The sequence below is a fragment of the Chryseobacterium sp. Mn2064 genome (assembly GCF_049319685.1).
GTDB lineage: Bacteria > Bacteroidota > Bacteroidia > Flavobacteriales > Weeksellaceae > Chryseobacterium.
This window is the reverse complement of sequence record NZ_JBMOUE010000002.1, coordinates 115,344-576,716: the sequence shown is the minus strand read 5'-3', so window position 1 is coordinate 576,716 and position 461,373 is coordinate 115,344. Positions and strand designations below refer to the sequence as shown.

Annotated in this window: 422 protein-coding genes, 2 tRNA genes and 3 pseudogenes (1 of these 427 cut by a window edge); 244 read left to right on the top strand and 183 right to left on the bottom strand. The window is 35.5% G+C overall.

Features of this window, described 5'->3' with window-relative positions:
* Positions 1-533, bottom strand: the 5' portion of a protein-coding gene (locus ACL9RH_RS09740) for a helix-turn-helix domain-containing protein (RefSeq protein WP_422693165.1). Its footprint begins 385 nt before the window's first position; 533 of the gene's 918 nt are visible here — the first part of the coding sequence; the start codon lies at positions 531-533; its stop codon lies beyond the left edge, outside the window.
* A 367-nt stretch (positions 534-900) separates the two neighbouring features.
* Between ACL9RH_RS09740 and ACL9RH_RS09735 the strand changes: the two genes are divergently transcribed.
* On the top strand, positions 901-1,290 hold the full coding sequence (locus ACL9RH_RS09735; protein WP_422693164.1) for a winged helix-turn-helix transcriptional regulator: 390 nt from the start codon (positions 901-903) through the stop codon (positions 1,288-1,290).
* 150 nt (positions 1,291-1,440) lie between these two features.
* Here ACL9RH_RS09735 and pgl read toward each other — a convergent pair whose 3' ends face one another.
* The 7 genes from pgl to ACL9RH_RS09700 form a co-directional block, all read right to left on the bottom strand.
* Positions 1,441-2,151 carry a 6-phosphogluconolactonase gene (gene pgl, locus ACL9RH_RS09730; protein WP_422693163.1) on the bottom strand — a complete coding sequence of 237 codons (711 nt, stop codon included), beginning with the start codon at positions 2,149-2,151 and terminating at the stop codon, positions 1,441-1,443.
* 21 nt (positions 2,152-2,172) lie between these two features.
* A complete protein-coding gene (gene zwf, locus ACL9RH_RS09725) occupies positions 2,173-3,654 on the bottom strand; it encodes a glucose-6-phosphate dehydrogenase (protein ID WP_422693162.1) in 1,482 nt (493 codons plus the stop codon).
* 9 nt (positions 3,655-3,663) lie between these two features.
* On the bottom strand, positions 3,664-5,082 hold the full coding sequence (gene gndA, locus ACL9RH_RS09720) for an NADP-dependent phosphogluconate dehydrogenase (RefSeq protein ID WP_422693161.1): 1,419 nt from the start codon (positions 5,080-5,082) through the stop codon (positions 3,664-3,666).
* A 384-nt stretch (positions 5,083-5,466) separates the two neighbouring features.
* Positions 5,467-6,165 (bottom strand): hypothetical protein, encoded by a 699-nt coding sequence (locus tag ACL9RH_RS09715; protein WP_422693160.1) that lies wholly within the window; start codon positions 6,163-6,165, stop codon positions 5,467-5,469.
* A gap of 489 nt (positions 6,166-6,654) precedes the next feature.
* Positions 6,655-7,701 (bottom strand): serine hydrolase domain-containing protein, encoded by a 1,047-nt coding sequence (locus ACL9RH_RS09710; protein ID WP_422693159.1) that lies wholly within the window; start codon positions 7,699-7,701, stop codon positions 6,655-6,657.
* Positions 7,702-7,820: 119 nt separating this feature from the next.
* On the bottom strand, positions 7,821-8,684 hold the full coding sequence (locus tag ACL9RH_RS09705) for an alpha/beta fold hydrolase (RefSeq protein WP_422693158.1): 864 nt from the start codon (positions 8,682-8,684) through the stop codon (positions 7,821-7,823).
* A gap of 228 nt (positions 8,685-8,912) precedes the next feature.
* On the bottom strand, positions 8,913-10,037 hold the full coding sequence (locus tag ACL9RH_RS09700; RefSeq protein WP_422693157.1) for a helix-turn-helix domain-containing protein: 1,125 nt from the start codon (positions 10,035-10,037) through the stop codon (positions 8,913-8,915).
* 486 nt (positions 10,038-10,523) lie between these two features.
* Between ACL9RH_RS09700 and ACL9RH_RS09695 the strand changes: the two genes are divergently transcribed.
* Positions 10,524-11,609 carry an alpha/beta fold hydrolase gene (locus ACL9RH_RS09695; protein WP_422693156.1) on the top strand — a complete coding sequence of 362 codons (1,086 nt, stop codon included), beginning with the start codon at positions 10,524-10,526 and terminating at the stop codon, positions 11,607-11,609.
* Between the two features lie 116 nt (positions 11,610-11,725).
* On the opposite strand, the gene ACL9RH_RS09690 is transcribed toward ACL9RH_RS09695, so the two are convergent.
* A complete protein-coding gene (locus ACL9RH_RS09690) occupies positions 11,726-13,150 on the bottom strand; it encodes a serine hydrolase (protein ID WP_422693155.1) in 1,425 nt (474 codons plus the stop codon).
* 102 nt (positions 13,151-13,252) lie between these two features.
* On the bottom strand, positions 13,253-14,389 hold the full coding sequence (locus ACL9RH_RS09685) for a helix-turn-helix domain-containing protein (RefSeq protein ID WP_422693154.1): 1,137 nt from the start codon (positions 14,387-14,389) through the stop codon (positions 13,253-13,255).
* A 237-nt stretch (positions 14,390-14,626) separates the two neighbouring features.
* Between ACL9RH_RS09685 and ACL9RH_RS09680 the strand changes: the two genes are divergently transcribed.
* The 4 genes from ACL9RH_RS09680 (at position 14,627) to ACL9RH_RS09665 (ending at position 20,346) form a co-directional block, all read left to right on the top strand.
* Positions 14,627-15,298, top strand: a complete 672-nt coding sequence (locus ACL9RH_RS09680) for a hypothetical protein (RefSeq protein WP_422693153.1) — start codon at positions 14,627-14,629, stop codon at positions 15,296-15,298.
* Between the two features lie 197 nt (positions 15,299-15,495).
* The gene (locus tag ACL9RH_RS09675; protein ID WP_422693152.1) at positions 15,496-18,000 is read left to right on the top strand and encodes a PIG-L family deacetylase; all 2,505 of its coding nucleotides are present in this window, start codon (positions 15,496-15,498) and stop codon (positions 17,998-18,000) included.
* A gap of 100 nt (positions 18,001-18,100) precedes the next feature.
* Positions 18,101-19,792: a sodium:solute symporter family transporter gene (locus ACL9RH_RS09670; protein WP_422693151.1), complete on the top strand. Its 1,692-nt coding sequence runs from the start codon at positions 18,101-18,103 to the stop codon at positions 19,790-19,792.
* Positions 19,793-19,827: 35 nt separating this feature from the next.
* The gene (locus ACL9RH_RS09665; protein WP_422693150.1) at positions 19,828-20,346 is read left to right on the top strand and encodes a DUF2911 domain-containing protein; all 519 of its coding nucleotides are present in this window, start codon (positions 19,828-19,830) and stop codon (positions 20,344-20,346) included.
* Positions 20,347-20,543: 197 nt separating this feature from the next.
* Here the strand turns inward: ACL9RH_RS09665 and ACL9RH_RS09660 are convergent, their stop codons facing one another.
* Both ACL9RH_RS09660 and ACL9RH_RS09655 read right to left on the bottom strand, forming a co-directional pair.
* Complete coding sequence (locus tag ACL9RH_RS09660) at positions 20,544-21,170, bottom strand: response regulator (RefSeq protein ID WP_422693149.1); 627 nt, start codon at positions 21,168-21,170, stop codon at positions 20,544-20,546.
* A gap of 4 nt (positions 21,171-21,174) precedes the next feature.
* Positions 21,175-23,163 (bottom strand): ATP-binding protein, encoded by a 1,989-nt coding sequence (locus ACL9RH_RS09655; RefSeq protein WP_422693148.1) that lies wholly within the window; start codon positions 23,161-23,163, stop codon positions 21,175-21,177.
* 132 nt (positions 23,164-23,295) lie between these two features.
* On the opposite strand from ACL9RH_RS09655, the gene ACL9RH_RS09650 reads away from it, so the two are divergent.
* Complete coding sequence (locus ACL9RH_RS09650; RefSeq protein ID WP_422693147.1) at positions 23,296-24,330, top strand: LamG-like jellyroll fold domain-containing protein; 1,035 nt, start codon at positions 23,296-23,298, stop codon at positions 24,328-24,330.
* Between the two features lie 302 nt (positions 24,331-24,632).
* Here the strand turns inward: ACL9RH_RS09650 and ACL9RH_RS09645 are convergent, their stop codons facing one another.
* Positions 24,633-24,869, bottom strand: coding sequence for a hypothetical protein (locus ACL9RH_RS09645; protein ID WP_422693146.1), 237 nt, complete (start codon positions 24,867-24,869; stop codon positions 24,633-24,635).
* Positions 24,870-25,104: 235 nt separating this feature from the next.
* Between ACL9RH_RS09645 and ACL9RH_RS09640 the strand changes: the two genes are divergently transcribed.
* The 7 genes from ACL9RH_RS09640 to ACL9RH_RS09610 all read left to right on the top strand — a co-directional run bounded on the left by ACL9RH_RS09640 (position 25,105) and on the right by ACL9RH_RS09610 (position 30,286).
* Positions 25,105-25,623 (top strand): hypothetical protein, encoded by a 519-nt coding sequence (locus ACL9RH_RS09640; protein WP_422693145.1) that lies wholly within the window; start codon positions 25,105-25,107, stop codon positions 25,621-25,623.
* A gap of 220 nt (positions 25,624-25,843) precedes the next feature.
* Positions 25,844-26,422: a Crp/Fnr family transcriptional regulator gene (locus tag ACL9RH_RS09635; protein ID WP_422693144.1), complete on the top strand. Its 579-nt coding sequence runs from the start codon at positions 25,844-25,846 to the stop codon at positions 26,420-26,422.
* Between the two features lie 116 nt (positions 26,423-26,538).
* Entirely contained in the window at positions 26,539-27,396 is an 858-nt protein-coding gene (locus tag ACL9RH_RS09630) for an SDR family oxidoreductase (protein WP_422693143.1), read from the top strand.
* A 271-nt stretch (positions 27,397-27,667) separates the two neighbouring features.
* Complete coding sequence (locus tag ACL9RH_RS09625; protein ID WP_422693142.1) at positions 27,668-28,675, top strand: VOC family protein; 1,008 nt, start codon at positions 27,668-27,670, stop codon at positions 28,673-28,675.
* A gap of 72 nt (positions 28,676-28,747) precedes the next feature.
* The gene (locus ACL9RH_RS09620) at positions 28,748-29,191 is read left to right on the top strand and encodes a nuclear transport factor 2 family protein (RefSeq protein WP_422693141.1); all 444 of its coding nucleotides are present in this window, start codon (positions 28,748-28,750) and stop codon (positions 29,189-29,191) included.
* Between the two features lie 61 nt (positions 29,192-29,252).
* Entirely contained in the window at positions 29,253-29,885 is a 633-nt protein-coding gene (locus ACL9RH_RS09615) for an NAD(P)H-dependent oxidoreductase (RefSeq protein ID WP_422693140.1), read from the top strand.
* Between the two features lie 23 nt (positions 29,886-29,908).
* Complete coding sequence (locus ACL9RH_RS09610; RefSeq protein WP_422693139.1) at positions 29,909-30,286, top strand: putative quinol monooxygenase; 378 nt, start codon at positions 29,909-29,911, stop codon at positions 30,284-30,286.
* Positions 30,287-30,431: 145 nt separating this feature from the next.
* Here the strand turns inward: ACL9RH_RS09610 and ACL9RH_RS09605 are convergent, their stop codons facing one another.
* Complete coding sequence (locus ACL9RH_RS09605) at positions 30,432-31,859, bottom strand: glycoside hydrolase family 30 protein (protein WP_422693138.1); 1,428 nt, start codon at positions 31,857-31,859, stop codon at positions 30,432-30,434.
* A gap of 1,362 nt (positions 31,860-33,221) precedes the next feature.
* Between ACL9RH_RS09605 and ACL9RH_RS09600 the strand changes: the two genes are divergently transcribed.
* From ACL9RH_RS09600 to ACL9RH_RS09575, 6 genes are all read left to right on the top strand, one after another.
* A complete protein-coding gene (locus ACL9RH_RS09600) occupies positions 33,222-33,914 on the top strand; it encodes an ABC transporter ATP-binding protein (protein ID WP_422693137.1) in 693 nt (230 codons plus the stop codon).
* The gene (locus tag ACL9RH_RS09595) at positions 33,911-34,840 is read left to right on the top strand and encodes an HlyD family secretion protein (protein WP_422693136.1); all 930 of its coding nucleotides are present in this window, start codon (positions 33,911-33,913) and stop codon (positions 34,838-34,840) included. The genes ACL9RH_RS09600 and ACL9RH_RS09595 overlap by 4 nt, the downstream gene beginning before the upstream one ends.
* Before the next feature lie 6 nt (positions 34,841-34,846).
* Positions 34,847-35,968, top strand: coding sequence for an ABC transporter permease (locus tag ACL9RH_RS09590; protein ID WP_422693135.1), 1,122 nt, complete (start codon positions 34,847-34,849; stop codon positions 35,966-35,968).
* A 14-nt stretch (positions 35,969-35,982) separates the two neighbouring features.
* Positions 35,983-37,308: a TolC family protein gene (locus tag ACL9RH_RS09585; RefSeq protein WP_422693134.1), complete on the top strand. Its 1,326-nt coding sequence runs from the start codon at positions 35,983-35,985 to the stop codon at positions 37,306-37,308.
* Between the two features lie 84 nt (positions 37,309-37,392).
* Positions 37,393-38,301 (top strand): helix-turn-helix domain-containing protein, encoded by a 909-nt coding sequence (locus ACL9RH_RS09580; RefSeq protein ID WP_422693133.1) that lies wholly within the window; start codon positions 37,393-37,395, stop codon positions 38,299-38,301.
* Positions 38,302-38,371: 70 nt separating this feature from the next.
* The gene (locus ACL9RH_RS09575; RefSeq protein ID WP_422693132.1) at positions 38,372-39,226 is read left to right on the top strand and encodes an arylamine N-acetyltransferase family protein; all 855 of its coding nucleotides are present in this window, start codon (positions 38,372-38,374) and stop codon (positions 39,224-39,226) included.
* 761 nt (positions 39,227-39,987) lie between these two features.
* Here ACL9RH_RS09575 and ACL9RH_RS09570 read toward each other — a convergent pair.
* From ACL9RH_RS09570 to ACL9RH_RS09550, 5 genes are all read right to left on the bottom strand, one after another.
* Positions 39,988-40,251, bottom strand: coding sequence for a heme oxygenase (locus ACL9RH_RS09570; RefSeq protein ID WP_109711023.1), 264 nt, complete (start codon positions 40,249-40,251; stop codon positions 39,988-39,990).
* A gap of 42 nt (positions 40,252-40,293) precedes the next feature.
* Complete coding sequence (locus ACL9RH_RS09565; protein ID WP_422693131.1) at positions 40,294-41,091, bottom strand: hypothetical protein; 798 nt, start codon at positions 41,089-41,091, stop codon at positions 40,294-40,296.
* Positions 41,092-41,098: 7 nt separating this feature from the next.
* Positions 41,099-41,329 carry a hypothetical protein gene (locus ACL9RH_RS09560; protein WP_047387951.1) on the bottom strand — a complete coding sequence of 77 codons (231 nt, stop codon included), beginning with the start codon at positions 41,327-41,329 and terminating at the stop codon, positions 41,099-41,101.
* Positions 41,322-41,660 carry a cupin domain-containing protein gene (locus ACL9RH_RS09555; protein ID WP_422693130.1) on the bottom strand — a complete coding sequence of 113 codons (339 nt, stop codon included), beginning with the start codon at positions 41,658-41,660 and terminating at the stop codon, positions 41,322-41,324. The genes ACL9RH_RS09560 and ACL9RH_RS09555 overlap by 8 nt, the downstream gene beginning before the upstream one ends.
* A 142-nt stretch (positions 41,661-41,802) precedes the next feature.
* A complete protein-coding gene (locus ACL9RH_RS09550; RefSeq protein ID WP_422693129.1) occupies positions 41,803-42,021 on the bottom strand; it encodes a hypothetical protein in 219 nt (72 codons plus the stop codon).
* 457 nt (positions 42,022-42,478) lie between these two features.
* On the opposite strand from ACL9RH_RS09550, the gene ACL9RH_RS09545 reads away from it, so the two are divergent.
* Complete coding sequence (locus ACL9RH_RS09545) at positions 42,479-43,576, top strand: calcium:proton antiporter (protein ID WP_422693128.1); 1,098 nt, start codon at positions 42,479-42,481, stop codon at positions 43,574-43,576.
* Positions 43,577-44,215: 639 nt separating this feature from the next.
* On the opposite strand, the gene ACL9RH_RS09540 is transcribed toward ACL9RH_RS09545, so the two are convergent.
* Genes ACL9RH_RS09540 through ACL9RH_RS09530 form a run of 3 tightly spaced genes read right to left on the bottom strand, consistent with a single transcriptional unit; the run spans position 44,216 to position 47,689 of the window.
* On the bottom strand, positions 44,216-46,483 hold the full coding sequence (locus ACL9RH_RS09540) for a glycosyltransferase (RefSeq protein ID WP_422693127.1): 2,268 nt from the start codon (positions 46,481-46,483) through the stop codon (positions 44,216-44,218).
* A 45-nt stretch (positions 46,484-46,528) separates the two neighbouring features.
* Positions 46,529-47,557: a pesticidal protein Cry7Aa gene (locus tag ACL9RH_RS09535; protein WP_422693126.1), complete on the bottom strand. Its 1,029-nt coding sequence runs from the start codon at positions 47,555-47,557 to the stop codon at positions 46,529-46,531.
* Positions 47,558-47,689 (bottom strand): hypothetical protein, encoded by a 132-nt coding sequence (locus ACL9RH_RS09530; RefSeq protein ID WP_262510197.1) that lies wholly within the window; start codon positions 47,687-47,689, stop codon positions 47,558-47,560.
* Between the two features lie 166 nt (positions 47,690-47,855).
* Between ACL9RH_RS09530 and ACL9RH_RS09525 the strand changes: the two genes are divergently transcribed.
* From ACL9RH_RS09525 to ACL9RH_RS09515, 3 genes are all read left to right on the top strand, one after another.
* Entirely contained in the window at positions 47,856-48,416 is a 561-nt protein-coding gene (locus ACL9RH_RS09525) for a helix-turn-helix domain-containing protein (RefSeq protein WP_422693125.1), read from the top strand.
* 501 nt (positions 48,417-48,917) lie between these two features.
* Complete coding sequence (locus ACL9RH_RS09520; protein WP_052187039.1) at positions 48,918-49,187, top strand: hypothetical protein; 270 nt, start codon at positions 48,918-48,920, stop codon at positions 49,185-49,187.
* A gap of 52 nt (positions 49,188-49,239) precedes the next feature.
* Positions 49,240-49,734, top strand: a complete 495-nt coding sequence (locus tag ACL9RH_RS09515; protein ID WP_422693124.1) for a CinA family protein — start codon at positions 49,240-49,242, stop codon at positions 49,732-49,734.
* A 546-nt stretch (positions 49,735-50,280) separates the two neighbouring features.
* On the opposite strand, the gene ACL9RH_RS09510 is transcribed toward ACL9RH_RS09515, so the two are convergent.
* The 3 genes from ACL9RH_RS09510 to ACL9RH_RS09500 form a co-directional block, all read right to left on the bottom strand.
* Positions 50,281-50,943: a hypothetical protein gene (locus ACL9RH_RS09510; protein WP_422693123.1), complete on the bottom strand. Its 663-nt coding sequence runs from the start codon at positions 50,941-50,943 to the stop codon at positions 50,281-50,283.
* Between the two features lie 400 nt (positions 50,944-51,343).
* Entirely contained in the window at positions 51,344-53,101 is a 1,758-nt protein-coding gene (locus ACL9RH_RS09505; protein WP_422693122.1) for a UvrD-helicase domain-containing protein, read from the bottom strand.
* Positions 53,092-55,182: an ATP-dependent nuclease gene (locus ACL9RH_RS09500; RefSeq protein ID WP_422693121.1), complete on the bottom strand. Its 2,091-nt coding sequence runs from the start codon at positions 55,180-55,182 to the stop codon at positions 53,092-53,094. The genes ACL9RH_RS09505 and ACL9RH_RS09500 overlap by 10 nt, the downstream gene beginning before the upstream one ends.
* Before the next feature lie 268 nt (positions 55,183-55,450).
* On the opposite strand from ACL9RH_RS09500, the gene ACL9RH_RS09495 reads away from it, so the two are divergent.
* From ACL9RH_RS09495 to ACL9RH_RS09465, 7 genes are all read left to right on the top strand, one after another.
* Positions 55,451-58,354 (top strand): hypothetical protein, encoded by a 2,904-nt coding sequence (locus ACL9RH_RS09495; RefSeq protein ID WP_422693120.1) that lies wholly within the window; start codon positions 55,451-55,453, stop codon positions 58,352-58,354.
* Positions 58,355-58,425: 71 nt separating this feature from the next.
* Positions 58,426-58,680 carry a caspase family protein gene (locus ACL9RH_RS09490; RefSeq protein WP_422693119.1) on the top strand — a complete coding sequence of 85 codons (255 nt, stop codon included), beginning with the start codon at positions 58,426-58,428 and terminating at the stop codon, positions 58,678-58,680.
* Positions 58,681-58,741: 61 nt separating this feature from the next.
* The gene (locus ACL9RH_RS09485; protein ID WP_422693118.1) at positions 58,742-61,510 is read left to right on the top strand and encodes a DEAD/DEAH box helicase; all 2,769 of its coding nucleotides are present in this window, start codon (positions 58,742-58,744) and stop codon (positions 61,508-61,510) included.
* 151 nt (positions 61,511-61,661) lie between these two features.
* Positions 61,662-62,555 carry a HamA C-terminal domain-containing protein gene (locus ACL9RH_RS09480; RefSeq protein ID WP_422693117.1) on the top strand — a complete coding sequence of 298 codons (894 nt, stop codon included), beginning with the start codon at positions 61,662-61,664 and terminating at the stop codon, positions 62,553-62,555.
* Positions 62,555-65,107, top strand: coding sequence for a DEAD/DEAH box helicase (locus ACL9RH_RS09475; protein WP_312296910.1), 2,553 nt, complete (start codon positions 62,555-62,557; stop codon positions 65,105-65,107). The genes ACL9RH_RS09480 and ACL9RH_RS09475 overlap by 1 nt, the downstream gene beginning before the upstream one ends.
* 323 nt (positions 65,108-65,430) lie before the next feature.
* Entirely contained in the window at positions 65,431-66,921 is a 1,491-nt protein-coding gene (locus ACL9RH_RS09470) for a recombinase family protein (RefSeq protein ID WP_312296912.1), read from the top strand.
* A complete protein-coding gene (locus ACL9RH_RS09465; protein ID WP_047388376.1) occupies positions 66,908-67,072 on the top strand; it encodes a hypothetical protein in 165 nt (54 codons plus the stop codon). Before ACL9RH_RS09470 ends, ACL9RH_RS09465 begins: the two co-directional genes overlap by 14 nt.
* A 190-nt stretch (positions 67,073-67,262) precedes the next feature.
* Here the strand turns inward: ACL9RH_RS09465 and ACL9RH_RS09460 are convergent.
* A tRNA-Arg gene (locus ACL9RH_RS09460) sits at positions 67,263-67,336 on the bottom strand.
* A 60-nt stretch (positions 67,337-67,396) separates the two neighbouring features.
* On the opposite strand from ACL9RH_RS09460, the gene ACL9RH_RS09455 reads away from it, so the two are divergent.
* From ACL9RH_RS09455 to ACL9RH_RS09445, 3 genes are read left to right on the top strand one after another with little or no spacing between them, the layout of a single operon-like run.
* On the top strand, positions 67,397-68,443 hold the full coding sequence (locus tag ACL9RH_RS09455; protein ID WP_422693116.1) for an ABC transporter substrate-binding protein: 1,047 nt from the start codon (positions 67,397-67,399) through the stop codon (positions 68,441-68,443).
* 43 nt (positions 68,444-68,486) lie between these two features.
* Positions 68,487-69,131 carry a monofunctional biosynthetic peptidoglycan transglycosylase gene (gene mtgA, locus ACL9RH_RS09450; protein ID WP_422693115.1) on the top strand — a complete coding sequence of 215 codons (645 nt, stop codon included), beginning with the start codon at positions 68,487-68,489 and terminating at the stop codon, positions 69,129-69,131.
* A 13-nt stretch (positions 69,132-69,144) separates the two neighbouring features.
* Positions 69,145-71,172: a recombinase gene (locus tag ACL9RH_RS09445; protein ID WP_422693114.1), complete on the top strand. Its 2,028-nt coding sequence runs from the start codon at positions 69,145-69,147 to the stop codon at positions 71,170-71,172.
* Between the two features lie 122 nt (positions 71,173-71,294).
* On the opposite strand, the gene ACL9RH_RS09440 is transcribed toward ACL9RH_RS09445, so the two are convergent.
* The 4 genes from ACL9RH_RS09440 to ACL9RH_RS09425 form a co-directional block, all read right to left on the bottom strand.
* Positions 71,295-71,459: a bacteriocin-like protein gene (locus tag ACL9RH_RS09440; protein WP_422693113.1), complete on the bottom strand. Its 165-nt coding sequence runs from the start codon at positions 71,457-71,459 to the stop codon at positions 71,295-71,297.
* A gap of 107 nt (positions 71,460-71,566) precedes the next feature.
* Positions 71,567-71,863, bottom strand: coding sequence for a hypothetical protein (locus ACL9RH_RS09435; protein ID WP_422693112.1), 297 nt, complete (start codon positions 71,861-71,863; stop codon positions 71,567-71,569).
* Between the two features lie 73 nt (positions 71,864-71,936).
* On the bottom strand, positions 71,937-73,016 hold the full coding sequence (gene recF / locus ACL9RH_RS09430) for a DNA replication/repair protein RecF (protein ID WP_422693111.1): 1,080 nt from the start codon (positions 73,014-73,016) through the stop codon (positions 71,937-71,939).
* Positions 73,017-73,019: 3 nt separating this feature from the next.
* On the bottom strand, positions 73,020-73,775 hold the full coding sequence (locus ACL9RH_RS09425) for a hypothetical protein (protein ID WP_422693110.1): 756 nt from the start codon (positions 73,773-73,775) through the stop codon (positions 73,020-73,022).
* 18 nt (positions 73,776-73,793) lie between these two features.
* On the opposite strand from ACL9RH_RS09425, the gene ACL9RH_RS09420 reads away from it, so the two are divergent.
* The 25 genes from ACL9RH_RS09420 (at position 73,794) to ACL9RH_RS09300 (ending at position 99,153) form a co-directional block, all read left to right on the top strand.
* Positions 73,794-79,709, top strand: a complete 5,916-nt coding sequence (locus ACL9RH_RS09420) for an alpha-2-macroglobulin family protein (RefSeq protein ID WP_422693109.1) — start codon at positions 73,794-73,796, stop codon at positions 79,707-79,709.
* Positions 79,710-79,861: 152 nt separating this feature from the next.
* Positions 79,862-80,350, top strand: a complete 489-nt coding sequence (eco, locus tag ACL9RH_RS09415; protein ID WP_422693108.1) for a serine protease inhibitor ecotin — start codon at positions 79,862-79,864, stop codon at positions 80,348-80,350.
* Positions 80,351-80,655: 305 nt separating this feature from the next.
* Entirely contained in the window at positions 80,656-82,074 is a 1,419-nt protein-coding gene (locus tag ACL9RH_RS09410) for a TolC family protein (RefSeq protein ID WP_422693107.1), read from the top strand.
* Between the two features lie 11 nt (positions 82,075-82,085).
* Positions 82,086-83,042 (top strand): HlyD family secretion protein, encoded by a 957-nt coding sequence (locus ACL9RH_RS09405; protein ID WP_422693106.1) that lies wholly within the window; start codon positions 82,086-82,088, stop codon positions 83,040-83,042.
* A gap of 61 nt (positions 83,043-83,103) precedes the next feature.
* A complete protein-coding gene (locus tag ACL9RH_RS09400; RefSeq protein ID WP_422693105.1) occupies positions 83,104-84,315 on the top strand; it encodes an ABC transporter permease in 1,212 nt (403 codons plus the stop codon).
* Between the two features lie 176 nt (positions 84,316-84,491).
* Positions 84,492-84,947 carry a DUF1569 domain-containing protein gene (locus ACL9RH_RS09395; protein ID WP_422693104.1) on the top strand — a complete coding sequence of 152 codons (456 nt, stop codon included), beginning with the start codon at positions 84,492-84,494 and terminating at the stop codon, positions 84,945-84,947.
* Positions 84,948-84,959: 12 nt separating this feature from the next.
* Positions 84,960-85,430 carry a hypothetical protein gene (locus tag ACL9RH_RS09390; protein ID WP_422693103.1) on the top strand — a complete coding sequence of 157 codons (471 nt, stop codon included), beginning with the start codon at positions 84,960-84,962 and terminating at the stop codon, positions 85,428-85,430.
* Positions 85,431-85,468: 38 nt separating this feature from the next.
* Positions 85,469-85,840: a VOC family protein gene (locus ACL9RH_RS09385; protein WP_422693102.1), complete on the top strand. Its 372-nt coding sequence runs from the start codon at positions 85,469-85,471 to the stop codon at positions 85,838-85,840.
* A gap of 50 nt (positions 85,841-85,890) precedes the next feature.
* Positions 85,891-86,340, top strand: a complete 450-nt coding sequence (locus ACL9RH_RS09380) for a VOC family protein (RefSeq protein WP_422693101.1) — start codon at positions 85,891-85,893, stop codon at positions 86,338-86,340.
* A gap of 415 nt (positions 86,341-86,755) precedes the next feature.
* Complete coding sequence (locus tag ACL9RH_RS09375; protein WP_422693100.1) at positions 86,756-87,082, top strand: hypothetical protein; 327 nt, start codon at positions 86,756-86,758, stop codon at positions 87,080-87,082.
* A 19-nt stretch (positions 87,083-87,101) separates the two neighbouring features.
* On the top strand, positions 87,102-87,734 hold the full coding sequence (locus tag ACL9RH_RS09370; RefSeq protein ID WP_422693099.1) for a hypothetical protein: 633 nt from the start codon (positions 87,102-87,104) through the stop codon (positions 87,732-87,734).
* A 21-nt stretch (positions 87,735-87,755) separates the two neighbouring features.
* Positions 87,756-88,532, top strand: a complete 777-nt coding sequence (locus ACL9RH_RS09365) for a sensor histidine kinase (RefSeq protein WP_422693098.1) — start codon at positions 87,756-87,758, stop codon at positions 88,530-88,532.
* 11 nt (positions 88,533-88,543) lie between these two features.
* A complete protein-coding gene (locus tag ACL9RH_RS09360) occupies positions 88,544-89,230 on the top strand; it encodes a response regulator (protein WP_422693097.1) in 687 nt (228 codons plus the stop codon).
* Positions 89,231-89,399: 169 nt separating this feature from the next.
* Positions 89,400-89,792: a DUF1398 domain-containing protein gene (locus ACL9RH_RS09355; protein WP_422693096.1), complete on the top strand. Its 393-nt coding sequence runs from the start codon at positions 89,400-89,402 to the stop codon at positions 89,790-89,792.
* 144 nt (positions 89,793-89,936) lie between these two features.
* On the top strand, positions 89,937-90,614 hold the full coding sequence (locus ACL9RH_RS09350; RefSeq protein WP_422693095.1) for a DUF2490 domain-containing protein: 678 nt from the start codon (positions 89,937-89,939) through the stop codon (positions 90,612-90,614).
* 77 nt (positions 90,615-90,691) lie between these two features.
* Complete coding sequence (locus ACL9RH_RS09345; protein WP_422693094.1) at positions 90,692-91,696, top strand: bestrophin family protein; 1,005 nt, start codon at positions 90,692-90,694, stop codon at positions 91,694-91,696.
* A gap of 113 nt (positions 91,697-91,809) precedes the next feature.
* Entirely contained in the window at positions 91,810-93,423 is a 1,614-nt protein-coding gene (locus tag ACL9RH_RS09340; protein WP_422693093.1) for a Na+/H+ antiporter, read from the top strand.
* 62 nt (positions 93,424-93,485) lie between these two features.
* A complete protein-coding gene (locus ACL9RH_RS09335; protein ID WP_422693092.1) occupies positions 93,486-93,911 on the top strand; it encodes an SRPBCC family protein in 426 nt (141 codons plus the stop codon).
* A gap of 3 nt (positions 93,912-93,914) precedes the next feature.
* Positions 93,915-94,421 carry a GNAT family N-acetyltransferase gene (locus ACL9RH_RS09330; protein ID WP_422693091.1) on the top strand — a complete coding sequence of 169 codons (507 nt, stop codon included), beginning with the start codon at positions 93,915-93,917 and terminating at the stop codon, positions 94,419-94,421.
* Complete coding sequence (locus ACL9RH_RS09325; protein WP_422693090.1) at positions 94,418-94,804, top strand: VOC family protein; 387 nt, start codon at positions 94,418-94,420, stop codon at positions 94,802-94,804. Before ACL9RH_RS09330 ends, ACL9RH_RS09325 begins: the two co-directional genes overlap by 4 nt.
* Before the next feature lie 35 nt (positions 94,805-94,839).
* Positions 94,840-95,862, top strand: coding sequence for a glutaminyl-peptide cyclotransferase (locus tag ACL9RH_RS09320; protein WP_422693089.1), 1,023 nt, complete (start codon positions 94,840-94,842; stop codon positions 95,860-95,862).
* An 88-nt stretch (positions 95,863-95,950) separates the two neighbouring features.
* Positions 95,951-96,988, top strand: a complete 1,038-nt coding sequence (locus ACL9RH_RS09315) for a glutaminyl-peptide cyclotransferase (RefSeq protein ID WP_422693088.1) — start codon at positions 95,951-95,953, stop codon at positions 96,986-96,988.
* A 148-nt stretch (positions 96,989-97,136) separates the two neighbouring features.
* Complete coding sequence (locus ACL9RH_RS09310) at positions 97,137-98,075, top strand: hypothetical protein (protein WP_422693087.1); 939 nt, start codon at positions 97,137-97,139, stop codon at positions 98,073-98,075.
* Positions 98,076-98,099: 24 nt separating this feature from the next.
* Positions 98,100-98,714: a deoxynucleoside kinase gene (locus tag ACL9RH_RS09305; protein ID WP_315033920.1), complete on the top strand. Its 615-nt coding sequence runs from the start codon at positions 98,100-98,102 to the stop codon at positions 98,712-98,714.
* Positions 98,715-98,802: 88 nt separating this feature from the next.
* Entirely contained in the window at positions 98,803-99,153 is a 351-nt protein-coding gene (locus tag ACL9RH_RS09300; RefSeq protein WP_422693086.1) for an ArsC/Spx/MgsR family protein, read from the top strand.
* 96 nt (positions 99,154-99,249) lie between these two features.
* Here the strand turns inward: ACL9RH_RS09300 and ACL9RH_RS09295 are convergent, their stop codons facing one another.
* The gene (locus tag ACL9RH_RS09295; RefSeq protein WP_422693085.1) at positions 99,250-99,711 is read right to left on the bottom strand and encodes a hypothetical protein; all 462 of its coding nucleotides are present in this window, start codon (positions 99,709-99,711) and stop codon (positions 99,250-99,252) included.
* A 95-nt stretch (positions 99,712-99,806) separates the two neighbouring features.
* Here ACL9RH_RS09295 and ACL9RH_RS09290 point away from each other — a divergent pair, with 95 nt between their 5' ends.
* Positions 99,807-101,834, top strand: coding sequence for a M43 family zinc metalloprotease (locus ACL9RH_RS09290; RefSeq protein ID WP_422693084.1), 2,028 nt, complete (start codon positions 99,807-99,809; stop codon positions 101,832-101,834).
* Between the two features lie 157 nt (positions 101,835-101,991).
* On the opposite strand, the gene ACL9RH_RS09285 is transcribed toward ACL9RH_RS09290, so the two are convergent.
* Together ACL9RH_RS09285 and ACL9RH_RS09280 are read right to left on the bottom strand one after the other, a co-directional pair.
* Entirely contained in the window at positions 101,992-102,297 is a 306-nt protein-coding gene (locus tag ACL9RH_RS09285; protein ID WP_422693083.1) for a DUF493 family protein, read from the bottom strand.
* A gap of 40 nt (positions 102,298-102,337) precedes the next feature.
* The gene (locus ACL9RH_RS09280) at positions 102,338-103,009 is read right to left on the bottom strand and encodes a DUF4197 family protein (RefSeq protein ID WP_422693082.1); all 672 of its coding nucleotides are present in this window, start codon (positions 103,007-103,009) and stop codon (positions 102,338-102,340) included.
* A 365-nt stretch (positions 103,010-103,374) separates the two neighbouring features.
* Between ACL9RH_RS09280 and ACL9RH_RS09275 the strand changes: the two genes are divergently transcribed.
* The 17 genes from ACL9RH_RS09275 (at position 103,375) to ACL9RH_RS09195 (ending at position 125,038) form a co-directional block, all read left to right on the top strand.
* Complete coding sequence (locus ACL9RH_RS09275; RefSeq protein ID WP_422693081.1) at positions 103,375-106,191, top strand: SusC/RagA family TonB-linked outer membrane protein; 2,817 nt, start codon at positions 103,375-103,377, stop codon at positions 106,189-106,191.
* A 10-nt stretch (positions 106,192-106,201) separates the two neighbouring features.
* Entirely contained in the window at positions 106,202-107,620 is a 1,419-nt protein-coding gene (locus tag ACL9RH_RS09270) for a RagB/SusD family nutrient uptake outer membrane protein (protein WP_422693080.1), read from the top strand.
* Between the two features lie 73 nt (positions 107,621-107,693).
* The gene (locus ACL9RH_RS09265) at positions 107,694-109,085 is read left to right on the top strand and encodes a glucoamylase family protein (RefSeq protein WP_422693079.1); all 1,392 of its coding nucleotides are present in this window, start codon (positions 107,694-107,696) and stop codon (positions 109,083-109,085) included.
* 38 nt (positions 109,086-109,123) lie between these two features.
* Complete coding sequence (locus ACL9RH_RS09260; protein ID WP_422693078.1) at positions 109,124-109,825, top strand: prolyl oligopeptidase family serine peptidase; 702 nt, start codon at positions 109,124-109,126, stop codon at positions 109,823-109,825.
* 93 nt (positions 109,826-109,918) lie between these two features.
* Positions 109,919-112,246, top strand: a complete 2,328-nt coding sequence (bglX, locus tag ACL9RH_RS09255; protein ID WP_422693077.1) for a beta-glucosidase BglX — start codon at positions 109,919-109,921, stop codon at positions 112,244-112,246.
* A 91-nt stretch (positions 112,247-112,337) separates the two neighbouring features.
* Positions 112,338-112,736: a hypothetical protein gene (locus ACL9RH_RS09250; RefSeq protein ID WP_422693076.1), complete on the top strand. Its 399-nt coding sequence runs from the start codon at positions 112,338-112,340 to the stop codon at positions 112,734-112,736.
* A gap of 121 nt (positions 112,737-112,857) precedes the next feature.
* Positions 112,858-113,268: a hypothetical protein gene (locus tag ACL9RH_RS09245; RefSeq protein WP_422693075.1), complete on the top strand. Its 411-nt coding sequence runs from the start codon at positions 112,858-112,860 to the stop codon at positions 113,266-113,268.
* Positions 113,269-113,505: 237 nt separating this feature from the next.
* On the top strand, positions 113,506-114,477 hold the full coding sequence (locus ACL9RH_RS09240; RefSeq protein ID WP_422693074.1) for a S41 family peptidase: 972 nt from the start codon (positions 113,506-113,508) through the stop codon (positions 114,475-114,477).
* A 185-nt stretch (positions 114,478-114,662) separates the two neighbouring features.
* Positions 114,663-114,803, top strand: coding sequence for a bacteriocin-like protein (locus ACL9RH_RS09235; protein ID WP_422693073.1), 141 nt, complete (start codon positions 114,663-114,665; stop codon positions 114,801-114,803).
* A 370-nt stretch (positions 114,804-115,173) separates the two neighbouring features.
* Positions 115,174-116,601: an adenylosuccinate lyase gene (gene purB / locus ACL9RH_RS09230; protein ID WP_422693072.1), complete on the top strand. Its 1,428-nt coding sequence runs from the start codon at positions 115,174-115,176 to the stop codon at positions 116,599-116,601.
* Positions 116,602-116,651: 50 nt separating this feature from the next.
* Positions 116,652-117,620 (top strand): WG repeat-containing protein, encoded by a 969-nt coding sequence (locus ACL9RH_RS09225; RefSeq protein WP_422693071.1) that lies wholly within the window; start codon positions 116,652-116,654, stop codon positions 117,618-117,620.
* 13 nt (positions 117,621-117,633) lie between these two features.
* Positions 117,634-119,061 (top strand): serine hydrolase, encoded by a 1,428-nt coding sequence (locus ACL9RH_RS09220; RefSeq protein WP_422693070.1) that lies wholly within the window; start codon positions 117,634-117,636, stop codon positions 119,059-119,061.
* 221 nt (positions 119,062-119,282) lie between these two features.
* The gene (locus ACL9RH_RS09215; RefSeq protein ID WP_422693069.1) at positions 119,283-122,978 is read left to right on the top strand and encodes a phosphoribosylformylglycinamidine synthase; all 3,696 of its coding nucleotides are present in this window, start codon (positions 119,283-119,285) and stop codon (positions 122,976-122,978) included.
* On the top strand, positions 122,956-123,372 hold the full coding sequence (locus tag ACL9RH_RS09210) for a ribonuclease inhibitor (protein ID WP_422693068.1): 417 nt from the start codon (positions 122,956-122,958) through the stop codon (positions 123,370-123,372). The genes ACL9RH_RS09215 and ACL9RH_RS09210 overlap by 23 nt, the downstream gene beginning before the upstream one ends.
* Before the next feature lie 149 nt (positions 123,373-123,521).
* On the top strand, positions 123,522-124,151 hold the full coding sequence (locus ACL9RH_RS09205; protein WP_422693067.1) for an SGNH/GDSL hydrolase family protein: 630 nt from the start codon (positions 123,522-123,524) through the stop codon (positions 124,149-124,151).
* The gene (locus tag ACL9RH_RS09200; protein ID WP_422693066.1) at positions 124,151-124,516 is read left to right on the top strand and encodes a gamma-glutamylcyclotransferase family protein; all 366 of its coding nucleotides are present in this window, start codon (positions 124,151-124,153) and stop codon (positions 124,514-124,516) included. The genes ACL9RH_RS09205 and ACL9RH_RS09200 overlap by 1 nt, the downstream gene beginning before the upstream one ends.
* Before the next feature lie 63 nt (positions 124,517-124,579).
* Complete coding sequence (locus ACL9RH_RS09195) at positions 124,580-125,038, top strand: GyrI-like domain-containing protein (RefSeq protein WP_422693065.1); 459 nt, start codon at positions 124,580-124,582, stop codon at positions 125,036-125,038.
* Between the two features lie 75 nt (positions 125,039-125,113).
* Here ACL9RH_RS09195 and ACL9RH_RS09190 read toward each other — a convergent pair whose 3' ends face one another.
* Positions 125,114-125,572, bottom strand: coding sequence for a lipocalin family protein (locus ACL9RH_RS09190; protein ID WP_422693064.1), 459 nt, complete (start codon positions 125,570-125,572; stop codon positions 125,114-125,116).
* A 105-nt stretch (positions 125,573-125,677) separates the two neighbouring features.
* Entirely contained in the window at positions 125,678-126,034 is a 357-nt protein-coding gene (locus tag ACL9RH_RS09185; protein ID WP_422693063.1) for a diacylglycerol kinase family protein, read from the bottom strand.
* A 263-nt stretch (positions 126,035-126,297) separates the two neighbouring features.
* On the opposite strand from ACL9RH_RS09185, the gene dnaN reads away from it, so the two are divergent.
* From dnaN to ACL9RH_RS09160, 5 genes are all read left to right on the top strand, one after another.
* Positions 126,298-127,428, top strand: a complete 1,131-nt coding sequence (gene dnaN / locus ACL9RH_RS09180; RefSeq protein ID WP_422693062.1) for a DNA polymerase III subunit beta — start codon at positions 126,298-126,300, stop codon at positions 127,426-127,428.
* Between the two features lie 181 nt (positions 127,429-127,609).
* Positions 127,610-128,440, top strand: coding sequence for a helix-turn-helix domain-containing protein (locus ACL9RH_RS09175; protein WP_422693061.1), 831 nt, complete (start codon positions 127,610-127,612; stop codon positions 128,438-128,440).
* A 63-nt stretch (positions 128,441-128,503) separates the two neighbouring features.
* Positions 128,504-129,121, top strand: coding sequence for a DUF417 family protein (locus tag ACL9RH_RS09170; RefSeq protein ID WP_422693060.1), 618 nt, complete (start codon positions 128,504-128,506; stop codon positions 129,119-129,121).
* A gap of 267 nt (positions 129,122-129,388) precedes the next feature.
* Positions 129,389-131,791: a phenylalanine--tRNA ligase subunit beta gene (pheT, locus tag ACL9RH_RS09165; RefSeq protein ID WP_422693059.1), complete on the top strand. Its 2,403-nt coding sequence runs from the start codon at positions 129,389-129,391 to the stop codon at positions 131,789-131,791.
* Between the two features lie 219 nt (positions 131,792-132,010).
* Positions 132,011-132,421, top strand: coding sequence for an META domain-containing protein (locus ACL9RH_RS09160; protein WP_422693058.1), 411 nt, complete (start codon positions 132,011-132,013; stop codon positions 132,419-132,421).
* Positions 132,422-132,471: 50 nt separating this feature from the next.
* On the opposite strand, the gene ACL9RH_RS09155 is transcribed toward ACL9RH_RS09160, so the two are convergent.
* The 6 genes from ACL9RH_RS09155 to ACL9RH_RS09130 form a co-directional block, all read right to left on the bottom strand.
* Positions 132,472-132,711: a hypothetical protein gene (locus tag ACL9RH_RS09155; RefSeq protein WP_422693057.1), complete on the bottom strand. Its 240-nt coding sequence runs from the start codon at positions 132,709-132,711 to the stop codon at positions 132,472-132,474.
* A 51-nt stretch (positions 132,712-132,762) separates the two neighbouring features.
* Complete coding sequence (locus ACL9RH_RS09150; RefSeq protein WP_422693695.1) at positions 132,763-133,653, bottom strand: 3-hydroxybutyryl-CoA dehydrogenase; 891 nt, start codon at positions 133,651-133,653, stop codon at positions 132,763-132,765.
* A 10-nt stretch (positions 133,654-133,663) separates the two neighbouring features.
* Positions 133,664-134,074, bottom strand: a complete 411-nt coding sequence (locus ACL9RH_RS09145; RefSeq protein WP_422693056.1) for a hypothetical protein — start codon at positions 134,072-134,074, stop codon at positions 133,664-133,666.
* A 241-nt stretch (positions 134,075-134,315) separates the two neighbouring features.
* Positions 134,316-135,641, bottom strand: coding sequence for a hypothetical protein (locus ACL9RH_RS09140; protein ID WP_422693055.1), 1,326 nt, complete (start codon positions 135,639-135,641; stop codon positions 134,316-134,318).
* 220 nt (positions 135,642-135,861) lie between these two features.
* On the bottom strand, positions 135,862-137,592 hold the full coding sequence (locus ACL9RH_RS09135; RefSeq protein ID WP_422693054.1) for a cellulase family glycosylhydrolase: 1,731 nt from the start codon (positions 137,590-137,592) through the stop codon (positions 135,862-135,864).
* A 441-nt stretch (positions 137,593-138,033) separates the two neighbouring features.
* On the bottom strand, positions 138,034-138,996 hold the full coding sequence (locus tag ACL9RH_RS09130) for a Gfo/Idh/MocA family protein (RefSeq protein WP_422693053.1): 963 nt from the start codon (positions 138,994-138,996) through the stop codon (positions 138,034-138,036).
* Positions 138,997-139,142: 146 nt separating this feature from the next.
* On the opposite strand from ACL9RH_RS09130, the gene ACL9RH_RS09125 reads away from it, so the two are divergent.
* The 5 genes from ACL9RH_RS09125 (at position 139,143) to ACL9RH_RS09105 (ending at position 145,089) form a co-directional block, all read left to right on the top strand.
* A complete protein-coding gene (locus ACL9RH_RS09125) occupies positions 139,143-139,790 on the top strand; it encodes a hypothetical protein (RefSeq protein ID WP_422693052.1) in 648 nt (215 codons plus the stop codon).
* A 102-nt stretch (positions 139,791-139,892) separates the two neighbouring features.
* Complete coding sequence (locus tag ACL9RH_RS09120; protein ID WP_422693051.1) at positions 139,893-140,543, top strand: protein-L-isoaspartate(D-aspartate) O-methyltransferase; 651 nt, start codon at positions 139,893-139,895, stop codon at positions 140,541-140,543.
* A 362-nt stretch (positions 140,544-140,905) separates the two neighbouring features.
* Complete coding sequence (locus tag ACL9RH_RS09115) at positions 140,906-141,880, top strand: 2-hydroxyacid dehydrogenase (RefSeq protein WP_422693050.1); 975 nt, start codon at positions 140,906-140,908, stop codon at positions 141,878-141,880.
* A 197-nt stretch (positions 141,881-142,077) separates the two neighbouring features.
* Positions 142,078-142,371: a hypothetical protein gene (locus ACL9RH_RS09110; RefSeq protein ID WP_422693049.1), complete on the top strand. Its 294-nt coding sequence runs from the start codon at positions 142,078-142,080 to the stop codon at positions 142,369-142,371.
* A 150-nt stretch (positions 142,372-142,521) separates the two neighbouring features.
* Positions 142,522-145,089, top strand: coding sequence for a T9SS type A sorting domain-containing protein (locus tag ACL9RH_RS09105; protein WP_422693048.1), 2,568 nt, complete (start codon positions 142,522-142,524; stop codon positions 145,087-145,089).
* Positions 145,090-145,324: 235 nt separating this feature from the next.
* On the opposite strand, the gene ACL9RH_RS09100 is transcribed toward ACL9RH_RS09105, so the two are convergent.
* On the bottom strand, positions 145,325-145,792 hold the full coding sequence (locus ACL9RH_RS09100) for an endonuclease domain-containing protein (protein WP_422693047.1): 468 nt from the start codon (positions 145,790-145,792) through the stop codon (positions 145,325-145,327).
* Between the two features lie 243 nt (positions 145,793-146,035).
* On the opposite strand from ACL9RH_RS09100, the gene ACL9RH_RS09095 reads away from it, so the two are divergent.
* The 4 genes from ACL9RH_RS09095 (at position 146,036) to ACL9RH_RS09080 (ending at position 150,423) form a co-directional block, all read left to right on the top strand.
* Positions 146,036-148,021 (top strand): urocanate hydratase, encoded by a 1,986-nt coding sequence (locus tag ACL9RH_RS09095; protein ID WP_422693046.1) that lies wholly within the window; start codon positions 146,036-146,038, stop codon positions 148,019-148,021.
* A 16-nt stretch (positions 148,022-148,037) separates the two neighbouring features.
* Positions 148,038-148,580: a Crp/Fnr family transcriptional regulator gene (locus tag ACL9RH_RS09090; RefSeq protein ID WP_422693045.1), complete on the top strand. Its 543-nt coding sequence runs from the start codon at positions 148,038-148,040 to the stop codon at positions 148,578-148,580.
* Positions 148,581-148,795: 215 nt separating this feature from the next.
* Complete coding sequence (locus ACL9RH_RS09085) at positions 148,796-149,551, top strand: MBL fold metallo-hydrolase (RefSeq protein WP_422693044.1); 756 nt, start codon at positions 148,796-148,798, stop codon at positions 149,549-149,551.
* Positions 149,552-149,646: 95 nt separating this feature from the next.
* The gene (locus ACL9RH_RS09080) at positions 149,647-150,423 is read left to right on the top strand and encodes a hypothetical protein (RefSeq protein WP_422693043.1); all 777 of its coding nucleotides are present in this window, start codon (positions 149,647-149,649) and stop codon (positions 150,421-150,423) included.
* Positions 150,424-150,482: 59 nt separating this feature from the next.
* Here ACL9RH_RS09080 and ACL9RH_RS09075 read toward each other — a convergent pair whose 3' ends face one another.
* Positions 150,483-150,722, bottom strand: a complete 240-nt coding sequence (locus tag ACL9RH_RS09075; RefSeq protein WP_422693042.1) for a hypothetical protein — start codon at positions 150,720-150,722, stop codon at positions 150,483-150,485.
* A gap of 12 nt (positions 150,723-150,734) precedes the next feature.
* Positions 150,735-151,787: a GTP pyrophosphokinase gene (locus ACL9RH_RS09070; protein WP_422693041.1), complete on the bottom strand. Its 1,053-nt coding sequence runs from the start codon at positions 151,785-151,787 to the stop codon at positions 150,735-150,737.
* Between the two features lie 382 nt (positions 151,788-152,169).
* Between ACL9RH_RS09070 and ACL9RH_RS09065 the strand changes: the two genes are divergently transcribed.
* From ACL9RH_RS09065 to ACL9RH_RS09045, 5 genes are all read left to right on the top strand, one after another.
* A complete protein-coding gene (locus ACL9RH_RS09065) occupies positions 152,170-152,874 on the top strand; it encodes a DUF6261 family protein (protein WP_422693040.1) in 705 nt (234 codons plus the stop codon).
* A 1,344-nt stretch (positions 152,875-154,218) separates the two neighbouring features.
* Positions 154,219-155,139 carry a tetratricopeptide repeat protein gene (locus tag ACL9RH_RS09060; protein WP_422693039.1) on the top strand — a complete coding sequence of 307 codons (921 nt, stop codon included), beginning with the start codon at positions 154,219-154,221 and terminating at the stop codon, positions 155,137-155,139.
* Positions 155,140-155,220: 81 nt separating this feature from the next.
* A complete protein-coding gene (locus ACL9RH_RS09055) occupies positions 155,221-155,781 on the top strand; it encodes a hypothetical protein (protein ID WP_422693038.1) in 561 nt (186 codons plus the stop codon).
* The gene (locus ACL9RH_RS09050; protein ID WP_422693037.1) at positions 155,782-155,934 is read left to right on the top strand and encodes a hypothetical protein; all 153 of its coding nucleotides are present in this window, start codon (positions 155,782-155,784) and stop codon (positions 155,932-155,934) included.
* Between the two features lie 5 nt (positions 155,935-155,939).
* On the top strand, positions 155,940-156,233 hold the full coding sequence (locus tag ACL9RH_RS09045) for a hypothetical protein (RefSeq protein WP_422693036.1): 294 nt from the start codon (positions 155,940-155,942) through the stop codon (positions 156,231-156,233).
* A gap of 127 nt (positions 156,234-156,360) precedes the next feature.
* Here ACL9RH_RS09045 and tpx (ACL9RH_RS09040) read toward each other — a convergent pair whose 3' ends face one another.
* Complete coding sequence (gene tpx / locus ACL9RH_RS09040) at positions 156,361-156,930, bottom strand: thiol peroxidase (protein WP_422693035.1); 570 nt, start codon at positions 156,928-156,930, stop codon at positions 156,361-156,363.
* Between the two features lie 175 nt (positions 156,931-157,105).
* Here tpx (ACL9RH_RS09040) and ACL9RH_RS09035 point away from each other — a divergent pair, with 175 nt between their 5' ends.
* The 5 genes from ACL9RH_RS09035 to ACL9RH_RS09015 all read left to right on the top strand — a co-directional run bounded on the left by ACL9RH_RS09035 (position 157,106) and on the right by ACL9RH_RS09015 (position 161,689).
* Entirely contained in the window at positions 157,106-158,734 is a 1,629-nt protein-coding gene (locus ACL9RH_RS09035; protein ID WP_422693034.1) for an NADP-dependent glyceraldehyde-3-phosphate dehydrogenase, read from the top strand.
* 154 nt (positions 158,735-158,888) lie between these two features.
* Positions 158,889-159,401 (top strand): RNA polymerase sigma factor, encoded by a 513-nt coding sequence (locus ACL9RH_RS09030; RefSeq protein ID WP_422693033.1) that lies wholly within the window; start codon positions 158,889-158,891, stop codon positions 159,399-159,401.
* 11 nt (positions 159,402-159,412) lie between these two features.
* Positions 159,413-160,228, top strand: coding sequence for a hypothetical protein (locus ACL9RH_RS09025; RefSeq protein ID WP_422693032.1), 816 nt, complete (start codon positions 159,413-159,415; stop codon positions 160,226-160,228).
* Between the two features lie 346 nt (positions 160,229-160,574).
* The gene (locus tag ACL9RH_RS09020; RefSeq protein WP_422693031.1) at positions 160,575-161,075 is read left to right on the top strand and encodes an RNA polymerase sigma factor; all 501 of its coding nucleotides are present in this window, start codon (positions 160,575-160,577) and stop codon (positions 161,073-161,075) included.
* A 23-nt stretch (positions 161,076-161,098) separates the two neighbouring features.
* Entirely contained in the window at positions 161,099-161,689 is a 591-nt protein-coding gene (locus tag ACL9RH_RS09015; RefSeq protein WP_422693030.1) for a hypothetical protein, read from the top strand.
* 59 nt (positions 161,690-161,748) lie between these two features.
* Here the strand turns inward: ACL9RH_RS09015 and ACL9RH_RS09010 are convergent, their stop codons facing one another.
* A complete protein-coding gene (locus ACL9RH_RS09010; RefSeq protein ID WP_422693029.1) occupies positions 161,749-163,263 on the bottom strand; it encodes a S41 family peptidase in 1,515 nt (504 codons plus the stop codon).
* A gap of 300 nt (positions 163,264-163,563) precedes the next feature.
* Here ACL9RH_RS09010 and ACL9RH_RS09005 point away from each other — a divergent pair, with 300 nt between their 5' ends.
* Positions 163,564-164,703 carry an MBL fold metallo-hydrolase gene (locus tag ACL9RH_RS09005; RefSeq protein ID WP_422693028.1) on the top strand — a complete coding sequence of 380 codons (1,140 nt, stop codon included), beginning with the start codon at positions 163,564-163,566 and terminating at the stop codon, positions 164,701-164,703.
* Here the strand turns inward: ACL9RH_RS09005 and ACL9RH_RS09000 are convergent, their stop codons facing one another.
* Positions 164,704-164,991 (bottom strand): GNAT family N-acetyltransferase, encoded by a 288-nt coding sequence (locus ACL9RH_RS09000; protein WP_422693027.1) that lies wholly within the window; start codon positions 164,989-164,991, stop codon positions 164,704-164,706. It abuts the gene before it with no gap.
* A gap of 383 nt (positions 164,992-165,374) precedes the next feature.
* On the opposite strand from ACL9RH_RS09000, the gene ACL9RH_RS08995 reads away from it, so the two are divergent.
* The 4 genes from ACL9RH_RS08995 to ACL9RH_RS08980 all read left to right on the top strand — a co-directional run bounded on the left by ACL9RH_RS08995 (position 165,375) and on the right by ACL9RH_RS08980 (position 169,027).
* Positions 165,375-165,827 (top strand): hypothetical protein, encoded by a 453-nt coding sequence (locus ACL9RH_RS08995; protein WP_422693026.1) that lies wholly within the window; start codon positions 165,375-165,377, stop codon positions 165,825-165,827.
* Between the two features lie 129 nt (positions 165,828-165,956).
* Positions 165,957-166,862, top strand: coding sequence for a helix-turn-helix domain-containing protein (locus ACL9RH_RS08990; RefSeq protein ID WP_422693025.1), 906 nt, complete (start codon positions 165,957-165,959; stop codon positions 166,860-166,862).
* An 88-nt stretch (positions 166,863-166,950) separates the two neighbouring features.
* Entirely contained in the window at positions 166,951-167,952 is a 1,002-nt protein-coding gene (locus tag ACL9RH_RS08985; protein ID WP_422693024.1) for an aldo/keto reductase, read from the top strand.
* Between the two features lie 82 nt (positions 167,953-168,034).
* Positions 168,035-169,027, top strand: a complete 993-nt coding sequence (locus tag ACL9RH_RS08980) for an MBL fold metallo-hydrolase (RefSeq protein ID WP_422693023.1) — start codon at positions 168,035-168,037, stop codon at positions 169,025-169,027.
* A 96-nt stretch (positions 169,028-169,123) separates the two neighbouring features.
* Here ACL9RH_RS08980 and ACL9RH_RS08975 read toward each other — a convergent pair whose 3' ends face one another.
* The 7 genes from ACL9RH_RS08975 to ACL9RH_RS08945 form a co-directional block, all read right to left on the bottom strand.
* Complete coding sequence (locus ACL9RH_RS08975; protein WP_422693022.1) at positions 169,124-169,519, bottom strand: DoxX family protein; 396 nt, start codon at positions 169,517-169,519, stop codon at positions 169,124-169,126.
* Between the two features lie 37 nt (positions 169,520-169,556).
* On the bottom strand, positions 169,557-170,333 hold the full coding sequence (locus ACL9RH_RS08970) for a DUF1223 domain-containing protein (protein ID WP_422693021.1): 777 nt from the start codon (positions 170,331-170,333) through the stop codon (positions 169,557-169,559).
* Positions 170,334-170,564: 231 nt separating this feature from the next.
* The gene (locus ACL9RH_RS08965; protein ID WP_422693020.1) at positions 170,565-171,326 is read right to left on the bottom strand and encodes a LytR/AlgR family response regulator transcription factor; all 762 of its coding nucleotides are present in this window, start codon (positions 171,324-171,326) and stop codon (positions 170,565-170,567) included.
* Entirely contained in the window at positions 171,307-172,323 is a 1,017-nt protein-coding gene (locus tag ACL9RH_RS08960; protein ID WP_422693019.1) for a sensor histidine kinase, read from the bottom strand. The genes ACL9RH_RS08965 and ACL9RH_RS08960 overlap by 20 nt, the downstream gene beginning before the upstream one ends.
* A gap of 147 nt (positions 172,324-172,470) precedes the next feature.
* Positions 172,471-172,911 carry a hypothetical protein gene (locus tag ACL9RH_RS08955; RefSeq protein WP_422693018.1) on the bottom strand — a complete coding sequence of 147 codons (441 nt, stop codon included), beginning with the start codon at positions 172,909-172,911 and terminating at the stop codon, positions 172,471-172,473.
* Positions 172,908-173,876: a heme-binding domain-containing protein gene (locus ACL9RH_RS08950; protein ID WP_422693017.1), complete on the bottom strand. Its 969-nt coding sequence runs from the start codon at positions 173,874-173,876 to the stop codon at positions 172,908-172,910. Before ACL9RH_RS08950 ends, ACL9RH_RS08955 begins: the two co-directional genes overlap by 4 nt.
* A gap of 173 nt (positions 173,877-174,049) precedes the next feature.
* A complete protein-coding gene (locus tag ACL9RH_RS08945; RefSeq protein WP_422693016.1) occupies positions 174,050-174,796 on the bottom strand; it encodes an SDR family oxidoreductase in 747 nt (248 codons plus the stop codon).
* 323 nt (positions 174,797-175,119) lie between these two features.
* On the opposite strand from ACL9RH_RS08945, the gene ACL9RH_RS08940 reads away from it, so the two are divergent.
* Positions 175,120-176,073, top strand: coding sequence for a DUF6624 domain-containing protein (locus tag ACL9RH_RS08940; protein WP_422693015.1), 954 nt, complete (start codon positions 175,120-175,122; stop codon positions 176,071-176,073).
* 41 nt (positions 176,074-176,114) lie between these two features.
* A complete protein-coding gene (locus ACL9RH_RS08935; protein ID WP_422693014.1) occupies positions 176,115-176,450 on the top strand; it encodes a winged helix-turn-helix transcriptional regulator in 336 nt (111 codons plus the stop codon).
* Between the two features lie 179 nt (positions 176,451-176,629).
* Here the strand turns inward: ACL9RH_RS08935 and ACL9RH_RS08930 are convergent, their stop codons facing one another.
* Complete coding sequence (locus ACL9RH_RS08930; protein WP_422693013.1) at positions 176,630-178,849, bottom strand: NADP-dependent isocitrate dehydrogenase; 2,220 nt, start codon at positions 178,847-178,849, stop codon at positions 176,630-176,632.
* 356 nt (positions 178,850-179,205) lie between these two features.
* Between ACL9RH_RS08930 and tpx (ACL9RH_RS08925) the strand changes: the two genes are divergently transcribed.
* Positions 179,206-179,709: a thiol peroxidase gene (gene tpx / locus ACL9RH_RS08925; RefSeq protein WP_422693012.1), complete on the top strand. Its 504-nt coding sequence runs from the start codon at positions 179,206-179,208 to the stop codon at positions 179,707-179,709.
* Between the two features lie 136 nt (positions 179,710-179,845).
* On the opposite strand, the gene ACL9RH_RS08920 is transcribed toward tpx (ACL9RH_RS08925), so the two are convergent.
* The 7 genes from ACL9RH_RS08920 to ACL9RH_RS08890 all read right to left on the bottom strand — a co-directional run bounded on the left by ACL9RH_RS08920 (position 179,846) and on the right by ACL9RH_RS08890 (position 186,933).
* Positions 179,846-180,208 (bottom strand): winged helix-turn-helix transcriptional regulator, encoded by a 363-nt coding sequence (locus tag ACL9RH_RS08920; protein WP_422693011.1) that lies wholly within the window; start codon positions 180,206-180,208, stop codon positions 179,846-179,848.
* Entirely contained in the window at positions 180,192-180,692 is a 501-nt protein-coding gene (gene mug, locus ACL9RH_RS08915) for a G/U mismatch-specific DNA glycosylase (RefSeq protein WP_422693010.1), read from the bottom strand. The genes ACL9RH_RS08920 and mug overlap by 17 nt, the downstream gene beginning before the upstream one ends.
* A 19-nt stretch (positions 180,693-180,711) precedes the next feature.
* The gene (locus ACL9RH_RS08910) at positions 180,712-182,331 is read right to left on the bottom strand and encodes an MFS transporter (protein WP_422693009.1); all 1,620 of its coding nucleotides are present in this window, start codon (positions 182,329-182,331) and stop codon (positions 180,712-180,714) included.
* A 2-nt stretch (positions 182,332-182,333) separates the two neighbouring features.
* The gene (locus ACL9RH_RS08905; RefSeq protein WP_422693008.1) at positions 182,334-183,374 is read right to left on the bottom strand and encodes an HlyD family secretion protein; all 1,041 of its coding nucleotides are present in this window, start codon (positions 183,372-183,374) and stop codon (positions 182,334-182,336) included.
* A 12-nt stretch (positions 183,375-183,386) separates the two neighbouring features.
* Positions 183,387-184,757: a TolC family protein gene (locus ACL9RH_RS08900; protein ID WP_422693007.1), complete on the bottom strand. Its 1,371-nt coding sequence runs from the start codon at positions 184,755-184,757 to the stop codon at positions 183,387-183,389.
* A gap of 118 nt (positions 184,758-184,875) precedes the next feature.
* Positions 184,876-185,742 carry a helix-turn-helix domain-containing protein gene (locus tag ACL9RH_RS08895; RefSeq protein ID WP_422693006.1) on the bottom strand — a complete coding sequence of 289 codons (867 nt, stop codon included), beginning with the start codon at positions 185,740-185,742 and terminating at the stop codon, positions 184,876-184,878.
* 270 nt (positions 185,743-186,012) lie between these two features.
* Positions 186,013-186,933, bottom strand: a complete 921-nt coding sequence (locus ACL9RH_RS08890; RefSeq protein WP_422693005.1) for an aldo/keto reductase — start codon at positions 186,931-186,933, stop codon at positions 186,013-186,015.
* Between the two features lie 284 nt (positions 186,934-187,217).
* Here ACL9RH_RS08890 and ACL9RH_RS08885 point away from each other — a divergent pair, with 284 nt between their 5' ends.
* The 21 genes from ACL9RH_RS08885 to ACL9RH_RS08785 all read left to right on the top strand — a co-directional run bounded on the left by ACL9RH_RS08885 (position 187,218) and on the right by ACL9RH_RS08785 (position 200,408).
* Positions 187,218-187,565: a VOC family protein gene (locus ACL9RH_RS08885; protein ID WP_422693004.1), complete on the top strand. Its 348-nt coding sequence runs from the start codon at positions 187,218-187,220 to the stop codon at positions 187,563-187,565.
* Between the two features lie 41 nt (positions 187,566-187,606).
* Positions 187,607-188,011, top strand: coding sequence for a glyoxalase superfamily protein (locus ACL9RH_RS08880; protein ID WP_422693003.1), 405 nt, complete (start codon positions 187,607-187,609; stop codon positions 188,009-188,011).
* A 57-nt stretch (positions 188,012-188,068) separates the two neighbouring features.
* Complete coding sequence (locus ACL9RH_RS08875) at positions 188,069-189,280, top strand: DUF763 domain-containing protein (protein ID WP_422693002.1); 1,212 nt, start codon at positions 188,069-188,071, stop codon at positions 189,278-189,280.
* 217 nt (positions 189,281-189,497) lie between these two features.
* Positions 189,498-190,088, top strand: a complete 591-nt coding sequence (locus tag ACL9RH_RS08870; protein WP_422693001.1) for a Crp/Fnr family transcriptional regulator — start codon at positions 189,498-189,500, stop codon at positions 190,086-190,088.
* A 79-nt stretch (positions 190,089-190,167) separates the two neighbouring features.
* Positions 190,168-190,575 (top strand): VOC family protein, encoded by a 408-nt coding sequence (locus ACL9RH_RS08865; protein ID WP_422693000.1) that lies wholly within the window; start codon positions 190,168-190,170, stop codon positions 190,573-190,575.
* 35 nt (positions 190,576-190,610) lie between these two features.
* Positions 190,611-191,021, top strand: coding sequence for a VOC family protein (locus tag ACL9RH_RS08860; protein WP_422692999.1), 411 nt, complete (start codon positions 190,611-190,613; stop codon positions 191,019-191,021).
* A 33-nt stretch (positions 191,022-191,054) separates the two neighbouring features.
* Positions 191,055-191,516, top strand: a complete 462-nt coding sequence (locus tag ACL9RH_RS08855; RefSeq protein WP_422692998.1) for a hypothetical protein — start codon at positions 191,055-191,057, stop codon at positions 191,514-191,516.
* A 189-nt stretch (positions 191,517-191,705) separates the two neighbouring features.
* Complete coding sequence (locus tag ACL9RH_RS08850; RefSeq protein ID WP_422692997.1) at positions 191,706-192,230, top strand: DinB family protein; 525 nt, start codon at positions 191,706-191,708, stop codon at positions 192,228-192,230.
* Between the two features lie 3 nt (positions 192,231-192,233).
* Entirely contained in the window at positions 192,234-193,010 is a 777-nt protein-coding gene (locus tag ACL9RH_RS08845; RefSeq protein WP_422692996.1) for an alpha/beta fold hydrolase, read from the top strand.
* Between the two features lie 117 nt (positions 193,011-193,127).
* Entirely contained in the window at positions 193,128-193,559 is a 432-nt protein-coding gene (locus tag ACL9RH_RS08840) for a VOC family protein (RefSeq protein WP_422692995.1), read from the top strand.
* A gap of 76 nt (positions 193,560-193,635) precedes the next feature.
* Entirely contained in the window at positions 193,636-194,049 is a 414-nt protein-coding gene (locus ACL9RH_RS08835; protein ID WP_422692994.1) for an SRPBCC family protein, read from the top strand.
* Positions 194,050-194,066: 17 nt separating this feature from the next.
* Complete coding sequence (locus ACL9RH_RS08830; RefSeq protein ID WP_422692993.1) at positions 194,067-194,324, top strand: hypothetical protein; 258 nt, start codon at positions 194,067-194,069, stop codon at positions 194,322-194,324.
* Between the two features lie 361 nt (positions 194,325-194,685).
* Complete coding sequence (locus tag ACL9RH_RS08825) at positions 194,686-195,552, top strand: VOC family protein (RefSeq protein WP_422692992.1); 867 nt, start codon at positions 194,686-194,688, stop codon at positions 195,550-195,552.
* Positions 195,553-195,667: 115 nt separating this feature from the next.
* The gene (locus ACL9RH_RS08820) at positions 195,668-196,096 is read left to right on the top strand and encodes an SRPBCC domain-containing protein (RefSeq protein ID WP_422692991.1); all 429 of its coding nucleotides are present in this window, start codon (positions 195,668-195,670) and stop codon (positions 196,094-196,096) included.
* Positions 196,097-196,143: 47 nt separating this feature from the next.
* Positions 196,144-196,587, top strand: a complete 444-nt coding sequence (locus ACL9RH_RS08815; protein WP_422692990.1) for an SRPBCC family protein — start codon at positions 196,144-196,146, stop codon at positions 196,585-196,587.
* An 80-nt stretch (positions 196,588-196,667) separates the two neighbouring features.
* Positions 196,668-197,126: a DoxX family protein gene (locus tag ACL9RH_RS08810; protein WP_422692989.1), complete on the top strand. Its 459-nt coding sequence runs from the start codon at positions 196,668-196,670 to the stop codon at positions 197,124-197,126.
* 212 nt (positions 197,127-197,338) lie between these two features.
* A complete protein-coding gene (locus ACL9RH_RS08805; RefSeq protein ID WP_422692988.1) occupies positions 197,339-197,893 on the top strand; it encodes an RNA polymerase sigma factor in 555 nt (184 codons plus the stop codon).
* A 12-nt stretch (positions 197,894-197,905) separates the two neighbouring features.
* A complete protein-coding gene (locus ACL9RH_RS08800) occupies positions 197,906-198,238 on the top strand; it encodes a hypothetical protein (protein WP_422692987.1) in 333 nt (110 codons plus the stop codon).
* Between the two features lie 91 nt (positions 198,239-198,329).
* Positions 198,330-198,587, top strand: a complete 258-nt coding sequence (locus ACL9RH_RS08795; RefSeq protein WP_422692986.1) for a hypothetical protein — start codon at positions 198,330-198,332, stop codon at positions 198,585-198,587.
* A 158-nt stretch (positions 198,588-198,745) separates the two neighbouring features.
* Positions 198,746-199,387 carry an alpha/beta hydrolase gene (locus ACL9RH_RS08790; RefSeq protein WP_422692985.1) on the top strand — a complete coding sequence of 214 codons (642 nt, stop codon included), beginning with the start codon at positions 198,746-198,748 and terminating at the stop codon, positions 199,385-199,387.
* A gap of 373 nt (positions 199,388-199,760) precedes the next feature.
* Positions 199,761-200,408: a J domain-containing protein gene (locus ACL9RH_RS08785; protein ID WP_422692984.1), complete on the top strand. Its 648-nt coding sequence runs from the start codon at positions 199,761-199,763 to the stop codon at positions 200,406-200,408.
* Between the two features lies 1 nt (position 200,409).
* On the opposite strand, the gene ACL9RH_RS08780 is transcribed toward ACL9RH_RS08785, so the two are convergent.
* Positions 200,410-200,559, bottom strand: a complete 150-nt coding sequence (locus tag ACL9RH_RS08780) for a hypothetical protein (RefSeq protein ID WP_164723264.1) — start codon at positions 200,557-200,559, stop codon at positions 200,410-200,412.
* Positions 200,560-201,045: 486 nt separating this feature from the next.
* Between ACL9RH_RS08780 and gcvP the strand changes: the two genes are divergently transcribed.
* The gene (gene gcvP / locus ACL9RH_RS08775; protein ID WP_422692983.1) at positions 201,046-203,904 is read left to right on the top strand and encodes an aminomethyl-transferring glycine dehydrogenase; all 2,859 of its coding nucleotides are present in this window, start codon (positions 201,046-201,048) and stop codon (positions 203,902-203,904) included.
* Positions 203,905-204,229: 325 nt separating this feature from the next.
* On the opposite strand, the gene ACL9RH_RS08770 is transcribed toward gcvP, so the two are convergent.
* From ACL9RH_RS08770 to ACL9RH_RS08730, 9 genes are all read right to left on the bottom strand, one after another.
* On the bottom strand, positions 204,230-204,964 hold the full coding sequence (locus ACL9RH_RS08770; RefSeq protein WP_422692982.1) for a hypothetical protein: 735 nt from the start codon (positions 204,962-204,964) through the stop codon (positions 204,230-204,232).
* 231 nt (positions 204,965-205,195) lie between these two features.
* A complete protein-coding gene (locus ACL9RH_RS08765) occupies positions 205,196-205,435 on the bottom strand; it encodes a hexameric tyrosine-coordinated heme protein (RefSeq protein ID WP_422692981.1) in 240 nt (79 codons plus the stop codon).
* A gap of 22 nt (positions 205,436-205,457) precedes the next feature.
* A complete protein-coding gene (locus ACL9RH_RS08760; protein WP_422692980.1) occupies positions 205,458-206,447 on the bottom strand; it encodes a catalase family peroxidase in 990 nt (329 codons plus the stop codon).
* Between the two features lie 52 nt (positions 206,448-206,499).
* Positions 206,500-207,138: a Crp/Fnr family transcriptional regulator gene (locus ACL9RH_RS08755; RefSeq protein WP_422692979.1), complete on the bottom strand. Its 639-nt coding sequence runs from the start codon at positions 207,136-207,138 to the stop codon at positions 206,500-206,502.
* Between the two features lie 166 nt (positions 207,139-207,304).
* A complete protein-coding gene (locus tag ACL9RH_RS08750; protein WP_422692978.1) occupies positions 207,305-208,342 on the bottom strand; it encodes a hypothetical protein in 1,038 nt (345 codons plus the stop codon).
* A gap of 126 nt (positions 208,343-208,468) precedes the next feature.
* A complete protein-coding gene (locus tag ACL9RH_RS08745; RefSeq protein WP_422692977.1) occupies positions 208,469-208,726 on the bottom strand; it encodes a hypothetical protein in 258 nt (85 codons plus the stop codon).
* A 10-nt stretch (positions 208,727-208,736) separates the two neighbouring features.
* Positions 208,737-209,579, bottom strand: a complete 843-nt coding sequence (locus ACL9RH_RS08740; protein ID WP_422692976.1) for a hypothetical protein — start codon at positions 209,577-209,579, stop codon at positions 208,737-208,739.
* Between the two features lie 430 nt (positions 209,580-210,009).
* Complete coding sequence (locus ACL9RH_RS08735; RefSeq protein WP_422692975.1) at positions 210,010-210,750, bottom strand: YggS family pyridoxal phosphate-dependent enzyme; 741 nt, start codon at positions 210,748-210,750, stop codon at positions 210,010-210,012.
* On the bottom strand, positions 210,747-211,466 hold the full coding sequence (locus tag ACL9RH_RS08730) for an AAA family ATPase (protein ID WP_422692974.1): 720 nt from the start codon (positions 211,464-211,466) through the stop codon (positions 210,747-210,749). Before ACL9RH_RS08730 ends, ACL9RH_RS08735 begins: the two co-directional genes overlap by 4 nt.
* A 1,105-nt stretch (positions 211,467-212,571) precedes the next feature.
* Here ACL9RH_RS08730 and ACL9RH_RS08725 point away from each other — a divergent pair.
* Positions 212,572-212,907 carry a DMT family transporter gene (locus ACL9RH_RS08725; RefSeq protein WP_422692973.1) on the top strand — a complete coding sequence of 112 codons (336 nt, stop codon included), beginning with the start codon at positions 212,572-212,574 and terminating at the stop codon, positions 212,905-212,907.
* Positions 212,908-212,923: 16 nt separating this feature from the next.
* On the opposite strand, the gene ACL9RH_RS08720 is transcribed toward ACL9RH_RS08725, so the two are convergent.
* From ACL9RH_RS08720 to ACL9RH_RS08710, 3 genes are all read right to left on the bottom strand, one after another.
* Positions 212,924-213,580, bottom strand: a complete 657-nt coding sequence (locus ACL9RH_RS08720) for a glycosyltransferase family 32 protein (RefSeq protein ID WP_422692972.1) — start codon at positions 213,578-213,580, stop codon at positions 212,924-212,926.
* A gap of 309 nt (positions 213,581-213,889) precedes the next feature.
* Positions 213,890-214,861: a DUF6268 family outer membrane beta-barrel protein gene (locus ACL9RH_RS08715; RefSeq protein ID WP_422692971.1), complete on the bottom strand. Its 972-nt coding sequence runs from the start codon at positions 214,859-214,861 to the stop codon at positions 213,890-213,892.
* 5 nt (positions 214,862-214,866) lie between these two features.
* Positions 214,867-215,295 carry a hypothetical protein gene (locus tag ACL9RH_RS08710; RefSeq protein WP_422692970.1) on the bottom strand — a complete coding sequence of 143 codons (429 nt, stop codon included), beginning with the start codon at positions 215,293-215,295 and terminating at the stop codon, positions 214,867-214,869.
* A gap of 194 nt (positions 215,296-215,489) precedes the next feature.
* On the opposite strand from ACL9RH_RS08710, the gene ACL9RH_RS08705 reads away from it, so the two are divergent.
* Both ACL9RH_RS08705 and ACL9RH_RS08700 read left to right on the top strand, forming a co-directional pair.
* The gene (locus ACL9RH_RS08705) at positions 215,490-216,566 is read left to right on the top strand and encodes a sensor histidine kinase (protein ID WP_422692969.1); all 1,077 of its coding nucleotides are present in this window, start codon (positions 215,490-215,492) and stop codon (positions 216,564-216,566) included.
* Entirely contained in the window at positions 216,563-217,288 is a 726-nt protein-coding gene (locus tag ACL9RH_RS08700; protein ID WP_422692968.1) for a LytR/AlgR family response regulator transcription factor, read from the top strand. The genes ACL9RH_RS08705 and ACL9RH_RS08700 overlap by 4 nt, the downstream gene beginning before the upstream one ends.
* Before the next feature lie 25 nt (positions 217,289-217,313).
* Here ACL9RH_RS08700 and ACL9RH_RS08695 read toward each other — a convergent pair whose 3' ends face one another.
* Positions 217,314-217,937: a class I SAM-dependent methyltransferase gene (locus tag ACL9RH_RS08695; RefSeq protein ID WP_422692967.1), complete on the bottom strand. Its 624-nt coding sequence runs from the start codon at positions 217,935-217,937 to the stop codon at positions 217,314-217,316.
* A 113-nt stretch (positions 217,938-218,050) separates the two neighbouring features.
* Positions 218,051-218,686 (bottom strand): DapH/DapD/GlmU-related protein, encoded by a 636-nt coding sequence (locus tag ACL9RH_RS08690; RefSeq protein ID WP_422692966.1) that lies wholly within the window; start codon positions 218,684-218,686, stop codon positions 218,051-218,053.
* A 78-nt stretch (positions 218,687-218,764) separates the two neighbouring features.
* Between ACL9RH_RS08690 and ACL9RH_RS08685 the strand changes: the two genes are divergently transcribed.
* Positions 218,765-220,120 (top strand): deoxyguanosinetriphosphate triphosphohydrolase, encoded by a 1,356-nt coding sequence (locus tag ACL9RH_RS08685; RefSeq protein ID WP_422693694.1) that lies wholly within the window; start codon positions 218,765-218,767, stop codon positions 220,118-220,120.
* Between the two features lie 7 nt (positions 220,121-220,127).
* Here ACL9RH_RS08685 and ACL9RH_RS08680 read toward each other — a convergent pair whose 3' ends face one another.
* The 6 genes from ACL9RH_RS08680 to ACL9RH_RS08655 form a co-directional block, all read right to left on the bottom strand.
* Positions 220,128-221,201 (bottom strand): NAD(P)H-dependent flavin oxidoreductase, encoded by a 1,074-nt coding sequence (locus tag ACL9RH_RS08680; protein WP_422692965.1) that lies wholly within the window; start codon positions 221,199-221,201, stop codon positions 220,128-220,130.
* A 28-nt stretch (positions 221,202-221,229) separates the two neighbouring features.
* Positions 221,230-221,682 (bottom strand): nuclear transport factor 2 family protein, encoded by a 453-nt coding sequence (locus tag ACL9RH_RS08675; RefSeq protein ID WP_422692964.1) that lies wholly within the window; start codon positions 221,680-221,682, stop codon positions 221,230-221,232.
* Positions 221,679-222,413: an SDR family NAD(P)-dependent oxidoreductase gene (locus tag ACL9RH_RS08670; RefSeq protein WP_422692963.1), complete on the bottom strand. Its 735-nt coding sequence runs from the start codon at positions 222,411-222,413 to the stop codon at positions 221,679-221,681. Before ACL9RH_RS08670 ends, ACL9RH_RS08675 begins: the two co-directional genes overlap by 4 nt.
* Positions 222,414-222,420: 7 nt before the next feature.
* Positions 222,421-222,639, bottom strand: a complete 219-nt coding sequence (locus ACL9RH_RS08665; protein ID WP_422692962.1) for a tautomerase family protein — start codon at positions 222,637-222,639, stop codon at positions 222,421-222,423.
* A 37-nt stretch (positions 222,640-222,676) separates the two neighbouring features.
* Entirely contained in the window at positions 222,677-223,210 is a 534-nt protein-coding gene (locus tag ACL9RH_RS08660; RefSeq protein ID WP_422692961.1) for a YceI family protein, read from the bottom strand.
* A gap of 96 nt (positions 223,211-223,306) precedes the next feature.
* Positions 223,307-223,879 carry a Crp/Fnr family transcriptional regulator gene (locus tag ACL9RH_RS08655; RefSeq protein ID WP_422692960.1) on the bottom strand — a complete coding sequence of 191 codons (573 nt, stop codon included), beginning with the start codon at positions 223,877-223,879 and terminating at the stop codon, positions 223,307-223,309.
* 196 nt (positions 223,880-224,075) lie between these two features.
* Between ACL9RH_RS08655 and ACL9RH_RS08650 the strand changes: the two genes are divergently transcribed.
* Positions 224,076-225,014 (top strand): SPFH domain-containing protein, encoded by a 939-nt coding sequence (locus ACL9RH_RS08650; RefSeq protein WP_422692959.1) that lies wholly within the window; start codon positions 224,076-224,078, stop codon positions 225,012-225,014.
* A gap of 60 nt (positions 225,015-225,074) precedes the next feature.
* Here ACL9RH_RS08650 and ACL9RH_RS08645 read toward each other — a convergent pair whose 3' ends face one another.
* Entirely contained in the window at positions 225,075-225,689 is a 615-nt protein-coding gene (locus ACL9RH_RS08645; RefSeq protein ID WP_422692958.1) for a DUF4377 domain-containing protein, read from the bottom strand.
* Positions 225,690-225,836: 147 nt separating this feature from the next.
* Between ACL9RH_RS08645 and ACL9RH_RS08640 the strand changes: the two genes are divergently transcribed.
* On the top strand, positions 225,837-227,858 hold the full coding sequence (locus ACL9RH_RS08640; protein ID WP_422692957.1) for a hypothetical protein: 2,022 nt from the start codon (positions 225,837-225,839) through the stop codon (positions 227,856-227,858).
* Between the two features lie 123 nt (positions 227,859-227,981).
* On the top strand, positions 227,982-228,440 hold the full coding sequence (locus tag ACL9RH_RS08635) for a lipocalin family protein (protein WP_422692956.1): 459 nt from the start codon (positions 227,982-227,984) through the stop codon (positions 228,438-228,440).
* A gap of 45 nt (positions 228,441-228,485) precedes the next feature.
* Here ACL9RH_RS08635 and ACL9RH_RS08630 read toward each other — a convergent pair whose 3' ends face one another.
* The 3 genes from ACL9RH_RS08630 to ACL9RH_RS08620 all read right to left on the bottom strand — a co-directional run bounded on the left by ACL9RH_RS08630 (position 228,486) and on the right by ACL9RH_RS08620 (position 233,004).
* Complete coding sequence (locus tag ACL9RH_RS08630; RefSeq protein ID WP_422692955.1) at positions 228,486-228,824, bottom strand: Mpo1-like protein; 339 nt, start codon at positions 228,822-228,824, stop codon at positions 228,486-228,488.
* Between the two features lie 149 nt (positions 228,825-228,973).
* Entirely contained in the window at positions 228,974-230,656 is a 1,683-nt protein-coding gene (locus tag ACL9RH_RS08625) for an APC family permease (protein WP_422692954.1), read from the bottom strand.
* A gap of 104 nt (positions 230,657-230,760) precedes the next feature.
* Entirely contained in the window at positions 230,761-233,004 is a 2,244-nt protein-coding gene (locus tag ACL9RH_RS08620; RefSeq protein WP_422692953.1) for a CocE/NonD family hydrolase, read from the bottom strand.
* Between the two features lie 253 nt (positions 233,005-233,257).
* Between ACL9RH_RS08620 and ACL9RH_RS08615 the strand changes: the two genes are divergently transcribed.
* The 4 genes from ACL9RH_RS08615 to ACL9RH_RS08600 all read left to right on the top strand — a co-directional run bounded on the left by ACL9RH_RS08615 (position 233,258) and on the right by ACL9RH_RS08600 (position 238,665).
* The gene (locus ACL9RH_RS08615) at positions 233,258-236,221 is read left to right on the top strand and encodes a tetratricopeptide repeat protein (protein WP_422692952.1); all 2,964 of its coding nucleotides are present in this window, start codon (positions 233,258-233,260) and stop codon (positions 236,219-236,221) included.
* A complete protein-coding gene (locus ACL9RH_RS08610) occupies positions 236,218-236,712 on the top strand; it encodes a hypothetical protein (RefSeq protein WP_422692951.1) in 495 nt (164 codons plus the stop codon). Before ACL9RH_RS08615 ends, ACL9RH_RS08610 begins: the two co-directional genes overlap by 4 nt.
* A gap of 34 nt (positions 236,713-236,746) precedes the next feature.
* Entirely contained in the window at positions 236,747-238,516 is a 1,770-nt protein-coding gene (locus ACL9RH_RS08605) for a TonB-dependent receptor (protein ID WP_422692950.1), read from the top strand.
* Positions 238,517-238,591: 75 nt separating this feature from the next.
* Positions 238,592-238,665 (top strand) — tRNA-Arg (locus ACL9RH_RS08600).
* A 547-nt stretch (positions 238,666-239,212) separates the two neighbouring features.
* On the opposite strand, the pseudogene ACL9RH_RS08595 reads toward ACL9RH_RS08600, so the two are convergent.
* Both ACL9RH_RS08595 and ACL9RH_RS08590 read right to left on the bottom strand, forming a co-directional pair.
* Positions 239,213-240,193: pseudogene (locus tag ACL9RH_RS08595) on the bottom strand (recombinase family protein); the annotation flags it as partial.
* A 49-nt stretch (positions 240,194-240,242) separates the two neighbouring features.
* Positions 240,243-240,467: a hypothetical protein gene (locus ACL9RH_RS08590; RefSeq protein ID WP_422692949.1), complete on the bottom strand. Its 225-nt coding sequence runs from the start codon at positions 240,465-240,467 to the stop codon at positions 240,243-240,245.
* Between the two features lie 553 nt (positions 240,468-241,020).
* On the opposite strand from ACL9RH_RS08590, the gene ACL9RH_RS08585 reads away from it, so the two are divergent.
* From ACL9RH_RS08585 to ACL9RH_RS08575, 3 genes are all read left to right on the top strand, one after another.
* Positions 241,021-241,431 (top strand): single-stranded DNA-binding protein, encoded by a 411-nt coding sequence (locus ACL9RH_RS08585; protein ID WP_422692948.1) that lies wholly within the window; start codon positions 241,021-241,023, stop codon positions 241,429-241,431.
* Between the two features lie 40 nt (positions 241,432-241,471).
* Positions 241,472-242,545, top strand: coding sequence for a DUF932 domain-containing protein (locus ACL9RH_RS08580; RefSeq protein ID WP_422692947.1), 1,074 nt, complete (start codon positions 241,472-241,474; stop codon positions 242,543-242,545).
* Positions 242,546-242,607: 62 nt separating this feature from the next.
* Positions 242,608-243,051, top strand: a complete 444-nt coding sequence (locus ACL9RH_RS08575) for a JAB domain-containing protein (protein ID WP_422692946.1) — start codon at positions 242,608-242,610, stop codon at positions 243,049-243,051.
* A gap of 257 nt (positions 243,052-243,308) precedes the next feature.
* Here the strand turns inward: ACL9RH_RS08575 and ACL9RH_RS08570 are convergent, their stop codons facing one another.
* From ACL9RH_RS08570 to ACL9RH_RS08520, 11 genes are all read right to left on the bottom strand, one after another.
* Entirely contained in the window at positions 243,309-243,767 is a 459-nt protein-coding gene (locus tag ACL9RH_RS08570) for a DUF3872 domain-containing protein (RefSeq protein WP_422692945.1), read from the bottom strand.
* Between the two features lie 13 nt (positions 243,768-243,780).
* Positions 243,781-244,272 carry a conjugal transfer protein TraO gene (locus ACL9RH_RS08565; RefSeq protein ID WP_422692944.1) on the bottom strand — a complete coding sequence of 164 codons (492 nt, stop codon included), beginning with the start codon at positions 244,270-244,272 and terminating at the stop codon, positions 243,781-243,783.
* Between the two features lie 64 nt (positions 244,273-244,336).
* Positions 244,337-245,236, bottom strand: a complete 900-nt coding sequence (gene traN / locus ACL9RH_RS08560; protein ID WP_422692943.1) for a conjugative transposon protein TraN — start codon at positions 245,234-245,236, stop codon at positions 244,337-244,339.
* A 21-nt stretch (positions 245,237-245,257) separates the two neighbouring features.
* Positions 245,258-246,550, bottom strand: coding sequence for a conjugative transposon protein TraM (gene traM, locus ACL9RH_RS08555; RefSeq protein ID WP_422692942.1), 1,293 nt, complete (start codon positions 246,548-246,550; stop codon positions 245,258-245,260).
* Complete coding sequence (locus ACL9RH_RS08550; RefSeq protein WP_422692941.1) at positions 246,547-246,825, bottom strand: hypothetical protein; 279 nt, start codon at positions 246,823-246,825, stop codon at positions 246,547-246,549. Before ACL9RH_RS08550 ends, traM begins: the two co-directional genes overlap by 4 nt.
* Positions 246,826-246,835: 10 nt before the next feature.
* Complete coding sequence (traK, locus tag ACL9RH_RS08545) at positions 246,836-247,459, bottom strand: conjugative transposon protein TraK (RefSeq protein ID WP_422692940.1); 624 nt, start codon at positions 247,457-247,459, stop codon at positions 246,836-246,838.
* 15 nt (positions 247,460-247,474) lie between these two features.
* Entirely contained in the window at positions 247,475-248,467 is a 993-nt protein-coding gene (traJ, locus tag ACL9RH_RS08540) for a conjugative transposon protein TraJ (RefSeq protein ID WP_422692939.1), read from the bottom strand.
* A 1-nt stretch (position 248,468) separates the two neighbouring features.
* A complete protein-coding gene (locus ACL9RH_RS08535) occupies positions 248,469-249,074 on the bottom strand; it encodes a DUF4141 domain-containing protein (RefSeq protein WP_422693693.1) in 606 nt (201 codons plus the stop codon).
* A gap of 47 nt (positions 249,075-249,121) precedes the next feature.
* Positions 249,122-251,632, bottom strand: a complete 2,511-nt coding sequence (locus ACL9RH_RS08530; RefSeq protein ID WP_422692938.1) for a TraG family conjugative transposon ATPase — start codon at positions 251,630-251,632, stop codon at positions 249,122-249,124.
* Positions 251,629-251,961 (bottom strand): DUF4133 domain-containing protein, encoded by a 333-nt coding sequence (locus tag ACL9RH_RS08525; RefSeq protein WP_422692937.1) that lies wholly within the window; start codon positions 251,959-251,961, stop codon positions 251,629-251,631. The genes ACL9RH_RS08530 and ACL9RH_RS08525 overlap by 4 nt, the downstream gene beginning before the upstream one ends.
* Before the next feature lie 11 nt (positions 251,962-251,972).
* Positions 251,973-252,278: a DUF4134 domain-containing protein gene (locus ACL9RH_RS08520; RefSeq protein ID WP_422692936.1), complete on the bottom strand. Its 306-nt coding sequence runs from the start codon at positions 252,276-252,278 to the stop codon at positions 251,973-251,975.
* A 166-nt stretch (positions 252,279-252,444) separates the two neighbouring features.
* Here ACL9RH_RS08520 and ACL9RH_RS08515 point away from each other — a divergent pair, with 166 nt between their 5' ends.
* Entirely contained in the window at positions 252,445-253,311 is an 867-nt protein-coding gene (locus ACL9RH_RS08515) for a DUF4238 domain-containing protein (RefSeq protein WP_422692935.1), read from the top strand.
* A 25-nt stretch (positions 253,312-253,336) separates the two neighbouring features.
* On the opposite strand, the gene ACL9RH_RS08510 is transcribed toward ACL9RH_RS08515, so the two are convergent.
* From ACL9RH_RS08510 to ACL9RH_RS08500, 3 genes are read right to left on the bottom strand one after another with little or no spacing between them, the layout of a single operon-like run.
* Positions 253,337-253,969 carry a conjugal transfer protein TraD gene (locus tag ACL9RH_RS08510; protein WP_422692934.1) on the bottom strand — a complete coding sequence of 211 codons (633 nt, stop codon included), beginning with the start codon at positions 253,967-253,969 and terminating at the stop codon, positions 253,337-253,339.
* Positions 253,970-253,971: 2 nt separating this feature from the next.
* The gene (locus ACL9RH_RS08505) at positions 253,972-254,370 is read right to left on the bottom strand and encodes a DUF3408 domain-containing protein (RefSeq protein ID WP_422692933.1); all 399 of its coding nucleotides are present in this window, start codon (positions 254,368-254,370) and stop codon (positions 253,972-253,974) included.
* A gap of 10 nt (positions 254,371-254,380) precedes the next feature.
* A complete protein-coding gene (locus tag ACL9RH_RS08500) occupies positions 254,381-255,148 on the bottom strand; it encodes a ParA family protein (protein WP_422692932.1) in 768 nt (255 codons plus the stop codon).
* Between the two features lie 608 nt (positions 255,149-255,756).
* On the opposite strand from ACL9RH_RS08500, the gene mobA reads away from it, so the two are divergent.
* Both mobA and mobB read left to right on the top strand, forming a co-directional pair.
* Positions 255,757-256,188 (top strand): conjugal transfer protein MobA, encoded by a 432-nt coding sequence (gene mobA / locus ACL9RH_RS08495; protein ID WP_422692931.1) that lies wholly within the window; start codon positions 255,757-255,759, stop codon positions 256,186-256,188.
* 7 nt (positions 256,189-256,195) lie between these two features.
* On the top strand, positions 256,196-257,479 hold the full coding sequence (gene mobB / locus ACL9RH_RS08490; protein WP_422692930.1) for a conjugal transfer protein MobB: 1,284 nt from the start codon (positions 256,196-256,198) through the stop codon (positions 257,477-257,479).
* A gap of 18 nt (positions 257,480-257,497) precedes the next feature.
* On the opposite strand, the gene ACL9RH_RS08485 is transcribed toward mobB, so the two are convergent.
* A complete protein-coding gene (locus ACL9RH_RS08485) occupies positions 257,498-258,505 on the bottom strand; it encodes a PDDEXK nuclease domain-containing protein (RefSeq protein WP_422692929.1) in 1,008 nt (335 codons plus the stop codon).
* Between the two features lie 179 nt (positions 258,506-258,684).
* Between ACL9RH_RS08485 and mobC the strand changes: the two genes are divergently transcribed.
* The 3 genes from mobC to ACL9RH_RS08470 all read left to right on the top strand — a co-directional run bounded on the left by mobC (position 258,685) and on the right by ACL9RH_RS08470 (position 262,487).
* Entirely contained in the window at positions 258,685-260,682 is a 1,998-nt protein-coding gene (gene mobC, locus ACL9RH_RS08480) for a conjugal transfer protein MobC (RefSeq protein ID WP_422692928.1), read from the top strand.
* Positions 260,683-260,776: 94 nt separating this feature from the next.
* Positions 260,777-261,910, top strand: a complete 1,134-nt coding sequence (locus ACL9RH_RS08475; RefSeq protein WP_422692927.1) for a helix-turn-helix domain-containing protein — start codon at positions 260,777-260,779, stop codon at positions 261,908-261,910.
* The gene (locus tag ACL9RH_RS08470) at positions 261,900-262,487 is read left to right on the top strand and encodes a hypothetical protein (RefSeq protein WP_422692926.1); all 588 of its coding nucleotides are present in this window, start codon (positions 261,900-261,902) and stop codon (positions 262,485-262,487) included. The genes ACL9RH_RS08475 and ACL9RH_RS08470 overlap by 11 nt, the downstream gene beginning before the upstream one ends.
* A 40-nt stretch (positions 262,488-262,527) precedes the next feature.
* Here the strand turns inward: ACL9RH_RS08470 and ACL9RH_RS08465 are convergent, their stop codons facing one another.
* The 4 genes from ACL9RH_RS08465 to ACL9RH_RS08450 form a co-directional block, all read right to left on the bottom strand.
* Positions 262,528-264,591: a DNA topoisomerase gene (locus tag ACL9RH_RS08465; RefSeq protein WP_422692925.1), complete on the bottom strand. Its 2,064-nt coding sequence runs from the start codon at positions 264,589-264,591 to the stop codon at positions 262,528-262,530.
* Between the two features lie 23 nt (positions 264,592-264,614).
* Entirely contained in the window at positions 264,615-266,003 is a 1,389-nt protein-coding gene (locus ACL9RH_RS08460) for a DUF3945 domain-containing protein (protein WP_422692924.1), read from the bottom strand.
* Between the two features lie 98 nt (positions 266,004-266,101).
* Positions 266,102-266,716 (bottom strand): alpha-ketoglutarate-dependent dioxygenase AlkB family protein, encoded by a 615-nt coding sequence (locus ACL9RH_RS08455; RefSeq protein ID WP_422692923.1) that lies wholly within the window; start codon positions 266,714-266,716, stop codon positions 266,102-266,104.
* A gap of 95 nt (positions 266,717-266,811) precedes the next feature.
* A complete protein-coding gene (locus ACL9RH_RS08450) occupies positions 266,812-267,594 on the bottom strand; it encodes an XRE family transcriptional regulator (protein WP_422692922.1) in 783 nt (260 codons plus the stop codon).
* Between the two features lie 61 nt (positions 267,595-267,655).
* Between ACL9RH_RS08450 and dinB the strand changes: the two genes are divergently transcribed.
* The 4 genes from dinB (at position 267,656) to ACL9RH_RS08430 (ending at position 273,754) form a co-directional block, all read left to right on the top strand.
* Complete coding sequence (dinB, locus tag ACL9RH_RS08445) at positions 267,656-268,798, top strand: DNA polymerase IV (protein WP_422692921.1); 1,143 nt, start codon at positions 267,656-267,658, stop codon at positions 268,796-268,798.
* A gap of 12 nt (positions 268,799-268,810) precedes the next feature.
* Positions 268,811-271,885, top strand: a complete 3,075-nt coding sequence (locus ACL9RH_RS08440; RefSeq protein WP_422692920.1) for a DNA polymerase III subunit alpha — start codon at positions 268,811-268,813, stop codon at positions 271,883-271,885.
* A 90-nt stretch (positions 271,886-271,975) separates the two neighbouring features.
* Positions 271,976-272,578, top strand: coding sequence for a hypothetical protein (locus ACL9RH_RS08435; protein WP_422692919.1), 603 nt, complete (start codon positions 271,976-271,978; stop codon positions 272,576-272,578).
* A gap of 15 nt (positions 272,579-272,593) precedes the next feature.
* Positions 272,594-273,754: a hypothetical protein gene (locus ACL9RH_RS08430; protein WP_422692918.1), complete on the top strand. Its 1,161-nt coding sequence runs from the start codon at positions 272,594-272,596 to the stop codon at positions 273,752-273,754.
* Between the two features lie 39 nt (positions 273,755-273,793).
* On the opposite strand, the pseudogene ACL9RH_RS08425 reads toward ACL9RH_RS08430, so the two are convergent.
* Positions 273,794-273,892, bottom strand: a pseudogene (locus ACL9RH_RS08425).
* Entirely contained in the window at positions 273,893-274,696 is an 804-nt protein-coding gene (locus ACL9RH_RS08420) for a hypothetical protein (RefSeq protein WP_422692917.1), read from the bottom strand.
* A gap of 200 nt (positions 274,697-274,896) precedes the next feature.
* Between ACL9RH_RS08420 and ACL9RH_RS08415 the strand changes: the two genes are divergently transcribed.
* From ACL9RH_RS08415 to ACL9RH_RS08400, 4 genes are all read left to right on the top strand, one after another.
* Complete coding sequence (locus tag ACL9RH_RS08415) at positions 274,897-276,156, top strand: exodeoxyribonuclease VII large subunit (protein WP_422692916.1); 1,260 nt, start codon at positions 274,897-274,899, stop codon at positions 276,154-276,156.
* A 346-nt stretch (positions 276,157-276,502) separates the two neighbouring features.
* Positions 276,503-283,213: an AAA domain-containing protein gene (locus tag ACL9RH_RS08410; protein WP_422692915.1), complete on the top strand. Its 6,711-nt coding sequence runs from the start codon at positions 276,503-276,505 to the stop codon at positions 283,211-283,213.
* Positions 283,214-283,296: 83 nt separating this feature from the next.
* Positions 283,297-283,431, top strand: a complete 135-nt coding sequence (locus ACL9RH_RS08405) for a hypothetical protein (RefSeq protein ID WP_262511404.1) — start codon at positions 283,297-283,299, stop codon at positions 283,429-283,431.
* 50 nt (positions 283,432-283,481) lie between these two features.
* Positions 283,482-284,321, top strand: coding sequence for a hypothetical protein (locus ACL9RH_RS08400; RefSeq protein ID WP_422692914.1), 840 nt, complete (start codon positions 283,482-283,484; stop codon positions 284,319-284,321).
* A gap of 4 nt (positions 284,322-284,325) precedes the next feature.
* Here the strand turns inward: ACL9RH_RS08400 and ACL9RH_RS08395 are convergent, their stop codons facing one another.
* From ACL9RH_RS08395 to ACL9RH_RS08380, 4 genes are read right to left on the bottom strand one after another with little or no spacing between them, the layout of a single operon-like run.
* The gene (locus ACL9RH_RS08395) at positions 284,326-285,129 is read right to left on the bottom strand and encodes a GIY-YIG nuclease family protein (RefSeq protein ID WP_422692913.1); all 804 of its coding nucleotides are present in this window, start codon (positions 285,127-285,129) and stop codon (positions 284,326-284,328) included.
* A 36-nt stretch (positions 285,130-285,165) separates the two neighbouring features.
* Complete coding sequence (locus ACL9RH_RS08390) at positions 285,166-285,861, bottom strand: leucine-rich repeat domain-containing protein (RefSeq protein ID WP_422692912.1); 696 nt, start codon at positions 285,859-285,861, stop codon at positions 285,166-285,168.
* Positions 285,862-285,898: 37 nt separating this feature from the next.
* Complete coding sequence (locus tag ACL9RH_RS08385) at positions 285,899-287,692, bottom strand: hypothetical protein (RefSeq protein ID WP_422692911.1); 1,794 nt, start codon at positions 287,690-287,692, stop codon at positions 285,899-285,901.
* Positions 287,682-288,752, bottom strand: a complete 1,071-nt coding sequence (locus ACL9RH_RS08380; RefSeq protein ID WP_422692910.1) for a hypothetical protein — start codon at positions 288,750-288,752, stop codon at positions 287,682-287,684. Before ACL9RH_RS08380 ends, ACL9RH_RS08385 begins: the two co-directional genes overlap by 11 nt.
* 210 nt (positions 288,753-288,962) lie before the next feature.
* Here ACL9RH_RS08380 and ACL9RH_RS08375 point away from each other — a divergent pair, with 210 nt between their 5' ends.
* Positions 288,963-290,240, top strand: a complete 1,278-nt coding sequence (locus ACL9RH_RS08375) for a DUF3945 domain-containing protein (protein ID WP_422692909.1) — start codon at positions 288,963-288,965, stop codon at positions 290,238-290,240.
* Between the two features lie 163 nt (positions 290,241-290,403).
* On the opposite strand, the gene ACL9RH_RS08370 is transcribed toward ACL9RH_RS08375, so the two are convergent.
* From ACL9RH_RS08370 to ACL9RH_RS08360, 3 genes are read right to left on the bottom strand one after another with little or no spacing between them, the layout of a single operon-like run.
* Entirely contained in the window at positions 290,404-291,162 is a 759-nt protein-coding gene (locus ACL9RH_RS08370; protein WP_422692908.1) for a hypothetical protein, read from the bottom strand.
* Positions 291,159-292,079, bottom strand: coding sequence for a hypothetical protein (locus ACL9RH_RS08365; protein WP_422692907.1), 921 nt, complete (start codon positions 292,077-292,079; stop codon positions 291,159-291,161). Before ACL9RH_RS08365 ends, ACL9RH_RS08370 begins: the two co-directional genes overlap by 4 nt.
* Positions 292,076-292,291 (bottom strand): helix-turn-helix domain-containing protein, encoded by a 216-nt coding sequence (locus ACL9RH_RS08360; protein WP_422692906.1) that lies wholly within the window; start codon positions 292,289-292,291, stop codon positions 292,076-292,078. Before ACL9RH_RS08360 ends, ACL9RH_RS08365 begins: the two co-directional genes overlap by 4 nt.
* 157 nt (positions 292,292-292,448) lie before the next feature.
* On the opposite strand from ACL9RH_RS08360, the gene ACL9RH_RS08355 reads away from it, so the two are divergent.
* Entirely contained in the window at positions 292,449-292,997 is a 549-nt protein-coding gene (locus tag ACL9RH_RS08355) for a hypothetical protein (protein WP_422692905.1), read from the top strand.
* A gap of 11 nt (positions 292,998-293,008) precedes the next feature.
* On the opposite strand, the gene ACL9RH_RS08350 is transcribed toward ACL9RH_RS08355, so the two are convergent.
* Genes ACL9RH_RS08350 through ACL9RH_RS08335 form a run of 4 tightly spaced genes read right to left on the bottom strand, consistent with a single transcriptional unit; the run spans position 293,009 to position 296,397 of the window.
* The gene (locus ACL9RH_RS08350; RefSeq protein WP_422692904.1) at positions 293,009-294,313 is read right to left on the bottom strand and encodes an NgoFVII family restriction endonuclease; all 1,305 of its coding nucleotides are present in this window, start codon (positions 294,311-294,313) and stop codon (positions 293,009-293,011) included.
* A gap of 1 nt (position 294,314) precedes the next feature.
* Positions 294,315-295,544 carry a DNA (cytosine-5-)-methyltransferase gene (dcm, locus tag ACL9RH_RS08345; protein WP_422692903.1) on the bottom strand — a complete coding sequence of 410 codons (1,230 nt, stop codon included), beginning with the start codon at positions 295,542-295,544 and terminating at the stop codon, positions 294,315-294,317.
* A gap of 36 nt (positions 295,545-295,580) precedes the next feature.
* On the bottom strand, positions 295,581-295,970 hold the full coding sequence (locus tag ACL9RH_RS08340) for a hypothetical protein (protein ID WP_422692902.1): 390 nt from the start codon (positions 295,968-295,970) through the stop codon (positions 295,581-295,583).
* A gap of 4 nt (positions 295,971-295,974) precedes the next feature.
* A complete protein-coding gene (locus ACL9RH_RS08335) occupies positions 295,975-296,397 on the bottom strand; it encodes a very short patch repair endonuclease (protein WP_422692901.1) in 423 nt (140 codons plus the stop codon).
* Positions 296,398-296,665: 268 nt separating this feature from the next.
* On the opposite strand from ACL9RH_RS08335, the gene ACL9RH_RS08330 reads away from it, so the two are divergent.
* On the top strand, positions 296,666-297,532 hold the full coding sequence (locus ACL9RH_RS08330; protein ID WP_422692900.1) for a hypothetical protein: 867 nt from the start codon (positions 296,666-296,668) through the stop codon (positions 297,530-297,532).
* Between the two features lie 324 nt (positions 297,533-297,856).
* Here the strand turns inward: ACL9RH_RS08330 and ACL9RH_RS08325 are convergent, their stop codons facing one another.
* A complete protein-coding gene (locus tag ACL9RH_RS08325; RefSeq protein WP_422692899.1) occupies positions 297,857-298,165 on the bottom strand; it encodes a helix-turn-helix domain-containing protein in 309 nt (102 codons plus the stop codon).
* A 643-nt stretch (positions 298,166-298,808) separates the two neighbouring features.
* On the opposite strand from ACL9RH_RS08325, the gene ACL9RH_RS08320 reads away from it, so the two are divergent.
* From ACL9RH_RS08320 to ACL9RH_RS08310, 3 genes are read left to right on the top strand one after another with little or no spacing between them, the layout of a single operon-like run.
* Positions 298,809-301,823 carry a SusC/RagA family TonB-linked outer membrane protein gene (locus ACL9RH_RS08320; RefSeq protein WP_422692898.1) on the top strand — a complete coding sequence of 1,005 codons (3,015 nt, stop codon included), beginning with the start codon at positions 298,809-298,811 and terminating at the stop codon, positions 301,821-301,823.
* A gap of 10 nt (positions 301,824-301,833) precedes the next feature.
* Entirely contained in the window at positions 301,834-303,222 is a 1,389-nt protein-coding gene (locus tag ACL9RH_RS08315; protein ID WP_422692897.1) for a RagB/SusD family nutrient uptake outer membrane protein, read from the top strand.
* Positions 303,222-305,660, top strand: coding sequence for an alpha/beta hydrolase family protein (locus ACL9RH_RS08310; RefSeq protein WP_422692896.1), 2,439 nt, complete (start codon positions 303,222-303,224; stop codon positions 305,658-305,660). Before ACL9RH_RS08315 ends, ACL9RH_RS08310 begins: the two co-directional genes overlap by 1 nt.
* A 29-nt stretch (positions 305,661-305,689) precedes the next feature.
* Here the strand turns inward: ACL9RH_RS08310 and ACL9RH_RS08305 are convergent, their stop codons facing one another.
* The 4 genes from ACL9RH_RS08305 to ACL9RH_RS08290 are packed head-to-tail and all read right to left on the bottom strand — an operon-like array spanning position 305,690 to position 307,908.
* Complete coding sequence (locus ACL9RH_RS08305) at positions 305,690-305,968, bottom strand: DUF6520 family protein (RefSeq protein ID WP_089690785.1); 279 nt, start codon at positions 305,966-305,968, stop codon at positions 305,690-305,692.
* 48 nt (positions 305,969-306,016) lie between these two features.
* Positions 306,017-307,498 (bottom strand): MauE/DoxX family redox-associated membrane protein, encoded by a 1,482-nt coding sequence (locus ACL9RH_RS08300; protein ID WP_422692895.1) that lies wholly within the window; start codon positions 307,496-307,498, stop codon positions 306,017-306,019.
* A gap of 7 nt (positions 307,499-307,505) precedes the next feature.
* On the bottom strand, positions 307,506-307,673 hold the full coding sequence (locus ACL9RH_RS08295) for a hypothetical protein (protein WP_422692894.1): 168 nt from the start codon (positions 307,671-307,673) through the stop codon (positions 307,506-307,508).
* Positions 307,674-307,680: 7 nt separating this feature from the next.
* Positions 307,681-307,908, bottom strand: a complete 228-nt coding sequence (locus ACL9RH_RS08290; RefSeq protein ID WP_422692893.1) for a hypothetical protein — start codon at positions 307,906-307,908, stop codon at positions 307,681-307,683.
* 295 nt (positions 307,909-308,203) lie between these two features.
* Between ACL9RH_RS08290 and ACL9RH_RS08285 the strand changes: the two genes are divergently transcribed.
* The 3 genes from ACL9RH_RS08285 to ACL9RH_RS08275 all read left to right on the top strand — a co-directional run bounded on the left by ACL9RH_RS08285 (position 308,204) and on the right by ACL9RH_RS08275 (position 311,240).
* Complete coding sequence (locus ACL9RH_RS08285; RefSeq protein WP_422692892.1) at positions 308,204-309,874, top strand: helix-turn-helix domain-containing protein; 1,671 nt, start codon at positions 308,204-308,206, stop codon at positions 309,872-309,874.
* Between the two features lie 38 nt (positions 309,875-309,912).
* The gene (locus ACL9RH_RS08280; protein ID WP_422692891.1) at positions 309,913-310,761 is read left to right on the top strand and encodes an RteC domain-containing protein; all 849 of its coding nucleotides are present in this window, start codon (positions 309,913-309,915) and stop codon (positions 310,759-310,761) included.
* Positions 310,762-310,922: 161 nt separating this feature from the next.
* The gene (locus tag ACL9RH_RS08275) at positions 310,923-311,240 is read left to right on the top strand and encodes a helix-turn-helix domain-containing protein (protein WP_422692890.1); all 318 of its coding nucleotides are present in this window, start codon (positions 310,923-310,925) and stop codon (positions 311,238-311,240) included.
* Between the two features lie 286 nt (positions 311,241-311,526).
* Here ACL9RH_RS08275 and ACL9RH_RS08270 read toward each other — a convergent pair whose 3' ends face one another.
* The 7 genes from ACL9RH_RS08270 to ACL9RH_RS08240 all read right to left on the bottom strand — a co-directional run bounded on the left by ACL9RH_RS08270 (position 311,527) and on the right by ACL9RH_RS08240 (position 317,891).
* Positions 311,527-312,342 (bottom strand): SDR family oxidoreductase, encoded by an 816-nt coding sequence (locus ACL9RH_RS08270; RefSeq protein WP_422692889.1) that lies wholly within the window; start codon positions 312,340-312,342, stop codon positions 311,527-311,529.
* A gap of 88 nt (positions 312,343-312,430) precedes the next feature.
* A complete protein-coding gene (locus ACL9RH_RS08265) occupies positions 312,431-313,345 on the bottom strand; it encodes a helix-turn-helix domain-containing protein (RefSeq protein WP_422692888.1) in 915 nt (304 codons plus the stop codon).
* 41 nt (positions 313,346-313,386) lie between these two features.
* Entirely contained in the window at positions 313,387-314,220 is an 834-nt protein-coding gene (locus tag ACL9RH_RS08260) for an SDR family NAD(P)-dependent oxidoreductase (protein WP_422692887.1), read from the bottom strand.
* 96 nt (positions 314,221-314,316) lie between these two features.
* Positions 314,317-315,273 carry an alpha/beta hydrolase gene (locus tag ACL9RH_RS08255; protein ID WP_422692886.1) on the bottom strand — a complete coding sequence of 319 codons (957 nt, stop codon included), beginning with the start codon at positions 315,271-315,273 and terminating at the stop codon, positions 314,317-314,319.
* Positions 315,274-315,363: 90 nt separating this feature from the next.
* Positions 315,364-316,194 carry an SDR family oxidoreductase gene (locus tag ACL9RH_RS08250; protein ID WP_422692885.1) on the bottom strand — a complete coding sequence of 277 codons (831 nt, stop codon included), beginning with the start codon at positions 316,192-316,194 and terminating at the stop codon, positions 315,364-315,366.
* A gap of 36 nt (positions 316,195-316,230) precedes the next feature.
* Positions 316,231-316,986: an SDR family NAD(P)-dependent oxidoreductase gene (locus ACL9RH_RS08245; protein ID WP_422692884.1), complete on the bottom strand. Its 756-nt coding sequence runs from the start codon at positions 316,984-316,986 to the stop codon at positions 316,231-316,233.
* Positions 316,987-317,012: 26 nt separating this feature from the next.
* A complete protein-coding gene (locus ACL9RH_RS08240; protein WP_422692883.1) occupies positions 317,013-317,891 on the bottom strand; it encodes an oxidoreductase in 879 nt (292 codons plus the stop codon).
* Between the two features lie 52 nt (positions 317,892-317,943).
* Between ACL9RH_RS08240 and ACL9RH_RS08235 the strand changes: the two genes are divergently transcribed.
* Positions 317,944-318,318 carry a winged helix-turn-helix transcriptional regulator gene (locus ACL9RH_RS08235; protein WP_422692882.1) on the top strand — a complete coding sequence of 125 codons (375 nt, stop codon included), beginning with the start codon at positions 317,944-317,946 and terminating at the stop codon, positions 318,316-318,318.
* 258 nt (positions 318,319-318,576) lie between these two features.
* Here the strand turns inward: ACL9RH_RS08235 and ACL9RH_RS08230 are convergent, their stop codons facing one another.
* A complete protein-coding gene (locus ACL9RH_RS08230) occupies positions 318,577-319,032 on the bottom strand; it encodes a MarR family winged helix-turn-helix transcriptional regulator (protein WP_422692881.1) in 456 nt (151 codons plus the stop codon).
* An 80-nt stretch (positions 319,033-319,112) separates the two neighbouring features.
* Between ACL9RH_RS08230 and ACL9RH_RS08225 the strand changes: the two genes are divergently transcribed.
* Both ACL9RH_RS08225 and ACL9RH_RS08220 read left to right on the top strand, forming a co-directional pair.
* Entirely contained in the window at positions 319,113-320,507 is a 1,395-nt protein-coding gene (locus ACL9RH_RS08225; RefSeq protein ID WP_422692880.1) for an MFS transporter, read from the top strand.
* Positions 320,508-320,527: 20 nt separating this feature from the next.
* Positions 320,528-321,109, top strand: a complete 582-nt coding sequence (locus tag ACL9RH_RS08220) for a cysteine hydrolase family protein (protein ID WP_422692879.1) — start codon at positions 320,528-320,530, stop codon at positions 321,107-321,109.
* A gap of 793 nt (positions 321,110-321,902) precedes the next feature.
* On the opposite strand, the gene ACL9RH_RS08215 is transcribed toward ACL9RH_RS08220, so the two are convergent.
* Both ACL9RH_RS08215 and ACL9RH_RS08210 read right to left on the bottom strand, forming a co-directional pair.
* On the bottom strand, positions 321,903-322,631 hold the full coding sequence (locus ACL9RH_RS08215) for a metallophosphoesterase family protein (protein ID WP_422692878.1): 729 nt from the start codon (positions 322,629-322,631) through the stop codon (positions 321,903-321,905).
* Between the two features lie 63 nt (positions 322,632-322,694).
* Positions 322,695-323,861, bottom strand: a complete 1,167-nt coding sequence (locus ACL9RH_RS08210; RefSeq protein ID WP_422692877.1) for an MFS transporter — start codon at positions 323,859-323,861, stop codon at positions 322,695-322,697.
* 91 nt (positions 323,862-323,952) lie between these two features.
* On the opposite strand from ACL9RH_RS08210, the gene ACL9RH_RS08205 reads away from it, so the two are divergent.
* From ACL9RH_RS08205 to ACL9RH_RS08065, 29 genes are all read left to right on the top strand, one after another.
* Positions 323,953-324,786, top strand: coding sequence for an AraC family transcriptional regulator (locus tag ACL9RH_RS08205; RefSeq protein WP_422692876.1), 834 nt, complete (start codon positions 323,953-323,955; stop codon positions 324,784-324,786).
* A 154-nt stretch (positions 324,787-324,940) separates the two neighbouring features.
* Entirely contained in the window at positions 324,941-325,828 is an 888-nt protein-coding gene (locus tag ACL9RH_RS08200) for an AraC family transcriptional regulator (protein WP_422692875.1), read from the top strand.
* Positions 325,829-326,201: 373 nt separating this feature from the next.
* Positions 326,202-327,569: an arginine decarboxylase gene (locus tag ACL9RH_RS08195; protein WP_422692874.1), complete on the top strand. Its 1,368-nt coding sequence runs from the start codon at positions 326,202-326,204 to the stop codon at positions 327,567-327,569.
* Positions 327,570-327,883: 314 nt separating this feature from the next.
* A complete protein-coding gene (gene ccoN, locus ACL9RH_RS08190) occupies positions 327,884-330,145 on the top strand; it encodes a cytochrome-c oxidase, cbb3-type subunit I (protein WP_422693692.1) in 2,262 nt (753 codons plus the stop codon).
* A 563-nt stretch (positions 330,146-330,708) separates the two neighbouring features.
* Positions 330,709-331,665, top strand: coding sequence for a heme-binding domain-containing protein (locus ACL9RH_RS08185; RefSeq protein ID WP_422692873.1), 957 nt, complete (start codon positions 330,709-330,711; stop codon positions 331,663-331,665).
* Between the two features lie 3 nt (positions 331,666-331,668).
* Positions 331,669-332,142 carry a hypothetical protein gene (locus ACL9RH_RS08180; RefSeq protein ID WP_422692872.1) on the top strand — a complete coding sequence of 158 codons (474 nt, stop codon included), beginning with the start codon at positions 331,669-331,671 and terminating at the stop codon, positions 332,140-332,142.
* Between the two features lie 65 nt (positions 332,143-332,207).
* Positions 332,208-333,101 (top strand): hypothetical protein, encoded by an 894-nt coding sequence (locus ACL9RH_RS08175; RefSeq protein ID WP_422692871.1) that lies wholly within the window; start codon positions 332,208-332,210, stop codon positions 333,099-333,101.
* A 104-nt stretch (positions 333,102-333,205) separates the two neighbouring features.
* Positions 333,206-334,258, top strand: coding sequence for a sensor histidine kinase (locus ACL9RH_RS08170; RefSeq protein WP_422692870.1), 1,053 nt, complete (start codon positions 333,206-333,208; stop codon positions 334,256-334,258).
* Positions 334,233-335,000 (top strand): LytR/AlgR family response regulator transcription factor, encoded by a 768-nt coding sequence (locus tag ACL9RH_RS08165; RefSeq protein ID WP_422692869.1) that lies wholly within the window; start codon positions 334,233-334,235, stop codon positions 334,998-335,000. The genes ACL9RH_RS08170 and ACL9RH_RS08165 overlap by 26 nt, the downstream gene beginning before the upstream one ends.
* Positions 335,001-335,140: 140 nt before the next feature.
* On the top strand, positions 335,141-335,806 hold the full coding sequence (locus ACL9RH_RS08160) for a Crp/Fnr family transcriptional regulator (protein WP_422692868.1): 666 nt from the start codon (positions 335,141-335,143) through the stop codon (positions 335,804-335,806).
* A 42-nt stretch (positions 335,807-335,848) separates the two neighbouring features.
* Positions 335,849-336,415: a glutathione peroxidase gene (locus ACL9RH_RS08155; RefSeq protein WP_422692867.1), complete on the top strand. Its 567-nt coding sequence runs from the start codon at positions 335,849-335,851 to the stop codon at positions 336,413-336,415.
* 514 nt (positions 336,416-336,929) lie between these two features.
* Positions 336,930-337,280: a glycoside hydrolase family 97 C-terminal domain-containing protein gene (locus ACL9RH_RS08150; protein WP_422693691.1), complete on the top strand. Its 351-nt coding sequence runs from the start codon at positions 336,930-336,932 to the stop codon at positions 337,278-337,280.
* Positions 337,281-337,393: 113 nt separating this feature from the next.
* Positions 337,394-337,597: an aldo/keto reductase gene (locus ACL9RH_RS08145; RefSeq protein WP_422692866.1), complete on the top strand. Its 204-nt coding sequence runs from the start codon at positions 337,394-337,396 to the stop codon at positions 337,595-337,597.
* 331 nt (positions 337,598-337,928) lie between these two features.
* Positions 337,929-338,318, top strand: coding sequence for a helix-turn-helix domain-containing protein (locus ACL9RH_RS08140; protein ID WP_422692865.1), 390 nt, complete (start codon positions 337,929-337,931; stop codon positions 338,316-338,318).
* An 83-nt stretch (positions 338,319-338,401) separates the two neighbouring features.
* A complete protein-coding gene (locus ACL9RH_RS08135) occupies positions 338,402-339,166 on the top strand; it encodes an SDR family oxidoreductase (protein WP_422692864.1) in 765 nt (254 codons plus the stop codon).
* 519 nt (positions 339,167-339,685) lie between these two features.
* Complete coding sequence (locus tag ACL9RH_RS08130; protein ID WP_422692863.1) at positions 339,686-340,078, top strand: MarR family winged helix-turn-helix transcriptional regulator; 393 nt, start codon at positions 339,686-339,688, stop codon at positions 340,076-340,078.
* A gap of 126 nt (positions 340,079-340,204) precedes the next feature.
* The gene (locus ACL9RH_RS08125) at positions 340,205-340,903 is read left to right on the top strand and encodes an SDR family oxidoreductase (protein ID WP_422692862.1); all 699 of its coding nucleotides are present in this window, start codon (positions 340,205-340,207) and stop codon (positions 340,901-340,903) included.
* Between the two features lie 20 nt (positions 340,904-340,923).
* Positions 340,924-341,829, top strand: a complete 906-nt coding sequence (locus ACL9RH_RS08120) for a helix-turn-helix domain-containing protein (RefSeq protein WP_013407060.1) — start codon at positions 340,924-340,926, stop codon at positions 341,827-341,829.
* A gap of 117 nt (positions 341,830-341,946) precedes the next feature.
* The gene (locus ACL9RH_RS08115; protein WP_422692861.1) at positions 341,947-342,957 is read left to right on the top strand and encodes a zinc-dependent alcohol dehydrogenase family protein; all 1,011 of its coding nucleotides are present in this window, start codon (positions 341,947-341,949) and stop codon (positions 342,955-342,957) included.
* Between the two features lie 40 nt (positions 342,958-342,997).
* Positions 342,998-343,567: a flavin reductase family protein gene (locus ACL9RH_RS08110; RefSeq protein WP_422692860.1), complete on the top strand. Its 570-nt coding sequence runs from the start codon at positions 342,998-343,000 to the stop codon at positions 343,565-343,567.
* A gap of 280 nt (positions 343,568-343,847) precedes the next feature.
* Positions 343,848-344,996 carry an NADH-dependent flavin oxidoreductase gene (locus tag ACL9RH_RS08105; protein ID WP_422692859.1) on the top strand — a complete coding sequence of 383 codons (1,149 nt, stop codon included), beginning with the start codon at positions 343,848-343,850 and terminating at the stop codon, positions 344,994-344,996.
* Between the two features lie 40 nt (positions 344,997-345,036).
* Entirely contained in the window at positions 345,037-346,086 is a 1,050-nt protein-coding gene (locus tag ACL9RH_RS08100; RefSeq protein ID WP_422692858.1) for an aldo/keto reductase, read from the top strand.
* 56 nt (positions 346,087-346,142) lie between these two features.
* Positions 346,143-346,907 (top strand): SDR family NAD(P)-dependent oxidoreductase, encoded by a 765-nt coding sequence (locus tag ACL9RH_RS08095; RefSeq protein ID WP_422692857.1) that lies wholly within the window; start codon positions 346,143-346,145, stop codon positions 346,905-346,907.
* A gap of 54 nt (positions 346,908-346,961) precedes the next feature.
* Positions 346,962-347,981: an aldo/keto reductase gene (locus ACL9RH_RS08090; RefSeq protein WP_422692856.1), complete on the top strand. Its 1,020-nt coding sequence runs from the start codon at positions 346,962-346,964 to the stop codon at positions 347,979-347,981.
* Between the two features lie 18 nt (positions 347,982-347,999).
* Complete coding sequence (locus ACL9RH_RS08085; RefSeq protein ID WP_422692855.1) at positions 348,000-349,385, top strand: aldehyde dehydrogenase family protein; 1,386 nt, start codon at positions 348,000-348,002, stop codon at positions 349,383-349,385.
* A gap of 142 nt (positions 349,386-349,527) precedes the next feature.
* The gene (locus tag ACL9RH_RS08080) at positions 349,528-350,376 is read left to right on the top strand and encodes an oxidoreductase (RefSeq protein ID WP_422692854.1); all 849 of its coding nucleotides are present in this window, start codon (positions 349,528-349,530) and stop codon (positions 350,374-350,376) included.
* A gap of 59 nt (positions 350,377-350,435) precedes the next feature.
* Positions 350,436-351,179 carry a putative quinol monooxygenase gene (locus ACL9RH_RS08075; RefSeq protein WP_422692853.1) on the top strand — a complete coding sequence of 248 codons (744 nt, stop codon included), beginning with the start codon at positions 350,436-350,438 and terminating at the stop codon, positions 351,177-351,179.
* Between the two features lie 270 nt (positions 351,180-351,449).
* Positions 351,450-352,997, top strand: coding sequence for a T9SS type A sorting domain-containing protein (locus ACL9RH_RS08070; protein ID WP_422692852.1), 1,548 nt, complete (start codon positions 351,450-351,452; stop codon positions 352,995-352,997).
* Positions 352,998-353,282: 285 nt separating this feature from the next.
* Entirely contained in the window at positions 353,283-354,122 is an 840-nt protein-coding gene (locus tag ACL9RH_RS08065; RefSeq protein ID WP_422692851.1) for an oxidoreductase, read from the top strand.
* 57 nt (positions 354,123-354,179) lie between these two features.
* Here ACL9RH_RS08065 and ACL9RH_RS08060 read toward each other — a convergent pair whose 3' ends face one another.
* The 6 genes from ACL9RH_RS08060 to ACL9RH_RS08035 form a co-directional block, all read right to left on the bottom strand.
* Complete coding sequence (locus tag ACL9RH_RS08060; RefSeq protein ID WP_422692850.1) at positions 354,180-355,049, bottom strand: helix-turn-helix domain-containing protein; 870 nt, start codon at positions 355,047-355,049, stop codon at positions 354,180-354,182.
* Positions 355,050-355,223: 174 nt separating this feature from the next.
* Complete coding sequence (locus ACL9RH_RS08055; RefSeq protein WP_422692849.1) at positions 355,224-356,078, bottom strand: oxidoreductase; 855 nt, start codon at positions 356,076-356,078, stop codon at positions 355,224-355,226.
* A gap of 20 nt (positions 356,079-356,098) precedes the next feature.
* Entirely contained in the window at positions 356,099-356,962 is an 864-nt protein-coding gene (locus tag ACL9RH_RS08050; protein ID WP_422692848.1) for an aldo/keto reductase, read from the bottom strand.
* A gap of 33 nt (positions 356,963-356,995) precedes the next feature.
* Entirely contained in the window at positions 356,996-357,844 is an 849-nt protein-coding gene (locus ACL9RH_RS08045) for an oxidoreductase (protein ID WP_422692847.1), read from the bottom strand.
* A 22-nt stretch (positions 357,845-357,866) separates the two neighbouring features.
* The gene (locus ACL9RH_RS08040) at positions 357,867-358,772 is read right to left on the bottom strand and encodes a DMT family transporter (protein WP_422692846.1); all 906 of its coding nucleotides are present in this window, start codon (positions 358,770-358,772) and stop codon (positions 357,867-357,869) included.
* Between the two features lie 28 nt (positions 358,773-358,800).
* Complete coding sequence (locus tag ACL9RH_RS08035; protein WP_422692845.1) at positions 358,801-359,709, bottom strand: oxidoreductase; 909 nt, start codon at positions 359,707-359,709, stop codon at positions 358,801-358,803.
* A gap of 213 nt (positions 359,710-359,922) precedes the next feature.
* Between ACL9RH_RS08035 and ACL9RH_RS08030 the strand changes: the two genes are divergently transcribed.
* Together ACL9RH_RS08030 and ACL9RH_RS08025 are read left to right on the top strand one after the other, a co-directional pair.
* The gene (locus ACL9RH_RS08030; protein ID WP_422692844.1) at positions 359,923-360,909 is read left to right on the top strand and encodes an aldo/keto reductase; all 987 of its coding nucleotides are present in this window, start codon (positions 359,923-359,925) and stop codon (positions 360,907-360,909) included.
* A gap of 102 nt (positions 360,910-361,011) precedes the next feature.
* Complete coding sequence (locus ACL9RH_RS08025) at positions 361,012-361,932, top strand: helix-turn-helix domain-containing protein (protein WP_422692843.1); 921 nt, start codon at positions 361,012-361,014, stop codon at positions 361,930-361,932.
* A gap of 43 nt (positions 361,933-361,975) precedes the next feature.
* On the opposite strand, the gene ACL9RH_RS08020 is transcribed toward ACL9RH_RS08025, so the two are convergent.
* From ACL9RH_RS08020 to ACL9RH_RS07975, 10 genes and pseudogenes are all read right to left on the bottom strand, one after another.
* The gene (locus ACL9RH_RS08020) at positions 361,976-362,851 is read right to left on the bottom strand and encodes a transglutaminase domain-containing protein (protein WP_422692842.1); all 876 of its coding nucleotides are present in this window, start codon (positions 362,849-362,851) and stop codon (positions 361,976-361,978) included.
* A 63-nt stretch (positions 362,852-362,914) separates the two neighbouring features.
* On the bottom strand, positions 362,915-363,841 hold the full coding sequence (locus ACL9RH_RS08015) for an AraC family transcriptional regulator (RefSeq protein ID WP_422692841.1): 927 nt from the start codon (positions 363,839-363,841) through the stop codon (positions 362,915-362,917).
* A gap of 84 nt (positions 363,842-363,925) precedes the next feature.
* Positions 363,926-364,729 (bottom strand): helix-turn-helix domain-containing protein, encoded by an 804-nt coding sequence (locus ACL9RH_RS08010; protein ID WP_422692840.1) that lies wholly within the window; start codon positions 364,727-364,729, stop codon positions 363,926-363,928.
* Between the two features lie 122 nt (positions 364,730-364,851).
* On the bottom strand, positions 364,852-365,826 hold the full coding sequence (locus tag ACL9RH_RS08005; RefSeq protein WP_422692839.1) for an NADP-dependent oxidoreductase: 975 nt from the start codon (positions 365,824-365,826) through the stop codon (positions 364,852-364,854).
* A gap of 117 nt (positions 365,827-365,943) precedes the next feature.
* Positions 365,944-366,267, bottom strand: a complete 324-nt coding sequence (locus tag ACL9RH_RS08000; RefSeq protein WP_422692838.1) for a hypothetical protein — start codon at positions 366,265-366,267, stop codon at positions 365,944-365,946.
* A 105-nt stretch (positions 366,268-366,372) separates the two neighbouring features.
* A complete protein-coding gene (locus tag ACL9RH_RS07995; protein WP_225688648.1) occupies positions 366,373-367,125 on the bottom strand; it encodes an SDR family oxidoreductase in 753 nt (250 codons plus the stop codon).
* Between the two features lie 52 nt (positions 367,126-367,177).
* Positions 367,178-367,654 carry a DUF1097 domain-containing protein gene (locus tag ACL9RH_RS07990; RefSeq protein WP_422692837.1) on the bottom strand — a complete coding sequence of 159 codons (477 nt, stop codon included), beginning with the start codon at positions 367,652-367,654 and terminating at the stop codon, positions 367,178-367,180.
* A gap of 33 nt (positions 367,655-367,687) precedes the next feature.
* The gene (locus ACL9RH_RS07985; protein ID WP_422692836.1) at positions 367,688-368,500 is read right to left on the bottom strand and encodes an SDR family oxidoreductase; all 813 of its coding nucleotides are present in this window, start codon (positions 368,498-368,500) and stop codon (positions 367,688-367,690) included.
* 25 nt (positions 368,501-368,525) lie between these two features.
* A complete protein-coding gene (locus ACL9RH_RS07980; RefSeq protein WP_422692835.1) occupies positions 368,526-369,458 on the bottom strand; it encodes a helix-turn-helix domain-containing protein in 933 nt (310 codons plus the stop codon).
* A 604-nt stretch (positions 369,459-370,062) separates the two neighbouring features.
* A pseudogene (locus tag ACL9RH_RS07975) lies at positions 370,063-370,927 on the bottom strand (RteC domain-containing protein).
* A 20-nt stretch (positions 370,928-370,947) separates the two neighbouring features.
* Here ACL9RH_RS07975 and ACL9RH_RS07970 point away from each other — a divergent pair.
* Both ACL9RH_RS07970 and ACL9RH_RS07965 read left to right on the top strand, forming a co-directional pair.
* Positions 370,948-371,649, top strand: a complete 702-nt coding sequence (locus ACL9RH_RS07970) for an SDR family NAD(P)-dependent oxidoreductase (protein ID WP_422692834.1) — start codon at positions 370,948-370,950, stop codon at positions 371,647-371,649.
* 77 nt (positions 371,650-371,726) lie between these two features.
* Entirely contained in the window at positions 371,727-371,975 is a 249-nt protein-coding gene (locus ACL9RH_RS07965; RefSeq protein ID WP_422692833.1) for a hypothetical protein, read from the top strand.
* Positions 371,976-372,133: 158 nt separating this feature from the next.
* On the opposite strand, the gene ACL9RH_RS07960 is transcribed toward ACL9RH_RS07965, so the two are convergent.
* Positions 372,134-373,057, bottom strand: a complete 924-nt coding sequence (locus ACL9RH_RS07960; RefSeq protein WP_422692832.1) for an NAD-dependent epimerase/dehydratase family protein — start codon at positions 373,055-373,057, stop codon at positions 372,134-372,136.
* Positions 373,058-373,144: 87 nt separating this feature from the next.
* Here ACL9RH_RS07960 and ACL9RH_RS07955 point away from each other — a divergent pair, with 87 nt between their 5' ends.
* Complete coding sequence (locus tag ACL9RH_RS07955; RefSeq protein ID WP_422692831.1) at positions 373,145-374,050, top strand: AraC family transcriptional regulator; 906 nt, start codon at positions 373,145-373,147, stop codon at positions 374,048-374,050.
* Positions 374,051-374,846: 796 nt separating this feature from the next.
* On the opposite strand, the gene ACL9RH_RS07950 is transcribed toward ACL9RH_RS07955, so the two are convergent.
* On the bottom strand, positions 374,847-375,566 hold the full coding sequence (locus tag ACL9RH_RS07950) for a T9SS type A sorting domain-containing protein (protein WP_422692830.1): 720 nt from the start codon (positions 375,564-375,566) through the stop codon (positions 374,847-374,849).
* 832 nt (positions 375,567-376,398) lie between these two features.
* On the opposite strand from ACL9RH_RS07950, the gene ACL9RH_RS07945 reads away from it, so the two are divergent.
* Both ACL9RH_RS07945 and ACL9RH_RS07940 read left to right on the top strand, forming a co-directional pair.
* Positions 376,399-376,611: a hypothetical protein gene (locus tag ACL9RH_RS07945; protein WP_422692829.1), complete on the top strand. Its 213-nt coding sequence runs from the start codon at positions 376,399-376,401 to the stop codon at positions 376,609-376,611.
* A 56-nt stretch (positions 376,612-376,667) separates the two neighbouring features.
* Positions 376,668-376,862, top strand: coding sequence for a hypothetical protein (locus ACL9RH_RS07940; protein ID WP_422692828.1), 195 nt, complete (start codon positions 376,668-376,670; stop codon positions 376,860-376,862).
* 28 nt (positions 376,863-376,890) lie between these two features.
* On the opposite strand, the gene ACL9RH_RS07935 is transcribed toward ACL9RH_RS07940, so the two are convergent.
* The 3 genes from ACL9RH_RS07935 to ACL9RH_RS07925 form a co-directional block, all read right to left on the bottom strand.
* Entirely contained in the window at positions 376,891-377,133 is a 243-nt protein-coding gene (locus tag ACL9RH_RS07935) for a hypothetical protein (protein WP_422692827.1), read from the bottom strand.
* A 108-nt stretch (positions 377,134-377,241) separates the two neighbouring features.
* The gene (locus tag ACL9RH_RS07930; RefSeq protein ID WP_422692826.1) at positions 377,242-377,499 is read right to left on the bottom strand and encodes a hypothetical protein; all 258 of its coding nucleotides are present in this window, start codon (positions 377,497-377,499) and stop codon (positions 377,242-377,244) included.
* Positions 377,499-377,813, bottom strand: a complete 315-nt coding sequence (locus tag ACL9RH_RS07925; protein ID WP_422692825.1) for a hypothetical protein — start codon at positions 377,811-377,813, stop codon at positions 377,499-377,501. The genes ACL9RH_RS07930 and ACL9RH_RS07925 overlap by 1 nt, the downstream gene beginning before the upstream one ends.
* A 298-nt stretch (positions 377,814-378,111) precedes the next feature.
* On the opposite strand from ACL9RH_RS07925, the gene ACL9RH_RS07920 reads away from it, so the two are divergent.
* The 10 genes from ACL9RH_RS07920 (at position 378,112) to ACL9RH_RS07875 (ending at position 389,995) form a co-directional block, all read left to right on the top strand.
* Positions 378,112-378,681, top strand: a complete 570-nt coding sequence (locus ACL9RH_RS07920) for a 3'-5' exonuclease (RefSeq protein ID WP_422692824.1) — start codon at positions 378,112-378,114, stop codon at positions 378,679-378,681.
* A 667-nt stretch (positions 378,682-379,348) separates the two neighbouring features.
* On the top strand, positions 379,349-381,865 hold the full coding sequence (locus ACL9RH_RS07915; protein WP_422692823.1) for a T9SS type A sorting domain-containing protein: 2,517 nt from the start codon (positions 379,349-379,351) through the stop codon (positions 381,863-381,865).
* 99 nt (positions 381,866-381,964) lie between these two features.
* Positions 381,965-382,375, top strand: coding sequence for a hypothetical protein (locus ACL9RH_RS07910; protein ID WP_422692822.1), 411 nt, complete (start codon positions 381,965-381,967; stop codon positions 382,373-382,375).
* Positions 382,376-382,864: 489 nt separating this feature from the next.
* Positions 382,865-383,272, top strand: a complete 408-nt coding sequence (locus ACL9RH_RS07905) for a 5-fold beta-flower protein (RefSeq protein ID WP_422692821.1) — start codon at positions 382,865-382,867, stop codon at positions 383,270-383,272.
* A gap of 91 nt (positions 383,273-383,363) precedes the next feature.
* Positions 383,364-384,416 carry a hypothetical protein gene (locus ACL9RH_RS07900; RefSeq protein WP_422692820.1) on the top strand — a complete coding sequence of 351 codons (1,053 nt, stop codon included), beginning with the start codon at positions 383,364-383,366 and terminating at the stop codon, positions 384,414-384,416.
* A gap of 72 nt (positions 384,417-384,488) precedes the next feature.
* A complete protein-coding gene (locus tag ACL9RH_RS07895; RefSeq protein WP_422692819.1) occupies positions 384,489-385,796 on the top strand; it encodes a hypothetical protein in 1,308 nt (435 codons plus the stop codon).
* Positions 385,797-385,833: 37 nt separating this feature from the next.
* Positions 385,834-386,247: a hypothetical protein gene (locus ACL9RH_RS07890; protein ID WP_422692818.1), complete on the top strand. Its 414-nt coding sequence runs from the start codon at positions 385,834-385,836 to the stop codon at positions 386,245-386,247.
* A 34-nt stretch (positions 386,248-386,281) separates the two neighbouring features.
* On the top strand, positions 386,282-388,222 hold the full coding sequence (locus ACL9RH_RS07885) for a leucine-rich repeat domain-containing protein (protein ID WP_422692817.1): 1,941 nt from the start codon (positions 386,282-386,284) through the stop codon (positions 388,220-388,222).
* Between the two features lie 164 nt (positions 388,223-388,386).
* The gene (locus tag ACL9RH_RS07880; RefSeq protein ID WP_422692816.1) at positions 388,387-388,950 is read left to right on the top strand and encodes an NAD(P)H-dependent oxidoreductase; all 564 of its coding nucleotides are present in this window, start codon (positions 388,387-388,389) and stop codon (positions 388,948-388,950) included.
* Positions 388,951-389,110: 160 nt separating this feature from the next.
* Positions 389,111-389,995: a helix-turn-helix transcriptional regulator gene (locus ACL9RH_RS07875; protein WP_422692815.1), complete on the top strand. Its 885-nt coding sequence runs from the start codon at positions 389,111-389,113 to the stop codon at positions 389,993-389,995.
* A 97-nt stretch (positions 389,996-390,092) separates the two neighbouring features.
* Here the strand turns inward: ACL9RH_RS07875 and ACL9RH_RS07870 are convergent, their stop codons facing one another.
* The 4 genes from ACL9RH_RS07870 to ACL9RH_RS07855 all read right to left on the bottom strand — a co-directional run bounded on the left by ACL9RH_RS07870 (position 390,093) and on the right by ACL9RH_RS07855 (position 393,201).
* Entirely contained in the window at positions 390,093-390,566 is a 474-nt protein-coding gene (locus ACL9RH_RS07870) for a nucleoside deaminase (RefSeq protein ID WP_422692814.1), read from the bottom strand.
* 7 nt (positions 390,567-390,573) lie between these two features.
* Positions 390,574-391,458: a helix-turn-helix domain-containing protein gene (locus tag ACL9RH_RS07865; RefSeq protein WP_422692813.1), complete on the bottom strand. Its 885-nt coding sequence runs from the start codon at positions 391,456-391,458 to the stop codon at positions 390,574-390,576.
* 74 nt (positions 391,459-391,532) lie between these two features.
* Entirely contained in the window at positions 391,533-391,898 is a 366-nt protein-coding gene (locus ACL9RH_RS07860; protein ID WP_422692812.1) for a hypothetical protein, read from the bottom strand.
* 217 nt (positions 391,899-392,115) lie between these two features.
* The gene (locus ACL9RH_RS07855) at positions 392,116-393,201 is read right to left on the bottom strand and encodes an NADH:flavin oxidoreductase (RefSeq protein ID WP_422692811.1); all 1,086 of its coding nucleotides are present in this window, start codon (positions 393,199-393,201) and stop codon (positions 392,116-392,118) included.
* 266 nt (positions 393,202-393,467) lie between these two features.
* On the opposite strand from ACL9RH_RS07855, the gene ACL9RH_RS07850 reads away from it, so the two are divergent.
* A complete protein-coding gene (locus ACL9RH_RS07850) occupies positions 393,468-395,267 on the top strand; it encodes a hypothetical protein (RefSeq protein ID WP_422692810.1) in 1,800 nt (599 codons plus the stop codon).
* Positions 395,268-395,412: 145 nt separating this feature from the next.
* Here ACL9RH_RS07850 and ACL9RH_RS07845 read toward each other — a convergent pair whose 3' ends face one another.
* Complete coding sequence (locus tag ACL9RH_RS07845) at positions 395,413-396,060, bottom strand: hypothetical protein (protein ID WP_422692809.1); 648 nt, start codon at positions 396,058-396,060, stop codon at positions 395,413-395,415.
* Between the two features lie 429 nt (positions 396,061-396,489).
* Between ACL9RH_RS07845 and ACL9RH_RS07840 the strand changes: the two genes are divergently transcribed.
* The 6 genes from ACL9RH_RS07840 to ACL9RH_RS07815 are packed head-to-tail and all read left to right on the top strand — an operon-like array spanning position 396,490 to position 403,770.
* A complete protein-coding gene (locus ACL9RH_RS07840) occupies positions 396,490-397,962 on the top strand; it encodes a response regulator (protein WP_422692808.1) in 1,473 nt (490 codons plus the stop codon).
* Positions 397,963-397,968: 6 nt separating this feature from the next.
* Complete coding sequence (locus ACL9RH_RS07835; RefSeq protein WP_422692807.1) at positions 397,969-401,577, top strand: response regulator; 3,609 nt, start codon at positions 397,969-397,971, stop codon at positions 401,575-401,577.
* Between the two features lie 15 nt (positions 401,578-401,592).
* Positions 401,593-401,958: a response regulator gene (locus tag ACL9RH_RS07830; RefSeq protein WP_422692806.1), complete on the top strand. Its 366-nt coding sequence runs from the start codon at positions 401,593-401,595 to the stop codon at positions 401,956-401,958.
* On the top strand, positions 401,959-402,789 hold the full coding sequence (locus ACL9RH_RS07825) for a CheR family methyltransferase (RefSeq protein ID WP_422692805.1): 831 nt from the start codon (positions 401,959-401,961) through the stop codon (positions 402,787-402,789).
* A gap of 11 nt (positions 402,790-402,800) precedes the next feature.
* Complete coding sequence (locus ACL9RH_RS07820) at positions 402,801-403,370, top strand: chemotaxis protein CheB (protein ID WP_422692804.1); 570 nt, start codon at positions 402,801-402,803, stop codon at positions 403,368-403,370.
* A gap of 28 nt (positions 403,371-403,398) precedes the next feature.
* Positions 403,399-403,770 (top strand): response regulator, encoded by a 372-nt coding sequence (locus ACL9RH_RS07815; RefSeq protein WP_422692803.1) that lies wholly within the window; start codon positions 403,399-403,401, stop codon positions 403,768-403,770.
* Between the two features lie 94 nt (positions 403,771-403,864).
* On the opposite strand, the gene ACL9RH_RS07810 is transcribed toward ACL9RH_RS07815, so the two are convergent.
* A complete protein-coding gene (locus ACL9RH_RS07810; RefSeq protein ID WP_422692802.1) occupies positions 403,865-404,161 on the bottom strand; it encodes a hypothetical protein in 297 nt (98 codons plus the stop codon).
* Between the two features lie 181 nt (positions 404,162-404,342).
* Here ACL9RH_RS07810 and ACL9RH_RS07805 point away from each other — a divergent pair, with 181 nt between their 5' ends.
* The 5 genes from ACL9RH_RS07805 to pelA all read left to right on the top strand — a co-directional run bounded on the left by ACL9RH_RS07805 (position 404,343) and on the right by pelA (position 409,976).
* Entirely contained in the window at positions 404,343-405,626 is a 1,284-nt protein-coding gene (locus tag ACL9RH_RS07805) for a cryptochrome/photolyase family protein (protein ID WP_422692801.1), read from the top strand.
* Positions 405,627-405,673: 47 nt separating this feature from the next.
* A complete protein-coding gene (hemH, locus tag ACL9RH_RS07800) occupies positions 405,674-406,702 on the top strand; it encodes a ferrochelatase (protein WP_422692800.1) in 1,029 nt (342 codons plus the stop codon).
* 103 nt (positions 406,703-406,805) lie between these two features.
* The gene (locus tag ACL9RH_RS07795; RefSeq protein WP_422692799.1) at positions 406,806-407,483 is read left to right on the top strand and encodes a MarR family winged helix-turn-helix transcriptional regulator; all 678 of its coding nucleotides are present in this window, start codon (positions 406,806-406,808) and stop codon (positions 407,481-407,483) included.
* 192 nt (positions 407,484-407,675) lie between these two features.
* Positions 407,676-408,863: a DUF4861 domain-containing protein gene (locus ACL9RH_RS07790; RefSeq protein ID WP_422692798.1), complete on the top strand. Its 1,188-nt coding sequence runs from the start codon at positions 407,676-407,678 to the stop codon at positions 408,861-408,863.
* A 93-nt stretch (positions 408,864-408,956) separates the two neighbouring features.
* Positions 408,957-409,976 (top strand): pectate lyase, encoded by a 1,020-nt coding sequence (gene pelA / locus ACL9RH_RS07785; RefSeq protein ID WP_422692797.1) that lies wholly within the window; start codon positions 408,957-408,959, stop codon positions 409,974-409,976.
* A 649-nt stretch (positions 409,977-410,625) separates the two neighbouring features.
* Here the strand turns inward: pelA and ACL9RH_RS07780 are convergent.
* From ACL9RH_RS07780 to ACL9RH_RS07715, 14 genes are all read right to left on the bottom strand, one after another.
* Positions 410,626-411,732: a pectate lyase family protein gene (locus ACL9RH_RS07780; RefSeq protein WP_422692796.1), complete on the bottom strand. Its 1,107-nt coding sequence runs from the start codon at positions 411,730-411,732 to the stop codon at positions 410,626-410,628.
* Positions 411,733-412,086: 354 nt separating this feature from the next.
* On the bottom strand, positions 412,087-412,371 hold the full coding sequence (locus ACL9RH_RS07775; RefSeq protein WP_422692795.1) for a cupin domain-containing protein: 285 nt from the start codon (positions 412,369-412,371) through the stop codon (positions 412,087-412,089).
* 39 nt (positions 412,372-412,410) lie between these two features.
* Positions 412,411-413,145, bottom strand: a complete 735-nt coding sequence (locus ACL9RH_RS07770) for a rhamnogalacturonan acetylesterase (RefSeq protein WP_422692794.1) — start codon at positions 413,143-413,145, stop codon at positions 412,411-412,413.
* A gap of 186 nt (positions 413,146-413,331) precedes the next feature.
* On the bottom strand, positions 413,332-414,297 hold the full coding sequence (locus tag ACL9RH_RS07765) for a pectinesterase family protein (protein ID WP_422692793.1): 966 nt from the start codon (positions 414,295-414,297) through the stop codon (positions 413,332-413,334).
* 14 nt (positions 414,298-414,311) lie between these two features.
* Positions 414,312-415,220, bottom strand: a complete 909-nt coding sequence (locus tag ACL9RH_RS07760; protein WP_422692792.1) for an alpha/beta hydrolase — start codon at positions 415,218-415,220, stop codon at positions 414,312-414,314.
* A 214-nt stretch (positions 415,221-415,434) separates the two neighbouring features.
* Positions 415,435-417,102: a glycoside hydrolase family 28 protein gene (locus tag ACL9RH_RS07755; protein WP_422692791.1), complete on the bottom strand. Its 1,668-nt coding sequence runs from the start codon at positions 417,100-417,102 to the stop codon at positions 415,435-415,437.
* A gap of 1 nt (position 417,103) precedes the next feature.
* Complete coding sequence (locus ACL9RH_RS07750; RefSeq protein ID WP_422692790.1) at positions 417,104-417,949, bottom strand: rhamnogalacturonan acetylesterase; 846 nt, start codon at positions 417,947-417,949, stop codon at positions 417,104-417,106.
* 183 nt (positions 417,950-418,132) lie between these two features.
* Positions 418,133-419,776, bottom strand: coding sequence for a glycoside hydrolase 43 family protein (locus ACL9RH_RS07745; RefSeq protein WP_422692789.1), 1,644 nt, complete (start codon positions 419,774-419,776; stop codon positions 418,133-418,135).
* Between the two features lie 64 nt (positions 419,777-419,840).
* Positions 419,841-421,094, bottom strand: a complete 1,254-nt coding sequence (locus tag ACL9RH_RS07740; RefSeq protein ID WP_422692788.1) for a glycoside hydrolase family 88/105 protein — start codon at positions 421,092-421,094, stop codon at positions 419,841-419,843.
* An 11-nt stretch (positions 421,095-421,105) separates the two neighbouring features.
* Positions 421,106-422,101, bottom strand: a complete 996-nt coding sequence (locus ACL9RH_RS07735) for a DUF4861 family protein (RefSeq protein ID WP_422692787.1) — start codon at positions 422,099-422,101, stop codon at positions 421,106-421,108.
* 50 nt (positions 422,102-422,151) lie between these two features.
* Entirely contained in the window at positions 422,152-423,567 is a 1,416-nt protein-coding gene (locus ACL9RH_RS07730) for a pectate lyase family protein (protein ID WP_422692786.1), read from the bottom strand.
* Between the two features lie 25 nt (positions 423,568-423,592).
* The gene (locus ACL9RH_RS07725; RefSeq protein ID WP_422692785.1) at positions 423,593-424,615 is read right to left on the bottom strand and encodes a pectinesterase family protein; all 1,023 of its coding nucleotides are present in this window, start codon (positions 424,613-424,615) and stop codon (positions 423,593-423,595) included.
* 75 nt (positions 424,616-424,690) lie between these two features.
* A complete protein-coding gene (locus ACL9RH_RS07720; RefSeq protein WP_422692784.1) occupies positions 424,691-426,526 on the bottom strand; it encodes a RagB/SusD family nutrient uptake outer membrane protein in 1,836 nt (611 codons plus the stop codon).
* 10 nt (positions 426,527-426,536) lie between these two features.
* Complete coding sequence (locus tag ACL9RH_RS07715) at positions 426,537-429,554, bottom strand: SusC/RagA family TonB-linked outer membrane protein (protein WP_422692783.1); 3,018 nt, start codon at positions 429,552-429,554, stop codon at positions 426,537-426,539.
* An 873-nt stretch (positions 429,555-430,427) separates the two neighbouring features.
* Here ACL9RH_RS07715 and kduI point away from each other — a divergent pair.
* From kduI to ACL9RH_RS07670, 9 genes are all read left to right on the top strand, one after another.
* Positions 430,428-431,264, top strand: a complete 837-nt coding sequence (kduI, locus tag ACL9RH_RS07710) for a 5-dehydro-4-deoxy-D-glucuronate isomerase (protein ID WP_422692782.1) — start codon at positions 430,428-430,430, stop codon at positions 431,262-431,264.
* 7 nt (positions 431,265-431,271) lie between these two features.
* On the top strand, positions 431,272-432,054 hold the full coding sequence (locus ACL9RH_RS07705; protein ID WP_422692781.1) for a gluconate 5-dehydrogenase: 783 nt from the start codon (positions 431,272-431,274) through the stop codon (positions 432,052-432,054).
* Between the two features lie 18 nt (positions 432,055-432,072).
* Positions 432,073-433,470, top strand: coding sequence for a glucuronate isomerase (gene uxaC / locus ACL9RH_RS07700; protein WP_422692780.1), 1,398 nt, complete (start codon positions 432,073-432,075; stop codon positions 433,468-433,470).
* 39 nt (positions 433,471-433,509) lie between these two features.
* Entirely contained in the window at positions 433,510-434,517 is a 1,008-nt protein-coding gene (locus ACL9RH_RS07695; RefSeq protein ID WP_422692779.1) for a sugar kinase, read from the top strand.
* A gap of 2 nt (positions 434,518-434,519) precedes the next feature.
* Positions 434,520-435,188, top strand: a complete 669-nt coding sequence (locus ACL9RH_RS07690) for a bifunctional 4-hydroxy-2-oxoglutarate aldolase/2-dehydro-3-deoxy-phosphogluconate aldolase (protein WP_422692778.1) — start codon at positions 434,520-434,522, stop codon at positions 435,186-435,188.
* A gap of 212 nt (positions 435,189-435,400) precedes the next feature.
* Positions 435,401-436,924, top strand: coding sequence for an MFS transporter (locus ACL9RH_RS07685; protein WP_422692777.1), 1,524 nt, complete (start codon positions 435,401-435,403; stop codon positions 436,922-436,924).
* Positions 436,925-436,974: 50 nt separating this feature from the next.
* Complete coding sequence (locus tag ACL9RH_RS07680) at positions 436,975-438,438, top strand: tagaturonate reductase (RefSeq protein ID WP_422692776.1); 1,464 nt, start codon at positions 436,975-436,977, stop codon at positions 438,436-438,438.
* Between the two features lie 5 nt (positions 438,439-438,443).
* Complete coding sequence (locus tag ACL9RH_RS07675; protein ID WP_422692775.1) at positions 438,444-440,057, top strand: UxaA family hydrolase; 1,614 nt, start codon at positions 438,444-438,446, stop codon at positions 440,055-440,057.
* 175 nt (positions 440,058-440,232) lie between these two features.
* Entirely contained in the window at positions 440,233-440,991 is a 759-nt protein-coding gene (locus ACL9RH_RS07670) for a WG repeat-containing protein (protein WP_422692774.1), read from the top strand.
* A 65-nt stretch (positions 440,992-441,056) separates the two neighbouring features.
* Here ACL9RH_RS07670 and ACL9RH_RS07665 read toward each other — a convergent pair whose 3' ends face one another.
* Complete coding sequence (locus ACL9RH_RS07665; protein ID WP_422692773.1) at positions 441,057-442,085, bottom strand: LacI family DNA-binding transcriptional regulator; 1,029 nt, start codon at positions 442,083-442,085, stop codon at positions 441,057-441,059.
* Positions 442,086-442,559: 474 nt separating this feature from the next.
* On the opposite strand from ACL9RH_RS07665, the gene ACL9RH_RS07660 reads away from it, so the two are divergent.
* The 5 genes from ACL9RH_RS07660 (at position 442,560) to ACL9RH_RS07640 (ending at position 450,054) form a co-directional block, all read left to right on the top strand.
* Positions 442,560-445,349: a SusC/RagA family TonB-linked outer membrane protein gene (locus tag ACL9RH_RS07660; RefSeq protein ID WP_422692772.1), complete on the top strand. Its 2,790-nt coding sequence runs from the start codon at positions 442,560-442,562 to the stop codon at positions 445,347-445,349.
* Positions 445,350-445,359: 10 nt separating this feature from the next.
* Positions 445,360-446,778, top strand: a complete 1,419-nt coding sequence (locus ACL9RH_RS07655; protein ID WP_422692771.1) for a RagB/SusD family nutrient uptake outer membrane protein — start codon at positions 445,360-445,362, stop codon at positions 446,776-446,778.
* 112 nt (positions 446,779-446,890) lie between these two features.
* Positions 446,891-447,994, top strand: a complete 1,104-nt coding sequence (locus ACL9RH_RS07650; protein WP_422692770.1) for a cytochrome-c peroxidase — start codon at positions 446,891-446,893, stop codon at positions 447,992-447,994.
* Between the two features lie 185 nt (positions 447,995-448,179).
* Positions 448,180-449,091, top strand: a complete 912-nt coding sequence (locus tag ACL9RH_RS07645) for an NAD(P)H-binding protein (protein WP_422692769.1) — start codon at positions 448,180-448,182, stop codon at positions 449,089-449,091.
* A 42-nt stretch (positions 449,092-449,133) separates the two neighbouring features.
* Complete coding sequence (locus ACL9RH_RS07640; protein WP_422692768.1) at positions 449,134-450,054, top strand: helix-turn-helix domain-containing protein; 921 nt, start codon at positions 449,134-449,136, stop codon at positions 450,052-450,054.
* A 113-nt stretch (positions 450,055-450,167) separates the two neighbouring features.
* Here the strand turns inward: ACL9RH_RS07640 and ACL9RH_RS07635 are convergent, their stop codons facing one another.
* From ACL9RH_RS07635 to ACL9RH_RS07625, 3 genes are all read right to left on the bottom strand, one after another.
* Positions 450,168-450,605: a hypothetical protein gene (locus ACL9RH_RS07635; RefSeq protein WP_422692767.1), complete on the bottom strand. Its 438-nt coding sequence runs from the start codon at positions 450,603-450,605 to the stop codon at positions 450,168-450,170.
* An 89-nt stretch (positions 450,606-450,694) separates the two neighbouring features.
* Complete coding sequence (locus tag ACL9RH_RS07630; RefSeq protein WP_422692766.1) at positions 450,695-453,517, bottom strand: T9SS type B sorting domain-containing protein; 2,823 nt, start codon at positions 453,515-453,517, stop codon at positions 450,695-450,697.
* Positions 453,518-453,767: 250 nt separating this feature from the next.
* Positions 453,768-458,279: a fibronectin type III domain-containing protein gene (locus ACL9RH_RS07625; RefSeq protein WP_422692765.1), complete on the bottom strand. Its 4,512-nt coding sequence runs from the start codon at positions 458,277-458,279 to the stop codon at positions 453,768-453,770.
* An 874-nt stretch (positions 458,280-459,153) separates the two neighbouring features.
* Between ACL9RH_RS07625 and ACL9RH_RS07620 the strand changes: the two genes are divergently transcribed.
* Positions 459,154-459,912, top strand: coding sequence for a response regulator transcription factor (locus ACL9RH_RS07620; RefSeq protein WP_422692764.1), 759 nt, complete (start codon positions 459,154-459,156; stop codon positions 459,910-459,912).
* A 12-nt stretch (positions 459,913-459,924) separates the two neighbouring features.
* On the opposite strand, the gene ACL9RH_RS07615 is transcribed toward ACL9RH_RS07620, so the two are convergent.
* Both ACL9RH_RS07615 and ACL9RH_RS07610 read right to left on the bottom strand, forming a co-directional pair.
* Complete coding sequence (locus ACL9RH_RS07615; RefSeq protein ID WP_422692763.1) at positions 459,925-460,401, bottom strand: hypothetical protein; 477 nt, start codon at positions 460,399-460,401, stop codon at positions 459,925-459,927.
* A 241-nt stretch (positions 460,402-460,642) separates the two neighbouring features.
* Positions 460,643-461,002, bottom strand: coding sequence for a prevent-host-death protein (locus ACL9RH_RS07610; protein ID WP_422692762.1), 360 nt, complete (start codon positions 461,000-461,002; stop codon positions 460,643-460,645).
* Positions 461,003-461,373 lie beyond the last annotated feature (371 nt).

Genomic DNA, 461,373 nt, shown 5'->3' with positions numbered 1-461,373 from the left:
CTGTAATTCAGAAGAACCTCCAGATAAGAGATAACAAGTTCTTGGCTGGTATCGTCAATAGATGTTTCCATTTCTTCTTTTATATCTTCGAAAATACGCAGTGTCTTATCTCTTTCTTTGGCTGAAAGATGCAGGGCTTCATTAATATTATAACCAAAAAATCCAAATTTAGCTATTGATCTGGAAAGAGGATATCCCGCAAAGAAGTCTGGATGAATAAAAAGGCTGCGTCCGGTACAGAGATCTTCGTCTATAACGGATAAGGCTTGCCCAGGAGCTACGAATATGAGTCCTCCTTCATCAAAATCATAGTATCCTTGTCCATATTTTAGTTTGCCTTTTAGGTTATTCTTGTAAGAGATCATATAAAAGTCGTGTACCAGATAACGAACGTCAGAATCGGAAGCAATTTCCTCATGATTAATAGATACGATCAAAGGATGTACAGGGCTTGAAACCCCAAGTCCTCTGCATAAATCGGTAATAGATTTAAAATAGTGAAGCTCTTTTTTAACAACTGATTTATCAATCATGATTGAATAGGGTATAGATTTGTGATGACATTGGTTTTGATGGTAGGTAACATATTTTACTACTATAAAATTAACTAATTCCTGAAAAATAGATCAGCAATTTAAAGATTTACCCTACTTTTTCTATAGAATTGGATGATTAGCCGATTTTGTGAATCAAAACTTTTAACAGGCAAATTTCGTTAAAATAGTGGCGGTTGAATAATCCAAAATGGAGGAATAATAATCCAAAATGATCATTTGGTATAAAGATAAAATTGTTTTTTCAGATTAAAAGTAAACTTCTCTGCAATAATGGTTTCTGTAAATTTTGGGGGATAAATTTGTCCCTATCAGTTGCAGTATTTTTATTATTAAATTTGTCATTATGAATTACGAACGAAAAATACCAGTACCCACAGAATGTGGTTTGCATCTCACTAAGGAAATACTTGGCGGGAAATGGAAGATGTCGTTGATCAATGCAATTCATTCGGATATTAAAAGGCCATCACAAATTGAAAAGGCTTTTCCTGCACTTACGAAAAGAGTTCTGAGCAAGCAGCTAAAAGAGTTGGAACAGCATGGCGTAATCGAAAAGAAGATTTTTACAGAAGTGCCACCCAAAGTAGAATATTCGCTTACGGAGCTAGGGGAATCTTTACTGCCTATTATTGAAATGATGGATATTTGGGGAAACCAGCATCGTCCTTTTTTGGAAAAGGTAATCAGTGAGACCAATCCTGTGGTAAAGATTGATCATTTGACTTCACATTAGATTTTGTGAGATTATTTATAATCAATTGATTTTTGATTCATGTAATAAGGTAATGATATACTTCAATGTATCAGTTTGAATTGAAAAGAAATCTCAATTAATGACTGTATTTTAGACATTGAAGTATATCACTGTAGGAATTGGTAAAGATTAAGCGCCTGCCTCTTCGTCAGTGAAAACCTGAACTCCTTCTTTTTTCTCTATAAGCTGAAGTGGATATAGTTCCGGATTGTATTCTCCGTTTAAAACTTCATTCAGAGCATGTTTTTTAGATGTTCCGAATGTGATAATCAAAATATTCTCCGCTTTATTGATGATAGGTTCTGTTAAAGTAATTCTGAACATCTCCTGAGGTTTCAAATAATAAGCAGCTACCCATTTTTCTTTTTCATGCAGAACGGCTTCTCCTGGAAATAACGAAGCGGTATGACCGTCATCGCCCATTCCTAAAAGGATAAAATCGAAAACACCCTGGTCACCTAATACATTTCTGATATGTGCTTCATATTCTTTGGCATATTCTTCTGGCTCAATTCCGTCTTTATACATCGGGAAAACCTGATCTTTATTCACTGGGACTTTGTCTAAAAGAGTATGTAAAGTCATTTTAAAATTACTCTTTTCATCGTCAAGAGAAACCCATCTTTCGTCTACCCAGAAAAAATAGACCTTGCTCCAATCTATTTTACCTGCATATTCCGGAGTTGCCAATAAACTGAAAATAACTTTTGGAGAAGAACCTCCGCTTAAAGCAACGGTAAATTTTCCGTGCTTTTGGATCGATTTTTCAGAAAGCTCAACAAATGTATCTGCGGCTTTTTTATATAAGGTATCCAGAGTATTAAATATTGTAATATCCATTTTATATTTCTTAGTTAAATTTTAAACCCACTTGTGCCCCTGTCTTTCAACCAGTGCATCACTGTCATCAGGTCCCCAGCTTCCAGCTTCGTAATTTGGGAAAGAAGGATCTTTGGTTCCTTCCCAGGTCTCCTGAATTGTTTTTACAACATCCCAGGCTTCTTCTACCTGATCTGAACGCATAAACAATGTAAGATCACCTACAAGTGCTTCTAATAAAAGGGTTTCATAAGCTTCGGGAGTATCTGTCTGGCAGGCAAAATTATCAAAGATCATTTCTACCGGTTTCAATTCTAACGAAAGTCCAGGTTTTTTAGACATAAACTGTAATCTAATATCCATTTGTGGTTGTATATTGATAACAAGTCTGTTAGCTGATAAAAGCGAAGAACTTTCCGAGAATGTAGAATGGGGAAGGGGTTTAAACTGAACGGTAATGTAAGAATGTTTCTCTTTCATTTTCTTCCCTGTACGAACGTAGAAAGGAACGTTTTCCCATCTTTCGTTATCCAGATAAAACTTGATGGCAGCAAATGTTTCGGTGTTGGAATCTGCAGGAATTCCTTCTTCCTGACGATATCCGTTTACTTTTACTCCATTTACTTTCCCTCTTCCATACTGGCCGCGAACAGCATAATGATCTACTTTGTCCGGTGAAATTCTACGGATTGATTTTAAAACATCAACTTTACGATCTCTGATCTCTCCGGATTCCAGCGAAACTGGTGGTTCCATAGCAACCATACAAAGAATTTGTAACAGGTGATTCTGAATCATATCACGTAAAGCCCCTGTCTGCTCATAAAAACTTGCTCTTGTCTCTACACCTACTTCTTCAGCAACGGTAATCTGAACAGATTCTATATGTCTGTGGTTCCATAAAGGTTCAAAAATAGAATTCCCGAATCTGAATGCTAAAATATTCTGAACGGTTTCTTTTCCTAAATAATGGTCTATACGGTAAATCTGCTCTTCCTGAAAAGTTTGCGAAAGCAGGTTGTTCAGTTCTATAGCAGATTCTTTGTTGTGACCAAAAGGTTTTTCGATAATGATTCGGTCTTTTGCCGGATCAGAAGCGATGGATGTATTCTTAATATGATTGGAGATTACCGATACGAAATTCGGAGCAATGGAAAGGTAGAAGAGTCTGTGCCCTCTCATTCCATATACTTTATCAAAGTTTTCCAGTTTTTCGTATAAGCTTTGATAAGAACTTTCATCATCCAACTGATGCTGAAAATAACTGATGTGTGCCTGGAAACCGGCCCAGCCTTGTGGAGTGATGCTCTTTCTTGAAAAGTTTTCCAGGTTTTCTTTAATATAAGCTCGGAAGTTTTCATCCGTATTTTCGGATCTTCCTAAAGCTAAAATATTAAAGCCTTTTGGCATTCTGCCATCAATATATAAGTTGTAAAACGCAGGAAAAAGCTTTCTTTTTGCCAAATCTCCCGTTGCACCAAAAATAACAATTGTGGTTGGGTGCAGGATTGTATTGTCGCTCATTTTCCGAATTTAGTTATTTAAATTTTGCCATGAAGTGTGAAAAACTCCTTCTCTGTCGTTTCTTTGGTAAGTGTGTGCACCAAAATAGTCTCGTTGTGCCTGAAGCAGATTGATCGGTAAAGATTCTGTGGTATAGGCTTCAAAATATCCTAAAGCAGACTGAATTCCTAAGGTTGGGATTCCGTTTGAGGCTGCAAAAGCAACAGTTTTTCTTAATGCCGAAATTTTCTCTTTTACGATTTCTGAAATGCCCTGATCCAATAAGATATTAGTTAAATTCTGATCTTTAGAATAGGCTGAATAGAATTTTTCTAATAAAACAGAACGGATGATACAGCCTCCTCTCCAGATTTTAACAACATCTTTTAATGGAATTTCAAACTGATATTCTTCAGAAGCTTTTACTAATAATGCCAAACCTTGAGCATAGCTGATTAATGTCGTAAGATACAGCGCATCACCTACTTCTTTGATGAATAGCTCTGTGTTTTCCGGTTTTGCTATTTCTTCTTTAGTATATAATTGAGAAGCTTTTACTCTCTCATCTTTATAAGCGGATAAAATTCTTGAAGTTACAGCAAGATCAATCGTCGGAATAGAAACACCAATTTCCATTGCCTGCTCGGAAGTCCATTTTCCGGTTCCTTTTGCCCCGGCTTTGTCTAAAATTTTGTCAACAAGAAAACCGTCTGACAAATCATCTTTTTGCTGGAAAATATCTCTGGTGATTTCTATAAGGAAAGAATTCATTTCGCCTTCATTCCACTTTTTGAAAACCTCATAAAGCTGATCGTTGTCCAGATTAGCGCCTTTTCTCAACAAGTCGTAAGTCTCACTAATTGACTGCATGATGGCATATTCAATACCATTATGAACCATTTTTACATAGTTTCCTGCAGCGCCTTTGCCCATATAAGCAGTACAAGGCTCGCCGTTAACTTTTGCTGAAATTAATTCCAACATCGGTTTTAATTGATTGAAGGCTTCCAGATCTCCACCAGGCATGATACTTGGCCCTCTTCTTGCCCCTTGCTCACCACCTGAAACACCCATTCCCATAAAATGGATATTTTTTGAAGCTAAATCAGCAATACGTCTGTCAGTATCTTTAAAATAAGAATTTCCTGCATCAACTACAATATCTTTTTCGCTGAGAAGTGGTGTAATGTTTTCAAGAACAGCATCAACAGGCTTTCCTGCAGGAACCATCAAAATAATTTTTCTTGGACTCTCCAAAGCTGATACAAAATCTTCCAGAGAAGCTGTTCCTTTAACTGATGTTCCGGAGGTTGCTCCATCATGAAGTTCTCTTACTTTTTCCTCATCCAAATCGAACCCTACTGTAGAGAAACCGTTATCAGCGATGTTATAAAGCAGATTTCTACCCATTACTCCGAGACCGATGACCCCGTAATTATACTTTTCCATTCTTACTTAAGATTTATTTTATGGTCAAATTTACGGAAATGGATATCAGTAAAAAAATTATACAAAATTTTCTTTCAATCGTTACATTAGTTATCATCAACCAAAAATCTATAATGGTGAAGGTAGATTAATCTTATGTTAAATAAATGTTTTTAAATCATGAACTTTTTAAAAGGCATTTATTCAAATGTTTGTACAAGATAAATCTATACAATACAATGTTATCTGTTCGTTAATTTATTGGAATACAAATTTGTTTGAAGTTATAATCCGAAATCCTGTAGATAGAAGTGTAAACAGATTGAATACTATTAATTTGGGAAATTGGACATTCATATATAGATAAAGCCAAGCTAATGCTTGGCTTTATCATTTGTGTCAAAATTAATCTGAAATTTTATAAATGTAAAAATAAGATCGACTTGAGGTGAGTAGACTTAGTGTAACTCCTCCGTTGTCAACTCCAAAATATAACTTATCTCCGGCCTGTAAATTATATATAGAATTGATTGATGACTCGCAGATGTTTATATTGCCTACACTCAGATTCACTCCAAGAAACTCTCTGGAATCCAGTATTGAATAGCCACTAGTTGTTTTTTTTAGAATTCCAACTGACGAAGATAGGTTTAGAATCGACAGTTGTATTCCTGTTCCATATCTGAAATAAAAACCAACAGCATAAGTTCCTGTTGATGGTACTGTATAGGAATGATCAGTGTCACTCAATAGGCTGGAACTTCCTATTGTCTTATCTGAATTTATAAAGTCTATAGTTTTCCACGTACCAAATGACAGGCCTAAGTTTAAAAGTTTTAAGGCAGAGTTTTTTTCTGCAGCATACATCGTTGTATTTACAGTTTTCAGAGTATTAAGAGCGATCTTGTTTACAACTCCTTGAGTATCATTTACAACTAGGATTTTATCGGAGCTGGTCATGGTATTCACCTCATTGATTGTTCTTATCTTGACTTCACCATTTACGTCAAGTGTCTTTTCTGGATTTTGTGTGTTAATTCCGACCTGAGAGTTTGCATAACCGGAAATCAACATACAGCTGATAAATAAGTAAGTTTTTTTCATTATTTGTTAAAATATTTATGATTAAGTATAGCAAAGCTATTTAAATAAATAATTCTAACATTGGTGACTTTGTTGAGATGTTCTTTAATTTAAGTTTATTATTGGCTTATATAATGTATTATTGAAATAATATAGATAAAAAAATGTAATTATGTTTGAATATTCTGTGTTGCATGTGTTGTATAGTGAAATTTGGATTTTAACCATTTGAATATCATTTGTTTATGAATTTGAGTAATTGTTGAGTAGTATGTTTTTATTATGAGTAATCATCTACGTAAGTGTATTTTTTTTATATTTTATTTAGAGTTATTTATTTAAATTAATAGAATTATATTTTCATATGAATTTCTATAATATAATCGGAATATCATGTTTTTTTGAGAAGCATTTTGTGACCAAGATGAACGTGTTTTCAAATGCTTTTATGTATTAAAGTTGACCTTTATTGATTTCTTACATTTAAATCGATTTTTATATTTTATTTTTTTAATTTATAAGTAGGTCTTTATATAAATTTTCAACTACTTTTTCTAAAATTTCCCCTGTTTCGTTAAAGCTGGTGTTGGTCAAAATAGATATTCCTATATTTTGTTTAGGATAAATGACAAACCAATTCTGCATTCCGTATATACCTCCATGATGTCTGTACATTAATCGATTATCATTTTCTATGATGTACCAATGATAACCTTCCCAAAAATCAGAACCTTCTTTATATAGTTTTTTATGAGATTCTTTGACAACAGGATTTGATTGGTCAAGCTGTAATTTCATATATTTCACTAAATCCGTAGTCGTAGAGTGGAGCCCTGAAATTCCTCCCCATAACGTTCTATTGAAATTGGGCATTAGCTCGTTTTTATCGTTGTATCCTTTTACCAGCCTTGTTTTATCATTTTCACTGAGCGTAAACTTCGTTTGGTTCATTGTATTGGGCTTTAAAATGAATTCAAGAACCAATTGCTCATAAGATTTTTGATACACTTTTTCAAGGATATAGGCTGTCAGTTCAGGTGCTGTATTGGAATAAGAATAGTATTCTCCAGGTTTCGTTTCAATGTTGATGAGTTTTAATCCTTCAAAAAAAGCCTCTTTATTTTCGCTTTTTATGGGAAAATTGGGAAAACCACTTGTATGAGTGATGAGATGTCTGATTCTTATAGGCTCACCTTTAAACTCTAAATTGGGATAAGGCTCGTTAAGATAGATTCTTATGTCGTCATCCAAATTGAGTTTTTGATCAAGTACAGCTTTAGCCGCTACATAGCCCGTAAAGGTTTTGGTGACAGAAGCTAATTCATAAAGGATAGAATCGTTGGGCTTGTTTCCTTTTCCAATGGTTAACTCTCCAAAATGTTTTATGATAGATTCTCCGTCTTTAAGTACTGCAATGGAAACAGAATGAAATCTTTTATCCTTTAACAACTGAACAGCATTTTTTGTAATCGCAGTTTCAATGTTTTTTTTATTGATTTTCTGTACACTTTTACACCCAAATAGAGCAAAAAATAAGATAATGGTTAAGTATTTCATGGTTGTAATGCAGAGTTTGATTTTTTTTGTAAGTTATTCAACATTGTATAGCAAAATTGGATAGTATAGCGGAAAAGGCTAGTTGATTTTCACTTTTCCTGAGATTTAATGGAGGGATATTAATCTACTGTTCCAACAATTGTTCTTTGGAATTTTTCAGATTCATCTTTGTGGATTTGATGTCCCGAATTTTCAAATAAGAATAAATCTTTCTTGGGTGCTTTCACTTGTGTATAATAGTCTTTTGTAATGGAAGTTAATGTCTGAATATCATTTTTACCAACCATAAAATAAATCGGGCAATTGACTTTCTTTAAAGTTTTTGGCAAATCAATTTTCATTACCTCGTTCCAAGCAGGTGACCAGGTTTTCGACCATTGAAGAAATCCTTTTTTAAAATCATCAGTGGTTACATATTCTTTACCGTCTTTGTAAAAAAGCCATTTTCTTAAATAAAATAGGTCTTCATCATGGGTGAAGGGAAAATTTACTTGTGACAACTCTTGAATGGCGGTAGGATTGTCTTTAAAATAGGTTTTTAATGTTGCAAGCAATTCTTTCTCACTCGCTAGTTGGCTGATTACAGGGTTAACAGCGTAATAAGCATGTAATAATTCGGGATGATTCCTAACAATGTAAAAGCCTAAAGCATTTCCCCAAGAGCTGCCTAATAAGTAGAGTTTTTTCTGTTTCAATGTCTTAAGCAGAAAGTTGATAACTTCATATGTATCTTTTCCCATAAGTTCTACTGACGGTTGAACAGGAGAGGGATTTAATGCCAGTGTCTTTCCTGCATCTCTCTGATCCCATTGGACAATTGTGAATTTATTTTTTAAAATATGGGTAAAAGAATCTGCATTTTTCATCATTGAACTTCCGGGGCCGCCTGATAAAAACAGGAGCATAGGTTTATTCACATCATCAGTTTTAATTTCTATGGCCTGTTTTATTCCTCCAATTTCTACGGTTAGAAGGGTGTCCATTTTTATGGGATGTAATTGTGCTAAGCAAAATACAGATAATAGAGTTAGGATAAAAAGACTTACTTTTTTCATGATTTCTAAGTTTTTATTTGACTTTATAGGTTACTGCAAATATGCTATAGAAAGTTTTGAGAAAAGTCCATATAAAAAAGTCGGACTCATTTTATAGATTAAAATGAGTCCGATTATTTACAATTCAAAGTTTGATTATTTACAATTAGTTGATTATTAATTACTTCTGAAAACTGTTGGTGTTTGGTTCGTATATTTCTTAAAATAGGTATGAAAAGAAGATTTTGAATTGAAACCTACTTCATAGAGTATTTCCAGAACGGTCACTTCTTTTTTTGTGGGATCTTTCAAAATGGTCATTGCTTTTTTAACACGGTATTCATTTACGAAATCAAAAAAATGCTGATTGATGTGATGGTTAATCAATACAGACAGCTCACGAACAGGAATTTCCACCTGATCAGCTAATTCCTGAATCGTTAATGATGGATCCAAGAAAGGCTCTTTTTCAACCATGTAATTTCTAAGTTGCTCGATTTGAACATTTTTTGCTTCGTCAAATTTATCTTCGGTTGCCAGCGTTTCAGCAAAATCTTTTGTGGGTTGTAAGGTGGAATCAATTCTTCGAAAAAGCTCAGGATAATTTAAAGCCTTTAATATAAACCAGCACGCAGAGAGTAAAAATACCGTTCCGGCAACAATATTCAACCAGATAAATAGATCCCTGTCTTGCGTATATCTTACGATGTTTTTTACAATAATACATACATGGATGATTAAGAAAATCAGGGTAAGCTGAGATAACCATTTGTATAACAGAGTGTTTGAATTGGTATAATTCTCAAGATAAACCTTCTTATATTTTATAAGGATGAGGAATACGGCAATGATATAAAAGAAATACTGCAGTTCCCCGATTATCTGATAAAAAAACATTTCAGGAGAATGCCACATGGTTTTAAAAAACACTTCTTTAGCGGCGCCTTCTGCGAGATAAAGCCTTGGAACCAAGATTAAATTGGCAAGGATAAAAGGAATCAGATGCAGTAAATGCTTTCTTTTTAAGTTGAAATCGTTATAACAAGCAGCGTTCACGTATAGATAGAAAAGAGGCATTACCAATAAATAAGCAGATATTTTGAAAGCTTTTAGATTATAACTATCCACAAAAAGGTGCATGAAAAGCCCGCTGATATCAATAGAATTGATGATAAGGAAAGCGGCAAATAATCTGTTTTCCAGTTTTCTTTCTGTTTTTACGGTTAACAAAAAAACGGCAAGCAGTATCGATACAAAAACGGCAATCGCTGCAATGACTTCCAGAAAACTTAATTTATCCATGTAATCTTTTTGTAAAAATAGTATTTAAGTCATAAAAAAATAGGATTACTGGTTAGGATTTTTTAAATGTTGTATTGTATCATCAAAAGCTCTTCAATTTTTATTAGTTGTTGTTTCGAATTTATATTTAAATCGTATTCCTTGAATATTCTTTTGTTGAAACGTATAGATAAGCATATCGCTTCGTCAGCAACAAAGTCGCATTGCTTTGCTCCTTATAATAAATAGGAATAATTCATAGACTTTGCGTTAATATATTTACTCGATGATATAATAATGATTTGATGAGTAATGAATGCTTGAAATTTACACAAGCTTTAAATAAAAAATAAAACGAACAATAAAATCAGTATTATAATACTTGGTAAATTCACTATATTTCTACTTTGAAACATAGGTAATTGATTGTATAACAGATATTATTTATGGGATGGAAAGTGACCATTATAAAACTAAAAGCTAAAACACAGTGAAAACATGTAAATTATGAAAAAAATTATCATTCTATTACTTTCTTTTATGATGTATTTATCGGCAAAAGCCCAAACAAATACTTCTGCAGATTCCATAAAGCAAAAGAATTTATTCCAAAATTTAAAATCCGAATTTGAGAAATACGAAAAACAACATGGAAATTATATTCAAACCAATAATGTAAAAATGCATTATTTGGAATGGGGAAATAAAAAAAATCCCACACTTGTCTGGATTCATGGAACATATAGTAATGGTTATGAATTATATGAAATCATAGATGAGTTGGTGAAAATGAATTTGCATATCATTGCCATTGATTACTACGGGCACGGATTTACCCCAATCCCAACAAAAAATCTTTCAATTTATCACGTTGCAGATGATATCAAATTTCTGTTGGATAAAATGAAAATCAAAGAAGCAATTATTGGAGGTTGGTCAAGAGGAGGAACTATAAGTTCTGCATTTTATAATGTTTATCCGGAAATGGTTCAGGCCCTTATTTTGGAAGATGGCGGTTCTGTGGCCTGGGATTTTCAGACAAAGGTTGCTAACATTGGCAAAGACATTGAAGAGACCAAACAATATTACGCCAACAAAAAAGCGATGGTTTTTGATAACGATTTTGATGCGTATTGGTTGATGTATAACAACTGGGGAATAAAAGGGAAAGATAATGAAAAACTAAAAAAAGAAATTTTTACTTCTTATGCCCGTATAAAGAAAACATTGAACGGAAAATATGAAATAAATCCTGGTGCAGAAGAGCTTACTGGTGAAAATTCTGCAGAAGAAAACATTGCCATTATTTACACTCCCTTTACCTCTAAAACTACTTTCGGAGCTTCAACACACCAGTTGGATCCTAGAATTATTTACCGTAATCTGAATAAACCTTTGCTTATTTTAGATCCTGTCAGTAAAAATGACTGGTTTGATTTTAAAAAAGAGAATGATAAACTTACAGGGGAACACCAGCCTTTTATTGTTCATAAAGTGTATGAAAATACCTGGCATGGAGTAAAAGATGAACGTCCAAGTGAAGTGATTAATGACATTAAAACATTTTTATTGAATAACAAGCTGATCAAATGATAATTTTATGACTACTTTAGTTTTTGTTTCTTCCAGATATTCTTAATGTCTATTATTCAGATAATAAGATGAAAGCTCTCCAAAGAATTAAAATTAAAGATTTTTAAAAGCATAATTTATTTCCTGGCAGACGAAAGTTGGTTAATTTTCAAAATCATTTCCTTTGCATTGTTATTGGCAGGGTCTAGTTCTAATGATTTCTGATAATGATCTATTGCTAACTGATATTCTTTTTTATTGAAATAAGCTTCACCAAGACTGTCATAAGCGTTGGCTGATTCAGGAAACACAGAAACATTAAGGATGAAAATTTTAACAGCTGAATCTACATTTCCACTTCTTAATAATTCATATCCTAATGTATTCAATTCACTTGGGTTTCCAAAGTTGTATTCTTGCTCAGAATTTTTTTTGAGTAAATAGTATTTTTCAATACCTTTATTTACATCGCTGAGTGATTCTTTTCTTATTGCTTGATAAATAGATTTTTTTGGAATTTCGTATGCTTTTCCTAACATTAAGTTGTGAATAATATGCCCTAGATCCCAAACTTTATTCAGATTATTAGACAATAGAATAATCGTGATATCATTGTTAATATCGTTTAAAAAAATGGATTCAAATTTATAAGATACTCCATTGTGTCTTTGCAGTTCATCTTTTTCAAAGTAGGTGCCAAGTGACCCGCCTTGGTCTTTTGCGTAGGGATTATGTAACAACGTTTGAAAGGACTCCTTGGAGATTAAACGATTAGAATTCATTGCTTCAATCCATTTATACAAATCATTGATGTCTACCCAAAGCCATCCACTGATAAATTCCAGTTCCGGGCATCGAATAAGATCCATATCATAACAAGAGGTCCGGTTTTTAAAGTCTGATTTTGGATCAAATGCCGAATTGTTCATTTTCAATGGTTTAAGTATATTTTTAGTGACAAATTCTTGAAATGACACTCCGGTTAACTTTTCAATGATTCTTCTTTGCAAAAAAACATTGCTATTGTCGTACATATAGCCGGTTCCGGGCTCAAACAACAACGGATCATTTTTTCTCAATATTTTCCAGGCCTCTACATCATTTTTCGGGACGATTAGTTTGTTTTCGATTTTAGGAATACCGCTGGCATAGTTAATAAGATGTCTAACGGTCACTTTTTCCGACCATTTTGGCAATCCCAAATCAAATTTAGAGATTGGATCGTCAAGATTGAGGAGTCCACGTTCCACTAATATCATGATAGAAACCGCATTGAATTCTTTTGCAATAGAGCCAGGGTTAAATATTGATCGATCGGTTAAAGGAATTTGTTGTGTTTCGTCTGTAAAACCGGATGATTTTTTGTAAACAATCATGTTGTTTTTAACGACAAGGACGTTTCCGTTGAATAAACCTCTTTCATAGGACTTTGTCATCAGCGAATCAATTTTACCAACATAAGTAGGACTTTTTCCTGTTTTCAGATTTTGGGTTCCACAACTTACCACGATCAGTAAAAATAAAAAGCAGCCGATATTTATTGTTATATTAAATATTCTCATAAATGTTTTTTTGTTTACATTTTGCGGCAAATATGCTTCAAAAACACTCAGAATACGACCGATTAAAAAAAATCGAACTCATTTCTAGCTAATAATTGGATTTTACAAAGCTTGTTTTCTAAAATCAGTTGGAGTTTTTCCGGTATATTTTTTAAAAGAAGTATTAAACGAAGATTTTGAATTAAAACCAACTTGGTATAAGATTTCTAAAACCGTCAGTTCTTTTTGGGAAGGATCTTTCAGGATTTGCATGGCTTTTTCAATTCGGTATTCATTCACGAAATCGAAAAAATGTTTATCCATATACAAGTTGATCAAAGTTGATAAATCTTTAACGGGAATTTTTAACTGTTCTGCCAAATCCTGAATAGTTAAGGAAGAATCCAGATAAGGTTCTTTTTCGGCCATAAAATCTTTTAAGAATTCTATTTCCTTCTTTTTTTCGTCAGCAATTAAAGGGTTCATTTTTTGTTTCGGAGCGATTTCTGTAATAGGTTTCAGCTCAGAATTCACTCCTCTGAAAAACTCAGGATTGTTTAATGCCGTGAATAAATACCAGCAGGTACAAAATAGAAATGCAAATCCGTCCAGGGTTACAATCCATGTTCTGATTTCTCCCCAGCCAAAGATAAAGGTAACCAGCCATCGTATAAGGACGATAAAATGTAAGACATAATATAAAATAGTTATTTTATAAAGTGCCTGAAGTATAGAGATATTGGGATTTGTATAATTTTCGAGATAAACGGTTTTCGATTTTCTGATCACCAAAAATGAAGCAATAAAATAAATCTGAAACAAAAATTCGAAAAGGAAATAAAAAAACTGCATGATAAACGTTTGATTCATCGCATTGATGAAACTCACTTTCGAAGCTCTATCTTCAAAGTAAATTCCATACGTCATATACAAATTGAACGCAATAAACGGAATGGTGTGCCATAAATGTTTCGGTTTTAATCGAAAGTTGGAAAAACAAATAGACAATACATAGAGATAAAATGAAGCCGGAACCAAATAATTAATACTCCAACGAAATGCCTCAAGATTGATGAAATTAACAGGGAACTCACGCATCAAAAATTTCAACGCATCTACAGCATTGGTAAAAAGAAAGAAAGCGAGAAGGCGATTTCCGAGTTTATATTTTGTTTTAACAGTAAGAAGAAACAAGGCAAGGAACAGCACCAAAAATATTCCTATAAGTGAGGCTATCTCCAAAAAACTGTATTTGTCCATGGTTTTTAAAGTAGGCGCAATTTAATATTTAAATAGGAAAGCTTGAAAAAGTATAGATAATTTTATCCAAATGTTAACATTTTTATAAAACAGGATTGCGTACATCTGGTGATATAGTATCATAATTTTATCTATATTTAGAAATATATTAGAGACATATTTTACGAACATTTAGAAAATGGCTTGTTTGTATTTTATATTCTGAAACACACCTAATCAATAAGATAAAAAAAGACAATGCCAATAAACCTAATACCTCCGGACGGAGGCATGTTATATAAAGAAACAGATATGACTCAGTTGTTCCCTGAGCCATTAAATGCTATAACAGCTATATTATTTTTAGCTTTGGCCATTTTTTGGACGATTAAAATGAAGGGGAACTTCAAAAAATATCCTTTTTTAACGTACTGCTTAATTTTATTATATGTGGGAGCCATTGGGGGAAGTGTTTACCATTCATTCAGACAATGGCCGGTATTCATCATGATGGATTGGCTGCCTATCATGCTGCTCTGCTTATCTGCCGGATTTTATTTTGTAGCTCAGAGCACCAGATGGTACTATGCAGTTGTAATACTTCTTGTATATCTGATCCTTATGTTCGCTTTAAGAAATTGGATTCTGATCAATAATCCTTCTCTCTTTATCAACGTCAATTATGCTATTATGGCGTCGTTTGTACTTTTTTCGGTATTAAGTTATTTAATTTATACAAAATGGAAAGCTGGCAAATGGGTTGGTTTTGCTTTATTGTCGTTTGTTTTGGCACTTACTTGCCGCATCATTGATAAATTGGACTGGCTGAGTTTCGGGACACACTTTTTATGGCATACTTTCGGGGCTGTAGCCACGTTTTGTATGTTTAATTATATCTATCTTACGCAAAATATAAGTAGAAAAACGTAAGGAGTTTTATTTTCGTTGAAAATCTGTTTAAAACTTGCCACAAAAGTAACAAAGGATATTAAAAAAATAAAAACTTTTGCGCCTTTTGTGTTTTAATAAAAAAGTTTAAACCGCTTTTTTGTGAAATTCAGAGTGTGATTCTTTTATGGTTGAAAGAAAAACGATTTACTTATATTTGCTCTGCAAAGTAAAATTAAATGTTCAAAAAAGTAAGCACTGTATTTATCCTTGGATTGTATACAGTTTTTTGTTCGGCCCAACAGGTCCGACCCTCCAAGTCATCTGAAATTTACCGAGAAATCAAAACCCTTAAAAAGCTGCCTAAAGTTTTATACCTTGCGGCTCATCCTGATGATGAAAATACGGGATTACTCTCATGGTTAATCAACGACCAAAATGTAGAAACGGGCTATCTGTCTTTAACCAGAGGGGATGGTGGTCAGAATTTATTAGGCACAGAACAAGGCGCTGCATTAGGTTTAATCAGAACGCATGAGCTTTTAGAAGCAAGAAAATTAGATGGTGCCCAACAGTTTTTTACCCGTGCGATTGATTTCGGGTTTTCTAAAAATACAACCGATACTTTTAAACAATGGAATGCGGACAATATTACAGCGGATGTGGTTTGGGTAATCCGTAAATTCCGCCCAGATGTTATCATTTGCCGTTTTCCTCCTACTGCTGCGGCTGGCCACGGACAACATGCGGCTTCAGCTGTAGTGGCAGAAAAAGCTTTTAAGCTGGCAGGCGATAAAACGGCTTTCCCTGAACAACTGAAATATGTTAATGTATGGCAGCCAAAACGTGTATTATGGAATACTTTCCGATTTGGTGCAGTCAATACAACCGCTGAAAATCAATTGAAAGTTTCCGTTGGGCAGTATGATGCGCAACTGGGAATGGGCTATGGTGAATTGGCAGGATTGAGCAGAAGCTTACATAAAAGTCAGGGCGCAGGAACACAATCTGTAGCAGGGATAAGAACTGAATATTTTTCCCACGTTATTGGGGAGCCAGCCAAAACATCACTTTTTGATGGAGTAGCTAAAACCTGGACCTCACAAGGAAACGCAGACATTGACCAATCATTAGATAAAATTATTTACACTTTCAATTTTAATAATCCCGACTTTAGCTTACCTGCTTTGCTTGCTTTACGAAAAAAAGTGATGGCTTTAAAAGACGCAGACCTGAAAAAGGATAAAATTAAATCTCTTGATAACATTATTTTAAGCTGTGCCGGTTTTATGGGTGAGGTAGTTACCAATCAGGCTGAAGCGGTTGCTGGAGATCATTATAATTTCAGATTAAATTTGATTTCAAGAGCAGCAGATCCTGTTGTTTTAGAAGATGTACAATGGTTAAGCAAGCGAGAAGGGTTCAACAGAAAATTAACAAAAGATTCTTTAATTACCATTCAGCATGATATTCAGATTCCTTCAGATGCGGCACTTACAGAGCCTTATTGGTTGGCAAAACCTGCTGAGAACGCGGCGACTTTCTCGGTTCCAAATGATACTTTGATCGGCTTACCTGAGGCAGAATCACCATTGAATGTTTTGCTTGGTTTAAAAATCGGTTCAGAAAAGTTTCAGGTGAGACTTCCTTTATCTTTCAAGAAATTAGATCCGGTGCGTGGCGATGTGGTTGAAGCTTTGCGTATTGTTCCTGCATTAGAACTGAAATTTACACAACCGCTTTATGTGATCAAAGAAAATGAAGATTTACGTTTGAGTTTAAATATTAAGGCTAATTCCAATAAACAGTTCAGTAATGGTAAATTAAACCTGATGTATAACGGAGAACGAATAGGTAGCACTGATTTAAATGCTCTCAATGGAAGAGATTTTACTGTAGATTACATTATTCCAAAAACGAAGCTTGCCACAATTAATTCAGATCGTTTGCAATTGGATGCCAATTTTGTTGCAGATGGAGTTACTTACAATAAAAAGCAAATACTAATTCAGTATCCACATTTACCATCTTTACAGTATTTTACACCGGCGGCTGTAACCGTAATGAAAGGTGATATTCAGGCAAAGGTTAAAAAAGTGGGTTACATACAAGGTGCGGGTGATTTCATCCCTGATTTCCTACGCATTGCAGGTGTTCAGGTAGATGTTTTGAAAGATGAAGATTTTTATGGCAACTTGGAGCAATCAGGCGAAAATGGTAACCAAAACAAGCTGGTGCAATATGATGCTATCATATTGGGTGTCCGTGCAAACAATACAGAGAAAAAACTGGGCCGATGGATGCCTTTCCTATGGTCTTATGTGAAAACCGGAGGCAATCTGGTGATGCAGTATAACACCAACCAGGATACAACCGTTGATCAATTGGGAATGTATAATTTCAGTATTGCCAACAAGCGTGTTACCGAAGAAAATGCAGACGTTACTTTTTTAAATCCTAATCATAAATTGCTCAATTTCCCGAACAAAATTACTGCGAATGATTTTAAAGGTTGGGTACAGGAACGTGGAGCCTATTTTCCTGCTCAATGGGATGCTGCCTATGAACCGCTTTTTGAAATGCATGATACAGATGAAGAGCCATTGAAGGGATCAACTTTATATGCCAAATACGGGAAGGGAAATTTTATTTACACCCCATTAGCATTTTTCAGACAGTTACCTGCGGGAAATGTTGGGGCAGCGCGATTATTTTTTAACTTTTTATCTGCACAGAAAAACTGATGAACAAGCAACTTAAAAACTGGAATATTTGGTACATACTATTAGCAGTTGCATTAGTATCACAGATCGTATTTTATTATTGGTTTACTAAATTCTGGGCATGAGTAATATAGATTGGACAGTTCTCATTGTTACACTTGTTGCAGTGGTGGTATACGGCGTATTCATTGGTCGTGGCCAAAAAAGCAACGAATCCTACCTGAAAGCAGATAACAAAATGCCTTGGTACATTGTGTTGATAGGGATTATGGCTACACAAGCCAGCGCCATTACTTTTCTTTCAGCACCGGGACAGGCTTATACAGACGGCATGCGTTTCGTTCAGTATTATTTCGGTTTGCCTTTGGCGATGATTGTGATCTGCATTACTTTCATCCCGATTTTTCAGCGCTTAAACGTTTATACTGCCTATGAATATTTAGAAAACCGTTTTGATAAGAAAACTAGGGTGCTTACTTCTCTGCTTTTTCTTTTTTCCAGAGGATTGTCAACGGGAATAAGTATTTATGCTCCGAGTATTATTTTATCAAGCGTTTTAAATTGGAATATTTATTTAACCAATGTTTTGACGGGTGGTATTCTGTTGATTTATACCTATGTTGGTGGAGCAAAAGCGATTGCTCACACTCAAAAATTACAGTTTCTTATTATTCTGGGAACCATGGCTTTTGCAGGCTATCTGCTTGTTCAAAATATGCCGAATGGTGTTGGTTTTAATGATGCGCTGTATCTGGCGGGGAAATCAGGAAAACTCAATGTCATTACCACAGAATTCGATTGGAAAGACAAATATAATATCTGGAGTGGGTTGATTGGAGGTTTTTTTCTGGCATTGTCTTATTTCGGTACGGATCAGAGTCAGGTCGGGAGGTATATTACGGCAAAAGACAATACCAATGCAAAAATGGGATTGCTGTTGAACGGTTTGGTGAAAATTCCGATGCAGTTTGCAATTCTTTTGATCGGTGCTTTGCTTTTCGCTTTCTTTTCTCTAAAACCGGCTCCGATTTATTTTAACGAACGTTCTTATCAGAATTTAAAGGAAAAGCAACCTGAACAGGCTGCGATTTTTGAAAAAGAACATCAAGATTTGCAACTAAAATTTACTACAGAATCAAAAGAAATTTTAAAACTGAAAGAAACTGATTCTCCTCAACTCACAAAAACGATTCAGGATTTTAAAAACACACAGACTCAAGTAAAGGAACTGCACGGAAGGGTAGAGGAAGCAATCAATAAATCAAACTACAATGCAGAAAAAACAGATACGAACTATATTTTCCTGTATTTCGTAAAAAATACTTTACCTGTTGGGATGATCGGTTTACTGTTTGCGGTCATCTTCCTGGCTAGCTGGGGTTCCATTTCAGCAGCGCTAAATTCCCTTGCTGCTTGCTCATTAAAAGATGTTCATTTGATATTTAAAAAAGAGATTCATGATGATGCCACCGAATTAAAGTACAGCCGTCTTCACACTTTGGCTTGGGGAATTTTTTCAATTGGCGTAGCGATGTTTGCCACTCAAATGGGTTCTCTTATTGAAGCGGTGAATGTATTAGGCTCTCTTTTCTATGGCCCTATATTGGGGATTTTTCTGGTTGCATTTTACTATAAAAAAGTTAACGGCCCTAATGTATTTATTGCTGCCATTTTATCAGAAATTGTGGTAATCGCCATTTATCAGTTCGATATTGTTTCTTTCCTTTGGCTTAATGTGGTTGGTGCAGCAGCAGTTATTATATTTTCAGCAATTGGTTTGCTGTTTTATAAGTCGAAAGCCGTAAATTCGTAAACGAGTAATAACAAAAACAAATAAATAAAAATAGTATGAAAACAATGATTAAATCTGCTACCGTACTTTTCGCTGCAACGATGCTTTCAGTGAATGCTTTTGCACAAGAAGCTAAAAAACCGGCTAGCCCTCCGGCTACGGCGACAGGTAAAATTAAAGATGCAACCATTACAATCGCTTATAGTAGTCCTTCTGTTAAAGGTCGCACAATCTGGGGCGGTCTGGAAGCTTATAATAAAGTGTGGCGTGCGGGAGCTAATGAAGCAACTACTTTCACGACGGATAAAGATATTACCGTTCAGGGTAAAAAATTGGCTGCAGGGAAATACAGCTTTTTCTTAATTCCTAAAGAAAGTGGAACCTGGACTGCAATTTTTAACAAAGAGCCAAAACAATGGGGTGCCTACAAATACGAGGAAGCAAAAGATGCTTTACGTGTTGATGTAAAAACAAAGGCTTTACCGGCAACACAGGAAGCTTTAGTATATAAAATAAACAGTAATGGCTTCACAATGGATTGGGATAAAATCTCAGTTCCTGTAGAAATCAAATAAATTTGAATATAAGAAATAAAAATCCCGTTAATACGGGATTTTTTGTTTTTAATTCTTTGATATTATACCTTTAATAACAGTCAGTAACGGATGCTTATTTAGTGCAGAATAATACAACTGAAGGAAAAAAGTATAGCTGGCTTCTTATCAATTTAATCTACTGAAATGTATTCTTTTTATTCATTGATATTTTAAGCCTACAAGGATTTTTTATAATTCTGTATGGCCCAAATCAGTAATGCATTTTTTTCTTTCGGAATACCCAATTTTTCTATAATTCTGGTACGGTGTCCTTCTACTGTTTTTTCGGACAGGAAAAGAAGTTCTGCAATTTGCTTACTGGTTTTTTGAGCCGCTATTAATTCTATTATCTTTCTTTCAGAAAGCGTTAATAGGTTGAGTTTACCGAGGTCATCAGTGGATTCTATCATATAATTTTGAAGTAAGGCTCCGGAATAATATTTCTTTCCTAAAGCAATTTCTTTCATACATTTTTCTAAATCAGGGCAGGCTTTTTCTTTTAAAATATAGCCATCTACTTCAAATTCTTTTGCCTTGTTCAGAACTCCAATTTCATTGTGCATGGTAAGGATGATAACTTTAGTTCGCCATTTATTTTCCATTACTTTTTTGGCCACTTCCAAGCCGTCCAAACCCGGCATATTTAAATCTAAAACGGCAACATCCGGCAAATAAACCTGAATATAATTAAGTGCTGCCGTTCCGTTGGAGCAGGCACTGACTACGTTATATCCCAAATGAGTAAGATAAGAAACCGTTCCATTCAGAGTTAAAGGATGATCGTCTGCAACTAGAATTTTCATTGTATTATTTTTTTATCTGAACTACTATTTTTGTGCCTTTATCGGTTGATGTGATGTGAGCTTGTCCGCCGATGGCTTTGCTTCTTTCTATCATATTGTGTAACCCAAAAGCATCCTTTTTTTCCAGAGTTTCCTTTACATTAAACCCTTTTCCATTATCTATAATTTCTAACATAACAGAGTCTTTATTTTCGGTTAAAATTACTTTTGCCGCGATAGCATCTGCATATTTTATAATATTTGAAACCGCTTCCTGTACAATTCTATAGATTTGTAATTCTTTTTCAGTGGTGAGACCATCCTGATAATTGATTTCGGATGAGATCATAAAAAGGTGTGTATTTTGGATACGTTCGATGAATTGTTCTAAACTGGCTTCGAGTCCTATTTTTTCAAAAAGAACGGGATGTAAATTTCTGCTGATTGCTCTGATGTCATTAATTATGCTATCCACCTTTTCGTTTAACTGAAGTTGGCCTACTTCGAACGAATGTTTAAGCGACAATAGTTCATGGCTCACGCTATCATGGAGATCAGATGCAATTCTTTTGCGCTCTTCCTCGGTTTTATCCAGCAGATTTTTGGTAAACTGCAATGATCGTTCTTTTTCCAAAGATAATTTCTTTTGTTTTTGTTTTAAATAATAAATAATAACGGCTAATAGTAATGCAATAAAAACGAGTATTAAAGCCATAATAACAGCATTTTTATTGATAATGGTTTCCTGTTGGAATTTAATTTCCTGCTCTTTTTCTTTCGTTTCATATTTTGCTGCGAGTTCTAAATTGATCAGCTTGCTTTTTGCACTCGATAAGCTGTCTCTGGTACGGTAAACTTCATTATTATAAAAAACAACCTTGTCCAGATCTCTGCCTTGAATGGCTTTTTCTAATAAAACGTTGTAAAACAGGTTGGCTCTTTCGTAGTTTTTATGCTCAAGTAAATTGGGCAGTGAGTTTTCTATATATTTTGTGTTACACGTTTTTACATCTCTGGCGATTTGATATAAAGCGAATGTCGCCTGATAATCCTTTTGCCAGTTTTGAGAGGTGTTTTTTTCCGCAACAGGTTTTATTCTGTCTAAAACTATTTGGGCTTCGTTTAATCTGTTTTCATCAATTAAAGCTTCTATTTCGTAGTCGGAGATACAAAGGAGAAGTACATCATTATCATATTTACTGGTGATATATTCTTTGTACGTTTCGTGAATGTATTTATTTTTTAGCTGATGCTTATTAAAAAAGGCATAAACAGAACATTTGTTATACTTGCCCATAAAATAATCGTAGGTGTTGCCGATTTCTTTAGAGACCTTGATCACCTCATCTGCACTTGCAACTGCTTTTTCAAAAGAACCATTTGCTTTGTAAATATTGATATAGTTCGACTCTACAGAAGCTATACTTTCCTGATCTCTGATTCTTATGGAATAGTTTCTTGATTTTTCATTCGCTTCTATGCTGTTCTTCAAATCTCCTAAAACAAAATAGGTATATGATAAGTCGTAATAAGCGCGGGCTATTTTATAACAACTCTTATAATCATCAGGTTCTAAAGCTGTAATTTTTAAAAAATAATCTTTAGCCTTTTTTAGATTGTCTTTATCAAATTCTAAATTACCATAATAGCTATCAATGTAAATTGTTTTGATGGGAGGTAACTCACTTCTGTATCTTTCATTAAATTCATTTACAACTTTGGTAAGGCGTGGGTCAAAATCATAAAAATAGATAAATTTTGTAGTCACTAAATCTAAAATCTTGGAAGCGTCCGAATAATCACTTTGGGTAATTTTACTTTGATAATAGTCCAAAAAAACTTTCAGGTAACGTTCTTTATCTGTATTATAATTTTCATTTTTTCTTAACCAAACTTTTGTAGGCTCTTCTTTTGAAGGAGTTACTTTTTCAAAATAAAAGTTTTCCTTGTTTTCTCTACAGGATAATGTGAAAAAAGTAATGAATAAGAATATGATTTTCTTAATCGTAGGCATACCTATATTTTTTTACAAATGTATCAATTTCTAATATTGAAAATTATACAATCGTTAATTCAGGGGTTTACCCTTGTATGAATCTCCAGAAGAATGATACAATTTTGTGACTTAATTAATAAAATTATTATTATGAAAAGTAAAATACTTTTAACGCCATTCAAACTAAATTTTCAAAAAATTTGGATTGCCTGTTTTCTATTAACTTTCCAAATCGGATTTTCTCAGGAAGGAGCGGCGCTAGATTTTGATGGCGTAAATGATTATGTAAGCTGTGGAAACATTTTGCCTGTATCTTACACCAAAGAAGCATGGGTTTATGTGAAAAGTTTAAGTAGCCAGAATAATATCATCTCTGGTGGTGATTCCGATGGATTGCATGCTTTCTGGATACCTAATGGTACCGGTAAACTTTCAGCTGGACATAACGGAGATTGGTATGCTATAGAGGACACTGTTCCACTGTCTATTAATACATGGTATCACATTGCAGTAACTTATGATGCAGCTACTACCACACTGAAATTATACAAAGATGGACAATTGAGAGCTACCCGTACTGATATTGATCCGGTTGAAGGGGGAAATATGGTTCGATTAGGAGCTTTTAATAATGCGGCAAATAGTTTTACCGGAACTATGGATGAAGTAAGAATCTGGAATAGGGCTTTGTCTCTAGGTGAGATAACAAGTACAATGAACTGTGAACTGCCAGGTCCGGTTACGGGATTAATTGCGTATTATAAGTTTAATCAGGGTATCATTAATGCGAATAATGCTTCCGTAACAACCTTGCAGGACAGCAGCGGAAATAATTACCATGGAACGCTTAATGGTTTTACTTTAAACGGCAACTCCTCTAACTGGGTTGGCAATAGTATTATAAATACCGGAACTACTTGTACTACCTATTTGAATGTATCCTCAGTAGAAAAATCAACGAATTTTAAATTCTTTCCTAACCCTGCAACAAACAAGGTGTTCCTAACATCCCAACAACCCATTTTAAATGTAGAAGTGATTAACTTTCTTGGACAAACTGTTATAAAACAACAAGTAAACAGTGCTAAAGCAGAAATTAATCTGTCATCTCTTACTCCGGCATCTTATTGGATCAGAGTAAAAACTGAACAAGGTCTTGAGACTATAAAAATCATTAAAAAATAAGGGATTTTAAAACTAGAGCAGACTTTTTAAACATGATATTTGGTTAAAAAGCACAAATACGGAACATTCCGGTATTGGAAATTTGGATATACTGTATTTGGGTTTACGTAAATGATAAGAAAGCAAAAGTAACGATTGAAAAAACATGCTGTTTTTCAGATGATTAATAACTGCTTTTGAAAATAAATAGTTGTTAATCAAATAACAATCAGAGCCGATTATTTCTGCTCTGATTTTATTTTTCACTTAATAATAAGTACATTCTATAAACCTGTCAGGCTGAAATTCTCCACATGAAAACATTATCTCCATGAATTCATTTTATAATTTGAAAAGTTAGTTTTCATATCTTCTATTCTTTCTTCAAGGGCTTTAATGCCTGTATGGAGATACATTTCTTTTTCAGATTCATCTAGAATATAAATGATATCAAATCCTGGGCTGGGATTGGGAATCGGAACAGATACCTCAATATTGCTGCCTTCTTCAAAAACATAATATTCCCAATCTTTCTTTTCTAATAGTTTCTTTTTATTCATAATTTTAATCAATTTTTGTTAAAGAATTAGGCTACTAAACTACAAAGGTAAGGATCTTGAAGACGCTTTTTTGCCAGGCAACTGGAAAGTAATATAAAATATACTGATATAATAAAAAAATAAAAATAGGATCAGAGTTACCTTATTGTTTATCTTGTCAAGAAGTAATACAGGATTTTAGTAAGATGCTTCTGAATGCTAAAATGAATTTAATAGATAATGTAAAATAAAAACCATGTCACATTTTACAACTGATATTTTGATTGTAATTGAAGAGCGAAAACCAACATTAATTGTTGAATATTTACACCAGATTTTGCAACATAATAATTTTAATATACAAACAAATGATTTGTCTTTTTTCTGTTTAGATGAATTGGAAAATGATGAACATCTTGAAAAGGATTATGATATAGGGCGGCAGGTTAAAGATCCAATAGAAGATTTAGAAAAGCTAAAATCTCATCCAGGAGGAGCAATTAGCTATGAAACCAAGAGGAAAGAAAGATTACTGGTGGGTTTTACCTCGATTAATGATATAACAGTAAATGGAATTACTTTTTACATAGAACCTTATTTTGCAGAACAGAATAAAGATTTATTTGATAATATTATTAGAGATATTAAGAAAGAGGTTAATATTCTGGGTGCGATAAAAGGTGATGATATTTTTGATCTTTTGGATGAGAAAACTGAAATTGAGAATATAGTAGATGGGAAGATTAATGAGAAATATAAATATATTATTGATTAAGTAAAAGCAAAAACAAAATTTGGAAGGTTTCGCTTTTGTTTGTTCCAGTAAAATATTTTATTTTAAATATTCAAAATAATTGAAGTTATCGTAATTGGACTTTATTATACTTTGAATGTCTTTTAAATTTGCTGGAAGTAAAGAAATGTCAAATCAAAAATGTTGTTACCATATTGTAAAATCTTTATTTTGATTAAATTTGCTCTATAACCATTCATCAATGTTCGAAATTTTTCTAAAATACCTTACCGATAAAATAAAACTTACCGATTCGGAAGTACAATTAATAGAATCTGTATGCAAGCCGAAAAAACTTCGGAAAAAACAATTTCTTTGTCAGGAAGGAGAGGTTTGGCACTACAACGCTTTTATTTGCAGAGGTTTGGTGAAAACTTTTTCTATTGCTGAAAATGGAACAGAACATATCATCAACTTCGCTCCCGAAAATTATTGGACAGGAGACCGTGAAAGTTTAATTAATGGAACTCCTTCTCGCCTGAATATTGATGCTATTGAACCTACAGAATTGATTTTAATAGAAAAATTAGATTTTGAAAAGCTTTGCGCCGAGATTCCTCAACTGAATCAAATGGTCAATCAGATTATTCAGAAAAGCTTTATTGTCTCACAAGGAAGAATTTTGGCTAATATCAGTTTTACGGCAGAAGAAAAATATCAGAATTTCCTTGAAAAATATCCTCATATTGTCAATCGTATTCCACAACATATGATTGCTTCATATATTGGAATCACTCCCGAAACCCTTACCAGACTGCGTAGGAATAGGATCAAGAAATAATATGCTTCATTTTCATTGATATTTGTTTGCTTTATTTTCAAGCTTTTGTCAATGGAAAAAGACTTCATTTTGTAACACCTTTGTCTTATTAAAATAACAATTAAAAATAAGACAAAATGAATAAAACAGTTTTTATTACAGGAACCAGCACAGGCTTCGGAAAATTAACCGCAACAACACTTGCTAAAGCAGGATACACCGTAATCGCAGGAATGCGTGGTGTTTCTGGAAAAAATGAAACCGTCGCCAAAGAATTGGGAACTCTTCCAAATATAGAAGTCATTGAAATTGATGTAACCAACGATGCTTCAGTAACCAATGCTTTTGAAACGGTACTTCAAAAATATGGTAAAATCGATGTATTGGTTAATAATGCCGCTGTTTCAGGTTTCGGATTATTAGAAGCGTATAGTCTGGATCGAATTCGCCAAATGTTTGAAGTGAATTTCTATGGAGTTATCCGAACTTATCAAGCCGTATTACCTTCTATGAGGGAGAATAAAAGTGGTTTAATTATCAATATCACTTCCGGAGCAAGTGCGCATACTTCCCCCTTTATGGTTCCATATTTCGCATCGAAATTCGGCGTTGAAAGTATTACAGAAGGTTTACAGGACGAATTGAAACAATTTAATATCGACAATGTTTCCATTCAACCCGGAGTATATCCAACAGAAATGAATACAGGCGAAAAAGCCGGAGTGAATGCAGATAAACCAGAAATTGCAACTTTGTATGAGCCTGTTGCTACAGAACAATTCAATGCGATTGGCGCGGCATTATTTGGCAAAATGAAAGAATTTAATATGAATCCGCAAACCATCGCGGACGGAATTTTAGAATTGATTCAGATGAAAGAAGGATCTCGTCCTTTACGTTTTCCTTTGGATGCGGTTGCCCAAGGAACAGATTTGGAATTCATCAACGCAAGAGCTGAATTAAAGGCAAAATGGCTTGCAAAATACAGTGAGTAAATAGAATTTAAAATAAGAATTCAGAGGTTGGAATGTTTTGTTCCAGCCTTTTTTTGTTTTTGAGATACAATCAACATTTATTCTTTAGAAGCTTGATTCCGCTTTGCCCTACAAAAGGATGTCATCACAATCAGTGTTAGAATGAAAGATGCATATTAAAACTACCATTTTCATTGACATTTGTTTGTTTTTTTTTCAAGCTTTTATCAATGGAAAAAGGCCTCTGAATGTGAGAAATTTGCTTCATAAAATAACAACAAAAATGATCACAATGAACAATTTAAAAAAACAAATCAAAGCCAACTCAACAGCAGTAGCAAGTGCACTTTTATTATCTGCAGCAGTTTCAAATACTTCAGCGCAGGAAAAAACAGGAATTCTTGGAATTGACCACGTAGGAATCAACGTTCCAGATATGAAACAGGCGGTAAACTTTTTCACTGATGTTTTAGGATTTTCAGCAGTAACAAGTTTAGGTCCGATTCCTTTGGATGATGCGTGGAAAAAGAATAATCGTATGAATCCAAAAACCGGTCCAGTATCATTCAAAATGGTAAAAGCAGGAACGGGAGCCAACATCGAATTATTCGAATATCAGGATAATAAAGGAAGTTTACAACAACCTGGAGGAGACGATATCGGAGCAAGTCACATTGCTTTTTACACCAATGATATCAGCAAAAGCGTAGCGTATCTTAAAAGTAAAGGAGTTCAATTTTTAGGGGAGCCATTTTTGATGCCGTCAGGAGATACAGAAGGTGAAACTTGGGTTTATTTTGTAACACCTTGGGGTTCTAAAATGGAATTGGTTTCTTATCCCAACGGAAAAGGTTATGAGAAAAAAAATCCGGCAACAATTTTATGGTCACCTAAAGATGCTGTAAAAAATCAAACCCAAAAATCAGATTCTAAACTACTCTCCGAAACAGAAATTAAATCTTTAGTAGAAGAACATTTGGAAATTTGGAACGAGAAAGACCTTAAAAAGCGTCAAGCTTTAATGTCAAAAATCTATGCTGAAGATATTGAAATGGTCGACAGTCATTTTATCGCTATCGGTCATAAAGAAATCAATGGTTTTGTGGAAGGATTGCAGCAGAAAAGTCCAAATTCTAAATTCTCTCACATCAAAGCAATAGACGTTAATCACAATATTGCGAGACTCTACTGGCAAAACGGAACTCCCGAAAAACCGGATGCCGTAACTGGAATGGATTTATTCGTTTTTGAAAACGGGAAAGCCGTGAAACTATACGTTTTTGTAGACAATAAAAATTAAAATCTCTCAATTCTCAATAAAAATTTTAAATATCAAATTTAAACAGACTTCTAACATTTAAAATAAAACAATATGAAAGCATCAATAATCAATCAAAATTCAGCCAACGAAACATTAATCCGTGAATTATACAGAATTGCCGAAGTTCAGGATTCAAAAGGATTTACAGAACTTTTTACAGAAGACGGTTATTTCTGGGATGTATCTTCCGGAACCAAATATTATGGTCAGGACATCGGTAAAACTGTAGATGTTTTTGCCACTGCATTTCCGGATATGCACAGAGAATTGTACGAATTATACGTCTTGGAAGATGAAAATACAGTAATCGTAGAATTATCGTTGAACGGAACTCATAACGGACCACTTCAATTAGCATCCGGAACTTTGGAACCCACAGGGAAAACAATTGAAGTACCTTGTTGTGATGTCTTCAAGATTGAAAACGGAAAAGTAAAATCATTCCATTGTTATAATGCAGGAACGATACTTTTAGGACAATTAGGGATTCTTTAAATATAAACCAATCAAGATAAATGCGAATAATCATTTACTTTGATTTAAAACATAAAATCAAATGAAAAATATAATAGAATTACTGAACTGGAGATACGCCACAAAAAAAATGACAGGTGAAAAAATTCCCTCAGGTAAACTTAATAAAATTTTGGAAGCGGCTCATTTAGCGCCTTCAGGAATTGGACTGCAGCCTTACGAAATCATCGTCATCAGTAATCCCGAAATCAAAAAGAAAATATTGCCCATCGCAATGAATCAGCCTCAAATTGTAGAGTCTTCACATCTCCTAGTTTTCGCAGTTTGGGACGAATATTCTAAAGAAAGAATTGATAACGTATTCGATTATCTGACAGAAAAACGCAACGTAGATTCTGCCCATTATGACAGGCAAAGAGAATTTTCGAAACAGTTTTTCGGAAATATGAGCATCGAGGAAAATTTTCATCACGCAGCAAAGCAGGCAAATATCGCTTTAGGTTTAGCAATTGTAGAAGCCGCTTCAGAAGAAATAGACTCAACGCCGATGGAAGGTTTTGATCCAAATGCACTGGATGAACTTTTACTACTTTCATCCAAAGGTTTACGAAGCTCAATGTTGTTGGCTTTAGGTTACAGAGATACAGAAAATGACTGGAATCTTAATCAGAAAAAAGTACGAAAACCATTTGAAGAGTTTGTTACTTTTCTTTAACCATTAATTTTAAAACAAATAGAATGAATCATTCAGAAAAAATCGGAACATCCAATAACCACGATAAAACACAACAAACCGGAATTACGGTAAGTGCTTATTATAAAGTACATCCAGAAGACAGGCAGATTTTCATTGATGCAGTTGTTCCCGAAATGATTGCTGCCAATCAATTGCAAGGTTGTATTTATTATGCTTTTTCACAAGATTTGACAGATGAAAATACATTTCACCTGTTGGAAGGCTGGAAAGATAAAGAAGCGTATGAACGCCACGAAAACTCAGAAACATTTTTGAAAGCCTTGAGTACTGTGGTGAAAAACGTTAGAATTCTTGATCGGGAAGGCGTTCGTTATGACGTTTCAAAAACTCATATAGATGATCCGCGTGGAAAAGTATGATTATAGATAAAAAAGAGACAACTATCAAATAGTTGTCTCTTTCAGTGACTTAAAGAGCGTATCTTCAAAGACTTTTTTCACTCCTCACATACCATTTGTTGATTCCTTTAAGGGCAACGTTCCGGTCGATTAGTGCAGTGGATGACTAATTGGTGTTGCCAGTCCATTTGAATGTGGCCGCCGAATTGGCAGGTATACTATAGGTGAAGGATTGCCCTCCCCATTTTACTTTGGATGAAGTTGCTGAGCCGCTATTATTGTAAGCGATAAGAACCTTTGAGCCATCAGGATTTCTAAATGCTGTCGAGGAAACGTTTCCGGAATTATTTGATCCAATCCGAACTGCACCGGGAGTAACAAACTTCGAGGCATGAGCAATAATGTAATAGGAAACATTGCGGGTAACTGAGCTTCCCTGAATGGTAAGTGCCCCCATAGATACAGAACTGCCGCCAGGGGTATGTGGCCCTTGGTTGTTATCGCTAGCTAGGTTCCATTCCATTGCAGTTCTTGACCAGTTGTTCATGGAACCGATTATTACATTCCTCATATGCCATGCTAGATCAGAAAAATTCGTAGTAGGCGCTGTATACTGCTCGGTAAAATAAACATTTTTTCCGGTAGCATTTCTCACAGTAGTCATTGCGGAAATGTCCCCGGCATATAAATGGAATGCTGAACCATCCACATATGGGCTGTTGTTTGCTACATAGATAGGGTATTGGGTGTTGTCACAGTTGTGGTCAAAGCAGATAATTTTACAATTATAGCCTGCCCCTCTAAGTTTTGGACCGATATAGTCGTTGATTAATCCCAGCTGGTTTTCTTTGGTCAGAATCATACTAGGTTCATTATGTGGATTTTCGGGCTCATTTTGCGGAGTTATCCCCCATATATTGATGCCTTGGGCTTTCATAGCGTTCATATAATCCAGCCAATACTGGCCATAGCTCTCATAATTCTCTGCTTTCAATGTGCCACCGACGAATGAGCCATTCGTCTTCATCCATCTAGGTGCGGTCCATGGCGTAGCCAGAACTTTGATATTGGGGTTTATTGCCAATATTTTCTTTAGAATTGGGATGGTATAAGTCAGATCGGGACCTGCAAGGCTAAATGAACTGCCATCACGATAGGTATAAGAGTAATCACTCAGGTCGGTTGCCCCTATTCCTATTCTGATTATGGAAACGGCTATCCCGGAGGATGGGTTGAACAGCTCATTCAGCAGGGAATTTTGTGTTGCCGATGGTAAATTGGAAATCAATTTGGCACTTCCCTGTGTCAGTGTATAACCATATCCGTCTATTGTTTGAAAAGTAGAGCCCTCATTAACCGTTATCGTGGTATTATTGGATCCTCCATCTGGGGCAAAGGTAACATTGGGCTGTTGCTGAAGAAGCCGGCTTTTATCACTGGAGGTAACCCAGATACTAACGGATTCTGCTGCCTTTCCCATTGTTGGGGAGATTGCATCAGATTCATCGGTAAGTGAATCAATGGTTTTATTGCATGTAGATAATGCAATACAAATTATGGGAACAAAAATAAGGTTTAGATGTTTTTTTTTCATAATTAAATATATTGTGGTTTAAAGTTTATTGATCTGTGTTTGGTATTAATAAGAAGGAAGTTACAATGTGTAATATATTATTGATTCACTATGATATTTGCCAAAATTATAGCATTAACAATGGGCAAGCTCATCAATAATTTAAAATTCATGATTGTTTGATTTATTTTTTATTTTATCAAATGTAATATAAAATAAATATATTTTTATCATTATTATATTTTTATGATAAATAAATTATCATTATAATAAGATTGGGTGATGTTTTTCTGCTACGTAATAGGAACGAATTAATTAAGTTTTGTAATTAGAAAATTTGAGGACTATTAATATTGAAGGTTCTGAATCTTGTCAGTAGCCCAAAAACCCACCGCAATTGCAGTGGCGTTTTTTATTTAAATACTATACATTTTTTAGTGGATTTTGAACTGAATATAATGAAAATGATGTTTTAATGTCAGATTTCAAACGCTCAAAGAAGCTACCATTTGGTGCTCTAAAAATAAAATAAAAGGCACCAACTAAAAATAGTTGGTGCCTTTTGGTGAACTTGACAGTAGGCTATCCAAACTCTTTTTTTGCTGATATTAAAAATATTTTGAGTTTTTTTAGTTGAAAATGAATTGTTTATAAGTTTGTTTTTTATTACTGTTAAGTTTATAGTGCCGAATTCTGTTAACATACAACTGTCGTTGGCTTGAAGCTGCAATTTTAATCCAGATAATATCTAATATGCAAATTGTGTAGCTCGCCATTCTTTTTCCATTGAGTAGCTAACAATGGCTGGCCCACACTGCTATAAGGAAAGGTGGCAATTTTCTATTCAGAGCTACCAGCTACCTTTAAGTAAATCAATTCATTTACTTAAAGTAATTTAAAATAATCTAGTTAGTGGATGTTGACTTCAGTTAAAGCTGCTTTTGTCTAGCATATTAAGAACCAGACCTGTCATTTCATTCCCTCTACCAATATCCAATTGTCAAAAAAATAGAGAGCTCATATCAGCGATGTCGTAGTACCCTCACTGTCTCTTATTTTGCAACGACTATCTTCAGAATGATTGTTCCTTTTAAAATATCATCTATTATATTCTATTTTTTGTTAGTATAGATAATAAGGTTTTGTTTTTCGTTACTTAAAAAAATCTGTTATCAATACTGTTTTTTTATTACAACTAGCTAGCTCCTCTGGGTAATATATTTTAAAAGAATACTTTGTCCTATTTATGCCTCCATTCGTCCTATTTTGCTATATACCACATCTACTAATTTTGCTTTTATAAATATTTTGCCAAATCAGATATGCGATTAGTAGCTACCTAACTGATATCGTTAGCAAATTTTATTGATTAATTAGGAAAATATGATAGCTAGATTAGAGAATGTATCCAAATTTTATAAAATCGGAGATCAGGTCCTTACCGCACTTCAACCAACGGATCTTATCGTAAATAGCGGCGAATTATTATTAATAATTGGACCATCTGGCTCTGGCAAAACTACACTGTTATCTTTGCTGGGATGCGTTATTTATCCTTCAGAGGGGAATTTATGGGTGGATGGGCAACATATCAATGCAATGAAGGAAAATCAGCTAGCACAGGTCAGACTCAATAAAATAGGTTTTGTGTTTCAAAATTTTAACCTATTGGCACCGCTGAATGCAGAACAGAATATTATGATGCCATTGCAGTTACTCGGCCTCAATAAGTCTCTGGCCCGGAAGAAAGTAGCTGCAGCGTTGGAGCTTGTGGGAATGGAAGATAGACGAAAAAACCTTCCCAAACAACTTTCCGGCGGACAGCAGCAGCGAATAGCCATCGCCAGAGCCCTGGTAACTGAACCTAAGCTTATTCTCTGTGATGAACCAACTGCTTCATTGGACAAGGACTCGATAGGCATTGTCATGAATGAACTTAAAGGGCTAGCGGAAGGTGGTAAAGCAGTGGCTGTTGTCACCCATGACCCGCGTTTAAAACAGTATGCTCACCGCATTATCGAAGTAAATAATGGATTTGTCTCGGAAATAACGGACGTAAAAAACACAATTGTATGATCAAAAAGATAGTTCTATTAGCCATTGTGCAGGTTATTCTGATCGGCTGTAATACCAAAAGCGAGCAGAAGATAAATAAAACAGCACCGGAGGTCACGCATCAAATAGTCGGATTAGCTGAAATCCAGCCCGAGAAAAAAATTATTTCTCTTTTTTCTCAAACTGGAGGTTTTGTACGTGAGATAAAACATGATATCGGCGATACGATCAAAAAGGGCGATGTTATTGCTGTGCTTGATACGCAGCTTGAGCAGGCACAGCTTGATCAGGCTATATCCAAAATCGCCGCCCAGTACGCTACTATTGCCAATAACACCGCCCAGCTAGGTGCTCTTGAAGTCAAAACGGTCAATAGTAAGGAAACATACAACAGAAATGCAGCATTATTTCAAGTTGGAGGCACAACCAAACAGGATATGGATAATAGCAAATTCGATTATGAAGTGGCCCGGCAGAATCAGACTGCTCAACGACAAGTAATAGCGCAGGCAAAGGCGAGATTGGGCGAACTCCAATCGGATGTGCAATACGCCCAAACGGTACTGAGCCAGAAAACAGTGTGCGCACCTTATGATGGCAGTATATTATCCATGGATATAAAGGTGGGTAACAGTATCAGCACAAATCAGGCATTGGGCGATTTTGCCCCTGCCGGAAACCTAATAGCGATTACTGAAGTGGATGAGCTCTTTGCCAATCAGGTCCGCATAGGCATGAAAGCGTATGTACGTTCGCAGGGGAAAAATGATACGTTAGCCACAGGGAGGGTCTATTTGCTCTCGCCGTACCTCAGCAAAAAAGCATTATTTTCTGATGGTGCTGCCAATATGGAAGACAGACGTGTGCGGGAAGTCAGGATCTTGCTCGACAAAAATGCGCAGCTTATAATCGGGAGCCGGGTGGAATCTGTAATTATAATTAAATAAAAGATTATGTTCAGACACGCTTTACGTTTTATAATATACGACAAGCCCAAAGCATTTGGTGCTTTTATGGGGACTGTCATGTCTGTATTCCTGGTGGGACAGCAGGCAGGTATTTTTATCTTTCTGATAGATGCCATGTCAGTGCTGGTAAAAAACAATAGCCAATATATATGGGTGGTGGATGACCGCAGTACAAATGCCAATGCACTGAGTCCAATTGATAAAAGAATAGGTTATGAGCTACAGAGCATAGCTGGTGTGAAGAGCATTCATCCGCTTGTGGTCACGGGAACTTCCGCAAAATTTGCCAATGGTACCACATCTGGGATTACGCTGGTGGGGGTGGAAACTCCTTCATTCGCAGGCGGACCGTGGAACATGAATATTGGCAGGTGTGAAGATATGATCAAAGATGGCGCTATTATCACCGAGTTTTTCGATAAAGAAGCACTGGGAGGTCTGCAAATGGGTGAGTATTTTGAAATTAACGGAAAGCAGGTGTTTAATGCCGCAGAAACAAAAGGCGTCCGTGGCTTCAGCGGAGCACTCGGATTTACCACGATTGAACGGGCAAGGTATCTTGCGAATATGAACGTCAATAAAGTAAGCGCATTTCTGGTTGAACTAAAAGATCCTACACAGCAAGAGGCCACTGTGGCACTGATCAATAAACGTTTTTTCGGAATAAGGGCCTGGGAAGGCGAAGAGTTCAACCGTGAGACTGTGGTCACCATGCTAAAAACTTCCGGAATAGCCATTTCATTCGGAACTATTATTGTTTTTGCATTGTTGATCGGTTTTGTCATTATTGGGCTCACACTATATTCCGCTGTGATTGACCGGATTAAAGACTACGGCACACTAAAAGCTATCGGAGCAAAGAACACGTTCATCCGCAAACTGATCCTAGCCCAGGCCGGCATTATCGGTGTCTGCGGTTATATCGTCGGTGCCGTTATCACAGAGCTATTCCGCATCGGCATAGAACGTACAGGTGCAATTATAATTTTCCCCATTTACGTGCGTATCTCAATCATGGCGGTTACCATTACAATCGCTTTGCTAGGCAGTTTCTTTGCCATCAGCAGAATAACAAAATTAGAACCAGGTCAGGTTTTTAGAGGTTAAAAAAATAAAGAGCAATGAACATAAAAACAAGCAGCCTTTTGCTATGTCTACTTTTTCTATTTGTGGATCGAGCAAACGCACAGGATTCCATATATTTAAAATCGGCCATTGACTTTGCATTAAAACATCGTTATGAACTTAAAATAGCAGCAAAGGATGCGCAAGTATCTGCTCAGGAGATCGCTAAAATCAAAGCGCAGCAGCTACCTACCGTGACGGGAACCTTTGATACCCGATATAATGGAAAACTAGCTACACAAGTATTGCCTGGCGAAATGTTTGGTAATACCAATGGTATGGGACGAAACCTGCAATTCGGGACAAGTTACTCCACCATAGCAGGTCTGGATCTGGATATTCCTATTTATAACCCGGAGATTAGCACTGATAAACGAATCGCTAAGTTACAAGCAGAATACGATCGGCTAAATATTAGCAAATCAGAAATTGATATAAAGAATGAGGTTATACAGAGCTATCTGAACGTGTTATTCAATGCCGAGCAAATGAAGCTATCCAAAGTAAATACAGAGAATACCCAAAGCGTGTACACGATGAATAAAGATCAGTTTGACAAAGGAAGTATGAGCCAATATGATCTGGAGAAATCTCAAATAAATTACGAAAGTGCACGGGCCGACTATAATAAAACTGTTAACAACTACCACTTGGCCATAAATGATCTGGCCTATCGTATCGGCAGTGAGCTGGATGCAAAATTTATACTTACAGACAGTCTAGAAAGTATTTATTTGCTGTTCCAAAATGGACTTGATGAGACGGAAGTAAATGAAAGAGTAGAGATAAAGCAGCAAAAAGTATTGATCGGCTTGTCCGAAGCTAAAATCCAAAAAGAGCAGAGGTCCTATTGGCCTACCATCAGTGCTTATGGCAATCTGACAGCACAGAACCTGAACAACGAATTTGCACTGTTTAACGGGAAATATTGGTATCCGTATAATTATGTGGGTATTAAGGCAAGCATCCCGATCTTTGATGGTTTTAGAAGACAACGGACAAAACATGGCTATACGTTGGAACGTCAGTCAGCAATACTTACCCAAAATAAATTAATCCGTGATCAGCGGTATGAAATTAAAAGTACCCAAACCGCCGTGTTGAATGATCTCGAAGAATTGAACAGTCAGAAAAGCCGCTTGGTACATACCACAAAACTGTATACTATAGATAGGACAAGACTGCAGCAGGGAAATATTAAACCAACAGATCTCAATGCTAGCTACTTTTCACTATTACAGGTGCAGAACAAATACCTGAATGCAGTTTACGATTATTTGATCGATATTTTCAATTATCAAAAAGCAATAGGAGGGTTGTAGAGGTGACAATAAATTTATTATATTTATCTATTGTTGTAATACGATATAAAGCAAGCTATATTTGATTTGATCATGATAAAAAACATGCCAAACATACCGAGGTATAAACCCGAAGATTTTTCGGCAGTTCTAAAGGCAGACAGCGAACACTGGAAGGATCAATCGCTTAAAGATTTTCTTATCCTCAAATTTCCAAATAAAAGATTTGATCTGCTTATTCCGTTGCTGTCGCACCGAAAAACGGTCAACGATCTGGTTTTCGTCACCGGAGGCCATGGAGAGCAGACAATCTATCAGGATCGCTATAATCTGAATGCTGGGAGCTTTCGGATACTTGCTCCCGAAAAGATAAGGACAATTGATACTTTGTCCTCCGATTTTGCAGGCTATTATTGCCACTTCTCTGATGATTTTATCAGCCGCAACAGCGATACCAAAGTGCTTCATGAAATTTTAAACCACCTAGAAGCCAACAATAACTATAAGATTGATACAGAGTCTCCAAAAACACAGATATTAACCGATTTACTGGAAAGAATAACAGCACTCAATTCCGTAAACGGAGAGAAAAAAAACGTAAAGCTGATCGGATCTTACCTGACCTGTTTTTTGGAAGAAACGAAAGAAATTATAAAGGCGGCTCCGCAGGCAAAACTGAATGCTGATCAAACACTTGTATTGAGATTTAAAAAAGAAGTTATACAGCATATCTGTGAATTCCAGACCATCGCCGAATATGCTGGACTATTACATATTACGCCAAATCATTTGAATAAATGTGTGAAGAAAATCACTGGTGACACAGCATCTGAATTTATCAATAAATCACTTATCACTGAGGCTAAAGCACTCTTGGCAATTCAGGAAATGAATATTAGTGATGTTGCCTATCACATTGGTATGGATGACCCTTCATATTTTGCGCGATTCTTTAAAAAACACACCAATATAAGTCCTACGAAGTATAGAAAAATGATTGCTTTATCCTTGTAATGGCTTCTTTCGTGCTGATTTGAGTTACGCCGATCAACGAACTTTGTTCTATTAATAATTTTGTAAGATAATGAAAGATTTAGAACTGAAAAATTACCTGGAGCGGATCGGTCTATCGGAAAGCGTAACCGGAAATCTGGAAACGGTTAAGAGGCTCACACAGCTGCATCCAAAGCATATTACTTTTGAAAATGTAGACAGTTTTACTGGAACTGTTCCGTCAATAAAGACCGAGGATATTTTCGACAAATTGGTTAATAAAAAAAGAGGCGGATATTGCTATGAACAAAATTCGTTATTCAAGGATGTCTTGCAGACCTTAGGATTTAACGTTAAAATGCATTTGGCAAGAGTATTGTGGAGCAGTAAAGACGGCTCGGAAACAGCCCGTACTCATATGCTTCTTAGCACAGAAATCAAGGGGGAAAGATATCTAGTGGATGTTGGTTTTGGTTCGATGACATTGACAGCCCCGATACTATTTAATACTGAGCAGTCGAATAATGAACAGGAAACACCAAATGGCTCTTTTCGTTTAGTGTATATTGATCCGGATTTTTATCGATTGGATGTGTTTAAAAATGAATGGTTGCCAATCTACAAGTTTTCATTGGAAGAGGTACAGCTGACTGATATCGATATGGCCAACTGGTATGTGGCAACAGGTCCGAGTTCCATGTTTAATAAATTTTTGATGATAACCCGTGTAGATGAAAATGCACGGTATACGCTTTTTAATAGAGAATTGATTATACGAGATAATATAGGAAACAAAGAAAGTAGGGAAATTATAAGCGAATATGATTTGAAGTCGGTTTTTGAAAAGTATTTTAATCTGAAGCTGGAAGCTTCTAAATTAAAGGAAATATATTCAAACCTTAATGAAGATAGAGACCGTCTCAAAATAGAGAACATTACACTCTAAAAGAAAAAGGATTAAGTACTAATTGAAAAAGGTTGGATAAAAGCTGAATTGACAGGAAATACATGTACAAAAATGATTCCTGTAAGTGAGTATAAAGCGTGTGGTGATTCTCTGAATCAACAGAAATAGAAACTTTACACAATGATGAGAGGTGAATAATTTTCTAGATTAATTAAAATCATTGTTTGTTTTTAACAACAATTTAGCACAATATGTCTTTTATTTTTTCTAATTTTTTGGTGTTCGAATCCTGTTAGGTCATCGAATGCTAAATTTTCAAATCCATATGGTTTGTAACTTTAACTAATTGATTTTCAGTTTTTTTTGTTGTAAAATCAATGATTTTTTTGAATCAGCACTTTTGTAATGAAAGTCTTAATTTGATAAAAGTTAACTGATTGACTATGAATTGTATAAAAATAAATATGCGCAAATTGTCTTAAATTTGCGCATATTGTCGTTTGTGACCTTAACGAGCGTATCTTCAAAAACTTTTATCGATGATTTGGTTCGTTTGAGCAAGATTAGGGGGGAATTATAAAGTTATTTTGATCAAGAAACTTTTATTAGAATAAAAATGTTATAAACTCAAAACAATTTAATTTCAAAAATTAAGCATAAGCGAACTTGGCTTAGTTGGTTTTATTTGTCTTGTTTCTTCTAAAAACTATTTTAATAAGATATTTAGTAAAGACATCACTTTTATAGTAACTCAACAATTTTATTTTGTAGAAAGCTCTTGAGTAAAATAAATAACAGTTTTAAATAAAATCATAATGATCTAATTTTATGACAAAGTAATGTTCAATTGTTTTTTGAGCTTTTTTGCACATTGATAAAAGATCATTTCCTGATGTGTTGTCGAAACTAAAGTCATCGTAGGTTTTAATGATATATTCGGTTACTATTTCAATGTTCATTAAATCGATGTCCGTTACATCGGTTTTCAACCTATGTTCTTCTTTGAAGAAAGGAATTTTACGGAAAATAGAATCGTTAAACCGAAAAAGATGTATTGTTTTCATTGGAAAAATATTTAATAAAATGAAAAATTTAGGTTGCAGTTATTAAGAATGCTTATTTTTTAATCTTCTGGTGATCCATCTTTTGGATAAGGTACGTTCTGATGGTAGTTGGTACATGCCGCCTGAAAGGATATACAATAAGCTGTCCCAAAAATTATTTTTCCTACATAATTCATGACTGTAGTTAGTTAATATTTTTATGTATTCGTGTTCATATTTCTTTGCTTGCTGTAAAGTGTAATTTTCTGGAATATCTTTAATAATATCCATAACATTCTGATTAAAGGTTTTAGGTGAATATTTTTCTATAAAATCTAATTCAAGCCGGCACATCCTGGTAAGAGGAGTGAGTAAAGAAAAAATTTCATCATAAAAGTTACAGATACTTGCCTTCCATGATAATCTTTCTTCTTCCGGTAAGATCTGACCTGCCAGCTGAACAAGTTTTTTATGATGGGCTGCCAGTTCATTTGTATAAGTTTCGTTTTGCTTCCAGAATATAATTGAATTGATTTTATTTTTTTTTATCATATTTTCCAGTATATATTCAAACTGGATTCTAATATTCTTTATGTTCTCGCTCAGGCCTTCTAAAACAGACTGCCACAGGTTATGCTGGCTTAAACTGCAGTATGTGCTAAATATCAATCTTGATTTGTTAGTAAGCTGCTGTAATTCTTTTAACATTCTAAGAATTTCTTTAGCGTCTCTTTCTAAGGTGATATTGGTATTTCGTAGATAGAACAGAGAGGTAAACTGGGAATAATAGGCTCTTCTTGAAATATTTTTTTTATTTCTGATGCCCAATTTGCTCTTTGGATGTTTGGTTAACTTTTTCATCAGAGTTTTATTGTAAGTCTTTTTTCTTAATAATCCCTTTTTCAAAGGATTTTTGTTGTATTATAAGGGAAATAAGATATTGTCTTAAATCTTTTATCGTGATATTTTTTTCTTTCTCAGAAAAAAATAGTGGAGTTTCATCTAGAAGTTCATACAGTTCAGGAAATTCTTTTTGGATTTCAACTGTTTTTTTAAATATCTTTTTCGTTAAAATAGATATAGTGTTTAGATTATTCATAGCCGCTTTTTATTATTGTTACTATCATCTTAAAGCGTTTATTTCCTTTTATCGAATGAGATTTATGGGCGGGAATGATAATGCATTCACCTTCTTCTATAAAATAAGAAGCTCCGTCTATAATGATTTCTGCTTTACCTTCAATAATTTGTGCAAAAGCATCAAAAGGAGAAGTTTTTTCGGATAACCCTTCTTTGTCATCAAACGATAAAACACTGATATTGCCCGTAAGTTTTTCCAGTATTGTTTTGCTGCCAACAGAATTCGGAATGTATTCTACAATCTGATTGGTAAAATATACTTTTGATTTCTCAAGTTCTTTATGATTCATCACTGTTGGTTTAAACATAAAAAGAATAGGAGGTATTGTAAGTAAAAGGGATAGAACAGTCTAATATCCCATCCCTTTTTCTAGTTAGAACTTTTGGATAAATATATCTTTTTCATAGGTTTTAACTATTCTTGAAAACAATTTATGAAAGATTAATTTCTTTAATAATATTGAGAACTTCTTCACGGTTTTTTCTTAGTCTGTTTCCGATTCTTTCTAACATTTCCTTTTCTTGACCTTCTTCAAATTTTAGATCGTTATCCGTTAATGTTGAGAATTTTTCTTTCAATTGTTTTGACTGTTCAATCCAGTCTCCAGGAGTTTTGAAAAATTTGTTGTCTTTGTTGTGGTTTGTGTCCATAGGGTGGATTTTAGTGTAACTTCATTGCTACGTTACAAAGTTGGGCGTTTAATAATCTATTGTATTATAGATTGTTTCTTTTATGTTGCACATATCACACTTTTACAAAATTGCAGCTTGTTTTGTGTATCTGAAATCCGGGTTTTTCATAAAAATACTGCTTTAATTACTCTGATATAGTAATACAATTTATAAGTCTAGGAAATGATTACAAACTTAAAATACTAATATATAATTTCAAATAAGTGAATGATTATTCGTATATTGCTGAATAACTACGTTGAACTGGCGATCGGGACTCTAACTTTCCACATATTCATTTTTTTCATTATTTGATATTTCCGGTATATCCTCTCTCTGCTTCAAATCATTTATCGAAACTGTTTTGAAAAAGGGAATATAAATCTAATAATATTCTCCAAAGGACAATTCAATAGTAAAAAATATTAGTGTTTTTATGAATATAAAAAAATATTTAGAGATGTGGACTTTTTGGGTTCCTATTCTGGCGTGGCTTTCTTATGTGGGAAATTCTGTTTTCTCTTCAGGATATTACTCTGTGATTCTTGCCTTATGTTTGATGGGAAGTGTTTTGGCTGCTGTGTATCATTCCGAAGTCATTGCCCATCGTTTGGGAGAGCCATTCGGAACTTTACTTCTGGCATTTGCCATTACAGTCATAGAAGTAGGGCTTATTATTTCCATTATGATGGGAGCGAAAGGGTTGGAAACTATTACTCTTGCCAGAGATACGGTTTTTGCAGCAGTGATGATAATCCTTACGGGAATCATTGGGAGCTGTATTGTAATAGGTTCTTTAAGATATAGAGAACAAAGTTTTACACTACAAGGGGTAAGTACTGCACTGATCACGCTTACCTCTGTTATTATTTTTGTGCTTATTCTGCCCAATTATACGGTAAGTCACCTCGGAGGCGAATACACGTCCTTCCAACTGCTTTTTATCGCCTTGATTTCTTTAGGGCTTTATCTTGGATTTACCATGATCCAAACTTTTAGACATCGAAGCTTTTTCATTTCTCCACAAAACAAATTATCCAAGAATCTGCCTGTAGAAAGCAATAATAAAATAATTTCCAGAAAACAATTATATATCAATTGTATATTGTTAATTTTATCCTTGGGAATAGTTGTTTTGTTGGCAAAACTTCTTTCAAAGGATGTTGAACATATAGTTGTTTCTGTGGGTGCTCCTAAATCTCTTGTAGGTATCATTATTGCTGGTATTGTTCTGCTTCCGGAAGGTCTGGCTGCATTCAGAGCTGCAAAAAGTGATCAGATTCAAACCTCATTAAATCTGGCTTTTGGTTCAGCTTTAGCGAGTATCGGGCTAAGTATTCCTGCGATTGCCATTATATCTGTAATAACCGGTATAAGGATGACATTGGGGATAGATATCAAATCAACAATACTTTTAGGACTGTCGCTTTTTATTATTACTGTTTCTCTGGCAACAGGCAGAACTAATATCATGCAGGGAATTGTATTGATCGCTATTTTTTTAATCTATCTTTTTATTACAATAGTTCCATAAACTATTGTGTATTAGTATACGGATATGGTGAGAATTAAGGGTTGTTTTCTTGGAAAGCAGTGCCTTGCCCGGAGATAGCTGACTGTTGATTCCGCTCCCTGATTGAGATTAACATTTTTCTCTTCAAGACCGTTATAACATCTATCATCGCACCCATATCCTGGAAACACTTGTATAGTAAAATTGTTAAAGTCTTAATTATCCTATTGATATTAACCTTTCTAATGCCTAAGGGAAGTGTATATAACAAAACCCTCCTTTTTAGGGGAGAGTCAATTGTACTAATGAGAATGTACAACTATTATGAACAGTAAATGTATATGTTAATCAATTACATTAATATACTGCAAGTCATGTAATTCTATTTATTATTGTCGTATATGGAGTAGAATTAATAAATTATTTTTAACTCTCCTTAGGATATTTTTTTTAGCATAACTTTTAATGCGTCAATTCTGTCGTAATATTTAATTTTCTTTGCAAGAAAGTTATAAATTTGTTTTGACTGCAAATTCCAGTTTTCAGGAATGAAGCCTTACAGATCATATACCTAAGGTCTTATTACAGAGTTGCAGATAAATGAGTGATATCAGAGTTTTAATCATAGGATTGGCTGCTGATTGAAAACAAGTAAACTAATTATTTTGGAAAACAGAGTCTTGCCATGAGATAACTTACTGTGGATTCCGCACCCTGATTGAGATTAACATTTTTCTCTTCAAGACCATCATAACATCCACCTGTTGCAGGGTTATAAATAATCTGATGTAAATGATTTTTTCCTAAAAACCAACTAAAAGCATTCCTCATCATCTGCAAATATTTTTCATCCTTAAAAACCTTGTAGAATGTAGATAAGGCCAGTATGGTGTAAGCAACGTCAATAGGCTGTTCGCCACCAATTGATTCAGGATTTTTAACTGTTTCTTTATGCAGCCATCCTTTATTGGATATTACTTTGATGCCACCCTTAATAAATATTTTAGAAAGCAAAAACTTGAATGATTCATCGGCAATTTGCTTATACATACCGTCTTGGGTCGTAATCCATGCACATAATAAAGCTTCAGGAAGTAAACTGTTTCCATAGGTAAGATAGCTTTCAAACCAATGCCAGTCTCTATGTTTTTCATGCTGATACATTTTAACCAGTCGATTGGCCAGCTTTTTCAATAATGGAATATTGTTTTCAGCGTTTTGATAATGCAATCCCTTTATAATAAAAGCCATTGCACGGGTAGAGTGTATTTTATCAATAGACGGAAGACTTTTTTCAATAATTGATTCCGCTTCATCAGAAAACGGTTGCGGTAAAATTGCTTTTATAGAAAGAAGATATCCCAGTGCCCAGATAGCTCTTCCATTGGAATCTTCAAGATTAGTTTCATAATTCTGCTGTGTAAATTCCCTGTTTTGATTGATATAATTGAGAAAACTTCCATCCGGTTGTTGACAAAACTTAATAAGCTTCAGATAAGTTGAGATTAAATCAAGGTCAGATTCATCTTTGCTCAATTCATAATGCCTGCAGGCTACAATCATAGCCCGGGCATTATCGTCCAAAGTATACCCGGAATTGATATCAGGCTTGTTGATCTTAGAAAACTGGATCATTCCAAAATCTGTTGTCATATTTTTGATATGGCTGAGATTGATAATGGGGAATGTATAATGTAATGTCATTTTATCTTTGCTGTATTGTTGAAATAATAAGGCGTGTGAAATAGAAGAATTCTCCCAGGCTGTGGGAGCCATTTTTTCTAAACTATTTGATCGTAATTTTTCCTGTACGGTTTCATTTTTTAGTAATGTATTCACGGCAGACACAAGTTGTTGCGGAGCTTCAAAATCAATAATAACTCCCAGGTCTTCATTTAATACTTCCAGAGCATGGGGAATAGGCGTGGAAACAATGGGACATCCACAGCTGATGGCATACGAAAAAGTACCACTTACTGCCTGATTTCTGTCTTTTGAAGTGAAAAGATAGATATTGGTAAGCTGCAGATAATCCAACAACTTATCTAGAGGCAGGTACTGATTGATAAAATAAGTGTGATTTTCCAGATGGAGCCTCTTAACAGTATCCTCCAAAAAATCACGATACTTCTCACCTTCATATTTAATGATGCCGGGATGTGTTTTTCCGATAATCAGAAACATTACATCGGGGTTCTGGACAATGATTTCGGGAAGTGCTTCTAAAGTAGTTTCTATATTTTTCCCGGACCCCAATAAACCAAATGTTGAAAGTATCTTTTTATCTCTAAATCCGTATTTTGCTTTCAGTGAACTTTTGTCGATAAATGGTAGTAAATGAGTGCCATGGGGTATCACTTTAATTTTATCAGATGGAATGTCATAATCATTGGACAGTATATCTGCAGAAATATCGGTCATTACAATAATAAATTGGACGAAACTGCTGATTTCTTTTACCTTTTCTTTTAATTCCCAATCCGGTTTTGGTAGAACGGTGTGAAAAGTAACAATGATATCTTTCTCTACATTTTGAAGAAAAAGCAGCAATCCGTTTTTGGCTTCGTTGAAAAATCCAAATTCATGCTGGAGCATAACCAGTTGAATATTGTCATTTTTATTGATTTTAGAAGCCAGCTCCAAATAAGAAATAGCATCGGATGTATTTAAGCTATATTCAATGTTTTCTATATAATGATAGTGTTCGTCCTCTGTTTCCATTGGACAGATGGTTATTGTAAATGATTCTCTGAACTTTAACTGTAGAGATTTTATCAAATCCTGACAATACGTTGCAATGCCGCACACCTTAGGAGGAAAAGTACTTATAAAGATGATTTCTGGTTTATAATTAATTGTGTTTTTTTTATTTTGTACAGATCGTCTCTTTATCTTTTCCTCCATGTCTGATTTTATATTTTTATTCATGTTGATATCTGTTTTAAAGTCTGACATTCTGTAGTGAATAGCCAGTTATGATGTGTATTGTAGTAATTCCTTCAGTAATTCCTGAACACTTAAAGAAGCAACAGCTATTCTTTTATCTGCAGCTCCGTAGTAGATATGGAGTGTATCTCCTTCTACGATGGCTCCGGTAGGGAAGCAGACATTGTTCACTTCTCCCTTCTGTTCCCATTCTTCTTCGGGTTTGAAAAGAGGATAAGGAAGTCTTGAAATTTCTTTTTCAGGATTATCAAGATCCACTAAAGCAGCACATGCGCTGTAAACATAGCCTTCAATGGTATCATGTACACCATGGTATATCAAAAGCCACCCATGTTCGGTTTCTATAGGGGGGCATCCTCCGCCAATATAGCTTACCTCATGCTCATATTTGGGAGATAATACGATATGCTGATTAAAGTGAAGGAAATAATCTTTCCAGAAATCAGTATTCAGATCTTCTATATTTTCTATACCTGCAATTTGGATATCGGGTCTTATGCGATGAAGAAAATAAAGCTTCCCGTTAATTCTTCTTGGAAAAAATATCACATTTTTATCCCATAGGAAGACATCTTTATTTTTTTTATAAGTAGGCGTGAGTTTGTTGAAGCGTCTGTACTTTTCTCCTACTTCACCTTGAGATTCTGATAAAAATCTAAACTTGTTGTATGGAATTTGGGGAACAATAATACCTCGTTTTTGCCATGATATAAGGTCCTTTGATACTGCAAGTGTTCCCAATGCATTAATCCCGTCATAACTCGTATAGGTAAGGTAAAATAAATTATCGATTTTTACAATTCTAGGATCTTCAATACCATGTTTTTCGTATTCAAACTCGGGGATGATAACCGGATTGCTCAACCGGGTTTCTATAGTTTTATAATCTGAGAGTATACAGTATCCGATACTGGAGAAATTATTCCTGGCAACAGCCCTGTAAAAAAAATGTATTTTTCCGTTATCCTTAATAACTGCGGGGTTTAAAACACCTTCACTCTCAAAGTCTAATGTTGTTTTTCTGAGTATAATTCCGTCTTTTTTCAGAGATACCATTTAGTTGCCGGTATTTTGGGATTCGTTTTCCCTGTCTCTTCGTTTATTCATCTTATCTTCCCGTTTCTCTTTTGCGGATTTTGCGGGTGGAGTTTTATCTGATTTCTTTTTTCCGTCTTTTTCTTTTGACATTGTGAAATATTTTTTTGTTAACTGTAAATTTCAATCATTAAAAAAGGAAAGCTTTACAATTGTCTTTCAATTTGTTGCATAAATCATAGATATTTTAGATTTAATAGACTAACTTTGGGTAAACAACTGTTAATGAAACAATTGGCAGGTATAAAAAGTAAGGGAGATGAAGTTGTACATAAAATATATGGTAAGTTTGCGCTGCAAAATGGTTGTCCATCAGGAACTGGAAAGGCTGGGCATTAAAAATGCTATTGTAGATTTGGGAACTGTAGAATTACTGGATGATATCAACGTCGAACTAAGACAAATTCTGAAAGAAAATTTACTTAAAACAGGACTTGAAGTATTAGATGATAAAAAAAGCATCCTGATAGAAAAAATAAAAAATGTTGTCATAGAAATGATTCATTATTCAGATGAACTCCCAAAAGAAAATTTCTCAGATTATGTAAGTGAAAAATTAGGATATGATTACACTTATCTTGCCAATACCTTTTCAGAAGTGAAAGGAATGACACTCCAGCATTTTATCATTATTAATAAAGTAGAAAAAGTAAAAGAATTACTCTTGTATGATGAACTCAATCTTACAGAAATCTCTTATAAACTCAATTATAGCAGTGTAGCACATCTCTCTAATCAGTTTAAAAAAATCACAGGACTTTCCCCCTCATTTTATAAGCAGTTAAAACAAAGGCGTCTTGGAAATTTGGAAGACTTATAAATGTATGATATATGTAAGATTATTCTGGATATATATAGCTTGGTATAACACTTAAACGGCCATCTTTGTAGTATAATAATCAGGAATTCACAAAATCCATAAAGCTTATATCACTATAAATAGTGCAATTTTAGATAGGAAATAGAGTGAATAGTTGAAAATATTTATCAAACAACAGGCTGTTCTCCCGTATTTGAAACCATTGTAGTAGTCAAGAAAGATGTGAAAAAGCGAATATACGACATAGTAGGCTTAAGGATTCTCAATTTTGACAATGAGCATATTAAATCCCGATAAAATAGTAGATATGTTTTCGAAAGGGTTTAATTAATCAAGGACGGAGACCCAAGGTTTCTGTCGTTTTCGTCCATATTATAGGAATTGATAGATATATAAAAATTTTCATCAACTGAGTCCATAAAACTGTTTGAACATTTATGAGTAAACAACATGTTTAAATACAAAACAGACTTTCTTATTATCACTTTAACATCAGAAGTCATGAAAACAATACACCTTTTTCAGTTTAAGAATTCCATTACCCGGAAACTTCCTTTTTTTAAGGAAGAATGTAGATTAGATAATTTAAATGATTTAATGGCCTATGATCTGATGAACACCGAAAAAGTGACTGAGTTCATTATTGAAGTTCATGATGATTTTATTTTTGAAGATATGACCAGAGAAGATCTTTTGTCAATGTGTAGAAATGCCAGAGAAATGATTGAGCATTATTTTGTTACAACCATGAATGATTATGACGTTATCTGAATATCGATTTCAGCAGCATACAAGTTTTTTTGATCAACATAAATAATAGCCCATGAAATTTCAGCAAAGTTTACTTGATTATATCAGTACTTCACTCATTACAATGAATGAAACGGTTTCTATAGCAGAAAGCGTAACCTCGGGATTAATACAGCTGGCTTTTTCCCAAATGGCTAATGCAAAACAGTTTTACAAAGGAGGAATAACGACTTTTACATTACCTGAAAAAGTTCAATTTTTAGATATAAATCAAATCGAAGTTAAGGAAAATAGTTTTGAAACCCAAAAAATGGCTGATACAATGGCTGTAAAGGTCGCTGAATCATTTGGAACAGATTGGGGAATTGCTTCTACTGGATATGCTGCATCTGTAAGAAATTCGGGATTTAAAGTGTATTCATTCTGTTCATTCAGTTACAAAGGAGAGATTGTACTTTCAAAACGCATAGAGCTTCATGATAAGACCCAGGCACTGGATGCACAGTTGTATTATACCGAATTTATTTTAGGGTGTTATAAAAGTGCATTGAATCAAATATTAATTTAACTTATCATTTATCATCAGTTTAAAAGTATAGATTTTTAATTTTTCGCTTTTATTTATGTAAATCTCTACGAGTTTCCAACTCTGTAAAATTCTTTGTCAACCCTTTATTTGATTTTATGCTTAAAAATTATTAGATTCTAAATTTTTTGAATAATTTATATCCAACATTTACAAATTTATTCATTCTTATGCAAAATAAAAATGGCGCTAACTGTCTTTAGTTGGCGCCATTTAGCTGTTTGTGAACTTGACAGGACACTATCCAAACTCCTTTTTTACTGATATAGAAAATATCGTAGAGTTATGTGGTTGAAAATAAGTAGTATATGAATATTATCTTTACGTATAAACTTAAAAATATGCTCTTCAAACACATTTCCGGAAGATTTTGTCTTATAAGTCAGTTTGATTTGCTAAAATAATTGTTTTATATCTTGATGATTGATAAAATATCGGTTGGTGATCAAAATATTAGATGAGAAAAGAGTTGGAATATTTTGATTCACTTTCAGGATGAAAAATTTAGATCAATTTTGGTTTCTGAATTTACATGTTGTTGTTGTTGTTGTTGTTGTTGTTGTTGTTGTTGTTGTTGTTGTTGTTGTTGTTGGCATTCTCAACATTTTGCAATCTTTTTGAGATAATGCCTGCATCTAAGATTGAAGTTATGCTTCCTAGCACGAAATAGGCCAGAAGGAAAGCCATACCGGCCAAAATATAGAGAACTAGATATTTTGAAAACATATTCAGTTCGGCATAATTACAGAAAACCAAGATCGCAAAACCAAGCAATGCTAAAAGTACTGCAAAACATAGCGAAAATTTTTTGAAATATATTGTTGTCTTAGTAAGATTAACATAGAGTTTGCCTAATTCATTAAATGACAGATGTGCTTTACCACTTTTTATAATTGGCCAGTCGAAATTGTTTCCGAGTTTATCTTTAAGCTCGTTATAGGCAGGAATACTTTTGTAATTTGTCCTGAATCCTGAAATTATAAAGAATATATTTTCTTGTATGGCTGGCTCGATAAATTTATCCTTAAAGTCAGTTTGGAGATTTTGTAACAAGGGGTAAGCATCGATCATGTACTGTAGCTTTTGGAACTTCCTTTTCAGATGAAAATTTAAAATGTAGGGCGCAGCCAAAGATGTAAGAATTACTGTTACTAGTGTTCCTGTGGCTGTTACGATAGTATTAATGTCCATAATATAAAAATATTTGAGTTTAAAATTTTAGTGGTTAGATTCTGTTATTATTTTCAGTTTTGTCTTGCTAAGTAAGAAAAAGTATTGTTAAACTTTCTTACGCATTAGTGATTTCAAGAAATAAATCATTACGAAATCGGTATACAAAAAAACTGCAAATAGTCAATTTGCAGGATTTGTATATTCTTAATTCATTGAATTAACTTTTAAAACGTTGTTAAATATTAATGTATAACAGTTTTATGGCATGAAATTAAGATTCGGTAAAGCAACATTTTTCTTCTCGATTTTTAAATACTATCTGTGGGGAGTGCCGGGAAATTAATATCTATATTTTCAGCTCTGGTTAAAGAGATTAAATAATACATAAAATGGATATGAGGTTCTCCTGTCCTAATTTTTATAGATTATTTACCTCGAAAAGATGCTCAATTTGCCGCAATTTGTCTTCTTCCAATGTCGGAACTGATATAAATAACCTTTCTCGTGCTCGGCTAACTGCTACATAGAAGATTCGATGTTCCTCTTTATGTAAGGTTTGATTTATCAAAAAATCACAATGCTCCTCTTTTTTGAGAACAACAAGTACATTATCAAATTCGTCACCTTTTGACTTATGAATCGTTTTACTGGGGGATTTTTCATCGTCTATTCTCAAACAGACAGAGATCTGTTGATAAGTATAGTTATCATAAAATTCTTTTGCTTTGCCTCTAGTTGCAGCAGGAAAATTAGTACTGATGTTTGTTCGGACATGACTGTAGAATTCAAAAAATGACAGGTCTTTAAATTCTTCAAAATTTGACAAAAGTCTAGAAAGCCCCTGGAGTGCCATAGCCTTACGGTCATTTTTGTTGACAACATGGCGATAATTGAATTGCATCTCTTTCATTGCCTCCTTAAATCGTTTTTCTCTCGCAAATTCAACCGCTCGAAGGCTTGAGATGAGAGCATTTCGTCTGTCGGAATTATCAAATGAGGACATTTCTTCAATTAGGTTTGTTTCAGGTCTATCTGCAGTCATTTGCGTTCGTAGTTCCCGTGCGGTAAGATTGTCCCATGATAGAATTGTAAGATTTTCCCCACAAATGTTTCTTGCATATTCACTTGCCAGTCTGTAGTTTCCGATCAGAAGAGTACATCTGTCCCCAGGAACATCTCTGAGAGGCCGCTGGTCCATATCTGGTCTTACATGATTTAGAACTCCAACGATTTCGTTTGTACTTCGACGGTTGTCAATAATTCTGTAATCCTTCAAGCCTTGGAGTTGATAATCTGTGAAATGTGCTGGATCTGCTCCTTGAAAGCTATAAATTGATTGAGCCTGATCACCAATTATGCCAGTAATTGTTCCGTTTTCACCGATCATATTTAAAATTTTGGACTGAATAGGACTGGTGTCTTGAAACTCATCAACGAAGAAATAAGGATATTTTGTTTTAAGTACCTCTACAATAAAAGGATATCTTCTAAGTAGGATGTAAGAAAAAAACAGAATATCTTCGTGATGGAGAATTCCCCTTCCCCAGAATAATTTCTTGTATAAGAATAGTTCTGGTGTTAATATGTTTAAACAAGTTGCTGTTGCAAAGTTTCTTCTATCACCGTTAGCTGGATAATAGTAGGCTTGTCTATTATCCGCAAAAATATTGATATCATCGCCATACAATTTATAGTCAATTGTAGTAAGCCAGTTAGCCAGTCCCGGAATATAATAGGGCAAGGATGTTAATTGGTTTATTGTATAGGGATTTCTGAGTCTTTGTGCCCCGGGGCTTTGGTTTAGCCACTGTACAATTTTGCTACGACTAGGTCTATGTTCCTCATGTCCATCCATTTTAACTACGTTAAATCCAAATTCATCTGCGATATTACCGATGAAAGGTTTGATTACATTACTGTAGAGAAAACCATGGATAGTAGAAACTTCGATTCTTTCCGCTCCAAACTGTAATCTTTTAACGATAGTTTCAACGGCAATATTTGTATAGGTGATGCACGCAATCTTTTTTGTTGTACCCAGCTTCTTAGACGTGTGTAGCACGTGACGCATATGGTTGACAAGCCAATGTGTTTTTCCTGCACCGGGTCCTGCAAATATTCTAAAATGCTCTTCAGTATCGATTATGGTTTCTGAGGTAATTGTTGTTATTGGCATATCCAGTGAATTGCTTGTTGAATATAATCAGGTACATTGAAATCTTTTCTTGTCCTATCTTCAGGGTTTGCGGGAAGAGCAGGAAGAAGAATATTTTCTTCAAGAAATGTTGCAAGTTCCAGTGCATTTTCACCTTTGCCAACAGAAGAAAGATATCTCTGTGCCAGTATTGACTGATTCTTTTCCTGTTGTGTCCAGACAGGATCAACTAATGCTTCAATAGCCGTACGGAAATCTGTTGAAGCGGTACTGCGATGAATCCTATCCAGAAGATCTGCCATTGGGCGCCCTGCATTGTAAAAGGTTATCAGTTCGGAAAGTTCATCACGATTTGAAATAGAATTTGTTAGGAGTACATCATTTTGAAGGTTGGAAAGCATGAGTTCATATTCAAATGTTTTTCCATTTTTATGATTTTGTCCAAAAAAACGGATATTTGGATGAGCAGCATAGGCGGCAACTTTTCCTTCAATGTGGTTTGTGTAGTCATAAAGGCCATTATCCTGTCCTGATTCAAAAGTATAACATTTTGTATACGATCGTGCAGCTTTCAATTTTCTTTCAGGATCTCGGTCTTTCAAGCAGACTATTTTCTTAGGTATTGTAAATGGCTGTGTTGAATCAAAAATACGCAGGAAATTATCGAAATGTCTTCCGCCTACAGGAACGATGGCTATATGATGGTCTTCGATATCTGTACCGATATATTTTGTAAGTGTTGGAAGAAGGATCTGTTCTGCCAGACCTTCTACGAATATTACTTTTTGCGCGAATAACATATCTGATCTTGTGGCATCCAGAAATCGTTGTACATACGCTTTGGATTCCTGCCCAGCGGCATCTGCAGCGAAGCATTTTCCAGGATATCCGGCTGTGATTGTATTACCTCCGTTATGTAAGCAGATTATATCATCAAGGGATACTGCAGAGGTAATCTGTGTGGAATGGGTGGTAACAAAAATTTGTCTCACTTTACGTTCAAGCCTGTTTTCCTTTAAAAATTTCAAAAATTTATATTGCATAGAAGGGTGGAGGTGTGCTTCTGGTTCTTCGATAGCAAGCACTGGAAAGACCTTTGCGTTGCTGCCAAGATATTTACCATCTGAATTCACTTGCATTTTGGCCAATAGAAGCGACATGTAAATCAAATTATTATATCCCAGACCATTATGAGTTGCGGGAATTTTAATCTCCAGCCCAGTATATCCAATGATGAGTTTCAATGCCGAAAAAAGTTCAACTTCAGAAATGCCCCCGTCGAAATCAGGCGTTGCATTATTAAAGGTTGCACCGGTCTGTCGTGCATAATTTAATATCTGATCTTTCCCGGCACGCATCCTGATCTGTAGTTCCGTTATCAATGCTGTGGCCTGCGCTGAAAATGCCTGCTTTGCAGCTTTGATTTCGGCGAGTTTTACTTCACTTGTTTTAACGGCTTCATCAGCGGATTTTATGTCGTAATCCAAGAAGAAATCAAGAATTTCCTTAAGCATCGTATTTCTTCCGGTGAACATATCCCTTTCAACATCCCTAATGGCATTCAAAAACTGAAAATCAAATTTCTGAAGAGATTCTGAATCAGCTGTCTGTAATAGAGAAGGGTCTCCACCATAGATTTTATAAGTATAAAACCTGAGATAATCCTGTTTGATAACCTGCCAAGCTTTATCTTTGGTATCACATTCTTGCAATGAATCTATATATTCGTCATGTTTTTCAATTGGAAGGAAAAATTTATAGGTTAATTTTGCTTCATAGTTGGCACTTAGAACTGTCAGCCAATTGGAAACAGTGACAAGATCCTCGCTATTAGGCAGTTCATCGGTACTCTTTTTAAATGTCAATGAAATACTAACTGAAGGAGGTAGACGCTGTAGATTTTCTAAGGTAGTACTTTTAGAGAAATCGTCAAGTTCAAGACGTCTTGGGGTCTCACTGTTGATAACAAGGCTTATCGCTTTAATTAGGCTCGTCTTTCCAGAATTATTATGGCCTATTATTACGTTTACACCATCGTTAAATAAAATTTCATTTTGAGGGAAATTTCTGAATCCCTCAATCGATATTTTTGAAATATACATAGGTTAAATAGCTTTTCTATAAAAATAGTTAAAATTATTTAATGAGTCTCCTCTCGCTTGCAATTTTGGTATATTTCATTAGCTATTACTAATTCGATATCAGAAATATTATTTTGTGGGATTTTTTTCTTTAGTTGTTCAGATAAAAGCTGGTTTGAAAACTCAGTATCGGATATAATAAGTAAGGAAATGCGAATTTAAGGTCCGTGGATCTAATTTTTAACCAAAATATATTTGCATTATGTATTTTTGTTTTAACAAGTAATCCATGATGAATAAGGCTATTTTTTCCGAATTCTTTCTAAATAAGTTTTTGTATGATTTTAAATTATCTACTGTGCCTAACATTCGACGAATAAAAAATCTCGTTGAATCACTTATTAAAGAGTTGGAGTCTGGAAAGTTCAGTAGTTTAAAAGAAGAGGAGATAAAATCTAGATTTGTTACTACTTTTTTTGGAGATATTTTAAACTTCAATTACGGAAATGCTCACAAATGGATGTTGCGGGAAGAGAAAAAATCGTTAACAGACGGTACTAAGCCCGATGCGGTTCTAGGTTATTTTTATACGGATAAAAAGAAAGATGAAGTTAGAGTTGTTATAGAGGTGAAGGATCCAAAAACTAATCTAGACGCAAAACAAAAACGGGAAAAGAGTATTTCAGCCGTAGAGCAAGGGTTTGGTTATGCACACAAGACTGGTGGTAACTGTAATTGGGTTATAATTACTAACATCAATGAAATTAGGTTTTATAGATCACAGGATAGTTCTCAATATCAGGTATACCTATTGAAGGATTTAAATGACGAAAAGAAATTGAAAGAATTATTATTTCTTTTTCATAGAGACCGATTTATAAGGCATAATTTGGAAGAGAATTCTAACACTGATAATCTATTTGAACTTTCTAAACTTAAATCTAAAATTGAAAGTAAAAATCTGCATGTCATTGATAAAATTTACTATTCACTAAAAGGATTTGAAGAGCTTGGTTTTGTAAGCCCAGATTATCTTGCTTCTATAAAGCCTTTTAATATTTTGGATGAATATGTATGGCATTACCATGATCATAAGCTTTTTACGATCAATCCAGATATTTACACTCTATTGACCAAAATTTCTGTGGATGGAAGAGAGATTAGTTTCTCGGATTCTTTAATAACAGAATTGGTAGGAATAGATATTAATGAAGCGATGGAAAGATTAAGATGGTCGTTCAAATTTCTTAATAAATGTATGATTACTAAAATTCACGCAGTTCGTGACTATCAGTTAGAATTAAGACGGAAAAAAGGTGTTATTGGGGTTTCAAAGACTCATATTTTTAGCTGTGAGGATGACAATATAGTTGAGGTAGATATTGATTTAAGTCCTGAAGATACTGTCTGTGACTGTATGATTTGTAATTACAGAAATTTTGATTTTCACAAACTTATCAGAAAATTAAAGCAGGCCGATGGAAACTTGGATTATCTTACTATGGAATATGCATTTGGGAATTTTTTGGTATCATCGAATAATTACAGAACATCCTATTTTATTTTAAATGAAATAAAGAATTTGACAAAAATTAGTCCTGAAAAAGGAGTGACCTATTTTCTAGCTTCGCTGAATACTACTTTTTTATATCATCTGATTCAGATGTCATCATTGGAAGATACGGAAGAAATCCGAAGCAACATAAGAGCAATCGATATGGATAAGCTGCTTTATAATGAGTTGGAATTTTATATCGAGAAGGATGTGCTGGATTACTTAAAGAAAGTTAAAGACGACGATCTTATTGATAAAGTTCAAGATAATGTTGATCAGCTCCTTGAGCAAGTTGATGGGTTAAAGAAATTGATAGATGACGGAGGCTCGCAAACAGGTCCGAACTATGCGTACAATCTGCTTGTAAATTATGAGAAATGTTTCAGACATCATTACGGCAATTCTATTTTTTATGTGAAATTTAATAAGTACAAGAAAATCACTGCACACACGTTACAAGCTTTGGTGACCAGTTATAATACTGAGGGCTATGGACTTCAATATTTCAATGATTTTATCCTAACAGAAAGTATCTTACATATCCATTCGACAAAACTACAGGAAATACTTTCTAAACAGGAAGTGATAGAAGTTGATCAGGAAAGCTTAGACACACTGCTGTTAAAGCTGAACAATCTTTTGAGTAGTTATATAAAAAAGGGGTTCTTTAATGATTTTGCTAAAAATGAAATTGTAGCGATTCAACTGGAAAACTGGAATTTTGGACAACAATACAATTCTATATTTACAAATATTTTCACCATTCTTTCAAGATTAGATCTGAAGAAAGAACAATTTGCACCATTGATCAAAACTTTGATAGGTTTCTTGGATATAGAGGACAATTTGGCTCATTACAATATAAAAGAGCTCGAAAATTTTATTCTCAAACGTGGAGATTTATTTGAGGAAAAGGATTTGGAGTCTATTTTAAATATTGCGATTAGAAGGGATAAAATGCATAATCACAAGTATGAAGGTTTAATAAGAAATATCCCGAAAGCCTTTTTAAAGCATAAGCCGCAATATAAATATTCCAATATAAATTTAATTAACAGGCTGCTTTTAAATTGTCAGCGAGAGGATGGAACTTTTAAGAATTTCAGAAAAGCTATTAATCTGGCTCAGATTGCTGATGATCCTTGTAAGAAAATTTTATATGGTACATTCACAGATTTCCTCAACATGCAATTTGATGACGAATTCTATAAATTATTGCTGCATGCTGGAGTGATTGAATTTGATAAAGGAGATTATTTCGAGAAGTATCTTAGTTATGTCAATAACAGAATACCCTACAGAGATTTTAAGTTAGAGTCCGTAGAATCAATCAATTTGTCTTTTCTGAATTTTATTCTTCTCATATCCAAACTTAAAATTGACGTTGAGTTGGCATTTTTTGAGAAATTAACAGGCTTAAATACTTTTGAAAAGTGGCTCTTGAATCCAAAGAGATTTGATTACCAATTTTTTGATTCCAATTGGCTTATACAGGTTGCTGGATATCCGAATTTTCTTAAACGATTATCAGACATTCCTGATATAGTTATTGCTATTGAAGAACGACTTGAAAGAGATTTTAATTCATCTTTGGCGGAAATTAAGTACAAATTTTTAAAAAAATGGGAGAAACCGTAAATTAATGTTCTTTGGTTTTCGCTATATTTGTATGAATAGTAGTATATTAAATACTATTCCTTTGTATTCAAATGAAAATCCACGGTATATTTATAGGCATTGATAGGTTTCAATCTCCTTCAATAAATTGGCTTTCTTGTGCAAGACGAGATGCAGTTGCATTATATTCTTTGTTTTCTGATAATCTTCAGGGAAATTTTCATTTGATATTCGATGAAAATGCAACAAGAGATTCGATAGAATCCCGAGTTAAAGAGCTATCCAATTGTGCAGATGACGATATTGTAATATTTTCTTTTTCAGGGCACGGTACAAAATACCCATGAATTAGTAACCTACGATACAAATATTAACGATATCGGCTCAACGACAATTGCACTGGATACTTTGGCAGAATGGTTTAAAAATATTCCCGCAAGACAATTAATATGTATTATTGACTGCTGTTTTTCAGGAGGAATGGGAGCAAAAGCATTAGAGGTAAATTTTGCTTCAAGAGAATTTAAATCTGGAGAAGAACTAATAAAACAATTTTCAGGTAGTGGCAGAGTTATATTAACTGCCTCAAAGGCTACCGAACCTGCATGGGAAAATGGAAAGTTAGGTCATGGTTTATTGACTTACCATCTGCTAGAGGCATTGCAAGGAGCAAATGAAGTAAGAAAAGATCAAAAAATAGGTATATACCGTTTATTGGAGTATGTTACATCAAGTGTTAAGAACTCTGCTGGTGAATTAGGTGCTGAGCAAAATCCCATGTTGTTAGGACAAATAACAGAAGAGATTAGTTTCCCTGTCTTTAAACCAGGTAGATTGTACAAAGAAGCTTTTCCAGAAAGGAACATTTCATTGGTGGATGCAAGTATCGAATCCTTGCTGGAGTTTGGATTCCCTAATGGCATTATAGAAGCATGGAAGTCTAAGATACCATCACTAAATCAATTGCAGGTAGATGCAATTAATGATTATGGCATTCTTACGGGTAACCATCTTGTAGTTTCCGCACCTACATCTTCTGGTAAAACAATGATAGGAGAGCTTGCTGCTATATATGGAGTTTTACAAAGAAAAAGAGCTGTATTTCTTCTTCCTCTAAAGGCATTGGTAAATGATAAGTTAAGGCATTTTGACGAGACATATGCATCTTTTGATATTAAAACAATCAAAGCTACAGGAGAAAGTGTTACTGACGATATTATACCATTGATGAAAGGACAGTATGATATATGCTTGATGACTTATGAAAAGTTTGCAGCCATTATATTAGCTAATCCTTATGTCCTTAATCAAATTGGAACTGTCATAGTAGATGAAGCTCAAATGATAGCTGATAAAAACAGAGGATTAAACTTAGAATTTATATTAACATTATTAAAACTTAAACGTAGAGAAGGTGTTGAACCTCAGATTATAGCTTTGTCCGCAGTAATTGGTGATTTAAATGGATTAGAAAGGTGGTTAGGTGGTCGTCTGTTACTACATACTGAAAGACCAATTCCTCTAAATGAAGGAATTATAAAGCTCAATGGTGATTTTCGATATATTGAATCTGATACAGGGGATGAAATTACAACAAACCTTATAAGGCCCAGTTTTAGGAAGGGATCCAGTCAGGATATTATAATCCCGTTGGTTCAGAAGTTAGTTAACGAAGGTAAAAACGTTATTGTTTTCCGAGAGACAAAATCAGAAGCACAAGCTTGTGCAATGTACTTGGCTACTAATTTAGATTTACAGCCGGCTTCCGATGCAATCGATTTATTGCCACAAAATGACCCTTCTATTTCCACTCAGAAACTAATACAAACATTAAATAAGGGAGTTGCTTTTCATATTTCGGATCTTGACGCTAAGGAAAGATCTGTTATAGAAGATCAATTTAGAAGCAAACACTCAGGGTTAAAAATAATTGCAGCGACTACAACTTTAGCTATGGGAGTTAATACTCCGGCGGAAGCGGTCATCATTTCTGGTCTGACTCATCCAGGTAATATTCCTTATTCAGTTTCTGAATATAAAAATATTATAGGTCGAGCAGGTCGGTTAGGATTTGCTGATAGAGGATACTCTTTTTTGATTGCAACAACTTCAATCGCAGAACATACTTACTGGCAAGACTATGTTTTGGGAACCCCGGAAGATATGCAATCTAATTTTGTTTCAAAGAATACAGATAGTCGCTCGTTGGTATTAAGAGTACTGGCTGCATCCAAGTCCAAAAGAGGAATGAGTAGGTCTGAAATTATTGGATTTTTAACAGAAAGTTTTGGGGCTTATCAAGAGAAAATAAAATATAACACATGGAACTGGAGTTCAAGAGATATTGATGATGCCTTAAATGAACTTACTTATCATCAGCTAATAGAAATGGATGATGAAAGCTATTTTCATTCCACTACAATAGGAAAAATAGCCGGAGATTCAGGAATTGAAGTTGAATCTATTATCCGTATTATCAATACTTTGCAACAAATCCCTACAGAGCTCATTTCTGATCCTGTATTATTGGGAATAACTCAACTTACTATAGAATTACAGCAAGTATATATGCCTATAAACAAAAAAAGCATTTATAAAGAGCCACATACATGGAGTGACGCCATACAAAGACAGCGAATTCCTTCTCAGTTGATAAATGCATTTTCAAGATATTCAAAGGATAATATTGAGACTACATCGAAATCAAAGAAAACGATGGCTTGCCTACTTTGGATAACAGATATGCAATTGGTGGAAATGGAGGCTCTTCTTATGCAGCACAGTCGAGACAACTCTGCTGCAGGTGCAATACGAGCAATAGTTTCACGAGTTTGTGATGTACTTCCTATTGTTGCTGGCATAACTGAAATACTAAAATCGGATATTAAGCTAACTGAAAGAATTCCCAAATTACTTTTAAGACTAGAACTAGGTGTTCCCTCGTCTATTATAGAATTAGCAAAAATTTTAGGAAGAACTTTAAATCGAGGTGAATATCTTGAATTATTAAAAAGAGGGATAATGACTACTAATCAGTTTAGTGCTACTGATGAGCGAATTTTATTAGAGATATTTTCTAATGATAAGGTTGAAGAAATAAGATTTAAGATTGAACAAAATATTCAAGAACAATCAACTAGAATAGAGTTTCCTGAGATTCCACTTTATAAAGAGTAGAGTTATTGTCAATAGTATATTGGATTCTATTACGGGAAACAGTAATGATTCGATAGAAATTTAGTTTATTTTTAGCACGAAAATGAAAGAAAGGATCAACTTTAAGCACTAATTTATTAACTTAGTGCTTACTAATACCATATAGCTATTAATGATTGAGAAGAACATAAAAGATGATTTTTTAGATTTATTTTATAATGACCTGTGCAATGAAGCGCTTGAAAATAATAATACATTAAATCTTTTTACTTTAAAGGTCAAAAATAATGCATTTAGCTATGACGAGCTTATAAATGAACTTGGAAACAAACTTTGTTATTTTGCTCTCTCTCGTAAGCAAGTTGATGAGTTAAAACAAGCAGATAAATTCAATGATCTTGTAAAAAAGGCAAAAGCTAAACTGAAACATCATGCTGATAACGAGGGTGAACTTGGCGAAATTTTATTATACTGTTTACTTGAATCTCATTTAAATGCTCCAAAAATCCTTACCAAATTGGAATTAAAAACCAATTCCAATGATTATATCAAGGGAGCTGATGGTGTACACCTTTTAAAGCTCTCAGATACAGACTATCAAATCGTTCTTGGTGAATCAAAACTTAACTCTGATATCAGTAAAGGTGTATACGAGGCTTTTGGGTCAATTAGCAAATTTCTAAAATCCACATCAAAGTTGGAGTTTGAAATTGACCTGATAAATAGTGAACTCGTTAAAGAGGCTTATGATCAGACAACTTATGAAATGCTAAAAAGGATCATAATTCCGAGTGCAAAGGAGGATGATACATATCTGGATTATTCCTTCGGAATATTTTTGGGCTTTGATATTCCCATTACAGATGAGGAAAGCAAACTTAATAATTCAGACTTCCGTAAAAATATAAGAGAGAAGATCAAGAAAGAAGTACTTAAAGCGAAGAATTCGTTGAATCATCAGCTAAAGAAAAGCGACTATACGGGGTATCAGTTTTATATCTATGTCATTCCTTTCTCAGACCTTCAAAATAAAAGAAAACATATCATTGGAAAAATAGTTGAGTGATGAAAATTATCGATAAACTGACTGAGGATATTTTACGAGATGAATACTTCAATGCTTTGTTTAATAAATGTTCTTTGGTAACTGCGCAAAACCTGTTCAAAAAATCAAACAGGGTTCAATTTACCACAAAAGAGTTGAGGGACACTTTGCGTTTTGCAGACATTTTATCCAACTCTAAAAATTCTGAAGCGAGAAATAGATCTTATCAAATTGTTGCCTCTCTGAATCAAGATTACAAAGATAACGAAGTGTACAGAACAGTATCAAAAGCTATATTTAGTAAACTAGGTAATTTTCCGGCGATTAATTATTTGGAAAATAAAAACAAAAATATTGCAGTTCTGCCAATTTTTAGGGAAATTGAAACCGAATCTAAACGATTGATACAGCAGGCTCCAGATGGAAACGGAATGATTTTTACAGACACGCAATTTGAGTTATTTAATAAGCTGTCCAAAAGTACCGAGTTCAGTTTTTCCGGACCGACTTCCATGGGCAAGTCTTTTATCATCAAATCTTTTATCAAAAAGGTGATAAAGAACAGTCCACCAGAAAATATCGTGATCATTGTACCCACCAGAGCTCTTATCAATCAATTTTTTTCTGATTTAAAAAATGAACTTCATGAGCTTCTGGACACTTATAAATATAAAATCTTTATTAATTCAAATGTATCTGATATTTTAACTGAAGAAAAATACAATTATATTTTTGTTTTAACCCCAGAGCGGCTTCTTAGCTATTTGTCACAAGATACAAATCCTCCAATAGGCTTTTTATTTATTGATGAGGCACACAAATTAGCAAATGATAAAGATGCCCGTAGTGTTACGACTTATTCGGCTATTGAAAAAGTTCAGAAAAAGTATGGGAATGTTAAATTGTATTTTTCTTCCCCAAATGTTTCCAACCCTGAAATATTTTTGAGACTGTTCAATAGGGATATACAAAATTCATTTAGAACAGGAGAGTCTCCCGTATCTCAAAATATTTATTTTGTTAACCTTGAGACTAAAGAGGTTGAGTCTTATTCCAATAATTCAGTTTTAAAGTTGCAGGACATACTTGATGATAGCAAGGATTATTCAATTACAAAATTTATCAAGTTCATTGGAGCTGATAAAAATAATCTCATCTATTGTTATTCCAAGAGGAATACGGTGAATAAAGCAATTGAGCTTTCAAAGTTACTTCCAAGAAATGAGCAGAGTGAACTTGTTGAACAGGCAATAAAAAATATTAAAGAATACATCCATCCGGAATATTACTTAGTTGATTTTATAGAAAAAGGAGTGGCATATCACTATGGAAAATTGCCCCAGTTGATAAGAAATTTGATCGAAGATTTATACCAAAAGGAAGAGATTCGCTATGTATTTTGTACTTCAACATTATTGGAAGGAGTTAATATGCCTACACAGAATATTTTTATTATAGATAATAGAAGTGGTTCGAAAACAACTTTGTCACCAATTGATTTTTGGAATCTTTCTGGAAGGGCAGGAAGATTGACAAGAGAATTAGAAGGTAATATTTTTTGTGTTCAGTATGAGGATTTTAAATGGGTTGATAAGGATGTTTTGATAAGAAAGGATATTAAACTGCAACCAACTATTCTGACGAAGATTGATCATAATCTTAAGAAAATCGAAAAGGCACTTAAAAATGAAGAGATAAAATCTGGTTCTGAAGTAGAGAAAGAAATATTAAAATATATTGCAAATATCATTAAAGTTGACACTTTAGAAACTACAGCTAATTATAAAAGTCCAATAATTGATAAGTTGATTGAAGATAATAAGCAAAAGCTCATCGATTTGGCGAAGCAAGGTATTATTAATTTTGAGATTCCAAAGTCGATCTTAAAGTTCAATCAAACCATCAATTTTGAGATTCAGGAAAGAATTTACAAAGCTGTATCAAAATCAAAAAATAGTATATTACCTAACAGTGGGGGTATAAAATATGAGAGCATCCTTAAGGTATTGATCGATTTTCACAGATTGTATTCGTGGGATAAAACAGAAAAGAAGCTTGCAAATGTAAACAGTTTAAAATACTACGCAGTGCTGATGAACCAATGGGTTAAGGGATTTTCTTTAAGCCAGATAATAAGTCAATCTATCGACTACAATCATGATAATAGATATCAGATAGAAGTTGATTTTAGAGAGTATGAAGTATTTGATAAGACAAATAGAAAGCATATAAATGCTCTAATTGAGAAGCTTATCGATGACATTGAATATGTTCTTCGCTATATTCTAGAAAAGTATTTCAATCATTACTATCAAATTTTGGTGGCTATTATAGGAGAGAACAAAGCCGGAGATAATTGGGCAACACTCTTGGAATATGGAACACAAATACCACAGGTGATAGCTTTGCAGAATATCGGGTTATCTAGGAATACTGCAATTAAAATTTTTAGGAATCATAGAAAGTCGTTGATATTGAAAGATAATAAACTAGTTGGTGTAAATAAAGCACTTTTACTAAATGAATTTAGATCAACATCACTAGAATTTGAAGAAATTAAAAGAACACTATAAAAAGATAGTTTAATGTCACTAATTACCATTTAAATAACGAAAATCTTGATGGAGAACGGATCTTGAGAATTACATGAGGAGCTGGCTGAATAATATTCGGTTGACAGTTTCAGAGATTATAAAAAGTGAAAGATTACCTGTCTCACTGTAGGATACAGCTTTGCATAATTAGGATTTACTATTAATGTGTAGCCAAATTCCAAATTATACCAATTTTTCTGCTGAATTTCCTTTTTACTTTAATGCGGCATAAATTACTTTTTGTTTATCATTTCATATGGTTAAAAATATTAATTTGTAAATCAAATTAATACATTAATTATATGAAGTCAGCCTATCTATACGTCCGTGTAAGTACAGATGAACAAAAAAGAAAAGGATATTCCTTACCAGAACAGGAGGATAGATTATTGAAATATTGTAAATATAACAATATTGAAGTCAAAGGAATCTATCGTGAAGACTACTCTGCCAAAAATTTCAACCGACCAGAGTGGAAAGAATTATTTTCAGAAATTAAAAAGAAATCATCAGGAGAAGACAAGAGCATATTATTTATCAAATGGGACCGATTTAGTCGTAATGTTGAATATGCTTACGAAATGATTGGAAAGCTTAGAAAATATAAAACGATAGCAATGGCTATTGATCAACCAATTGATTTCTCTGTGCCGGAAAGCACGGTTATGTTGGCTGTATATTTAGCTGTTCCAGAAGCAGAAAATACCCGGAGAGCTCAAAATACTGCAAATGGCATTCGTCGAGCGAAATTGATGGGTAGGTATCCTAACAAAGCACCTATTGGATTTATTAATTTGACATTAATGGATGGTAAAAAAACTATTGCTCCTAAAGAACCTGAAGCGGATATTATAAAGTGGTCTTTTCATCAAGCTGCCCAGAACGATTATAAGATTTCTGAAATCATGATAATGGCTAATGAGAAAGGATTGATATGCTCACGGTCACACTTTTTCAGAATTTTAAGGAATCCAGTTTATTGTGGGCTTATATCAGTCAAACTTAACTCTAGTGAAGAGCAAATGATAAAAGGTTTGCACGAACCTTTAATATCTGAATCGTTATTTTATCAGGTTCAGTCTATTATTAATACGAAAAGAAAAACTACTTCTAAAAAAGATGATTTAAAAGAGCTGTTTTTTCTCAGAGGTTTTTTAACTTGTCCTGTTTGTGATCGAAAGCTCAGTGGAAGTATTGCACAAGGAAGTTCAAAAAAATACCCATATTATCATTGTCATGATCGCTGTAGGACAAGGATAAACGCAGTTTTTCTGAATGATTGTTATCAAAATAAGCTTCAGCAATTAATACTATCAAATAATACAATTGACTTATTTAAATGTATTTTACAAGACCAGAATATAAAGACACTGAAAGCAAGTTATTTGTACAATCAAAATTTAATTGAGAGAAAAATAAAAGAAGAGGGGCAAGTTCTTTCTAGAGGCAGAAAGTTGTTTTTAGCAGGAGTATTAAAAATTGATGACTACAATGAATTAAAAAAAGAGAATCAAGTTAACATTAGGCATCTTAAGAAGGAAGCGCGTGATATTTTTCTTAAATTAAAAGCTATTGATAAAAAGGATCAAATAGAAGATAAAGAAATAGTCGAAGTTTTTCGAAAATTTTCCGAGTTTGACACCTCAGATAAAAAAAGTCTTGTGAGTCTTATTCCACCAGTTGATATTGATTATAAAACAGGAGATCTTTCTTTGGACTTGAATCAAGCATTTTTAAAAATATTTTCAAAAAAAAGTAACCGAAAAACTAATAAGAAAAATGAATTTTATTGATAAGAATGTTTCAGTTGAACAAGCGATTATTCTTTTAGCTAAGAATGGAGTTCAGGTAAATGAGAAAGAAGCTAAAATTATATTAGAATTACTATATTTAGTATCAAAAAGTTACAATAAGCCAAAAGAGGAAAAAATACTAGAACCTTAATGGGATTTCAAACTACGCTTCAATACCGATGAAATCTCTGATAGAGCACTTTTAGACTGTCTGTTTCAGGTGGACTAGGGATTTCACATCAAAAAATTCAAACTATAAAATGTCAGGCCGTAAAAGCTTGATATAGAGATTTTTATGTGTAAAAAAAGAGAGACAACTATCAAATAGTTGTCTCATTAAGTGAGCTCGACAGGATTCAAACCTGTAACCTTCTGAGCCGTAATCAGATGCGCTATTCAGTTGCGCCACGAGCCCTTTTTGTTATCTTGTTGTTTAACGGTTGCAAATATACCACTTTTTTCCGTTCTTTGAAACATGAAACAGAAAATTTTACTTTTATTTACGGTATTTTCGCTAATTGCCTGTAAAAGAGAAACAAAAATTTCGTCCTCAGATTGGACAAATATCTCAAATCGTACTCAGTTTAAGGAGCACGATGGTGTTCTTGAATTAAAATCCGGAAATTTTAACTATAATTTTGAGAAAAATCAGACTCCTTTCAAAAAAATAATTCTCCTAAATGCCAGTATGGCGGGGTATATTTCAGAACTTGGAGCAGAAAATCTGATTATAGGAGTTTCAAGTCCGGAATACATTTATTCGGAGAAAATTCAAAATCTGCTGAAAGAAGGAAAAATTCAAAATGTAGGAAGCGAACAGAAATATGATGTGGAAAAAATTATTGCGATGAAACCGGATGCTGTTTTTACCAATTATGTCGCAAGCTTTGAAAATGCTTACCAGCTGTTGAAAAATAACGGAATTCAGGTAATATTCCTGGATGAATATATGGAGCAGCAACCGATGCAGAAAACGGCTTATATCAAGCTTTTTGGCGAATTTTTAGGCAAAGAAAAAGAAGCAGAAACTCAATATCAGGAAATTGAAAAGAACTACAATGATCTGAAGAAGCTGGCTCTTACAGCTAAAGACAAACCTGTGGTACTGGCGAATGAAATGTATGGTGATGTTTGGTACCTTCCAGGTGGAAATACTTCTGTTGCTCATTATATTTCAGATGCCAATGCTCATTATATTATGAAGGATAATAAAGACGAAAAAGCTTTAACGATGAGCTTTGAAGAAGTATATGCTAAAACTGGTGGTGTTCAGTATTGGGTAAATGCGGGAAGTCATACTTCCAAACAAGAAATGTTGGGTATGAATCCTTTTTACGGAAAGTTGGATGTATTCAATAAAGGAAAAATATATACCATTGCCGGAAAAGAAAAACTGAAAGCTAATGATTTCTTTGAAAGTGGTGTAGTAAGGGCAGATCTTATCCTAAAAGATTATATTAAGATCTTTCATCCGGAACTTTTGCCGGATTATCAGCTTACCTATATGAAAGAGTTGCAGTAACTCATACTATTTGCTTATTTTTGCTCTTCCTTTTTATAAAGTTATGTGGAAAAAAATTAAACAACTTATCTTCATCATTCTTGTTCTGAATGTAGTTTTTATCATCTGGGGAAGATTTTTTAACCCACCTATTACCATTACCCAGATTGGAGGGCTTTTTGAGTACGGAAAACTGCACAGAGACTATATCTCTTATGACGAAATGGGAAGCAACGTGAAAAAGGCTGTGATTGCCTCAGAAGACCAGAAATTCTTCAATCATGACGGTTTCGATTATACCGCTATTGAAAAAGCGATGAAAAATAATGAGAAAGGAAAAAAGATCAGAGGAGGAAGTACCATTTCACAGCAAACGGCCAAAAATGTCTTTCTATGGCAGGGTAGAAGCTGGGTGAGAAAAGGACTGGAAGCTGTTTACACCTTTATTATAGAAAAAGTATGGGGTAAAGATATTATCCTTGAAAGATACCTGAACTCTATTGAAATGGGGCAGGGCGTTTTTGGGGTAGAAGCCGCTGCTCAGTATTATTTTGGAAAATCATCTAAAGATCTAAGCGTTTCAGATGCAGCATGGATAGCCGCTGTACTGCCGAATCCAAAGAAATATGATCCGAAGAATCCATCCCCTTATTTAAGGAAGAAACATAATTGGATCATGAGACAGATGAGGAATGTGAGTTTGAAATAGTATCTTTGTACTAATGAAATTCTTTAATTCCAGCACAAATTTTGAGTCAGTTCTTAAAAAGTACTTTTCTTTTAAGAACGAAACTCTTTCTTTAGAGCCGTTTGCCGAGTTTTTAGAAAGCATTAAACTGGCAGACTTTACCGATGTGCTTAATTTTTTTCGGAGCAATCCGAATTTTGCCGAAAACTTTAAATATTATATTCACAATATTTTTAAAGGAAGACCTTTCAATCTGTCTCTTACAGAAGCCAATATTCTTTCGGAAAATGCTTTCTTTCCGGAGCTTAAAAAACGAATCCTGAATAAAGTTCTTCCACCGGTAGAGAACGAAAAAACCGTTTGGTATATGATTGATAATGTCAGTCTGAGACCCAAAAAGGATTTAAAATACTTACACAATCTTCCAGAGAACGAAATCAATGAGTTTCTGACTATTTTGGGTGCCGCTGATTTTATCATCAGACCCAATGTGAAAAAAGAACTTATTTTCTCAATGAATATCCTTTCATGGAGGGTTACGGGAATGGCGATGGAAGTGGAAGTGGTGAGAATGGCTCCTCAATACAGAAATCTGGACAACCCCTTTCTGGCTTTACAGAATGAATTGGAAACATTAGCCGATGATCTTGTAAAAGACCCGGAATTACAGCTTCATTCCAAAGATAGCCGTTATAAGCAGATCAAAATTTATACAGAACAATGTCTCGAATTTGTTAATATAGCATTTAAAAATTCGGCTAAATATGGTATTTCAGGGAAAATCAACCAATCCTTATTGAAAATTCGCCAGCAGACCGAAAGAATTTATGATATCGTACAATTATTAGTAATTGATAATGAAGAAGATGTTCTGATTAAATCCAAACAACTGGCATTTAATATATTGAGCTACAAATCTCATAAAAATAATATTGCTGATCTGATCAATGACAGTACCAGATTAATTTCACACCTTATTACTAATCATACAGCAGAAACAGGAACACATTACATAACATCTACCCGCAAAGAGTACATGACCATGTTCTATAAAGCGAGTGGTGGAGGTATTATTGTCGGAGCACTCTGTGTTCTGAAAATGCTGTACGGTTATATTCCGGGAAGTGATTTTTCACACGCATTTTTATATTCTATGAACTATGCGATGGGGTTTGTCATGATTTATCTGATGGGATTCACCCTTGCTACCAAACAGCCGGCAATGACAGCGGCTACCATGACCAAAGTACTTTCAGAACAAGGAAACAGTCAAAGGAATAATACCGAATTTGCCCATTTGGTGTCCAAACTGTTCCGAAGCCAGTTTATTGCTTTTGTAGGAAATGTTTTGCTGGCATTTCCAATTGCATTGGCCATTATTTACGGATTGGATGTGTTTTTTTCACAGAATCTCGCTGTAGAAAGATCGGATAAATTATTAAAAGATTTGGATCCTTTCCAGTCAAAAGCTATTTTACACGCAAGTATTGCAGGGTTCTATCTTTTTATTTCCGGGATTATTTCTGGAAATATCGGGAATAACTCTGTTTTTTATCAGATTCCAGAGAGGATTGCAAAAAATTTGTCTATAAGAAGCTTTTTTGGAAAGAAATTCGCAAAAGGGCTTTCAAAATATTATGCTAAGAACTGGCCGGGAATTGTTTCTAATTTTTGGTTCGGAGTTTTTCTGGGGGCAACCGCTCCGGTAGGAATGTTTTTTGGACTGGATTTAGATATCAGACACATCACATTTGCAGCAGGAAACTTCGCATTAGGTCTTTATGGAAAAGATTTTTCGGTTGATTCCTATACCTTCTGGATTTCTTTTGTTACTGTATTTCTGATAGGATTCTTTAACTTTTTGGTAAGTTTTAGTTTATCCATGTTTTTGGCATTCCGATCAAGAAAAATGAATTTCGGGCAGGTAAGTGAGATTTATAAAGAGATTTTCAGCTACTTTATCAAACATCCTTTGAAATTTTTCATTCCGCTAAGTTCAGGATTGGATAAAAAAGCAGATGATTTGATGAGCAGTACAATTTCAAATAAAGAAGAGCATTAATTAGCTTTATGAGCTATGAATATAAATAGTAAGAGGTTTTCTCAGAATTGAGAAAACCTCTTACTTGTTTTTGGAGCCTGTATATTATAATAGTTTATACAATTGCTGCAGTTTTATGAATTTTACAGACAATAAGGAAGATCTGGACATTCTGCAGGTAATTGCTCCCAGAAAATACATTGGCTTGGATCTCCACAGCTTACTGCACAGCATACCATTTGTCCTGCTCCTTGAATGGCTTTTAAATTGTTTCTGGATAACTTCTTTGAAGTAAGTACTTTTTTCATATTAAAAATGGTTTGTTTATCAGTTTCAAATATATCACTTTATTTAGATATAAAGTGGAATTATTTTAATTAATAATAGCGCATAATATTGATAAACAGGAGAGATTTTATAAAATTTGAAGATCATGAAACTTGTCCTCGCCAAACTTATCCTGAAATTTTTTCAGATAGAAGCTTTTACGCATTTTAAAGTCATGCTTCAGTAATGGAGAATCTATTTTGATAATGATAAAGCCATTTTCAAGGTTAACACTTCTGATTTCATTAAACAGGCTTTCATCAAGATAATCTTCCAGAAAATCTTTGATCTCAAATGCAACCAGCTTATCTTCAAAACCATAAATTCTGGCAAAAGATTTTACCAGTTCTGAAGATTGATATTCACGTTTTTTATTCTTCTTCATGTTATTTTCTCTCTATAAATTGAATCGTTAATCCTTGGCCTTTAAAAAATGTGGGTAGGAAAAAGCCTTTGTATTATAATTCAAAAATGATACTTTCTTCGTTAATTTTCTTTACGACACTTTCCGTACGTTCTCTGTGAGTATCTGTAATGAAGATTTGTCCGAAACTTTCTTTGTTCACAAGCTCAATAAGTTGTGAAACCCTTGTATCATCAAGTTTATCGAAAATATCATCTAACAAAAGAATAGGCGTTTTCTTCGTAAGTTCTTTCACAAGACTCATCTGGGCTAGTTTTAAAGAAATAAGGAAGGATTTCTGCTGTCCCTGGGAACCTATTTTTTTTATCAAAACATGATCCATTTCAAACAGAAGATCATCCTTATGAATTCCCTTTGATGTATAGGTCAGCATACGGTCGCGCTCAAGACTTTGTTTTAAAAGTTCCTCAAAAGAATTTTCAAGCAAATGAGACTCATAAATAACCGATACAGTTTCTTTACCACCCGAAATGATTTGATAAAAATTCTGAACAATAGGATTAAGCTGCTCTACAAATTCTTTTCTTTTCTGATAGATTTTGGTTCCAAAACGGGTAATTGGATCATCATAAATTTCAAGAGAATCTTTGTCCCAGGTTCTGTTTTTGGCGAAATATTTCAACAGGGCATTTCTTTGCTGAACGGTTTTCTGGTATTGTATAAGGTCAAAAAGATATTCTGAATCTGTCTGAGAAATCATTGCATCCAAAAACTTACGTCTGCTTTCTCCAGAATCTGATATCAAATTCGAGTCATAAGGAGATATCATCACACTCGGCAAATACCCGATATGATCTGCAAGTCTGTCGTAGCTTTTATCATTTTTCTTAATGACTTTTTTAGCTTCCTTCGGTTGAGTGATTCTGATGATGTCCTCACTGTCTTCGTTTTGAATTTCAGCATCAATGGTGAAAAAATCCTCTTCCGTCTTAATATTGTTAAGGTCTGTATTTCCCAAAAAGCTTTTGCCTACCGATAAATAGTGCAATGCATCCAGAATATTGGTTTTTCCCACACCGTTGTTGCCTACAAAGCAATTGATCTGAGGAGAAAATTCAAACTTTTTTTCTGAATGGTTTTTGAAATTGTAAAGGGAGAGCTTCTTGATAATCATGGGTCAAAAATACTCCATTATTAGCAAAAATAAAAAAGGAAGTGATGAACAAGTTTCCACTCCAAATGAAAAATAGGAGTCATCCCTTTTGCTATCAGCGAAATAAATAAAAATATAAGAGATAATCGTACTCAGAAAAAATGAGACTGCATAAGGAAACTTAAGACAAAAGATGGCAATCATACTGCTTGTGAAAATCAAAGCATAAGCGACATATTTTGTATTCTGTACCCCGATAAACATAGGGAAAGTTTTTACCGTATCACTCTCCATATCCCGGATATCGAAAGGAAGTACCAATGCTGTAATGAAGAAAAAGCTGATCAGAAAAATAGGAACGCTAAATTCCGGAAGGGTAAGCCAGCAGTTGACCAATGCCCAGACTAATCCTACATAAAATACCTTAAGCAAAGGAATTTTTCTGATGTAAATATCAAGGAAAAAGCTGTTATAAAGTAGTCCCAGAATTACAATAATAAACCATTTCAGAAGGCGGATTTCATTATGGTTATAGATAATCAGACAGGCGCAGATAATTCCTGCAACGGCATTTAAAGCTAATATTTTTAAAAAATGCTTTGTATACTGATATTTCGTGTAAAGATAACCGCTGAAATAAGTAATGAAAATCAGAACAGTAGTAGGGAAACGGAATGTGTTTTGCTCTTCCATAAAAAATACTGCAAAAAGAGTTCCCATTAAGGAGACATAAATTTGGCTGTCTATGACAGTTTTTTTCAGTATTTTTAAGATGTTCATTTATCAAAAATAATATATATGAAAATATTTTCCAAGATTTTTATGCTTTTGCTTGTAATGCAGAGCTTTTCATCGGTCTTTGCTCAAAAATATTACGAAGACCAGTGGAAAAAAATCAATGAAAACACGAGCAAAGGAGCTTATAAGTCTAATCTCCCCATTATTTTGGCCATACAAAACCAAGCTATGAAAGAAAATAACACTCTTCAGCTGATCAGTGCTCTGAAATCTGAATTCAATATTATCAATCGAACTTCTGATGATGACCAGAATAACTCTGTTTCAACATTTTTCAAAAAGCTACAGGATGCAGAAGGAAAACTGAAAGGTGACGAAAAACTGTTTTATGAGGTTTTATTAAACAATTTTTTTCAGGATTACTATAATAATAATGTCTGGAAAATAAATTCGATGAGCAATATCAATACTCAGGATATTTCTCAGATTGAAACGTGGAGTAGACTTGATTTTAAAAACTATTTAACGAAGACCTACAGCGAGCTTGATTCTCGAAGTGCGGAAATGAAAAAGATCTCTCTGAAGAAATATGAAAATGTTTTTTCTGATACAAAGGATATGGCTTATTTTCCTTCGTTGTACGACTGGTATTCTCTTCAGAAAATAAACTTTTTATCTTCCAATTTTATTTTCACAAAAAATGAACTTGCAGCAAATCATATTAAAATCAATGCTATTTATGACGAAGTGATTGCTCAGAACAGCGGAAATGCCAAACTTTATATGATGAAAGAAAAGATGCTGGCCAACTGTGATCAGACTAATTGCAAAGATCGATTGGAACAGTATCAAAATATTTTGAAGTCTAGTGAAGCAGGAGATTATAAAGTCATCATCATGGAAAATATGATGGATGAGCTTATTGCAAAAAATAAAATTAAAGAAGCCATTGCAGTGGCTAAACAGGCGAAAAGCGAGTATCCAAAATCGCGATACATCGAAAGTATAAAGAACAAAGAAGAGCAGATTACCAACCCTACACTGAATATCAAATTTGAATCTCAGACTCAAAATAATCTTCCTATTCATTTTGTAGCAGAGTATAATAATGTTTCTACATTTACTTTAAATATTTATGAAGTAAAAGATGATTATACTTCATTCATGGATTATATAAGAAATCCTTATAATAATACTTTTGGAAAAATAAAGAAGAATCTGGTAAGAAAAGAAACTTTTGAACTGACAGATCCAAAAGACTTCCAGCTTCATAAAACCTCATTGGAAATAAAGCCTCTTCCGTCAGGTATTTATCTCGTAGACTATAGTGTTGCAGGAGAAAGCTCTAAAGATAGTGACTCTCCTCTGAATTTTCATTTTATAGTTTCCGGAAACCAAGTGATCTATCAGTCTAAAACCGATCGAAATACACTTTCAAACGAATTGAAACTAGTCAGCAGCGAGAATGGAAAACTTCTAGCCAATGAAAATCTGATTTTTTATGAATTTGTGGGCAATAATACTTTAAGCAAGATAGAAGGAAAAACCAATGAAAAAGGAGTTTTTAAGTTTCCTGCAACTACCAACAAAGATTATTACAGAACTTTTCTGATTCAGCAGCCTAAAACCAATGATTTCCAGATCAAGAAAGTATATGGCAGCAATACTTACAACGAAAATTACGATCCTAATAAACAAACCCGCTCCACGGCACAGATTTTTACAGACAGAGGGATCTATCGTCCCGGTCAGACGGTATATTTCAAAGTGATCAATACCCGAATTGAAAAAGAAGTAGAAACGGTGATGTCCGGGTTGAAGCAGAAAATTGCATTATACGATGCTAATAATCAGGAACTATCCACACAGGAATTTACGACTAACGAATTTGGTTCCTACCACGGAAGTTTCATTCTTCCTAAAGGTAAACTGAATGGCATGTTTTTCCTAAGAACGATTGGTGAACCTCGTGGCAATAAGGGAATTAGTGTTGAAGAGTATAAAAGACCTAAATTTGAAGTTACCTTCGAGCCTGTAAAAGAAGAATATAAATATGGTCAGGTCATAGAACTGAAAGGAAGTGCTAAAATGTTTTCAGGAGTTGCTTTAAGCAACACCATGGTAGATTACGAAATAAAAAAACATAATATACGATGGAGGTATTTCAGCTGGTATCCACAAGTGTATGATAATGAAAACTCAATACTGGGAGAAGCTAAAACTAATGAAAAAGGAGAGTTTACCATTCGTTTAGATCTTAAAAAGGATGAAACCTTGGAAGGTATTCAGATTGATAATTATGAAATAAATGCTTCCGTTACAGATATTAATGGTGAAACCCAGTCTGCCAATACCCAATTGAAAGTAGCTTCAGTTTCTCATTACATTAAAGCAGATGAAATCAATGACACATTTGCTGATGAAAATGTAAAACTGAAAGTAGAAACCAAAAATTATAACGAACAGCTTCTTAAAAAAGCTTATCAGGTGAAATTGTCGAAGCTTACAGCTCCAGATAGAGTTTTCCGTAATAATTTTAAACTTGAAGTTCAGAATCTTCCGAAATATTCAAAAGAAGAATTCATCAATAAATTCCCACATGATCTTTTCGATAAAAATGATGAGATTAAAAACTGGAAAACAGAAAAAGTTCTTGTAGAAAGACAACAGCAGCCTTCCGCCGATAATAATCTGGATCTTGGCAAATTGGAAGCAGGAGATTATCAGCTTGAACTTTTCAATATCGAAGGAAAAGATACCATAAAATCTTCCCAATATTTCAGTGTTTGGGATAAGGCAACGTTAAAACCTGCTCAAAAAACATTCCTTACCGTAATTGCACCAAAAGACGAAATTGCAAGAGGTGAAAAAGCGAAGATCTATCTGTTTTCTGCTATTCCTGATGCTTTGGTAAATGTCTTTATACAGAACGGTTCGGGAAAAACAATTACAGAAACCCATGCCTTTAAAAAAGGAATGCTGGAATATACAATTGAAGCTCCAAAAGATAAAGAAGTTTCTGAACTGAATATTCAGTTTCAAATGGTCGCATTTAACGACATCAACACTAAGAATGTTGTTTTAAAAATTAAAAATACCGAAAGTCCTTTAAAAATAGAAACGGTTACTTTCAGAGATAAAATAGAGCCTAACTCAAAAGAAAAATGGAGTGTAAAGGTAACAGGAAATGATAAAGAGAAAATCAATGCTGAGGTTTTGGCCAATATGTATGATATGTCTCTGGATCAATTTGCGGCTAATAATTATAACTGGAACAGGCTGTATTCACCTGTTAAGAGAGTGGTTTCCTACGGTATTCAGAATTATCTGGAGCAAAGCACCTATCAGAAAAGAATGAAATATTTTGACGGTAACTCTGTAGAAATCCCTGGTTTTAACTGGTTTGATGGAGGGGAGGTATTCGAGTTCTATCGTGGAAATCTTCCGAGAAAGAATAATGTTGTAATGACAGCAGGATATTCACCAATGCCAGCGCCATCAGTAAGATCAAAAGCTAGAATGATGATGAGAAAGGATGCAATGGTAGATAAAATGGAAGTTGCCGTAGGTGCAGTTCCCGCAGCAGTAAAAGCTCCGAAAGTAGATACTGATGCAGACGGTATTTTGGACCAGGATGATACACAAAAAGAACTGGACAAAGTTCCTGTTCGCCAGAATCTAAATGAAACGGCGTTCTTCTATCCAGACCTTAAAACCGATGCAGAAGGGAATGTAAACTTTGAATTTACTTCTCCGGAAGCCCTTACAAAATGGAAACTGATGTTCCTTGCACATACTAAAGATGCCAGAGCTGCTACATTGGAGAAAGAAGTTGTTACCCAGAAAGAATTCTCAGTAACACCAAACTATCCGAGATTCCTGAGAGAAGGAGATGAACTGAATCTACAATCCAAACTATCCAATCTTACCAATAAAAAACTGAGCGGATCCGCAGAGTTGCAGATTTTAGATGCCTTTACCAACGAGAATATTTCTTCAAAATTCGGACTGTCATCAGGAACTCAGAATTTTGATTTAAATGAAAACGGAAACGGAGCCCTTACATGGAAATTGAAGGTTCCTGACAACATCTCATCTATTATTCTGAAGGTAGTAGCAAAAGCTGGAGCCTACTCAGACGGAGAACAAAAAGCAGTCGCCATATTACCCAACAGAATGCTGGTAACCGATACCGTTCCTGTATTTGTAAAAGAAGGAGAAACAAAAACATTTGTCATTGATAATCTTAAAAATAATACTTCCACAACAGCTTCTAATGTTTCCAATACCCTGGAACTGACAACCAATCCTATTTGGGAAATTATGTTTGCACTTCCAAGTTTGAAAAACGACCAGAATAATTCTGCTGATGTTATCTTCAACAAATGGTTTGCTGATGTTTTGGCTTCCGAAATATTTAAAGCCAATCCTAAAATGAAGTCCGTTTTCGAAGAATATCAGAATAAAGGATTACTGAACTCAAACCTTGAAAAAAATCAGGAATTAAAACAGCTTTTACTGGAAGAAACACCTTGGATCCTGGAAAGTAAAAATGAAGGAGAACAAATGCAGAAACTTTCGTTGCTGTTTGATGCCAATACGATGAAAAACTCTATCAATCAGGATTGGGATGATTTCAGAGAATTGCAGAACCCTGATGGTGGATTCTCATGGTATCAAGGATATCCAAGTTCATATGGAACTTCATTATATATTCTTAAAAACCTTGGGAAAATCAATTCGTGGTTAAAAGATAATGTAAAAGATTACCAAAATGAAGATCAGAAGGCTCTGGTTTCAAAACTAATCAAATATGTAGATACTGAGATCAATAAATATGCAGATGCGAAGAAAGGAAACATCTGGAATAACTGGACGCTCGACTATCTTGATACCAGAAACTACTGGGAAAAAGAATATCCGTTAACAGGAAAAGGAGCTACTTTGAAATCGCTGGTGAAACAAAAAGCTAAAGCAGCAAAAATCACAGACTTTACATTCTTCGGATTACACAGAGCTGCATTGCTGATGAACAGTTACGACCTGAAAACATTATCTGATAAACTAATGACTTACCTGAAAGAAACCTCTACCGATACAAAAACACAAGGAGTTTACTGGAAACAGAATCTAAACGATTGGGGGTGGTTTGGTTCAAAAGTAGTGAATCATGCCGGAGCCCTGGAAGCTTTCAATAAGTTGAAACCTAATGATCAGCAATTCATTGAAGATATGAAGATCTGGCTGATTACTCAAAAAGAAGTAAACTCATGGGGAAGCTCAAGAGGAACCTCAGAGGTGATCTTCACGATTCTGAATTCAGGAAAATCATGGACGGGTGCAGAAAGCGATAAAGCAACAATAGTTTGGGGTGGTAAAGAATTGACTCCTCAAACACAGGCTACTGGATATGTGAAATCAACCATAAAAACAGATGCTATTGATAAAAACCTGGCTACTGTTACAGTTACGAAGCCTGGTCCGGGGATTGTTCAGGGAGGTTTATTCTGGCAGTATTACGAAGATCTTGACAAAGTGAAATCTTCAGAAAGCTATATCTCGGTAACCAAAGAGCTTTATAAAAAAGTAAAAACCGTAAACGGTGAAGAACTTCAGAAAATATCTACCGAAACTCCGTTGAAAGTTGGAGATAAAGTAACGGTAAGAATGATCCTGAATACCGACAGAGCAATGGAATTTATTCATATTAAAGATATGCGCGCTGCAGGATTTGAACCTTTAGACGTATTATCAGGGTACCAGTGGAAGAATAATCTTGGCTATTATCAGTCTACAAAAGATGCTTCTACCAACTTCTATATTCAATATATGCCGAAAGGAAAATATGTTTTTGAATACGATGTTGTAGCCAATGCTGCAGGAAATTTCTCCAACGGAATTACAACCATGCAGAATTACTACGCACCACAAATGAATGCCCATACGAAAGGAAGTAATGTTGCCATTTCAGAATAAATGATAAAGAAGCTGTAGTAATTTTTACTACAGCTTTTTTGTTATAAGATGGCACTTAGAACAGAAATAAAATAAAAAAAATCAAACAATTGTTTAACGTTGGAACGGTTTTTGGAATTATAATAGTATCAATTAAAAAAAATTATTAAAAGATGAAATTTTCTAAAACTTTAATTACAGGATTGATTTTAATGATCGGTGTAAATGCTTTTGCTCAAAAGAAAGCTGAAAGGTTTGAAAAACTGCAGATTGAAATGTTCCCAAAAGCAAAAGATGGATATAAACAAGTGTATATTCAGCTTCCCATTGAAAAAAATGAAAAGGACTTAAAGGTTGAACTTTTTGTAGGAATGGAAAAAATGTTAGACTGTAACAACTATTTCCTGATGGGAGATATGAAAACCAAAGATCTTGAGGGATGGGGATACAACTATTATGAAGTAGATTCCAAAGGGGAAACAGCAGGAACGCTGATGGGCTGTCTTAACCAGAAAATGACCAAAAAGTTCGTTTCATTAAACCCTGAAATTGTAAGATACAACAGCAAACTGCCATTGGTATTCTATGTACCAAAAGATATCGAAGTTCGTTACAGAGTATTACGCCCTGATAACACGATGAAAAAAGCAGTTCAAAAGTAAAATTTGCAAGCTTATTATAAACGGAAAACTCCTCACAGTAATGTGGGGAGTTTTCGTTTTCTACAGCCATATACATCTTGATTTCCAGAGGAAACACAAAGAAAAGGGAAGTGTGAAAAGTGGAGTTATTATTTTTTTTAAGATTTTTTAGTTTTTAATTAACAATTAAACACTTTTGCCAAAACTTTGTTTGTGAAGGTTTTTAACTTAAACATATTTTAAACATACTTTAAATTCACTGTATTGTAGAATTATCTTTAAGTATTTTAACATTTTTTGCATTATATTTGTTATAAACATAAGCCATGAAAAACAATTTATTGATTTTTACGTTTAGTTTTTTGGCTTTCCCTGCGTTGGGCTGGTCACAGTCTGCTCCTGATTTTAAGGAACTTTTAGACAGCGCCATGGTTCGAGATTCGGATCTCAAAATGCAGATTACCCAAAATAAACTTACCGACCTTGATGAACATAAGCTAAAGGATATTTTCTTACCTACTCTTGAACTGAGTGGAAAAGCCGGGTATCTCAATGGAACGGCAAGATTAACCTCGCCGGAAATTAACCTCGCTCCCTTTATCAATATTCCGGAAGGTGCTTTTAATAACAATTTCAATGTATCAGGGTTTTCCGGTATTGCAAAAGCCGATGCCAAAATGCTTCTCTATTCCGGAGGAAAGGTTAAATACCTGAAAAAAGCCGTTGAAGAAAAGAAAAAGTCTGAAGACATCTTGCTGGAAAAAACAAAAGACGAAGTAGTGGCTACTATTTCCAAAGCTTATGATCAGCTGGCATTGATTCATCAATCCAAAAAAGTTCTGGATGAAAGTACAAAAAGACTGGATATTAATAAAAAGACAGCCGATAAAGCATTGGGCTACGGATTGATCACTCCTTACGATCACAAGAAAATAGAATTGGCCCAGGCCACTTTAAATGCCAAAGTAATAGAATACGAAGGAAAAAAAGAACTTCTCCTTACCCAACTCTATATTTTAACGGGAATCAACAGAGAACGTCTTAGAATGATTGATCCTGTCTTATCACCTGTAGAACTTCTTGCCGCAGAAAAAGGAATAGAACAGAGAGCAGAGATCCGGGCGTTAGATCACGGAATTACTGCAGCAGATTATAAGATCAAAGCCGAAAAAACATGGATGATTCCTAAAGTACAGTTAATGGCATCCGCCTATTATATCGGTCTTTACGGAAACCGTATCACAAGCTCTGAAAACATAATTCCAGCCGTTCCTTTGCTTGGATATGAAGGCAAAAAACTGGATTGGAGACCTAATAATATCAACGTGCTTCCCCTGATTACAGCAGGAGTTGGATTCAAGTGGGAAATCTTTGACGGAAAAGAAGGAAAACATGCCGAAGAAACCGCCAAAGTTGGAAAAGAAGTATTGCAGAACCAGAAAGAAGATGCTTTAAAAAAGCTCACCCTGAATCTGGCCAACAACCAAACCAATTATAACATTGCTTCTGCTCAGATCACATTAAAGGCTAAAGAAAAAGAACTGGCAAAAAGTGCTTTGGTGCAGGCTGAAAAAGAATTCAGATATGGGATGAGCAAGTCCTCACAGCTCATTGATGCAGAAAATGATCTGGAAGCTGCCGAGCTTGAATATCAGAACGCAATTTTTAACCAGAGAAGAGCAGGGATAGAACTTATGAGATCTACCCAGGAGCTGGATATCACCAAACTTTATTTAATCCCTTAAAATTGAAAATGATGCCTAAAAATATATCTATACTCTTTGCTGCTCTGTTGATACTGGGAAGCTGTGACAAGAAAAATGAAAAGATCACGGAACCTGAAGGAAAAACCAAAAAGGATGTCATCTCCTTTGCTCCTAAAGTTACCGGAAGAATCATAAAAATATATGTCGCCGAAGGACAGACAGTAAAAAAAGGGGATACCCTGGCCCAGCTTGATGTACCGGAAGTTTCCGCGAAAATAGCACAAGCCCAGGGAGCCGTGAATGCCGCTACAGCCCAGGAGCAAATGGCAAAAAACGGTGCCACAGCAGATCAAATGAAACAGTTACGAGCAAAATACAAAGGGTTGAAAGAACAGTATGAATTTGCCCAAAAATCTTATAAAAGAGCCAATAATATGTTCCGCGACAGCTTAATGTCTCCACAGGCTCATGATGAGATTTATGCAAAACTTCAGGGAGCTAAAGCCCAGTATGATGCCGTTGTTGCAGAATTGGATGATGTCACAAAAGGAACCCGTTTCGAGAAAGTAGAAATGGCGGCAGGGCAGGCATCTCAGGCTAAAGGTGCTTTACAGGAAGCCAACGTAGCCTATTCTGAAAGATATATCATTGCTACCAACAATATGGAAATAGAAACCATCAGCCTGAATACCGGAGAACTGGCAACGGCCGGATTTGCTTTATTCAACGGATATATTCCCGAAAGTACCTATTTCAGATTTACTATTCCGGAAAGTGCAATCTCAAAATATAAAAAAGGGCAGGATGTGAATATGCAGGTTGTTTATAATAAAGAAAATCTGGTAGGAAATATTGTGTACATCAAACAATTGACAAAATACGCAGATATTACAACCGCTTATCCGGATTATCAGCTTCAGGATGCGATTTATGAGATCAAAGTAAAGCCAAAAGATATGAACAAGGCTAAAAACATCCTGGTTAATGCAAATGTAATCTTGAAATAATATGAAATGGCAAGGGCAGAAATATTCATTCCCTTTCCGTTAAAAATATAAAAATAAACAGATGAAAGAATTTTTCCGTCTTTTAAAACGTGAGTTCAAACTTTTTATTGGCAATTCTACCTTGAGGACGGTGTTCTTTTTGGCACCGGTCTTTTATGCAACCTTGCTGGGGTTTGTTTATAAAAGCGGAAAAGTTGAAAATACACCTGTATTGTTGATCGATAGGGATAATACACCTTTATCTAATCAACTGACAGAGATGTTGGAGGATAATAAAAGTATCAAAATTATCAGATACCTTCAGGAACCGCTGAGCATAAAAGATGAGGTGATTAAACATGAAGCAGCCGGAGTGGTGATTATCCCCTCAAGATTTGAAGGAGATATGCTCCAGAAAAAATACCCGGAACTGAATGTTTACATCAATACCGGAAACGTTCTAACAGCTAATTTTGCCTCCAAAGCTCTTCAGCTTACCATAGGGACATTTTCTGCAGGGGCTTCCATAAAAGCACTTCAAAAAGCAGGCATGCCAGCTGCAAAAGCGGCTACACAATATGAGCCTTTCAAAGCCAATTATATAACGCTTTTCAATACAACGGGGAACTATCTTATCTTTATGTGGCCGGCGATGCTGGCGGTGGTTCTGCAACAGGTCATTCTATTGGCAATGGCTGTAAGTTTTGCCGCAGAGTTTGAAAGAGGGTCCTTTGTGAAAGAATACCGTAGTATGAAAAAGTGGGCTTTTCCTACCATGTTAATTAAAGTAATTCCGATTTGGGTATTTTCTATTCTTATCGTCAGCGTTTATTACTTTATGCATATGATTTTCAGGGTTCCTATGCCGGAAGGAATAGTGAATTTTATCCTTCTTACGGCGGTATTTGTAGGTTCCGCTTCATTTTTGGGAGTGCTTGTCAGTATTCTTATTCCGGATGCGTTAAAGGCTACACAGATTTTGATGGTTATTGCTTCACCGGCTTTCATTATCAGTGGATTTACCTGGCCACTAAGTGCGATGCCTGCTTTTGTACAGTTTATTGCTAATATTATTCCGTTGACACCTTTTTTGCAGGCTTTTAAAATTTTGCTGATTCAAAAAGGATCTGTAGAACTTACTTTTCCTTATCTGAAGCATTTGAGTATTCTTTTAATTATTTATGCCATTTTAGGTTGGATTGCTTTGAAAATTAAACTTTGGCTGATCTTCAAAAAAGCTTCATCACAGGAAATTACTTTGGAAGAAACGTCTGAGAAAAAGATTGCAGAATAAAAATGTGAAAGCGAAAAATATTCACTTTATCCTTGGTTTTTTACCATTATATCTTTCTTTTAAATACATGGGAAAGATCCTTTTGCTTCTATCTTCAAATCCTGAATGAAATTTTATCAGGCTATAAAATCAAACAAAAAAACTGATATATTTGTCTGTTAGAAAATAGAAAGAATATGGAAAATGTATTTGAAGCAAAAGATGCTCAAAGATATATAGATAGAATCAACAAGCTTGTAGAAGATACCCATGGTTTATGGGGAAAAATGACGGTAGACCAGATGTTGGCGCACTGTTGTATCACGTATGAAATGGTTTTTGAACCTGAAAAACATAAAAAGCCGGGATCTATCGCAAAATTTATCTTAAAGACTTTTGTAAAACCTAAGGTGGTGGGAGAGAAAGCATATCCCAGAGATTCCCCTACTTCCCCTCAGTTTTTGGTAACGGGAAGAAAAAACTTCCACGAAGAAAAAACAAGACTTATCGGTTTCATTCAGAAAACTCAGCAGTTGGGAGCAGATGCTTTCGATGGTAAAGAATCCTTTTCCTTTGGAAAATTAAAAGCTCAGGAATGGAATAATATGTTTGCAAAGCACCTGAATCACCATTTATCCCAATTTGGCGTTTAAACCCCTCACAATATGAAAAAACTTTTATTACTCTTTATTTTTGCGGCTCATTTCGTCGTGGGCCAGATGCCGGATATTTCAAATGTATGGCTGAACAAAAGCAAACCTTATATAGGAACAATCGGAAGCAAAGGTCAGGAGTTTAAGCTTAAAATCAATACTGCCGAACAGAACAAGAAGAATGATCAGGAATATTTTGTTTCGGGATATACTCTTGTAGATGCTAATTATGCAAAATTCGAAGGCAAGATTATCATTTCAAAGTATAAAGATGCCAAGAAACAGGGAACGGTATTCGGAGAGTATGAACTGGCAGAAGAAAATAAAGGAAAACATTCAGGGCTGCTGAAAGGAAAATTGGTGTACAATTTCAAATGGGACCGAAAAGCAGAAAAGATACAAGGCGAGTATATTGAATTGGTTGGCGACTGGAAAAGTTATGACGGAACCCTGGAATTTAAAACCCGTCTTAAAAATCAATAATCATCATCCAAATCTTACAATAAACCCAATAAAACTATATGAAATTAGGAGCATTTTCAATCAGCTTAAGTGTGAAAGATCTGCAGAAATCTAAAGACTTTTACGAAAAACTTGGCTTTACAACCATGGCCGGAAATACCGAACAGAATTATCTGATTATGAAAAACGGATCCACGCTGATAGGTCTTTTTCAGGCAATGTTTGATGGCAATATGCTTACTTTCAATCCAGGATGGGATGAAAATGCGCAGAATCTTGAATCTTTCGATGATGTACGTGTGATTCAGAAGCATTTAAAAGAAAATGGAGTTGACATTGAAAAAGAAGCCGACGAAACCACTTCAGGTCCTGAACATATGTATCTGAAAGATCCGGATGGGAATATGATTTTGATCGATCAGCATAGATAAAAAGATCTGATATAACATTCAATAAAAAACTTAACTTATAAAAAACAATCATGGCAACAGTAAATGTTTATTTAACGTTCAACGGAAATTGTAGACAAGCTTTCGACTTCTATAAATCAGTTTTCGGTGGAGAATATCCTTATATGGGTACTTTTGGAGAAATGCCTCCAATGGAAGGAAAAGAAACGCCCGAAGAGGATAAAGATAAAATCATGCACGTAACGCTCCCGATTTCTAAAGAAACCGTATTGATGGGTAGTGATACAGGAGGAGAATGGGCTTCTCACTTTCAGGCCGGGAATAATTTTTCCGTTTCTATCAATGCAGAATCTAAAGAAGAAGCTGATAAACTGTTCAATGGTCTTTCTGCTGGCGGACAGGTAACCATGCCAATGGCCGATACGTTTTGGGGCGCTTATTTCGGAATGTTTTCAGATCAGTTTGGAATCAACTGGATGGTGAACTATGATGATCCTGCGAAAATGCAGCAGCATCCGTAAAAACAGAAGGATATTCAAAATACTTAAAAACCGACAGATAGCTGTCGGTTTTTTTTATACTATAGCTGATGATGGATGTTTTCTGATGTTTTAATTCTTTTAACGATCTTACAATTCTCAAAATAGTACGGAAAGCAAATGAACACTCAAACAGTATTTTGGGTAAAATGTTGTCTAAAGCAAAGAGCCGAAAAGGAAGGACAGCGTATTAAATGCCAAATTGGAAAACCCGTAGAAATACGCAATATCTGATGGTGTTATTATCCTAATTTTGGAAAAGAAAAAGAAAGATTCTGTGAGGTTGAAAATAAAATACATTTATTTTGGCGGTATAATGTGTTTTTTCCTAAATTGTGTGTGTTGTTATTAACAGTATTCATAATAAAACTATTATATAAATAAAAAACTAAAAACTATGGATTTACCAAAACATGCAGTAACACTGGATCAGGCTCAAACATGGATTGCAAACTGGCAAGGGAGAAAAGATATTCCCGGAGCATCAATAAAAGCTAACTTAATTCCTGCTCAGGATGTGAACGATATCTTCATGAAAGATACAGGGTTTACGGAATATAGAGGGTATAACGCAATTACCGACGAAGGAGAATTTAAATTTCTTTTAGTAGGCGTTGATGCTTCAGGAAATGATATGGTAGACTATGCAAAAGGCTATTATGTATATGATATGACAACACCTTGCCCAAGTGTATGTTCCTTAAATAGATGGTGGGAAAGATAATTCCAAAAGCTAAGGATTATTGGATCATTGGATTGAAATATTATCGCTAGTTGGAAAAGGCATCCTGCTGATTAATTTGGTAGTATACTGTATAGGCTTTTTCGGTTCCGGAAGGGCCTATACATTTTTTATAAGTTATCTGGCCTGGTTGTTAATATGTGAAGTTGTATTCTACGTATTAAACTATCAGAAGATCAATAACCTCTTTTTCTCCCATTATTATCTGATAGGCCAGTTCCTGTTGTTGGGGTTATTTTTTCATGAAATTTTGACGGAAACTTATCAAAAGAAAACAGCCCGTTTCCTTTTAGCGATTATTCCGGCGGTTCTTGTTATACAGTATATTATGTATCCTGAAAAATATTATGTTTTTAATTTATTTGAAATTTTTGTCACGTCTTATTCCATCATTATTCTGGCATTGTTTCATTTATATAATACACTGGACGCCCAGAAGAAATACAACTATATAAGCCTGGGACTTTTGCTGTACCTTATAAGCAGTACCGTGATATTCCTTTCCGGAAACCTTTATACAGTAATGAATAGCCAGCTGCATAAAGAAATATGGGTTCTGAATGTCGTTATGTTTATTGTATATCAGATTTTTATTTTCACAGAATATCTTTCTTCCCGTAAAAAAAATGTGTAATTACTGTTATGATTTTACAAGATGAATGAGAATGCTATTATTTCCACTATTGTGTACACCTTTTTGGCGTTTACTTTACTGGCCATTACCCTAATTCTGTTTTATTATTTTTCCAACAAGAAAATAACGAGAAACCTTATTCAGAAAAAGGAACTGGAAATTCGGTATGAGAAAGACCTTACCCATGCTATTATTGGTGCTCAGGAAAAAGAGCGGTTACGTATTGCTCAGGACCTGCACGATGACATCAGCTCGAAACTCAGTGTAGTTTCTTTACATATCCATCTTCTGGATTTTGATAATCTGGAAAGAGAAGAATATAATGACCTGAAAAATAAAATTATCCATCTCGTCAATAAAACGGCAGAAAGTGCCCGACAGATTTCTCATGATCTGCTTCCTCCTATTTTAGAAAAATTTGGACTGCATGCTGCTATAGATGCTCTTTGCTCAGAAATTAACCTCTCCAAAACCATACAGGTTTCCTATTCCAATAGTTTGTATTTTGCCAAAGCAGAGGAAGAAAAAAATTTGCATATCTTTAGGATCCTTCAGGAATTGATCAATAACTCTATAAAACATGGTGAAAGTAGCCATATTCAGATAGCATTTATAGGAAAAGATGGAAAAAATACCTGTATTTATAAAGATGATGGTAAAGGATTTAGCCTTGATGAACAGACGTTGAAAGGTGGACTAGGCCTTCGGAATATCAGAAGCCGGGTGGAACTGATCAACGGTACACTGAAGATGGAAAGTGAAACCAATAAAGGGATCACCGTAGAATTTACATTTTAAATGATTATAAGATGGAAAAAGAGACAATCCGTGTCATAACGGTAGATGATGAAGCCCTCTTTCGTCAGGGAATCTCACTGCTGATACAGAGAGAAAAAGATATTGAGCTTGTGAGTGATTTCAGCAACGGAAAAGAACTGCTGGATGCCCTTACAATCCTCGAAGACCTTCCGGATATTATTTTAATGGATCTTAATATGCCGGAAATCAATGGAGTAGAAGCTACTAAGCAGATTCATGTTAAATATCCTCAGATCAAGATTATTGCGCTTACCAGTTATAATACAAAAGCCTTTGTTGTCAACATGATCCAGTCGGGAGCCTGCTCTTTCCTCAAGAAAAACTCCAGTCCTGCAGAACTGTTGAATGCCATAAGAGAAGTATATCAAAAAGGCTTTTTCTATAATGTTGAAGTAATGGAGGCACTTCATCAGAACCTTACAGAACCTAAAAAGAAGATTTCCAGTATTTTTGATGCCAATCATATCTCAAAACGGGAGAAAGAAGTATTGGAGCTGATCTGTAAACAATACAGTACCTTCGAAATTGCTGATCAGCTTTTTATAAGTTCGAGAACGGTGGAAGGGCATCGCAACAGTCTTCTTCTAAAAACAGGAGCTAAAAATACTGCTGGTTTGGTAGTATTCGCTATAGAAAGTAAAATTGTAGATACCAATTATTTAAAAGATAGATTTTAGTGAATTTCATTGATGTGCTTTTCGCACAAGTTCAAAATCTGAATATTTATATGCTTTCTAATTTTAGATCTTTTATTGGGCGCTTGGACAAAATATAAGTGACTTTTTTGTGTTTTCTGATAAAAATAGTATTAGTTTTGACAATTAATTAACAGAAAAATACAAAAGAATGAAATTTACAATCGAAAACATCAAAGCAGCACATCAAAAAGTAAAAAGTGGTGCAGATTTCCCACAGTATATCCAGGATATTAAAGACCTGGGTGTTTCTCATTACACAGCTTATGTAGCTGATGGTAATACAGAATATTTCAATGCAGATAACCAATCTGTTCATACCGGAAGCAAGTACGATCTTTTGACCATTTCTCATGATGTAGATCTCGACACTTTCAAAGCAAGATTAAAACTTCATCAGCAAGGCGGTACAGATTACATTACATTTTGCAATGACTGTGCAGCAAACGGAATTGTTGGCTGGAGAATCAACCTGGCTGAAATGAAGTGTACTTATTTTGATCAAAAAGGAGAAGATATCCTTGTTGAGCACATTCCGGGATAACAGAGTGTCAAAATTTTATGAAGTAACACATTTAAAATGACTTGTTGCTAAAACCCCTTTCAAATTCACCTTAATATTTGTTTGTTATTATTGATTTAAATTATTAATTTTGTTAAAAACGATAGATAATAGTAATTAATAAACATGAGAAAGGTTTTTACGAAGTTGGCTTTTACGGTATTTGGATTAAGCTCCCTCTTAACATTTGCGCAGAAAAATGATCTTGGTGCCTGGTATATGTACTTTGGAAATAATAAGATCAGTAAAAAACTGAATTGGCATAATGAAATTCAGTACAGAAACTTTGATGCTATTGGTGATTTGGAGCAGCTTCTCATCCGCACAGGAGTAGGATATGACCTTACCGAAAACAATAATAATATTTTATTGGGGTATGGTTTTATCCTAAGCCAACCTTACGTAAATGGAGAAAAGAAAGAAAATATTGAACACAGAATTTTCCAGCAATATATCACAAAACAGAAATTCGGAAGATTTCATATTCAGCACCGTTATCGTTTGGAAGAACGCTTTCTGGAAGATGATTTCAGAATGAGGTTCCGATATATGCTTGGGTTCAATATTCCCATTACTCAAAAAGAAATGTTGCCCAAAACACTATATGCTTCAGTGTATAATGAAATATTTCTTCATTTCAACAGCCCGGTTTTCGACAGGAACCGAGTGTATGGCGCATTAGGATATGTCATCAATAAAAATATGAGAATAGAAGCCGGATATATGAATCAAATTCAGGAAAACAGAAACCGTGGTCAGATTCAGATTGGCTTTTATAACAACATACCATTTACCCGAAATTAGTAATTCTTTTTTTACTGAATGCCGGGATGAAAAATGAAATCGTAATTTTATAAAATATCATTTATATATAAACACATATGCATTCAGGGAAAAGATTTGGAGCGCGCGAGTTCATAGTATGGACAAGGCGAAGCATCTATGCACTTACATTATTATCCGCAATTCCAACAGTTCTGTACTTTTGGGGTTGGAAGTTTCTTTCCGTGCCATGGCAGCCTATCGCTATCATGGGAACCGCGGTCGCTTTCATTGTAGGATTTAAAAACAATGCCAGCTACAGCAGATTGTGGGAAGCAAGGCAGATCTATGGAGCCATCATTAATGATAGCCGAAGTTTTGGATACATTCTTCGTGATGCGCTTATTTCAAAGGATTCGGATAAAGTAAATCAAATGTTTCTGCGTCATTATGCATGGCTTACTGCGCTAAGGTTCCAGCTTCGTGAGCCCAGAGCTTGGGAAAATATGGGAACTGTTCAGTTTGATGAATATTCAAAGAAATATGATATTCCGGAAAGACTTACAAAACTGGATGAAGAATTAGAAAAATACCTTTCTGAGGATGAACTTAAGTATATTCTAAGCAAAAAAAACAGGGCTACACAGTTGATGGCAGCCCAAAGCAAACAGCTGTCCGAAGCTTATGGGAAAGGAGAAATTAATGATTTTCAATGGACGCAGATCAATCAGCAGCTTGTGAAATTTACTGATAATCAAGGGAAAGCAGAGCGAATTAAAAACTTTCCTTACCCAAGGAACTTTTCTTCTATTACGACTTATCTTTTACTTTTATTCATCATTTTCGTTCCTTTCGGATTGTTGAAGGAATTTGATAAACTGGGAGAAGGAACAATGGTAGAAGGTTGGACGCTGTGGTTTAATATTCCTTTTTCAATATTGGTAACATGGTGCTTTCATACTCTTGACAGTGTAGGAGAAGCTTCTGTCAACCCTTTTGAAGGAAGCCCGAACGATGTCCCGATTACCCAGATCAGCCGAACAATTGAAATAGATATGAGAGATATGCTGGATGAATCAGAACTTCCGCCGGCGATCACTCCAAAAAATAATATTGTGCTTTAAAAACTCAACATAAAGACAATATTAAACCTATGAGATTTAACTAAAAATAAAGTATTCAAACACGTTTTATCAAGAACTACCTTAAAAACAACACTTAAAAAAACAATATCAAAATGATTCACAGCTATGTTATCATATCCATTGTCGTCTTACTGTCTGTAATGATATTAGTGATGATCGGGCAGAAACTGAAAGTGGCTTATCCTATTTTTCTGGTGATTGCAGGATTGCTCATAAGCTTTATTCCCGGAATGCCGCGTATAGAAATAGAACCGGATCTGGTTTTCCTTATTTTTCTGCCTCCTATCTTATTTGAAGCAGCCTGGTTTACTTCATGGCAGGATTTTCACAAATGGAGAAAGCAGATTTTTTCTATGGCTTTCGGTTTGGTATTTCTGACTTCCATTGTAGTGGCTTACCTTTCTTCCTCAATCATTCCGGGGCTTACTGTAGCCATGGGATTCCTGTTGGGAGGAGTAAATTCGCCACCGGATGCCGTAGCTGCAACTTCGGTGTTGAAGCATATGAAAATTCCTAAAAAAATCACAAGTATTTTGGAAGGAGAAAGTTTGATCAATGATGCTTCCAGTTTAATTGTTTTTAAATTCGCTCTTGCAGCAGTTATTTCAGGACAGTTTATCTGGAGAGATGCTGTTCAGGACTTCTTTACGATGGCTATTGGCGGAATTGCTATAGGAGTTGCCGTAGGCTTTCTGTTTGGAGCTTTATTGAGAATTATCCCAACCAATTCCAACATAGATACCATTATTACCCTTATCGTACCGTATATTATGTATGTGGGAGCCGAGCATTTTCATTTTTCAGGAGTACTGGCGGTGGTTTCAGGAGGATTGCTGATGTCTTACAACTCCCATTGTTATTTAAGTCATACCTCAAGGATTCAGTCGGGGAACGTATGGAGTGTTCTGATATTTTTAATGAATACCATTATTTTCATCCTTATAGGTCTGGAGCTTCCTATTGTTGTGGAAGGATTGAAAGACTATACTATTTCTGAAGGAATATTCTACAGCGTTGTGATTGGCGGAGCAATCATCGGAACAAGAATATTGTACAGTTATGCCTTAATGTATTTCCCCAGAGTTTGTTCCAAAGAATTAAGATTAAAAGTTCCCAAGCCAGATTGGAGGGAACCCTTCATTATTAGTTTTGCAGCGATGAGAGGAGTAGTTTCTTTAGCGGCCGCATTGTCTATTCCTGCATTTTTACCGAATGGAGACGCATTTCCACACCGAAATATCATTTTATTCGTAACTTTCGTTATCATATTGATCACTTTGGTAGGGCAAGGGTTATTACTAAGTCCAATCCTGAAACTGTTGAACATTCAGGATGCCGGAAGTGAATTGCCGGAAGAAAAACAGGAAGTAATTCTGATGCGTAAGTTAAAAGAAACAGCTCTACATAAATTGGAAAACGACTTTTCTGAGCTGACCGTTACCAATAGCCTGGTACGTCACCAAAAACATAAACTTGAAAATGAAATGATGCTGATGGCAGATAAAGCCCAATGTATGGCGTCTACCGGAGATTATGTTACAGCCATTAATCAAAATAAAGATGTATTGCGTCAGGTTATTCAGGCTCAGAGAAACGAGCTGCACAGAATGAAAAAAGAGAAAATCTTTGACGATCATGTGATGAGAACCATTGAAATGCAGTTGGATTTTGATGAAGCTAAGATCACTGGATTTTCACATGGATAATTCTTTAAACCAAGAAAAATCCTTAACAGGATTGAGAAATTAAAATATATTAAATCAATACGATGAGTGATCCAATCATTGTTCAGTATACAATAAATGCTCCAGCCAATAAGGTTTGGAATGCATTAACAAATAAGTCTGAAATGAAATTCTGGTACTTTGATATTCTGGATTTTGATTTGGAAGTAGGGAAGGTATTTAATTTTTATGAACCGGGCGGAGAAAATAAATACCATCATCAATGTGAAATTGTAGAAATAATCCCAAACAAGAAATTAAAGCATACCTGGTCCTATCCCGATTTTTCAGATTTGAAAACGATGGTCACGTGGGAATTGGTACTCGAGAACGATATAACCTTGGTCAGATTAACTCACGAAGAAATTGAAAACTTTAAAGATCTTGGTGATGGCTTCTCAATGGAAAATTTTACAGGAGGCTGGAACACCATTATCGGTCAAAGTTTAAAAGAATATTTAGAAAAATAGGTTATGATTGAATTACAGTTTTTTACCATTCAGGATGCTCCAATGCTCATCTCTCAAGTAAAAGATGCTAAAATGCTTCTTCAGTTTGCAGGGCCCAAGTATCATTTTCCCCTTACAGAAATTCAGTTGGAAAAAGACCTGTCGGACAGGGGCAGAACATTATTCAAAATCATAGATCAAACCCATCAGAATACCATAGGACATGCGCAAATCTTTTTAAAGGAAGAGACATTTCTCCTCGGAAGAATTCTTATTTGGGATGAAAACAACAGAGGTAAAGGATATGGTAAAAAAGTAATGCAGGAACTTCTGAAGTACGGTTTTACCCATTTCGATAAAAAAGCAGCAGAGCTCAATGTCTACGACTGGAATATCGGTGCCATTGAATGCTATAAAAAAGTAGGTTTTACCTTCGATCCTAACGTGAAGAGTGAAGTTAAAATTGATGAAGAAACATGGATTAGCCTTAATATGAAAATCCATAAAAATACTTTTGAACTACAATCATGATGACAAAGTTTACAGGATTACGGCCTATTTTCTGGACAGAAAATCTGGAGGAAACCATCGAATTTTATACCCATATTCTTGGCTTTACCTTGCTGATGAAAAACGACGACTGGCAGTGGGCTTCCCTTCAAAAAGATGAGGTATTTATTATGCTTTCACAGCCCAATCAGCATGAAAAAACTTCTGGAATCGGCTTTTCAGGATCATTTTATTTCAATGTAGAAACAGTGGATAAACTTTGGGAAGACCTTAAAACAAAAGCTAAAATCTGCTATGAAATCGAAACCTTTGAATGGGGAATGAGAGAATTTGCAATCTATGATAACAACGGTTATATCCTGCAATTTGGGGAAACCGTCGATAATATTGGCAATACGGAATAAAATTTGCTATTTTTGGGGAAATATTTAGAAAGTCAATGAAAAAAAATATAATAGTAGGTTTTGCAGCCATTGTATTACTGGTATCTTGTAATAAGGATAAAGAGATTCTTAATACGCTGAGTACTTATAATACTTCGATGGAAGCAAAAGGATATCATTTCGGGGATAAATTGGAACTTCCAAAAGAAGTAACTGATAATGCAGAAAGTGTAACCATAAGCTTTGGAGATAAGGAAACAAACAATTTAACGATTGATCCTAAGTTTTTTACATTGGGAGATAATGCAGTGACATTTAATGTGAAAACAAAAGGGGGGGAAGTGTTGAATCAGGATGCCACCATCAATGTATTTGCAAAAAATCCTGAGAAAAATGTTGCGTACCAGATTATTGCAGAATATCCTCACGACCCTAAAAACTTTGTACAGGGATTTCAGATTGAAGGCAACACAATCTATGAAAGTGATGGCCAGAACGGATCTTCACAGATCTTAAAATATACACTGGGAACCACTACACCACTGGCTTCTACAAAACAGGCTCAGGAAGACTTTTCTGAAGGAAGTACCATTGTGGGAGATAAAGTGTACCAGCTGACATGGCAAAGCAAAAAAGGATACATTTATGATAAAAGTTCTTTAAAACTCCTTTCTGAATTTCCTTATCCAAACGTTTTAGGGGAAGGTTGGGGATTAACGTATGACGGAAAGAACCTGATTGCATCAGATGGAAGTAAACTATTGTATTTCCTTGATGTAAATGATCCTTCAAAAGTCGTGAAATATATCGCTGTAGCCGGAAGTTCTCAGGCTTATGATCAGCTGAACGAACTGGAATACCACAACGGATTCATTTATGCCAACGTATGGCAAAAGCCGATTATCTTAAAAATCAACCCTGCCACAGGAGAAGTGGTTGGAACATTCGATTTCACAGAAATTGCAAAACAGAATACCAAAGGAAGTGATGATGTATTAAACGGAATTGCTTTTAAAGGTGAAAATATGCTGGTTACAGGTAAAAACTGGCCGAAAATCTATGAAGTTCAGATCAAATAATAGAAAATAATACAATACAGATATAAAATAGCGTTCCTTAGTGGACGCTATTTTCATTGTAAGGATTAAATTTTAGTATTTTTGAAAAATGATAAGAAACATTGTAAAACTCAATATAATAACAGGTCTGGCCAATATTCTTCTCCTGATGTCATGCAATAAGAATGAAAAAATGCTGGACGTATTAGCAGATCACAACAACGCAAAAGAAGCAAAAGGATATCATTTCGGGGATAAACTGGAGCTTCCCAAAGAAGTGACAGATAATGCAGAATCTATTACCATCAATCTGGAAGACAAAGAAACCTCCAGTTTAATCATAGATCCTAATTTTTTCAGTCTGGGAGACAATAATGTCATCTTTGAAATTAAAACGAAAAATGGAGAAACCTTGAATCAGGATGCTACCATCAACGTATTTATAAAAAATCCGGAACAGAATATTCCCTATAAAATTGTAGCACAATATCTGCACGACAGGAATAATTTTATCGAAGGATTTGTGGTAGAAGGAAATACCGTGTATGAAAGTGACGGGATCGAAGGATCTTCTCAGCTTATAAAGTATACAGTAGGAGCAAAAGTACCTTCATTGGTTAAAAAACAGCCTGCTAAAATCTTCTCCGAAGGCTGTACTATTGTGGGAGATAAAATTTATCAGCTTACGTATAAGAACAAAATTGGACTTATATATGATAAAAATACGTTGGAAAAGCTTTCCGAATTTCCTTTGCCTAACATCATAGGAGAGGGTTGGGGATTAACTTATGACGGGAAAAATCTTATAGCTACAGATGGTTCAAAAAATCTCTATTTTCTGGATGTTACAGATCCTTCAAAAGTCGTAAAGACTGTTTCTGTAGCGGGAAGTTCTCAAACCTATGATCAGCTGAATGAATTGGAATATCATAACGGGTTCATTTATTCAAATGTGTGGCACAAACCTTTTGTGTTAAAAATCAATCCTGCAACAGGTGAAGTGGTAGGGAAATTTGACTTTACACAAATCACTAAAGAAAATAACCGTGGCGACAGCGAAAATGTATTAAACGGAATTGCCTTTAAGGGTGAAAATATGCTGATAACAGGTAAAAAATGGCCTAAGATCTACGAAATTCAGTTTTAGTAATCCATCCATCAACTGGCAAAATATCTGAGAGACATTCGCTGATTTTAGTTTTTATTTTAACGAATATTAAAGATGAGATGATTAGCTTTAATGTCCTTTTGGATGAAATTATTTTTCAGTATATTGAACACATTAAAAAAGCAGAGTGAAGTTTTTAAACATACTATTTTTTTTCCTTTTCTGTACAACATTCGGACAGAATATCATTCCTTTAGATACTTTGAAACTGAAGGAAGCCAAAGATATGTTGGCCGACGACTACGGAAATCTGTATATCTATAAAAATAAAGACTTTAGTCTTACAAAATATGATTCTCTAGGAAAACAGATCGGGCAGATGATGCTTACGGTTCCTTATAAAGTGCAAACTGTTCAGAATCCGCTTAACGTCCCTCTTTTTTCAGAAAATGCTCAGGAAATGAAATTCGTAGATCAAAATATGAACGAGATTCAACGGGTAGATTTCAAGCAGAAATTTGGGTTTATCAGAATGGCTTATGCCGAAGATCTTCAGCAAATGTGGCTTTTAGATGACAGTACGAAGCGTCTGATACAGTATAACTTCAGAAACGATACAACGATCAATTCATATCCTTTTGATGTCAGCTTCGAAGATTTGATGGATCTTTTAGTATATGAGGGGAAAGTCTATATTCTCACCAGAAAACATATCAGAATATACAGCCTTAAATTTGAAAAACTCTTTGAAGCTCCCATAGATAATGGAAAAAGGTTCAGAAGAGAGAACGATAATATCTTGGTAATCTCCAATAACTCCATTTCAAAATACATTCCTGAAAAAGGAATATCGATAATCTTCGATGACCAGGATGCACAAATTGTGGATAAAAACATCCTTTCTTATTTTGAAATCAAGGCGAACAAACTCTATCTTTACAGCCTTGAAAAAATAGAAAAAGCCAAAAGGCAAAAACAGCTGGATTTTCAACCGGAACCTACTGAAAAACCTCAGGAAAATCAGGGAGAAATAAAAACAGAGAAGTCTTCAGACAATACTTTAGAAAAATTGATTGAAACCGCTTCCGAAGTTCAGACTGAAGGCCTGGAAAAGCTTATCAATTAATCAGTAAATACAAGGAAAAAGAATATGCACATTGCAGTTACAGGAAACATTGGAGCGGGAAAAACAACGTTGACCACCATGCTTTCCAAGCATTACGGATGGGATGCACAATTTGAAGATGTAGATCATAATCCTTATCTGGAGGATTTTTATTCGGATATGAGCAAGTGGAGTTTTGCACTGCAGGTGTACTTCCTGGGAAGCAGATTCCGCCAGGTAAAAGAAATCAGAGAAAGTGGTAAAAACATTATTCAGGACCGTACCATTTATGAAGATGCCCATATTTTTGCAGAAAACTTAAATGATATGAATCTTCTTTCAGACAGAGATTTCAATAATTACTCGTCTGTTTTTGATCTGATGAAGTCTTTTGTTTCGGCTCCTGATCTTTTGATCTATTTAAAATCAGACGTTCCTAATCTTGTAAAAAAAATCTACAAAAGAGGACGTGAATATGAAGCGTCTATCAGTATTGAATATCTTTCAAAACTGAATCAGAAATATGAAAAATGGATCTCCAATTATACAGAAGGAAAACTTCTGATCATTGAAGTAGACGACCTTGATTTTGTTGAAAAACCTGAAGATTTCGGATTGATTCTCGAAAAAATTGAAGCGGAACTTCACGGATTGTTTTAACAAACATTTATCAGAATATTAAGAACGGTTCAGAATTAATCTTCTTACATTTGTTGAAGGCAAGTTTAATTTCTTAAAATAATTAAAAATGTTAGTCAAAGTTTTACATAACGGAAACTGTTCAAAATCAAATGCTGTATTAGAGTATCTTGATGAAAACGGAGTGCCTTTTGAGATTATTAATATCATGGAAGATCCGTTAAGTATTTTAGAGATCAAAACAGTTTTGAAGAAGTTGAATCAAAGTGTTTTTCATATTATCCGGAAGATGGACAAGCTGTATACCGAAAACTATGCAGATAAGAATTATTCCGAAGAAGAATGGATTAAAATTCTATCTGAAAATCCTTCCCTGATACAAAGACCAATTCTGGTGAAAGGTTCAGTCGCTATGTTGGGAAGACCCCTTGAAAATGTAAAATTCTTTATTGAAAAGTAAAGTTACAAATTATAAGAAAACCGCTCCAAGCAGAGCGGTTTTTTCGTTTTTATATAGCGTTATATATTTTTTCGTTTTATTTTTTATTTGAAAGTTTTATTTTTCTTTTGGCTTTTGCAAACTATTGTATAATGCTTCAAGTTCTTTTGGTGGAATGCCAGAATCAAAACTGGCAGAGGTATAGGTAACTCCATTAGATGTAATAATAATAGTAGTAGCTAAAGCCCGATCGCTATATCTGCCGGTAGTGGGAGACTTAATATCTGATATTTTAGATAAATCCAGGGTCTCTGCCTGCTTGGAAATATTCTCCCATTCAGAAAGTGACATAGCCGTCTGGGTTGAATCTCCATTTAATGTAGCGATAATAAGGTTCGGGGTATAAACGACACTCCGGTTGGTTCCCCGCGTTCTTTCTGTTAATTCAATCTTTTCGATTTTTTGCTGCTTTGTTATTTTTGTTAAATTTTTACTATTTGTGATGTTTTTATTTTGATTTAAACAACTTCTAGTTGATAAAATTGTAATAATATTAATTATGATAAAATGTGTTTTCATTGAATTATTTTTATTTTATTCTGTATTTCGTTATGTTTCACCCTGTTTTTGGTGGTATTTTTTGTATGTTTGCTAAAATACAAAAAAATACAACAATGACGAATTCTATTATTTTGAAGTCTTCTTTGGCGGCTTTATTCTTTATGGGAATAGGGTTTTCAAATGCACAGATTAGAGAAGGAGGAAAATCTCCAAAACGGCTTACAGAGCAAAAGTTAGATCCTAATGGAGTTGAAAAATGTGGAACCGTTGAATATGAAGCTCATCTACAAAGAAAATTTCCTGAAAGGTTTACAACAGAGCAGTTTGAGAAATGGCTTTCCCCTTTGAGTGAAAAGGCCAATGCTAATAGATCACAGGACGGAACTGTTATTACAATTCCAGTCGTAGTTCATGTTATTCATAGCGGTCAGAATGTGGGAACGGCTCCTAATATTACAGATGCTCAGGTAATGTCTCAGATTACCGTAATGACTGAGGATTTTAGAAGAAAGATTAACACTCCGGGATATAATACTAATCCAGTAGGTGCGGATACTGAAATACAGTTTGTACTGGCAAAGGTAGATCCTAACGGAAATCCAACTAATGGGATCGATAGAGTAAATCTTTGCAAAGACTATTGGGCAAATGGGTCTCCTGAAGGTGGATATCCAAATTTTATCGATGATGTGGTAAAAACCAGTACAATTTGGGATCCTACAAAATATATGAATATGTGGAGTGTAGACTTTGCTGATAATGGATTGTTGGGATTTGCTCAGTTTCCGTCTGGCTCAGGTCTTCAAGGTCTTGATGCCAATGGAGGGCTTGCAACTACAGATGGGGTAGTTGCAGGATATTCTACTTTTGGAAGTATGGATTATAATGACGGTACATTTTTAATGCAGGCAGGCTATGACAGAGGAAGAACAATGACCCATGAGGTAGGACATTTCCTGGGGCTTAGGCATATCTGGGGAGATGCTGTGTGTGGTAATGACTATTGTGCAGATACTCCAACAGCACATGAGGATAACTATGTTTGTAATGCTGCTATTCCAAGTTGTGATGATCCCGCGGTTTTTGAAATGGTACAGAATTATATGGATTATACAAACGATACCTGTATGAATATTTACACCAATGATCAGAAAACCAGGATAAGAACAGTGATGGATAATTCTCCAAGAAGAATGGAGCTTAAGGCGTCCAATGCTGATTTACCTATTCCTTTGTTTGCGAATGATGCTGAGATAAAATTTGACGGAGGCTGCTCAATAGGAATCGTTAATTGTGGAGAAGGCGTACTTCGCTTGCTTATCACCAACAGAGGTACAAGCAATTTGACATCAGCTGTTATTTCATATTCAATAAATGGAGGAGCAGCTCAAACTTATAATTGGACGGGTAGCCTTACTCAAGATAAATCGGAGGTAATTAATATCCCTGTGAGTAGCTCTGTAGCATCTTCTCCTGTTTCCTTCTCTATAGCATCTGTCAATGGAGGAGCAGATCAAAGGAGTACAAATAATTCTACCAGTGGTAATTATGTAAAGCCTGTAGCGCCTGAATATTTTTCAACAACTACTGTTACCTTTAAGCTGCAGAGGGATAAGTATGGTAAAGAAACCAGATGGAACTTGAAAAACAGTTCTGGACAAATCGTAAAAGAAGGAATGTATAGCAATACTCAAGCTGGGCAGCCTACTCCGGCTCTTATTACGCAAGTATGGACTTTACCTGAGGATTGTTACGTATTTACCATATCTGATGACTTTGGCGATGGACTGGAAAATGGATATGTAGATCTTGCTGCAAGTACTGGGCAGACTATATTTCATTTAGAGAATGAATTTGTTTATGAAACAAAAACATTTACGACAAGGGAATCATTAGGAACTATCGAAGTTAATAAGAACAATAAATTGGGTATTTATCCTAATCCGGTTAATGATGTTCTTAATGTTATGGGGCTTTCAGGAGAATCTCAATTTGAAATTCATAATGCAGTAGGACAGATTGTGAAAAAAGGAAAGATTAATGATAATCAGATTCGTGTAGCAGATCTTGTAAAAGGAGTTTATGTGATTACAATACATAATGCGAAAACATCAGAAAGTATTAAATTTGTTAAGAAGTAATAATACAGAATACATCAATTTTTGAAATAGATGATCCGTCTCTGTAATGGGGCGGATTTTTTTATTAACTGATGAAAATTTAAAAAGATAAAGAAGGAAGTTTGGGAAAATAAGAGCAATAAAAAACCGCTTCATATAATGAAACGGCTTTTTGTTTTTACAGCAGAATTACGCCTTCTACTTTTGCTACTTCTTTATAAATATTCACAACCTGATCTGCATCCAATACAAATGCATTAATGTTGCAGGCTGTATATTTTCCATTTTTGCTTTCTCGGTTCCCTAATGTGAATTTAATACCGTCAAAAACTTTGTAAATTTCAGTGAGTTTTGATTGGTCTGTAGGAACAATAAATTTAAATAAATAATCCTCAGGAAAATCATGATGACCTTCCAGTTTATCCTTTAAAGACTTATAAAAATCTTCAGGGCTTGCGTGTTGATTTCCTTGTAATATATCCATCTGCAATCGTTAATATAATATAAATATAGCGAAAAAATTCCTATTTTCCAAATGGCCCCAGTAGCGATTTGGAATTCTGGTGCTCGTAATCTTCAATGATATTGAACAAGCCATTGACAAGCTGTTCAGAGGCAAGTTGGCTTAATCCACCTGAATTTACGGTATTCTTGTTTCCTCCTAAAAGATTCCCCAGAAAATTGTTTCCAGCTAATGCAGTATTGATTGTTTTTACGATTCCGTATTCATTCAGTTTTTCATCCACTTTAGGAGCGATAGCAGCTACAAGCTGTTGAGAGGTTTTTTCTTTGAGAATCTGTGTGGCAGTTGTTCCCTGGATAATTCTGGTGACATCCTGAGCATTCAGACTATTAACGGCCCCTTCTAAAATCGGTTTAGAGGTCGTTACCGTGTAAGCTGCCGCCTGAGCAATATAATCTCTCTCTTTAGCCACCAATGACGGTGCAATTTTTTCAAGCATAGAGTTGATGTCTCGAAGTTCTTTGGGAAGAGCTTTATCTACCATATTGTTCTGTAGAAATGCCTCTTTATTGCCATAAACTCCCATTCCTTTATCAATACCATTAAGGAGCATTCTTTTAATAATGGAAAGTCCCATATCACTTGTTGCAAGGGTGGTGCAGGATTGTACTGTAGTGGTAATAACTGCGCCGGTTCCGATGATAAAGGCGGCTGCAATGATATATTTTTTCATTGATCTTTTTATTGATGTTTTTCGTAATGCTTTTTTCCAAAAACTGCACCAAAGGTAAATACTATTCTTTATTTAACAAAATATTAATTGTAACGTAGCAATTTGGTCAAAATTTGGGTAAAATTTAATGTTTTGTTATTAGTGAAATATTAAGTTGATCACGTAAATTTTGAATAAAAATTCATAAAATTTGATTCTTTTTCACTTTTTATTCAGTAAAAATTAATTTGTGTTAAATTTTTAAGATATTTTAACATGATGCGATATTTTTTATATTTTTGGCTAATGTCTTTTTTTGAGATTTTGGAATAACTCCACTTATTAAGACATAGTACAAATTGATTATTTGAATAAATTGAAACTATATGAAACAACGTGAACTAAAGTATTCATGTCTCATTGCCGTGCTATACTTCGGTATGAATGTCAATGCTCAGACTGCTCCAAAAGATACTACTGCCAAAGAGCAGAAGATCGAGGAAGTGGTTTTGATTGGATATGGATCTCAGAAAAAAGAAAATGTAACGGGAAGTATCGGAATGGTTTCAGCAAAAGATCTTGCTGATAAACCGAACGCTAACCCAATAAGTTCAATACAAGGAAAACTATCTGGAGTACAGGTTTTGAATTCCGGTACACCAGGAAGTTCCCCGAGAGTAGACATCAGAGGAGTAGGTTCTCTTACCGGTAAAACAGTGTTTATTGTTGATGGAATGATTACGGATGATATTTCTTTCCTTGGACCTCAGGATATTGAATCTATGAGTGTGCTGAAAGATCCTTCCAGTTTAGCAATCTTTGGTGCAAGAGCTGCCAATGGAGCGGTTATTATTAAAACAAAAACAGGAAGAGGGAAACCAATATTCAATTTCAATTCTTATCTGGGAATTAAAAAGGTTACCAATGTTCCAAAAATGACTAATTCTGATCAATACATTGAGCTTTATAACGAAAAGCTGATGAATGATAACGGAAATCTTACAGGAGCACTTGCAAGAGCTAATTTTCCTGCAGATACTGACTGGTTCAAAGAAATTTTTAGAACAAGCATCATTAATGCAAACGATTTCTCAGCTTCGGGAAGTATTGGTAAACTTAATTATTACGGAAGTATAGGATACCTTCAGGATGAAGGGAATATTGCGGCAGGACAAGGAGTTAACTCAGGATCTGGTTTTAACAGACTTAATACCAAGTTAAATCTTAGTTATAAAATTACGGATAACCTGACGATTGGAAACAACTTCACATTTTCTAAAATGCGTACTGATCTCGCAAACAATCCTTTATTGAATGCCTACAATGCTCCGCCGATCTTTTCTGTAATGAATCCTGGAACAGGAGGTTATCAGTTCTTTAACGGATATTCTATTCCTAACCCAAGAGCCGTATTGGATTTATTCCGTTCTCAGAACAGACAGGACAGGTTGTTGAATAATGTTTGGGCAGAGTATAAATTTTTGCAGGACTTTACTTTAAGAGTAAGTTACACAACAGACAATTATAATACGAGCTTATACGAATATACTCCTACATTTGACTATGTTCCTGTTTCTGACCAGAAACCGAATAAGTTAATTACTAGAAATTCAAGAAACCGAAATTATATTTGGGATAACACACTAAGCTGGAAGAAATCATTTGGAGATCATAATCTTGAAATACTGGCAGGTTTTTCAAGAACCAGAAATTCCTATGCGCAGACATATTTACAAGCACTTAATGTATATTATAACGGAGACAATTCCTCATTAAATATTTATAATGGGACTGATATTGTTAGAATTACAGATAATGTGAAAGATTATGATGTGGTACCTTATCAGGATAGGATAGAATCTATGTTTGCCAGAGTTAATTATGATTATAAAGGCAAATACCTGGTGAATGGGTCAGTACGTAGAGATGGTACTTCAAAATATTCTACTGGAGACAGGCATAGAGTATTTCCTGCAGTAAGTGCGGGTTGGGTTGTGTCTAAAGAAGACTTTATGAGCAACCAGAATTTATTTAGTCTTTTGAAATTAAGAGCAAGCTGGGGTAAATTAGGAAATCCTGATGTAACAAGAGCATATACACTTTCAACAACGATCTTTAAAGATGGTCCTTATTTCGGAAACTCAGGAGCTCCTGCGCAGACGATTGATCAGGTTATTGATCCTAATATCGGTTGGGAAACTACAACGGGTAGAGATATCGGCTTAGAGATGGGACTATTTAATAATAAGTTGAAAATTGATGCGACTTATTTTGATAAAGATACTAAGGATGTAGTATATGGTGTTACCCAAGGAACCGTTTCGGGGGCAAGTAACTGGAAAAACTTTATTACAAATGCGTATTCATTTAATAACAGAGGTTTTGAGGTTTCGGTAAATTATGATACAAAAATTTCTGATAAAGTAAGATTAGGAGTATATGGTAACCTTACCACTCTTAAAAATAAAATTACATCGGTATATCAAGGTTCATACCTGGAAACGGGAGCTAGTTTATTTGGAAACTCTATTGTAAGATTAGAAAACGGACAGCCTGTAGGAGCATATTATGGATATCAGGTAACAGGAGTATTCCAAACTGATGCTGAAGCAGCTGCTTCTGGTCAAACCGGAGCAAAAGCAGGATGGCTTAAATTTGCTGATAATGATGGAAACGGAATTATTGACACCAGAGATAAGACATTCTTAGGAAGCCCGATTCCAAAAGGAACCTATGGCTTTGGAGTTAATTTAAATGTTTATGATTTCGATATTGCTGTAGACTTCCAGGGAGTATTTGGCAATAAAATTTATAACTATAACCGTGAACAACGTTATGGAAATGAAAACTGGGATCTTGATTTCTACAATAACAGATGGCATGGTGCGGGAACTTCCAATGCCTATCCAATGACAACCAACAACCAGTCTATTATTGTTCCAAGTAGTTTCTTTGTAGAAGATGGAAGCTATTTCAGAATCAGAAATATTACGGTAGGATATAACTTACCTAAAGACTTTGCAAAATCATTATTGCTTACTAAATTTAGACTGTATCTAAGTGCTCAGAACCCTTGGACAAGCTTTAAATACCACGGATTCTCTCCGGAGATCATGAATACAGACAGAGTACAAATGGGAGTTGATAATAATATTTATCCAATTTCAGCCATTTATACAATCGGTATGAACTTAACATTTTAATTAAAAGAACATGAAAAAAATATTTTTATCCGTCGCTTTGTTTTCATTAGTGATTAGTTGCAAAGACGAGTATTTGGATATAAAACAGGAAGGAGTAACAGAAGCAGAATCTTTCTTTAAGACACAGGATGATGCGATGCAGGCTACTAATGCCATTTACCTTTTTTTAAGAAGCTGGGAAAATTCAGCTTTTCCTTATCAGTTTGTATTTGGAGTTCCTGCAGATGATGTTGTGAAAGGATCTAACCCAGGTGATGCATCCTTCATCAATGCATATGATCAGTTTACCTATACCGTAAGCGATGATGGAGTTAGAGGATATTGGATCGGACAATGGCAGGCGGTGAACAGATGTAATCAGGTGATTACCAATGTTCCGAAAATTGATATGGATGCCACTTTAAAAACAAGATTGATTGCTGAAGCAAAAATGCTTAGAGCCTATTTTTATTTTAACTTACTGAGAATCTATGGTGGTGTTCCAATCTTTGACGGGATTCCTTCTAGTTATACCGTTCCTAGAAACTCTGCGGAAGAAGTATATAACTTTATTATTTCAGATCTTACCAGTGCAGCACAAATTCTTCCTCAGACCTATGCTGCAGCTGATCTGGGAAGAGTTACAAAGGGAGCTGCATTAGGATTGCTTTCGAAAGTATACCTTTATAAAAAAGATTGGCAGAAAGCTTACGATACTTCCAATCAGGTGATGTCTATGGGCTATGATTTAGATCCTGATTTCAATCACTTATTCAGAATCGCTGGAGAGTTTGGAAAAGAATCTGTATTTGAAGTGAACTGTGAATGTTCAACTCAATTCGGGGGAAGTCAGTATGCTGAAGTACAGGGGGTAAGAAACCAATTTGGATGGGGATTCTTTACCCCTTCTCAGGCATTGGAAAATGCGTTTGAGTCTGGTGATATAAGAAAAGAGCTTACCATTCTTAGAAACGGGGAAATTACTCCGGAAGGAGATCTTATTGCGATGGGAGATCCAAACTCTGTAACGACATTCAACCAAAAAGTATATGTTCCTAAAGCGTTGAACAATAGTGCTTGCTCTTACGGTTCAAGACAAAATATCAGAATTTTAAGATTTGCTGAGATTCTTTTAATTAATGCCGAAGCTGCCAACGAGTTAGGAAATACGGCAACGGCAGCTGCTAATCTTAACAGAGTGAGAAGCAGAGCTAAGCTGGGAGGTACTACCGCTTCAACACAAGCTTCGCTTAGAACCGCAATCTGGCATGAGCGTAGAGTAGAGCTTGCTATGGAAGGAGATCGTTTTGTTGACCTTGTAAGAACAGGGCAGGCGAGTACAGTACTTGCTCCGTATGGTTTCAAAGCAGGGAAGAATGAATTATTCCCGATTCCATTGGATGCTATGAATGCAAGTTTAGGATTGTTTACACAGAATCCTGGATATTAAAAATTTAATTACAAACTTTAAGAGGAGAATGAAAGTTCTCCTCTTCTTTTAGAACCCCTTAAAAAGAGATCTCATGAAAAGGACTATATTATCAATTGCTATCACCTCTTTATTATTTACCTATTCCTGTAAAAATACTTCAGGAGCTCAACAAAAGGTTGGGAAAATTGAAGCTGTAAAAAGCAATATTACAGACGAACAACTGATGGACAGAGCTCAGAAAGATGCCCTCAAATATTTCTGGGACTATGCTGAGCCTAATTCTATGCTGGGAAGAGAACGCTACCATGAAGATGATATTTATCCGGATCATGATAAACATGTGATCACAACAGGAGGTTCAGGGTTTGGATTGGCAACCATTCTTGTAGGGGTAGAAAGAGGCTTTGTTCCAAGAAAAACTGCAGTAGAAAGACTTTCTCATATCATGGATTTCCTGGCAAAAGCTGATCGTCATAAAGGCGCTTGGTCGCATTGGATAAACGGAGAAACCGGAAAAACAGTTCCTTTTGGTAAAAAAGACAACGGGGGTGACCTTGTAGAAACTGCATTCCTTACTTCAGGAATTTTGATGGTTCGTGAATATTTTAAGAACGGAAACAAAGAAGAAAAAGCACTGGCCGCAAAATGTGATGAACTTTGGAAAGGAATCCAATGGAACTGGTATACCAAAGGAGGTGAAAAAGTTCTTTACTGGCACTGGTCTCCCGATTATCAATGGCAAATGAATTTCCCTCTTGAAGGATACAACGAATGCCTGATTACCTATATTTTAGCAGCATCTTCACCTACTTATTCAATTGATGCAGAAGCGTATTATAAAGGCTGGTCAAGAAACGGGAATATTCTTTCAGACAAAACAAAATATGGTTTGCCTTTATACGTAAAACATAACTATGCTGAAGAATATGGTGGGCCATTATTCTGGGCTCAGTATTCATACATCGGGCTCGATCCTACAGGATTATCTGATAAATTGGTGAAAAATTATTTTGATGTCAATAAAAATCAAACCCTCATCGACTACAAATACTGCGTAGAAAATCCCAAACAATGGAAAGGATATGGTTCTGACTATTGGGGACTAACGGCAGGGTACACAAGAAACGAAGACGGAACTACAGGTTACACAGCCCATATGCCAAGCAATGATAACGGAGTCATTACTCCTACAGCTGCGTTGAGCAGTTTCCCATATACACCAAAAGAATCTATGGATTTTTTGAGGTTTATTTACACTCAAAAACCTGAATTTATTGGTTCTGCAGGTCCTTATGATGCTACATCAATCAATTATAACAATTGGTTTACTCCAAGATATTTGGCAATAGATCAGGGAACAATTGCACCTATGATCGAAAATTACAGAACCGGATTTCTTTGGAAGCTCTTTATGAATGCTCCGGAAATTCAGCAGGGATTGAAGAAACTAAGCTTCCAATCCACAAAATATGGAATAAAATAACATCACATCCAAAGACTTTAGGCAAAACCGAAATCAATATGAAATTAAAATTAAAACACCTTCCGCTTTTACTCCTACCATTTTCATTACAGGTGAATGCGCAGGAAATAAAGGCAGAATTGAATAAAGAAATTAAAAGGACCGAAAAAATGTCCTATATTTTGGATTATCCGCAAAAAGTAAAAGGAAATGTTCCATTGATAGTTTTTATCCACGGCTCAGGAGAAAGGGGAAACAATCTGGAAATGGTAAAAGCACACAGCCCTTTTACATACAAGGAACTGATCAAGGAACCGGTAGCTATTCTTGCACCTCAGTGTCCGGAAAATATGTGGTGGGATACCGTTACGGTTTATAATCTGATCAAAGAAATTCAGAAAAAATATAAAATTGATGCCTCCAGAATTTATCTTACCGGGCTTTCTATGGGAGGTTGGGGAACGTTAAAATTAGCAATGGAGCATCCGGAAATGTTTGCTGCCGTTGTTTCTGTTTGCGCGCCTACAGATCAGGTAATGACTGCCAATATTCAACAATATAAAAATTTGAATATGAAAATATACCACGGTGGAATGGATGATATTGTATTGCCAGAAAATGCTTTTAAATTTTATCAGAAGCTTCATCTGGTAAATCCTAATGCAGAACTAACTATTTTCCCAAATGATAATCACAATTCCTGGGATTCTGCCTATTCAAACCCACAACTGTATGAATGGATGCTATCCAAAAAGAAATAAGGAAAGAAATAAAAATAGTTGATAAAACACAGAATGATAAAGAAAAACCACTTTGAATTAAAATATAAAACAATAATTTAAGAAGATAGATTTATGAAAAAGTTAATTGTACTTGCAACTTTAGCACTTTCGCCGGTATTTTCTGCCCAGGAAATGGTGGATAAACCCGTACAGGCTTATCAGACCGCTCAATATCAGGCAAAAAAGAAAGCTTTTGTAGATAATCTTTTATCTAAAATGACACTGGACGAGAAAATTGGCCAGCTGAATCTTCCAACTTCCGGAGACTTTACCACCGGAATGGCTCAAAGTTCAGATATCGGAAAGAAAGTAGAACAGGGACTTGTTGGAGGACTGTTCAATATAAAAGGAGCAGACAAAATTAAAGCCGTCCAGAAAGTCGCTGTTGAAAAAAGCCGCTTAAAAATTCCAATGATTTTTGGAATGGATGTCATTCACGGATATGAAACAACTTTCCCTATTCCATTAGGGCTAGCCGCTTCATGGGATATGAATATTATCCAGCAGTCTGCCAGAGTAGCCGCCAGAGAAGCCGCTTCAGACGGTATCAACTGGACCTTCTCTCCAATGGTAGATATTTCCCGCGAACCAAGATGGGGGAGAGTATCCGAAGGTTCTGGTGAAGATCCATATTTAGGAAGTGAAATTTCTAAAAATATGGTATACGGTTATCAGGGAAAAGACCTTGCTAATGGGACCAATATATTAGCTTGTGTAAAGCATTTCGCATTATACGGAGCTGGTGAAGCAGGAAGAGACTATAACACGGTGGATATGAGTCATGTGAGAATGTTCAATGAATATTTTCCGCCTTATAAAGCAGCGGTAGATGCTGGTGTAGCTTCAGTGATGGCTTCTTTCAATGAAGTGGACGGAGTTCCTGCGACAGGAAACAGATGGCTTCAGACTGAGGTATTGAGAAATCTGTGGAAATTCAAAGGATTTGTAGTAACCGATTATACGGGGATCAACGAAATGGTTGACCACGGAATGGGAGATCTTCAGCAGGTTTCTGCTTTGGCCCTAAAAGCTGGAGTTGATATGGATATGGTAGGGGAAGGATTTTTAACTACCCTTAAAAAGTCTCTTTCAGAAGGAAAAGTTACCCAGTCAGAAATTGATACTGCAACGAGAAGAATTCTTGAGGCAAAATATGATTTAGGCTTATTTGATAATCCATACAAACATGGAGATGCAAAACTGGCAGCAAAAGAAGTATACAACCTTGAAAACCGAAACATCGCAAGAAATGCCGCCGCTCAATCGATGGTTTTATTGAAAAATGAAAACCAGGTTTTACCTTTAAAAAAATCAGGAACAGTTGCTGTGATTGGTCCATTGGTGAATAACTCTATGAATATGGCCGGAACGTGGAGTGTAGCAACTAAACACGCTATTTCTGTCAATTTGATGCAGGGATTACAGGCCAACTACGGAAAAGACGTAAAATTCCTTTCTGCCAAAGGAGCTAATATTGACTATAATGCTAAGCTTGAGGAAATTTATGCTGCCCACGGAAAGAAAACAGACAGAGACAACCGCTCAAAAGAAGAATTATTAAAAGAAGCTGTAGAAGTAGCCAATAAAGCAGATGTTATCGTACTTGCTATCGGAGAATCTGCAGAAATGAGTGGAGAATCTTCTTCAAGAACAGAAATTACCATTCCTCAATCACAGATTGATCTATTGAACGAATTGAAGAAAACCGGAAAACCAATTGCGATGGTTCTTTTTACAGGCCGTCCGTTAGCTTTAACCAATGTAAAAGATACACCAGATGCTATTCTTAATGCATGGTTTGCAGGATCTGAAGCTGGTAATGCCATTGCAGATGTTCTATTCGGAAAAGTAAATCCATCTGGGAAGCTTCCAATGACTTTCCCAAGAAGCCTTGGACAGGTTCCAATTTATTATAATGCTAAAAATACAGGACGTCCATTGAGTCAGGAGCTGACTGATAAATGTGAATATCAGAGATTCCGTTCAAACTATATGGATGAATGTAATACACCATTATATGCTTTCGGATACGGATTAAGTTATACAAAGTTCAACTATTCTGATATTGCAGTTTCCAATACGAATCCAAAAGGTAATCAAACCATCCAGGCATCTGTTACGGTTACGAATTCAGGAAATTATGATGGTGCTGAAGTCGTTCAGCTGTACATCAGAGATTGGGTGGGAAGTATCACAAGGCCGGTTAAAGAGCTGAAGGGCTTCCAGAAAGTATTTTTGAAGAAAGGAGAATCTAAGAAAGTAACCTTCGATATCAGTCCGGAAAATCTGAAATTCTACAATGGTGACTTGAAATACGATTGGGAATCAGGTGATTTCGATATCATGATAGGAACAAGCTCAGATAATGTACAACATTCAAAGATCAATTGGACGAAGTAAGGGAATAGAAAATTATTCACTGTTTTGGAGTTTTATGTTTTTTTTGGCATAATTTTTAATAATACTTCGGTAATTATTATATACAAACGACATGAAAAAAACAGTTTTACTTAGTACATTGTTCCTTGGATCTTTAGTTTTTGCACAAAAAACACCTGTAGTAGGTGGCGATAAAGATGCACATGGATGTATTGGTTCGGCAGGATATACGTATTCGCAAATTAAAAAAGACTGCGTAAGAACGTTTGAACAAAAAATAAAGCTGACTGAAGTGGTTCCAAAAGGCAGTTCAACTTCAATAGCAGCGGTTATTTTTAGTAAAGACAAGAATAAAGCTGAGGTTTTCGTTAAAGATGCTGGAGCTGAAAGTATTATCCTTACCAGAGCAGGAGGAAAAGCCAAAGCCTGGAAAAATGGAGAGTATATATTGGTTCCGTACAAAAAAAACGGTTACCAGCTTAAAAAAGATAATGTTGTGATCTACAGATAATAACAGATATCGAAAAATAAAAAAACCATTCGTAAGAGTGGTTTTTTTTGTAACTTATGAAGAAATTTACGAATATTCTTTTAGGAATATCGTTGACCAATCACCATCAAAAAAATTAAATATGAAAAAAACAATTTTATTCAGTACAGTATTCCTTTGTTCCTTACTTTTTGCACAAAAAAAAGCTCCTATCGTAGGAGGAGACAGAGATGTTCATGGTTGTATCGGTTCTGCGGGATACACTTACTCACAGTTGAAAAACGATTGTATAAAAACGTTTAGTCAGAAAATAAAGCTGAAAGCAGTAAATTCAGACCAAAGCTATTCTTCAACGACCGCCGTGATTTTCAATAAAAACATGACAAAAGCTGAAGTATTTATTCCGGATGGAGCTGCAAAAAGTATTATCCTTGAAAAAGAGGGAAAAGAAAAACTCTGGAAAAGTGGAACTCACATTAAAGACAGCTATGTTTTAGCTCCTTACAAAAAAGGATTTCAAATCAAAAAAAATGATGATGTAATCTATCAATAAAACCTTTTCCCCAAAAAAATAAGAAGCCATTCGGAAGAGTGGCTTCTTAGTATATTTAAGCTAGATAATTAAAGAATATAAATTCATTTTCTACTTTTAAAAACAAAAGCAGCTGAGTTTTAAATTTTTTACAAATACAAAAAACTTATGTATCGACTGCAATTCAAATGATTAATTATGCAAATAAATAGATAGATTTGTGTCTTAACCTTTACAATAAAGTCCGGCATTAAAAACATGAAACTTTTATATACTATAATAATCTGCTTTTTGCTTTGTAACCAGCATATTAACGCTCAGGATAATCCAAAAAAATACATGACGGATGCCATCTTACTTATGAAGCAACATTCGGTCAACAAAGGAAAAATTAACTGGGATGCCCTTACTGCCGAGGGGATGAATGCAATAAAAGATAAAAAAACGATCAAGGAAACCTATCCTGCTATTATCAACAGCCTGAAATCTCTGGAAGATCACCATTCAGGGTTCTATCCGCCGGAAATGGTTGAGGCTTACATGAAAACATATGAGGAATCCGGTCTTAAATTTCCATTTCCTCACGATAGTCTTATCAATGGAAATCTGGGATATATTACCCTTCCTGCTATTGGCAATCTCAATCAAGATGACTGGAATCTCTATGTAAGTGATTTTTACAAAAAGATAAAACTTCTTGATGCTAAAAAACTTAAAGCATGGATTATTGATCTTAGAGATAATGATGGTGGAATGTTTTCGCCAATGTTTAAAGCCATACAGCCTTTCCTTGATCAGCAAAATGTGGCGGGATCTAAAGATAACAACGGTAAAATAAGTTACTATAAATATAAAGATAAGAATATCTTTTTTGATAATACGATAATTGCCACAATAGAGATAAAACAAATTGAACTTAAAAATAAAAGTCTGCCCATTTTTGTACTGGTTAGCAAGAAAACAGCCAGTTCCGGGGAATTTGTTACAGCCGCACTGATAGGGCAGAAAAATGTAAAAGTAGTCGGTATCAATACTCAGGGACTGACTTCTGATAATTCGGAATTCAGACTGTCGGATGGAGCCATTTTAAAACTGACGACAGGAACCCTAATCAATAGAAAACATGAAGAATATCGTGAAATAGGAAAAGGAATGACACCGGATATCATTGTTAAAGGAAGCTATTTAAGTGATTATATGAATGACATACATAAGAGCTTAGGTCAATAATAATTCTAAATGAAAGAGAATTCCATTAACCATGGAAAAAACACTATTGGTGTTTTTTAAAAAATTAAATCATTTAAAATGAGTGCTTTGTGATTTATTAATAAAAAATTATGTATCTTACTGCTACCAAATTAAAGCCGAATCCGAAAAGCATACAGAGTAGGAAAAAATCAAAAAATAGCAGTATGGAAAATCTAAAAAAACTTTCAAAAAAAGAATTGAAAACAGTCCAGGGAGGAATTCCAATGTGTTTGGCAGGATATTTCTGGTGTTCGTTTGAAAAGAAATGTATTCCTGTAGGATCACCATGCGGACTGATTGAATAATCTGATTCATGAAAATAATGTAAAACAGGCTGTCTCAGAAATGGGATAGCCTATTCTATATACTCTCCATGAATCGACTTAGGAATCATGAGCGTTAAGAAAATTTAAATCTAATCCGTTAAAAAATTCCACTCTCTGAACATGGATGAAATGTAAAACCGGAGAAGAAGCGGTCCGGGTGAGTTTAGAAATTATAGAAGTATATTCAAATTGTTAGAGGATGATTCCCGTCTTGAACTTTTGTTTCAAGACAAAAGCATACGTTTGAATCTATACAACTCAATAAAAGCAGGTTGAAAATCATCAAAGCAGGATTTTCAACTCTCACTGAAAAATCGTATTTTTGTACATCTAAAAAGTAAAAGAACGAATGAATTCCTACAAAAATCCATTGGAAGAGCGCTACTCCAGTGAAGAAATGCTATTTAATTTCTCACACAATAACAAATTCCAGAACTGGAGAAAACTTTGGATAGCTCTTGCTGAAATCGAAAAAGACCTTGGACTTGAAATTACAGACGAGCAGATTGCTGAGTTAAAAGCTAATGCTGAAAACATCGATTATGATAAAGCAGCAGAGTACGAAAAGAAATTCCGTCATGATGTAATGGCTCACGTTCACGCTTATGGGGATGTGGCACCTTCAGCAAAAGGAATTATCCACCTGGGAGCTACTTCAGCTTTTGTAGGAGACAATACAGACTTAATTCAGATCCGTGACGGACTTTTAATTCTAAAGAAAAAGTTGGTGAACGTAATGAAAAACTTAGCAGATTTTGCTATTCAGTATAAAGATCTTCCAACGTTAGGATTCACTCACTTCCAGCCGGCTCAGTTGACGACTGTTGGGAAAAGAGCAACACTTTGGTTACAAAGTTTGGTTCTGGACATCGAAGAATTGGATTTCTTCCTTGAAACCCTACGTTTCAGAGGTGTAAAAGGAACTACAGGAACTGCTGCAAGTTTCCTTGAACTTTTCAATGGAGATTATTCCAAAGTAAAACACTTAGATAAAGAACTTTCAAAAAGATTCGGTTTCGATAAAGTATTTGGAGTGTCAGGACAGACTTATGACAGAAAAATTGATGCGAAAGTAGTTGCCTTATTAGGAAATATCGCTCAGTCTGCACACAAATTCACCAACGATTTACGTTTACTTCAAAATCTTAAAGAAATTGAAGAGCCTTTCGAGAAAAACCAGATCGGTTCATCAGCAATGGCTTACAAGCGTAACCCAATGAGAAGCGAAAGAATTGGAGCATTGGCAAAATATGTGATGTCTTTGACAACCAGTTCTGCAATGGTAGCTTCTACACAATGGTTTGAAAGAACACTGGATGATTCTGCCAACAAGAGATTAACAATTCCTCAGGCGTTTTTAGCAGTTGATGCCATTCTATTGATTTGGAATAACATCATGAATGGAATTGTGGTATATCCAAACAGAATCAACAAACATATTATGGAAGAGCTTCCTTTCATGGCGACAGAATACATCATCATGGAAGAAGTAAAAGCAGGTGGTGACCGTCAGGAAATTCACGAAGTGATCAGAGTACATTCTATGGAAGCTTCCAAAAAGGTGAAAGAAGAAGGTAAAGAAAATGATCTTATTGAAAGAATCCTAAATGACGATTCTCTGAAATTAGACAAATCCAAATTAAAAGAAGTGCTGGATCCTAAAAACTTTATAGGTTTTGCACCCATTCAGACAGAAGAATTCGTCAAGAATGAAGTACAGCCGATTATAGACCAAAATAAAGATTTAATAGGATTGGAAGCCGATCTTAAAGTATAAAATGATATGCAGTCTTTTGGGCTGCATTTTTTATTTCCCACCCAATTATTATGAAAAAAATACTTTTTACCATTTTATTAGTGCCAATACTTTCTTTTTCTCAGAAAAAAGAAAACTTATATTACTTCAAATCCAAAGACTCTTTGGTAGGAGTGAAAAATCAAACAGGGAAAATTATTATTCCCGCACAGTTCAGAATATTTTCGGTACTCAACGATGGCGAAAAAGTAGAAGGTGAAACCATTCACTTTGATGGAGAAAAAGTGGGGCAGGAGCGGGAAAAAAATGCGTGGGGGTACATCTATGACAGAAAAGGTAAATTTTTGTATCAGCCTTTCCTATATGATAATGGAGCAGATTATTTCTCTGAAGGAGCCAGAAGACTGGTTAAAAACGGTAAAGTTGGCTTTGCAGACCGAAACGGAAAAATAGTCATTCAGCCCGAACATGATTTTGTTTCCCCATTTAATTATGGATATGCTGTATTCTGTGACGGCTGCGATTGGGAAAAGACAAACGACGAACATAAATCAATTGTTGGAGGAAAATGGGGCGTAATGAATACTAAGGGACAAACCGTACAACCTCTTACGCAGCATTCTGGGAATGATGTGGAGATTGATGGGAAATATTACCCCAATTCTTTTCAATATACTGAAAAAGAAAAAAATATTCTTCAGTTCTTTAATCAGCAGAGCAAAAAGCTTTCAGATATTTATTATGTGAATTTTTTTAATAAGTTTTCTGATGATGAGAAGAAATTGTTTTTTGAAATCGTAGAAAGACCCATGGAAAACTTTCCCTATTATCAGGTAAACACCTATGATTATAGGAAAAAAGAGCTGGATATGTTGTATCGTTTCAAATTTCTGGTTTCAGAAGATGGTAAAACATTTTATGCTATTGAAGATTATAATGACAAGAAAAAGCCTTTTGGAAATTGGTTGAAAGAAGAAATAAAGAGTGCAGAGGCATTTCAAAAGGAACATCCTGATAGCCCGAATAAATTAATCAACTAATAACACCAAAACCATGAAAAATGTCTTATTCCTCGTATTGGCCTTGGCATTTATGAACTGTTATGCACAAAATGACCAGGCTGTATATTCTATTATTGATGCCAATGCTCAGAAGCTTGCTCAGAAATCCGGCGCATACTCCGTTTCTGTTGGAATTCTGAAAGATGGAAAAGTATATACCAGGCATTTTGGAGAGATCGATAAAGGAAAAGGGAATAAGGCAGATGATAATACCTATTTTGAGATCGCTTCCGTTACGAAGCTTTTTACAGGTCAGCTGCTGGCAAAAGCAGTGTTGGAAGGAAAAATAAATCTGGATGATGATGTGCGAAAATACCTGAAAGGATCTTACCCCAATCTGGAATACAACGGTACTCCGATAAAAGTGAGAAATCTTATTTCATATCAGACTGCATTGCCAAGAAATCTTCCTAATGATGATGAATTAAGAAAAAACATGACCGATGAAACGCCCTTTCTGTATAATAAACTGAATGAAAATTATACAAAAGAGAATTTTAAAAAAGATCTGGCAGCGGTAAAGTTGGATACACTTCCCGGAACCAAATACAGATACAGCAATCTGAGCCTTGAAGTAGCAGGCCTGATGCTTGAAAATATATATGGGAAAGACTACGAAGCTTTGCTGAAAGAAAATATCTTTTCAAAATTGGGAATGAATCATACAAAATTTGATCTTTCTAAGAATGAAGTTCAGGCGAATGGATATCATATCAATTATCGTCTGATGCCCGCTTCGCAAAGTGAATTATGGGGATCCGGAGGGGCAAAAACCAAATCTACAATGGGAGATATGGTGAAATTTTTAAAAGAAGAATTAGATTCAAATAATACAATAGCGCAGGAATCACAGCGAAATATTAGCAACAGTAAAGAAGCCTGGTATGGATACTTCTGGAATAAATATTTTGTCAGTGAAAAAGGAAAAACAGGATTTAAACATGGTGGATCTTACGGAACCAATACCTGGTTTGCAGTATATCCGGAACTGAATATTGGAGTATGCATGATTGTCAATATAAGCGGACCTCAAACATTCGGAATTCTGTATAACGCGGCGGCTGATTTGGTAGGGGATCTAACAACGTCCAGATCTGATAAGAAGCAAGTGTATGGATATTCAGTTAAAGGAGATATGGTAATTTTTTCTTATACTCATCCTGAAAACCTGAACGCAGATCTGATCAATACTATTGCCGTAGCAGGAAGTTTCAATGACTGGAATCCTAATAATAAAGAATATCAAATGATTAAAAAGGGGAAAAATTATTTTGAAGTAGCGGTTCCGGTTTCAAAATTTGAAAAAGGGAAACCCTATTCCTTTAAATTTGTATTCAATAAAGAAGGCTGGATGACAAGTCCCAAAAATGCTTCCAATACTGATGGAACAGAAAATAATAGTTTAGTGATAACTTTGTAAATCAAGTCCTGCTAAATTGATAAAATAAGGAGATAAAATAGGAAGAAAGTAAACATATTCCTTTAAATTTGTACTCCATAAAAGAACCGGATTCCGGATCTTGAAAATATTTCCGGTAAAACGGAAGAAAAAACAATAATATAGTTTGTATACTTCAAAGGTATTCAGGCATAGAAAAAGTAAAAGAAAGATAAATCTAATATTAAAAAATCTGACATCTAATGTCTAATAACAAAAGAATTTTCGTAGAAAAGAGAGGTATTTTCGATGTTGAAAGTCCAAAAATTTTTGATGAAGTAAAAGCGGTTGTTCCGACCGTTCAAAGTGTGAAAGTATATAATGTATACGATATTTTCAACCTGAATGACGGAGAATTCGAAAAAGTGGTGAATAACACTTTTGTAGACCCTGTTACTGATATTTTACACACAGAAAACCCGGCAAAAACGATCCATTTCGGAATGGAATTTTTACCAGGTCAGTATGATCAGAGAGCAGACTCTGCACAACAGTGTATTGCTTTGCTTACAGAAAATGAAAAATCAAAAGTAAGAAGTGGAAAACTGATCGAATTTGAAGGAGTTTCGGAATCCGATTTGACAAAAATCAAGGATCTTTTAATCAATAAAGTGGAATCCCAGGAGAAAGACCTGTCAATCCTAGATATTCCGGCTGATGAAATACCATCAAAAGTAATCATCCACGAAAACTTTATCAGCTTCAATGATGCTGAACTGGAAAGCTTCTACAATAACCATGGTTTTGCATTAGGATTGGATGACCTGAAATTTATTCAGGAATATTTTAAATCCGAAGAAAGAAACCCTACGGAAACAGAACTGAAAGTGTTAGACACGTATTGGAGTGATCACTGCCGTCACACCACTTTTGAAACAGAATTGTCAGACATTCAGTTTGAAGGTCAATTTAAACATACATTGGAAACCATTTTCAATGATTATATCGAGAAGAGAAAATTCTTAGGCCGTGAGTTGAAGCCAATTTCCTTAATGGATCTGGCAACAGTATGTGGTAAATATTTCCATAAAACAGGAAACCTGGACAATCTTGTGATTTCTGATGAAATCAATGCTTGTACCATTCAGATTGAAGCAGAATATGATGGTAAAAAAGAACCATGGTATTTATTATTCAAAAATGAAACGCACAATCACCCAACAGAAATTGAGCCTTTCGGAGGTGCATCCACATGTTTAGGTGGTGCTATCAGAGACCCATTATCTGGAAGATCTTTCGTATTCCAGGCAATGAGATTAACAGGAGCTGCAGACGTATTAGAATCTGTTGACAAAACATTACCGGGAAAACTCCCTCAGAAAACCATTACAAAACAAGCTGCTAACGGATATTCTTCATACGGGAACCAAATCGGTTTGGCCACTACCATGGTTTCTGAAATTTATGATGAAGGTTACAAAGCCAAAAGAATGGAAGTAGGTTTTGTTACCGGAGCTGTTCCTGTAGATTGGGTTAGACGTGAAAAACCAGCCAATGGAGATTCAATCATCATTTTAGGAGGAGCAACAGGACGTGACGGAGTTGGAGGAGCAAGCGGAAGTTCAAAAGAACAGGACGAAACGTCGATTCACACAATGAGTTCTGAAGTTCAGAAAGGAAATGCAGTAGAAGAACGTAAGATCCAGCGACTATTCAGAAACCCTGAATTAACAAAGCTGATCAAAAAATCTAACGATTTTGGGGCAGGAGGCGTTTCTGTAGCGATCGGTGAAATTGCAGACTCTTTAGAAGTTAACCTGGATGTATTACCTCTAAAATATGAAGGATTAAACGGAACAGAACTGGCTATTTCTGAATCTCAGGAAAGAATGGCCGTTGTCGTAGATCCAAAAGATAAAGAAAAGTTCATCAAATTCTGTGAAGCTGAAAATATTGTTGCCGTAGAAGTAGCAAAAGTAACAGATTCAGGAAGAATGCAGATGTTCTGGAAAGGAGATAAAATTGTTGACCTTTCAAGAGAATTTTTGGATACGAACGGATGTTCAAAATCTCAGGAAGTAAAAATTACTCACCTTCAGGAAGTAAAACAAGAAGCCAAAGCATTCACGGAAGAAAACTTCCTGAATACTTTAAAAGATAAAAACGTAGCTTCCCAAAAAGGATTGCTGGAAATGTTCGACTCTTCAATCGGAGCTACTACGGTAGCAATGCCTTTAGGAGGAAAATATCAGCAGACTTTGATGGAAGGAAGCGTTCAGACATTACCGGTTTTAGGCGCAAAAGATATTAAAACCGTTTCTCTGGCAAGCTGGGGATTTGATGCTGAAATTTCAAAACAAAACTCACTGTTAGGCTCATCTTATGCTGTAGTAGAAAGTGTGGCGAAGATTGTAGCAATGGGAGGTGATTATAAAAACATCAGACTAAGCTTCCAGGAATATTTCGAAAAATTAGGACAAAATCCAGAAAAATGGGGTAAACCTTTAGCTTCACTTTTAGGAGCTTACGATGCTCAGATTAACCTTGGTCTGGCTGCGATTGGAGGAAAAGACTCAATGAGTGGAACGTACCAGGATCTGAATGTTCCGCCAACATTGATCTCTTTTGCTTGTGCCAACGGAGAAAAACAGAATATTATCTCTCCTGAATTGAAAAATGCAGGAAACAAGATCTATTTCTTCAACCACATTCCTCAGGAAAGCGGTCTTCCAAATTACGATGCTTTAAAAGACGTTTTTGAACTGATCTTCGAAAACATCAAATCAGGAAAGATTGTTTCCGTGAAAACCGTGAAAGAAGGAGGTATTGCTGTAGCTTTGGCTAAAATGAGCTTCGGAAACAGATTAGGTGCTGAGATCAACGCTGATGAAAAAGCATTATTGGCAAAAAATATTGGAAGCTTAATCATTGAATCAAAAGAAGAATTAAGCTCTACAGCTCTTCAGCTGATTGGAGAAGTAAAAGATTCTGGTATTGTAAAGATCAACGGTCTTGAAGCGAATATTCTGGATCTGGTATCTGCTTACACCAATACATTCGAAAATCTTTTCCCAACAGCAGAAAAAGAAAAGATTACCGTGGAAATTGATGAGAAACACAACTCTATCAATCCAAGAAATATCATCATAAAAAAACACGGAATTGCACAGCCTAAAGTATTCGCCCCGGTATTTCCGGGAACCAATTGTGAATATGATACACTGAACGCATTCCAGAAAGAAGGTGCTGTTGTTAGCAGTTTACCTTTAATCAATATCAATCACCAATTGCTTGAAGAAAGCATCGATGCTTGGGTAGAAGAAATTAAAACATCTCAGATCTTAGCATTCTCAGGAGGTTTCTCTGCAGGTGATGAGCCGGATGGTTCTGCAAAATTCATTGTCAACGTTCTTAAAAACGAGAAAATGAGAAACGCAGTTCACGAGCTATTAGACAGAGACGGAATGATCATTGGAATCTGTAACGGTTTCCAGGCTTTGGTGAAATCGGGATTGTTACCTTACGGAAGAATCAAAGATTTGGATGAAAATTCTCCAACATTAGCTCACAATGCCATCAGAAGACATATTTCTCAGATGGTCACTGTAAAAGTAGTGAATGATGAGAGCCCTTGGTTAAAAGGAATGAAAGATCAGACTTTCACCATTCCAATTTCTCATGGAGAAGGACGTTTTATGGCTTCAGAAGAAGAACTTAAGAAGTTATATGAAAACGGGCAGATTGCGACTCAGTACATCGACTTCGATGGAAACATTGCCCACGGAATGCCTTTCAACCCCAATAATTCATTATTCGGAATCGAAGGAATTACCAGCCCATGTGGAAAGATCTACGGAAGAATGGGACACCCGGAAAGGTTTACAGAAGGCCTTATGAAGAATATACCTACTGCGAATTATCATAATATATTCAAAAATGGAGTTGAATACTTCAAATAACAATACAAGAAAAATGATCGTCATCCATGGCGGTCATTTTTCGTCTTTAGGAGGTTTCTATGAAGAAGTATCTAATGTTTTGATGAAAGATGTAGATTGGAAAGTTGGAACTTTAGATGGCTTCGATGATATTCTGTACGGTGGTTTCGGAGTATTTGAAAATAAAGAAGAGATTGAAATCATCTGGAAAGAATCTCAGAAGTCAAAAGAAGACCTTGGCGTAGATGGCACGCGTGAATTCTATGAAAATAAAATCCGCAAGGGAAAACCTTTCAATGTAGAGCTGATTCAGCAAAAACTGGATGAATTGATGAAAGGAGAAGGTCAGACGCTTTTTGAAGTCTTAATTGAAATTATACAATCGCATCCCAATATTACATTGACATTAGAATGACGAGTACTCAATTTTAACCTGTCAATTAGCTTGCAGGATTATAATATCGCTTTACGTTAGATATGTTATAAATTCCGCGGATTTATGATCCTTAAACAGTTTTTTCTTAATATTTTTACTGATATAAATGAGTAAGAACTGATTATTGAATGAAAAAAATGACTTACGGGCTGTTCTTTGGTGACAGCATTACTTACGGAGAATATGACGGCGTTTTTGGCGGTTGGGTAGATATTGTGAAAAGATATGCTTTACAAAGCTTTCATGAAGGAAATGGAGATGAATTGATTCTCTATAATCTTGGAATTGGTGGAGAAAGCACAGAAGATTTACTAAAAAGAATGCCTAATGAATTAAGTGCGAGAAACTCACCGGACGGAAATATTATTTTTATAAGCTACGGAGCGAATGATCTTGCAGAGAAAGAGGGGGTGAAAATTGTAAATGCTGAACAATTTAAAAAGAATATCACAGCAGCAGTTCAATATGCCAGACCGTTTTCCGACCATATCTATCTTGTCAGTATTCTTCCTTTTGCCCAAAAAGTAGATGGAGTAGTCGTAAGTTCAGGAAAGTTGAGAACAAATGATGAGGTTATTGTCTACAATCAGATACTCAAAGACATTGTGGCCGAAGAATCTTTGACTTATATTGATTTTTATAGCGCTTTTTTAGAAGATAAAGAGATCTTACTTTCCGCAGATGGAGTTCACCCCAACGAAAAAGGCTATGGAATGATGGCTGAGATCGCAATACCAATCATTGAAAAATATCTGTAATGCCCAAGTTATTTTCTTACGGAACCCTGCAAAAAGAGCAGGTACAGCTCGAAACCTTCGGAAGGCTGTTACAAGGTGAAAAAGATACATTGTCCGGATATATACTGAATATGCTGGAAATAACCGATCCGGAAGTTCTTCGCAAAAGCGGACAACAATATCATCCGGTACTTACCTTTTCAGGAAATAATGAAGATGAAGTAGAAGGAAAACTTTTTGAAGTTACAGAAGCAGAAATTCTTCAGGCAGACGAATATGAAGTAGACGATTACAAAAGAATTGAAACTACCTTTAAATCTGGTCATAAAGGATTTATTTATGTAGGGAAGTGGTGCTTCACCCTTTACAATGATGGTCTAAAATAATAAAAACTCCTGACAAGCAGTTGTCACAATCTGTTGATACCTTTGTCACACAAAAAATAAACAATGAACATCACAAAAGTAGAACCTTTTCAGGTTATCGGAATTGCAGTAAGAACTACGAATGAAAATAATCAGGCAGCAAAGGATATTCCGGTACTATGGGAAAAATTTATGAAAGAAAATATTTCGGCTGCTATCCCCAATAAAGTTGACGATACTGTATATTCTATTTATACGGAGTATGAAAAAGATCATACAAAACCTTATACTACAATTTTGGGGTGTAAAGTAGAAAGCCTTGATCACATTCCCAAAGGAATGACTGGTATATCCTTTGAGGGAGGAAATTACTTGAAATTTACGGCAAAAGGAAACCTTGCTGATGGTTTAGTAATTAACGAATGGATTAAAATCTGGAATATGGATTTGGATAGAGTGTTTACAGCAGATTTTGAAGTATATGGAGAAAAAGCCCAAAATCCTTCCGATGCTGAAGTTGACATCTTAATTGCTGTACAATAAAAATAGATTGACAAATAAAAAAGCCTGCCATCGAAATAAGACAGCAGGCTTTTTTATTATTTTTAAAGTAAAGAGTTACTTATAGAAAACTGTTTTGATATAATCTTTGATGCCATCTCCATTATAATCCTCACCGTCATTAACCAAGATAACAAGCTTACCGGCAGAAACTTCTATTACATCAGCTGTATTATTATTAATCGTTAATTTCATATGTACAGGATCATACTGATATGAAGCTGTTGTTTCTGTTTTTACACAGTTCGAGCTAACATTATTATAATCAGTCATATAATACTTCCCATCATTTCGGAATTCATAAGTTCCCTGTTTCTTACAATCATCAGGAGGGGTTTCTTTAATGACAGTTGTTTTATCAGTTCCTGAAATTTGAACTTGAGTCTGTATTTTCCATACTCCTACAACCATGCTGTCATTATTGCTGGGATTATCATAAATAGGCAGAGTTTCATCACCAGTATTACATGATGAAAGAGCAACAAAAGCTGTAATTCCTACTAAAAACTTCTTCATAAAATTAATTTTTGGCGAACTTAATGAAAATTATTAAATTATGTGAATTTTCGTTACGCTTTATAATAAAATTATGAAAAAATAAACCAGCTAGAGGTTTAGTAATCAGATGAAAATATACTTTTGATACACCAAAATGCCTACTACTACAGAGGAAATAGTCATCAGTATAACAGCACCGGCGGAAATATCTTTAATAAAGCCTATTCTTTTGTCAAAATTTGGTTGGATGATGTCGCATATTCTCTCTACTGCAGTATTGAAAATTTCAGCACTTAAAACAGCAAATGAAACCATTAAAACAAGAGCTGCATCTATCTTGTTGAGTTGTAAATAAAAAATTAAAAACAGATTAACAAAGAACGCCACAAGTTCAATCTGAAAATTCCTTTCTGTTTTTATCATCATAAAAATACCCCGAAAAGCATTCAGAAAACTTTTATGGAGAGATGGTTTTTGCATGATGATCAACTTTTAAAGCAAAGATAGGTTTTGTATTTTGATTATAATATTTTATCTCCTATATTTGGGTAACAGGATTAAAAAAGGAAGATGAGGAATTGGGTCGTTCATATTTTTCTCTGAAAACAGAAATTTTGTAGAAAGTATGAACTTAATATCCGCTCTGCGAACAGATTGATGATGTTTGTTAAAAACTCCTCCTTATTATTTTTTTCTTTGTTATATGTATTTATTATATTTGTAGAAACTTATTTTATAAATCTATGAAATTTATTATTTCAAGTGGTGAACTGCAGAAGGCTTTGCAAACTGTAAGTGGCGTAATATCAAGCTCTCAATCGAGACCGATTTTAGAAAACTATCTTTTTGAATTAGACGGAAATAATGTGACCATTACAGCATCTGACGGTGAGACGACTCTTGTAACTTCTTTGGAGGTGAAGTCTGATGACTCAGGTAAATTTGCTGTTCCTGCTAAAATTTTTCAGGATTTTATCAAGACTTATGGCGAACAGCCTCTGACATTTGTGGTAAAAGACAATGCAGAAGGTACTGGAAGCCAGCTTGAGATTTTAGATGAAAAAGACAATTTCGCAGTAGCATTAGACAATGCAGATGACTATCCTGAGTTGCCGGAATTTGACGCTTCTCAGAGTGTAACCATGCCGGCAGGAGTTTTGTCTGAAGCTTTAACCAATACATTATTCGCTACAAGTAACGATTCTCTTCGTCCGGTAATGACGGGAGTACTTTTCCAGTTTGGAGAAAATGAAACCAACTTCGTTTCTACAGACTCTCACAGATTGGTTGTTTATAAAAGAGCTGATCTGATGAATGCTGAACCAATGGAGTTTATCATGCCTAAGAAACCTTTGAATATCTTCAAGAATATCCTGGCAAGTTCCAATGAAGAAGTGAAAATCGACTTCAATGAGAATATGGCTAAATTCACTTTTGATAAACATATCTGGATCTGTAGACTGATCGATGGAAAATATCCAAACTATACTGCGGTAATCCCTAAGGAGAATCCTAACGTATTGACGATTAACAGGAATTTATTGCTTGGAGCAATCAAAAGAGCATCAATTATGTCTAACAAATCTACCAATCAGGTTAGATTTAAGCTTTCAGGAAATATTCTTCACCTTCATGCAGAAGATACTGAATATGCAAACAAGGCAGATATGCAGATTCCATGTGATTACAACGGAGAAGATATTAATATCGGTTTCAGCTCAAAATTCTTAACTGAAATGCTGACGATATTAGGATCAGACGATATTACCATGAAAATGTCTCAACCTAACAGACCGGGAATTATTGAACCTCTTGACGGTCTTGAAGAAAACGAAAACATCTTAATGCTTTCAATGCCGGTAATCGGATTGTAACATTCAATGATAAAAATAAATAAGAGCTGGATTTTTTCCGGCTTTTATTTTTTATGATGGTTTCAAAACATTTGTTTAAAAGAATCAATGAAGTTTTACATTTAATACAGTGGTAATACTGAATTTCGTGAAAACATTCGATTTATTTTTGTCTAAGATATACTCTATTTAGAGCATTATTATGGAAGTAAAAATACATTCTCATTGTACCTCAGATTTCCCTTCAGAATTTACTACTGAAAACTATAGTGTTATTTTGTGGGAAGGTACCGGTGTTTTTTCTGTAGATCAGATTAATTATTCTTACAAAAAGTATAATATTCTTTTCCTTTCCCCTTATCAGAAGGTAAAACTGGCTCCGGAATCTGACGAGAAAATTAATATTCTTTTCTTTCACGGAGATTATTACTGCATAGAATATCATAAAGAAGAAGTAGCTTGTAACGGGCTTCTTTTCAATAATATTTATCTGAATCCGAGTATTGAACTTTCAAAAGAACATTACGAATATATTCTGGAGCTATTCAATTATATCAGAAAAGAAGAGACGGAGAAACATCCTTTTTCCGAATCTATTATTAAAACATACATTCAGCTGATTCTTGCTATCGGAAGTAAACAGAAAAGCAGTATCGAAAACAGTTTGATTGCTAACGAAAAGCTACCTAATAAAAACGCAGCGGAATTTCAAAAGCTGTTGGAAACTCATTTTAAAAGTGAAAAAGAGCTATCATTCTACAGCGATAAACTGAATATTACCAATAATACTCTCAGCAAAGCTGTAAAAAAGGAATTTGCAAAAACACCAACGCAGCTCATCAATGAAAGAATTATTTTGGAAGCTAAAAAACTTCTGCATTTAACCTATCGTTCTATTAAAGAAATTGCATCAGAGCTGGGATTCTCCGATGAATTCTACTTTAGCAGGTATTTCAAAAAATCTGTAGGGTGTTCTCCCAAAAAGTACAGAGAAAAGGTAGGAATCTCAGTGGTGGCGAAAATGTCCATGTAATATCCTCAAATATCTATGTTGTAACATTCTGCATCGGAATACATTTGTTAAAAAATAAATCACATGCAGAACAATAACTTATACACTCTTTTAGTAAGATTAGACAAAAGTTTTTTAAACTTTTTAAGAATTTCAATTTTCATTGTAATGGCCTGGATTGGTGGATTAAAGGCTTTTCATTACGAAGCTGAAGGAATCGTTCCTTTTGTTGCTAATAGCCCTTTGATGAGTTTTTTCTATAAAAACGCAGATAACAAGGTCTTTAATGAAGATCAAAAAATCGTTTCAGAATATACTTTGTATAAAAATCCTGAAGGTAAGATGATTACCAAAAATAGTAACTGGCATCAGAGTAACGGAACATATTCATTTTCTTATGGGCTAGGAACTGTGATCGTTATTATAGGAACTTTGGTTCTGTTAGGAATTTGGTTTCCGAAACTGGGCGTTTTAGGTGGAGCACTGACATTTTTTATGTCTTTAACCACATTATCATTCCTGATCACAACTCCAGAAGTATATGTTCCTGCATTGGGAGGAGATTCACCAACCTCTGAATTCGGTTTTCCTTATTTGTCCGGAGCAGGACGCTTGGTGCTGAAAGATATCATGATGATGGCAGGAGGACTGATTTTGTTTTCTGATAGCTTAAAGAAAGTCATAAAACCCATTGCAGAGTAAATTCAGGAAATGCTTTATTCCATAGGTCTTTCCGGGAAAGTCCGGAACAGTGCCGGAGTGATTTATCGAATTCCTATGCTGTAAATTAATGAAAATTAATTATCTTAAAATTGCTTCTAAATTTCTCTATTTCTCAAAAAAACACGACATTTGTACCGCGAAAAAACACCAGAAATATCTGATGGGAATTCGAAGAAAAGTTTCAAAATAGTGCAGAAGAGACCCTTGGTTTCATCTGACCAATTAAAAAAGTAGATAGATAAACAAATGAAAATATCAAACAACTGGCTGAAGGACTTTGTAAAAACGGAATCAAAAACTGAAAGAATCGGTGAATTCCTTACAGACATAGGTCTTGAGGTTGAAGGGATAGATAAATTCGAAAGTGTAAAAGGCAGTCTGGAAGGTATTGTAGTAGGTAAAGTATTAACCTGTGAAAAACATCCGAATGCCGATAAACTGAAGAAGACAACCGTAGAGGTAGGAAGCGGAAAAGTGCTGAACATTGTTTGTGGGGCTCCTAATGTGGAAGCAGGACAAACGGTACCTGTTGCTGTTGTTGGAACAAAAATCTATGATAAAACCGGAAACTTTTTTGAAATTAAAGAAGCAAAAATACGTGGAGAGGTTTCTCAGGGAATGATCTGTGCAGAAGATGAACTTGGTCTTAGTGATGATCATGGGGGTATCATGGTGTTGGACGAAACCAAATATGAAGTAGGTAAAAACTTTGCAGACTATTTTGAATTAACTAATGACGAGGTTTTTGAAATCGGGTTAACACCAAATAGAACAGACGCAATGTCTCACTATGGAGTTGCCAGAGATTTACACGCTTATCTTTCTACCAACCAATTGAAGTCTCAGTTTAATAAAGTAGCTTCTGAAGCACTAAATAACGAAGGATCTCACGATTTCAAACTGGAAATTGAAGATGCAGAATTATGCCCAAGATACATTGGCGCTGTGATTGAAGAGGTAAAAGTAGCCGAATCTCCAAGCTGGTTAAAAGATAGATTAAAAGCAATCGGACTAAGCCCGATCAATAACGTAGTAGATATTACAAACTATATCCTTCATGGGTATGGACAACCGCTTCACGCATTTGATGCAGATAAAATTGCAGACAAAAAAGTGAAAGTAGGAACTGTGAAAGCCGGAACAAAATTTACCACTTTAGATGGGGTGGAAAGAACATTGAACGGTTCTGAAATCATGATCAAAGACGGTAAAGACACTCCAATGTGTATTGCCGGAGTATTTGGAGGTGAAAAATCGGGAGTATCTGAAACAACAAAAACGATATTCCTGGAAAGTGCTTATTTCAATCCGATCGCGGTGAGAAAAGGGGCAAAAGCCCATACTTTGAATACAGATGCTTCGTTCAGATTCGAGAGAGGAGTAGATCCTAATCTTACGAGAACAGCAATCACTCATGCCATCAAAATGATTCAGGAAATTGCAGAAGGGAAGCTGGTAGGAGAATTATTGGAAGAATATCCTAAGAAAATTGAAGATAACTATGTGATTTTAAGATTCTCAAAAATCGAACAGATTTTAGGAACAAAAATTCACAGAGAAAAAGTAAAAGAAATTTTAAAAGCATTGGAAATTCAGGTGTTAAATGAAATTCCAAATGGTTTTGAAATCTCTGTTCCTGCTTACAGAGCTGACGTGACAAGAGAAATTGATGTGATCGAAGAAATTTTAAGAATTTACGGTTACAACAAGATCGATGCACCACAAAAGATTTCCTTTACCCCGGTTAAGCTTAGTGCAAACGACCAGGACGAATTGGAAAACAGCTGGGCAAGAACCTTACAGAGCCTTGGTTTCAATGAAGTAATGAATAACTCCCTAACTTCAGTGAAAGATGAAACCGATGCTGTAAAACTATTAAACCCTTTAAGCGGTGACTTGGCATTCATGAGAAAATCTTTATTGGAAGGTCTTCTTCAGAATGCGGTATACAATATCAACAGAAAAAATCAGGACATCAAATTCTTTGAATTCGGAAAGATCTATCACAAAAAAGATAAATACGAAGAAAGAAAACAGCTTGCTGTTCTGGTAACAGGAAGAGATGTTGCCGAAAACTGGCTTCAGCCTAAATCTGCGGTAAGCTTCTATAACCTTAAAGCGTATGTTAAAGTGTTATTGGAAAAACTGGCTGTAGACTATAAAGAAGTCGCTTTATCTGACGAAAGATTCTCAGATGCTTTAGTATATGAAGCAGAAGGAAAAGCTTTGGTAAGAATAGGAAAAGTAGCTCCTGCATTATTGAAAGAATTTGATATCGACCAGGAGTGTTTCTATGCTGAAGTTGAATTGGAATATGCTCAGGAATTGCGTTCTAAAAATGAATTGAAATTCAAAGACATTCCGAAATTCAACAAAATCAGAAGAGATTTAGCATTACTGATTGATAAGAATATCAACTATCAGGAATTGTATCAGACGGCGAAGAAAAACAAATCTCCATTCATCAAAAATATCAACCTGTTTGATGTGTATGAAGGGAAGAATCTTCCGGAAGGGAAGAAGTCCTACGCCATGAGCTTCGAGCTGTTAAACGAAGAAAAAACATTGGAAGAAAAGGAAATCAGCGAAGTAATGGATTCCCTTATCAAATCTTTCCAGAAAGAATTCAATGCTGAATTGAGATCTTAATTGTAAACTATTATATCATTATAGAAACGGACTCTTTTGGGTCCGTTTTTTTTATAAATGTATTCCTTTATCATTCACAATGAAAAACTTGCGCAGTATTGAAGCATTTACCTATGCAATACAAAACGATAATACCCTGAAGAAAGGATAATAAAATTGATCCCAACCCGTTTAAATAATATAATTTCCGTAAATTTGGATTAATTCAAAAAGTAAAAAATGAAAAATCTTTTTTTAAGTATATGTACAGCAGCAGTATTGGTTTCTTGTGGAAGCATGAGTAGCCCGTCTGCATCTAAAGTAGGAAAGGCTCAGCCCGCTCTTGCGAATACAAAATGGACGTTGGCAGATAATGTAAAAGGAAAAATTCCAACATTGAATATTGAAGGAGAAAAGATCACGGGTAATGCAGGTTGCAACAATTACTTTGGAACAGCTACCATAGATCCTTCTACAGGTGGTTTTACAGCGGGTCAGATGGGTTCTACCAAAATGATGTGTAATAATATCGGGGTAGAGCAGAACTTTATGGATATGATGGGGAAAGCAAACAAATATGTGATCTCTGGAAATACTCTTGAACTGTATAAGGACAATTTATTACTATTGAAATTCACTAAATCAGAATAAAAAAACAAAAGGAACTCAATTTGAGTTCCTTTTTTATGTTTAGAGTGTTATTAATCTTCCTCTTCTTCGTCGTACTTAGCCAACTCTTCATCGCACCATTTGAATGCTGCTTCTACTACTCTTGTAGCTTCGTCTGCCATTGTTTCTTCATCATCACCTTCAAGATCATCTAACCACTCAACTTCTTCTTCTTCAACGTTTAGGATAAATCTTGGATATTCTGTATGAACTACGAATAGATCTTCTGGAAATTCCGAATTATCTGCTAATAAAAACTTTGGTAATTTCATTTTTTTAATGTTTTAACTTTCTCAAAGATAAATAAAATTATTGACTTAAGATTATTTCAAAAACATTTTTGAAACTTTTTCAGCTTTTTTACTTTCAGAATAATCGTAGAATCCTTCTCCGGATTTAACTCCCAGTTTTCCAGCAGTTACCATGTTTACAAGCAATGGATTTGGAGCATATTTAGGGTTCTTGAAACCGTCATACATTACATTAAGGATAGCAAGACACACATCAAGACCAATAAAATCTGCCAGTTGAAGTGGTCCCATTGGGTGAGCCATTCCTAATTTCATAACCGTATCAATCTCTTCTACTCCCGCAACTCCGTTATAAAGAGTCTCAATAGATTCATTGATCATTGGCATTAGAATTCTGTTTGCTACAAAACCTGGGTAGTCATTTACCTCTACAGGAACTTTACCTAAAGTCTTACTCATTTCATAGATCGCATCGAAAGTTTCTTTAGAAGTTGAATATCCTTTGATGATCTCCACAAGTTTCATGATAGGAACTGGGTTCATAAAGTGCATTCCGATTACTTTATCTGCTCTTTTTGTAGCAGCAGCAATTTTAGTAATAGAAATAGATGATGTATTGGTTGCAAGGATGCAGTTTGCTGGGGCAAGTTCGTCCATTTGTCCGAAAATCTTTAACTTAAGATCAAGATTTTCAGTAGCCGCTTCTACAATAAGATCAGCCGCTCCTACCGCGTCATTTAGAGCTGTAAAAGTGGTAATATTTCCTAAAGTCTCTGCTTTTTGCTCTTCTGTAAGGTTCCCCTTTGCAATGATTCTGTCAAGATTGGTAGTAATGGTTTTTATCCCTTTATCTAAAGCGTCCTGAGATACATCTACAAGATTTACTTTAAAACCGCTTTGGGCAAAAGTATGCGCAATACCGTTTCCCATAGTTCCCGCTCCGATAACTACAATGTTTTTGATCATTTTTCTTTTATTTTTTATAGATAGTTAAATTTTTAGTATTTACAAGATCCGATTGATGAACAACATTCGCTGAATCAAAATTGACCGTTCCTCTACTTTCCTCTTTTCTTTCGTTATTCTGGTTGGAAACAGTAGCCATAAGACCTCTTATAAGACGGCTTTTCTGGTTTTTGGTAAGATAATCTGTGCCAACATACAATCTGAATTCACCTTCTCTGCCCAAACCTTTGTGCTTTAGAATTTCCAGGCTCCTGATATGGTTTTTCTTTTTAAATTCTTTCAGGTAACCGATGACAGGTTTTTCAGATGGAGGACCACAACATACGCTTGCATAGCCAATCTCCAAGTAGTTTTGATTCTTCTGTGAATAGAAAAATGTAAAACAGAATACAGCCGCAGCTGCTATTATCTTTTTCATAAATGATTGCTCAATTCTCTGCGCTAAAATTAAGCTTAATATTTTACTTATTAAAATTATCCCGGACTACTTTGGAAATAGTAAAGATTCTCTTTCAATTTTTAGTTCCTGATATTTTTTAAATATTTAATAATAAAGTAATTGCGTGGTGTTTTCTGCTTTGAGTAAAATGGTAAATAATAGGATGAGTCATCTCATAAAAGTACAATTTTCTCACGAAGTCATGATGAAACCTAGCCAACTAATTCTTCGTTTGATTCGGAAAATCCTGTGTGGCATAACGAATTTTAATCTTCGGCAGCATCATGACAGGTGGGATTTTACCTGCAGTAACTAATACTTGGTCTATTGGCCGTGTTTCAGAAGGAGAATCTGCAACAAAAGCTTGAACGAGTCGGATTCTGGATAGTGGGAGAAGGGTTTTGGGGATAGGAGTGGCGAAGCGATGCATTGTCAGCATCCAGTCAGGGCGTCCATTGATCAGTTTTGTTGGAGGATGAACGATTTGTAAATCCACTGCATCAGCCAAAAGTCCGGTGGTAAATGGTTTTCCCTGGTTGAATAATACAACCGATCCATGTAACGCTTTGGCTGACGCTATTTTATAAAGGTCAACATCCGGACGGTTCATAGGAATGGCGGAAAGTCCTGCTTGGTCTATGGTTAAAGGATTAATGCCAGTTTTTTCTTTAAGAACGGCGGCCATTTTTAGATAAGGCTTCTCTTCGGTATAAATTGGCTTTTCTGCGGCATGACGCTCACCAACATACACCAGAATTTTGCTTTCGGGAAAGGCTTTTACACCACGACGTATAAGGTTGTCGGCTTGTGCTTCTTCACGCTCTTTATCAGTATATCCGCGACCTGCAGTTTCGTAGGAAATGGGCTGGTATCCTATTGTTAAAGCTTGCCTCATAAAATCGGCAAAAACAGGATCATCCAGATAATAGCCACTATAAGCATCACCAGCAGCTCTTACAACGCGCTCTTTGGAGAGTTGTTTCATTTTGGAACGTTCTTCGTGGTCATCTGTGTAAGGTCTCAGTGCTTCTACCGCCAGAATTGTATAACCGAGAGGTTTTAATGCCTGTGCTACCTCAAGAGCAAATGCACGGCCACGCGGATCTAAATGATTTTCGTTAAGAATAACAATACGTGTTTTGCGGGCACGCTTCACAATTTCTGCAATGGCAGGAATTCCTGTGGCTTCTTTTAAATCTGCAATTTGTTCTTTAGGTACATGGAAATCTGCTCCTTTTGCTTTGTTAAATGTTGGAATTCCTGTCATAGTTGACATAACCTGTGCCCATTGGTCAACAATATCGGGATCGTCAATTTGGTCAATACTTTCAACCCCTAACCGGTTTAGTAAACCAAATGAAGCATCCATATACTTTCCGTGTGACACATCGTTAATGGATTTTTTGTAAACAGCAATAAGGGTATCATTCTTTATTTTTTTTACAGGTAAAATACGTTCAGTAACTTGTGCAGATACGATTGTAGCAGATAAAAATGTAAAAAGAAAAGTTAATACATTGAAAGTGATGAATTTTTTGCTTTTCATTTAAATCGATGTTGCTGTATGTAATATACAATAATAGTTAAAATAAAATCATGAAAAATAATAATATCATTTATAAAGGTAAAACTTCACGTACGGGATTGAAAAAAAGTAAAAACGGACAAGACAAGAAAATTAAAAATGAATTTATCGTACGATAAGTAAGACGAAAAGAAATCCCTTTTAGCATCTAAAAGGGATTTTCAATGTAAGGAAATGGTTTCTATTTTACTTCAAAATAATTCAGATTGACACCGTCATTCTCAAACACGATTCTGATCTTGTTTTCTCCTTTTTGAAGGCTGATATTTTTTGCTGAAACCGTTTTCCAGTTATCATTTCCACCAGTAGATGCTAGTGATACTGTAGCTAAAACTTTTCCTGAAGCCGTTTCAATTCTTATTTTTGAGTTTTTATCAGCTGCATATCTGATATCAATGCCATAATTTTTGTCAGTCTTGGAATTGATGGTATATTGAAGCCATTCTCCGGATTCTGTTTTTCCCACATAATATTGGTTGGTGATTTGATCGTTACATTTATAAATATCTACACCGTCATTTCTCATCTGCTGGCCAGAGTTCCATTCCGATCTTTTTGCTGGATCACTTACCCAAAGATTGATGAAATCTTTATCCTGATAAGCTGCGCCAATTCTTCCCAGATCGTATTCCGAAGCAAATATTCTTCCTGGAACTTGGTGGTTTTTAAATGGTTTTGTTGAAGCATCTGTCACCTGTCTGAACATCGCATCAATCACATCTTTCTTGACCTCCGTGTTGCTCAGTTTATAATTGTCGGCAATCTGCATCAAAGCTTTTTTAGCATATTCTTTAGAAGGTTTTTCTCCTCCGTTTTTCCAATAATCCAAAAGCTTTTCATATTCCGGAGTTATTTTCACATTGGCAATTCCGGCGATGTTGTCTATTTTTTTCATAGGCCAGAATGCATAGCCAATATTGTGCTTATCCAAAAGCTGAATGAGTTCGGTAAACCATACATTGGAATTCTCTCCCGTTTCTCCAAGCCATATCGGAACGTTATGCTTTTCTCTCAGATCCAGTGCAAATTTTAAGGTCTGGTCATCATTATAGTTCCAGTATTTATGAAAACTGAAGGCTATATTTTTATCCCAAAGAGCAGGAAGTCCGTTGTAGTTATTTCCCCATCCGTTTCCTTCGATGAAAATAATATGTTTTTTATCTACCTCTCGAATGGCTGCTGTAATATCTTTCTGAAGTTTCCAAAGGGGAGCATTAGACATTTCATCCGTTCCATTTGGATTTTTACCAGTGAAGTTAATATTCGGTTCGTTGATGAGATCATAACCTCCAATCCAAGGATTATCCTTATATCTTTCAGCAAGTTTTTTCCATAAAGCAACCGTTTTTCTCTGATTTTCTTCATTTTCCCATAAAGAAGGCTTGGATTTGTCATTATCAGAAATATTCGCATCATTTCCTTGTCCTCCAGGAGCTGCATGAAGATCCAGGATCAAGTAAATTTTATTATCCGTACACCATTGAAGCAGGTCATCAGTCATTTTAAAACCATCTTGCAGCCAGGTATCTTTTCCTTTTACAGGCTCTTTTTCAATAGGAAGGGTATACAGGTTGTAATGCATGGGAAGCCTGATGGAGTTGAAACCAGCTTTTGCCAAAAAATCAATATCCTGTTTTGTAATTCCGTTTTTCAGATAAGCCTTGTAGAAATCATTCATTCCGTCCTGGCCAACCAGTTCAGCTATTTTTTCCTTTATTTTATACTGTGGTCCTGCGAAATCTGCAGTTTTCAGCATATAGCCTTCCTGAAGCATCCAGCCGCCAAGGCCCAAACCTCTTAACTGAATATTCTCTCCTTTATCATTAACAATCTTTTGCCCAGAGGTCTTTAATAATTGTGATGTCCCAAATTGAGACAATAAAAGTGCGGATAATAGAATAGCTCTTTTCATAGTAGTTTCATTGGTTTAAAATAATAGGGAAATATTAGAATTGATCATGAATAGCGACACTCCAAGATGAACCTATTGCAAGCTCATTGAGGGTGTCAGGCATCCATATATGTAAAACAAAATCTTTCAATATTGTATTGAATTGTTCTTCAAATATATTGTTTTTTTATTTGGAAAAGGATTTTATTTTAATAAATTGCTAATTTTTAACGGAAAATTTTTATTTCATCACATGGTTTAAAGACTACAGAGTAGAAATTAGTAGAATGAGTTATATCGCTTCATTAAATTGATGCAACCTTTGCTTGTCGAATATGATAAAGAATTAAAAATGAGATGCTTGTGATTAATAAGGTCAGAAATTAAAAATGCTACCTCATAACCCATTATTCTGATTATAAGATAGCATAATTCTTTGCTGCTTAATAAGGCAGCGTATTTTTAACTAATCAGTTTCATAATTTCTAATGCCACTTTTAAAGCTTCAGTTCCGTCTTCTAATGAAACTTCTACATTTTTATCACCTGTAATAGCATCTGCAAAAGAATTTAACTCATCAAGAATCGCATTATTAGGCTGAATGTTCGGGTATTCAAACAAGATCTGATTCTTTTCGCCCTCCGCATTTTCAATGATCATATCAAATGGAGTAGGGTTTTCAGGAGCATCTTTCATTCTGATTACTTCTGCTTTTTTCTCAAGGAAATCAACGGAAATATAAGCGTCTTTTTGGAAGAATCTGCTTTTTCTCATCGCTTTCATAGAAATTCTGGAAGTAGTAAGGTTGGCAACACATCCGTTTTCAAACTCTATTCTTGCGTTGGCAATATCCGGAGTTTTGCTGACTACACAAACTCCGCTTGCATGAATGTTTTTAACTTTTGATTTGGCAATGCTTAACAGAATATCCAAATCGTGAATCATAAGATCCAGTACCACAGAAACATCCGTTCCTCTTGGATTAAACTCAGCCAATCTGTGGATTTCAATAAACATCGGATTGCTGATATATTCTTTCGTCGCAATAAACGCAGGATTGTATCGCTCAACGTGTCCTACCTGTGCTTTGATACCTTTTTCCTGGCACAAATGAAGGATTTCTTCTGCCTGTTCAAGTGTTTGGGTTACCGGCTTTTCAATAAAGAAATGAAGCCCTTTTTCAATGGCCTTTAATGCATAATCATAATGATAAATTGTTGGAGTAACAATATCCAACATATCGATCTGCTCAAGCAATTCATCGAAATTTTCAAAATATGGATACCCGAATTCGGCTTCTAATTTTTTTCCGTTTTCAACATCTTTATCATGGAAACCTACAAACTCATATCTATCAGACTGATTAAGAAGTTTTAAATGTATTTTTCCCAAGTGTCCGGCACCTACCAAACCTGCTTTTAACATAGCTGTATTAAATTTTTGTAAATATAGTGAATGTACATTTATAAAATACATGACTTTTCACTTGAAGATAGGTAAGAGGATAAGTCTGTTTGATATCACCAAATCATTAAATAAATTACAGTAAATTCACGGTCTGAAAAATAACGATGAAAAGAATAATTTCGCTTATATTGATCTTTGGGCTATGTACTGCCGGATGTTTAGGAGACAGTCCATATGATCCGCAAGCTAAATGTGGAACACCAACAAATTTGACATTTGAAAAAGGAACTAACACTCTTTTCTGGAACATGTACACCGCAGGCGAAGGGCATTATGAAGTACAGTATGGAGAACCTGGTTTTTCTTTAGGAAAAGGAACTACAGTGGTTACCGACAAAAATTTTTATAGTCTTCCGCTCTATCAGAATAGCAAATATGATCTTTATGTGAGAAAAAATTGTGGAATAGGCAATGGACAGAGTAACTGGGCAGGACCTATTACTGTTTTGGCAAGTAGTACGACAACTTGTATACAGCCAGCGTATGCAACTTATACCAAAACGACTTCCTCTGCACTTTCTTCTACTTTTGATGCTACAGTATCCTGGGATAATGATGGGGTTTCTGCGTATGAAACTGTTTTGACAATAAGTTCTGCTCCGCCTGAAAGTGGACAATTAGCAATGACGGGTCAAAAAGCCATTTACTCAGGACTAAGTAAAACCCAGAATTATAACTTTTTTGTCAGAAAAAGATGTGCTGATAATACATTTAGCAAGTTTTACGGACCTTATCAGATAAAATGGAATTAAGAAATAAAAACAAAGCAGTCATTTTTTGATTGCTTTGTTTTTTGTGGATAATTCTTTTCTTTATTCCCCGGAATCTAAAATCTAATTTCTTACTTTTGTCCTATGCATGATTCGTTTGTACATAAAGGAAAAAGGAAAAAATTAGTCGAGTATCTTCGAAACAGAATTGGAATTTCAGACGAAAATGTACTTTCGGCTATGAATCAGGTTCCGAGGCATCTTTTTATCGAAAGTATTTTTGAAGATTTTGCCTATGAAGACAGGGCATTTCCAATTATGGCACACCAAACCATTTCTCACCCTTCAACAGTAGCAGAGCAGTCTGAGCTGCTTAGGGTAAAAGCTGGTGAAAAAGTATTGGAGATTGGAACAGGATGTGGATACCAGACTGCTGTTTTATTGGCTATGAAAGCCCATGTTTATACAGTGGAAAGACAAAAAGATCTGTTTGATTTTTCAAAAAAGAAGCTTAGAGAGCTGCATTTATTTCCAAAATTCCAAAGTTTTGGAGATGGGTTTGCCGGACTTCCTACTTTTGCTCCTTTTGATAAAATTATTGTTACCTGTGGAGCATCCACTTTGCCAACAGAACTTTTGAAACAGCTTAATATTGGTGGAATAATGGTAATTCCACTGGGCCCGACAGATGAGCAGGTACTGTTCAGATTTACGAAAATTGGTCCAACAGAATTTGAAAAAGAGGAATTCGGGGCGTATAAATTTGTTCCGATGCTGGGAAACACCAATCAGTAATATAGTTAGTTTTAAATAGAAATTTCAAGATGAATCAACGGAATTGGTCACCATACTGGTCTCAAACACCAGTTCTTTAGAAATCGATCAAACATATTTGTTTTAATAGCAAAGATACATTGATGAACAGAATTATATCTTAAAGGGGAAAGTGATGAAATTTTATCAGAATTTTAAAATATTTTAACGCATTTCGGAATGAAAATTGAATTCAAATAAACACTTCATTATTGAAATAAATATCAATCGATATATACCCAACAAAACATTCGGATGAAAAGAAATATTTTTAATATTAAAGTTAAATAACCTTACTTTTTGCAAGTGAGGTTTTTTTATTCAACACAATCAAATACATCACAATGAAAGTTTTTGTCAATAAAAGAATTCCGGAAATCGGGATAGAGATGCTGAAAGAAGCAGGACTAGAGATCATAATTCCCGAAAATAAAAGCCTGTCTCATGAAGAATGGATGGAATACTGTAAAAATACAGATGTCGTTTTAAATGTGGGTGGAGATTTTAAATATAATAAAGATTTTTTTGATGCCTGTCCGAATGTTAAAGCTATTGCTCTCTATTCTGTCGGATTTGATCATGTAGATATTCAGGAAGCTAATCGGAGAAAAGTTCCGATAGGGAATACGCCTGATGTTCTAAGTAGAGCGACCTCAGATGTCGCTTTTCTGTTAATGCAGTCTGTGGCCAGAAGCGCAAGTTATAACTTTCAGAAAGTGAAAAACGGAGACTGGAATGCATTCGATCCTTTGCATGCTTTGGGACAGGAATTATATGGAAAAACATTAGGTGTTTTCGGGCTTGGAAGAATTGGTTTCGAAATGGCCGAAAAGTCCAGAAAAGCCTTTGATATGAATATCATTTATCACAACCGCCACCGTAATGAAGAAGCTGAAAAAATAGTAGAAGCAAAATATGTTTCTTTTGATGAACTGATTGAAAATTCAGATGTTTTGAGTATTCACGCTAGTTTTACTCCCAAGCACAAAGAGCTGTTCAACAGTTCTGTTTTTGATAAAATGAAACCGAATACGATCTTTATCAATACAGCGAGAGGGGGCTTTCACAACCAAAAAGATCTCTATAATGCATTGGTGGAAGGTAAGATTTGGGGAGCAGGACTTGATGTTACCAATCCTGAACCCATGCCAGCGGATGATCCTATTTTGGAGCTTTCCAATGTCTGCGTATTACCCCATATAGGTTCTGCTACTATCGAAGCCCGAAACGGAATGGCCAGACTTGCTGCCGGAAACATTATTGCTTTCTCAAAAGGCGAAAAAATGCCTGCTTGTGCCAATCCTGAAGTCTATGAATAATGATGCCCATTAAAACTGTTTAACTCATATCTATTCATTTTCTACCCAACTTTTTTATTAAATTAAATTGCAATAAATGATTGTAATTAAAGATGTAATCGCTAATTTTAATAGTAGATTTAGAAAAATATCAATTGAAAAATCGATAGGTTGGAATTATTTTTGTTCTCACTTTATCAACTTAAAATAGAAATACTATGGCACCAGAAAGAAATATAAATGAACAGAACAAAAAACTGGAACAAATGGAGTACAGCCCCAATGAAGATATATTTAAGAGAGAAAAACATATTCCTATTGATGGTGACGGTAATCCGATTCTGGATGAAGATGCAGATGATGATAAAATAGATAAGGGTTTGGATATTCCCGGTACAGAAGAAGATGATGAGATGGAAGAAATTGGCGCAGAAGATGAAGAAAATAATTATTGGAGCTTAAGCGATAATGATGATGATCATGAAGAAGAGAATGATGACGTTTTAACGTAAGTTTTGATGATCAATAATATGACCTCACTGAATTTCAGTGAGGTTTTTTTGTGAAGACGTAGGTATAGCGTACATATTTGAAATAGAGTAGCGAAAAATATTAATTAATATGAGTACTTTTGCAAAAAACTAATTTTAAACTTTATTATGATGAGTACCTATACCAGAGCACTACTGGTTGTATTTCTTAGTGTTATTTTTTCTAATCTTTATTCTCAAGATAAGTACATAAAAGACCCCAATTTTAACGCTGCCTTTCAAACCAACAAATTCTATATTGATGGTAAAAGGGAGATTGCCTTTAGCACTTCTCAGCCAGACGGGAAAATTCTTGTAGTATATAAAACATTCATTCCGGTTCCGGGAGGGGATATTTACAATATGGTAAGGATAAATCCCGATAATACGATTGATCCCAATTTTACAACAGCCGTTTTTAATAGGTTCGTGAAAAGTGTTGCCCTGCAAAGTGACGGTAAAATTCTTGTAGCGGGAGGCTTTACTTCACACAATGATGTGACTTCAAAGTATTTGGTAAGGCTTAATGCGAATGGAACTAAGGATACCACTTTCAATATCGGAAATTTTTCATTCCCTCAAAATACAGATAATCCTGCTGTGAGTAAAGTTGCCGTGCTTTCCGGAGATAAAATTCTGATTGGAGGTAATTTTATAACTTATAATGGAGCAACCAAGAAATACGTTATGAAACTCAACACCAATGGATCGGTAGATTCCTCGTTTGATTTCAGCTATGCAGGTTATGATACCGATGTCACCAACTTTGAAGTGCAGCCGGATGGCAAAATTATTACAACCTACTATTTCAATCGTATTTTAAGACATAATGCTGACGGATCGCCTGATACTACATTTACACAACCGAACTATTCTAATTTTAGTGGAGGAGGAATTAAGACGATTGCAGTAAGAAATGACGGTAAAATTTATATCGGAGGAAAATTTATATTTAGTGGCAACCAGTTTTTAATGCGACTGAATGCAAACGGAACAAGGGATACCAGCTTTGTTATTGAAAATTTTTATCAGAATTATCCTTCATCAACAGGGCTTGATGGTGTTTATTCAGTTCTTATACAGCCGGATGGAAAAGTATTGGTCGGAGGAAGTTTTGAAAGTTATGGAGGACAGCCTGCAGCAGGAATTATGCGTTTAAATGACAATGGTTCATTGGATACTTCTTTTCAAGGGAAGGTTACCCGTTTTGTGAATCCTAACAGCTTTACAGACTATGTTAACCATCTTAGCTTTCATTCAAGCGGGAATGTGATTGCCGCAGGCTCTATAAGATATTATAATGAAGATGTAGGAGGAAATATCGTGATGTTTTCACCCGCTGCGGGAGACAGAATTTCTACTTTTCAGAATATTTGTAAAGGTTTTGATACGGCCCCTAATAAAATGTTTATACAGCCCGACGGAAAAATTATCCTTACAGGTGATTTCTATGCCTATAACGGGCAGCCAACCGATAGAATTGTACGTCTAAATACTGATGGAAGTGTTGATAACAATTTTAAAGTACAGACAACACTATTTTTTCATGTCAGCCAGGAGCCCGCTGATATTAAATTCTTATCCAATGGTAAAATACTGTTAGGAACAGAAGGGACAATAAAAAGCAATGAAAATGGAGGCGGAGTGGTAAGATTGAATTATGATGGAAGTTTAGACCCTACATTTTTCAGCCTCGTTGGTAATGATCGTGGATTATTCGGATCACTAAGACAGAAGAATTTTATAGTACTTAATGGTGATAAAATACTGGTTCCCGGAATGACCTATTATGTGAAAAATAATGTTTCAGTTCCCATTGACTATAAATTTGTAGTATTGGATCAGAATGCAAATATTGATACTTCCATAGATTATGAAGAGCCTTTCAGCTTACTGGGTAGATTGAAGCTATTGTCGAATGGTAAAATTTTATTAACCGGTTTTGACAGCAGCTCATCTAAATACAGAATGGCCAGACTTTTACCCAACGGGCAAATAGACGGAACATTTACAATGTTGACCACCCAACCAAGTATTAATGAAATGTATCCTGCACCGGATGGTAAAATTTATGCAATCTCCAATCAGATTTCAGGACATAAAGTATTGCGCTTTAATGAAGACGGTACATTGGATAGCTCATTCATTTCCCCATCTTATAATAATTACATGGTTGATGAGGAACAGCCATTTGAATTTGAAAATAACGGGAAATTTTTTACAGCTTTCTCGCCGCTTTTCAATTATAAAGGATTGGTAAGGCACAATGCAAATGGAACCGTAGATAATACGTTTGATATCGGAACCGGTTTTACAGCTCTCCATCCAAATAATGACACCGATAATATCACATCCATTAAAAGACAGGGAAATAGCTTTCTAGTAGGTGGAGAATTTAGGGAATTTGACGGTGAGCCTGTAAGAGGTCTTGTCCGACTTATCCCTCAAGGATCTTTACATACTAAAGAAGAGAAAGTAAGTAAGAAAAATCTGATCTATCCTAACCCTACAACAGGTATTCTAACGATAAAAGCAGAAGGTCAGAATCAATACCAGATCTTGGATCGTTCAGGAAGAACAGTTGTCAGATCAACAGAATTAACACCTACTATCGATGTCTCTCATCTTCCTGTAGGAGTATACTATATTCATCTTCAAGGAAAAGAAGGAAACTCTGTTGAAAAATTTATTAAAAAATAACAACGAAAAGTATTTAGGAATTATACAACATCAACCTTACTGAATCTCAGTAAGGTTTTTTATTCCCAAAACACCGATAGATAAGTAAGTACAAAATTCCCCTCCTCCGGAGGGGTGGATTTAAAAATTTCTTGAATTTTTGAAGACGGGGTGGTTTTATAGTAAAGAACAATAAAATCCTCCAACTTCATCATCATCCCACTAAGAAATCTTAAAAATCAATAACTCTAACGATTCAAAGATATTCGTCCCTCATCCCATCATATGGTTGTTTTTCATCTGTAGAGGTGGTTCCATAATGCAGAACAATAAAACCTTCCAGCTCTTTCATCACCCAACTCAGATTATTCCTTATATCAAACTCAGAAACCCTAAACATCAGTAATCCTAACGATGTAAGATATTCGTCCCTAATTCCATCATATACTTGTTTTTCGTCGTGACTGGAACCGTCAATTTCTATAATTAATCCAAGAGCTTTTACATAAAAATCGACAATATAATTTCCAATAATTCTTTGTCTATCAAAATCAATCTTATGAAAAGTTTTTGCTCTCACTTTCTTCCAAAAGATGACTTCATCAAGAATCCGGGCTTTACGTTTTTCTTTTAACAATACTTTTAAATGAGGATTATAGGGTAGATTTTCAACAAAATTCCTGCAGATAGGAATTCCTTCAATGGTCGTTAGGATTTCTTTCATGATCGTGTTTTTTACCACCCCGTCTTCCAATGTTTATAAAACCTTGGAATCCACCCCTCCATAGGAAGGGAATACGAGGTGCCTTTTTCAAAGATAGACAATTAATGAAATGAAACCTTTCCTCAATCACAGATCAGGAAAAAGGTAAATCGACAGTTTTGCCTTTTACTTGCCTATATTTTCTAATTTGAATATCTTTAAAACTTCAAACATTGTTTACAACATAGACCTTTAAATAGTAATATGACATTTCAAGAACAAATCCAACAGGGAATACCAAATCAGCTGCCACAGGCTAAACCATACGAAACGAATATCAACCATGCGCCGAAGCGTAAAGAAATTTTAGGAGAAGAAGAGAAAAAACTGGCATTAAAGAATGCTTTGCGTTATTTCGATCCTCAGTTTCATGCAGAGCTTATTCCGGAATTTAAGCAAGAACTGGAAGAGTATGGAAGAATCTATATGTATCGTTTCCGTCCGGATTATGAAATGAAGGCAAGACCCATTACAGACTATCCCGGAAAATCTGAGCAAGCCAAAGCGATCATGCTGATGATTCAGAATAACCTGGATTATGCTGTAGCTCAGCACCCTCACGAACTGATTACTTACGGAGGAAATGGTGCCGTATTTTCAAACTGGGCACAATACCTGCTGACGATGAAATATCTGTCTGAAATGACCAACGAGCAGACATTGGTAATGTATTCAGGGCATCCGATGGGGCTTTTCCCGTCTCACAAAGATGCACCAAGAGTAGTCGTTACCAACGGAATGATGATCCCGAACTACTCCAAGCCGGATGATTGGGAGAAATTCAATGCTTTGGGGGTTACTCAGTACGGACAAATGACAGCGGGAAGTTATATGTATATTGGCCCACAGGGAATTGTTCACGGAACAACAATTACTGTTTTAAACGCTTTCAGAAAAATAAAAAAAGAACCGAAAGGAGGATTATTTGTAACCTCAGGATTAGGAGGAATGAGTGGTGCACAGCCAAAGGCAGGTAATATTGCCGGTTGCGTTACCGTATGTGCAGAAGTGAATCCAAAAATTACCAAGATCCGTCATGACCAGAAATGGGTCAACGAAATTCATGAAGATCTTGATGCATTGGTAAAAAGAGTAAGAGAAGCGCAGGAAAACAAAGAAACAGTATCTCTGGCTTACCTTGGAAATATTGTGGAAGTTTGGGAGAAATTTGCTCAGGAAGACCTTAGAATTGATATCGGTTCAGATCAGACTTCCCTTCACAACCCTTGGGCGGGTGGTTACTATCCTGCCGGGCAGAGTTTTGAAGAATCCAATACCATGATGGCAGAAAACCCTGAGTTATTCAAAGAAAAAGTTCAGGAAACATTGAGAAGACACGCGGCTGCCATCAACAAACATACAGAAAAAGGAACCTATTTCTTCGATTACGGAAATGCCTTTCTATTGGAAGCTTCAAGAGCAGGAGCAGATGTAATGGCAGAAAATCCTACATTGGGTAGAGAATTCAAATACCCAAGCTATGTTCAGGATATTATGGGACCTATGTGTTTCGATTATGGTTTCGGACCATTCCGTTGGGTATGTTCCAGCGGAAATCCAGACGATCTTCAAAAGACCGATGATATTGCCTGTGCCATATTGGAAGAAATGGTGAAAAACTCTCCTGAAGAAATTCAGCAGCAGATGAAAGACAATATTCAGTGGATCAAAGGAGCACAGGAAAACAAACTTGTGGTGGGTTCACAGGCAAGAATTCTCTATGCAGATGCAGAAGGAAGAATGAAGATTGCTGAAGCCTTCAACAAAGCCATTAAAAACGGAGAAATCGGACCTGTAGTTTTGGGAAGAGATCATCATGACGTTTCCGGTACAGATTCTCCTTACAGAGAGACTTCCAATATCTATGACGGATCAAGATTTACCGCAGATATGGCCATTCATAATGTAATTGGAGACAGTTTCCGTGGCGCAACATGGGTTTCTATTCACAATGGTGGCGGAGTAGGCTGGGGAGAAGTGATCAATGGTGGTTTCGGAATGCTACTGGACGGAAGTGAAGACGCCGACAGAAGATTGAAATCCATGCTTTTCTGGGACGTAAACAACGGAATCTCAAGAAGAAGCTGGGCAAGAAACGAAGGCGCTATTTTCGCCATTAAAAGAGCAATGGAAGTAGAACCTAACCTAAAAGTGACCCTTCCTAACCTTGTAGATGAAAATTTACTGTAATATATAATATTCAACATTGGCAACCATCAATAAAAAACTATTTTCACACCTGAATGTAGAGGATGACGATCCTATCTGGGAGAAATTTGCCCGCGTTGAATTTTCAAAGAAAAATCTATTTCCGGACAATAAAGCCTATCTTGTGGAAGATGGGCTGGTCCGTAAATATTACCTTCATACTCCCTCAGATATAGATACTGAGATCTGTGCAGAATTTTATTTTCCGGGCGATATCTTTATCGTTGACAATAATGATTCTGAGGGAATCTATGAATCTATTAACCATGGTTTGGCCTGGGAAATAAGCCTGGATGAGGTGAAAGAAATGTTTGTTATCAACCCGGGATGCCGCTTCGTTCAGAATTATTATCTAAGCAGCAAGCTCAATGCAGCCATGAAAAGGGAAATGCTGCTCCTGAAAAACACTCCTCAGGATATGTACGAATATCTTTTGAAGCACAAACCGCATTATATCCAGAATATCCCTCTGAAATACCTTGCTTCCTATATTGGAATCACCCCAATTTCCCTAAGCAGAATCAGAAAGAGGATTACGTAGAGACCGAAAATTCGATGAAACTTGCTCTTATTGTTAGCTTAGTCAGTGGTTTAGCCGCCATCTTTGCTTCTTTTATATAACATCAGAATATTTTACATCTTTGCATTTCAACAATAACCTACACTATTATCTTCGTTCTTCCATCCTTCATTAATTAACTTTTGTTTATTGTTTCACCCTTCTTAAGTTTTTTCCTTTGCTGAAAAGAAAAAAGTATGGAAATACAAAAATTAAACTGGGCTGGAATTAAGCTTACGACACAAAACAAAACGATTTTAATAGACGCTGTAGAAGACTTTTCCTATTACAAACCTGTTCTTGGAGAGGCCGCTAATGAACTGATCGTATTCTCTGATAACGTACAGGCAGACTACATCATTTTCACCCATATGCATTTGGATCACTTTGACAAAAGCGTCATTGAAAAATGCCTCAAAAAAGACGGAAAGCTGATTGTTTATTCAGCATTGGAGTCTTTGGTGAGAGAGCATGTGGAGAATGTAGAAATCGTTGCGCTGAACCTTAACGAAACCTTCACGGAAAACAATATTACATTCAAACCGGTGTATGCGATGGATGGAATAGGAGATATGCAGTCTTCCTGGATTGTTGAGGATGGCAGTACCAAAATCTTTCATGGCGGAGATACCATCTGGCACAATCAATTCTGGAAGCTCGGAAAAGAAAACGAAGATATCAATTACGCCTTTTTACCTGTGAATGGAGTGGTGGTCAATTTTGAGATCGTAGGATTGGAATACAGCCCTATTGCAGCTTCGCTCAATATAAAAGAAGCCTTTTCAGCAGCTCGTTTACTACACGCTCAAAAGCTGGTTCCTATCCATTATGGATTGTTTTCTCATGAACAGTGTTACATTCCACAGCAATTTGATGACAAAGATCTGCAGCAGTATTCAGCCGAAACAAAGCAGGAATACCTTATCCTCAACGATGGAGAAGTTCTGATCTAATGCTTTTTAGGATAAAACTGTTCAATATTCCGTTACTTTCTTGGTTTGCATTAAAATTTTAAACATCTTTAAACCATAAATTCAGAAGCGAAACAATGAAAAAAATAGGAATTATTGGCTGCGGCTGGTTGGGGGGGCATATTGCGGAAAAACTGTCCGGGCATTATGAAATTTTTGCCACTACCACTACCGAATCTAAAATAGAAGACCTCTCTGCCAAAGGATATCATCCCACACTGGTAGATTTTCCGGATGAAGATATTGCGGAGAACATTCAGGAATGGGAAGTCGCTTCACAACTGGATGCGGTGATCATTACCGTTCCGTTTTCAGGAATAAGAGGAGTAGAAGTTCCCATGAATGGAAAGGCGCAAAATGTACTGGCATTTCTCGGTGATTATAAAGGGCAGCTATTGATGATGAGTTCCACAGGAGTATATCCTATGATTGATAAAGAATTCACAGAAGATGATCAGCCTGCAGATGATATTCCAAGCGAGTATGGTATCAAAAGCAGATTTCCTGAGATCAATATTTTGAGACTCGCAGGATTAATGGGGGATAACCGCCTTTTAAAGAATTATAATATTTCTAACCTGGATCAACTGGTGAATCATATTCATTATGCGGATATCTGTTCCGTTGTGGAGAAAATGCTGGATCAGCAGTCTCAGGCTAAAGTATATAATGTAGTGGCTCCCGTTCATCCCAATAAAGAAGAGATCATCAACGCCCAGAAAGGCTTGCCGTATTCTGGAGAACGTACTTCGCACGGAAGAACGATCTCTCCTGCAAAACTGATCTCAGAACTGAATTTTGAATTTCAATATCCTGATCCAAGATATTTTCATCTTACAGAAGTAACGGAATAACAATATCCTAATAATAAAAACCTGCTGTAAAGCAGGTTTTTTTCTATTATAAAGCTTTTTTAAAAGGTAATCAATCTGGAGCCATCCGGTAAAATGATCCATCTTCCGGCTTCATATTCTTCAAGATAATAATCTATCGACCGCGCTGAGCCAAACGGAACAATCTTCCCCGTTTCATTTTCTACTAAAAACGGTACATTTCCAAGTAATGTATTGTACTGCTCGTCACGTGTTTCATAAAATTCTCTTCGCACATAATAAAAGACCATTCCATAAGGCTTACGGATGATATATAGCAATGTTGAGGATTTCTAAACTTTATTTTTGGCTTCTTTTATTTTTTCTATAAATTCTTCTGGTTCACCACCAATTGTATCTTCATAATGAAGATATCCATTAATGTAATCTTCATCTTCTGATATTGCTGCTAAAAAATGCTGAAAATAATATATGATAATATTAATTGCAATTTCAGAATAGTGGAAACCTTCAGTGAATACATCTAAAAATTTGAAAAATAGATCCTTATTTTCTATAAGAGAATCGTTAATATCTTTGATAGTTCTCATTTTGAAATAAGCGAATCTTGGAATAATTCTATCAGATCCCACAGATTCAATATATTTCCATTGCATTTTATTTGCAAGAAAATTTCTTGCTTCTATTAGTATTTCATTGTCTAAATTAAATTTTTCCAAACTGGCCTTATTTATACCAACATTTTGAGGTTCAGAAATAATTAAATTCGAGACATTATTTTCATAAGTAGAGAGCTCTTTTTTCAATCTATCAAATTCTTTATCTGCTGTTTCTAATAAAGCAGATAACCTATTGAAATCTCTTTTATATTGATCTGGGATTTGGATTTTGCCTTTATATCCTAAGTCATGTTCAATTTCGGCCCAAGCATGTTGTAATATTGATCTAATTTGTATTTCGCATTTAAAGTCCTTATAAGAAGCATATTCAGTTAAAGTATCTCTTGTATTATTTAATGAAATAACTAAATGAAGTGAACGATATCCAAATTGATCATTGCTTAATTCTCTTTTGTCAATTGAATTTTCTTCGTCTATTTTGAATTCGTCTCTCATTAGTTTTTCAATGATGTCCACTTCGCTCTCTAAATGAGTTATTATTCTAATTCCTATTATGTCGGTAATATCATTTATTGAAGTATACTTATCTATTTTTTTGTCTATTTTTTTTGCTAAACTTTGGTTATCTTTAACTCGGCCAGACAGATTATGAATTATTATTTTATTTTGCTGCAACAAATCTCCAATTAAGTTTATAGTCTTGTCGCAAAAGTGTTTATAATTAGTATGCTTTTCTTGAAACTCTTGTAGTATAATTTCTTTCATAAAAATATAAAATTGGAATGTTTTCAAAAATATAAAAACAAGTATAATAATTACCTCCGTATTTCTACGGAAAAGATTATCAAATATAAACTACATCATTTATAAAACCTTACGGATTCCCATAATCTAGAAACTTCCAAACTCAAAACAACCCCTTCAGTAAACCTGCACAACCTCTCCGGAAGTTAAAAACAACCTTAAAACAAACCTCCGGAGTTCTCCGTTTGTTAAAAACAAGCTTGTTTGTGACTTCCGGAGATCTCCGGAAGTCTCCTGCAAGTTGCGGGAAACCTCCGGAGGGGTCGGGAGGTTTGTTTCAGGGGTGTTTGTAACCAAACAATTTTTTTATATCTTTAATTTGTTAATTTAAAAAAACACAAGTATGAAAATTGCACTCACTAAGCTGAGTACTAAAGACCTTGCGACTTTAGTTCAGCGAATGATCTCTAATGCCGAATCAGGAAAATACCCTGTTATTGCCAGCCACCCTTTATTGAAAACCTTACAGGATTCCTATGCTGCTTACGATAAAGTATACGCTAAGCAGATCTACAGCGGAAAAGGAAATGATGTAGCAACAGCCGACCACGAAAGAGATATAGCCTACAACAATTTGAAAGCCTTCCTGAATGGATACCGTAAGCTTGCTTTAGCCACCAATTATCATTTGGCAGAAGACCTGTATGGGGTGTTTAAAACGTTTGGACTGGATCTGGACCGACTAAGCTATTCTTCACAAACAGCTCAAATGAAAAAACTGATCGAAACATTGGAAACTTCTGAAAACAGACAGAAAATAAGTGTTCTCGGTTTGGATGCCGCTTTTACAGAAATGAAAACGAAGCACGAGGTTTTTGAAAATCTGTTTGCAGATCAGGCACAGGCTAATGCAGATCTTCGCAATATGAGCAGTGCGAGTGCGATCCGAAAGAATATGGAAAAAACACTCAAAACCTATATTAATCTGCTCACCGCAATGAAGGAAGTGCCGGGTTGGGAACTTTTCTACTCCGATGTGAATGAGCTGGTGAAAGCCGCAAAGAATTCTTCCATTGGAGAAACACCCAAATCGGAAAAACCATCTTAATACAGATAACAAACTCAACACTATGTTGAGTTTTTGTTTTTATCGTAGATAGAATCCTTGCGCCTTTACAACGTTCTGTAAAGTAATCTTTGCGTCTTTGCGATTCCCCAACAAATACTTTCCAACAAGAAAAATACAGGTTGGAAATACGCAAAGGCGCAAGGTTTTTTTATTCTTTATGATATAAGGCGCAAGTTAATCAAAGATTTTCAGCTATTATTTTCTAACTAAAAATATTTTAATGTCGGCTATTAAATTTTATCGTAGATAGAATCCTTGCGCCTTAATAATGATCTTTAAAATATTCTTTTGCGTCTTTGCGATTCTCCAACAAAGAACTTTCCAACAAAAATATACAGGTTGGAAATACGCAAAGGCGCAAGGTTTTTTATTCTTTATGATATAAGGCGCAAGTCAATAAAAGATTTTCAGCTATTATTTTCTAACTAAAAATATTTTAATGTAGGCTATTAAATTTTATCGTAGATAAAATCCTTGCGTCTTAATAATGATCTTTAGAATATTCTTTTGCGTCTTTGCGATTCTCTCCAATAAAGAACGTGCCAACAAAAATATACAGGTTGGAAATACGCAAAGGCGCAAGGTTTTTTTATTCTTTGTGTATGATATAAGGCGCAAGAAAATCAAAGATCTCCGGCTATTAAATTTTATCGTAGATAAAATCCTTGCGCCTTGGTCATGTTTTTTGAAATATTCTTTTGCGTCTTTGTAATTCTCCAACAAAGAACTTTCCAAAAAAGAATATATAGATTGGAAATACGCAAAGGCGCAAGGATTTTTTATTCTTTGTGTATGATGTAAGGCGCAATTCAATCAACGATTTTCGGCTATTAAATTTTATCTTAGATAAAATCCTTGCGTCTTGGTCATATTTTTTGAAATATTCTTTTGCGTCTTTGCGATTCTCCAACAAAGAACTTTCCAAAAAAGAATATATAGATTGGAAATAAGCAAAGGCGCAAGGATTTTTTATTCTTTGTGCATGATGTAAGGCGCAAGTCAATCAACGATTTCCGGCTATTAAATTTTATCTTAGATAAAATCCTTGCGCCTTGGTCATATTTTTTGAAATATTCTTTTGCGTCTTTGCGATTCTCCAACAAAGATCTTTCCCACAAAGAATATACAGGTTGGAAACACGCAAAGGCGCAAGGATTTTTTATTCTTTGTGTATGATGTAAGGCGCAAGAAAATCAAAGATTTTCAGCTATTATTTTTCTAATAAAAATTCTCCAAGAAAAATATATAGGTTGGAAGTTCGCAAAGGCGCAAAGATTTTATATTTTTGGATTTCATAGTAATCAAAGAAATACTAATACATCCATGAATAAAATTTTTTTCAGTCTTCTTTTTATCATTCTATTTTCAATACCTGCTTTGGCCTGCCTCAATGGTGAACAGATGGTTTTAGCCAATAGCGAGGTACTGTACGCTGACCATGAAGGGAATGTTCCATACGGACACAGCTTTAGAACAAGAGAACAATTGGAAGAATTTCTTGTGAAACTGGAAAAAGGATACCATGATACCAAAGAATTAGACTATCTGTCGGATCAGGGATTTATTCTGATCGTGTTGGGAAGATATAAAGAGGCTATTCAGCTGTATAAAAAGATAGAATCTATGAAGCCTGGCAGATATTCTACCTATTCTAACATGGGAACAGCTTACGAGCTGATAGGAGAGAATAAAGAAGCCCTGAAATGGATTGAGAAGGCCGTGAAAATCAATCCTGAATCTCATTCAGGCTCCGAATGGATTCATGTGAATATCCTGAAAGCTAAAATAAAAGGGGACGATTATATTTCCTCTATGCATCTTATCGGAAAAGACTTCGGAAATGAAGAATATCCAAAATCCAATCTAAACCTGGAAGAACTTGAAAATCTGAGAATGCAGGTGTATTATCAGCTGAACGAAAGAATATCTTTTGTAAGCCCTAAAGATAAAATTGTTGCACAGCTTTTATTTGACCTCGGTAATATTGCTTTTTTAATGGATTCCAAGGCGGATGCAGGGGACGATTATCGGTTAGCAGCAGAATACGGTTTTGACAGTTCTCTGATGGAGAAAAGACTAAAGCTTTGCCCACCCGAAGAACCTGTAGATGAAAAAGTACTGAATTATGTTCATGAATCTAAAGGTTTTGACAATATGGAAACGTTATTGTCATTGGCTGCCTTACTGTTATCGGGAATTGTTGTCTTTATTTTCAGAAAGAAAATTGCTTTACTGCTTAGATAAAATAATCACGAAGAATATTGATTTTTTTTATCTTTCCAACCTTTTGAATGATTCAAACATCCTTATTATAAAAGATACTTTATGAAAATTACCATTCCAAAGCCCTGCCATGAAAATTGGGCTGATATGACCCCTGATGAAAAAGGTAGATTTTGTGCAGTTTGTTCTAAAACCGTTCAAGATTTTACCGGATTTTCAGACGAAGAATTAGTAACGCGTTTCAATCCGGAGGAAGGTATATGTGGAAAGTTCCGGGAAGATCAGCTGAACAGAAATCTGAACTTTTCAATAGCCGGAACATTAGCGTTGGGATTATTGGTGGGCGGAAGCTTCGTGAATACAGTTCATGCCCAGGAAGTAAAGCCTCATGAAATAAAAAATACAAAACCTTCTCAAATCATAGTCGGGAAACCGTTGGCAACTGTACAACCCGTAAGGACAGGAGCTCCACTATCACAAAAAACAGCTCCGCCTTTGATTATCATTAATGGTAAAAAAAGTTCAATTGAGGAAATGAAGAAATTACCTCCTGACGATATTGAAAATGTTACTTCCCTTTTACTTGAAGATGCTGTAAAACGATATGGTAAAGATGGTAAAAACGGAGTTCTTATGATAACTACAAAAAGAAAAATAAAATAATTGAAAAAGTATACAGCACACTATCAGGAAGGAAATATCATACTGGTTTCAGATACCCAAAATGAAATCGGAAGAATAATAGAGACAAGGAAATGGTTGTATTATAAGCATTATATAGTGTTAGATTCTAAAAAATATGATATTAAAATGTAGGGTTTTTGAAGAACGATGCAGAACTGTTTGATTCCAGTACAGTTGTTTATTTTACGGATCTGGCTAAAGAAAGAATTATTAAATCGGGGCAGGGTGTACGAATTTTCTATTTTAAATTAAAAAAGACAAACCAGCTGATAGAAAAAGGAAAGCTATTAATCGAGATACGGGAAGAAAGAAAAGGATATAAACAGTCTGTTTTTTATATTGATGTTGATGAGTCTGTTGACGATTTACTCCTTCTGCTGTTTCTGCATTATTCCACAAAAGAATTTAATTCTATAGGAGATGGAGATTAAATATCCTGTTGTGATGATTGTATTTCTGCGGTTAAACAGGTAGTATACCACAGATGTTTTTAAATTAAAATTTCCGGCGATCGAAGATCGCCGGAAATTTTATTATATTGACATAAAGCCGAACCGTTTATTTCACAGCGGCAATGGCAGCTTCATAGTTAGGTTCGTGCGAGATATCAGAAACCTGTTCTTCATACACAATTTTTCCTGCAGGGTCAATGACGACCACCGCTCTGCTCAGAAGCCCTTTCATAGGAGAATCTATCATTTCTACGCCATAATTCCATCCGAAATCGGAACGGAAATCTGAAAGCATCACAACATTATTAATTCCCTCTGCGCCACAGAATCTTTTCTGTGCAAAAGGCAAATCTTTCGAAATACAAAGCACTATGGTATTAGGCAGATTTCCAGCCTGCTCATTGAAATGATGAACAGATGCAGAACAAACTCCTGTATCTACACTTGGGAAGATATTTAAAATGACATACCTTCCTTTGTAAGAATCCAAACTCTGGTCATTCATATTAACATCGGTAAGGGTAAACTTGGGAGCCGGTTTATTGAGGGCCGGTAAATGAGCATAAGTACGTACAGGTTCTCCTTTCATCAAAACAGTATTGGGGGTTTTGGTATTTTGGGCGAAACTCACCGCAGAAAAGAATAACAGGGTACTGAAAACGAATTTTGAAAACATGAAATTTATTTTTAAGCTAAATTATTCTTTTTTTAGGAGGTAACGTTAATTTTAATTTAAATAGAGTAAATCTATTAACAGGTTATTTTTTGCAAAGAATTTTACCTCTACCTTTATACTATCAAACCTCCGATATCAGGAGTATTATAATCACATTAAAAAAATAGAAAGACGTATGAATTCAGAAAAGACATCATCATTCCAAGATATTTTTAAAAACGAAAACGATATCCCGGAAGAATATAAAGTTCCGGTGATTCACCAGAAAACCTATCTTTTGAATGGTGAACTTGTAGAGTGGAAGGGAGAAGTTACCAATATTTATTCTCCGGTATGCATTCCTACAGAAAACGGTTTAGAAAGAAAGCTATTGGGAAGTATCCCGAATATAGGCCCGGAAGAAGCTATGGAGGTATTGGAAGCCTGTGTAAAAGCATATGATAACGGGCTTGGAGAGTGGCCTACCATGTCTGTAGAAGGAAGAATAAAATGTATGCAGAAGTTTGTATACCTGATGATTCAGCAGCGTGATCTGATCATTAAATTATTAATGTGGGAGATCGGCAAAACACTGGCAGATTCTACCAAAGAATTTGACCGTACTGTAGATTATATCAACCAGACCATTGATGCTTTGAAGGATCTCGACAGAGAATCTTCACGCTTTCAGCAGGCAGAAGGCACCATTGCTCAGATCAGAAGAGCTCCATTGGGAGTAGTACTGAGTATGGGACCGTTCAACTATCCTTTGAATGAGATTTTCACCACACTGATTCCTGCTTTGATTATGGGAAATACCATTCTGTTTAAACTGCCAAAACATGGAGTTCTTGCCCATTATCCTTTATTGAACGCCTTTAAAGAAGCTTTCCCGAAAGGAACAGTGAATACCTTATACGGAAAAGGATCTGAAATTATTACACCGATCATGGAAAGCGGAAAAGTGAATGTTCTTGCTTTTATCGGATCAAGTAAAGTAGCCAATGGCTTGAAGAAGCTGCATCCGAAAGTGAACCGTTTAAGAGCAATCTTGAGCCTCGATGCTAAAAATGCCGCAATTGTTACCAAGAATGCAGATCTTGACGTAGCGGTAAGTGAATGTATTCTAGGTGCACTTTCTTTCAACGGACAGCGTTGCACAGCTTTGAAACTGATCTTTGTACAGAAAGAAGTGGCAGCAGAGTTTACAAAAAGACTAAGTGAATCGGTTTCTGCGCTAAAACCAGGACTGCCTTGGGAAAAAGAGGTAAAGGTAACTCCGCTTCCGGAAGTGAACAAACCTCCTTATCTGAAAGAGTGTATTGATGATGCTCTGCTTAAAGGAGCTACCGTTTTAAATAAAAACGGAGGATATACGGAAGAGTCTTTTGTATTTCCGGCGGTAGTATATCCTGTAAACAGTGATATGAAGCTGTATCATGAAGAGCAGTTTGGGCCGGTGATTCCTGTGGTTCCGTTTGAAGATATTGAGGAACCGATAGAGTATCAGGTGAATGCTTCTCATGGGATGCAGGTAAGTATTTTCAGTGAAGATCCTCATGAAGTAGCTCAGCTGATCGATCCTTTTGTGAATCTTGTAAGCCGTGTGAATATTAACTGCCAGGCACAACGCGGACCGGATGTGTTTCCGTTTACAGGCAGAAAAGACAGCGCGGAAGGAACGCTTTCTGTATTTGATGCGCTTCGTTCGTTCTCGATAAGATCTTTGGTAGCCGCCAAACTGACGGATTCTAACAAAACATTATTAAATACAATAGTAAGAGAACATGATTCAAACTTTTTAAGTACAGACTATATTTTTTAGTAATTATTTTCAAATCCATTTAACATAAAATAAAAATCCTCAATAAACAGTAATGTTTTTTGAGGATTTTTTTAACTTGATGCCGGGAAATAAGTTTTGTGTTATAATGGGGGTAATATCTTTTTTTGATAGTACCCAATGATTTGTCTGTGCTATGTCTTCACGGGAAAAAGAATTTTTAGAGAAAATTGAAAAGCACAAAGGTGTTGTTTTCAAGATCTCTAAAATGTATATGGATAATAAGGACGATCAGAATGACCTCTATCAGGAGATCATTTACCAGGCCTGGAAATCATATGGTGATTTTCAGAAGAGAAGTGATTTCTCGACGTGGCTGTACAGAACTGCGCTCAATACTGCAATTGTTTTTCTCCGAAGTGAAAAAAAACGTAGTTTTATCCAGAATCAGGATATTGACGGACTGCGTACTCCTCAGGAACCTTACAATGATACGGATGACCGGAATATGAAGTTGATGTACGAAGCAATTCATCAGTTGAGTCCTATCGATAAGGCGCTTATTTTTTTCTTTCTGGAGGATTTTTCAGGCAAAGAAATTGCTCAACAGCTTGGAATAACGGAAGTGAATGCGAGGGTAAAGCTAAAAAGGGCCAAAGAAAAGTTGAAAGAGATTATTGCAAAACAGCAAAGGACAGGTTCAAATTAAAAAACAAGACCATGGAGCTAGACAATTTTAAAGAACTTTGGAATAAAGATACAGGACAGGAGCCTCCTGAAATTTCTCTTGAAAAACAAAGGGAGATCCATTCTCCGTTGCAAATGCTGAAAATCAATATGAAAACTGAGTTTTGGCTGATGGTTATTACGCTGCCAATGCTTTTGATCGGTTTTCCGTTTGCTTCGGGTGATTCCAACATTAAGATCATTTCTATATTTGTAACTGTTCTGACGCTTGCTTTCATGGCGTATTTCTACTCCAGATTCCGTAAGCTTTATAAACTGCTTCGGAAGAACAGTATCAATACAAATTATGATCTTTTTAATCTTAAAACACAGCTTCTTGTCTCTAAACAAATCTACATCTCCTATTATATTGCTTATATTCCTTTAGGGTTTCTTTTATCCTTGATCAAAATCAACTTTCATTTTGAAATGGAGTATAATGTGGCGATTTTTGGGATCAGCCTTTTGATTACGCTTCTTTTGATCGCTTTTATGATAAAATATTGGATCTACTATATGTACGGCAGATATATTGATGATGTTGTACGCTTGGTAGACGAGCTTAATGGGGTAGAAGTGAAGCCTCTGGCAGAAAAGAAAAAAAGCTGGTTTGAGCGGTCCCAAAAGTTCTTTATGAAGAGAATGGGAATCAAAGGAAATATCCTGAATACAGTCATTTGGTTTATATCTGTTTATATTTTCATTATTGTATTTCTGACACTGGTGCTTTTAGCTGTCATTATTATTGGAGCTAAGTTGGATTTTATAGAGATCAGAAGTTTGCAGAGAGCTTTAAACAGGCTGAATTAAAGGACACTTCATCATTTCGTTAAAAAATACATCTTCTCTAAGAAGAAGTTAGAAAAGCTGTCAGTAGAAATATTGACAGCTTTTTTTGAAAAAGTATGTAACATTTTTGCTTTTTTTCTACTAACTGTTAAATATTTAATGAAATATAGGTGTGATTTATAATGTCATTTGTCATACTTAGCATTTAAAATAAAACCCTAAAAACAGTACTATCCTAGGAAAATAGTAGTTATTAAAAAACACAAAATGAGAGCCTGACAGTATTTTCTGTTGGGTTTTTTTATTTTTTTGTATCTATATGTAACATTTTTTCTGAATGAAAACTAACTCTATAGAGTAACAAGTTATGACCTCATTAGAACAAGAGTTTATAAATAAGATAGAAAAGCATAAGGGAATCATTTTTAAGATTTCCAAAATGTACATGACTGAAAAAGACGATCGTAATGATCTTTTTCAGGAAATTACCTATCAGCTATGGAAAGCGTATCCGGGTTTTAGAGGAGAAAGCGAGTTTTCAACCTGGTTATACAGAATTGCTTTAAATACGGCTATCATCTTCCTGAGATCTGAAAAGAGAAGAAGTTTTATTGCGAATGAAGATTTCTCCAATCAAATCATTGCCCAGGAAGAGTATGATTATGCTAAAGAAGAAAAACTGTCTGAAATGTATACTGCTATTCATCAGCTCAATCCTATCGATAAAGCTTTTATATTCTATTATCTGGAAGATTTTTCAGGAAAGCAAATTGCTGACGAAATGGGAATTTCCGAAGGCAATGCCAGAGTAAAAATGAATCGAGCAAAGAATAAACTGAAAGATATCTTAAGCCAAAATAAAAAATAGTACAACATTAAATCTGCAACCTCATGAATATCGATGAATTGAAAAATACCTGGAATGAAGATATGACGGAAGAAACCCCGGAAATAAGTATCGAGCAACGAAATAAAATTAATCTCCCCCTGGAAAAGATGCGTAAAAATATGCGAAAGGAATTCTGGTGGATAATCGTCATTTTTATTTTTGCATTTTTGGTGTGCTCTATATGCCAACCTTTTAAACTTCAACTGTATATCACCGTTTTGATCGCTTCAATGCTTATTGTCACGGTGTTCTTTTTCAGTAAGTTTTTTAAAATTTACAAGGAGATCAGTAATCCTGTACTTCAAACCTATGATTCTCTGAGAGATCTTGTGATGCAGCTTAATCTTAATAAACAGTATTATCTTTCGTATTATATCAGTTTCGCTCCGTTTCTGGTTTGTGAAATCCTGATCGTACTTGAGTTTATTCCCTGGCCTAAACCTTTGAGCGAAGTAAAGATTGCGACCATATTAATAAGTACTGTGATAGGCGGATTGTTTTTGCTTTATATAGTTGGTAAGTTTTGGTTTCACCATTACTATGGAAGATATATAAAACATATTGAAAGTCTTTTGGAAGATTTGAAAAAATAAACACTGACTCGGCGGGCTTTCAGCCCGCCGAAACTATGTTTTACCATTAAATAATGATCTTATTTATTTTTTTCTTTGGCGATTTCGTTCTTTATCCAATCCAGTTGAGGATCTTTTTTATCAATGATATCCTGCATGGTTTCTTTTACCACAACATCGGGAAGAACTCCTTTTTTGGAATCTGTAAAATCAATATTAGGCTGTACGAGAAGAAGTCCTATTGGAAATTTGATTTCTGAATTGGGTAGTTTCTGAAAAGAATAAAAACCAGCCACTGTTCCATCGTTGGCTCCACCCGTTTCTTCTCCTACAAGAGTTGCTCTTTTATCATTTTTAAGCTTTGAAGTAATGATAGAAGATGCAGAGAAACTTCCTCCGTTAATCAATACAAAAACTTTCCCATGAAAGGCTTCCTTATTGGGTTTTGTAGGTTTGTCCGCTTTCATTTTATAGAATATCTTTCCGTCTTTTTTATAAGTACTGAAAGCCTGACCAAAAAAGTAGCTTGGATAGGTAATACTTTTATAAGCATATTCCAAAGGAGAACTTTTTCTGAAGTAATTGGTCCTCAATGGAGTGATTCGGGACGTTACCTGAGAAGGTTTTATCAAGGTAAAAGGCTGGTCTGTTAAATAAGAATACAGATTGTTGATCTCATAAAGAGAACCTCCGTAATTATTTCTTACATCAATGATGAGGTATTCTGAATTGGCGTTTTTAATCTGTGAAAAAGTTTTTTTATAGAATTTATCAGAATAATCTCTTGAAAAACTTCTTACTTTGATATAAGCTATGGAACTGTCTTTATCAAGAAATCTGAAGCTTCTATTATAAGAATTGCTGGAAGCCACATAATCGTTGAGTTTCTTTTCCTGAGTTCTTTTTTGCATTTCCTTATCTTTTTCGAGATCCGTATCAGATTTGGACTCTCTGCTTAGGTTATACGTGTGCTTTTGCCCTTTATATAAGGTTTCAAGGGTTGCTTTGCTGGAAAGTCCATGCTCTGCGGTATAAAAGTTAAAGAAAAGATCTTTTAAAAAATAAGACTGAAATGTTGTATTATAACCATCACTGCTGATCAGACTTCTGTATTTTTTAATATAATCTGAAACCGGAATGGCATTGATGGATAAAATTTCTGTACCGGGCTGTATATTTTCAATAGAATCCCGGTTTTGAATAATAAACATTTTGTCTCCTTCTACATAATACTCAAAACGGCTGAACAACCCTTTCTGATGTTCAAATTTTTTAATTTCACTTTTCGTAAACTTCTTTCTGGGAATTCTTAAAGAGAGATGCCCTTCACGAATTCCGGCAATGACAGGCTGAAATTTAAAATAAAACTGAAGAGGAGTAAGCGGTTCTGTAATGGTTTTCTTAAGACTGTCAAACTTAAGTTCCAGTTCCTTCTTGGGAATATACCAGTACAGTTGAGGGTGCATCTGCTGCAATTTAGCATAAGCATAATCTACGTCCTCTCTAAGTTTCTCGGGGGAAATACATGAAGCCCGCTGTTCGTTATGTCTTCTGATAGAAGCACAGGATGAAAGAATAGCGAGAAGAAATATCATCAAATAATTTTTCAATGTATTTTGAGTTTTTAAGCTGCTAAAATAGAAAGATTTAAGATAACGATCATCCAAATGAATAATAAATTTTCCGAAAAACATACTAAAATTAGTTAAAAAGCTGTAAGCTAATCAGTCCTGTTTTTGAACCGGTTTTAACTTTGCTCAATCAGTGTATTTTTACTCCGAAAAGTTACAACGGTTATAGAAGAGATATATTGTTTTCATTTCTAATACTTGTCGCTTGACTTTTACTCCGTTGTTTGATGCTTTTTAAGTAAAAAAATAAAACAGCCTTTTCATTTGAAAACAAAAGTCAATACATTTGATGCTTATTTTTTACAGATGGTTTATTGGATTCTTACAAGTATCATTGTTCTTACTGTTTCGTTTTTTATTATCATCAATATGAAAGTATTTGGTGCGGTTCCAAAAGGGAAAAGGTTGAAACGTATCAAACAGTCAAAACTATATAAAAAAAGACAATTTCAAAATCTGAGCTATACTCCTTCCATTACCGAAGGGTATACAATGACTAAAGTTACCTATGATTTCTTTTTGGGTAAAAAAGATCCGTTGCTGAAACCGTTGAAACCCATTCCATCTGTTTATACCCATTTGAAAAATATTGATAAAAATAAAGATGTATTTATATGGTTGGGACATTCTTCCTATTATCTTCAAACCGATGGAATTTCATTTCTGATTGATCCGGTTCTCAGTATGTATGGTTCACCTTTTAAGTATTTTAATAAAGCATTTAAAGGATCCGATATCTATAAACCTGAAGATATTCCCGATTTAGATTATCTGGTGATTACCCATGATCATTTTGACCATCTGGATTATCCTACCGTAAAAGCAATAAAAGACCGTATAGATAAGGTGATTCTGCCATTGGGAGTAGGTGCGCATTTTGAACGATGGGGATATCAGGAAACACAGCTTATTGAAGAAGAATGGGGAACAGAAGTTGAATTGAAGAATAATATAAAACTGGCTTTTACTCCTGCAAGACATTTTTCAGGCAGAAGGATAAAGCAGAATGATACCCTTTGGTCTTCTTATGTTCTGATAACGCCTACAAAAAAGATCTTTTTGGGTGGAGACAGCGGTTACGATTCTCACTTTAAAATAATTGGTGAAAAATATGGGCCTTTCGATTATGCTATTCTTGAAAACGGACAATATGGAGAAGCCTGGAGATATATCCATACTCTTCCTGAAGATGTGATTCAGGCAGCCATAGATATTCAAGCCAACCACATTATCCCCGTTCATGCGGCAAAGTTTGCATTGGCCCTTCATCCATGGAATGAGCCTTTGCAGAAGATTACCTGTTTTGGAAAAGAAAAAGGTTTAGATATCCTTACTCCAAAGATTGGAGAAGTAGTAGATCTTAACCTGTCGGATCAGCAGTTTGCCGTCTGGTGGGAAGACTGATCAGGCATGCCAGATGTCTTTATATCTTCTGGGATGATTTTCAAACTGTTGTCTTACAAAATCGCATTCCGGGTCTACAAGAAGATCTTTTTCTTCTGCATAACGAACCAATTCATCAAGCAGTAACTTGGCGTATCCTTTTCCTTCACGCTCTTCTTCAAGCTTGGTGTAGTATACAATCAGCAGTCTTCCATCAACCTCTATGGACATATATCCTGCTTTCTTTCCGTCTATAAGTAGCTGCAATTCATCTTGATATGGAGATACTTTAAATATTATATTTTCCATAATTTCTGAAATTTGGTTGATTAAAAAAATAAATTTGAGAACTCCCGAAAAACATTCTCTTCTTTAAAATTACAAAATAAATTCATATGAAATAACAGTTTTTAGAAATCTTAACGAATTTTATAATGATAATAAATGAGAATTAGGAATTATGGATTTTCTATTGAATGACAAACGATTTTAGTCAGCTTTTAATAAATAAGTCCTTTTAATTCCTTCTGAAAAATTGAAATCTGTGTTTATTTTCAGAGGATTCTGTATAGGAATTATTCTAAAAATAATCAGTTATTTATGATTTTATATAGCAAGTTTTACACTTCTTACTTCAGAATTGGCACTTTAATTGACTCTATCATCATATTTAATTTAAAAAGAGGAATGAAATGAAAAAGTTGTTACTAACCGTATTGTTGATTGGGACATTCAGCATGAGCTATGCCCAGTCGGATTATTACAATGATTACAGAAGGAGTATTTCGGATGTTAACTGGCAGACTGTGGTTGCGGATTTGCTGCTTTCTACCACACAGGCCAATCAGATATATGCATTAAACGACAGATACCGCGATTATAACTCATGGAACAGAGTGTATGTAGTAGATCCGGGAAGATGGAGAGGAGACCGTTATAATGAGCTGGAAAAAATTCTGGGAAGAGAAAAATATATCATATTTAAGAAAAGATATTACAGAGGTCAAAATCCTGTCATTGTATACGGCAGAAATAAGAATGATTATAAAAAGTACCGTAAGGATCAGCACAAATACTATAAACAAAAAGCAAAATATTACAAAAAACAGAATAAGCATCATCATGGCCATGATGATTGGCACTAAACCATTTATCAGCCATACATTCAATATTAAATGATCAACACTGCGTTGGTCATTTTTCATGTCTTCACTTTTTATTTTATAATGAAAAATTTTGTCTATTAATTTGTTTGAATTTTATAATTTTGATCTATGGATTATAATGAATCATTACAGCGTTTTTATGAACGAAATGCTTCCACTTTAGGAAATCCTTCTCTGGGGGTAAATAAAATTGGGCACTTCAATGTATTTTCTAGAGAATATTGCTCACCAATGACTCCTTATAGCAGAAGAGATTATTATAAAATTTCCCTGATTATAGGAAAAGGAAAACTTCATTATGCCGATAAGTGGATCAAAGTAGACCGGCCTGCATTGCTGTTTTCAAATCCTATCGTTCCTTATTCGTGGGAAGCGGATGATGAAGGCCAAAAAGGATGGTTTTGTCTTTTTACAGAACAGTTTTTGCAGAATGGAAGTCGTTTGGGCAACCTTCAGGATTCACCGCTTTTTAAGATTGGCGGAACTCCCGTTTTCTTTGTAGATGAAGACCAACAGAAGACGCTTGCCGATATTTATACTAAAATGATGACTGAAATTAAGTCAGATTATATCCATAAGTATGATATGCTCAGAGCGTACCTTCACCTGATGATTCATGAAACCATGAGAATGCAGCCTGCAGAAAGTTTTGAGCCTTATCAGAATGCTTCACAAAAAGTAGCCTCATTATTTATGGAATTACTGGAAAGACAGTTTCCTATTGATAGCCCTGAAGCCTTTCTGAAAATGAAAACCCCTAATGATTATGCGAAAAGCCTTTCTATTCATGTGAACTCTCTGAACCGTTCCGTGAAAGAGATGACAGGAAAAACAACCAGCCAGCAAATTACAGGACGAATTATTCAGGAAGCCAATGCTTTGTTACAACATACCGATTGGAATATTGCAGAAATTGCCTATGGATTAGGATTTGAAGAACCTTCTTATTTTACCAATTATTTTAAGAAGCAGACTGGGTTGACTCCAAATGCCATCAGAGCGAATGCTGTTTGAATTTTATAATTCTTAGTTTGAATTCTATATCGATGGTTCTTTATTCATGATCTAATTTTGTCCTATTAAAATATAAATCAAAACCATCATGAAATTTAAAAAATTAGGAAACACAGACGAACAGTTATCAGCAATTGGTTTAGGATGTATGGGAATGAGCTTTGCTTATGGCCCTACAGATGAGCAGGAAAGTATCAATACTTTACACAGAGCTTTAGACCTGGGAATTAACTTTTGGGATACAGCCGATATGTATGCTAATGGTGAAAATGAAAAACTGATCTCCAAAGTGTTGGTTCCGAACAGAGACAAAATTTTTATTGCCACTAAATTCGGATTCAGATTTAAAGACGGCAAGGCCAGTCACAGCGGAGCTCCGGGTACGTATTTTGACGGCTCACCAGAATGGATCAGAAAAGCCGTTGATTTAAGTCTTCAAAGACTGAAAATTGATACCATCGACCTGTATTACGCACACAGAGTAGATCCAAATATTCCGGTAGAAGAGACAGTAGGAGCCATGGCGGAATTGGTAAAAGCAGGAAAAGTAAAATATCTTGGACTTTCTGAAGCTTCAGCCGAATCTATCAAAAAAGCTAATAAAATTCATCCTATTACAGCTTTACAGTCAGAATACTCTATTCTAACAAAAGATGTTGAAAAAGAAATTTTGCCAACCATTAGAGAACTGGGAATTTCATTAGTTCCTTATTCTCCGCTTGCAAGAGGTCTTTTTGCGAACATCACTGAAGTGCAGAATCTTGGAGATGATGATTTCAGAAAATCATTACCTCGTTATCAGCAGGAATACCTTGAAAATAATACCAAACTGGCGAACGAGATCAATGAATTTGCTGCTTCAAAAGGTGTAAAGGGAACTCAATTGGCTTTGGCTTGGGTTCTAAACCAAGGGGATGATATCATTCCTATTCCGGGAACTAAACGAATCAAATATTTGGAGGAAAATGTGGCGGCAGTGAATATCGATCTGTCTCAATCAGATCTGGATACCATTGATTCTATTCTGAAAAAATACCCGAATGTAGGAGAAAGATATAGTGAAGGATCTATGAAATTGGTCAATAACTAAGACAATAACAACATTATACTGAGTTCCTTGTACAAATGAGGAACTCAGTTTTTTTTGTAAAAAATAATAAAAACATTAAATTATGAACAGAAGAGAATTATTAAAAAACGGTTTATTGGCCGGCAGTTTAAGCATACTCCCTTTTTCCAATGTATGGGCGGGTTCCAGGTCTGTTTCGGGAAAAGTAAGTGAAGATTTATCCGGGTTTAAAAAAATGAAACTTGGCGAATTGGATCTGTTTGTCTTAACGGACGGTTATATTCATGAAGAAAACCTCAATTCATTTGCTCCCAAAGGAAACATTTCAGAATTAAAAAAAATCCTTAAAGATAATTTCAGACCCGATCATTATATTGATATGGCAATGAATATTCTTTTGATTAAAACAAAGAATAAACTCATTTTATTAGATACAGGAATGGGTATTTTTGCTGACGAAAGAACCGGATTTCTATTAAAAAGTCTTCAAAAAGCAGGATTTTCCCCAAAAGATATTACCGATGTCTTTATCTCTCATGCACACCCTGATCATATTGGAGGAGTTGTGGATAAGCAGAATCAATTTGTTTTTCCTAATGCCAGTATTTTTATTTCCAAAACGGAACATGATTTCTGGATGAAAGCTTCAATTAAAGATTTTTCTAACAGTATTCTGAAGACAAAACCGGAATTTCTTAATCAGATTATCCCTGCGATTCAGAATATTCTGAAAACAATTCAGCCCAAACTGAAATTTTATGATCTTAACCAACCGCTGTATGAATATTTTAGTTTCCAGTTAGCTCCCGGGCATACCCCTGGATTAACGGTAACAACCATTTCTTCCGGAAATGAGAAACTGATGTATATCGCAGATCTTATTCATTCCGATGTCATTCTTTTCCCACATCCTGATTGGGGCTATTTCGGTGATACTGATCTGGATATTGCAACGGCTTCAAGAAAAAAACTTTTGCAGCAGTTGTCAGATACTAAAACCAGAGCATTTGCCTATCATTTACCATGGCCGGGCCTTGGCTTTACCAAAACAAAATCCGAAGCATTTGAGTGGGTGCCGGAGACTTTTATGAATTAGAAAAAATAAGAAAGAATAACTTTTCAATAATAAATAACAGACCCTCCCGGGTAACGGGAGGATCTGTCTCAAACATAAGAAAAATTTAGAGTTATATTAATAAGCTTCTCCAAAGATCAATTCAGGAGAATAAAGCTTTCTGAACATTATATAAGTTACCGAAAGTACAGAGAAGGCAATTACAGCATCTAATGTGGTTGAAATTCCCAATACTGCAACTTTCGAAAAGAAGGCAAAAGTAACATCGAAGAACATTCCTGCAAATACCCATTCTTTAAGTCTTAGCAATCTGTTGGGAAGAAGAAGGACCAGAACTCCCAGTACTTTAAAAACACCCAATATATAGATAAAATGAGAAGGGTAACCGAGTTGTAACGTAATATCCCAAACTACCGGAGATTTTATCAGTTCAAAGATTCCGCTTGCACCGAACCATAATGACATAAAAATTGCTCCAGCCCAGTACATGATTTTTGTTGTTTTAGTATTCATAATTGTAGTATTTAAGAAGTTGTTGTTGTTTTGATCGTTAATTGAATGTTGTTTTTTTAGCTCCGGAGATCGTTCCTGTTTTAGTATTTTGGATAAAAGCAATCACTTCCCAGTCTTTTGGAGAAAAGTGATCCGGAAGGTTGAACGTAGTAACTCCCTTTTGCTGCTTAGCCAAAGAAATTTCATTTTGCTTATGAACAATCTGCCAATGCTGTAGATGACGGCCTTCATTTTCTCCTTTTTTTACCTCTGTAGAAGATTGTTTTTCAATAAGATTGACAAGAAGTACATTCTTTGTATCGGTAGTGCTGGCTGCATATTGCACATTGATTTTATTTTGAGAAACCTCTGCAGAAAGCTCAATATCTGTGTTTTTTGAGGTAAGAAATGCTTTTTCTATAGCATTTTCCACAGCATCTTTATCAGAACCTACAAATTCAGTCTTACCGTTTACAACCAACTGAGGAGTGTAGACCTGTGAATGAAGAGCATAACTGTATCTCTGTTGTCGCTGAGAATTTTCAGGAGTACTGAACCGATCCTTCCATCCAAGACGATTCCAGTAGTCAACATGATAAGAGAGAATGTATACCGGTTTGTCCTGATATTCTTTCCCGATTTCTCCCATCAGTTCATCTGCTGGCGGGCAACTTGAGCAACCCTCTGAAGTAAAAAGTTCCAGAATGACAAAACTGTTATTTCCTGAAGTTTGAACAGGCTCGGTTTTCTGTATTTTATCTTTTTGTACAAATGCAAAAGTGGCGAATAATAAAAAGGTGAAAACACCTACTGCGATTAAGTTTTTGACTATCATATCTTTGATTTTTATTCAAAAGTAGGCAGTCTGTACTTTCGGGAGAATATGAAACCGGGTTAAGCGGGCAAATTGAAAGGTGAACCCGGAAATTGCAGAGGGAAATATTTTTGAAAATAGTAAGACTAAGGTGAAAACCTATAAGTATTTAGAGTCTCAATGTGACAAAAAAGAAACCCTGATCCTATAAATCAGGGTTGTAGTATATCTTAAAAATAGTAACGGCTTATATTATCGGTCTTCCAACCAGGTAAAGAAGCTGTGTGTTTTTTCTTTATTGATTAAAAGCTTCTCAGGAGTTTCAATCACCAGCTTTACAAGAATTTTACGCTGGAAATAATGTTCCATCTCTTTAATGGCTTTAAAATTAACAAGATATTGCCTGTTGACCCTGAAAAACTGTTTGTCAGAAACCTGCTCTGCGATCTGACCGAGAGGAGGAGTGAGCTGAAACTGTTCTTTCGAAAAAGTAACCAGATGGGTAATTTCATTATGAATATAAAAGTACGCAATATCTTCGACAGGAATCGTGGTATATTTTTGATTTTTAAAGACCAGAAAGTTGCTTTTTCCTTCTGGCTGACTGATTTTTTGGATGAGAGATTCCAGATCGGGAAGTTCATTCTTTTGAAAGAATTTTTTTAATTCATCCACTTTTTTTAAAGCTTCTTCAATATCCTGTCGGGAAAATGGCTTCAAAACATAATCCACTCCCTTACTTTTAAAAGCATCCAGCATATACTGATCAAAAGCAGTACAGAAAACCACCGGGCAGGTAATTTCAACCGTTTTAAAAATCTCGAATGAAAGTCCGTCAGAAAGCTGGATATCCATAAAGATAAGATCTGGTTTTACGTCTTGAGATAAGGCTTCAATACTGCTTTCAATACTGTCGTAAGTTCCTAGAATCCTGGAATCGGGTTTGAGGTCTAAGATTAGATTCTTAAGAGCTTTTGCCGCTCTGAATTCGTCTTCAATGATGATGATATTCATGGATTAATGGTAGTTTTATCTGAAAAATTTCTTCGTCTGAATAAATGGTAATATTCTGTTCCAAAAGATGTTTGTAACGCATCTTGATATTGTCGAGCCCTACGCCAAGCGAGTCTTCTGTAGCCGCTTTACGCTGAACAGGGTTTTCAATGACAATTTGATCAGAAGTATTGTAAATTTTAATATGTAAAGGTTTGCTCTGCGAAACAATATTGTGCTTGATGCAATTTTCAACCAAAAGCTGAAGCGTAAAAGGAGGAATAAGGGTTTGGGTTATTTTTTCTTCAAGATCGTTCGTAAATGTAATTCCTTCGCCAAATCTTGCTTTTTGAAGAAAAAGATAGGCCCCGACTATTTTCATTTCTTCCTGTACACTGATCAGGTCTAGCTTTCGGCTTTCAAGAGTAAATCTGTAAAAATCAGACAGTTTTATGATGAAGTCAACCGTTTCTTCATCATTTGTTTCAGCCATGAGCTTTAATGTATTCAGGCTGTTGAAAAGAAAATGCGGATTGATCTGGTTTTTCAGCAGTTCGTACTGAGCCCCGATATTATCACTTTTTACTTTTTCAAGTTCCAGCTGTATTTGCTGACCGGTATAATTATTCTGCAACAATGTTAAGAACATATAGCACACCAGATTGATCAAAATTCCCCTTACTTCAACCATCAGCATTACCGGACCGAAGTTGATATGAGAAAGAATCAGCTGTTGTAACCAGGCCAGGCCAAACATAATAACCATTCCGAAAGCCAGAATAATAAGCAACCTCGAATAGGAGATATGTTGTGTGCGTTTCCCGGCATAGCGGTTCAGCATATAGATATTGGCGTACCACATAATAACGGAAAATGCAGCGGTTATTGCAGAATTGACAACGGCTTCTTTCCAGTTAAAGGCATGAGAGGCAAGCTGAGGTACAGAAGATAGAATTCCGAGGAAAACAGAACTTATCCATATAATGGCTTGCGAAATTTGTATTTTTTGCTGCTCCATAGAACTGCGGGTTTTCAAATGTTAAATGTATGCTTTTTATTGAATATTTTACTAAATAAGTTGATGAATGCTGAATTTAAAGGATTTTCAAAAGTAAATATCTCCAAATTCATATGTACAAAAAGCAACCGTTGGGTTGCCTTATCATCAGGGCCTGCTCACAGGGTGATAACTCATGAAGTACTGTATTCTTTCTTCTTTGTCAGGAACTGTATTTTTTACATCATCCTCAATATTATAAGTAGTATTCCCTTTGCTATCAGTTTGAACGGTTTCAATACTTACCAATTCGCCCGTAATTTTCCCTCCAAAATATTGTGGATTGTCGTGATATCGCCAGGTAACCAGCTTCATAAGTGTTCCTTCTTCTGGTTTTCCGGTTTCTTTTGATAAAGATTCTACTGCTTTTTCATTACCATATAAAGCCGACATCGTTTCTTTTTTAGGATTTAGGGACGTGGAAATAAACTTCAGATTTCCAGGATCAAAAACAGCTCTTACCAATTCCTGATCTTGATGATTTTTCTCTTGATTGCAGGAAGTCAATGAAGTAAGACCTGCAAATAATATCATTATTATATTTTTCATTTTTGTTGTAGATTTTTAATAAGCCTTTGTGTATTTACTTTCATAGGTACATCAAAAAGATAACCTGTATTTTCTGCAAGCTGTCTGTGGCAGGCGATGCATGATTCTTTTGCAAACGAAGCTGTTTTTCCGGTAGGATGCAGTTCATTTCCTGAAAATTTGGCAAATCCCCATCCTTCTGTATCTGTATATTTCTTTGAATCTTTTACCATAAACTGAGCATTTACAAATTCTCCGGCTCTGATCTCTCCACTGGGAAGTTCCTGTTGTTTCCACACCGACTTTACGACAACACTTCCATCAGGCCATGGGTGAAAGTTTTCAGTTTCAACGGCTTTTACAGCAATATCATTTCCATAAATAACCCGGATTGAATGATCGAAAAGAGTGCTCATACTGATGACTTTCCAGTTTTTAAATTCGTCTGTATATTGCACACCATTGGGGGAAACAGGTGTTTGAGGCAGGGAAGCCTCAATAACAGGATTAATATTTTTTGGCTTTGGTGAAGGTTTTATACTTGCTAAAGAAAGTGTATATTTTTTTATAACTTCAATATCTTTAGGCGTGATTTTAGCGGATGGATGGAGAAGAGTGTACTCATGAAGAGGCATTTTTCCACTCTGCATCATATTAAGAATCGCATACATTTTTCCCTGATGTTCTCCGGGTGAATATTTTTCCCATTCTGAAAAATTGAGAACTTCTCTGGCTCTTTTAATATCTTTATTCACAGCCCAGGAAACAGGCGCAATTTTATCATACCAACTGAGATTCTGCTGATTGGAATGACAGCTAAAACATGAGTTTTCGAGAATGGCAATCACTTCTTTAGGGGCATCAATTTTTTTGGTAACAGGTTTCCCTTCCAAAGGCTGGTTGAATAGTTGTAGTCCTCCAAAAATTCCAAGGATTGCTAAAAAGCCAATAGCAATAGGATTTCTTTTTTTCTTTACAGGATCCATAATGTATTTGTTTTGTTTTTCTGGATCAAAAGTAGAAGGATACAAGCTGTCTGGAAATGTAAAACAGGCTGATCCGGACAAATTGAAAGGCGAACTGGGAATTTCCCGGAGGGAAAATGCAAAAAAATCCCGGTAGCTTTTACCGGGACTGATTATAACATCTCTGCTATAATTTATAATGTCATACCACCATCTATGATAATTTCGGTACCTGTCATGAAGCTTGAAACACTTTCATCCGAAAAATGAACCACCAGTTTGGCAACGTCTTCAGCGGTTCCTATCTTTTTTAAAGGAATTGAATCAATCATCCATTCATTAATTCCTTCCAGGGCTTTTTCGTCTAAACCTGCTTTATTCATGATTTCGGTTTTTGTAGGGCCTGGGCTTACGATATTAACACGGATTTTTCTTGGGGCCAATTCAGCCGCTGCAGTTTTGGCAATTGAATTCAAAGCGGCTTTACTTGCCTGATAAACCGAACTGTTGGGATGATATGTTGATGCAACAATAGAGGATAAAAAGATAACAGAGGCACCATCATTCAATAAAGGGATGAATTTATTTAACGTAAAATAAGCTCCTCTGAAATTGATATTCATTACCTGATCGAAATTTTCAAGATCCATATTTTCAATTGAGGTCTGGCTTCCTGTAATACCTGCATTGATGAAGAGAATGTCCACCTTACCAAACCGGTTTTCTACTTCTTTCTTGAAGCAATCAAGATCTTCAAGGCTAGCCTGGTCCGCTATGAAGGGAATAGCACCAAGTTCGAGTGCTGCTTTCTCTACGGCTTCTTTTCGTCTTCCGGTAATGATCACGGTTGCTCCTTCTGAAATAAGTTCTTTTGCAGCCGCGTATCCAATTCCGCTGTTTCCTCCTGTAACAATCGCTAATTTATTGCTTAATTTTTTCATTGTAAATTTTTTTGACAAAGTTATTTTAAAATGGTATACTTTTGTAATCAGTATAACAGAGTATACCAGTGTAATAGATGATATCACTTACCTTTGTCATTATGAAAAAGGATTAAAATGAAGAACTTAGAGTATTGTGAGACATCCCGTATTGAAAAATTATACTCAATTGGTTCATCTGCCACAATCTCCAAGGTTTGAAAATAATAAAGGGATAATTACTATAATTTGAACTAACAGAATTATTGAATCGTCTAATCATCAAAATAAACTTTATATTAGCAGCCATTTTGAAACAAAACATAACCATTAAATACAGAAAAATGAGAAACAATATTTATATTTTGTTACTATTCTTTTTATTCACAAGCGTTAATGCTCAGGAATATTCAAAATTAATCAATGAAGCTAATCAATTATATCAAACAAAAGATTATAAAACGTCTACAGATTTATATAGTAAAGCTTTTAAAATTGAAAGCAAAAATCCAAGTCACTTATATAATGGTGCGTGTTCATCTTCTTTAGCAGGAAATACGAAAAAAGCATTTAAATGGTTGAATTTATCGATAGAAAACGGTTGGACAAATCTAAAGCACTTAAAGTCTGATACAGATTTAGACAATTTACATTCAAAAAAAGAATGGGGGAGAACGGTTGAAAAGTTAGAAAAAAAATTAGAGTTAATAGAAGCCAATTATGACAAACCTTTGCAGACTGAATTATTGACAATTTATGAGGAAGACCAAAAGTATAGGATGCAAATGAATGAAACTCAAAAAAAATTCGATCAAGATTCTAAAGAAATGAATGATCTTTGGAAAATGGCAATCCAGAAAGACTCCATTAACTTATTAAAAGTCAAAAAAATATTAGATGAAAAAGGTTGGGTAGGTAAAGATAAAGTAGGTGCACAGGCCAATAGTGCTTTATTTCTTGTCATTCAACATTCAGATTTGGAAACGCAGAAAAAATATTTACCTATGATGAAAGATGCTGTGGTAAAAGGAAATGCAAGTTCAGGTTCTTTAGCTTTGCTAATTGATAGAATAGAAATTCGAGAAGGTAGAAAACAAATATACGGAAGTCAGATAGGAAGTAATCCAAATAATAAAGCGCTCTATGTTTTACCTTTAATTGATCCTGATAATGTAGATAAAAGAAGAGCAGAAGTTGGCCTAGGTCCAATCTCTGAGTATATTAAAAATTGGAATTTAGTTTGGGACGTTGAAAAGTATAAAAGTGAATTACCCGAATTAGAAAAATTAAATAAATAGAAAAAACGTCTGTTAGCAGCAATTCACATCATTTTATCACTATGGAAAGAGATCAAACCGAGGAGTTTAGAGCATTGCAGGACACCCTTTATTTTATTGGTGGAAAGTGGAGAATTCCCGTTATCAATTCGCTTTGTAATGGTAATAAACGGTTCAGGGAAATTGAACGAAGTATTCCGGGAATTACCACCAGAATGCTCTCAAAAGAACTGAAAGATATGGAAATGAACAAGCTGGTAAAACGTACCGTTTATCCGGAAACTCCTGTTTTGATTGAATATGAAGCAACAGAGTATTGCCGGACATTTGGAAATATTATTCAGGAAATGATTATCTGGGGTAGGGAGCATAGGAGAGTAATCGTAGAGGATAGATAAGAGAGAGGTTATACAGGGATTAGGAATTAGAAATTCATTGGCCTTGATAAGTAAATAGTTACTCAGCATTCTCCTACTTTGAAAGGGTGACAAAAATTCAAATAATTTTTGACGGGTTGATTACTAAACAAAAAAGCTCCTTTTTCAAGGAGCTTTTTTTATATTCAATCAGTTAGAAATTAAATTCCGTCAATGATTTCATTTAAAACAGTACTTGGTCTCATTGCGGCATACGTTTTATAAGTATCCGTTTTGTAGTATCCTTCAACATTTTGAGGTTTACCTTGAGCGCCAATTAATTCAGCATTAATTACTTCTTCATTTTCCTGCATTGCCTGTGCAATCGGAGCAAAGCTTGCTGCCAATTCAGCATCAGCCGTTTGGTTTGCTAAAGCTTCAGCCCAGTACATTGCTAAATAGAAATGAGAACCTCTGTTGTCGATTTGACCTACTTTTCTTGCAGGAGATTTATCTGTAGCTAAGAATTTAGCATTTGCTTCATCCAATGCATCTGCTAAAACCTGAGATTTTGTATTTCCTTGAGTTTGTGCTAAATGCTCTAAAGAAGCCTGAAGTGCTAAGAATTCACCTAGAGAATCCCATCTTAAATATCCTTCTTCAAGGAACTGCTCAACGTGCTTAGGCGCAGAACCTCCGGCACCTGTTTCAAATAAACCACCACCATTCATTAATGGAACAATAGAAAGCATTTTTGCAGAAGTACCCAGTTCAAGAATTGGGAAAAGGTCTGTTAAATAATCTCTCAATACGTTTCCGGAAACAGAGATCGTGTCTTTACCTTCTCTCGCTCTTTTAAGGGTTTCAGTCATTGCATCTTTTACATCAAGAATTCTGATGTCAAGACCTGCAGTATCGTGATCAACAAGATATTTTTCTACTTTTTTGATGATTTCTCTGTCGTGAGCTCTTCCTTGGTCTAACCAGAAGATTGCAGGAGTATCAGATAATCTTGATCTGTTTACAGCCAGTTTTACCCAGTCCTGGATAGGAGCGTCTTTAGTTTGACACATTCTGAAGATGTCATCTTTTTCTACTTTCTGAGAAAGAAGGATGTTTCCAGCTTCGTCCTGAACTTCTACCGTTCCGTCAGCAGCTAATTGGAAAGTTTTGTCGTGAGAACCATATTCTTCAGCTTTTTGAGCCATTAAACCTACGTTTGGAACAGATCCCATTGTAGTAGGGTCTAGTTTTCCGTGTGCTTTCATATCATCAATTACAGACTGATAGAAACCAGCGTAAGAACGGTCTGGAATGATACAAACGGTATCTTCTTCGTTTCCGTCTTTGTTCCACATTTTACCTCCTCCTCTTACAAGAGCAGCCATAGATGCGTCAACAATGATGTCAGAAGGTACGTGGAAGTTCGTAATTCCTTTGTCAGAATTTACCATAGCCACTCTAGGTCCTTCAGCAAGAGCTTTTTCAATATCAGCTTTGATGTCAGCTTCCTGAGCATTTCCTTTGATTTTTTCAAAAAGATCAGCAAGACCGTTATTTGGATTGATGTCTAAAGACTTGAAAGTCTCAGCATATTTAGTAAATACTTCTTTGAAGAAAGTCTCAACAATTGCTCCGAAAATAATTGGATCAGAGATTTTCATCATGGTTGCTTTAAGGTGAGCAGAAAGAAGTACATTTCTTTTCTTAGCTTCCTCGATTGCTTCCTGAACGAATGCTTTTAATGCATTTAAATTCATTACAGAAGAATCGATTACTTCACCAGCCTGAAGACCTGCGAAGTCTTTTAATACAGATTCAGAACCGTCGTTTCCTTTGAAAACGATTCTGTATTTTGTAGCATTTTCTAATGTTGTAGAAGTTTCTGTACCGTAGAAATCACCATTATTCATGTGTGCTACGTCAGTTTGGCTGTCAGAAGCCCAGTTACCCATTCTGTGAGGGTTGGCTTTTGCATAGTTTTTAACTGCTTTTGGAGCACGTCTGTCAGAATTTCCTTCTCTTAACACAGGGTTTACAGCACTTCCTAAAACTTTAGCATATTTAGCTTTGATGGCTTTTTCTTCATCATTTTTAGGTTCTGCAGGGTAGTTTGGAACGGCAAAACCTTTACCTTGTAATTCAGCGATAGCTGCGTCCAACTGAGGAACAGAAGCAGAAATGTTCGGTAACTTAATGATGTTTGCATCAGGCTGTGTTGCCAATTCTCCCAATTCAGCTAAAGCATCACCAATTTTCTGGTCGTCATTTAAGAATTCAGGGAAGTTAGCAAGGATTCTTCCTGCTAAAGAAATATCCGGAACAGCAATCTCAATGTTTGCAGATTTTGTAAAAGCTTTTACAATAGGTAAAAATGAGTGAGTAGCAAGCATTGGAGCTTCATCAGTAAGTGTGTAATAGATTTTTGATTTTTCTGACATTATACTGTTATTTTTTATTTGAAATTTTAAGTCCCACAAATTTACTAAATATGATTGTTTTATTGGGCGTTTTTATATAAAAAAAGAGTCTGATGACTCTTTAAATTTATATTTGTGTAATTGTATAGCTTCCGGTCCCGTCCATATTTATTTTAAAAGTAATTTTATAATTTTTAGGAGTGGAGTTGGCGTTGGGGAAACTAATTTCATTATTTCTTGCACAGAAAACATATGATTTGAAAAACCCAATATCAGAAAAAAGGCTTTTATTTTTACTTTAAGATTAATTTAACCTTAATAAGACTGGGAAAATTTTCTTTTTTGACTAAATTTGGAAAACTAAAAAAATAAATATTATGTCAACGACAATCACTTTAAAAGGAAACGAAGTACACACTATAGGAACATTACCGTCAGTAGGAAGCACTGTAAAAGATTTTACATTGGTAGATTCTGGATTAAATGTGAAAAACCTGGAGAGCTTTGAAGGAAAGAAAAAAGTATTCAACATTTTCCCAAGTATCGATACGCCTACTTGTGCGGCTTCCAGCAGAAAATTTAATGAAGAGGCTTCAAAACTTGATAATACTGTGGTAATCAATGTTTCTAAAGATCTTCCGTTCGCATTAGGAAGATTTTGTGCAGCTGAAGGATTGAATAATGTAGAAACACTTTCAGATTTCAGAAGCAGCTTCGGAGATGATTATGAAGTGACTATTACAGATTCACCATTAAAAGGACTTTTAAGCCGTGCAGTTATTGTTACAGACGAAAACAACAAAGTAGTTTACACAGAGCAGGTTTCAGAAATTGCTAATGAGCCTAACTATGACGCTGCACTTGCTGCATTGAACAATTAATAGATTGAGTTGTGCTGTAATAAGCGGATCTTAAAGGATAAAATAATAGAACCCCAAAGCTTTTGCTTTGGGGTTCCTGTTTGAAGACAATACTCATCATATAAACAACTCTAATTGAGATTATCTTCATAATTTTTTATAATATTAACAGTGGAGTAGTCGATTCAGGAATAGTTTCTTCACCGCAATATTGATGCTCCCATTCTTCAAAGAGAAACAAAATAGGAAGAAGAGATATTCCTTTCTCTGTAAGTGAATATTCTACTCTGGGAGGTAATTCTTTAAATTCTTTTCGAACCAATACATCATCATTTTCCAACTCTCTCAACTGATCTGTAAGTACTTTTCTGGAAATTAAATGGATGGCTTCGGCTATTTCTCCAAAGCGTAATGTTTTTTTACCGATGGTTACAATAATGATGGGTTTCCATTTATTTCCCAGTACACCGGTTGCTTTTCTTAAGGGATATTCTGGCAGTCTTTTATTGTATAGATTCATGATAAAGCGATTTATAATGAATGGTAAGTTCTTCAATGCTGAAACCCCGATTCAGACCACTGGGATTGGGAAGTACCCAAACTGTAGCATTCTGCATTTTCTCTGGCTGCTTTCCCCATACAATCTGTTTTTTTCCTGAAAATATAGCATACGCAGCTTTTCCTAGAAAGGCAATATATCTGGGTTGATATATCTCCATTTTTTCCTGAAATATTTTAAATGACTGTTCAAATTCTTCCTTTGAAACCTCATCTGCCCGTACAGTTGGCCTTGCTACAGCTGTAGTGAGTCCATATCTAAACTGAAGGAGGTCTTTATCATGAACGGCGGAAATTTGATAAGAAGTAAAACCAACCAAATGAAGTACCTTCCAGAACCGATTGCTTTTTCCTGAAAAATGATGACCATCCCAGGCTGATTTTAGGCCAGGATTGATTCCACAAAAAATAATACTAAGATTTTTATCAATAATATCTTCTAACATAGAAATTTGATTTGTAGGGTTAGGCTTTACTATTTAAGCTTTCTGAAAAGGCCTTTGGAACTTTTTGTATTACCAAAGTTATATACATCTTATGCAGCAAAGGGATAATTATGATAAGAAGAGCGACTAATGATAATCCCATTCCGAATGTCATAAAAATGGCTCTGCTTGTCAATAACTGGCTTTGTTGAGCAATAACCTGAGCTAGCTGTGAATTTGCGATTAAAGAACTCTGCTCTTGCCAAATTCCTTTTGAGATATAAAGAGTTGTATAGGAATTCAGACGGTCAATTGTATTTTGGTTTTCTGAAGTAACGTTGTTGAGAAAATCTTCTTTGAAATATTGGTTAAAATAAAGCTGCAGATTATAAAATCCTACAAATGAATTTAATGTTGCTGTAAAACGGGTGTAAGCGGCAACAATTAAACCCGTCGTTCCTGTATGCGGAGGAGCCGAGGAGAGTATAAAAATCATGATAGGAACAAATAACAATCCTGAAGCCAAACCTTGCACGAAAACCGGTAACAGCAAATCTCTGAACGATAAATCCGGTGTTAAAAAGTAAGACATCCAAAAGTTGAAACCCGCAAGAACAATAAAGCCCGGAGCCAAAAAAGCTGTTACAGAAATCTTCTTTACGATGATCAAACGGATGGCAATAATCAGGAAAAGCACCATTCCGCTTAAATTGCAAAGGGCCAGGATAATCATGTCCAAAGTACTCCATTTAAGAATTCCTGTTGTATAATTATAGATAAGATTAATACTGTCTTTAGTTCCATAATAAATAGCCAGAAGTGCAAGCCCAATCAGGAATTTTGGTGAGTGAAATACATCTAAGTTAACAACAGGTCTTTTTGCAGTATACTGTCTATAAATGAATAAGAAAAGTCCGATAGCTCCTGTAAAAGTACTCCAGCAAATACGGGGATCTTCAAACCAATAATATTTTGAACCATATAAAAGAGTGTAAGCAATAGAGATAATAGTGACTGCAAATACAGCCATACCTGCAAAATCGGTTTGGTACAAAGGATAGCTTTTCATTCCTGATTTTCTTTTAAGGACCAACAGAACTAATCCCAACATGATAATCTGAAAAAAGACCAAGCCATAGTAAATGAATTTCCAATCGAATGTTTCTACGATAATTCCTGAAGCGAGTCCAATCAAAACCGTATTGCTCAACATTGTTCCATAAAAAACAGCAGCGCCAATACCTCTTGATCGTTCAGGCGGCAACAACGAAAAAACGAGTGTCAACGAACAAACAATTACATTTCCTGCGAAAATTCCCTGGACAAAACGAAGCACTAAAAATAAGACAAGGTCTTGACAATAAAAGCAAGCTAAATTCAGTAAAATAGTTACAACAAGATTGAAGAGTAAGTAACTTCTGGTTTCAAAATATCTCAAAAAACGAAATTGTATGGGGAGGATCGTAATGATTCCGGCATATGTTGCCATCACACCAAACCATATGTCTTCAGGCTGCGCTCCCCAATAAGAAACCATATAGTTTTGGGTAAGTACAAACATTCCCAGCTGCATCAGTCCGGACAATAAAAGCAGGAATAAGGTTATTCTACTGATCCATTTCCAGTTTTCTGTCCAATCTTTAAAATAAACAGACTTCATGATTAAGATTTTTTTCTGATAGAAACAGTAACATTCATTCCCGCAACGATTCTATCTGTATTTTCTTCAGTAAATTCAATTTTTACGGGTATTCTTTGAATGATTTTAACAAAATTTCCTGTTGAGTTATCTGGTTGCAACAATGAAAAACGGGATCCAGTGGAACCTGCGATAGCGGTTATTTTTCCTTTAAAAATCCTATCCTTAATAGCATCTATTTTTATTTCTGCCGGTTGCCCGATATACATATCCTCAATCTGGGTTTCTTTGTAATTTGCGGTGATCCATTTTGAACCTTCATTAATAATGCTTACCAACGGCTGCCCCGGTTGTATCTGTTGACCTTCCTGAATGGTTTTTCTTCCCAATCTTCCGGAATATGGCGCCTTGATGACCGTATAAGATAAATTGACTCTAGCAAGTTTCAGAGCAGCCTCTTTTCTTTTAATATCTGCCTGTAGCAGCGCAAAATGGGTTTTTAATTCTGCCACTTTTGCTTCCGTGGTTTTAAAGCTGTTTTGTGCAGCACTATAATCACTTTCAGATACATCATACCGCGCTTTTACCTGTTCAAGTTCTGCGCCCGTGGCAGCTTCTTCATGAACCAGTTTCTCGTATCTTTTTATATCTTTTTCTTGTTGAATGTACTTGGCACGGGCTCCCTTGATCTGATCGCGATTAACCTGAGTGCCGGATTGTGCAGAACTGATGGCTGCAGAGAGTACTGCTATTTGAGCCTTAGCATTTTCATAATCGGCTTCGGCGGCTGCTAACTGTGCAGAATATTCGCGGTTGTCCAAAATAACGAGTGTATCATCTTTTTTCACCATTTGATGCTCATTGAACATCACTTTTTCAATATACCCGCCGGCTCTCGCTGAAACGGGATTGATGTAGGATTCTACCTGTGCATCATTGGTTTCTTCATAATTTTTATTGTATTTCAAATACTTGAAAAAATAAACGGCTCCTGCAATCATGATAAAAATTGCTACGATTTTGATAACAATATGGCCGGGATGAGTTGAGTGGTCTTTTTTCATTTTCTTGACGTTTTATAAATTTCCACTTGTATATAAAATATGATAATAAATTCTCAGAGCTTCTGTCTGCGCGCTTACCAGATTCAGTCTGGATTCCTGGTAGAGATGATCTGCATCCAGTAAATCCGTTAAGAGAGAAAGTTGATTTAAATATTTCGTGTTTACAATTTTATAATTCAGTTTTGCCTGTTCTACCGATTTTTCATTCACAAAAATTCGGTTGAGGGCTTCGTTGTATTTGATGTAATAAGCTTTGATTTCTGAACGAACACTATTGCGATGGTCTTGTTGAATCAGTTCCAGCTCCTTTACACGTAATTTAGCGGCAGTTATCCTGTCTTTACTTTTATAAAGAGATGAAATATCGTAGTGAAGTTTTAATCCTACAAAACCAATGGAATATGCTTGGTCTACAGGTGGAAAGAATAAATAATTAGGATAATTCAATCCATATGAACTGTAAAAACTCAAAGAAGGCATCGTATCACTTTGAAGTGTTTTTAGTCTTGTACGTTGCAATTCAATATTTTCGCCTGATTTCTGGACAATAAATGCTGAGTTTTCAGCCTTTTCAATAAGAGAGGACAGCGATTCTACTTCAGGTTTTTCAACCCCGGCAGAGTCTGTAGGAATAATGGTGATAGAATCCGGAAGATTCATGGCCACAACTAATTTCTGATTGGCAATGGCAATATCATTCTGATTTTGCTGTAAAGAAAGTTCAACATTCGAGACAATTACCTGTGCCCTGAGAACATCACTTTTCGTTACTTTTTGATTTTTATACAATGATTGAATATTTTCCAGTCTTATCTGAGCTCTTTTAAGCTGATCCGAGATAAATTTCTGTAATTCATTCAGTCTGATCAACTCTAGATATTGGCTTGCTGTATAAAAAGCCGTATTTCCAGATAAATCCATGGTATTTATTTGAGCGAGCTTTAATCGTGTGTGTTGCTCTTTCTGTAGAGATCGCTGTTTGCCGCCACTATAAATATTGAACGTGGCTTCGATTCCCAAATTAGCCGAATTGGATGACGGCTTTCTGGCTCCGGAATCTGAATGACTTAAACCATCTGTAAACAAAGTAAGATTCGAAAAGCGTTGATAAGAACTTCCTACCTGCACGTTGGGTAAAGCCGCTTTATCAATATCTTTTTGATCTTCAAGTGCAGCCTGTTCTTCATAGCGGGCAGCCTGTACGGAATTATTCTGCTTTTTTGCAAAGCGGATAACCTCTTCAAGAGAAAGGTTATATTTTTCTGTCAGGTTATCCTGAGAAAATCCAGCCACTGGAAATACTAGAGAAAAACATTGGGTTAATATAAAATAGAATCGTCTTTTTATATTAAAAAATAGAGGATAAGGTGCTGATCTTGTCATGAATTAAGATTGAATTTTTATAGGACAAAGTTCTCACAAAGCCATAGAAAAAAGTCGACAGTTTCTCTTGACTATTCGTCGGAATAGCTTCACCTAAAATCGTTGAAAAAACAGTTTTTTAATCAAATTGCTTTCTGTAATCAATAGGAGAAAGCCCCGTATTGGCCTTGAAAAATTTTCCAAAAACCGATTGATCAGAGAAATTGAGAATGTCTGTAATTTGTGATACAGAAAGTGTTTTGTTTTGAAGTAGAACTTTAGATTCAAGAATGATGGCATCATCAATCCATTTTCCGGCTGGTCTTCCTGTGTATTTTTTTATGGCTGCCGATAAAGATTTTGGCGTAAGAAAAAGCTGTTTTGCATAAAAGTCTAGCTTATGCTCCTGCATATAGTTCAGAGCCAGTAATTTCCTGAATTTTGAAAAGAGAGGGTGCTGGCCTCTTATGGAAGACTGGGTATGCGATCCAAGATGCCTGTAGTAAGAATCTATTTCATACACCAGAGCAAAAATATAATTGCGGATAAGCTCGTTTTCATGATAATCATGTCCTGATTGGCTTAATTGAATCAATTCAAAAATTCTCTTGACTTTTGAAAGGTAAGAATCTTTTAAGGGTAAAACATGAAGCCCGTTATTTCCAAAAAAATCATATTTGAAAAGAAAGAAGAGATCAGCGTACTTTTCCAGCAAAAATGATTCTTTAAAGAAGATGACATCCATGTTTAAAAGATCGCTGGTTTTGGTAAAATACCGGATGACTTCCGGTCCTAAGGTGATGACAGAAGGCCCGTGCGCGACCCAGGATGACAATCCAGCATTTAGCTTTACTGTTCCTTCTTTTATATATACAATAGCATAGCTTTCTGCACGATAAGGTTCTTCGTGATATGGTTGGTTGGTGGACTCTACAAACAGATAGTCTTTTTTACTGTACGGAACCGAAAAAAGTTTGCTGTGCGCAGAAAGTGAAAAAGTTTTCATCGGCTGTTATAGGATACATTATAACATTATTCTTTTTTCTTGCTAAATGTTCTTTAACAAAGATAAAAAAGTTTTAGTTCGGGGATTATACAATCAGTGGTAAATCTTAAGAATATTAGCTTTGAAGTTGAACGAGTTGTGTTTTAAAAATAGCAAAGACATTAAAATATTTTATATAATTTAAGTCTTTGCTATAAACAACTATAAAACTTCAAACAACTTTTTGAAATCAAAAACAGATGCTTGCGAATAACGAATATCTATTAAAAATTAGCTTTTTACATCAAAAAAATTCTTTGGAATAAAACCGGGAGAACCTGTTTTTACAACCTGATTGTAACGTTGTCGGGTCTCGATACTGTTTATTTTCTTCATTTCTTCTTCAGAAAGTTTAGCAATATTGAAATTTTCCTTTGCTCTTTCTAATGTTTTGGGGGTTGTCAGTAAGGCTGTGCCACGTTGAACAGCCCATCCCAAAAGCACCTGTGCTGAGGTTGTATTGTTCTGGTTTGCGATTTCTGTGATGATGGGATCGTCCAGTAATCCCGGTTTTATTCCATGTCCTAGAGGAGCAAAGGCCAGAAACGTAATTCCTTTTTCTTTACAATATTCCAGAAGTTCTGTTTCGGGAAGATATGGGTGAGATTCTATCTGTATGGCTGCAGGTTTGATTCTTGAAGACTCGTAGATCTCTTCGAGTTGGTCAATATTCACATCTGAAAGCCCAATCGCTTTGCATTTTCCCTTCTCAACCAATTGTTCCATTGCTTTCCATGTGTCGTATAAAGTAACGTCATAATCATATATAATGTTCCCTTCTTTATCTCGTGGGTCCTGTTCTTCTCCAGGCAGAAAAGCAAATGGAGTATGAATGAGGTATAGATCTACATAATCCAGCTGTAATCTTTTTAAACTTGCATCCAATGCTGGCTCTACACGTTCAGGACGATGATTGGTATTCCATAATTTGGTTGTAACAAAAATGTCGTTTCGGGTGATATTGTTGGCTTTTAATCCTTCTTTTAATCCTTTGCCCACTTCACTTTCGTTTCTATAACGTTCTGCGGCATCAAAGTGTCTGAATCCAGCCTCCAAGGCATATTTTACGGAAGTAATTGTCGTTTCTGGATCCGGAATCAGGGTACCTACTCCTAAAGCCGGCATATGAAGTATATTATTTTTGTAAGACATAATAAGTTCTTTTTTTTTTTTTACATTTCGTTTTCTACTGATCGAAATATCTGGGACAAATTTCTGACTAAAAGAGTAACGTTATTTAGACCAAATATCCCCAATATTCGTCGAAATAGCTTATTTTAAAATTTTGATCTGTTTAAAACGAAAAGCTTTTTTTACCTTGAAGTATTCTATAAAATTTTGTTTTTGTGGTACTTAACATGTACGGAATTCAATTTTCCATTTTATCTTTGTGAAGGAACTCCTATTTTTAAATCATCTAACTATTATTCTGTATTATGGTAAAAAGAATTGTAGCCAATATAAAGGCAGCTGACCTGTCAAAGGCAGATCTTTTTTATCAGGATATCCTTGAATTGGATGTGTTGATGGATCATGGATGGATCAAAACGCTTGGCAATAAAGAAGAAATGAGCGTACAACTTAGTTTTGCTGAGCAGGGTGGAAATTATACAGAAGTTCCTTATCTTTCTATTGAAGTGGATAATGTTGATCAAATCTATCATACAATGCAACAAGAAGGTTTTGAGATCGTTTATAAACTTACGGATGAAGAATGGGGAGTTCGAAGATTCTTTGTTAAAGATCCTTTGGGGAATTTAATCAATATTTTGCAGCATTTATAGGCATTTCGGCAGATAAAAAACAAACTTTACTTTACAATATCATGAGAGCAGATCGTATTATTCCTATTCTAAGAATATTTGACTATCAGAAAACAAAAGAATTCTATGTAGACTGGTTGGGTTTTGAAATTGTTTGGGAACATTATTTTGATGAAAATACACCCGTTTACATGGAAATAAAAAGAGAAAATATAATTTTCCACTTAAGCGAACATCATGGAGACGGAACACCGGGAACCCATGTGGCCGTTTGGGGAGAAGGTGTGCCTCAATATCATAAAGAATTGATTGATAAACAATACAAATATAACCGTCCCGGGCTTGAAAAAACATTTTATGGAGCCGTATCCTTCACCGTTATAGATCCTTTTGGAAACAAAATCACATTCGAAGAACAATTTGATGAGGTTAAACACAAAGACCTTGCTTTCTCTTCTTCTTATTAATTCAGATCATAATTGTTTTGAAATATTAAGACTAACTTTGTTACCTTAAACTTACAGATGAAACGTTCAGGAACTGCAGATTTACCGCTACACTATGGCAAAGTACCGCCATGGCTGTATGAGCGTATGTCTATTCTTGGGCTTTCCATTGTAGAAGTGATTCTGATGGATTACGGTAAAGATGAAGTACTCCGCCGTTTGGCAGATCCGTTTTGGTTTCAGAGTTTTGGTGCTGTAATGGGAATGGACTGGCATTCTTCAGGAATCACCACTTCTGTGATGGGAGCCTTGAAACGTTCTATCAATCCCCATTCAAAATCATTGGGACTTTACATTTGTGGAGGAAAAGGAAAATTTTCCAGAGAAACGCCATCGGAACTTATTAAAATTGCCGATCAGACGGGTTTAAACGGAACCGAATTGGTAAAAGCCAGTAAATTGTCCGCCAAAGTAGACAATACGGCTATTCAGGACGGTTATCAGCTCTATCTTCATAATTTTATTCTTTCAGATAATGGAAACTGGAGTGTAATTCAACAGGGAATGCACGAGTTTGATGGAACTGCACGCCGCTATCACTGGCATTCAGAAAATATAAAATCATTTGTAGAAGAACCACACACCGGAATTAATGGTGTTTCGAGAGGGAAAATACTCAACCTTACCGATGCTGAAGCTTCAGAAAACAGAAAAGGAATCTTAGATATTTCTCATACCGATTCCGCAGAAGTGATGAAAGATTTTTCAAGACTGATTCTTCCGGGACATCATGATGTAAGGGCATCTGATGTAGATTTGAAACGCTTAGGAGCTCTTTTATATGTTACCAGAGAACAGCAGCCTCAAAATTTTGAAGATCTGCTGATGCTGGAAGGCGTAGGACCAAGAACCATGCAGTCTTTGGCTTTGGTGAGTGAAATTATTCATGGGGCGCCATCCCGATTTGTTGATCCCGCAAGATTTTCCTTTGCTCATGGAGGTAAAGACGGTCATCCTTTCCCAGTACCTACTCATACTTATGACGAAAGTATCTATATTCTCAGAAAAGGAATTGAAAAATCAAAACTTGGAAATTCTGATAAACTGAATTCATTAAATAAACTTCATCAGATTGTAGCGAAGGCTGAGCAAGACTTTACTCCGGATTTTGATATACAGGAGATTATTGAAGAAGAGAGACAGAATTCATGGCAATTCGGAGGGAAAACGGTCTTTGGAGATGCCCGGAAACCAGATTCTTCACAAGGAATCCAACTATCGTTATTTTAAAGAAGGAGAACATCTTTTTCATTGTTGTATTGATCTTTAACAGCTTTACAAAAAGCATAATTGTTAAATGTTTGTTTAATTTTTCCGGTTTGCCAAAATATCTTTTGTAGAAGTGTTTTAGATGGATTGTTTCTAGGACTAATTGACTTTGTTTAGTCTTTATGGCCTTTATTCAATTTAAAATTTTATTTTTAAAGCCTTAAAAAAATTGACACCAATGACCACTACATCCTTAGAAGTCTGCTATGACTTTCCATTCTTTATGCAGGAAGAGCTTGAAGAAATATTTAATGCTCACGAAAAAACATCATTCCAGAAAGGTGATTTTATCCTGGAAGAAGGGAAAACAGCAAATGAATACTATATTCTGGACAGCGGATTGGCCCGTTCATTCGTGAATGACTTTAATGGAAATGAAGTAACCACGCATTTTTTTGTAGAAAATGAAGTCATTATTGAAGTTCTTTCCATGTTTCAGCGTGTTCCGTCTCAGGAAAATATAATCTGTATTACTGATTGCGAATGCTGGAAGCTGGATTACGATACTTTTCAGGAACTCTTTCACAAAATTCCCAACCTTAGAGAATGGGGCAGATTATGGATGTCTAAAGAACTTTTTGCCTACAAACAGAGATCTGTGGAAATGTTTACCCTTTCTGCTACCAAAAGATATCTTAATCTCCTGGAACAGAAATCTAAAGTTGTACAGTTTGCTCCGTTGAAGCAAATCGCTTCCTATCTGGGAGTTACCGATACTTCTTTGAGCCGAATCCGTAAAGAATTGGTTTCCCATCCCAAGAAAAATTAAATCTTGCCTTATGACAAGTTGATTTTCATCCTGCCTTGGTAATTTTGAATACAAGTTTAACACTAAAAATTACAAAAAAATGAAAGTCAATCAAATCTATGTAAACCTTCCGGTAAAAGACGTTCAGAGAACAAAAGATTTCTGGACAAAGTTGGGCTTTTCTATTAATGAACAGTTTTCGGACGAAAAAGCCATCTGCGTTGTGTTGAATGATACCATCTACGTGATGTTTTTGCAGGAAGAATATTTTAAGACTTTTACCAATAAGCCTGTTGCCAAAGAAAATACAAGTCAGGTAATTGTAGCGGTAGGATTGGATAGCCGCGAGGAAGTGGATAAAGTAGTGAATGCTGCTGTAGAAAACGGAGCATGGCAACATGAAGAACCTCAGGATTACGGATGGATGTATCAGAATTCTTTTTGGGATCTTGATGGACATGGCTGGAATATTACTTATGCAGATATTTCTCAAATGCCAACGGAATAATATTTTGACTAAAAAAGAAGATTAAAATTTACACAATGAGTATCAACGAAATTTATGTCAATTTACCTGTAAAAGACGTACAGAAAACAAGAGCATTCTGGGCCGCGCTAGGCTTTTCTATCAACGAGAAATTTTCAAATGATCAGGCGGTAAGTGTCATCATGAAAGAAAATCATATCTATGGAATGTTTCTGAGAGAAGATTTTTTTCAGACTTTTACCAACAGACCTTTTGCTAAAGGAGATACTACACAGGTGCTTCTTACCATAAGCCTGAATAGCCGTGAGGCAGTAGATCATATGGTAAAAACAGCTCTGGAAAACGGAGGTTCAAAATACAGTGAACCTATGGATCACGGATGGATGTATCAAAGTAGTTTTGCTGATATTGACGGACACCAGTGGGAGGTGATGTATGGAGATATTTCCCAAATGCCTTCAGAATAATTTGCGTTCATTCACTCTATTACATCTTATTCTATGAAAACACAATCAAATGATATAGAATTAATAAAAAATCAGGTAGAGAGTACATACTACGTCATTACTTTGAATATCGATGGCATTACCCACGAAGAATCAATGATTTTTCCTAATGGGGAAGCCAATTGTATGAACTGGATTCTGGGACATCTCATTTATATCCGAAATGCTTTCCTGAATATTCTTGATGAAGAATCTGTTTGGGACAGAGAGAAATTCTCTTGTTATAACAGAGACGAAATTCCTTTGAACAGGAAAGATGAGCTGATCAGTTTTGAAGAGTTAAAATCGTATTTAAAACAATCTCAAGATAAGCTTATCACGAAGCTGAGTTCTCTTGAAAGTTTTGATTCCGAAAAGATAAAAGATATCTCCACATTAAGCCTTCACGAAATATACCACAGCGGACAGTTAGGCTATCTCCGAAGAATCTTAGGAAAACCTGGAGCTATAAAATAACGTGTTATCCTTAGATTTCTCGCTTTGTCCGGAATGTCAAATATACCGTCGAAATATTGGCACTATCTTTTAGATTAGGAAAATTTTATCGAAGATAAAATCCTCGCGTCTTAAAAAAAACACATAGTCTATAAAATTCTTAGCGCCTTTGCGTTTCTCCAACCCAATAACCTTTAATTAAAACTAAAAATGGACACACCAAAATCAAAAAAAATAGAAGTCATTACTCCGGCTTACAGAATGCATTCCCAAAGCTTTATGAATGTTCTGGAAGGTATTTCGGAAGAAGATGCACTGAAAAGAATTGAAAATAAAACCAACCATATTGTATGGATGGCCGGTAATTTCGTCAATATGCGATACAGTCTGGGCTGGGTTCTGGGTTTGAAAGATGAGGACCCTTACAGCGAATTGTTTTTTCAGGGGAAAGCTTTAAATGAGACTAAAAAATATCCAAGTTTAGAAGAACTGAAGAAAAATTTTCATGAAATTTCTCCCAAAATATACCAGAGACTGCTGGAAGTTACGGATGAAGAGCTGGAAGAGATATTTGAAATAGGAATGAACATCCCTTACGTTAAAGAAACCAAGCTCAATTTTGCAGGAATGTGTATCGGACGTGAGGACTATCTCTGTGGGCAGATAGGTTTGATGCGCAAAATTTTAGACTATCCGGGAATGAAATATGACGTGGATGAAACCCTCAAATATTAACCCATGAATCCTGTAGAAAAAGGCTATAAAAAGGTAAACGGAATCCAGCTGTATTACGAGATTTACGGATTTGGAAAACCTTTGGTGCTTATTCATGGTGGCGGATCTTCGATTCTGTATGATTTTGAGGAAGTGATTGAACGTCTGCAAAGTAAATTCCGACTGATTGGAATCGATCTTCAAAATCATGGTCGTAGTGAGCACCGCGATATTCCTGAAACATTTGAACAGGATGCCCACGATGTTGCCGCTCTATTAGCCGAAATCAATATTGAGAAAGCTTCATTCTGGGGATTCAGCAATGGGGGTAATACTGTAATGCAGATTGCTCATCATTATCCGAAACGGGTAGATAAACTGGTCGTAGCTTCAGCATTTTATAAAAAGGACGGAATGATAGATGGTTTCTTTGAAGGAATGATGGAAGCCACTTTTGAATCTATGCCGGAAGCATTCAAAATCAATTTTTTAAATCTTAATCCTGACTTTTCGAAACTTGAAAATCTCTTTGATAAAGACTGCAAAAGGATGCAGACCTTCGAAGACTGGGACGATGAAGTTTTACAATCTATAAAAGCACCAGCATTATTCATCAGTGGAGATCAAGATGTCATGAAACCGGAACATACTGTGGAAATGTGGCGTTTGGTAGAAAACTCAAAACTTATGATTCTCCCTGCTACTCATGGTTCTTATATGATGGCCGATTTTGATGGAAGCATTGATGTAAATCTGATCAATTTCACTACTCAGGAAGTAGAAAAATTCCTTACCCAATAAACTCTTAAAACAGTAATCTGAAATAAAAAATATAAAGTTTGATCCATTCAATCTTTAATTATCCCATAAGAACATCTTATATAATACAATAATCTTTAATATTTAAAATTAAAAATCATGGCTAAATTAAATCCTTACCTAAATTTCGACGGAACAGCTGAAGAAGCGTTCAATTTTTACAAATCTATTTTTGGAGGTGACTTTGTAGGAGAAGTTCACAAAATGGGAAATGCACCGGGAACAGAAAGTCTTTCCGAAGAAGAAAAAAACAGAGTAATGCACATCGCTTTGCCTATAGGGAATGATTTGCTTATGGCTTCAGACATTGTTCCTGGATTTGGGCAAACTCTTACCGTAGGAAACAATAATTACGTATCTATTTTCCCGGATTCCAGAGAGGAAGCCGATAGAATTTTTAAAGGACTTTCTGAAGGTGGAAATATAGAAATGCCCATTGAAGATCAGTTCTGGGGAGACTATTTTGGAAGTTTTCAGGACAAATATGGTGTTCATTGGATGGTAAATTATAATGAAGAATACACAAAATAATCTTATATTTAACTCAATTATGAAGAGATGCCCATCTTTTGGGCAACTCTTTTACCAATCATCAAAATACTGAACTATGGAACCAATTACGATAGACATTACAATTTTAGCACCGGTAGAAAAGGTCTGGAATTACTTCAACGAGCCTAAGCATATTACAAAATGGAACTTTGCCCACGAAAGCTGGCATTGCCCTAGTTCTGAAAACGATCTTAAAGTAGGAGGAAAATTCAAAAATAAAATGGAAGCCAAAGATAAAAGCTTCGCATTCGATTTTGAAGGAATTTATGACGAAGTTGTTCCCCATGAAGTCATAAAATATCATATGGAAGATGGGCGAAAAGTAAAGGTAATTTTTGATAAGATAGACGAGAATACCACAAAAGTTACCGAAATTTTCGATCCGGAAAAACAAAATTCTGTGGAAATGCAGCGAGAAGGCTGGTATGGCATTCTTAATAATTTTCACAAGTACGTTGAGAATCATTAAAAATATTTTTTGTAGTCATGATCAATTTAGTAATCATGTCAAAGAGTCTGAATTCTATCTATGCTGTCAACTATGACCTTCAAAACGGATTTCTTTACGGAGTCATTACATTAGCAGCAAGAAGAGCCTTGGAAAAAGAAAAAATAGATTCTTTGGACAAACTGTGTGATTATTCTGAAAAAGAAATTATGCAGCTTCATGGTTTCGGAAAAAACACAATGGTGAAACTGAAAAATTATATGAAAGAACGCCAGGTTTTTTTTAAGGAATCATAAAAACATAGAATTGGAGAAAATTGTTTGGTGCCTTTGTGTTTAAATTGGGTAAACCTCTTTCAATACAAAGGTAAAGGTTCTCCTTTGCGATATATTAGCCAGAAAATAGACTACATAAATATGTTTTAGGAGGGGGGCTCCTTCAGTTTCTTATTTTCAATATTGCCAGTTTGCTGAATTATTTTAGCTTCTGGCAGAAATATTCAAACTAGAATTGGTTGTTTCTTACCAATTAAAAATCGTGAAAAATCTAATCTTAGAAAAATACGCAAAAAGTTGCTAATAATTGCGTATAATTGATCCCGCTTATCAACAGTTGGAGAATAATCCAATGTACAGATCACAATTAAAATTAAAACTTATGAATAACGATATTTTCCCATGTCTCTGGTATGACGGAGACGCTAAAGAATCCGCAGAATTTTACTGTAAAGTTTTCGGCGGTGAAATTACAGCAGACACGCCTGTTGTCATGAATGTTGACCTGTTTGGGCAACGCCTAATGTTACTGAATGGCGGCCCGCAATTCGAAAAAAATGCTTCCGTTTCTTTCATGGTGATCTGTGAAAGCGAAGAGGAAGTGCAGAAATATTGGGATCAGCTTTTAGATGGCGGAATGGCCTTGATGGAGCTGGGTTCATATTCCTGGAGTAAAAAATATGGTTGGGTTCGTGACCAATATGGGGTAACCTGGCAGCTATTTTTGGGAGAAAAAGCCAGCGATCAGAAAATTATTCCTACCATGATGTTTATTCATCAGAATAATGGAAAAGCGAAAGAAGCTATGGAGCTTTATACCCGTACTTTCCCAAACTCAAGCATTGGAAAAATATTAGAATACGGTGCCGGAAGCGAAGGACACAGCAGCCCGGAACCGGCTGAGAATGTTCAACACGCTCATTTTATCATTGATCATTACAGTATATTCTGTATGGATAATTCTTATGATCATCAGTTCGATTTCAATGAAGGAATCTCAATGGTTGTGATGACAGACGATCAGAAGCAGACAGATCATTACTGGAATACCCTTACAGCAGAGGGCGGAAGAGAAAGTATGTGTGGCTGGCTGAAAGATAAATATGGCTTTAGCTGGCAGATTGTTCCTAAAAGATTAATCCAGCTTATGAATGATTCTAACCAGGAAAAAGCCTACAAAGTAGTACAGGCTATGATGAAAATGCAGAAGATTATTATACAGGATTTGGAAGATGCTTATAACTCTTAAACCTATTTCGGCTTATTCTTTGATATGATTCATTGAAGATATTTATTCAAGATCACAGAAACGGTCACAAAATCTATGATCTGAACACCCTTTATTCATCACATAATATAAAAACATGGAACATTTATCATATCAAATCGAGATTAATGCAGAACCTGAAAAAGTATGGAGTGTACTTTGGGGAGATATTACCTATAGACAATGGACAACGGCTTTTACGGAAGGATCTTTTTATGAAGGTACGCTTGAAGAAAAGAATATCATCAAGTTTCTCGATCCTAAAAATAATGGCATGTACAGCCGTGTAGAAAAGGTAGTTCCTAATGAAGAAATAAAATTTCTGCATCTGGGTGAGATCTACGAAGGTATTGAAGTCCCTCAGAATTGGGGAGAGGCAACTGAGTCTTACTTCCTTGAAGAATATGACGAAGGAACGTTGCTGAAAGCAGAAATTAAGTCCCCAGCAGAATTTAAAGATTTCTTTGAGGAGAAATTTCCAAAAGCTCTTCTGATTATAAAACACCTTTCAGAAAACCAGCTTTAAACTTACACACAACCAAACACTATATCACGATCACAAAAATTAAAAATATGGAAACGCTGTCTTACGAAACTATCATTGATGCCCCATTACAAAAAGTATGGGACATTCTCTGGAGTCCGAAAAGCTATACTGAATGGACACAGTATTTTGGACCTCAGTCTTTTATGAAATCCGACTGGAAAGTAGGAGGTAAAACTTATTTTCTCAACCAGGAAGGAGATGGAATGGTCTCTACCATAGACAGTCTGGATGAGCCCAATCAGGTTGTTTTTAAACATTTGGGAATGATTAAAGATGGAGTAGAAGACACCCACAGCAAAGAAGTAATGGAATGGAGCGGATGCTCTGAAAAATATTTTCTGACCAATCTGGAAGGAAAAACCAAACTTCATACAGAAGTTCAAGTCGAAAAAGAATGGCAGGATCATATGGATACTGGTTTTAAAAAAGGCCTTGAATTAGTGAAAAACATGGCCGAAAATCATTTGTAAAACCTTTTATCGTAAACAAAAAATATAACCTTACAGGTCTTCAGAGCCTGTAAGGTTTCATTATAGTAAGAATCCAAAATATGAAATTATTAATAATTCCATTTGCTACCTTTATCTTAGCCTTATTGGCAACATTTCTACTTCACGGAACCCCTAATTATGTATTCTCGGGAAATCTGGGAATGTCTTTATTTATACTATTTACCGGTTTTTCTCATTTTAAATTCCAGAAAGGGATGACTATGATGATTCCTGATTATATTCCGGGAAAATTGTTCTGGGTATACTTTACCGGCTTTTTAGAAATTGCAGCTGGAATTGGGCTGATGATTCCAAAAATTCGGGAGCTTACAGCCATTTTGCTGATCATCTTTTTTATATTGGTATTTGTTGCCAATGTCAACTCATCCAAAAAAAGAATTAATATTTTTAAAGCCAATCGTAGTGGGCCGGGAATGAATTATCTCTATAATCAGAGAATTCCCATGCAACTTATCCTTATTTTATGGACCTGGTATTTTGGAATTTATCTGGACTAAAGTAAAAAGTCAGCCAATTAATGGGCTGACTTTTTTTATTTATGGATTCTTCATATAGCATGTAGAGGAAAAGAAAGCTTTTAAAAAAACGATAAATAAAAAGCCGATGAATAAAAGAAAAATTGAAATTCCGGAAAAATATTTTAAATTTATTAAAGTAAAACCAAAAGGATAGCCGTCATATCAATATGGAGGTTGTCGAAAAAATAACAATGCCACAGAAGGAGAAAGAAAATATCATCTCACAAACCGTTTCCAATTACGGAGGGAAGCTGATGTCGTATATTCGTCCTAAAGTGAAAAATGCAGAAGATGCGGAAGATATTCTGCAGGAAGTGTGGTATCAGTTCAGCAGTCTTACCAATCTTTCTGAGATTGTGAATGTAGGAGGCTGGCTGTACAGGGTAACGGCCAATAAAATTACAGACCGTTACCGGAAAAAGAAAACAGAAAATCTTGAAGATTTTGTCTACGAAGATGAAGATGGAGACTTTTCCATCAAAGATATCTTACTGATGGATGAAAGTGCAGGTCCTGAAGTGAAAATGTTTCAGGATGAGATCTGGAAGAAACTGTTTGAAGCTCTTGATGAACTTCCCGAAAAACAAAGGCTGGTCTACGTAGAAAACGAACTCAACGACAAAACCCTCCAGGAGATCGCCGATGAACAGGGAGAAAACATCAAGACCATCATCAGTAGAAAAAACTATGCTGTGAAGCATTTAAGAAACAGATTGAGAAAATTATACGAAGATTTAAAAAGTTAGTAAAAAGAAATTATGAATTATAAACACAAAAAGGGCTGGATTTTTTTATTGTTATGTCCGCCATTGATCTTCGCCGCAGTTACATGGGTAGTCATGCTGTTGTGGAATTGTCTGCTTCCTGAAATTTTAGGAGTGAAGACCATCACATTCTGGCAGGCGATGGGAATATTGGTGTTAAGCAAAATTCTTTTTGGAGGTTTCCATTTCGGAAAAGGAATGAGAGACTTTAAAGAAAGAAAAATGAGACAGAGAATGGAAGGCTGGTCGCCTGAAGAAAAAGAGAAATTTAAAGAAGTCTGGAGAAATAAATGTTCCGGCGGATTCTTTAACAGAAATAACGAATAATTTAAAGATTTTAAAGAAGTAGTAAAGTAAAATTAAAATTCATTCGTCTCTATAAAAAACAAGAAGTAGTAAAATTTAAAATTTTGAAAAAATGAAAAATTCAGCATTAAAAGGAGCTCTAGGAGCATTAGCCGTAGTTGGTGTAGCCTTAATCGCTAAAAAAGCAGTACAAAGAAAAAGATTTATCAAAGGTATTTTTGATGAATATGGAATCAAAGAAAAATCCCCTTTCGGATTAGCAGATAAAATCAGAGAAATGAATGATGAAGAATATCAGGAGCTGAAAGGAAAATTTAAAAAAGAATTCCATTCAAAATGTTGCAGAAAAGAAAATACCTGCGAAGCATAAAAAGTAAAAACTAAATTGAAATTGTTAAAAAGGGTTCCGGGAAGCAAAGCTTCCCGGAACCCTTTTTTTATCAAAGAAACCGATTTTCTTTGACCGTAAAACATATTTATGTACTAAATTTGTTTTTCTTTATTTTCTAAATAATTATTTTAACTCTCATGAAACTTAGAAACATTTCGATTGCAGCAATGTTATTTTTCTCTGCAATAGTATTTGGGCAGAAATCTCAAGATAAGCAGTATGTTTTCTTTTTGCATAATAAATTCCTGGAAGACCATTCTTTTACCGATAAGCATCCGAAATATGGAGTAGCGGAATATGAGTCTATACTTCGTCAGCTCAAAAGTGAAAATAGCGTTGTTATTTCTGAAAAGCGAAAAGCTAATACTGAGCCCTCAGTGTATGCTCTTAAAATAACAAAACAAATAGACAGTCTTATAGAAAAAGGAATTGCAGCGAATCATATTACCGTTGTAGGAACGTCTCAGGGAGGTTATATCGCTCAGTATGTATCCTTTTATGAAAAAAATTCACAGTTGAAATTTGTAATTATAGGAGCTACTTTTAAAGAGGATTCCTTAGAAAAAGATAAAAACTTCAGATTATATGGGAAAATACTTTCCATTACTGAAAAAACAGACGAAGGGCACGTACAGATGTCGCAGGAGCAACGTTTTACCAGGTCTGAAATTAAAGATTTCAAAGAAATAGAGCTTAATACAGGGCTAAACCATGGTTTTCTGTTTAGAACTCTCAATGATTGGATTGCCCCAACTAAAGATTGGATTTATCGAAAATAAGTTATAGTTGTAGCTTGCAAATAATGGAATATTCGGTTTATAAAAACCTTAGCTTCTTTGTGTTTTCTATAGATAATGTTGAGATGCCTTGCTTTGCTCGGAATGACAAAAATACCGGTGAATTATTCATATTATTTTTAGAGAAGTATAATTTTATCGGAGATAAAATCCTTGCGTCTTAAAGGAATTCAGTTTGTAAAAACCTTAGCGTCTTTGCGTTTTCCAACTAACAGTTTTATAGATAACATTGATATTCCTTCATCTTGGTTCACAATGACAGGAAAACTATTTTTTTTAACCCCTTTTTATGCCAAAACTTTTGTTATAAATATCCAACACAAAGGAAAATAAATCCTTATTTTTGTACTGCTTAATGAAAGATTACTACTATTTTCTCGGGATTTCTCAGGATGCTTCAGAAGAAGACATCAAAAAAGCGTATCGAAAGCTTTCCTTAAAATATCATCCTGATAAAAATGATAATGATGATTTCTTTGCAGACCGTTTCCGTGAAATTCAGGAAGCTTATGAAACATTGAGTGATCATGTAAGAAGAAAGGCGTACGATCAGAACTTAGAAAGTCATCAGAGAAGTTTCAGGTACAATATTCCCCCTGCAATAAAGACTTTTACGGCCAATAAAATTCATGCGAAAAAAGGAGAGGAGATCATCATAAGCTGGCAGACAAGCAATGCCGATGTAGTGAAAGTATTACCGTTCGGACTGGAAAAGCCTTACGGAGAGAGGATCTTTAAGATCACAGAATTTAAGGACGGAAAATTCCAGCTTTTGCTTCATGCAACCAACTCTCTGCTACACAAAACCGTTGTTCAGGGAATTACTATTACCGAAGTGTTTGAAAATGATACTGAAAAATTCAAAAATTCAGTAGAAGAAATGTTTAAGCCACAGCCCAGCACGCGAATTAATAAATCTGGTCAGCCCAAAATAATGATGCTGATCTGGGGAATTATTATCTTAGTGATTGCTGTATATATGCTAATCAGAAATTTCAGCTAATCTAAGCCATTTTCTTTCTTCCCGGGCATTTTTTACATCTTTTCCCTTTTTTGAATTTTTTACAGCAAGATTTCTTTTCACAGAACATCTCTTCGTTATTGAATGAGTAAGGAGCCAATGGCGGTACTTTAAATGGGACAATCATATTCATGTTGCAAATATATTAATTTAGAATAAATATAATTAATAAAATTTCATAAAATTCTTAAACCCTGATGAGTAGCGTTGGAGACAACCATTCACTGATCCATTTTGAATGGAAAACCACCCTAAATTGACAGCTGAATTTTCCATTTTCGACGCTTCAGTTTATGATCTCAATACAAGCGAAATGATCCTGTTTTTACGGGTAAGCTTTCTTAAATATTTTAATAGAATGTAAAGTTTTGTAATATTTTTAATTAATTATTAAGTGTCTTATTGTTGTTAGATGCATGATATCTTTGAATATTATTGATAAAATCAATTCAATGATTCAATAAAATACAGTAAATACTATGTAAAGCTTATTAAACACTTATTGTGTCAGTATTCACTAAATCATTTGTGAATTATCACCCGTTTTATACTCTTGTACAATCATCCAAAAAATTGTAATTTTACCCATCTTTTTACAAACAAAATCTAATAAATAAAAATGAATACAGAACAGTTTGTGAGCCGTCACATTTCCTTGAATGAAGCCGATAAGCAGGCGATGTTGGAGAAACTTGGCGTTTCTAGTATTGAAGAGTTAATTTCTCAGACCATTCCTTCTTCTATCCGTTTAGAAAAAGATCTTGAGATCTCAGCACCGCTTTCGGAGTACGAAATGTTGAATCACTCAAAAGATCTGGCATCAAAAAACACTGATTATACAAGCTATATCGGGTTCGGATACCACAATACACTTTTGCCATCGGCTATTCAGAGAAATATCTTTGAAAATCCTAGCTGGTATACTGCCTACACTCCTTATCAGGCGGAAATTGCACAGGGAAGACTAGAGGCTCTTCTTAATTTCCAGACTGTAGTATGCGACCTTACAGGTTTTGCATTAGCAAATGCATCGCTATTGGATGAGTCTACTGCTGCTGCTGAAGCAATGCATATGTTCTTCAACAACAGAACAAAAGACCAGAAAAAAGCAAATGCTAACAAATTCTTCATTTCTGACCTTGTTTTACCTCAGACTGTTTCTGTACTGAAAACCAAAGCAGAAGGATTAGAAATTGAAATCTTAGTAGGAGATCACAACACTCATGCTTTTGATGCTTCTTATTATGGAGTTTTATTACAGTATCCTGGTAAAAACGGAATTGTTCTGGATTATACTGAAAATATCGTAGAATATAAAAAACTTGACCTTCAGGTGGCTGTAGCTTGTGATCCAATGGCTTTGGTGAAGCTAAAGTCTCCGGCTGAAATGGGTGCAGACTGTGCGGTAGGTACTACTCAGAGATTTGGTATTCCATTAGGATATGGAGGTCCTCACGCAGCTTTCTTTGCTTGTAGAGAAGATTATAAAAGAGATATCCCTGGAAGAATCATCGGGGTTTCTCAGGATATGTACGGAAGACGTGCCCTGAGAATGGCTTTACAAACCAGAGAGCAGCACATCAAGAGAGAAAGAGCAACGTCTAACATCTGTACAGCACAGGTTCTTTTAGCTGTAATGGCAGGTATGTATGCTGTATATCATGGTCCAAAAGGATTAAACTATATTGCGGATCAGATCCACTTTAAAGCAAATGCTTTGAACAACGGTCTTAAAGCATTAGGGTATCAGACTGTAGAAGAGCCGATCTTCGATACTGTAAAAATCACGATGGGTGAAGATGAGAAGGGAAGATTGATGAGAATGATGCAGGATCACAGAATCAACCTTAATTACTTTACGGAAGGTGTAGTAAGTATTGCGATCAATGAAAGTACAACATTGGAGAAATTGAATGTTCTGATGGCTTCTTTTGCTCAGTTTAAAGATAAGCAGACTTTCAAATTAGAGATCAAAGAAGGATACTCTATTCCAGAAGAAAATCTTAGAAAAGACGAAATTCTTACGGAATCAGTATTCAACAAATATCATACGGAAACAGAATTGATGCGTTACATCAAGCGTCTTGAGAGAAAAGATTTATCGTTGACACATTCAATGATTTCTTTAGGATCTTGTACGATGAAACTGAACGCTGCGACTCAAATGTTACCGCTTTCATGGGAAAACTGGGGAGCTGTTCACCCATTTGTACCGGTTAACCAAGCTGAAGGATATCAGCAAATGATCCGTGAGCTGGAGAAAGATTTAGCAGAAATTACAGGTTTTGCAGGAACTTCTCTTCAACCCAACTCAGGAGCTCAGGGAGAGTATGCAGGATTAATGGTGATCAGACAGTATCACATTTCAAGAGGAGACGATCACAGAAATGTAGTGTTGATCCCTCAGTCTGCTCACGGAACGAACCCGGCTTCTGCAGCAATGGCAGGAATGAAAATCGTAGTGGTGAAAAACCTTGAAAACGGTGAAATCGACTTCGAAGATCTAAAAGCTAAAACAGAGCAGCATTCAGCAAACTTATCTGCTGTAATGATCACTTATCCGTCTACTTACGGATTCTTTGATGCTAATATTAAAGAAATTACCAACCTGATCCACGAACACGGAGGACAGGTATATATGGATGGTGCGAACATGAACGCTCAGGTAGGATTTACAAGTCCTGGAAATATTGGAGCAGACGTTTGTCACTTAAACCTTCACAAAACTTTCGCCATTCCTCACGGAGGAGGAGGTCCTGGAGTAGGTCCAATCTGTGTTGCTAAGCACTTGGTACCATTCCTTCCTTCTAATGCTAATATCAGAATCGGATCTAAAGATGCGATCGACGGTATTTCTGCAGCACCATACGGTTCAGGATTGATCCTAAACATTTCTTATTCTTATATTAAAATGTTAGGAACTGAAGGTCTTAAAAAGGCTACAGGTCACGCTATCATGAATGCTAACTATTTGAAAGAATTATTAGCAGAGCATTTCCCAATCTTATATTCAAATGAGAATGGAAGAGTAGCTCACGAATGTATCGTAGACTTCCGTCAGTTCAAATCTTTAGGAATTGAAGTGGCTGATGTAGCGAAGAGATTGATGGACTATGGTTTCCATGCTCCAACGGTTTCTTTCCCTGTTGCAGGTACCTTGATGATTGAGCCTACGGAATCTGAAAGCAAGTCTGAAATTGATCGTTTTGCAGAAGCATTGATCTCTATTAAAAAAGAGATTGACGAAATTGCTAATGGTGAAGCAGATGCTGCTAACAACGTATTGAAAAATGCTCCTCACACAGAACAGTTGGTGATCTCTGATTCTTGGGATAAACCATACAGCAGAGAAAAGGCAGCTTATCCGCTAGAGTGGGTAAGAGACCACAAATTCTTCGCTTCTGTATCGAGAGTAGATGAAGCTTACGGAGACAGAAACTTAGTATGTACTTGTGAGCCTATTGAAGCTTACATGTAATCTCAGTTTTTTAACTATAAAAAATCCCTTTCAGTAATGAGAGGGATTTTTGTTTTCCAAGGTGTCGCAAAGTGATCGATTTTGTAAAGCGGAGTGATTTTATATTTTACAAAGCAGCATATGGTATATATCTTCCGGAGGAAGGTTTTTTTCTTTTGGAAGGTCTTATTATTCTCATGGAGGTTGTTAAAAATCTTCCTGTTACTGGTATCTTCTAAACGGCATCTTCTTGTTTTCTAATGGTTGTCTGGAAATATCCTTTTGCAATAGTGTTTATTCTAAATGAATTTTCCAGGTATCTGTTTGATGTGGAAAGAAGTCTTTTTTAGGATAAACGGGGCTTTTTAAATGGTAATCCTTTTACCTGTAGAAATTGCGGACTGGTGGCTCCAAAAACAGATTTGATGTATTTTTTAACATCTTTTGCGGTTTCGAAAATTCCGTTTTCACCGGTATATAAGGTCTGATTTCTTTTGATTCTGGAAGTGCTGACGGCTGTATAGGCGGTTGCTACTGCGGTATTCTTTTCCTGCAGATCGATAATTTTCCTGTTGAGGGTGGTAATTTTTAAATCGTCTTCATTGGGCGAGTAGCTTGGTTCTGCTTCCAGTACGTTTTTGAGGCCTACGAGATGTTGTATCTGCTGGTCGTAAGATTGCTGGCTGGTGGAGATTGTTTTGGCGGTCTCTTTATCGGAAGTATCTGTTGCTTTTGGGGTTTTTGCTTTTTTACCTTGTATTTTTCTGTTGTAGGCTTTGGCGTCATTGATGATTCCCGGAGTGGCATCGGTAGCCTGTATTGCATTAATGAGACGGGTAGAGAGGGATTTTAAATTGATGAAGGCATTTAGTCTTTCATTGATTTTAGTATTGTAGATGGTGTTTTTTGCGAGTACTTCTTGTAAGGTACTGTCGGCGGAAGCTTTTAGTTCCTGTAATGCGGGGAGCTGAAGGCTTGGTTTTGAGGGGTTGTAAGCGTTGGAATAGCTTTTTACGAATTCTATTAAAGTCTGGAAGTGGGCTACATTTCGTGCGTGGCCTGTTTCATGTAGTGATGCCATAATTCATTTGTGTTTTTTAATTGTCTGTAACAAATTTATATTTTTTTTTGAATGGGAATGGATTTATATTGATTTTTTTATACCTGAAAAATAGGGTTGAATTGGGGAGGTTTTCAAATTCGGGAGATCTTGGATTGTTGGTCCATGTAAAGTTTCTGATGGATATAGCAGATCCCTTTCATGACTCATGAAAGGGATCTGTTTTTAATTGTTGGTTTTTAATCTTTGAATTTATCTCCAATAATTGTTGGCAGCGGCAATGGTTGCAAATTCTGTAGCTACGGTTTGTCCGATAGCGATCAACATAGATGCGTCGTCTGCATACACCGGACGTAGCTTTTCGCGAATGGCAGCATCGGGCTGTGTTACTTTAATAATCAGTCTGGCCATTTTTACGGCGAGTTGTCTTCCTTCTTCAGGGGTTTTTGTGATTAGGGAATTGTTCGGGATTAATTGAATAGGTTCACTCATTGTATTTGTTTTTTATGATAGTTTATTGACGTTCTTTTACAGAGATCGGATAGGCTTTTGAACGATCCTCAAGCATTGGATCAGCAATTTCAATGCCTTCTGTGATATGATTCGGAATAAAAGAAAGCTTTTTGTCACCTTCTACACTATTGTCTCCTAATGTTTTGATGGTGATTGTTCCCAAAAGAACCCTTTTTCTGCTGTCGCTCCACGCAATGGACGGATTGCTGATATCATCGCCTTGTTCGGCAATTTGTGCATATAGTTTGAATTGAACCGGCTTTGTGGCAATATGTTTTTTAATTTCTTCTGATAAATAATCATCGCTTGATTTCGATAATTCTTCTTTTGTTAAAAAGTGCTCGCCTTCTACGGGGATAAACTGATACCTGATAAATGTTGATTTCCCTTTCTGATTGATAAACTTAAAGGAGTTTACGCCATAATACGATAGGGTTGCAAAGCTTGTAGTAGCAGGTTTTTGTGATGTTAAAAAAGTTTTTGCAATAGGATGTGTTACAAAAAACTGTTCCAGAGCTGTTGGGTGGGCAGCATCAGGTCCGCTTGAAGAGATGGCTTGTAATAGCTGTCTGAACTCATCTGTTGTGGCTACCGGAAAACCGTTGTAACTGTGGGCTACAATATCAGTGGTTTGTCCGTTTTCTATATTGAATTTAATGGCCAGTCCTCTTGGATTTGATAAAGGATTGGTATCTGAAATGCTTGGAATTCCCGTAAAATCTGAAAAACGAACCGTAACGGGGGTGGATTTATTTTGGAAATGAATAGCTTTGGTGATTTTCTTAGCTTCAGGTCCCGGAGTAAATATTCCCTGTAAAATAATTCCTTTTGCGTGTACAGCTCTTGCATTGTCATGTTTTCCAAAAGTGCCGTGTAGCGCATCTACCATTTGCTGTGGAGTAGAAGTTGTTTGAGCCTGCATTTCTGTGGCTGTTAAAATAGTGGCTGCAAAAACAAGCGTTTTGATGTTTATACTTAAGTACTGATTCATATTTGTTTATTTTATGCCACAAAAGTAGAAGTGAATGTTTTTGATATGAGTATCAAAAGTCACTGATCAATAACTTTATTTTTCTATTATTTTGTACTAGCTTTTTATCCAGTTCAATTTTTTTCATCAGTCTTGAAATGACTTCCCTTGTTGTTCCCAAATCGTCAGCAATGCTTTGATGAGATATGGCAAGCTCGTGAGTGTTGGAAACCTTTGCTTTTGTCTGTAAATAACTCCAAAGTCTGTCTTCAAGTTTATAGCAGACGATCTGTTTGGTGGTATGAAGCAAATCATTATAATGTTTCTGAAATTCATTAATGATAAGGTTGTTGAATGACGGATAGCGAATGAGCCATTCTTTGGCTTTGTCAATAGGAATAAGCAGAATAGAAGATTTTCCTTCCGAAATAGCTGAAAAGTCAATAGGGTTTTGATTGAAAAGGTGTACAAAGCTAAAGATGCAGGAAGATCCCTGTTGAATAAAATACAGCAAAAACTGCATACCATCTTCTTCACTGTACGCTTTTACATTGCCTTCTAAAACAATAGGGAGATAACGGATCAATTGTCCCTGTTTTACGATAAAATCATTGTTGGGGAATTCTTTTATTATTCCGAATTTTTCGATTTCCGAGATAAGTTCCTTGCCAAAATTGGGCAGACATTTTTCAAGAATATTGGTGTTGTTCATAGATCGGAGCAAAGTTTATAATGTTGAATATAGCAAATCCCACTCAATATTGAGTGGGATTTGTGTTTTTTATTGTTTTTAGAACTATCATTTTAAGTAAGGTACATTCATGTCAAAAGACCTTTTATTTTTTTAATCAGTTTTGTATAATACTCATCGTGGAAGATTATTGAAAATTGGTTCCGGAAGCGTTTAGTAAGTTTACAATTGATATGTCGTTTATGGCAAATTCAAAGAGTTCTTCATTATAATCGTTGATTTCATTTAAATGATTATCTATATCATTGAATATTTCAGCTATGATGTTTTGATTAGACTGATAATATGAAAAGTACAACTTTATAATTCCTAATGCATTGTTTAGAAGATCCTGTTTTGTAATGTTTAATTTGGGAAAAAAATCTGCTATATTATCATAAAAGTAATCAATAATATTAAATATTCTTACAATAGGATGGGGGTGAGAATATTTTTTTGTATAAAAATCTATTTTATTCAAATTCAGTTTTGAAGTTTCAAGCCTGAAATAAAAAAAAGTTTTTGTTATAAAAATACTGCCTAAACCGGTATATAGCATACATTTGAATATGTTATCATCATTAATTTTATGTTTTCTTTTCATTTCAAAAATATATTTCATCACTTCAAATGAAGCGGTTCTGTCTGCATCAAATTCCCATACATGTTTTTTTATTTCAAATGTAGACTGATCTAAATTTTCGTTTCTGTAATTGTCAACAGATATTTTTGAACTATTAAATTGAAGAATATGTCTAAGCTCATGGCTGAAAGTAAACTGTATTGAGCAGTTAAGCATAAATTTATTAAGTTCGAAATTTTCAAGATTGTATAAATTGCCATATGCGTCTAAAAGTTGTTGATCACTTATTAATCCAATTGATAATATATGCATAATGTTCTTCTGATTAAATATGTTACGCATCTGAACAACATATCCAGTTGTAATACCTATTATATTATACCCCTTTACAGTTTTTGCGAAAGCATTGCAGTAAGAATTATTTTTAATAACAAAATGGCAATCTTTTAATTTAAACTGATTAGCTTTTTCAGTAAATAACTCATTAAATCTATATTCAAAGTATTTATAGTTCTCTACAATATCTGGATCGAGTCCTTCATAGTCAAATGCATCTGTAATAATTTGATATTTTACAAGTTTATCAAGTTCTTCTCTGTTCATTCTTATGTTATTTTTAATATTGTACGGTTAATAGTTGCAAAAATATGTTTTGTTAAAATTAAATATCTGTGATTTCTAAAGTGAGATATTTTGTAAGGGGAAGGGGTAGTATTTTTTTACCTGCTTTTAAATGGGGAAATTATAAGAAAGCCATATCATAAAGCCAATGGTGCTTACTAGAGAAATTAGAGATCCATAAAAAAGACCAAAACCCAAATTTTTGAAGGATAAAAGTTTTTCAGATTTTAAAAAGTAAAGCAAAGCACCTACCAGAAGACAGGCTATAAAAATCCCAATAATGATTTCAAAACCGTCTAACAATTGTAAAGAAACGATTAAAGAGAAGTGTATTGTAATGGTGATGATAAGAAAGATATATTTCATGGGTATATTATTATTCGAATAGATGATATTTCTCGGTATAGTTTTCCTTTTCCTTAAAATGTCCTGTTTTTTTATCATAAAGAAAAATATATTCTACAGGAATTTTTTTGAAAGGATGATCAACGGAATAATTGACTTCTTTACCGTTAATGGTTTCAGAGTCATACCAGTCTCCTTGTGGCGTTAATCCCTGAATCAGTACTGTTTTTCCTGAAAATGCAACGTCGTTGAATCCATCATTATTGAAGTCTTTAATGGTTAATTTTAACTCGTTAGGCTCGTAAACTTTGTTGTCTTGATGAGCATCATATGTTTTGATTTTTCCTTCATAAACATTCTCCATAGAATCTGCTGTCATCTTATAAATATCATGTCCCCCATTTCCCTTTCCTGTAGATGATACTGTCAATAAAAAAGGGTTTTGTTGTGGGAAGATATGGACAAGCTCGAATCTTTGTGCATATAACTTTTTTACAAGCTTTCCCTCCTTTGTTAATATTATCTGGAATTTCCAAGGATATTCAGCTGTTGGGCCTGTTATCCAATCATATTCTATGAGATAGAAATCCTGATCTGAACCATTTATTTTTATTTTTTTAAAGAATGTGATTTTTTCGCTTTTCTGCTGATCCAGACTTTCAGTAATAGAAAGATCAAATGTCTGCCGAAGATTCGTAATAAACTTCGCTGAGTCTTTAATTACCGGGTAATCGGATAGATATTCAGATTGTAAAACGTTCTTGGTATTTGATTCTTCCTTTTCGGTGATGTGATTTTTGTCGGTATACTGATGTTTATGACCACAGTTAATGAGAAACAAGAAAAGAATAAATAATGGAAGTGGTTTTTTCATAGAATGGCTGAGGGTAAAAGTTTTTTGAAATGTATTATATTTTTATGAATTTCCCATGAATTGTATACATAAATTCATGAAATTAAGTATAGAAATAAAGAAACTAGAGTATAAAATACAAAACCATCTCTCGGTTTGAAAGATGGTTCTTGAAATATTGTATTGTTTGCTTTATCTTCTCTTATAGCTGTAAGCAATCAGAATGGCTACACCCATAGTAAGTACAGTGATCATTGAAATGGTTTCAATGGAAATTCCACTTTTCATCTGTGTGTTTTCTTTTTCACAAGAATAAAAGGATAATACTGTCAATAATAGACAGCCGAAGAGTAATTTTTTAATCATAAATGCATTTGTTTGGTTTATAATGATTTATAATCAAAAATTATACCGATTTATAAACCGGAGTTGGGCTCAATATATTCTTTTGTTATTCTTCAGTATTCCTTTCGTCCCAATAATAAGTGTCTGGAAGAGTTCTTGTTCCAAAAACAGCTGTTCCTACACGTATAATAGTAGCTCCTTCTTCAATTGCTGTTTCCATATCACCGCTCATGCCCATAGAAAGTTCTTTCATTTCTACGTTAGGAATATCTTTTTGAATAATTTCCTCCTGCAGATTTTTCAAAATTTTAAAACAGCTTCTTACTTTCTCCGTTTCAGCACTGAAAAGGCCAATGGTCATTAATCCTTTTATATGTAATGTAGAAAACTTGGAAATTTGTATGATAAGTTCAATAGCGTTTTCCGGATCAACTCCAAATTTGCTCTCTTCATTTGAAGTATTTACCTGAATGAGTACTTCAATGGTTTTGTTTTCAGTTAAAAGCTTTTGATGTAATTTTTCTGCCAAGTCAAGGCGGTCTACAGATTGTATACAGGTAACATCATATTTCAGGATATCTTTGATTTTGTTGGTTTGGAGATGTCCTATAAAGTGATTGTTGTGAGGGATTGCCTTTAGGTTTTCATATTTTTCTTTTAATTCCTGCACTTTGTTTTCTGCAATGAGAGTGTATCCTTTTTCCAAAGCAATTTGAATACGCTCTGCTGAAACGGTTTTGGTTGCCAGAAGTAATTGAACTTCGTCAGGATTTCTTCCTGCTTTTTTACAGGCATTGATTATCCGCTGGTTGATGTTTTCAAGATTTTGCAGAATGTCTTCTTTCATGATCGGATAGATTCTTGGGTTTCCAGTTTATTAATTAAAGCTGCTTTAACGGCTGTAAGAGCGAAATCTTTAGCCTCGGCAAAAGAAACAGAGTATTTGCGCTCAATAGTTCTCATATCTTCGGGAAATTGGCTCAGAAGTTGGTCATAATAAGTATCCAAGAATTCAACGGACGGCATTTCGTAGTTGATTTTTAATTGAAAACGTCTTAGTAGGGCTGTATCAATGATTTCAGGATGGTTGGTAGCGCAAAGTAAAAGGGCATTTTCAGGATAGTAATCAATCAATTGAATCAGTGTATTCACCAGTCTTCTCATTTCCCCTACATCTTTATCATCGCTGCCTCGGGCTTTTCCAATCTGGTCGAGTTCATCAAGGAAAAGAACAGATCTTTCTCTGCCGGCTTTATCAAATATCATTTTGATGTTTTGAGAAGTTTCTCCAATTCGGGATGATACAATATTGCTCAGATTCAGAATGATAATATTCTTTCCTAAAGCGTTGGCAATAGCTTTTGCCGTCATTGTTTTTCCACATCCGGAACTTCCCTGCAGCAGAATTTTATTGTTTACCGGAAGTCCGTATTCCTGAAGCTGTTTGATATAAGTATGTTCTTTGATGAGCTGTACAAGCTGCGCTCTGTTGTTGTTATCAAGAAATACCTCATTTAGGGTTACCTCTTCTTTATCTTGAATAATAAGGTTGTACAAATTCATAACGACAATTCATAATTTGAATATTGCAAAGATAAAGCTTTATTGGATGTTGTATCACATCCTGAATAGGAATAAAAAGGTAGCCCAGAAGATGGATTTTGAGAAGAATAAAACAAAAAATAAAGCCAGACTGTAGACCTGGCTTTATTCATTTGGATATTAAATTTGTTATGAAACTAAGATTTTTCTACTTATGTTTTTGGGCCCTTTTACCCCAATGAGTAAAAGAGCAACTGATTTTTCAGCTTAAAAACATAAAACAATATAATTAGTATAGATATTTCTATAAGCTTATGCTATTTTATTATTAGTTTCTTTCTCTTCTTGCTGTCATGAAATATGAAGTGAATACTACTAAACATGTTGCGATACCGATATAAGTTACCATTTTGTATTATTTTTAATTATTTGACTTTTTTTTATCAATCTTTCAATTGTAATATTACTACTTTCAAATCACGTGCCAAAGCAAAATATTATGATGTATATCAGTGTATTACGATGTATTTTGTTCATTGATTTGTGATTTTTTGTTTACAATAAATTAATGCATTATTGAGAATTTATTAATACATTTTTTATCCTGTGTGTAAAATGATGTGAAAACGATAACCTTTTAAAGCCTTCTATAGTAGAGTTGATAAAACAAAAAATAAATAATGTGATGCATAACACCTATGTTAAGTGTTTTTTTTGAATGGAAAATTTTAGCGTAAAACTGTTTTTTTATGTTAACTAAATTTATTTTTGAAGGAATTTGGTTAACGAAATTTTTTTTCATCTCCTGTCATATTTCGTGACAAAGGGAATTATTAAGTATGACAAAACGATGAAAAGTGACACAATTGTGTAATGAATGTCACCTCATGAATTTACATTGTTTTGTTTTAATGTACTGTAAATAAATTCGTTGTGTTTTATTTGTCTTTAGTTTATGGTTTTGCTCTTTTAAAAACTTTATTAAAATATAGAATGTATTTTTCTCTATAAAGAGATAAAATTTTATGTATTGCTATTTTTTTGAAGCATTTATTTCCCAAGCTTTATAGATATGATCCTAGGAATGGCGAAATGGTTTTCTTATTTTTGTGTAAAGAATAATGATATGGGACGCAGTTATATTTTTCTTGCTTTAGCAATTGTATTTGAGATTATTGCCACTACTTTTCTGAAGAAATCCGAAGAATTCTCAAAGTTGTGGCCGTCTGTTGTAACTGTGATAGGCTATGCCTGTGCATTTTATTTTCTGAGTATTACGCTCCGCCATATTCCGGTTGGGGTTACCTATGCAATATGGTCCGGTGTAGGAATTATTTTCATCACCATTATCGGAGTCGTAGCTTTTAAACAGGTTCCTGATCTGCCTGCAATTATTGGAATTGCGTTGATTGTTATTGGAGTAATTGTTATTAATCTGTTCTCAAAGATGGGAGGACACTAAATGCTGACTTTCCCTATTAAATAATAATATCCTGGCTTACTTGTAGCTGCTTCCAGTGTTCAGATCTGCTCTTGTACAGGAAAAACTTGCCAAGTTTATATTTGAATTTCAAATAACCGCGGAACTCAATACCGTCAAATAACGTAAACGGAATACTTGGGTTCTCCTGCAAAGATTGTTTGATGCCTTTGCTGAAAACAGTAGGACCTGTTGTAGCATGTATATTATTCGGATAGCGGTGATTGGTTATATTATCAATCATCAGTTCTAAGGTTTTCTTTAAAAAAGGATGGTTTTTATTGAAAATAAGCCCCCATTGTACATATAAACCCTCGTGTCTCTCTGCACTGATTACGGCTTCATCACTTTCTTTGATCAATTCTCTGAAGGGTTTTGTAATGCTGCTGTCTATGTCCAGATATATACCTCCTTTTTTATATAAGACTGCATATCTGAAAAAATCAGCTTTTGCTGCACCAATAGTCAGTTTGTGGTAGCTTTCAATATATTCCGGAGGGAATTCTTCCGTAATAAACTTTTCGATATCGTGATCATCGTAGAAAAAATAGCTGTATTCAGGATTCTTCCTTTTCATATTCCAGATGTGATATCGGGTAATAAATGGAAGTTTTTTCGTTTTGAAAGTCTGAAATATTTGTTTGGGTACAGCCATATTCTATATTATTATGTATATTATTCTATATGAAATATCTACTATCGTTTAGGGTATAATATCTGATCTTCTTTTTAAGAAAAGAGGAATTATCTATAAATGTTTAAAAATTCACACATAGATGATACTTTGATTTATTTTTTTAGAAATAGTTAAAGAGTAGGATAAAAATTTTAATTTTTTTTTAATCCGGATGTTGGAAGGATCCGGTTTTAAATTCAGATATTACGAAACAGATAAATGTAAGGGTTTTATTCCCAGGTTTTTAACGAGGGTGATAGCTGATATAATAAAGAGATGCAGTAAAATTTATTTGGCTCTTCTTTTTTCAAATGGATTGTATGAAATCCCTAAATTGAAGTAAAAAGAAGGTTTATAATTAGCTTTCCATATATAATCATTAAAGGAATCCTGCTTATTGAATGCTCTTGCATTAAGGTTATTTCTAAGCCCGGTTTTAAAAGTTCCTATAAAGTTCCCTCCGAGATTATGCTCATAGATCGCTCCGGAATGAAGTGCCACCTGTCGGAATTCATAAGTATTGTTATTTCGGTAGGTGTAGAAGGAGGTGTTATCCATTTCTGTGCCCAGCGATATTCTGCCGTTGGAAAAAATATCTTTCCTGATCAGTACCTTTTTTGGCAAAAGGAGATCCAATACCCAACCATTGTTGAAACGGTTTTCATAGGTGAAAACAGGAAGGATGGGAATTTGTGTGCTGGGATCAATAATTCCTGCAAGACCCAGGCTCATTTTTGTTTTTGGAGTCGCTTTTAAAATTAAAGAGGCTATAACCATTCCTCTGATCCTTTCAAAATGTTGATCACTACCATCTGTAGAAACAGTCGCAGTATAAATGGCCGTCTTGTTCCATAATTTTGAAAAATAACTCAAATTCAGAGACTCTGAATGATAATGGAAGTTCTCTTCCGTTTCTATACCCGGCAATATGGGAGCGTCATTTTTTATGGAGGTATAACGGTAGTTCAGAGTGGTACTCAGAAGCCAGTTTCTTTTTTTAATAAAAAAGATATTGGCATCGGCTTTTACCTGCTGAAGGCTTTTTACTTTGTTATCCGGCTGATCTTTTCCCTGAAACTGTGAAGAAAAAGAAGAAGGAGTAACAAAGGTGTATTCAAGATTAAAGTTCCTGGCCTGCGGTGTTTTGTCTGCAAAAAAGGCACGAACTTTCAATGGAATACTGTCTCTTTTCTGAGCATAAACAATGTTTTTGAAGGGTAGTATTACCAGTGGGAGAAGAGCTCTTCTCAATGTTTTCATGGTATTTATTTTAAGGGATGGATAACGGATTGGAAAAAATTGAATGAAAAAATTTTGTCATAAAAAATATCCAGACTGTTCTCGATGATGGCATCTGTATAACTATTCGTATTCGGAACAAACGTTTCCTCTACAAAAACGAACCACAGCTCTGAAAGCTGGTGCTTTCTTTTAAATTCTTCAGAAGCATTGCTGTTCGGTACAGAAGCATATTTAAGATCGCAGAAAAGAATACCTTTTTTATTACCATCGTGTTCTACAATATTAATAGGATGGTGGAGGTAGCCTAAAATTTTTATTTCCGGATCGAAGCATTCTACAAAATGATGCAAATCAATAAGCTGTATTACTTTTTCTTCCTGCTGGGCCTCTGTCATAAAGAAACATTCCAATGATATTTCCTGTGTCAATTCGTGAAAAGCTGTCAATTCCATATGCGTTTTTTTAAACACTACAAAGGAATACAGAAAATCATCGCACAGATTTGTTTTTATACAAAACGGCTTGCATTTTATACGAAATCCATGACCTTTACAATTAGTATAATAAAATGCAGGTTTTGTATAATAAACTAGCCTCAATTGACGTTATTGACTATTTTTGTGAATGATATAATCCTCTTACATTTATGAAATATAATCCCTGGAAAGTAAAAGAAGACCTGATGATGGACTTTCTTGTAGAAGACCGCTACAGGATCTACAGGCATCTGCTGTTTCTTGTTTTCTTTTTTCTTTTGATATACAGTGCCAGGTTTTGGCATTGGTACACGGGGATATATCAGTATTATGTCCTTTTATTTGTGTACAGTACATTAATTGGGATGGTTTATATTAATATTTATGTGTTGGTGCCCCGGTTTTTCTTTAAAGCACGATACATCACTTACCTTATACTTCTTGTATTGATGGGAGTTGTAGGTCTTAATTTTATAGGTATGTGTTTTAAGTTCTTCTTTGATGATTTCAGGATTGAGACCATTCGCCGGAGCAGTGAAAGAGGAGGCATCTATGAAGGAGTTTTGATGTGTATTCCAATTATTATGACGACTACAACCGTTAAGCTTTTACAGAAATGGATCAGTGACAATAAAAGAATCAATGAACTCAGCAATCTTACTTTGAATATGGAGCTCAGTGCGCTGAGAAACCAGATTAACCCTCACTTTCTTTTCAATATGCTGAATAATGTGAAAGCACTCATCAGAACAGATCCTGCCAAAGCTTCTGTGGTGATTGTCAAACTTTCAGAATTTTTAAGATATCAGCTCTACGAAAACGGTGAAGAAAAAACTTTACTGACTTCAGAAATTGATTTTTTATCCAACTTTTTAAACCTTGAAAAAATAAGAAGGGATCATTTTTCTTTCGAAATTGTTACCAAAGTAGATCGGAGGATCATCAACAGTACCTTTATTCCTCCCAATCTCTTTACAACGTTTGTTGAAAATGCCGTTAAGCACAGTATCGATATCAGTGGAAAAGAATCTTATATAAAGATAGAAATCAATATTGAAAATAAAGAGCTTCATTTTGTTTGCGTGAATTCAAAAAGCGCTGATCATTTTGTTTCAGACAGAAAAAACAGCGGACTTGGACTTGCCAATATCAACAGAAGGCTGGAGCTTCTTTATAATGATACCTTTGAACTCAATATAGAATCAAAAGATCAGGAATATAGGATAAACTTAAAAATTCCCTTATGAATTGTATTATAGTTGATGATGAACCTTTAGCAAGAGCAGAAATGCGTTCTCTGATTACAGAAACATCCAAGATTGATATCCTGGGAGAGTTTTCCAATGCTCCCTCAGCACTGGATTTTCTGAAAGATAATGACGTAGATCTTATCTTCCTGGATATTGAAATGCCCATGGTTACAGGTCTTGAGTTTGCAGAGATGCTGCCCAAAAGATCCCTGATTATTTTTACCACCGCTTATTCTCAATATGCATTAAAAAGTTATGAACTGGAAGCGGTAGATTATCTCTTGAAGCCTATAGACCCTGAAAGATTGCAAAAGGCTATCGATAAAGCAGTTTTATACACGGAACTTTTGTCTAAAGAAACCGTAAAAAACACGATAGAATCCAATACAACAGATTTTTTATTGATTAAAGCAGAACGCAGATTTTATAAAGTAAACATTGCGGATATCAAATTTATAGAAGGTCTTAAAGATTATGTGGTTCTCCATGTAAAACAGCAGAAACTGATTACGGCAATGAATCTGAAAACAATTCACCAGAAATTGTCCGGAGAAACTTTTCTGCGGGTCAGCAAATCATATGTGGTCAATATCAGTTATATAGATTCATTTGATAATCATAATATCTATATTGAAGATTCAGAAATCCCAATAGGAGAGGTGTATAAAGCAGATTTTTTCTCAAAATACACGGAAGGATTTCTGAATTCCGATCTTTAAACCATCTTTAAAGCTAGATTTAAAACTATTTTTGTCCTACGAAACGGATAACAGAACCCGTCCCATTGTGAAATAACCCCTCATTAAGCTCGATTTCCTTTTCTGTAAGTTCAATGATTTTGTAATCTGGAAAATCAGTCTTTATTTCATCAATGGAAAACAATGATTCAATATCTTTTGGGCCGCCAACCTTTTCATTTTTTGCAATATAATCAAGATGCTTTTTGCTGAAGGCTTCAAAAATAATATAACCTCCTTTCTTCAAATATTGTTCAAGCATCTGATGAATTGAAGACTTAATGTTGGCTGGAAAATGAGCGTATATCAGAGCAATAACATCAAACTGTTCTTTCTGATAATCCGACGTAGACAGTTCTCCAACTTGATAATCAATAGCTACGTTACTTTCATCAGCAAGTTGAAGCGCTTTCTTCTGACCATTTGAACTGATGTCAAAAGCATACACATCCCATCCCTGTGTAGCTGCGAAAACCGCATTACGTCCTTCACCTTCGGCAGGGAATAGTATTTTCCCAGGATTGAGCTGGGCTAATTGTTCTTTCAGGTAATTGTTAGGTTCAGTTCCATAGGCAAACTCTTCGTTTCCGTATCTTTCGTCCCATCTGTGAAGCCATGTATTGTCTTTCATTCGTAAAATATTTTCAGGTTTAATTTTTTCAAAGATAGATACTTTTCACAGTAGCTTTAGCCGAGAAAAGTATTCATTATAATAGATTTTTTAAATAAAGAAATGCGAATAGCTTAGAGAAGTTGTTCTATAAGTTCCAATCTTTTGACGATGCTTTTACATCCTAAAATAGTTCCCGGAGATAATACTGCATTGGCTCCAATTTTAGAATCATCACCTACCAAAGCTCCAAATTTAGAACAGCCTGTTCTGATCACTTCCTGATTAAAAAGCACCGATATTTCTTTCTCTTCTCTTTCGTTATAATGATTGGCACAGATAGAACCTGCCTCAAAGTTGACTCTGCTTCCCACAATGCTGTTCCCAATATAATTGAAATGGGCTACCGCCGTTTTGCTGCAGATAATACTTTGCTTTATTTCGCTTCCAGGGCCAATTTTTACCCCTTTTCCAATATAAATTGGGCCCCTCAAATAGGCATTGGCCCCTACAAATGCATCTGTATCTATAATAGCGTAGCCTTTAATAATTACATTTTGCTCTATAACAGCAGTTTTATGAATAGCAACATGATCTGTTATAATATAATCTTCTGATAGGTTTTCAAGTTTATCTTTTAAAACTTCCTCCAATCTATTAATCAGTTCCCAGGGCTGATTTTCAATGGAATCATTGAATGGGAAATCTTGTATAAAGTGAGTGATATCGATCATAAATGGAAAACAAGGAATAAGTTCCTTTAGCTTCAAATTTATGTAAAAAGCGATCTTAATAAAAATCTAAATACTATTCCGTACAATTAAAATTTGGAGTAATTTTGAAAAATGATGGATTTAAACCAAATTTTCACCAATCAACGTACAGGAAACAACCCCCATACCAAGGTTTCAAGAACTGATTTTCAGAGAGATTTCGACAGAATTATCTTCTCTTCTGCATTCAGAAGACTACAGAATAAAACTCAGGTTTTTCCTCTTCCGGGAAGTGTATTTGTGCACAACAGGCTTACTCATTCTCTGGAAGTGTCCTCTGTGGGGAGAAGCTTAGGAAGTATTATTGGTGAATTTATTGCTGATGATTTTAAAAATGAACTTTCAGAAGATTCCAAGAACTTCTATTTATATAACTTAGGAAATGTAATTGCTGCCGCATGTTTGTGTCATGATGTTGGAAACCCTGCTTTTGGGCATTCGGGAGAAGATGCAATTGCGAGCTACTTCGAAAGAAATGAAAAAGATCTGAAGTCAAAATTCAATGAAAAAGAATGGGCAGATCTGGTTAATTTTGAAGGAAATGCAAACGCTATCAGAGTTTTGGCTCAACAGCAGCAAGGGAAAGATGCCGGTGGTATTCAGCTTACTTTTTCAACGCTTGCCAGTATTGCCAAATATCCGTGTGAAGCCGTTGCGAAGAAAAAAGGAATTATTCACAGAAAAAAATTCGGGTTTTTCCAGAATGAAAAAGATATTTTCCTTGAAATTGCCAAAGGAACACAACTGATTTCAGAGTGTGAAGAACCTCATATTTTCAAGAGACATCCTTTTGTATGGCTGGTAGAAGCGGCAGATGATATCTGTTATAATATTATTGATATGGAAGATGCTCACCGATTGGGTATTGTTTCCACAGCGGATTGTAAAAACTTATTTTTTGAGCTGGTAAAATCTGAAACAGATGATGTTAAAAGAATCGAAACCAAGCTAAGTTCTATTTCCAATGAAAATGAACAGATTTCGTATTTAAGAGCAAAAGTAATTAATGCATTAATCAATAAATCAATTGAAATGTATAAACACAACTTTGAAACAATTCTTGAAGGAAATCTGGATAACGGTTTATTGGATATTTATAAAGAAGAAAATAAAGCGTTACAGGACATCAATAGTTTTTCTGTGGAAAAAATCTACAATCATAAAGCGGTGGTAGAAATTGAAAATGCCGGGTATAACGTAATGTATGAGTTGTTGGATCATTTTATTCCTTCCATTCTAAAACCTGAAGAAGAAAGGAAATCTTACGACAAAAAAGCTTTGAAATTACTTCCAAAGCAATTCGTTTACGACAACGGAACCGATTATCAGAAAGTTCTGGGCATCATAGATTTTGTTTCAGGGATGACGGATAATTATGCTACCGATCTGTATAGAAAAATTAAAGGAATAGAAATCGGGATGACCGTATAAATTTTCCTTACTTTAATAATTCAGAGGCCTCTTCAATTAGTGATTTCATTAGTGTAGTGGCTTTTTTATGATGTATAATAGGTGCAATCTGTCCGGACCAGAAGAAAACAAAATCATTTTTCTGTTGCTCTAAAGCTGCTTTTCGGAGCGCTCCCATGAAATATGTCTGTAAAGGAAATGGCAGTGTCTGGTCGGTAGCAGTCAATACATCTCTCGTTATCTGAGTTGTTATTCCGCGCCCTAATCTTCCGGTGTAAGCTCTGCTCAGAGTCGTAGATCTTGCGGCATCAGAAAATAAAAAATCCTTATGTATCTGTAAAGCTCCCGATTCTTCTGTAGCTAGAAATGCCGTTCCAATTTGTACTGCTTCAGCTCCTAAAGTGAAAGCAGCTGCAATACCACGTCCATTGGCAATTCCACCCGCCGCGATAACAGGAATTTTTACTTTTTCTCTGACCAGTTGAATTAAAGCAAAAGTACCCGTTGTTGAAAGCTCCGCCTGATCCAGAAACGATGGACGATGACCACCACTTTCAAACCCAGAGGCAATAATAGCATCTACGCCTGTTTTTTCTAAAGCAATCGCTTCATCAAGCGTGGTAGCATTTCCCAGTACAACAATACCTTTCTGATGAAGATCTTCAATGATATTTTCGCTCAACAGTCCAAACATGAAACTGAAGACTTTCGGTTTACAATCAAAAACAACCTGTAATTGATTTTGAAATCTTGATTCAAAAGAGGGGAGTTTTCCCGGAATATCTGTGTTTAAAAGATGAAAATAAGGTTTGAAAGCTGTAACAGCCTTTTGGTATTGTTCTTCCGTGTGCTTTTCATCAATAATATCATGGTCGTTGACCCATAGGTTAAGATTGTACGGTTTATCCGTTTTCAGAAGAATCTCTTTATGAGTGTCATAAATTTCCTGAGGAGAAAGAGTGTAAGCTCCAAATCCGCCTAAACCACCAAGATTACTTACTGTTGAGGTCAGTTCAACTGTAGAAAGACCTCCTCCAAAAGGACCTTGCAGAATAGGATGTTCAATATTAAATAATTTTGTAATTCTGTTTTTATTCCACATAATGGGTTGATTTTAAGTGAAAACCGAACTAAGGCTGTACGTTGGTTAATGTTTTGTTGACGATGAGCCACTTTCCGTCTATATGATTGAAAGTTATGAAATTATAATAATTAAAATCATACATTTTTACATTCAGTTTAGCTGTAGCAATACTGTTAATGACCTCAATTGAAATAATAGTGGCTTTAAAATCTTTTCCTGATTTTTCAGGGCTTACTCGGTTTCCAACACCTTCAATATATTGTTGAGCGGTTTTAAAATAAGGAGCTCCGTTGAGGTCACCGAAAAGTAAAGCTTCTTTATAAAAAGCTTTTGAAAGAAGCTCGGTATTTCCTTCATAAATTCCTTTGAAATAATAATGCTCTATGACATTTCTTATTTCATTTTCTGAGGTTTGATTGGCTTTCATATCTGTTATATTTTGTGCATGGCCACTCAGTGGAAAACTGAGCAGCCATACTATAATTAATGATAGTTTCATGATAAATGGTGACCTGCACCCATTCCTCCGTCCACATTGATGATGGCACCGGAAATTAATGAATTTTTGGCAATAGAATGAATCATTTGTGCCACTTCTTCAGCTTCACCAATACGTTTGATCAGGTGAATTCCCGCATTATTGTCAATATCTGCACCATGCATCGGCGTTCTGATTAATCCTGGAGCAACAGTATTTACCCTAACATTGTCTTTTCCAAACTCAGCAGCCAATTGTAGCGTTAAAGCGTGGATCGCTCCTTTGCTCGAAATAGGAGCGGTAGAAGGAGATTGGGCAATCGCGTGATATACCAATGGTGTCCCAATATTGATGACCACTCCGTCTCTTTGTTGAATCATTTGAGGAATCACCGCTTGTGTTGTGAAATATGTTCCTTTTAAATTAGTACTTAAAAATCGGTCCAGATACTCTTCAGTAACTTCGAGGAACGGTTTGTTTTCAAAAATACCTGCATTATTGATAAGGACGTCAATAGATCCAAATCTTTCTAGAGCTTTTTGAACCAGCGCTTCTCCTGTTGCTTTGTCTGAAACATCTCCGGCAACCATCGCCAGATTTTCTCCTGCTCCTAATTCCTGGTATACTTCTTCCAATTTGGAAGCTGTTTGTGAGTTAATGATCACATTATCACCTCTGTCTAAGAAATAACGTGCAGTTTCCAGTCCTATACCTGATGAAGCTCCTGTTATAATTACGGTTTGTTTTTTCATTGCTGATTTATTTTTTTTCTGTTGAAAATCCTTGTTCTTTTAATACCGAAACCTGTTCTCCGGCATATCCCCAGTTGTCATCTTCAATTTCGTTGATGACAATGTGGGTCAGATGAGGATCTTTATTTAAGACTGAAGTAACAGCCTCACTAATTTTTTTGATTAATTCCTGTTTTATTTCGCGGGTAAGATCTTCGCGAAGTACATCTACTTTTATGAATGGCATGATGGTAAATTTTAAGATTATTACTGATTGAATTGTATTAATGAGCTTCCGCAACAAGACGAACTGTTAAATCGAAATTGTTGTAGATCAGCGTGTCACCAAGATTGGTGAAGAAGTTGGAAGATCTGAATCGGATGTTGAATTTCGTTCTGTCGATTACAATTTTTGTTTCTATAACAGCTGTATTATTCGTTGTTATAATTTGTAAATTTGTATCGATAGGATGAGTAATTCCTTTTACCGTAAGATTTCCGGTGACATAGTACTGATTGTGATCGCCCGGTTCCGCATGAGTGATTTCAAAAGTGGCTTCAGGAAACTGATCAGAATTAAAAAAATCATCAGAAGCCAGGTGATTGGCAAACTGTGTATTGGTTTCAGGATCTTCGATATCAAGAATTTTGATCGATCTTGTATCAATAACAAACTTTCCTGAGGTAAGCTGATTGTTTTCTAATGTAAAGTTTCCTTCTTTTACATCAATTGTTCCGTCATGAGAACCGGTTACTTTTCTTCCGATCCAGTTGATCGTACTATTTGCATTGTTGATTTTAAAATTTTTTGTGTCCATTTTTTATGGTTTTAAATGATGACACAAAGTTCAGCCGAATCGAAGAGAATGTTATGTGATGTACATCACGAAAATCGAGAGTCTGAAATAAAAAAGTTATTGATGAAGTCTACTCAAAGTTTCTCTGGTAACACCAAGATAGGACGCGATAAGATGCTTGGGAACCAAATTGTATAGCTGAGGATACATCGCCAGAAGCTCTTCGTAACGGAATTTAGCATCATTATTCATAAAAGAAAGCAGGCGCTTTTGAGCTGCAACATATCCTTTATTGGTTCTCCATCTGAAAAAATGTTCAACTTCGTGTATTTCATTACAAAGCTTTTCCCTGTTTTCATTAGAAATTGAAAGAATATTGGCTTTTGTGATGCAGTCTACATGAATGGTAGCCCTGGTTTTATTGTAAAGTGCATCAAAATCTGTTACCCACCACGTGGGCATGGCAAACTGTAGAATAAACATTTTCATATTATCATTCAGATAGAATGCTTTGAGGCAGCCTTCTGTTACGAAATATTCACGATCCACAAAATCCCCTTCAGCGATCAGGCTCTGACCTTTTTTTAACGTAATTAAATCAAAATGTCCAAAAACATAGTCAAACTGCTCATCGGTAAGAGATGTGAATTTAGAGATATGCTCTTTTAATATTTCTTTAGAATTGATCATGATGTAAAATGAATATTCAAAAGTAGGATTTTTTCGGAATAGTTTTAACCAAAAATAGAATTGCTATTTGTCTTATTACGGTATTTTTATCTGATCTTCTGATACTTAATTTATTTTTATTATATTTAATGAAACACTGTACAAGATGTTTTTTAACAAAAGAGAAATTATTGCGACTTATTAAAAAAATCAAACCATGAGTATTTATTTAGCGCCCATTATTTTCTTTGGGCTTATCATTTTATTCGCGTCTTTTTTTGTGGTAAAGCAGGAAACTGCAGCCATTATAGAGCGTTTTGGGAAGTTTCAGGCTGTAAAACATTCCGGGCTTCATCTTAAATTGCCAATCATTGATCAGATTGCTAAGAGGTTGAATCTTAGAATCCAGCAGCTGGATGTGATTATTGATACAAAAACATTAGACAATGTTTTTATCAGAATGAAAGTGTCAGTTCAATACCAGGTTATCAGAAACCAGGTTGGAGATGCTTATTATCGTTTGGAAAATCCTGAAAATCAAATTACTTCATTCGTTTTTGATGTGGTAAGAGCAGAAGTTCCAAAATTGAAACTGGATGACGTTTTTGTAAGAAAAGACGATGTGGCTATTGCGGTAAAAAGTGAACTTCAGGAAGCCATGAACAGCTACGGATACGACATTATCAAAGCCTTGGTTACTGATATTGATCCAGATGAGCAGGTAAAACACGCTATGAACAGAATCAATGCAGCAGAAAGAGAAAAAACGGCTGCGGAATACGAGTCTGAAGCTCAGAGAATCAGAATTGTAGCGGTAGCAAAAGCGGAAGCTGAATCTAAAAAATTACAAGGGCAGGGGATTGCAGACCAGAGAAGAGAAATTGCAAAAGGTCTTGAGGAATCAGTAAGAATGCTGAATAATGTAGATATCAACTCGCATGAAGCTTCTGCTCTTATTGTGGTAACTCAGCATTATGATACATTACATTCGGTGGGAGCAAGCAACAGAAGTAATTTGGTATTATTACCTAATTCGCCCACAGCAGCCAGCGGAATGCTGAATGATCTTGTCGTTGCCATGACAACAGCCAATACTGTAGGGGAGACAACTAAAGGTAAATATCCGGATCCTCCGAAAAATGAAGGCGGTATATAAAAGCAATCTTGAAAATATTATTAATAAAAAAACTCCCGAAAAGATTCGGGAGTTTTTTTATTATTTCTTCGTTTTAGAAACCTGTTCAATTAAAGTATATTTTATTGAAGAAGCATCTGCTGGTGGATTGGCAATTTTTTCTGTTTTTACTTTCAAAACATATTCATATCCGGGTTCGTAAGTGAAACCGTCAATTTTACTGTAGAAATTGGTCCAGTTGTCAGAAGCTTTTTCTTTGGCCTGCATACATTTCATACGTCCGGCTCCTGCAGAGCAGTCAACGGTTTGAGCTCCAATGATCAGTGTTTTTTCATTAGATGCTGTTGTTTCTTTTTTCGTTTTGGAAACCTGCTTTACCAAAGTGTATTTTATAGAAGAACCGTCAGCTGGGGGATTAGCGATTTTTTCTGTTTTTACCTTTAGGACATATTCGTACCCTGGCTCATAGGTAAAGCCTTCAATATTGGTGTAGAAGTTGGTCCAGTTTCCTGAGGGATTTTCTTTTACCTGCAGACATTTCATTGGTGCTACTCCTGTACAGTCTGCAGTTTGTGGTCCCACGATGAATGTTTTTTCATCAGCTGAAGATACCCCTGAAGTGGTTGTACATTGTGTCATTGCGAATAATGCTAATGCAGGAGCGGTCCCTTTTAGAATTGTTGCTAAAATTTTCATAAACTTGATTTTAGACCATACCTCGCAATTACTATGCCGAAATTTTTCCTCAATTGTCGCAGTTCTTCTATTGTATTTTACTTTTTTAATCATTTAATTTGAAGTTTTTAATGATTATAACCGAAACACAAAATTCTTACAACAAATATGGAAAATCAAATGCAAGTTGAAAATTACAGGATTCAAAAACCTGAAATATGGGCGGGAAATATCGAGGATCAGGAAATCATCAATCTCATCAAAGACTCTGAATTTGCCAGAAAACAAACCGATGAAGGGCGTGACTACTGTTATTTTTTAGATAAAAAGTACTACACTAGCAATACCGAAAACAGCGAATATGCCTGCATGGCTTACACATTGAATGAGCCTGGAAATCTTGAACGGGCTTCAGTTTCTGACGTGATTGTGGAAGAAAATGAAGTCTATCAGATCCACAGAATAAGTGTAATGAGAGATGGAGTACTTATCGATAAGATCCCGGATACGAAAATAAAAGTGCTGGATAGCGAAAATCAGAGTAGTGGAGGGATTTTAAGCAGCAACAAAAAGATCAATATAACCATCAAGGACTTGAGGTTGTATGATGTGCTGATTTTGGAAGATTCCAGAGTGAAGGTTTTTACAGACCGTGACTTCCTCAGAAAAGAATTTTCAAAGTACGTTTGGGTAAGCCCTGACAATTATTGGGCTTATGGCAGTTTTAAATTTACATTTATCAACGAACGTGAGCAGAAAATAGCTTATAAGAAAACGTTTTTCAGAGATGAAACGGGAAATGTTCTGGAACCTGAAATCAATTACCTGAATAAAGGAGAGAGGTTTGTGATTAAAGAGGAAAATTACATCAATCCTGTAGATTCAGGCCGTGAAATATTTCCTTATATAGATTTTGCCACAGACAGGAATTGGAAAGACCTTTCCAACTATATTGTTCCTATTTATGGGGATATCTTCAAAGGAGCTTTGTTACAGGATTTTACTCCTCATCTTGTGGAGAAGCTGGATGCCATCTCTAATTTGGATGAGAAACTTCAGTTTGCGATTGAGTATGTTCAAAACCATATTTATTACATCTTCAATGCTGATGAAATGAATGGACATAAACCTCAGGCACCTGCCGTTACCTATGAGAATAAGCAGGGTGACTGTAAGGCAAAGTCTGTTTTACTGAAGGTAATTCTTGATTATATCGGGGTAGAAGCCTCGGTAGTTCTTGTTAATTTTAATACCGATTATTATATTAAATATTATCTGCCTTCTTTGTTAAGTTTTAACCATGTAGTGGTAAAGATTCATTATAAAGGACAGGAATACTTTATTGATGCAACCATTCGTGATGAGTTTGGGTTGATTGAAAACAGAGGTTTTATTTATTTCATGCATTATCTGGAAGTGAAAGCCGATCAGGAACTTCAGGTGAGAAAGGCACATCGATTTAGCTATTTCTGTATTGATGAAAAAATAGATTTCAATGTGCAGGGCAGTACCGGAAAACTGAATCTGGTTACCACTTATAAAGGGAACAAAGCCAATGCTATGAGACGGTATTTTAAAAGTACCAACAAAAGAGAAATTATAGACAGCTGGAACAGTTTTCTTTTTTATGCTTTGAATTATTCCAACGACCGTAATGGTACGGATGTACGTAATGTATTCAAAGATGCATCTATAGATATTGTAAGTGATGATAAAAGACTGAACGAGGTGAAAATTCAATACACTGCTATTATTGATAATCCTTATTATACTGATGCAGAGAAGAACCGTTTTCTCATGTATTTCGACCGAAATCTTGTGAAAGCCAGTGCCCGGGATTTTATGCATAAAGATCTTCCGTTCTGGCATAATTTCGAGAGTGAAAAATATGAAATCAATCTTTATACAGATCAAAAAATAGACAGTGAAGAGAAGTATACGGTTCAGGAAAGTACAATTAGTAACCCTTATTTTGATTATAAAAGCAGAAAGAAGATTACCAAAAACGGAGCCACTGTTTATATTGAACACAACCCATTGGTGAACACAGAAATTCCGCAATCAGAATTTGAAAAATTTAGAACGGATCATCATACGGTGGCCGACAGCAATTTCGGACTGGGAATTGATATTATAGAACCAGGCTTGATGAACCAACTTAAATTTAGCTTTAAGAAAAGATTTAAATAGGATTTAAACTTTCATGATAAAGCTTGAGATTTCGGCGGGTGGCAAAGCCACCCGCCGAAACTGTTTATTCCAATTATTGTATCTTCGTTTGAAATTAGATAAAAAAACACAACACAAATCATCATGTATAAAGCCTTTTCTCTTGTTTTGCTTACTGCAGTATTTCCTTTTATTAATGCTCAAAAACTATCAAAAGACAATGTTATAGGTTTCTGGAAGTTAAAAGAATCAGGTTTTTATGAAAACAATAGGAAAGTGGTTAAAGATTTTGACAACTGTCGCCTCATGAGAAATTATGCGATAAGAGCAGATGGTTTTGCTGTTTACAACTATACGGAGGGAAGCGTGGGAGATTGCAGTCCATCCGAACCGAGACTTTCATTTTGGAGGATTGTAGATAACAGAATTCAATTTTATGTAGATGATAACAATATTCTTGAAGAAGTGGTGGTTACTTTTAATAAAGATAAAACCATGACGTTGTCAGATTATAAACCTGAATATGTAAAGATGAAAGGAGATGCATTAACAGAAAAAGTAATGAACACCATTCATTATGATATTCTTGAAAGACAATACTAAGGTTAACCTCAGATTAACCTTTATACATCCTGTATACTATATTCTCTATTCCTGATTCTGTGGTTGCTTATGAGGAATAAAAAATTTTTGTTTTCCGATCAAAAGTTCAAAAAATAATCTAAAATCCGAAATTAAAGACCATATAGGATATTTAAATGTTGCAGGTTTATTCCTTTCAATAACGGCGTGGCTGAACCATGCAAATCCATATCCGAAAATCGGAATATACCAAAGAAATCTTTCCTTGCCGGAACTAATAACGTATCCTATCACGAAAAATACAAGCAGGGTTCCGATAAAGTGAAAAATGCGGGTTCCCGTTTTACTGTGTTCTGTAAGGTAGAACTGATAGAACTCTCTGTAGGTTTTTATTCTTTCAGACATGGCAGTATAGTTTATTGATTCTTTGAAGGATATAGCAATAATGTTGCCGATTTTTGTCATAGAGTAAAAAGAAAAAGGCAAAATTACAAATCGGTCTGCCAATGGTTTCCCTTTTTGCAATTTTGCCTTGTAAAGCTTTTTTATTATTTCTAGCTATTCTTTAATTCTTTTCCAAGCTTACTGTTTTTGTATCCATAACAGAAGTAAATAACCATTCCAATCAGGAACCACATCCCGAACCAGAACCAGTTTTCGTGGCTCATTCCGGTAAGAAGATACAGGCATGAGCTTAGCCCGATTAATGGAATCAGAGAAAGATTTTTGATGAAGGTGAGAACACATAAAATCAAATTAATGATAATAAAGAAGAAAATAGAGGCCCTGAATTCTCCTTCTTTAGGATCAGCCCAATCCATTAAACTGGTAAAAAATTCCGGTTGCCATTTGTAGAAAGCCAATAGGCCTCCAATAAAAATAACAGGGAAAATGATCTTGCCATTCACATATGGAAGGTGAAATCTTCCCTTGATCTTTTCTTTAGCAGGAAGAAGAAGAACTCCCGCACAAACAAGTACAAAAGCGAAGATCGTTCCGATACTTGTAAAATCAAGAATGAATGTTTTATCTGTAAACAAAATGGGAATACCTACTACAATTCCGGTAACAACAGTGGCGTATGATGGTGTTTTGTATTTAGAATGTACCTTTTGAAATCTTGCAGGCATCAATCCGTCACGGCTCATAGCATACCAGATTCTCGGCTGTCCCATCTGGAAAACCAATAGTACGGTTGTAATGGCTACAATAGCAACGAAGGAAACGATAAGCTCCATCCAGGCTACATTAGCATTTGTTTTTTCAAATATAAATGAAAGAGGATCTCCTACACCGTCAAATTTCTTGTAATCTACCATTCCTGTTAATACAAGCGTTAACGCAATATAGATTACCGTACACAAAACAAGGGAAATGATCATTCCTTTTGGCAGAGTCTTTTGAGGATCTTTTGTTTCTTCCGAAAGCACGCTTAATGCATCAAATCCTATATAAGCGAAAAATACCCCGGAAACAGCACTCATTACTCCGGCAAATCCATTAGGCATAAAAGATGGAGTTCCCGTTGTAGGACTTACTGGTGTCCAGTTTTCAATATTTACGTAAGCGGCACCTACAAGGATTACCAATACAATCACTCCCAGTTTTAAGATCACCAAAGAGTTGTTGAAGTTTTTACTTTCCTTTACTCCCACATAACAAAGCCATGTAATTAATCCGTTGATGACCAATGCGGGTATATCTACAATAAACTTAAGGTTTCCTAGAAGAGGAGCGGTATTCCATGCATTTAATAATTCTTTATTTTCTGAGCCATATTGAAAGGCTTTTCGGGCTTCGGTATAGCTACAGGTCAAATAATCGGGGATATGCATTCCCAGACGGCCCAGAAAGCTGGTAAAATAATCTGACCAGGAAAAGGCAACATAGATATTTCCGAATGAATATTCCATGATCAAAGCCCAGCCGATCACCCAGGCAATGAGTTCTCCAAAACTGGCATACGCATAAGTATAGGCAGATCCCGCAGTGGGAATTCTACTGGCAAACTCAGCATAACATAAAGCAGTGAAGCCACAGGCAAAACCACAGATCAAATATAGAAGGATAACACCGGGACCTCCTCTGAAAACGGCTTCTCCCAAACTGCTGAAACTTCCAGCTCCGATAATAGCCGCAATACCAAAAAACACGATGTCCCACACGCCTAAGACTCTTAAAAGTCCCGTTGAAGTATCTGTATCTGAATAGATTTTTCTTCTAAAAAGTTGACTCATTCAATAACTATATTTGATTTGAAAAAAAGCAAATGTAATGATTTTTTATTTTGATGTTAACAGTCGTTAACAACATTTGGATAAAATTCCCTGAACATAAGGCTTTACTCGTTGTATACAGGGATTTCAACATAGCTGTCGTTGTACCATTTTATCTCCAAAGGTTCCCCGGAATCCTTGATCGTTTCATCACTTACATCTTTTCCTGTACCATAATTGATCTGCCAGTTGAGATTTTTATTAACTCCGACCAATAAAAGCAATTTGCTTCCTTTTTCAATTTTTTTACTCATGAAATAGGAATTGTTAATTGGAATTTGTTCTATTGTATTAGGTTCAAGAAGCTGTCTTACCTCATTATTTTTCGCATAGCTGGCTCTTACAATATGGGTTGATAGTAAAAATGGCTTTCCGTTCGGTGGAATCTGATATAAATAGGTATCTGTATCAAAATCTTTTTTGTTGATCGAAACATTGAAGAATCCCGAGAAATTTCCACTGATGATAACATCCTTATCGAATATCTCACTTTCAAAAGCTATTGAATTGGTCGCTTTTACACTGTCTTTTTTTCCGATTTTATAATAAGATTCTTTTTGATCTCTGTTCTTAAAGTCAACGGTTTGTTTTGTAAAGCTTTTGGTGTCAGGTTTGTTAAATACAGAAGGCACATTCTTATGATCCTGAAGGTAGAATTTCAAAGTAGAGGTATGCATTTTATCAAGACTTGCGACGTGCTTCCATGTATTGGTGCTCATTACCTGAAAATTGATCCTGTCTTTTAGAATGTCTGGCTTTTTACCACCTTTAAGAATATAATCAAACCATGAAAAAGCAAGATCATCAATGCTTATTCTTGCCACCGGATCAATAGGCTGCTGCCCGTTTTGATACGTGAAGCCAAAGCTTTGTGCCCCTCCATGATTATAAGGCCCCATTACCAGATAATGTTCTGCATTTTTATTGTATTGATGGTGTTGCTTAAAATAGTATAGCGCTCCGATCTGATCATCATCATAATATCCTGTAGTTGTTAAGATAGGAATATTAATCTTAGAATAATCCTCTTTGTAGGGAACCATTTTCTGCCAATACTGATCATATCCAGGATGATCCAGCCATCTTTGGAATATTTTGCTGGGTTTACCGCTTATGGTATCCAGAGATCTGAACGACTGGCCGCTTTTGTACCATTTTGTATTGATAGAATCCCATTTTGTGGAATTGGCGAAGTCTTGTTCATCTGTAAGTTTGTTATTGGTTACATACTGAATCCACTGCAGCATATAATTCATGAATATATTATTCTGAGCAGGATAGTCTATTCCTATTCCTACAGCAACCTGCGGAACAATTGTTTTTAATGCCGGATGCAGCTTTTTTACGGCCGCCCATTGACTGAATCCCAAATAACTTCCTCCAATCATTCCCACTTTTCCATTACACCATGGCTGTTTGCTTACCCAGTCAATCACTTCATAAATATCCTCCGATTCGTGCTCGAAAGGATTGTTCACATCATTGCTGTTTCTTTTACCGCGGGTATTTACCACAGCTCCCACATAATTATAAACGGCAGCTCTTTTTGCAAAGAAATCATCAGATGAACCTGCGTAAATATTATTGGTAAGAATAACCGGCAATGGAGAGGTGTTTTCTTTTTTTCTGACAATGGTCATCGTGAGGGTATTTCCGTTTTTTAGATGAAGATCCTGAGTCTCCATAACGAATCTTTCTTTTTCTTTTACATCCAGCAGCTGTGTCACCTGTGGCTTGATGCTGGAATAGGTCTTATAGTTTAAATAACTTCTACACAAAGCAAATGCTGTAGCAAAATCCATCGTTTTTTTTCCTTTTTGCTTGTCCAGTTCTTTTTTCAAATACTTTCGGGAATCGCTTACACTTCCGTTAACCGCTAATCCGACTTTTGGAATTAATGAAATAGGGAGGCTTTCATATTTTTGGTTGAATGCAGTTTGAAGGGCATTGGAAAATGGAATTTTACCTTCTGTTTCAAGCATTTTAGCCCTACTGTATAACTCATATCCGAGAAATCTGTACCCTGCCATATTGTGATCCGCAAATTGATTACGATTTTCCGCCAGGGTAGAAAGTGATTTTTTATACTCTTTGGCGACGATCTGCAAACGGAAGAGACCATCAGAAAAATCTAAATTATTCTTCGGTTTATACTTCTTAGATTGTAGATAGGGGATAAGCTGTGAAGCAAGAACCGGCATCTGTTTTTCCAGTATAACGGAGTCTGTTACAGCCGTTTCCGGAAAATTAAATTTCTGAGCCTGTATCAGGCTGGCAAAAATTAATGCTAAAAGTATCTTAAATTTCATATATAATAAGTTAATGGTATGTTTTTAGCTGCTGTTGAAAAAGTATCAGATCAAATATGTTTTTGATGATTGATTACCAATTTGTTTATATTTTAAGCGACTAAATTAAGGATTTTTATCATTAAACAGTGAAATGGTTTCATTGTTATTAAATCGTTATTTTATGGCTTTAAATGTGCTAAAACTTGCTTAAACAATAAGTTTTTAATATTTTCGTTAACTTATTTAGACTAATTTTCTTATATAAAGAAGAATGAAATCAAAAAAAATACTTTTAGCGGCTGCTGTGATGTATTTCGGAATCTCCGAGGCTCAGCAATCCCAATATTTTACCCAGAAAGAAAATTACAGATTCAATCTCGCTGAAAATCTTTACCAAACCAAGATATACAACGCCTCCCAATACGAATACGCAAGACAATATTTCTACAATCAGAATTTGTCGCGTTCGAAAAAGGAGGCGGCGCAGTTTTTTGATAATGTGATTGGGGTAATTCTTCAGAAAAATCATGCTGAGGAAGGTTTAACTGCTTTCATGAAAGAATATCCAAATTCTGCTTATTTTGCACAGGCCAACTTACCTTTAGCAGATTATTATCTGGTAAAGAAGGATTTTGACAAGGCTTTGGAAACTCTGAAAAAAGTAAACCAGTACCAGCTTTCAAAAGAAGAGAATACCCAGTATATTCTGAAATTGGGATATGCAAAATTCATGACTGGAGATTCAAAAGGGGCTACTGATGCGCTGGAAGAAGCTTATAAATCTGCAGATCAGTCTCAGAAAGGCGATATCGCTTATATGTTGGGGCATTTGTATTACAGCAACAGACAGAACGATAAAGCTTTCCAGTATTTTGATTCAATAAAAAATCAGGATAAATTCTCAAAATTAGTTCGTCCTTATTATGTACAGATGTATTATAATGATAAGAACTATGACCAGGCTATTTCAGAAGGAAACGCCCTGTTGAATGAGAGTATTTCTGAATCTTATAAAGCAGAGGTTCATAAGATCATTGGAGAAAGTTATTTCATGAAGAATGATTATACTTCTGCCTATCCTCACTTAAAAGATTACCTGAGTGTACAGCAAAATCCATCTGAAAATGATTTATATGAAATGGGATTTGTAGCTGCTCAGCTGAAAAAATATGATGAAGCGGTTTCTTATTTTAACCAGCTTCTGAACAGCAATTCGGCACTGGCGCAAAATGCTTACTACCAGTTAGGAAATGCTTATCTGGCAGTAGATAAAAAACAGGAAGCCCTTTCAGCATTCCGTTCTTCTTACCAGATGGATTATGATGCGAAAGTGAAAAAACTGGCTCATGAACAGTATGCGAAGTTGAGTTATGATATCGGTAACCCGTTCGAAAGTCCGTCTGCCGTAATTCAAAGTTATATCAACGATAACCAGAATGCAGGAAATGCTTCAGAAATGAGGTCTTTATTGGTGAAATCCTATCTGTATTCAGGAAACTATAAAGAAACTCTGAATGCAATTGACAGGCTGCAGAGTTCCACTCCTGAAATCAATAAAGTAGATCAGGAAGTTTCTTATTTATTAGGAACGGAGGAATTTAACAAAGGAAATTACGATGAAGCTGAGAAATATTTCTTAAGAAGTCTTGGTTTCAATATCAATAAAGAATTCAACAGCAGAGCTTTGTACTGGTTGGCGCAGGTGTATTATCAAAAAGGGAATTATCCTTCAGCAATTGTACGTTACGAGAAACTTCTTAACGAAAATTTCCCTGAGAAGCAGCAATTGCCTTATGATTTAGGATATGCTTATTTCAAATCTAAGAAATTTGATCAGGCGGAAACTTATTTCAAACAGTACCTTGCCAATCCGAAACCTGAGTTTAAAAATGATGCAGAACTTCGTTTGGCGGATATTCATTATGCCAATAACGATCTGAATGAAGCGATTGCCATCTACGACAAAAATGTAGACGCAACGGATTATACCCTTTACCAAAAAGCCATGGCTTTAGGATTTAAAGGAGATACTCAGGCAAAAATTACCAATCTGAAAAACCTTTTATCAAAATATCCGGATTCTGAATATTATGATGATGCTCAATATGAGATAGGAACGGCGTATGCGGATCAGGATGATTTTTCCAATTCTAATGATTATTTCGGAAAAGTAATTAAAAGTTCTTCAGACAAAGATTTAATTGCTAATGCTTCTATTTATAGAGCACAGAATTATATCGATCAGAATCAGAATGACAAAGCGCTTTCAGAACTAAAATCTCTTGGTGAACAGTACAAAAATACGGCGTATGCTCAGAAAATTGTTCAGGCTGCGAAACCTCTGTTTACGAAAAACGGAGATGTTTCAGGATACGAAACGTTTGCAAGAAATATCGGGGTAAATGTTGATGCTTCAGAAATTGATGAGATCAACCTGTCTACCGGAAAACAATACTTTGCGAAGAAAGATTATAAAAATGCCATTTCTTACTATGAAAAGTACCTCACGCAGAATCCTACGGGAGAAGGTCTTTACCAGGCTAAGTATGAATTGGGAGAAAGTTATTACCAAACCAATAATTCAACAAAAGCTTTACTTGTGCTTCAGGAAGTGGCTGGAATTCAGAATGATTACCAGGATGATGCACAAACTCGTTTAGCTCAAATCTTTATTGCACAGGGAAATACTTCAGAAGCGAAAAAGTATCTTGAAGGGATCAAAAATTCTTCAAATATTGGTATTAAAAATTATGCAAATGTTGAGTTGATGAAACTGTACGCTGATGAAAAAAACTTCTCAGAAGCTGAAAAACTAGCCAATGCAGTGATTGCCAATTCTAAAAATTCAACTGCAGTTATTGAAACCGCAAAAGTAATCAAGGCAAGAAGTTTGATGAACGCAGGAAAAGATAAAGATGCGCAGGCAGCTTACGCTTCTCTTGAAAAATCTTCAAATACTTCGGTTGCGGCAGAGGCATTGTACGCTAAAGCATATTATCAGAATAAAGGAAAGGCATTCAAATCTTCTAACGAAACCATCTTTAAGCTGGCGAATAACTATTCATCAGAAGAATATTGGGGTGCGAAAGCGTTGGTACTGATGGCGAAAAACTATATCGGTCTGAAAGATAATTATCAGGCAAGTTATACTTGTGATCAGATTATTGCGAACTATAAAGACTTCCCGGAAATTGTTGCGGAAGCGAAAGAAGTGAAGAAATTAATCAAGAAATGATCTTTTTAGGAGAGAATATTCTGGAATATTCAACGACTGAACCAACAGATCCTAAGCTTTGCGCAGAGCATTTTGCTGATGTAATGAAAAAGAAAGGATATAATCTTGATTTTTCATTGAAAAGCTTAGAGATTGAAGTAGATAGGATTTTAGAAAACTTTTCTAAAATTGAAGATCAGGAGTTGAATATCTTGGAGGAGTTTTTAACAGCTTATGTAGGGGAAACTCTTCTTAGGATATTCGGAGGGCGATGGATTGGTAATTTTTACGGTCCATTAAACAGAAAAGGGGTTAATTTTTATACTTCCTATATGATGATTAATGATTTTAGATGTAATCCTAATCATTTTATCGGGTATTATTTAAGTAACGGTAAGGAGTCAGAAGGTACTTTTTACGAATATTTATACAAACGAAATCAAAGTAGCGGAATCTTCCATGATTTTTTAGGTGGGGGACTAATACATAAAATAAACAATAATATTCAATAGATTTTTAAATCCTTTGTGATTAAAATTAAAGAGTATGAACAAGAAAATTCAATTATTATCTATAATATTTTTAGGGGTTTCGTCGGTGGCGTTTTCCCAAATCAAGGAAGAGAAACTGGTTCTGAACAAAAAAAGAGAACCGGAAGTGAAGAAGATCGAGAAGAAGAAGACTTCCATAGAAACCATCAAAAATTACCCACCTGAGGAGAAATCCCAGAATCCTGTGAAGTATACCATCACAGATGTTCCTGCGGTTTCAGATTTTAAAACATCTACTATTCAGGGACAGGATGTAACTCCAAAATTTGACGGAACAGCCCAAAATAACTACGTCCAGTTTGGAATGGGAAATTATGGGAAAATTCTATTGGATGGAAATGTTTCCAAAACCCTTGAAAATAAGCTGGAAGTAGGAGGTGATGTTCACGTACTTTCTACCAATGGTCTTAAAAAGGAGTACGACTGGAATTCAAAACAAACTTCGGCTGCGTTTGCTGCTTTTCTAAACTCTTATGGGGAAAAAGGAAAGTTCAACATCAATGCTGAATATGGCATGAATAACTATAATTATTATGGAATTTACGCTTTGGAACCTTCGGCAGATGTTGATCTGAAGCAAAGAGTCAATCAATTTAAAGTAAACGGGTATTATGACTTTTACTCCAACGAAATTCTTAATGATGTAAGAGTAAAATCATCCTTCCTTAAAGATCATTTTGATGCTCAGGAAAATCAGGTTTCCATTTTGGCTAATTTCTCTAAACATGCTGTAGAGCTAGGAAAATCAGGGATTAATCTGAATGCTGACTTAGGCGTTGGATTGGAAGCTGTGAAAACCGACTTTGCAATCAGAGATAAGAATACTGCGAATTTTTTCAATACTAACCTTACTCCGAAAGTAACTTTCAGAAAAGGGGAGTCTTATTTGATGTTAGGTTCTTCTTTCTCATTCCTGAATGCTAAAAATTCGAATGATCTGATGGCTGAACGTTTAAAAAACAATAAAACATATTGGTTTCCACAGGCTGAGTTTCAGGTGGCTGCTGCTAAAGAATTTAAATTCTATGGTGGGGTAGACGGAGGTCTTAAACTGAATACATATGGTGATATGTTGCAGGTAAATCCATTTATCGTTTCTGACCAGTATTTAAAGCCAACAGAGACCAAATATCATTTCTATGTAGGATTGAGAGGAGACATTGATGAAACGCTGAAATACGACTTTTCTGCAGGTTTTGGAAAGATGAGAGATATTATGTTCTTTAAAGCCAATGATCTTTTTGATAACGTATATACGCTTAACCGTTCTGCCTACAATTTTGCCAATACATTCTCTGCGGTATATGATGACGGAAATGTAAGCGATATTAAAGGAAGCGTGCAGTATTTCCCATTGGAAAACCTAGCCATTGACGGAGAAGTAAGGTTTACGAAGTACAGTTTGAAGAATTATGACAATATTTACAACGTTCCTCTACTGAATGCAAGCATTGGTGCAAAATATACAATGTTGGATAAAAAATTACTGTTAGGGTTCAAAGGAATTTTTGCAAGTGACAGAACGACAAACTCTTATGGGATCGAAGGCGTGGGAACTCCGAATATGATTTTCCAGTCTACAGAGAACACCAATGATAAAGTTGGAGGATATGCAGATTTAAATCTTTCTGCAGAGTATAAAATTCACAAAAATTTCAGTATTTTCGCACTCGGAAACAATCTTCTGAGCTCAAAATATCAGACGTACAAAGGATATAAAGTTCTAGGTGCTCAAATTTTGGGAGGTGTGAAGATTACTTTCTAAAATATAAGTAATGAGTAATTAGTAATAGGCAATATTTGCATTACTTATTATTAATTACTTATTACTGATAAAATTGGCTTCGTAGTTCAACTGGATAGAATATCGGATTTCGGCTCCGAGGGTTGGGGGTTCGAACCCCTCCGAAGTCACTCTAAGGGAAACAGCATTTTTAGAAGTGCTGTTTCCTTTTTTTTTAATTTGTAACTGATTGTTAATCAGTAATATTTGGGTCAGTGCGGAATTTAATTTGGGTGTTCGAAAAGCGTTTTCTTGAAATTCAAGTTTTTCGGCCAAAATCGAACACAATATAGAATTTTTTGTCTCATTATCACCTTTAATGTACAGTTGAGAAAGGTTTGGCAAAATGTTTAGAACCTGGTCAAGCTTTGCTCTGATATCTGTATTTTTACGTGATAGCCTTTGATTCTGAAGTTCCATTTCAAGCTCATCAATTCTTTTTTTACTTTCATTTTTAATAATCTGATAATCCTCAAAATCCAATCTGTCTTCGAGATACTTTTCTCTAGCGCTAGATAGCCTATTGGTTAAATTAACAATCTCTTCGGAAAGTTCCCTTTTCTTTCCATCAATATTTTCCTGTATGTATTTAAAATTGCTTAATATTATCTCTTTTAATAACGTATTTATGCTTTCATGGTAATCATATTTCACTAATTCTTTTTCAAAGGCAGAATTAACCTTGTCTGAGCTATGTCTATAGCCGCACTTAGAATTACAGTGATAGTAATAATAAACATTTTTCTTGCCTCTGGATCCGCTACCTGAAATATGTCCTCCACATCGTGGACATTTTAAAAAGCCTCTCAGTGGAAATTCATTTGCAGTGATAATTTTACCTTTGGGTCTTTCAGCCCAAGTTTTTCCACTTAACACATTCTGCACTTTATAAAATAGGCTTTCTGATATCAGACTTTCATGATTGGCCTCAACAATACAGGCCTCCTCGTCTTTGTATGCTTTAATATATATTTTACCAATATAAACCGGATTTTTTATTGCTCTGTAAAAAGAAGTACTGCTAATTTTTGCGCCTTCCATCTTATTCATTTTAAGTCTTATCTGGTTGGTCGCATATTTACCCTTAGCAATTTCATTAAATGCCCACCGCATATTTGAAGCCTCAGGTTCTTTTAGGGCCACATATTTTCTTCCATCTTCAGTACATTTATTAATATAACCATAAGACGCGGTGCCCATCAGTCTTCCTTCTTTTTGAGCTCTTCTCATCCCATAGAAAGTATTAAGTGCTCTTCGATCATTTTCTACCTCTGGTGCAGCTAAATAGATGGCAAGCATCATTTTGTTTTCCGGTATAGACATATCCAAAGGTTGTTCTATAGCTTGAGGTGAAATATTATTACTCAACAGTAATTTTATCATTTGATAGGCATCACCAGCGTTTCTACTAAAACGATCCCATTTAGTAAATAAAACTAAGTTGGATTTCAGATTTCTTTTTTTGATATAATTGATATATTTAGTCCACTCTGGGCGATTGAAGTTCTTAGCTGAATGATCTTCAAAGATTACTTGTCCAATAGTAATTTGGTTTTGATGACAATATCTTTCCAATCTTTCATGCTGATCACGTTGAGAATAGCCTTTGTCAGCCTGTTCATCAGTAGACACTCTTATGTATAAATCTGCTATCTGCATAATCTTTCTGTTTTTATTCAAAGTGGTAGTAACCAGTGCAATATATGAATTATTTAGAAATGAATTCTTTTATTACAAGTTTTGCAATCTTATGCATAATATCGGAGATTTCCTTGACCTCCTCATCTGTTAATTTGAAACCAGAATCTAAAAGTATTTTTTTTGATTTTTCGAATGAAAGCTTTTGAATGCCATTGTACCGATATAAAGATTGTGGTAATTCTTTACTAATAGAAATACCCTTTCTTGTCTTTATATGGTGATTTCTCTTCATAAATTTATGTGTTTGTAGAGATACCGGCAGTATTCATTTTTATTCTGACTTAAATTATAATTATTGACATTGTAAAACAAAAAATTGCTTTTTATGGATATTAATGTCCATTATTGGCCGACCTTACAATTAGCAATTTCCAAAAACCTTATGTTAACCGAAAAACGAGCGGCTTTTCTTATAGGTTTAAATTTTCAGTAAAAGGCGTGTAGAATCTAGTAGGATAAATTTCAGTTGTGCTTTTAGCCAATGCTAAATTATTATAGATAAAAATATTTTCTCAATAAACCGGTAAAAAGGCAGCTAAGGTATATAGTTCAGCCCTTGCTTAATCCAGTCAAAAGACTACGGCATAAAAGGTTTCCTCCCTAAAGGTACCCTCCAATTATTCCGTTTCCTTTTGACTTTTTCTATTGCCCTATAAAATTATCTGCTTTCTTTTTTCCGGTTTTTCTTTTGAAAAATATTTAGCGAAGCCCAAGAGGGCCTTCAGAGAAAGGGCGGTGAAGAGATTTAAAACATATCAAAATGTGCAATCTTAAAAAGAACAGTTATGAACATTATCGGAAGACTGACAAGAGATGCTGAAGTCCGCACCCTGTCAAACAAAAAACAAGTAGTCAATTTCTCTATTGCTACCAATGACAATTATCGCAACAAACAAGGCGAGCGAATCGAACAGACAACTTTTTTTGACTGCTCTTATTGGATTTCTTCAAAAGTAGCTGAATTACTTAAGAAAGGGACATTAGTAGAGCTAATTGGAAGAGTTTATACAAGAGCATGGATAGGAAAAGATGGAGAAGCACACGCAGGTCTGAACTTCCATACATCACAAATTAAATTACATAGTAGTCACAAAAGAACTGAGGGTGAGTCTACACCCGTCAACAAGAGAAATGATAAGGAAATCAGTCAACCTAAATCCAACGAAAGTGATAAGGATGATGACCTTCCATTTTAAGTCAATCAAAAACAATTTTATAACATTTAATAACAATATCATGGCACATAATTTAAATTTCAACAACCGAACAGGAAAATATTCATTTTTCAGCGTAAAAGAAAAAGTATGGCACAACTTAGGGCAGATTGTAGAAGTACATCCGACAAGTGAAGAAGCTATCAGATTTGCAGGCCTTGACTACGAGGTAGAAAAATCTCCTCTTTTTACGAAAGGTACAGGGCTAGTAGAATCTCAAGATGGACTAAAAGTGAGTGATTCCGAATTGGAAGTTCCAAACTATTTTGCCAATATCCGCACTGATAATAATACCGTTTTGGGAGTAGTTGGAAAGGATTATCACATTGTACAAAATCGTGAAGCATTTTCTTTCTTCGATGCCATTGTAGGAGGTGGTAATGGTATTCTGTACGAGACTGCGGGAGCGTTGGGAAATGGTGAGCGAATTTTTATCACGGCTAAACTTCCCGATTATATCCGTGTTGGAAACGGGGACGACATTACAGAAAAATATATTTTTTTGACGACCTCACATGACGGAAGCGGAAGCATTACCGCCGCATTTACGCCTATTCGTATTGTTTGCCAAAATACTTTAAATGCTTCACTCAAAAATATGAGTAACGTCGTAAGGATAAGACATACATCAGGCGCAAAACAACGTTTGGAAGATGCTCACAAAGTCATGGGTTTAGCAAATAAACTAAGCACTCAATTACAGGAATCTTTTAATTATTGGGCAAAAATTAAAATTGGTGATTCTGAAATGAAAAAATTAATTCAATTGGCACTTTGCCCCAATAAAGAAACTTTAAACCATCTGCAGAAAGGAAATGCTGAAGAATTGTCTACGGTTTTTAAAAACACAGTGGATGATGCATTTGCCTATGCGATGATGAGTGATGCCCAACAAATGGAAACCACGAAAGGAACTTTATTCGGTGCTTACAATGCGGTAACAGGTTTCTATCAGAATGTAAAAACCTACAAAGATGACGAATCCAAATTACAATCCATAGTTATGGGCGGAACAGCTCAAATGAAGTCTCAAAAAGCGTTTGAGCTTTGTGAAAACGTTGCTCATTTTGGAGTAGACATTTTAAAAATGAACTGAAAATAATGTATTAATTAAAACATACGGTAAATGCAAGTCTCCACCGTATAGGAGCATATCAAATGAAATTCAATATTGTCAATGAAATAAAATTAAGCTATTCACGAAAAGGTAATTCCGACAAAGTAATCAGTAATTCATATGATGCGGCAGAGGTATTTCGACAACATTTTGATTCTGATGAAATAGATTATAGAGAATCTTTTTTCGCTTTATATTTAAATCAGAGTAGTAAGGTTTTAGGAATAAGAAAGATTTCTGAATCCGGAATTTCTTCAACTATAGTGGATATTCGGGTAATTATGCAAACAGCCCTTCTCTGTAATGCTTCTTCTATAATTGTAGCACATAATCATCCATCTGGAAATTTAAAACCCTCTAATGAAGATTTAAAAATTACAAAGAATATTAAAAATGCATCCGAATTCTTAAATATTAAATTACTAGATCACTGCATTTTAACATCGACAGATTATCTGTCTTTTGCCGATAACGGATATTTGTAAAATTTCTAACTAATAAAATAAACGACAATATTGAATTGTCGTTTATTTAAAATTTTCGGCGAAAAGACAATTCCTTTCTGTGGTCGGAAACGTCTTTTCGCAAGTCATTAAGAGTAACCCTATTGATAAAAATTTTCTCACTTAAATTTTTTCAAAAAGGTTACAGTTATTTCGAGAGGCTACTTCTTATAGCCTGTAATGGGAAGAAAAATTAAAGGTTATTTCTGATAAAATAGCCTAATACATTATATTTTACATTATACAGTTTCTGCGTTTTGAGGACTAAACTGTATGGTTAGCTTTTGCTCATTTCCCATATTGTCTGAAATCCAAATATCAAAACTTTGAGATACTGTTGATTCAGAAGTATAATATAACCTAAATTCCTTTTCAGTCAGGAGATATGAATCGTTGGGTAAAAAATGAGGTTCATTGAATAAACGTAATGTACCCTTACCCTCAAACTGAAAATACCTGAAGAAATACTCAGTTTCACTATAGTATCCAACAGGAATAATGCGACATCTGATCTCCACAGTTTCTCCAGTAGCTATATATTTTGAAACAGGCATTACCTGCACTTCAAACGGAAAATTTTTCTGTACCTGTAATTCATCTTCTGAACAAGATGAAAAACAAAACTCGACTGCAAACAAGGTTGCGATAAGATACATAGCGGCAAAAAAATGTTTTTTGATATTGATTACATTTTTCATAATAATCTTTATTTTATAGGTTAAATCTGATTCCAAGACCAACGCCAGGTCTTATTTTTTCAAGTGAAGTATTCCATACTATTTTTGCTTTATAAAAGCCCGTTAAAACGATCCGATCCGACAGATAGGTTTCAACACTAAGTTTTACACTTCCCCCATACACCCACGATGATTCATTCAGGAGTACGGCTCCGTCATAGAATAGTGTCTCACTTTTATTGATATTCTCATATCCTCCGGTGGCGGAAAATGTGGAATTGATTAAAAAGCTTTTTGTCAGATCCGCAATCAAATTAAAACTATAACCGACTTCAAGACTGTAGTTTTCAACTGGAACATCAATCGTTTTATACGGAATGATCTGTGTGCTGTATTCAAATGAATAAATCGAATAGTTCCCTTTTTTTGAATAGATAATAAAATCGGTATTGACGAAATAATTTCCGGATGACTTTTTCAACAGTAATCCTGTATTGATTCCGATACTTTTTTGCTTCGGTAACATTCTTTGTGCTTTGACTGCGTAAAAACATAAAAACACTGTTATTAACGATAATAAACTCTTCATGTTAGTTTAGTTTTAATTGAATATCATCGACCACTTTGGCACTGATCAAATCTGAATTTTCTATCTGAATCTTCTGATGTCGTCCGCCATCTTTTTCCATCAATTCAATCTCTACTATCTGATCTTCTAAAAGCGTAAACTGGTCCATGAGATAAAGAAATTCACCGTCGGATTGGTAGTTGACTGTAGAGTCACGAGAATAAGTCCGGATAGGAGATAATACCTTATCCTGAACGACAGTTCTTTTTAGATTCTTTTTGTCGGTAATTTTAAAAGTGACAAAATCAACATCAAAAGAAACATTGCTCTTGTTTTTAATTTGAAAAATAAAATAAAACTTTCCTTCGTGTACATACAGAGATTTTAACAGAAACTGAATTCCAAAACTTTTTGAACCAATATGCTTTACTGTTCTTTTAGGAAGCTGGTACAAGGTTCTGATCAAAAGCTCGGTCAATGATGAAGATTCTCCCTTGAGTTCTTCAAACAGGACATCTGTCGAGTATTCTTTTTCCTGATGTCGTTGTAATTTCAGAAGGTCATAATTCAGAGTGTCGGGATAAGAACTGTAAAAAACATCAAAATTGTAAAATTTACCATCCTGAGTAATAACCGAAAAGTTTGTTTCTTCCTCGAAATCTCTTACTGAGGATTTTATTCTGAGAACATTCGCTACATCTTCCGCTTTATTGGCAATCAAATTTTCGCTTCCCAGATCCACGTATCGTATGGGAGATGGAAATAATATATGTGTTGTTTTATTGTACGTAACTTCCATCTTGTACGGTTCCAGTTTGGCCTGAGAAAGCGATGCGAAACCTGAATTTTCCTGAGCTGCTAATCTGCAGATACCGAAGAGTATCAACAGAACCGAGAAAAATATATTAAGTCGTATTTTCATTAATTTTAATTTAAAGGTTAATTATTTTTTTGAAACTAAAAGCACCTGATGCCCTGCCTTAACAGTAACTTTAGGCTGTCTTACTTTCTTTTGAAAGTATCCTGAAACTCCCTGAACCAAACCTCTGGTGAGATCGGCAGCAACCTGTTGTCCTGCCGATTGGGTCATCATAATATTGGTGCCGGAATTCTGGCTCATGTTGGATGCTATATCCTTAATGGCGGTCTGTTCTGAAGAGTAGGGAATGTAAAGCCCCAACTGCCCATCATTATCATGAATATTAATCTGGACAGGGGTTATAGTGCCTTTATATTCAATGCTTGAAATTGCTAGTAACAGTCTCCCTCCCTGAAACTTTCCTGTTGCTTTTAGTACAGTACCTGAAGGAATGGTTGTCTTTCCAAGAAGCAAACCTTGTGTTAGTCGTAAGGGCACCATACTTTCATTTACCAATGTCATGGTTTCATGTATTACTGCATGGATACTGCTGTTATTTTGGGATACAGTATTTTCCTGTTCATTCTGTAACCCCGCAAATCGATTATGACTGATGGATGCTGAAAACGTACTGTCTGAAGGTTCTCGATACAAACTGGATACGACGTTGCGTTTTTGAAGTTGTACTGCCGTTATTTTAACTTTGTTTTCTTCAGGCTTTGCCTCAGAGGTTTTCTTTGGTTCAGGTTCTTCCTGCTGTTTTGGCGCAGGTAGATATTTTGCAGCCATCTGATAAGACTTTTCCATCAATTCTAACTGATCATTAATTCCTACAGTACTTGGAACTGCATCCTTATGTGAAATTTCATTCTTAAGCCTGTTAATTTCCCTTTTTAATTGGGTAACCTCATGGTCGTCTTTGCTGTAAAATGAGCTTAATGTTTGTTGTGCATTACGGTAGCTGTTTAAAGCATTCTGATCTGCGTTCGCATTGTTATAAGATTCTGGAGATAGAGCGATCAGCTGATTCGAGCCGTTTGATTCACTCCAATAATCTGAGAGGCTTGTCATAGCATTTCTTTTTTCTTCATTTTTCTGCTCCAACAATTCTAGCTCATACGCCTTCTGCTTATCTGCTTGTAATTTGTCATCCGCGGCTTGTGGCACTTCAGCATTTAAACCTACCTCTTGATTAGTTGTTTTATCATCTTTTGGTTTAAAAATCAGATACAAGGATCCCATACAAGCAATGAACATTAAAAAGTAAATGATCGGCTTTTTAAATTTTTCCCACCCTGGCTTACGATCCAAAGGTTCATTTTCGTCTGAGGAATGTATACTTCCTTCAGTGATTCTGATTTGACTTGTCTCTTTCATGGGGATGTTTTATGGGGTGAATAATTAGCTGGGTTTTCAAGCGGCTGATGTTGCATCTTTATCTCCTTTGGAATGTTATTGATATGTCCAACTGAAAGAATGGTTCGACTTTTTGAATCTTTTGACCATAGATGCATAACCGTTAAAATCGTCATTATCGCATACCCTGCAAAAAATATCTTGGTCAAAGAGCGTTGTCTTTTGGTAGGTAAGGATTTCCATTTCCCTTCTGCTTTTTTAACGAAGTCCTCTATTTTTAATCTTATTTTTTTCATATAACTGTTTTTATCGGTTAACAGTTTCAACATCTTTGTTCTCAATGACATTGAATTTTTCAATAGTAAACCCCTGAGGGTTGCTGTCTGACCTGACGGAATTGACCAGTTGACAATTCGTAACAAGATTTCGGATCGTTAAATTACTTGCGCGGATAATGAATTGCTTCCCATAAGTCTTTACAGCATAGGGATAGTTGTTAAAATCTGCTATTACACTGTCAATTTCGATGCGCTGTTGAATATTCCCGCTGATAATCCTGTTGTAATACCCTTTCTCAGAAAGATCCTTGTAGTAATTGAATGCAGATTGGTCGGCCATATTAAAAGCTCTTTTTACATTGCTCTCAATAGCACTTTTATCCGGAGCCACTGTAAAGAAGAGTTCGTGAAAACGCCTTACATGTTCTCTGGCTTCTACAGGTCTGTTGATAGACATATCCTGGGATAAGGCAACCATCAGTGATTTACCATTGTCAAGGACATATATCTTTTGTCTTTGTTCTTCTGCAAAACTGTAAGATTTGTACACAACAATGCTGACAACTCCAAAACAAAGGATGGCAAAAACAAAGGTGAACAATCTGATTTGCTTAAAACTGTTCTCTATATTTCTTAAGGTTTTAAATTCCATTTTTTTGTTTTTTGATTATTTAAGGAGTTGTCCTGAAATATTACCGGCCGCTGCGCCAGCAGTAGCACCCGCAACATTTCCTGACTTTTGTGCCATCTGGGTAACATTACGCATAAAGTTTCCGGCTCCGCCCGCCTGAATGATCCAGCCTGTAACGGTAGGCACAGTGAAATAGCCAATGATTCCAATGATCATATAGATAATGTAGACCGTATTGGAAGTATCTGGAATAAAGTTGGGATCTGCCAGCATTTCAATATCCCTTTCTATAATAAGGGATTGAATCTTTGCCAGGATAGCACTGAACATATCAGCCACCGGTAACCATAGGTACACACTGATGTATCTGGTCAGCCACTGGGTAAGCGTAGACTGAAAACCATCCCAAACCGATATTGCAAATGCGATGGGACCAAGAATCGAAAGTACAATGAGAAAGAAAGTTCTGATCGTGTCGATAACCAAAGCCGCTGCCTGAAAGAGTATTTCCAAAAACTCTCTGAAACCGTCTCTGATATCTTTTTTAATGGCAAACATTTCCCTTTCAATATACATTCCCGACATTGTCACGAGATCTGCAGGTGACCAACCCAGTTCTTCCAATTTTTTGTCAAATTCTTCATCAGAAATGAGATAAGCCATTTCAGGATTTCGAAGCATAGCTTCCCTTTCCAGCAGATCTTTTTTCTGCTGGAGTTCATTAAGATCTAATACCTGACCCTCCAGCATGGAGTGGCTGCCCTGAACGACCGGACTTAATACTCCGTTGATGCTGCCTAAGACAATTGTTGAAAAGAACATAATGCAGATGCCGACGGCAAATGGTCTGAGCATAGGAAACAGATCAATCGGTTCGGCACGACTTAATGCCTGCCAAACCTTTACGGCCACATAAAATAATGCTCCCAGCCCTGCAACTCCTTTTGCAACTGCTGCCATGTCAGCACACATCGGCATCATCTCATCATACACAGAACGAAGCACCTCATGTAAATTAGTAGGTTCCATCTTACCAGTATTTTTGATTAACAGTACCATACAGGTTGAGAACTCTCTGCGCGTTGTTCTGCTTTTTGGCTCTCAGATAACTGACAGAAATATTCTTATTGGTGTAATATCTTACCAGATTGTGATAATCTTTCACCTCTTTATATACTCTGTCAATAATTTCCATTCTTTCCTTATCATTCAATGATAGATCGGTAGAAGTGACAATCTGTTTTAGTTCTTTAAGCAGTTCAGTGCTTTCGTTCAATAGTGTTGAATAACCGTTAGCGATAGCGGTCAACTCCTGAGCATTGAAATTGGGATCATTCAGCATCTTTCCGAAATTATTAACATACATTTCGGAAACATCACCCACCAATAAAACAGTCTGCTGAACTTTACGGGCATCTTTTACTAAATTGTTTACTGCTTTCAGTTTGTCATAATATTCCTTACCCTGCTCATACACCTTTTTAACTTCATTGAAGTTCTTAACTACATTCGAAACAGTCGATGAGGTCTGTACAATTTCATTGGCGGAGTTGAGTATTCCTGAAGCCAGATTAGCCGGATCCGTAACCACAAATTGTGCTTTTGCAAATGATGTTATAGCTAATACAATAACCATAACACTTGTAATGATTAGATTTTTCATTGTTGTAAAATTTAAATGATTTAAGTTTCTTTTGTATTCGATTTGATTCTCCTAAGGGAAATCCTCTTGATGGCATGCTCTACATTACCATCAAGTTCAGAAGCCAATTGTATGACTTCCATTTTCTCTGTTTCTTCTGTGGTATAGGCCAGATATTCCTCTGTGGAAACTTCAGTGGCATATACTGCAGAGTGTGTTCCTCCCAATCCAATCCAGACCTCCTTATAAAGCCTTTTAGAATCATTATTCATATTGATGGAAAGAACCTGTGCTTTTTCTTTGTCTGTAAGACCCAGCATAGCCTGAATGTCATCAAACTTGTTCATGTATTTTCGCTGATCCAATAGGATCTTGCAGTCTGAATTGTTGATGATGCTTTCCTTAACAATGGGAGACTGAATGATGTCATCCACCTCTTGTGTAACGACAATGGCTTCTCCAAAGAATTTTCTTACAGTTTTGAAGAGATATTTGATATACTCAGCCATTCCTTCTTTAGCAATCGCCTTCCAGGCCTCTTCGATCAGGATAAGCTTTCGAATTCCTTTCAGTCTTCGCATTTTGTTGATAAAAACCTCCATAATGATGATCGTCACAATTGGAAACAGAATCTTATGATCTTTAATGGCGTCAATCTCAAAAACGATAAATCGTTTTGAAAGAAGATCTAATTGCTTTTCTGAATTCAGTAAATAATCATATTCTCCGCCTTTGTAATAAGGTTCCAAAACATTGAGAAAATTAGCAATGTCAAAATCCTTTTCCCTGACCTTTTTATGCTCCAGCACTTTCTGGTAATCTTCTTTGACATATTCGTAGAATCCATTGAAAGAGGGATGCTGATCATGGTTTTTGATCTTTTCAATATATCCGCTTACAGCATTAGACAAGGCAACCTCTTCAGATCGGGTAGGTGGTTCATCATCTCTTTTCCATAGTGTAAGAATTAAAGTTTTTATACTTTCCCGTTTTTCTATATCAAAAACTCCATCATCAGTATAGAATGGATTGAAGGCTATCGGATTATCTTCTGTATAAGTAAAGTAAACCCCGTCTTCACCTTTTGTTTTATCTTTTATCAGTTCACACAACCCCTGATAGGAATTTCCGGTATCAACTAACAGAACATGGGCTCCCTGTTCATAATACTGCCTCACCATATGGTTCGTGAAGAAAGACTTCCCACTTCCAGAAGGTCCCAAAATGAACTTATTTCGATTGGTGATGATTCCCTGCTTCATCGGCAGATCCGAAATATCCAGGTGGATAGGCTTTCCCGTCAGTCTATCCGCCATTTTGATCCCAAATGGGGAGGGTGAATTCTGGTAATTGGTTTCCTCAGTGAAAAAACACAAAGAAGGTTCAATAAACGTATAGAAGCTTTCCTCACTCGGAAAATCTCCTGCATTCCCGGGAATTCCTGCCCAGTACAATGTTGCAGTATCTGTTGTGTTGTGACGGGGTTTACATTCCATCAATGCCAAGGCACTTCCGGTATCATTTTTTAGCTGTTTAAGCTCAGCAGCATTATCAGACCAACACATGACATTAAAATGAGCACGGATGGATTGTAATCCAAAAGAATGAGCTTCGTTGAGGTATTTCTCAATCCATTCCTTATTGATCTGATTGGCTCTGCTGTACCTTGCCAGTGAATGCATATTTCTAGCGGATTTTTCAAACTTGTTCAGATTGTCATCACTGTTATCAATAAACAGATATTGATTGTAGATGTGATTGCAGCTGAGTAGCAGCCCAACCGGAGATGCAAATGAGAGCAAGCAGTCACTTCTGTCGGTGCTTAACTTTTCGTATCTGCTGTGCGAAGAAACTGTACCCGGAAGATCATCCGTATCCGAAAGAGTGTGCATGCTGATGCGGTTGTTACCAATACGCAATTCTTCTGCTCCTAAGTTGAGGTCTTGGAGAGGTGGATTAATTTCTCTCGACAGAGTCAGATACTGTTCTAACAATCCCGATTGTTTTGCTGTTCCCGTAATTTCATCAGCGGTCATTTTTTCAAGGAAAACATTTCCACTGTCATTCATAATCCTTTCAAACTGATCAACCGCTTCCATGAATCTGCTGATCACTTCCTTATCCCTGATTTCTTTTGGAATCAAGACTCCTTTGCAAAGTGATGAGAAATTACTCTGCATCCTCATTCTTTCCTTCGCAGTCTTAGTAATAAAGAGATAACAATAATGATTAAGGAAAGGTCTTTCATTAAAGTGTCTCTCAAAAGACTTTGATAAAAAGCTTTGATCGTTATTGGATAAATCAGGACGATAATTCTCTTTGATAAACCAGTCCTGTTTATGAACAATACTGTAATCAGGTAAAGTCTTTATGGCTTTGAACCAAGCCGAATGGATAGCTTCATACTCAGCTGACGCTACCGTAAACAGTTCCGGAAGCCGTACCTTGAAACAAACCGTAACATCAGCATCTTTTGAAATAATGCAGTTCTCTTCGACAGCCAGCAGTGGAAATCTGCTTTCCAGCGTTGCCACTTTGGATTGATTTCTCATGATGCTGCATTTTTGACGTTCGATTTAAGATACCTATAGATTGACTTTCTGCTGATGATATATTGAGGGTGCTTCTTTTTTGCTCCCAATTTCATTAATCCATGTTCTCCATACTTTCTGTTAAGAGAAAAGGTCTTCCAAATGAGAAGACCAGAAGTAGTTCCTCCAAGAAGTAAGCAGATATAGGTATTGACACCAGCCATGTACATGATCATGATGAATACGAGTATTCCTAATAATCCTCCTGCAAAAATGAACAGGTACTGTGCTTTCAATCCTTTGAACTCAACCGTTCTTCCTATTCCCTTGTTGATATAATAGGTATTCATCATCAATGATTTTAAAGGAAGAATGAACGCAGGATAGTCGCTGCTACTATTAAAAAGATACAGGCTCCAAACCAACTGGCGGCAGTTTTACTGGTATCAGGATCTCCACTGCTGAACTTGTTGTAAACTTTGACTCCGCCAATCAAGCCGACTACCGCACCGATGGCGTAGATCAGTTTCGTTGCAGGATCAAAATAGGAGGTGACCATCTGCGTAGCCTCAGTGATTCCTGCAGAACCGTTTCCCTGGGCATTAATACCCAGACCAATAAGCGTAAGAAATGCTGTGAACATGATTTTTTTTCTTTGTCTTTTCATAATGAATAGGTTTTTATGATTATGAAAACCCGTGCTTTACGGGTTCTGAGACAAAGGTGTTTGGTATGGGAGCGCCACCTGGGAATTTGGTGTTTTCAGGAATTGTTTGGCTCTATAATACTTTATAAAGAATATTTTGAGTACTTTCAAAAAATAGTACTTAACCATGAAAGAACAATCAAAGAGACATCACTACATACCCAAATTCCTGAGTAAGAATTTTAGTGATGAAAACAATATGTTGTGGGTATATAACAAAGAATCCAAAAGAATTATCAGTAAGATGCAAAGTCCTAAAGCTATTTTCTTTGAAGATGGCAGGAATCTTTTTGATATAAATGGGAGTAAGGGGGATAATATCGAAAGGATGTATGAAGAAGTAGATACTTTACTGTCTAAAAATTTAGCAAAAATTTTAAAAAATCAGCAGATGAGTGGTAGAGAACTTACATGGATGATTTATTTGGCTAATTTAACAAAGTGGAGAGTTCCCAAAGTTGATGAAATTGCTAGAAATCTTGTCAAAGATATTCCTATCGAACAATTGGGCTTAGCGATACGTCCAATGGATTCAAGTAAGAAAATAACACAAGAAGTTATAAAAAATTTAAATAATAAAGAGATAATTCAGGAAACAAAACGAATTCTTCTGTCAATACAGCCCATTTCAAATGAAGAAAGTTTAGATGAGATTCATAAGAATTGCTTTATCACTTTTTATGATAAGTTTCCCTCTCTGATAGGGGATTGTCCTATTATTGAAGAAGACAATTTGAACTATAAGACTATGGGAAACTTTATATTTCCATTGAGTGACAGTGCGACTTTGGTTTGTAAAAAAGATGCGAAAAAAGAAATAAAAAGTGAGCTATTCTATATTTGGAAAGATTTGAATATTTTTCATTTATCACAAAAATATGTTGCTTGTAAAAGTCGTGAACAATTAGAAAAAATGGAAAAATTGTATAGAATAGTGGCAGAAAAAGGTGAACCTCATCTTTTACAAAGAGCTGTTTTTGATGAAATAATTTAGTACTGTCATAAAGAAATAGGGAACTTCAAATGAATTTCCCTATTTCAAAATCATTGAGATCGCTTTTCCGCATATCGGAAGAACCGGATATTCCTTCATTGTTAAAAGAATTATCTAATAGTAATGCTATTTTATGGGAATCATTTTCCATAGAATTCTCAAGTAAGGTATATAATTCGGTTCCATAAGTTTTCTGAACGATCGCTGCTGCTGTTTCCTTTTGAGATGCGGTAAAACTATTTTGTTTCACAAACATCTCCACAGAGCTTAGTTCTTCAAAGGTAACCCCTTGGGCTAAACTGTTATCCTCACCGATTATTCTATACTTTTTCCATTCTTCTTCCTCTTCAATAAAATCAGGTTCATTATTAGAACCATATTCCGGCTCTTCCTGCGGATTTAATAGACTGATATTTTCGCTGATATCATATTCTATGTCTAAATTAGAGGGATCAAAACCAAGTTCATTTTCTTGTCTTTCAGAGGAAGTCATTGTCATAGAATGGAGTGAAGTTTTTGCTTCACCCATAATATTGGGTTGGTTTTTATTATTTGCGTGGTCTTCAGTTTTGTGAGTATGAGATTGTTTTCGGATAATTTTGTCATGGAGTAATAGCAGAATTATGATCAGAAGACAAATACTGATGATAGTTTCCATAGTTATAAAATGGGTTTAAAGTGATTGTTAAAGTACTCCGTAATCTCGTTTCCATATTCCAGAAAATGCTGTTCCAGAATATTGTCAATATAGGAATAGAGAGTTGTCCTTTCTTCTCTGGTAAGTTGTACAATCCGCAATAATCTTTCGTGATACTCTGGGCGTATGTAGACCACCTTACCATTCCGTCCTGAAGGAAAGCGATTGGTTAAAAAGGTCTCTTCATAGTTCAGCTTTTTAAAAGAATTGGTTTTTGCTTTTTCTTTGGACTTTTGAACATCTTGTTTGGTTGTATGATTTTGTTCGTCAAGAGCCGTTTGTTCACCACTGATGACCTGCATTAAATACTCTTCATCAACGGTAGTCTTCTCTAAATCGTTGTTATCATTGTTTGTAGCCATCTTTCGGGTTTTACAGATTTGTGATTCTTTGAAATTCTTCAACAAACAGATCCATTCTTGTTGCTTTTAAAAGCGGATAGTCTGCTGGTAACAGTGTTGATCTGAAAATACTGTTTCCGATATGATCGGATTCCTTACGAAATCGTTTGCTATCCATGATTCGCGTATCCATTATATTCATCTGAAGAGTCGCAATTGCTTTTTCGTAGATTTCGTATAACCCTGTCTTTTCCCGACCATCAATCTGATTCCAGAATAGCCACAGCGCTTGTTCCTGAAGATCATGCTCACCGGAAGGAAGAGCCATAAAAGCTTTGGTAAATCCTAACGTACTTTCTACAACCAAACGGTCAGCAGTCATGGGAGCAAAAATAAAATCCATTGATTTCAAAGTCGTCAGAACCCCTTTGGTATTGGCGGTACCAGGCAGATCGTAAAAGATAATATCTGGAACTACAGTAGTTTGTTTAATGTATCGGGTAGATTCTTCTATTGCATTTTCTGCCTTACAGCGTATAATCGGATATGCTTTCTTATTGATCAGTTGGAATTGTTTCATAGCAGCTTTCTTATGGTACTCATTAAGCATAATTGCTTTTTTATCACGTTCCCTCATATTGCTTAGACTGTATTGTGGAAAATCACAATCCATGACCAAAACATTGTATCCCAGGCGGTAATGTAATACGCTGGCAAGTAATATGGTAATCGTCGATTTTCCCACACCTCCTTTTTGAGTGGAGAAACTTACTTTTAAAGTTTTTTTTGTTGCTTTCATGATGCATGTATTTATTGTTGTTTTATAATGTTGAATGGTAAGAATCTGTATAAGTTGATTTATATGTAGGGGTACTCCTGTATTATCTTAAAAATCTAAAGATGTGTACATTTACATCATTTTTACAGGGCATATCTGCAACTGCTTTGTTGAGAGAATACCTTTTTTTGAATATCTGTAACTGCTTTTCTGCTTTTGCGCTTTTATAGTTTTAAAACTTTACATTTTTATGATTTACCCGTTTCATCATCAACTTTAAATTTTTCTGTAAAGAAAAGAGTCTTCAAAACCAGTACGGATCTTCAGGTAATTGCTGGTGTTATTTGGCAGTTATTGGAAGGGGGGATTATTGCAGATATCCGGTTGTTTCTGTTTACCTTGTTGTATACAATTTTAAGAAGAGTTGGTGTTTATTACAACATCTGAAAGATGTTGATCGCTTGTTACAATAGTTTTTTGTAATACGATAAATAGAGTGTTCACCTGAACACGGCAAGTTGTGTTTTGAGTGCCTCATAACTGTTTTTTGTGCCTCAAAACAACTTGCCCTGCCGGGAGCTTTGAAACACTCTCCGAAGTCGAGGTTTATAAACTTTAAATGGATATCTATGAATGATCAGAAAAATAATAAGAGAAGTAAAGGTGGGCGAAAACCAAAGATAAACCCTTGTAATCACCGTTATGTTTTTCGGCTGGATGATGAAGACAACAGCAAATTTCTGTCTTTATTTGAAGCCTCTGGAATAGATAATAAAGCTAAATTTATAACTTCCGTATTGTTTTCAAAAGAAATAAAAACAGTAAAAATTGATAAAGGTACTGTTGATTTTTACATGAGGCTGACTTCCTTTTATTCCCAGTTTAGAGCAGTGGGAGTGAATTACAATCAGGTAGTTAAGTTATTATATACTCATTTTACCGAAAAAAAAGCAGCAGCATTTCTGTATCAATTGGAGAGACACACTGCTGAACTTTCAGTGTTATGCCGGAAAATTATCGAATTGGCTAATGAATTTACTAACGAGAATATAGAAAAATGATGGTTCAATGATTGCAAAAATTGGCAGAAGCAGTAATCTATATGGTGCCTTAGCCTATAATCATCATAAGGTGGAAAAGGGACAAGGACAAATTTTGTTGATGAATAAAATGGTGGAATCCACAGATAGGAAATATACTATACCCCAACTCATGAGATCTTTCGATCCTTATCTGGTTGCCAATCAAAAGACGGAAAAACATACTTTACATATATCGCTTAATCCAGATCCGAATGATAAGGTCAGTGATAAGGATTTTGTGAAGATGGCAGAAGAGTATATGAATGGAATGGGGTACGGTGAACAGCCTTACATGGTTTTTAAACATACTGATATCAACCGTACCCATATTCATATTGTGTCTGTATGCGTTGATGAAAATGGCAGGAAACTATCAGATCGATTTGAGAAAAGGCGGTCGATGAATATATGCAGACAACTCGAAAATACCTATAATTTATGGCCAGCTGCAGAAGGACAGAATGAGAAAAATAACCTGGTTTTCAAACCAGTTAATTATCAGACCGGAAATATTAAACATCAGATCGCCTCTGTCATCAGGAATATAGCTGATGTGTATTCCTTTAAAACACTTGGAGAGTACAATGCGCTGCTTTCACTTTTCAATATAGCAGTTGAAAAAATTGAAGGTGAATTGCATGGAAAACCACAGCGAGGTTTGGTGTATTTTGTATTGGATAAAAACAAAAATAAAATTGGAAATCCATTAAAAGCTTCAAGGATTGGAAAAGCTGCACTCTTACCTGCAGTGGAATCTCACTTTTTAAAAAGTAAAAAATCTATTCTTCAATCGAATAAAACTGAAATAAAGGGTTGGGTTGACAATGCACTCAAAGTGAGTATTCATGAAAAAGATTTTGTTGAGAAATTAAAGTCTGTGGGTATTAATACGGTAATCCGTAGAAATGAAGCCGGACGTATTTATGGAATGACATTTATCGATCACAATTCCAAAACAGTATGGAATGGTTCAAATTTGGGAAAAGAATATTCCGCTGTTGTTTTTAATGATTTATGGAAGGATCAGGAGTATTTAAAAAGACCCTCTAATGAAAAGCAGGCAGAAACGGAATCACTCCCAACAAATCAAATTTTACCTCGTCAGCTACATCCTCTATTTGAGTTTTTAAATGATAACAATAATGATTTACATGATATTGGATTAATGGATTCATTTCCCGGACTGTTACCAACAGTGCAGGGAGAGGACTGTGAAGAACAGGTTTTTTCACAGCAAATGCGGAAGCGGAAAAAAAGAAGAAAAAGATAGTCTGATGATTGCTTACCCTTAACCTTCTTTTTGCATAATGGCTTGTATTTTTTGTTGTAATTCCTTTTTGTCAGGTAAGTATAACTGGTATTTGGAAACAAATATTTTATTAGAAATACCACCTGTTGCATATTCCACTAATACTTCATCTTTTTCCGCAGAAAGGATAATGCCTATAGGCTCATTATCATCTACTACATTTTCTTCAGATTTAAAATAGTTCAGGTATAAATTCATTTGTCCTATATCATTGTGTTCGACTTGTTTTATTTTTAAGTCAATAAGCACAAAACATTTTAAGATACGATGATAGAATACGAGATCAATATAAAAATGCCTGTTACGAAGTGATATTTTATACTGTCTTCCTACAAATGTAAAACCCTTTCCCAGTTCTAAAAGAAACATCTGCAGATTGTCAATAATCTTCTGTTCCAATGCTTTTTCGGTAACACGATGACTTTGAGGTAATTTAAGAAAGTCCAGGACATACGGATCTTTTATAGCCTCAGTAGAATCGGTCACGATATGACCTTTTTCCGCCAGTTGCAGTACACCCTTTTTATCCTTGCTCAATGCCAGTCTTTCAAAAAGGGAAGAGTTGATCTGCCTTTCCAGTTCGCGATAGCCCCAATTTTCCAGCACGGCCTGTTTTTCATAGAACTTCCTTGCCGTATCATCAGAAATACCGAGCAAAGTAACCAGATGAGTCCAGCTTAATTTGGCAGGCACTGCCTGCCATTTCTGATAAGTCAGATAAAATCTGCGCATATCTAAAATATTACGCCTGCCAAATCCTTTGCCGTAACGCTGCCTCAGATCTTTGGAAAGTGTTGCCAGTAAGTTACTTCCGTATTCTGCACGTTCCTCACCATGCTGCTCGTATTCCACGATATGCCTGCCAATTTCCCAGTTGGCTTTCACCAGCTCAGTATTAACTGCCTTGACCGCATTTTGTCTTGCAACCTCAATAGCGGATCCGATACTGTCCAGTAATTCAGTGTATTTTGATTGTACAGGTTTCATTGATATTTTGTTATAAGACAAATGTAAAAAATTCTTTGGTCAACAACTGCTATGATTCATGAGAAAATAAGTTTCAGCACTGTGCCAAACCCTTCCTTATAACGCCTGACACTGCCAGTGTAGCAAGCAGACTTCTGTTACCCGATAAATTGATCATCCTAACTCTAAAAATAAATGATATGCAGGGTGAAGATGATCTACGGGGCTTAGCTAAAATTATGGCTTTTATGCGCGCCGTCAGTATTTTAATGGTACTGATGCATTATTACTGGTATTGTTATCCCTTTTTTCATGAAAAAGGATGGACATTGGAAATCATTAACAGAATACTGCTGAATTTCCAAAGAACGGCAGGCTTGTTTTCTCACAGTCTCTATACAAAATTTTTTACCATTGTATTACTCTCTTTAAGCTGCCTGGGAACAAAAGGAGTAAAAGACGAGAAGATAACCTGGACTCGGATTATCGGCTTCATGGCAGTCGGAACTGTGCTGTTTTTCTTGAATACTATTTTGCTGAAATGGGGTGGGACAGGCATTCTTTTATATATGCTTTCAATGTTAGTAGGATATATTCTCCTAATGGTATCAGGGATATGGATGAGTCGTTTGCTAAAACATAATCTGATGGATGATGTATTCAATAATGAGAATGAAAGTTTTATGCAGGAAACCCAATTGATGGAAAATGAATACTCTGTGAATCTTCCCACTAAATTCTATTACAAAGGAAAATGGAATCAGGGTTGGATCAATATTGTCAATCCATTCAGAGCAACCATTGTATTGGGAACTCCTGGATCAGGAAAATCATATGCTATTGTCAATAATTATATCAAACAGCAAATAGAGAAAGGTTTCTCCATGTATATCTATGATTTTAAGTTTGATGATCTTTCAACAATTGCTTATAATCATGTATTGAAGCATCAGGATAAATACAAAGTAAAACCGAAGTTTTATGTTATCAATTTTGATGATCCCCGAAAAAGCCATCGGTGTAATCCTTTAAATCCTGATTTTATGACGGATATTTCAGATGCCTATGAAGCAGCCTATACCATCATGCTCAATTTAAACAGAACCTGGATTCAAAAGCAAGGGGACTTCTTCGTTGAATCTCCCATTATTCTTTTAGCTGCTATTATTTGGTTTCTGAAAATATATGAAAATGGTAAATACTGCACTTTTCCTCATGCCATTGAACTACTCAATAAAAAATACTCTGATGTTTTCACGATCCTAACTTCTTATACTGATCTTGAGAATTATCTTTCCCCTTTCATGGATGCATGGCAAGGTGGAGCACAAGACCAACTCCAGGGGCAGATCGCCTCTGCTAAGATTCCTTTATCGCGAATGATATCTCCTCAGCTATATTGGGTCATGACAGGAGATGATTTTTCATTGGATATCAACAATCCGAAAGAACCGAAAATATTGTGTGTAGGGAATAACCCGGATCGGCAGAATATCTATTCAGCAGCACTGGGACTCTATAATTCCAGAATCGTAAAACTCATCAATAAAAAAGGACAATTAAAAAGTTCAGTGATTATTGATGAATTGCCTACGATTTATTTCCGGGGATTGGATAATCTTATTGCAACTGCAAGAAGTAATAAAGTAGCAGTTTGTCTGGGGTTTCAGGATTTCTCCCAGTTGACAAGAGATTATGGGGATAAAGAAAGTAAAGTGATTCAGAATACAGTGGGGAACATATTCAGTGGTCAGGTCGTGGGAGATACTGCTAAAAATCTTTCGGAACGTTTTGGAAAAGTCCTGCAGAAAAGACAAAGTATGACCATCAACAGAAATGATACGTCCACTTCTATATCCACTCAACTGGATAGTCTGATACCGGCTTCCAAAATTTCAACGTTAAGTCAGGGAATGTTTGTAGGGGCTGTATCTGATAATTTTGATGAAAGAATTGAACAGAAAATGTTTCATGCAGAAATAGTAGTGGATAATGAAAAAGTAGCTGAAGAAACCCGGAATTATCATTCTATTCCAAATATACGGTCTTTTGTTGATGAAAAAGGAGGTGACATAATGAAGCAAGAGATAGATATGAATTATAAAAATATTAAATTGGAAGTTCTCGAAATACTGGAAAAAGAGATTGAACGCATTAAAAATGATCCTGAACTCGCCCATCTCAAGATCATTGATTAATTTTTTATTGTTTAACAATTATAACTACCTGTTGATTTTTGGTAAGTATTCTGAAAATATTATATTTACTGAAATAATAACATATTTCAAAGTTATGTTCGATCTTGGACTTTTAGGAAAAAAATTAACTTCCTGTAGATTAAGATTAGAGTATTCTATTCGGGAGGTTTCTGATAGTACTGGTATTGATCAAAATCGATTAGTACGTTTTGAAGATGGAAAACTAGAACCAAAAGGAGATGAAATTCTAATATTAGCGGATTTTTTCAAGGAGGATTATAAGTATTTTATAAGTAATCAGCAATCGTCAGCATCAGAAAATGCAGACAGTCTTTATCGTCAATTTGGTAATGAATTTTCAAAAGAAGATCGTCGTAGGGTTCAAGAGTTTCTTTATTTATGTGAATGTGAGGCAGATGTTTGGGAATTACTTGATAAAAAGAATAAGCCATATAACCTGCCATTTAAAAGAACTAATGTTTATAACGAGGCAGAAATAATTGCTGGTGATGTAAGAGAATTTCTTGGATATAAAAATAACGAACTATTACAGAACATTTTCGACGATTTTCGAAATATGGGATTACATATTTTTAGAAGAGAACTGATGAATTCTAATTTATTGGGGATTTTTATACAGCATCCTGTAGCAGGAAAATGTGTCCTTATTAATTATTCTGAAGATTTATATCGGCAGAATTTTACTATTGCGCATGAAGTTGCACATTCTATCTTTGACACTAATAACGAATATAATGTATCTTTTACAAAGGATAATAAAGATATAAAGGAAATTAGGGCTAATCGTTTTGCTGCTGCATTTTTGATGCCCAGTTTATCAATAAAAAATTTAAAAGTAGAAATATGGACTGATGAAATTATATTTAATCTTGCAAAGCAGTTTAGAGTTAGCATAATTGCTTTACTCTATCGTTTGAAATCATTAAATATCATCAATGAGAATCAGTTTGAAAAATTTAAAAATTTGAAACTGCCTCATCATTTAAAAGAAGATCCTGAATTAAAAGGACTTTCAGAAAAAATCGCATATTCTAAGTCTCAGGTTCTTAAAAAAGGATTATCAACTTCCTATGTCAGAGCATGTCATGAGGCATATTCTCTGTCCTTTATCTCGCAAAGCCGTTTAGCTGAGATGTTATTAATTAATGAAGATGAGTTAACCGACTTTTTGGCCTTATTTAATTTGAAACTAATCTATGAATTCTGATATAACACAACTGAAATTTCACAATGTAATTGACTCTTGTTCTGTTTGGAATATTCTATTGTCACCAACAATTTATCAAGCTTCTATGACAGCTGGGTGCTTTTTTATTATGACTGAATATGTAGCTTATGAATGTCTTTATAAGAAGAGGACAAGTGGATTCAATCTTGAATATATAAACAAATTAGAGAGGGAAATATCTAAACAAAAATTTACAACTCATAGTATTACAATTGATGATTTACAAGATATCGAGATTCTCAATAATCGCAAAAAATTAGGGAAAGGTGAGTTGTCAGCTATTGTTTTTGCACAAAAGACACGACAGGCTTTTTTAACCGACGATAAAAAAGCTAGAAAACTAGGTATAGACGTTTTGGGTAAAGAGAATGTACAAACAACTCCTCATCTTGTAGGATATTGTTTTTATAAAAGATATCTTTTAGATACAGATTATAGTACTCTTATCAATGAACATACATCAACCTTAAAGGGCAGTTGGGGAAATCTTAGCAATTTTTTCAAAGAAGTGTATGAGCATAGTCTGCAAATTCATCTTATGGAACGAAAATTTTAAAAGACTTATATAAAAATATAAGTCTTTTAAAATCATCTTTTTATTTAAATTCAAATGAGCTTTCACCCTTGTCATTCAGTGTAATGTGGGCGTTAAAAGTTTTTCCTGACTTACTTTTCATTCCCTTTATTAATGAAGTTCTACCTGTGTTAACAAGGCTTTCGATATCATATACTGAGATTTGGATACCGCAGATATTTCTAAACTGCAACCAACTGCAACGAATATCACGGCACTTTACAATATGATCATGAATAACCAAATACTGCGTTTTACATTTTGGACATATAATATTGGGGAGATGAGGCTGTTCAATGTGGATCTGCAGTAATTCTTTAGTGACAGATGTCGTATAAGTTTCGATTTGCTTTTGAAATTCAGCTGCCTTGGATTCATTATTTTCGATACGCTGTATTTCTAATTCCCATTCTGCAGTCAAGGAAACATCGGCTATTTTTTTATCTTTTACCAGATCATATACTTGTAGACCTTTATCCGTTGGGATAAGTGATTTTTTTTCTCTTTTGATATAATCCCTATGAATCAATGTCTCAATAATAGATGCTCGTGTTGCAGGTGTTCCAATGCCTATATTTTTTAATATTTTCCGCTGTTCCGTTTCTTCGATATCTCTACCCGCATTTTCCATTGTAGACAATAGGCTTCCTTCAGTATAAAGTCTTGGAGCCTGGGTTTTCTTTTCGAGGATCGTAATATCTTTAATTTTAAGTTCTGTACCTTCCCTGATCTCAGGCAACTCCTCAATCGTCTCAAAATCATCTGAAGAAATACCGGCTATATTACGCCAACCTCTTTGCAGGATTTTACATCCCTGAGCTGCAAAATCAAGATGAAGCACCTGTAAACCAATATCTGTAATTTCTTTGATACAAGGCTGTGAAACAACCTCCAGTAATCGAAAAGCGATCAGTTCATAAATAGCATTCTCTTTTGCCGTAAGTGCTGAAGGAATTTTTTCAGTAGTGAGCAGTCCATGATGATCGGTAACTTTCACATCATTGACAATTCTTTTGCTGAAGTTTCCCCAAGGAAGTGAACCTGCTGCATTTTTATAAAGCTCTTTTTCCTGAAGAATTCTGATGAGATCAGGTATTTCCGGCCATAGATCTTCCGGGATGTATTGACTTCCCGTTCGGGGATAGGTAATAAATTTATTCTCATAGAGACTCTGAGCAATATTCAGCGTCTCCTCTGCACTGAAATTTAACCTCTTGTTTGCTTCTTTTTGCAGACCTGTCAAATCAAAAAGGAGAGGAGGCTGCTCTTTTAATGTCTTTACTTCAATGGAAGTAATGGTTGCTGTTGTCGGGTTTCTTTCCAATGCTTTTACAATATCTTCAGCTTGTTTTCTTTCTGTGAATTTTAGTTTTCCAAGACTCTTGAATTCAATATATTCTTTTTGATGCCATAACTCAATCTGCCAGTATTTCTGACTGATGAAGTTTTTGTGTTCCTGATAACGTTTGCAGATTAAACCCAATGCCGGAGTCTGAACCCTACCTAAGGAATATAATCCGCTACCTGCAGCTATAGTCAATGCCTGAGTGGTATTAATCCCTAATAACCAGTCAGCTCTGCTTCTGCATTGACCCGCATGAAATAAGCCATCATACTGACCTCCGGGCTTTAAATTTTGAAAACCATTTTTAATGGCTTTTTCTGTTAAAGAACTGATCCAGAGTCTTTCAAATGTTTTTTTGCAATTGAGATATTCATAGATATATCTGAAGATAAGTTCTCCTTCTCTTCCTGCATCTGTAGCGACAATAATAAGGTCACATGCAGCGAATAACTTTTCAATGATTTTCAATTGTTTGGATGCTCCTGGGTCCACGATAAACTGCTTGCCCTTTTTTACTTTTCTGATGGTTAATCTGAATGGTTCGGGTAAAATAGGCAATGCCTGTTTGTTAAAGTTTGAAATACCATAATCTTCAGGCATCGCCAATGCGAGTAAATGACCAAAAGACCAGGTAACGGCATAGCCATTACCTGTTATATATCCATCTTTCTTTTCAGTCGCTCCCAAGACTATCGCTATTTCTCTGGCGACACTGGGTTTTTCTGCTAATATTACTTTCATATCGATCGTTATTAAAGTTTACATCAGACGCCACGTTTTCTTGTACGAGTCTGAGGTTTATCTTGTTTTGCCTGCTGACTTTTATCTTTAGCGGTTTGTTGTCCTTTTTGTAATGGTTCTTTTAAATTCTTAGTGGCTTCATTGGTTCTACCTTCTGAATTAACTGCAGTTTGTGTTTTGTGTCCTTCCGTAGGTTTTGCCTGTTCTCCCGCTTTATTTGGATTTTGAAACGAAAAATCCACTTTTCCTGTTGCTTGATTAAGGGTAATATACCCCTGATAGGGCTGGCCTTTTTTATCCAGCAGTCCATCCAGATAGATGGTTTGCCCACCTTTAAATTTCTCATACTGTTCATTACTTAAGTCTTTGCCTCTGAATGTTCTTGAAGTTTCCGAATGAGATTGTTGCTGACGCTCTTTATGATCGAACAGAAATTCCACATATTTTTTATCCGCATTAAACTGAACATGTGCATTAAAGGGCTCTCCTTTGGTAGAAATCATGCCTTCCAGATATAATGCCTTGCCTTCTATTAAAGTTTGCTTTTGCTCTTCATTTAATTGGATACCTTTAATCTCATCGGGAATTTTGATGTTTTCAACTTTATAAGCAACCAGTTCATTCGTGAGACGGTCTCTACTGATAACGGAAGGAATAATTTCATCAGTCTTTGGATTAATAAGTTCCACAACACGGCCCATATTCCCGTTTTCCATTAAATTTTTTTTGTCTTCTGCAGTAAATTCATGACCTAAAAACTTAAACTTAAAATTGGGTTCTTTTCTGATTCCATGAATATTGATGACCACATCTCCGGCATCGTTGGTATTCAGTGAAAGTCGGGCATCCATTCTGGTAAGGGCTGTTCCGAGATTAATGGTAACAGGAACAAGCCCGTTGGTTTTAAATCCTTTTAACATAGGATCTAATGCATTTGCTTTTTCTAATTTTTCTTGAGTTAAGCCGAATTTTGACATCATATTCCAGTCGATTTGATCAGCAGAATACTGATATTCTTTTTCTGATAAAGGGTTTGTACTCATCGTATTGGTATTTGGGGTTAATATTTTGTAGGTTTTCAGAAATTCTTCACCCTCAGTACTGGGGTGGGTAAGGTGATGCTGGATCTGTTTTCCGATCTTCTCTGATTCTTTGAGTGGCGATTTAAAAAAGTTGAACAGAGTCGGATTTTTAAGTTGACTTAAAAAATTGGAGAAAAAGTTGGAGAATAGATCACCCTGTTTATCAATCTTTAGAAATTGATTCTGATTCTTCTTGGTGTTAGGTACTGTTTTCAGATCTCCTTTATCGTCTACTGTTTTCACAGCTTCAATCTGATTGGTTTTGGGATTGAAAACCAATAGAATGTTGATTAAAGAAGGATCCGGTTGAGTGTTTTGAATGTCTTCCATGATGCTAAATATTTAATTTAACATCGAAGTTAGCAGACTGAGCTCGTTAAGAAAATAGGTTGGAATGAAGTGGAAGCCTTTGGCTATAAAAGGTTGAATCAGATATTGTTAATCAATCTGAAAGTAAGATTGATGCGCTCTTTCATAGGAATGGCTGATTTAGCAATTCGATGCTCCCAGTTTTCCTGTAAATCACCTTTCATAATAAGCAGAGAACCATGGGGAAGCGGCAGACTGTATTTGCTCTGATGATGGTCTTTCTTTCTGAAATCGAAATTTCGGGTTTGTCCCAGGCTGATTGAAGCAATGACTGGTCTCTTCCCATATCTGCTTTCTTTGTCCCTATGCCATGCAACCGAATCATTATTATCTCTGTAAAGGTTCAATAATACACCGTTAAATCTGTATCCGAACTCATTTTCAATTCTTTCTTTTAACGAAAGTAGTTCAGGAGACCATGGATTGGTTTTTGATGAGTTGCTGTCTGCTGTTTGATAAGATTTCTTATCATCACCGTGCCATGCTGTTAATCTCGGGGTTAAAACCATTTTGTCATACATCTTTTGGGTACGCTGTTCCCATGGAGTATTCTCTAAGAGTAATGTTTTAAGTATATCTGCCTCTTCAGTACTCAAAAAATGCTCCCTGTATTCCAAAAGATCTTTTGGAAATTCATAAAATTCTTCTGCATCAAATAAACTGAGCTGGCTCATTGTCAATTTTTAATAAAATACTTACTTTTACAATAACCCGTTTATGCGGGATTTTTTTCATCATTTGTGTTTTTACTTCCCTTCGGGGAAGTTTTTTATTTCGTTTTCATACTAAGCAGCCTGCTTTCTAAATTGCTGATACTGCGTTTGGCATCATCTACAAGATTTTTCAAACTCTCCTCATCAGGCAGATAATGTGGTTTGTAATCCTGGGGTAAAATTCCTCTTACATACCGCCATATTTCAACAACATCTTTAAGAAGAATATCATAAGGTTCATAAAACATATTATCCGCAGCAACGGTGATTGTTCTTGAATTCCGCTTAACAAGAGTTTTATAGGTAATTCCTTCAGTCGTAACAAAAATATATTCTTTTTTGGCTTTAAGATCTTCAGGTCTTTCAACATATTCCCCAATAATAATTGACTGATCTGCAAAAGGAGGCATAGAATCTCCGTCTGCAAGGAAAGCTCTGAACTTGCCGTTTTTCAGAAACGGAAGTTGCATCTTCTGAAGGCTTTCCATATACTCAGGGTCGCTGTATCCGTTCAGATAACCCATAGAAGCTTTTTGAGGAACAATCTCAATAAAATTATCGCCATTTGAATCTACGACAACAGGGAGAATAATTTTATTACCCGGAAGTTTAACAATATCATCCAAAGGATATTTACGAATATCAATACTGACCAGTAAATCAATACTGACCTTATGATATTTTGAAATCCTTAATAAGATTTCAATCGGTGGTTCAGAGCGACCATCTTCATATTTTGCATACCGCTCACGGGTAATGGTAAGGTCAGCTGAAATCTTTGCCTGAGAGATTTTTTTCTGATCTCTCAGAAACCTGATGTTTTCTGAAAAAATTGACATTGGTATAATTTATACCAACAAATATATAAATTTTGAGACAAATAGTATCTAATTTTGTCGCATGAATCGTTCGATAGTACATATGGATCTGGATACTTTTTTTGTCTCTTGCGAACGGAAAAAGAATTCAGAATTGGTGGGAAGACCGATCATCATTGGAGGTGGTGACCGTGGAGTGGTGGCATCCTGCTCATACGAAACACGATTCTTTGGCGTACGGTCGGCTATGCCCATCAAGATGGCTTTACGCTTATGCCCTGAAGCAATGGTGATCAAAGGTGATATGGATATGTATCTTAATATGTCTCAGCTTGTCACCGAAGTAATCAGAGATAAAGTTCCGGTAATGGAAAAAGCAAGTATTGATGAGTTCTATCTTGATCTCTCAGGAATGGATAAGTTTTTTGGCTGCTATAAATGGACTCAGGAAGTGGCACAGGCAGTAACAGATAATACGGGACTTCCCATCAGTTTTGCACTCTCTACCAATAAGACCGTGGCTAAAATAGGAACCGGCGAATCTAAACCTATTGGAAAACTGGAGGTTAAAGAAAAAGATGTTCAGCCTTTTCTGAATCCTTTATCCATTAAGAAGATTCCAATGGTAGGCAACGAGACATTCCAGCTACTGTCAAGATTAGGAGTCCGTACCATTGAGACGCTTTCCCATACCCCGCCTGACGTATTGCAGCAATTGATTGGCAAAAACGGAACAGTGCTCTGGAAAAAAGCCAATGGGATTGATGAAACGCCCGTCATGCAGTATTCTGAAAGAAAATCCATTTCTACGGAAGATACCTTTTCACAGGATACCATTGATGTGTTTGCTGTGAGAAGTATTCTTTCAGGAATGGTGGAAAAGCTGTGTTATCAGTTGAGAGAAGAGAAGTGGCTTACTTCCACAGTGGTGGTAAAAATCCGCTATTCCAATTTTGATACAGAAACAAAGCAATGCAGAATTCCCCATACTTCAGCTGACCATACCTTACTCAAATATGTACTTGAACTGTTCAATAAACTCTATACCAGAAGGATCAGGATCAGAATGGTGGGTGTAAAATTTACCAACTTGGTACATGGATGCCACCAGATGAATCTTTTTGAAGATACTGAGGAACAGATCTCACTGTATCAGGCAATGGACAACATTAAAAACAGGTTTGGTACAACCAGTGTATGCAGGGCTTCAGGTTTAATACGCTAAAAATTTTAGGTTATGTTTCTTAATTGTCATTCTTTTCACAGTTTACGCTATGGAACAATTTCTATTCAGGATCTTGTTCAGCAGGCTGTTGATCATAATGTAAGATGTTTAGCATTAACGGATATCAATACCGTTACCGGAATCTATGATTTCTATAAACTTTGTAAGGAAAAAGGAATCAAGCCTATTGTGGGAATGGAAGTGAGGTTGGATCATGAATTATACTATATCTGCCTTGCCAAAAATCCTAAAGGGATTGGAGAAGTCAATAAACTTCTTACCAATTACAATTGTGATTATGTAAAGATTCCAAAGAACAATCCTGATCTTCCTAACAATATCATTATCTATCCTCTGCATAATCTGCCGGAAAAATTATATGATAATGAATATATAGGCATTCGATATGACGAACTCAATCTGCTGATAAAACCTGAACTGAAAAAGCTGATTCCCAAAATGGTTATTCTTCATCCTGTAACATTTAAAACAAAACAGGAATATAGCCTGCACAGGATATTGCGAGCAATTGACAATAATACATTGTTATCAATGTTAAATGAATCAGATATTTGTAAGCCTACAGAAATCTTTATAGATAAAAAAGAACTGTTGCAGAAATACATTCATTATCCTCAGATTATCGAAAATACTAAATCAGTAATAGGTTCCTGCAGTTTTGATTTTGATTTTTCCACCCCTAAAAACAAGAAGTATTATACGGATTCAAAAGAAAATGACATTCAGCTGCTGAGAAAATTAGCTTATGAAGGTTTGGAAAAAAAGTACTCAATGAATCATACAGAAGCTAAACGAAGACTGGAAAAGGAATTGGCAGTCATTGACCAGTTGAATTTCTGTGCCTATTTTCTGATTAGTTGGGATATTGTCCAATATAGTAATAAAATGGGATTTATGCATGTAGGAAGGGGAAGTGGAGCCAACTCAATTGTTAGTTATTGCATTGGTATTACCGCAATCTGTCCTTTGGAACTTGACTTGTATTTTGAACGGTTTCTGAATCTGAACCGCAAGACTCCCCCTGATTTTGACATTGACTGGAGCTGGCAGAGAAGGGATATTATTCTGGAATATATTTTTAAAAAGTATGGCAAAGATCATGTGGCTTTTTGCGGAACCAATGTTGAGTTTAAATACCGTTCTATTTTTCGTGAAGTGGGAAAAGCATTTGGGCTTCCGAAAGAAGAACTGGATGCCCTGGCGACAAAATCCATGAATCAGCATGATGATAATTTAGTATTCAGGCTGGTTCATAAATATGGGAAATTGTTAGAGAAATTTCCCAACCAGAGAAGTATGCACTCATGTGGAATCTTGATATCGGAAGAACCCATTACCAATTATTCTGTACTGGAGATGCCTCCTAAAGGATTTCCGATTGTGCAATTCGATATGCATACTGCTGAAGATATAGGACTGGAAAAATTTGATATCCTCTCTCAACGGGGTTTGGGAACTATTAATGATACCGTACAACTTATTGAAGAAAAAAGAGGAATTACTATAGATATAGAAAATACAACACTTTCTAAAGATGAAGTAAAATGTAATGAATTTCTTAGTATCGGAAAAACTATCGGATGTTTTTATATCGAATCGCCCGCCATGCGGGGATTGCTGAGAAGACTGAAATGTGATAATTATAAAGTGCTCGTGGCAGCTTCATCGATTATTCGCCCAGGTGTAGCGCAAAGCGGAATGATGAAAGAGTATATTTTCAGACATAATAATCCCACTCAGTTTGAATACTTTCATGAGGTTTTTAAGCAGGAACTGGGTGAAACCTACGGCATTATGGTATATCAGGAAGATGTCATTAAAATTGCCTTACACTTCGGAGGACTGACTGCCTCCGATGGTGATGTTCTTCGCAGGGCAATGAGTGGTAAGGGGCGTTCTCTGGCGGCGCTTCGGAAAGTGAAAGATCATTTTTTTGAATCCTGCAGAGCAAAAGGACATCCTGAACAGCTGTCTAAAGAGGTCTACCGCCAGATAGAATCTTTTGCCGGATATTCCTTTTGTAAAGCACATTCCGCATCTTATGCTGTTGAAAGCTATCAAAGCTTATTCCTTAAAGTCTATTATCCTATCGAGTTCATGGTGTGTGCCATCAATAATGGAGGTGGCTTTTACAGAACGGAGGTATATGTGCATGAAGCTAGGATGTCTGGTGCTACCATTAATAATCCCTGTGTTAATCTCAGTGAATGGCAAACCAGCGTATATGGAACTGATGTCTATCTGGGACTGATGCATATCGAAAAACTGGAAGGAAGACTGGCTCAGTTGATTCCTGAAGAGAGAAAAAAAAATGGGGAATATCGATCCTTAGAGAATTTTGTCAAGAGAATTCCTATAGGCATCGAAACATTACAGGTCCTGATTTTTATCGGTGCATTCCGGTTTACAGGAAAACAAAAACATGAGCTGCTTATTGAAGCAAGATTTTTATTAGGGAATAATAAAGTGGTTTACCGGCAGCCTATCTTACTGGAGGAGCCGCAAAAAAATTATCACCTTCCTAAAATTGAAAGAAATAAGTTTGAAGATGCTTTTGATGAAATAGAAATTCTGGGTTTTCCGGTTTCCTTTTCTCCTTTTGATCTTCTGCAAACAAAATACAGTGGATCAGTCATGGCTAAGAATCTCATACAATACCATAAGAAGCAGGTGAAAATGCTGGCTTATCTGATTTCGAGAAAACATGTTCCTATCAAAAATAAACGAGAAGGAAATAAAAGGGATGAAATGTTTTTTGGAACATGGATTGATGCAGAAGGCGAGTATTTTGATACCGCTCATTTTCCGGATTCTCTCAAACAATATCCTTTTCAGGGAGGAGGATGTTATCTGCTGCTGGGAACTGTGGAAGTCGATTTTCATTTTCCTACGATTACCATTCATAAAATGGCAAAAATGCCTTTTATTCCCGATCCCAGATATTCAATGGATCGGGAAAAATCTCAGGAAACACAAAGAAATCTTAGGGAAGACGTTAGTATGACCTTTAGAAAACCTTATCCACAGGAACATGAGATTGGGTTGCCGAGGGAAAAGATGAGGTAGCTCAAGTCCTTTTTCGTATTTTAGTAACTATCAAAAATAATCTAATAATATTTTTATCAACGGTATTATGCCATTAAATACTTTAATTTTATGATCACAATAACTAATGACCAAATAGCCACTATTGAAAATAATAGAGAATGGTGTGAAAATATACATTTTAACGATTTTTTGCTGGCACTTATCAGGGTAGGTCCTAAATATTTATTCTGGCCGTATGGTGCAAAAGAGCAGATGATTGAACGAGTATTTGCTTATGAACTTTATCATCAATGGAGAATTGTTGCTGATCATTATGAATATGATAACTTAATCATTAATGGTGAGATTAGAAAAGACAGATCTATCTATAGGCAAAATTTAGGTATTGTTTATCCAGATCTTATTTTACATGAACAACAAAATAATATTGACCAACAAGTTTTAGCTTGTGAAATAAAAACAGTACAGGCTCTGAATAGAGAACCTAAAAGTTTGATAGAAGATTTATTAAAACTAGATAAATATATTGATATACTTGATTACGAAATATCAGTATTTATACAGATTAAAAATCCATTTGATGAATTCTTAAAGAACAGAGAATTATTAAGACAATATGAAGGAACATTCAATAACCCATCTAAAATTTTTTACGTTGTTAAGGAAAATAATTATATATCATATCAGACCTTAGAAAATTTATTAGCATAATTATAATGTGATACAATGAGCGGAACAGAAAAAACAAAATCAGAAAGTCAATTGTCTTTAATTAATCAAAATGCCTTTTTTAAGGAATTTACATTCGGTAATAACGACTTTAAAAGTAAAGATAACTGTGAACAGGAACTTGCTGATAATGTGATTTGGTTAGATGAATACTGCTTTATTTTTCAGATTAAAGAAATGAACCAGACTTCTTCTAATTATGAAAATTGGTTTAAAAATAAAGTCATGAATAAAGCAGTGAAACAAATAAAAAATACATTGCATTATTTTGATGTCCATGATTCTATAATCATTGAAAATGAGAGAGGTCATAAAATGAATGTTAAAGCCGCTAATGAAGTCAAGGATATAAAAAAGATTATTATTTATTCTGCGAATGTTGATTTTCCAGAAACTCTACGGTATCAAAAATTTTATGAAAGTTCAGACGCGGGAAATATTCATCTTTTTCATATAGAAGACTATTTTTATATTTGTAAATATCTAATTACTCCTACTGAAATATCTGAATACTTAAATTTTAGGGAAGATTTTTTTGAATTTCATAAACTCGCTATTCATCGCCTACCTGAGCAATATTTATTAGGTCATTTTTTTGAAACACTTAATGTAGATCATTTTAATGCAGAGTATATTGATAATGTACAGAAACATAAAAAACAAGAGGATTTTGATATATCAGGATTAATTGAAAACTTTAAACAAGCTATTATTAGTTCAACCTCATCGGTTGATACCCATTATTATCCCATTATTAAAGCTATCGCAAAATTACACAGATCTGAATTGATTGAATTCAAAAAACGAATTTCTGTTGCTATGGAGAAATGTGAAAAATATGAATTTATAACCCCTTATAAAATGTATTCAGAGAGAACAGATTGTGCTTTTGTATTTATTCCTATACACTCTATAAATTTTCAACATGCAATTACTGCATTAAAAAATTATACATATGCAATAAAACAAGATTGCAGATCTCAAAAAGCTTTAGGAGTGGTAATTTACAGGAATCCAGACAATTTAGAGAAGATAGACACAGGATGGTATTTTCTTGATGAAACGTGGACTTTCGATCCCGTAATGGACAAAAAACTCAAAGAAAATTATCCGTTTAGAGAATCAATTAATAAGAAAACTAAAAATCCTTACAAATGAGGAATTTAGGTGCTAATCGTAGATTATATTAAAAAATTGTAGGTATTGCAGGAATCGAACCTGCGTCTCTTAAAATCATTTTTGAAATTATATTTCCAAAAATGGCTTTAAGCGTCTTAACCAACAGACCTAATACCTTTAAAGATGAGTAAAGATAGAATTTAAAAATGACTTATCATAATCATCTTCCTTTACGAATGCATATTCATTTAGAAGATATATTTCAAGTCGTTTAATTATTTCGGATTCATTTTCATATTTTTTGAATCTTTTTAAAGAGCTTGCAAATTTATCAGGATCAGGATAACAGAGTGAACTTATCCTTAATGCTAAATCTTTGCAAATCTGAGTGAATAAAAAATAATCTTCAAAATCTACTTCATTAAGTTCTTTCGGACTATTGTTGATACGGTATTTTGCATAAAGTTCTTCATTAGAATGTACATTTGCTTGTTCCCATTTATTTTTAATTTCGTTTATTGAAACCGTCTTTTTGTGTGAAAAATAAATTCTTAACCAGTGATAATACTCAAAAATATCTATTAAATAAGATTCTATATAGTCTACATTATTAAATCTACCTTTGGATTTAAAATAGTTTATAATCTGATTTAGCTTTGTGGTGTCGGTATTGAAGTTGATCGATTCACCACCTGTAAGTAACTTATATTCCTCTTTCATCTCATAAAGAAATGCTTCGAATAAGTGATATACTCCAGATATATAACCTAAAATAGATTGGTTGTAGCTGGTGTTACTTGAGTCTAACGAAACCCAAATATTATGCTCCTTACATTTCTCTTCTAAAAATTGTTCGGGACTTTCAGCATTTTTTAAATTTTTTAGAAAATCTTTAATTGCAATTTCGGATAATTCCACAACATAATCCATTCTGCCTAACTCCGCTAATAGATTTTTATAAGCCTTATATTTAAATTGCATTGTAATTCTTTCTTGGATAATAATTTTTGATTTTGTCTAAACATTCAAATATAATAAATTATCTGACTATTACTGTTTGTTGGATTTCATTATTTATAATTGTAGGTACATATTCTTTTATTAATTCATAACTTTTCTTTTTATGCTTTTTTTACTTTATATAATAACTTTGTAAAATAAATTTCAGTATCACCATTATTATGCAGTCTGAGGAAACAACATTTCAAATCTATTCGCCATCCTCTGTTTTGGGATTATTTAGCAATGCTTTAAAGATTAACGCAACAATAAATCTTATTTACCTTAAAGGTAGATATGCATATGGTGGAGGTAAGGCCTATGGTAATTATTATTACGATAATTTATTTTCGGAATCGGATAATATTTCAATAGGAGTTAGAATTTCAGCATTATTAAGAACAAAGATTGTTAATAATGAGGTGTATACTTTACGTGGGTATATTGAAAAAAGTATAAAAAACTCTTCTGTTGAGTTAAGGTTTGTAATAGATGAAATCATACAACAAGAAGAGAAAGCAATCTCGGAAGAAGAGTTACAACGGTATGAACTTATACAGGAAAAACTGGAAAAAGGATCAACGGATCTGGAAACGGTAATCAGAAATAAAATCCTAAAAGAAGAACCTATCAGAATTGCGAATATTTATGGGAATAATGCGATTGTTCAGAGAGACTTTGCTGAAGGATTGGATGTTTCGCAGAAATATATTCAGGTTTCTGAATATACCTGCAGCATTACTTCTTCGACATCCATTGCAGAAAAACTGAAGGAAGTCTCTAAATCTGAGTATGATATTATTGCGTTAGTCAGAGGAGGAGGGGATCGCCAAAGCATGGAGACCTTTAATGATATTACATTATCAAAACTCTTTATTAATTTACCGGCAGTGTCAGTAACGGCTATTGGACATACAGTGGATGAGACCCTTTTGGATAAGCTTGCAGATAAGCGTTTTCATTTACCTCATGATTATGGAGCTGGTCTACACGCTATTGTAGAGAAGCTATTACATGAAAAGTCCAATTCGAGAGTGTTGCTTATTGATGAGGTTAAAAAAGATGTCAGCAAACAATTTACTGAGCAAGTGAAAACATTGTCCGAGCAGCTTGCTAAAAAAACGGAAGAATTTCAAAAACTACAAGAGCTTTCTTCTAAGCAACTTCTTGATACACAGAAAAACTTCACTGAACAGCAAAAACAAAGACAGCTGGAGATGGATAATTATAAAAAAGAAATATCTGCACTGTACGAAAAGAATTTGCAATCTGTTATTAATGAGAAGACCGCATCTTTGAAAGCAGGAATGGAATCTTTACATAAAGAAAATTCCAGACTGACTACAGAAGTTCAGCAAAGCAAAGGGGATTATTCCAAGATTATTATTGCTGTGATTATTTCGTTAATTGTTGGTTTTGTTTTGGCTATTCTTTTTAAATAATTTTTTCCTTGGTGAGTAAAACGCCTAAGTGAAAAAGTGTTTTTGCCTGGTACTGTTTCCGGAGAGCACTTAATCTTTTTTCGATTAAACTTTCACTGATTATGATGGAGTGGTGGGTGCTTAGTTGTTCGCTGATTTCTGTGACCTTATAGCCTTCTGATAGATATTTTATGATGAGTAGATCTCTTTTTTCCATTGTTTAAAAATAATGATTTTACTTAATCAATAATGTAAAAAAAAGAACTTAATAAATTAGGTGTTTTTGCGGATTGATTTATATTGTTATTTTATTGATTTTTGTAAATTACCGATATAAAAACTAATACAAAAATTCATTTACACATATATGAAAATTAAGGATCTTAGACACTTTCGTGAGTTTTTTAAGGAGAAAATCAGAGAATCATCAGATAGCAATAGAGATGTACATTTTGTAGGAACACATTATTACGATAAAACAAAAGATCATACAACATTTGGATTTTTTGATGTCTATCATGGACAAAAAAGTAAAGGCCATACTGACGGAATTAAAGGCTTTTTAAAAGGTTTTCTGGATATGGCACAGGATGCCCAAGCTGTGTATGAGTTTCTGCAAAATGCTGTAGATGCTGATAGCTCCCATTTTTTAATGGTTTGGACACAAGATACAGAAGAAATTGACGATAATGGAAAACCTTCAGAATATCTTATGGTTCTAAATAATGGAAAGCAGTTTGACTTTTCTGCAATGGAATCAATTTTGAATGTTGGAGTATCACAAAAGCTAGAAGAAGAACATACGATCGGAAAATTTGGAATTGGTTTTAAATTAGCACATAGGCTTGTTGGAAAAGAAAATGGTCTGGAAGAATTAGTTGAAAACAATTATGGTCCGATATTGTTTAGTTGGAAAAATAATGATCTAGAAAAATTATTATATAATGAGAATCCAGTAGTTGAACCTGTAAAGCAGAATTTTGTTCTGGTAAGAGAAAATGATGCAAAAAAAATTACCACGTTATCTGAGGAGCCGTGGCTTTTAAAAATTTTAATCTCCAACTTTCCTACTCAACCTAATGAAATTATCAGAGATGCTTACTATAGAGAAAGAGATGATATCTTCACAAATAAAGATGTTCGTAAACTTCAACAGTGGTTGGCGAATTACAAAGAAGTAATTCCCTTTAAAGACTATCAAAGCGGATCAATGTTCTTCCTTAAACTTGGAACTGATAAAGCAAAGACTTTAGGAGGAGATTATATTCTGGATGGAATTAAATTTTCCATGTCAATTCTCAGTAAAGTTTCAAACCTTGAAGTTCAGGGATTGAAAAAAGTACATATTAATGGTACAGATATCGAAAACGTACCTTTAGAATTTGAGTCAATCAACATATCAAAAAACTCGGAAGAATATAATTACATAAGATTTGGAAAAAAGAATGATTTAACAACTACGGAACAACGAATTGCTGATCAAGATACAGATATCCAATTTTTATTTGGATACACAGATTATAAGAAAGCATTGGATATTTTTGAAAACGTTCCGAATTTTTATCTATACTTTCCTTTAACAGAAGAGAAGCATGGTTTAAAATTCATTCTACATACCAATGCATTTTATAAGAAGTCAGCAAGAACTTCTCTACATTCTGATGATATCAATATTCGCTTACTGAAAGTTTTTTCCGAAAAATTATTAGAGAATCTGCGTAAGGATTCTAAAAAATTTATTAAGATTTATCCGCTTCTTTTATCGACAAAGAAGACTATTGATAATGATAAATTGTGGATCAACCAACCGTTGATTTTACCTATTTTAAAATATGTTTCTGCCAATATTCCCGTAATGAGCGATAATGAGCAGGGATACGAAGTAGTTACAGAAAAAGAAATCGTACGACTTAAAAAAACTAAAGTAGATGTATACCTGAGTTCTTCAGAAGCACCATACAGATGGTTTTACTTTAACGACTATACAGATTTAGAAAATTCGATACAGGAAAATATTAATATAAAACATTTCAATTTATATCATTTACTTATTCAGAAAGACATTGATAGTAAAATCAATGGGTGGCTTGATAACTCAGAAGAAAGGATAAAAATATTCATTCATGAACTACTGTTGCTTGTCAGTATTTCCCAGAATGAAAGAAATACCATCAAAGAAACTCTTTTTAAAATCAAATTTTTACGATTTAGTAATAAGGAGGTTTTATCGATTAATGAATTTCAAGAAAAAGAAAATCAAGGATATTTTTATCAGTTTAAGGAGTTTAATGGGGCTGAATCTATATTAATAAAGTTAGGTTTTCATATAACAGTAGATAATATAGAATATGTTGTTGATGCGCTAAGAAACAATTTCTCAAATAAAAGTCAGCTAAAAGATTATGTTGCAATTGCCGATATATTTTCTGGTAAAGTATTGGATGAACAGCTTGATCAACTTTCTAATAGTGATAAAAATACATTACTACTTGCCTTTGAAGGCTTTCATAGAAAATCAGAAAAAGATGTTCTGTCATACGTAAAATTATATAAGAATTATTTAGGTAAATATGAGAATATTAAAAACTTAATCTACTATGATAAAGGATTCTTGAGACATTTTTCCATTGACGCAAATCAACTAACTGGTTTAGGAGAACCTCCGGCAGTTTTGCGTTATGTAAAATTTGATGAAACGTCTACTTATGAAAATATTTTTTATCCACTATGGCAAGACGTGCTTAATTACATTTGTCAAAATAGCACACAAAATATTCGATCACTAATAGGGGAAATTGAGTTCAGTTATAAAAATAGTAAATGGACTGAAAAGGAAAATAATTACATAAGTGGATTAAACCTAATCATCTATGAAAATAACATTATAAAATCAGATAAAGTTTGCTTTCACAATGACCGGAGTGTTTCAGCAGAAAAGCATTTAAATTTTCAGCAAGTTGGCTATAAATTCTTTCAGACCTATCTTCCTGATTTACGGTTCTTGGAATTTACATCTGAAAATGAACCTTTTGTATACAAAAATAAGATAGGGAATTTAAGATTGCAGTTAACAAGCATGAGTATTGAAGAAGTACTGGATATTCTTGAATTCTGTAAAGTAACAGGAATTCAATTTTTTCAGGAAAATACGATTTTTAAAAATGGGAATAAGTTCGATATATCATCAAATTTGTCGCAAAGTCAGTATTATACTCCGAATCAAGCTGTAAAAAACATAATTGATGTAAATCTGCATACAAAATATGAGGCCTTACCGGAAGAATTTAAAGACTATGCAGGAATGGTATTTTATAAAGAAAAAATACTCTTTAATTCAATTATCACATTTTTTACTGAGAGCAATACTGATAAAAATACTTCCGCTATATTAAAACTGGTATTATCACAGGATGAAATCAGTCAGCAAAATTATTTTGAGAAACTAGATAAAATTTTTCTTGACATTAGTGATCCACTGAAATCAAACATAGATTGGTTACGATTGATTTACCATATGAATGGCCTGGTAGAATTTGATGTATTACAAAACAAAATTATTTTAGTAAATGGAGATATTCAAATCAAAGTATCCGAACAACCTTTCTTTCTGGAAAATGTGAAAATCAATAATGTTGATATTCCCTATCGCTTTTTAACACCGACAGCAGATCATCAAAATCAAATAATTATCAAAGATTTTATCGATAAATTTATTGATGAAAACCTTTTTATAAAATCATTTTTCAATAGAGTCTTTAAAATACAAACTACCGTCAACACAAGTGATTTAAAGGAAGATTTCTTACACAATATGTCTGATAATACAGTATTGGTCAATATATATCAATTATTTTTTATTATATCTTCTGATTTATTTAGCAATGAAGAAATAAAAAAATTTACAGTATTAAACAGTTTATCTGAAGAGATAAAAATTCAACATAATCTATATCTTGATTCTGATACAAACAGAAATATTATAAAATCAACTCTGATTCTATCCGATATATACAATGATGCTCCAAATTTATATGAGAAATTGGTGATTGAATTTAAAAAAAATGATTATAATTTTAACCAAGATTTTAAGCTGAATAACACATCTGCATATGATGATTTGAAAGCTGACACTGAAAGTTTAGAAAAAATTAAATATCTATATCAAGCTTATCAAAATACACCTTTAAATGAAAGGTTTATTGATGATGTGAAAATTAAAAACTATTTAAATTTTAAAGAAGAAGATTTTTTCTTATTTGAAAATAGTGATAACTTAACAGACCTTTCAAATAGAATTATTAAGTGGTTAGGTCAGGATAATAATAAAAAGGTTTTTTTAAAGAAACTAAACTTTATTTTTGAAGACGATAATTTATCAATGTTACTAAAAGTATGCTTTGGGCAACTTGATAATTTTTCTAATACAGAGATAACAGAAAATGACTTTATTAGTTTGGTACATTATCTTTTTCATAATAAAATTGAGATTCTAACTACTAACGGCAATGCTGTTTCACTATTGGAAAATTTAATGCAACGTTTTAATCTTGGAGAACGCTTAAGATTTCTCCCATGTTACAAATCTCATGAAGCTATCATATTTAAAGAAGTAGACAGAAGTTTTAGACTACATGATGAAGTTCTCAAACTTGTAGGAAAGAATGAAATTTTTATAAAAGATTGGAACCAGCTATTTGAGAATAAGAATATTATTTATGGAGATCTTTATCTATTTCCAAATCGCCCATTTTTAGAGTATCAAGTTAGATTGGATTATAGTAATGCATCAGAACTTAAGACCTATTACTATAATGAATGGAAAAAAGAAGTACATAATCTGAAACTTTTTGAAGCTGACCAACTTATTTATGAGGTTCGAATAGCTGTGGACGAAATTGTTTGCCAATTAGGTCATTTGGTTAAGCAGCAAAACTATTATATTATACCAGCTGGAAATACATTAAATTTATATTTTACAAAGGATCTCACTATTCATTTTTTGGCAAAAGAATGTCTTACTGATCAAAGATTTGAAAATTTTAATCTCTCGTTAAGTTTAAATAAGTTAGAGGAAAGACACAATACTTTTAACACGCAAATAACTGAAGCTCTCAAAAATACTGCGATGGAAGAACTTCGTGATATGTTTGAAGCACAAATAAAAAAACAAGAAAAAGATAATGTACGGGTTGATATTGCAGCGCGCATATCGGAATTGGATGAATCAGATCTAAAATATTCCAAGCAATGGTTTATAGAGTATCTGGACTATCTAAAAACTTTTGAGGAGAACTCCGATGCTAATGAATCTAAAACCATAAGATTTAGAAAAATAGAACGGATGGATGAACGTGGTTTTTATAGGTTATCAGCTGCGAGTGCATATATTCCGGAAAATATTGATGAGGCTAAACATGATACTATTAACATCATATTCAATACAAATAAAAGAGAAAAAATAGAACTACAGTTCATTTCTAAAAAGAATCAGGATCTCATTATAAAAACTCCAAGATTATTTACTGACGATGAATTAAAAAATATCTTTTTGTTGGAGTTACTTTATATTCCAAACGTTGATTTATTGGAGAGGCTTAAAAATGCATTTAAAGAATTGGCTCCTTGGGATAATTATAAATCAACATTTCCCGGAATCCAATATATTTACGGACCTCCAGGAACGGGAAAAACAACAGAAATACAAAAATTAATCAGTACCGAAATCAATAATAATTCAAATGTAAAAATATTAGTTTTAACACCTACAAACAAAGCTTGTGATGTTATTGCTAAAAGAATTTTTGATAATAGTATAACTGCTTTTTATAGAATATCGGGACCTACTTCTGATGAATTTCCTGAACATTATTATAAAAACGACTTAGCTTATGCTGAATTACTGGAATCTAATGTTTTTATTTCTACTATCCACCGATACCCATACTATAATTGGGGATATAATCACGATGATAAATTAAAAAATTTAACAGATTTCTGGGATTATCTGATTATCGATGAAGCATCTATGATTACATTGCCCTACATTACATTTGCTTGTATGTGTGCAATGCAGAAAAATAAAAATACTAAAATTATTATCGCTGGAGATCCAAAACAGATTCCACCAATTCCTGAATTAAGCGACGCTGATTTAGAGCTTATCAATGTAAAAACTGAAAATATCTATTCGATGTTTGAACTTGATTCTTTTCATTCTGACGAACAAAATTTAACTAAAAGAGATATTGATACAATTTTAAACCTACCTATTCAATATAGGAGTGTACCTGAAATAGGTGATGTGTTTAGTGAATTTTCATATAACAGCAAGGTAGTATCAAATAGGAAATCTTCTGACTTACGATCATTCAACCAAAAGATTGGAAATATATTCACTCGTGCAGTAAATTTTGTTTCAGTTCCTCTTAAATCTGAAGATCCATTATACGCACATAATAAATTAATCTTTAGTTCTTATCACATTTATACAACAATTTTGGTTGCTGAAATTTTAAAATTTATAGAACAACATATCGGGGATGAACTGTGGACAATTGGTATTATATCTCCGTATAAAGCTCAAGCAATACTTATAAGTAAATTGATAGGCGACTTTGGTTTCAAAGGTAAGATTAAAATAACTGCGGATACTGTCCATGGATTCCAAGGCGATCAATGTGATATCATTTTTTACTTAGTGACTCCGAATGGACACAGATACTCTGGTGATCCCAGATCACTTTTAAGTAAAGATTATATTTACAACGTAGCAATCAGCAGAGCACAAAACTATCTTGTAGTGATCCATCCTTTTGAAGATATTCGAAACAATACTCATATCAACAGTATTTTCAATATTGCTAATAGAAAAAATGAGCAAAATTATACTGTCATTCAGGCATCTGAAATAGAAAATCTCTTATTTGGAGACAATAAGTTTATCGATAAAAAAACATTAGTCGGAGGGCATGAAAATGTTAATATTTATACTGATTTTAGCTGGCGATATTACGTGAAGCGTAGTAGTACTGCAATTGATATACAAGTTAATTCAAATCAGGTTCCTTCTGAAATATAGCAATAAAGTACTTCTATCGGGGAAAGTTTTCTAGTTGATTTTTACAGTAATTACCTTTGTGAAAGAATTTTAAAACAAAAAAAATGTCAAAAAAACAAATTACTGCAGCCGCTGTAGCGAGAATTCAAAAAGCAACAGTTCTATCGAATGGAGGAGTAACTCCTAAAGGAAGCTTTGCAGCAAAAGCTCAAAGTGTATTGGCTAAAAAAGGAAAGTAAATATTAATTAAAGGGTGCCTGTAATGGTGCCCTTTCTAAAGTCTTATAAAATGATAGATATATTGCTAAGTTATTTAAATCAAAAAAAATACTCTTTAGAATCTTCTGCTTATCAAAAGTATTCTTCAATGGTTTATCCAAAATTTATCGAAGATCGATTTAGTGAGTATAAAGATGATTTACCAGATAATTTTAATGATTTTATTTTGAGGTATAAACACTATTGTAATGAAAATATGCCAGAAGATAACAACATTAATATAAGCGAATTTAATTTCAATAACTTGTCTTCAGGTATAGAAAAACTAGATGATATCACGCGGTTTATTTCCAGCAGTGAAAAGGTTCTGTATTTAATTTTTGGATTTTTTATTTTACAGTATGTGCATATCCTGACATTAATTTCAATTAGGAAAAAAACTCTTATTTACTCAAAAGAAGATATAATAAAGTTTTTTGACAAGAAAATTCAATTTAGTCAGGCTGACATCGCTAAAGAATGGGAGGTAGACAATGATACCTTATCTAAATGGTTTGAAATCATGTATCAATCTAACCCTTTTGTTAAGCGAAAAAAGATTAATTTATCTGAATATCTTAGAATGTACAATGATTTTTTTATTGTAGAAAAGGATACGAGAAGTAAGGATGATGATTTTATGATTCCGGATGATAAAATGGATTTTTACATCTCTATAGCAATAAAGGGAAAAACCTATAAGAAAAGTGAGGTAATTGAATTAGGGTTTGATCTTGACGATAGACCAAGTTCTACGCATTATACCCAAGCCAGAAAGTTTCTTTCGGGAAAATATCCGTATTACACACTTCTGAATAAATTTCCTAGTGCCTGGGCATTGGAGCTGATTGAAGTGTTGAAAATAAAATAGTTGATTAATTGTTGTTTAGACCAAATGAATTAGTTCCAAGTTTATTTTTGAAAAGACGTTCTTTTTTGATGGCTTCGTCGGCAGTTATCGTTTTCGGAAGTAGCATTAAAATTGAGAATTGAAAATGGTTACCATGTGAAGGGTCAAAATCAAGAAGCTCTTTTAACATCTTATTATTTCCATGACCATTCGTTAAAACGTAAGCTGACCAGCGACCCCAGATTCCATTTTCACCGTATGCTGATCCTACATAAAGCTTGCCTGTTTGGGTATCATTAATAAGATATACACCCTTTGTTATGGAAAGTACCTTTTTCCAGTCACTGTATTGATTGGTTACTATTTCTTTCAGTTCGCTAAAACTTAGAATAAAATCGAAATAATCTGTAAACTGCTTATAATGAAGTCCGGGTTTGATCTCTATGACTTCCATTTCATTTTTTATCCATTGATGCCAGGAAATAGCATTGCTCCACTTGATAATAACTCTCTCTCTAAGATCGTCATATTGCTCAAGTACTTCTATCATTTCATAATGGAAGCAGTCTTCAGCAAACTTTTTTCTGTCTGTAATTTGATATACACCTATAAATCGAGCGAAAATACCCTCTTCACCTATAAACGAAACGATATAATCGACATCTTTAAAAACATCTTTAGATTGTGAACTCTGATAAGCAAGGAATTCTGACCGGTGATTCTTATAAAGATCATATAAATTCTGTCTTCCGTCTTTGTGCCTTACTAGTTTAACTTTTACATTCTTTTCTAACCCTCTATTATAAAGCAGTTCTTGTATGGTAATCATTTTCTTTACTTATATGCTGTCTTATTGTGACTGTGTTTATTTAACGGTAATAATAGGTGCACGTTTCGTTGCTTCCTGATCAGCACCTTTAATCAGTTTTACTGAATGTTCGATATAGAATGTTTTTAGGGTTTTATTATTCGTAATATTCAGCTCTTTTATTGATGTACCGAGTAGATACAATTGCACCAAATCTTTATTTTTTGATAGATCAAGGTTGACCAGTAGTTTACATCCGTCAAGATTAAGCGTGTGGAGGACTGGAAATTTTCTGGTGTCGAAATCAGTAAAAAAATTATCCTGTAAATAAATGTATTTTATATTTTTAGAGTTTAACTGAATTTTGGTTAATCCCAATCTGAAAGCATAAATACCTTTCAAATTAACCAAACCTTTTAAATTTAGAACTCCAATTTTATTGTTATCACCTATATAAAGATTTTCAAGCTTTGTAAGCTTGTTTACAGGAGAAAAATCTGAAATATTATTCTTGCGCAGATTAAGTTCTTTCAAATTCTGAAAGTGTTCAAGGCCGCTTAAATCGGAAATATTCTTTTCATCCAGTTTCAGTTCGGTTACGGTGTTTATTTCTGAAACTTCTAATTTTCCGTTATGGTTTTGATCGAACTGCTGTAACAGAGCCGTTTTGAGGTTGTTGTCTTTAATGGAAATTTCTTGTACAGCAATATTGATGGATAGAATGACTGCAAGGGATATTATAATTCTGTTCATTTTATAAAAGGTAATAATAGAGTCTTTAATAACATATTTATGACTGTGGATCGATAATAATGTACCGTGCGTCGTCAGAAATTATAAATTCGTACTTCAGGATAATCTTCGCATTTACATTGTTACTTTCCAATATATCGATTTCATCTTCATTATAGTGATATCCGTCTTTTTCACTCCATTCTTTAATCTTGTTGTCGGTAATGTCTCCTTTTTGCGATTCAGTTATTTCAACAATTAACTGATTCTTATACCAATTCGGATTTTTGCTTGTGTATATCTGGCCTTTAATTGAAGAAAAATCTACAACCAAAATATGATTTTTAAATTTCGAAAACTGGTGTATGACAGGAATTCCATTAAATTTTTTGCTGAAAAGGGGACGTGTAGTATTGTGTTCATAAGTTAAATCCTGAAGTTTATCAGCATTGCTCCAGTTTGCAAATATTACAACATTGCTTTTGTCAGGTGCTTCTTCAATGAAATTTAATACGGTTCCTTTAGGATCACCTGAAATTATAATTTTATCATCTTGCAAAAGTTCAAAGAATGAACTGTCAATACTCCTCGCAAGATGACCACCAAAGTCATTTAATCCAATGATGCCTTGGTAGTATTCTCCCTCAATGAAAGCAAATTTCATTTTTAAAAGTTTTTGAAAGAAACCATAGCCTTTCACCTCATCATCGTTAGGTAAGAATTCTAAATTTCCAAGGCTTTTAAGTATAGAAAGAATTACCGTATTTTCTTCCCATAATTTACCAACATTATTTCGAAACTCATCAATTTTTTCTTTAGAGAGTGGAATTTCTTTTATCTTTTTATAATAATCTATTTCAACTTCTTTTTTCAGAAAAGAGAATACATTGAGAATTTTTTCTTTTTTAAAATTAAGTGTAGTTTCTGTATTTTGATTACCTACCGAATTAGAAATCAGATTTTTATATTCATCTTTTTGAAGTGTTATATCGTCTAAAATATCTTTGATATCATCTCCAATGAAGTTAAATTTTTGTCTTATTATAATTTCGCTTAGGTCATCGTTTACATTAATAATATGCTCAAATTTGAAAAGTATTATTGTAAGACCATATGTTAACCATGTATTTGGAGTTAAAGCACTATAAAATTGATTCACTGGAGTTTCTTTAATTTCCCATTCTTTAACAGCCCACAAATTGCTGTTTTCAATTTTATCAAAAAGGTCGAAAAAATGGTTTAAAAAGTTGAAACCATACTCATATGTTCTGTCTTCTAAATTTCTTTCAAAATAGCTAATGTCATAATTATCGAAAGTGATTGAGTTTTTATGTTTTAAAAAATATATCCAACTCAATAAAGTGGTGTTAAAGTAAAAAAAGAAATTCTCTCGGTCTTCCTTATTTTCTATTTTAAAAAGGGTTTGTTCAAATTTAGATGTAGCAATATTAAATAATTCATGATCATCATCCTGAAGAATTAATTTTAAAATATTGATTAATGGTAAATAAGAAAGTTCTAAATACTTTACATCAATATTCCCATAATCATTAATGAAGCTGATTTTTGATAGCAAAGACTCAAACATTCTTTCGATCAACGAAGTTTTATACTTTGGTGATAAATAAGGGAATATACTAACACTTAAGCTTACCGACTTAGAAAATGCATTTAATGATTTATTAAAAGATTTGCTTTGCAACGTGTATAATAAAAAATTTAACAATTTTTCAAAGGATTGTGGATGGTCTTTTTCAGATGCATTGATAATATCCTGAAAAATTGTGGAAAAAATCTCGTTTATATAATTAAAAGAGACTGTATCGTAATACTTGTTTAAGTTATAATTCATTTTCTAATTCAATAAATTCAGTGTAAATATCATCTAAGTTCTGTAGGTTATCATCAAGCTCATTAAACTTATTACTTAATGTATTGTCATTTACTTTTTTCAATAACTTTTGTAAATATTCTTGGGAATAGTCAGATTGTAAATTATTTTTTGAGGAAAATGAATAGATGTTTTTGTAGATAATATTAGGATTTGGTTGTAATGCAAATAATTTAATATCATTGGTTTTTTCATATAGTTTTCCCAACTGTAGTTCATGATAATATTTTTTCGTATCTCCCATCTTTTCAGATAAGTTTTTAATAGCGGAAATATTAATATCACTTAAATAAACATTTTTTTTGTTCTTTTTTACATAATGTTTAACTCCTTCAATTTCCTGCCAGACAGGATATGATATAAACTTTAATTCATTCTCCATTAAATGTTTGTATTCTTCCTTAAATCTTTTTTTTAAATAATGATTGTAAAAAGATTTATAAAATTCAAGATGTAATTCTAACTTAACGATTTTTGTCCTTTTTGTTTTATGTATAAACTTGAAAACAGTATTATACAAATAAACCAGTAATAAAATATAGGTAGCAAATGAAGTAAATATGAAGATTAAAATATTGCTTTTCACACTTTGATTTCTGATGCTTGGGCTTACGAAATATAAACTTAAGACACAAATGATAAGGGTAAAACCTAAATAGGTAATGAATTTAAAATTTACTTTCTTATCAATGATAGACTGAATCTCGTCTCTTTCATCTTTTAAATGTGTTAATAAAAGATTGGTTACAAATAAGTTCATCGAAACTAATGTAATTATACCAGTCGTAAAAGTCTTAACAGTATCGTCAAAATTAATTGTAAAAAATTTTAAAAAGTCCCAATCTATAAATATTGTATACAGAACAATTATGGAAATTAAAGCTAAGTAAATAAAAAAGACAGCCCAAAACCCTCTGCTGAATATCCAACTGAGGATATCTAAAATTGTATTGTTTTTATGATTATAGACTTTTGGAAATTTGGATTTAATTTCCTTTTTAACTGATTGTTTTAGACTCATTCGGGGATTAGTTTTTTCAACTCATTGGCTTTGATACATGAATAATATACAAGTCAATTGAGAATTTCATAAAAATAGATATTTATTCAATTTAAAACAAACATTATTTCATTCGAGTATGAAGTCTGGTGCCAAACTATACATCTTTAAATCACTTAATCAATTGCTATTAAAGAAGTTTCTAGTTTGAGTTTCTAATGATATAGTGTTATGAAAACAAATAATGGTAAGGGATCTACTGAAAAAATTAAAATTCAGGATACACTACTTGCTCTTCACCACCAAACAAATACCATTGGAATAGTGCAAGGAGTTGATTTTAATGGAGAGCTAATAGTTGATGTCTCCAGGGAGTCTTATAAAAATGGGTTGCATTTTGATCGGGGAGATGAACGTTTTCTCGAGATATACAGTACATTCTACCATCAGCTAAAAACTCCGGATGAGTTTGCATTTTTTAAAGTAACTGAATTTGAAGCCGAGCAGACTGTAAAAGATTTACAGCATTATATTGATACTGCTTCTGATCATGAAAGAGAAAAACTGAATGAATACTCCGTTTCTATAGATAAAGTGGAGGCGCAGAAAGAATATATTGCTAGAACTCAAAAAGACCGTTATCAATATGATGTCGAACAAGTGGATTGGAAAATGATGTCTCAGATTGGATTGACTAGAGAAAAGCTGGAAAGTATGGGAGCGTTGGAATCTTTGCTTAAGGGATATAAAACATCAATGCTTATCCCGGTGAAAATTGATCTTGGAACAGCTGTCAGTATACTGGATGCGCGCTTGCCTCTAAAGGTTAATGAGGTGGGAAAGCTTGAAACTCGGGTTCATCCTATCAGGAAGAAATGTGATTTCACAAAACCTTTCTTTGGGCATCAGTCCAGCCAAGGGAATCAAAAAAAATTACTGGAAATTGGGAATATGGGACGGGTGGTGGAGTTGATACATCCTATAACTGGAGAAGTAATTTCTTCTTTGGTCAGCAGAGATAAGCTGACCAATGACTTAGTGCCGCTTAGAGTTGATTTGGTAAGAATTCCTTTGGTGATAAAAGGGGTGACACTGGATGAATTACAGAAGAAGACGCTAAAAGAGGGAAAGCCATTGTATATAGAAAATATGCTTTCCAGGAGAGGAACACTTTTTAATGCAACGGTTCAGTTTAATACAGATAAACGGTATGTTGAGTTTTTATTTCCTCGTAATACTAGTAATTTGAATTTAGATTCAAATCTTAGTTCTAAAACAGATGTTCCGGCTACTTTCAGAGGGAAAAAATTGAGATCGTGGCAGGTAGAGAAATTAAATAAAGGGGAGGTGGCATATATTGATGGGCTCGTGGATCGGAAAGGTAAAAAATATCAGGGGTATTTGAGATTTGATAAAAAGGTGGGGAAGTTTGAGTTTTCTTTTAAGAATGTGTGGAGGGAAAGTTTAAAAATCAAAAAATCTAGTGTACGTCGAGGTTTTAATTTATAAAAAAGAGGTTCTTATACTTTTGCTCTTCTATAATAATAATCAGTTAGTTACTGTAAAACTTAAGGTTAAAAAAACTATGATTTACAGATGATTTTAGCAAAATTCATGAATCAACTTTTTTGGATTTTAAGTAAATAGGTGGTAAAATAAATTATTTTATATACTAGTTTTTAAGATCCTTTATTAAATCGCTCAGAGGATACATATCACCACTCTGAATATAATAGTTTTCTGCATCCATTTTTGTATAATGATTAAGAATTGAGTTTTGTGGCAACACACAGCCGTCAGCAATTGCATCAACAAGGTTTTGATGAGTACTGTAGCCAGCAGTATCATAGCTCCAGATATTTTCAGATATTACTTTTTCAATATCAGCCTTGTTTAGATTATCGCTGTAATATATTTTACGAGACTGAAAGATTTTTTTAATATCAGGATTGACTCTTACTAAAATAAAATAATCATATTGGGTGGTAGAACCGTTGTTTAATAAAGTATTTGGTAAATATCTGCCTTGTTTATCCCAATCCCTGGTTTCGAGAAGTAGTAAATTTGATTGTGAAGCAGCAGACTTTACATTAATTTTTATTCCGTTTATCTCTAAGTCGGAATCGTCCCATTGTCCGGCTCCTAATATCCGGAAATCCGGCTTCTCTAAAATTAAATTTTGTGATTGGAAATAGTTATACAATGCAACTTCAGCTAATTTTCCCTGAAATGTGTTGCAGAATTTTTCTCCTGCTCTTCTGCCATACTGTCCGCCGGTTCTGTTCGCTCTGTGATGCCCTTCTCCAAAGCACATCTCGTATGCAAAATTAAGCACATTACGGATGTCATTATCAGCAATAGGTAAACCATTAAATGGTTTTGGTCTGCTAACATAATATTTATTTGAATTTGGTGTTTGATCTAATTTCATATCTGGATACTTCTTGTTCCGGCAACTTCTGCTATGATATTCCAGTTTTCTTTGTATTCTTCAAGAGAAGTAAGGCTGACACTGGTTATTTGATTATCTGGAATCGTTTCAACATAGGTCATCGGAATTATATAACAAATACCAACCTGCTTATCAACAGCTGCGTAAATATCACAGTGTTCCGCCGTTATTCTCTGTCCGCGGTTTCTTTCATGCTGATAATCGATTCCCTGTCCGCCTCTGTCTCTGTCTTTAAAACTGATTGTATTTCCTGATGCTCCTTTGATCTGAATTCTTAAAAGAATATTGTTATAATCTATTACTGCGTCATATTTGCTGGATCTTACATCGACATTTGAACAGTTAAAACCTGCGAGTATCGCTCTTGCTAAAAACAAAAACTGAGCACTGTCGCCTGCATTAGCTGTCATTACACCGCTGTCTATATTTTGAATATTTGTTGGAAATCCGTTAGAAAAAATAAAATCATACTGCTTTTCCATGATTTTCCTGAGACTTGTAATTGTATATTTATAATGGTGGGAATTAGCCATACTTTGCCTAATGTAGTTTACTGCATTATCTATAAACCCCTGTTTATCGACTTCGCTACTAATACTTGCTTGTAAATTAGCGTCATAATAATTCTGGAGGTCAGATTTTAAAATGAAATGGCGGTTTGCAATATTTGTAATTCTTGCCTTTACAAAGTTCACTGCAGCGAACTCACGGTCTAATACCTGGATAAATTCAGAATTTCTGCATCTTTCTATAAAATAACGCTTCATTATATTTTTGAAATCAGTCTGGGAACCAAACAAAGCATTCCCATTACGACCGACATTTGCTATGTTAAAATTCGGTGCGTTTACGGACTCCATATTTTCCGTAAGATATTCAATTTGTTCCTCTGTCATTTTAATAAATCAATTATGCTGACTCCCAATCCAGATGCAATTTTTTGGATGCTGGTCAGTGTAACATTTTTTTCAGCTCTTTCAATCATTCCTACATAAGTACGATGCACATCAGAAAGGTGGGCAAGCTGTTCCTGTGAAAGACCTTTTTGAATCCTTAAATATCTTACCGTATCTCCAAACTTTACAAGTATTTCTGATTTCTTTTTCATTTCAGGTTGTTACACGTAAATCTAAATATTGTAGAAATTTTAATCAACATACTAAAGTTAGCATGTGCTGAAATTTTCTTGTGAAAAGTCCTTGGATAGAGATTATGTAAAGAAATAATTTTAATTTTAAGAAGATTTACTTTACTTTGTATTTATTATGAAGAATTTTATAAGCTATGTGTTGCCATTCAAAAGTTCTTTTAGGCAGATTGCTCTCAATAGACGCGAGCTTTCTTTATTAGAGAATTTAGTTATCAGATATTTAAAAGTAAAGGATTTAAATGAGCTTCGTGACAGATTCGAAGGTCAGGCTTTTTTAGATAATTTTCTCCAAAAAAGTGTGCCGCTGATAGGACTTCAAAAATATCTTAAAACAGATTTAATAGATTTTGAAACTATCTCACCTGATAAGATTAAACCAGAGATTATTATTAATGGAAAAACAGTTAATGTTATTCAATTTGGGAACCATCTGCCAGTGCTTGATACGTTAGATAATCTTCCATGCATTTTTATTTATTCTACACAAAGGCAGATGCTTGAATTATGCGGTTTTGCATCATCATATACTATTCAAAATTCTATTACAGATATTAGGAGATATGGGTTCGGTTCTAAGGAAACTATGAAAGGTGCCTTCTATGGATTTGATGAATTGAAAATGTTTGAAAGTATTGAAGATTTGGTTGAACTGCTTAAATGGTAAATTCTAATAATTTATTCTGCATCATCATTCTCTCTTACGGGCTCACCTTTCATAAAATCTTCAAAAGCTCCAACAGGAGCAAAATCAATATGTATTAACGAGTATTGGTCTTTTTTTCTCCAAAGACGGACTGAATCTGTTCCTTTCTTTTCAAGCCAGTCTTTTGTAACAAGAGTTCTGCTTTTTAAGCCTAAAACATCAACAAGAAGCCATTGACCCAATGCCGCCTGTCCATAGATATTTCCAAACTGGTCACGCTCTGTCAAGCTTCCTGATTGAAAGTTTTTCAGATTATCACCAGTAAGAAGTGCTGGAATAGTTCTTCCATCTGGAAGGGCTAAGTGAAAACGGACTTCTGGCCGTAATATTCTGCTGGCTTTTCTTTCTTCTATAACTTTTAAAATATCTGGGCAGAAAAAATTTTTGAATTTCTGATGGAAATCTATTGGTATTGGAATGTAAATTTCGTTTAATGGCCTTAAAGTATTAGACCCTTTATTTTTAGAAGCTGCATTCCATGCGTTCAGGCCTGATTTTTCTTCAACCTCTTTACTTTTATAAGAGTAGAGTGGCAGGTAAATTTCAACAGCCTCCTCTGCTGTGTTTTTCTTCTCAACTTTTTCTGTAAGCTGGAGATAAGCTTTCAGTAGAAATGCAAACGGATCTTCGATAATTTTTATATCAAAACGGTTTAACAGGAGAGTGTTGTATTTCTCTGAATCAAATTTCTGCCATATCTGAGAATCACCAAATGTGTATTTATATTCTTTCAGTCCGTCAGACCAGACTATTCCGCTGTCATTTGAACCGATAATAGAAATATTAGAAATGTCAACTTTTGGATAGGAACATTCATGGATACTGAATAGTCCCTTATCTCGTGTTATATAATGGTAAATGTTATCTGTCTCCGTAAGCCCAAGTCTAACATAGTCGCCAGACATTCTTTCATTTTTTATTAAAGAAATCTTAGAAGCAAGAGAATGTGCATCTGATTTATAGATGTCAATTTCGTTCTTGTATCTTTTCAGCTGCATGACCTTTTGGAAAGATGGCCTGCTACTCATCCACGTCTTTAATCCAATTCCGATTCTCCTTGTCCCAAATACTGATAATACATCATGAGGAGTATTGCCTATATCAACATTTTCACTGTCAAATATTTTAGCAAAAACAGTTTCTTGAAATTTAGAATCCAGATGGGGAACAGCATCGCCGTGCTTTTGTCTGAAAAGATTAGACAAAGCACCATAAACCTGCAGAAACTGTATGTATTCTTTCCGCTGGTCAGTTGTATACTGCTCCCAGACACTCATATTAAAGAACTTTTATAATTTCCCTGCTGATTCTTTCAATCAAAGTCGTAGTCACAGAATTTCCTGCCTGCATGTAAAGTTTACTGTCCGCAATTTTAGGAAGGATATATTTATCCATCGGATATCCCTGAAAAGCAAAACACTCTTTCGGAGTCAGTTTTCTGATTCCGAAATCATCCTTGATTAACGGTACGTTATGTCCTCCTGCACCCATATTCGCGGTAAGAGTAGGGCATACGTTACTTTTATTCTCTCTTACATAGACTCTTCTCCACTGATAAACAGTATCCTTTTTTGTCATTGTTTTTTCAAGTTCAGGATAGTACTGGTGGGTTTCTTTATAATAGTATTTTTCGTCCTGTTTTCCCTCCTCTAAAAAGTCATGTATTGTATGCGTCAGCGGAATCTCTTCTGGGAATTTGAAGTCGGCGAAATTAGGTACCTGCTCGGGATCAAATGCTACAATAAAAATTCTTTCTCTATTTTGTGGTACATTTCCATGGGTCATAGAGTTTAAAATTTTTGCGAAAACTCTGTATTGCAATTTTTCTTCAAGGATTTCACAGATGACTCTAAATGTTTTTCCTTTGTCATGGCCTACAAGATTCTTGACATTTTCAAGAAAAACAACTTTAGGTCGGTGTTTCTCAACGATTTTTTCAATATCAAAAAATAAGGTTCCTCTTGTATCTGAAAATCCTTTTTGATAGCCTGCAATGGAAAATGCTTGACAGGGAAATCCTGCACATAAAACATCAAAATCTTCGGGTATGTAGTCTTTAATATTTTTCTGGGATATATCACCAAAAGGAACTTCTCCGAAATTTTCTTTATAGGTAATCTGTGCGTCTTTATTCCATTCGCTCGTATAAATACATCTTCCCCCTGCATTCTGCATTGCAATTCTAAATCCCCCGATTCCTGCGAATAAGTCGATAAATTTAAAAGAATAATTTTTAGGAGTGGTAAACGGAACATTTTCAACCTCGGAAAGCAACTTTTTTACAGCTGACTTTACGGTAGTTTTTTCAGCATATCTTTTTTTGTAGTTTACAAAATTTTCTACTATACTTAGCGCCTTTTTTTCGTAATGCTTAGCAACACCATTATGGTAATTATGCAGATAATGAGTCAGCACGGCTTTTTCTTCAGAAGCGTTTCCTACTGCTGAAAATTCATAATCTTTATTGTCTAATTCAGCTATTTTTATAGTGTTTTTATCTAACATCATTCTCCTTAAATTGAAGCGCAATTTACAAAAAAAGGCTTAGATTTTCGTAAGTAAAATGTCGGTAGGGTTTATAAACCTTATTTCAATCTTATCATCAATCTGAGCACCAATATGATAGAACCAGTCGCCAAGAAGCTGCAAATCACCATCACCATGAAACTGTTTGGCATATGTTTCTTGTGCTTGATTTCCCGATGCTTTCAGCCAGCCGTTAGTTATAAAACCATCAGAAGTGCTGAAAGTATAAACCTGACTTCTAGCTGGTTCTTTATCATTTGTAATTTCGCATCTGTAGGCTTCGGAGGCAGGTATTTGAAGATAACCTTCTCCATAACGGATTCCTCTCGTATTCGTATGGCGGTGAGAACCCCATTCTAAGTGGGCTTGTTTAAGTGTTGTTACAAAAAATTGTCCTGTAGTTGGCATAGTTTTAGTTTTTTGTTAATTCTTTTATTTTTTGTTCTATTTGATCGGTGTACAGTTCGGTATTTTGCTCAATATCCTTTGACCAGAATCTCATCACTGTCCAGTTTTCTTTTATTAATTCAGCATCTACAATTTTATCTCTGCTGATGTTTCTTTCTATTTTTGGAATCCAATATTCACGGTTAGATTTAATATTTTCTTTTCTTATTTCCCAGTCTTTTCCGTGCCAGAATTCACCGTCTACAAAAATGGCAAGCTTAATTTTTTTGAAAGTTAAATCGGGTTTTCCAAAAACAGATTTATTGTTTTTACGATAGCGATAACCTTTTCTGAACAATGATTTTGCAAGAAGAACTTCTGCTTTTGTAGCAGATGCCTTAATAGCCTGCATATTTTTTCTTCTTTGTTCGGGGGTTAGGTTATCCATAAAACTAAAATTACGAATTTAAATTCAGTCTGACTATTTTTTCTCTAATCCGCTTTATCAAGATATAAAATAATATTACTCATAGATAATCTAAATTCAATGGAGATAAGCATATAAAAAAATAGTCAATCCATATAATCGCTTAATGCAGAATTAATAAAAAAATATGATATTTGCATTTTTAACATTACCAATGATATAATTTCATAATGGATTCCTATATGCAAATATTATTTCATTAAGAAAATTAACAGTAAAAATTAAAACTATGGATAAAGGTCCTTTTTCACTTTATGATTTTATGGGATATTTTATTCCTGGAGCGTTAGCATTATATCTTATACTTATAGGATCAGGAGGTGATTTGACAGATTTTTCTAAAGATTTTTTATTGAAGGACAAAACAACTTTTATTGATATACCATTGTATATCATAGTTTTCTATATTATTTTGTCATATTGTATGGGCCATTTTCTCAGCTTTTTTTCTACCTTAACAGTTGAGCGATATACAAGGATAATCTATGGTGATCCATCAAAAAATTTACTATCAGATGTGGAGAGAAAAAGATATGAAATTTTGTTTCCAAGTAGCATTACCAATAATATCAAAGAAAAGATCAGAAGTAACTTTGGTTTATTTTTTATTCTTCCTTTGATAATGTTCGATACTATATTGTATTATCTGAAATATAAACACAGATATATGAATCAAATACCGTCACCTTACCGCACTTTAGTGATGACCAAGATAAATGATGCATTTGGACAAATAGGTTTTCAGGGTGATGTTTTCGCAAATACAGCCAATAACTATCATCAGTTGCTTATCCATTACAACTATGAATACACGCAGACACACGCCTCTAAACTAATGAACTATGTTGCTCTATATGGATTTCTTCGTGTAATAACATTAATATCGTCTGTTTATTTAACGTATTTAGTTTTTTATTTTTGTCTGAATTATTCAGTAGATTATAGTTGGAATGGTGTTTTGCAGGCGATTTTCATCTTAGCAAAACTATTTCTCTATGGACTAGTAACCTTTATCTTCTTCTTAGGTTATTTGAAATTTTACAGAAGATACACTTTAGAAAATTTAATGTTGATTTTATTAATTAAGAAACCTTAAAAGATTCGGATTCCATTTGATTAATTTTTTTTAAATGGATTTTATCAGAATTTGTATCGAAATTTTCAATAGTTCAAAAGACTTTTAGGATTAAGATTATGAGGTGCCAATAAAAGTTGTTCTCTATTAAGCAAGTTTGCTCCTAGGTTTCCATATTCATCGAAAATAGAATCATGTTATAAACATTTATTAGTTACTTGTATCTCAAGTTTATGAAATTATTAAAAATAGTATATTAAAAACCAAAAAAGAATTTGAAGAAACGCAAGATGCTTTACAAAAAATGTTCTGAAAAAATTGGTGTATAAAAAATCCCGACTTACGTCAGGATTTTCTCTTATTTTTATTTTTAAACTCTTTTTGCAAACAATCAATTTCTAATTCTATTTTTTGTATTTCTTTTGCGTCCAATTTTGTGAAAAGAAATAATATATCAATGTCTAAAAAGTTGCTAAGTTTTACGATATTCTCAATTGTGGGATTTGTCAATCCTCTTTCAATTCTACCTACATGATCTTTAGAAATATTTAATTCCAATCCTAATTGGAATTGGGATAATTCTCTCCTTAATCTATAGACTTGAATTAATTTACCAATTTGAAACTTTAAATCTTCTACCTGCCATTTATACATGTAGTAAATTTTGATCTTTTAAATACTTTTCATAAAGATATATATGTCGTCTATTGTTTTTTTTATTATATTTGTAAAATAGGTTACAGATAATGTAACTTTGCGATACTTCAACGAAATATTAGAAGCTATTGCTTAGAATCTCGAAGCAGAAAACTGGTAATTTTCAAATAACAACGAGATGATAGGCCTGAAGCTCACGACCTAGGCGTGGGCTCTCTTATCTGTTGTTATGGGTATACCAGTGCCTCTGCTCGGATAATGTAGAGTACCCATGCCGTTTTATTTTCCAATGCAGTTCTGCTTTTCTACATTATTCTATTTCTAAGCTGCTTACCAACATAGAGTATCTACGACACGTTACAATGGGGTGTACAACCCATTGAGGCTTTGCAGCTTTCAGAGAACACAAATTTCATTCATATTAATTTTTATGATATGCTTTGGGTAGGGAGTGTTTTTATTACAAGAATGCTTCCTCCCAGGCATAAATTTACGATCAGGAACCTAAAAAAACATACAAGAAACAGAAAGTGTAGAGTAACCATAGAAAAAAGAAAGCCCTTTCCGCATGATAGTTTATTGGCATTAGACTGTGCAGGAAAGAGCCGTGAGCTTAATTTAATTAAACGTATTCAAAAGTATGAAAAAAAACTTTTGCAGCCTGAGTCATCTTCAAATGGCTTTTGGCTTCACATTGCTCGCTTCCAGCGTAGCAATAGGGCAGGTGCGTACCATTTCAGGTACTGTCACAGAGAATAATAAGCCGTTACAGGGAGTATCGGTATTTCAACAGGGTAGTGAGTCCGTCGCAATTACAAATGACAAAGGGTACTACCAAATTCAAATTGTAGGAGCCGAAGCAGTTCTTGTGTTCAGGCATCCGGATTATCCTGATCGTAAGGTGGTGTTGGGAGATCGTAAGGTAATGAATATTACGTTAGGAGGGCAGGAAAAGGAGATTGAAGAAGTTACTATTAATGCAGGATATTATAAGGTAAAGGAAAAAGAGAGTACAGGAAGTATTGCCAAAGTAACCGCAAAAGACCTTGGGAATCAACCAGTCAATAATGTACTGTCAGCAGCACAAGGAAGAATGGCAGGAGTAAGTATTACCCAAAATTCGGGTATTGCAGGCGGAGGCTATGATGTGCAGATCAGAGGAAGGAACAGTTTAAGAACATTATCTAATAGTGCTGTAGATGGAAATCAACCGCTATATGTTCTGGATGGTGTCCCAATGTCTACGTCTGTGATCTCTACCTTTTCGTCACAAATACTTCCTTTCAGAAATATTAATCCATTAAATAGCCTAAATCCCAATGATATTGAAAGTCTTGAAATTTTAAAGGATGCAGATGCAACGGCAATTTATGGGAGCAGAGGAGCTAATGGAGTCATTTTAATTACTACAAAAAAAGGAAGTAAAAATAAGTCTACCATTAGCATCAACTCAAGTCTGGCTTTTAGTAATGTCGCATCTCATCTGAAAATGATGAATACTTCAGAATATATTGCCATGCGTAAATCAGCATTTACAAATGATAATATTTCTGCATATCCAGCAACGGCATATGATGTAAATGGAGCTTGGGATGAAAACCGTTACACTGATTGGCAAAAAACACTTATTGGTAAAACTGCCACAACTTCTAATACCAGTGTAGGTTTATCGGGAGGCTCAGACGGCTGGACATATCGTGTTAATGTCACACATAATGAGCAAACAACTGTCTATCCTGCCGACTATCAATATAAAAATAATACCTTATCAATGGGGTTCACTCATAGATCAAAGGATAAAAAATTAAATATTGCGCTGTCAAATAATTTTTCACAGCAATTTAATAATGTGATCAATGAAGATTTAACAACTACAAGCATCTTTTTAAGTCCTAATGCTCCAGCATTATATAATGCAGACGGTTCATTAAACTGGCAAAACAATACTTTTACCAATCCGATGGCTTCCTCGGTTGTTACGTATCAGAATGATACAAAACAGATGAATAACAGTCTGAATATTTCTTATCAGATTTTTCCCAATATAAGTTTCAGTATTAATTCTGGGTTTAATTATCAGAATTTTGAGGAATTTAATTTAAGACCTCATACAAGGTATAATCCTGCTTTTAATTTTACAAGCGCCAATGGGTCAAGCACTTTTACAAGTAGTTTTTCTTCATTTTCATATAATGTAGAACCTCAATTGACAGCAGATTATAAATGGGGAAGAAATAAATTAAATGTACTGGTTGGAACTACGATCAATTCATCTGAATCTAAACAATCTTCTATTCAAGGTTCCGGATTCGAAAGTAATGCACTTATGATGAATATCAATGCAGCAAAAACAAAGATATTTTCTGATATTATTTCTACAGACTACAAATATGTTGCTGTTTTTGGAAGGGTGAATTATCAGCTGGATAATAAGTATATTATTAATTTCACAGCAAGAAGAGACGGTTCCAGCCGCTTTGGACCCAATAACAGATTCGCAAATTTTGGAGCTGTGGGAGCAGCATGGCTATTTTCAAAAGAAAATTTTTTGAATAGTAAAAAATGGCTGAGTTTTGGTAAAATAAGAGGAAGCTACGGAATAGCAGGCAGTGATAATATTGGAGACGCTCAATATCGTGATACATATTCTGTAGCGTCATCAAGCATTTATAATGGAGTAGTAGGGCTTGTTCCAACCAGATTGTTCAATGGAAATTTTAGCTGGGAAAAAACAAAGAAGCTTGAATTTGCACTTGAAACCTCATTTTTTAAAGATATAATAGGGCTTAATATCTCTTGGTTTAGAAACAGATCAGATAACCAGCTAGTAGGATTGCCTTTGCCTGCAACAACAGGATTTACCTCGGTTCAGGCCAATTTGGCTGCAACGGTTGAAAACACGGGTTGGGAATTTGAATTCAGAACTTCCCCAGTGAAGACAAAAACGTTTTCATGGCAATCAGACTTCAATCTGACCATACCTCGAAACTGCTTATTGGCATTTCCGGGACTTGAAGGTTCTACCTATGCCAATCAATATGTCATAGGTTCTAGTACATCTATCGTTAAACTCTATAATTTTTTAAGAATCAATCCCAATACAGGGCTTTATTCATTTGCCGATGTCAATGGAGACGGTAAAATTTCATCTCCTGACGATAATAAAAGTATCGAAGATTTAGCAGTCAAGTTTTATGGTGGATGGTCAAACAGGTTGAGATATAAGAATTGGGATTTATCGTTTTTATTTCAATTTACAAAACAGCGAAATTATAATTATCATAGTTATATGCCTGTTGCAGGAACGATGAATAATCAGGCTCAGGTAGTTTCGAATGTTTGGTCTGAAACAAATCCAGCGGGGTACTATATGCCTTATTCCACGGGAGTTGATGCGGGAAAGAATGCCGCTCATGCCAATTTCATGCGTAGTACCGCAGCAGTAGGTGATGCATCATTTATTAGATTGAAGAACGTTCAGCTTAATTATAGAATCCCTTTCAATAATGCTGCTACCACAGAGGTTATTCTGTATGTTCAAGGGCAAAATGTTTTAACGTGGACAAAATATTTTGGACTAGATCCGGAATTTGTAACAACAGGCTTCTTGCCACCCTTAAGAACATGGTCAATTGGAACTCAAATTAACTTTTAAATCTTACAAAATGAAAAATACTATCATAAATATAATTAAGTGTCTGTCATTGGGTATTGGGATGACTTGCTTGTTTTCATGTGAAAAATTTATTGACACAGACCTACCCACAAATCAAATAGGAACGTCTGAAGTATTCTCAGATGTATCGTCAGCAAATGCGGCTTTAGCAGGTTTATATGCCGAATTATGGAGCTCTTCAATGATTTCAGGGGATGTTACTGGTTCAGCAGCTATTCTTGGAACATATACAGACGATCTTACCTGCTACGCCCCTTATATTCAAAATGGGTTAGTCGATGTATACAACAACGTACAAATTCCAAGCAACACCATTGTTTATAATTTGTGGTCGAAAGCTTATAAACACATCTATTACGCAAATTCAATTATCAAAGGGGTTAAAGAATCCTCTTCAATTTCTCAAGTAAATAAAGACCGATTAATAGGTGAGGCAACTGTCATTCGCTCTCTGCTGTATTATAATCTATCTCAAATTTTTGATGAAGTGCCTTATACGGATACTACGGATTACCTATACAATAGCCAGCTAAAAAAAATAAGCAAAGTACAACTCATTTCAAATCTTGAAAGTGATCTCCAAACAGTATTAAATGGTTTGAATGATCAATATGCGAATCAGGAAAGAATCTATGTCAATCGAAAGGTGGCAGAACTTTTATTAGCAAAGGTATTTTTAAGTCAGGAAAAATGGAGTCAAGCAGAAAATCTGCTTTTTCAAATTACGCAGTCTCCTTTATATGTCTGGGAGACAGATTTGAGTAAAGTTTTTACCAAAACAGGAAAACATATTTTATGGCAGCTAAAACCTGCAAATTCAACAGATGCTACCAAAGAATATCTTCTCTATAATTTTACGACAAGCTTACCAACATCTTTTTCATTATCGGATGCTTTAGTGAATTCCTTTGAATTAGGTGATCTACGAAAAACAGCTTGGATGCTTCCAATCGTAATCAATCAAAAAACCTATTTCCGTCCCATGAAGTATAGAAATCCCGCAAATTCCAATACCACTGAAAATTCAGTAATATTTAGAATCGAAGAAGTGTATTTATTATATGCTGAGAGTTTAGTGAATCAAAATAAAATATTGGAAGCTAAAATAATAGTGGATAAAATTAGGCAAAGAGCAGGATTGAATCCTTTACCAATAGGTCTTTCAAAACAGGAAATGATTAACAAAATTTTAGATGAGTCCAGACATGAGTTTTTTGCTGAAATGGGACATCGCTTTTTTGATCTTAAGCGTTTAAAAAAAATCGATATTATTGCTTTATCTAAACCAAATTGGAAAAGTTTTCATAGTGCATTTCCAATTCCTGAAAAAGAAATGGTCATTAACCCTAATCTTAATCCGCAAAATCCGGGGTACTGATGGAAAAGTTGATGATATTCCTATTAATCTGTATATATCAATGGGCATATACACAAACGGAAAAAGATTCCATTCCCTACAGCGAACAAAATAAAGCCTATGATATTTATTTAAAAAGTACATCGAAAGAAGGGAAATGGATAGCGTTTTTTAAAGTGTATGATAATAACAATGACAGTCTTTTCATAATAAATCGATCAAATCCTGACAAAAAATATTATAGAATAAAGGTTTTAGATCATAAATGGAGCAAGGATAAACTCATTTTAAAATATCAGAATCAAACAGAAATTTTTGATTATCTCAGTGGTAAGAACAAGATTTTACCCGCTTGCGAAAGCATAGGTACAATAGAAAATGAAGATATACTTGTTCTAAAAACCTCAGACAACGTACAGATTTACGATTTAAGCAGAGGAGAAATAATTGATCGTATTAATAATGTCATCCATGTATTCTACATAAACGACCGTATTTATCTGCAGATTAGAGAGAACAGCAAATTTCAAATCATAGAATGGAGTGAAAGGAAAAAAAATAAGCTTTATTCTTCGGCAGAACAGATTTCGAACGTTGTGGGAGCACAGGTTAATTCATTTTTAATATTAAAAAAACAGAGAAACCAGTTGAATGATATTATATATTATAATACGAAGCATCAATTGGAATATAAGTTTTCAGAACTTCAGCCACTACAGTTTAATTCGACAATAGCATACCAGAGATCCGACGGAAGAATTGTGATTAATGCCGAAAAAGTTAAAGATAAAAAATCAGCTGAAGCACCGGAAATCTGGTTAACATCTGACAATAACCTTATTGAGAAATTTAAAAAATCAGAAACAACAAAGTTTCTCTGGTCACCAGTAGAACAAAAGGTCAAGGTAATGGGAACGGACAAGTTAAACAGGGTAGTGGATATTGGCAATAAGACTTATTTCTTAGCTTTTAGTTTTTCTGAATTGCAGGACTATACAGCTAAAAAAGTACCTGCTATAGTGTATCGTTATAATGCATCAAGTAATCAATATGATTATATTGATACAATAAGATCAAACGTCAATTATTCTCCTGATGGTAACTATCTTATTTATAGGAATGGACGAAAATGGAGGTTGCTGGATGTGAATACAATGAGACATAAAGATGTAGAAAATCTGAACTTTGAGAATGCTTATTTTACAAATGAGAATAATGTCTATTTTGATGGCTCCACAGGTATATGGAAATATAATAGTAAAGTAAGTAAGATTAAGCAAGTGTTCACAAATAATAAAGGCAGTTGTAAAATTTTAGATTTTAAGAATAAATCAAACTTTGCCAATTATCCTTTTGAGCTTTCATTTTATTCTAAAGTTCTTAACGAACTTAACTATATATTCGAAGTGAATGATGAAGCGAGTTTGACGAAGTCTATATTTGAAAAATATGCTGACAAGTATTATCAAATAACTGATTTTACCACATCTAAAATGATTTATCAGAAGACAGATAAGGCAAAAAATGCTTATTTATTTACTGAAGAAAATTTTAATAAACCCAAACGGATTATTGATTTAAGCAGAGCATCTCGTAAAAAAGTACTTTTTCAATCTAATGCTAACGATAAGGATCAATCGAAAATTAAAGTGGAAACTATTAAATACAAAAATAGGGAAGGGGTTGAGCTTAAAGGTATTTTATATTATCCGTTGGATGTTGAAGCAGGAAAGAAGTACCCTATGGTGGTACATGTTTATCAAATTCAGAGCGATAAAATTAATGAATATCCTCTTTTTTTAGAAAACAGTGTAGACGTTGGGTTCAGTATCAGGAAGCTTATTGAAAAAGGATATTTTGTCTATATGCCGGATATTGTTTTTGATAAAAAAGGAACTGGAATTGCAGCATTGGATTGTGTTAATAAATCAATAGATGCTTTGAAAAATAATCAGTTGATTGACTTTAATAAGATGGGCTTAACTGGACATTCGCATGGTGGATATATTACCAATTTTATTGCAACGCATTCAGATAGATTCGCAACGTATGTTTCAGGTGCTGGTAATAGCGATATTGTTAGATCTTATTTCTCATTAAATGAATATTTTGTAAGCCCTTTTTACTGGCAGTTTGAAAATGGACAGTACGAAATGAATACTTCGTTTGTAAAGGACAAAGATCTATACTTCAAAAATAATCCAATATATTATGTCGAAAATGTATCAAAACCAATTCTATTATGGACAGGAAAAAAAGATTTAAATATAGAATGGGGACAAATCATGGAATTTTATATAGGACTAAAAAGAAACAATAAAAATGCAACAGTCTTGGTTTATCCAGAGGAGGGGCATATTATTATTTCAAAAAACACTGCTAAAGATCTTCATTATAAGGTTCTGCAATGGTTCGGTTATTATTTGAAAGGAGAAAAAAAAGCAGAATGGATGAATTAAAAAAGGATGCCTGTGGGCATCCTTCTTTTTTAATTTCTGTGTAATGTTACTCCGCATTCAGTTTCACTTAAGAACTGCTGCATAACTTTTGGTGAACCACCAATCAACTCGGTACAAACGGGTCCGCTGGTAGGGTTGCAATCAACTTCTCCTACAAAGATACATTTCTCATCAGGAGCTGATGCATCAAAGTAATAAGCTGTTTCGCTTACTTTTTTTTCTGTTTTTGCCTTATTAGTGGCAAAAGCACTTCCGACACCAAATACCAAGATGGCTACGGGAACTAGAATGGTTTTAAGATTTTTCATAATAATAAAGTATTAAGATGTGCCTACAATTAATTCAGGTTTTCGGCATTACCTGTGAAGCTGTTCAAGTATCGGTTGCGCAAATTGATACTTGACAATTTCATTTCCAATTAAAATGTATAAGTACTTACCATCAATAAACATATCCTTCAGTTTTTCACCATGGCGATCCGGTACCAAAAAACTTCCGGAGTAATACTGCTGATCAGTCTTATAAATATCAATGATGCTTGCTTTATTCCATTGCAAAATTCCGTCATGAATTGCTTTGGAATTTGAATTAATAAACAAAATCTTATCTGAAATGACTGCATTTTTTACGGATTGCTGTAAAGGGTTTTTGATTTTCGTAGTTCCATCAGACAACTTAACAGTTTCCATACTTTGCTCCTTTTTGAAGCTGATTAATCTAAATTTGTTATGCTTCCCTAATGTATTGTTAAATGAAACAAATTCATTTTTATAATAATATACATAAACAAAAGATTTGTTTTCTAAATCGGAGATAAGTAAGCCATCATTTTCTATGTAACCTGTATTTCCTGTTCCAAGAAGATCATAATGAAGATTCATTCGATGATTTTTGTAATCTCCAATGATAAAGGTTTTGTATTTTGAACTCTGTGATCTAAATAAAAAAGAATTATCCGAAGTTGCATGCAGTTGATCAAAATACATTTCATCAAAACTTACAATATTTAACGAATCCGTTTTCTCTAAGTTTCCTCTATAAATAATTGGTACAGTCCCGTCATAGATATAATAATTTGGAGATTGCCACATTACTTTCAGGCTTTTAAAAGGATGAGCCTTTGTATCTAATGGTATTCTAAATTTTGAAAAACCCTTAAGGTCTTTTCTTACTATGGTAATATTTAAAGGAGCTGTGGTATTTCCTAAATAAATATTACCATCATCCTGCCCGGCAAAGTAAAAAGAGTTATAATTGAGATCAAGAGATGCTTCATTTTCTATTGCATGGGGGATATATCTACGAGTAAAATTATTACTTATTCTTAGTTGCTTTTCTGATTGAAGGTATAAAAGGAATACGCTCAATGAACTTAAAATGATGATTGCGAAAATTAAAGAAGTATAATGTAATAACTTTATTTTTTTCTTGGTTTCAACAAGAATAACGGTAATAATTAAGACCAGTACACAAACTACATTAAAATACAAATGCTGTCTCCAATTCATATTTTCAAGAATTCCTCCACAGGAACAAGGTACAAATTCACTGTATTCAAGAATTAAATAAATGTAAACGGTAAAAGCAGACATAATACCTAATGAAGCGTATAGTCCAATTAATCTGCTTTTTTGAAAAATAAGTGTCGCAACAATAATCAGTTCTACTATAATGACCAGATATGATATTGTTCCTGCATATGTGCTAAGTAAGGGTGATTGAGCAATTTGTATTTGAAAATTTTCAAAATCAAGTAGCTTACTTACACTTGCATAAATAAGTAATAAAATAAATAAATATGCTACTGTATTGACTATTAGTTTGGTTATATTTTTCATATCAATGTTAACATTTATATAATAATATCCATGATACTTTTATTCCTCCATAGTTGGGCATCTTACTTTTTTGGAGAATAAACATCGTTGTAGTGTATTTGCCAACTACTTTCCACATTCCGCTTATAGGACATTCTGTACCTGACTCAGCAATTGTTTCTTTTGTTGTATCCATAAGTAAACTAATTAGATACTTTCCAGTTGTCCCGATCTTTAGGAGGATCGGTTTCTTTAATCTCTATTTCTTTCTCTTGACTAGTGCTGTCTGATTTTGACGAAGTCGTATAATGATTTTCCTCTGTTGCTAATTCGGGGATTTCATTGCGCTCTAGAATTTCTTCTGATTGACATGATTGGGCAATAATGAGTAATAACATGATTGCTAGAATATAGATTGTTTTAATGTTCATGATTTGGGATTTAAAAGTTGATTAATCCCGGCCGGTGTTAGGGGTTACTGTTAGAATTCTGAAACGAAATTAGAGAGCTAAACCTTCGAAAAAAAAAGTTTAAAGACCTGATTTATAAACTTAAAATGTTTTTTTTATAAATCAGGTCAGATTGTATTTGTAATGTAACTTTTTGATATTCAGTTGTTAAGTGGTTTTTGTGAAGTTTTGTAATTCCCAGTTTTTGGAAATTAGTTTAAGCTTTGTTCATTTTGTTTAATTTTATGTCAGAATTACCAGATAACAATAATTTACTATGAAAACTATTTTTGGCTTGAATAGAATGTCAATCATTCTGCTGTTTTTTTGTGTTTTTTTCAAGGCAACTGATTTCGAGAAATTAAGAGCAACTTATGATAACTTTGCTGAAAATGATGAAAGAGGATTGGAATTTGTTGATTTATATATTAAGCAGGCTAAAGCTGAAAATAATTTCAAAGAATTATCGCAGGCTTACCGAGATGCAACAAGCTTTTCAGAAAATAAAAAACTTCTATATGCAGACAGTACAATTTGGGCAGCTCAACAATCAAAAAATCTTGATGTTATTGGAAATGCATATTTGACAAAAGGAAGTGTTTATTATTTTACTTACAGAAAATATCAAAAAGCTCTTGATCAATATCTAAGAGCATGGGGATATCTAAAAAATTCCAATAATTCATATTTACATTATAAGAATTTATATCATATTGGAGTGGTAAAGAGTTATTTAGGATATTATGAAGAAGCATTTCAAATTTTTTCAAAATGTAGATCATATTATCTGGTGTATAAACTTAATGATAATCTACCCAATTTAAAATACAATACTAAAAAAGGCTATTTAAATAGCGTCAATCAAATGGCTATTTGTTTATTCCATCAAAATAAATTAGATGATGCATCAGAACTTATTGAAGAAGGGATGAAGGAATCTGCAAATGACCTGAATTTTGATATAGAAAGAAGCTATTTTTATAAATTAAGAGGAGCCTTAAATTTTATTAAAAAGAATGATAAAACAGCGTTGTCCGATTTTAATGTTGCTTTAATAGGAATAGAAAAGAAACGCGACTTTACAAATACTTCACTAATCTACTTTCTGAAAGGGAAAATTTTTCTTAGAAATAACCAAGCAAAGGAAGGATATGCAAATTTGAAAAAAATTGATTCAATCTTTGTAGAGCACAAATTTGTTTTACCAGGAGTCAGGGAAGCTTATGAATTACTTATAGATTATTGTAGAGATACAAGAAATGCCAAGGGTGAACTTTACTACACGAAACAACTTTTAAGTTTTGATAAAATACTATCTGCAGATTTTAAATATCTATCAGGAAAAATTTATAAAGGGTACGACACGGAGGATTTGATACATTCAAAAGAAAAATTAGAGTCATCCTCATTGTTTGGTTATATTATAGCAGGAGCTACAATAACTACATGTATTTTATTTTCTGGTGTAAAATATTACCAGCTCAAACGTAAAAGAACAAATACTGAAACTAAAAAAGATCAAGCAACCGATCTAATATATCTAGATGAGAAGAATAAATTACCACAGAAGTTATCTAAACTCACGGATAAAGTTGTAAATGATATCCTGAATAAATTAGAAATCATGGAGGGAAATAAATTCTATTTAGAGAAGGGATTAACACAAAACCAACTAGCTAAAAGATTAAAAACAAATACAACTTACTTATCTGGTATTATTAATGAATACAAAGGTTCAAATTTCAATACATATATTAATATTTTAAGAGTGGAGTATGCCAAACAAATGCTAACATCAAACAATGAATGGAGGAAGTATTCAATAGAAACCATAGCAAAGGAATGTGGATTTACGAATAGATCTAATTTTTCTAAAATATTTATAGAAGTTGTAGGTGTTAATCCAGTTGAATTTGTAGAAAAGATCCAGATGAATCGTAGTGAGTAGCCTGCTTCCTATTTAATTCGTATTTTTTAATAAAAAATATGGATAATAGCTTATTTATTAAAGAATGTAAAATAAAATTAAGTTCTTTAGAAAAAAAATTGAAGATGGTCGAATCAAAGTTTCAATATGAGAAAATTGATTTGTGTGAAAGAGCATTAATGGAAATTGATATTCCTGTTAGGGAAATTAAAACTTTATTAGCGGGATACAAATTTGAAGCCCTTGCTGAAGAAATTTATTTCTTTAAAATAATTAAACCTCAATTTATTTCTAAGTTCATTTATTATTCTAAATTACTTTCGATAGAAGTTGCGATTCCAAATGCAGGAAAAGCTGTACTTAAAGAATATTTTGAATGTGAACTCCTGACGCTTAAAACTTTTTATGATCAATACACTGATTTTTATGAATACTATCGTCGTAAAGCAACTTTTCTTGACAACAAGTACTTTGTGAGGAATCAGTTCGATCTTAAAACAAAGCTTGAAGCAGGACTTTATGACTACGATGAAAAGTTTGCGACTTCGCATGATCATATCGTATCACAGATCATAGCCAACGATTTACTTGAAAAATACCTATTGGAAGCAATCACTAATATTGATGGATATACTTTTAAAGCGATAGAGGAGAAGCTCATTTTATCATGGTCTTCTTCAAAGTCCTCATTGATAGAGCTTCTTTATGCTTTATATACTTCTCATACTTTTAACGGCGGAAATATTGAGTTTTCGGAAATTGTAAGGTATGCTGAGAAAACCTTAAATGTTGATCTTGGAAATTTCTACAAAACTTTACATGAAATCAAGAATCGAAAAACAAATAAAACCAAATTTTTACAACTTTTAAACGAAAATTTAAGTAATAAACTCTTAGAAGACGATTGAAAAAGCTATAAAAATGATACTTATTATTTGAGGGTAAATTTTTTAGAAAGACAATCTCTTTATTTATTATCCATCACAGATAATCTCTCGGTAGTACGAGAAACTACCGAAAGATTCTTATTTTTTTTTTAAAACTTTGTCGTAACCATAAAACAAAAATCATGAATATTGACAAAGCGGAATTTCTTTCATGGATGGAAAGAATTATGACAAGATTCGATATCCTAAGCGAAAAAGTAAAAGAAAATCAAAATGGACTAAGGAGTATTGATGGAGAACAACTATTAGATAACCAGGATGTTTTACAGCTATTAAAAATTAGTTCACGAACTCTGCAACGTTACCGGTCTAATAAAATAATCCCTTATTATAGTATTAGTGGAAAACTTTACTATAAATTATCTGATGTGCATCAGGTAATTAGAAATAGTTTTAGAAATTTAAAGCAAAGTAGTGCTAATCTAAATCAAGACCTTTAAATAAATTTTTGAAAGTAGTACTTCACATTAAATAACTGCCTCATTTAGAAGAACGAAAATATCGTATCTAGTCTATTTTAATATGCACAAATAATGTTTTTTTAAGTCTACAGTATGTTCAGTATTTCGTCATCTTTTTTTTATCATTTGATAATGATTTTGAAAATTTTCACTAAATCAAATCTTGAAGAAGGTTCTATTTTACTTTTGTTTAAATGATATTAATCTATTTTTCTAATTTATCTTTGTTTATTATTTTCAAATTTTAGTTCTTTTTGTTGCAGCTTTAAATTCCGAATTGTTTTTTTATATTTAGATGAAAAGTTTCATCATTCATTTTTTGCTTTTGCTTCAAAAGCATTTCAGCATCTTCTCCAACAACATATCTCAATTGATTTTTACCATCAGTCGCGGCTTCAAAAATAAATTGTGCAACTACATCAGCAGACAAAGCATTTTTCGACATTTCCGGCATTGTATTCATTAAGGCATTTACCATAGGTTGATATTCCTGAATGCTTTCATCATTAGAAAAATCAAAAGATCTGCCCCCAAAATCTGTAGCAATTATACCAGGTTCAATGATTTTTACCCTAACTCCAAATTGTTCAACTTCATAAAGCAAGGCTTCTGAAATGCCCTCAACCGCAAATTTGGTTCCGTGGTAAAGTGTTCCCAAGGGAAATGCCATTCTACCACCAGCTGACGAAATATTAATAATAAGCCCGTTTTTGTTTTTGCGAAAATGCGGAATGATAGTCTTTGTTACATCTAAAAGTCCAATAACGTTAGTGTTGAATTGCCTTTGAATTTTTTCTTTAGGAAATGTTTCTAAAGCTCCATAAGCACCATAGCCCGCATTATTTAAAAGAATATCTATGGTTCCAAATTTTTGGATTCCATCATGTACTGCCTGATGGATCGATTCGATATCCAAAACATCTAATTTCGCAACCAGCACATTTTCCTTTTTAGATAATTCTTTCTCTTTCTCCGGATTTCTCATTGTAGCCACTACATTCCAACCTTTGGATGCGAATAATATAGCTGTTGCCCTACCAAGTCCAGTAGATGATCCTGTAATAAAAATAGTTTTATTCATAAAATGTTTATATTCATAAAATCATATATGCTTACCGAAATTCAGTTTAGCTTACATAATTAAAAGTTGATTTTAAGTGTACTCAAATTTAATTGAATGATTGACGGAATTCGAGCGGCGTAATATTTGTTTTGTTCTTAAAAAGTTTACTGAATGACTGCGGATATTCAAATCCTAGTTCGTAGGCAATTTCGCTAACCGTCATATTGGTTGAGGTTAGGATTTGTTTGGCTTTTTCAATCAGTTTATCCTGTATATGCTGTTGTGTGCTTTGACCTGTAAGACTCCTAAGCATATCACTTAGATAGTTAGCAGACATATTCAGTTCAGCTGAAAAATATTGGACAGAAGGTATCCCATTTGTTGAAAGATTTTTTTCCTCGAAATAGTTTTGCAATAATTTTTCAAATTTTAAAAGCAAGTCACTGTTTGTGGTTTTTCTTGTTATAAACTGTCGATTGTAGAACCGGTTACAATAATTCAATAGCAATTCAAGTTGTGAGATGAGTATATCTTGACTATAAATATCTATCCTTGAACTGTATTCTTTTCGGATGGTATCCATTACTTCTTCTATAATTGTTGCTTCTTTGCCCGAAAGGTGAAGAGCTTCATGTACAGCATAAGAAAAAAAACCAAACTGGGAAATTTTTTTATCCAATGGATATGTCCTTATGAAGTCTGGATGTATCAACAATGTCCAACCTTGTAGATTTGCATTATCAGCCAGTTCAGAAACAATCACCTGATTAGGCCCATGGAAAACCATTGCGCCTTCCTGAAAATCGTAGTAGTTCTGCCCATACTTCATCGTACCAGTATAATTTATTTTCCTACTGATCGTATAGAAATCATAGGTTTTATTTCTTAATTTCTCATGAACATAATTCTTGATGTTTTCATGATTAATCAAACTTATTAATGGGTGCTGCGGCTTTTCAATATCTAATAAGTTATGATATTCAGATATTGACTTGATATGGTATGGTTTTTCTGTTTTCATATTGATTGGTATTTATAGTGTATTATTTTAATCCGATTAATTTAATTTATATCTGTAGATAATGATATGTTTCTAAAAGTCTCGAACTCTTCCAAATCTCTTTCTCTTTTATCCATGATCATTTGAAAGCTGTCAGGTCCTAGTATTAAATGAACAGGAGGATTTTCCATATTGGCCAGGTTTACAAGTTCAGTGACTAGTTTTTCTGGATCTCCAGGCTGTTTTCCGGCTCTTTTCATATAACTATGATATGTGTTTACACTTTTATAGTCAGGAATAGTTTTTTTTGCATAATGCAAAGAGCCTTCATCTAAAAAATTAGTCCTGAAAGATCCAGGTAATACCACTGTTGGTCTGATATTGAGATGTCTCGCTTCTAAAGCTAATGCCTCAGTAAGGCCAACCATTGCAAATTTAGAAGCTACATAACTTCCGATATTCGGACCAGCAATATAGCCTGCCGCAGATGCAATGTTTATAATACGTCCTGAGCGCTGTTTTCTAAATTGTGCCATAGCACTCCTGATCACATTTACCGCTCCGAATAAATTGACATCTAATGCTTTTCTAAATTCATCGTCGGTTAATTCTTCCAAACTACCGATATATGAAAACCCCGCATTATTAACGGCTACATCTAATCCTCCAAAATGGTCAACTGTTTTGTTGATTGCCTGTTTAACAGCTTCGCTGTTTGTTATGTCTAATTCTATAGGCAAAAAATTTTCGCTTTCAATGCCTATACCTTTTTTTAAATGCTCTGTATTTCGTGATGTGGCCGCAACTTTATCCCCTTTATCCAACAATAATTTTGATAGTAAAAGCCCCATTCCTTTTGAAGCGCCGGTAATAAACCAGATTTTTTGATTACTCATATTTAATTTAATATTTTTGTCCAGCTAATATTCTTTCAGATTAAAAATTCAAGAGGGCAGGATTACTTTATTCAGGTAATGCCATTGTTCAGTTATTTAGTACTTTTTAAAAAATTCATCTACTTTATCGATTGCGGGGTCAAGATATTGGTCAATGTCATAAAGATCCATATGTGATGCCCCTTCAATTACAAACCATTCTTTTTCCCCTGCAGCCATTTCATAAACCTCTTTATCCATGTCATGCGTAAAAGCTTCGCTTCCTGCAATAACTAGAAATGGTGTAGTAAAATATTTTGCCTGATTCATAAATACCCTTGAAGGATCAACTGGCAAACCAATAGTTGGATAATTAGGTGTATAATTGGGACACTTATCTTGTCCGGCCCTAAGGAAATAGTATCCATACGCATCTTTCATAGCTTTTGAAGCATTCTCCGGTGGGGGTAAAGGCATTCCTCCAAACATAGGTGCCGTTTCATATTCACCGGTTTCATAATACTTTTGCTTGGCGTCGGCCGCTGTTTGCAGCATTTGATCGAGAATTGCTTTTGGGTAAGCACCGAACAAACTTGCGGCGGCATCAAAATTACCTACCAGTGTTGCCACTGCTTTTACACGTGCATCTCCAATGGCAACATTACATATATATGGAGCACCGGCACAAGCACCTAAACCATAAAATTTTTCACGATCTACAAATTTCAAAGTTCGCAGGAAACTAATGGCATCAGTCGTGTTCGGTACCATATTATGAATACTTTCAAAGTTTCGCACTTCACCTTCGCTATCTCCAAAATTTTTTGGATCGAAAACAAAAAAAGCATAACCTTTTGCTGAAAGCTTATTCCCATATGTTGCACCGGTTTGCTCTTTTACTTGTGTACCTACACGCGTATAGATAATGGTCGGGTATTTCTGCTCTCTGTCAAATCCTTTAGGAAGATATAAATCTCCGGCAAGTTTGTACCCCTGGCTCATAAAATATACTCTATTTTTTCCTTCTTTTAACTGTTGATTTTCGACAGCGATTCCTTTTTGAATATTGCTCATAACGATTGTTTTTAATTATAGACAAAATTGGGCTTTATTAAGAGCCCAATTGTATCCAAATCTCTTGGGGTTGTGTTCAAATACAGGATTTTACTCAAAATCAGTTGAAAAACTTAATTCTTTCGATTGTTCAAGTTTTTCTATTTGTGATTTATAATAGTTTATAGCTCTCTGATAAGAATCCTTACCCATTAACAGATGTAAAGGAGCATTAGTGTTCCCTGCAACATCAATCAAAACTTTTACCAGTTTACTAGGATCTCCGGGTTGTTGACCATTAAATTGATTCATTGCATCTACCAATGATTGTGTAGGGTAGCCTTCTATTGTGTTTTGAGCAACAGGAAATTCTCCTAAAAAATTTGTCCTGAAAAGCCCTGGTGAAACGATAGTTACATTTATATTGAAAGGTTTCACTTCCAATGCCAAAGCTTCAGAAAAACCTATTACAGCAGACTTAACAGCATTATAGCTTCCTGCACACGCATCTGCAGAATATCCTGCTGATGAAGCAAAATTGAAAAAGTGACCACTTTTTTGTTTGCGGAAATAAGGCATTACATTGCGTATTACATTTTGAAATGCAAAAACATTGACATTTGTAGATTGACGAAATTCTTTATCCGAAACTTCTTCCAGTGCACCTAAAAGCATATAACCTGCATTATTTACGGCTACGTCAATTTTACCAAATGCAGCAACAGTCTGTTCAATTGCTTTTTTTACTTCTGCATCACTGGTAATATCTACAGTAAGTGCCAGCAAATTAGCGTTATTGCCTACTACTTTTTCAATACTTTCTTTGTCACGTGAGGTAGCAGCTACTTTATTCCCATTTTCTAATAATTGTTTTACAAGTGTAAGACCAAAACCTTTTGAAGCACCTGTAACAAACCAAACCTGTTCATTTTGATTTTTCATTTTCTTTTTTTTATTTATTATGTAATTGAAACTTTCTTATTTAAGTCCTCCTGAAACTTCGATGCGGCTATCTGCCAAAAATTCCGAATCATCACTAGCCAGAAATACTGCTACTTTTGCAACATCTGCCGGATATCCCATACGTCCTAATGGTGTTGCTTTTATATATTGTTCAGTAACATCTCCTGCAAAATCGACCTGTGTACCTTCTGTTTCAATAGCTCCGGGAGCAATGGCGTTCACACGAATTTTTTTAGGCCCTAACTCTGCTGCCAGTGCATGTGTTATACTTTGTATAGCTCCTTTTGTTCCAGAATAAATTGAGTAGGTTGGGACACCTTTTTCACTTACTACGGAAGTCATATTAATAATGTTGCCTCCTTTGTCACCAAAATACTTTACAGCCTCTCTTGTAGCGAGTAAATTCCCGAGAACATTTATATTATAGTGACGATTAAATTCCTCTGTTGTTATTTGTTCAATTGGAATTGATTTGAAAACACCGGCATTGTTTACCAAAATATTTATGGAGCCAAACGTTTCATATGTTTTTTTAAACATATTTTTCACATCTTCTTCTTTTGAAACATCAGCATGTACTACAATGGCTTTACCACCATTAGCCGTAATTTCATTTACAACATTTTCTGCCCCTTCACGATCTCCAGCATAGTTTACCACGACGCTTGCTCCTTCCTGGGCATATGCTTTGGCAATGCCTGCGCCAATACCTTTAGAGGCTCCTGTTACAATAGCAACTTTGCCTTCTAATTTTTTATTTTGACTACTCATTTTCTCTATTTTTATTGATAAATCATTTATTTCACTCTTAAAATATTCTGTCTTCTCTCTTCTGAAAGCCAGGGGTTTTCTACATCATCAAAATCGGTGGAAATGCTTACAGGTTTCCATTTTTCAAATTCTGCTTTTCTATCAGCATCAACGACTTCCAGGATGGCAACAGCATCTGAACCTAATAATAGGTGTACCGGTGGTTCTGTATGTTCTACCAAATCGATGATTACCTGTGCTGCTTTATCTGGGTTACCTAGTGGGATAATGGTTTTAATATAATCTTTCAGCGATTGTAGGATATTTTTGTAATCATCAATTGGTTCGGCGTAAGTCATTGAATTGGTAGCCCAATCTGTACGGATACCTCCCGGTTCTATAGAGGTAACTTTAATACCAAGATGTGCAACTTCTTTACTTAAAACTTCAGTAAATCCTTGTAATCCGAATTTTGCAGCCTGATACATAGAAAAACCAGCCGAACCCACTCTTCCTCCTACAGAACTAACATTGAAAATACTTCCTGAACCTTGTTTACGCATATAAGGTAATACAGCTCTAACAACATCTATCGGGCCGTTGAGATTAATGTGTAGCTGGCTATCCATCTGTTCGTTGCTGAATTCTTCAATTGCACCTGTAATACCTACTCCAGCATTATTGACCAAAACATCAATACGACCGAATTTTTCAATCGTATCTTTTACAGCTTTATTAATTTGTTCCCTGCTGGTTACATCTACCGGCAATGCAATAATTTGATCGGGATATTGAGTTACAAATTCTTCTAATTGTTTAGGGTTTCTAGCCGTAGCAGCTATATTATCACCTTTAGCCAATACAGCTGCCGTAATGCTTCTGCCAAGGCCTCGTGAACTTCCTGTAATAAACCAAGTCTTTCTCATTTCTGATTAATTTTATTGTGAATGTCAAAATTATCAATAAAAAGATATACATTTGATACCTGTATACAAAAGGATACTTAAAATGGGTAAGATTGAAGAAATGAATTTTGAGGACAAGATCAAATTCGTGCAGGATACACAATATGTAATAGGAGGTAAATGGAAATTATCCATTATTATTTCCATCTATCATGGCAACAGGCGGTTTAATGAAATTCTTTCCTCTATTCCGCCAATAACCAATCGGGTGTTATCAAAAGAATTAAGACATTTAGAAGAAAATGAGCTGATATCAAGAAAAGTTTATGACGATTATCCGGCAAGAATAGAATATACTCTCACTGATTATTGCCACAGTGTCAGGGAAGTTTTAACCTCAATGGAAAAATGGGGTAAACAACATCGGGAGAGAATTAAAAGGAAATGATTTTCTTATTACTTTTTGCCTAAACTATAGCTTTTATCACCAGTAAAACAATCTTACTCATCTTACAGCATAAAAAGCTACATTAAAACCTTGCGTATCGGAAAGTGAAATGCCCAATAATGTTTATTAATTTATCAAAGTGGGCTAAATAACGTTTAATGTTATAAACATAAAAGTTTAATCTTTTCAATTGTTATGACATAACCAACTGTCAGTCGATAAAAATATTTCCTACATACATAACAGATTAAGACTTTGCTACTCTGAACCTACAGCTTTATTTAGTAATTGTATTGCATTTAAGATAGCTTCCTTTTCTAAAGTTGTCAAAACACTTGCAATAGATGTTGCCAACCATTCTTCACGTTCCTGCCTGCTATTCTTTAGCCATTTCTCTCCCGCTTTAGTAATAATTGCAAAATTTTTCCTCTTATCAGTTCCGGCTTGTTTTCGGGTAATAAGACCCAATGTTTGCAACTTACCCAAGACCTGTGAAACATATTGTGAGGATAGATTAAAATGACTGCATATTTCTGATGGAAGTACTTTTCCATTCTCAAAAAGAAGCTTAATGACATTGAGTTCTGATATTGAGAGTTGATCCTCATTACTTATTTGCTTTCTTAATTTCCTGTTCAAATGAGAAACAAGGTCTCTGACCCTATGAGCGACTTCTTTATCAAAGTCAGTAATTTCTAAATTATCATCTTTCATGATACAAATATACAAAAAATAGCAAAGTAACTTTGGTATTTAAATAAATCAAAGTAACTTTGCAAAGTAATTTTATTAAAATGAATAAAAAAAGTGACAGGGGAGTTGCGTTATTTTTAACTCCATTGATACTCGGTAATATGCTGAATCCGTTGAATTCAACAATGCTTGCAACGGCTGTACTTACTATTGTTGCAGCTTTTGGTCAGCCACAAGGAGCAGGAGCCCTTTTGATTATACCATTGTATTTTACATCCGCAATTGGACAACCTTTAATGGGGAGACTTTGCGATGTATTCAACCCCGCTAAAATCAATCTTTTTGGCTTTGTATTAATTTTACTCTCTGGCCTTATTGGGGTGTTAGCACAGGATTTTGAGTGGCTTATAGCTTCCCGGGTTTTACTCGGACTAGGAAGTTCGGCCGCTTATCCATCGTCTATTACACTTATCCGGCAACGTTATAAATCGAAGGAAATGGATGTGCCTGGAATTGTATTAAGTATTGTTGCTATTGCCGGACAGGTATCCTTAGTATTCGGTCCTTTCCTTGGAGGGATATTATTGGAGAGTTTTGGTTGGAAAGGAATCTTTTTCATTAACATACCATTGGTCCTGATAGGGCTGGCATTTTCTATGATAAAGAGAGATAAGAATATACCGACAGATCAAAAGGATAAGAAACCATTTTTTAAGATTGTACACGATCTTGATCCAATAGGACTTTTTGCCTTTTCAGGATTTTTATTTTCATTTTTGATAACAATCTTATACCCTTCATATCTATTTGCAAAAATATCTTTGACTATTATTTTGCTTATTGTCTTAATCTTCATTGAGTTAAAACATCATAACCCTTTTATAAATGTAAAGGTTTTAAGCCTGAATCTTTTTTTAAACACAACCTTTCTTCGCCAAATAGGTATCAATTTTATCATCTATCTTTTTCTGTATGGTCTGCCACAATGGATGGAACAATCCAAAGGTATAAGTCCTTCTTCAGTAGGACTCATTATGCTTCCATTTTCATTAATGGCAATGGCGTTGAGCTTGCTGGTTTCAAAGAATAAAAACTATCTGCTACTTCTTTCGATGGGGATAGCCTGTATTATAGCTGCCACGGTGGGGATTTTTACTTTGGACTCTACATCATCCATATACTTGATTCTTGCCATTACCATTACAATAGGTGCTGCAATGGGAATCTTAACAGTAGCTAACCAGGCAACCTTGTACGCCGAAGCTCCTGAAAATGCTGTTGGGGTATGTTTTGGACTATTTCGTACCGTAGGTTACATTGGGGCAATACTTTCAGGAACCGCATTAAAATTCCAATTCAAAGCAGGTGCAACAGATAAAGGTTTACACTCACTTGCCTTTATGGCACTTTTCGCCTGTTTAGCAATTATACTATTTCTAGTACCACTATTCTTTAAAAGAAAAAAAATAGAACTGAAAACTGAAATAACAATTTAACAAATAAAAAAGTATAAAAAATGGACAAAAACGAAAAAAATTACCGTACAGCCCTGCTTGTTATGGATATTCAAAATGCTATAACTGCACATATACAGAATCCTGAAAATTTACTCAGTAATATAAATAAAGCAGTAAAAGCGGCACATGAATCGGGAGTAAAGGTAATTTATGTAAGGTTGGGATTTAGAGAAGGGCACCCAGAAATAGATAGTAGACATCCTCGCTTTGGTGCTCTAAAGGAAAGCAAGATTATGTTTACCGAATCTCATGAGGGAACTTCATTTCATCCCTATATCACATTAGAAGCTAACGATATTGTTGTTGTAAAAAAGAGGGTCAGTGCGTTTGCAGGTAGTGATCTTGATATTATATTACGGGCACATAGAATTGAGTTTTTGATTCTTTCAGGTATATCTACCACAGGTGTAGTACTTGGAACATTGCGTGAAGCAGCGGATAAAGATTACCGGGTAACTGTACTTACAGATGCCTGCGCAGACCCTGATCCTGAGGTACATGAATTTCTGGTCAATAAAATTTTTCCTTTTTCCGGTGAAACAATAACAACAAACGAATGGACTCATAATATTCAACTTTAAATAGTTTATTGTTCCGGTCATTACGTTGCATAAGTACTTTTTTTAATTGCAAAAGCTTATGCTAATTCGACACTTAATTGTGACAAGCCCGTGTTTTTATTTGAAGCGTTCTTCTGAAGGTAGAAAAGTACTTTAAACGTTGATTTCTTTTGTCGTTTCCATACTCATAATTCATTAATGCAAACCTATGTGAGTCAAGAAACGATATGAAAAATTATAGAAATGCTTAAATATAGTTTTTTTAACAATTGTTTTAGTATTTTTACTTTACTAAACCTAAATTTTATCTACTTTTAACTCATCATTAAAGAATCGTAAAACGCCTCTAACCAAAAGATTTATTGGGAGCCTAGAAAGTTATTATGAAGGAGAAAAATATTACTTTAGTCTTATTTAAAGAGAAAAAATTATAGTTCCTTAAATTGTATGGAGCAAAAACCGCAAAAAGAAACAAAAGAATCAGTTAGGTAGTACAATTTCCGTTGTGTTCTATGAATCTATCATATAGAATGTATATAATGAACGGCTATTTTGTTTCGTTTTGAGTTATTTTTACTGATTAGTAGAAATTATTTTGGTTGCTGTTCTTGATTAATTTGTATATATTTTTTATTACTGCTGTTCAGAATGTGGATACCTGCTTAATACTTTTTCCGCTATTAGCACTATATTTCAGCGAGAAGTAATCGCAGCATTGCTATTAAATGAAATGTTTATATTTTCTTTCGGAGCAATTTTATTATACAGATGTTATGGAAATTCCTGGAATACAAAGGTCTTTGAAATAATGAAACTATTTATTATAAAAAAAGTCCCCGTAGAAATCAGGAATTTCACTGCTATAAATAGCTTTGGCTACTTGAGTTGTGTCGTAATCTAATTTTATGATTTCTGCGGACGTACTGTATTCTTGCACGGTCAATATCGTATATGTTGCTTGGTGATCCAATTCTTTACTCCTTCCTACCGAACCGCAGTTAACGATTAATTTGAAATCCACTTCCAATATATACGAATGATGGGTATGGCCCATAACAAGAATATCAATCTCTCTTTTATTAAGTTGTTCGATTATTTCTTTTTTTTGATCATTTTCATAAACATATTCATCATTGCTGTTCAGAGAGGCGTGAACAAGAAGAATTTTTTTTTCAATATCACCGGTTTTAAAAGTAAGCTCCATATTGTAAGGAAGAGATTTTAGCCAGTTTTTATTGTCTTCTGTAATGTTTTTTTTACTGTGCATAATAGCTTTAATTCGATTTCTTGTTTCAAGTTTGTTATGATGACCTAGAGGGGTAATGGGCTGATTAAAAGCAATACGTTGATCATGATTGCCCATTAAGCACGGGATTCCTGTTTTTCTTATAAAGTGAATTGTTTCATTTCCCCAGGGAGCAAAATCTACAAGATCACCAAGACAATAGATCTGTGTTATTTCACGTTGTTCAATATCTTTCAAAACTTCTTCTAATGCTATGATATTTGCGTGAATGTCGCTTATGATTGCTATTTTAATCATTATTTTGGAGTTTTTAATGTTTTTATAGTTTTATTTAATAGAAATTTAGGTGTTTTAAATATATCACAGTTTATTTCTACTTGATAGAAATACAATTAACAATGCTGATCCGCTCCAACATATCATTTGGATAAGTGCAAAATACCATCCACCAAATGACCAGCTCAAAAGCCCAAAAAAAGTTCCAACACCTGCACCAATGAAATAGGTTGTCATATAAACAGTATTCAATCTGCTGTGAGCCTCTTCATCTAGTGAATATATTCTTGTAAAATTGGTGATTTGTGTAGCCTGAACACCAATATCCAAAAAGAAAATTGATAAGATTAAAATCCATATGGAATAAGGAAAGAGTAGCATAGCTAGAATACTTAAGAACAAAATTCCTACACTTAAGTACAGGTTTTTAAAGACTTGTCCCTTATCAGCCATTTTGCCAAAATAAGGAGCTACTAATGCGCCACCGATCGCTATAGCTCCAAATAATCCTATCTCTGAAGCAGAAAAATTAAAAGGTTTTTCGCTTAAATGGAAAGTCAATGTCGTCCAGAAAGAACAGAAGATACCAAAAGTTAAGGAGCCTAAAATAGAAGCTTGTCTTAATACCTTATATTTTCCGATTAGGGCAAGTGTAGATTTAAGCAAGCTGGCATAGCTTCCCTTAAACTTAATGGGAACTTCTGGTAAGATAAAATATAGCAATAAACTACTTATTAATACCAGGATAGCAGAGAAAATGAATATACTAGGCCATCCCCAAAGTTCTGTAAGCCATCCGCTGATTAATCGTGATGCCAAGATGCCACATAGTATTCCACTAAAAACAATACTTATATTTTTACTTCTGTTTTCTTTTCCCAATGTGGCTGCCATCGGAAGAATGATCTGTGCTGGAGTTGAGCATACGCCAATGATAAAACTGTATATAAGTAGTAAGGTAAGGTTCGTTGAATTCGCGGCTATTAGCAAAATGATAAATAGAAAAGAACATATCCGTAAAATCAAATTTTTCCTGTTCATTTTATCTCCGAGCGGAAGTAAAAAAAACATTCCAAGCCCATATCCCAATTGAGATAACATGGCTATTTTTCCTACTGCATTTTCAGATTTTCCCAAACTATTTGCTATATCTTTAAGTATGGGTTGACTATAATAAACATTGGCCACAATTGCTCCGGCAGAGAATGCCATTACCGGGATAACTAGTCCGTTTTTTTTTATTGCTGTCATTTAATTTTTAAGGATGTAAACTTAGCATCCTTAAAATTTATAATATTGTACATATCGATATATTTTTTGTAGATTAGGATAAAATAAAAAAATGAAACTCATTCAGTTTGAAGCATTATTTATCAGGGACTTCAGTACTAAAATTTGGCCATTTCCTTTGCATTCTCATAATCATTACGAAATCATGTACATTATTAAAGGAAGAGGAGTACATATACTTAACGGCATAAAATCTGATTATTTTCCCAATTCCATCTTTTTTCTACTTCCTCAAGATGAACATGATTTTCAGATTGATGAAGAAACCCATTTTATGGTTATTAAATTCCTTCCGGGTATTTTAAAAGGTGGTGTAAATAACTGTAGTACAGACTTTTGGAGTAATGTTTTAAATGGGCTTGCAAGGAAATTTCAGTTAAATGAGGTAAAGTATATTCAGGAAACTCAGCTTGAAAAGCTTAGAGTCATGATTGAGGTTATGGTTTTGGAGTGGCGACAGTATGGTCAAAAAACAGGTGAGGTACATATACATCTTCTTCGTAGTGTTCTATTGCTATTGAATAGCTCTTTTGATGACAGTCCGGAAAAAGACATTATTAAGCTTGAGGACACATTAATAGATAGAATACAGAATTATATACACAGTTATATTTGTTATCCTGAGAAACTTACTGTAAAAGAATTAAGTATGTTTTTTAGAATGTCAGAATCCGGAATCCGGATAACTTTTAAAAATAAAATGGGTATGTCACTACGGGAGTATATCTATTCTTTAAAGTTACAACTGATCAAAGAACGAATCAGGAATAGTAGTTCTAATTTTTCTGAAATAGCCCAGGATTTTGGTTTCACAGATTCTAGCCATTTTTGCCGTTTTTTTCTTAGCCGGACCGGTATTACACCAATGAAGTATCGTAAGACATAGATATTGATAAATTGTAACTGTCCAGTAAATTATACTATTTTTACATTATTTAGTACCATTTCAACTGTCAATTTTAGATTAACTTTGAAATCAACGGAATGTCGAATAAAAACAACTGTATTCGGAAGTTAAGTGAATTATAATTAATTGTAAAATGAAAAAAACATATCCAACATTTGATATCTGCAATCTTGTGGCAAAAAAGATATCAAACGATCTATTTAATGCAGATAGGTTTCAGGGATATCTGATGAACAATCCTCCTATTAAAAATATTCATAAGCATTCTTTTTATCATTTGGTATACTTTACTTCTGGAAAAGGGCAGCATGTTATCGATTTTAAAAGCTATCCTATAGAGCCGGGATGTATTTATTTTATGTCACCAGGTCAGGTTCATAACTGGGAATTTGAAAGTGATGTTGACGGGTATGTTGTGAATTTTTCTGCCATTTTTTTTGATAAACTTTTTTTGAGTTCCCATGCAGTAGATCTGTTTCCGTTTTTTAATATTTTTTCAAATGAACAGATGATGAAAATTAAAGATGATATGAGATCTGAAGTTGTTAAAATCTTTGAAGTTCTTCTAGACGAATTAAATAATGATACTTATCAAACACCAATGATGATAGCTGCTGAGCTACTTAGGCTATTTGTTATTGCAAGCAGAGAATTGGGACCCGATGTTCCTGTTTTAAGCAGAACTAGCTATAATTCAATTCTTTTGAAACAGTTTTTTGATCTTATACAGGATAATTTTAAGGATATGCGGCTTCCTAAAGATTATGCAGCTTTGCTCTATATTACGTCTAACCATTTGAATTTTCTATGTAAAGACCATTTGAATATGTCTGCAGGTGAAATCATCCGTAATAGAGTATTGCTTGAAGCAAAACGGATGTTGGTTAATTATGAGCTTTCAGTTGCCAATATTGCCATGGAACTAAATTTTTTTGATACCTCATATTTTATAAAGTTTTTCAAGAAATATACACAGCTTACTCCGGAAGCATTCCGCAAACAATATTATAGCAAATCCTGATAGGATCATTTCCAAAGAAAGATTGATGTTCCATCTTATTGAGTGAGTAATGAGAAGATTTACTGACCAAAGAAAAGAGCCCTAACACACATGTTACCATTATCAGCAATTTCGCTATATACATTAAGAACAATAAATTTCTTTACGGTAGCCAATAAAGGATATGAAATGTTTTGCTTAGAAAATTGGTGTGAAGAAGAATCTCTTTCCGAAAATTTTATGTTCTCTCAATTACATTTAGATCATTGCAGCTACAATAGAAGTCTTAGTTCATTATGTAAATAAAATACTATTTATTGCATGATTGTTACCGCAAATAATATTGAGATTAGTAATAATTTCGCACACTTAATTTAAAAATGAAACTTTGTTGATGAAAGAAAAACTATTGGTCGATCAGGAGGAGGTACCTGATGGAATCGATATTAAGGATTCTAAATTAATTTATAGGGGAATAGATCTGCTGGATTTATCAGAAAAATATGGAACACCATTGCGTATGACCTATTTACCTGTAATTTCGGAAAGGATCAATGAAATGAATTCATATTTTAAAGAAGCAATGATCAAATATGGATATCAAGGAAAATATTCCTATTATTACTGTACAAAGAGCTCACACTTCAGCCATATAGTAAAAAAGGTTCTTGAATCTGAAATTGGGATAGAAATTTCCTCAGCGTATGATATCGAACTGGTGAAATCGCTTGTTAAAGAAGGGACGCTTCTTAGGGATTCACGGATAATCTGTAACGGTTATAAGACCCCAGATTATCTGAAGGGAATCAAATCACTGTTAGCTATGGATCATTGTTCAATTCTACCAATAATAGACAGTAAAAGTGAATTACTGTATTACGATAGACTGAATATCAGGCTTGACATTGGCGTACGTTTGAACTTGGGTTTTTTGGCTTCTTATAAAGATGAGTCCAGATTTGGGCTTTCACCACAGGAGATCATTTCATTCTATCATAAGAGGATTAAGGGCAATAAAGATTTAAAAATAACAACATTGCATTTTTTTTATGAAAAGGGAATTTCAGCATCGAATGGTTATTGCAAAGTTCTTGAAGATGTAACCCTTTTCTATTGTAATTTCAAACGATCTAATCCGGAACTTAATACGCTTGATATCGGTGGTGGGATGCCATTCCATAGTTCTTTTGAGAGTGATAATGAAATTCAGGACTTGATAAATATGATTATTACCACTATTCACGGTGTCTGTCATCGGGAATGTATTCCTGAACCGGATATTGTTACTGAATTCGGAAAATATACAGTTGCGGACGCTACGATGATGATTTTCAAGATCCATGAAAGAAAATTTACCGACGGTAAAAACTGGGGTATTGTTGATGGTTCTTTTATTACACATCTACCGGATACATGGGCTATAAAACAGGAATATACCATGGTTGCTATAAATAATCTGCAATATGATTATAGGCCATTCCTTCTTGGTGGGCTCACCTGTGACAGCGCTGATTTTTATCCAAGTTCTGGTTCAATTGACTCTGTCATGCTTCCTGATACGGATCAAGAGCAGTATATTGCTTTTTTGCATACAGGGGCCTACCAAGAGGTACTGAGTGGCTTCGGGGGGATCAACCACTGTCTTATTCCTTCGCCCAAGCATATCCTTATTAGGAGAGACAGTGATGAAAATCTGACCTATGAAGTTTTTGCTGAAAAACAGAATATTCAGAATACCATGAACATATTAGGTTATCGTTAGGTTAATATTGGTTCTTATCGTTGGTGGCTGTGATATCTTGAAAACTATAACCCTTTTCTTCTCTTGTTACGAGTGTTCTAAATGGGAACAAAGGATTATTTATTACAGGTTTGGAGATCCCTATTTTAGGACAATATTTTCCATAAATAATACCATATATAGAAACAGTTCTCTTTATAAATTTGAAAATTAATTCAAATAGACCTCATATAAATCTAACTACCTATACAACTTATTCCGAAAGATGACAGATAGATTAAGATTAAAAATAAGAAAGGAGGTGAATGCAGAAAACAGAAAAAATAAATAGTAATATGGAGTTACAGAAATTTAATTACGACAACGATATTGTTAAGGCGTTCCTATATGCTACGATCATATTCGGTCTGATCGGGTTTACCTTCGGTATAACGGCTGCACTGATGCTGTTTTATCCGGAATTGCCCGAGTTTTTGTTCGGAACTGATGATGCCACGATACAGAGTCTGAGATCGGGCGGTATCCAGTCGCTGATCAATACCCATGGTGCATTTGGTTTTGGAAGAATCAGGATGATCCACACCAACACCGTAATTTTTGCATTTGTCTGCAACAGTGTCTATACGGGAGTTTACTATTCATTGCCACGGCTTTTAAAAACTCCAATGGCAAGCCCGACCTTGTCATGGGTCCATTTCTGGACATGGCAGATTATGATCATAGCGACATTTATTACCTTCTTTATGGGTATCAATACTTCCAAGGAGTATGCGGAACATGAATGGCCTATTGATATTTTAATAACTTTTTCATGGGTGATTTTTGGTATTAATATGTTTATGACTATTGCAAGAAGGAGAGTTAGGCATCTCTATGTAGCGATATGGTTCTATATTGGAACATGGATAGGATTGGCCATGCTACATATCTTAAACAATCTGGAGGTGCCTTTATCCTTTACTGGCTGGAAATCGTATTCGATGTATGCGGGAGTAAAAGATGCACTGGTACAGTGGTGGTATGGTCACAATGCGGTAGCCTTTATCCTGACCACGCCTATTCTCGGACTGATGTATTATTTCCTTCCCAAGGCAGCGGAAAGACCTGTTTTTTCGTATAAACTTTCCATTATACATTTCTGGTCATTGATCTTTGTGTATATCTGGGCGGGTCCTCACCATTTACAGTATACGGCACTTCCGGCATGGGCACAGGCTGTAGGTACTGGATTTTCGATCATGTTGATTGCTCCTTCCTGGGGAGGAATGTTGAACGGGCTTCTTACCCTTCGTGGAGCATGGGATAAAGTCAGGGACAATCCGATTCTTAAATTTTTCGTAGTGGCGGTTACCTGTTATGGAATGGTAACATTTGAGGGTCCGCTTTTGGCTACCAAGAATATTAATAAGATCGGGCATTATACGGACTGGGTTATCGGACATGTACATTTAGGAGCCTTGGGCTGGAACGGTTTCATTGCCTTCGGAATGATCTATTATCTGGTTCCAATCATGTGGAGAACGAAACTCTGGTCTGTAAAGATGGCTAACTGGCATTTCTGGCTCGGTACACTGGGGGTAATATTCTATGCCGTACCGATGTATATTTCAGGATTTACGCAGGGGCTGATGTGGAAACAGTTCAATCCAGACGGTACATTGATGTGGAAAAACTGGCTCGATACGGTAACAGCGATCATTCCGTATTATAAGATGAGATTTTTGGGCGGAGCCTTTTATATATCAGGTGCAATAATGATGCTTGTAAATGTTATTGCAACGATCAGACACGGATCATTCCAGAAGAGTGTACCTGCTGAGGCACCTGCACTTGCAGTTATTAGCAGCAAGAGAAAGGATGGTGAGGGAACGCATCTATGGATCGAAAGAACTCCTTATCTGTTGAGTATATTATCCTTTTTGGTATTATCCATCGGAAGTGGTGTGGAGATTATTCCGACATTGTCACTAAAGGCAAGTGTACCTACTATTTCTGCGGTGAAGCCATATTCGCCTCTTGAACTTGAAGGGAGGGATATCTATATCCGAGAGGGTTGCAATGCCTGCCATTCACAGATGATCAGACCTTTCAGGGACGAGATCGTTAGGTTCAACGGTAAGAACGGTGAATACTCCAAGGCAGGAGAATTTATATATGACAGGCCATTCCTTTGGGGGTCAAAGAGAACAGGACCTGATCTTCATCGGGAAGGCGGTAAGAATCCAAGCTCATGGCATTACAAACACATGTACAACCCGAGGTCTACTTCTGCGGGATCCATTATGCCACGATATCCATGGCTGATCAGCAATGATCTTGACAGATCAAAAATGGTTGATAAGATTGTGTTCATGAAGAAAGAATATGATGTACCATATACCAGAGCTGAGATAGATTCAGCGAATTCATGGGCAGATAATCAGGCAGCGGAAATTGTGAAGGAAATTTTCTCGGAGGCAAACGATCTGAAAGAGGCTTATGCAAAAAGACCGAAGGGGGAACTTGAGAAAAAAGAAATCGTCGCTCTAATTTCCTACCTACAGAGACTCGGAACAGACATAAAAACAACTGAAATTAAAACAGTAAGTAATAATTAACGAAATAACAGAACTCTTTATGATACCACAGAATTTTAAAGATTTTTTAGCCAATACTGACAATACAGGTTTATACCAGATAATAGCTCTTATATTCTTTATGATTTTTTTTATCTCGCTCATTGTGCTGGTATTTAGCAAACCAAAAAAATATTATAAGGAGGTTTCAGAATTTCCGCTTGACGTGAATGATTGATTGGTTTGCGCAATACAGTGGACACTCATCAACATTATTCACAATTCTATTTATTAATCTCATTATGAGTGCCACTGTATTTTTAATACAATGAATAACTTCCTGATTGTTAAATATTATATAGCAGATTAAAACTCCATATACAATTCATTATTTATTTTGAACTGGGAGCTATCTATTTCATTATAGATAGCTTTTTTTGTTAGCCATATCGGTTTGTATAAGAAATTTCTGTACTTATTTTTTTAACATTAAAAAAATTCATAATCACAAATGTCAGATTCAAAGTAAAATTTGTCCGATTGATCAGATTTTCAGAAAAATATACCTCACAAAGTCCTGAAATTTGAATAAAAAATAAAGAGATATGAATCTTTTTTTGAAAAAATTAAAAACAAAAAATATTCTGGTTATAGTACTGGTTATCTTTATTGGCATTCAGTTTTACAGACCTGAAATTGTTCAAAACCCAATAACGGGCGAAATTCATGTTCCCAGTGATGTAAGAGCGATATTGGAGCGTTCGTGTTTCGACTGCCATTCCAATCAGACAGATCTGAAGTGGTTTGATCAGATTGCTCCTGCTTACTGGCTGGTGGCAGATCATATTAAAAAAGGAAAAGAAGGACTGAATTTCTCTGAATGGGATAAACTGGCTCCTCCTGTACAAAGTGCAAAACTTTGGGAAGCTTTTAACCAGATTAATCTGAAAGCGATGCCCCTAAAAAGCTACGAATTACTTCATCCTGAAGCAAAACTTTCTGAAAATGATATCCGCATCCTGAAAAACTATGTTACTTCTCTTGCTCCAAAGCAAAAGCCAGATACAGCAAAGATTTCTGCCTATAATAAACAATATCAGCAGGTGAATACACCACATGAAGTACCATCCAATGCTTCATTGCCAAAAGCCCTGAACGGGATCAACTATATTCCGGATTATAAAAACTGGAAACCTATAAGCACTACAGAAAGGTTTGATAATGGAACAATGCGTATCATTTTCGGAAATGATATTGCTGTAAAAGCGGCAAAAGAACATAAAACCAATCCATGGCCGGACGGAACCATATTTGCGAAAGTTGCATGGGATCAAATTATTGACAGTGATGGCAATGTTACTACCGGAGCTTTTAAGCAGGTGGAATATATGATCAAAGACTCTAAAAAGTTCGCTTCTACAAAAGGATGGGGATGGGCAAGATTTTTATCTCCCAAGCTTGAACCTTACGGAAAAAATGCAGACTTTGCCAATGAGTGTATCAACTGCCATCGCCCTATGAAAGATAATGATTTTGTATTTACATCTCCTATTAACCATTAAGCTATGAAGAATCTAATTGTTTATTTAATAACGTCCGTGCTTATTGTGAGCTGCAGTTCCAAAAAAGAGTATGAACCGTTTAATAAGAACGCTTCCCTTCCTGAAAAGTTTGATTTTAATGCGATGGATCTAAAGGTGGTAACCTCTTCCCTTCATTACAAAAAGCAGACGACGATGACCCTTTACGGAACTGCTTCGGCCATTGATGAACTGAAAGGCAATCCCGGAAAAAAAGAAAACGGAGAAAGAACTCTGACGCTGATCACATGGTCCCAGAAAGATGATCCTTATTGGTATGGCGCAAAAATTCCTGATCACCTATTGTCTGTAGAAGTGATCAAAAGTAATAAACCTTTTGCGGAACATTCAGAAATACAATATCAGAAATATGAAGGAAAGGAACTGAAAAAAGTAAATTCAGAAGGTGCCGACAGAATCAGGGCAATACTCAGCATGAAGCCTTCCATTATGCCTTAGCGGGCTTTGTAGTAATTTCAATAATAAAATATAAAAAAAATAATACTCATTAAAATTGTTAAGAAATGAAAAAAATCAAATTCAGATCAAAACTGGTAGCAGGATGCTTTGCAGCAGCAGTGTTACTTTTTACTTCCGTTGCATGTTCTAAGGATAATCAGGATGAGTCATCTGATCCTGCCGTTAAAGAAGTACAGTTGAGGAATGATGCCAGCCTTGGAAGTATATTAACAGATAAGGAGGGGCATACACTTTATTATTTTGCCAATGATGCTACTGCCGCAAACAATTGCACCGGGGGATGTGAACCGATCTGGCCCATCTTCAATGTGGATAATCTTTCATCTGAAAAATTGGGAGCAGGATTAGAACTTTCTGATTTTACAACAATAACGACGGGCTCAGGGAAAAAGCAGGTAACCTACAAAGGAAGACCTCTTTATTACTATGCACCTTTGGTAAATGGAACAAATGTGAAAGAAGATGCCGGAAAAACAGGTGGGGAAAATATCGGAGGAGTATGGTTTGTGGCAAAACCTGATTATACGATTATGCTTACCAATGCACAGCTTGTAGGACATGATGGGAAAAACTATACATCAACTTATACGGAAGGTACAGGAAAAACATTATATTTTACAGATGCCAAAGGAGTAACATTGTATACCTTTAAGAATGATAAGCAAAACAAAAATAATTTTACGGCCTCTGATTTCTCTAATAACGGAGTTTGGCCCATTTATGAAACAGATAAAATTGTAGTTCCTTCCGGATTGGATAAAACACTTTTCGGGTCTATTACGGTATTCGGAAGAAAACAACTTACTTATAAAGGATGGCCTCTGTACCATTTTGGTCAGGATAATATGGTAATGGGATCTAATAAAGGGGTTTCATTTCCTGCTCCAGGTGGTATATGGCCGGTACCGGTAAAGAATATGGCAGCAGCTATGCCTTAATTTTTTGTTTTTATAGAAATCTCAGTGCTAAATAGCGGATGTGCTGCCGTGCCGTTATTTAGCTTTTGTATCTTTGTGACTGCTTAACTGCCTGATTTTTATTTATGATCTATGCAAAATATATAAACACCAACGGAAGAAAGATATTCAGGATTGATCCGAGAATTATTCTATTTAGCGCTCTTTTTATGGGAATTCTGGCTTCATTGCCCAAAGTACTCCGCATGCATATTACCTTGGGAGAGCTGATGGTGGATTTTTCCATTTCATTTTTGTACTCTTTATTTGTATGGTATTTTAATATCTACAGTCTGCCTAAATTTTCTATTCAGAATATATCAACAAGCTTTTTCAATAAAAAGCTTGTGGTCAGCCTGTCTCTGGGAGTTGTAATGATGGCAGCCATAGTGCTTATTCATCATATTATCTTTCCAAAGTATGGATTCAACACCATGGTAGTAATGTACGAATTCAGAGGAATACTGATTAATCTGACGATTTATATGTTTCTGTATCTTTTGTATCAGACTTATAATTCACAGCAGATCAAATTTGAGCTGGAACAGATCAGAACAGATAATCTCAATGCTCAATATGAACTGTTGAAACAGCAGATTAATCCCCACTTTTTATTTAATAGTCTCAATACGCTGAAGTCTATGATTGATATAAAAGACGAGAATTCCGGAGATTTTGTAGTCAGGCTTGCGGATTTCTATCGTTTTACTTTAGACAATAGAAAAATGGATCTCATTCCCTTAAAAAAGGAACTTGCAATACTGGATGCCTATGTTTTTCTTTTAACATCAAGATTTGAAGACGGCATAGAGTTTAAGATAGATATTCCTGAAGAAATATTAAATTCCTACATTCCTCCATTTACGCTGCAGCTGCTATGTGAAAACTGTATCAAACATAATATCGTGTCACTGGCACATCCATTAGTCATAAAGCTATACAGTGAAGATGGGTATATTATTATTGAAAACAATTTCCAGCCCAAGAATATTCCACAGGAATCTGCGGGGATAGGAATTGAAAATATCAGGGAACGTTATAAGCACTTTGCTGAAAAAGAGCTGACCATATTGCAGAATGATCTTAATTTCACCGTCAAATTACCAATAGTAGATGAAAGTTTTAGTAATAGAAGATGAGATCAAAACCGCCAAGGCTTTGGGGCGGATGATTGTTGCGGTACAGCCGGAAGCTACCATAATACAATATATTGAAAGTGTTACTATGGCTGTCAAATATCTTTCTGGTACTGAGATACCGGATGTCATATTCATGGATATTCAGTTGGCAGACGGAAATTGTTTTGAAATATTCAGTCAGGTCAGGATAAACGTTCCTGTCATTTTCTGTACAGCCTTTGATGAATATGCTATAGAAGCCTTTAAAAGTAACGGAGTAGATTATATTTTAAAACCCTTCGAGAAAAAAGATATTCAGTCGGCTTTTGAAAAGATTAACAACCTTAAAAACTTCTTTCAGCATTCTCCTTCACCAGACCGGAAACTGGAAGATATACTGAATAATCTGACAACAAGAAGAGGGAAAACCAATTTCCTGGTATTTTCCAATAATAAATACAGTAATATCCCTGTTGACAAGATTGCTTGTTTTTATAGCCAGTTTGGAAGTACGGTACTGGTAACCTTTGATCAGAAGGAGTATTCAATACCACAATCTCTGGATGAAGTAGGGCAATTGGTGTCGGGAGTTCAGTTTTTTAGGATCAACAGACAGTTTCTTATCAATTTTGCAGCAATTGTGGAAGTGGAACACTATTTTTCCAGAAAGTTCCTTGTGAGCCTGAAAATTTCCGCCCCGGAAAAACCACTTGTTACAAAAGATAAAGCCTCCCGTTTCCTTCAATGGCTTGAAGAGCGCTAGGAAATCAATTAAAAAACAGAATCTATAAAATAAATCTCCGGTTATTATCGGAGAATGGTATTATGATACCAGATCTGGAATAGGATGTCTGAAGAATTCACAGAAATATAAATCCTTAAAAGAATAAGGAATAATAAAAAATGGATAAAAAAAATAATATCGTTAACGAGTTTATTAGTCGTAAATTTGGTTTTTTGGGAGAAGATTTCCTGGAAGAGGTGAGGCTTCATAGCAAATATGATAAGATAGCAGCCAAACAGGAGATCATCAATGAAGGCGGCTGGGTTAAATATGTTTTGTTCCTGATAAAAGGAGCAATTAAAGTATATTCCCTGAATGATGGAAGAGAGCTGGTGTATTATTATATAGGAGATGATGAGAACTGTCTGATGACTTTTTCATCTATATTCAATAACAACATCAGCAAAGTCAATGCTATAACAGAAGCAGATTCTGATGTGATGCTGGTTCCTCTGGCCGTTATGAACAGATGGCTGGTTGCATTTCCTGCTATTAATAGAATTTTTTTTCACGAGTATGAAAGAAGGTTTTCAGCAGTGATGAATATGATTAATGAGGCTATGTTTCATCATCTGGATACGCGTGTCCTGAACTATATTAAAAAGAAAACAGAATTGGCAGGGAATCATCCTGTAAAAGTGAAGCACAGAGAAATTGCTGCAGGATTGGGAACCTCAAGAGAAGTGGTAAGCAGGGTACTGAAAAAAATTGAAAATGAAGGAAAGATCTTCAAAAATCAAGAAGGCAAAGTATTTCTTGCAGAATATATACCCGTAAGCAAATAATTGGAGTTTTATAATTATATTAATATTAAATCATTTTTTCAAATGAAAAAAATACTTTTTATCGGGATGGTACTTATAGGAATTTTAAGCCTTTCATCATTTATTAAATCAGATGATTCTACAGGTCCGAAACCTGCAAAATCAATTTATGATTTTAAGATTGAATCCATTGATGGCGGAAAAATTGACTTTTCTGAATACAAAGGGAAATACATTCTTATTGTAAACACGGCATCCAAGTGCGGATATACTCCTCAATATAAAGGATTGGAACAGCTTTACAAAGATTACGGTGACAAACTGGTCGTTATAGGTTTCCCATCTGATAATTTTGCAGATCAGGAGTTTCATGACAATGTAGAAATCAAATCTTTTTGTGAAAAAAATTATGGAGTAACATTTCCTCTCACCACTGCTGTAGATGTAAAAGGTTCAAAAATCACTCCGGTATTTGATTATCTCACCCACAAATCTCAAAATGGAGTAATGGACTCCACCATAAGCTGGAACTTCAATAAGTTTCTGATCAGCCCGGAAGGAAAATTGCTGGAATATTTTGATTCTAAAGTGGTTCCTGAAAGTGATAAAATCACCCATTATTTCAAATAATATATTAAATATGAAATCCGACAAATTTTGCCGGATTTTTTATTGTTCAAATATAAAAGTATTAAGTTTTTGTAATTCATGGTAAATTGAAAGTCAATTCATTGTGGGTAATTTATTCAGGGGTGAAACGTCAGGTGAACTGCAGAAAAAGAGCCTAAAGCAGCAAGAAGAGTACTGGATTCTCAGCTTAATTGGTTAATCAAAGCTTAATTACAAAACAAACTTTCATTGATATTCCGTTAAGAGTAGAGGAAAGTTTACATAATTGTAAGAACACCGATACATGTATTTGAGTTTACTGAAGCTAGATGGGGTGAAAACATAAAAATGCATTGAAAAAAATATTATAACTGTAATATTCTCTCGTAATTAATTTTTGATGTTAAATAAGTATTTAAAAGTTAACGATATTAGATGTTGATTCTGTTTTTTCTAATGAAGCGGTACGACCAACAGGACATTCCCGAACTTATCCGAAGTAGATTGGCTAAGAGTCAGCAATGCTTTCCAGTTTATTAAAGATGCTGCTGTAGACTGGGATGACAGCTACATTTTGGAAGCAGAACCCAGTGATTTTATAATGATTGTCCGTAAAGCGAAAAATAAAAATGAATGGTATGTAGTAGGTATCACTAATGAAAATGAAAGAACGGTAATGATCAATTTTAACTTTCTTCCAAAAGGAAAGAAATTCGAAGAAACGATCTATGAAGAAGAAAAAAAAACAGACTGGAAAACAAGAATAATAGACTACAAAATTAATAAGAAAACAATAACTTCCAATACAGTTTTAAAAAAGAAATTAGCACAAAGTAACCAAAGTAGGAAGAAAAACCAATCCACATGGCATTATCAATTACAATAAGGCTAACTTAAACCGCTATGTAAATGATTGTATTGATAATTTACAGGTTTAAGTCTGGACCTTATTTTGTTACACTGCCCACCGGGTGAGATTTATACAGACCCATTGAGGCATTGGATACACTAAAGCAGCAGGGTAAAATTGCACATTACGGAGTGAGTGTGGAAACAGCCATCAATGCATGCCGGTTTGATATTTCAGCAGTAGAAATTATATTTAATATGTTCCGTCTCAAACCGCGTGATCTTTTTTTTGAAACTGCTGCTGAAAAAGATTTGGGAATTCTGGCAAGAATTCCTTTAGCTGTGGCTTATTAACCGGGAAATTTAATAAGCAAAAGGTATTCGCTGAGAATGACCACCGTAAGTTTAACAGAAATGGAGAAGCTTTTGATAAAGGAGAAACATTCTCAGTTGTTGATTATGAAAAGGGAATCCAAGCTGTAGAAGAACTGAAAAATGTATTAGGCAGTGAAAATTTAGCATAGAAAGCGCTGAAATTCATTTTAGTGCATAATGAAGTATCAGCTGTTATTTCTGGAGCAAGCAATCCGGCCCAAGTAAATTTTTGTTATTATAAATTCTATGTATGATGCAATAAAAAACAATACTAGGCGATTGCTTTCTCATTTTTTTGTAAATTTAGGCTATGAAAAATCAACTAGGGCTACCAAGAAATGAAGAAATCACCCAAGAATTTTTATCATTGGTTGATGAATACATAGCTGACTTACTCGAAAAAAAAATAGAAAAACAGCTTTCCACATCTGATTTTGCAGATTCACTGCATGTTGCTGGTCGACATTTAAGTAATACCCTTAAATTGACGCTAAATATTTCTCCTTGTGAGATTATTGAGACCCGCATTATTGAAGAAGTTAAGATCTTATTGACTCAGACAGACCTTTCCATTTCAGATATCAGCCATCAGTTTGCTTATAAGGATACTACAAATTTTATAAAATTTTTTAAAGGCATTGTTGGTGTTACTCCCTTGCAGTTTCGCAAGAGGGAAAAGAATAAAGAAAATAAAAAGTGATCTCATCATATTTTCTGAAGTTTGCATTATTTTAAAGAATAAAGGCAGTGTAAATTTGCTTATAATAAAAAACTTTAAATATTATGAGCAAACAAAAAAGAATTGCACTTGTTACAGGTGCAAGCAGAGGATTGGGTAAAAACATGGCTATAAATTTAGCTAAGAAAGGGATCAATGTTGTTTTTACATACCAATCAAAAAAAGAAGATGCTATGGAAACGGCGAAGGAAATTGAAAAATACGGGTGCCAAGCCGCTTTTTTACAGTTGGACGTACAAGATATCAATAGCTTCGAGCTGTTTTTTGGTAATTTAAGAACCTGTTTAAAAGATAATTTCCAAACTGATAAGATAGATTATCTTGTAAATAATGCAGGAATTGGTGCTTATGCCACCTTCGCAGAAACAACTGAAGATCAATTCGATTCGATGTTCAATATCCATATTAAGGGCGCATACTTTTTATCGCAATCAGCCATCAAAACGATGAATGACCACGGTTCTATTGTTAATATTTCCAGCGGATTGACCCGTTTTTGTACGCAGGGTTATGCAGCTTATGCAGCAGCTAAGGGAGCAGTTGAGGTTCTTACCAAATATCAGGCATCAGAACTAGGTTCCAGAGGTATACGAGTAAATGTTGTTGCCCCGGGGCCTATTGAAACAGATTTTGGAGGAGGCGTAGTTAGAGATAATAAAGATTTAAATCAAGTCATTTCTTCACAAACAGCTTTAGGGCGTGTTGGACTGCCCGATGATATAGGAAGTGTTGTAGCATTTCTATGTACAGATGAATCAAAATGGATCAATGCACAACGCATAGAAGTTTCAGGAGGCTATTATTTATAGCCCAAAATTCATAAACTAATATGTTTTGCAATCCAAAAGTAAAAATTCCATGTTTTTTAACACATTTGAAAAACATGGAATGTCAAAACTCCATTGCTTATCGAACGTAATTTTTGTTTCGATATTGCTCTGAGCCTTTTAACACTTATAAAATATTAACCTTAAATGACATGGAAAATCAATATAAAAATATTTTTGATAAGCAAAAAGCTTATTTTTTGACAGACACTACTAAAAGTTACGAATGGCGGATTGATCAACTGTCTCGTCTCTAGAATTTGATAAAAGATAATGTTTCAGCATTGAAGAAAGCACTTGGTAAAGATTTCAAAACTGCCGAATTTGAACTGGAATAGGAAATCCTTGCAAGCTTAGGTGCAATTGAAGAGAATAAATATCAATTGAGAGAATAGATGACACCTGAATCCTTAACATTACCAAAAAAAATGATAGATAATGGACATAAGGGTAATATTTATCATGAGCCATATGGTGTAACCTTTATAGTTGGTCCTTTCAATGCCCCAATTGTTTTATTTTAGCAAATATGCAAAAGGGCAATGTGAAGGGAGTAACAGCGACGCACTACACATTATAGAATACATTTACCGCCACGATAGCAGTACGGGAAAACAAATAGCAAAGGCATTTAGTATAAGTCCGCCAGCGATTTCCAGGCAGCTTAAATTTCTCATCGAAAATGGTCTGATTAGTGAGCAACAATCACAAGCACACCGCAGGATATTCAACCTCAGCGTAACAGACAAAGGCAAGTTTATTGTTGAAAATTCCGAGAATTTCAGGGAGACTGCAGCTAAACAAGCTGGTAAGGTCTTTAATAACACCGAGTTGGTAACTTTAACATCACTGCTATCAAAATTTATCGAATCTTATAACAAGCCTATTGATTAAGATCTTTAAGACTGCCATTCAGCCACTCAATGCCGAATACTCAGTGTTTGATTTTTGCATCAAAGCATTTGATTTTCGCAACACTCTCAATATCCATGTCCGTAATTTTGTAAAAAACAAGTTGTTATGGAATTAAACAATGTTAAAGCTGTTGTTACAGGTGGAACAAGCGGGATTGGATATGAAGCCGCAAAGGTTTTAAAAGAGCTAGGAGCTGAAGTAGTAATTTGCGGCACAAACGAGCTCAAAGTGGATAAAACATCTAAAGAACTTGGCGTGTATGGCGTTAAAGCTAACGTAATGATAGAAGAAGAGGTGGTGGCTTTATTTGATTATGCCAAAGAGAAGATGGGAGCGGTAAATGTATTAATCAGTAATGCAGGAATAGGAAAATTTGCTTCACTAGTAGAAACTACAGTAGAAGATTTTCAGAAAGTTTGGGAAGTAAATGTCCGAGGGCTTTTTCTGTCTGGAAGAGAAGCTGCAAAGCATTTTATGGAGAAACGGTATGGAAACATAATCAATATTGGTTCTACAGCTTCACTTCGCGGATATGCAAATGGGTCTTCTTATGTAGCAAGCAAATTCGCGGTATCCGGCCTAACAGAATGCTGGCGTGCTGAATTAAGACCATATAATGTAAGGGTCATGCAGATCAATCCAAGTGAAGTAATCACTGATTTTCTAATTAAAGAAGGCCGGGAAATAACAAATGAAGCCAATAAGCTCAAACCGAAAGAGATTGCGCATTTAATTGTGAATATGTTAAGTATGAGTGACATAGGATTTATTCCTGATGCATCTGTATGGGCTACTAACCCCTAGTAACTTAAATGATAAGATTTATGGAAAGAGTAACACAAGCACAGCAGTTTTTTGATGATAAATTAATCTGGATGCCGGATCACCTGCAAAGAGAGATCGGCCAATTTAATGTTTTTCCGATATACAGCACGCCCACAAATAAGATCAATTGTCAGCCTTACAACAGAAAAGGATTTTATAAGATTAGCTTATTGAAGGGACGTACAAAATTTTCTTATGCAGATAAAGGCTTAGAATTTAAGGATAGTGCGCTTCTATTTTCAAACCCCAACATACCGTATTCTTGGGAACTGTTGGATGAGGAACAAACGGGATATTTCTGTGTATTTACAGAAGGTTTTTTCAATCATTTCGGCAATATCAACGATTATCCTGTGTTTAAACCTGGAAACATTCCTTTGTTTGAACTAAATGAAGAACAAGAAGAGCAGATCGGCATTATCTTCAAAAAGATGATCGCAGAGATTGAATCAGATTATTTTTACAAATATGACGCCATACGGGCATTGGTTTTTGAGCTTATTCATCTTGCGCTAAAATTAACACCTATCAAAAGTAATCCTGTTGACGATTCAAATGCGTCTTTGCGAATAACTTCATTGTTCACAGAGTTATTGGAACGTCAGTTTCCAATAGAATCACCAAGACAACAGATTAAGTTAAGACATCCCATTGAGTTTGCCGACAATCTTTCTGTACACGTCAACCATTTGAACCGGTCATTAAAAAAAGTTACAGGAAAGACTACATCGCAATTTATTTCTGAAAGAATAATGCAGGAAGCCAGAAGTTTACTTCAACATACCGACTGGAATATTTCTGAAATTTCCTGGTGCTTGGGATTTGAAGAACTACCTCACTTTATTAATTTTTTTAAAAAGGCGGAGACTTCCACACCCAAACATTATCGTAATAGCCATTTGTAAACATCAAGGCACAAAAACAACGTTTTGCTTTAGTAGCAAGAGAAGTGACTGTATGTAGAGACATACGGTCGATATACATTTTAAAATTTTAATACTATGTTAGAAAAATCAATAACGATGAAAGCGTGGCAATTACATGCTTTCGGTTTGGAGAACCTGACACTTGATGAGGTAGCAGTTCCAACGCCGGGACCTAATGATATCTTAATTAAAGTAGGCGCGGTTTCTCTTAATTTTAGAGATAAGGCAATTGTAGATGGCATTTATGAACCGGAAATGATTCCTAAACCACTAATCCCTGTATCAGATGCAGCAGGAACGGTGGTAGAAATTGGGGCAAATGTAACTCGTTTCAAGATTGGAGATAGAGTCACCTCTCACCTATACTCAAAGTGGATTGACGGACAACCCGCACCTAATGAACCCGATTTCTGCTTTGGTGCCCCCCTGCCGGGTGGATTGGCTCAGTATATGCTTATCCACGAAGAATCTGCGGTCAACGTTCCATCATACCTGACAGATGAGGAGGCGTCTACACTTCCTATTGCGGCATTGACTGCATGGTTTTCACTCGTGACATACGGTAATCTGAAAGCCGGAGAAACAGTACTGATACAAGGTACTGGAGGTGTATCCATTTTCGGGATACAAATAGCCAATGCTTTGGGTGCAAAAGTAATCGTGACTACCAGCAGTGATCGAAAAGGAATTAAGGCACGTGAACTTGGAGCACAGGAAATTATCAATTATGTAAAAACAGCAGATTGGGCGGCCGAAGTTACCAAACTGACCAATGGACAGGGTGCTGACCATTTACTCGAAGTCGTAGGCGGTGAAGGTCTCAATCATTCTGTTCTGGCCACAAGAGTTGGCGGCCAAATCTCGCTTATCGGTTTCCTGACAGGACAAAAGACAAATTTTGATCTAATGCCTGTGATATTCAGACAAACCAATATTCAGGGTATTGCCGTTGGGCACAGAGCAGCATTTGAAGAAATGAATAAAGCCTTTGTACAGCATCACATTAAGCCTGTAATAGACACCATATATAACTTCGAGGACGCGGTCAAAGCTTATGAACACCTTGGTCGTGGTGCGTTCGGAAAAATAGTAATCAAGGTTTCATAAATTGATCAAAGTAATATTTTCGGATATCCAATAGGTATAAATGTTCAATAAATTAGTTATGGAAACCTATCCCGTTGATAAGATCTACCGCCAGATAGAGCCAGGATCTGTTTTGCTCGTATGTACGCAAAATAAGGGTGTACCCAATGTTATGACTATGGGATTTCAAATGATGATACAGCACGATCCTCCTTTGATCGGAGCAATTGTTGGTCCTTGGGATTACAGTTATAAGGCGCTCGTGAAAAACAAGGAATGTGTTTTATCTATTCCCGGTATTGATATCATTGAAAAAGTTGTGGACATAGGTAACTGTTCTGGCGACAGAGATAACAAGTTTGAGAAATTTAACCTAACCATTACACCGGCAAGCATTGTCCGAGCTCCTATGATCGAAGATTGCCTGCTTAATATTGAATGCAAGGTTGTCAATACCGAACTCGTTGACCGATATAATCTTTTTGTACTGGAAGCGGTAGCTGCCTGGAAAAACCCTGAGAAAGATAAAATAAAACCTTTTCATCATCACGGCAATGGGATATTTTCAACAGAAGGTGAGTCTATCAATCTTCAGGACAGAATGACAAAATGGAAAATATTTCAGGACTGAAGAACTTCTGGTTTCTTATTAAAGATGTTACAATAACGCGATTTAGTTTTCAAGTTTTAGCAAATAACGATTACATACTAGTTGATAATTAATAAAGAGACTGTTCTCAACCATGAGACAGTCTTTTTCTTTTTTTGTAGGCTATCAAAATTATTTTCAGGCATATTAGTACAGGAGATTTAGTATTTGATAGGCTGTTTGAAATTTGCATTTTTTGGTTTCATCTGCGCATCCGCCACCTCTGAAGCGGTATCTACCTTTGTATCAAACAATAATAAAAATGATACAGTACAAAAAATTACTTGAGCCTTTTCAATTGACAAAAGGAATACAAATCAAGAATAGGATTGCAATGGCCCCTATGACTACATGGGCAGGAAATGATGATTTCACCATTTCGGATGAAGAAGTAGAATGGTATAAAGCACGTGTAAAAGGTGTAGGATTGGTTATTACCGGCTGTACGCATGTAACCCCGGAAGGAATTGGTTTTACCCATGAATTTGCCGGATATGATGATAGCTTTATCCCTAGTCTGAAAAAATTAGCTGATGCAGCAAAAAGTGACGGTGCTCCTGCAATACTGCAGGTTTTTCACGCAGGAAACAAAGCAGTCACAGACTTGATCCCGAGCCGGGATGTTGTAAGTGCCAGTGCTATAAAATCAGAGGTAACCCCTTTTACTCCTGTTGATCTGTTAACTCCCAGAGCTTTGGAGGAAAATGAAATCTGGGATATTATCAAAGCTTTTGGTGCTACTGCCCGCAGAGCGATAGCAGCAGGATTTGATGGTATTGAAATACATGGTGCTCATGGTTTCCTGAATCAAAACTTTTTATCTCCGATGTTCAATCAGCGTAAAGATCAATGGGGTGGTTCAATTGATAACCGTCTGCGTTTTTCTACTGAGGTAGTTCGTGAGGTGAGACGTGTTATTGCCGAGTATGCTGATCGTCCATTTGCATTGGGTTTCCGTATCTCTCCTGAAGAATTGCCTAAAGAAGGATTAAGATTACCCGATAGTTTGGCTTTGGTTGATAGATTGATTCAGGAACAGGTAGATTATCTTCATTTCTCATTGTTCCAGGTTTTGACACAAAAACCACTGGACAGCGATACCGGTAAAACTATCACTGAAGTATTGACTTCTTATGTTAACAACCGTATACCAGTAATTGCAGCGGGACAGGTGACCACACCCACAGAAGCCGACCAAGCCTTAAGCCTGGGACTGGATTTGATAGCCATCGGAAGAAGTATCGTAGTCAACCCAAAATGGGCACAATGGGCCAATGAAGGAAATGAGGATCAAATAACAATGATTCTGGATACAGAACGAGCTGCTGAGAAGAAAATTCCTGAAAAACTGATGACGATTGTTCATTACGCCAAGGGATGGATCAAGACTACGGAAGAGGCAACAGCATAACATTTTTAAAGTAAAGGAACAATAAAAAAGTCAAAAAATCATGGAATACAAAGCATTAGGTAATACAGGATTATTGGTTTCCCAACTTTGCCTGGGAACAATGACGATGGGCTCAGGTTCTGGTGTCTATTCACATATAGGTGATGTTGGACAAGCAGACGCAAACAACCTTATAAAAGTAGCTTTAGAGGCAGGTATAAATTTCTTCGATACAGCCGATGTTTATTCGTCCGGGGAAAGCGAGAAAACACTTGGTCATGCGTTGAAAGATCTTGGTATTCTTCGAAAAGATATAGTGCTGGCTACAAAATTTTACAGCCGTATAGGTCCGGGCCGCAACGACGTTGGTGCATCGCGCAAGCATATAATGGATGCCATTGAATCAAGCCTAAAAAATCTACAAACAGATTATATTGACCTTTACCAAATTCATGCGAACGATGTACTCACTCCTACAGATGAGATATTGCGTACGCTGGATGATCTGGTCACCCAGGGTAAAGTGCGTTACATCGGCTGCTCCAATTGGCAAGCCTGGAAATTAGCGCAGTCATTAGGTATTTCGGGATTAAAGAATACTGTTAGGTTTGAATCATTGCAAGCTTACTATTCCCTTGCAGGAAGAGATCTTGAAAGAGAAATTGTTCCCCTGCTGGAAAATGAAAAACTGGGACTGTTAGTATGGAGCCCCTTAGCCGGTGGATTGTTGTCGGGAAAATTCAGCAGGGAAAACCAAAAGCCGGAAGGATCAAGACGTACTACATTCGATTTCCCCATTGTAGATAAAGAACGTGCATGGAACATCCTCGATGTAATTTTCCCCATTGCCGAAAAATACGACTGTAGCGCAGCACGTGTAGCATTGGCCTGGTTGCTTTCAAAGCCAGTAGTAACTTCTGTGATCGTGGGTGCAAAACGTGCCGAACAACTGCAAGATAACATCGCAGCAACTGAACTAAAGCTTACAGATGAAGAAATCAAACAGCTGGATGCGATAAGTGAACTTCCCGCTGAATATCCCGGATGGATGTTAGCTACACAAGGAGCTGACCGTCTCGGCGAAGTTGACCTATGGTCTAATCGTTCGTAAAAACAGGACGTTTATTAAGCTATAGAAGATTTTATTCACCTAAAAAATAAATAAAAATGAACACAGAAAATATTGCGGAAAAATTTACCGCTAAAGCAATAGAAGGAAAAACTGTTATTGTAACCGGTGCTGCAAACGGCATTGGTCGTGCTGAAGCTGAATTGCTGGCGCTTTCAGGAGCCAAAGTTGTATTCACTGATCTTGACGATAGCAAAGGAGAAGAAGCCATAAAACCATTTGGTAAAAAGGCGGTCTACTTCCATCATGATGTAACTAAACCTGCTGATTGGAAAAACGTGGTTGAGCAAACAATCAAGCTATTTGGAAGAATAGATGGACTGGTTAATAATGCGGGTATCTATTTGCCCGGATCGATTGAAGACGTGACCGAAGAAACACTTGAAAGGCAAATCAGCGTGAACCAAAAGGGAACATTTTGGGGTATTCAATACGCTGCGGAAGCAATGAAGAAAACGGGTGGTTCCATCGTCAACACGTCTTCTATATGTGGCATCAGGGGGTTGGCAGGTTGTATTATATACAATTCTACCAAATGGGCAATCAGGGGTATTACCAAAACGGCAGCAAGTGAATTGGGGCAATATAAAATCAGGGTGAACGCCGTTTTGCCAGGATTTGTAGAGACCAACATTATCTCTGTAAACGCACCTGAAATGAACGAGCAAGCAGCACGTGATGCCGCTTTAGGCCGTTTAGGACAACCACAAGATATCGCTTATCTGGTAAGGTATCTTATTTCGGATGAAAGTTCTTTTGTTACTGGAAGCGATTTCCTTATTGACGGAGGCTGGACACTTTAATAAATCTAGCAGAGTGAAAACGCTGCATTTTTAACAATCATAAAAAATAAAAACATGAAATACAACTATGTAGGAAACACAGGACTGATGGTATCAGAACTTTGTTTTGGAACAATGACATTCGGCGGTCAAAATGCCGGTATATGGGAAAATATTGGAAAGTTACAGCAAAGCGAAGTCAATGAATTAATGAAATCGGTCATTGATGCCGGTATCAATTTCATTGATACAGCCAATGTGTATTCCTTTGGACAGTCGGAGCAACTACTGGGTCAATCCCTTAAAGACCTTGCTGTACCAAGAGATCAAATGATTATCGCTACAAAGGTAATGGGTATTATGGATGATAGTCCCAACGGCAGGGGGCTTTCGCGCTATCATATCTTCAATTCAGTTGATGCCAGTCTGAAGCGCTTGCAACTGGATCACATAGACATTCTTTATGTACATGGGGTCGATTTTAAAACAGATCTTGAAGATATTGTCCGTAGTTTGAATGACATCGTAGAAACAGGCAAGGTGCGTTATATCGCCATCTGCAACTGGCCTGCATGGATGGTTGCAAAGGCCCAGGCCATTGCTCACTATAATGGCTGGCATAAATTTATCGGACTTCAGTACCACTATGCAGCTGTTACCCGTGATATTGAGCACGAACTGGCACCAATGGCCCAAGATCATAATCTGGCAATTTTTCCTTGGAGTCCTCTTGCCGGAGGTTTTCTTACCGGAAAATTCACAAGAGATCAATCAAGCGAAGGCTCGCGCCGGGCAAATTTCGATTTTCCCCCTGTTAATAAAGAAAAAGCATACGACCTGGTGGATGTTATGAAGGAAATCGGTCAGCAATATGATGCTTCGGTGGCACAGGTTGCCCTGGCTTGGGTAAGGCAGCAAACCGGCATCACAAGTACCATCATCGGGGCTAAAACAATTGACCAGTTGAAAGACAATATCCAATCTGTAAATATCCAACTATCAGCAGACGATTTAAATAAGATAGATACTGTCAGCCCGCTGCCGCTTCAATACCCTGGTTGGATGATCAGGAATCAAAGCGGTTACAGAATTTAATCATTAAATATATTTACGATGGAAAATCAATTCAAGAGCATCTTTGAAAAGCAAAAAACTTATTATTTGACTGATGCTACCAAAACTTATGAATGGCGGATTGATCAGCTTACCCGCCTTGAGAATATGATCAAAGAAAATGTTCAGGTTTTTAAAGAAGCGTTAGCAAAGGATTTCAAAACCGCAGAATTTGAACAGGATCAGGAGATCTTTGCCAGTTTGGGAGCCATTGAGGAAACTAAACAAAGCCTGAAGAAATGGATGGAGCCAGAATTGGCAGAGCTTCCAAAAAGAATGTCAGATACCGGACACAAAGGCTACATATATCGTGAACCCTATGGAGTTTCCCTTATTGTAGGTCCTTTTAATGCACCTGTAGTATTAATTATCGACCCTTTGCTGGCTGCTTTGTCTGCCGGTAACACGGCTATTGTCAAACCATCAAATTCCTCATCCGCAGTTGCGGCCCTTTTCGCTCAATTAATAGCTCAGTATTTCAATGAAGAGTGTGTAACGGCAGTGCAGGGAAATAGAGAGGCCATGACTCAGCTACTAGAGTTGCCCTTCGATTTTATTTTCTTTACCGGAAGCATCCAGGTAGGTAAAATTGTGATGAAAGCCGCTGCCGAAAATTTAACCCCTGTGCTATTGGAACTGGGTGGGCAGAATGCGGTAATAGTAGATCAGACCGCAAATTTAAAAGAAGCGGCACGTAAAATAACATGGGGCGCAACAGCTTTCGCAGGTCAATGGTGTGTTTCGCCCGGCTATGTTTATGTACACCAATCTATAGCTCAAGAATTCGTTTCTGAATGCAAAATTGCATTGGATGAACTCTATGGTAGGGATGCTTCGAAAAGCGATGATTATTCAAGGATCATTTCTGAGAAGGATGTCTTACGTCTGGCTGAAGTAATTAAAGGAGCTAACATAGTTTATGGAGGTACCTTCGATATCGAAAATCGCTATTTTGAGCCAACTCTGGTATTTCCTGCTTCATGGGAAGAAAAGGTGCTGGAAGAAGAGATATTTGGCCCTATTCTTCCAATTATCCCATACGATGATATTGCAACAGCAATTAAAGTAATCAAGGAGAAACCAAAAGGATTAGCAGCCTATATATTCAGCAGAGATGAACAGGCTATTGACCGTTTTATCAACAGTGTTTCTTCCGGAGGTGGAGCCGTTAATCAAACTAATATGCAAGTATTCCTGACCTCCTTACCTTTTGGTGGTGTAGGAACTTCAGGATTAGGAAAATACTTCGGAAAACGAGGATTCGATAGTTTGTCAAACATTAAGTCCATTCTCTTTTCCGATCCGGATGTTACTATAAACGACTTCCTGCCACCTTTTACAGAAAACAAAAAGAAAGATTACCTAACGTGGTTTCTACCTGAATAGGCCTGGGGTATGAAGAAACGTAATCTTATTTTATCTACTTATAACTGAGCTGTAAAGTTAAAATGTTTGAGCTGTTTAGAAATGTAGGAATGTAAAAATAGAAGAACCTTTGTAGTATAATTTAATTTAAAAATATTATAAAATGAAAAAGCAAAAAGTATGGTTAGTTACCGGTGCTTCCCGTGGATTCGGGTTGGAAATCGTCAAAGCTGCTCTTGCTGCAGGTGATAAAGTAGTAGCAACAGTACGTAGTAATCCGGAAAAACTACAAGCTCAATTGAATAATGAAAATCTGTTTGTGACTATTCTGGACGTTACAAATGAGCAACAAGCGAAAGAAGTAGCGAATCTTTCCACGGAGAAATTTGGAAGGATCGATGTATTGGTCAATAATGCCGGATTTGGATTATTAAGCGCCGTGGAAGAGGCGAGTGACACGGAAGTTAAAGCCAATTATGAGGCAAATGTATTTGGATTATTGAATGTCACTCGCGCAGTATTGCCTTATATGCGTAAGGAACGCAAAGGACATATTATTAACCTCTCTTCGGTAGGTGGACTGACGGGAATCATAGGATGGGGACTATATGGTTCCACTAAGTTTGCGGTGGAAGGAATAACAGAAGCATTATCAAAAGAGCTGGCTCCCTTGGGCATTTATGCTACAGCGGTAGAACCTGGTTTCTTCCGTACAGACTTCCTTGATCAATCATCGCTTACAAGATCAGCCAATAGTATTGAAGATTACGCGGAAACTGTTGGTGATATGCGAAGCTATGCTACCCAGGTAAATCAAAAACAGCCAGGTAGTGCAGAGAAACTGGCACAAGCCATCCTCAAAATAGCTGATGCTGAAAAACCTCCTGTTCACTTGCCTTTGGGAAAAGATACACTGCAACTTTTCAAAGAAAAGATGGATACGTTTAATGCAGATATTGAGGCTTGGCATGAAGTGATCATCGGCACAGACCATGATGATGTTATTGCCTAACGTATCAGTGGTTAAATATAGGTTAGGCACTTATTTTTAACAATCTAACAATTAAAAAAATGAAAAAAATCAATTTGTGGAATAAAATTATTCCAATCATAATTATTACGTTTATGACAAGTTTTAATATTGCCTCTGCTCAAAATGTGAGCCAAGAAAGAATAACCATGTTGGTCACTTTTAACGTGAAGGCGGATCAGAAAGAAGCGTTAAGAAAAGCACTTATCGCAGATAAAAATGGTGCCCTGAATGAGAAGGGCAACATATCGATGGAATTATTCGAACACAAGGACAAACCAAACACCTTTTATTTATTTGAAAGATGGGATAACCAAAAATCTTTGGATGAACATTTCACAAAGAAATATGCAAAAGATGTGCTGGAATTAAATAAAACGGCATTAACAAAACCAATGGAGATTCTCTATCTCCATGATGTGTCTCCTTTGCCCAAAAATGAAATCAAGAACCCTCTTTCGAGTGATACGCCAGTTGATCTTGTTGTGATTTTCAAAGTAAAAGATGGCATGCAGGAAACCTTTATTAATCAGTTTCAAAAATCAATTGTAAACAGCAGACCTGAGCAAGGAAATATCGAATTTTTCTTTCACACCGTACCTGGTGACAATACTAAGTTTGTATTGTACGAGAGATGGAGAAGCCAGGCAGCAATTGATTTCCACTTTGCCCAACCGTACACTAAAGAATTGTTTGAGATGTTCAAATCCGCTCTTGAACAACCTATTGAAGAATACCTGAATTTCATTAATGAAATCGGTTATGCTAAAAGAGCAGATAAATAAATACATTTTCAAGACTGCAACTTCATTAAACAGAGAGCTGACATATTTTTTAAATATGCCAGCTCTTGTTATTTTTTTAATATTCCTTCACATTTATTCAAAGTTTATTCAGGCGAGCAATTACCTGAATAAATAGAGTTTAATATTATCAATTTTAATAGCGTTTGATATTCGCAGTTTTTAGTTTGATTTTCACATCTTTTAAAGTGCTTCTCTCTCATAATTTCACGAAATTAAAAATTTCATAATTAACCTAAATCTGATTAACGCATGCAAAAATTTACTTTTTATTTTCTTTTTTTTCTTATATCAGTGCCATTATATGCACAACTGCCCCCGATTATATGGCAGAAATGCCTTGGAGGTTCTGGTTATGATACATCAGTTGACACAAAGCAAGCACAGGATGGCAGCTATATGGTTGTAGGAATGACTAAATCAAATGATGGTGATGTAACGGGATATCACGGACAATATGACCTTTGGACAGTAAAGCTTGACCCAAATGGAAATATTCTTTGGAACAAAGCTATTGGAGGAACACAGGATGAATATGCTTCATCTGTAGTTTTCACTGCGGATGGCGGGGCTGTAATTGCTGGTTATACAAAATCTACAGATGGAGATATGATTGGCAATCCGAGCACGAATCCCCAGCATCAAATGATGTTTGCGTTAAAAATTGACAGTTCGGGAAATATTGTGTGGAAAAAATTCATCGGTCCCAATTCAGGAGGAAGTACCTGGGGCATAACTCAAGTCTCAAGCGGAGATTTTTTAGTTTGTGGTTATAGTTTTGTTGGTAATTCTCTTACAGGGAGTTTCGATGGAATCGTTATTAAACTTGATTCTTCTGGTAATACAATATGGGAAAATTTCTACGGGGGTAGCTCTTCAGATCAAATACAAAGGATTATTGAAACATCAGATGGTAATTACTTTTGTGGAGGAAGTACTTCTACAGGAGACGATAATCTTTTATCTGGATGGGGAGGACTGGATTTATGGTTGATTAAGTTAGATACCGATGGTAACAGGCTCTGGCAGGGCTCCTATGGAACTAATGGAGGAGCCGATTCCTTTAGAAGTTTAATAGAAACCTCTGATACCGGTTTTCTAATTTCTTCATACACTTCAGGGACAGGCGGAGCAAGGAGTCAGGCTTTGGGGGGAGAAGACGTCTGGATATTAAAACTGTCTAATACGGGAATTCTTGAATGGGAGAAATCCTATGGAGGGAACTGGCGAGATCGCCCAATGGCATTATACCAGTCAGTTAATGGTTATATTATAGGGGGACAAACCAATTCATTCAATCAAGGAGATACAATTGGAGCCATCGGAGGAAGTGATTTTTGGATTTTTAAAATCGATCAAACCGGGAGTTTTGTTTGGGAAACAACCTTTGGAGGAACCGGAAATGATATATTAGCTTCATTTTATGTGACATCAGATAATGGGTACATCATGTCAGGGGAAACTCATTCCAATGATGGAGATGTTTCAGGAAATCACTCACCAGGAATACTGCCAACACAAGCAGATTGCTGGGTGCTTAAATTAGGTGAAGAGGCATTGTCTGTAAAAGATATTGAAAAAACAGCACGTTTGATTTATCCAAATCCAACCAAAGATATTCTTCATCTACCTTTTTCTAATAAAGACCAGATTTCGATATATGATATTTCTGGAAAATTGGTAAAACAATTAATGTGGAAAGAGGAGGTACTGAATGTACAGAATTTACAGAAGGGGATGTATATCTTAAAGGTGAGTGATGGTAAATATACGCAGTCATATAAATTTATCAAGCAGTAGATTAAGAAGAAAAACTTATGTTAACTGAACTTCATTAATGAAATCGGTTATGCTAAAAACAGCGAATATGAATATAGTAACTTCATTAAACAGAGAGCTGGCATATACCAAAATGTGTCAGCTCTTATGATTTATAGTTAAAGCAGTTCTGACAAATACAATAGACCTCGCTGATTCAGTCATTCATTTTTATAGTGCATTTGATATTCGCAGTTTTCCGTTTGATTTGTGCATCTTCAAAAAAGCCTTCCAGCTGTAGCTTTGTTAAATAAAAATTTTAATAGTATGGATAAGATATGGTACATAACCGGTGCGTCCAAAGGATTGGGCCTGGCCTTGGTAAATAAATTATTAGAAAAAGGATATAAGGTAGCTGCAACTTCAAGATCACGTAGTGCACTTGAAAAAGCTGTTGGTTCAAGAAATGAAGAAAACTTCCTGTCTCTAGAAGTAGATTTAACCAATCCTTCTTCTGTTGCAGCATCCATTAAAGCAACCTATGACAAATTCGGAAAGCTTGATGTGGTTGTTAATAATGCAGGCTATGGAATAGGTGGAGCATTGGAAGAACTTAGCGATAATGAAATAGAACAAAGCTTTGATGTAAACCTATATGGAACTATTAATGTAATCAAAGGCGTATTACCTTACTTCAGGAAAGCAAAAGCCGGTTATTTGATGAATATATCCTCTATGTTCGGATTTTATTCGGGTTATGGCTGGTCTGTCTATTCCTCAACCAAATTTGCGGTAACAGGACTCTCAGAAGGTTTGGCAAGAGATTTAGCCCCGCTTGGTATTAAGGTGACGACGATTGCCCCGGGGGGATTCCGCACGAATTTTTTAGGAGACTCGGCAGTATTTCCTTCTGCAAACATAATAGATGATTATAATGGAATTCATAAAGCCCAGGAAGAAATCATCGCTACATTGGCAGGCAAGCAACCGGGTAATCCAGAAAAAGCAGCAGAAGTTATGATTATGCTTGCAGATCATCCAAATCCTCCGGTTCATCTATGTTTAGGAAGTGATTCTTATCATCTTGCAAAAGATAAGATCAAGACTTTTGATACTGAATTGGAAGAATGGAAAGAAATTAGTTTTTCAACAGATTTTAAAGATTAACTCAGTAATAAAAAAAACCGCAGAAATTACAGGCTGCGGTTTTTTTGTGCATTTTTCTTATGCTTGCTGTTGCCGTAAATTAGAGGGCGGATAGCCAAAATGTTCCTTGAATATTCTTGAAAAATGAGCTGGATTCTCAAAACCCAGTGTATAGCAGATGTCAGAAACGGCCATAGAAGTATTTTCCAATACTTCCTTTGCCTTATCTAATCTCTTGTTGCGAATCCACTGAGAAGGCGCCATATTGTAAATGGCCTGAAAGTCGCGTTTAAAACTAGCTAAACTCCTTCCTGAGAGATAAGCAAGCTCTGTTAAAGATACAGGATTGGTATAGTTTTTCTCCATCACTTCAGGAATCTCTGTGCGTACCGGTTGTTTCATCTGTAGCAATTGCTGAAAAAGGTTCTTATCTGTTCCGGCAAGGTCATATAAAAGTTCGAGCATCTTTATTTTTATCAGTCCGGCATCAATGTTCTCAGGTTCATTAAAATAAGGCTCTATGGATTCAAAAAAACGCAACAGCCTTTCGTTTACAGGTTTAACCAAAATCCTTACTCTTTCCTCAGTATGGACAGATTTGATATTGGCCATTTTAATAAAATCCTGCAGAAATTCATCTTTTAAAAAAAACATCAGACTGATGTATAGATTGTCCTGATCCGTATCTCCCGTTTTGTGGTATTCCACAAGCGTGGCTTTTTTAAGAAATACCATCTCATTTTTGCGTACCACAAATTCAGTCTTTCCATCCTTGAGGATATTCATACCTTGCTTCACGAATAAGAGCATGTGCTCTTCCAGATACATAGCTCCCTTATTGTTTACAGTATGCGTACACGATTCTACAACTGAAAAACCGTTCAGTTTAAGCTCCCTTTGGTTATAAGGAGCCATTGTCAACGCTGTGGGTGCCTTTATATGTTTCATAATGCAAATATATTACTTTATCATAGTGTCTATTTACTTTAAGTGTCAAATGTGTATTCTAAAAAGCTCATTTTGAGAGACGCCAATTCTTATAAATTAGATAAAATATCTAAAGGATGAAGCTTGATAACCTCATCCTTTCTTTAAAGTATTATTGAAAATTATACTCCAATATTATTCTCCATCGGGAAAATCAGCACCAAGAGTAACATCTTTCCACAATTCAAAATTTGCCTTAAGGGATTCTAATTTTTCATTTGCAAGATCATAAGCACCCTTTCCAAGTAATAAGCGAACTGGCGGGTTTTCTGCTTCAACGGCTTTGATAATAGCCACTGCCGCTCTAACAGGATCTCCTTTTTGCTTACCGCTATAACCTTCGGTCATGCGTATGCGTTCCCCTGCTGTGGCATCATATTCTTCAATTTTTACAGGAGTCATAAATGCTGAACGTCCTGCCCAGTCTGTTCTGAAAGGTCCGGGTTCTACCAATGTTACCTTAACACCAAACGGTTCGGTTTCCAAAGCCAATGTTTCGGAAATTCCCTCTACGGCATATTTGGTTCCATGATAAAATCCAAGTGCGGGAAATGAACGTAAGCCGCCTATGGAGGAGAAATTTACTATATGACCACTTTTATTTTTACGCATGCCAGGGAGTACGGCTTGTGTAACATATATCAATCCAAAAACATTGGTCTCGAACTGCGCACGGATCTTTTCATCTTCGCCTTCTTCAACACTGCTGAAATATCCGAACCCCGCGTTATTCACGAGTACATCGATACGTCCAAAGGTTTCCTCTGCCTTTGCTACAGCGGTTTGTACCTGTTCTTTATTGGTTACATCCAACGGAAGTACCAAACTGTTATCTTCGTGTCCAGCTACCAAATCGCTCAACTTAGTTGTGTTTCTTGCGGTAACTATAACATTGTAGCCTTTTTCAAATAATTGTTTTGCCAGTTCTCGTCCGAATCCGGTGGAGCATCCTGTGATAAACCACACCGGCTTTTTATTATCGTTTGCCATTTTTGTGAATTTTTAAATAATTAAAATGATTTTGAAAGTAAACTAAATTCCTCATCAGTCAGCTTTACCTGAACTGCTGCCATATTCTCCTGTAAATGTGCAAGAGAACGGGTGCCGGGAATTAAAAGAATGTTAGCTGAACGTCTTAGCAGCCAAGCCAACGCAACCTGAGCCGTCGTTGCTCCATGTTTCTCGGCAATAGCCTGAATGTTCTGTTGCATTTTGCCGGGGCCGGAAGCCAGCGGATACCACGGTATAAAGGCAAGGTTTTGCTCAATCGTGTAATCCAGCACGGGCTCCCATGAACGTTCAACTAGATTATACAGATTCTGTACAGAAACCACAGGAACTACCTTTCTCGCACGTTCAATGGTCTTTACATCCACCTCAGACAATCCCACATATTTGATCTTGCCGCTTTTCAGTGCATCGGCTACAGGTGCAAGTGTTTCTTCGATGGGAACGCGGGGATCTACCCTGTGCAGTTGCCATAATGTCATTTGATCTAATTGCAGGCGCTTCAAGCTGCCTTCGATCGTAGACGCGATGTATTCGGGATCGCCATTTATATGCCATTGATTTGGGCCACTCCGCTCTAAACCTCCTTTTGTCGCAACCACGATGTTATCATAGTATGCGTGCAAGGCATCATGGTAGAGCACCTCATTTGTATTTGGCCCGTAGGCATCTGCCGTATCGAAAAAATTAGTACCGCTTTCTACTGCTGAATGCAATAGACGCACTGCTAAATCTCTGTTGGGTGTATCGCCCCATACGCCGGGACCGGTTAACTGCATGCCACCGTAACCAAGTCTGTTGATTTCAGTTTCTCCTCCTAATTTGTAGGTGAGAGAGATATTATTATTATTATTATTATTGCTCATTGTTTTGATATTTAATTTGTTAAATATAATTTCTTATCCTTTGACATCATCAAAGTCTGTCGAGGCTGCGATTTCATACCATTGTTTTAGATCTTTTTCAAACGCAGCAGTCTTATCCTGATACCTTTTGATACAGTCTTTTCCCAATGGCAAATGTAATGGAGGGTTTCTGCTCTCAACAGTTATTAAAACAGCTTTTGCCAATTTCGCAGGATCACCGGGTTGCGTATAATTACTTTCGGAGATATGGGTACGCATGCTACCGGAACTTTCACTGTAGTCATCAATAAGATGTTCAGCAATTTTCAATGATGACCCATCATGGAAATTGGTGCGAAATTGACCGGGTTCAACAGCGGTTGCATAAATGCCTAAAGGAGCCAACTCTTTTGACAATGCTTCCGTAAGCCCTTCTACGGCGAATTTTGTAGAATTGTATAATCCCCAACCTGCTGAACCGCTCAGGCCGCCAACGGAAGAGATATTGACCACGTGACCCGAACGTTGTTCCCGCATATACGGAAGCACTGCTCTTAATACATTCAATAGTCCGAATACATTTGTGTCATACATATTACGGACTTCCTTGTCTGTTCCTTCTTCCACAGCACTCAATAATCCAAAACCGGCATTGTTGACCAATACATCTATATGCCCGAAATAAGCAACGGCTTGCTCTACTGCAACTTTCACTTGCCCTTCATCGGTAACATCCATAACCACCACATGCAGGTTTTCACTATTCAGGTCTGAAAGGAGTTGTTCTTTGTTTTTTCTGACCGTAGCCACGACCTTATAGCCTTCGGCTAAAGCTGCTTTTACAATCTCATTACCCAGTCCCCTTGCGGCTCCGGTGACCATCCAAACTTTATTGTTACTCATAGCTGAATGTATTTAATTTAGTTTACTTGTTAATAATGACATTCTTTACCTGCTTGGGAGAGAGCTTTTTATAGAACATAGTAGTCCCGCCCATAATGATAAGCCATCCAATAAGCTGACCCCATACAGGCATTTCACCAAGAAAGACCAGGGAAATCAATACACCGAATACCGGATTGAAATTGATAATGAAACCAGATTCCGCCGCACCAAGACTTTTAATGCTCAAATTGAAGAACCATTGCGCCAATGCGGTAGAAACAACACCTATCAGCAAGATCTGTCCAATCAATTGTGTAGTCCACTCCGGCGAACTAAACGATGTTACTGCTATAGGAAGCAATACTATCAAACCGATGATGCTGGAGTAAAACAAAGCATTCAGCGGGCTGATGGATTGGGTCGCAAACCTTGAACATATAGCAGAAAGCCCAAAGCTAAACACAGCGGCAATCATCCATAAATCCCCTTCGTGAAATTGTAAGGAAGCCAAGGCCTGTAAATTTCCACGAAACACCATCACTAATACACCGAAAAAGGCAACAAAAGCACCAATAACCTGTAACCAGCGAAAGCGGGCTTTCAACATGACAAAAGACCAAAACGATATGGTCAATGGGTTCATTGCAGATATGATAGAGATATTCGTTCCAGTAGTGGTTTTGTATCCCTCAAACATCATCAAATTCATAAGCAGTACATTGAATGCAGCCATCCCTGCGATAGGCAGGATATTGCTTTTCTTTGGGAAATCTAAACGTTCCGTTTTCAGGATAATAGGAACCAGCACAATAGCAGTTATGAAGTATCGCAAAAAGAGCAGTGTAACAGCATTTACAGATTTCAATACGCTGCCCATCGTGATAAAGCCCGCTGCCCAGCAAAAGCTGGCGGCGAACATGAGTATTATGGATTTTTGACGAGACATAACCCTGGGATTTTAATACTTGAATGAATTAATTATTAACCGCAGGTTGATGTACATCATCATGATCCGTACTGGTCACGACGTCAAGCCAGTCCTGTATATCCAGCTCAAAAGAGGCTGTTTTTGTGCGGTATGCTTTTAAAGTATCGTTACCTAACGGAAGGTGTACAGGCGGTTGCTCCGCATCAGCAATCGTTACGATAGCTTTTGCCAGTTTTGCAGGGTCGCCCGGTTGCTTATAGCTAACTTCGCCTGCGAAGCTGCGCATTTTTCCAGAAGTTTCAGAATAATCCTCAATGACCTGCTTAGCAGTTGTAAGGGATGAACCATCGAGGAAATTGGTGCGGAAGTAGCCTGGTTCTACAGCGGTAGCGTATATTCCCAAAGGAGCCAATTCTTTTGCCAACGCCTCTGTGATACCTTCCACGGCAAACTTGGTAGAACTATACAGTCCCCAACCGGCAGAGCCGGTCAATCCGCCCACTGAAGAAATATTGATAACATGCCCTGAATGTTGTGCACGAAAATGTGGCAATACAGCTCTTAATACTTTTAACAGTCCGAATACATTTGTTTCATACATATGACGTATTTCGCTGTCGCTACCTTCTTCCACAGCGCTCAACAGGCCAAAGCCTGCATTGTTGACGAGTACATCAATTTTTCCAAAGTGTGCTAATGCTTCTTTTACTGCGGTATTAACACCCGCTTCGTTGGTAACATCCATTTCAACGACGAATAGATTGGTACTCTCTAATTGGGCTGCTAACTGTTCCTTTCCTTTACGAACAGTAGCAATTACTTTATCGCCTTTAGCTAAGGCTGCTTTTGTGATTTCTAATCCGAAACCTCTTGCGGCTCCAGTAATGAGCCATGTTTTTGTAGTATCCATAATGAATAAATATTTTGATGAAATTTTATAGTACAAAGTTCGCATTGGAGTAGCCTGAACAGGATATGTAGTTCAAAGTCGTTTTTATGAATTTCAAAGATGATTTTCCAGAAACTCAGAAAATCTCTGATGTACACTGTTTCTAAAAAAAATATAATTCGGATACAACATCAGATAATTGGGCAACATTTCTGTTGACACCAGCTGATAATTTTGTCGTATCAATTAGTAAAAAATAACTTCTTAAAAATCGAAGCAATGAAAACGAAAAAATTAGGAAATCAGGGCCTGGAAATACCATTGGTAGGTTTAGGCTGTATGGGCATGAGCCCCTCCGTTAATGTAAACACATACGGTAAGGCAGATGAGAAAGAATCAATCGCCACCATCCACCGTTCATTGGAACTTGGAGGCAATTTTCTGGATACTGCCGACCTTTATGGTCCCTTGCTTAACGAAAGGCTTGTGGGTAAAGCAATCAAAGGAAACCGGGATAAATACATTATTGCTACCAAATTCGGTTTTGAGATTGATGACAATGAACAGCTTACATGGGGTATTAACGGTAAGCCGGAATATGTGAAAAAAGCTGTAGAGCGTTCCTTGAAAAACTTAGGAACTGACCATATCGACCTATATTATCTGCACCGACCCGATCCTGAAGTATCTATTGAAGAAACCGTTGGTGCAATGGGACAACTGGTGAAGGAAGGCAAGGTTAAATATATCGGTATCTCGGAAGTAACTGCCGAACAGATCAGAAAGGCGTATGCGGCATTTCCGCTTACTGCCATACAGAATGAATACTCTCTGTTTGAGCGTGCAGCCGAAGAGGATGGTGTATATGACACTACAAAGGAATTGGGGATTGGGTTGGTAGCTTACTCGCCGTTGGGCAGAGGCTTCCTTACCGGTCAGATCAAAAGCCCCGATGACTTTGATGCCGATGACTTCAGACGTTCTATCCCACGCTTTCAGGGTGAGCAGTTTTACAAGAATATCGAGCTGGTCAACGAAATCAACAAGATCGCTGCTGAAAAAGGTGTGAACTCCACACAGCTTGCTATCGCCTGGATTATTGCCAAAGGTATCACACCCATACCGGGCACGAAAAAAGCGAAGTACGTGGAACAGAATATCGCGGCAACGGAGGTGGTGCTTACAGATAGAGATATGGACAGGATTGATGCCATTATCCCAATCGGAGCAGAAACCGGCGACCGGAATATTTACCAATCCTTTTAGAGACTTTTACCACATTACTATGCAGCTTTCTGTTTCGCACAAGGGCGAATAGGAAGCTGATTTTTTAAACTCCTCTCTCGAAAAAACAGTAAATTTGAAATCATGAAAAGACAGGAGCAAATATTCCAGACTGTCAATACCGTTGCTGCTTATCATGAATTGCTGCAACTGGAAAAGCCTGAGCATCCGATGGTAAGCATCATTGATTTTTCAAAAGTCAATTATAATAACCCTATGCCCGGCACTGCGGTCATCTTAAACCTGTATTGCATTTCTATAAAGCAAGGGGCTGACTGCATATTAAGATATGGCCCCAAAACGTATGATTTCAGCGAAGGGGTTATGTCCTTTTTCAAACCCGGCCAGGTATTAAGTGTCGAGCGCCAATCCGAAAATGTAACCGATGGTTATATGCTCACCTTCCATCCTGATTTTATTCAGTCGTTTGCGTTGGCTAAAAAAATCAAGAAATACAGTTTCTTTAATTATACCGTAACAGAGGCACTCTTCCTGTCGGAAAAGGAAAAGAATCATATTCGTGAGATCATGGCGGGAATTGAACGTGAATATCACACCAACATAGATGGCTTTAGCCAGGAAGCTATTGTTAGCTATATTGATCTATTGCTGGTATATGGCAATCGCTATTACAATCGTCAGTTCATCACCCGGAAACCGCAAAGTGATGATCTTTCCGTTCGTTTCGAGCAATTACTGGATGAATATTTCTCCAATGAAGATGCTTTGGTCAAAGGATTGCCTTCGGTGCAATATTTTGCCGACAAGCTGCATCTCTCAGCTAATTATCTGGGCGAAATGCTGCGGGTATCTACCGGGCAAAGCGCACAATATCACATCCAAAATAAAGTGATCGAAATGGCTAAAACTCTTTTATCTACTACGCGCTTATCCGTTGCAGAAATTGCCTATCAATTAGGATTTGAAAGGCCACAGTCATTGAACAGGTTATTTAAGAGTAAAACCGCCGTTTCTCCATTGGAGTACAGAGCTTCATTCAACTAATTATACTTGAGTATAAATGTATAATTCTGGCAATTATTATTAATTAGGGTAATTGCCAGAAAAGTTTTTCGTTGGAGGTATGGAAACAAACCACCCTGTATTTTAAAGTTTGCTGTGTCTCATATATTGAAAAAGGTGGCTCTACGGATTGATACGGCAGTAATTCTACATACTCCAATGTTTTCCCGTCCCTCGTTTCAGAACTGTAATGGCTATTGACAGGACAAATAAACCGATACATGCGGGTTCCCATGAAATTATACAGGTATTCCATTTTATCCGTAGGAACTCCGTGATAGTTTGCTGTACTGTTTAAAACGAGCGGGCGTCCATCAATAAGATGTTGACGCACTTCAGCGATGCTCAGGAAATTTCCTTTTTCATCTTTAATATAGGCATTCTCTTGCGGATCCATATATATCCATTTTTGAAGCGAAGGTATATAAACACTATTGATGACATGGCCTCCTTTGGGGAAAGGGTATTGATTTGAGAAACATATCACTATCCTCGAGTTAAATCCCATACTAAGAAAAATTTCATTCATAGCTATTGCCAGTCCGTAACATCCCTGAGCATATTTGGTGCTTCGATAGGTTTCTATTATATTCTCTGCTGTGAGAAGTGGTATATTCTTTACATCTTCATGTGGGACCTGGTTATGAAACCATCCTAACAAATTTATAGCACGCTCTATGTCCTTTCCTTTGCCTGCAATTTCATCTAATTTATAGACGTTACGGAGCTTGGTCAGATTGGTATCTGTAGCAGACTGATAGGTGAAATCGGGAAATGTTTTTGACGTGGAATTGTTATATGGCGGGCTTTTTCTAAGAACAGCAAGCGTATCATTTTTAATAATACCGGCATAGGATTTATTGGATAAAAAAAGGGAGCTTATTACAAAAAAGAAGGCCAACCTTAAAAATTTGAAATGCATAATTTTAAATAAAATTTTAGTTAAATTAATGGAAAGGCAGCGTTAGCTTTTATTCTTGTATTCCTTTCTGAACTCGTTTGGGCTTACTCCGGTATTCTTTTTAAAGAACTGCGTAAAATTAGGTTGATCGGCAAAACCAATCGCAAACCCTATATCCTGTAAAGGCCAGTCTGTCTGAACTAACAATGTTTTGCTTTCGTCCAAAATGCGGTTTCGGATGTGCGTACTCACATTCTGGCCTGTATGCTTCTTTAATAAGGCATTGAGATGATTGGGATGTATTGCAAGTTCCAAGGCAAATTCTTTAACAGTCTTTATTCTCAGCGGTTGGCTATAATTGATATTGGCAGCTTCTTCTTCCAATAATTGAAAAAAATGATACACATGCCTCATTTCTTCATTGATAGCATCCGGTTTCGGAAAGTTAGCAGCTTTCATGGTTTCTACAACCATTAACTGAATGTATGCCTGTAAACTATCCTCATAATAGTCACCGCCATTTATGGCTTCCTGGTGCATTTTTGCGAAAAGTTCATCAATCACCTGTGTTGTGTCTTTGTCCAGCCGTACTACGCTCTTTGCTGCATTATTAAACAACGGGTATCTTTCAATAATGGACTTCAGGGAAGGAAATTGCTCGATATATCGCTTTTTGAACAGGCAATAATATCCGCCTGAATGGTCAGATAGGTTTTTCCAGGATATAATTTCATTGGGGTGGATAAACAGGATGGTCGGATCTTCGATGTAATAGGTATTAATTCCTACAGTAAATACGCCGATGCCCTTGGTAATAAATAATATTTTATAGAAATCCCTACGGTTGGGTGAAAGGTAATTTTTGCAAGCGAAATGCTCCCTGTTAAAGACACGGATATTCCAGTCCTCATAATAATCTCTTGTTACGGGCGTCAGGTCGGGAACATCACGAAGTTGCTCGATGATTTGTATATCTAATGTTTGAGCCATTTCTCTATTTATTTAGTCTTTTAAAATTAAGATTTTCATATCCATTGGAAATATGAAAATCAAAGATCTTCTTATGAATTACACCTATGGCATTTCGCTCGGAGCATAACCAAACTGCTTTTTAAAAGCATAGGAAAAGTGGGATAAATTCTCAAAGCCCACTTCCAAATACACATCAACCGGTTTTCTTTTCTCCTTTTTTATTTTTTGTTGCGCCAGTTCCAATCGCTTTTGCGTGAGCCATTTTTGGGGAGAAGTATGAAAAGTAACCCTGAAATCCCTGTTGAAAGCAGAGAGGCTACGCCCTGTCAAATAACTGAATTTTTCGAGGGAAAGATTGAACATATAGTTCGTTTGCATAAAATCAAACAGATTGATCTTACCGGGTTGAGAAAAATCAGAAAGAACACCATCCACCTCTTTATCAATTGTCCTGAGTATGCTAATGGCTTCTTCAATTTTCAGAACATTTACAGTTTCCGGTAATTGATTTTCTAAACGGAAGTAAGGTAATAAAGAGTCGAAGAGGCTATCCAGTAACGGGCTTGGGCCAAATTCCTTTATTCCTGGAGTATGTAAGCAGGCTGGTTTGATGTGATACCTTTTATAAAATTCCTGCAATCGTTGGGGTATCAGCGTCATTACAATGGCCTTGTAGGGTCTGCCTTCAAGGGGATATTTGATCACGGTGCAGAGCTGATTTCTTGGGTAAAGGAAAGTGCTTCCGGAACCAAATACATAGGTTTTGTCGGCTTGGATTACTTTCATTTCCCCTGATAAAACCCTTACAAAAGAATGATAATCGAAAAAAAGATCATCTTTATAATATTTTTCTTCGGTAATGGAACATACAATTTCGTTGAAGTCGTTTTTAGTCTGTACTGCCATCGTAACTTTTAAATTTTCATATTAATTCTAAATTGCCCCGAAATAATGACTATTCCCCTCACAAATAAACCAGCAGGTTAATTACCACCTGCTTATAATGATTCTGTTGCCTGAATTTCATTTTATGGAACAACAACTACTTTTCCTACCGTGCTATGGGTTTCAATCTGAAGATGTGCCTTGTAAGTGTCTTCCATAGGGAAAACCCGGGATACATGCGATTTTATCTTTCCGGCAGAAAGTAAAGCATTAATGGCTTTAATGTCTTGCTGCTTATCCGGCGTATCCGATAAATTGGCACGAACTACGGTAATGTCCTTCTGCTTCTTTGCTGCATCAATAAACTCAGCACTCGGAAAAACCATTAAACTTAGTAAGGTTCCACCGGGTTTAAGCGCATTCAGTGACCGGGCAAGGTGGGTTTCGTCTTCGCTCCATACCGCATCATGTACCAGGTCTGCGTCTTTGACGATTTCCTCAAAATTTTGAGTTTTATAGTCTATATACTCATCCACTCCCAAACTAAGCACCCAATCTCTGTTTTCTGCTGAAGAAACCGCCACCACATAGGCTCCAAAACTTTTAGCGATCTGTACGGCATAATGTCCAACACCACCAGAAGCACCCGTAATTACAACTTTGTCACCTTTTTTAATTTTACCGTAGTGAACCAATGAAACCCAAGCAGTTTGCGCTGCCATTGTCGCTGCCGCAGCTTCCTCGAAGCTGATATTGCCGGGCTTTAAAGACAGGTCCGCTTCCGGTGCTGACACATATTCAGCATAGCTATTACCAGCACCTAAAAATCTTATCAGGCCATATACGGCATCCCCTTCCTTAAACCTAGTGACATCTTCTCCAACTTTTGTTACCACACCCGCTATGTCCCAACCAAGAATTACATACGGTTCTGTAACCTCTGAGCCGCTAACTAATTTCCACCAGTCCGGTATTGCCCTTACATGCGCATCCAAAGGATTTATGCCAAATGCTTTTACCTGAATTAAGACTTCATTCCCTGCTATCTCAGGAGTTGCTACTTCGGCTACCTGTAAGTTACCCGCTGGTCCAAATTCTTTTAAAATTATTGCTTTCATTATAATCATATTTTGAAAGCAAATTTACCAGTGATAAATATAAGTTAGTTTGTTCAGAATGCCAAATTTACTTTGCTCAAAATGTCATCTTTTTACTGACAAGCAAACGTTTAAATTTTAATAGCTTGCCTGCCCGATTTCGAGTTTGTCAAACTTACCTGCTGCATCAAGGTGAAATTTAAAATATGTTTTAAAATCTCCCCAGGTATCACTATGGAAGTGCCCGTAAACAGACATCCCGTTATCTTCTACTTTATCAATGCTTGTGAAACGCTCATGCCCGATTGCCTCAGTAGAAAATTTCTTAAAGTCTCTCGGATGCCCATCATCAAATAGTTTGGCGTCTGTTGTAAAAAAGGAAAGCCATAGTGTAGGGTCTCCCTTTTGCCATGCTTCTATGGCAGCCTTTGCTTTTTCATTGCTGATTTTTCCGTATTCCATTTTGGTAATTGTTTTATGGTTATGATTACCGATCTGCCCACATGCTTGTAAGGAGCACAGGAGCAGAACCGGTAATATTTTTTTGAATATCCTCATCGGTGATGATTATTGGGTGGCTCCGCCATTTACCAATAAATGTTGTCCGTTCACAAAAGAGGAAAGATCGCTGGCGAAAAATTCAGCAATGTTAGCTACATCTTCTACTTCTGCCAATCTTCCCATCGGGCAGCTATCAATCAGGGATTTCCTCAATTCAGGATAACTACCTTCTTCTGCAAAAATACCTGAATGATCTACCGCAAAAGGAATGATGGTATTAACGGTTACACCACGGTGTCCGATCTCTTTTGACAGCACATCCACAAGGTATCTTGGAGTCGTTTTACTTCCTCCGTAAACTGCCATACCAGGAACAGGAAAAGCAGTAGTGCTTGACGCTACATAAATGATCCGGCCATTGTCTTCCACATTCAGTGCAGCCTGCTGCATGGTGAAATAAGCGCCTTTGGTATTGATGGAAAACAAACGGTCAAATTGCTCTTCCGTAAACTGGGTAACAGGAGTTTCCACCATTTCAATACCAGCATTAGCAACAACAATATCTATTTTGCCAAATGCTTTCTTTGCCTCTCCAAACAGGTACTTGATATCGGCTACCTTGCTTACGTCAGCTTGTACTGAGATTACCTTAGCGCCCATAGCCTTGATGGTGCTTTCCACTTCATCTGTCGAAGCTTTGTCCCTTGAATAATTCAACACGATGTCTGCGCCTAAAGCGGCATAACGTTCTGCGATGGCTTTTCCCAAGCCTCTTCCTGAGCCTGTGATAATGGCTACCTTATTTTTTAATGAGTTCATTGTTTCTGAATTTTTTAAATTTTATAATGTTTTTTAATAGACCACAGCGAGGTTATGATTTCTGTGACTGATAACCGTGTATCTTCTCGACTGCCATATTGTTGAGCCATGCAAATACAAAGCCTGCTGCTATTGGAATAAGTATTTGCAGTATCGGCAGTGGTTCAAGTGGAGGATGAACTCCAAACAGGATGATTAGACCAAGGAACCATGCCGGTATGTTGTTTAATTTTTTTGTTCCCGCGATGTAAGCTAATGATCCTATGTAAAGAAACACGGAGACGGCAAAACCTAATGTTCCGATCAACTGTCCTAATAATCCCGCGGTTAGTTGTATGAGTACCGCCATACACATACCCAATACGATTTGCAGGAACACCCAAAGTGAACTTTGCCACGTCTTGCCGAAGATGTAAAAGCTAACCCACGCTATAAACATTACCCAGGTAGGCCATTGTTGTGAGAACGAAACGGTTACCGCAATTGCACCGAGCAGTCCAAAAGCTATTGCAATCGGTAAAGTTTTCATATTTTTCTTTTTAAGTGTTATTGATTAGCATGGTTATGCCATAGCGCCGTTTACCCCTATATTCTGTGCAGAAATCCATTTCGCATCATCACTGGCCAGAAAAACAATGACCTTAGCAATATCCTGCGGTTCGCCGATACGGTTAAAAGCAGAGAAAGAAGCTAGTCGGTCGATGACTTCCTGTGGTTTGCCATTTGTAAATAGTTCGGTATTGGTAGGGCCTGGAGAAACTGAGTTGACATTGATACCTCTATTTCCTACTTCTTTTGCAAATACACGTGTAAGTTGTTCCACTGCTGCCTTGGTAGCTACGTATGTACCATAGGTTGGCAGCATCAGGCGGTTTACCGAAGTTGAGAAATTGATAATTGAACCGTTATCTGCCAAACGTGTTGACGCTTCACGAAGCGTATTGAAGACACCTTTTACATTGATGTCGAACTGACGTGAAAAGTCTTCGTCAGTAGTGTCTTTGATCAGCTTGGTAATCATGATGCCAGCATTGTTGACCAATACATCGATTCTTCCGTAATGATTGATAGCGTTGTCAAAAAGCTGCTTTACCGCATCGGCATTGCTTACATCGGCTTGCAAGGCAATAGTATCGCCTCCCTGCTCCTTAATAGAAGAAACTACTTGGTCGGCTGCATCTTTTCCACCAGCATAGTTAACAATTACTTTTGCGCCAGCGGTAGCCAGCCTTTGTGCTACTTCAGCACCGATCCCTCTTGACGCTCCGGTCACAAGGATCACTTTGTTGTTTAATGTACTCATAATACTTTGTTTTTTATCATTGTTAATTTGATAAGACAAAGTTGGTACATTCTTGACCCTGCTAACGTACAAAGATCATAGCAGGTGTTGTAAATATCTAAGAAAGGCTGTTGAAATACTGTTTCCTATAGTCAGCGGGGCTGATGGAAGTATGCTTTTTGAAGTAATTGCTGAAGTGAGGCGTTTCCAGGAAACCTAAACGAAAGGCAACTTCTTTAATATTAAGCGCCTCGTCCTGGAGCATTACTTTAGCTTCTGTTGTGGTTTTGTCCGCTATCCATGAGCTAATGGTTTTCCCCGTTTTACTGCTGATGACACTCGACAGATAGTTGACGTGTAGCGATTGCAAATCAGCATAATCCTGAACCCTTAATTGTGTGTTTGTTTTTCCGCTGATCAAATCTCGGAAGTGACGTTCGAGATTCAGTTTGAAATTTTTTACAATTTGAGAGCTTCGGTTGCCTTCATAAATAGGATTGTAATCCTGAAAGAAATATTCTTTGATTTTTAATAGCAAAGCAATAACAAGCGCGCCGATAATTTTATTCTTGTATAGTGCTTCGCCTTTATACTCTTTATGAATCTGGGTGCATAACTCTTCTACCTGGTCAAACTGATGCTGCGTCAAAACACGTGGTGAAACAATTTCGGACAGCAAAAAAGAAAAATCACGATATACATCATCGTGTACATATTCCTTTAAAAAGCCCTCTCCAAAGGTAATCAGGCAGGTATGTTCCAGTTTTTCCCATTCAAATATCCTATAGTTCCCCGGATTGGTAAAGTAGACAGTATTTGAGGTCACTTCAAACCGCTGGTCGTCGATTGTATAATGCCCAAAGGCACTTTTGATAAAAAGGAAGCTGAAATAGTTCGGGCGAAATGGTTCCGAACGGAATGGCAGATCTTTGAAGGTGTCTTCGAGGTAATGTATAGTAAAGCCCGATTCTTTTTCCAGGGAATCGGTAGAAAGGCCAAGCTGCTGATACAGCTCATGCAACGTTCGAGCATTTATGTTACCATTTGCCATTACTTAGATTTGGGTTTAAATTTACAAATTTAAACGTTGGTTGATATGTTTTTCGTTGAATGATTGTTCATTATTCAAGCATATCTTAAGAAAAAATTACAAGGTACCCAAAAGTGAGAAAATATTTCCCAAGTTTGGTTCAACTTGGGAAGCAAAGTCATGGATCAGGATAAACTTTGTACTCATCCAATGAAAACAAAGTTTAATTATGAAGACTCCCGGTTACAAAATGAATTGGTTTTCGCCAGCTCCTGTTAAGGTACCTGTTTTATAAATTGCTTTAAAGGTTCTATACCATTCCAGATTTACCATTATTTCTGTTATTATTTATATGATGCAAATTCACATAGTTATTATTTATGGAATGGTTTTTTATTTGTCAAAAAAATCGACATAAAAATCAGGTATACCGCTTTCTTTAATTTATGTAATTACTTCGTCTATTGAGTAATACAGCTGAATTATTTGCAGAGTAATTCTTATCTCATCTATCATTAATATGAGATAAAAAATCCAACCAGGTGTTGATGTTCACTGTACAAAATTGGAGTGTTTGACGGGGTCTATATTCCTATACGTGTCTAAATACCAAAGCGGGATATTATCAACTGTCTTCCTTGTCCGTATAATCATCCAAACTTGATTTCAACTGATAAATAACGTCCGTAAACCGGAGCGGGTTTTCATGTGATGGAAGCTGTTATGAATATCGTTGAGTGAAACACGAAATAACATCTGAAATACCATACTTATTTTCCGAATGCCTATTTTCTCATGCGAAATGGCTCCCGACGCATGAAGTGCATAAATCAATTCAATAAGGGCATTTTTTGAATGTGTCCAGAAAATATCTTTTGTTTCATCATTCTGTAATAGAATGTCGGGCTCTTGTTCAGGATTTATCTTTGTAGTTCGTTGCCGATTATTTTTGAGACCTTATAATCAAAGTACGTGGAAAATTTCGGGTCTATTTCAAATACAAAGCTGTTTAAGCCGTCGTGATAATTGATGTTTCCCAACATAAAATACTGTTCGTCCCGGTCGCTTCTGCCGGAACGGTAATACCTGTAAAAATCCGAGTTACAGACATGCTCCATATACTCCTGTTTCAATATCCGTAAATGCATGGCAAAATAGCTTTGGTAAATATTTCCGTTATTTGCGGGAAAGGCCGTCTCTATTCGGAAGACTTTGTTGTAATAAATCAGTTTCCCGAGAATATTGGGTTTTATCTGTTTAAAGAAAAGCATTTCTTCTTCTCTATTTGAAAAGCCCTCTCTAATAACATCCTCTTTGACAGTACGTAGTAACTCCTGGAGATATACCGTCATTTTAAAAGCCTCATCAATAAAGCTGGATGTTTCAGCAGACAATTTTCTTTCCTCCTTCTGGATGTCAGAAACGATTTTGTTTAGTGGGTGTTTGTTTGCATTTGAGTTCTTTGGAAGCTTACGTAGGTTATAAGTGATTCGATCGTACAGACAGAAAAATGGTACCTACAGAATGTATAAAAGTATTATTCAACGCCATTATAGAGCCTTTACAAAAACTAGAAGAGGTAGAGAAGAATTTCCAAAAGTCTACCGAAAAACAGACCCCTACAATTAGTGTAGGAATGTGGTTTGAAACTTTCCAAACCACTTTAAAACAATATGTATCTAGCTTACCTTTTAACCTGATCATTAATTTCGGCGAATATCCGGAAATGTTGGACCAACTGGATAAAGGTATTTTGGATTTGATTATCACACCCAAAAAAGGACTATCTCCCCATATAGAACATGAAGGGTCTTCTTCGGAACAAATCGTTTTGGTGGGCGGTAGAGATGTAGATATTTACGAAACAGTTCACAGAACCAAAAACAAGTTAAAACTAGAGGAATGCAATGGCAAAAAGGCCACTTCATATATGGTGCCCGGCAATCACGACGTGTCCAATACAATTGGATATTATGCAAAGATGAACCCAATTTCTGATTTCAAACATCCGGATGAAAATAAATTGGCTGATCCAAAAGGGGTTATTAATCTTATACGTCATATTTTACCCTATTTCAAAAAGCAAAAATATGGTAAAATAATCAATATAAGTTTAGTAATGGGCAGAAGTACAGCTTTACCTTTAGGGTCGTTATATAATATGTCTAAATTTGCTTTAGAAGGATTTACAAAAGGTTTTTTTTTGAATTAAAACCCTTAAATATTGATTTGCATTTGGTTGAGCCAGTTGGTTTTCAATCAAGCTTTGGAGATAATATGACATTTAGTATGGATAAAACCATCAAAGATTATAATGTTATTACCGAGAATGTATATAAGCAGCTTTTGAAAGCTCAAAAACCTGGCGCAACCAGCAGTCCTAAGAAGATTGTTTATGTTTTTTATAAGCTTGCTGTTGGTCAAAGCAAAGCCTTCAGAACGGTTGTTGGAACCGACGCAAAAATGGTGCTGATATTAAGAAAACTATTACCAATTAAGATATTTCTGAATTTCCTTGGAAACAGATTTATTAAATAAATTATTATTTAAATATGGATGAAAAGGAGGGCATACTTTTCATATTAGATTTTATCATAAAAAAATAACACCAAATAAAGAAACTTTTTACTTTACAGGTTTGAAATTTCTTTATTTGGTGTTTTAATAAACAATCAGCTTGAGTTGCTCAGTATTATTTATGAAGTAATCTCAGAGAAATACTTTTCTAAAGAAGGTCCTTTGGGATTCCAGCCTATTCTCTTTGCATTTACTGCATTTACAAGACTGTTAGATGCAACTCCCAAGCGATCTGCTTCACCATGAAACTCAATTAAATGCTCAATAGTGATGCTGAGAGTTTTTCCTTCAAATCCAAGATAATTACTGATTAGCCTTGCAATTTCTTTAAAAGAATTATGCCCGTTTTCTGCATAAAAAAGTGATCCACCAGTTGCTTTTTCCAAAGCTAGAAGATATAAATCCGTAAGATCATCAATAAATACATTTGAATATCTGTTAAGACCTTTTCCAAAATATAGTCCAGCTCCTTCCTGTCTGGAAAATCCAATAAGTTTAGGTATTTGATCGCTATCAGACTGTAAACCTTTGCCTTCTCCATATACCATTGACGGGCAGATTACAATTGTTCTGATTCCTTTTTCAATAGCTGCCATACGAACATATTTGTTTATATCAACTCTTGGTCTTCGGAAAGATACTGGATTCAGGTGCATATCTTCATCATAAAATACGGATCCTGTATATTCCCCATCAGCGTAATCTGCAACGATGGAAGAGCCCGTGGTGGTGATTAATGTTTTTCCGGAATGCTCTAAAGCTGCTATTAATGTATATACAGAAGATATATGATCTACATTAGCTCCATGGATTACTATATCGGCTTGTTGTGCGGCCCGGGTTAGAATTTCATTATCATCAAGAGTTCCCACTATGGATTTTATTCCTCTTTTCTCCAATAGTTCAATTTTTTTAGTATCATCGGTTCTTACCAGCCCAGTTACATTATAGCCATTTTTAATTAGTTTATCAGCAACTGATCCTCCTAAATAATCTGTTACTCCTGTAATGAATACTTTCAGTTTTTCATTTTCTATTTTCATAATTTAAACTTGTTTAATTACTTATTTTTGTATAAACAAAGTTGAGAAAGATGGAAGTCTTAATACTTGAAGAAAAAAAAGAATAATTTGAATGTTTTTAAGATGCATGTAAAAAGTCTGACAAAGGATATAGAGATTGATTATCTGTTCAAGGAACAGTGGTCTTTTCCAGTACATAAACATACGCACTATGAGATACAGTTTATTATAAAGGGGAAAGGGTTACATTATATCAATGAAGATCAGTTTGTATACAATTCGGGAGATGTATTTATAACGTTGCCTGGTGAAAGTCATTTCTTCGTTTTTGGTGAAAAAACGGCTGTTCGTATTATCAAATTCAATGAAACATTTTTTCTTCAGAATTTTCAAAATAAAGATCTTCAGTTACTAAAGCAAGGGCTTTTTTCATCCAATCGTAAAATAAGTTTATCAGATGCCTGCCGTAAAAATGTAGGAGAATTGATTTCTTTACTCATTAATTCTCATAAAAAAGTATCTGTATATCAGAATCTTATTATAAAAAACACACTATCCCTTATTCTTACTCTCTTAATGGAAGAAACAAAGCTTAATCTTATAAGACCTCAGGACGAAAAAATACAAATGATTCTAAGATACATTCAGGAAAATATCCGTGAAAAAGAATTCCTTTCTATTAAAAACATTTCTGAACATTTTTGTATCAACAAAAATTATTTTTCCCAATATTTTAAAAATGCTACAGGTTCTACCTACAAGAAATATGTAAACGAATATGTGTTGAATATGATTGCACATCAGCTTTTACATCAGGATATAACCTTATCTCAACTGGCTTATGAGTTTGGATTTAGTGACGAGGGGCACCTAAGTCGAAATTTTAAAGCTCAGTTCAACAAAAATCCAACAGATCTGAGAAAAAAGAAAAAAAATAGCTCTCTGATGAGAAAACTGAATGATAAATACAAGGATTATCCAAATCCTTTTGGTATTATATTGGTTTATTGTTAAATAGTTTGTTGAAATCCTGTGGATGTTCAAAGCCTAGTTTATAGGTAATTGATTTTATACTTTTGAAATTTTTTATTAAGAAGGTAATCTTGAAAAAGGATTAACTTTTCTTAAAACTGTATTTCTTTCGCAGACACTTAAATTATTTTTATGTAGAATATTTATTTTTCAAAATAGAATAATATTTCAGACCAATCAACTTCTTCGCTATTTTATTATTATAGTCCATCATTGTCCCATTGAATTTTATTATTATTTCACTATGTAAAAGTTATTCATTACGATTTTATATATTTAAAATCGTAATGAATAACTTTTTTACTGTTCTTTTTATCTGATGTAACAAAGAGGTTTCTGCCTTTAATTAATAATTATATCGGAATCAATAATATATTTATTAGTAAAAATCTTTTAACTTGAGTTTTAAAATATTATTTTAATAATTCAGTGATGATAGTTGAGCAATTTTGTTTAAATCTTCTACAAAAGTGTTCGAAAAATGAACCTCTGCGGTCACAAGCTCCTTTTTTAGGGAGCTTTTTTACTTATATACCCCTGAAAACAACCTCGAAATAAATAGAGACAAAAATATAACCTCCGATGTCCAGGATATTTCAATAATTTATTTTTGAATGTCCAAACAGTCCAAACTCGAGCCTTACGGTTTTCCGTAGAGTTATGACTACAGCATACCCGTATATTTACGAGTTTTTAAATAACTCTCTCATATGCCAAAAAAAAGAAAGCTGAAAGGTTGAGTACTTTCAGCTTTGTAGATACAAATTATTTTTAACATTTATTCTTTAATAATTTTTAATGTTTTTTCTTCAGTGCCAAAAGTGATTTTCAAGATATAGTTACCCGATAATAAAGAAGAAGTATCGATCTTACATGAATTGGCATTTACTACCTTAGTGATTACTTCCTGACCTGCAAGATTATAAATAGATACAGTTGTTATTTTTTTATCATAAGAAAGATTTAAAACGTCTTTTACCGGATTAGGATGAACTAAAACATTTGACTTTTCAACTTCGTTGGTTGACAAGACGCCATAGGAAACAGTCATGGAAAGACATGGATCATTTACAAAGTTGCAACCTGTGCCAGGCACACAGGTATCTTTGATAAAATTACTGAATACTATAGTACCTCCACCGGCAGCGACAGCCTGGTTAAAAATCTCTTTACTGATGACGAAGTGATTGCTAGGATTAACAAAAATTCCGCAGTTTTGTACTGATAAATTGGTTTCTTTAAATGAGGTTCCATTTAATTGTATACCACCCGCATTAGTAGGAACAGGATTACAGCCCAAAAGCCCTATTGATACTTGTACATCTGTATTACTTGGCTGAACTCCAGTAAATGTTTTTGAATTATTAAAATAAGTAGGAGAACCTGAGGTGGACAGACTCAAACTACCGCATGCATTCCAAACCAGTGTTTGAGAATAAAGACTGTTAAAAAACATTGAAAATAGCAATGTTCCTAAAATGTGTAATTTTTTTTTCATGGTTATAGTTGATTTTTACAGATTAGTTTTTAGAGTCTGCAAATATAAAAAATTAGTTTTTGCAAAATAAACAATCCCCGTTGTTATGGGAATACATACTCATCAAATGGTGTAGCAGATTTAATTAAAATAGTTTGAGCACCCCAAGAATTGACTAAAAGACGTTTCTATTAAGACTGTAGATGTTTTTATTTTAAGATCTGAATAGTTATAAAGTTGAAGCATAGATTTAAAATCTAACTTTTCTTCACTAACCAAGTTAAGAAAATGGTCAATACCTCCATGTTGCCATGGGGCAATTGAAAATTCATGAGTCATTATTAGTTTTAATTATTAAACCTCAAATATACAAACAATTCAAAATCAAGCGCTATCATTTTCCGTAGAATTATGACTACAATCATATGCGGGAAAATAAATAAAAGATATATTTGTTGACTGAAAATTCAGATTACTGAAATCTACAGTTTTCTCCTTCGGGAGATTTTATATTATTCTCTATTAAGAGTTTATAATTAGCTTTATCCTCGGAGAGATCCGGGGATTTTTTTATTCTCTGAAAAAATTGCAAAGAAAAATTAGGTACTCTCTATTGTCTAAGCCCTTTTTAATCTAAGTTCTTTGAAATGCTGATGCCGGCCAAAGGAAACCAGCCAATATTCAGCCAAAAAGCAACAATGGAAAAGCCGGGATCAAGGACGTGGATAAGATGCAAGAGGAGATCAAAAAAGAAATGCCAATTCCAGGAAAAGAAATTGTGAAAAATTCTATTTAGGAATTTGATCTTTAATCATAATTCGTTATATTAGAGATAATTGAAAATAAAATAAAGATGAATAAAGAAGAGATCTCAAAAGAGGTATTAAAAGTTTTAAAACAGAATCAAGCAATTTTTGATGAGTTAATGCGACTGCTTAATCACAAGGAAATTGGATCTTCAGCCCTTCAAACAAAAATTAATACCAATGCAAGGTACATAAGGGAACTTGAGAAAGAAATTTTAGGTGACGAATATGGAAAGCCGTCAAATTTACCAGGATTATAGTTTACAGCCTTCTCTTTGAGAGGGCTTTTTGTTATATTTGTGTAAATTATATAAACATGATAGATACATTACCATGGGAAATCACATTTGGAGCAATTGTTGCTCAAATTCAATCCTTAAAAAATACACTAGGTGAAGATCAAGTTAAAATTTATGAAGAAAAGATGAAAGAATTAAAAGATAAATTTATTAAAGATCGTCCCAATTTAAATAAGCAGGATCTAGAAAAAATTGAAATATTATTTCAATAAAACAGCCCCTTAATTGGGGCTTTATTACTTAAATTGCTTGAGATTGTAATTGTTTATCCAATTCCGATGGCTCAAAAATAATAACGCTATTTTTCAAAAACTCGGATGGGAAAAACTTTATAGATCCATCTTCTTCATTATTAGAAGTTAAAACAGCGCCCGTGCCAGTCAGGCAATTAGTAATTAGATTTTTATATTCTTCAAAATCTTCATTGGTAATACTCAAATGATGATCTCCTGTTGCATGCTTAATTGTAATTTTTCTATCCATGGATTTTAATATTTTGTTTAAAGTTACATATTTTCTTTTATGCATATTACGGAAATCCGTAATGTACTGTCAACTCTTTTCCTTTAACTGCGAAGAAAAGGTTTGAAATTAAAATTCCTCAATTTGTTTTAAAAGAAGATCTGCATCCTCAATTTTAGTCGGTTGAGGAATCTGTTTAAACACTAATCCATCTTTAGGAGACGCACCCGTGATTGTTTTGTCATTGTGGACCGTCAGAGAGTTCCAAATATTCTCTGTAAGTTCTTTCTGGTAGTTGGTGCGGAAAGTCGTTCCATTGGCATTGCGGATAGTCTCTTTTTGATATCCGTTTTCTTCTAGGAAGTCGTGCAACTTAAAGTTGCTCATTATTTAGAATTGTATATTTCGTTTGCTTTTTCAATTGCTGAAATAGTAGCCTGTTCTCTTGTCTCAAAGGAATGATCACTTCTTAGAGGTTTAGCCATGTTGATTTCCCAATAAAAATGAAAGCCGTCATAATAGGTGTTGTTGATTGTCAGTACAATAAATACCGAATCTAGCCATTCTATTATTAAAGTAGCCTGAAATTGATCAGCAATGCTATTAAAGTTAATATCCGGATGAAGTATTATCTTATCTTGCATCCATTTTTCGAAGTCTATTTTTGCTTTTCCTGTTAATATTGTTTTACTTTTAAACATAATAATTAAATATAAGGAATATTTAAACAAATACTTGATGAACTTGAAGTAAATATACAAACCTGTGTCTGAATAACACAATTCCTAAAATACCAATGATACAGAGCCTAAAAGATGTAGATGTTGATCCGAAAAAGCGACTCCATACGCCAATAGATTGCGTAGTAAAAATTTACCTTTGAGCACTTGTTATAAAAAATACATTTTAACTACCTGCAGCAATAGCTTTATGAAAGATATAGAATAATGCAATGTGTTAATATGAAAATTGAGGAGCAAGAGAATTTAAAACGATACTATGAAATTTTCAAGTGATTTAGTCATTTATGATTTAGAAGGAAGTTGTAAGACTTTTGGAAGAAATGAAATAAATGAAACGAATATAATAGAAATAGGGGCTGTAAAATTAGACAAGAAAACTTTTGAAATAAAAAGTGAATTCTCAATGTTGATAAAACCCAAACACTTTCCAATTCTGCCTGAAATTACGGATATTACAAACATTACCAATGAAATGGTGGAAAATGAAAAGTATTTTGATGAAGCAGTTCCCCTGTTTTTAGATTGGTACGGCGAAAAAAATAAATCAACGCTGGCGGGCTGGGGATTATACTATGACTTACCACTTTTGAGGAAAGAATTTACGGAATTTGGATTTGATTATCATCAATACTTTGTGGGTGGTGGTTTCGACATTAGATCATTGGGCGTATATTGGCTGGCCAAAAAGAATATTTCTACCTCTGGAATTTCATTGGAAAGAATTTTAGAAAAAATGAACCTGAAAAAAGATTTTAAATTTCATAGAGCATTAGATGATGCCAGAGCAACAGCATTGATATTACAACACATTCTTAATGAAAAATAATTGCCTTCTAACAATTGATAATTATCATAAATCTTAGATCAATTTTGCATTTACGATCAATTTAAGTCCTTTTTAGGACTTTTTTTATGCAATGTTACCCAATATTGTTTCTATGTTACATCATATTTTTGTTATAAAATTCAATAATTTATCTTTTTAACTGAAAAATAGTAATAATGCTCATATAAAGTGAGTTATCCTATTGAATATCATTTATTTTTTAATCAATTGCTTTCAAAATTCATAAGAAAAATATATTTTTGCAGTCTGCAAAAGGTATCATTAAAGGTACTTTTGTTTTCAGTAAAAAACTAAAACCTAAATCGAAAACTAATTAAATCATGAAAATGCATGGAATCATACTGTATTTACCACAACTCATCGGCATACGTTGCCTGATATTTTAAAACATCATCAAATTTTCAGAACTTCTTTAGAATCTTATGCTATAGCTAGTATTTACAATACTGGAATATTTGAGAAATCCATTACTTTCAAAACCTAAATATATTCAATGAGTCCTATTCTTGTTTTATATCAAGAAAGTAAGAGGAATATACTTTTTATGGAGCTCCGAAACCATTCAAACGAAGCGAAACCGAAAAGCTAAACGAGTAGGGAAATGTTATCAAACTTAAACATGAGGAGAATTATTTTATTAAAAACTATGAAAAAACTTTATTTTTTACTTTTACTCTTTGTCTCGTATATGGTATTTGCTCAAACATACAGTTATACGACCTACAATACTTCAAATTCGGCCATAGGAAGCAATTATATTGCTGACATAAAAACAGATGCTAATGGGCTGTTATGGTTGGCTACTTACAATGGTGTTTCTACTTTTAACGGAACTACTTTTACCAACTATAGTACAACAAATTCCGGTATTGCGTCTAATGCTATTGTAAAAATTGAAATTGACGGGCAGAACAGAAAATGGATCGCTTCTCAATTCAACGGAATTATCCTGTACAATGGTACAAGTTGGACCAATTACACCACTTCCAATTCGGGACTTCCGAGTAATGAGATTATTGACATCGCGGTTGACGGACAAAATAATCTTTGGGTGGTGACCCCCGCAGGACTTACAAAATTCAACGGTACTACCTGGGCAACCTATAACTCAGTATCAAATATGAATTCAGTGGCAACCGATGGTAATAATGGCGTTTGGGTGACCAATGGAGGAGTGTTATACAAATTTAATGGTACCGATTTCAATTTTATCGCACAGGGAACTCAAAAAATATTGAGAATTGCCAACAATACTATTTATGTAAAAGGTTCTGATAGTTTAATTACTTTAACAACAAGCGGAACTAACATAACATTCAATTATCAAAATAATTCTTGTCTGGCAGCATACAATCCGAATGCATTAGATGTTGACAGTAACAGTAAAGTATGGGTTGGTTTTAATGGAGCAGGTTTACAAAACTTTACAAATTGTACAACCTATACTAAAACAAATACAAATTCAGGTTTACCTGATGACTATTTTAGTGCAGTCAGAACACAATCTTCTGGAACAATCTGGTTGGGAACATTGCAGCTTGGTTTGGTGAAAATGACACCAAGTGCAGCCGTTTGTAATCCTCCAGCTCAAATGTATCCTTCTAATATTACTTCTACATCAGCTACTCTTAACTGGCTGCCTTCAACATCGGCACCTAATGGTGGGTATTATTATGTTTACAGCACCAGTCCGACAATGACAGGTTCAGCTACTGCAGCGTCTTCTACAACTGCTAATGTTGCCAATTTATTGCCTAATACAACATACTATTGGTGGGTGGCTGCAAATTGTGTTACGAGCCAAAGTACTTGGGTTTCAGGAGGAGCTTTTACAACGCTTCCTGCTCAGACAGGCTGTTGGAAAACCGTGAGCGCAGGTCGTTATCATTCATTGGGAATAAAAATGGATGGAACGCTTTGGGCTTGGGGTTCTAATAGTAATAATCAATTAGGAGATGGAACTAGTATCCAGAGAAATAACCCTGTTCAAATAGGTACAGCAACGAATTGGAAAAAGATTTTTCCAAGTGAGAAATATAGTGTTGCTATTAAAGAAGATGGAACGCTTTGGGCCTGGGGAAATAACCAGTTCGGATTTTTAGGAGACGGAACTACTACTAACAGAACTGTTCCTACAAAAATCGGTACGGCAACTGATTGGGAATATATTGCTGTTGGAGGGTCTCATACAATAGGGATAAAGTCAAACGGAACGCTTTGGGCCTGGGGAATGAATTTAAGTGGAGAATTAGGAGATGGAACAACAACCAACAGACTTACACCCACTCAAATAGGAACAGGAAGTAACTGGAAAAGTATTGCAGCAGGTACTTTCTATTCTGTAGGAGTGAAAACGGATGGAACACTTTGGGCTTGGGGATATAATGGGCATGGACAGTTGGGAGATGGAACTTTCACTGACCGTATTGCACCTAAACAGATAGGTACGGATACCAATTGGGCTGAAGTAGTGGCTGGAAATTCTCATACTGCAGGGAGAAGAACTAATGGACTGCTTTATACCTGGGGATTTAACGTAGCCGGGCAGTTAGCAGATGGAGGTTCTCTTGATAAAGCAACCCCTTTTTTAGCAGCTGATGGAATTGAAAAAGTTTTTGCTGGAGATTTTAACACCACAGCTATAACAATGTCAGGGTATGTGATTGCCTGTGGAAGTAATAGTACAGGATCATTTGGTAACAATACCAATACCAGCAGCTCAAATTGGGTTAATCTCGGAAGTAATTCCCATATGGTGCTTTCTACAGGAGGGCTGCATACTTTATCTGTCAATAATGATGGGATCTTGAAAGCGTGTGGAGCCAATAACTATGGGCAACTTGGAGATGGTACGACTGTCGAAAAAAATACATTTATTCAACTGGTGTGTCCGGTAAGCAGTTTAGCTGTTGAAGAGATATCACCGGTATCTGATCATCTAAAAGTTTTCCCAAATCCGGTACAGGATTTTTTAAATGTTTCATTTGATAAAAATATCGCTTCGGTAGAAGTTTACAACGCCGTTGGACAACAGGTTCTGGTTAAAATAATCAACAATAATAAAGGGCAAGTTGATTTCTCTGCTTTACCATCAGGAGTTTATATGGTAAAAATAAATGCGGCCAATAACGTCGTAAAAATGACTAAAGTAATCAAACGATAAATAGTGAAATTTTAGGTAATCGTAATGAGACTTTACCTTTGTCATTACAAAACGTCCCTATTTAGGGGCGTTTTTTTAATAGAATCAATACATTTACAGATGATTAAAATAGAAATTCATATTCTGGATGGCTGTCTGGACATTGAAATAAAGAATAATAATGAGCATTATTCTCTGATTGTCATTATTTCAAAATCGGAAACCTATAAAGAAAAAGGGAGAGCATGGAGCGACATAATTGATAATAAAGAAAAAATCAGTGAAATTGTAAATCTGATCAAAGAAAGTCATGAAAATCCCTCGATTCCGACTGCTTTCACTATAAATGATGGAAGATCTGTTACAGTGAGTTTAAAGGAAGATGCAAAAGATTTGAACTTAAATTTAGTACATTGTTATGCAGAAGAGCACAATGAATATCAATTAGTCAATAATATCTTACATCTTATTAATGAAACCATCCAGGATAAAATTCTGGATGGGTATACTTTATTATTTAATGAATTTTAAATTTATGCTATTGGTAAATTTATTGATGACAATATTATAAACAGAAAATATCATGATATTTCAGTGAAACTAGCTATATTGCAATATCTATATTAAGATTTCAGTGAAACTCAATATAGGTAATAAACTAATAACACTAAAGGACAGTTATACCTTTGAATAACCTGGAAAACAAAATGAATCCCACAAGAATGGCTGACTCTAAAAAAGTGAGCTCATATGACATTTTCCATAGCTTGTCAGAAGAATTGTTGACAAATTATCCCTCAGAAACACCCGTTCTAAAAGAGAAAAAATATACTAATTCAGGAATTCTCACAAAGCCCCAATCGGAAGATTTTACCTATCATTTCATAGCATTTTCAACCATTTTTGAATATGTTGAATTTCGTTTAATGGTTGGTTACAAATCCAATAGGAAAAATAGTAACAACAGGTGTTGATGGCATCACTCGAAATAACTTTAATAATAATTCAATATAAAAACTTATGAAAAAACTATTAACTTTTGCTATCGTTGTAGCAGGAATATCATTCGCAAACGCTCAAACTATTGAATCAGGAAGTCATAGCACAACAGGCTATATCAAAAGTGACGGCACCATAGAAAACAGTAGCCATGGTACGATTGGCTATATCAAAAGTGATGGTACCATAGAAAACAAAAGCCATGGTACAATTGGCCGGATCAAAAGTGATGGAACGATAGAAAACAGAAGCGGTTCTACCGTTGGATATGTAAAAAAAGACGGAACGGTAGAGAATAGCAGCCATGGCACGATTGGGTATATCAAAGACAATGGAACCGTAGAAAACAGCAGCCATGGTACGATTGGATATGCGAGCGGAATTAAGAAAGAATGGGCAGCCGTTGCTTTTTTCTTTTTTAAGCCATAACTGGATAGGGTACTTTAATTGATGCTGGGAACCAGAAAATTCAATATAAATTAAAATACTAATACCAGAAGGTTTAAGCCTTCATAAAAATATGAACATAAAAAAAATACAGGACATAAATAAACCAGCTGTGCTGGTTTTTTCTCTGTCAGAATTCTTTCAGAGTTTCGAAATACCTGTTCCGGATTTGCCCCAAAATGTTTATGATTCCCCTTTCTATATTTATGACATATCCCTCGATGAGGTGGGACCTAAATTTGAGGATGAAGAGGAAATCAGTGATGAGGAATGTGATGCCGGGTTTTCGATCATTAGAACCATTTGGGAAGAATATATAGTAAGAGCAAATACGCCGGGTTTTAAATACACTTTTAAAATCATAAAAGATCCCGAAACCAACAGCAGTTCAGTAGGACCTGTTTATGGTTTTGCTCCTGGATATGATATGTATTCCGCTATCGAAAATATTGCCAGACAGGGTTTTATGATATTCAGTTGGGAAGAATTTTGGGACAAAAATCTCATTCTCACCGCTGAATTAGCAGATGAAATTGAGACAGAGACCGCAGACAATAGTGAATACGTCCAATTATTGCTTAAAATTGATACGGAAAGTTATATGGGTGGGACAAGTTTCGGAGGTTTGCCGGTAAAAGACCGCAACACACCGTTTGAATGGCCAAAATGCGATTGTGGGACAGAATTACAGTATCAGTTTAAATTGAGAACAAGCCTTGGTCTTGAAATGGTTTTTATGCCAAACTGTGGTCACGATAGCAGCAACAAAGTGGTTATAATTGATGCAGACAATCTGGAGTTTGCCTATCCCGAAGAAAAGGAAGTGGCATTAAGAGAAAATTATGCCGCCAGCATCACCAATATAAAGACTAAAGGCTCTAAGCTGGCAAAAGGATATTATCCAACTTACCGTCACAATGTTTTGGGACAAATCAGCACAGATTCTTTAGATATACCCAGTGATAATTATCCGAAGTGTGAGGGCTGTGATAACAAAATGCATCTGGCTGCCCGGTTTGATGGAAGCTCTAATAGAGAAACGTCCATGACTTTTGGTGAAGGATCAAGCTATCTGTTCGATTGTATGGAATGCAAAACTGCCAAATTCATTACGAAGACAAGTTGAGTTCATAAAACGACCATTATATTTCAATCCATCAGAATATAGGAAAAAACATTTTATAAATTTTATAAAACCATGAAAAGATATATCCTTTTTATTTCACTGTTAGCAGGGCTGTCTGCATTGGCTCAACAAAAAACAGTCTCTAAAACAAAAGCCATTTCCTCCCATGCCAATACCGTAGCTCCAAAATCCAAAGTCCTGGATTCAGGCATTAAGGAATACCCTCTTTATTTTAAAGGATTTTGGCTGATTATAATGGATGAAGCTACTGATGAGCTTGGAAATCATATGCTGGTCGGACGAATCAAAGTATTGGAAAAAGACGAAAAGAAAAGAGATGCGTTCGTCAATAAGGCGATACATTTTTCAGAGAGCTCTGAAGATGATAAGGATGTGATTATTTCAACGGATCAGAACTATAAAGTAATAAAGGCGAGGCCTGCTTATTCATCACAGGTAATCAGCTATCATAAAAAGCTTAAAAAATTTATTATCGGAGGCAATGAGTATGGGTATGGAGATTCAAAAGAAAGTTATGTGAGGAAATGGCAGCCAATGATTACTGTGGTAAACCTGGAGCAGCAGGGTGAGGCATATGCTGTTAAAAATGACTATTCCTGTTACCTGAAAGATCTGATGATTGAAGAAGATAAAATTCATGTCTTAGCAGCTTCTGAAGAAGACCGATACAATCATAAGCTTGAAATAATTACCGTTGATCTCAACAAATTTCATGCGGCCAAAGAAGCTTATTTACCGGAGATTTTAGATCCGGTTTCCCACGTGATTTCTGAAAATAACGACAGGGGTAGGATGGAGGTGTCAGCAGTTTCAAAAGTGGGCTCAGATTATTATTTTTCTACTTCTAATCTGGATCAAACTCATATGATCTACAAAACACATGTTTATAAGTTTGACGGCAAAATCCTTGAAGATCAGCCTGGTTTTACCTATTTTAGTGATAGTCTTTATACCGATTCCCATTTGATGAAGATGGACGGATTTTCTACCGATTCCTCAAAAGGCTATGTCTTTTTAACACAAAGAATTGGATTTAAAGAAATAAATCTGACTAAAATAAATACCAACTTTTACGTCACAAAAAATAGCAAGATTAAATTGTTTAATTACATAGAATCTGCAAAAATGGTTACATTAACCAATGGGAATATTGTCGTGCTTTCGCAAAATGAAAACAAAATGTGGGAATATTCTGTTTATAATTCTGACCTGACGATTATTAAAACGATTAAAACCAATCTCTCAGACCATTATTATCCTGGAAAATTAAAAGTAACAGATGAGCATACTGTGGAATCTATTTTTTATGATACAAAAAAATTAAATGGGGCTGTCCTGCAATATGTTGCCGTACACTGATTTTCTATCCGATGAGGCACTTTTAAATAATATAGGTATGTATAAATTTCCACCATCTAGAATCATTAAAGATCCCTTTTTAGTTAAAGAAATTGTAGAGTTCAATTACCATAGGATGTATGAAAGGATAAGTAAAAAGAAAATTGTCCGCAAACCGGATATTAGGCTTGGAACTCCCCATGAAGATAGGGAAAATATTGTCCAACAGCTGGATCGTCAAAAAGATTATTTACTGATAGATGGTTTTATTCATGTATCCAAAAGATCAGTAAATAATAAAATTTATATTATTAATTATGAAGAACTCCTAATCTGGATAAAAGAGATTGATGATGATTTTGAAGGACCTGTTAATATTATGGCTATTGAGAAAAGTAACCCCGACTCATATATCCATTCTACCAGTATTTTTTCTGTTATTGAAGAAGGGGTCTTTTTCCTATTTGAATAAAAACTATTTAACCAACAATTGAGCAACCGGCAAAATGAAAGAAAACGATCAAATGAATACATTATTGGAAAACGACCAAGAAACGAAAAGAATAAGACAGATTTTAGGGATAAACCCTGAAGGTGACTATAAAAAAGAAGATTTTATTTACAGGTTAGAGCTTAAAGACATAATCATTGATGATTTTTCCAAATTTTTACCTTATCTCGATAATGTAAGAACTATAGACCTCACAAACTGTACCATTGCCAGCTTTTCTGAATTATTGAAATTGGATAATTGTAGCTATTTTTATCTGGACAATGTGACGTTTCTCAATCAGGACTGCACGGTAGTAAGAGATTTTCCCGCCGAAATTCGTTTTTCCAATATGAGCTTTGATGCCTCGTGTCTGAATGGTCTTCATACGTCTTTTGATAAAATAATTAAGCACTTTGCAATCAAAAACTGTCATATAGATAATATTCAGGAACTGAGTAATATCGCAGGTCTGTATTCATTGGACTTTGATACAATAACCTTCACGTATAAGGCAAAAAAGATAAAGCAGAAATCTCTCAGGAGAATATACATTTCCAATTCAAAGTTTGAAGATCTGAGCTTTATGCCTTTCAGCAAATCGTTGTCGGATATTACTTTCAGCAACTGTCATATAGGAAGCTTTGCCGGACTTTCTGAATTTAAGAAACTTGAAGAAATCATTATAGATACCGATACCATTGTTGAAAATACAGAAGAGCAGGAAAATCCTTTTAATAAACAACTGATGTGTAGTTTTGTGAAGGAAAAAAAAACTTTAAATTTGAAAAACGTACGATCACTCAAAAACTATATTAATCAATTCTATTTTGGTGATTGTAAAGAAAAAACGATTGATGATCTTGATACATTTAAAAAAGTAGACAGTCTGATATTTTATAATTCCAGATTTTACGTAGACGCTTTTCTCCCCATTGCCAAACAAATTAAAAGAATAGAAATCAGCAAATCTGTTATCAAGAAGCATACGTATTTCAAAAACTATCCCAATTTAACAAGTTTTGAATTAGTCAATCATGAAGAAGAACAAATAAAGTCCAAAAATTTCTCAAAACTGCTGCCGCTGAAAAAGCAGCTGAAAGAAATGAAATTTTATGAATCTAAGGAAATCCCGACAACATATCCCATCGGAAAGTTTACGGCGTTGGAATCTTTAAAAATCGGGTATGAAGTTTCAGTACAGACTGCAGAATCCATCATGACTTTAAAAAACCTTAAAAAATTAGACATAAGCGTTGAAAAAACAAAGCAGATTTTAAATATAGGAAGTTTAAAAAATCTGGAGTTTTTAATTTTTAATTCCAATATAGGTTTCACAGGATTTGAACATTTGAAGAAATTAAGATCATTGGATACAAGTTGTTCTCGAAAATTTGATATTAATTCGATGCCGAAAATGAAATCTTTAAAAAGACTGAATCTTTCAAGTTATGGTTATAAAATTAAAGGACTGAGCCAATTTCCCAATTTAGAATTTCTGAAACTGAATGGAGTGAAAAAACTGGAATTAAAAACTCTGAGAAAGCTCAAAGTTCTGGACCTGGATAATAGCGAAATTAAAAACTTTTCTTCGTTCGAAATTCAACCTTCTGTTGAAAAATTAGATTTATCGAGCCTTCAGGGAAAAATTAATTTAAAAGAAATAGCAAAATTTCCCAATCTGAAATGGCTCACACTGTTAGAAAGTTATGAGTTGAATAATATTTCTGGGTTGGAACCTTTAAAAAAACTGGAACGTCTGGATCTACATCAAACCAAAGTGACAGATGTACGGGTGCTGAACACTTTACCCAATTTAAAGGAAGTAAACCTTGCTGTCTACGGTTATAAATATCAGGAGCTGAAGTCACAACTAGACCAACCAGAGATAGGAATTTTCAGTGGATTGCCATTGCGTAATTTATCAATTTGGAAAAAGGATGAGTTCGGAATTTAAAAAGTGGCCGCGTACTACCCAACCCTTTTTAAAGGAGATTACTGCTTCATTTTGAACTTTAGCAGATGTTTTTTGAACCTCTGATGAAATAGCTTCCCGAGAGCCTGATCTAACTTTGTCTTTATCAAAATCAAGTAGTTTTTTTATTACATAATTAACTTAAAATGAAAAAGACATTAATTATCATTACGCATCCTGATATGAATAACTCAGTGATCAACAAGAAATGGCTCAGAGAATTAGAGAAATTTCCGGAGAAGTTTAATATCCATCAATTGCACGAGGTTTATCCTGACCAGAAGTTTGATATTGCAGCAGAACAGAAACTGATTGAAGAACACGATCATATCATTTTCCAGTTTCCATATTATTGGTATTATGGTCCTGCATTATTAAAAAAATGGTTCGATGAAGTGCTTACGCACGGGTGGGCCTACGGAAGCTCAAGTGGTTTTAAATTTGGCGGAAAGAAAGTAGCTTTGGCTATTTCATTAGGATTAAAAGAAGAACTTTTGCAACGCGGAACGCCCCTGAAATTTAATCTTGATGATCTTACCCATCCTTATGAAGCAATGTTCGACTGGATAAAAGCCGATTATCAGCCCTATTTTGCGTACTACGGAATGACATTCGAACCATCAGAAGAGTGGATAGAAAGAAGCGTACCGTTATATCTCGAATTTCTGGATCGTTTTAATCCTGAAAATGAAGAGATAGACGTAGCTTAAACCCATATAAAAGATTGAATTCCATAACTGAATGAAAGAGATGTAACACGCATCTCTTTTTTTGATGGACAGTTTTATCCATCAAATTGTACAATTTCTCCATTTTCCGGAAATGTTTAATATCCCAATTTTACCTGTCAAAATATAAAAATCTGAAACAATGGACCAGCTCAATTGCCGTAAAATTATCGAACAAGACCCAAACGTTTTATCGTGGAATGAAGATATCCGAATCATGCATTATCACACTCATCAGGAAATTACCAGAGCCAACATGTGTGTGCATATGAATATGATCAGTATTGTTCTGCAGGGGCAAAAAGAAATTTTGGGTTGCGGGACAAAGCGAATGGTTTCTTCAGGATCCGGGGTTTTTATGAAAAAGGGTTCTTACCTCGTTTCAGACAAAATTGAAGATCAGGAAAAAGGCTACGAATCTATTATCATGTTCTTTTCAGACACTTGGCTGCAGTCACAAATCGATAAGATAATCAATGGCAAAAATACTTTGCATACACAAAATGAAGAGGGTTTAAACGGAGACATTGCTTTGCTGGAAGAAGATGAAGTAATGAACTCCTTTATCACTCAGATTAAGCTTTATTTTGAGGGCAATCAGGATAAAGAACGATTACAAAACCTACTGCCTTTTAAAATGAGAGAATTATTTCAAATCGTTATTTCAGCGCCCAACGGATATCATTTTGAAAAGCGATTACGTAGTTTAGATACCCATCAAAATCCTGATTTGGTTGCCTTGATGCAGAATAATTACAAAGAAAATATCTCCCTTGAACAATATGCTTTTCTTGCCAACTGCAGTCTGTCAACTTTTAAACGGAAATTTATGCAGACCTTTAAAACAAATCCCGGAAAATGGATTATGCAGCGCAGATTGGAAGAATCTTATGAGCTCTTGAAAAACTCGGAAAAGAACGTTACAGAAATAGCGTATGAAGTTGGTTTCGAAACACCGGCACATTTCATCGCTTCTTTCAAACTTAAATACAGAAATACACCCAAAAAAATACAACAGTTAATGTAGGATGAATAAATCAAACAATGATAACTTTAAACTATCAAACTGACTGTAAATACGAAAGCCCTTCAAATCTGAAAGGCTTTTGTTATTTTGATTAATATTACTTCTGTTGAGAAAGATATTCTGCAAATTGCTCATTCAGAATCTCACATTCATGCTGCAAAATTCCGGTTTCTATTTCTGGTTTCTTTCCCCATTTCGGAACATTTTCTGTTTCAAGTATTTTAAACTCCGAAGTTTGCCCGCCAACGAAAGGAACCGAAACACCAAAGACTAATTTTGCAATTTTATGATGTCTGATGAGGTATGAGCACATAATGCAAGGTTCGTGCGTGGTAAACATCACAGATTGATCCAAAACATCCCGATAGCCATTGGCTAAGGCATCTTTCACCGCTAAAATCTCGGCATGTTGTGTAATATCTCCACTTGATTTTCCTGATTCTATACCTTTTCCAATGATTGTATCTTCAAAAACCAATAAAGCTCCAACCGGCGGATTTCCTTTTGAGAGTGCTTCTTTTGCAAGTTCAATACATTCAAGCATATAGGTGTTGTAGGTTTCATTTTTCATAATATAATTAAGATTCTGCTCCTCTGTTAAAACCAATGGTGTTTCTATAAATCTGAGGCGAAATATCTGTTTTATTTTTAAAAAGCCGACTGAAATAATATTCATCATCATATCCTAATTCGTAGGCTATTTCTTTAATGGTTTTATCCGTGAGATAGAGTTCTCTTTTAGCTTCAATGATGATGCGCTCTGTAATAAGATCCGAAAGCGTTTTGTTAAAATGATTCTTTGTAATCCGGGCAAGCGAAGCCGGAGTCTGATTCAATAAATCTGCGTAATCACTGGCAGAATGTTTTGTACGGAAGTTATCTTCAATAGCATTTTTCAAATTCTGAATCACAAATTGCTGCTTAATGTTGATGGTTTCAGAATCCTGAATGGTTTGCTGTTCAAGCTTGATTCTTGTAGCGGTAACCAGTAAAATTTTTAAATAAGAAATTAAAACTTCATCCTTTCGGAACGCATCGGCCTTAAGCTCATGAGCAATACCATTGATCAAATTTAAAATAGAATGTCTGCTCAATTCATTAAGAACAATAAAGGGCTGCTGATACACATTGTTGAACAAAATTCCATTAGCTGCAATTTCTTTATGATGTCTGTAAATACAGAAAAAATCATGGTGAAACTGTATGGATATTCCCATAATCGGTTTTGTAGATTGCAGCATAAAAGGCTGATAGGGATAAAAGGCAAACAACGTATTTTCCTTGAAAGAGTAATCGCAAAGGTCAACCGTAGCAATGCCTTCTCCGGATGTGATCAGAATCAGGGTAAAATAATTATTCCGCTGAATATGGTCAAAATAACTGTTGTTATCAAACTCAAAAAGCTTGAAAGCCAGATTTCCGTTTTGCTCATTTACAAGCGTATAGACAGATTGTGATAACATTGTACCTGCAATTTAATTATTATTTTTAAATCAAAACTGTCCTCTGATCATTTCAAAGGACAGTTTCAATAAAATTAGAAAATCAAAATATCGTATCCTTCATTTCTGAGATTCAGGAAGCTTGGTAAGCCCGGAGTTCCCGGAACTTCATTTTCATTTAACAATTCGTACCCAGAAACTTCAGTTCCAAATACCGCAACACATCCTTTTGATAAGCCGTGAACATATTCTTTTACTTCACTATAAAGTCCGTGTATAGGGTGATCTGCTTTTTCAAGTTGCTCAGGCCATCTGATTCCCGTTCCCTGAAAAATAATCTTTACATCCTCACCTGCATGCTTGAATTCATAAGCTGATGCCAACGCGTTAAATACTCTTCCCATTGCTTCTTCTGAACCTGCTTTAGGATCTGAAAGAATAATAATTGCTGTTTTTTTCATTGTATAAAAATTTAAATTACAGTGCAAAGATGTGGCAATAAAGACCGCTAAAGAATGGATGATTTTTACTTTGTAATGGAGATTTTTTTATTTTTCAAAAGCTTTTTATTCTGCTCTTTTGCAATGTAATTTTCAGAGTGTACGAAGTTCATGACAAAAAATAAAGCGAACTTATATAAGTTCGCTTTTTAGCTGCTACTTTAGGATTTCAAATGCACTATGAGCCCGGTTTTACAAAAGTTTGCCAACCTCTCATGGTTTCAATAAAACGTTCACTGAGACCTCCATTTCGAAGAAAATCTGCTGTTACAGGCAGTTGTGGACTGTCATACATCGGATTCGTTTGTACCTGTAACGGGAAGTCCCGCTGAAGAATTCCTGCCCTTGCAATCAGGACGAAATCGCAACCTTCATCAAGCAGTTCTCCGGCCCGTTGAGCACTCATTATTTTTCCCGCGGCTCCAAGGCGAACCCCTTTTCTCGGAAGTTCAGTAAAAACACTTAACATTGTTTTTCCCTGAAAAGCTCCTTCTCTTACCCGTTGAGCAGAGTCCCAAAGTGCTAGATCCAGATAATCAATTAATTCCTTGTCAAAAATTTCAGCCGTGATTTCGCGTAATTCTTCTAAAAGTAATCCGTACCGTTCAATCGACAATCGCCAGCCAATCTGAAAATCCGGCCCGCAAGCCTTTCGAATTCCTTCAATCACTTCAATGGTTAATCGGGCACGATTTTCTACACTTCCACCATATTTATCTTTTCGATCGTTGAGATTAGGGGAGAGAAATTCAGATAAGATCCATCCAAAAGCTCCATGCACAGAAACTCCATCAAATCCTGCGAGTTGTGCTCTTTTGGCAGCCTCAATAAAACTGTCACGGATTCTTTGTACTTCCTCAGTACTGATTGCCTTGACGTTTTTTATCGTTTTATCAGATGCCGGAGCGGGAATTCCCCCCAAAGAAGGTACGGCTCTATGGCCGGCATGATGTAGTTGTACCGCAGATAAAGCCCCTCCTTCACGAATGACGGTTGCCATTCTGGTAAGTCCTGGCAAATGTTTGTCACTGTGAATTCCTAATTGCCGTTCGAAAGCAATGGCTCCTGCTTCTACGGTAGATGCGCTTGTTTGGATTAATCCATATCCTCCTTGGGCTAATTGTTCCATCCATGTTTGATCATATTGGGAGGCTGTCCCATCAAAATCACTTTGTTGACTGGTTAAAGGAGCCAGCATAAAGCGATTTCTCATAGGTGAACCGTGAAGAAATGTTAAAGGTTTAAATAAATCGGAAACAGACATTTTTTATATTTTAAAGTTGTATTTATCAATTATCTACGTTGCAAAGTTGGGCTTTTAAAGAGTGGCTGAAAATGGATGATTTTGATGATATGATGGATATTTTAATTAGATTGAGCTGTTAGAAAGTTTTTTTCATACTTATAGATCATTAGTAAAAATAAAGATAGGAGAGGAGCGAAGATCAGTCTCGAAACCAAAAAAGTGTAATTTTGATCCCTGTTGGCTTATAAATTGATGTTGTAAAGACTATTGAAATTTGATGACTAATGACTAAATCTTTTGTAATAGTAATTTTCTTTTTAAGCGGTTTTCTCTTTTTGCGTGCACAGGAAAAAAAAGATTCTCTTTATTACAAAATAGAAGAATTTTCGGATCAAAGAAAGGTTACCAAATTTATCCATCGCCTGATTTTTCGTAGAGAAGCAGATTCTACTTCTGTTAAATCCAGAACTGAAAAAATGTTGCAGGAAACCTACAACAAAAAGTATATCAGGAATATAAGGATAGAAACCATTGATCCCTTCGGATATGGCTCAAAAGACAATAAAGAAAAATTAAAATGGTATGATTGGATCACGGATCATCTTCATGCTACAACAAAACACTCTACAGTTGATAATTATTTACTTTTTAAAGAAGGTGAAGAATATAATGCCCAAAAACTCTACGAATCTGAACGTTTATTGAGAACAATGCCTTTCATCAACAGAGTTAATATCAGTGTTTCGGATAGTGCTTCCGGTAAAGATTCTATTGATGTTGTGGTAAAAGTTCTTGATTCCTGGAGTTTGAAACCGAGAATCAGCTATTCAGGAAGTAAAATAGGGTTGGGAGCTACAGAAGAAAATGTATTGGGATTGGGGCATACCTTAGATTTCCTTTACAGAAACGATTCCAAAGAAAAGCAGGATTATCTTTTAGGAAGTTATACCGCGTATAATCTTTGGGGATCTTACGTGAATGCTCAGCTTCTCGGAGAAAGAGATTTTTTAAGAAATGAAAGGGTCAACTTAAATGTAAGAAGAGATTTCTTCTCGCCACTTACCAAATGGGCCGGTGGTTTTACGTTTGAATATTTTAAACGTAATGTTTTGCTTCCGATAGAAACGGATACCAAGTATCCTGAAGTTCAGATTAAAGTATACAGCCAGGATTTATGGGGAGGATATCAGATTCCGGTTTCTGCCGATCCTAGTGAGAAAGTATCCAGTAATATTGCGGTGATTGGGCGATTTCAGAACTACCAGTATAAAGACAGTCCGGGAATTGACAAATACAATTATTTTAGCTCTTACAGCAGTTTTCTGATGTCTGTAGGATTTATCCGCAGAAACTTTTCCGTACAGAAAAATATTTTCCAGTACGATTTACCGGAGGATATTGCCTATGGAAGTTCATTGAATTTTACCGCAGGAGGTTTGTCCAGAAGTAATGATGTGAAACCTTATGTAGGAGTTTCGGCATCTTATGGTACATTTATAAAAATCGGGTATTTCAATTTGAAAGCTCAGTTTGGGAGGTTTTTTAATGAGGATGATCAGAATCGGGAGTCTTTCCGTTTGGATGGCACGTATTTCACCAATCTTATGGATTGGAAGTTTGCCAAAGTAAGGCATTTCTTTTCGCCCACATTGGCATTAGGAAATCCGCAGCATAACTATTCATATAAAGATAGAATAAACCTTGTTTCTCCCGATGAATTTCCGGTGTATAATTCGGATTATATCGGAACCAAAAAACTGGTTTTGAGATATCAGCTTCAGTTGTTTATTAATAAAACCTGGAAGAATTTTCATTTCAGTCCTTATTTAACGGCTGCTGCGGGTTGGTTGGGAATGCCTAATGATACATTACTAAAAACAAAAGTAAATACGAAAATAGGAATTGGTGTTTTGATTAATAATCCTTATCTGGTTTTCAACAGAATTCAGATTTCTTTCACCTATTATCCTCGTGTTCCTTTTGATAACAATTCGGTTTTTGATTTTAATAGTAACAGGAATAATCTTTTACCAATGGATAACTTTGTAACCGATATTCCTCATTTTGTCAACTTTGGAAATTAAAATGACTTGTAATTGACTTCTTGTATGAGTAAGGAATCTATAAAGGGAAAAGTATAAACAAAAAAATATACCTAAATGTATCCAGTAAAATTGATGGCAAATGCTGAATTCTACTGGTACATTTAAGTATATCATCATCTAAATTTTATAAAGGAGTATAGATAATGGACATGATTGCCTTCTCTTCATAAAAAGAATCGCTGCCACCGGCAATGATATTCCCTTTCACAGTATCACCCGGACTGAGCTTTAAAGATAATACCTGATTGACGGTATATCTGTCATTAGCCAATAAAAGTCCTCCTGAACTTTGAGAAAAAGGAGTGGTTACAATCACGAAATTAGCACTTGGATTGCTAAAATCAGACAATTGTATACTCGCAGAAATCTGAAAAACCCCTGCTTTATTTACCGTGAAAGTATTGGTAGCCACATTCCAGGAACCTATAGCCGCAACAGGTGTGATATCTACGGTATCAAAATTTACCCCATTTACGATATTGCCTCCCGACAAAAGGGTAGTACCAGGAGTATTAAGTCTTACACTTAGAACCGTGGTTGGAATTTTGAGTTCGGTAGTCAGAACATTCGGATCAATTTCATAGATGTCTCCATTCGCTTGGGTGATTATAAGCTTAGAGCTTCCAAGGGTTGTTGCTACTGGAGTTTGCCTGATCCTGGCACTTCCGTTAACATCTAGAGTTTGAGTAGGAGATGGAGTATTGATTCCTACTTGGGAGAAAACAACGTTTGAAACTAACGCTGTCGCGAGAATAAAAAGGTTTTTTTTCATAATGTCAAGCATGTATTTGCGCCGCAAAATTATATTTTGTATTTCAAAATAGGGGTAATGCTTTAATTACTTTTTTCTATTGTCTCATTTTGATTTTTTATTATAATCTATTATTCATCATATTAACTAAAGATATCAAAAAAATAACGCGTTAAATTTTGTCGGATTATTGCTATGGTTGATTAATCTTTTGCCCGTTGCAGAAAATCTTCTTGTTATTTATCTCTGAATGCTATAATTAACCCCTTAAATAGTTACTAAAAAGTTCACTTTTAGTTTCATACAGAACCCGAAATCCTATTGATTTTTCTTATTTAAAAATGTGGTACAGATTATCTGTTCATAATCTTTAAAAATTACCGTTTTTTGAAATATTGTGAGTATTTTTGAGCCTAAAGTAAGTATAATTAATTATTGATTTTAACTTCTATGATTTTAATTGTTGATGACAACCAAAGTAACCTTTATTCACTGCAAAAGTTACTTCAATCTAAGAATTTCAATGTGGATACAGCAGGTTCAGGTGAAGAGGCTCTTGGTAAAGCTCTGAAAAATGATTATGCCTTAATTATTTTGGATGTTCAAATGCCTGATATGGATGGTTTTGAAGTGGCGGAAACTCTTGCAGATTACAGTAAAACAAAAGAAGTTCCCATTATATTTTTATCCGCGGTTAATACCGATAAAAAATTTATTACACGAGGCTATGCTTCAGGAGCCAAAGATTATGTGACCAAACCTGTAGATCCAGAGATTTTATTACTTAAAGTTAAAACTTTTTACAACCTCCAGGAACAGAACGTGGCGATGAAAAAGACGCAGCAGAATTTGGAACTGGAAGTTAAGGGAAGACGCGAATCACAGGTGACGATGAAGTCTCAGATCGATCATTTCCACCTCATGTTGGAGTCTTTACCTCAGATTGCGTTCACCGCCAATGAAAATGGAATTGTAGATTTTGTGAATGGTAAATGGTACCAATATTCTGAATCTGAACAAAACTTCCCAGAAACGCATCCCGATGATCCCGATATTGAAGAAGAATTTGAAAGAGCCAGAAAAAGAAGAAAAGCTTTAGAATTGGAGATCAGAATAAAAAGTATGGGCTCAGAAGATTACTGCTATCACCTACTTCGGGTAACTCCTGTATTTGATGAGGGAATCGTTAAAAACTGGGTAGGAACTTTTACAGATATTGATGGACAAAAGAAAGCTGAAAAAGAAAAAGATGAATTTTTAAGTATCGCCAGCCATGAATTGAAAACTCCTTTAACCAGTATCAAAGCTTATATTCAATTATTAGACAGAAAATTAAAACTCGATAAAGAGAGTGCCGAAGCAGGATTTGTAACCAAGGTGCAGGATCAGATCGAAAAACTGAATACCCTGATTACAGATCTGTTGGATGTTTCCAAAATAGAAAATGGCAAATTGAAGATCAATAAAAAGCCTGTTAATCTTGAAAAAGTGATCAGCAATGCAATAGACACCATTTTGCAGACTCACGAAAATAAAGTGAGAATTGATCGACATGGTAATAAACCAGATATATTGATTCCTTTGGATGAAATTCGCATAGAACAGGTGTTGATCAACTTCCTGACCAATGCCATCAAATATTCTCCTCATAATAACCAGGTAATTGTCACCACGTTTGTGGATGAAGAAGCTCAGGAAGTCAGAGTGAACGTTACCGACTTTGGAATTGGTATTCCTGACTTTAAGCAGGATGCTGTCTTTAAGAAATTTTACCGTGTGGAAGAATCATCTCTACAGTTTCAGGGAATGGGAATTGGTCTGTTTATCTGCTCAGAAATTATCAAACAACATCACGGAAGTGTAGGTGTTTCCAGTATTGTAGATGAAGGATCTACCTTTTATTTCACTTTACCTTTAAATTAATTTGGTATGCCTAAAAAAATCATACAAAATCTCCAGATCGGAGTAGGCCTTTCTCTTTTGATTTTAATTGCCAGTTCAATAGCTTCCTATTGGAGCATTCAAAATCAGATGAATCACAGAGAAAGCCTTTCAAAAAGCCGACGTTCTGTCACAGCGGTCAAAGATGTTTTGGTGGCTTTATTAGATGCAGAAACAGGAAACAGAGGGTATCAGCTGACTGGAAGAGAAGATTTTCTTGAACCTTACAAAAGAGGTTTGAGAGAATATCCAAAAGCACTTATACAGGCAGAGTCTTTAGACTTACAGGATAAAAACCAGCTCGAAAGACTTACAGAGCTGAAAAAAAGTGTCAACCAGGTAATGGACAATCTGCAACATCTTGTTGAAGACAGGAGAAAGGGTATTATAATGACTCAGCAGCAAATAGTAACCGGTAAAAGTTATATGGACGAATGCCGGAAAATTGTCTCTGATTTCGTTCGTTACGAAGAAAACCAGGTGGAAGTTAAAAACAAAGACCTTAACCGTTCTTCTGGCACAACAGTTCTATTCATCCTCTTTTCGGCTATAGCGGCTGTGGTAGTAACTATCTTTTTTTACGTTAAAATGAGAGCCGATCTTATCAGAAGAGATAAGCTTGAGAAAATGCTGAAACAAAAAGATCAGGAAACGTTCAGAAGAGTGAGTGCTATTCAGAAAATAGCTAATAGAGTTGCTAATGGTGATTATAGCGAAAAAGCTGTAGACAATGCAGAAGATGATCTTGGTGATCTTGTGGATTCTCTTAACCATATGACGGAATCTCTGAAAGTTTCTTTTGATAAAATAAATAAAAGCGATTGGCGCCAAAAAGGACTTGCTTTACTGAATGAATCCCTTGTTGGGAATAAATCTGTAGAAGAAGTAGCCCAAAAAGCACTTCACCAGCTCATTGAGTATGGAAAATGCATCAACGGCTCACTCTATCTTTATGATGAAGGAATCTTGAAACTCAACAAAGCATTTGGTTTGGAGGGGAACATGAAAAAGACTTTTGAACCGGGAGAAGGTATGGTTGGACAGGCTTTTCTTACCGCTAAAAATCAGGTGTATAACAACCTTGATGAAGAAGATTTTGTCGTTACTTTTGCAAGTAGCACTATTAAAATTTATGGAATCCTTTTAATTCCCATTTTTGCAGACGGCCACCCAATCGGTGTGCTTGAATTAGGCTCTACCTCCAACTTTGATGAAGATAGGATCAGCTATTTCTCAGAATGTTGTATCAATATAGGAATTGCACTGAGTGCCGCGAAAGGTAGAGAAAAAGAACAGCAATTGCTGGAAGAAACGCAGGCCCAATCCGAAGAGCTACAGGTTCAGCATTCAGAACTTGAAAATCTGAATACAGAACTGGAAGCACAAACACAGAAACTTCAGGCTTCAGAAGAAGAATTGAAAGTACAGCAGGAAGAATTGATGCAGGCTAATGCTGAACTGGAAGAACGTTCCAGACTATTAGAAGAAAAGAATCATCTGATTGCAGAAAGAAATAACGAAATTCAAAAAAAGGTAGAAGAACTTGCTTTAAGCACAAAATACAAATCTGAGTTCCTGGCCAATATGTCCCATGAACTGCGCACGCCCCTGAATTCTATCCTTCTTCTTTCAAGATTGATGGCCGAAAATCCGGATGAGAATCTTAACGAAGATCAGGTAGAATCTGCAAAAGTAATCCAGAGCTCAGGAACAAGCTTGCTGACACTTATTGATGAAATTCTGGATCTTGCCAAAATAGAATCCGGAAAAATGACTCTTGAATATCAAGATGTTATTATTGGTGAAGTCGTGAAAGATTTAAAAAGCCTTTTTAATCCTGTATTTCAGGAAAAAGCCCTTCAATTCAATATTCAGATTGATCCAAACGTACAGAATATCATTGAAAGTGATCGTCTTAGAATCGATCAGGTTCTGAGAAATTTACTGTCCAACGCTTTGAAGTTTACCAAAGAAGGGAGTATTGCGCTTCATATCAGAAAACATTCAGATAAACCGGATTTCATCGTATTTTCTGTAAAAGATACCGGAGTAGGAATTGCAGAAGACAAGCAGAAAATAATCTTTGAAGCCTTTCAGCAGGCAGACGGATCTACCAAAAGAAAATTCGGAGGAACTGGCTTAGGTCTTTCCATTAGTCGTGAAATTGCAAAACTTCTTGGTGGAGAATTGGTTCTGAAAAGCGAAATCAACAAAGGAAGTGAATTCAGCTTTATTATTCCTGTTTATGCCGTTTCTGAAATCCCTCACAATGAGACCGATCAGGATTTGGTAGAGATCATCCGTGAAGATGTTGAAGAAATTAAAAGCATTTTGGATGACGGAGAAACTGGAACCATTCTGTTGAACGATCTGGAAATTCCAGAAGATGTAGCAGATGATAGAGACAATATCAAGGACGGAGATAAAGTCATTCTGATCATAGAAGATGATACCAACTTTGCAAAAGCCCTTCTGAAATATGCTCATAAGCAGAATTATAAAGGAATTGTAGTCGTGAGAGGAGATCACGGCCTTTCAGCAGCGCAGAAATACCATCCGCATGCTATATTGCTCGATGTTCAGCTTCCGGTGAAAGATGGCTGGGAAGTCATGGATGATCTTAAATCCAATCCGGCTACAAAGAACATTCCTGTTCATATGATGTCTGTTCTGCATCTTAAAAAAGAAAGCTTGATGAAAGGAGCCGTAGATTTCATCAATAAACCGGTAGCTCTGGATAAAATGACAGATGTTTTCGGGAAAATTGAAGAAGCCTTAAAAAAAGGTCCTCAAAAAGTATTAATTGTTGAAGAAAACGCCAAACATGCCAGTGCATTATCGTATTTCCTAAGCAATTTCAACATCTCTCTTTCCGTAGAGCATAATGTTGAAGACAGTGTTAAAGCGCTGACTTCTGATCAGGTAGATTGTGTAATTCTGGATATTGGAAACCTCAAAGGAGATGAATACAATGTTATAGAATCCATAAAAAGTCATGAAGGGCTGGAAAATCTTCCTATCATCATTTTTACCGAGCAAAACTTATCGAGAGAAGAAGAATTGAAGATAAAGCAGTACGCTGATTCTATTGTGGTAAAAACGGCGCATTCTTATCAGAGGATTTTAGATGAGGTAGGATTATTCTTACATTTAGTAGAAGAAAAAAACAATTTCCTGGAAAATAATACGAATAGAGTACTGGGATCTTTAACTGAGGTTTTAAGTGGAAAAAAAGTGCTGATCACCGATGATGATGTACGTAATATCTTTTCTCTTACCAAAGCGCTGGAAAAATATAAAGTTGAGGTAATTGTAGCAATGGATGGAAAGCATTCCCTTCAACAAATCAAACAGAACCCTGATATAGATGTTATTTTGATGGATATGATGATGCCGGAGATGGATGGCTACGAAACCATAAAAGAGATCAGGAAAATGCCGGCATTTGCAAGGCTTCCTATTATCGCAATCACTGCAAAATCCATGATAGGAGAACGTGAAAAATGCATTACAGCAGGAGCTTCCGATTATATCTCGAAACCTGTTGATATTGATCAGCTGTTGTCGCTGCTCCGAGTTTGGTTATATGAAAGTTAAACAGATAAAATTCTGATGAATAAGAAAATCTTAATTGTGGATGACGATCCACGTAATATATTTGCATTAAAACTGACTTTAAAGTCCCGTGGCTATCTTATAGAAAGCTGTACAATGGCCCAGGAAGCTATTGAAATGCTGAAATCCGGACAACAGTTTTCCGTAGTTTTGATGGATATGATGATGCCGGGAATGGATGGCTATGAAGCCGTAAGAATTATAAAAAATACCCCGGAAATTAAGGATATTCCGGTTATTGCTGTAACGGCACAGGCGATGCCGGAAGACCGTCAGAAATGTATTGAAGCAGGAGCACAGGACTATGTTTCAAAACCGATTGATGTAGATCTGTTAATAAAGGCTATAGAAAAACTCACATAAATGCTGGAACCGAGTATCGTTAAAGATGAAGAAATAGAATCTCTAATCAATGATGTCTACGAAAGGTATGGCTACGATTTTTCAGGATATAGCCGTGCGTCTTTTAAACGGAGAGTGAATCGTATTTGCCTGCTGGACAGATTTACAAGTTTTGCAGAACTTCGATATACTATCATCAATGATCAGGAATATCTGAAACGGTTTGTAGAAGAAGTTACGGTAAACGTAACGGAAATGTTCAGAGATCCTTCTTTTTTTAAAACATTAAGGGGAAAAATCCTTCCTCAGTTGGGAACGTATCCTTTGATCAGAATCTGGATTGCAGGGTGCTCAACAGGAGAAGAAATCTATTCGGTGGCTATCTTGTTGAAAGAAGCAGGTCTCTATCATAAATCCCTGATCTATGGCACAGATTTGAACCCCTCCGTTTTGGAAACCGCCAGAGCAGGTGTTTTCCCTCTGCAGCAAATGAAGCTTTATTCAGAAAACTATATTCAGTCTGGAGGCACGAAGGATTTCTCAGATTATTACACCGCCAATTATGACAGTGTGAGATTTGATAAAAGTTTGCAGGAAAAGCTCATTCTATCAACACATAATCTGGTTTCAGACAGTTCCTTCAACAGCTTTCAACTCATCATCTGCCGAAATGTTTTAATCTATTTTGACCGAGTATTGCAGGAAAGGGTTTTCAAACTTTTTGATAACAGCTTGGAAAATTTAGGCTTTCTTGCTTTAGGAGCTAAAGAAACACTCAAGTTTTCTACCATCGATAAGAATTATCATCAAATTGAAGATCAGAAAATCTGGAAGAAGCTTGATCATCATTAAACTGTTCCCCCATGAAAACACAAAAAGAAACAGAAATTATCATTATAGGAGGCTCGGCAGGAAGCTTACAGGTGATCATTGAGATGGTAAAAAATCTGGATGATGATATCAGTATTCCTGTTTTGCTGGTCATTCACAGGAAAGCACAGGCTGTTAATATTCTGCAGACTTTATTACAGCAGTTTACCCCGTTGTCTGTGATTGAAATTGAAGATAAAACCGAACTTCAGAACGGAATGATATACATTGTTCCGGCAGACTATCACCTGTTGTTTGAGAACAAGAAAAACCTGTCGCTGGACAGCTCCGAAAAGATGAATTATTCGCGTCCTTCCATTGATGTTACCTTTAAATCTGCTGCAGAAATTTATGGGGAAAAGATGATAGGCGTATTGCTGTCCGGAGCCAATGCAGACGGTGTAGAAGGACTGGCGTATATTAAGAAAAACAACGGTTTAGTCTGGATTCAGGATCCTGAAACAGCAGAAGTGGATTATATGCCCAGACACGCAGTAGAAGAAATTAATTATGATTTAATCATTAAACCTAGTAATTTAGCAAATCTTATAAACGAACTATAATATATCTTAGTAAAATAATCTAAAGAATATGAGTAAAAAGAAAATTTTAATCTTTGATGATGATACAGCTATCTTAGAAGTAGTCACGATAATTTTTGAAGAAAACGGATATGAAGTTAAAATTTCAGAAACATCACATGACATTCTTGAAAAAGTAGCAGACTATCAGCCGGATGTTATTTTGATGGACAATTGGATTCCCAAAATCGGTGGAGTGGAAGCTACAAAACTTTTGAAAAGCAGCGAAGAATTCAAACACATCCCGGTGATCTACGTAACGGCCAACAATGATATTGTTGCATTAGCTGCGGAAGCTCAGGCGGATGATTATGTTTCAAAACCTTTTAATCTGGAAGATCTGGAAGACATGGTGGCCAAACATATGAAAGAGCAGGTGTAAGAAAACTGCAGATTTATACGCAAATAGCTAAACATATAAAAAGGCTGTCTCAAAAATATACGAGGCAGCTTTTTTATTTTACAATTTTTACATTTCAATGCTCTTTGAAAGCTTTCAGTGCTTCCATCATCTCGGCTCTTTTTAAAATGCTATTGTTGATCTTATGGAACAAAGAGTTCAAAAGAAAATACAGCGGTGAATTGATCGGAATAGTGTCTGAAAACGTTTTTACCAGAATCAGTTTTTTCGAAACGATATTCTTGGTAATCAAATACTCATTGCTGAAATTCATATCGAGATTCAGTTCATTCTTTACCATAAGGCGGAAATATTCATCAATCATTTGTTTATCTCTTGCCAGGTGTAAGATGTCGGGTTCTTTATCATCCATAGCCATGTTTTTACAATTCCTTATCATAAGTTTTACAAATTTTATACCGTATTAATGTTAAAAATAAGTGTATTAATATTCTTTATTTTATTATTGTTAGTATATTTGTATTCTAAATAAAAGTAAGTGTTTAATGGATTGACTACTGTCTTCTATAAACTAACATCAGAACAGGTAAGAAATGAATGAAATAAATATATTTTGGTTGAGAAGAGACCTAAGATTGGATGATAATATCGGCCTTTATCATGCTTTAAATTCTGGCTTACAGGTGGTTCCTGTCTTTATTTTTGATACAGAAATCCTCAATCAGCTTCATAATAAATATGATAGAAGGGTAGACTACATTCATCAGGCATTGCAGGAAATTAATAACGAATTGCAAAAACATGTAGGTAAACTTCATGTATTCCACGGCAGTCCGGATGAAATTTTCGAAAAACTGGTGAAAGACTTTAACATCAATACCGTTTTTTGTAATGAAGATTACGAACCACAAGCGATAAAAAGAGATCGAAAAGTGGCTGAATTTCTTTCAAAACATCATATTAACTTTAAATCATTCAAAGATCAGGTCATCGTTGCTAAAGATGAGGTAGTAAAAAGTGATCAATCTCCTTACACCGTATTTACGCCTTATTCTAAAAAATGGAAGGAAAGCAAGAAAGATCTCAAAAGTGTTGAAACGGATATGACTCATTTTCTGCCAGCTCATGAACTTACAGGCATCCTATCACTGGAAGAAATTGGGTTTGAAAAAACAGACATCAAATTCAAGAAACCGGAGCTGAGTGCAAAATTGATTGCAGATTATCATCAATACAGAGATTTTCCGGCAATGGATCATACCACTCATTTGGGTATTGCTCTCCGCTTTGGAACCATATCAGTAAGGAAATGTGTAAGATATGCTGCCGAACATAATGAAACATGGCTTAATGAACTGATTTGGAGAGAATTCTTTATGCAAATCCTGTTTCATTTTCCAACCGTTGTCACCCATTGTTTTAAAAAGAAATATGAAAACATTCAATGGAGAAATAATGAAGATGAATTTAAAGCCTGGTGTGAAGGAAGAACTGGATATCCCATTGTAGATGCAGGAATGCGGGAACTCAACGAAACGGGTTTCATGCACAACAGAGTCCGAATGATTACTGCAAGCTTTCTTACTAAGCATCTTCTGATCGACTGGCGTTGGGGAGAAGCCTATTTTGCTGAAAAACTATTAGACTATGATCTTTCGGCCAACAATGGAAACTGGCAGTGGGCGGCAGGAAGCGGTTGTGATGCGGCTCCTTATTTCAGGATATTTAATCCTTATGAACAAACCAAAAAGTTTGATAAAGATCTGAAATATATCAAAAAATGGCTTCCCAAAGACTATAAAGAAGAACCGATTGTAGAACATACCAAAGCCAGAGAACGGGCATTGAAAGCTTATAAAGAAGCATTGGCAGAGTAAACGCTACACAATACAAACTATTTACTAATACATAAAACAAAGGAACATTGGCTAAAAAAGGAATTTTGCTAATCAATCTTGGATCTCCAAGATCAACAGCTGTAAATGATGTAAAGGAATATCTGGATGAGTTCCTTATGGATGAAAAGGTAATTGATTATCGATGGTTTTTCCGGGCATTGCTGGTTCAGGGAATCATTTTAAAAACAAGGCCGAAGAAATCTGCTGAAGCCTATAAAACAGTATGGACAGACGAAGGATCTCCCTTAATTGTTATCACTAAAAAAATACAGCAAAAACTCCAGAAGATCGTAGACATACCCGTAGAAATTGGAATGAGATACGCAGAACCCAGTATTGAAACAGGAATCAGAAACCTGGTAGAAAAAGGTGTTTCGGAAATCGTTCTTTTTCCACTTTACCCGCAGTACGCCATGAGCACAACTGAAACTGTTATTGAAAAAGCAGAAGAAGTAAGAAAGAAAAAATTCCCTGGAATTACGATCAATTATATCCAGCCTTTCTATCACCGTGAGATTTATACCGATTGTCTGGCAGAAAGCATTCGTGAAAAGCTCCCGGAAAACTTTGATGCTTTAATGTTTTCTTATCATGGGGTGCCCGAACGTCATATTTATAAAACAGATCCTACCAAAACCTGTAATATGAACGATTGCTGCTCCAGAAAAACCAATCCGAGTCATCCGTTTTGCTATCGCCATCAATGCTATAATACTACCGAAAGTGTTATTAGAAAGCTCGGGTTACCCAAAGAAAAAGTAATTGTTTCCTTTCAGTCGAGATTGGGAAAAGACAAATGGATTGAACCTTATACAGATCACACCTTAGAAACCATTCCCAGCAAAGGCGTTAAAAAACTTGCCGTTGTTTGCCCGGCTTTCGTTTCCGACTGCCTTGAAACCCTTGAAGAAATATCTGTAGAAGGAAAAGAACAGTTTTTAGAATCAGGAGGAGAAAGCTTTTATTATATATCGTGTTTAAATGATGAAGACCGATGGATAGACGTGATCAAGACTTTATGTGAAGAAAAGCTTCATCAGTTCTATCTTGTTTAAAATTTCTTGAAGGCTAAAGAATACACAGATAAGTTGGTGTTAAATAGATCATAAATCAACAATATATTAAAAAAAAGGTACATTTGTAAATTATTTAATCAAAATGAATTACACTCTTGTCAAAGACTTTATGACACTGTTGGAACAGTTTGAAACAGAGGCGCATACGCAACCCGATTCTTACCCTGTCGATATTCAGGGATTTAAAACATGGATGTCTCATAAAGAAGAGGTTACAAAAGAACATAACCTGGATGAACCTTACTGGGAAGGTAAAGAAAATGGCAGAACCCCTGAAAGTGCGATCAATACATTGTTGGTGCATCTTAACCGGTATGCAAAAACCTACTCAAAATCAGCGATTTCCAATTCAGAATTTTCTACTCAGGAAGATTTTATCTATCTGATCAACCTTAAAGCGTTTGGACAGATGACCAAAATGGAACTGATTAAGAAAAACATTCATGATAAACCTGTAGGAATGCTAATTATTGCAAGGCTATTGCGACAGGGATGGATTGAGCAAAGTGAATCAGACGTTGATAAACGAAGCAAATTGATTTGTATCTCCGAAGCCGGATTACTGGCTTTGGAAAGGCAGATGAAGAAGATCCGCCAGGCTACCAATATTGTAGCAGGAAACCTTTCATATCCTGAAAAAATGGAACTGATCCGCATCCTTAATAAATTAGACCGTTTTCATTATCCTATTTTCTCAAGGAATATAGATTCCGGGGAGCTTTTAGAAAAGGTAAATGAAGAATACGCATTTAACCAATAAATCATTTTAAGCGGTAAAAAAACTTTCATAATTTCATTCAATATAAAAAATCTGAAATTGTATTTTTCAAAAATTAGATCGTAATAAAGTTTCTTTTAGTCTTATAAAATAATTGAGATTTTAATAAAGATTATTGCCTTTAAATTGCTGAATTATTTATATTTTTGGATCATTAACTTATTGAATGAAATTATGTTGATAACAAGAATTGGACGAATTAGCTTAAATTGTGCAATCGGTTGCATTGCTTGTGGTTTTTTATCCGCTCAACAATCTGTTCAGGTGACCAATCCGCTCAACTTTCAAAGAGCCGAAGTGGTAGCCGTTCCCATTGCCCAGCTACAGAAATTTCTATCTGAACACAGCGAAAAGGAGCTTAGAATAAAGGATTCAAATGGAAAATGGCTTCCCATTCAATGGATAGACTATGATGGAGACGGTAAAAGCGAAGAACTTCTTTTCCCAGTACATATTGAGGCTGGAAAAGTGAATAAATACCTCATTATAGCAGATGGAAATTCTAAAATTCCGGAAAGTAAGGTTTCAACCTATTCAAGGCTTGTCCCGGAAAGAGTAGACGATTATGCCTGGGAAAATGATAAAATTGCCTTCCGCATATATGGACCCAAAGGTCAGCAGGAAGCGTTGCAGGGGATAAAAAGCAGTACCCTCTCAAGTGGGGTTGATATCTGGCTGAAAAGAACCAATCAGCCTATTATCAATAAATGGTATAAAGGTTATCTAACAGATCCAATGTATTATCATAAAGATACAAGAGGGGAAGGTTATGATCCCTATCATGTAGGAAACAGCAGGGGAACGGGTGGAATAGGAATCTGGAAAGATGATAAGCTTCAGGTTTCAGAAAACTTCGTGACTTCCAGAACGATTGCTGAAGGCCCTTTGAGAACTGTTTTTGAACTTACCTATCTCCCATGGAGTGAGTATGGCGTAAAAGAAACCAAAAGAATTTCTTTAGAACTAGGTTCTAATTTTTCCAAGTTTGAATCCACTTTTGAATCAGAAAAACCGGTTCCCAACTATATCATTGGAATTACCCTGCATAAAAATGAAGGACAAACACAGCTGAATGATCAACAAGGCTATTATCTTCACTGGGAAAAAATAGATGATGCCTTTGTGGGAGAAGGAATTGTTGTCAATCCGAAAATAGTTGAAAAATCAATAGCTTTTACTTCTGATATTCCTGATGAAAGTAATTTATACGTCATCACCCAGCCTCATAACACCCTGACTTATTATGCGGGATTTGCCTGGCAGAAAAGTGGTCAGGTTCAAACCCAGAAAGATTGGGAAAATATTCTTCAGAAACAGGCTAAGATTCTTGAGCAACCTTTGCAGGTAAAGGTTGGAGAGTAGGAGAGTGAGAAGGTAGGAGTGCTATCGTGCTGGAGAAGTTTAAAAGTAGCAGATAAAATGTTCTCTTAAAATTTTAATTTCTAAATAATAAACATGAATCTAAAAATATATACATTCACTTTAGGTTTGATTGCTGTTCAATTTTCAGCACAGGTAAAAGATACATTAGCAGAGAAAATGCTGATTTACCAACTTCCCAATGGTGGTTGGGGAAAACAGCTTGAAGATAAATCAACCGTCAATTATAATCTGCCGATCGACAAGAACCTTTTAAGAAAGATAAAATCTACTGGTGATGATCATGCTACTATTGATAATAATGCCACTTCCAGAGAAATCAATGGGTTGATTAAAGCTTATTCCACCACAAAGAATCCGGAATATTTAAAAGCTGCAGAAAAAGGAATCCAGTATTTACTTCTGATGCAGTATGATAATGGCGGTTTTCCTCAGTATTATCCGAACACAGGCCTTTACAGAAAGCAGGTGACATACAATGATAATGCAATGATCAATGCTTTAACGGTTTTGTATAATACTGCGGAAGGAAAGAATAATTTCGATGTCGTTTCTTCTTCATTAAAGGAAAAATCAAAAATTGCCGTTCAGAAAGGGATCTTGTGTATTTTAAAGACTCAGGTGCTTCAAAAAGGAAATCCTTCTATTTGGGCAGATCAGTATAATGAAATCACTTTGCAACCTGATAAAGCCAGAGCTTTTGAGCCTATCTCATTGGCAACCGGAGAATCTGTAGGAATTATTAGGTTCTTAATGTTGCAGCCTCTAACTCCTGAAATTGAAAAGTCCATAAAATCTGCAGTACAATGGTTCAAACAAAACAAAATTGAAGGCTATAGTTATAATGTTGCCAAGCAGAACGGAAAGGCAATAAGAGTTTTGGCAGAAGATAAAAACTCGATCATCTGGGCCAGGTTTTATGATATTCATACCAACAAACCTCTGTTTGGAGATCGCGATGGAAGTGTAAAATACAATTATTATGAAGTTTCGGAGGAAAGAAGAAATGGCTACAACTGGTTTGGAGATTTTGCCGAAAAACTGATTGGTAAAGAATATCCAAAATGGCTGGATAAAAATAAATTAACAGAATGATTTTATCCACAGCTCCACGAATTTTAAGATAGATATTGCGTCTTTACGATTCTCCAACTTGTTTTTTGTTGGTTTATCGTGAAGACGCAAAGTTTTTTTATTCTTTATATATCATTTAAGAAGCAAGAAAATCTGAGATTTTCGGCTAATTTTTTATAATAGATAAAGAATTTATTTTTAAAGTATACAAAAACTTGTTCATTTTCGGCATTATATTTTTAGCATATCTAATTTTATAAAGTATTCAATTTTATCGTAGATAAAATCCTTGCGACCTTGATCTGTTTTTTTAAGATAAAATATTGCGCCTTTGCGATTTCCCAACTTGGGTTGGTTGGATAATCGCAAAGGCGCAAATCTTCTAGTTAAAATATCTTTTATTCTTAAGAACGCTAAGAAAAGATGAATTAGCGATCGATCATGATAAAGCGAATATTATTCACTTGCTTCATCGAATCAACAACGTTGATTCTCTTTCTTTGCCTCTAAAAGTATTCTATAAGGAAATAAACCTTTGCGATATATATTTCAATACATCCAATATTCTACTTCTCAACTTTAGTACTTGATCTGAAAATAGAAAAGAGAGCACCTCATTGTTGAGATACCCTCCTTCTTTTATTACTACTATTACTATTAAAGTCTTTTATTAAAAAGCATCGCAGACATTCCCACTTAAAGTAGCTCCTGCATTAGCTGTTACATCAGCTTTTACATCTCCTACATTTAATTTGGCAATGCTGTATGGCGGAGTGAAAGCGGTTCCACTTCCTGAAGTATTTCCGGTAACATTGATAAAGCTGCTTCCTGTTTGGGTAACAGCGGTGAATCCGCTCATCAGGTTGATTGGTTCTTTTACGTTTTCAAAAACATTTCTCTCTACCAAAATATTAGCCTGAACCCCTGCAGCAATACATTTATTACTTACAGAACTGTTGAAATAACTGTTCAGGATATGAATTTTTCCAAATCTTACTCTAGGCATACGCTCTCTGCATCCCGGTGCCCACCAGCAACGTACAAAAGTGACATTCAGTTTTCCGGCATCTGTTGTAGCAGTATCACTTGATCCGATAAGGTTAGAGAATCTGTGATCATCTGTTCCTCCTGAACCACCTGGTTTTGGAGCTTTCAGATAATGGAATTTAGTGTAGGATACGGTAATATAGTCGGATTTATTTTTGATATCGAAATTCCCGTCAACTCCATCTCTGAATTCACAATGGTCAATCCATACATTTCGGCAGTCATCAAGAATAGCATTGTCCCATCCATCGGTATCATAAGCTCCAGGACCTTCAAAAATAAGGTTTCGGATGATGATATTGTTACATCTTTTGATATTGATAATTCCTGATCCATCCTTGGTTTGGTTTGTAGAAACAAGTTTTGCTCCTGGAGCTCCATATAGGGTTTTTCCGGTTTGATCCTGGAAAGAGAGACGAGTGGTAATCGTAATGGTTCCGGTCACTTTGATCACTTTTATCGAAGTGTTTTCAATAGCGGCTTTTAACTGTGCATAAGTAGAAACTGTTGTTTCTGCAGCCGTTCCACCACCGGTAGTTCCGCCATTTTGAGAGGCCCATCCAGGGGCGATACAATCAGCTAAAGGAATAATTTTTTGTGCCAGAGAATTTTTAATACTTGTTTCCTGCTCTGTAAGATCATTGCTAAGTTCTTCGTGGCCACATCCTGTTAAAGCAAAGGCTGAACTTAGAGCTACTGTAAGGAAGGTAGCCTTGAACGTTGTTTTCATAGTTTATATTTTGTGATTTGTTCTGATGCAAAATTATAAAGTTAACAGTAAAGTATTTTATATTTTACCATATTAATATTTATATAATTATAATGTTAAATATTTAAAATGATCAATCGGTTGCATTTTATTGTTTATTTAAAAAAAATAAAACAATTGATTTTCATAATGTCGAAACGATAGTAAAAACAAGAGAAATTTGACGAGAAAAATGAATAGAAAGACAAATTTTCAATAATATAACCAAGGTTTGAAAATCTAGGGTTTGATAGCATTACGAGCTTTGATTTTAAACTCTAAAGTCATAGAAAATCTTCTCTGAATGGGGTAAAAGAATCAATCAACTTTCCTTCCTCAAGACACTTTACTCCGTGAAAAATATTGGGTTGGGCAAAAAAATCCGTCGCCTTCGTGCAAAACTTTTGTTTCTCCATCTACCGTTACTTCAAATTTCCCGGAAGCAACATACGTGATCTGGGAATGAAAATGCTGATGTAAAGCTCCAACGGCATCTTTTTCAAAACGTACAATTACCATCATAACCTGAGAATTATAACCCACAAACTGCCTGGAAATTCCATTTCCTAAATCTTCCCAATCCGAATTCCCATTGAAGAAAAGCTCCTTTTTAAAATTCATTGTATCTTGTATTGAAGTTCTGTATAACGAATAATTGTTTTACCTGATGTATTTTTCCAGCCCGGTTTTCATGGTTTTCAAAGATGTTACCGCTAATTTTGCAACAGATTCTGCTCCCAACTTAGACAAATGAGTGTCGTCATCTTTTCCTTCCGGATAATAAGGATCATCTCCTTTTTTGTAGTGAAGATGCAGTTTTTTTGAATTTTCCGGACCGTAGGAAATCTCCAGCTGTTCTGTCTGTAGCTGTAAATCAACGAAAGCTACCTTAAGGTCGTTAGCAACCGTTCTTACTACCAGAGGATAGTCTTTATGTGTATCGACCAAAACACCATTCTCATTAAAATTTCTTCTGACAATAGAAGTCATCAGAATAGGAATTGCTCCTTTAGACCTTGCTTCATTAACGTATCTTTCAAGATTGGCTCTGTATTGAGTAAAAGGATTGGTAAAGCGGGCTGAATCGTTAACTTTCTGATCGTTATGCCCAAACTGAATGATGACAAAATCTCCCTTTTTAAGCTGCTTCATTACCGTATTCCATCTTCCTTCCGTTCTGAAACTTTTGGAACTCCTTCCATTGGTTGCATGATTCTGAATATTTATTCCGGTTGTTAAAAAAGATGGCAACATTTGTCCCCAACCATGTTCCGGATTTCTGTCAGGATTTTCCTTGTTGGCCATGGTTGAATCTCCGATCAGAAATAGGGTAGGTTGTTGTGACCATATTATGATGGAGAGAAATAAAAAAAGTAGGGTAAGCTTTTTATTCATTGTTAAAAATTCTTTTGTGTGGTTAATAATGACTTTACATTGAGTTGGAAAACGCAAAGACGCTAATAATAGGACAGAGCAGTGTTTTAATGCGCAAAGATTTTATCTTCGATAAAAAATGATATTCTGCCTATTTTTAGAGGTCCCTTTTTGAAAACCTGTGCTTTGGGTTTGTCAAATAATTCATTAATAAGGGTTCCAGCCATTCAATATTTTTTCTAAGGTGTAGTTTTTCAACCCTTTTTTAGTTAATTGATGAGACCAGCTGATCCGTTTTGCCATATTTCCTCCTTCGCCTTTACTTCCATATTCTGCATAATAAGCAGTTTTTTCTTTATCAGGAAACATTTTGTCTCCTTTCCAGGGATTCCAGCCTTCCGGGATAATGTGTTTTCCCATGTCTGCATTGATAAAAACTGTTTTGGCGTAGGGTCTCCAGGGTCTTCCAAGATATACTTTGGTAATACCTTCTTTGGCTGTCAATTTACATTCAAAAAATACAAAACCATATAGCTTGTCGGCTTCTGTAGCTGCAGCTGTGATATAGGAATCTGCCAGACTTTTAATGATACAGTTTTTAAAAACTACGATTGCCTGCCCGAAAATAAAATCGGTAGTTCCTTCTATCAAACAATTTTCGAAATATTGTCTGCTGTGATTGGTGGCAGCATAAAGCGTATCCTGACAGCCTAAAATAGCAGAATTTCTCATCACAAAACGGTCTCCTTCTACATGAAGTGAAACGGCCTGGCCTTCATTGCAAGAACTGTTTTGAATGGTCAGATTGCTGATACTAATGTCGTCCCCCATCACCAAAACTGTGTAGGAGTTGAACGTAGTCATTTTTTCATTGAAAGAATCGGGTTTTCCAGAGAAATCATTGTTGGTAATGATGGTGTTGTCTTTATTTTCGCCTTCCAGTGTAATTTTGTGTTTGGAAGAAGGAATGACTATTTTTTCATGATAGGTTCCGGATTTAATCAGAATTAATGCTTCTGAAGGACCCAGATCTCTTACCGAATTGATCGCTTTCTGAATGGTAGTAAAGTCGCCGCTGCCATCCTGAGCAACCTTTATTTTGATGTAGGGTTCATTTCCAGCCCATAGAAATTGAGCCGTTGATATAAAGCACAATAAGAGTAGTTTTTTCATGAAATAAATAAGCTTTATGGTAAAACTTTGTTTAAAAATTCAACTGTATGGTTCAACGTTTCTGTGAACCATGGTTCTGCCGACCAGAAAGAATGTGGAGAATTTTTAATTTCGTGAGATTCTGTTGGAATATGAAAGGTTTTCAGCTTTTTCATCATATCATCTCTTCCTGCATGAAATCTCGGCTGAGAACTGTTGATGAAAAGGGTAGGTGGCGTGTTTTTGTCCACATATTCCAGCGGTGAAGCCTCTGTCCAGTTCTTCAAATTGACTTCCCGGTCACCTCCCAGCCAGTAAGAGGCATAAGTGCTTTCTTCGGCTTCGGGATGTATAAAGGAAACAATTCCATCCACATTTACAATCGCTTTTATTTTGTTTTTAGCTTTAACGCCTACCAATGTTGCGATTTGTGCTCCGGCGGATTCTCCTAATACGGCTATTTTCTTTTTGTCTAAAGCGTATTTATTATGGTTTTTTCTCAACCATGCAATACCGGTTTCAATGTCTTCAACACCTGCGGGATATTTTGCTGTATCAGCCAGCCGATATCCAATAGCTATCACTACAAAACCTTTGGAAGCCAATTCCATGGCCATATATTTTTCGTTTTCTTTGCTTCCTGAAATCCAGCCTCCACCATGAACCATTGCAATTCCTGGATGTTTTTTTGAAGGATGAAGAGGGTAGTAGATATCCGCTTTTAATTTAATACCATTGATTTCAGCGTATTCTACATCTTTATCAATTCCTATATTTTGTGGAACTGGGCGATCAATAGGCGTAATGAACGGATATTTTTTCTTTAGTTTTTCAAAAGTGTTTTCATTGGTGTAAGGAGAAGCATTCGGTCTGCTAGTTTGCCCGAATGCCATCGTCCCTACTAAGAAAATAGAAATATAAGTATGTCTTTTATTAAAAATCATTCGCTTAAGGAATTGTTTTTATTTTTTGTTGAGAGGGTTGGAAAATCGCAAAGACGCAAAGGGTTTTTCCTTTTGTTGTGTGTTTAAGGTGCAAGAACATCTAAGATTTTTAGCAGTTTTTGTTCTATTGAATGTTCAACTTTTACGCAGTAAAAAATACTGCCTCATCGTTAACATTTGAGTCTTTGCAATGGCCAACAAAAAAGAATCCTGTTTATTTTACAGCGTTTTTAGCAACTTCACTCCCTACGGAAAATGCCGTTTTATCTGCTGTTACTTCTTTTGGCAATAGCAGAGTGCCTGTTTTGTTTCCTAAGACTTTGATATAAGGTTTATTGGATGTTTCAAATTTTACCGTAGAAAGATTGATGTTTTTACTGTTATAAACCGTTGCTCCGGTACCTTCAGAATATTTTAGGGTGACATTTTTTAACTGAATGCCGTCTGCATCTACAATGGTCAGAGCTTTTTTAGTATCAAATTTAGAATCTTCAATAACGATATTTTTCAGGTTCATCTCTGCCAAACCGAATAAAGTGATCGCTTCGTAAGAGTTGACTGCATTGATGTTTTTAAAGTAAATATTTCTGAAAATCGGGGTTTCATCTGTAACCGGGTAAACCTTCTCAGGAGTTTTGTTTCCTTCCTGTTTCTGTCCGTCCTCTAAAACCGGAGAAGCTCCTTCATAAAACATATTGAACCCGATGGTTTGAGTAGGAATATTAATCATATCAATATTTCTGATGTAGATATTTTCAACAATTCCCCCTCTTCCACGAGTGGTTTTGAAACGAAGACCAATATCTGTTCCTATAAAAGTACAGTCGGAAACGTGGATATTTCTCGCTCCACCCGACATTTCACTTCCTACAACAAATCCTCCGTGGCCATGATATACAATATTATTTTTAATGATGACATTTTCTGTAGGCATTCCTCTTTTTCTTCCATCTTCATTTTTCCCTGATTTGATACAGATAGCATCATCTCCAACATCGAAAGTATTATCATGAATCAGTACATTTTTGCAGGATTCCAAATCTACACCGTCTCCATTTTGCGAGAACCATGGATTTCTTACGGTCAGATTTCTTAAAATTACATTGGAACACATTAACGGATGAAGATTCCACGCCGGGGAATTCTGGAAAGTAGGACCATCTAACAACACTTTGTCACAACCTACCAGACTTACCATCACCGGACGCAGAAAATCTTTTACGCTGGCCAGTTCATCTTTTGATATTTTATCAGGAACATTAAAACTTGAGCTGCTTTCCAGTCCTTTTTTGTAGCTTTCTGATGGATACCAGTTTTTGCCGTCAGAGGACAGTATTCCTCCGGATTTGATGATTTCTTTCCATTCAGATTCTGCAACTTTACTTTTTTTGATGGCTCTCCAGGCATCTCCACTTCCATCAATGATTCCTTTTCCTGTAATGGCAATATTGGTGGCGTTTTTTGCGGAAATAGGAGACTGGCAGCGAACGGTATTTAACCCTTCAAAACTGACGTCAACCAAAGGATAATCACTTTTATCTTTACTGAAAATAATAAAAGCCCCTTCTTCTATGTGAAGATTGATGTTACTTTTCAGCTCAATAGGCCCGGTTAACCACATTCCTCTGGGTACTACCAGCTTTCCACCGCCTTTTTTGCTAAGATCATCTATCGATTTTTTGAAAGCCTGAGTATTTTTCACATTTCCACCGGAAACCCCTCCAAATTGGGTGATGTTTACGGTATTGGCAGGAAAAGAAGTTTCGGCTACCTGAGGCATGCTAAACTCAATGTTTTTATAAATATCCAGATTCTGAGCAAATGTTTGCCCTGAAAACATCATTACTGCGGCTAAACCGATAATCATAAGAGACTTCTTCATATTATTTTTTTTGAGTTTTAATTAAGTTTTTAAATTCTTTATAGACGAGCTTTGCAACCACTTTTGCACCTTCCGGCTGAAAATGGGTGTTATCTTTCTGCCCTTTTGGATAAGCTTCATACATATTTTCAGGAAGATTCATGAAATAATGATTGGTGGTGAAATCCTGTCCTTTTGCTGTAAAATATTCCATGGATAGCTTGTTTAAATCGATGTATGGAACATTCATTTCTTTGGCAACATCAATGGGAGCCTGCCAGTATTCGCCATGTACATTTTCAAGTTTTCCGTCTTTCCAGGGATAATTTCTGGCTACAGGTGTTACAATAACGGGATTTCCTCCTTTTTCTCTTGTCTGCGTAACGAAAAGTCTTAAAAATTCTTTGTATCCCTGAATATTGACATAGCGTTCAGGATGTTTTTCTGAACCATCATTATGTCCAAACTGCATGATCACATAATCTTTAGGCTGAAGATGTTCATATACATAACGCCATCTTCCTTCCTGAAAGAATGTACGGGTGCTTCTTCCGCCGTGAGCTCTGTCGATAACTGCCACAGAATCGGTTGTAATAGCAGGTTTCAGAGAGCTAAGGCTATCTTTCACAAAGAAAGGTTGAAAAACCTGTCCCCAACCTGTAATGGGATATCTTACTTTCATATAATCTTTTCCCGGATCATAATTTCCGGTATAGTCGGCCATTGTTGAATCTCCAATGAGGTAGATATGCGTTACTTTTTTGTTTGGCTTTGGAGTGGCTTTTTGGACTTTGCCTTGGGACTGGCATCCGATAAGCAGCGTGATACCGAATAATAGTGACGTAATTTTATATATTCTTTGCTTCATGATTGTTTTGTTAGTTATCGCAAAGGCGCAAAGGGTTTTTAATTTTCAGACTGTTTTATGGCGCAAGAAAATCAAAGATTTTCAGCTATTTGAGTGGGTTTCAATTTTATTACAGATGGATTTTTTTGTGCCTTGTAATTGTTTGCATTTAATACTTCGGGTTTTAGTGTTTTCCAACCTTATTTATTTCTTTGTAATCCTGAACCAGTCAAAATCGGCATAGCCTCCTCTTGGAGCTTTTGATGTACTGATGCTGTACAGACCAATTTTGGCTCCTATCCATTTCCCTGGTTTTGCCTGGAAAATATCACCTGCTTTTATAAAGTCTTTTCCGTTTTCGCTGTAGCTGAACTGGCATAATCCGTTGGGTTCATTTACATTGACTTTCAGATAAACTTCGTTGCTTTTTAACTTTGTTTCAAATACTATTTTTTCTTCTCCTCCCTTATCTGCCTTTTCTGCTTTTCTCAATTGCAGATAATATCCGTCCGGCTTGTTTGTGATGACAATCGATTGATGGTCCAATCCCATGACTAATAGTTCTGCTATTTTTCCTTCTTTGGCATCTTCTGGAGTCAGTTTTACTTTTGTAGAGGCTGCAAAATTCGGAGCGGGAAATTTTTGGGTTAACAAATTGGGAACATTCCAGAGATTTTTTTCTCCTTCAGGGACTTTTATGGAAAATAATCTTAAAAACTGTTGTCCCGGAAGTTGGGAAGACCAGACGATATTTTCGTTGGCGCTCCATTGCCATTGTAATCCTATCTTTTTATCATTAAACTCATCACTTTCGGAAGGAGTAGTGATATGGTAGGACCGTCCAACGTTGGGTTTTTTATAGGTTGAAACGGGTTCTCCGATTCCATTCTTGTCATAATCTATTCCCATTACCGGCCAGTCTTTTTCCCATTTCATCGGTTGAAGATGAACAATTCTTCCTCCTGCATCTACATCTTGAAAATGATAGAACCAATCTTCTCCGGAAGGCGTATCTACCCAAGCTCCCTGATGCGGACCATTGATAGAAGTTGACCCTTGTTCCATAACAATTTTTTCTTCATAAGGTCCCTCAATATTTTTCGATCTTAATACCAGCTGCCATCCTGTTGCCACACCTCCTGCCGGGGCAAAAATATAATAATAGCCGTTTCTTTTATACATTTTAGGACCTTCTACCGTTGGGTGAGAATCATGCCCGTCAAAAACATGGGTTCCTTTATCCAGTACTTTTGTTCCTTCAGGATTCATTCTGTTAAGAGTGAGGATGCTTTTTACACCTGCACGGCTTCCTGCCCAGCCATGAATCAGATAGGCGTTTCCGTCGTCATCCCAAAACGGACAGGAGTCGATTAATCCTTTTCCTTCCATTACCAATATGGGTTTTTCCCAGGTTGCTAGCGGGTCTTTCGTTTTTACCATGTAAATTCCGAAATCCGGATCGCCCCAATAAATGTAAAATTCACCTTTGTGAAATCTAATGCTCGGAGCCCATACGCCGTCTCCTCTTCTGGGAACAGAGAAATGCTCGGCTGGAATGATATCTCTGATGGCGTAATTCACCAACTTCCAGTTGATCATATCTTTAGAATGAAGAATGGGCAGTCCCGGAGCTTCATTGAAACTTGAAGCTGTCATATAATAATCATTATCCACTCTTATCACATCAGGGTCAGAATAATCTGCATACAAAATAGGGTTTTTGTAATTTTTTCCCTGATCGGCAATCCATACTTCGGAAACACTGTTTTTTTCCTGTGCCTGAAGATAGGCGGAAGCTATAGAAAATGCCGTAATGGAAAGGAAATTTAAAATATGTTTTGTCTTCATATAACTAATGCTATTGTAAAGTCGTTTTGACCATCCATGTCAAGGTTTTAAACCTTGACATGAATTATTTTTCAAATTCTAAACTCGCCAGAATAAAAGGTCCTGTTCCTTTGGGATCGTTGGAGCGGACTTCCTCATTCACGTAATATTCATAAGACCCGCTTCTGTAAGGATTTCCGCCTAAACCTGCCACCGCACAACATTTGTTTAAGCTTACGACTCCGTTTTCATCTACTGTAATTAAGTTTTTGATGATTCCATTGTAGCCTTTCTTTGCATGAGCTTTGTATGATTGGGGTAAATATCCTTTGTTGACAGACTTGATCATAGTGTATACAAACATTGATGAACCTGTTGCTTCCAGATAGTTTCCTTTTTCTCCTCCTTTGTCTAACACCTGATACCAAAGTCCTGTTTTATTATCCTGAACTTTGATGACCGCATCGCAGTAAGATTTTAAGTAAGAAAGTAGTTGAGCTCTTCCGGGATGGTTTTGGGGTAAATAATCCAGAACATCTACCATGGCCATTCCGTACCAACCCATTGCTCTTGACCAAAAATTGGGAGAAAGTCCTGTTTCTTTGTTAGCCCATTGCTGTTCTCTGCTTTCATCCCAGGCATGATAGAATAATCCGGTTTTTTTATCTAAAAGATGTTTTTGAATCAGGTCAAACTGATTGATGATATCATTAAAAGCCTTTTCAGCAGCCTCTCCTTTGGTAAAATACTGAGTGTAGTGTGCGTAAAATGGTTCTCCCATATACAACCCATCCAGCCACATTTGGTTGGGGTAGATTTTCTTGTGCCAAAATCCGCCTTCTGAGGTTCTTGGCTGACCGTCTATCTGAGAACGGAGAGTTTGTAAGGCTTTCAAGTACTTTTCTTTTTTCTCCTGTTGATAAAGATAAAGAAGAACATTTCCACAGTTCAACATGTCGATATTGTATTTAGAAAGATCGTAGGAAACAATAGTTCCGTCTTCTTTTACCATCGTATCGCCAAAGGTTGCAATATAGTTGTAGTAGTCTTTATTGCCTGTTTTTTCGTATAGCTTTTCGGCACCTTCCAGTACAATAGCAGTTGGATAGCTCCATTTTGGGGCTTTATTGTAATCCAGCATCCAGGCCTGTGGGAAACGTTTTATTTCGGAAAGGAGCATCCTTTGTGACCACGGAAGTTGGGCTGAAATCTTTCCTTTTACTTCTGATTGTATTTCTGATGCGGAGTGTTGCAAAGATTTTTGAGCGCAGGAAAGTAAGAATCCCGAACATACTGCAGCCAATGCATATACTTTAATAGAGTTGTTGATAAAGTTCATGATTTTAAACTTTAAAGTTGATTGTTTTTATCGAGAATATCCAGTTTTTGGTCCAGATCCTGATAGAAAGATTCTTCAGTGGTCAGGCCGTTGGGCTCCTGAGACCATGCTCCCAAAAAGTAATAGGATATATTCTTTGTCTTTTTGAAAACAACGGTATGAGTAGATTTTGTTTTTACATACTTGTCGAAATTTTCAATAGGGTAGAAAACAGCCATTCCCAGATTGTCTTCTTTTTGGGCTAAGGTCTGCTGCCCATAAGTCGCAATATAAGCCCATTTTTTATTTTTACTGATTCCCTCTTTTAACGGAATATTTTTAATGGCAACAATTCCGGTACATAAACCTGAAAGGGTGTTGCTCAGATTCAAATCTACCTTTACGAAGCGGTCTTTTGGGAAAATGGTTAGTTTTGATTGCAGATCTACAGCTTCTCCCCATGTTTTCCATCCTTTATAATTGATTGTGGCATAAGACTGGTCTTTTTCATTGACTACTTTTGCGGTGGTATTTTTTACAATTTTAAAGGTTTCAACATAATCGTTTTGCTCATCATATCTGCCATAGGAGCCAATTCCTATGCTGCGGCCGGATTTTAAAATATCCTGTCCCCAGGGAGCATCGTGGTGATACGATTCAAAACCGTCTTGTCCTACTTCCGGCAAAACAAGTGTTGTTACTTTTTTACCAAAAATATCTGTTGCATTTCTCCAGTCCAAATAGAGTCTGTAGCCAATCTGGTTATTTTCCAGTCCAATACCTTCGTATCGGATATAAGAAGAATGATCGGTGTGAGATTCCGGAAGGGTAAGTTCCTGAACGTTTTGAAAAGCTCCGCCAATGTAATGATTGCCTTCCCATTTTCCCCCTTGTTTAACGGAAAGTTCTGCATAAGAGAACGGAGCTTTAGGACTTTTCTTTATTGTTTCTATTACAGAAGTCTGTGCCGAAATCGTTGGGCTGATAAAGGTTCCTGCAATAAGTATTGTAAATAAGCTGAATTTCATACAGTTTTTATTATGGGGTGTACCGATTTTAATACAAGTTTTCATGGTTATTAGTGTTGTTCATCGGTTATATTTTTCACAATATCATTTAGATACACTTCGATATTGTCGTAGTTTTTATCCAGATCCCGCGCTGTGGCGTTGGCCATTTTAGGATTTAACTTATTTTTAATTTCCCATTCGTCGGGCATTCCGTCATGATCCGAATCTGGGAGTGGTTTTCCAGGTTGTAAATGGGGAAATCCACCAACATCATTTTGTGAATCAATGATTCCGTTTTTGCTTCCTTTAGAACCGGTGTAGGTGAAATTTCCGTTTTTGATATCTTTTAAAACGTGAAGATCAACAGCATCCCGTTTCAAACTAGCTCCTCCTAAGGTTAGTACTTTTTCGTAAGCTTCCTGTGCAGAATGTGTTTTAATAGTATTCTGAATGTCATGAGGCTGATTGATTTTTATGGCATTTTTCTCTTTTTCCGTAAGGTTATAAGATGATTTTATCTGGCTGAAAACACCTTCCGTCCAGTTGTCTTTGGTTACCTCCGGATTTCCTTCTATGATGTTTCCATTAATGTAATATTTCCCCCAGATGTTGTAGACCTCTGTTTTTGGGTTTTCATTTTTATCAATAGCAACAATTCTCTGTTGGGTTATAGTTGCCGGGCCGGGTTTGTAGTAATTATTTATAATATTTACATTCATTCCTTCTCCTCCGTAGATACTGTTGTGTCCCCAGTTATAGATCACATTGTTCCTGAAATCGGTAAGATCGGTCAATGCAAACTTACTTCCGGCATATTCTCCCAATCTTGGATTTCTGCTGTCATGATGCGCATAGATATTATGATGGAAAGAGGCAGATTTACCTCCCGCAATACCTCCGTAACCATGAGCGCCTTTTTGGTGAAAAGAGTTTCTGAGACTTTCTGCAATAATACACCATTGCAGTGTTGTATTCTCATTGGCATAAATAGAAACGGTTTCATCGGTTGACCAGCTCATTGAACAATGATCTACCATTAGATTTTTGACAAATCTTGCTCCTAATGCATCGCCTTCAAATTTTTTCTGATCACCCATCCTGAATCTGACATATCGTATTATAACATTGTCTGCGCCTACAAAGGTTTCGTAATTGGCAATCGTAATACCGTCTCCGGGGGCAGTTTGTCCTGCGATGGTCACATTTCCCTCTTTGATTTTTAAAGGAGACTGCAGTTCAATGGTTCCTCCGGTTTTAAAAATAATATATCGGGGACCTTTCTGATTCAAAGCATACCGTAAAGTACCTTCGGAGCCGTCATCTTTAAGGTTGGTTACTTCATACACTTTTCCTCCACGTCCGCCCGTTGTCAATCTTCCAAAACCTTCAGCACCGGGAAAGCTCAATACTTCCTGCGCATGAATGAGCGTAGAAATACTGCTTAAAACTCCTATTGTGAGCAGTTTGATGATGTTCCTTTTCATACTTGAAAAAATAGTTGGATGTGATTTAGGGTAAGCTTTTCTTTATATTCCAGTTGTCATTGCCTTTAAGAATATAATCTGCAGTATATTTTTTTCTTTCTTCTTTGCTAAGTTGGTGTGACCATGAAACTCTTTGTTTAATAGCTGCACCCGGTCCTTTTGAATTGCTTTCAGCATAAAATGTAGTCTTTTCTGCATCGGGTTTATTCCAATTGTGCCATCCTTCGGGTTTTATGGTTGAATTGATCTCACAATCTATATAAACGGTTTTTGCAAAAGGTCTCCACGGTCTTCCGAGATATACAGACTGCTCTTTGGCATTTCCTGTAATTTTTGAACGGATAAAAACAAAACCAAATTCATTGTTCTGTGGAGTAGAAGCGGCCGTTATGTAGCTTGCTGTTTCTTTGGAGTAGATGATACAGTTTTCGAAAACAGCGGTTCCTGCCCCGAAAATATAATCTGTTGTCCCTTCTATATAGCAGTTTTTAAAATAATTCCTTGAAGGTTTTGTTTTGTCTTGCATATCCTGAACGCCTTTTAAATATAAAGTATCCTGATGGCCTAAAAAGCGGCAGTTTTCAAAAACAATTCTGTCCCCTGAAGTAAGTACAGCAACCGCCTGACCTACTTTTCCGGAACTGTTTTCAAAGGAGATATTTTTTGCAGTAAAATCATTGGAATAGATAAAAATGGTAGATGAATTCGTAGTTCCGATTTCTTTTCCCTCTGCATTTTTTTTGGACGCAAAATCATCAAAAGTGATGATCGTTTTTTCAGGATTTTCACCTTCTAATAAGATTGCACCTTTATTTTCAGGAACAATAATCTTTTCTTTATACACTCCTGCTTTAATGAAAATTTTGGTTCTTTTGGAAGAATGGTTTTCAATAGCGTCAATAGCCTGTTGTACTGTTGTAAAATTACCTTTTCCGTCTTTCGAAACAATGAGGATTGTATCATTAGTTTTGAAAGAAAGAAGGCTCAATATAGCGATCAGTGCCATAGAAAACAGATTGAAATTTTTTAAAAATAAGAAGCGTTTCATAGAAAGTTTTTTTGATAAACTACAGACTGTTCTCGAGAGAAGGCAGCCTGTAGTTTCATATGAATGTTAAGCTGTCTAATATCCGTAATCCTGAGTAAGATTATAATTTGAATTGATCACATCTAGCGCTATAGGAAGAAGTTCCTTTTTGTTGGGCTGGAAGTAATGTGCATAACTTTTCACAGGATCTCCACTGATGTATGGCTGTGTCATAGCCAATCTCCAGCTGATCTTTGTATATCCTGAAGGTGTAGCAACACTTTGGTTGGGACTATAAAAAACATCAGCTTTAGCAATTCCGTTGGTGTACAAATCCATATCCAGTACGTTTTGCTGGGCAGTTTTTGTAGGCACATAATTAACGACTGTTGAAGCCGGCTTTTTGTAGAAAATATATTCAGGAACGTTGGCATAAGCTCCGGTACCGTTCATGAAATCGGTTAATTTCTGTTTTGTTTCATTGATTTTTGTTTCCAAAAGATTCCAGCGGATCAGGTCATATTTTCTTAATCCTTCGCCTCCGAATTCTAATAATCTTTCCTGTACAACATAATTGAAGAAGGCATTTTTGGAAGTTGGAATGGTACCTACCTGACCCAGATTTCCGGCATAAGCTCTTTGTCTTACAGCCATTACTGCATCCACAGCATCTTGAGAAGGTGAACCATGCAGTTCATTATCTGCTTCGGCAAACATTAATAAAACGTCGGCATATCTTAGCATAGGCCAATCGATTCCTAAATTCTGAGAAGTTCCGGTAATGCTGGTCCATGATTTTCTGAATTTCCCGTCATTCCAGTTGATAGAGGTTTGAAGATCCTCCTGTTTCGTTGTGCTTACTCTGAAAATAGCAATATTAACATCTCTTCTCAAATCATATTTGCTGAATTCATAAAAGTAGGTAGGAATAGCACTGATTCCTCCGGATGATTTCCAATCAGAATCGTCATGCCTTAATCCGTTGTAATACCCAATTTTGGAATCGGTTCTTGAGTTTCCTCCGAATGCTCCGATGGCGAAAATAACTTCATTGGTCGTATCCTGGCTGTTGGTATGAAGTGATCTGAAAAGTCCTTCATAGCTAGGATTCAATTTATGCTGCCCGGAAGTGATGATGTCTTTACATTCATCATAAGCGATCTGATAATATTTCTGAGGATTAGAACCCTGTACCATCAGCTGTGGGTTTCTGCGAAGAGAATAACCTGCTCTGGCCAATGCAATTCTTGCTCTTAAACCTTTTACCGCTGCTTTTGAAAGTCTTTGAGCAGTGGTTCCACCTTCTGATTTCCATGGAACTAACGTAGCTGCTTTTGCCAGATCATCCAAAATTTTATCATAGATGACATCACGGTCTGTTTTTGGAATATATACGGTAGGAAGATCTGCGGAAGGAACATCCTGAAAAGGAACATCTCCCCAGTTTTTAATGAGATCATAGTAAAACATGGCTCTTAATGCCAACGCCTCTCCAAGATAACGATCCATTAGTTTTTTATCAGCAGCGGATCCCACTTGATAAACAGGTGAAATCGGAATATTTTTAATAACGAGATTGGCTCTTTCAATACCGGTATATGTATCAAGGAAAGGTCTTAATAGCTCTGTATTGGTAGGAACAGCTCCGAAACAGCTTATTCCTCTTCTGTCATTGGCGTTATAATCTCCGGAGGTTCTGTAATCGTCCCCCGACTGAGAAAGAATGAGGTTCATCCTTTGTCCATAGGTATTGTCACCCATTGCACTGTTGTAGACCCCAACAAGAGCGGCAAATGTATCGGGAGCAGAGTCGAACTGTTGTTTTTCTGCTGTATTGGAAAGGTTTTCTACCTCCAGATAATCGCTGCACGAGTTCAGGGTAACTGCGCACACAAGAGATAAGAAAAGGCTTGAAAATTTATTTTTGTTCATAAGATTTGTTTTAGAAAGTGATGTCTATTCCTGATAATATAAATCTGCTTCTAGGGTAAGCGGAGTAATCAACGCCCGGTGTCAGAGGATTTCTTCTCGTATTGGCTTCCGGATCAAATCCTGAATACCCTGTAATGGTAAATAAATTATTAACGGTAGCGTACAGTCTAAGATTTTTCACCCCAATAGCATCCAAAGATCCTTTGGGCAGGCTGAATCCTACGGTAAGGTTGTTCAGTCTTAAAAAAGAACCGTCTTCAATAGCATAAGAATGTAGGAAATAGGCTCCTGCAGGTGGTGTCCACATCGTAGTGTTGGCATTCAAAGCGGCAAGGGCGGTAGGATCTGTTACTTTATTTCCGGCATTATCAAACCATCTCCAGCGGTCTGCAACTTCAGCCAGCATGTTATTATCTTTATACAGATATTGAGTGGTATATTCTACTTTATTGGCATTGTAGACCTTATTTCCTATGGAGAAGTTGAAAACAAGACTCATATCCCAGTTTTTATATCGGAAGGTCTGGGTAAATCCACCATAGAATTTAGGCTGAGCACTTCCAAGATCTGTCATATCTTTGCTGTCGATTACCCCATCACCGTTAAGATCTTTCAGTTTAAGATCTCCGGGTTGTACTGCTTTTGCTCCATTAGCAACTGCTGCAGAACTGGCAATTCCCGCTTTCAGTGTATAGGCTTGAGTCGTTGCGTCGTAGTTGAAATCACTCACTTCATATCTTCCTGCCGTCACATATCCCCAATACGTTCCTACCGGTTTGCCTACCTGCACAAGGAAATCAAAAAGGTTATTCTGCCATCCGGAAGGGTAGTAGTAGTAATTGGAGCTTGCAGAGGCATTACTTCCTAAGCTTTTAATGGTATTTCTGTTGGATGAGATGTTGGCATCAATTTTCCATGAAAAATTTTCTTTATTGATAATCGTGCTTCCCAGTGAAAGTTCTATCCCTTTATTTTCACTGCTTCCTGAGTTTTGATACTGATATTCATATCCTGAAGTCTGAGGAATTTTAGCCAATAATAATAGATCTTTAGTATCGGTTTTGTAAACATCAAGTGTACCGTAAAGTCTTCCTTTAAAGAACCCGAAATCTAATCCTGCATTATAAGAATTGGCAGTTTCCCAGGTTACATTGGGATTGGCCATTATATTTCCGGTAGTAGCACCAGGAGTTACACTCGTTCCGAAAGCATATCCGTAATCTGAAGACGAAGTAAAGAAGGTATCATATAAGAAAGCTCCAATTCTGTTGTTCCCGGATTTTCCATATCCTACACGAAGTTTCAGTTCATTAATGCTGTTATTGTTTTTCAGGAAATTTTCTTCTTTTATTTTCCATGCAAATGAAGCTGCCGGAAAATATCCCCACTGATTAGTTCCAGGTTTGAAAACACTGGATCCGTCAGCTCTCATAGATACCGTTGCAATATATTTGTTTTTGTAAATATAATTGGCCCTTCCGAAAAATGAAGCCAGACGATCTATTTCTCCCATTGTTTTAGGAGCATCCTGAACCATTCCCGATGGAGGAGAAGCCAGTTGAGTATTGGCAAATGCTTCCTGAGCTGAAGCTGATTTCGGAAACCATTTGATATTGATCGACATCGATTCTCCGTCTGTTCTTACTGTTTCCTGACCTGCTAACAGATCCAGTTTATGATTGCCAAAAGTCCGTCTATAGTTTAAGGTATTGGTATTCGTAATTCTTCTGGACTGAGAATTGCTTAAAAATACAACCGGCTGGTCATTATTCTGTCTTGCCAAGGTTGTAACCGGACCGGAAAACTGATTAACAAGCTGATCTCTCTGTACATAGCCGATTACACTTCGAAATGTAAAATCTTTACTGATCTTGTAGTCGATCGTTGCATTTAATAATAAGTCATTTCTTCCGCTTTCCTTTATTTCATCATTGGCTAATAAAACAGGATTAACAAGATTCGTCTGATCTGCAAATAGCGGATCAAAATCATCAACATCCACCGATGATCCTCCTTCAAAAGGCTGATATCTGATGGCATTTCTCAGACGGTTTGTTGCTTGAGATCCACTGGCGGATGTTCCAGCTCCGTAAATTGTTTGGCGGCTATAGCGGGCATTAAGACCTAAGCTCAATTTTTTCGAGATATCATAATCATACCTGAAGTTGGCCATATTTCTTTTAAACCCGGATCCGATCATGATTCCGTCTTCCTGAACATTATTTAGTGTTAGCGAAAATGCAGAGTTTTCTGATCCACCGGAGATCGCCACATTGTGTGTGTAGTTAAAAGCTTCTCTTCCAAAAACTTTATCCTGCCAGTTTACTTTTTTCACAGATTTGTATTTGTCCAGCTGATCAAAAGTACCGTAACGGGTATTAAAAGTTTCAATATCTTTTACATCCCCGTTCTTATAATATTGTTCATATTGATAAAGTACATATTGGTAAGGATCCAGAACACTTATTTTATTCTGAAGACTTCTTACTCCTACGAAACCATTATAATTAATTGTTGTTTTTCCTTTTTTGCGGCCTCCTTTTGTGGTAATCAGAACCACTCCGTTTGCTCCTCTGGAACCGAAAATAGAAGTGGAAGAAGCATCCTTTAATACTTCGATAGACTCTATTTCTTTCGGAGATAAAATACTTAGAGCATTATCCATCTGTACACCGTCTACAATATAGAGTGGGGCATTGCTTTGGGTAATGGAGTTTCCTCCTCGTATTACAATATCTACATCTGCACCTGGGGATCCTTCGCTCAGAGAAACCTGAACTCCGGCAAGCCTACCCTGGATGGCTTCAGCAGCATTGGTCGAAGGCATATCTCTAAGAGCTTCGCCCTTCACAGAAGAAACGGCATTGGTGACATCTTTTTTGGAAACTTTTGTATATCCTACCAAAACCACGTCATCCAATTTGGTTTCTTTATCTTTTTTTGTTTCTTTTTCTTGAGCCATTGCAAGGACAGGAAGCAGAAAAACAGTTAAATATAACCACTTTATTGATTGTACTCTTTTATCCATTTTGTATCCTTATAGTTTTAATTCTTGGTTGAAAGTTTTTTCAATCGTTTTTGTTGAGGACTTTAAGTATTCTGCTGATTTTAGTGGTTGCAATGTTTTCTTTACTTTTTCACGCATTAGTGCAATCGATTGCGTTATTTTTTGTAAAACATTATTCTGGCTCCTAAACTAATATTATTTTTCAATACGCAAAGAAAAAAATGTTATTTTTTCATTAATTAACCTGTTTAAGTTTATGAATTTAACAAAATTAATGTTAGTTTTTGTATTTTAAGTATTTTATAATCAGCATATTGTGTATTTGTTCTGTAATCATTTAATTTCTTGAAAAAAAATGCTATTGGGACACGTTTAATGATCAAAAAACTTAAAAAAACCTTAAAATCAAGTTTGATTTCCCTCCATAAAAATCCCTGAATTTTGATTCGAGAAGAAAAATTTTATTCGTTTTCTGATTTTTGTCATCTTTTTCAATTTATTTTTAAGTTGAGATTTTATACTATTTAATAATATTCTTTAGTATGTATAGGATATTTATCAAAATTGATGTTTTGGTTGCAATTCTATATTTTTATTTTTTGCTATTTTTTTGGCACGATTTTATATTTTCGGATATGCTGATTCATGATTTTGGGTAATTTTCCCTCTTTATTTCCCCTGTTTTTCTTCAAAATAACAGAGGTTATTTAAATTTATTTTATTAATAATCAGATATTTAATAATTAAAATTAATTTTTTGTTAAGTAATTAAAGAATAATTATATATTTATCCCCACAAGTATTTCTGCAATTTTAGTGTAATTTTATGCAATCGATTACATTAATTAAAATGGTTTTGAGAAAACCGTAAAAAGTAAAAGTAAAAAAAGTAGTATGACACAATCAGAATTTCGTTACGCCCATCATCCTGAAGATGTAAAAAAATATACCACAGAAGATCTTAGGAGGGAGTTTCTAATTAATGATTTATTCCAGGAAGATCATGTGAAACTGGTGTATTCCATGTATGACCGATTGATCGTGGGGGGAATAATGCCTTTCTCAAAAGCACTGAAACTGGAGCCTATTGATGATTTGAAAGCAGAACATTTTCTAAACAGAAGAGAGCTGGGAATCATTAATGTAGGAGGAGCTGGAAGAGTGATTGTAGACGGAGACGTTTATCATTTGGAAAACAAAGAAGCTTTATACATTGGAAAAGGAGCAAAAGATATTGTTTTCGAAAAAGCAGGGGATGAACAGCCTTATTTCTACATCAATTCCGCACCGGCGCATCATACGTATCCCACCAGAAAGATTACAAAAAGCGATGCTGAGATTGTAGAATTGGGTGAAGAGAAATATGCCAATAAGCGTACGATCAACAAACTGATTGTGAATTCTGTTTTAGAAACCTGCCAGCTTCAGATGGGAATGACCGAACTTCATCCCGGTAGTGTCTGGAATACGATGCCTGCTCATACGCATACCAGAAGAATGGAAGCCTATTTCTATTTTGATCTGGAGGAAGGGCAGACGGTGAGTCATTTTATGGGCCAGCCTCATGAGACGCGACATTTGTTTATGACTAACAGACAGGCGGTTCTTTCTCCGGAATGGTCTATTCACTCTGGCGTTGGAACTTCTAATTATACTTTTATCTGGGGCATGGCCGGAGAAAATATGGACTATGGCGATATGGACGGTATCAAAACAAACGAACTAAAGTAATTTTTCAATGAACTTATTTGATTTATCCGGCAAAGTAGCGGTCATTACAGGCGGCACTCACGGATTAGGAATGGCAATGGCGGAAGGCCTTGCTGCTGCCGGAGCTGAACTGGCTATCACAAGTACAACTCCTTCCAAATTAGAGGAAGCTCTGAACTATTACCATGAGAAAGGATACAAAGCAACCGGTTACCTTTTTGATGTGACAGACGAGCTGGAAGCTGCTCAAAAAGTAGCATTAATGGAAGCTGCTCACGGAAAAATAGACATCCTTGTTAATAACGCAGGAATCATCAAACGTATTCCCGCTATTGATATGGAAGTGGAAGACTTTAGAAAAGTAATTGATGTAGATCTTACCGGTCCTTTTATCATGTCGAAATTAGTCGGCAAGTATATGATCAAAAGAAAATCTGGAAAGATCATTAATATCTGCTCAATGATGAGTGAGCTGGGACGTGATAATGTAGTGGCTTATGCTTCTGCGAAAGGCGGTCTTAAAATGCTTACTAAAAACCTGGCAACAGAATGGGCAAAACATAATATTCAGGTGAACGGAATCGGTCCCGGATATTTTGCGACGTCCCAGACAGAGCCTATCCGTGTAGACGGAAACCCTTTCAATGATTTTATCATTAGCAGAACACCGGAAGGAAGATGGGGAAACCCGGAAGACCTTGCAGGAACAGCTATTTTCCTGGCTTCTGAGGCAAGTAAGTTCATCAACGGACAGATTATTTACGTTGACGGAGGAATTCTTGCCACTATCGGAAAACCTGCGAATGAATAACAACAGAATTAGACTAGAATGAAACCTTTTATAACAGATCAATTTTTATTACAAAATAAATACGCTGAGGAACTTTACTTCAGATTTGCAGAAAAACAACCAATCATTGATTATCACAATCATTTGATTCCAAAAGATATTGCGGAAAACACTGTTTTTGAAAACATTTCCAAAGTATGGATCGCCGGTGACCATTATAAATGGAGAGCCATGCGTACGATGGGTGTGAATGAAAAATTCATTACAGGAGACGCTACCGACAAAGAAAAATTTGAAGCCTGGGCAAAAACAGTTCCTTATACACTGAGAAATCCTTTGTATCACTGGACTCATTTAGAACTAAAAAGATATTTCGGAATCGATGAACTTTTAAGTGGTGAAAATGCTTCCGAGATTTACGAAAATATTACCGCTCAGCTTCAGACTCCGGAAAAATCAACCAGAGGTCTTTTGAAAATGATGAATGTAGAATCTCTGTGTACAACCGAAGATCCTACAGATATTCTGAATTACCATCAGGATCTTGCCAAAAGCGACTTTAGCATTAAAGTAAGCACAGCATTCCGTCCGGATAAAGCCATTCTGATCGAAAACCACAATTTCCCGGATTATATGGTAAAACTGGGTGAGTCAGCAGGAATTGAAATCAATTCTTACCAGACTTTATGTGATGCTTTACTTAAAAGAATCGAATATTTCCATGAAAATGGTTGCAGATTGTGTGATCACGGCTTAAATAATATTTCTTTTGAGGAAGCTACAGAAGCGGAAGTCAATGCTATTTTCAACGATAAATTAGCCGGAAAAGTAATTGCTGAAAAACAGGTTAATCAGTTCAAAACTGCTATGTTATTATTCCTAGGTGAAGCTTATCATCAATACGGATGGGTTCAGCAGTTCCACTTGGGAGCACTAAGAAATAATAACGAAAGAATGCACAGAATTCTTGGACCAGACACGGGTTGGGATTCTATCGGGGATTTTGTTCAGGCTGAAACACTTTCCAGGTTTTTAAATACGCTGGACGGAAAAGATAAATTAACCAAAACGATTTTATATAACTTAAATCCTGCCGACAACGAAATTTTCGCCACTATGATCGGAAATTTCAACGATGGAAGCATCAAAGGAAAAGTACAGTTTGGCTCAGGATGGTGGTTCCTTGATCAGAAAGATGGAATGATCAAACAGATGAATGCCCTTTCCAATATGGGATTAATAAGCTGTTTCGTTGGAATGCTAACCGATTCCAGAAGCTTCCTGTCTTATCCGAGACACGAATATTTCAGACGAGTATTGTGTAACCTTTTCGGAGAAGAAATGAAAAACGGCGAACTTCCGGATGATATTGAACTGATCGGGAAAACCATCTCAGATATCTGCTACCACAACGCTAAAAATTATTTTGATTTCTAGCATTCAAATACAATCATTGAATCTGAACATGTATATATTATGACAGGTAAAATAGTCACATTTGGTGAAGTGATCATACGTCTTTCTCCACTAGGAAACCGGACGATGAAGCAAAGCCATGAAATGGAATTCTTTTTCGGAGGAACAGAACTTAATGTAGCCTCTTCATTAGCAACAATGGGATGTGAAGTAAAACATATCAGTTGTGTTTCTGATGATTTTGTGGGAGAATCTGCTATTTCTTTCATCAAAAGTTTTGGAATAGATACTTCTTTCATCCATAAAAATGAGCATCCTTTGGGGTTATACTTTCTTGAAGTAGGTTCATCCGTCCGTGCCAGCAGAATTGCCTATAACAGGCTCAATGGTTCTTTCGCCAATATTCAGGCAGAAAATATAGATTGGGAAAAAGCACTAGAAAATTGTGAATATTTCCACTGGACAGGCATCAGTCCAGGTATTTCAGAGAATGCTTATACCACATTGAAAGAAGGTTTGATCGCTGCTCAGAAAAAAGGAATTGAAATCACCACAGATCCTGCCTATCGTTCCAACTTATGGAAATATGGTAGATCCGGAAACGAAATATTGAAAGAATTGGTTTCCTATTCAACCATTTTTATTGGGGGAGTGAATGAGATTAATGAAATTTTGGAAACTCAGTTTTCCTCAGATAAAGAAGGTTTCATGGAAGCCTGTAAAGAATTAAAACAACACATTCCTTCTCTTCATAAAATTTTCGACAAAATACGGATCGGGGTTACGGCCAGTGCACAGCAAACGCAGGGAAGAGCTCTGGTTGACGGAGTTTACTTTGAAACAGAGCTTCTGGAAGTAAATCCCGTTGTAGACAGAATTGGTACAGGAGATGCTTTTGCGGCAGGTTTGATCTATGGCTTAAAGCACTTTAATGACGAAAAAGCATTGCGTTTTGCTAATGCAGCCTGCGCCATCAAACATACCATTCCGGGAGATATCAATTATGCGAGTGCAGAAGATATTCTGGAAGTAATGAACGGAAATTCAGGAGGAAGAATAAAAAGATAATTATGGCAAGATTCAGTCGTATAGAAGTTGCGTTACAAGCAAGACAGACAGGTGTTGTGCCTGTATTTTATCATGCAGATGTTGACATTTGCAAGAAAATCGTAAAAGCCTGCTTCGAAGGTGGCGCTCGCGTTTTCGAATTTACCAATAGAGGAGACTTCGCTCATGAAGTTTTTGCCGAATTAGTAAAATATATAGCAAAAGAACTCCCTGAAATGATATTGGGAATCGGGTCCGTCATTGACGCAGCTACTGCTTCATTATATATTCAAAACGGAGCTAATTTTATTGTGGCTCCATCTTTAAATCCTGAAGTAGCAAAGGTTTGTAACCGGAGAAAAATTGCATGGATGCCAGGTTGTGGTTCCGTTTCTGAAATTTCGTACGCCGAAGAACTCGGAGCTGAAATTGTGAAAATTTTCCCGGCAACACAAGTTGGAGGACCGGAATTTATCAAAGCAGTAAAAGGGCCTATGCCTTGGACGAATATTATGCCTACAGGCGGAGTACTTCCTACAAAAGAAAATATTATACAATGGATTTCTGCAGGAGCTTACTGTGTTGGTTTGGGATCACAGTTATTTGTGAAAAATGATGACGGAGCGTATAATTATGAAAGAATTACAGATACCGTAGCCAATTCTATTCAGATTATTAAAGAACTAAGATAATCGTCCTTACCGTTTGATGTCAGCCATTAAGAATTTCAAATGGATGAAAATCTAAGTGTAAGGCAAACTTCAATTGAGTTGTTCTCAATTCCTTAATTGAATTATAATGGTTTAGAAAATTAATCATTTCTGTGCTAAATAAGTACAGGTAGGGAGTTTTTGCTCCATTTTGTTGTCAAAATCAATAAAAATCAATACTATTAACGATTGATATGAAAAAAGAAATATCCTCGAAACCGAGTAACTTCAGATGGACTATCTGTGTGCTTCTTTTCATTGCAACGACCATCAATTATATGGATCGGCAGGTACTGTCTCTTACCTGGAAAGACTTTATCGCTCCGGAATTTCACTGGAACAATAATGACTATGGGAATATCACGGCTTTATTTTCCATTTTTTACGCAGGAAGCATGCTTTTTGCCGGGAAATTTGTAGATTGGATGGATACTAAAAAAGGGTTTCTCTGGGCGATCGGAATATGGTCTGTAGGAGCTGTTATTCATGCGTTCTGCGGAATTGCCACTTCTGGGGTTCTTACCGGAAACTGGCTGGTAGGTTTTGAACAATCAAAAGAAATAATTGGCAGGGTAGATAACGTGGGAGCTATTATCAGTACCAGTGTTACCTTATTTATATTTGCCCGTTTCGTACTTGCAGTAGGTGAAGCAGGAAACTTTCCTGCCGCGATCAAAACAACGGCGGAATATTTTCCTAAAAAAGACAGAGCACTGGCCACCAGTATTTTCAATGCTGGAGCAACGGTAGGGGCTTTGACTGCACCGGTTACTATTCCTTTTATTGCAAAATCAATGGGCTGGGAATGGGCATTTATCATTATTGGTGCGTTAGGTTTTGTATGGATGGGGCTTTGGGTATTTTATTATAAAAAGCCCCATGAACATCATAAGGTGAATGAACATGAACTCACGTATATTCAACAGGATCAGGATGATGTTTCGTCTGGAAATTCAGTAACAACAGAGAGAAAGTTTTCTTTCAAAGAATGTTTCAGCTACAGACAGACATGGGCTTTTGCCTTTGGAAAATTTATGACCGACGGAATCTGGTGGTTCTTCCTTTTCTGGACCCCGGCTTACCTGAGCTCCGTTTACAAAATGGATTCTACACAAAGTGCCTTTCCTTTATTCGTCCTTTACATGATCACTTTATTATCGATCATCGGTGGGTGGCTTCCCAAATATTTCGTGGAAAAGAAAGGGATGAATGCATATTCCGGAAGAATGAAAGCCATGTTAATTTTTGCATTTTTCCCACTGCTGGCGCTATTGGCACAACCTTTAGGCTCTATAACATACTGGATTCCTGTGTTGATTATTGGAGTAGCAGGAGCCGCACATCAGGCATGGTCTGCCAATATATTCTCTACCGTTGGCGATATGTTTCCTAAAAAAGCCATTGCAACCATTACAGGAATTGGCGGAATGGCAGGAGGAATAGGATCTTTTCTAATCAATAAATCTTCAGGCGTATTATTTGACCATGCGCATAAAGCATGGACTACTATTGACAGAACTCCATTGCTTGAAAAATATCCGCAATATATCAATGAACGTTTACCGGAGAACTTTTTACATGATCTGGAAAAATCAGGAGCCATTATTTCGGATGGAATAGATAAAGGATATATGATTATTTTCTCAGTCTGTGCAGTAGCTTACCTCATTGCATGGAGTGTCATGAAAGCACTTGTTCCCAAATACAAAGCAATTTAATAGTAATAAACATCATCTGTTGAAAGATGGTTTCATTCAAATCAGAAGAAATGGAAAATCAGATAAAACAAAAACTAAATAGAGAACTTATTGGTTCTCAGCAAACACTTCCTATTAAAATTGTTCAGTTTGGAGGAGGAAATTTCATGAGAGGATTCACAGATTATGTGATTGATCAGCTCAACAAAAAGGCAGGATTTAATGCTGGAATTGCCAACGTTCAGCCCACTCAGGGAGGATCTGTTCATAAACTTGAAGAGCAGGACAATCTATATACTCTTTTTACAAGAGGAATCCGAAAAGGGGAAATTGTGGATGAAAAACAGGTTATTTCTGCCATTCAGAAATCGATCAATCCTTATACAAACTATGATGATTTCCTTGCTTTAGCGAAAGAAGAAGAGCTGGAGTTTATTTTTTCCAACACGACAGAAACCGGCATTGCTTACGATGAACTGGAAAACAACTATCAGGGGCCGCACAAAAACTTTCCAGCTAAATTAACTGTTTTACTGTATGAAAGGTTTAAACATTTCAAAGGAGCACCAGAAAAAGGGTTGAGAATTATCCCTTGTGAACTGATTGAAGACAATGCCTATGCTTTAAAAGATATTATTCTTACCTATGCAAGGCTTTGGGATTTAAAAGATGACTTTGTGCAATGGATTGAACAGTTTAACTATTTCCATAATACGTTGGTTGATAGAATCGTACCGGGGTATCCAAAAGATGATGTGGAAATGTATGAAGAACAGTTAGAATATGAAGACCAGATGATGGTGGTTTCCGAAGCATTTTTACTTTTTGTGATTCAGGATGTTCAAAACCTGAAAGGAAGAATTCCTTTTGATCAGATTAATGAACAGATTTTGGTCGTAGATAATATTCAGCCTTACCGTCTCAGAAAAGTGAGAATCTTAAACGGAGGTCACACCTTGATGTTAGCTCCGGCTATTATATCAGGAAAAGAAACGGTTAAAGAATCAATTGATGATCCATTTCTGGGACAATTTCTAAAAGAAACTATTTTCAACGAAGTGAATCCTACACTTGGATTGGACGAAAATGAATTGAGAAACTTTGCAGAAGATGTTTTTGATAGGTTTAAAAATCCGTTTATCAAACACTATCTGCCGAGTATTGCTTTGTATTTCGTTTCCAAATTTAAAGTGAGAATTCTTCCAAGTCTTTTAGGTTATATTGAAATCAATCAAAAGTTACCTCTTAATTTGACTTTCTCTTTGGCAAGTTTAATCCGTTTTTACCAGGGAAGTTATGGTGAAAGATCGCTTCCGTTGAATGATGAAATTACTGTTGTTGAGAAATTCAAAGAGATCTGGAGTCACAATGATTATGAAAAAGTGGCAGAACTTTCACTAAGCGAAAACTCTTTCTGGGATACAGATCTTACTCAGATTAAAGGGCTTAAAGATGCTGTAGCAAAAGCATTGTGGGAGATTGATCATCACGATATGGAAACTGCATATCACAATTTTATCCAGTTTTATTCCTAGAAATCATGCAAAAGAAAGTATTGAAAGTAAACCCCAAAGATAATGTAGCAGTAGCACTTATCGATCTGAAGCAGGGAGAAACCGTGGATTTGGATGGCTTTACTTACCTCATTATCAAAGATACAAAGGCAAAACATAAATTTGTGACAGAAGATCTTTCAGTAGGAGATTCTATCATGATGTATGGGGTTTTGGTGGGAAAAGCGAACCAACCCATTCAAAAGGGAGAAGTAATAACTACCGAAAATGTAAAGCACCAAAGCGCAAAAGTAGAAGGTAAAACAGAAACCACTTCCTGGACTGCTCCCAATATTGACCAATGGAAAGACCGAACTTTTATGGGCTACCACAGAGAAGACGGGCAGGTAGGTACAGAAAATGTATGGTTGTTTTTCCCTTTGGTTTTCTGTGAGAACAGGAATGTGGAAATTCTAAAAGATGTTTTTGAAAAAGAACTTTTATTCGAAAAGACAACAAAACATCAGCTGTTGCTAAGATCTTTAATTCATAACTCGGACGCGGAAAATCTTGAGGATGAAGAGAAGGATTCAAGGGTGTTTAAAAATATTGACGTTAAATTCATCACCCATCAGGGCGGCTGTGGCGGAATTCGTCAGGATGCGGAGGCATTAGGACGTTTGCTGGCAGGATATGTTAATAATCCGAATGTAGCCGGGGCAACTGTTTTAAGCCTTGGATGCCAGAATTTACAGGTTCAGATTTTTAAAGATGCTTTAGAAAAGATCAGTCCCAACAATAAAAAGCCCATCATCGTTTATGAGCAGCAAAAGTCCGGAACGGTGGATGAAATGCTTACCGGAATTATCAAAGATTCTTATGAAGCAATAAAAAATGCTAATGAAATAGAACGAAAACCTGCACCCATTTCAAAATTGGTTTTAGGATTGGAATGTGGTGGTTCCGATGGTTTTTCAGGAATTTCAGCCAACCCGGTTTTAGGACAGCTTTCAGATCTTATTGCCGGAATTGGAGGAGCTACCATTCTTTCAGAATTCCCGGAATTATGTGGAGTAGAGCAGGAACTCGTAAACCGTTGCGTAAAAGAAGAAGATGCAGAAAGATTTTTACAGCTGATGAAAGACTTTGAAGAATCGGTTGTAGCGGCAGGATCAGGTTTTGATATGAATCCTTCACCGGGGAACATTAAAGATGGCCTTATTACCGATGCCATGAAATCTGCGGGGGCTGCCAAAAAAGGTGGTTCATCGCCTATCAATGACGTTCTTGATTTTACAGAATATATTAAGGAACCGGGTCTGAATTTACTGTGTACTCCCGGAAATGATGTAGAATGTACAACCGCTTTAGTGGGCTCCGGCTCCAATGTGGTATTATTTACCACGGGTCTGGGAACGCCTACCGGAAATCCTGTCGTTCCTGTCGTGAAAATCTCGTCCAATACTTCTCTTTCCGAGAAAATGCCGGATATCATTGATTTTAACACTGGAGACGTGATTACCGGAGAAAAAACTATTGATGAAAAAGCAGAAGAACTGCTGGAATTTATCATCAAAGTAGCCAGCGGAGAAGTGAAAACCAAAGCCGCTATTTTAAACCAAAACGATTTTATCCCCTGGAGAAGAGGGGTCAGTTTATAAGAACTGTTTTTTGATTATATAAATATTAGGGTTGAAAATGCTTTCTACGTGATGTAGAGGGCATTTTCTTTTAAAGGTAAAAACGATGTATATTTGAAAGGCATTCAGGACTGCAATGATGGAGTATTAAAAATAAAACCCTGTCATGTAAGAGACTACCCAAAGAGATCATAGAATGGATGCATTATATAAAGATATACAAAATAATATGGATAATCCTTTAGAACTTTATGAGACCATTTTCTTATCTAAAAGACTTAAAATATCAATCTTTCAGTATAAAGACGGAAAAGTTTATACCACTGATGAGTATAACAATATAGAGGAACTTAAGGTGTCAAAAATCGTTGATTATTCAAATGAAATGATTCGATTTTACAATATGATTGAAGGACAGAAAAAATGGGGCGTTATGTTAATTAATGGCTTCCAGATTATACCGCCTGTTTATGATTATATATCTCCTTTGATCGATCAGAAATATTTTAAGATTTTTATAGGTGACTATCATTGGAAATATGATGATGAGTCTAATGAGCTTTTTTACGAATTTTTATGGGATAGCAAGTCGTGGAATGGTGACGAATATAAGGGAAGATTAGGGCAGGGAAAGTGGGGACTGATCAATACAGAAAATCAGGTCCTGATACCTGTAGAATATCAGTGGATAGATATCTTGGATCAGCATACAGTATGCTGTAATATAGGCGATACTCCCATTATAAAATGGTATTATGGAGATAACAAAAAAGACATATTGTCAATAGGCGGTGGCTTGTGGAAAGTGATTTATCTTAGTCGCTTCCAGAATATAGAGACCGAATTGGGTACGTATTATGATGTTATTGAAAAGTTTCCCGAAGAATATAAAAAACATACCAACCTTGATTATCAATTCTTTTCCTATGAATTTCAGAAGATTCATAAGTTTTGATCTGTTTGTAAAAACATGAAGGACGGATCAAAATGGACAATAAATCTATTTATTCTGTATGAACATTATTTCCTTTTCGAAGACTTCCTGATATGAAGCTGTGGCTTCAATACCACTTTCTTCTCAATAGAGACTCCCGAATTGTTTTCCTTTACCGTTTCTAAAAATACCTGTCCTGCCATTTTTCCCATCATTCCCGGTGTCTGATCAACCGAGCTGATTGGAAGCTCCATAAACTGGGTGAAAGGTTCATTGGAAAATCCAATGACGGCTACTTCCTGAGGAATTTTTATGGAAAGTTTTTTCAATTCCTGACAGGCGCCTAAAGCTGCAAAATCACTTGAAGAAAATATAGCATCCGGAACCGATTTTTTACTCCATAGCTTCTTGATAGCTTCACTACCATCATCCACCGAACTTCCTGTAGAGATGATATTGTCTTCTTTTACCGGTAAATTATGATCCAGTAAAGCCTGTTTGTAACCGTTCAAACGATTCTGATAAATTTCAAGATTAAGATCTCCGGCAAAATGACAGATGTTCTTATATCCTTCCTGAATAAGATGTTCTGTAGCCATATATCCGGCACGGTAGTCATCAATCGTTACAGTGCTGATGCCCGGAATATCTTTTTTACGGTCAAAAAATATAATCGGAGTATTAGACGTTTCTAAAATACTGGTGATATGCTCCGTATCTGTAGTTGTTTTGGAAACAGACATAAAAATACCATCCACCTGGGCATTTAACAACGTGTTAAGCTGTCTTTTTTCAATATTGACATCTTCGTGACTTTGACAGATGATAACATGATAACCAAGGAGAGAAAGTTCCTCTTCAATCCCTCTGATTACGGAGGAAAAGAAATTGGTGTTGATGTAAGGAACAATGATGCCGACGTTTTTGGTTTCACCGCTTTTTAATGCTTTGGCAAGGTTATTTTGCTTATAGTTCATTTCCTTGGCCGTTTTGCGGACCAGTTCTTTGGTAGCCTGGCTTATTCTAGGGTGGTCGTTCAATGCTCTCGAAACAGTTGCCACACTTACGTTGAGCTTCTTTGAAATATCATATATCGTGGCACTTTTCTTATTCATACAGATTTATTTCTAGGTGTTTTTATGCTTTTGTTATTGACGTAAATTTAATCAAATTATAGCTATTTTAAAGGAAAACTCTTCTATTTTATAAGAGAATATGCCGTATTCAATACAGAAAGGATATGGATAGTGTTTAAATGGCTGATATAATATGGATTAACCTTTTGAAAATGTAGCCTAATGAGTCTGCCAATAAAGGAATTCTTTGAAATTATAGGTAATCATCATCATTGTACGATTTAGTTTCCTCCTAAAATAAGGGTGAAGATTCTTCCGGTTTTAATTAATTTACCTAAATTTGCAATTATTTTTATTGATTCTAATTAAAGCTTTATAAAGATGGCTGTTAAATATTGTACCCATTTATTTTCTATTCCAATCACAAAAATTCTGTTTATTCTAAACCAGCAATACAGTTTTTGAACTGTCAGTCATCATTTTTCTATTGTCAATTAATCCTATCCAGCAGTAATGAATAAATCTGTCGCAAGCATTCTGATGGTTTGTGGTGTCATATCTATCAATGCCCAAAACTCATCAGCCGAAAAAAAAGATTCACTAAGTGTGCAATCGATTGAAGAAATCGTTGTGACCTCATCTTACGGAACAAAAAAGCTTAAAGAAGAAGTTGTAGGTTCCATCGTCACATTGACCCAAAAAGACATTAATATAGTACAGCCTTACGAAAGTATCGACAAAATGATCACAGGAATGGCGCCCGGAGTACAAATTGTAAGCAGTCCCGAATTGGGAAAACCAGTGAATATTAATATCCGGGGGCTTGGATCCTTAGTTTCATTTTCTGGAACTCCCGGAACTTCCACACAACCGTTGATTGTCATAGACGGGATCATTATGAGAGAGGATAATCCTTTTGCTCAAACCTACTTCAATGGCGCAGATTCCAATTCTGAAATGAATATTAACCCATTGGCCAGGCTCAATACAGATAATATTGAAAGTATTAATATTCTTAAAGACGCGGCGGCTGTGGCTCTTTATGGAGCAGAATCTGCCAATGGCGTTATTCTGATCACCACGAAAAAAGGACGAAAAGGAAAACCTTCCTATTCGTTTACCACACAATACGGAGTGTCTCAAAGTATTAACAGAATCAAATATCTCAACGGGCAGCAATATGCAGGACTTTACAACGATTATCTGATGAATGGGGCAAAACCTCAGAGTTATGCATGGAATGGAGTAGATGTGAATTGGTTTGACGTGATGAACCAGAACGGAGATTTCTACAGAACCAATTTTACCACAAGCGGTGGCGGGAAATATCTTACCTATCGTATCGGCTTGGATTATTCTAAAAATAATGAATCTAAAGTGATGAACTCCCTGGAAAAAAAGGGAATAGATGCCACCATAGGTTTCAATTATAAAAAATTGAACATCAGTCTTTACGCAGCTTATAATAACTTTTATAAAGAACAGCCTAATACGTATTTCAATTTTATTCTGGGACCTGATAAAGCCATCTATAACGAAGACGGAACGTATGCTTCTACAGGAACAGCGGGTATTGCCAATCCTCTTGCAGCAGCTAATCAGAATATTATAAATGTCAAAAATAATTCGCTGCTTTCCAGTCTGAATATGAGCTATGAAATTGCCAAAGGACTAAAGCTAAGTACACTTTTTGGAATTGACCTCTCAGATAAAAAGAATATCGATTGGAAGTCCGGGCTTAACGACAGCGGAATGACGAAAACCATTCGGGGAAGAAGCAGAATCAATACTTCAGACAGTAAAAAATGGAACTGGAGTACTCATTTATATTATGAAAAAACGTTTTGGAAAAACCATCATGCAGACTTATTATTGGGGATGGAGCTCCGTCATACCAAAGATTATAAAGAAGCTATTTTGGGAACCAACTTTAAAGAATATTCTACCTATCAATATCCTTGGGACGCTATAAGTCCGAGTATTTTCAGAGCACTTACTCAGGAAGACAGCGGAAGAAGTTTCTTTTCTCAGCTGAATTATGATTTTCATAAAAAATATTTCCTTTCCGCCACTGTAAGAAGAGATGAGAGCTCAGCATTCGGAAAAGATGTAAATGCTTCAGTAAATGGAGGAATTGGAGCATCATGGCTTATTTCCAAGGAAAATTTTTTAAAAGAAAATTCAGTGATAAGCTTTTTGAGACTTCGAACTTCGTGGGGAATGACAGGAAATTCCAGAATAGGAAGTTATCGCTCTTCGGGCCTGTATATGGTAGCAGGGAATGGCTTCAACTATAATTATGACTATGCTTATCCGGATTCATCATCTCCCCAAAACCGTAATCTTACCTGGGAAAAAAATGAAAAATTTAACTTGGGAGTAGATTTCAGTTTGTTTAAAAAAATAGATTTCACCGTGGAGCTGTACCGAAATAATATTTCAAATATGATTGTGAACAGAGATGTTCCCATGGAAACAGGATACAGCACTGCAGAAATTAATGGAGCATCCATGTATAATCAGGGAGTAGAAGTTTCTATGAAAGGAAACTGGTTCAGTAAGAAGGATTTCACATGGACTACCTCATTTAATATTGCTACAGTTAAAAACAGGGTAACAGCACTTTTTGGGCTTGAAGAAAAATTTTCCACAGCAGCCATAGCCCGCGCTCAGAAAATAGGAGTCTCTACATCCGCAATCTGGGGATATGAATGGCTGGGAGTAAATCCCGCCAACGGAATGGATATGTTTATGGTAAAAGGTGTTCCAACAGAATCAGGACAATTTACGGCACTTGATGAAACCAATTATACCATTATCGGAAATTCTCAGCCGGATTTTACCGGTGGATTGAATAATACGATACGATATAAAGATTTCAGTCTTTCGTTCCTTGTCAATTTCGAATGGGGCGGAAATGTACTGGTCGCAAGCGATCTCATAGATAAATATACAATTCTGATCAACCGTAACGTAAGTGTCAACGCTTTAGATTATTGGCAGGCCCCGGGAGATATCGCGTCCAACAGAAAGCCTACCACCAAACCTACTATAGCCAACAACAGCAAGTATATATATGATAACAGCTATATCAAACTGCAAAATATCAACCTTAATTATAAACTTCCGCTTCATACCATCAAGAATAGTTTTATAAAAAGTGCCAGTATATTTTTAGACTGTACCAATGTTTTGTATTGGTATAAAGAAAAGTCTCCTGCAGGGAAGAATGGAATCAGGGAATTCAGGTATCTGTATCCGGAAATGAGAACCTTCAGTTTTGGTTTTAAAGCGAATTTTTAAAAAGTAAAAAATGAAAAAAATAATCTTCATATCAATGGCCCTGGTTTCTGCAGTTTCATGCAGAGATTTTCTTGAACATGAGCCGGTAGAAGCCATTTCTATCAATACACAGCTTTCTACGAAAAAAGGTATTTTGGAAGCTTTAAACGGTGCCTATTATCAACTTCGCAGTACCTATTTCACAGAAGCAGCGTATGTATATGGTGATTTATTGTCCGGGAATTTCAAAAATCCGCCCAGCAGTTCTACCAATATCATTTCACTTCCTGCAAAGGTAGATCAGCTCTATCAGTTTGATGATCAGAAGTCTGAAAGTGAATTAAAACTATATTACTCCGATAACTATAAGATAATTAATAATGTCAATCTTATTCTGCAGTATGTGGATGATCTTCAGGATGCTTCAGTCCCGGAAATCAGTGAAATAAAAGCTGAAGCTTTGGCGTTGAGGGCTTTTGTACATTTTCAGCTGTTTAAATATTACGGACAGAATTATACCTATACCTCGGATGCATCTCACCTGGGAATTGTCTATAATACAATTCCTTTAAAAGTGGGGATCGATTTCCCAGCCAGGAAGACAGCAGCAGAAACTTTTACCTTGCTTGAAAATGATGTTACTCAATCTTTGTCACTGATCCAAAATCAACAGGCAATTCCAGGCGGAGAAAGTAAAAATTTCATGAATCCTACCGCTGTAAAAACATTGGCTGCCGAAATCGCCTTATGGAAAAACGATTGGCAGAAAGCATATCAATATGCAGACGAGATTATCACAGGTTCTGGTTTGACACTGACTTCTAAAAATGAATTGACAACTCAATGGGCCGCCCCCGAATCTATCTGGTATCTGGCTAATACTGCCGAAAATGAAACGCCTTTGGCGAACTTGTATAATTTTAAAACAACTACAAACCGATCAACATACGTTGCTTCTGAAGATATCTATAATCTATATTCTTCCAATGATATCCGAAAACAACTGTTTGAAACACAAAATCTAAAAACAGCAGGTAATGGGAATACGACAACCAATTTACCTTATTATTTCACAAAGAAATATAAAATTCAGAATGTAAGTCTGATGTATCGTTTGAGCTTAGTCTATTTTATCAGAGCTGAGGCTGCCATTCATTTAGGTAAAACAGATGTGGCTTTACAGGATATTAACGCTATTAGAAATAGAGCCGGATTATCGTCGCTTACCAGTATTTCTATGGATGCTTTATTGGAAGAGAAAAGAAAAGAATTTGTTTTTGAAAACCAGTATTTTTTTGATCTTATGAGGAATCACAGGAATATTGTCCGTAATAACGGTTGTATTGGCAATAACTGCAGCCCAACGTATCCTAATGATAAATTTGTTGTGCCTATTCCGCAGGAATCGATCAACATCAATAGCAATATGCTGCAAAATCCAGGATACTAAACGATTTACAATTTTAATATTAATTATTTTATCATAAAGCCAAGGATCAATGAAGAATGCAATAAGTTGGATCGTTGTTTTGTTTCTTACAGTTTCCCTTTTAAATAATTGTTTGAGTACAAAAGTTAATAAAGAAATTCATAATACAACTTCGTTTGTAGCAGAACTTAGAAAACTCTATTCCTCCAGAGATATTTCAAAATGGCCTGAACCTACACTAAACTCTGAAGCCGTTCCTTATTTTACCGAAATCGGACATTTACCTGAAGTTCAGTTTCCAGAAGATAACCCTTACTCCGTTGAAAAAGCAATTTTAGGAAAAACTTTGTTTTATGATCCACGACTTTCAAGCTCTAACCAGATTGCCTGTGCATCCTGCCATGATCCCGAACTGGGATGGTGTGACAACCGAACTTTCTCTTTTGGGCATGACCGGCAGCTGGGATCGAGAAACGCGATGAGTATTCTGAATGTAGCTTATGCCAAAACCTTATTCTGGGATGGGCGAGCGTCTTCTCTGGAAGAACAGTCTCATATGCCGATTCAGGACACAAAGGAAATGAACGAACATATTGATTTGGCCACGGAAAAAATTGCCAATATTAAAGGGTATGAAGTCCTTTTTGAAAAAGCATTTGGTGAAAAAACAGTGACTAAAGATAGAATTGCCCAGGCGATTGCAACTTTTGAACGAACAGTGAAAAGCCCTTCCAGTAAATTTGATCAGTTTATAGAGGGCAAAGCTGATGCTTTTACAGATAATGAAGTGATGGGACTGCATCTTTTCAGAACGAAAGCTCAATGTATGAATTGTCACAATTCAGGGTACTTTTCCAACAACAGATTTGAAAATATCGGAACTTCTTTACTGGGCTCAAAACAGGAAGACCTGGGAAGATACAAGGTTACAAGAAATAGGGAAGATGCTGGGAAATTTAGAGTACAGTCACTGAGAGAAATTACCAGAACAGGTCCATGGATGCATAACGGAGCTTTTATGACAATGGCTGATGTTATTCATTTTTATAATAAAGGAAATCCTGAACCCCCTAAAAAACGATCTACCATTCATGAAGGAGTGAGCCTGGAGTCTCAAAAATCGAAAATGCTTACCCCTTTGAATTTAACCAACGAAGAAGTTCTTCAGTTAGAAGCTTTTCTTGGAACCTTAAACACAAAGAATCAAAGGATAACCCCTCCAAAGTTACCGAAATAGTATAATCAGAGTGATCTGATTACCATTTTATGAACCATCTGTTATACAATAGCAGATGGTTTTATATTTACCCTGTTACCATTTCTGCGATGCGCTCCCGATTATTTTGGCTAAGAAGAGGATAGAATCGACTAAGTGCAGGTGATGTAATATTCAGAATTTTACATCAATAAAAAAAGAGAAAAATGAATATTGTTTTAACAGGTTCCATTGGGAGCATCGGAAGACCACTTACAGAACAGCTTGTACAAAAAGGACATTCGGTAACGGTGATCAGCAGCGCTTCAGAAAGAACACCTGCTATTGAAGCATTGGGAGCAAAAGCAGCGATAGGGAGTATGTTTGATACAGAATTCTTAATCCAAACTTTTAAAGGAGCAGATATTGTTTATTTGATGGAAACCATGGAAGCGGCGGGAGATTTATTTGATAAAAATATTAATTTTATTGAGACCATCAAGAAAATAGGGCATCATTATAAAACAGCAGTGGAAAGGTCGGGAGTCAAAAAGGTTGTTCACCTCAGCAGCATCGGGGCGCATACTGATAAAGGAACGGGCATCATTGTTTTTCATCATCATGTAGAAAGAATATTGAATGAGCTACCGGATGATATTTCCATCAAATTTATACGTCCGGTTGGTATCTATTTCAATCTGTTTTCATTCATCAACACCATCAAAAATAATGGTTCTATTATTTCAAATTGGGGCGGTGATCAAAAAGAACCTTGGGTTTCCCCATTAGATATTGCTGATGTGATTGCAGAGGAAATGGAACTTCCATTTGAAAGACGAACATTCCGTTATGTGGCGAGTGATGAAGTTTCACCTAACGAAATTGCAAAGGCACTGGGAGCTGCAATTGGCAAACCTGATCTTCAGTGGAATATCATTTCGGATGAAGAACTTTTAAAAAGTTGGCTGGAAATTGGCTTCAATGAACAGGTTGCTAAAGGATTTGTTGAAACTCAGGCAAGTCAGAGGACGGGAACTTTATATGAAGATTATAACCTGCACAGACCTGTTTTAGGGAAAATAAAACTTGAGGATTTTGCTAAAGATTTTGCAACGGCCTATCAAAATGATTTAGAATAAAACATACTGATTACAATGAAATAAAAAAGATACCTTTACTCTATGGAACAACGGATCACCAAAAATATAAAAACCATCACTGAATTTCATCGTTCAAGAGGTTTGCCGCCTCCTGAGCATCCGTTGATCAGTGTTGTTGATTACAGTATGGTTAGACGGCCGGAAGATATTGGTGAGGTCAACTGGATGTTGAATTTTTACCAGATCTCTCTGAAAACAGGAATTTCCGGGAAGCTGAAATATGGGCAGCAGGAGTATGATTTTGACGAAGGAACTATGTTTTTTATTGCTCCCAATCAGGTTTTTAGAATTGAAACGACGCCTAATCCAACGGAAGAACAATCGGGTTGGATGTTGTTGATTCATCCCGATTTTCTGTGGAACACTTCTCTTGCTCAAAAAATAAAAAAGTATGACTTTTTTGACTATTCAGTGAATGAAGCTTTGTTTCTTTCCCAAAAAGAAGAAAAAACCATCAATGCCATTATAGAAAATATTGAGCAGGAGTATCATTCGGATATTGATCAGTTTAGCCAGAATATTATTATTTCGCATATTGAAACTTTACTGAATTATTCTGAAAGGTTTTATGAAAGACAGTTTATTACGAGAAAAATAAGTCATCATGCTGTTCTTACCCGTCTTGAAGATTTATTGAACCGGTATTTTAATGATCAGGATCTGATCTCAAAAGGATTGCCCAATGTTCAGATGATTGCCGAAGCGCTAAATCTTTCTCCCAATTACCTCAGCAGATTGCTTAAAACCCTTGTAGGACAAAGTACACAGCAGCTGATTCATGACAAACTGATAGAAAAAGCTAAAGAAAAACTTTCTACAACCGATTTATCCATCAGTGAGATCGCTTATGAATTAGGTTTCGAACATCCACAGTCTTTTACAAAGCTTTTTAAAAACAAAACAAATCTGTCACCGTTGGAATTCAGAACTTCTTTTCAATGATAGTTAATTGTTGAAGTTAAATTTCTCATCTTTAAGACTAAATACAAACCCGGCGGTTCTTCAAGAAGAACCGCCGGGTTTGTATTATATGAATTCTTATCAAAAACAGAGTGTTATTTTTGGATCGTAGAGATGCTTAAACATTTCTGTCCGTTGAAATCTATCACCTCAATATTGTCGATCATTTCGCTGTAAATTCTGGTTTTCGGGCCTTCAATTTTGTAGCCTTCAACAAATATCGGACTGTTTTTTGGTACATTGCCTTGGCTATTAAGCAATTCAAGAGATATACTGTCCGGATTTCCTGCATTTTTCTTTAGTTTCACTTCTGTTAGCCCGTTATCAGCAAGATATTCAAACTTTTTTAAATTGGAAGGAAGGGCGGCTTTCGTTTTATAAACATTGAGCTTTTCAATGTCGCTTTTGTGATTATCAAACATCTTTACGGTCCCGATTACATCTTTGTAAACGGCAAATTTTACTGTATTACTTTTTTGTGCGAATAGCATTCCTGAGGCGAAAACTAGGAATGCGTATAAAAGTTTTTTCATAATAAATAATTATTAGAGGTCGAGTAAGTTATTTTTTATCATGCTTAATCTGTCTTTTTATATAGACAGAAAGGTGAATGTCCAGTGGTTTATTCTCTGTTTTTAACCATAATCCATCCTGTGTACTTTACAGGAGTTTGTTTGCTGTTGGATTCATTCCATCCCAGATCAAACCAATACGTTCCTGTAGAAACTTTCTTACCAGCGATAGTACCATCCCATTTGTATCCGTTCTGCTTGTTTCCTTCGTGAATCTTGCTGCCGTATCTGTTGTAGATACTGAATACAAGGTTTGATTTTCCAGCTAGGGCAGAGTAGTCCAATACGTCATTTACACCATCACCATTTGGAGTAATTACGTTGATCAGGTTAGGAACAGTAACTTCTACCTGAATTGGAACGCAGTTGTAAGAGTCTTTTACATAGAATGTATTAATTCCGCGAGGGACATTATTAAATACAATATCATCCTGCCAGTTGATATTATCCATCGAATATTTGTAAGGAGGAGTGCCTCCAATAACATTTACTGTAACTGTATTGTTATCAATATTAACCGTAGAAATGACAGGCTGCTCAGAAGGATAAATTTTTACATTTTGTCTGGTAGTACATTCTCTGGTTTTAAGATCTACCCAGTACGTTCCAACTCCTACATTACTGATCGTTTGAGTGGTCGCTCCAGTACTCCATTTATAACTTACGAATCCTGGTCCTGCATCCAAAGTTGTTGTATTTTCCATACAGATAATTTTATCTTTTAATACATTGGAATAAGTAGGAGGGATTACGATCAGGGTAACCTCTGCAATTTTAAAACATCCGTTAGCATTCGTTACTTTCACATAAACTACCCCATTTGGAGCAACATAATTGGCTGGAGTAAGAATTTCGTTGGTTCCGTTTTGTGCATCTGTTGGAGATGGGTAATATTGTTTTATAACTCCTGGCTGTACGCTCACCCCTGCAGAAGTCAAATCAAATAATCCAAGTACAGGAGTTTGAGGAATAAAACATGCTTTCATCGTTACATCCTGAACTTTTGGACTTTCAGATACGGTTAACGTTAAAGTTACCTGCTCACAATCTGTAAAATCCGGATTGTTTCCACAGAATTTGTACACGATAGTATCTGGTCCCATATACCCAAAGTTAGGAACATAATTGATTACCCCTGCCGGATCTACTGTTGCCGTTCCATTTGCAGGAGGTGTAATAATCGTTACTGTACTAGGAACGTAAGTTTGTGTAGAATTGGTAAACTGAGGTACAATAGACTCATACCCTTCACAAACCGTCATAGCTTTGGTGGTCTCATTAAGACAAGTGTACACTTTATACACTGGAGTTACTGCCGGAACGCAGGAACCTACAGAAATTTTCACCGTATAATTTCCTGAAGCTACAGGAGTATAAGCGTTACCTGTAGCGCCAGGTATTGGATTTCCGTCCAAGAACCATTGGTAAGTATCATAGCTGTCATCAACTTCCAGCACAATACCAGGAATACAGTCTCCCGTCTGCTTGGCAATAAGCGGAATAGAAGAGAACCCTGCAAAATATCCTCCATATCCTGAAGTACTGTATCCTCCGTTTAGACCTGCTGTTACAGCTTTGTCTGAAATTACCGTTATATTTCCAACTGTTGGAGATAGGGAATAAGTAACCCAGTTTGAATTTCCTGTTAAAGAGAAAGGCCCCTGTGCAGCTGTAGGAGTCACTCCGTTTACCGTTACGTTGGCTCCTGCTTCTGTTAAGATGTTTAATTTGACTATTGTACCGAATGGAACAACACTGCTGGTTCCTGTTCCGGTTGGCATTTCGTTGATTTTTCCGATTTCATCAATTTTTCTAGGTAAAAAACAGTTTAAAGGCGGAATATAGTTAAAGCCACAGGTCGCACTACTGTTATCTACAGAAACCAATTGATAAAGATATACGTTTTTAGAAGTTGTAATGAACATGTTATAATGTCCGGAAGTACCCTGCTGAACATAATTGTTACCTTTGATTCTATAGAATTCACCACTGTTGATGGTTGCAATTGGAGTATTCGCTCCGTTAATGAATATCTGTGTATTATCCTCTGTTCCTACCACAATACCTCCTTCCAGGTCATCTGTGGAAGATCGGGTTCTTACCATAGCAAAAGTACTTCCCAATCTTTCTGTAGGAACTGCCTGATCGAGAATGGCATCTGATCCTGAACCTGTATTGTTTCCAAAGTTTCCGTTGACATTTCCATTGGTAAGGGTGATAGGTTTATCAGAAACAATTTTAGCCCCGATAAAAGCTGATTGGTTGAGGCCATTGGTTCCCGTACCTCCTGCAAAAATAAAAGACTGACCTTTATTAAGCGTTACCGTATGGGTATTGGTTGCTGGAGCAGCACCAAAGAAGGCTATATTTCCGCTCCAGGTAGCTGTTACAACTGTATTATTCTCTGTTGCCATTACTCCTGCCGTGAAATTGTACCCGGAGTTGGATGTGGTAGTAGGAGTTCCTGCTACATAGAATTCTTTACCAATACCGGCTTTACCCTTACTTGTTACAATTTCTGCGTGGGTTGTACTGCTGACCATTCTTAGTGAACAATAGAAAGGTTTACTTGCCTGTACATACAGCCCTTTATTGATGATACTAAATGCTTCTGAGGTAACAGTAGCAGCAATGTTGGCTATAGGTACAACAAAAGTCTGAGGCGCTCCTTTACTGATGGTTACAGTACCAATAGGGATATTATTACTGTTAACGGTAACCACAAAAGGAGTTGTTGAATCTGTAGAGAGATACAATGCCTGTGTGTAACTGGTTGAGGCATAGTAGGGAGCAAACCAATGATCCGTATCTCTCTGCGCCGAAACATTGATGTTAAAAATGATTAATAATAAAACGAGTAGAATGTTTTTCATATATATATAGGGTTTATGCGTGTAATATATTGCGGTTAAATTGTATTTAAATTTAAAATTCTTTAAATTTAAGGAACCACGATGAATAATCGTGGCCCTTTTATATGTTTTTTTGAGAATTATTCAATATTTTTCACTAAAATCCAACCCGTATATTTTATAGGGAGACTTTACTGTATTGTTGATAAAATTTTTCATAAGTTATAGGTTATGATTTCTAAAAAATAATAGGGTTGATCAATAGAGGTACTTATGGTTCTTTGATGAATTTTTTCTGCACCATTCCACGGGTATCTTCAATCTCTATCATGTACATTCCACTAATAAGATTGCTTACATTAATTGTATTATTCAGGATGATACCATTCGAGATAAGTCTTCCCACAGCACTATAGATTTTATATTTCGCTTTTGGACTGATATTTTTCACATACAATACTGAGCTTACAGGGTTAGGATAAATATGTGTTTCTGTTTGGTTGATTGAGTTAGGAACTTCCGGTTTAGATATTCTTACCGTATAATCTTCTACCTCACCATTCTGGAAATTGGTACAGTTTACAGGAATTCCGTCTTTCTGAAGAGCGACTCTCATCACAACATATTTATGATCCGTCATACTTATAAAAGCATTATTGGGAACGGTAAATGTGGCGCTGGCAATAGCATTTCCGTTAGGTCCGTCCGCAAGAATCCTTTCATTAATGTCAAACTCTCCGTTTCTGTTGAAATCAATCCATACCGAAACTCCCGCAATAGTACCATTACCTAAAGTTTTATCAACAATAATCTGATTGTCTGTAGCCCCTTGTATCAAGTCAATAAATTGTAACGGATTTCCTGTGAAATTTGAATAATTGGAAGCTAATGATTCATTGATCATCTGTTTATTACCATTAGGAATAACAGTCACCTTTGAAATAAACTCTGTTGCCGAGTTAGTAGACGACATCGGACAATATACCACGGTAGGTGTCGTGAAATAATACAACTTGGTAAATTGTCCCGTTGTTCCATTACAGATATTGGCAACCTGCATTTCATATTTGGTAAGTTCCAGTAAGCCAAGAATAGTATAAGTATTGGTCGTAACCATAACATCGGTCCAGCTCGGAATTCCTACTTTTCTGTATTTTAAATGATAAGTTGCGCCAGGAAAAGCATCCCAGGTAATTTCCGCACTGGTTGGAGTAAGTTGGCTAATGGTAAGCCCTGGTGGTGGTATTTCGCAAACTCTGGTCGTTGTAAAGGCTTGAGGATTGGACCATGTATTCTCTACAGTTTCACCTACACATATATTGGCAACCTGTACCTCATAGGTTTTGAAAGAATCAAGATTTTGAATCGTATAAGAATTGGCAGGAGGCTGAGGTACATTTGGAGTATTCCATGGAAGAGTTCCCACTTCTCGCCATCTTAAAATATAATTCGCACTGGCCACAATTGGATTCCACGTTACAACCGCAGAATTAGCAGTGATATTACTTATGGTTACATGAGGTGGAGTAGGATCGCACCTTGTCGTAAAGCTTTTAATAGGCGTATAAACCCCGATTCCTGTAGAACCACATACAGCAGCAAGTATTACTTCATAAGTCGTAGCGGGAGTCAGTGTATTAATTGTTATTGGTGGATTTCCTCCTAAAATTGATACATTTAAAGTCGTCCATGCAGAAGCAGGAACTGTAACAGGTCTGTATTCCAGAATAAAAGCATTACTGTTGGCTGCTGCTGTCCAATTGATAACAATCGAATTATGGGTAATATTGGTGAATGCAGGAGTTCCTGGCGTTGCATTGTTACAAGGTCTTAATTTGACCAGATAATCTTCAACTTCACCATTAGCTGCATCCGCACACATGATGGGCGCACTGGTTCTTTTAAGAACAACTCTCATCGTTGTATTTAACGGCCCTGTATAAACTCCTGTTGCAGGAACATCAAAAGTAGCGGTTACTGGAGTTGATGTGCTGGCAGCAGAGGTCATTATTTTTTCAGCATCTGTAAAAATTCCGTCTCTGTCCCAGTCAATCCAGGCATTTACAGCATCTGCATACTGAGTACCATCCCACGCTTTCGAAACAGATAATTGATTTCCCTGAGAACCTATTTCTAAATTAATAAGGGTAGCTGGAGTTGTATAATTAATATAATTCGTCTGAACAGAAGTATTATCCATTACCGGAAAATTCACAGGAGTTACTTTCACATTGGAAATGAAATCATTAGTTCCCGTTCCCGTCATATTACAATAAGTTAATGGAGTGGTTGTAAAACCTAAGGTGGCAGAAAATGCACCCTGCGTTCCTCCGCAAATCGTCGCAATTTGTACCTGATAAGCCGTCTGCTCAGTAAGCCCGGTTATTGTGTGAAAACTTTGTCCGGCCGGAAGGGTAAGCCCTGCCGCACTAGGAAGCCATGTTCCGGTTGTTCCCTGTCTCCATCTGATAACGTAAGTCGCATTTGCAGTCGGCATCCATGATACATAAGCAGAATTATGAGTCAGGTTACTTACCGCGATATTGGTTGGAGGAGTAGTGGTACAGGGTTGTAAATCAATGAATTTTACATAATAATCTTCTACTTCACCATTACTCGTAAGAGGAGCACAGGCATTGACTGGGGTTAAAGAATATACGATAACGCGCATCTTTACTTTACTGTTTCCAAGGTAAGCATTCGCAGGAACATCAAAATTAGCAGTAACAGGAGTTGTGCTGGAATATCCCAGATTCATAATTCTTTCACCGCCAGGTGTAGTGGAAGGATTGTTATCAAATATTCCATCTCCGTTAAAATCTATCCATGCATTTGTAGAATAAGTTCCGGATACAATAGATCTTCCGACTGATAAAGTATTATTGGTCGAATTTCGCAGAAGGGTAATCGTTTTTGTTGGATCTAAAGAATAATCCGTATACGTTGTTGCTCCAGAGTTATTACTGGTTAAAGGAACATTCGATCCGATCATAGTAATGTTGCTGATATAGCCATTCGTAACAGTAGCCGTTCCGGAATTACAGTAGGTCAAAGCAGTAGTACTAAAGGCTATCGGAGCAGAAAATGCTCCCTGCGTTCCACAAATGGTGGCAATTTCCACTTCATATTGAGTGGTTTCTGTAAGACCGGTAATCGTAATATTATTCGTAAAAGGAGTTGTTACATTAACGGTTTGCCATGTTAAAGAAGGCGGTATTCTATATCGTACAATATAAGTAGCATTCGCCGCCGCAGTCCACGAAACACTTGCTGAGGTGGCGGTAAGATTGGTTACGGAAATATTAGTCGGTGGAGTATTGGTGCAGTTGGGCAGCGTTGTTCCTGTTAACTGAAGCCTTGGCAGTACAGCATAGCGGCTAATGGCAGCAGGAAGATTCGTGGGATCTGGGTTTACGGTGGTGCTGTAATAGATCATTCCTCGATTGTTTCCTGCAGAATAACTTCCCCAGTTCGCCGTACACGACGTCCCTGTTGCGTTTTCATCCACTCCAATCACAACATTACTCACTCCATCCCATAAAAAAGGAGTTGCCAATGGAATTTCAACCCATGTACCTGCTGTCATTGCAGGTAATGTTCCGGAATATACCTGCGTTAAAGAACTAGAAGGAACCCAACTGGTTGTTGTGGCAAATTCCGTTTGTGAAGTATTTCCCATATACACTACCCATTGATTGTAATTGGCCTGAGCAGCAGCTGTTGTGGAAACAAAAAATCTAATTGCCGTTATATAATTATTGGCTCCGACTGCAGCACCAATTTCTGGAGCCATATAAATCTGTTGTGAATAATTGAATCCCGAGCAGGAGTAAACCGGCAAAAATGCATTGGTTGCCGTTCCACCACCTATTTGTCCAGGCGTAAAGGAGGCTCCTCCTACCCAAAGTGACTTGTCTGTTGCTGAACATACCGATCTTACCCACCAGTAATAAGTAGCTCCTGGAGTAAGTGAAGAGATATTGGCACTTGTTCCTGCGCTCGCTGTTCCCGGAGTCGCTGCAGCAGGTGGAGTATTACTTGTACTGTAATAATATTCGTATCCGTTTGCCGGAGCTGGAGCGGGGGCTAATGGAGCAGACCAGTTAAGAGTCGCTGATGTAGGAGCAATATTCGATACCGCCAGATTAGCAGGCTCAAAACAAGTTGGAGCTTCTATTACCTGAACCTCATCTAATAATATATCATCATAGAAATCACCATTTCCGGCAACATCTTTATCTACGGTGAATTTTAACTGAATTGTATTCCCTACATAGCTGGATGCCAAAGGCACTCCTACCGTTCTCCATTCAGGATTGTTGGTGTTGCTGACCCAAATCTGTACCCATCCGGAACCATTATTTACTTCAAGCTTAAGTTGATTATTGTCCGCAGGAGGTACAGTTCCATTAAGTGCAGTAAGGTGATCTTTAAACCATTCAAACTTGACATAAGGATTCGTTAATCCGGTTAAGTTGATTTCAGGACTGATGAGTTCCACAGTATGTTCCCCAAGATTAGGAGTTGATGCATCTACCCAGGCAAAAGTTCCCGCAGGTTTTCCCCCGTTTCCGGTGGCTCCGTATCCTGCCGTTCCTGAGAATTTCCATTTCACATTCACGTTGGTTGAGGTAGAAGTCGGGTTTTGGCTTGTCCAGCAGTTAGGTAACGCACCCGTACTGAATGACTGTAAAAAAGGCACCGGAACAGGAGTACACGTCTGTCCCCGGACGTACGATGCAAAAGCCAAGAAAAAAAAGATAATAGATAAAAATTTTCTCATATAATTCAATTTTTAATTAGAGTTTTCTGGTGAAATGATTTTGTTATCTTATTCTGATATATATAGCAGTTTTCTCCTGACAGCTTTTAGCAAAAGTCAGAAGGGAATGATCTGTTTTTTCAAATCGTAAACGAAAAGTGGGGAAGTATGTATTTCTGTTACTTTTTCAATCCACTATGCTAGAATAGATATCCTGCAGTGAATAAAGGGCTACAGAAAAGCTTTTTATTGTTGATGGTAAGCATTGAAGTCAATAACCTGCTCATTAGCTTAGGTTAATATTTGTAAATAGAGCGGGATATTAACGGTACTGCAAAATATTCATTTACAAATCAAGATGGCTTGAAGCTTTTTTATTGATCAGAGCTCGTAGCTTTATAATCAGTTGGTCAGTAGTTTTTGTTGAGGTTCTTTCATTTTATAAGATTCTTTCTTTACTTTTTTATTTTGTTATTATGATCTGGGTAAAAATAATTTAATAATAATTTAATATGACTATACTTTCGTATAGTTTTAATTCCTTATGTGATGAATTAAATTTTATTTTGATAACTGTAAAGCTCTTTGGATAAAGAAAATCATTCTGTCTTACGTCTAGAATGGAGTTTTTTGTTGAAATGAAAAATGAATGAGCCCTTCATTTCTTTTCGATTTTTCTGCCTGAAATTTCTGAAAAAAGAAAATATTTAATATCTAGAATGTAAAAAAATGATGCTTTTTAGATTTTTTTAATATCAAAATAATTGTTTTGTAGATTGATGTTTAAACGTAATTAATTTTTAATAGATTTTTTATTTAGAGTAATTATGGATATGTTTGCAAAAAAGAAATCTAATAACAAAGTTTTTGTATTTACTATTATCATGTTCATAATATGAGAGATAGAATAAATTCATTGGGGTGCGATAATGCGCTGGTTTTCCCTCCTGCTGAAGAGACAAATACGTCGGAAAAATACCTTAACGTACTTAAAGCAGTTGCAGGAAACAGTTTTGGCTGTATCTATATAGCCAGTCTAAAGACAGGAAAACTGGAGTTTATTTCTGATAGTCCTCTACTTTTTTCAGGGCTGAGAGCGAAAGAGATTGAGAAATTGGGCTATAATTTTTTTCGAAAATATACCAGAAAAGAAGATCTTGAAATCCTAAAAAAGGTAAGCATTTATGGTTTTAAGTTTTTTGAATGCCTTACCCCCGAAGAAAAGAAAGTGCATACCATTACCTATGACTTTCATGTGAAATATACCAATAGTGTTGATGTACTCGTTAATCACAAAGTGACACCGATTGAAATCGATGAAAATGGTTATGTTTCTAAAATAGTGTGCGTTGTTTCTAATTCCCTTAACCGGAATGCCGGAAATATTCGTGTTATTTCCAATACTTCAGATGCTTACTGGAAGTATAATCACTATACCGGAAAGTGGTCTGAAGAAACCAAAATCAATTTAAAACTAAGAGAAATTGAAATTATCAGACTCTATCTTCAGGGGCTGAAAATAGAAGAAATTGCTGAACAGCTGTGTGTTGCTCCCAGTACTATTAAATTTCACAGAAGCAAATTATTTGAAAGAATAGGAGTGAAGAATATTATCGAAGCCATTTCCTATGTCATTACCAATAATCTGCTTTAGATCAATATTTTTTTAATTTTTCTTTCTGGAATATCTGTTGACAATCTTAGTGTGAGGGTCTTCATACTTTATGGTTAGGAAATCAGATTTTTGGTCATAATCAACAATGTACTTGTGTTTTTGATTATCTTTTTCATCAAGGATAATTTTGTCGTCAGATTGTTTATATTTAATGTTGATTTCCGTTAATCCTCCTTCGAATGTATAGGCTTTGATGGTATTTTTATTCACCAGCAGCTCTGTGGATTTAAACTGATCAAACAGTTTTTTTGCCGCCGTTTCGATTTTACTTTTCTGGCTCATATTTCCCAATTTTTTTTCATAAAACTTCTGGGTATATGTTTCAGAGTCTTTATAATAAATGGTATCAGAATCCATCATATAAAGATCCATTTTCCAGGTTCCTGTGATATCAGGTTGTATTTCCTTTTTAGAAAAAGATAGTGAAACTGCCAGGAAAAGAACTATAGAAATACCTGTTTTTCTCATAAAATGATTGTTTTAGGTTACTGTTTTCCTCAAAAATACATTTTATTCTTAATACAAAACAAAATCCTAACATCTGTCAGGATTTTAGTCGTAAAATACAAACTCTGTTTTGGGATCTTCCGGCTGGAAAAAGAATTTCAATTATATCCATAATTCAACCTTGAAGTATTTTTTTACTACAAAAAGATGAACAAAAATGAAATGATAGACCTGCTAACAGGAAGTAAATATCAAGAGTAACTTAGTTAAGCTGATAGTTCGCAATAACTAAACTTAAAATGAAATGAACATAGTTTTGTTCAACTTCTTTTCTATTGATCAGTTTGTTTTTATACTCATAAGAGTTCAGATCTCTGGTTAACTTTTGATACGTTTCAAAATCATTACCTTTTATCTTTACTCTTGTATTACCATCTCTTCTTTCGATAAGAGTATCGTCTAATGTTCTGAGTTTAAACAAAGCTTCACATAATGTTGGACGAGCCTTCATTGAACCAATATATCTTTCAACTATATTTACCTTGAACGCATCGAAAATGATTGTATTAAAAACAATTTTAGAGTTAGGCTCCTGAGTGTTGAGCTCAAGCTTATAATTCATTAATTTAAAATTTTTGGTAAATATAGGCTTAATTATGCCAAATCACAGCCCATTTTTAATAGATTATTCCCATAATTTAATTATGACCCATCACTCACTTACTGTAAAGAAAATATTGAATTGGCTGTTTTATAGCCATAATGCATTCAAATATGTAGAAAATCAATTGAAAGCATGGCTTTTTTTTCAATAATTATGAATATTTTAGAAATGTATAAAGAGATTATTATGGTCAGGATATTTTTTTTAAGAGCTGAAAAAAAACTTTTTTTATCAAGAATTTAAATGAGATAAGATAAAAGATGATATATTGATCCCCTTTTTTTCTCCTTTTAAAACAAAAACAGCATCATTAGAAACCTATGATGCCA

What these genes read in the sequence shown, in the direction of transcription:
- ACL9RH_RS09345 (WP_422693094.1), top strand. Translation starts at nt 90,692, where the DNA reads ATGCATTCAGGGAAAAGATTTGGAGCGCGCGAGTTCATAGTATGGACA.
- ACL9RH_RS09570 (WP_109711023.1), bottom strand. Translation starts at nt 40,251, where the DNA reads ATGAAAACAATACATCTTTTTCGGTTTAACGATTCTATTTTCCGTAAA.
- ACL9RH_RS07695 (WP_422692779.1), top strand. Translation starts at nt 433,510, where the DNA reads ATGACAGGTAAAATAGTCACATTTGGTGAAGTGATCATACGTCTTTCT.
- ACL9RH_RS08960 (WP_422693019.1), bottom strand. Translation starts at nt 172,323, where the DNA reads ATGGAGCAGCAAAAAATACAAATTTCGCAAGCCATTATATGGATAAGT.
- ACL9RH_RS08055 (WP_422692849.1), bottom strand. Translation starts at nt 356,078, where the DNA reads ATGGCAAACGATAATAAAAAGCCGGTGTGGTTTATCACAGGATGCTCC.
- ACL9RH_RS09155 (WP_422693057.1), bottom strand. Translation starts at nt 132,711, where the DNA reads ATGAAATTACCAAAGTTTTTATTAGCAGATAATTCGGAATTTCCAGAA.
- ACL9RH_RS08165 (WP_422692869.1), top strand. Translation starts at nt 334,233, where the DNA reads ATGAAAGTTTTAGTAATAGAAGATGAGATCAAAACCGCCAAGGCTTTG.
- ACL9RH_RS09060 (WP_422693039.1), top strand. Translation starts at nt 154,219, where the DNA reads ATGAATAAAATTTTTTTCAGTCTTCTTTTTATCATTCTATTTTCAATA.
- ACL9RH_RS07835 (WP_422692807.1), top strand. Translation starts at nt 397,969, where the DNA reads ATGCCTAAAAAAATCATACAAAATCTCCAGATCGGAGTAGGCCTTTCT.
- ACL9RH_RS08530 (WP_422692938.1), bottom strand. Translation starts at nt 251,632, where the DNA reads ATGAGAAATCAATCCAAAGTGGCAACGCTGGAAAGCAGATTTCCACTG.
- purB (WP_422693072.1), top strand. Translation starts at nt 115,174, where the DNA reads ATGAATTCCTACAAAAATCCATTGGAAGAGCGCTACTCCAGTGAAGAA.
- ACL9RH_RS08770 (WP_422692982.1), bottom strand. Translation starts at nt 204,964, where the DNA reads ATGGCATCACTACATGAAACAGGCCACGCACGAAATGTAGCCCACTTC.
- ACL9RH_RS08625 (WP_422692954.1), bottom strand. Translation starts at nt 230,656, where the DNA reads ATGAGTCAACTTTTTAGAAGAAAAATCTATTCAGATACAGATACTTCA.
- ACL9RH_RS07925 (WP_422692825.1), bottom strand. Translation starts at nt 377,813, where the DNA reads ATGTTTAAAAGTAAAACAATATTAACAGGAAAAGCAAAAATAGACTTC.
- ACL9RH_RS09475 (WP_312296910.1), top strand. Translation starts at nt 62,555, where the DNA reads ATGAAAATTATCGATAAACTGACTGAGGATATTTTACGAGATGAATAC.
- ACL9RH_RS08630 (WP_422692955.1), bottom strand. Translation starts at nt 228,824, where the DNA reads ATGTCTGAAAGAATAAAAACCTACAGAGAGTTCTATCAGTTCTACCTT.
- ACL9RH_RS07950 (WP_422692830.1), bottom strand. Translation starts at nt 375,566, where the DNA reads ATGAAAAAAAAATTACACATTTTAGGAACATTGCTATTTTCAATGTTT.
- ACL9RH_RS08140 (WP_422692865.1), top strand. Translation starts at nt 337,929, where the DNA reads ATGAAAAATCAACTAGGGCTACCAAGAAATGAAGAAATCACCCAAGAA.
- ACL9RH_RS09525 (WP_422693125.1), top strand. Translation starts at nt 47,856, where the DNA reads ATGAAGTTGTACATAAAATATATGGTAAGTTTGCGCTGCAAAATGGTT.
- ACL9RH_RS08175 (WP_422692871.1), top strand. Translation starts at nt 332,208, where the DNA reads ATGAAAAAAATCAAATTCAGATCAAAACTGGTAGCAGGATGCTTTGCA.
- ACL9RH_RS07805 (WP_422692801.1), top strand. Translation starts at nt 404,343, where the DNA reads ATGAATGAAATAAATATATTTTGGTTGAGAAGAGACCTAAGATTGGAT.
- ACL9RH_RS09445 (WP_422693114.1), top strand. Translation starts at nt 69,145, where the DNA reads ATGAAATTCTTTAATTCCAGCACAAATTTTGAGTCAGTTCTTAAAAAG.
- ACL9RH_RS09100 (WP_422693047.1), bottom strand. Translation starts at nt 145,792, where the DNA reads ATGAAAGAAATCCTAACGACCATTGAAGGAATTCCTATCTGCAGGAAT.
- ACL9RH_RS07635 (WP_422692767.1), bottom strand. Translation starts at nt 450,605, where the DNA reads ATGAAAAAACTTTTATACGCATTCCTAGTTTTCGCCTCAGGAATGCTA.
- ACL9RH_RS09280 (WP_422693082.1), bottom strand. Translation starts at nt 103,009, where the DNA reads ATGAAAAAATATATCATTGCAGCCGCCTTTATCATCGGAACCGGCGCA.
- ACL9RH_RS07980 (WP_422692835.1), bottom strand. Translation starts at nt 369,458, where the DNA reads ATGGCAAATGGTAACATAAATGCTCGAACGTTGCATGAGCTGTATCAG.
- ACL9RH_RS07610 (WP_422692762.1), bottom strand. Translation starts at nt 461,002, where the DNA reads ATGAATTATAAGCTTGAGCTCAACACTCAGGAGCCTAACTCTAAAATT.
- ACL9RH_RS08750 (WP_422692978.1), bottom strand. Translation starts at nt 208,342, where the DNA reads ATGAACAGAGAAGAACTTGATAAACTTGTAAAATATCAAATTATTACA.
- ACL9RH_RS09080 (WP_422693043.1), top strand. Translation starts at nt 149,647, where the DNA reads ATGAAAAAAATAGGAATTATTGGCTGCGGCTGGTTGGGGGGGCATATT.
- ACL9RH_RS09520 (WP_052187039.1), top strand. Translation starts at nt 48,918, where the DNA reads ATGAAAACAATACACCTTTTTCAGTTTAAGAATTCCATTACCCGGAAA.
- ACL9RH_RS08955 (WP_422693018.1), bottom strand. Translation starts at nt 172,911, where the DNA reads ATGAAAAATATAATAATGATATTATTTGCAGGTCTTACTTCATTGACT.
- ACL9RH_RS09515 (WP_422693124.1), top strand. Translation starts at nt 49,240, where the DNA reads ATGAAATTTCAGCAAAGTTTACTTGATTATATCAGTACTTCACTCATT.
- ACL9RH_RS09665 (WP_422693150.1), top strand. Translation starts at nt 19,828, where the DNA reads ATGAAAACAATGATTAAATCTGCTACCGTACTTTTCGCTGCAACGATG.
- ACL9RH_RS08745 (WP_422692977.1), bottom strand. Translation starts at nt 208,726, where the DNA reads ATGAAATATATCTTTCTTATCATCACCATTACAATACACTTCTCTTTA.
- ACL9RH_RS08010 (WP_422692840.1), bottom strand. Translation starts at nt 364,729, where the DNA reads ATGGCAGTACAGACTAAAAACGACTTCAACGAAATTGTATGTTCCATT.
- ACL9RH_RS09265 (WP_422693079.1), top strand. Translation starts at nt 107,694, where the DNA reads ATGAAAAGGACTATATTATCAATTGCTATCACCTCTTTATTATTTACC.
- ACL9RH_RS09000 (WP_422693027.1), bottom strand. Translation starts at nt 164,991, where the DNA reads ATGGAAAATATAATATTTAAAGTATCTCCATATCAAGATGAATTGCAG.
- tpx (WP_422693012.1), top strand. Translation starts at nt 179,206, where the DNA reads ATGTCAACGACAATCACTTTAAAAGGAAACGAAGTACACACTATAGGA.
- ACL9RH_RS09690 (WP_422693155.1), bottom strand. Translation starts at nt 13,150, where the DNA reads ATGAGAATATTTAATATAACAATAAATATCGGCTGCTTTTTATTTTTA.
- ACL9RH_RS09235 (WP_422693073.1), top strand. Translation starts at nt 114,663, where the DNA reads ATGGAAAATCTAAAAAAACTTTCAAAAAAAGAATTGAAAACAGTCCAG.
- ACL9RH_RS08710 (WP_422692970.1), bottom strand. Translation starts at nt 215,295, where the DNA reads ATGGAATTGACAGCTTTTCACGAATTGACACAGGAAATATCATTGGAA.
- ACL9RH_RS08695 (WP_422692967.1), bottom strand. Translation starts at nt 217,937, where the DNA reads ATGAAAGACAATACATGGCTTCACAGATGGGACGAAAGATACGGAAAC.
- ACL9RH_RS08240 (WP_422692883.1), bottom strand. Translation starts at nt 317,891, where the DNA reads ATGAGAAAGACTTGGTTTATTACAGGAAGTTCACGAGGCCTTGGCAGA.
- ACL9RH_RS08855 (WP_422692998.1), top strand. Translation starts at nt 191,055, where the DNA reads ATGAAAACACAATCAAATGATATAGAATTAATAAAAAATCAGGTAGAG.
- ACL9RH_RS09465 (WP_047388376.1), top strand. Translation starts at nt 66,908, where the DNA reads ATGAATTTTATTGATAAGAATGTTTCAGTTGAACAAGCGATTATTCTT.
- ACL9RH_RS08215 (WP_422692878.1), bottom strand. Translation starts at nt 322,631, where the DNA reads ATGATTAAAATAGCAATCATAAGCGACATTCACGCAAATATCATAGCA.
- ACL9RH_RS09540 (WP_422693127.1), bottom strand. Translation starts at nt 46,483, where the DNA reads ATGAATAAAAATATAAAATCAGACATGGAGGAAAAGATAAAGAGACGA.
- ACL9RH_RS09360 (WP_422693097.1), top strand. Translation starts at nt 88,544, where the DNA reads ATGGAAAAAGAGACAATCCGTGTCATAACGGTAGATGATGAAGCCCTC.
- ACL9RH_RS08420 (WP_422692917.1), bottom strand. Translation starts at nt 274,696, where the DNA reads ATGCAATTTAAATATAAGGCTTATAAAAATCTATTAGCGGAGTTAGGC.
- ACL9RH_RS09555 (WP_422693130.1), bottom strand. Translation starts at nt 41,660, where the DNA reads ATGAATCATAAAGAACTTGAGAAATCAAAAGTATATTTTACCAATCAG.
- ACL9RH_RS08760 (WP_422692980.1), bottom strand. Translation starts at nt 206,447, where the DNA reads ATGAATCAGTACTTAAGTATAAACATCAAAACGCTTGTTTTTGCAGCC.
- ACL9RH_RS08410 (WP_422692915.1), top strand. Translation starts at nt 276,503, where the DNA reads ATGAAAATTAAGGATCTTAGACACTTTCGTGAGTTTTTTAAGGAGAAA.
- ACL9RH_RS09285 (WP_422693083.1), bottom strand. Translation starts at nt 102,297, where the DNA reads ATGGATATATTACAAGGAAATCAACACGCAAGCCCTGAAGATTTTTAT.
- ACL9RH_RS07705 (WP_422692781.1), top strand. Translation starts at nt 431,272, where the DNA reads ATGAACTTATTTGATTTATCCGGCAAAGTAGCGGTCATTACAGGCGGC.
- ACL9RH_RS07765 (WP_422692793.1), bottom strand. Translation starts at nt 414,297, where the DNA reads ATGAAAAAACTACTCTTATTGTGCTTTATATCAACGGCTCAATTTCTA.
- ACL9RH_RS09220 (WP_422693070.1), top strand. Translation starts at nt 117,634, where the DNA reads ATGAAAAATGTCTTATTCCTCGTATTGGCCTTGGCATTTATGAACTGT.
- ACL9RH_RS09205 (WP_422693067.1), top strand. Translation starts at nt 123,522, where the DNA reads ATGAAAAAAATGACTTACGGGCTGTTCTTTGGTGACAGCATTACTTAC.
- ACL9RH_RS08665 (WP_422692962.1), bottom strand. Translation starts at nt 222,639, where the DNA reads ATGCCATTCATAAAAGTAGATGTACTTCGCGAAGATCTTACCCGCGAA.
- ACL9RH_RS09565 (WP_422693131.1), bottom strand. Translation starts at nt 41,091, where the DNA reads ATGAAAAAGTTAACCAAACATCCAAAGAGCAAATTGGGCATCAGAAAT.
- ACL9RH_RS09055 (WP_422693038.1), top strand. Translation starts at nt 155,221, where the DNA reads ATGAAAATTACCATTCCAAAGCCCTGCCATGAAAATTGGGCTGATATG.
- ACL9RH_RS08735 (WP_422692975.1), bottom strand. Translation starts at nt 210,750, where the DNA reads ATGAAAGAAGACATTCTGCAAAATCTTGAAAACATCAACCAGCGGATA.
- ACL9RH_RS08995 (WP_422693026.1), top strand. Translation starts at nt 165,375, where the DNA reads ATGAAAAAGTTGTTACTAACCGTATTGTTGATTGGGACATTCAGCATG.
- ACL9RH_RS08945 (WP_422693016.1), bottom strand. Translation starts at nt 174,796, where the DNA reads ATGAAAAAATTAAGCAATAAATTAGCGATTGTTACAGGAGGAAACAGC.
- ACL9RH_RS09160 (WP_422693058.1), top strand. Translation starts at nt 132,011, where the DNA reads ATGAAAAATCTTTTTTTAAGTATATGTACAGCAGCAGTATTGGTTTCT.
- ACL9RH_RS07865 (WP_422692813.1), bottom strand. Translation starts at nt 391,458, where the DNA reads ATGTTATCACAATCTGTCTATACGCTTGTAAATGAGCAAAACGGAAAT.
- ACL9RH_RS09410 (WP_422693107.1), top strand. Translation starts at nt 80,656, where the DNA reads ATGAAAAACAATTTATTGATTTTTACGTTTAGTTTTTTGGCTTTCCCT.
- ACL9RH_RS08795 (WP_422692986.1), top strand. Translation starts at nt 198,330, where the DNA reads ATGAAAAATTCAGCATTAAAAGGAGCTCTAGGAGCATTAGCCGTAGTT.
- mobA (WP_422692931.1), top strand. Translation starts at nt 255,757, where the DNA reads ATGAATGATCAGAAAAATAATAAGAGAAGTAAAGGTGGGCGAAAACCA.
- ACL9RH_RS09260 (WP_422693078.1), top strand. Translation starts at nt 109,124, where the DNA reads ATGAAATTAAAATTAAAACACCTTCCGCTTTTACTCCTACCATTTTCA.
- pgl (WP_422693163.1), bottom strand. Translation starts at nt 2,151, where the DNA reads ATGGATATTACAATATTTAATACTCTGGATACCTTATATAAAAAAGCC.
- ACL9RH_RS08840 (WP_422692995.1), top strand. Translation starts at nt 193,128, where the DNA reads ATGGCTAAATTAAATCCTTACCTAAATTTCGACGGAACAGCTGAAGAA.
- ACL9RH_RS07930 (WP_422692826.1), bottom strand. Translation starts at nt 377,499, where the DNA reads ATGAGCAACTTTAAGTTGCACGACTTCCTAGAAGAAAACGGATATCAA.
- ACL9RH_RS07840 (WP_422692808.1), top strand. Translation starts at nt 396,490, where the DNA reads ATGATTTTAATTGTTGATGACAACCAAAGTAACCTTTATTCACTGCAA.
- ACL9RH_RS07690 (WP_422692778.1), top strand. Translation starts at nt 434,520, where the DNA reads ATGGCAAGATTCAGTCGTATAGAAGTTGCGTTACAAGCAAGACAGACA.
- ACL9RH_RS08060 (WP_422692850.1), bottom strand. Translation starts at nt 355,049, where the DNA reads ATGAAACATATAAAGGCACCCACAGCGTTGACAATGGCTCCTTATAAC.
- ACL9RH_RS08300 (WP_422692895.1), bottom strand. Translation starts at nt 307,498, where the DNA reads ATGAAAAATATAACCAAACTAATAGTCAATACAGTAGCATATTTATTT.
- ACL9RH_RS08370 (WP_422692908.1), bottom strand. Translation starts at nt 291,162, where the DNA reads ATGAAATTAGATCAAACACCAAATTCAAATAAATATTATGTTAGCAGA.
- ACL9RH_RS09560 (WP_047387951.1), bottom strand. Translation starts at nt 41,329, where the DNA reads ATGAATAATCTAAACACTATATCTATTTTAACGAAAAAGATATTTAAA.
- ACL9RH_RS09240 (WP_422693074.1), top strand. Translation starts at nt 113,506, where the DNA reads ATGAAACTTTTATATACTATAATAATCTGCTTTTTGCTTTGTAACCAG.
- ACL9RH_RS07850 (WP_422692810.1), top strand. Translation starts at nt 393,468, where the DNA reads ATGACTAAATCTTTTGTAATAGTAATTTTCTTTTTAAGCGGTTTTCTC.
- ACL9RH_RS09015 (WP_422693030.1), top strand. Translation starts at nt 161,099, where the DNA reads ATGAATATCGATGAATTGAAAAATACCTGGAATGAAGATATGACGGAA.
- ACL9RH_RS07935 (WP_422692827.1), bottom strand. Translation starts at nt 377,133, where the DNA reads ATGGATAGAAAAATTACAATTAAGCATGCAACAGGAGATCATCATTTG.
- ACL9RH_RS09035 (WP_422693034.1), top strand. Translation starts at nt 157,106, where the DNA reads ATGAATTCAGAAAAGACATCATCATTCCAAGATATTTTTAAAAACGAA.
- ACL9RH_RS08200 (WP_422692875.1), top strand. Translation starts at nt 324,941, where the DNA reads ATGAAAAAAACATATCCAACATTTGATATCTGCAATCTTGTGGCAAAA.
- ACL9RH_RS08930 (WP_422693013.1), bottom strand. Translation starts at nt 178,849, where the DNA reads ATGTCAGAAAAATCAAAAATCTATTACACACTTACTGATGAAGCTCCA.
- ACL9RH_RS08785 (WP_422692984.1), top strand. Translation starts at nt 199,761, where the DNA reads ATGAAAGATTACTACTATTTTCTCGGGATTTCTCAGGATGCTTCAGAA.
- ACL9RH_RS09585 (WP_422693134.1), top strand. Translation starts at nt 35,983, where the DNA reads ATGAACATAAAAACAAGCAGCCTTTTGCTATGTCTACTTTTTCTATTT.
- ACL9RH_RS08450 (WP_422692922.1), bottom strand. Translation starts at nt 267,594, where the DNA reads ATGTCAATTTTTTCAGAAAACATCAGGTTTCTGAGAGATCAGAAAAAA.
- ACL9RH_RS08590 (WP_422692949.1), bottom strand. Translation starts at nt 240,467, where the DNA reads ATGAAGAGAAATCACCATATAAAGACAAGAAAGGGTATTTCTATTAGT.
- ACL9RH_RS08075 (WP_422692853.1), top strand. Translation starts at nt 350,436, where the DNA reads ATGAAAAAAATCAATTTGTGGAATAAAATTATTCCAATCATAATTATT.
- ACL9RH_RS09480 (WP_422693117.1), top strand. Translation starts at nt 61,662, where the DNA reads ATGATTGAGAAGAACATAAAAGATGATTTTTTAGATTTATTTTATAAT.
- ACL9RH_RS09325 (WP_422693090.1), top strand. Translation starts at nt 94,418, where the DNA reads ATGATGACAAAGTTTACAGGATTACGGCCTATTTTCTGGACAGAAAAT.
- ACL9RH_RS09435 (WP_422693112.1), bottom strand. Translation starts at nt 71,863, where the DNA reads ATGAAGAAGAATAAAAAACGTGAATATCAATCTTCAGAACTGGTAAAA.
- ACL9RH_RS08160 (WP_422692868.1), top strand. Translation starts at nt 335,141, where the DNA reads ATGGATAAAAAAAATAATATCGTTAACGAGTTTATTAGTCGTAAATTT.
- ACL9RH_RS08780 (WP_164723264.1), bottom strand. Translation starts at nt 200,559, where the DNA reads ATGAATATGATTGTCCCATTTAAAGTACCGCCATTGGCTCCTTACTCA.
- ACL9RH_RS08385 (WP_422692911.1), bottom strand. Translation starts at nt 287,692, where the DNA reads ATGAATTATAACTTAAACAAGTATTACGATACAGTCTCTTTTAATTAT.
- ACL9RH_RS09250 (WP_422693076.1), top strand. Translation starts at nt 112,338, where the DNA reads ATGAAAAAAACAGTTTTACTTAGTACATTGTTCCTTGGATCTTTAGTT.
- ACL9RH_RS08270 (WP_422692889.1), bottom strand. Translation starts at nt 312,342, where the DNA reads ATGAATAAAACTATTTTTATTACAGGATCATCTACTGGACTTGGTAGG.
- ACL9RH_RS07750 (WP_422692790.1), bottom strand. Translation starts at nt 417,949, where the DNA reads ATGAAGCAAAGAATATATAAAATTACGTCACTATTATTCGGTATCACG.
- ACL9RH_RS08910 (WP_422693009.1), bottom strand. Translation starts at nt 182,331, where the DNA reads ATGAAGTCTGTTTATTTTAAAGATTGGACAGAAAACTGGAAATGGATC.
- ACL9RH_RS09425 (WP_422693110.1), bottom strand. Translation starts at nt 73,775, where the DNA reads ATGAACATCTTAAAAATACTGAAAAAAACTGTCATAGACAGCCAAATT.
- zwf (WP_422693162.1), bottom strand. Translation starts at nt 3,654, where the DNA reads ATGAGCGACAATACAATCCTGCACCCAACCACAATTGTTATTTTTGGT.
- ACL9RH_RS07640 (WP_422692768.1), top strand. Translation starts at nt 449,134, where the DNA reads ATGGAACAACGGATCACCAAAAATATAAAAACCATCACTGAATTTCAT.
- ACL9RH_RS08700 (WP_422692968.1), top strand. Translation starts at nt 216,563, where the DNA reads ATGAATTGTATTATAGTTGATGATGAACCTTTAGCAAGAGCAGAAATG.
- ACL9RH_RS08725 (WP_422692973.1), top strand. Translation starts at nt 212,572, where the DNA reads ATGGGACGCAGTTATATTTTTCTTGCTTTAGCAATTGTATTTGAGATT.
- ACL9RH_RS08885 (WP_422693004.1), top strand. Translation starts at nt 187,218, where the DNA reads ATGGTAAAAAGAATTGTAGCCAATATAAAGGCAGCTGACCTGTCAAAG.
- ACL9RH_RS07680 (WP_422692776.1), top strand. Translation starts at nt 436,975, where the DNA reads ATGGAAAATCAGATAAAACAAAAACTAAATAGAGAACTTATTGGTTCT.
- ACL9RH_RS09590 (WP_422693135.1), top strand. Translation starts at nt 34,847, where the DNA reads ATGTTCAGACACGCTTTACGTTTTATAATATACGACAAGCCCAAAGCA.
- ACL9RH_RS07615 (WP_422692763.1), bottom strand. Translation starts at nt 460,401, where the DNA reads ATGAGAAAAACAGGTATTTCTATAGTTCTTTTCCTGGCAGTTTCACTA.
- ACL9RH_RS08015 (WP_422692841.1), bottom strand. Translation starts at nt 363,841, where the DNA reads ATGGCTCAAACATTAGATATACAAATCATCGAGCAACTTCGTGATGTT.
- ACL9RH_RS08360 (WP_422692906.1), bottom strand. Translation starts at nt 292,291, where the DNA reads ATGAAAAAGAAATCAGAAATACTTGTAAAGTTTGGAGATACGGTAAGA.
- ACL9RH_RS09020 (WP_422693031.1), top strand. Translation starts at nt 160,575, where the DNA reads ATGACCTCATTAGAACAAGAGTTTATAAATAAGATAGAAAAGCATAAG.
- ACL9RH_RS08950 (WP_422693017.1), bottom strand. Translation starts at nt 173,876, where the DNA reads ATGGATCCTGTAAAGAAAAAAAGAAATCCTATTGCTATTGGCTTTTTA.
- ACL9RH_RS08940 (WP_422693015.1), top strand. Translation starts at nt 175,120, where the DNA reads ATGAGAAACAATATTTATATTTTGTTACTATTCTTTTTATTCACAAGC.
- ACL9RH_RS07715 (WP_422692783.1), bottom strand. Translation starts at nt 429,554, where the DNA reads ATGGATAAAAGAGTACAATCAATAAAGTGGTTATATTTAACTGTTTTT.
- ACL9RH_RS08225 (WP_422692880.1), top strand. Translation starts at nt 319,113, where the DNA reads ATGAATAAAAAAAGTGACAGGGGAGTTGCGTTATTTTTAACTCCATTG.
- ACL9RH_RS09500 (WP_422693121.1), bottom strand. Translation starts at nt 55,182, where the DNA reads ATGTATATTTCAAAAATATCGATTGAGGGATTCAGAAATTTCCCTCAA.
- ccoN (WP_422693692.1), top strand. Translation starts at nt 327,884, where the DNA reads ATGGAGTTACAGAAATTTAATTACGACAACGATATTGTTAAGGCGTTC.
- ACL9RH_RS09695 (WP_422693156.1), top strand. Translation starts at nt 10,524, where the DNA reads ATGAAAAAAATTATCATTCTATTACTTTCTTTTATGATGTATTTATCG.
- ACL9RH_RS08880 (WP_422693003.1), top strand. Translation starts at nt 187,607, where the DNA reads ATGAGAGCAGATCGTATTATTCCTATTCTAAGAATATTTGACTATCAG.
- ACL9RH_RS09125 (WP_422693052.1), top strand. Translation starts at nt 139,143, where the DNA reads ATGAAAAGAATAATTTCGCTTATATTGATCTTTGGGCTATGTACTGCC.
- ACL9RH_RS09290 (WP_422693084.1), top strand. Translation starts at nt 99,807, where the DNA reads ATGACGAATTCTATTATTTTGAAGTCTTCTTTGGCGGCTTTATTCTTT.
- ACL9RH_RS08990 (WP_422693025.1), top strand. Translation starts at nt 165,957, where the DNA reads ATGGATTATAATGAATCATTACAGCGTTTTTATGAACGAAATGCTTCC.
- ACL9RH_RS08310 (WP_422692896.1), top strand. Translation starts at nt 303,222, where the DNA reads ATGGAAAAGTTGATGATATTCCTATTAATCTGTATATATCAATGGGCA.
- ACL9RH_RS07620 (WP_422692764.1), top strand. Translation starts at nt 459,154, where the DNA reads ATGAGAGATAGAATAAATTCATTGGGGTGCGATAATGCGCTGGTTTTC.
- ACL9RH_RS08510 (WP_422692934.1), bottom strand. Translation starts at nt 253,969, where the DNA reads ATGGAAACTATCATCAGTATTTGTCTTCTGATCATAATTCTGCTATTA.
- ACL9RH_RS08120 (WP_013407060.1), top strand. Translation starts at nt 340,924, where the DNA reads ATGGAAAGAGTAACACAAGCACAGCAGTTTTTTGATGATAAATTAATC.
- ACL9RH_RS09275 (WP_422693081.1), top strand. Translation starts at nt 103,375, where the DNA reads ATGAAACAACGTGAACTAAAGTATTCATGTCTCATTGCCGTGCTATAC.
- ACL9RH_RS08065 (WP_422692851.1), top strand. Translation starts at nt 353,283, where the DNA reads ATGGATAAGATATGGTACATAACCGGTGCGTCCAAAGGATTGGGCCTG.
- ACL9RH_RS08400 (WP_422692914.1), top strand. Translation starts at nt 283,482, where the DNA reads ATGATAGATATATTGCTAAGTTATTTAAATCAAAAAAAATACTCTTTA.
- ACL9RH_RS07820 (WP_422692804.1), top strand. Translation starts at nt 402,801, where the DNA reads ATGAAAACACAAAAAGAAACAGAAATTATCATTATAGGAGGCTCGGCA.
- ACL9RH_RS08970 (WP_422693021.1), bottom strand. Translation starts at nt 170,333, where the DNA reads ATGATAGTCAAAAACTTAATCGCAGTAGGTGTTTTCACCTTTTTATTA.
- tpx (WP_422693035.1), bottom strand. Translation starts at nt 156,930, where the DNA reads ATGTTTTCAAAATTCGTTTTCAGTACCCTGTTATTCTTTTCTGCGGTG.
- ACL9RH_RS09440 (WP_422693113.1), bottom strand. Translation starts at nt 71,459, where the DNA reads ATGAAAAAAGTACTTACTTCAAAGAAGTTATCCAGAAACAATTTAAAA.
- ACL9RH_RS08680 (WP_422692965.1), bottom strand. Translation starts at nt 221,201, where the DNA reads ATGTGGAATAAAAACAGAATTACAAAATTATTTAATATTGAACATCCT.
- ACL9RH_RS08405 (WP_262511404.1), top strand. Translation starts at nt 283,297, where the DNA reads ATGTCAAAAAAACAAATTACTGCAGCCGCTGTAGCGAGAATTCAAAAA.
- ACL9RH_RS08170 (WP_422692870.1), top strand. Translation starts at nt 333,206, where the DNA reads ATGATCTATGCAAAATATATAAACACCAACGGAAGAAAGATATTCAGG.
- ACL9RH_RS08430 (WP_422692918.1), top strand. Translation starts at nt 272,594, where the DNA reads ATGAGCGGAACAGAAAAAACAAAATCAGAAAGTCAATTGTCTTTAATT.
- ACL9RH_RS09630 (WP_422693143.1), top strand. Translation starts at nt 26,539, where the DNA reads ATGAATAAAACAGTTTTTATTACAGGAACCAGCACAGGCTTCGGAAAA.
- ACL9RH_RS09195 (WP_422693065.1), top strand. Translation starts at nt 124,580, where the DNA reads ATGAACATCACAAAAGTAGAACCTTTTCAGGTTATCGGAATTGCAGTA.
- ACL9RH_RS08620 (WP_422692953.1), bottom strand. Translation starts at nt 233,004, where the DNA reads ATGAAATTTAAGATACTTTTAGCATTAATTTTTGCCAGCCTGATACAG.
- ACL9RH_RS09380 (WP_422693101.1), top strand. Translation starts at nt 85,891, where the DNA reads ATGGCAACAGTAAATGTTTATTTAACGTTCAACGGAAATTGTAGACAA.
- eco (WP_422693108.1), top strand. Translation starts at nt 79,862, where the DNA reads ATGAAATTTTCTAAAACTTTAATTACAGGATTGATTTTAATGATCGGT.
- ACL9RH_RS09340 (WP_422693093.1), top strand. Translation starts at nt 91,810, where the DNA reads ATGATTCACAGCTATGTTATCATATCCATTGTCGTCTTACTGTCTGTA.
- ACL9RH_RS09105 (WP_422693048.1), top strand. Translation starts at nt 142,522, where the DNA reads ATGAGTACCTATACCAGAGCACTACTGGTTGTATTTCTTAGTGTTATT.
- ACL9RH_RS09470 (WP_312296912.1), top strand. Translation starts at nt 65,431, where the DNA reads ATGAAGTCAGCCTATCTATACGTCCGTGTAAGTACAGATGAACAAAAA.
- ACL9RH_RS09115 (WP_422693050.1), top strand. Translation starts at nt 140,906, where the DNA reads ATGAAAGTTTTTGTCAATAAAAGAATTCCGGAAATCGGGATAGAGATG.
- traK (WP_422692940.1), bottom strand. Translation starts at nt 247,459, where the DNA reads ATGGAATTTAAAACCTTAAGAAATATAGAGAACAGTTTTAAGCAAATC.
- ACL9RH_RS08340 (WP_422692902.1), bottom strand. Translation starts at nt 295,970, where the DNA reads ATGCCAACTACAGGACAATTTTTTGTAACAACACTTAAACAAGCCCAC.
- ACL9RH_RS09305 (WP_315033920.1), top strand. Translation starts at nt 98,100, where the DNA reads ATGCACATTGCAGTTACAGGAAACATTGGAGCGGGAAAAACAACGTTG.
- ACL9RH_RS08580 (WP_422692947.1), top strand. Translation starts at nt 241,472, where the DNA reads ATGGCACATAATTTAAATTTCAACAACCGAACAGGAAAATATTCATTT.
- ACL9RH_RS08890 (WP_422693005.1), bottom strand. Translation starts at nt 186,933, where the DNA reads ATGTCTTACAAAAATAATATACTTCATATGCCGGCTTTAGGAGTAGGT.
- ACL9RH_RS08325 (WP_422692899.1), bottom strand. Translation starts at nt 298,165, where the DNA reads ATGTATAAATGGCAGGTAGAAGATTTAAAGTTTCAAATTGGTAAATTA.
- ACL9RH_RS07780 (WP_422692796.1), bottom strand. Translation starts at nt 411,732, where the DNA reads ATGAAAACAACGTTCAAGGCTACCTTCCTTACAGTAGCTCTAAGTTCA.
- ACL9RH_RS07630 (WP_422692766.1), bottom strand. Translation starts at nt 453,517, where the DNA reads ATGAAAAACATTCTACTCGTTTTATTATTAATCATTTTTAACATCAAT.
- dinB (WP_422692921.1), top strand. Translation starts at nt 267,656, where the DNA reads ATGAATCGTTCGATAGTACATATGGATCTGGATACTTTTTTTGTCTCT.
- ACL9RH_RS08790 (WP_422692985.1), top strand. Translation starts at nt 198,746, where the DNA reads ATGAAACTTAGAAACATTTCGATTGCAGCAATGTTATTTTTCTCTGCA.
- ACL9RH_RS08835 (WP_422692994.1), top strand. Translation starts at nt 193,636, where the DNA reads ATGGAACCAATTACGATAGACATTACAATTTTAGCACCGGTAGAAAAG.
- ACL9RH_RS07795 (WP_422692799.1), top strand. Translation starts at nt 406,806, where the DNA reads ATGAATTACACTCTTGTCAAAGACTTTATGACACTGTTGGAACAGTTT.
- ACL9RH_RS09660 (WP_422693149.1), bottom strand. Translation starts at nt 21,170, where the DNA reads ATGAAAATTCTAGTTGCAGACGATCATCCTTTAACTCTGAATGGAACG.
- ACL9RH_RS08730 (WP_422692974.1), bottom strand. Translation starts at nt 211,466, where the DNA reads ATGAATTTGTACAACCTTATTATTCAAGATAAAGAAGAGGTAACCCTA.
- ACL9RH_RS08485 (WP_422692929.1), bottom strand. Translation starts at nt 258,505, where the DNA reads ATGAAACCTGTACAATCAAAATACACTGAATTACTGGACAGTATCGGA.
- ACL9RH_RS09390 (WP_422693103.1), top strand. Translation starts at nt 84,960, where the DNA reads ATGAAAAAACTTTTATTACTCTTTATTTTTGCGGCTCATTTCGTCGTG.
- ACL9RH_RS09505 (WP_422693122.1), bottom strand. Translation starts at nt 53,101, where the DNA reads ATGCCAATAACAACAATTACCTCAGAAACCATAATCGATACTGAAGAG.
- ACL9RH_RS08245 (WP_422692884.1), bottom strand. Translation starts at nt 316,986, where the DNA reads ATGAGTAGTCAAAATAAAAAATTAGAAGGCAAAGTTGCTATTGTAACA.
- ACL9RH_RS07940 (WP_422692828.1), top strand. Translation starts at nt 376,668, where the DNA reads ATGATAGATACATTACCATGGGAAATCACATTTGGAGCAATTGTTGCT.
- ACL9RH_RS08435 (WP_422692919.1), top strand. Translation starts at nt 271,976, where the DNA reads ATGATCACAATAACTAATGACCAAATAGCCACTATTGAAAATAATAGA.
- ACL9RH_RS08230 (WP_422692881.1), bottom strand. Translation starts at nt 319,032, where the DNA reads ATGAAAGATGATAATTTAGAAATTACTGACTTTGATAAAGAAGTCGCT.
- bglX (WP_422693077.1), top strand. Translation starts at nt 109,919, where the DNA reads ATGAAAAAGTTAATTGTACTTGCAACTTTAGCACTTTCGCCGGTATTT.
- ACL9RH_RS07665 (WP_422692773.1), bottom strand. Translation starts at nt 442,085, where the DNA reads ATGAATAAGAAAAGTGCCACGATATATGATATTTCAAAGAAGCTCAAC.
- ACL9RH_RS08615 (WP_422692952.1), top strand. Translation starts at nt 233,258, where the DNA reads ATGAAATCAAAAAAAATACTTTTAGCGGCTGCTGTGATGTATTTCGGA.
- ACL9RH_RS07720 (WP_422692784.1), bottom strand. Translation starts at nt 426,526, where the DNA reads ATGAACAAAAATAAATTTTCAAGCCTTTTCTTATCTCTTGTGTGCGCA.
- ACL9RH_RS07675 (WP_422692775.1), top strand. Translation starts at nt 438,444, where the DNA reads ATGCAAAAGAAAGTATTGAAAGTAAACCCCAAAGATAATGTAGCAGTA.
- ACL9RH_RS09225 (WP_422693071.1), top strand. Translation starts at nt 116,652, where the DNA reads ATGAAAAAAATACTTTTTACCATTTTATTAGTGCCAATACTTTCTTTT.
- ACL9RH_RS09355 (WP_422693096.1), top strand. Translation starts at nt 89,400, where the DNA reads ATGAAATTTACAATCGAAAACATCAAAGCAGCACATCAAAAAGTAAAA.
- ACL9RH_RS08920 (WP_422693011.1), bottom strand. Translation starts at nt 180,208, where the DNA reads ATGAATCTATACAATAAAAGACTGCCAGAATATCCCTTAAGAAAAGCA.
- ACL9RH_RS07755 (WP_422692791.1), bottom strand. Translation starts at nt 417,102, where the DNA reads ATGAAGAAGTCTCTTATGATTATCGGTTTAGCCGCAGTAATGATGTTT.
- ACL9RH_RS09130 (WP_422693053.1), bottom strand. Translation starts at nt 138,996, where the DNA reads ATGTTAAAAGCAGGTTTGGTAGGTGCCGGACACTTGGGAAAAATACAT.
- ACL9RH_RS08905 (WP_422693008.1), bottom strand. Translation starts at nt 183,374, where the DNA reads ATGAAAAAAGACCACTCAACTCATCCCGGCCATATTGTTATCAAAATC.
- ACL9RH_RS09545 (WP_422693128.1), top strand. Translation starts at nt 42,479, where the DNA reads ATGAATATAAAAAAATATTTAGAGATGTGGACTTTTTGGGTTCCTATT.
- ACL9RH_RS08250 (WP_422692885.1), bottom strand. Translation starts at nt 316,194, where the DNA reads ATGAAAAATCAAAATGAACAGGTTTGGTTTGTTACAGGTGCTTCAAAA.
- ACL9RH_RS08645 (WP_422692958.1), bottom strand. Translation starts at nt 225,689, where the DNA reads ATGAAAATTTTAGCAACAATTCTAAAAGGGACCGCTCCTGCATTAGCA.
- ACL9RH_RS08810 (WP_422692989.1), top strand. Translation starts at nt 196,668, where the DNA reads ATGAAATTATTAATAATTCCATTTGCTACCTTTATCTTAGCCTTATTG.
- ACL9RH_RS09385 (WP_422693102.1), top strand. Translation starts at nt 85,469, where the DNA reads ATGAAATTAGGAGCATTTTCAATCAGCTTAAGTGTGAAAGATCTGCAG.
- ACL9RH_RS09315 (WP_422693088.1), top strand. Translation starts at nt 95,951, where the DNA reads ATGATAAGAAACATTGTAAAACTCAATATAATAACAGGTCTGGCCAAT.
- ACL9RH_RS07915 (WP_422692823.1), top strand. Translation starts at nt 379,349, where the DNA reads ATGAAAAAACTTTATTTTTTACTTTTACTCTTTGTCTCGTATATGGTA.
- ACL9RH_RS09110 (WP_422693049.1), top strand. Translation starts at nt 142,078, where the DNA reads ATGGCACCAGAAAGAAATATAAATGAACAGAACAAAAAACTGGAACAA.
- ACL9RH_RS08125 (WP_422692862.1), top strand. Translation starts at nt 340,205, where the DNA reads ATGGAATTAAACAATGTTAAAGCTGTTGTTACAGGTGGAACAAGCGGG.
- ACL9RH_RS08205 (WP_422692876.1), top strand. Translation starts at nt 323,953, where the DNA reads ATGAAACTCATTCAGTTTGAAGCATTATTTATCAGGGACTTCAGTACT.
- ACL9RH_RS08095 (WP_422692857.1), top strand. Translation starts at nt 346,143, where the DNA reads ATGAACACAGAAAATATTGCGGAAAAATTTACCGCTAAAGCAATAGAA.
- ACL9RH_RS08705 (WP_422692969.1), top strand. Translation starts at nt 215,490, where the DNA reads ATGAAATATAATCCCTGGAAAGTAAAAGAAGACCTGATGATGGACTTT.
- ACL9RH_RS08610 (WP_422692951.1), top strand. Translation starts at nt 236,218, where the DNA reads ATGATCTTTTTAGGAGAGAATATTCTGGAATATTCAACGACTGAACCA.
- ACL9RH_RS08635 (WP_422692956.1), top strand. Translation starts at nt 227,982, where the DNA reads ATGTATAAAGCCTTTTCTCTTGTTTTGCTTACTGCAGTATTTCCTTTT.
- ACL9RH_RS08255 (WP_422692886.1), bottom strand. Translation starts at nt 315,273, where the DNA reads ATGAGCAATATTCAAAAAGGAATCGCTGTCGAAAATCAACAGTTAAAA.
- ACL9RH_RS08085 (WP_422692855.1), top strand. Translation starts at nt 348,000, where the DNA reads ATGGAAAATCAATTCAAGAGCATCTTTGAAAAGCAAAAAACTTATTAT.
- ACL9RH_RS08605 (WP_422692950.1), top strand. Translation starts at nt 236,747, where the DNA reads ATGAACAAGAAAATTCAATTATTATCTATAATATTTTTAGGGGTTTCG.
- ACL9RH_RS09490 (WP_422693119.1), top strand. Translation starts at nt 58,426, where the DNA reads ATGAAAATCCACGGTATATTTATAGGCATTGATAGGTTTCAATCTCCT.
- ACL9RH_RS09095 (WP_422693046.1), top strand. Translation starts at nt 146,036, where the DNA reads ATGACATTTCAAGAACAAATCCAACAGGGAATACCAAATCAGCTGCCA.
- ACL9RH_RS09535 (WP_422693126.1), bottom strand. Translation starts at nt 47,557, where the DNA reads ATGGTATCTCTGAAAAAAGACGGAATTATACTCAGAAAAACAACATTA.
- ACL9RH_RS08030 (WP_422692844.1), top strand. Translation starts at nt 359,923, where the DNA reads ATGAAAACGAAAAAATTAGGAAATCAGGGCCTGGAAATACCATTGGTA.
- mobB (WP_422692930.1), top strand. Translation starts at nt 256,196, where the DNA reads ATGATTGCAAAAATTGGCAGAAGCAGTAATCTATATGGTGCCTTAGCC.
- ACL9RH_RS08475 (WP_422692927.1), top strand. Translation starts at nt 260,777, where the DNA reads ATGTTCGATCTTGGACTTTTAGGAAAAAAATTAACTTCCTGTAGATTA.
- ACL9RH_RS08755 (WP_422692979.1), bottom strand. Translation starts at nt 207,138, where the DNA reads ATGAACAACACCAATATTCTTGAAAAATGTCTGCCCAATTTTGGCAAG.
- ACL9RH_RS09530 (WP_262510197.1), bottom strand. Translation starts at nt 47,689, where the DNA reads ATGTCAAAAGAAAAAGACGGAAAAAAGAAATCAGATAAAACTCCACCC.
- ACL9RH_RS08965 (WP_422693020.1), bottom strand. Translation starts at nt 171,326, where the DNA reads ATGAATATCATCATCATTGAAGACGAATTCAGAGCGGCAAAAGCTCTT.
- ACL9RH_RS08830 (WP_422692993.1), top strand. Translation starts at nt 194,067, where the DNA reads ATGATCAATTTAGTAATCATGTCAAAGAGTCTGAATTCTATCTATGCT.
- ACL9RH_RS07880 (WP_422692816.1), top strand. Translation starts at nt 388,387, where the DNA reads ATGAAAAAGACATTAATTATCATTACGCATCCTGATATGAATAACTCA.
- ACL9RH_RS07885 (WP_422692817.1), top strand. Translation starts at nt 386,282, where the DNA reads ATGAAAGAAAACGATCAAATGAATACATTATTGGAAAACGACCAAGAA.
- traJ (WP_422692939.1), bottom strand. Translation starts at nt 248,467, where the DNA reads ATGGAACCTACTAATTTACATGAGGTGCTTCGTTCTGTGTATGATGAG.
- ACL9RH_RS08260 (WP_422692887.1), bottom strand. Translation starts at nt 314,220, where the DNA reads ATGAGTAATCAAAAAATCTGGTTTATTACCGGCGCTTCAAAAGGAATG.
- ACL9RH_RS08040 (WP_422692846.1), bottom strand. Translation starts at nt 358,772, where the DNA reads ATGTCTCGTCAAAAATCCATAATACTCATGTTCGCCGCCAGCTTTTGC.
- ACL9RH_RS08895 (WP_422693006.1), bottom strand. Translation starts at nt 185,742, where the DNA reads ATGAAAACTTTTTCACTTTCTGCGCACAGCAAACTTTTTTCGGTTCCG.
- ACL9RH_RS09320 (WP_422693089.1), top strand. Translation starts at nt 94,840, where the DNA reads ATGAAAAAAAATATAATAGTAGGTTTTGCAGCCATTGTATTACTGGTA.
- ACL9RH_RS08195 (WP_422692874.1), top strand. Translation starts at nt 326,202, where the DNA reads ATGAAAGAAAAACTATTGGTCGATCAGGAGGAGGTACCTGATGGAATC.
- ACL9RH_RS09595 (WP_422693136.1), top strand. Translation starts at nt 33,911, where the DNA reads ATGATCAAAAAGATAGTTCTATTAGCCATTGTGCAGGTTATTCTGATC.
- ACL9RH_RS09145 (WP_422693056.1), bottom strand. Translation starts at nt 134,074, where the DNA reads ATGAAAAAGATAATAGCAGCTGCGGCTGTATTCTGTTTTACATTTTTC.
- ACL9RH_RS09510 (WP_422693123.1), bottom strand. Translation starts at nt 50,943, where the DNA reads ATGGACATTAATACTATCGTAACAGCCACAGGAACACTAGTAACAGTA.
- ACL9RH_RS07995 (WP_225688648.1), bottom strand. Translation starts at nt 367,125, where the DNA reads ATGAACTCATTAAAAAATAAGGTAGCCATTATCACAGGCTCAGGAAGA.
- ACL9RH_RS08500 (WP_422692932.1), bottom strand. Translation starts at nt 255,148, where the DNA reads ATGAAAGCAACAAAAAAAACTTTAAAAGTAAGTTTCTCCACTCAAAAA.
- ACL9RH_RS08585 (WP_422692948.1), top strand. Translation starts at nt 241,021, where the DNA reads ATGAACATTATCGGAAGACTGACAAGAGATGCTGAAGTCCGCACCCTG.
- ACL9RH_RS07960 (WP_422692832.1), bottom strand. Translation starts at nt 373,057, where the DNA reads ATGAAAATAGAAAATGAAAAACTGAAAGTATTCATTACAGGAGTAACA.
- ACL9RH_RS08185 (WP_422692873.1), top strand. Translation starts at nt 330,709, where the DNA reads ATGAATCTTTTTTTGAAAAAATTAAAAACAAAAAATATTCTGGTTATA.
- ACL9RH_RS07790 (WP_422692798.1), top strand. Translation starts at nt 407,676, where the DNA reads ATGTTGATAACAAGAATTGGACGAATTAGCTTAAATTGTGCAATCGGT.
- ACL9RH_RS08265 (WP_422692888.1), bottom strand. Translation starts at nt 313,345, where the DNA reads ATGAAAACAGAAAAACCATACCATATCAAGTCAATATCTGAATATCAT.
- ACL9RH_RS09615 (WP_422693140.1), top strand. Translation starts at nt 29,253, where the DNA reads ATGAAAAATATAATAGAATTACTGAACTGGAGATACGCCACAAAAAAA.
- ACL9RH_RS08365 (WP_422692907.1), bottom strand. Translation starts at nt 292,079, where the DNA reads ATGACAGAGGAACAAATTGAATATCTTACGGAAAATATGGAGTCCGTA.
- ACL9RH_RS08640 (WP_422692957.1), top strand. Translation starts at nt 225,837, where the DNA reads ATGGAAAATCAAATGCAAGTTGAAAATTACAGGATTCAAAAACCTGAA.
- ACL9RH_RS08350 (WP_422692904.1), bottom strand. Translation starts at nt 294,313, where the DNA reads ATGAGTGTCTGGGAGCAGTATACAACTGACCAGCGGAAAGAATACATA.
- ACL9RH_RS07740 (WP_422692788.1), bottom strand. Translation starts at nt 421,094, where the DNA reads ATGAACTTTATCAACAACTCTATTAAAGTATATGCATTGGCTGCAGTA.
- ACL9RH_RS08465 (WP_422692925.1), bottom strand. Translation starts at nt 264,591, where the DNA reads ATGAAAGTAATATTAGCAGAAAAACCCAGTGTCGCCAGAGAAATAGCG.
- ACL9RH_RS09375 (WP_422693100.1), top strand. Translation starts at nt 86,756, where the DNA reads ATGGATTTACCAAAACATGCAGTAACACTGGATCAGGCTCAAACATGG.
- ACL9RH_RS09295 (WP_422693085.1), bottom strand. Translation starts at nt 99,711, where the DNA reads ATGAAAACACATTTTATCATAATTAATATTATTACAATTTTATCAACT.
- ACL9RH_RS08455 (WP_422692923.1), bottom strand. Translation starts at nt 266,716, where the DNA reads ATGAGCCAGCTCAGTTTATTTGATGCAGAAGAATTTTATGAATTTCCA.
- ACL9RH_RS09200 (WP_422693066.1), top strand. Translation starts at nt 124,151, where the DNA reads ATGCCCAAGTTATTTTCTTACGGAACCCTGCAAAAAGAGCAGGTACAG.
- kduI (WP_422692782.1), top strand. Translation starts at nt 430,428, where the DNA reads ATGACACAATCAGAATTTCGTTACGCCCATCATCCTGAAGATGTAAAA.
- recF (WP_422693111.1), bottom strand. Translation starts at nt 73,016, where the DNA reads ATGATTATCAAGAAGCTCTCCCTTTACAATTTCAAAAACCATTCAGAA.
- ACL9RH_RS08515 (WP_422692935.1), top strand. Translation starts at nt 252,445, where the DNA reads ATGAAAGAACAATCAAAGAGACATCACTACATACCCAAATTCCTGAGT.
- ACL9RH_RS09605 (WP_422693138.1), bottom strand. Translation starts at nt 31,859, where the DNA reads ATGAAAAAAAAACATCTAAACCTTATTTTTGTTCCCATAATTTGTATT.
- ACL9RH_RS08100 (WP_422692858.1), top strand. Translation starts at nt 345,037, where the DNA reads ATGGAATACAAAGCATTAGGTAATACAGGATTATTGGTTTCCCAACTT.
- ACL9RH_RS07970 (WP_422692834.1), top strand. Translation starts at nt 370,948, where the DNA reads ATGGTACCTACAGAATGTATAAAAGTATTATTCAACGCCATTATAGAG.
- ACL9RH_RS08275 (WP_422692890.1), top strand. Translation starts at nt 310,923, where the DNA reads ATGAATATTGACAAAGCGGAATTTCTTTCATGGATGGAAAGAATTATG.
- ACL9RH_RS09680 (WP_422693153.1), top strand. Translation starts at nt 14,627, where the DNA reads ATGCCAATAAACCTAATACCTCCGGACGGAGGCATGTTATATAAAGAA.
- ACL9RH_RS08045 (WP_422692847.1), bottom strand. Translation starts at nt 357,844, where the DNA reads ATGAGTAACAATAAAGTTTGGATGGTCACCGGAGCCGCAAGGGGACTG.
- ACL9RH_RS08575 (WP_422692946.1), top strand. Translation starts at nt 242,608, where the DNA reads ATGAAATTCAATATTGTCAATGAAATAAAATTAAGCTATTCACGAAAA.
- ACL9RH_RS09710 (WP_422693159.1), bottom strand. Translation starts at nt 7,701, where the DNA reads ATGAAATACTTAACCATTATCTTATTTTTTGCTCTATTTGGGTGTAAA.
- ACL9RH_RS08330 (WP_422692900.1), top strand. Translation starts at nt 296,666, where the DNA reads ATGGATAAAGGTCCTTTTTCACTTTATGATTTTATGGGATATTTTATT.
- ACL9RH_RS08070 (WP_422692852.1), top strand. Translation starts at nt 351,450, where the DNA reads ATGCAAAAATTTACTTTTTATTTTCTTTTTTTTCTTATATCAGTGCCA.
- ACL9RH_RS08130 (WP_422692863.1), top strand. Translation starts at nt 339,686, where the DNA reads ATGCCCCAATTGTTTTATTTTAGCAAATATGCAAAAGGGCAATGTGAA.
- ACL9RH_RS09625 (WP_422693142.1), top strand. Translation starts at nt 27,668, where the DNA reads ATGAACAATTTAAAAAAACAAATCAAAGCCAACTCAACAGCAGTAGCA.
- ACL9RH_RS09640 (WP_422693145.1), top strand. Translation starts at nt 25,105, where the DNA reads ATGTCACATTTTACAACTGATATTTTGATTGTAATTGAAGAGCGAAAA.
- ACL9RH_RS07870 (WP_422692814.1), bottom strand. Translation starts at nt 390,566, where the DNA reads ATGAAAAATGAAACCTACAACACCTATATGCTTGAATGTATTGAACTT.
- ACL9RH_RS07895 (WP_422692819.1), top strand. Translation starts at nt 384,489, where the DNA reads ATGAAAAGATATATCCTTTTTATTTCACTGTTAGCAGGGCTGTCTGCA.
- ACL9RH_RS08900 (WP_422693007.1), bottom strand. Translation starts at nt 184,757, where the DNA reads ATGACAAGATCAGCACCTTATCCTCTATTTTTTAATATAAAAAGACGA.
- ACL9RH_RS08155 (WP_422692867.1), top strand. Translation starts at nt 335,849, where the DNA reads ATGAAAAAAATACTTTTTATCGGGATGGTACTTATAGGAATTTTAAGC.
- ACL9RH_RS07845 (WP_422692809.1), bottom strand. Translation starts at nt 396,060, where the DNA reads ATGAAAAAAAACCTTTTTATTCTCGCGACAGCGTTAGTTTCAAACGTT.
- ACL9RH_RS07670 (WP_422692774.1), top strand. Translation starts at nt 440,233, where the DNA reads ATGGATGCATTATATAAAGATATACAAAATAATATGGATAATCCTTTA.
- ACL9RH_RS08440 (WP_422692920.1), top strand. Translation starts at nt 268,811, where the DNA reads ATGTTTCTTAATTGTCATTCTTTTCACAGTTTACGCTATGGAACAATT.
- ACL9RH_RS07735 (WP_422692787.1), bottom strand. Translation starts at nt 422,101, where the DNA reads ATGAAATTCAGCTTATTTACAATACTTATTGCAGGAACCTTTATCAGC.
- ACL9RH_RS09420 (WP_422693109.1), top strand. Translation starts at nt 73,794, where the DNA reads ATGAAAATATTTTCCAAGATTTTTATGCTTTTGCTTGTAATGCAGAGC.
- ACL9RH_RS07920 (WP_422692824.1), top strand. Translation starts at nt 378,112, where the DNA reads ATGAAATTTTCAAGTGATTTAGTCATTTATGATTTAGAAGGAAGTTGT.
- ACL9RH_RS09395 (WP_422693104.1), top strand. Translation starts at nt 84,492, where the DNA reads ATGGAAAATGTATTTGAAGCAAAAGATGCTCAAAGATATATAGATAGA.
- ACL9RH_RS08375 (WP_422692909.1), top strand. Translation starts at nt 288,963, where the DNA reads ATGAAAACAAATAATGGTAAGGGATCTACTGAAAAAATTAAAATTCAG.
- ACL9RH_RS08025 (WP_422692843.1), top strand. Translation starts at nt 361,012, where the DNA reads ATGAAAAGACAGGAGCAAATATTCCAGACTGTCAATACCGTTGCTGCT.
- ACL9RH_RS07685 (WP_422692777.1), top strand. Translation starts at nt 435,401, where the DNA reads ATGAAAAAAGAAATATCCTCGAAACCGAGTAACTTCAGATGGACTATC.
- ACL9RH_RS09575 (WP_422693132.1), top strand. Translation starts at nt 38,372, where the DNA reads ATGAAAGATTTAGAACTGAAAAATTACCTGGAGCGGATCGGTCTATCG.
- ACL9RH_RS09175 (WP_422693061.1), top strand. Translation starts at nt 127,610, where the DNA reads ATGGAAGTAAAAATACATTCTCATTGTACCTCAGATTTCCCTTCAGAA.
- ACL9RH_RS08115 (WP_422692861.1), top strand. Translation starts at nt 341,947, where the DNA reads ATGAAAGCGTGGCAATTACATGCTTTCGGTTTGGAGAACCTGACACTT.
- ACL9RH_RS07760 (WP_422692792.1), bottom strand. Translation starts at nt 415,220, where the DNA reads ATGATTTTTAATAAAAGACATACTTATATTTCTATTTTCTTAGTAGGG.
- ACL9RH_RS08820 (WP_422692991.1), top strand. Translation starts at nt 195,668, where the DNA reads ATGGAACATTTATCATATCAAATCGAGATTAATGCAGAACCTGAAAAA.
- ACL9RH_RS08005 (WP_422692839.1), bottom strand. Translation starts at nt 365,826, where the DNA reads ATGAAAGCAATAATTTTAAAAGAATTTGGACCAGCGGGTAACTTACAG.
- ACL9RH_RS09705 (WP_422693158.1), bottom strand. Translation starts at nt 8,684, where the DNA reads ATGGACACCCTTCTAACCGTAGAAATTGGAGGAATAAAACAGGCCATA.
- ACL9RH_RS09550 (WP_422693129.1), bottom strand. Translation starts at nt 42,021, where the DNA reads ATGGACACAAACCACAACAAAGACAACAAATTTTTCAAAACTCCTGGA.
- ACL9RH_RS09210 (WP_422693068.1), top strand. Translation starts at nt 122,956, where the DNA reads ATGGAGTTGAATACTTCAAATAACAATACAAGAAAAATGATCGTCATC.
- ACL9RH_RS09675 (WP_422693152.1), top strand. Translation starts at nt 15,496, where the DNA reads ATGTTCAAAAAAGTAAGCACTGTATTTATCCTTGGATTGTATACAGTT.
- ACL9RH_RS07855 (WP_422692811.1), bottom strand. Translation starts at nt 393,201, where the DNA reads ATGTCTGTTTCCGATTTATTTAAACCTTTAACATTTCTTCACGGTTCA.
- ACL9RH_RS08390 (WP_422692912.1), bottom strand. Translation starts at nt 285,861, where the DNA reads ATGAACAGAATTATAATATCCCTTGCAGTCATTCTATCCATCAATATT.
- pheT (WP_422693059.1), top strand. Translation starts at nt 129,389, where the DNA reads ATGAAAATATCAAACAACTGGCTGAAGGACTTTGTAAAAACGGAATCA.
- ACL9RH_RS07655 (WP_422692771.1), top strand. Translation starts at nt 445,360, where the DNA reads ATGAAAAAAATAATCTTCATATCAATGGCCCTGGTTTCTGCAGTTTCA.
- ACL9RH_RS07890 (WP_422692818.1), top strand. Translation starts at nt 385,834, where the DNA reads ATGTATAAATTTCCACCATCTAGAATCATTAAAGATCCCTTTTTAGTT.
- ACL9RH_RS08685 (WP_422693694.1), top strand. Translation starts at nt 218,765, where the DNA reads ATGGATTTAAACCAAATTTTCACCAATCAACGTACAGGAAACAACCCC.
- ACL9RH_RS09655 (WP_422693148.1), bottom strand. Translation starts at nt 23,163, where the DNA reads ATGCCTACGATTAAGAAAATCATATTCTTATTCATTACTTTTTTCACA.
- mug (WP_422693010.1), bottom strand. Translation starts at nt 180,692, where the DNA reads ATGTTAGAAGATATTATTGATAAAAATCTTAGTATTATTTTTTGTGGA.
- ACL9RH_RS07990 (WP_422692837.1), bottom strand. Translation starts at nt 367,654, where the DNA reads ATGAAAACTTTACCGATTGCAATAGCTTTTGGACTGCTCGGTGCAATT.
- ACL9RH_RS08660 (WP_422692961.1), bottom strand. Translation starts at nt 223,210, where the DNA reads ATGGACACAAAAAATTTTAAAATCAACAATGCAAATAGTACGATCAAC.
- ACL9RH_RS08080 (WP_422692854.1), top strand. Translation starts at nt 349,528, where the DNA reads ATGAAAAAGCAAAAAGTATGGTTAGTTACCGGTGCTTCCCGTGGATTC.
- ACL9RH_RS08335 (WP_422692901.1), bottom strand. Translation starts at nt 296,397, where the DNA reads ATGGATAACCTAACCCCCGAACAAAGAAGAAAAAATATGCAGGCTATT.
- dcm (WP_422692903.1), bottom strand. Translation starts at nt 295,544, where the DNA reads ATGATGTTAGATAAAAACACTATAAAAATAGCTGAATTAGACAATAAA.
- ACL9RH_RS07825 (WP_422692805.1), top strand. Translation starts at nt 401,959, where the DNA reads ATGCTGGAACCGAGTATCGTTAAAGATGAAGAAATAGAATCTCTAATC.
- ACL9RH_RS08105 (WP_422692859.1), top strand. Translation starts at nt 343,848, where the DNA reads ATGATACAGTACAAAAAATTACTTGAGCCTTTTCAATTGACAAAAGGA.
- ACL9RH_RS08875 (WP_422693002.1), top strand. Translation starts at nt 188,069, where the DNA reads ATGAAACGTTCAGGAACTGCAGATTTACCGCTACACTATGGCAAAGTA.
- ACL9RH_RS08395 (WP_422692913.1), bottom strand. Translation starts at nt 285,129, where the DNA reads ATGATTACCATACAAGAACTGCTTTATAATAGAGGGTTAGAAAAGAAT.
- ACL9RH_RS07945 (WP_422692829.1), top strand. Translation starts at nt 376,399, where the DNA reads ATGAATAAAGAAGAGATCTCAAAAGAGGTATTAAAAGTTTTAAAACAG.
- ACL9RH_RS07900 (WP_422692820.1), top strand. Translation starts at nt 383,364, where the DNA reads ATGAACATAAAAAAAATACAGGACATAAATAAACCAGCTGTGCTGGTT.
- ACL9RH_RS09245 (WP_422693075.1), top strand. Translation starts at nt 112,858, where the DNA reads ATGAAAAAAACAATTTTATTCAGTACAGTATTCCTTTGTTCCTTACTT.
- ACL9RH_RS07660 (WP_422692772.1), top strand. Translation starts at nt 442,560, where the DNA reads ATGAATAAATCTGTCGCAAGCATTCTGATGGTTTGTGGTGTCATATCT.
- ACL9RH_RS08985 (WP_422693024.1), top strand. Translation starts at nt 166,951, where the DNA reads ATGAAATTTAAAAAATTAGGAAACACAGACGAACAGTTATCAGCAATT.
- ACL9RH_RS09025 (WP_422693032.1), top strand. Translation starts at nt 159,413, where the DNA reads ATGGAGCTAGACAATTTTAAAGAACTTTGGAATAAAGATACAGGACAG.
- ACL9RH_RS07645 (WP_422692769.1), top strand. Translation starts at nt 448,180, where the DNA reads ATGAATATTGTTTTAACAGGTTCCATTGGGAGCATCGGAAGACCACTT.
- ACL9RH_RS09715 (WP_422693160.1), bottom strand. Translation starts at nt 6,165, where the DNA reads ATGAAAAAAACTTACTTATTTATCAGCTGTATGTTGATTTCCGGTTAT.
- ACL9RH_RS08720 (WP_422692972.1), bottom strand. Translation starts at nt 213,580, where the DNA reads ATGGCTGTACCCAAACAAATATTTCAGACTTTCAAAACGAAAAAACTT.
- ACL9RH_RS08825 (WP_422692992.1), top strand. Translation starts at nt 194,686, where the DNA reads ATGAATAACGATATTTTCCCATGTCTCTGGTATGACGGAGACGCTAAA.
- ACL9RH_RS08570 (WP_422692945.1), bottom strand. Translation starts at nt 243,767, where the DNA reads ATGAAAAATGTAATCAATATCAAAAAACATTTTTTTGCCGCTATGTAT.
- ACL9RH_RS07810 (WP_422692802.1), bottom strand. Translation starts at nt 404,161, where the DNA reads ATGGATGATAAAGAACCCGACATCTTACACCTGGCAAGAGATAAACAA.
- ACL9RH_RS09300 (WP_422693086.1), top strand. Translation starts at nt 98,803, where the DNA reads ATGTTAGTCAAAGTTTTACATAACGGAAACTGTTCAAAATCAAATGCT.
- mtgA (WP_422693115.1), top strand. Translation starts at nt 68,487, where the DNA reads ATGTGGAAAAAAATTAAACAACTTATCTTCATCATTCTTGTTCTGAAT.
- ACL9RH_RS08305 (WP_089690785.1), bottom strand. Translation starts at nt 305,968, where the DNA reads ATGAAAAATCTTAAAACCATTCTAGTTCCCGTAGCCATCTTGGTATTT.
- pelA (WP_422692797.1), top strand. Translation starts at nt 408,957, where the DNA reads ATGAATCTAAAAATATATACATTCACTTTAGGTTTGATTGCTGTTCAA.
- ACL9RH_RS09400 (WP_422693105.1), top strand. Translation starts at nt 83,104, where the DNA reads ATGAAAGAATTTTTCCGTCTTTTAAAACGTGAGTTCAAACTTTTTATT.
- ACL9RH_RS08525 (WP_422692937.1), bottom strand. Translation starts at nt 251,961, where the DNA reads ATGAATACCTATTATATCAACAAGGGAATAGGAAGAACGGTTGAGTTC.
- ACL9RH_RS08845 (WP_422692996.1), top strand. Translation starts at nt 192,234, where the DNA reads ATGAATCCTGTAGAAAAAGGCTATAAAAAGGTAAACGGAATCCAGCTG.
- ACL9RH_RS09085 (WP_422693044.1), top strand. Translation starts at nt 148,796, where the DNA reads ATGGAAATACAAAAATTAAACTGGGCTGGAATTAAGCTTACGACACAA.
- ACL9RH_RS09120 (WP_422693051.1), top strand. Translation starts at nt 139,893, where the DNA reads ATGCATGATTCGTTTGTACATAAAGGAAAAAGGAAAAAATTAGTCGAG.
- ACL9RH_RS08865 (WP_422693000.1), top strand. Translation starts at nt 190,168, where the DNA reads ATGAAAGTCAATCAAATCTATGTAAACCTTCCGGTAAAAGACGTTCAG.
- ACL9RH_RS07775 (WP_422692795.1), bottom strand. Translation starts at nt 412,371, where the DNA reads ATGAATTTTAAAAAGGAGCTTTTCTTCAATGGGAATTCGGATTGGGAA.
- ACL9RH_RS08670 (WP_422692963.1), bottom strand. Translation starts at nt 222,413, where the DNA reads ATGAAAAAACAAACCGTAATTATAACAGGAGCTTCATCAGGTATAGGA.
- ACL9RH_RS08135 (WP_422692864.1), top strand. Translation starts at nt 338,402, where the DNA reads ATGAGCAAACAAAAAAGAATTGCACTTGTTACAGGTGCAAGCAGAGGA.
- mobC (WP_422692928.1), top strand. Translation starts at nt 258,685, where the DNA reads ATGCAGGGTGAAGATGATCTACGGGGCTTAGCTAAAATTATGGCTTTT.
- ACL9RH_RS09215 (WP_422693069.1), top strand. Translation starts at nt 119,283, where the DNA reads ATGTCTAATAACAAAAGAATTTTCGTAGAAAAGAGAGGTATTTTCGAT.
- ACL9RH_RS09455 (WP_422693116.1), top strand. Translation starts at nt 67,397, where the DNA reads ATGAAACAGAAAATTTTACTTTTATTTACGGTATTTTCGCTAATTGCC.
- ACL9RH_RS09190 (WP_422693064.1), bottom strand. Translation starts at nt 125,572, where the DNA reads ATGAAGAAGTTTTTAGTAGGAATTACAGCTTTTGTTGCTCTTTCATCA.
- ACL9RH_RS08850 (WP_422692997.1), top strand. Translation starts at nt 191,706, where the DNA reads ATGGACACACCAAAATCAAAAAAAATAGAAGTCATTACTCCGGCTTAC.
- ACL9RH_RS08050 (WP_422692848.1), bottom strand. Translation starts at nt 356,962, where the DNA reads ATGAGCAATAATAATAATAATAATAATATCTCTCTCACCTACAAATTA.
- ACL9RH_RS08740 (WP_422692976.1), bottom strand. Translation starts at nt 209,579, where the DNA reads ATGAAAAAACCACTTCCATTATTTATTCTTTTCTTGTTTCTCATTAAC.
- ACL9RH_RS08870 (WP_422693001.1), top strand. Translation starts at nt 189,498, where the DNA reads ATGACCACTACATCCTTAGAAGTCTGCTATGACTTTCCATTCTTTATG.
- ACL9RH_RS09670 (WP_422693151.1), top strand. Translation starts at nt 18,101, where the DNA reads ATGAGTAATATAGATTGGACAGTTCTCATTGTTACACTTGTTGCAGTG.
- ACL9RH_RS09170 (WP_422693060.1), top strand. Translation starts at nt 128,504, where the DNA reads ATGCAGAACAATAACTTATACACTCTTTTAGTAAGATTAGACAAAAGT.
- traN (WP_422692943.1), bottom strand. Translation starts at nt 245,236, where the DNA reads ATGAAAATACGACTTAATATATTTTTCTCGGTTCTGTTGATACTCTTC.
- ACL9RH_RS08535 (WP_422693693.1), bottom strand. Translation starts at nt 249,074, where the DNA reads ATGGTTATTGTATTAGCTATAACATCATTTGCAAAAGCACAATTTGTG.
- ACL9RH_RS09030 (WP_422693033.1), top strand. Translation starts at nt 158,889, where the DNA reads ATGTCTTCACGGGAAAAAGAATTTTTAGAGAAAATTGAAAAGCACAAA.
- ACL9RH_RS08715 (WP_422692971.1), bottom strand. Translation starts at nt 214,861, where the DNA reads ATGAAAACATTGAGAAGAGCTCTTCTCCCACTGGTAATACTACCCTTC.
- ACL9RH_RS08290 (WP_422692893.1), bottom strand. Translation starts at nt 307,908, where the DNA reads ATGAACATTAAAACAATCTATATTCTAGCAATCATGTTATTACTCATT.
- ACL9RH_RS08320 (WP_422692898.1), top strand. Translation starts at nt 298,809, where the DNA reads ATGAAAAAAAACTTTTGCAGCCTGAGTCATCTTCAAATGGCTTTTGGC.
- ACL9RH_RS09135 (WP_422693054.1), bottom strand. Translation starts at nt 137,592, where the DNA reads ATGAAAAGAGCTATTCTATTATCCGCACTTTTATTGTCTCAATTTGGG.
- ACL9RH_RS09700 (WP_422693157.1), bottom strand. Translation starts at nt 10,037, where the DNA reads ATGGATAAATTAAGTTTTCTGGAAGTCATTGCAGCGATTGCCGTTTTT.
- ACL9RH_RS08210 (WP_422692877.1), bottom strand. Translation starts at nt 323,861, where the DNA reads ATGACAGCAATAAAAAAAAACGGACTAGTTATCCCGGTAATGGCATTC.
- ACL9RH_RS08935 (WP_422693014.1), top strand. Translation starts at nt 176,115, where the DNA reads ATGGAAAGAGATCAAACCGAGGAGTTTAGAGCATTGCAGGACACCCTT.
- ACL9RH_RS08280 (WP_422692891.1), top strand. Translation starts at nt 309,913, where the DNA reads ATGGATAATAGCTTATTTATTAAAGAATGTAAAATAAAATTAAGTTCT.
- ACL9RH_RS09270 (WP_422693080.1), top strand. Translation starts at nt 106,202, where the DNA reads ATGAAAAAAATATTTTTATCCGTCGCTTTGTTTTCATTAGTGATTAGT.
- ACL9RH_RS08520 (WP_422692936.1), bottom strand. Translation starts at nt 252,278, where the DNA reads ATGAAAAGACAAAGAAAAAAAATCATGTTCACAGCATTTCTTACGCTT.
- ACL9RH_RS08090 (WP_422692856.1), top strand. Translation starts at nt 346,962, where the DNA reads ATGAAATACAACTATGTAGGAAACACAGGACTGATGGTATCAGAACTT.
- ACL9RH_RS08295 (WP_422692894.1), bottom strand. Translation starts at nt 307,673, where the DNA reads ATGGATACAACAAAAGAAACAATTGCTGAGTCAGGTACAGAATGTCCT.
- ACL9RH_RS09580 (WP_422693133.1), top strand. Translation starts at nt 37,393, where the DNA reads ATGCCAAACATACCGAGGTATAAACCCGAAGATTTTTCGGCAGTTCTA.
- ACL9RH_RS07725 (WP_422692785.1), bottom strand. Translation starts at nt 424,615, where the DNA reads ATGAAACGCTTCTTATTTTTAAAAAATTTCAATCTGTTTTCTATGGCA.
- ACL9RH_RS07860 (WP_422692812.1), bottom strand. Translation starts at nt 391,898, where the DNA reads ATGAAAAAAACAGCAATTATTATTCTTTCAGATCCTAAAGCAGGTTCA.
- ACL9RH_RS07905 (WP_422692821.1), top strand. Translation starts at nt 382,865, where the DNA reads ATGAAAAAACTATTAACTTTTGCTATCGTTGTAGCAGGAATATCATTC.
- ACL9RH_RS08765 (WP_422692981.1), bottom strand. Translation starts at nt 205,435, where the DNA reads ATGAGTGAACCTATTCAATTAATCCCGAACAATTCCCTAATCACAAAA.
- ACL9RH_RS09185 (WP_422693063.1), bottom strand. Translation starts at nt 126,034, where the DNA reads ATGCAAAAACCATCTCTCCATAAAAGTTTTCTGAATGCTTTTCGGGGT.
- ACL9RH_RS09330 (WP_422693091.1), top strand. Translation starts at nt 93,915, where the DNA reads ATGATTGAATTACAGTTTTTTACCATTCAGGATGCTCCAATGCTCATC.
- ACL9RH_RS08035 (WP_422692845.1), bottom strand. Translation starts at nt 359,709, where the DNA reads ATGCGAACTTTGTACTATAAAATTTCATCAAAATATTTATTCATTATG.
- ACL9RH_RS08285 (WP_422692892.1), top strand. Translation starts at nt 308,204, where the DNA reads ATGAAAACTATTTTTGGCTTGAATAGAATGTCAATCATTCTGCTGTTT.
- ACL9RH_RS09600 (WP_422693137.1), top strand. Translation starts at nt 33,222, where the DNA reads ATGATAGCTAGATTAGAGAATGTATCCAAATTTTATAAAATCGGAGAT.
- ACL9RH_RS07830 (WP_422692806.1), top strand. Translation starts at nt 401,593, where the DNA reads ATGAATAAGAAAATCTTAATTGTGGATGACGATCCACGTAATATATTT.
- ACL9RH_RS08000 (WP_422692838.1), bottom strand. Translation starts at nt 366,267, where the DNA reads ATGGAATACGGAAAAATCAGCAATGAAAAAGCAAAGGCTGCCATAGAA.
- uxaC (WP_422692780.1), top strand. Translation starts at nt 432,073, where the DNA reads ATGAAACCTTTTATAACAGATCAATTTTTATTACAAAATAAATACGCT.
- ACL9RH_RS07815 (WP_422692803.1), top strand. Translation starts at nt 403,399, where the DNA reads ATGAGTAAAAAGAAAATTTTAATCTTTGATGATGATACAGCTATCTTA.
- traM (WP_422692942.1), bottom strand. Translation starts at nt 246,550, where the DNA reads ATGAAAGAGACAAGTCAAATCAGAATCACTGAAGGAAGTATACATTCC.
- ACL9RH_RS09140 (WP_422693055.1), bottom strand. Translation starts at nt 135,641, where the DNA reads ATGAAAAGCAAAAAATTCATCACTTTCAATGTATTAACTTTTCTTTTT.
- ACL9RH_RS08220 (WP_422692879.1), top strand. Translation starts at nt 320,528, where the DNA reads ATGGACAAAAACGAAAAAAATTACCGTACAGCCCTGCTTGTTATGGAT.
- ACL9RH_RS07965 (WP_422692833.1), top strand. Translation starts at nt 371,727, where the DNA reads ATGGATAAAACCATCAAAGATTATAATGTTATTACCGAGAATGTATAT.
- ACL9RH_RS08655 (WP_422692960.1), bottom strand. Translation starts at nt 223,879, where the DNA reads ATGATCAATTCTAAAGAAATATTAAAAGAGCATATCTCTAAATTCACA.
- ACL9RH_RS09405 (WP_422693106.1), top strand. Translation starts at nt 82,086, where the DNA reads ATGCCTAAAAATATATCTATACTCTTTGCTGCTCTGTTGATACTGGGA.
- ACL9RH_RS08565 (WP_422692944.1), bottom strand. Translation starts at nt 244,272, where the DNA reads ATGTTACCGAAGCAAAAAAGTATCGGAATCAATACAGGATTACTGTTG.
- ACL9RH_RS09635 (WP_422693144.1), top strand. Translation starts at nt 25,844, where the DNA reads ATGTTCGAAATTTTTCTAAAATACCTTACCGATAAAATAAAACTTACC.
- ACL9RH_RS08315 (WP_422692897.1), top strand. Translation starts at nt 301,834, where the DNA reads ATGAAAAATACTATCATAAATATAATTAAGTGTCTGTCATTGGGTATT.
- ACL9RH_RS08800 (WP_422692987.1), top strand. Translation starts at nt 197,906, where the DNA reads ATGAATTATAAACACAAAAAGGGCTGGATTTTTTTATTGTTATGTCCG.
- gcvP (WP_422692983.1), top strand. Translation starts at nt 201,046, where the DNA reads ATGAATACAGAACAGTTTGTGAGCCGTCACATTTCCTTGAATGAAGCC.
- ACL9RH_RS07770 (WP_422692794.1), bottom strand. Translation starts at nt 413,145, where the DNA reads ATGAATAAAAAGCTTACCCTACTTTTTTTATTTCTCTCCATCATAATA.
- ACL9RH_RS08460 (WP_422692924.1), bottom strand. Translation starts at nt 266,003, where the DNA reads ATGGAAGACATTCAAAACACTCAACCGGATCCTTCTTTAATCAACATT.
- ACL9RH_RS09685 (WP_422693154.1), bottom strand. Translation starts at nt 14,389, where the DNA reads ATGGACAAATACAGTTTTTTGGAGATAGCCTCACTTATAGGAATATTT.
- ACL9RH_RS08815 (WP_422692990.1), top strand. Translation starts at nt 196,144, where the DNA reads ATGGAAACGCTGTCTTACGAAACTATCATTGATGCCCCATTACAAAAA.
- ACL9RH_RS07730 (WP_422692786.1), bottom strand. Translation starts at nt 423,567, where the DNA reads ATGAAAAGGAACATCATCAAACTGCTCACAATAGGAGTTTTAAGCAGT.
- ACL9RH_RS09365 (WP_422693098.1), top strand. Translation starts at nt 87,756, where the DNA reads ATGAATGAGAATGCTATTATTTCCACTATTGTGTACACCTTTTTGGCG.
- ACL9RH_RS08110 (WP_422692860.1), top strand. Translation starts at nt 342,998, where the DNA reads ATGTTCAATAAATTAGTTATGGAAACCTATCCCGTTGATAAGATCTAC.
- dnaN (WP_422693062.1), top strand. Translation starts at nt 126,298, where the DNA reads ATGAAATTTATTATTTCAAGTGGTGAACTGCAGAAGGCTTTGCAAACT.
- ACL9RH_RS08380 (WP_422692910.1), bottom strand. Translation starts at nt 288,752, where the DNA reads ATGAGTCTAAAACAATCAGTTAAAAAGGAAATTAAATCCAAATTTCCA.
- ACL9RH_RS09735 (WP_422693164.1), top strand. Translation starts at nt 901, where the DNA reads ATGAATTACGAACGAAAAATACCAGTACCCACAGAATGTGGTTTGCAT.
- ACL9RH_RS09010 (WP_422693029.1), bottom strand. Translation starts at nt 163,263, where the DNA reads ATGATATTTCTTCTCGCTATTCTTTCATCCTGTGCTTCTATCAGAAGA.
- ACL9RH_RS09065 (WP_422693040.1), top strand. Translation starts at nt 152,170, where the DNA reads ATGAAAATTGCACTCACTAAGCTGAGTACTAAAGACCTTGCGACTTTA.
- ACL9RH_RS08180 (WP_422692872.1), top strand. Translation starts at nt 331,669, where the DNA reads ATGAAGAATCTAATTGTTTATTTAATAACGTCCGTGCTTATTGTGAGC.
- gndA (WP_422693161.1), bottom strand. Translation starts at nt 5,082, where the DNA reads ATGGAAAAGTATAATTACGGGGTCATCGGTCTCGGAGTAATGGGTAGA.
- ACL9RH_RS09070 (WP_422693041.1), bottom strand. Translation starts at nt 151,787, where the DNA reads ATGAAAGAAATTATACTACAAGAGTTTCAAGAAAAGCATACTAATTAT.
- ACL9RH_RS09495 (WP_422693120.1), top strand. Translation starts at nt 55,451, where the DNA reads ATGATGAATAAGGCTATTTTTTCCGAATTCTTTCTAAATAAGTTTTTG.
- ACL9RH_RS08650 (WP_422692959.1), top strand. Translation starts at nt 224,076, where the DNA reads ATGAGTATTTATTTAGCGCCCATTATTTTCTTTGGGCTTATCATTTTA.
- ACL9RH_RS08675 (WP_422692964.1), bottom strand. Translation starts at nt 221,682, where the DNA reads ATGAAACTATCATTAATTATAGTATGGCTGCTCAGTTTTCCACTGAGT.
- ACL9RH_RS08980 (WP_422693023.1), top strand. Translation starts at nt 168,035, where the DNA reads ATGAACAGAAGAGAATTATTAAAAAACGGTTTATTGGCCGGCAGTTTA.
- ACL9RH_RS09610 (WP_422693139.1), top strand. Translation starts at nt 29,909, where the DNA reads ATGAATCATTCAGAAAAAATCGGAACATCCAATAACCACGATAAAACA.
- ACL9RH_RS07910 (WP_422692822.1), top strand. Translation starts at nt 381,965, where the DNA reads ATGATTAAAATAGAAATTCATATTCTGGATGGCTGTCTGGACATTGAA.
- ACL9RH_RS07875 (WP_422692815.1), top strand. Translation starts at nt 389,111, where the DNA reads ATGGACCAGCTCAATTGCCGTAAAATTATCGAACAAGACCCAAACGTT.
- ACL9RH_RS09620 (WP_422693141.1), top strand. Translation starts at nt 28,748, where the DNA reads ATGAAAGCATCAATAATCAATCAAAATTCAGCCAACGAAACATTAATC.
- ACL9RH_RS09350 (WP_422693095.1), top strand. Translation starts at nt 89,937, where the DNA reads ATGAGAAAGGTTTTTACGAAGTTGGCTTTTACGGTATTTGGATTAAGC.
- ACL9RH_RS08805 (WP_422692988.1), top strand. Translation starts at nt 197,339, where the DNA reads ATGCCACAGAAGGAGAAAGAAAATATCATCTCACAAACCGTTTCCAAT.
- ACL9RH_RS09645 (WP_422693146.1), bottom strand. Translation starts at nt 24,869, where the DNA reads ATGAATAAAAAGAAACTATTAGAAAAGAAAGATTGGGAATATTATGTT.
- ACL9RH_RS08355 (WP_422692905.1), top strand. Translation starts at nt 292,449, where the DNA reads ATGAAGAATTTTATAAGCTATGTGTTGCCATTCAAAAGTTCTTTTAGG.
- ACL9RH_RS07745 (WP_422692789.1), bottom strand. Translation starts at nt 419,776, where the DNA reads ATGAAGACAAAACATATTTTAAATTTCCTTTCCATTACGGCATTTTCT.
- ACL9RH_RS09335 (WP_422693092.1), top strand. Translation starts at nt 93,486, where the DNA reads ATGAGTGATCCAATCATTGTTCAGTATACAATAAATGCTCCAGCCAAT.
- ACL9RH_RS08975 (WP_422693022.1), bottom strand. Translation starts at nt 169,519, where the DNA reads ATGAATACTAAAACAACAAAAATCATGTACTGGGCTGGAGCAATTTTT.
- ACL9RH_RS08550 (WP_422692941.1), bottom strand. Translation starts at nt 246,825, where the DNA reads ATGAAAAAAATAAGATTAAAAATAGAGGACTTCGTTAAAAAAGCAGAA.
- ACL9RH_RS09650 (WP_422693147.1), top strand. Translation starts at nt 23,296, where the DNA reads ATGAAAAGTAAAATACTTTTAACGCCATTCAAACTAAATTTTCAAAAA.
- ACL9RH_RS08470 (WP_422692926.1), top strand. Translation starts at nt 261,900, where the DNA reads ATGAATTCTGATATAACACAACTGAAATTTCACAATGTAATTGACTCT.
- ACL9RH_RS07625 (WP_422692765.1), bottom strand. Translation starts at nt 458,279, where the DNA reads ATGAGAAAATTTTTATCTATTATCTTTTTTTTCTTGGCTTTTGCATCG.
- ACL9RH_RS08860 (WP_422692999.1), top strand. Translation starts at nt 190,611, where the DNA reads ATGAGTATCAACGAAATTTATGTCAATTTACCTGTAAAAGACGTACAG.
- ACL9RH_RS08415 (WP_422692916.1), top strand. Translation starts at nt 274,897, where the DNA reads ATGCAGTCTGAGGAAACAACATTTCAAATCTATTCGCCATCCTCTGTT.
- ACL9RH_RS08505 (WP_422692933.1), bottom strand. Translation starts at nt 254,370, where the DNA reads ATGGCTACAAACAATGATAACAACGATTTAGAGAAGACTACCGTTGAT.